This is a genomic window from Aeromonas sp. sif2416, assembly GCF_019218665.1.
GTDB lineage: Bacteria > Pseudomonadota > Gammaproteobacteria > Enterobacterales > Aeromonadaceae > Aeromonas > Aeromonas encheleia.
The window spans coordinates 1-343,872 of sequence record NZ_JAHUXC010000005.1; the positions used below are offsets into that span (position 1 = coordinate 1).

332 protein-coding genes, 9 tRNA genes, 2 rRNA genes, 1 other RNA gene and 1 riboswitch are annotated in these 343,872 nt (G+C 62.2%); of the genes, 188 read left to right on the top strand and 156 right to left on the bottom strand.

Annotated elements, in window-relative coordinates; genetic code table 11:
- The first annotated feature begins 4 nt into the window (after positions 1 to 4).
- The 3 genes from rrf (at position 5) to KW821_RS11000 (ending at position 4,012) form a co-directional block, all read left to right on the top strand.
- A 5S ribosomal RNA gene (gene rrf / locus KW821_RS10990) occupies positions 5 to 119 on the top strand.
- A 274-nt stretch (positions 120 to 393) separates the two neighbouring features.
- A complete protein-coding gene (gene tmaR, locus KW821_RS10995; RefSeq protein WP_033132275.1) occupies positions 394 to 711 on the top strand; it encodes a PTS system regulator TmaR in 318 nt (105 codons plus the stop codon).
- 217 nt (positions 712 to 928) lie between these two features.
- Positions 929 to 4,012 carry a transglycosylase domain-containing protein gene (locus KW821_RS11000; RefSeq protein WP_218291490.1) on the top strand — a complete coding sequence of 1,028 codons (3,084 nt, stop codon included), beginning with the start codon at positions 929 to 931 and terminating at the stop codon, positions 4,010 to 4,012.
- Positions 4,013 to 4,100: 88 nt separating this feature from the next.
- On the opposite strand, the gene yjgA is transcribed toward KW821_RS11000, so the two are convergent.
- Complete coding sequence (gene yjgA / locus KW821_RS11005) at positions 4,101 to 4,625, bottom strand: ribosome biogenesis factor YjgA (protein WP_218291491.1); 525 nt, start codon at positions 4,623 to 4,625, stop codon at positions 4,101 to 4,103.
- Between the two features lie 111 nt (positions 4,626 to 4,736).
- Here yjgA and pmbA point away from each other — a divergent pair, with 111 nt between their 5' ends.
- On the top strand, positions 4,737 to 6,080 hold the full coding sequence (pmbA, locus tag KW821_RS11010; protein ID WP_218291492.1) for a metalloprotease PmbA: 1,344 nt from the start codon (positions 4,737 to 4,739) through the stop codon (positions 6,078 to 6,080).
- A gap of 80 nt (positions 6,081 to 6,160) precedes the next feature.
- On the opposite strand, the gene murA is transcribed toward pmbA, so the two are convergent.
- The 7 genes from murA to mlaF are packed head-to-tail and all read right to left on the bottom strand — an operon-like array spanning position 6,161 to position 10,683.
- Positions 6,161 to 7,417 (bottom strand): UDP-N-acetylglucosamine 1-carboxyvinyltransferase, encoded by a 1,257-nt coding sequence (gene murA, locus KW821_RS11015; RefSeq protein ID WP_218291493.1) that lies wholly within the window; start codon positions 7,415 to 7,417, stop codon positions 6,161 to 6,163.
- A gap of 16 nt (positions 7,418 to 7,433) precedes the next feature.
- Positions 7,434 to 7,691, bottom strand: a complete 258-nt coding sequence (ibaG, locus tag KW821_RS11020; RefSeq protein WP_005306001.1) for a BolA family iron metabolism protein IbaG — start codon at positions 7,689 to 7,691, stop codon at positions 7,434 to 7,436.
- Positions 7,691 to 7,963: a lipid asymmetry maintenance protein MlaB gene (locus tag KW821_RS11025; RefSeq protein ID WP_218291494.1), complete on the bottom strand. Its 273-nt coding sequence runs from the start codon at positions 7,961 to 7,963 to the stop codon at positions 7,691 to 7,693. The genes ibaG and KW821_RS11025 overlap by 1 nt, the downstream gene beginning before the upstream one ends.
- Positions 7,960 to 8,595 (bottom strand): phospholipid-binding protein MlaC, encoded by a 636-nt coding sequence (mlaC, locus tag KW821_RS11030; protein ID WP_042653302.1) that lies wholly within the window; start codon positions 8,593 to 8,595, stop codon positions 7,960 to 7,962. The genes KW821_RS11025 and mlaC overlap by 4 nt, the downstream gene beginning before the upstream one ends.
- A gap of 9 nt (positions 8,596 to 8,604) precedes the next feature.
- Positions 8,605 to 9,096, bottom strand: a complete 492-nt coding sequence (gene mlaD / locus KW821_RS11035; RefSeq protein WP_042653301.1) for an outer membrane lipid asymmetry maintenance protein MlaD — start codon at positions 9,094 to 9,096, stop codon at positions 8,605 to 8,607.
- 7 nt (positions 9,097 to 9,103) lie between these two features.
- Positions 9,104 to 9,883 carry a lipid asymmetry maintenance ABC transporter permease subunit MlaE gene (gene mlaE / locus KW821_RS11040; protein ID WP_042653300.1) on the bottom strand — a complete coding sequence of 260 codons (780 nt, stop codon included), beginning with the start codon at positions 9,881 to 9,883 and terminating at the stop codon, positions 9,104 to 9,106.
- Complete coding sequence (gene mlaF / locus KW821_RS11045; protein ID WP_218291495.1) at positions 9,883 to 10,683, bottom strand: phospholipid ABC transporter ATP-binding protein MlaF; 801 nt, start codon at positions 10,681 to 10,683, stop codon at positions 9,883 to 9,885. The genes mlaE and mlaF overlap by 1 nt, the downstream gene beginning before the upstream one ends.
- A 206-nt stretch (positions 10,684 to 10,889) precedes the next feature.
- On the opposite strand from mlaF, the gene KW821_RS11050 reads away from it, so the two are divergent.
- From KW821_RS11050 to npr, 10 genes are all read left to right on the top strand, one after another.
- Positions 10,890 to 11,885, top strand: a complete 996-nt coding sequence (locus KW821_RS11050; RefSeq protein WP_218291496.1) for a KpsF/GutQ family sugar-phosphate isomerase — start codon at positions 10,890 to 10,892, stop codon at positions 11,883 to 11,885.
- A complete protein-coding gene (gene kdsC, locus KW821_RS11055; RefSeq protein ID WP_042653297.1) occupies positions 11,885 to 12,439 on the top strand; it encodes a 3-deoxy-manno-octulosonate-8-phosphatase KdsC in 555 nt (184 codons plus the stop codon). Before KW821_RS11050 ends, kdsC begins: the two co-directional genes overlap by 1 nt.
- Positions 12,436 to 12,996 carry an LPS export ABC transporter periplasmic protein LptC gene (gene lptC / locus KW821_RS11060; protein WP_042653296.1) on the top strand — a complete coding sequence of 187 codons (561 nt, stop codon included), beginning with the start codon at positions 12,436 to 12,438 and terminating at the stop codon, positions 12,994 to 12,996. The genes kdsC and lptC overlap by 4 nt, the downstream gene beginning before the upstream one ends.
- Positions 12,983 to 13,504, top strand: coding sequence for a lipopolysaccharide transport periplasmic protein LptA (gene lptA, locus KW821_RS11065; protein ID WP_218291690.1), 522 nt, complete (start codon positions 12,983 to 12,985; stop codon positions 13,502 to 13,504). Before lptC ends, lptA begins: the two co-directional genes overlap by 14 nt.
- A gap of 12 nt (positions 13,505 to 13,516) precedes the next feature.
- The gene (gene lptB / locus KW821_RS11070; protein ID WP_218291497.1) at positions 13,517 to 14,242 is read left to right on the top strand and encodes an LPS export ABC transporter ATP-binding protein; all 726 of its coding nucleotides are present in this window, start codon (positions 13,517 to 13,519) and stop codon (positions 14,240 to 14,242) included.
- Positions 14,243 to 14,307: 65 nt separating this feature from the next.
- On the top strand, positions 14,308 to 15,747 hold the full coding sequence (locus tag KW821_RS11075; RefSeq protein WP_218291498.1) for an RNA polymerase factor sigma-54: 1,440 nt from the start codon (positions 14,308 to 14,310) through the stop codon (positions 15,745 to 15,747).
- A 20-nt stretch (positions 15,748 to 15,767) separates the two neighbouring features.
- Positions 15,768 to 16,055, top strand: coding sequence for a ribosome hibernation promoting factor (hpf, locus tag KW821_RS11080; RefSeq protein WP_042653292.1), 288 nt, complete (start codon positions 15,768 to 15,770; stop codon positions 16,053 to 16,055).
- 2 nt (positions 16,056 to 16,057) lie between these two features.
- Positions 16,058 to 16,504: a PTS IIA-like nitrogen regulatory protein PtsN gene (gene ptsN / locus KW821_RS11085; RefSeq protein WP_042653291.1), complete on the top strand. Its 447-nt coding sequence runs from the start codon at positions 16,058 to 16,060 to the stop codon at positions 16,502 to 16,504.
- Positions 16,505 to 16,544: 40 nt separating this feature from the next.
- Complete coding sequence (gene rapZ / locus KW821_RS11090; RefSeq protein WP_042653290.1) at positions 16,545 to 17,411, top strand: RNase adapter RapZ; 867 nt, start codon at positions 16,545 to 16,547, stop codon at positions 17,409 to 17,411.
- 20 nt (positions 17,412 to 17,431) lie between these two features.
- Positions 17,432 to 17,704 carry a PTS phosphocarrier protein NPr gene (gene npr / locus KW821_RS11095; RefSeq protein WP_042653289.1) on the top strand — a complete coding sequence of 91 codons (273 nt, stop codon included), beginning with the start codon at positions 17,432 to 17,434 and terminating at the stop codon, positions 17,702 to 17,704.
- A gap of 18 nt (positions 17,705 to 17,722) precedes the next feature.
- Here the strand turns inward: npr and KW821_RS11100 are convergent, their stop codons facing one another.
- From KW821_RS11100 to KW821_RS11155, 12 genes are all read right to left on the bottom strand, one after another.
- Positions 17,723 to 19,627, bottom strand: coding sequence for a transcription antiterminator (locus KW821_RS11100; protein WP_218291499.1), 1,905 nt, complete (start codon positions 19,625 to 19,627; stop codon positions 17,723 to 17,725).
- 99 nt (positions 19,628 to 19,726) lie between these two features.
- Entirely contained in the window at positions 19,727 to 20,467 is a 741-nt protein-coding gene (locus KW821_RS11105; protein WP_218291500.1) for a KDGP aldolase family protein, read from the bottom strand.
- Positions 20,467 to 21,582: a DgaE family pyridoxal phosphate-dependent ammonia lyase gene (locus KW821_RS11110; RefSeq protein WP_218291501.1), complete on the bottom strand. Its 1,116-nt coding sequence runs from the start codon at positions 21,580 to 21,582 to the stop codon at positions 20,467 to 20,469. Before KW821_RS11110 ends, KW821_RS11105 begins: the two co-directional genes overlap by 1 nt.
- Positions 21,566 to 22,705 carry an amidohydrolase/deacetylase family metallohydrolase gene (locus KW821_RS11115; RefSeq protein ID WP_218291502.1) on the bottom strand — a complete coding sequence of 380 codons (1,140 nt, stop codon included), beginning with the start codon at positions 22,703 to 22,705 and terminating at the stop codon, positions 21,566 to 21,568. The genes KW821_RS11110 and KW821_RS11115 overlap by 17 nt, the downstream gene beginning before the upstream one ends.
- Before the next feature lie 42 nt (positions 22,706 to 22,747).
- Positions 22,748 to 23,398, bottom strand: coding sequence for a DUF4310 family protein (locus KW821_RS11120; protein WP_218291503.1), 651 nt, complete (start codon positions 23,396 to 23,398; stop codon positions 22,748 to 22,750).
- Positions 23,399 to 23,409: 11 nt separating this feature from the next.
- Positions 23,410 to 24,186, bottom strand: coding sequence for a DUF4311 domain-containing protein (locus KW821_RS11125; RefSeq protein ID WP_033132300.1), 777 nt, complete (start codon positions 24,184 to 24,186; stop codon positions 23,410 to 23,412).
- Between the two features lie 39 nt (positions 24,187 to 24,225).
- Positions 24,226 to 24,522, bottom strand: coding sequence for a DUF4312 family protein (locus tag KW821_RS11130; RefSeq protein ID WP_033132301.1), 297 nt, complete (start codon positions 24,520 to 24,522; stop codon positions 24,226 to 24,228).
- Positions 24,522 to 24,887: a glycine-rich SFCGS family protein gene (locus KW821_RS11135; protein WP_218291504.1), complete on the bottom strand. Its 366-nt coding sequence runs from the start codon at positions 24,885 to 24,887 to the stop codon at positions 24,522 to 24,524. Before KW821_RS11135 ends, KW821_RS11130 begins: the two co-directional genes overlap by 1 nt.
- Complete coding sequence (locus KW821_RS11140) at positions 24,888 to 25,265, bottom strand: PRD domain-containing protein (protein ID WP_218291505.1); 378 nt, start codon at positions 25,263 to 25,265, stop codon at positions 24,888 to 24,890.
- Positions 25,266 to 25,596: 331 nt separating this feature from the next.
- The gene (gene degS, locus KW821_RS11145) at positions 25,597 to 26,718 is read right to left on the bottom strand and encodes an outer membrane-stress sensor serine endopeptidase DegS (protein WP_042653280.1); all 1,122 of its coding nucleotides are present in this window, start codon (positions 26,716 to 26,718) and stop codon (positions 25,597 to 25,599) included.
- Positions 26,719 to 26,807: 89 nt separating this feature from the next.
- Positions 26,808 to 28,166, bottom strand: coding sequence for a Do family serine endopeptidase (locus tag KW821_RS11150; RefSeq protein WP_042653279.1), 1,359 nt, complete (start codon positions 28,164 to 28,166; stop codon positions 26,808 to 26,810).
- Between the two features lie 81 nt (positions 28,167 to 28,247).
- Positions 28,248 to 28,628 carry a YhcB family protein gene (locus tag KW821_RS11155; RefSeq protein ID WP_218291506.1) on the bottom strand — a complete coding sequence of 127 codons (381 nt, stop codon included), beginning with the start codon at positions 28,626 to 28,628 and terminating at the stop codon, positions 28,248 to 28,250.
- Between the two features lie 140 nt (positions 28,629 to 28,768).
- On the opposite strand from KW821_RS11155, the gene zapE reads away from it, so the two are divergent.
- From zapE to KW821_RS11195, 8 genes are all read left to right on the top strand, one after another.
- Positions 28,769 to 29,863, top strand: coding sequence for a cell division protein ZapE (zapE, locus tag KW821_RS11160; protein WP_218291507.1), 1,095 nt, complete (start codon positions 28,769 to 28,771; stop codon positions 29,861 to 29,863).
- A 266-nt stretch (positions 29,864 to 30,129) separates the two neighbouring features.
- Positions 30,130 to 30,558 carry a 50S ribosomal protein L13 gene (gene rplM / locus KW821_RS11165; protein ID WP_042653276.1) on the top strand — a complete coding sequence of 143 codons (429 nt, stop codon included), beginning with the start codon at positions 30,130 to 30,132 and terminating at the stop codon, positions 30,556 to 30,558.
- 15 nt (positions 30,559 to 30,573) lie between these two features.
- Positions 30,574 to 30,966 carry a 30S ribosomal protein S9 gene (gene rpsI, locus KW821_RS11170; RefSeq protein ID WP_042653275.1) on the top strand — a complete coding sequence of 131 codons (393 nt, stop codon included), beginning with the start codon at positions 30,574 to 30,576 and terminating at the stop codon, positions 30,964 to 30,966.
- Between the two features lie 295 nt (positions 30,967 to 31,261).
- Positions 31,262 to 31,852 carry a ubiquinol-cytochrome c reductase iron-sulfur subunit gene (gene petA, locus KW821_RS11175; protein ID WP_042653274.1) on the top strand — a complete coding sequence of 197 codons (591 nt, stop codon included), beginning with the start codon at positions 31,262 to 31,264 and terminating at the stop codon, positions 31,850 to 31,852.
- Between the two features lie 2 nt (positions 31,853 to 31,854).
- Positions 31,855 to 33,072: a cytochrome bc complex cytochrome b subunit gene (locus tag KW821_RS11180; RefSeq protein WP_042653273.1), complete on the top strand. Its 1,218-nt coding sequence runs from the start codon at positions 31,855 to 31,857 to the stop codon at positions 33,070 to 33,072.
- On the top strand, positions 33,069 to 33,803 hold the full coding sequence (locus KW821_RS11185; RefSeq protein ID WP_218291508.1) for a cytochrome c1: 735 nt from the start codon (positions 33,069 to 33,071) through the stop codon (positions 33,801 to 33,803). Before KW821_RS11180 ends, KW821_RS11185 begins: the two co-directional genes overlap by 4 nt.
- Before the next feature lie 87 nt (positions 33,804 to 33,890).
- Positions 33,891 to 34,520: a stringent starvation protein SspA gene (gene sspA / locus KW821_RS11190; protein ID WP_042653271.1), complete on the top strand. Its 630-nt coding sequence runs from the start codon at positions 33,891 to 33,893 to the stop codon at positions 34,518 to 34,520.
- Positions 34,517 to 34,942, top strand: a complete 426-nt coding sequence (locus KW821_RS11195; RefSeq protein WP_042653270.1) for a ClpXP protease specificity-enhancing factor — start codon at positions 34,517 to 34,519, stop codon at positions 34,940 to 34,942. The genes sspA and KW821_RS11195 overlap by 4 nt, the downstream gene beginning before the upstream one ends.
- 47 nt (positions 34,943 to 34,989) lie before the next feature.
- On the opposite strand, the gene dolP is transcribed toward KW821_RS11195, so the two are convergent.
- The 4 genes from dolP to KW821_RS11215 are packed head-to-tail and all read right to left on the bottom strand — an operon-like array spanning position 34,990 to position 38,276.
- Positions 34,990 to 35,568, bottom strand: coding sequence for a division/outer membrane stress-associated lipid-binding lipoprotein (gene dolP, locus KW821_RS11200; RefSeq protein ID WP_218291509.1), 579 nt, complete (start codon positions 35,566 to 35,568; stop codon positions 34,990 to 34,992).
- A 4-nt stretch (positions 35,569 to 35,572) separates the two neighbouring features.
- Positions 35,573 to 36,163, bottom strand: coding sequence for an SIS domain-containing protein (locus KW821_RS11205; protein WP_042653268.1), 591 nt, complete (start codon positions 36,161 to 36,163; stop codon positions 35,573 to 35,575).
- A gap of 9 nt (positions 36,164 to 36,172) precedes the next feature.
- On the bottom strand, positions 36,173 to 36,568 hold the full coding sequence (locus tag KW821_RS11210; protein ID WP_218291510.1) for a YraN family protein: 396 nt from the start codon (positions 36,566 to 36,568) through the stop codon (positions 36,173 to 36,175).
- Positions 36,486 to 38,276: a penicillin-binding protein activator gene (locus tag KW821_RS11215; RefSeq protein WP_256353446.1), complete on the bottom strand. Its 1,791-nt coding sequence runs from the start codon at positions 38,274 to 38,276 to the stop codon at positions 36,486 to 36,488. Before KW821_RS11215 ends, KW821_RS11210 begins: the two co-directional genes overlap by 83 nt.
- A 199-nt stretch (positions 38,277 to 38,475) precedes the next feature.
- Between KW821_RS11215 and rsmI the strand changes: the two genes are divergently transcribed.
- From rsmI to mutT, 21 genes are all read left to right on the top strand, one after another.
- Positions 38,476 to 39,309 carry a 16S rRNA (cytidine(1402)-2'-O)-methyltransferase gene (gene rsmI, locus KW821_RS11220; RefSeq protein WP_042653266.1) on the top strand — a complete coding sequence of 278 codons (834 nt, stop codon included), beginning with the start codon at positions 38,476 to 38,478 and terminating at the stop codon, positions 39,307 to 39,309.
- A 161-nt stretch (positions 39,310 to 39,470) separates the two neighbouring features.
- An RNA gene (gene rnpB, locus KW821_RS11225) (RNase P RNA component class A) lies at positions 39,471 to 39,856 on the top strand.
- Between the two features lie 444 nt (positions 39,857 to 40,300).
- Positions 40,301 to 40,759, top strand: coding sequence for a division/cell wall cluster transcriptional repressor MraZ (gene mraZ / locus KW821_RS11230; RefSeq protein WP_042653231.1), 459 nt, complete (start codon positions 40,301 to 40,303; stop codon positions 40,757 to 40,759).
- Complete coding sequence (gene rsmH / locus KW821_RS11235) at positions 40,760 to 41,698, top strand: 16S rRNA (cytosine(1402)-N(4))-methyltransferase RsmH (RefSeq protein ID WP_042653230.1); 939 nt, start codon at positions 40,760 to 40,762, stop codon at positions 41,696 to 41,698.
- A 3-nt stretch (positions 41,699 to 41,701) separates the two neighbouring features.
- A complete protein-coding gene (ftsL, locus tag KW821_RS11240; protein WP_042653229.1) occupies positions 41,702 to 42,016 on the top strand; it encodes a cell division protein FtsL in 315 nt (104 codons plus the stop codon).
- The gene (locus tag KW821_RS11245) at positions 42,013 to 43,767 is read left to right on the top strand and encodes a penicillin-binding transpeptidase domain-containing protein (protein ID WP_042653228.1); all 1,755 of its coding nucleotides are present in this window, start codon (positions 42,013 to 42,015) and stop codon (positions 43,765 to 43,767) included. The genes ftsL and KW821_RS11245 overlap by 4 nt, the downstream gene beginning before the upstream one ends.
- Positions 43,768 to 43,865: 98 nt before the next feature.
- Positions 43,866 to 45,350: a UDP-N-acetylmuramoyl-L-alanyl-D-glutamate--2,6-diaminopimelate ligase gene (gene murE / locus KW821_RS11250; RefSeq protein ID WP_218291512.1), complete on the top strand. Its 1,485-nt coding sequence runs from the start codon at positions 43,866 to 43,868 to the stop codon at positions 45,348 to 45,350.
- Positions 45,347 to 46,702, top strand: coding sequence for a UDP-N-acetylmuramoyl-tripeptide--D-alanyl-D-alanine ligase (gene murF / locus KW821_RS11255; protein ID WP_218291513.1), 1,356 nt, complete (start codon positions 45,347 to 45,349; stop codon positions 46,700 to 46,702). Before murE ends, murF begins: the two co-directional genes overlap by 4 nt.
- A complete protein-coding gene (gene mraY, locus KW821_RS11260) occupies positions 46,696 to 47,778 on the top strand; it encodes a phospho-N-acetylmuramoyl-pentapeptide-transferase (protein WP_218291514.1) in 1,083 nt (360 codons plus the stop codon). Before murF ends, mraY begins: the two co-directional genes overlap by 7 nt.
- A gap of 3 nt (positions 47,779 to 47,781) precedes the next feature.
- Positions 47,782 to 49,065, top strand: a complete 1,284-nt coding sequence (gene murD / locus KW821_RS11265) for a UDP-N-acetylmuramoyl-L-alanine--D-glutamate ligase (protein WP_042653224.1) — start codon at positions 47,782 to 47,784, stop codon at positions 49,063 to 49,065.
- Positions 49,062 to 50,246 carry a cell division protein FtsW gene (ftsW, locus tag KW821_RS11270; RefSeq protein ID WP_042653223.1) on the top strand — a complete coding sequence of 395 codons (1,185 nt, stop codon included), beginning with the start codon at positions 49,062 to 49,064 and terminating at the stop codon, positions 50,244 to 50,246. Before murD ends, ftsW begins: the two co-directional genes overlap by 4 nt.
- A complete protein-coding gene (gene murG / locus KW821_RS11275; RefSeq protein WP_042653222.1) occupies positions 50,243 to 51,310 on the top strand; it encodes an undecaprenyldiphospho-muramoylpentapeptide beta-N-acetylglucosaminyltransferase in 1,068 nt (355 codons plus the stop codon). The genes ftsW and murG overlap by 4 nt, the downstream gene beginning before the upstream one ends.
- Positions 51,311 to 51,319: 9 nt before the next feature.
- Positions 51,320 to 52,774: a UDP-N-acetylmuramate--L-alanine ligase gene (murC, locus tag KW821_RS11280; RefSeq protein WP_218291515.1), complete on the top strand. Its 1,455-nt coding sequence runs from the start codon at positions 51,320 to 51,322 to the stop codon at positions 52,772 to 52,774.
- Positions 52,775 to 52,871: 97 nt separating this feature from the next.
- Positions 52,872 to 53,624, top strand: coding sequence for a cell division protein FtsQ/DivIB (locus tag KW821_RS11285; protein WP_042653220.1), 753 nt, complete (start codon positions 52,872 to 52,874; stop codon positions 53,622 to 53,624).
- Positions 53,605 to 54,864, top strand: coding sequence for a cell division protein FtsA (gene ftsA, locus KW821_RS11290; protein WP_042653219.1), 1,260 nt, complete (start codon positions 53,605 to 53,607; stop codon positions 54,862 to 54,864). Before KW821_RS11285 ends, ftsA begins: the two co-directional genes overlap by 20 nt.
- A gap of 39 nt (positions 54,865 to 54,903) precedes the next feature.
- A complete protein-coding gene (ftsZ, locus tag KW821_RS11295; RefSeq protein WP_042653218.1) occupies positions 54,904 to 56,055 on the top strand; it encodes a cell division protein FtsZ in 1,152 nt (383 codons plus the stop codon).
- A 101-nt stretch (positions 56,056 to 56,156) separates the two neighbouring features.
- Positions 56,157 to 57,080 carry a UDP-3-O-acyl-N-acetylglucosamine deacetylase gene (gene lpxC, locus KW821_RS11300; protein ID WP_042653217.1) on the top strand — a complete coding sequence of 308 codons (924 nt, stop codon included), beginning with the start codon at positions 56,157 to 56,159 and terminating at the stop codon, positions 57,078 to 57,080.
- Between the two features lie 140 nt (positions 57,081 to 57,220).
- Positions 57,221 to 58,126 carry a M23 family metallopeptidase gene (locus KW821_RS11305; RefSeq protein ID WP_042653216.1) on the top strand — a complete coding sequence of 302 codons (906 nt, stop codon included), beginning with the start codon at positions 57,221 to 57,223 and terminating at the stop codon, positions 58,124 to 58,126.
- 59 nt (positions 58,127 to 58,185) lie between these two features.
- Complete coding sequence (gene secA, locus KW821_RS11310; RefSeq protein WP_218291516.1) at positions 58,186 to 60,906, top strand: preprotein translocase subunit SecA; 2,721 nt, start codon at positions 58,186 to 58,188, stop codon at positions 60,904 to 60,906.
- Positions 60,907 to 60,979: 73 nt separating this feature from the next.
- Positions 60,980 to 62,164, top strand: coding sequence for a tetratricopeptide repeat protein (locus KW821_RS11315; protein WP_218291517.1), 1,185 nt, complete (start codon positions 60,980 to 60,982; stop codon positions 62,162 to 62,164).
- 8 nt (positions 62,165 to 62,172) lie between these two features.
- Complete coding sequence (gene mutT / locus KW821_RS11320; protein ID WP_042653213.1) at positions 62,173 to 62,580, top strand: 8-oxo-dGTP diphosphatase MutT; 408 nt, start codon at positions 62,173 to 62,175, stop codon at positions 62,578 to 62,580.
- Between the two features lie 56 nt (positions 62,581 to 62,636).
- Here mutT and yacG read toward each other — a convergent pair whose 3' ends face one another.
- From yacG to KW821_RS11365, 9 genes are all read right to left on the bottom strand, one after another.
- The gene (gene yacG / locus KW821_RS11325; RefSeq protein WP_218291518.1) at positions 62,637 to 62,831 is read right to left on the bottom strand and encodes a DNA gyrase inhibitor YacG; all 195 of its coding nucleotides are present in this window, start codon (positions 62,829 to 62,831) and stop codon (positions 62,637 to 62,639) included.
- 16 nt (positions 62,832 to 62,847) lie between these two features.
- Entirely contained in the window at positions 62,848 to 63,570 is a 723-nt protein-coding gene (zapD, locus tag KW821_RS11330) for a cell division protein ZapD (protein ID WP_218291519.1), read from the bottom strand.
- Between the two features lie 37 nt (positions 63,571 to 63,607).
- Positions 63,608 to 64,222: a dephospho-CoA kinase gene (gene coaE, locus KW821_RS11335; protein ID WP_042653210.1), complete on the bottom strand. Its 615-nt coding sequence runs from the start codon at positions 64,220 to 64,222 to the stop codon at positions 63,608 to 63,610.
- Positions 64,223 to 64,240: 18 nt separating this feature from the next.
- Positions 64,241 to 65,113, bottom strand: a complete 873-nt coding sequence (locus KW821_RS11340; RefSeq protein WP_218291520.1) for an A24 family peptidase — start codon at positions 65,111 to 65,113, stop codon at positions 64,241 to 64,243.
- Between the two features lie 104 nt (positions 65,114 to 65,217).
- Entirely contained in the window at positions 65,218 to 66,459 is a 1,242-nt protein-coding gene (locus KW821_RS11345; protein WP_218291521.1) for a type II secretion system F family protein, read from the bottom strand.
- Positions 66,460 to 66,590: 131 nt separating this feature from the next.
- The gene (tapB, locus tag KW821_RS11350) at positions 66,591 to 68,297 is read right to left on the bottom strand and encodes a PilB family type IVa pilus assembly ATPase TapB (RefSeq protein WP_218291522.1); all 1,707 of its coding nucleotides are present in this window, start codon (positions 68,295 to 68,297) and stop codon (positions 66,591 to 66,593) included.
- Positions 68,298 to 68,300: 3 nt separating this feature from the next.
- On the bottom strand, positions 68,301 to 68,765 hold the full coding sequence (locus tag KW821_RS21830; RefSeq protein ID WP_305729941.1) for a prepilin-type N-terminal cleavage/methylation domain-containing protein: 465 nt from the start codon (positions 68,763 to 68,765) through the stop codon (positions 68,301 to 68,303).
- 323 nt (positions 68,766 to 69,088) lie between these two features.
- Positions 69,089 to 69,946, bottom strand: coding sequence for a carboxylating nicotinate-nucleotide diphosphorylase (nadC, locus tag KW821_RS11360; RefSeq protein WP_218291523.1), 858 nt, complete (start codon positions 69,944 to 69,946; stop codon positions 69,089 to 69,091).
- Positions 69,947 to 69,949: 3 nt separating this feature from the next.
- Entirely contained in the window at positions 69,950 to 70,420 is a 471-nt protein-coding gene (locus KW821_RS11365; RefSeq protein ID WP_042653204.1) for a TIGR02281 family clan AA aspartic protease, read from the bottom strand.
- A gap of 134 nt (positions 70,421 to 70,554) precedes the next feature.
- Here KW821_RS11365 and ampD point away from each other — a divergent pair, with 134 nt between their 5' ends.
- From ampD to lpdA, 5 genes are all read left to right on the top strand, one after another.
- Positions 70,555 to 71,127 carry a 1,6-anhydro-N-acetylmuramyl-L-alanine amidase AmpD gene (gene ampD / locus KW821_RS11370; protein WP_218291691.1) on the top strand — a complete coding sequence of 191 codons (573 nt, stop codon included), beginning with the start codon at positions 70,555 to 70,557 and terminating at the stop codon, positions 71,125 to 71,127.
- Positions 71,128 to 71,403: 276 nt separating this feature from the next.
- Positions 71,404 to 72,168 (top strand): pyruvate dehydrogenase complex transcriptional repressor PdhR, encoded by a 765-nt coding sequence (gene pdhR, locus KW821_RS11375; RefSeq protein WP_218291524.1) that lies wholly within the window; start codon positions 71,404 to 71,406, stop codon positions 72,166 to 72,168.
- 69 nt (positions 72,169 to 72,237) lie between these two features.
- The gene (aceE, locus tag KW821_RS11380; RefSeq protein WP_218291525.1) at positions 72,238 to 74,898 is read left to right on the top strand and encodes a pyruvate dehydrogenase (acetyl-transferring), homodimeric type; all 2,661 of its coding nucleotides are present in this window, start codon (positions 72,238 to 72,240) and stop codon (positions 74,896 to 74,898) included.
- Positions 74,899 to 75,065: 167 nt separating this feature from the next.
- Entirely contained in the window at positions 75,066 to 76,955 is a 1,890-nt protein-coding gene (gene aceF / locus KW821_RS11385) for a pyruvate dehydrogenase complex dihydrolipoyllysine-residue acetyltransferase (RefSeq protein WP_218291526.1), read from the top strand.
- 153 nt (positions 76,956 to 77,108) lie between these two features.
- Positions 77,109 to 78,536 carry a dihydrolipoyl dehydrogenase gene (lpdA, locus tag KW821_RS11390; protein ID WP_042653200.1) on the top strand — a complete coding sequence of 476 codons (1,428 nt, stop codon included), beginning with the start codon at positions 77,109 to 77,111 and terminating at the stop codon, positions 78,534 to 78,536.
- A gap of 74 nt (positions 78,537 to 78,610) precedes the next feature.
- Here lpdA and KW821_RS11395 read toward each other — a convergent pair whose 3' ends face one another.
- The 3 genes from KW821_RS11395 to KW821_RS11405 all read right to left on the bottom strand — a co-directional run bounded on the left by KW821_RS11395 (position 78,611) and on the right by KW821_RS11405 (position 81,833).
- Positions 78,611 to 78,925 carry a hypothetical protein gene (locus tag KW821_RS11395; RefSeq protein WP_084228324.1) on the bottom strand — a complete coding sequence of 105 codons (315 nt, stop codon included), beginning with the start codon at positions 78,923 to 78,925 and terminating at the stop codon, positions 78,611 to 78,613.
- A 638-nt stretch (positions 78,926 to 79,563) separates the two neighbouring features.
- Positions 79,564 to 79,776 carry a hypothetical protein gene (locus KW821_RS11400; protein WP_163154529.1) on the bottom strand — a complete coding sequence of 71 codons (213 nt, stop codon included), beginning with the start codon at positions 79,774 to 79,776 and terminating at the stop codon, positions 79,564 to 79,566.
- A 146-nt stretch (positions 79,777 to 79,922) separates the two neighbouring features.
- On the bottom strand, positions 79,923 to 81,833 hold the full coding sequence (locus KW821_RS11405) for a methyl-accepting chemotaxis protein (protein ID WP_218291527.1): 1,911 nt from the start codon (positions 81,831 to 81,833) through the stop codon (positions 79,923 to 79,925).
- 263 nt (positions 81,834 to 82,096) lie between these two features.
- Between KW821_RS11405 and KW821_RS11410 the strand changes: the two genes are divergently transcribed.
- From KW821_RS11410 to mdtD, 7 genes are all read left to right on the top strand, one after another.
- Complete coding sequence (locus KW821_RS11410) at positions 82,097 to 84,355, top strand: patatin-like phospholipase family protein (RefSeq protein WP_042641235.1); 2,259 nt, start codon at positions 82,097 to 82,099, stop codon at positions 84,353 to 84,355.
- Positions 84,356 to 84,584: 229 nt separating this feature from the next.
- Positions 84,585 to 87,182: a bifunctional aconitate hydratase 2/2-methylisocitrate dehydratase gene (gene acnB, locus KW821_RS11415; RefSeq protein ID WP_218291528.1), complete on the top strand. Its 2,598-nt coding sequence runs from the start codon at positions 84,585 to 84,587 to the stop codon at positions 87,180 to 87,182.
- Between the two features lie 329 nt (positions 87,183 to 87,511).
- The gene (locus tag KW821_RS11420; RefSeq protein WP_218291529.1) at positions 87,512 to 89,086 is read left to right on the top strand and encodes an EAL domain-containing protein; all 1,575 of its coding nucleotides are present in this window, start codon (positions 87,512 to 87,514) and stop codon (positions 89,084 to 89,086) included.
- A 112-nt stretch (positions 89,087 to 89,198) separates the two neighbouring features.
- Positions 89,199 to 90,764, top strand: coding sequence for an EAL domain-containing protein (locus tag KW821_RS11425; protein WP_218291530.1), 1,566 nt, complete (start codon positions 89,199 to 89,201; stop codon positions 90,762 to 90,764).
- 156 nt (positions 90,765 to 90,920) lie between these two features.
- Positions 90,921 to 92,315, top strand: a complete 1,395-nt coding sequence (locus tag KW821_RS11430; protein WP_218291531.1) for a D-arabinono-1,4-lactone oxidase — start codon at positions 90,921 to 90,923, stop codon at positions 92,313 to 92,315.
- Positions 92,316 to 92,324: 9 nt separating this feature from the next.
- Positions 92,325 to 93,452 (top strand): GTP-binding protein, encoded by a 1,128-nt coding sequence (locus tag KW821_RS11435; RefSeq protein WP_218291532.1) that lies wholly within the window; start codon positions 92,325 to 92,327, stop codon positions 93,450 to 93,452.
- An 80-nt stretch (positions 93,453 to 93,532) separates the two neighbouring features.
- Entirely contained in the window at positions 93,533 to 94,927 is a 1,395-nt protein-coding gene (gene mdtD, locus KW821_RS11440; protein WP_218291533.1) for a multidrug transporter subunit MdtD, read from the top strand.
- A 42-nt stretch (positions 94,928 to 94,969) separates the two neighbouring features.
- Here the strand turns inward: mdtD and KW821_RS11445 are convergent, their stop codons facing one another.
- The 3 genes from KW821_RS11445 to folB all read right to left on the bottom strand — a co-directional run bounded on the left by KW821_RS11445 (position 94,970) and on the right by folB (position 96,457).
- A complete protein-coding gene (locus KW821_RS11445; protein WP_218291534.1) occupies positions 94,970 to 95,431 on the bottom strand; it encodes a YbaK/EbsC family protein in 462 nt (153 codons plus the stop codon).
- A 106-nt stretch (positions 95,432 to 95,537) separates the two neighbouring features.
- Positions 95,538 to 96,047: a 2-amino-4-hydroxy-6-hydroxymethyldihydropteridine diphosphokinase gene (gene folK / locus KW821_RS11450; RefSeq protein ID WP_218291692.1), complete on the bottom strand. Its 510-nt coding sequence runs from the start codon at positions 96,045 to 96,047 to the stop codon at positions 95,538 to 95,540.
- A 38-nt stretch (positions 96,048 to 96,085) separates the two neighbouring features.
- Complete coding sequence (gene folB / locus KW821_RS11455; RefSeq protein WP_218291535.1) at positions 96,086 to 96,457, bottom strand: dihydroneopterin aldolase; 372 nt, start codon at positions 96,455 to 96,457, stop codon at positions 96,086 to 96,088.
- Positions 96,458 to 96,628: 171 nt separating this feature from the next.
- Between folB and plsY the strand changes: the two genes are divergently transcribed.
- The 7 genes from plsY to KW821_RS11490 all read left to right on the top strand — a co-directional run bounded on the left by plsY (position 96,629) and on the right by KW821_RS11490 (position 100,311).
- Positions 96,629 to 97,291, top strand: a complete 663-nt coding sequence (gene plsY / locus KW821_RS11460; protein WP_042641224.1) for a glycerol-3-phosphate 1-O-acyltransferase PlsY — start codon at positions 96,629 to 96,631, stop codon at positions 97,289 to 97,291.
- A 47-nt stretch (positions 97,292 to 97,338) separates the two neighbouring features.
- A tRNA-Phe gene (locus KW821_RS11465) sits at positions 97,339 to 97,414 on the top strand.
- A gap of 52 nt (positions 97,415 to 97,466) precedes the next feature.
- Positions 97,467 to 97,542 (top strand) — tRNA-Thr (locus KW821_RS11470).
- A 3-nt stretch (positions 97,543 to 97,545) separates the two neighbouring features.
- Positions 97,546 to 97,621 (top strand) — tRNA-Phe (locus KW821_RS11475).
- A gap of 44 nt (positions 97,622 to 97,665) precedes the next feature.
- Positions 97,666 to 97,741, top strand: a tRNA-Asn gene (locus tag KW821_RS11480).
- A 580-nt stretch (positions 97,742 to 98,321) separates the two neighbouring features.
- Positions 98,322 to 99,341 (top strand): OmpA family protein, encoded by a 1,020-nt coding sequence (locus KW821_RS11485; RefSeq protein ID WP_218291536.1) that lies wholly within the window; start codon positions 98,322 to 98,324, stop codon positions 99,339 to 99,341.
- Between the two features lie 373 nt (positions 99,342 to 99,714).
- Positions 99,715 to 100,311: a Yip1 family protein gene (locus tag KW821_RS11490; protein WP_042653188.1), complete on the top strand. Its 597-nt coding sequence runs from the start codon at positions 99,715 to 99,717 to the stop codon at positions 100,309 to 100,311.
- Positions 100,312 to 100,396: 85 nt separating this feature from the next.
- Here KW821_RS11490 and KW821_RS11495 read toward each other — a convergent pair whose 3' ends face one another.
- From KW821_RS11495 to treR, 4 genes are all read right to left on the bottom strand, one after another.
- Positions 100,397 to 101,044 (bottom strand): sugar O-acetyltransferase, encoded by a 648-nt coding sequence (locus KW821_RS11495; protein WP_371317606.1) that lies wholly within the window; start codon positions 101,042 to 101,044, stop codon positions 100,397 to 100,399.
- Between the two features lie 3 nt (positions 101,045 to 101,047).
- Positions 101,048 to 102,709, bottom strand: a complete 1,662-nt coding sequence (treC, locus tag KW821_RS11500) for an alpha,alpha-phosphotrehalase (protein ID WP_218291537.1) — start codon at positions 102,707 to 102,709, stop codon at positions 101,048 to 101,050.
- Between the two features lie 91 nt (positions 102,710 to 102,800).
- On the bottom strand, positions 102,801 to 104,225 hold the full coding sequence (gene treB, locus KW821_RS11505; RefSeq protein WP_218291538.1) for a PTS trehalose transporter subunit IIBC: 1,425 nt from the start codon (positions 104,223 to 104,225) through the stop codon (positions 102,801 to 102,803).
- Positions 104,226 to 104,416: 191 nt separating this feature from the next.
- Positions 104,417 to 105,364: a trehalose operon repressor TreR gene (treR, locus tag KW821_RS11510; protein WP_218291539.1), complete on the bottom strand. Its 948-nt coding sequence runs from the start codon at positions 105,362 to 105,364 to the stop codon at positions 104,417 to 104,419.
- Between the two features lie 154 nt (positions 105,365 to 105,518).
- On the opposite strand from treR, the gene KW821_RS11515 reads away from it, so the two are divergent.
- The 3 genes from KW821_RS11515 (at position 105,519) to ansB (ending at position 108,070) form a co-directional block, all read left to right on the top strand.
- Entirely contained in the window at positions 105,519 to 106,469 is a 951-nt protein-coding gene (locus KW821_RS11515; RefSeq protein ID WP_042653183.1) for an AEC family transporter, read from the top strand.
- Positions 106,470 to 106,687: 218 nt separating this feature from the next.
- Positions 106,688 to 106,882 carry a heavy-metal-associated domain-containing protein gene (locus KW821_RS11520; RefSeq protein WP_042653182.1) on the top strand — a complete coding sequence of 65 codons (195 nt, stop codon included), beginning with the start codon at positions 106,688 to 106,690 and terminating at the stop codon, positions 106,880 to 106,882.
- Positions 106,883 to 107,011: 129 nt separating this feature from the next.
- Positions 107,012 to 108,070 carry an L-asparaginase 2 gene (ansB, locus tag KW821_RS11525; protein ID WP_218291540.1) on the top strand — a complete coding sequence of 353 codons (1,059 nt, stop codon included), beginning with the start codon at positions 107,012 to 107,014 and terminating at the stop codon, positions 108,068 to 108,070.
- Between the two features lie 100 nt (positions 108,071 to 108,170).
- Here ansB and KW821_RS11530 read toward each other — a convergent pair whose 3' ends face one another.
- A complete protein-coding gene (locus tag KW821_RS11530) occupies positions 108,171 to 109,157 on the bottom strand; it encodes a sodium:calcium antiporter (RefSeq protein WP_218291541.1) in 987 nt (328 codons plus the stop codon).
- 89 nt (positions 109,158 to 109,246) lie between these two features.
- Positions 109,247 to 109,355, bottom strand: a riboswitch (yybP-ykoY riboswitch).
- 170 nt (positions 109,356 to 109,525) lie between these two features.
- Between KW821_RS11530 and KW821_RS11535 the strand changes: the two genes are divergently transcribed.
- Positions 109,526 to 110,113: a superinfection exclusion B family protein gene (locus tag KW821_RS11535; RefSeq protein WP_033129473.1), complete on the top strand. Its 588-nt coding sequence runs from the start codon at positions 109,526 to 109,528 to the stop codon at positions 110,111 to 110,113.
- A gap of 264 nt (positions 110,114 to 110,377) precedes the next feature.
- Here KW821_RS11535 and KW821_RS11540 read toward each other — a convergent pair whose 3' ends face one another.
- From KW821_RS11540 to KW821_RS11555, 4 genes are all read right to left on the bottom strand, one after another.
- Positions 110,378 to 110,836 (bottom strand): methylglyoxal synthase, encoded by a 459-nt coding sequence (locus tag KW821_RS11540; RefSeq protein ID WP_042653179.1) that lies wholly within the window; start codon positions 110,834 to 110,836, stop codon positions 110,378 to 110,380.
- A gap of 89 nt (positions 110,837 to 110,925) precedes the next feature.
- Complete coding sequence (locus KW821_RS11545) at positions 110,926 to 113,031, bottom strand: DUF885 family protein (RefSeq protein ID WP_218291542.1); 2,106 nt, start codon at positions 113,029 to 113,031, stop codon at positions 110,926 to 110,928.
- A 201-nt stretch (positions 113,032 to 113,232) separates the two neighbouring features.
- Entirely contained in the window at positions 113,233 to 113,712 is a 480-nt protein-coding gene (gene bfr / locus KW821_RS11550; RefSeq protein ID WP_042653177.1) for a bacterioferritin, read from the bottom strand.
- 144 nt (positions 113,713 to 113,856) lie between these two features.
- On the bottom strand, positions 113,857 to 114,063 hold the full coding sequence (locus KW821_RS11555) for a bacterioferritin-associated ferredoxin (protein ID WP_042653176.1): 207 nt from the start codon (positions 114,061 to 114,063) through the stop codon (positions 113,857 to 113,859).
- A 138-nt stretch (positions 114,064 to 114,201) separates the two neighbouring features.
- Between KW821_RS11555 and KW821_RS11560 the strand changes: the two genes are divergently transcribed.
- The 6 genes from KW821_RS11560 (at position 114,202) to KW821_RS11585 (ending at position 121,030) form a co-directional block, all read left to right on the top strand.
- Complete coding sequence (locus KW821_RS11560) at positions 114,202 to 114,516, top strand: HlyU family transcriptional regulator (protein ID WP_218291543.1); 315 nt, start codon at positions 114,202 to 114,204, stop codon at positions 114,514 to 114,516.
- On the top strand, positions 114,513 to 116,585 hold the full coding sequence (locus KW821_RS11565; RefSeq protein ID WP_218291544.1) for a tRNA(Met) cytidine acetyltransferase TmcA: 2,073 nt from the start codon (positions 114,513 to 114,515) through the stop codon (positions 116,583 to 116,585). Before KW821_RS11560 ends, KW821_RS11565 begins: the two co-directional genes overlap by 4 nt.
- A gap of 216 nt (positions 116,586 to 116,801) precedes the next feature.
- On the top strand, positions 116,802 to 117,986 hold the full coding sequence (gene coxB, locus KW821_RS11570; RefSeq protein WP_256351898.1) for a cytochrome c oxidase subunit II: 1,185 nt from the start codon (positions 116,802 to 116,804) through the stop codon (positions 117,984 to 117,986).
- Between the two features lie 9 nt (positions 117,987 to 117,995).
- The gene (gene ctaD, locus KW821_RS11575) at positions 117,996 to 119,582 is read left to right on the top strand and encodes a cytochrome c oxidase subunit I (protein WP_218291545.1); all 1,587 of its coding nucleotides are present in this window, start codon (positions 117,996 to 117,998) and stop codon (positions 119,580 to 119,582) included.
- 9 nt (positions 119,583 to 119,591) lie between these two features.
- Positions 119,592 to 120,146, top strand: coding sequence for a cytochrome c oxidase assembly protein (locus tag KW821_RS11580; protein WP_218291546.1), 555 nt, complete (start codon positions 119,592 to 119,594; stop codon positions 120,144 to 120,146).
- A gap of 2 nt (positions 120,147 to 120,148) precedes the next feature.
- On the top strand, positions 120,149 to 121,030 hold the full coding sequence (locus KW821_RS11585) for a cytochrome c oxidase subunit 3 (RefSeq protein WP_218291547.1): 882 nt from the start codon (positions 120,149 to 120,151) through the stop codon (positions 121,028 to 121,030).
- 3 nt (positions 121,031 to 121,033) lie between these two features.
- Here KW821_RS11585 and KW821_RS11590 read toward each other — a convergent pair whose 3' ends face one another.
- Entirely contained in the window at positions 121,034 to 121,243 is a 210-nt protein-coding gene (locus KW821_RS11590; RefSeq protein ID WP_218291548.1) for a DUF2909 family protein, read from the bottom strand.
- Positions 121,244 to 121,270: 27 nt separating this feature from the next.
- Between KW821_RS11590 and KW821_RS11595 the strand changes: the two genes are divergently transcribed.
- From KW821_RS11595 to cyoE, 4 genes are read left to right on the top strand one after another with little or no spacing between them, the layout of a single operon-like run.
- Positions 121,271 to 121,987, top strand: coding sequence for an SURF1 family protein (locus KW821_RS11595; protein WP_256353447.1), 717 nt, complete (start codon positions 121,271 to 121,273; stop codon positions 121,985 to 121,987).
- The gene (locus tag KW821_RS11600) at positions 121,984 to 122,472 is read left to right on the top strand and encodes a hypothetical protein (protein ID WP_218291549.1); all 489 of its coding nucleotides are present in this window, start codon (positions 121,984 to 121,986) and stop codon (positions 122,470 to 122,472) included. Before KW821_RS11595 ends, KW821_RS11600 begins: the two co-directional genes overlap by 4 nt.
- Positions 122,469 to 123,485 carry a heme A synthase gene (locus KW821_RS11605; RefSeq protein ID WP_218291550.1) on the top strand — a complete coding sequence of 339 codons (1,017 nt, stop codon included), beginning with the start codon at positions 122,469 to 122,471 and terminating at the stop codon, positions 123,483 to 123,485. The genes KW821_RS11600 and KW821_RS11605 overlap by 4 nt, the downstream gene beginning before the upstream one ends.
- Positions 123,482 to 124,387: a heme o synthase gene (gene cyoE, locus KW821_RS11610; RefSeq protein ID WP_218291551.1), complete on the top strand. Its 906-nt coding sequence runs from the start codon at positions 123,482 to 123,484 to the stop codon at positions 124,385 to 124,387. The genes KW821_RS11605 and cyoE overlap by 4 nt, the downstream gene beginning before the upstream one ends.
- A gap of 115 nt (positions 124,388 to 124,502) precedes the next feature.
- Here cyoE and KW821_RS11615 read toward each other — a convergent pair whose 3' ends face one another.
- The 7 genes from KW821_RS11615 to nhaC form a co-directional block, all read right to left on the bottom strand.
- Entirely contained in the window at positions 124,503 to 125,933 is a 1,431-nt protein-coding gene (locus KW821_RS11615; RefSeq protein WP_218291552.1) for a gamma-aminobutyraldehyde dehydrogenase, read from the bottom strand.
- 28 nt (positions 125,934 to 125,961) lie between these two features.
- Complete coding sequence (locus tag KW821_RS11620) at positions 125,962 to 126,795, bottom strand: ABC transporter permease (protein WP_197720908.1); 834 nt, start codon at positions 126,793 to 126,795, stop codon at positions 125,962 to 125,964.
- A 92-nt stretch (positions 126,796 to 126,887) separates the two neighbouring features.
- A complete protein-coding gene (locus KW821_RS11625; RefSeq protein ID WP_052445692.1) occupies positions 126,888 to 127,856 on the bottom strand; it encodes an ABC transporter permease in 969 nt (322 codons plus the stop codon).
- Positions 127,853 to 128,866: an ABC transporter ATP-binding protein gene (locus KW821_RS11630; protein WP_218291553.1), complete on the bottom strand. Its 1,014-nt coding sequence runs from the start codon at positions 128,864 to 128,866 to the stop codon at positions 127,853 to 127,855. The genes KW821_RS11625 and KW821_RS11630 overlap by 4 nt, the downstream gene beginning before the upstream one ends.
- A 68-nt stretch (positions 128,867 to 128,934) precedes the next feature.
- A complete protein-coding gene (locus tag KW821_RS11635) occupies positions 128,935 to 130,080 on the bottom strand; it encodes an ABC transporter substrate-binding protein (protein ID WP_218291554.1) in 1,146 nt (381 codons plus the stop codon).
- A gap of 185 nt (positions 130,081 to 130,265) precedes the next feature.
- Positions 130,266 to 131,189, bottom strand: coding sequence for a LysR family transcriptional regulator (locus tag KW821_RS11640; protein ID WP_033129455.1), 924 nt, complete (start codon positions 131,187 to 131,189; stop codon positions 130,266 to 130,268).
- Between the two features lie 103 nt (positions 131,190 to 131,292).
- Positions 131,293 to 132,702, bottom strand: coding sequence for a Na+/H+ antiporter NhaC (gene nhaC, locus KW821_RS11645; protein WP_042653163.1), 1,410 nt, complete (start codon positions 132,700 to 132,702; stop codon positions 131,293 to 131,295).
- A 302-nt stretch (positions 132,703 to 133,004) separates the two neighbouring features.
- Here nhaC and KW821_RS11650 point away from each other — a divergent pair, with 302 nt between their 5' ends.
- The gene (locus KW821_RS11650; RefSeq protein WP_042653315.1) at positions 133,005 to 133,214 is read left to right on the top strand and encodes a hypothetical protein; all 210 of its coding nucleotides are present in this window, start codon (positions 133,005 to 133,007) and stop codon (positions 133,212 to 133,214) included.
- On the opposite strand, the gene KW821_RS11655 is transcribed toward KW821_RS11650, so the two are convergent.
- From KW821_RS11655 to rsmC, 8 genes are all read right to left on the bottom strand, one after another.
- Positions 133,215 to 133,481: a late competence development ComFB family protein gene (locus KW821_RS11655; RefSeq protein ID WP_218291555.1), complete on the bottom strand. Its 267-nt coding sequence runs from the start codon at positions 133,479 to 133,481 to the stop codon at positions 133,215 to 133,217. It lies immediately after the preceding gene.
- Between the two features lie 102 nt (positions 133,482 to 133,583).
- A tRNA-Leu gene (locus KW821_RS11660) sits at positions 133,584 to 133,669 on the bottom strand.
- Between the two features lie 73 nt (positions 133,670 to 133,742).
- Positions 133,743 to 133,828 (bottom strand) — tRNA-Leu (locus KW821_RS11665).
- Positions 133,829 to 133,875: 47 nt separating this feature from the next.
- Positions 133,876 to 133,961: transfer RNA gene (locus KW821_RS11670), tRNA-Leu, on the bottom strand.
- A 53-nt stretch (positions 133,962 to 134,014) separates the two neighbouring features.
- Positions 134,015 to 134,100: transfer RNA gene (locus KW821_RS11675), tRNA-Leu, on the bottom strand.
- 111 nt (positions 134,101 to 134,211) lie between these two features.
- Positions 134,212 to 135,678: a glycogen synthase GlgA gene (gene glgA, locus KW821_RS11680; RefSeq protein ID WP_218291556.1), complete on the bottom strand. Its 1,467-nt coding sequence runs from the start codon at positions 135,676 to 135,678 to the stop codon at positions 134,212 to 134,214.
- Positions 135,668 to 136,885: a glucose-1-phosphate adenylyltransferase gene (glgC, locus tag KW821_RS11685; protein WP_042653160.1), complete on the bottom strand. Its 1,218-nt coding sequence runs from the start codon at positions 136,883 to 136,885 to the stop codon at positions 135,668 to 135,670. Before glgC ends, glgA begins: the two co-directional genes overlap by 11 nt.
- A gap of 139 nt (positions 136,886 to 137,024) precedes the next feature.
- Entirely contained in the window at positions 137,025 to 138,053 is a 1,029-nt protein-coding gene (gene rsmC / locus KW821_RS11690) for a 16S rRNA (guanine(1207)-N(2))-methyltransferase RsmC (RefSeq protein WP_218291557.1), read from the bottom strand.
- A gap of 278 nt (positions 138,054 to 138,331) precedes the next feature.
- On the opposite strand from rsmC, the gene dapA reads away from it, so the two are divergent.
- The 3 genes from dapA (at position 138,332) to KW821_RS11705 (ending at position 141,699) form a co-directional block, all read left to right on the top strand.
- Positions 138,332 to 139,204 (top strand): 4-hydroxy-tetrahydrodipicolinate synthase, encoded by an 873-nt coding sequence (dapA, locus tag KW821_RS11695; RefSeq protein WP_218291558.1) that lies wholly within the window; start codon positions 138,332 to 138,334, stop codon positions 139,202 to 139,204.
- 94 nt (positions 139,205 to 139,298) lie between these two features.
- On the top strand, positions 139,299 to 140,939 hold the full coding sequence (locus KW821_RS11700) for a diguanylate cyclase domain-containing protein (protein ID WP_218291559.1): 1,641 nt from the start codon (positions 139,299 to 139,301) through the stop codon (positions 140,937 to 140,939).
- A gap of 169 nt (positions 140,940 to 141,108) precedes the next feature.
- Entirely contained in the window at positions 141,109 to 141,699 is a 591-nt protein-coding gene (locus KW821_RS11705) for an HAD family phosphatase (RefSeq protein WP_218291560.1), read from the top strand.
- 141 nt (positions 141,700 to 141,840) lie between these two features.
- On the opposite strand, the gene hfq is transcribed toward KW821_RS11705, so the two are convergent.
- The gene (hfq, locus tag KW821_RS11710; protein WP_010675750.1) at positions 141,841 to 142,200 is read right to left on the bottom strand and encodes an RNA chaperone Hfq; all 360 of its coding nucleotides are present in this window, start codon (positions 142,198 to 142,200) and stop codon (positions 141,841 to 141,843) included.
- 327 nt (positions 142,201 to 142,527) lie between these two features.
- Here hfq and KW821_RS11715 point away from each other — a divergent pair, with 327 nt between their 5' ends.
- From KW821_RS11715 to KW821_RS11725, 3 genes are read left to right on the top strand one after another with little or no spacing between them, the layout of a single operon-like run.
- On the top strand, positions 142,528 to 143,799 hold the full coding sequence (locus tag KW821_RS11715; protein WP_218291561.1) for a paraquat-inducible protein A: 1,272 nt from the start codon (positions 142,528 to 142,530) through the stop codon (positions 143,797 to 143,799).
- Entirely contained in the window at positions 143,792 to 145,438 is a 1,647-nt protein-coding gene (gene pqiB, locus KW821_RS11720) for an intermembrane transport protein PqiB (protein WP_218291562.1), read from the top strand. Before KW821_RS11715 ends, pqiB begins: the two co-directional genes overlap by 8 nt.
- A complete protein-coding gene (locus KW821_RS11725) occupies positions 145,438 to 146,007 on the top strand; it encodes a membrane integrity-associated transporter subunit PqiC (RefSeq protein ID WP_218291563.1) in 570 nt (189 codons plus the stop codon). Before pqiB ends, KW821_RS11725 begins: the two co-directional genes overlap by 1 nt.
- Positions 146,008 to 146,079: 72 nt before the next feature.
- Here the strand turns inward: KW821_RS11725 and ompA are convergent, their stop codons facing one another.
- Both ompA and KW821_RS11735 read right to left on the bottom strand, forming a co-directional pair.
- On the bottom strand, positions 146,080 to 147,111 hold the full coding sequence (ompA, locus tag KW821_RS11730; RefSeq protein ID WP_218291564.1) for a porin OmpA: 1,032 nt from the start codon (positions 147,109 to 147,111) through the stop codon (positions 146,080 to 146,082).
- A 295-nt stretch (positions 147,112 to 147,406) separates the two neighbouring features.
- The gene (locus tag KW821_RS11735; RefSeq protein WP_218291565.1) at positions 147,407 to 148,414 is read right to left on the bottom strand and encodes an SGNH/GDSL hydrolase family protein; all 1,008 of its coding nucleotides are present in this window, start codon (positions 148,412 to 148,414) and stop codon (positions 147,407 to 147,409) included.
- A 241-nt stretch (positions 148,415 to 148,655) separates the two neighbouring features.
- On the opposite strand from KW821_RS11735, the gene KW821_RS11740 reads away from it, so the two are divergent.
- Positions 148,656 to 149,036, top strand: a complete 381-nt coding sequence (locus KW821_RS11740; RefSeq protein ID WP_218291566.1) for a YgiW/YdeI family stress tolerance OB fold protein — start codon at positions 148,656 to 148,658, stop codon at positions 149,034 to 149,036.
- 74 nt (positions 149,037 to 149,110) lie between these two features.
- On the opposite strand, the gene mltC is transcribed toward KW821_RS11740, so the two are convergent.
- The 5 genes from mltC to KW821_RS11765 all read right to left on the bottom strand — a co-directional run bounded on the left by mltC (position 149,111) and on the right by KW821_RS11765 (position 154,086).
- The gene (gene mltC, locus KW821_RS11745) at positions 149,111 to 150,211 is read right to left on the bottom strand and encodes a membrane-bound lytic murein transglycosylase MltC (protein ID WP_218291567.1); all 1,101 of its coding nucleotides are present in this window, start codon (positions 150,209 to 150,211) and stop codon (positions 149,111 to 149,113) included.
- 105 nt (positions 150,212 to 150,316) lie between these two features.
- Positions 150,317 to 150,589 carry an oxidative damage protection protein gene (locus KW821_RS11750; RefSeq protein WP_042653148.1) on the bottom strand — a complete coding sequence of 91 codons (273 nt, stop codon included), beginning with the start codon at positions 150,587 to 150,589 and terminating at the stop codon, positions 150,317 to 150,319.
- Positions 150,586 to 151,659: an A/G-specific adenine glycosylase gene (gene mutY, locus KW821_RS11755; protein ID WP_218291568.1), complete on the bottom strand. Its 1,074-nt coding sequence runs from the start codon at positions 151,657 to 151,659 to the stop codon at positions 150,586 to 150,588. The genes KW821_RS11750 and mutY overlap by 4 nt, the downstream gene beginning before the upstream one ends.
- Before the next feature lie 94 nt (positions 151,660 to 151,753).
- Positions 151,754 to 152,443, bottom strand: a complete 690-nt coding sequence (gene exeB, locus KW821_RS11760; protein WP_218291569.1) for a GspB family T2SS assembly factor variant ExeB — start codon at positions 152,441 to 152,443, stop codon at positions 151,754 to 151,756.
- The gene (locus KW821_RS11765; protein ID WP_218291570.1) at positions 152,443 to 154,086 is read right to left on the bottom strand and encodes an ExeA family protein; all 1,644 of its coding nucleotides are present in this window, start codon (positions 154,084 to 154,086) and stop codon (positions 152,443 to 152,445) included. The genes exeB and KW821_RS11765 overlap by 1 nt, the downstream gene beginning before the upstream one ends.
- Before the next feature lie 207 nt (positions 154,087 to 154,293).
- Here KW821_RS11765 and KW821_RS11770 point away from each other — a divergent pair, with 207 nt between their 5' ends.
- Entirely contained in the window at positions 154,294 to 155,532 is a 1,239-nt protein-coding gene (locus KW821_RS11770; RefSeq protein ID WP_218291571.1) for a multifunctional CCA addition/repair protein, read from the top strand.
- A gap of 108 nt (positions 155,533 to 155,640) precedes the next feature.
- Here the strand turns inward: KW821_RS11770 and KW821_RS11775 are convergent, their stop codons facing one another.
- Together KW821_RS11775 and KW821_RS11780 are read right to left on the bottom strand one after the other, a co-directional pair.
- The gene (locus KW821_RS11775) at positions 155,641 to 156,906 is read right to left on the bottom strand and encodes an inorganic phosphate transporter (protein ID WP_042653143.1); all 1,266 of its coding nucleotides are present in this window, start codon (positions 156,904 to 156,906) and stop codon (positions 155,641 to 155,643) included.
- A 25-nt stretch (positions 156,907 to 156,931) separates the two neighbouring features.
- Positions 156,932 to 157,612, bottom strand: a complete 681-nt coding sequence (locus KW821_RS11780) for a TIGR00153 family protein (protein ID WP_042653142.1) — start codon at positions 157,610 to 157,612, stop codon at positions 156,932 to 156,934.
- Positions 157,613 to 157,781: 169 nt separating this feature from the next.
- On the opposite strand from KW821_RS11780, the gene KW821_RS11785 reads away from it, so the two are divergent.
- Positions 157,782 to 158,729, top strand: a complete 948-nt coding sequence (locus tag KW821_RS11785; protein WP_218291572.1) for an inorganic triphosphatase — start codon at positions 157,782 to 157,784, stop codon at positions 158,727 to 158,729.
- 82 nt (positions 158,730 to 158,811) lie between these two features.
- Here the strand turns inward: KW821_RS11785 and KW821_RS11790 are convergent, their stop codons facing one another.
- From KW821_RS11790 to hslR, 8 genes are all read right to left on the bottom strand, one after another.
- Complete coding sequence (locus tag KW821_RS11790; protein WP_218291573.1) at positions 158,812 to 159,282, bottom strand: glycine zipper 2TM domain-containing protein; 471 nt, start codon at positions 159,280 to 159,282, stop codon at positions 158,812 to 158,814.
- Positions 159,283 to 159,413: 131 nt separating this feature from the next.
- Positions 159,414 to 159,866: an N-acetyltransferase gene (locus tag KW821_RS11795; RefSeq protein WP_042653139.1), complete on the bottom strand. Its 453-nt coding sequence runs from the start codon at positions 159,864 to 159,866 to the stop codon at positions 159,414 to 159,416.
- 107 nt (positions 159,867 to 159,973) lie between these two features.
- Positions 159,974 to 160,378, bottom strand: coding sequence for a nitrous oxide-stimulated promoter family protein (locus KW821_RS11800; RefSeq protein WP_218291574.1), 405 nt, complete (start codon positions 160,376 to 160,378; stop codon positions 159,974 to 159,976).
- Between the two features lie 102 nt (positions 160,379 to 160,480).
- The gene (locus KW821_RS11805) at positions 160,481 to 162,283 is read right to left on the bottom strand and encodes an aminopeptidase P family protein (RefSeq protein WP_218291575.1); all 1,803 of its coding nucleotides are present in this window, start codon (positions 162,281 to 162,283) and stop codon (positions 160,481 to 160,483) included.
- Positions 162,284 to 162,316: 33 nt separating this feature from the next.
- Positions 162,317 to 162,982, bottom strand: coding sequence for a GntR family transcriptional regulator (locus KW821_RS11810; RefSeq protein ID WP_042653136.1), 666 nt, complete (start codon positions 162,980 to 162,982; stop codon positions 162,317 to 162,319).
- A 176-nt stretch (positions 162,983 to 163,158) separates the two neighbouring features.
- Positions 163,159 to 164,784: a phosphoenolpyruvate carboxykinase (ATP) gene (gene pckA, locus KW821_RS11815; RefSeq protein WP_042653135.1), complete on the bottom strand. Its 1,626-nt coding sequence runs from the start codon at positions 164,782 to 164,784 to the stop codon at positions 163,159 to 163,161.
- A 149-nt stretch (positions 164,785 to 164,933) separates the two neighbouring features.
- Positions 164,934 to 165,818 (bottom strand): Hsp33 family molecular chaperone HslO, encoded by an 885-nt coding sequence (hslO, locus tag KW821_RS11820; protein WP_042653134.1) that lies wholly within the window; start codon positions 165,816 to 165,818, stop codon positions 164,934 to 164,936.
- A 108-nt stretch (positions 165,819 to 165,926) separates the two neighbouring features.
- Positions 165,927 to 166,325 (bottom strand): ribosome-associated heat shock protein Hsp15, encoded by a 399-nt coding sequence (gene hslR / locus KW821_RS11825; protein ID WP_042653133.1) that lies wholly within the window; start codon positions 166,323 to 166,325, stop codon positions 165,927 to 165,929.
- 188 nt (positions 166,326 to 166,513) lie between these two features.
- Between hslR and exeC the strand changes: the two genes are divergently transcribed.
- The 12 genes from exeC (at position 166,514) to exeN (ending at position 178,422) form a co-directional block, all read left to right on the top strand.
- On the top strand, positions 166,514 to 167,395 hold the full coding sequence (gene exeC / locus KW821_RS11830) for a GspC family type II secretion system variant ExeC (RefSeq protein ID WP_277994462.1): 882 nt from the start codon (positions 166,514 to 166,516) through the stop codon (positions 167,393 to 167,395).
- Positions 167,396 to 167,416: 21 nt separating this feature from the next.
- Positions 167,417 to 169,486 carry a GspD family T2SS secretin variant ExeD gene (exeD, locus tag KW821_RS11835; protein WP_218291577.1) on the top strand — a complete coding sequence of 690 codons (2,070 nt, stop codon included), beginning with the start codon at positions 167,417 to 167,419 and terminating at the stop codon, positions 169,484 to 169,486.
- On the top strand, positions 169,486 to 170,991 hold the full coding sequence (gene exeE / locus KW821_RS11840) for a GspE family T2SS ATPase variant ExeE (RefSeq protein WP_042653130.1): 1,506 nt from the start codon (positions 169,486 to 169,488) through the stop codon (positions 170,989 to 170,991). Before exeD ends, exeE begins: the two co-directional genes overlap by 1 nt.
- Positions 170,992 to 171,126: 135 nt before the next feature.
- Entirely contained in the window at positions 171,127 to 172,347 is a 1,221-nt protein-coding gene (exeF, locus tag KW821_RS11845; RefSeq protein WP_042653129.1) for a GspF family T2SS innner membrane protein variant ExeF, read from the top strand.
- A gap of 99 nt (positions 172,348 to 172,446) precedes the next feature.
- Positions 172,447 to 172,878: a GspG family T2SS major pseudopilin variant ExeG gene (gene exeG / locus KW821_RS11850; RefSeq protein WP_042653128.1), complete on the top strand. Its 432-nt coding sequence runs from the start codon at positions 172,447 to 172,449 to the stop codon at positions 172,876 to 172,878.
- Between the two features lie 44 nt (positions 172,879 to 172,922).
- On the top strand, positions 172,923 to 173,486 hold the full coding sequence (exeH, locus tag KW821_RS11855) for a GspH family T2SS minor pseudopilin variant ExeH (protein ID WP_218291578.1): 564 nt from the start codon (positions 172,923 to 172,925) through the stop codon (positions 173,484 to 173,486).
- Positions 173,483 to 173,842, top strand: coding sequence for a GspI family T2SS minor pseudopilin variant ExeI (exeI, locus tag KW821_RS11860; RefSeq protein WP_084228322.1), 360 nt, complete (start codon positions 173,483 to 173,485; stop codon positions 173,840 to 173,842). Before exeH ends, exeI begins: the two co-directional genes overlap by 4 nt.
- A gap of 143 nt (positions 173,843 to 173,985) precedes the next feature.
- The gene (gene exeJ / locus KW821_RS11865) at positions 173,986 to 174,633 is read left to right on the top strand and encodes a GspJ family T2SS minor pseudopilin variant ExeJ (RefSeq protein ID WP_218291579.1); all 648 of its coding nucleotides are present in this window, start codon (positions 173,986 to 173,988) and stop codon (positions 174,631 to 174,633) included.
- Positions 174,599 to 175,633 carry a GspK family T2SS minor pseudopilin variant ExeK gene (exeK, locus tag KW821_RS11870; protein ID WP_371317607.1) on the top strand — a complete coding sequence of 345 codons (1,035 nt, stop codon included), beginning with the start codon at positions 174,599 to 174,601 and terminating at the stop codon, positions 175,631 to 175,633. The genes exeJ and exeK overlap by 35 nt, the downstream gene beginning before the upstream one ends.
- Positions 175,634 to 175,789: 156 nt before the next feature.
- Entirely contained in the window at positions 175,790 to 176,974 is a 1,185-nt protein-coding gene (gene exeL / locus KW821_RS11875; RefSeq protein WP_218291581.1) for a GspL family type II secretion system protein ExeL, read from the top strand.
- Positions 176,971 to 177,462, top strand: coding sequence for a GspM family type II secretion system protein ExeM (gene exeM, locus KW821_RS11880; RefSeq protein WP_042653123.1), 492 nt, complete (start codon positions 176,971 to 176,973; stop codon positions 177,460 to 177,462). The genes exeL and exeM overlap by 4 nt, the downstream gene beginning before the upstream one ends.
- Positions 177,463 to 177,663: 201 nt before the next feature.
- The gene (exeN, locus tag KW821_RS11885) at positions 177,664 to 178,422 is read left to right on the top strand and encodes a type II secretion system protein N (RefSeq protein ID WP_218291582.1); all 759 of its coding nucleotides are present in this window, start codon (positions 177,664 to 177,666) and stop codon (positions 178,420 to 178,422) included.
- 49 nt (positions 178,423 to 178,471) lie between these two features.
- On the opposite strand, the gene KW821_RS11890 is transcribed toward exeN, so the two are convergent.
- Positions 178,472 to 179,323: a LuxR C-terminal-related transcriptional regulator gene (locus tag KW821_RS11890; protein ID WP_218291583.1), complete on the bottom strand. Its 852-nt coding sequence runs from the start codon at positions 179,321 to 179,323 to the stop codon at positions 178,472 to 178,474.
- 143 nt (positions 179,324 to 179,466) lie between these two features.
- Here KW821_RS11890 and tyrS point away from each other — a divergent pair, with 143 nt between their 5' ends.
- On the top strand, positions 179,467 to 180,735 hold the full coding sequence (gene tyrS / locus KW821_RS11895) for a tyrosine--tRNA ligase (protein WP_218291584.1): 1,269 nt from the start codon (positions 179,467 to 179,469) through the stop codon (positions 180,733 to 180,735).
- A gap of 69 nt (positions 180,736 to 180,804) precedes the next feature.
- On the opposite strand, the gene yrfG is transcribed toward tyrS, so the two are convergent.
- Entirely contained in the window at positions 180,805 to 181,473 is a 669-nt protein-coding gene (yrfG, locus tag KW821_RS11900; RefSeq protein WP_218291585.1) for a GMP/IMP nucleotidase, read from the bottom strand.
- A gap of 153 nt (positions 181,474 to 181,626) precedes the next feature.
- On the opposite strand from yrfG, the gene nudE reads away from it, so the two are divergent.
- The 3 genes from nudE (at position 181,627) to KW821_RS11915 (ending at position 184,770) form a co-directional block, all read left to right on the top strand.
- Entirely contained in the window at positions 181,627 to 182,241 is a 615-nt protein-coding gene (gene nudE / locus KW821_RS11905; protein WP_218291586.1) for an ADP compounds hydrolase NudE, read from the top strand.
- A gap of 35 nt (positions 182,242 to 182,276) precedes the next feature.
- A complete protein-coding gene (gene cysQ / locus KW821_RS11910) occupies positions 182,277 to 183,089 on the top strand; it encodes a 3'(2'),5'-bisphosphate nucleotidase CysQ (RefSeq protein WP_218291587.1) in 813 nt (270 codons plus the stop codon).
- A gap of 412 nt (positions 183,090 to 183,501) precedes the next feature.
- On the top strand, positions 183,502 to 184,770 hold the full coding sequence (locus KW821_RS11915; RefSeq protein WP_218291588.1) for an aromatic amino acid transport family protein: 1,269 nt from the start codon (positions 183,502 to 183,504) through the stop codon (positions 184,768 to 184,770).
- Between the two features lie 78 nt (positions 184,771 to 184,848).
- Here the strand turns inward: KW821_RS11915 and KW821_RS11920 are convergent, their stop codons facing one another.
- The 3 genes from KW821_RS11920 to metJ all read right to left on the bottom strand — a co-directional run bounded on the left by KW821_RS11920 (position 184,849) and on the right by metJ (position 186,385).
- Positions 184,849 to 185,187: a tRNA-binding protein gene (locus tag KW821_RS11920; protein WP_218291589.1), complete on the bottom strand. Its 339-nt coding sequence runs from the start codon at positions 185,185 to 185,187 to the stop codon at positions 184,849 to 184,851.
- 79 nt (positions 185,188 to 185,266) lie between these two features.
- Positions 185,267 to 186,025 (bottom strand): AraC family transcriptional regulator, encoded by a 759-nt coding sequence (locus tag KW821_RS11925; RefSeq protein WP_218291590.1) that lies wholly within the window; start codon positions 186,023 to 186,025, stop codon positions 185,267 to 185,269.
- A 36-nt stretch (positions 186,026 to 186,061) separates the two neighbouring features.
- Complete coding sequence (gene metJ / locus KW821_RS11930) at positions 186,062 to 186,385, bottom strand: met regulon transcriptional regulator MetJ (RefSeq protein WP_033128908.1); 324 nt, start codon at positions 186,383 to 186,385, stop codon at positions 186,062 to 186,064.
- A gap of 221 nt (positions 186,386 to 186,606) precedes the next feature.
- Between metJ and metB the strand changes: the two genes are divergently transcribed.
- Both metB and KW821_RS11940 read left to right on the top strand, forming a co-directional pair.
- Positions 186,607 to 187,770: a cystathionine gamma-synthase gene (metB, locus tag KW821_RS11935; RefSeq protein WP_218291591.1), complete on the top strand. Its 1,164-nt coding sequence runs from the start codon at positions 186,607 to 186,609 to the stop codon at positions 187,768 to 187,770.
- A gap of 50 nt (positions 187,771 to 187,820) precedes the next feature.
- On the top strand, positions 187,821 to 190,274 hold the full coding sequence (locus KW821_RS11940) for a bifunctional aspartate kinase/homoserine dehydrogenase II (protein WP_218291592.1): 2,454 nt from the start codon (positions 187,821 to 187,823) through the stop codon (positions 190,272 to 190,274).
- Between the two features lie 69 nt (positions 190,275 to 190,343).
- On the opposite strand, the gene KW821_RS11945 is transcribed toward KW821_RS11940, so the two are convergent.
- Positions 190,344 to 191,033, bottom strand: coding sequence for an LrgB family protein (locus tag KW821_RS11945; protein ID WP_042653111.1), 690 nt, complete (start codon positions 191,031 to 191,033; stop codon positions 190,344 to 190,346).
- Complete coding sequence (locus KW821_RS11950; protein WP_218291593.1) at positions 191,026 to 191,427, bottom strand: CidA/LrgA family protein; 402 nt, start codon at positions 191,425 to 191,427, stop codon at positions 191,026 to 191,028. The genes KW821_RS11945 and KW821_RS11950 overlap by 8 nt, the downstream gene beginning before the upstream one ends.
- 124 nt (positions 191,428 to 191,551) lie before the next feature.
- Here KW821_RS11950 and KW821_RS11955 point away from each other — a divergent pair, with 124 nt between their 5' ends.
- Positions 191,552 to 192,430, top strand: coding sequence for a LysR family transcriptional regulator (locus KW821_RS11955; RefSeq protein WP_218291594.1), 879 nt, complete (start codon positions 191,552 to 191,554; stop codon positions 192,428 to 192,430).
- A 4-nt stretch (positions 192,431 to 192,434) separates the two neighbouring features.
- On the opposite strand, the gene KW821_RS11960 is transcribed toward KW821_RS11955, so the two are convergent.
- Entirely contained in the window at positions 192,435 to 193,859 is a 1,425-nt protein-coding gene (locus tag KW821_RS11960; RefSeq protein ID WP_218291595.1) for a PLP-dependent aminotransferase family protein, read from the bottom strand.
- A gap of 134 nt (positions 193,860 to 193,993) precedes the next feature.
- Between KW821_RS11960 and KW821_RS11965 the strand changes: the two genes are divergently transcribed.
- Genes KW821_RS11965 through KW821_RS11975 form a run of 3 tightly spaced genes read left to right on the top strand, consistent with a single transcriptional unit; the run spans position 193,994 to position 195,640 of the window.
- Positions 193,994 to 194,476, top strand: a complete 483-nt coding sequence (locus tag KW821_RS11965) for an OsmC family protein (protein ID WP_218291596.1) — start codon at positions 193,994 to 193,996, stop codon at positions 194,474 to 194,476.
- Positions 194,473 to 194,910, top strand: coding sequence for a rhodanese-like domain-containing protein (locus tag KW821_RS11970; protein ID WP_042653106.1), 438 nt, complete (start codon positions 194,473 to 194,475; stop codon positions 194,908 to 194,910). Before KW821_RS11965 ends, KW821_RS11970 begins: the two co-directional genes overlap by 4 nt.
- Positions 194,900 to 195,640, top strand: coding sequence for a GNAT family N-acetyltransferase (locus KW821_RS11975; protein WP_371317608.1), 741 nt, complete (start codon positions 194,900 to 194,902; stop codon positions 195,638 to 195,640). The genes KW821_RS11970 and KW821_RS11975 overlap by 11 nt, the downstream gene beginning before the upstream one ends.
- Before the next feature lie 137 nt (positions 195,641 to 195,777).
- Here KW821_RS11975 and ybaK read toward each other — a convergent pair whose 3' ends face one another.
- The 4 genes from ybaK to argE all read right to left on the bottom strand — a co-directional run bounded on the left by ybaK (position 195,778) and on the right by argE (position 201,185).
- Positions 195,778 to 196,242, bottom strand: coding sequence for a Cys-tRNA(Pro) deacylase (gene ybaK / locus KW821_RS11980; RefSeq protein WP_033128898.1), 465 nt, complete (start codon positions 196,240 to 196,242; stop codon positions 195,778 to 195,780).
- Positions 196,243 to 196,431: 189 nt separating this feature from the next.
- On the bottom strand, positions 196,432 to 196,932 hold the full coding sequence (locus KW821_RS11985; RefSeq protein WP_218291597.1) for a GlsB/YeaQ/YmgE family stress response membrane protein: 501 nt from the start codon (positions 196,930 to 196,932) through the stop codon (positions 196,432 to 196,434).
- A 258-nt stretch (positions 196,933 to 197,190) separates the two neighbouring features.
- On the bottom strand, positions 197,191 to 199,824 hold the full coding sequence (gene ppc, locus KW821_RS11990) for a phosphoenolpyruvate carboxylase (RefSeq protein ID WP_218291598.1): 2,634 nt from the start codon (positions 199,822 to 199,824) through the stop codon (positions 197,191 to 197,193).
- A gap of 215 nt (positions 199,825 to 200,039) precedes the next feature.
- Positions 200,040 to 201,185, bottom strand: coding sequence for an acetylornithine deacetylase (gene argE / locus KW821_RS11995; RefSeq protein ID WP_218291599.1), 1,146 nt, complete (start codon positions 201,183 to 201,185; stop codon positions 200,040 to 200,042).
- A gap of 261 nt (positions 201,186 to 201,446) precedes the next feature.
- Between argE and argC the strand changes: the two genes are divergently transcribed.
- The 6 genes from argC to KW821_RS12025 all read left to right on the top strand — a co-directional run bounded on the left by argC (position 201,447) and on the right by KW821_RS12025 (position 207,861).
- On the top strand, positions 201,447 to 202,454 hold the full coding sequence (gene argC, locus KW821_RS12000) for an N-acetyl-gamma-glutamyl-phosphate reductase (RefSeq protein WP_218291600.1): 1,008 nt from the start codon (positions 201,447 to 201,449) through the stop codon (positions 202,452 to 202,454).
- 23 nt (positions 202,455 to 202,477) lie between these two features.
- Complete coding sequence (gene argB, locus KW821_RS12005; RefSeq protein ID WP_218291601.1) at positions 202,478 to 203,257, top strand: acetylglutamate kinase; 780 nt, start codon at positions 202,478 to 202,480, stop codon at positions 203,255 to 203,257.
- Positions 203,258 to 203,282: 25 nt separating this feature from the next.
- Entirely contained in the window at positions 203,283 to 204,194 is a 912-nt protein-coding gene (locus KW821_RS12010; protein WP_218291602.1) for an ornithine carbamoyltransferase, read from the top strand.
- Positions 204,195 to 204,249: 55 nt separating this feature from the next.
- The gene (locus tag KW821_RS12015; protein ID WP_218291603.1) at positions 204,250 to 205,485 is read left to right on the top strand and encodes an argininosuccinate synthase; all 1,236 of its coding nucleotides are present in this window, start codon (positions 204,250 to 204,252) and stop codon (positions 205,483 to 205,485) included.
- Between the two features lie 212 nt (positions 205,486 to 205,697).
- Positions 205,698 to 207,080, top strand: a complete 1,383-nt coding sequence (argH, locus tag KW821_RS12020) for an argininosuccinate lyase (protein ID WP_218291604.1) — start codon at positions 205,698 to 205,700, stop codon at positions 207,078 to 207,080.
- A 145-nt stretch (positions 207,081 to 207,225) separates the two neighbouring features.
- Entirely contained in the window at positions 207,226 to 207,861 is a 636-nt protein-coding gene (locus KW821_RS12025; protein WP_218291605.1) for an FMN-binding negative transcriptional regulator, read from the top strand.
- 146 nt (positions 207,862 to 208,007) lie between these two features.
- Here the strand turns inward: KW821_RS12025 and KW821_RS12030 are convergent, their stop codons facing one another.
- From KW821_RS12030 to KW821_RS12080, 10 genes are all read right to left on the bottom strand, one after another.
- Positions 208,008 to 208,469, bottom strand: coding sequence for a GNAT family N-acetyltransferase (locus tag KW821_RS12030; RefSeq protein ID WP_218291606.1), 462 nt, complete (start codon positions 208,467 to 208,469; stop codon positions 208,008 to 208,010).
- Between the two features lie 37 nt (positions 208,470 to 208,506).
- Positions 208,507 to 208,719, bottom strand: coding sequence for a hypothetical protein (locus tag KW821_RS12035; RefSeq protein ID WP_218291607.1), 213 nt, complete (start codon positions 208,717 to 208,719; stop codon positions 208,507 to 208,509).
- Between the two features lie 102 nt (positions 208,720 to 208,821).
- The gene (locus KW821_RS12040; protein ID WP_218291608.1) at positions 208,822 to 209,163 is read right to left on the bottom strand and encodes a DUF1294 domain-containing protein; all 342 of its coding nucleotides are present in this window, start codon (positions 209,161 to 209,163) and stop codon (positions 208,822 to 208,824) included.
- Positions 209,164 to 209,269: 106 nt separating this feature from the next.
- Entirely contained in the window at positions 209,270 to 209,860 is a 591-nt protein-coding gene (locus KW821_RS12050) for a sugar O-acetyltransferase (protein WP_218291609.1), read from the bottom strand.
- An 84-nt stretch (positions 209,861 to 209,944) separates the two neighbouring features.
- A complete protein-coding gene (locus KW821_RS12055; RefSeq protein ID WP_218291610.1) occupies positions 209,945 to 211,195 on the bottom strand; it encodes an MgtC/SapB family protein in 1,251 nt (416 codons plus the stop codon).
- A 216-nt stretch (positions 211,196 to 211,411) separates the two neighbouring features.
- Positions 211,412 to 212,248 carry a transporter substrate-binding domain-containing protein gene (locus KW821_RS12060; protein ID WP_218291611.1) on the bottom strand — a complete coding sequence of 279 codons (837 nt, stop codon included), beginning with the start codon at positions 212,246 to 212,248 and terminating at the stop codon, positions 211,412 to 211,414.
- Complete coding sequence (locus KW821_RS12065; RefSeq protein WP_218291612.1) at positions 212,245 to 213,006, bottom strand: amino acid ABC transporter ATP-binding protein; 762 nt, start codon at positions 213,004 to 213,006, stop codon at positions 212,245 to 212,247. Before KW821_RS12065 ends, KW821_RS12060 begins: the two co-directional genes overlap by 4 nt.
- A complete protein-coding gene (locus KW821_RS12070; protein WP_042653313.1) occupies positions 213,003 to 213,665 on the bottom strand; it encodes an amino acid ABC transporter permease in 663 nt (220 codons plus the stop codon). The genes KW821_RS12065 and KW821_RS12070 overlap by 4 nt, the downstream gene beginning before the upstream one ends.
- Positions 213,666 to 213,863: 198 nt before the next feature.
- A complete protein-coding gene (locus tag KW821_RS12075) occupies positions 213,864 to 214,529 on the bottom strand; it encodes an amino acid ABC transporter permease (RefSeq protein ID WP_218291613.1) in 666 nt (221 codons plus the stop codon).
- Positions 214,526 to 215,737 (bottom strand): threonine synthase, encoded by a 1,212-nt coding sequence (locus KW821_RS12080; RefSeq protein ID WP_218291614.1) that lies wholly within the window; start codon positions 215,735 to 215,737, stop codon positions 214,526 to 214,528. Before KW821_RS12080 ends, KW821_RS12075 begins: the two co-directional genes overlap by 4 nt.
- 229 nt (positions 215,738 to 215,966) lie before the next feature.
- On the opposite strand from KW821_RS12080, the gene KW821_RS12085 reads away from it, so the two are divergent.
- Positions 215,967 to 218,120: a prolyl oligopeptidase family protein gene (locus tag KW821_RS12085; RefSeq protein WP_218291615.1), complete on the top strand. Its 2,154-nt coding sequence runs from the start codon at positions 215,967 to 215,969 to the stop codon at positions 218,118 to 218,120.
- A gap of 150 nt (positions 218,121 to 218,270) precedes the next feature.
- Positions 218,271 to 220,421, top strand: coding sequence for an AsmA family protein (locus KW821_RS12090; RefSeq protein ID WP_218291616.1), 2,151 nt, complete (start codon positions 218,271 to 218,273; stop codon positions 220,419 to 220,421).
- A gap of 171 nt (positions 220,422 to 220,592) precedes the next feature.
- Here the strand turns inward: KW821_RS12090 and KW821_RS12095 are convergent, their stop codons facing one another.
- Positions 220,593 to 220,820, bottom strand: coding sequence for a hypothetical protein (locus KW821_RS12095; protein ID WP_218291617.1), 228 nt, complete (start codon positions 220,818 to 220,820; stop codon positions 220,593 to 220,595).
- A gap of 321 nt (positions 220,821 to 221,141) precedes the next feature.
- On the opposite strand from KW821_RS12095, the gene KW821_RS12100 reads away from it, so the two are divergent.
- A complete protein-coding gene (locus KW821_RS12100) occupies positions 221,142 to 221,876 on the top strand; it encodes an SDR family oxidoreductase (protein ID WP_218291618.1) in 735 nt (244 codons plus the stop codon).
- A gap of 61 nt (positions 221,877 to 221,937) precedes the next feature.
- Here the strand turns inward: KW821_RS12100 and glnE are convergent, their stop codons facing one another.
- The 3 genes from glnE to KW821_RS12115 all read right to left on the bottom strand — a co-directional run bounded on the left by glnE (position 221,938) and on the right by KW821_RS12115 (position 226,727).
- A complete protein-coding gene (gene glnE / locus KW821_RS12105; RefSeq protein WP_218291619.1) occupies positions 221,938 to 224,814 on the bottom strand; it encodes a bifunctional [glutamate--ammonia ligase]-adenylyl-L-tyrosine phosphorylase/[glutamate--ammonia-ligase] adenylyltransferase in 2,877 nt (958 codons plus the stop codon).
- Between the two features lie 144 nt (positions 224,815 to 224,958).
- Positions 224,959 to 225,405 (bottom strand): GNAT family N-acetyltransferase, encoded by a 447-nt coding sequence (locus KW821_RS12110; RefSeq protein WP_218291620.1) that lies wholly within the window; start codon positions 225,403 to 225,405, stop codon positions 224,959 to 224,961.
- A gap of 71 nt (positions 225,406 to 225,476) precedes the next feature.
- Complete coding sequence (locus KW821_RS12115) at positions 225,477 to 226,727, bottom strand: methyl-accepting chemotaxis protein (protein WP_218291621.1); 1,251 nt, start codon at positions 226,725 to 226,727, stop codon at positions 225,477 to 225,479.
- Between the two features lie 99 nt (positions 226,728 to 226,826).
- Here KW821_RS12115 and KW821_RS12120 point away from each other — a divergent pair, with 99 nt between their 5' ends.
- The 11 genes from KW821_RS12120 to KW821_RS12170 all read left to right on the top strand — a co-directional run bounded on the left by KW821_RS12120 (position 226,827) and on the right by KW821_RS12170 (position 238,065).
- Positions 226,827 to 227,579, top strand: a complete 753-nt coding sequence (locus KW821_RS12120) for a potassium channel family protein (protein WP_218291622.1) — start codon at positions 226,827 to 226,829, stop codon at positions 227,577 to 227,579.
- Between the two features lie 151 nt (positions 227,580 to 227,730).
- Positions 227,731 to 228,336 (top strand): TIGR04211 family SH3 domain-containing protein, encoded by a 606-nt coding sequence (locus KW821_RS12125; RefSeq protein WP_042653078.1) that lies wholly within the window; start codon positions 227,731 to 227,733, stop codon positions 228,334 to 228,336.
- 153 nt (positions 228,337 to 228,489) lie between these two features.
- Positions 228,490 to 229,275 carry an NAD(+) diphosphatase gene (gene nudC, locus KW821_RS12130; RefSeq protein WP_218291623.1) on the top strand — a complete coding sequence of 262 codons (786 nt, stop codon included), beginning with the start codon at positions 228,490 to 228,492 and terminating at the stop codon, positions 229,273 to 229,275.
- Between the two features lie 163 nt (positions 229,276 to 229,438).
- Positions 229,439 to 230,506, top strand: coding sequence for a uroporphyrinogen decarboxylase (gene hemE, locus KW821_RS12135; RefSeq protein ID WP_218291624.1), 1,068 nt, complete (start codon positions 229,439 to 229,441; stop codon positions 230,504 to 230,506).
- A 216-nt stretch (positions 230,507 to 230,722) separates the two neighbouring features.
- The gene (locus KW821_RS12140) at positions 230,723 to 231,652 is read left to right on the top strand and encodes an ROK family protein (RefSeq protein ID WP_218291625.1); all 930 of its coding nucleotides are present in this window, start codon (positions 230,723 to 230,725) and stop codon (positions 231,650 to 231,652) included.
- Positions 231,653 to 231,699: 47 nt separating this feature from the next.
- Positions 231,700 to 232,710 carry an erythrose-4-phosphate dehydrogenase gene (epd, locus tag KW821_RS12145; RefSeq protein WP_218291626.1) on the top strand — a complete coding sequence of 337 codons (1,011 nt, stop codon included), beginning with the start codon at positions 231,700 to 231,702 and terminating at the stop codon, positions 232,708 to 232,710.
- Between the two features lie 62 nt (positions 232,711 to 232,772).
- Entirely contained in the window at positions 232,773 to 233,936 is a 1,164-nt protein-coding gene (locus KW821_RS12150; protein WP_042653073.1) for a phosphoglycerate kinase, read from the top strand.
- Positions 233,937 to 234,052: 116 nt separating this feature from the next.
- Entirely contained in the window at positions 234,053 to 235,132 is a 1,080-nt protein-coding gene (gene fbaA / locus KW821_RS12155) for a class II fructose-bisphosphate aldolase (RefSeq protein WP_042653072.1), read from the top strand.
- Between the two features lie 305 nt (positions 235,133 to 235,437).
- Complete coding sequence (locus tag KW821_RS12160) at positions 235,438 to 236,742, top strand: FAD-binding oxidoreductase (RefSeq protein WP_126623403.1); 1,305 nt, start codon at positions 235,438 to 235,440, stop codon at positions 236,740 to 236,742.
- Between the two features lie 190 nt (positions 236,743 to 236,932).
- Entirely contained in the window at positions 236,933 to 237,676 is a 744-nt protein-coding gene (locus tag KW821_RS12165; RefSeq protein WP_218291627.1) for a hypothetical protein, read from the top strand.
- The gene (locus KW821_RS12170) at positions 237,643 to 238,065 is read left to right on the top strand and encodes a hypothetical protein (protein ID WP_126623402.1); all 423 of its coding nucleotides are present in this window, start codon (positions 237,643 to 237,645) and stop codon (positions 238,063 to 238,065) included. Before KW821_RS12165 ends, KW821_RS12170 begins: the two co-directional genes overlap by 34 nt.
- Positions 238,066 to 238,069: 4 nt before the next feature.
- Here the strand turns inward: KW821_RS12170 and KW821_RS12175 are convergent, their stop codons facing one another.
- The 3 genes from KW821_RS12175 to cutA form a co-directional block, all read right to left on the bottom strand.
- A complete protein-coding gene (locus tag KW821_RS12175) occupies positions 238,070 to 238,492 on the bottom strand; it encodes a hypothetical protein (RefSeq protein ID WP_218291628.1) in 423 nt (140 codons plus the stop codon).
- Positions 238,493 to 238,636: 144 nt separating this feature from the next.
- Positions 238,637 to 240,418 carry a protein-disulfide reductase DsbD gene (locus KW821_RS12180; protein WP_218291629.1) on the bottom strand — a complete coding sequence of 594 codons (1,782 nt, stop codon included), beginning with the start codon at positions 240,416 to 240,418 and terminating at the stop codon, positions 238,637 to 238,639.
- Positions 240,415 to 240,732, bottom strand: coding sequence for a divalent-cation tolerance protein CutA (gene cutA, locus KW821_RS12185; protein WP_218291630.1), 318 nt, complete (start codon positions 240,730 to 240,732; stop codon positions 240,415 to 240,417). Before cutA ends, KW821_RS12180 begins: the two co-directional genes overlap by 4 nt.
- A gap of 193 nt (positions 240,733 to 240,925) precedes the next feature.
- On the opposite strand from cutA, the gene KW821_RS12190 reads away from it, so the two are divergent.
- Positions 240,926 to 241,267 carry a hypothetical protein gene (locus tag KW821_RS12190; protein ID WP_042653065.1) on the top strand — a complete coding sequence of 114 codons (342 nt, stop codon included), beginning with the start codon at positions 240,926 to 240,928 and terminating at the stop codon, positions 241,265 to 241,267.
- A 77-nt stretch (positions 241,268 to 241,344) separates the two neighbouring features.
- Here KW821_RS12190 and KW821_RS12195 read toward each other — a convergent pair whose 3' ends face one another.
- A complete protein-coding gene (locus KW821_RS12195) occupies positions 241,345 to 241,782 on the bottom strand; it encodes a PACE efflux transporter (RefSeq protein ID WP_042653064.1) in 438 nt (145 codons plus the stop codon).
- Positions 241,783 to 241,904: 122 nt separating this feature from the next.
- Between KW821_RS12195 and KW821_RS12200 the strand changes: the two genes are divergently transcribed.
- The gene (locus KW821_RS12200; RefSeq protein ID WP_218291631.1) at positions 241,905 to 242,810 is read left to right on the top strand and encodes a LysR family transcriptional regulator; all 906 of its coding nucleotides are present in this window, start codon (positions 241,905 to 241,907) and stop codon (positions 242,808 to 242,810) included.
- A gap of 26 nt (positions 242,811 to 242,836) precedes the next feature.
- Here the strand turns inward: KW821_RS12200 and ygfZ are convergent, their stop codons facing one another.
- Positions 242,837 to 243,748, bottom strand: coding sequence for a tRNA-modifying protein YgfZ (ygfZ, locus tag KW821_RS12205; RefSeq protein ID WP_218291632.1), 912 nt, complete (start codon positions 243,746 to 243,748; stop codon positions 242,837 to 242,839).
- Positions 243,749 to 243,861: 113 nt separating this feature from the next.
- On the opposite strand from ygfZ, the gene KW821_RS12210 reads away from it, so the two are divergent.
- Positions 243,862 to 244,131: a succinate dehydrogenase assembly factor 2 gene (locus KW821_RS12210; RefSeq protein ID WP_042653061.1), complete on the top strand. Its 270-nt coding sequence runs from the start codon at positions 243,862 to 243,864 to the stop codon at positions 244,129 to 244,131.
- A gap of 62 nt (positions 244,132 to 244,193) precedes the next feature.
- Complete coding sequence (locus tag KW821_RS12215; protein ID WP_218291697.1) at positions 244,194 to 244,568, top strand: protein YgfX; 375 nt, start codon at positions 244,194 to 244,196, stop codon at positions 244,566 to 244,568.
- A gap of 73 nt (positions 244,569 to 244,641) precedes the next feature.
- Here KW821_RS12215 and nadB read toward each other — a convergent pair whose 3' ends face one another.
- A complete protein-coding gene (gene nadB / locus KW821_RS12220) occupies positions 244,642 to 246,249 on the bottom strand; it encodes an L-aspartate oxidase (RefSeq protein WP_042653059.1) in 1,608 nt (535 codons plus the stop codon).
- Between the two features lie 181 nt (positions 246,250 to 246,430).
- Here nadB and rpoE point away from each other — a divergent pair, with 181 nt between their 5' ends.
- The 10 genes from rpoE to pdxJ all read left to right on the top strand — a co-directional run bounded on the left by rpoE (position 246,431) and on the right by pdxJ (position 255,417).
- Complete coding sequence (gene rpoE, locus KW821_RS12225) at positions 246,431 to 247,012, top strand: RNA polymerase sigma factor RpoE (protein ID WP_042653058.1); 582 nt, start codon at positions 246,431 to 246,433, stop codon at positions 247,010 to 247,012.
- A 23-nt stretch (positions 247,013 to 247,035) separates the two neighbouring features.
- Positions 247,036 to 247,620, top strand: coding sequence for an RseA family anti-sigma factor (locus KW821_RS12230; protein ID WP_042653057.1), 585 nt, complete (start codon positions 247,036 to 247,038; stop codon positions 247,618 to 247,620).
- Between the two features lie 21 nt (positions 247,621 to 247,641).
- The gene (locus KW821_RS12235; RefSeq protein ID WP_042653056.1) at positions 247,642 to 248,622 is read left to right on the top strand and encodes a MucB/RseB C-terminal domain-containing protein; all 981 of its coding nucleotides are present in this window, start codon (positions 247,642 to 247,644) and stop codon (positions 248,620 to 248,622) included.
- Positions 248,623 to 248,712: 90 nt separating this feature from the next.
- Complete coding sequence (locus tag KW821_RS12240; RefSeq protein WP_218291698.1) at positions 248,713 to 249,174, top strand: SoxR reducing system RseC family protein; 462 nt, start codon at positions 248,713 to 248,715, stop codon at positions 249,172 to 249,174.
- A gap of 171 nt (positions 249,175 to 249,345) precedes the next feature.
- Positions 249,346 to 251,139, top strand: a complete 1,794-nt coding sequence (gene lepA, locus KW821_RS12245; protein WP_042653054.1) for a translation elongation factor 4 — start codon at positions 249,346 to 249,348, stop codon at positions 251,137 to 251,139.
- A gap of 3 nt (positions 251,140 to 251,142) precedes the next feature.
- Positions 251,143 to 252,066 carry a signal peptidase I gene (gene lepB, locus KW821_RS12250; protein ID WP_042653053.1) on the top strand — a complete coding sequence of 308 codons (924 nt, stop codon included), beginning with the start codon at positions 251,143 to 251,145 and terminating at the stop codon, positions 252,064 to 252,066.
- Positions 252,067 to 252,738, top strand: coding sequence for a ribonuclease III (gene rnc / locus KW821_RS12255; RefSeq protein WP_042653052.1), 672 nt, complete (start codon positions 252,067 to 252,069; stop codon positions 252,736 to 252,738).
- Positions 252,735 to 253,640, top strand: coding sequence for a GTPase Era (era, locus tag KW821_RS12260; RefSeq protein ID WP_042653051.1), 906 nt, complete (start codon positions 252,735 to 252,737; stop codon positions 253,638 to 253,640). Before rnc ends, era begins: the two co-directional genes overlap by 4 nt.
- Positions 253,641 to 253,654: 14 nt before the next feature.
- Positions 253,655 to 254,353 (top strand): DNA repair protein RecO, encoded by a 699-nt coding sequence (gene recO, locus KW821_RS12265; protein WP_218291633.1) that lies wholly within the window; start codon positions 253,655 to 253,657, stop codon positions 254,351 to 254,353.
- Positions 254,354 to 254,679: 326 nt separating this feature from the next.
- Complete coding sequence (pdxJ, locus tag KW821_RS12270; RefSeq protein ID WP_042653049.1) at positions 254,680 to 255,417, top strand: pyridoxine 5'-phosphate synthase; 738 nt, start codon at positions 254,680 to 254,682, stop codon at positions 255,415 to 255,417.
- A 199-nt stretch (positions 255,418 to 255,616) separates the two neighbouring features.
- On the opposite strand, the gene KW821_RS12275 is transcribed toward pdxJ, so the two are convergent.
- From KW821_RS12275 to barA, 3 genes are all read right to left on the bottom strand, one after another.
- A complete protein-coding gene (locus KW821_RS12275; RefSeq protein WP_218291634.1) occupies positions 255,617 to 256,540 on the bottom strand; it encodes an N-acetylmuramoyl-L-alanine amidase in 924 nt (307 codons plus the stop codon).
- A gap of 3 nt (positions 256,541 to 256,543) precedes the next feature.
- Positions 256,544 to 257,023: a DUF1456 family protein gene (locus KW821_RS12280; protein ID WP_218291635.1), complete on the bottom strand. Its 480-nt coding sequence runs from the start codon at positions 257,021 to 257,023 to the stop codon at positions 256,544 to 256,546.
- A 136-nt stretch (positions 257,024 to 257,159) separates the two neighbouring features.
- The gene (gene barA, locus KW821_RS12285) at positions 257,160 to 259,871 is read right to left on the bottom strand and encodes a two-component sensor histidine kinase BarA (RefSeq protein ID WP_218291636.1); all 2,712 of its coding nucleotides are present in this window, start codon (positions 259,869 to 259,871) and stop codon (positions 257,160 to 257,162) included.
- A 236-nt stretch (positions 259,872 to 260,107) separates the two neighbouring features.
- Between barA and rlmD the strand changes: the two genes are divergently transcribed.
- From rlmD to rpoS, 14 genes are all read left to right on the top strand, one after another.
- On the top strand, positions 260,108 to 261,430 hold the full coding sequence (gene rlmD, locus KW821_RS12290) for a 23S rRNA (uracil(1939)-C(5))-methyltransferase RlmD (RefSeq protein WP_218291637.1): 1,323 nt from the start codon (positions 260,108 to 260,110) through the stop codon (positions 261,428 to 261,430).
- Positions 261,431 to 261,755: 325 nt separating this feature from the next.
- Positions 261,756 to 263,966, top strand: a complete 2,211-nt coding sequence (relA, locus tag KW821_RS12295; RefSeq protein WP_218291638.1) for a GTP diphosphokinase — start codon at positions 261,756 to 261,758, stop codon at positions 263,964 to 263,966.
- 79 nt (positions 263,967 to 264,045) lie between these two features.
- A complete protein-coding gene (gene mazG, locus KW821_RS12300; RefSeq protein ID WP_218291639.1) occupies positions 264,046 to 264,843 on the top strand; it encodes a nucleoside triphosphate pyrophosphohydrolase in 798 nt (265 codons plus the stop codon).
- A gap of 141 nt (positions 264,844 to 264,984) precedes the next feature.
- A complete protein-coding gene (gene pyrG / locus KW821_RS12305; RefSeq protein ID WP_042653042.1) occupies positions 264,985 to 266,622 on the top strand; it encodes a glutamine hydrolyzing CTP synthase in 1,638 nt (545 codons plus the stop codon).
- 89 nt (positions 266,623 to 266,711) lie between these two features.
- Complete coding sequence (gene eno, locus KW821_RS12310; protein ID WP_042653041.1) at positions 266,712 to 268,010, top strand: phosphopyruvate hydratase; 1,299 nt, start codon at positions 266,712 to 266,714, stop codon at positions 268,008 to 268,010.
- A 231-nt stretch (positions 268,011 to 268,241) separates the two neighbouring features.
- Complete coding sequence (gene ftsB / locus KW821_RS12315; protein ID WP_042653040.1) at positions 268,242 to 268,559, top strand: cell division protein FtsB; 318 nt, start codon at positions 268,242 to 268,244, stop codon at positions 268,557 to 268,559.
- On the top strand, positions 268,552 to 269,283 hold the full coding sequence (gene ispD / locus KW821_RS12320; RefSeq protein WP_218291640.1) for a 2-C-methyl-D-erythritol 4-phosphate cytidylyltransferase: 732 nt from the start codon (positions 268,552 to 268,554) through the stop codon (positions 269,281 to 269,283). The genes ftsB and ispD overlap by 8 nt, the downstream gene beginning before the upstream one ends.
- Positions 269,280 to 269,756 carry a 2-C-methyl-D-erythritol 2,4-cyclodiphosphate synthase gene (gene ispF / locus KW821_RS12325; RefSeq protein ID WP_042653038.1) on the top strand — a complete coding sequence of 159 codons (477 nt, stop codon included), beginning with the start codon at positions 269,280 to 269,282 and terminating at the stop codon, positions 269,754 to 269,756. The genes ispD and ispF overlap by 4 nt, the downstream gene beginning before the upstream one ends.
- Positions 269,756 to 270,814, top strand: coding sequence for a tRNA pseudouridine(13) synthase TruD (truD, locus tag KW821_RS12330; protein WP_218291641.1), 1,059 nt, complete (start codon positions 269,756 to 269,758; stop codon positions 270,812 to 270,814). The genes ispF and truD overlap by 1 nt, the downstream gene beginning before the upstream one ends.
- Positions 270,795 to 271,556 (top strand): 5'/3'-nucleotidase SurE, encoded by a 762-nt coding sequence (gene surE, locus KW821_RS12335; RefSeq protein WP_218291642.1) that lies wholly within the window; start codon positions 270,795 to 270,797, stop codon positions 271,554 to 271,556. The genes truD and surE overlap by 20 nt, the downstream gene beginning before the upstream one ends.
- Before the next feature lie 4 nt (positions 271,557 to 271,560).
- Positions 271,561 to 272,178: a protein-L-isoaspartate(D-aspartate) O-methyltransferase gene (locus KW821_RS12340; RefSeq protein ID WP_042653036.1), complete on the top strand. Its 618-nt coding sequence runs from the start codon at positions 271,561 to 271,563 to the stop codon at positions 272,176 to 272,178.
- Positions 272,175 to 272,756 (top strand): YqaA family protein, encoded by a 582-nt coding sequence (locus tag KW821_RS12345; protein ID WP_218291643.1) that lies wholly within the window; start codon positions 272,175 to 272,177, stop codon positions 272,754 to 272,756. The genes KW821_RS12340 and KW821_RS12345 overlap by 4 nt, the downstream gene beginning before the upstream one ends.
- Before the next feature lie 9 nt (positions 272,757 to 272,765).
- Complete coding sequence (locus KW821_RS12350) at positions 272,766 to 273,821, top strand: LysM peptidoglycan-binding domain-containing protein (RefSeq protein ID WP_218291644.1); 1,056 nt, start codon at positions 272,766 to 272,768, stop codon at positions 273,819 to 273,821.
- Between the two features lie 46 nt (positions 273,822 to 273,867).
- Positions 273,868 to 274,851 (top strand): RNA polymerase sigma factor RpoS, encoded by a 984-nt coding sequence (rpoS, locus tag KW821_RS12355; RefSeq protein WP_218291645.1) that lies wholly within the window; start codon positions 273,868 to 273,870, stop codon positions 274,849 to 274,851.
- A gap of 86 nt (positions 274,852 to 274,937) precedes the next feature.
- On the opposite strand, the gene tsaD is transcribed toward rpoS, so the two are convergent.
- Positions 274,938 to 275,951, bottom strand: coding sequence for a tRNA (adenosine(37)-N6)-threonylcarbamoyltransferase complex transferase subunit TsaD (gene tsaD / locus KW821_RS12360; protein ID WP_042653032.1), 1,014 nt, complete (start codon positions 275,949 to 275,951; stop codon positions 274,938 to 274,940).
- 179 nt (positions 275,952 to 276,130) lie between these two features.
- Between tsaD and rpsU the strand changes: the two genes are divergently transcribed.
- The 5 genes from rpsU to KW821_RS12385 all read left to right on the top strand — a co-directional run bounded on the left by rpsU (position 276,131) and on the right by KW821_RS12385 (position 281,017).
- On the top strand, positions 276,131 to 276,346 hold the full coding sequence (gene rpsU / locus KW821_RS12365; protein ID WP_005309452.1) for a 30S ribosomal protein S21: 216 nt from the start codon (positions 276,131 to 276,133) through the stop codon (positions 276,344 to 276,346).
- 15 nt (positions 276,347 to 276,361) lie between these two features.
- On the top strand, positions 276,362 to 276,805 hold the full coding sequence (locus tag KW821_RS12370) for a GatB/YqeY domain-containing protein (protein WP_042653031.1): 444 nt from the start codon (positions 276,362 to 276,364) through the stop codon (positions 276,803 to 276,805).
- An 89-nt stretch (positions 276,806 to 276,894) separates the two neighbouring features.
- On the top strand, positions 276,895 to 278,682 hold the full coding sequence (dnaG, locus tag KW821_RS12375; RefSeq protein ID WP_218291646.1) for a DNA primase: 1,788 nt from the start codon (positions 276,895 to 276,897) through the stop codon (positions 278,680 to 278,682).
- Between the two features lie 183 nt (positions 278,683 to 278,865).
- Positions 278,866 to 280,761, top strand: a complete 1,896-nt coding sequence (gene rpoD, locus KW821_RS12380; protein ID WP_305729942.1) for an RNA polymerase sigma factor RpoD — start codon at positions 278,866 to 278,868, stop codon at positions 280,759 to 280,761.
- Positions 280,762 to 280,940: 179 nt separating this feature from the next.
- Positions 280,941 to 281,017, top strand: a tRNA-Ile gene (locus tag KW821_RS12385).
- 47 nt (positions 281,018 to 281,064) lie between these two features.
- Here KW821_RS12385 and KW821_RS12390 read toward each other — a convergent pair.
- The 6 genes from KW821_RS12390 to purH all read right to left on the bottom strand — a co-directional run bounded on the left by KW821_RS12390 (position 281,065) and on the right by purH (position 289,062).
- Positions 281,065 to 281,535: a tetratricopeptide repeat protein gene (locus KW821_RS12390; RefSeq protein ID WP_218291647.1), complete on the bottom strand. Its 471-nt coding sequence runs from the start codon at positions 281,533 to 281,535 to the stop codon at positions 281,065 to 281,067.
- A gap of 295 nt (positions 281,536 to 281,830) precedes the next feature.
- Complete coding sequence (locus KW821_RS12395) at positions 281,831 to 284,407, bottom strand: alpha amylase C-terminal domain-containing protein (RefSeq protein WP_218291648.1); 2,577 nt, start codon at positions 284,405 to 284,407, stop codon at positions 281,831 to 281,833.
- Between the two features lie 363 nt (positions 284,408 to 284,770).
- The gene (locus tag KW821_RS12400) at positions 284,771 to 285,325 is read right to left on the bottom strand and encodes a cytochrome b/b6 domain-containing protein (protein ID WP_218291649.1); all 555 of its coding nucleotides are present in this window, start codon (positions 285,323 to 285,325) and stop codon (positions 284,771 to 284,773) included.
- Positions 285,306 to 285,680 (bottom strand): cytochrome b562, encoded by a 375-nt coding sequence (locus tag KW821_RS12405; protein WP_218291650.1) that lies wholly within the window; start codon positions 285,678 to 285,680, stop codon positions 285,306 to 285,308. The genes KW821_RS12400 and KW821_RS12405 overlap by 20 nt, the downstream gene beginning before the upstream one ends.
- Positions 285,681 to 286,076: 396 nt before the next feature.
- A complete protein-coding gene (purD, locus tag KW821_RS12410; RefSeq protein ID WP_042653024.1) occupies positions 286,077 to 287,366 on the bottom strand; it encodes a phosphoribosylamine--glycine ligase in 1,290 nt (429 codons plus the stop codon).
- Between the two features lie 103 nt (positions 287,367 to 287,469).
- Positions 287,470 to 289,062: a bifunctional phosphoribosylaminoimidazolecarboxamide formyltransferase/IMP cyclohydrolase gene (gene purH, locus KW821_RS12415; protein ID WP_218291651.1), complete on the bottom strand. Its 1,593-nt coding sequence runs from the start codon at positions 289,060 to 289,062 to the stop codon at positions 287,470 to 287,472.
- A 432-nt stretch (positions 289,063 to 289,494) separates the two neighbouring features.
- Here purH and zntR point away from each other — a divergent pair, with 432 nt between their 5' ends.
- The 3 genes from zntR (at position 289,495) to KW821_RS12430 (ending at position 290,822) form a co-directional block, all read left to right on the top strand.
- A complete protein-coding gene (gene zntR, locus KW821_RS12420) occupies positions 289,495 to 289,932 on the top strand; it encodes a Zn(2+)-responsive transcriptional regulator (RefSeq protein WP_218291652.1) in 438 nt (145 codons plus the stop codon).
- Positions 289,933 to 289,936: 4 nt separating this feature from the next.
- Positions 289,937 to 290,476, top strand: coding sequence for a dihydrofolate reductase family protein (locus tag KW821_RS12425; protein WP_218291699.1), 540 nt, complete (start codon positions 289,937 to 289,939; stop codon positions 290,474 to 290,476).
- 124 nt (positions 290,477 to 290,600) lie between these two features.
- Entirely contained in the window at positions 290,601 to 290,822 is a 222-nt protein-coding gene (locus tag KW821_RS12430) for an alternative ribosome-rescue factor A (RefSeq protein WP_218291653.1), read from the top strand.
- A gap of 86 nt (positions 290,823 to 290,908) precedes the next feature.
- On the opposite strand, the gene hemW is transcribed toward KW821_RS12430, so the two are convergent.
- Positions 290,909 to 292,054 (bottom strand): radical SAM family heme chaperone HemW, encoded by a 1,146-nt coding sequence (gene hemW, locus KW821_RS12435; RefSeq protein WP_218291654.1) that lies wholly within the window; start codon positions 292,052 to 292,054, stop codon positions 290,909 to 290,911.
- Positions 292,055 to 292,146: 92 nt separating this feature from the next.
- A complete protein-coding gene (locus KW821_RS12440) occupies positions 292,147 to 292,743 on the bottom strand; it encodes an XTP/dITP diphosphatase (RefSeq protein WP_042653018.1) in 597 nt (198 codons plus the stop codon).
- Between the two features lie 235 nt (positions 292,744 to 292,978).
- On the opposite strand from KW821_RS12440, the gene KW821_RS12445 reads away from it, so the two are divergent.
- The 3 genes from KW821_RS12445 to KW821_RS12455 all read left to right on the top strand — a co-directional run bounded on the left by KW821_RS12445 (position 292,979) and on the right by KW821_RS12455 (position 295,904).
- A complete protein-coding gene (locus KW821_RS12445; protein ID WP_042653017.1) occupies positions 292,979 to 294,145 on the top strand; it encodes a multidrug effflux MFS transporter in 1,167 nt (388 codons plus the stop codon).
- A gap of 177 nt (positions 294,146 to 294,322) precedes the next feature.
- On the top strand, positions 294,323 to 295,372 hold the full coding sequence (locus KW821_RS12450; RefSeq protein ID WP_042653016.1) for an oxidoreductase: 1,050 nt from the start codon (positions 294,323 to 294,325) through the stop codon (positions 295,370 to 295,372).
- A 298-nt stretch (positions 295,373 to 295,670) separates the two neighbouring features.
- Positions 295,671 to 295,904, top strand: coding sequence for a hypothetical protein (locus KW821_RS12455; protein ID WP_218291655.1), 234 nt, complete (start codon positions 295,671 to 295,673; stop codon positions 295,902 to 295,904).
- Between the two features lie 91 nt (positions 295,905 to 295,995).
- Here the strand turns inward: KW821_RS12455 and KW821_RS12460 are convergent, their stop codons facing one another.
- On the bottom strand, positions 295,996 to 296,451 hold the full coding sequence (locus tag KW821_RS12460; RefSeq protein ID WP_218291656.1) for an NfeD family protein: 456 nt from the start codon (positions 296,449 to 296,451) through the stop codon (positions 295,996 to 295,998).
- Positions 296,448 to 297,371: an SPFH domain-containing protein gene (locus KW821_RS12465; protein WP_042653014.1), complete on the bottom strand. Its 924-nt coding sequence runs from the start codon at positions 297,369 to 297,371 to the stop codon at positions 296,448 to 296,450. The genes KW821_RS12460 and KW821_RS12465 overlap by 4 nt, the downstream gene beginning before the upstream one ends.
- Positions 297,372 to 297,569: 198 nt before the next feature.
- Between KW821_RS12465 and cysG the strand changes: the two genes are divergently transcribed.
- The 5 genes from cysG to cysC all read left to right on the top strand — a co-directional run bounded on the left by cysG (position 297,570) and on the right by cysC (position 303,825).
- Positions 297,570 to 298,997 (top strand): siroheme synthase CysG, encoded by a 1,428-nt coding sequence (gene cysG / locus KW821_RS12470; RefSeq protein ID WP_218291657.1) that lies wholly within the window; start codon positions 297,570 to 297,572, stop codon positions 298,995 to 298,997.
- Between the two features lie 105 nt (positions 298,998 to 299,102).
- Complete coding sequence (gene cysD, locus KW821_RS12475; protein ID WP_218291658.1) at positions 299,103 to 300,011, top strand: sulfate adenylyltransferase subunit CysD; 909 nt, start codon at positions 299,103 to 299,105, stop codon at positions 300,009 to 300,011.
- A gap of 11 nt (positions 300,012 to 300,022) precedes the next feature.
- Entirely contained in the window at positions 300,023 to 301,453 is a 1,431-nt protein-coding gene (cysN, locus tag KW821_RS12480; protein WP_218291659.1) for a sulfate adenylyltransferase subunit CysN, read from the top strand.
- A gap of 4 nt (positions 301,454 to 301,457) precedes the next feature.
- On the top strand, positions 301,458 to 303,182 hold the full coding sequence (locus tag KW821_RS12485; protein ID WP_218291660.1) for an SLC13 family permease: 1,725 nt from the start codon (positions 301,458 to 301,460) through the stop codon (positions 303,180 to 303,182).
- Between the two features lie 49 nt (positions 303,183 to 303,231).
- The gene (gene cysC / locus KW821_RS12490) at positions 303,232 to 303,825 is read left to right on the top strand and encodes an adenylyl-sulfate kinase (protein WP_218291661.1); all 594 of its coding nucleotides are present in this window, start codon (positions 303,232 to 303,234) and stop codon (positions 303,823 to 303,825) included.
- A 433-nt stretch (positions 303,826 to 304,258) separates the two neighbouring features.
- Here the strand turns inward: cysC and KW821_RS12500 are convergent, their stop codons facing one another.
- The 12 genes from KW821_RS12500 to KW821_RS12560 all read right to left on the bottom strand — a co-directional run bounded on the left by KW821_RS12500 (position 304,259) and on the right by KW821_RS12560 (position 314,235).
- Positions 304,259 to 304,876, bottom strand: a complete 618-nt coding sequence (locus KW821_RS12500; protein ID WP_084228317.1) for a nucleotidyltransferase domain-containing protein — start codon at positions 304,874 to 304,876, stop codon at positions 304,259 to 304,261.
- 133 nt (positions 304,877 to 305,009) lie between these two features.
- Entirely contained in the window at positions 305,010 to 305,441 is a 432-nt protein-coding gene (locus KW821_RS12510; RefSeq protein WP_256353458.1) for a nuclear transport factor 2 family protein, read from the bottom strand.
- 154 nt (positions 305,442 to 305,595) lie between these two features.
- Positions 305,596 to 306,546 carry a S9 family peptidase gene (locus tag KW821_RS12515; RefSeq protein WP_218291663.1) on the bottom strand — a complete coding sequence of 317 codons (951 nt, stop codon included), beginning with the start codon at positions 306,544 to 306,546 and terminating at the stop codon, positions 305,596 to 305,598.
- Between the two features lie 148 nt (positions 306,547 to 306,694).
- Positions 306,695 to 307,042, bottom strand: coding sequence for a hypothetical protein (locus tag KW821_RS12520; protein WP_218291664.1), 348 nt, complete (start codon positions 307,040 to 307,042; stop codon positions 306,695 to 306,697).
- 906 nt (positions 307,043 to 307,948) lie between these two features.
- Positions 307,949 to 308,800, bottom strand: a complete 852-nt coding sequence (locus KW821_RS12525; protein WP_218291665.1) for a TIGR03899 family protein — start codon at positions 308,798 to 308,800, stop codon at positions 307,949 to 307,951.
- A 215-nt stretch (positions 308,801 to 309,015) separates the two neighbouring features.
- The gene (locus KW821_RS12530; protein WP_082029992.1) at positions 309,016 to 309,495 is read right to left on the bottom strand and encodes a DUF3299 domain-containing protein; all 480 of its coding nucleotides are present in this window, start codon (positions 309,493 to 309,495) and stop codon (positions 309,016 to 309,018) included.
- Positions 309,496 to 309,630: 135 nt separating this feature from the next.
- Positions 309,631 to 310,878 (bottom strand): ABC transporter permease, encoded by a 1,248-nt coding sequence (locus KW821_RS12535; RefSeq protein ID WP_218291666.1) that lies wholly within the window; start codon positions 310,876 to 310,878, stop codon positions 309,631 to 309,633.
- Between the two features lie 76 nt (positions 310,879 to 310,954).
- Positions 310,955 to 311,641, bottom strand: a complete 687-nt coding sequence (locus KW821_RS12540; protein ID WP_218291667.1) for an ABC transporter ATP-binding protein — start codon at positions 311,639 to 311,641, stop codon at positions 310,955 to 310,957.
- Between the two features lie 4 nt (positions 311,642 to 311,645).
- Positions 311,646 to 312,218: a DUF2796 domain-containing protein gene (locus tag KW821_RS12545; protein WP_042653002.1), complete on the bottom strand. Its 573-nt coding sequence runs from the start codon at positions 312,216 to 312,218 to the stop codon at positions 311,646 to 311,648.
- A 48-nt stretch (positions 312,219 to 312,266) separates the two neighbouring features.
- Positions 312,267 to 312,548 carry a hypothetical protein gene (locus tag KW821_RS12550; protein WP_218291668.1) on the bottom strand — a complete coding sequence of 94 codons (282 nt, stop codon included), beginning with the start codon at positions 312,546 to 312,548 and terminating at the stop codon, positions 312,267 to 312,269.
- Between the two features lie 44 nt (positions 312,549 to 312,592).
- Positions 312,593 to 313,135, bottom strand: coding sequence for a YtfJ family protein (locus KW821_RS12555; RefSeq protein ID WP_218291669.1), 543 nt, complete (start codon positions 313,133 to 313,135; stop codon positions 312,593 to 312,595).
- A gap of 221 nt (positions 313,136 to 313,356) precedes the next feature.
- Positions 313,357 to 314,235, bottom strand: a complete 879-nt coding sequence (locus tag KW821_RS12560) for a hypothetical protein (RefSeq protein ID WP_042652999.1) — start codon at positions 314,233 to 314,235, stop codon at positions 313,357 to 313,359.
- A gap of 140 nt (positions 314,236 to 314,375) precedes the next feature.
- On the opposite strand from KW821_RS12560, the gene KW821_RS12565 reads away from it, so the two are divergent.
- Positions 314,376 to 314,720, top strand: coding sequence for a hypothetical protein (locus KW821_RS12565; protein WP_218291670.1), 345 nt, complete (start codon positions 314,376 to 314,378; stop codon positions 314,718 to 314,720).
- Positions 314,721 to 314,747: 27 nt separating this feature from the next.
- On the opposite strand, the gene ppa is transcribed toward KW821_RS12565, so the two are convergent.
- A complete protein-coding gene (gene ppa, locus KW821_RS12570; RefSeq protein ID WP_005313216.1) occupies positions 314,748 to 315,278 on the bottom strand; it encodes an inorganic diphosphatase in 531 nt (176 codons plus the stop codon).
- Between the two features lie 177 nt (positions 315,279 to 315,455).
- Here ppa and mpl point away from each other — a divergent pair, with 177 nt between their 5' ends.
- The gene (gene mpl / locus KW821_RS12575) at positions 315,456 to 316,820 is read left to right on the top strand and encodes a UDP-N-acetylmuramate:L-alanyl-gamma-D-glutamyl-meso-diaminopimelate ligase (protein WP_218291671.1); all 1,365 of its coding nucleotides are present in this window, start codon (positions 315,456 to 315,458) and stop codon (positions 316,818 to 316,820) included.
- Entirely contained in the window at positions 316,817 to 317,428 is a 612-nt protein-coding gene (locus tag KW821_RS12580) for a flavin prenyltransferase UbiX (RefSeq protein WP_218291672.1), read from the top strand. Before mpl ends, KW821_RS12580 begins: the two co-directional genes overlap by 4 nt.
- Positions 317,429 to 317,500: 72 nt before the next feature.
- Here KW821_RS12580 and KW821_RS12585 read toward each other — a convergent pair whose 3' ends face one another.
- Positions 317,501 to 318,115, bottom strand: coding sequence for a TetR/AcrR family transcriptional regulator (locus KW821_RS12585; protein ID WP_042652995.1), 615 nt, complete (start codon positions 318,113 to 318,115; stop codon positions 317,501 to 317,503).
- 201 nt (positions 318,116 to 318,316) lie between these two features.
- Here KW821_RS12585 and hpt point away from each other — a divergent pair, with 201 nt between their 5' ends.
- The 3 genes from hpt to KW821_RS12600 all read left to right on the top strand — a co-directional run bounded on the left by hpt (position 318,317) and on the right by KW821_RS12600 (position 320,645).
- Positions 318,317 to 318,847, top strand: coding sequence for a hypoxanthine phosphoribosyltransferase (hpt, locus tag KW821_RS12590; protein ID WP_042653310.1), 531 nt, complete (start codon positions 318,317 to 318,319; stop codon positions 318,845 to 318,847).
- A gap of 110 nt (positions 318,848 to 318,957) precedes the next feature.
- Positions 318,958 to 319,875, top strand: coding sequence for an ABC transporter ATP-binding protein (locus tag KW821_RS12595; protein WP_042652994.1), 918 nt, complete (start codon positions 318,958 to 318,960; stop codon positions 319,873 to 319,875).
- Positions 319,872 to 320,645: an ABC transporter permease gene (locus KW821_RS12600; RefSeq protein ID WP_042652993.1), complete on the top strand. Its 774-nt coding sequence runs from the start codon at positions 319,872 to 319,874 to the stop codon at positions 320,643 to 320,645. The genes KW821_RS12595 and KW821_RS12600 overlap by 4 nt, the downstream gene beginning before the upstream one ends.
- Positions 320,646 to 320,703: 58 nt before the next feature.
- On the opposite strand, the gene KW821_RS12605 is transcribed toward KW821_RS12600, so the two are convergent.
- The 9 genes from KW821_RS12605 to thpR all read right to left on the bottom strand — a co-directional run bounded on the left by KW821_RS12605 (position 320,704) and on the right by thpR (position 328,055).
- Entirely contained in the window at positions 320,704 to 321,051 is a 348-nt protein-coding gene (locus KW821_RS12605; RefSeq protein WP_218291673.1) for a putative quinol monooxygenase, read from the bottom strand.
- A 23-nt stretch (positions 321,052 to 321,074) separates the two neighbouring features.
- On the bottom strand, positions 321,075 to 321,929 hold the full coding sequence (panC, locus tag KW821_RS12610; protein WP_218291674.1) for a pantoate--beta-alanine ligase: 855 nt from the start codon (positions 321,927 to 321,929) through the stop codon (positions 321,075 to 321,077).
- Between the two features lie 104 nt (positions 321,930 to 322,033).
- Entirely contained in the window at positions 322,034 to 322,828 is a 795-nt protein-coding gene (gene panB, locus KW821_RS12615) for a 3-methyl-2-oxobutanoate hydroxymethyltransferase (protein WP_042652990.1), read from the bottom strand.
- Positions 322,829 to 322,956: 128 nt separating this feature from the next.
- Positions 322,957 to 323,454 (bottom strand): 2-amino-4-hydroxy-6-hydroxymethyldihydropteridine diphosphokinase, encoded by a 498-nt coding sequence (gene folK, locus KW821_RS12620; RefSeq protein WP_218291675.1) that lies wholly within the window; start codon positions 323,452 to 323,454, stop codon positions 322,957 to 322,959.
- A gap of 10 nt (positions 323,455 to 323,464) precedes the next feature.
- Entirely contained in the window at positions 323,465 to 324,964 is a 1,500-nt protein-coding gene (gene pcnB / locus KW821_RS12625; RefSeq protein WP_218291676.1) for a polynucleotide adenylyltransferase PcnB, read from the bottom strand.
- A 143-nt stretch (positions 324,965 to 325,107) separates the two neighbouring features.
- A complete protein-coding gene (gene gluQRS, locus KW821_RS12630; protein WP_218291677.1) occupies positions 325,108 to 326,004 on the bottom strand; it encodes a tRNA glutamyl-Q(34) synthetase GluQRS in 897 nt (298 codons plus the stop codon).
- Between the two features lie 112 nt (positions 326,005 to 326,116).
- On the bottom strand, positions 326,117 to 326,566 hold the full coding sequence (gene dksA, locus KW821_RS12635) for an RNA polymerase-binding protein DksA (protein WP_005329052.1): 450 nt from the start codon (positions 326,564 to 326,566) through the stop codon (positions 326,117 to 326,119).
- A 119-nt stretch (positions 326,567 to 326,685) separates the two neighbouring features.
- A complete protein-coding gene (gene sfsA / locus KW821_RS12640; RefSeq protein ID WP_218291678.1) occupies positions 326,686 to 327,429 on the bottom strand; it encodes a DNA/RNA nuclease SfsA in 744 nt (247 codons plus the stop codon).
- A gap of 83 nt (positions 327,430 to 327,512) precedes the next feature.
- Entirely contained in the window at positions 327,513 to 328,055 is a 543-nt protein-coding gene (gene thpR, locus KW821_RS12645; RefSeq protein ID WP_218291679.1) for an RNA 2',3'-cyclic phosphodiesterase, read from the bottom strand.
- Positions 328,056 to 328,153: 98 nt separating this feature from the next.
- On the opposite strand from thpR, the gene hrpB reads away from it, so the two are divergent.
- From hrpB to KW821_RS12660, 3 genes are all read left to right on the top strand, one after another.
- Complete coding sequence (gene hrpB / locus KW821_RS12650; protein ID WP_218291680.1) at positions 328,154 to 330,613, top strand: ATP-dependent helicase HrpB; 2,460 nt, start codon at positions 328,154 to 328,156, stop codon at positions 330,611 to 330,613.
- Positions 330,614 to 330,724: 111 nt separating this feature from the next.
- Positions 330,725 to 333,046: a penicillin-binding protein 1B gene (gene mrcB, locus KW821_RS12655; protein ID WP_218291681.1), complete on the top strand. Its 2,322-nt coding sequence runs from the start codon at positions 330,725 to 330,727 to the stop codon at positions 333,044 to 333,046.
- 41 nt (positions 333,047 to 333,087) lie between these two features.
- Positions 333,088 to 333,489, top strand: a complete 402-nt coding sequence (locus tag KW821_RS12660) for a VOC family protein (protein ID WP_218291682.1) — start codon at positions 333,088 to 333,090, stop codon at positions 333,487 to 333,489.
- Between the two features lie 79 nt (positions 333,490 to 333,568).
- On the opposite strand, the gene KW821_RS12665 is transcribed toward KW821_RS12660, so the two are convergent.
- Both KW821_RS12665 and KW821_RS12670 read right to left on the bottom strand, forming a co-directional pair.
- A complete protein-coding gene (locus tag KW821_RS12665; protein ID WP_218291683.1) occupies positions 333,569 to 333,889 on the bottom strand; it encodes an SMR family transporter in 321 nt (106 codons plus the stop codon).
- Positions 333,877 to 334,290 carry a multidrug efflux SMR transporter gene (locus KW821_RS12670; protein ID WP_218291684.1) on the bottom strand — a complete coding sequence of 138 codons (414 nt, stop codon included), beginning with the start codon at positions 334,288 to 334,290 and terminating at the stop codon, positions 333,877 to 333,879. The genes KW821_RS12665 and KW821_RS12670 overlap by 13 nt, the downstream gene beginning before the upstream one ends.
- 157 nt (positions 334,291 to 334,447) lie before the next feature.
- Here KW821_RS12670 and KW821_RS12675 point away from each other — a divergent pair, with 157 nt between their 5' ends.
- Complete coding sequence (locus KW821_RS12675; RefSeq protein ID WP_042652980.1) at positions 334,448 to 335,329, top strand: LysR family transcriptional regulator; 882 nt, start codon at positions 334,448 to 334,450, stop codon at positions 335,327 to 335,329.
- A 69-nt stretch (positions 335,330 to 335,398) separates the two neighbouring features.
- Here the strand turns inward: KW821_RS12675 and KW821_RS12680 are convergent, their stop codons facing one another.
- On the bottom strand, positions 335,399 to 335,914 hold the full coding sequence (locus tag KW821_RS12680) for a DUF2937 family protein (protein ID WP_218291685.1): 516 nt from the start codon (positions 335,912 to 335,914) through the stop codon (positions 335,399 to 335,401).
- A gap of 214 nt (positions 335,915 to 336,128) precedes the next feature.
- Here KW821_RS12680 and KW821_RS12685 point away from each other — a divergent pair, with 214 nt between their 5' ends.
- Positions 336,129 to 336,833: a phosphatase PAP2 family protein gene (locus tag KW821_RS12685; RefSeq protein WP_218291686.1), complete on the top strand. Its 705-nt coding sequence runs from the start codon at positions 336,129 to 336,131 to the stop codon at positions 336,831 to 336,833.
- 265 nt (positions 336,834 to 337,098) lie between these two features.
- Complete coding sequence (locus KW821_RS12690; RefSeq protein ID WP_218291687.1) at positions 337,099 to 338,001, top strand: sulfite exporter TauE/SafE family protein; 903 nt, start codon at positions 337,099 to 337,101, stop codon at positions 337,999 to 338,001.
- Positions 338,002 to 338,082: 81 nt separating this feature from the next.
- Here the strand turns inward: KW821_RS12690 and KW821_RS12695 are convergent, their stop codons facing one another.
- Positions 338,083 to 338,895: a hypothetical protein gene (locus KW821_RS12695; protein ID WP_042653308.1), complete on the bottom strand. Its 813-nt coding sequence runs from the start codon at positions 338,893 to 338,895 to the stop codon at positions 338,083 to 338,085.
- Between the two features lie 214 nt (positions 338,896 to 339,109).
- Entirely contained in the window at positions 339,110 to 340,396 is a 1,287-nt protein-coding gene (gene hemL / locus KW821_RS12700) for a glutamate-1-semialdehyde 2,1-aminomutase (protein WP_218291688.1), read from the bottom strand.
- A gap of 226 nt (positions 340,397 to 340,622) precedes the next feature.
- Between hemL and clcA the strand changes: the two genes are divergently transcribed.
- The 4 genes from clcA to KW821_RS12720 form a co-directional block, all read left to right on the top strand.
- Positions 340,623 to 342,017 carry a H(+)/Cl(-) exchange transporter ClcA gene (gene clcA, locus KW821_RS12705; protein WP_042652975.1) on the top strand — a complete coding sequence of 465 codons (1,395 nt, stop codon included), beginning with the start codon at positions 340,623 to 340,625 and terminating at the stop codon, positions 342,015 to 342,017.
- 87 nt (positions 342,018 to 342,104) lie between these two features.
- Positions 342,105 to 342,797 carry a DUF6776 family protein gene (locus KW821_RS12710; RefSeq protein ID WP_218291689.1) on the top strand — a complete coding sequence of 231 codons (693 nt, stop codon included), beginning with the start codon at positions 342,105 to 342,107 and terminating at the stop codon, positions 342,795 to 342,797.
- A 90-nt stretch (positions 342,798 to 342,887) separates the two neighbouring features.
- Positions 342,888 to 343,238, top strand: coding sequence for an iron-sulfur cluster insertion protein ErpA (erpA, locus tag KW821_RS12715; protein ID WP_042652973.1), 351 nt, complete (start codon positions 342,888 to 342,890; stop codon positions 343,236 to 343,238).
- A gap of 529 nt (positions 343,239 to 343,767) precedes the next feature.
- Positions 343,768 to 343,872, top strand: a 16S ribosomal RNA gene (locus KW821_RS12720); the annotation flags it as partial.

The window sequence follows — 343,872 nt, forward strand, 5'->3', positions numbered from 1 at the left end:
TTTGCCTGGCGGCCATAGCGCCGTGGAACCACCTGATCCCATGCCGAACTCAGAAGTGAAACGCGGTAGCGCCGATGGTAGTGTGGCATTCGCCATGCGAGAGTAGGACACTGCCAGGCACCCAATTGAAGAAGCCCGCTCAATCGAGCGGGCTTTTTTATTGTCTGAAATTCCTGTTGCCTCCAGCGTTACCCATCGCATTCTCATCCCTAGTCACATTGCTGCCCCTTCCTGGTTGTCAGAACCCACGCCAGCTTGCGATTTGGGTTGTATCTGCATCATAACTCGGTAGAGTAAAGGGCACTCTGGGTTTGCCTGTACCATGCCTTCAGCTCCTCTCTGGTACGGGGTAATCCGGCCTGTTTTCATTAACCTTCAATCAGTGGTATCGATATGGAACAAGTAAACAAGTCTACCTTCAGCGACGTATTGGAATATGTGCGCATGTCCCGTCGCCAGAACAAGCTCAAGCGCGAGATCGTCGACAACGAGAAGAAGATCCGTGACAACCAGAAGCGGGTGCTGTTGCTCGACAATCTGAGCGACTACATCAAGCCGGGTATGAGCATCGATGAAGTCCAGGCCATCATCGCCAACATGCGCGCCGATTACGAGGAGCGGGTTGATGATCACATCATCAAGAACGCCGAGCTTTCCAAGGAACGCAAGGAACTGAGCACCAAGCTGAAAGGCATGAGCTCCAGCAAGTAAGATTGCCGCCTCGCGATTTTGAAACACCGGCCTCTGGCCGGTGTTTCACTTCTGTCCATCAGCTCGGATCACTCTCCGCCCTGCAACAATCGGCTCCCATTTTCATAATCGCCCTGTTAACATCGCACCAAAGCGGTCAATAGTTTTCAAGCCCTTGACTTGAAACGACTAAGCTTGAGTGAAACACAATAAATTGCGCAACCATGGTGGGGCTGATATGGGCGCATCAAAACAGACGGATTTGAACAAAGTGGCATCTCAGGATTCATCCGTACCGCATGCGGACGGGCAATACAAGCGCAAGCGTCGTCCCTGGTGGCGGTGGTTGTTCTGCTTTATCTTTTTGCTTTGCCTGGCTGCTGCGATCGCCCTGCTTGGCTATGAGATGAAGACCTCTCGTCTGCAGTCGCAGGAAATTTCCAACTATGCGGCCAAGCTGACCTATCAGCTCGAGCCCGGCCTCAGCAAGCAGATCCGCTTTCCCGATGACGGTCCCTTCGACAAGCGGCTCGGCTATGTAATGCTGCCGATGATCCAGGAGCGGCTGATCCAGCGCGGCTATCAGGTGAGTGAGCAGGTGCATTTTTCCGATGCACTGTATAACTACGCCAGCCATGGCTTCTTCGTGCCATACACCGAGAAGGTACAGGCTGGGCTGACCCTGCACGATTGCCGCGCCGAGCCTTTCTATCAGTACAAGTACCCGACTCACTACTACCCGGATTTCAACTCCATTCCTCCCCTGGTAATACAGTCGCTGCTGTTCATCGAGAACCGGGACCTGCTGAGCAACGAACAGCCGCTGGCCAACCCGGCGGTAGACTGGCCGCGTTTCGCCAAGGCGGCGCTGTCCCAGGTGGGCAAGGCGCTGGACATGCAGGATCAATCCGCCGGTGGCAGTACGCTGGCCACTCAGGTCGAGAAGTATCGCCACTCCCCCGATGGCCTGACCCTGTCTCCGACCGAGAAGATCCGCCAGATGGCTTCTGCCAGCGTACGGGCCTATCGACTGGGGCCAGAGACCCTGGAGGCACGCAAGCTGGTCGCCTGGGCCTACCTCAACTCGGTGCCACTCTCTGCGGCCCCCGGCTATGGCGAGGTGCATGGCCTGGGTGACGGTCTCTGGGTCTGGTTCGGAGCCAATGTGGATGAGGTGAATCGTCTGCTGGATCCCGCCCGTAACCAGGATGCCACGCTGGCGGAGCAGGGCCTGGCCCTGCGTCAGGTCGTCTCCCTGATGATCGCTCACCGCCGCCCTTCTTACTATCTGGCTCAGGGGCGGGAGGCGCTGTCGACCCTGACCGACAGCTATCTGCGTCTGTTCGTCCAGGAGGGGATGATTGCGCCTCCGCTGATGGAGTCTGCGCTCAAGGCCAAGCTCGGCTTCCGCGACTTCCTGCAGTCACCGGCGATCACCCGGGTCAATAACAACAAAGGCTTGCAGGTGGCGCGGACTCGCCTCAGCCGCCAGCTCGGGGTCCAGCTGTATGATCTGGATCGTATGGATCTGACGGCGGACACCACGCTCAACATGCCGCTGCAAAATGACATTTCTCGTTACCTGCAGCAGCTGGCTGACCCAGCCGTTGCCGCTCAGGTCGGCCTGTTTGGTGAGCGCCTGCTCTCGCCGGAAAAGACGGGAGACGTGAAGTACAGCTTCACCCTGTTCGAGAAAACTCCGGAAGGGGTGAAGGTGCGGGTGCAGACCGACAACACGGATCAGCCGTTCGACATCAACGAAGGCAGCAAGCTGGAGCTGGGCTCCACCGCCAAGCTGCGGGTGCTGACCACCTACCTGGAGATCGTCACCGAGCTGCACGACAGCTATGCGGGCATGCCGGCCGACAGCCTGCGCAAGATAGAGGTGTCCAACCAGGACAACATCAGCCGCTGGGCCATCTCTTACCTGATGGTCGCCAAGGACAAGAGCCTGCCGGTGATGCTGGAGGCGGCGCTGGATCGCAAATACTCCGCCAGCCCCTATGAGGGCTTCTTCACTGGTGGCGGCATGCACACCTTCAACAACTTCCGCAAGGAAGACAATGGCCGCATCCCGCCAATCCGCGACGCGCTGCGCGAGTCCATCAACCTGCCCTTCGTGCGGCTGATGCGGGACATAGTGCGCTACAGCCTCTACAAGGAGGGGAACCGGGCCCAGTTGCTCAAGGATGACAAGGATCCGCGCCGTACCGAGTACCTCGCCAAGTTTGCCGACAAGGAGGGCCAGACCTACCTGCTGCGCTTCTGGCGCAAGTACCAGGGCAAGACCCCGGATGAGCGGCTCGATACCTTCCTCGATGGCCTCAAGCCCAGTGCGGTCCGGCTCGCGGCCGTGCATCGCTACCTGATGCCGGAGGCGTCGCAGCTGGACTTCGCCGCCTTCCTGGCGAAGCGGTTACCGCGGGACAAACTGAGTGACAAGCGGATCGAACAGCTCTACACCAGCTACGGTCCTGGTAAGTATTCGCTACCGGATCAGGGCTATATAGCGCGGGTGCACCCGCTGGAGCTGTGGCTGCTCTCCTACCTCAAGGAGTTCGACAAGGCGACCTTCGCCGATGCGGTCGCGGCCAGCCGTGATGAGCGTCAGGAAGTGTACAGCTGGCTGTTCAAGACCCGTCATCGCAGCGCCCGGGATAGCCGCATCCGTACCATGCTGGAGGTCGAAGCCTTCCTCGACATTCATCAGCGCTGGGCGCGGTTGGGTTATCCGTTCGATCATCTGGTGCCGTCGTTGGCGACGGCACTCGGCAGCTCGGGGGACAGACCGGCGGCACTGGCCGAGTTGATGGGGATCATCCAGAACGGGGGTATACGTGCCCCGACCCAGCGCATCGAGTATCTCTCGTTTGCCAAGGACACGCCCTTCGCCACCGTGTTCGAACCGGCCAACGTCCAGGGAACCCGGGTGCTGCCGGTCGAGGTGACGGATGCCTTGCGCAATGCTCTGTCCAAGGTGGTGGAGGGGGGTACGGCGCGGCGCATCGCCGGGGCCTTCGCCCTGCCGGATGGCACCATCTTGCCGATGGGGGGAAAGACGGGGACCGGGGACAACCGGCTGGAGACGGTCGGCCGCTATGGCAACGTGACCAGCTCGCTGGCCCGTAACCGGACCGCGACCTTCGTCTTCTACATCGGCGCCGATCACTTCGGCACCCTGACCGCCTATGTGCCGGGCAGCCAATCCGACAAGTTCCGCTTCACCTCTGCGCTACCGGTACAGGTGCTCAAGGGGATGGCCCCCTTGCTGATGCCCTATCTGCAGCCGGGGACTCATACCCAGTGCATGTCGGGTAGTTGATGCGTGAACACATTGCATAAAAAACGGGGCCAGATTGGCCCCGTTTCGTTTTCGGCCGGCGGCATTCTGCCCCGGACCTAGTTATGACTTACAGCTGGTCTTCGATCTCACCACGCAGATACTGGTACATCTCGCGGAAGGCCACCGGCGGCTTGTTCAGCTCCCGCTCCTTGTTGGCACTGCGGATCAACTGGCGCAGCTTCTGGCGATCCAGCTCGTGGAACTGAGCCATCAGCTCGTTGAGGGCGCTGTCCCCTTCGTTGATCAGCCGCTCGCGCCACTGCTCCAGACGATGCAGACGGGCATTGACGGTCGAGTGGCGGTTCTTGAAGATGGAGAGAGCCTGTTCGATCGGCTCAATATCCCGGCTGCGCATCAGGCGGCCGATGAACTGCAGGTGGCGGCGGTAGGATTCGTCCTTCTTTGGCTTGAGTTTACGGCCCAGTTCGATGGCATCGGCCAGCTCTTCATCCAACGGGATTTTTTCCAGCTCGCTGTGGCTCAGGGAGACGATCTCTGCTCCCAGCTTTTGCAGTGCTTCGGCGTCGCGCTTGAGCTGGCTCTTGCTGGGACCCCAATCGTCCAATTCGTTGTCGTCTTGATACTGACTCATCGGTCTCTGATTCCTGTCATTCACGTTAGGGGATATGTTACCAGCTTCTCCCGCTGGGCGCAGGGGTCTGATATGCTTAGCCCCTTTCCTTCCTTCATACAGATGTGAGTTATGGACCAGCAAGACCAAATCCGCCAGGATCAAGCCCATCTCGAGGCCGTCGTCGCCGAGGCACTGGAGATAGCCAAGGGACTGGGCGCCTCGCTGGCCGAAGTTTCCATCAGCAAGCAGACCGGGCTGTCGGTGAACACCCGGGGCTGTGAGCTGGAAAGCATCGAGTTCAACAAGGATGGGGCGCTCGGCATCGCCGTCTACCGCGATGGCTGCAAGGGGTCGTCTTCGACCACGGATCTGAGCAAGTCTGCCATCCGTGCCGCCGTCGAGGCGGCCATGGAGATCGCCCGCCACACCTCGCGGGATGACTGTGCCGGCCTGGCGGATGCCGAGCTGCTGGCCTGGGATGCCCCCGATCTGCAGCTGTGCCATCACATCGAGCTGGATCCCCAGCGTGGCATCGAGCTGGCCATCGAGTGCGAACGGCTGGCGCTGGGTCGCGATGCCCGCATCAAGCATTCCGACGGCGGCAGCTTCTCCAGTCATCTGGGGGTCAAGGTCTACGGCAACAGCCACGGCTTCGTCAAAGGCTATGCGGCGTCACGCAACTCGCTGAGCTGCGTGCTGATCGGTGAGCAGGATGGCGACATGCAGCGGGACTATGGCTACTCCTCCAGCCGGGATCTGGCCGGACTCTGGAGCCCGCAACGCATCGCCGACGAGGCGGTGGAGCGCACCGTCTCCCGTCTCGGTGCCCGCAAGATCTCCACCCGCCACGCCCCGGTGCTGTTTCACCCAGACACCGCCGCCGGCCTGTGGGGCCATCTGGTGATGGCCATCAGCGGCGGCAACCTTTATCGCAAGTCGAGCTTCCTGCTGGACAAGCTGGGTGAGCAGATCCTGCCGGACTGGCTCCGCATCCAGGAGTTCCCCCACCTGCGGGGGGGGCTGGCCAGCAGCCCGTTCGACGGTGAGGGGGTGCGTACCCGCGACATGGACATCATCCGTGACGGTCGCCTGATGAGCTGGCTGCTCACCTCCTACTCGGCGCGCAAGCTGGGGCTGACCAGCACCGGCCATGCCGGTGGCATCCACAACTGGCAGGTCTCCAATACCGGCCAGGACTTCCAGGGCATGCTCAGGGAGATGGGCACCGGCCTGCTGGTGACCGAGCTGATGGGGCAGGGGGTCAATATAGTCAACGGCGACTACTCCCGTGGCGCCGCCGGTTTCTGGGTGGAGAACGGCGAGATCGCCTACCCGGTGGAGGAGATCACCATAGCCGGCAACCTCGCGGACATGTTCCGCACCCTGGTGGCGGTCGGGACGGACGAGGACGAACGTTCCAGCCTCAAGACCGGCTCGGTACTGGTCGAGCAGATGAAGCTGGCGGGTCACTGAACCCCCTCGCTTTCCTGCACTGGCGGCATGAAAAAGGCCCCCTCGCGTTGGCGAGGGGGCCTTTTTAGTGGGCTGATAAATCAGCCCTTGATGCGTTCGATGCGACCACCCAGACCCTGCAGCTTGTGCTCGATGTCTTCATAGCCACGGTCGATGTGATAGATACGCTCGACTATGGTGGTGCCCTCGGCCACGAAGCCGGCGAGGACCAGGCTGGCGGAGGCGCGCAGATCGGTCGCCATCACCTGGGCACCCTTGAGTTGCTCGGTGTCACGGCAGATGGCGACGTTGCCCTGCAGCTCGATGTCCGCGCCCATCCGCACCAGTTCCGGCACGTGCATGAAGCGGTTCTCGAAGATGGTCTCGGTGACCATGCCGGTGCCCTTGGCGACCGCGTTCAGCACGGTGAACTGGGCCTGCATGTCGGTCGGGAAGGCCGGGTAGGGGGCCGTCTTGATGGTGACCGGCTTGAGGGTACGACCTGTCATGTCCAGGCTGATCCAGTCAGCACCCTTCTCGATCAGGGCGCCGGCCTCTTCCAGCTTGACCAGTACCGCTTCCAGCAGGGAGGGGTCGGTCTTGCGGCAGGTGATCTTGCCGCCGGTGACGGCGGCGCCCACCAGGAAGGTACCGGTTTCGATACGGTCAGGCTGCACGCTGTAGCTGCCACCGTGCAGACGCTCGACCCCGTCGATGGTCAGGGTATCGGTACCCGCGCCTTTGATGTCGGCGCCGAGGGTGTTGAGGAAGTTGGCCAGATCGACCACTTCCGGCTCACGGGCGGCGTTCTCGATCACGGTGCGGCCGTCCGCCAGGGTGGCGGCCATCATCAGGTTCTCGGTACCGGTGACGGAGATCATGTCCATCAGGATGTGGGCACCCTTGAGGCGACCATCGACCCGGGCCTTGATGTAGCCATCCTCGATGGCGATCTTGGCACCCATCAGCTCCAGGCCGTGCACGTGCAGGTTGACCGGACGGGCCCCGATGGCGCAACCGCCGGGCAGGGAGACGTCGGCCGCACCGAAGCGGGCCGCCAGCGGGCCCAGCGCCAGGATGGAGGCGCGCATGGTCTTCACCAGGTCGTAGGGGGCGATATGGTTGTTCACCGCACCGGTCAGCACGGTCACATTGCCGTTGACCTTGGTGCTGGCGCCCAGCATCTCCAGCAGCTTGAGGGTGGTGCCCACGTCCTTGAGGCGCGGCACGTTGGAGAGTTGGATCTCCTCATCACACAGCAGGGTGGCGAACAGGATTGGCAGGGCGGCGTTCTTGGCGCCGGAGATGGTCACTTCGCCGTTGAGCGTGCAACGACCATCGATCTTGAATTTGTCCATTTACTTAGATACCAAATCAGGAGGGCAATAGGAATTTACGTTCGCGCTTCCATTCGGCATCGGTAAACGCCTTGATGGAGAGTGCGTGGATGGCGTTGCTGGCGATCTTGTCCATCAGCGGAGCGTAGATGGCCTGCTGTTTCTTGACCCGGCTCATACCGTCAAACATGTCGCCGACGGCTATCACCTGATAGTGACTGCCGTCGCCTTTGACATGGACTTCGGACAATGGCAAGGCCTCAAGGAGTATCGCTTCAATTTCAGAGACTTGCATTATGCGTCCTCAGTGTTGGGCGGGGTTGATTGAAACAAATTGGCCACCCCGTACAGGTTGGCCAAGGTATGGAAATCACGGGAGGCGCCCACTAGCTGTGGTGTGGCGCCTCTTGCCAGGGTGGCCTTGGCCCACTTGACCAGCAGGGCCAGCCCGGCGGAGTCCAGGGTGGTGACGCCGCTCAGCTCGAGCGCATCATCTTGCCACCACTCCGCCCGGCGCTGCCACAAGGCGTTGACCTGTGGTGCCTGCAGCTCACCCGTCAGGGTCATGACTTGAGGACCAGCGGCTTGGCGTTGTGTTCGCGCAACTGGGCGATCACCGCATCGATGCCATTCTGGCGAATGAGGCCACCGAGCTCGCTCTGCTTGGCGGAGAGCAGGCTGATGCCTTCGGCGACCATGTCGAAGGCCTTCCACTCGCCGGTCTTGTTGTTCTTGCGCAGTTTGAACTCGAGGAAGATGTCCGGCTTGCCGGTCTCTTTCACGCTGACGTTGACGGCGGTGATGTTGCTGTCGGTCGGTGTCTTGCCCGGCTGGACCTGGACGGTCTGCTTGTCGAAGTGGGCAAGGGCATCGGCATAGGAGCTCACCATGTACTCGGTGAACACCTCGACGAAGGCATCACGCTGGGCGGGAGTGGTCTCCTTGATCTGGTTGCCAAGCACCTTGTAGGCGGCGAAGCGGTTGTCCACGTAAGGCAACAGCTCTTCGCGGATGATCACCCGCAGGTGGTCCGGGTTGCTCTTCACCTGGGACTGATCTGCCTTGAGGCGGGCGAAGGTCTGCTGGGCAGCCTGATCCACCAGGGCATAGGGATCCGCGGCGCTGGCTCCTGCCTGGGCAGTCACGGCAAACAGCATGCTGGTCATCAGACCCAGCAGCAGGGCAATTTTCTTGAACATGGTTACTCCTTACTTGCTGGCAGCTTTGTTGTCGGCAGACTGACTGTAGAGGAACTTGCCAATCAGATCCTCCAGTACTATGGCCGATTTGGTGTCTTCGATCATGTCACCATCCTTGAGCATGTTGGTGCCCATCTCCTCGTCGGTGAAGCCGGGCGCCAGGCCGACATACTGCTCGCCGAGCAGACCCGAGGTCAGGATGGAGAGGGTGCTGGTCTCGGAAAACTCGCCGGCGCTCTTTTGCATCTGCAAGGAGACGACTGGCACCAGGCTCTTGGCATCCAGGGCGATGTCACTGACCCGACCGACGACCACACCACCGACCTTGACCGGTGAGCGGACTTTCAGGCCGCCGATATTATCGAAATGGGCGCGCAGGGTATAGGTTTCTCCTTCCGGTTTGAAGCTCAAACCGGCAACTTGCAATGCCAATACCAGAATGGCCGCGATGCCGGCCAGCATGAAGGCGCCGACCAGGAATTCTACTTTGCTGAACTTCATCTTTACCTTATCCAAACATGATTGCGGTGAGTATAAAATCCAGACCGAGCACGGCCAGGGACGAGTGGACCACGGTCCGGGTCGTCGCCTGACTGATCCCGGCCGAGGTCGGCTTGGCATCATAGCCATTAAAGAGCGCAATCCAGGTGACCACCAGGGCGAAGATCAGACTCTTGATGGCCCCTTGCATGATGTCATCCTGCCAATCGACGGAGGCCTGCATGGCAGACCAGAAGCTGCCCTCGTCCACCCCCAGCCAATCGACGCCGACCAGCTTGCCACCGAAGATGCCGATCAGGCTGAACATGAAGGCCAGCAGCGGCATGCTGATGACCCCGGCCCAGAAACGGGGGGCCACCACCCGGCGCAGCGGATCCACCGCCATCATCTCCAGGCTGGAGAGCTGCTCGGTGGCCTTCATCAGGCCGATTTCGGCGGTCAGGGCGGAACCCGCCCGGCCGGCAAACAGCAGGGCGGTGACGACCGGTCCCAGCTCCCGCAGCAGGGAGAGGGAGACCAGCGGCCCCAGGCTCTGCTCGGCACCGAAATCCTTCAGCACGTTATAGCCCTGCAGGGAGAGCACCATGCCGATGAACAGACCCGACACCAGGATGATGGCGACCGATTGTACCCCTACCACATAGAGCTGCTGCATCAGCAGGGGGAAGTGCTTGCGTGGCTGGGGGCGGCCCGCCAGCGCGTGAAACAGCATGATGGTGGCGCGGCCGATGGCGTTGATGAAACGCACCCCAACCCGACCCAACTTGCTTACTTGGCTTATCAACATCACAGATCCTGTAGCAGATCGCCTGCCGGAAAATGAAACGGAACAGGACCGTCTGGCAATCCTTGCAGGAATTGTTCGACTTCCGGATTGTGCTCCTCGCGCAGTTGATCCGGGGTGCCGTGCGCCACCACCTTGCGGTTGGCGATGATGTAGGCGTAATCGGCGATGCTCAGCACCTCCTTCACATCGTGGGTGACGATGACGGAAGTAATACCAAGGGCACTGTTGAGTTCCTTGATGAGCTTCACCAGCACCGCCATGGTGATGGGATCCTGACCGACGAAGGGCTCGTCATACATGATGAGGTCCGGATCCAGCGCGATGGATCTGGCCAGAGCGGCGCGCCTGGCCATGCCACCGGAGAGCTCGGACGGCATCAGTCTGGCCGCGCCACGCAGCCCGACGGCCTGCAGCTTCATCATGACGATGGTGTGGATCAGCTCCTCCGGCAGGCCGGAGTGCTCTCGCAGCGGGAAGGCCACGTTGTCAAAGACGGTCATGCCGGTGAACAGGGCACCGCTCTGGAACAGCATGCTCATCCGTTTGCGGACTTCATACAGGCGGGAGCGGGAGAGGGTGGGAATGTCTTCTCCATCAAACAGGATATGACCCGATTCAGGTTTCAGCTGGCCACCGATCAGGCGCAGCAAGGTGGTCTTGCCGATCCCGCTTGGCCCCATGACTGCGGTGACCTTGCCACGGGGAATGGTCAGGTTGATCCTGTCGTACAGCAACCGATCCCCGTGACTGAAGGTCAGATCGGAGATGGTGATCAGGTCATTGTTCAAACAATTGTCCATCCGGTATAAAAGAAGAGCGAATTTTATGGGCTAGTCTAGGTCTAAGCAACAGCAAGGAACAACTATTGAGCGTGCTTCCCCCCCAAATGCACGACAGTTTTATGTAACAACTTGCATCAGCAGGATGAGGTCCCGCATCCGATTCGCTTATCTCGGCAGACTTTTTTATAATCCCGCAGCAAATTTCGGCCCGGAGCTGTGTCTTTATGTCTGTAAAGCCTGAAAAAGTGTCTGAACTGTTCGATTTTCGTCGCAGTGCCCGCGCGGTGCTGGACATTGAAAAGCAAGCGATTGATGGCCTCTACCAGTACCTCGACGAGACCTTCGTTCGGGCCTGCGAGATGGTGCTGCGCTGCGCCGGCAAGATAGTGGTCACCGGCATGGGCAAGTCTGGCCATGTCGGCAACAAGATCGCCGCGACCCTGGCCAGCACCGGCACGCCGGCGTTCTTCCTGCACCCTGGCGAAGCCAGCCACGGTGATCTGGGGATGATCTCCGCCGGCGACCTCATCATCGCCATCTCCAACTCCGGCGAGAGCGACGAGATCCTGGCCCTGCTGCCGGTGCTCAAGCGCCGGGGCATCCCGCTCATCTGCATGACCGGCAACCCGGCCTCGACCATGGCCAAGGAGGCCAATGTGCATCTGTGCATCAAGGTCGACAAGGAGGCCTGCCCGCTCGGCCTGGCACCGACCTCCAGCACCACTGCGACCCTGGTGATGGGGGATGCACTGGCCGTGGCCCTGCTGGAGGCCCGTGGCTTCACCGCCGATGACTTCGCGCTCTCTCACCCGGGCGGTTCGCTCGGCAAGCGACTGCTGCTGCGGGTGGGCGATCTGATGCATCGCGGCGAGCTGTTGCCCCAGGTGGGGATAGATGCCACCATCAGCCAGGCGCTGTTGGAAGTGAGCCGCAAAGGCCTGGGCATGACGGCGGTCGTGGACGCGCAGGGGCTGCTGGCAGGCCTGTTCACCGATGGTGACCTGCGCCGGATCCTGGATCTGCAGGTGGACATCCATCACACCCCGATCGCCAAGGTAATGACGGCCAACTGTGTTACCGTAGGGCCTGAGATGATGGCGGCCGAGGCCGTCAAACTGATGGAAATCAGGAAGATTAACGGATTGCTGGTGGTGGATGAAGCAAGGCGGCCACTGGGTGCCTTCAACATGCACGACCTGCTGAAAGCCGGGGTGATTTGATGCAAGACGTACCGACCCTCTATGGTCCGGTGACGCGCGGCCAGTACGACAAGGCGGCGCAGATCCGCCTGCTGGTGTGCGATGTGGATGGGGTGCTTTCCAATGGCTTCATCTACATGGGCAATAACGGCGAAGAACTGAAGACATTCTGCACCCGCGACGGGGCAGGCATGCGTGCCCTGCTCAATGCCGGGCTGGAGATCGCCATCATCACCGGGCGCAACTCCCGCATCGTCAGCGATCGGATGCGCGGCCTGGGGGTGCAGCACCTGGTGCAGGGGGCGGATCAGAAGCTGCCCCACTTCGAGGCATTGTTGACCAAGCTCGGTCTCGAGGCGTCGCAGGCGGCCTACATGGGGGATGACACCATAGATCTGCCGGTGATGCAGGCCTGTGGCCTCGGCATCGCGGTGGCGGATGCCCATCCGCTGGTGCTAGCAAAGGCGGATCTGGTGACTCGGCTAGGAGGGGGCGTCGGCGCGGTACGCGAGGTGTGCGACCTCATCCTGCAGGCGCAAGGGCTGGGCGACTACCAGCCCGAGGCCTCACGATGAACAGACAGACGCTGCTGTTTGCCCTGCTGTTTCTGGTGGCGCTGGGGGCCTGGCAGTTTGGCGAGATCGAGCTGGCCCCCGAGCCGGTCACCAAGGTGGAAAACTATCAACCTGACTTCACCGCCAAGAATCTGATCACGACCCGCTTCAACGAACAGGGCAAGCGGACTGAGCGGCTGGAGTCGGAGTTTGCCGAGTATTTCCAGATCCTCGAGCAGGCGACCTTCGAGAAGCCGGTGGTCTACATGTTCGATGAGCAGGGCGAGGCCGAGTGGAAGGTCACGGCCGAGACCGGGGTGCTCAACACCGACGACAACGTGATCCTGCGCGACAAGGTGCATCTGGACGGCCTGCTGCCAGCTTCCTTCATCTCCACCCTGGACACCCCCTATCTGGAGCTGGACCTGGTGACTCAGGACGTGAGAAGCAATCAGCACATCCGCATAGTAGGTCAGGAATTCCAGACCGAGGGGGTTGGCCTGAGGGGTCACCTGGATCGTAAATATTTCGAATTACTGGATAAAGGCCATGCCACTTATTTCAATGAAAAACGTTAATCTGGCCCTCGCCGCCCTGCTGTTGTGCGGTGCGGTGAACGCCAAAGAGTCTGACTTTGCCGAGAAGGTCTATGTGGACGCGGTCAAGCAAGTGGCCGAGATGCAGGACAATCGCATCACCTTCAGCGATGATGTGATCATCACTCAGGGCACCATCAAGATTAAGGCCGACAAGGTGGTGGTGATCCGCTCCGGCGATAAAGGCGCCGAGGTGATGACCGCCTATGGCAACCCGGCCACCTTCTTCCAGATCCTGGACAACGGCAAGCCGGTCAACGCCCACGGCAACAGCATCCGCTACGAGCTGAAGAACCGGCTGGTCACCATCACCGGCAACGGCCAGCTCAAACAGGAAGACAGCCAGGTCACCGGCGACCTCATCCGCTACGACATCGTCAAGCAGAAGATGATCGCCGAGAGCAAGGGCCCCACTCAGCGCGTCAAGACGGTGTTCCTGCCAGAGCAGGTAGAAAACTTCGACAAGCCCGCCGATCAGAAGAAGAAGTAGGAAACAGAAGCCATGGCAGTGTTAAAAGCAGTCGGCCTGCAGAAGAGCTACAAGCGCCGCATGGTGGTCAGCGACGTGAGCCTGGAAGTGGGCACCGGCCAGATCGTGGGGCTGCTCGGCCCCAATGGTGCCGGCAAGACCACCTCCTTCTACATGATCGTGGGTCTGGTACAGCGGGACGCCGGCCTCATCACCATCGACGATCAGGATATCAGCCTGCAGCCCATGCATATCCGGGCCCGCAACGGCATCGGCTATCTGCCGCAGGAGGCCTCGATCTTCCGCCGTCTGTCGGTGTTCGACAACCTGATGGGGGTCATGCAGACTCGCAAGGGCTTGAGCCGCGAGGAGCGGGAAGACAAGGTCGAGCGGCTGCTGGAAGAGTTCAACATCACCCACATCCGCGACAGCCTGGGGCAGAGCCTGTCGGGGGGGGAGCGGCGCCGGGTTGAGATCGCCCGCGCCCTGGCGGCAGAGCCGAGATTCATCCTGCTGGATGAGCCCTTTGCAGGTGTTGATCCTATTTCCGTCATAGACATCAAGAAGATCATCCAGCACCTGAAAGAGCGGGGCCTCGGTGTGCTGATCACCGATCACAACGTCCGGGAGACGCTGGATGTGTGTGAAAAAGCCTATATCGTCAGCCATGGCAAGATGATTGCCGAGGGCGCTCCGGCCGATATCCTCGCCGATGAGCAGGTCAAGCGCGTCTATTTGGGCGATCAATTCAGTCTATAGTAAGGGGGCATCCCTCATTTTTGTTAGGTGGCTGCCTCGCTGAACATAAGGATATCCCGACGTAGATGAAGCCGACATTACAGTTGCGTCTCGGTCAATCCCTGACCATGACGCCACAATTACAACAAGCGATTCGTCTGCTCCAGCTCTCCACGCTGGAACTCCAGCAGGAAATTCAGCAAGCGCTCGACAACAACCCCTTGCTGGAGCAAGAGGAGAGCGAGACGCAGGAGACCAACCCGGAAGAGGCGGTCGACGCCAGCCAACTCGATTCCAGCGATGCCATGGCTCAGGACAAGATGCCAGATGAGCTGCCGGTGGATACCACCTGGGACGATGTCTATTCGGCCGGAACGGCCCAGAGTGCCGGCCCCATCCACGATGGGGAGGACAGCGTCTATCAGGGGGAGACCACCGAGAGCCTGCAGGACTATCTGCTGTGGCAGATGCGACTGACCCCCTTCAGCGATCTGGACGCCGCCATTGCCCTCGCCATCATCGACGCCATCGACGAATCCGGCTATTTGACCGTTTCTCTCGAGGATATTCAGGCTGCAGTCAGCAGCGATGAGGTAGAAGTCGAACTGGATGAAGTCGAAGCCGTGCTCAAGCGGGTGCAGCATTTCGATCCGATCGGCATTGCCGCCCGTTCGGTACAGGAGTGTCTGCTGATCCAGCTCGCTCAGTATTCGCCCGATCTGCCCTGGCTCAATGAGGCGAGGGAAGTGATCAACGAGCACATGGACTTGCTCGGCAACCGCGATTACCGGACCCTGGCGCGCAAGACCAAACTCAAGGAGAGCGACCTCAAGGAGGTGCTGGATCTGATCCAGCAGCTGGAGCCAAGGCCAGGCAATGGCATCATCCAGAACGAGTCCCAATATGTGATCCCGGATGTGTCCGTGGTCAAGAAGGGCTACAAGTGGGTGGTGGAACTGAATCCGGATTCGGCGCCGCGCATCAGGGTCAATGAGACCTACGCGGCCATGGCCAGACAGGCCAAGACCAGTCAGGACTCCCAGTTCATCCGCTCCCACTTGCAGGAAGCCAAGTGGTTCATCAAGAGTCTGGAGAGTCGTAACGACACCCTGCTCAAGGTCGCCAGCTGCATTGTCGAACAGCAGCAGGGCTTCTTCGAGTACGGTGAAGAGGCCATGAAGCCCATGGTGCTCAACGACATCGCCGAGGCAGTGGAGATGCACGAGTCGACGATCTCGCGGGTGACGACCCAGAAGTACATGCACACGCCCCGTGGCATCTTTGAACTGAAGTTTTTTTTCTCCAGTCACGTCAATACGGAGGGAGGAGGAGAGTGCTCATCGACCGCAATTCGCGCCCTGATCAAAAAGTTGGTGACGGCAGAAAACCCTGCCAAACCGCTTAGTGATAGCAAGATCGCGGATTTGCTGGCCGAACAGGGTATTATGGTGGCGAGACGCACGATCGCAAAGTACCGTGAATCCTTGTTGATCCCGCCATCCAATCAGCGCAAACGCCTGGTTTAGGCAAACAAAAGGAAGACGTTATGCAAATTAACCTGACCGGACACCATGTCGAGATTACCGAAGCTCTGCGTGATTATGTGAATAGCAAATTTGCCAAACTCGAGCGTCACTTTGAACATATCAACAACGTGCATGTGGTGTTGAGCGTCGAAAAACTGAACCAGATTGCCGAAGCCAAGCTGCACGTCAGCGGGGGAGAGGTGTTCGCCAATTCGGAGCATGCCGACATGTATGCTGCGATTGATACCCTGCTGGATAAACTGGATCGGCAGATCATCAAGCACAAAGATAAGTTAAATCAAAAATAACTATGCAACTTGAACACATACTGAGTCGGGACTGCACCAAGAGTGCGGTCCCTTGTACCAGCAAGAAACGCGCCCTCGAGATCATCAGTGAACTGGCCGCAGAGCGCCTGGGCGCCTCCCGTCAGGTGCTGTTTGAGAGTCTGCTGGCGCGGGAAAAAATGGGCAGTACCGGGATCGGTGCCGGTATTGCCATTCCTCACGGCCGTATCGACGATGCGTTCGTCCCGACCGCCGTGCTGATGACCTTCTCCGAACCCATCCCATTCGATTCTATCGACAACCAACCGGTGGACCTGCTCTTTGCCTTGCTGGTGCCGGAAAGCGAGTGCAAGCAGCACCTCAAGACCCTTTCCCTGATGGCATCCAAGCTGGGTGACAAGGCCGTCTGCCGCCAGTTGCGCCAGGCGACCAGCGACGAAGAACTCTACCAGATCATGACCTCGGCCTGATGCCGGGCATGATACAGCCATGTTGGCGTGAGGGGACAAGATGCAGTTAATAGTGGTAAGCGGTCGCTCGGGCTCCGGTAAGACGGTGGCCCTGAGGGTACTGGAGGATCTGGGGTATTACTGTGTGGATAACCTGCCGGTCAATCTGCTGCCCCAGCTGATCGTCTCGGTCGAGAGCCAGTATGACAAGCTGGCGGTCAGCATAGACGTGCGCAACCTGCCCACTCAGCCCGACCGGCTGGAAAACTTGCTGGCCCAGGTACGCAACGAGGGGCGGGTGGAGTTCTCCAGCTTCTTCTTCGATGCCGACAACAATACCCTGCTCAAGCGCTACGGTGAGAGCCGCCGGCTGCACCCCCTGTCTCGCAACAAGCTGTCGCTGGATGAGGCGATTCGTGAGGAGACCCACCTGCTGGCGCCGCTCTCCTCCACCGCCGATCTGCGCATCGACACCACCAGCCTCAGCATCCATGACCTCAGCGAGCTCATCAAGACCCGGGTGCTCGGCAAGAAAGAGAACGAGCTGGTGCTGGTGTTCGAGTCGTTCGGCTTCAAGTACGGTATCCCCAAGGATGCCGACTTCGTGTTCGATGCCCGCTTCCTGCCCAATCCGCACTGGATCCCCGAGCTCAAGCCCTTCACCGGTCAGGATGAGCCCGTGGCCAACTACCTGTCCGGCCAGCCGGACGTGATGCTGTTCATCCAGCAGATCGAGAACATGCTGGGGACCTGGTTGCCCCACCTTGAGCGCAACAATCGCAGCTATGTGACGGTCGGCATCGGCTGTACCGGCGGTCAGCACAGATCCGTGTTCATCGCCGAGCGGCTGGCCAGCGCGTTCCGCCTGCTCGGCAAGAATGTGCAGATCCGCCACCGCACCCTCGACAAGCGCTCAACCCAAGCCTGACAGATCAATAGGACGCTCAGATGACTGTTTCCGCCTCGGTAGAAGTCAAAAACAAGCTGGGAATGCACGCCAGACCGGCCATGATGCTGTTCGAGCTGGTGCAGGGTTTCGATGCCCATGTGCTGCTGCGCAACGAGGACGGCGTGGAGGCCGATGCGGACAGCGTGATCGGCCTGCTGATGCTGGACTCCGCCCAGGGCAAACAGGTTGAGGTGCAGGTGGAGGGGCCGGAGGAAGAAGAGGCTCTGGCCGCCGTGGTGGCGCTGTTCACCTCGGGCTTCAACGAGGAGTGAGGCACGCCTCCTCTCCCGTCATGATCCGGTGCGTGCCAGCGCCTTGAAGTTGGCGAAATCCCGACAAGCCAGCAGATTCTTGCTGGCTTTTTCGTTCATCAGCGCCAGGAACAGATCGTAGAGTCCCATCGCCTCCTCATAGTCGGCCTTGGCGATGGCCAGCGCGAAGATGAGGGTGGCGGTCTCGCCATTGCCCCAGTCGATGCCCTGAGGTGCCAGCACCGTGTAGACCAGGGTGCGGCGCGCCAGCAGGCCGAGGGAGTGGGGCAGGGCTATGCCATCCCCCAGCATGGTGGAGACGATCCGCTCCCGCTCGTGCAGGGATCCCCTGAACGCCTCCTCCACCAGACCCTCCCGCTCCAGCCGATCGCAGATCCGGGCAAACAGGCCAGCCTGGCTGAGCGGTTCATCCACCACCATGAAGTGTTCGGCATCGAAGTACTTGTCGAGCAGGTAGGGGCGGGTGCGATCGATCAGCACCAGCTTGCCGAGCTGCTCCAGCTGGTACTGGGTCGGGAAGGGCGCCACCTGCACCACGGGGGCATTCTTCTCGCTCACCTTGACCGTGCTGATGACAAAGTCCTGCGCTATCCGTGGCAGGCTCTCGTAGTCCCGCACCGACTCCAGGCTGCTCAGCTGCAGCTGGGGGTATTCCCGCTTGATGCGCGCCTCCAGCACCCGGAAGGTGGCATTGCCCGCGTCGCACAGCAGCAGCGCCTGGGGTGGACGGCTGTAGCCGATGTCGTAGTGACGCTCCAGCCCGACCCCGATGTGGATCACCAGATAGCCTATCTCGTGATGGGTCAGGTGATAGGGGGTCTGCTTGATCCACTCCGAGATGGCGGCCAGGGTGATGTCGTAGGCGAGGGGATAATATTGCCTGATGTGTTCCGCCAGCGGATTGTGGCTGCCGATCTGGTATTTGATCCGCAGCAGCATGGCGCTGATGTGGGTCAGCAGATCTGAGTGCAGCTGGCTGTCGTGGCGCAGATCATAGGGATAGTGCTGGTGGATGTAGTCCAGCAGGTGCGCGACCAGCTGGGCGCTCTCGGCGGCCATGGTCGGGCTGAGCTGCGGGGTATCGGCGATGAGACGGGCCTGGATCTGGATGGCGAGGCAGATGATCTCCTGCTCGCCCGGCGGTGTCAGGGTCGGCAGCTCGGCATAGATGTCGCGGGCCACGGCCGCCAGGGGGGCGGTGAGGTCCTCGCTGCTGAATGCCAGCAGTTCGTGGCCTGCCGCCTGCCGCAGCAGGGCGACGGCGCAGTAGATGGTGAGCTGTTGCAGGCTCTCGTCCGCCAGCCGCAGCTGATGATGTCCGAGCTGCGCATGAATGCGATTGCCGATGACCTCCCGCGTCTTGCTGGGGCAGAGGTTCGGCAGCAAGCCTTGCAGCGGGTGGTTGCGGATCTGCTCCCGATAGAGCAACTGGGTGAGGCAGGCCCGGATCGCCGTCTCATCCCCCTGGATGCGCATGCCGAGCCGTGGCTTGCTGTCGATGCCGAGCCCGAAATGGGCGAGCCGCTCCCGCACTTCCGCCATGTCCCCCTGCAGCGCGGCCCGGCTCAGATACCAGGTATCCGCCAGCTCATCGAGCTTGATCCCCTGTTCGGCGGTGAGCAGCAGCAGCTGCAGATGCAGCACCCGCTCACGGCTGGTGCGGGGCAGGCTGCTCTCCTGCTCCTGCGCCGCCAGCAACTCATCAAACAGCCCCTGATTGTAGATCTTGAGCTGGTAGCCGCAGCCGCGCTGGTGGATCAGATGGGCACCGTGGGTGGCAATCAGCTCGTTGAGGATCGCCACGTCGGTGCGTACCGTGCGGGTGGAGACATTGAGGCGACGGGCGAGCTCCTCCTGTGGCAGCGGTTCGGCGTGGAGCAGGGTCAGCAGCTGATGGAGTCTGGGGTGGGGCAGCTTGGTCATGGGGAAGCGAGACTCCTGTCGCGGGGTGAGGATCGATGTTAACAAGCGGGACATGCACAAGCCAGGCACCGGCCGGGAAGTGGGCCGGTGCCAGTCATATCACGCCAGCAGTCGCTTCACCATGGCGAGCAGGGTGCGCACATCCTCGGGGCGGGTCTGGCCGCTCTCGCCGTCGATGATGGAACTGTAGACGTGGGGGATCACCTTCTCGACCCCGGCCGCCAGCGCGATGCGGACGATTTCCTCGAAGTTGTCGAGATCGATGCCGCCGGTGGGCTCCAGCCAGAAACCGTTGCGGGCACAGGCCTCGGCCACCGCCTGGTACTCGTCACGGCAGGCGAGGCCGCCCATGGGGAAGAACTTGACCGAGCTGCCCCCCATGTCCTTGAGCAGGGCGATGGCGGTATCGATGGGGACTATGCCATCGGCCTGGCCGGCGCTCAGCGGGCCGGTGGAGATCTTCACCATGCCGGGTGTGCCGGTGGGGGAGATGAGACCGTTGACCAGGGTGTGAGGCTGACCGAGCAGCGCCCGGCTGGCGCCGACCCCGGTGAACACCTGGTTGACGTGCTGGGGCTGCAGCTGGCGGGCCAGCTCGGCCACCATGGCGGACTGGCGGGGATCGCCTGCGCCCAGGCCGATGGAGAGGGCGTTGTCGATAAGCTTCGCGTACTCACCCATGTCGGCGACGGCGGAGGGCACATCCGGGTAGTTCTTGGAGAGCACGCCGACCAGCACGTGGCCCTCGGCGGCCTCATAGATATCGACGGCATTTTGCTTGGAGCCGGCCAGCACGTTGAGGCAGACACGGTCAAGGTAGTAGTTGGGAGTAAGGGACATCAGCGGGTCTCCTGGGTTAACTGGGCGATGGCGGCATGGATCTGGTCGAGCTGGGCCGGGCTGACGCTGCGCACGTCGATCTCGATGTGGCCCTCGTTGGCCTTGTAGCCGCGGCAGTAGATGGCCGGGTTGCCCTGCTGCAGGCGATCCACCAACTGCAGGGTGGTGATGCCGAGCCGGGCATGGTCGAAGGCGATGTCGGTGCGGGCGATGTCGCGCCCGGCACTGTCCCACACCACCTGGGCCCTGACGCCGGGCAACTGGTTGAGGCGCTCGATGAAGGGGGTCATCTTGGCCACCATGGCGGCACCACTCTCCTTCTCCTTGACCAGATAGCGCTCGATGGCGTGGGTCAGGCCGAGGATCCCCTCCTTGCCTACCTTCATGGCGCGGCCTATGCCGTTGGTCTGCTGCTTGACCCACTCCACATACTGGCGTTTGCCGAGCACCAGGCCGCTGGTGGGTCCCTCGATGGCCTTGGCGCCACTGTAGATGACCAGATCCGCCCCCTGGTTGTAGTAGAGCTGCAAGTCTTCTTCCGCGGCCGCATCGACGATGAGCGGCAGCTGGTGGGCCCTGGCCACCTCGGCGGCCTGGGCCACCGACAGAATGCTTTTCTGCACGCAGTGGTGAGACTTGATGTAGAGGATGGCGGCGGTATTGGGGTTGATGGCGGCGGCCAGCTGGGCGGGGGAGCATTCGTTGGCATAGCCTGCCTCGACTACCTTGCCGCCCCCCAGATTGACCATGGTGCCCACCGGGGCGCCGAAGTTCACGTTGTGCCCCTTGGGCAGCACTATCTCGCTCGGCACCCCGTGGGCATGGGCGTGCAGCTGCTCCAGCCGGTAGGCATCGCCGCGCACTATGACGGCGGCCACCGACTGGGCGATGCCGGCACTGGCGCAGGAGACCACCACCGCATCCTCCACGCCGAGCAGGCCGGCGAGGTAGGCGCCGGTCTTGTTGACCAGATCCTTCACCTCGAAGTAGTGGCCTAGGCCGAAGTTGACCGCGTCGACCACCTCCTGCTCCGGGGTGGAGACGCCGAGTAGGGTCATGCGCCCGGAGGCGTTGATCACAGGTTTGAGCTGATATTTCTCATACACAGAAGGCATGGTGGGATTTTCCATATTGAGTGAGAACCAGGCCACCGCCCACCAGGGCGGCGAGGGGAAGCAGTTGCAGATCGCCGTGGCGGGATTGCGCCTCGGTATCCATAAACAGGGCCGGGCCGCTGGCCAGTTCGAACAGGGTCAGATCGGCATCGGCCCCCAGCTCGAGCCGTCCTTTGCCAGGGAGGCGCAGCGCCTCGGCGGCCTGGCTGGTGACGCAGGCGAGCACCTGCTCCAGCGTCATGCCGATGGCGAGAAACTTGGACATCACGTGGGCCAGGCTGTACACGGGCCCCTTGATGCGGTTCTTGCAGTAGATATCCGAGCTGATGGTGTGGGGCAGGATCCCCTGACGGATGGCGGCCTCCGCCACCTCGAAGCTGAAGCTGGCGCCACCGTGGCCGATGTCGAGCCGCAGCCCCCGTTGCATCGCCTCGCGCACCGCGACCCGCAGCTCGCCGGCCGGGGTCAGGATACGGTTCGGCTTGCCGTTGAAGCAGTGGGTCAGCAGATCCCCCTGGCCGAGCAGGGCGACGATCTCGTCCAGCTCGGGCGGGGTGTTGCCCACATGCACCATCAGCGGCAACTGGCCGTGGGCCTGTTGCAGCGCCTTGGCCATGCGCAGCGGCTGCAGACCGTTCTCGCCCACTACGCTGCCGCTCATGCGGGCCTTGAGGCCGACGATGAACCGCGGGTGGCGGGCGATGGCGGCAGACGCCAGCCCGACATCCAGATCCCGGCTGTCGGCCAGCTCGTTCTGGCGCAGCAGGCCGATGCGGGAGATGTTGAGCAGGGCGTGCACCCGGGTCTTGCAACCGGCCGCCAGTCGCTGGAACGCGTCCACGTCGTCGGCGCCCGTGCTGCCGGCATCGATGACGGTGGTGACGCCGGACTCCACGCCGACCTTGTCCGGTTCATCCTGATAGATGGGGGAGGCGGGATAGCAGTGGGTGTGGCCGTCTATCCAGCCCGCGCTCACCCCGACCGCACCGGCCAGAGTGAGGGTTTGCTTCGCCTCGACCGTCGCTGGCAGCTGGCCGAGGGCCGCAATCTTGCCGTCCTGGATGGCGATGTCGATGAGCTCGCCGTTTCCCTGGCGCCCCGCTCTGATGATCATGTCATACATGCTGATGACCTCTGAAATGCCGCCCCGAAGGGCGGCCTGTGCTTAGACCAGGGCGATCGGGAAGAAGGTCCCGAGCAGCATGGCACCCAGGATGGCGCCGCCGGTGATGGGCTTGCCCCACACGTAGAACAGCAGCGCACCCAGCAGGGAGCCCAGCCCGATGGGGATGGAGGCGCCCATGGCTGAGAGGATGATCAGGGGGCCGAGGAAGCGACCCGAGCTGTTGCCCGCACCCATCATCACATCCGCCCCGTAGGTGGAGTTGCTCTGGTTGATGGTGAACTTGCGCGCCAGGATGATGATGCCGCCGATGGCGACCCCGATGGCCATGCCGGTCATCAGCGAGGCACCGAAGTTCTCTATCGGGTAGACGATGCCGGCTCCCAGCAACAGGGCGGGGACGCCCAGTCCGACCCCGGTCTGAATGGCGCCGCCGATATCCAGGATCCCCACCAGGGAGCCCTCGATGATGCGGGCGAACAGGAAGCTGGCGCCGAAGGCCGCGACCGCGCCATAGGCACCGGTGTCCATCCCGGCTTTCAGCATGGAGACGAAGGCCACCTCGTTGAAGGCCCCGACTCCATACAGGTAGAACATGTGGGTCCCGGCGAAGACGCCGGCCGAGAGTAGGCCGACGAAGATGGGGAAGGACCAGTCGGCATACCAGAAGTTGTTTCTCAGTTTCTCATCCATGTGGTGGCCCCTTATTTGCCGCTAAGCAGGTTATGGACGTTCTCCAGCCACAGGGGGATGCCCATGTGGAAGGATTCAATCAGTTTCATATCGAAGCCGCGGAAGAATCCGCTCAGCACGAACAGCAGCACTATGGCGCCCATCATCACGCGAGTGACATGGTTCCAGCCGCTCTCTTCCACCCCTTTGCCGATCAGGATGCCGAGCACCAGACCCGGCACGGCGTTGCCCATGATGAGCTGCGCCAGACCGCCGAAGATGGTTGCCCAGAAGCCGGACTTCTTGCCCGCCTCGATGGCGGCCAGCCAGAAGATCACCGGCATGACGGTGTTGACCAGCAGGTTGGCGGCCGGCACCAGTACCTTGACGGCGGTGACCTGCAGGGCCTCGGGAACAGCGGCGGCTGTGCTGTTGAGGAAGGCGACCACGATGGCACCTATGATGCCGCCGGCGATGGCCATCTTCTTGGGGTCGTGCAAGGTGGTGGCGAGATCCCGGTTCTTGACCAGCAGCGCGGCCGTGGCCCAGTGCGGGATGATGCGGTGATCCACGTCCTGGGTGAAGGCTCCGGCCGCCACTGTGGAGGCCCAGGCGTTGAAGAAGAAGCCGAGGCCGAAGGAGAAGTGGGAGGCGGGATCCCCTTCGCAGGAGTTGAGCTCACCCAGGGTTCGGAAAGCGCCCATACCCTGCACGGTCGGGGCGTGGAACATCCGCGCCGCGCCGGCTCCCACCCCGACGCCCACCAGGCCGCCGATGATCAATGATTTGAAAAGAATGATTAGAAACATCCAACATGTCCTTTTTGTGGGGTTGTGCCCATAGGGGCGTCACACCAGGGTGAACGTCACCTTGTCGGCGTCCAGGCTGCTGACCTTGACCGTGATCTCCAGCTGGACGCGGAACTCGCGGCGCTGGCGCGGCAGGAAGAAGAACAGGAACTTCTCCACCCGGACCGACTCCTCGGCCTTGAGCACCCGTACCTCGACCGGCTCGATCCGCAGCATCACCCGCGGGTTGTCCTTGAGCAGGCTGTGCTGCACCTGGCTGAGGGCGGAAGCGAACGCCTGCTGGCGGGTCGTCCCCTTGCCGTTGACGATGACCTGGGTAGTGAAGTCCTCTTTCATCAGGCGCGACCGTGTTTCTTGGCGAAGGCTTCGATCAGCTTCTGGCCCAGCTCTTCCTTGTCCATGAAGCCGAAGCCGAGCACCACGCAGCCGTCATTGATGGCGGTGACACCCTCCTCGACGGAGCGCATGCCGTAGCGGCACTTGTAGCCGTACTTGGTCTGGGCGGTGATGGCGCCGGCGCCGCCGCTGCCGCAGAAGGAGATGCCGAGATCCGCCTGCTCCTTGTTCATCACATCACCGAGCTTCATGTCCGCGGCCATGCCGGGGATGACGGTCACGTTGGCACCGGCGGCTTCCGCCCCTGCACCCACTTTCTGACCCTTGCCGAGACGATCTCCAATCACGAGTTTGATGGCTGACATTTAGTTATCTCCTGTGGTTACTGGTCGAGCAGCTGAGCTGAGTTCATTTTCTTTGGCAACTTCGAAATGGACGGACAAGAGGTGCGCTTCTTCATGGGCCAGCCTGTCCAGCCAGGCGACGACCTGTTCGGCCAGTCGCAGGGAAAGGGGGGAGATCTCCTCGAACAGGCTGAGGTCGACCTCCGGCAGGGATTCTCCGCTATGAGAGCGCCACACCATGGCTTTGACGTGGGAGGCGAGCATCTGCTTCTGCACCTCGTTGGGGATGATGCCCTGCTCGCCGAGCAGGCTGTGGATGCGGGCCAGGACCAGCTCGGTCTTGCGCAGCAGCGGCGGGCTGTCCGGGGTCAGGGCGGTGTCATGGGTGTCGGTAGTCAATGTCTGCTCTCCAAGGCTGGCAGAAGGAATAGCCTTACCCTAAGCCCGGGGAGAAAAGCAGAGGAGGCAGCATTTTTCCGATTCGAAATGGAAATCCCAGGCCGGAACTCCTCGAAAAGGACCCTTTCTGTGTGCCAGGGGAGCAAAGGGGGACTATCGGAGCCGACTCTATGTGATCGGGCCCGCACTTTCGCGGCGGTGACCAGGGTGGGATCGTTGGCGGAAACTGTGAGTCATCTCACGGAGTGGGGGAGAACTCATGCGGGGGAACCAAGGGAGGGAGGAATGACAAGGGGCGCCAATGCGCCCCTTGTGGTGGTCGGGTCTAGTCTCAGCTGGCGGAGGCGGCGCTGGTACTCGGCAGGTTCTGGTAGCGCACGTCTTCCTCGATGACGACCTCGACGTCCAGTGGCTTGCCGTTGCGGATCACCGAGATGCGGAGCTTGGTGCCGGGGCGGCTCTCGACGATCCTGTCCATCACGGCCCGCACGCCGCTGATGGCTTCCCCGTTGATCTTGAGCAGCACGTCACCCCGCTTGAGCCCTGCCTTGGTGGCGGGACCGTTGGGATCCAGGCTCTCCACCACCAGGCCCTGCAGGTCGCCGAGGTTCATCATGCGCGCGACTATGGGGTTGATCTCGACGCTGGAGACGCCGAGGTAGCCACGAATGACCCGGCCGTTGGCGATAAGCTCGTCCATGATGCGCTTGGCCAGCTTGTAGGGGATGGCGAAGCTGATGCCGTAGCTCTCCTGATTGCCGTTGAGGTGGTAGGCGGCGGTGTTGATGCCCACCAGATCGCCACGGCCGTTGACCAGGGCGCCGCCCGAATTGCCTTCGTTGATGGCGGCATCGGTCTGCAGCAGATCCTGCCGGCCATTGCTGTCCGGTCCCATGCTGGAGAGGCCGATCCGGCCGGTGGCGCTGATGATGCCCTGGGTGATGGTCTGGCCGACGTTGTAGGGGTTGCCGATGGCGAGCACCACGTCCCCCACATCCGGCAGCCGCTCCGGATCCTGCGGGATGACCGGCAGGTTATCCGATTCGATGTAGAGCACCGCCAGATCGGTCAGCTTGTCGGTGCCGATCAGCTCGGCGCTGAATACCCGGCCATCTTGCAGCGCGACTATGATCTGGTCCGCATCGGCGATGACGTGGTAGTTGGTCAGCACGTGGCCGCGCTGGTTCATGATGACGCCTGAGCCCAGCCCCTGTGGCCTGAGTTCGGCCTTCTCGCCACGATTGCCGGCGAAGCTGCGGGTGTAGATGTTGACGACGGCAGGGCCGGCGCGATGGGCGGCGTAGGAGAAGCTCAGCTCGCGGGCATTGGTGATGAGGCCCGGCAGGGGGGCACCACCTCGAAAATTGGGAAACAGCAGCAACAGGAGCGCCGCGACGGTGAGGCCGAAGCCGACGGACTTGCCCAAGTAACTGATCAAAGGTGGGATTTTCATGTCATTCTCGTCCGTACATGCTGCGCGCAGAGAATAACACTATCGGTGGATAAAAATCACCCGCGGCGGTTGCCGCGGGTGTGAGGGACTTAACGGATCACCAAATAGAGCGAGGAGTCGCCGCGTTGAATGTTCAGTGCCAGCACGTCCGGCTTGTTCTTCAACACTTTGGTCAGCTCGCCCAGCGAGTTGATGCGCAGGCGGTTGACCCCGATGATGATGTCGCCCTTCTGCAGACCGGAGGCGGCGGCAGGGGAGCGCGGATCGATATCGGAGACGGCCACGCCGGTGACCGGTTCTGTGGTGGTGCTGAGCTTGGCGCCTTCCAGTGCCGGGTGCAGGGCACTGGCGAGGATCTCGCTGTCATCTGCCTTCTTCAGGGTGACCTTGACGCTTTGCTCCTTGCCATCACGGATCAGGCCAAGGGCAACCTGCTTGTCGGCCCCCATGGTCGCAATCTTGGCACGCAGCTCACCGAACGAGCGGATGGGCTTGCCATCGATGCTGATGATGATGTCCCCGGCCTTGATGCCGGCCTTGTCGGCGGCGGAGTCAGGCATGACCTGGTTGACGAAGGCGCCGTCCTTCTTGTTGTAACCGAAGGTCTTGGCGATTTCGTTGGTCAGCTCGGTGCCGGTGATCCCCAACTGGCCACGGCGTACTTCGCCGTACTTGACGATCTGATCGGACAGATCGCGCACCATGTTGGACGGAATGGCGAAGCCGATGCCGATGTTGCCGCCGTTCGGCCCCAGGATGGCGGTGTTGATGCCGATCAGCTCACCGCGCAGGTTGAGCAGGGCGCCGCCCGAGTTGCCGGAGTTGATGGCCGCATCGGTCTGGATGAAGTTCTCCAGGTTCTCGATGTTGAGGCCGCTGCGGCCCAGGGCACTGACGATGCCCGAGGTGACTGTCTGGCCCAGGCCGAACGGGTTGCCGATGGCCAGCGCATAGTCACCGACCCGCAGCTCGTCGGAGTCGGCGAACTTGATCTGCACCAGATCCTCGGCCTTGATTTGCAGCAGCGCGATATCGGACTGCTTGTCCTCGCCAATCTTCTTGGCGGCGTATTCACGGCCGTCCTTCAGATTGACCTTGATCTCGTCCGCATCGTGAACCACGTGGGCGTTGGTGATCACATAGCCCTTCTTGGCATCGATGATGACGCCTGAGCCCAGCGCCTGGAAGGGCTGCTCGCTCACCTGCTCGTCAGGCATGTTGGGGCCGAAGAAGAAACGGAATTGTTCCGGCAGACGCTGGCGCGTGATCTTCTTGCCAGAGACGGAGATGTTGACCACGGCAGGGGTCACCTGCTCGAGCACGGGGGCCAGGCTCGGCATTTCCTGAGTGTTCGACAGCAAGGGCAGGGCAGCCTGCGCTGGCGCCGCAGACAGGGCGATACCTACACTGAGGGCTAAGACACTGAACACAGAAAGAGATTTACGCATATGAGAAACAGCTCCCAGAAAAAGTTGCATGGCAATCGTCAAGGTCTGACCACGATAAGGCGTAATTAGTTCCACTAGGGACTAGCTGGGTTGTTTGAGCAGGCCGGAGGCGCCGGCATAGTCGCGCGGCGGCAGGCCCGGCTCCTCGTTGTTGGAGGCATCGCTGCCCTCTTCGACCTGAGATTCACGGAACAGCGGCTCCTGGACCTTGGCCAGGAACTTGCTCTGCTCGGCCATGTGGCGATAGAGGGTCTGGTATTGCTCGGCCAGCTGCTCCATCAGGGCGGCGCTGTCGGCAAAGTGGGTCGTGATCTGGCCCTGATAGCTTTCCAGTTCCTTATGGGCCTTTTTCAGCTCCTGTTCCAGGCGCCCGGCATCCCGGCTGCGGACCGTGAAACGACCGACCAGAACGCCGATGATCAGAGCGGCTACCGCCAGCAGGATCCCGTTTAACAGAGTCATAGAAGCTCCTTGTTACAGCTAAATCGATGAGTGTTGAGACGGCCAGATTGACCGCTATGCCTCGTTGGCACTATACCGTGCCCCCCGAGAGCGTGATACCATTTTGTCCTTCATTCAGGGACTTGGAGGCGGTTTACAGGATGACCCCGCAGCAAAAATATCAGCAGGATTTGCAGCGCCCCGGCTTTTTGGCCGACCCGGCTCAGGCGATGGCCGTGAGCCACCTGGAGCGACTCTATCAGGATTTGTGCGCCAGCCCGACTCCGACCAGATCCCGTGGCCTGTTGGGATGGCTGCAAAAACCCAAGCCACCGACTCCCGTCCTGGGACTCTATATGTGGGGCGGTGTGGGCCGAGGCAAGACCTGGTTGATGGATACTTTCTTCGAGAGCCTGCCGGGTGAGCGTAAACTGCGCATCCACTTCCACCGTTTCATGCACCGGATCCACGCCGAGCTGAAGGGCTTGACCGGCCAGGCCGACCCTCTCCTGCTCATCGCCAGCAAGCTGGCCGGCGAGACGGATATCATCTGCTTCGACGAGTTCTTTGTCTCCGACATCACCGACGCCATGCTGCTGGGCACCCTGTTCCAGGCGCTGTTCGGCCACGGGGTGCTGCTGGTGGCGACCTCCAACATCCCGCCGCAGGAGCTTTATCGCAATGGCCTGCAACGCGCCCGTTTTTTACCCGCCATCGCGCTCATCGAGCGCCATTGCGAGGTACTTAACGTGGACGGTGGCGTCGACTATCGCCTGCGCACGCTGGAGCAGGCGGAGATTTATCACTTCCCGCTGGATCAGCAGGCCAAATGCAATCTCGACCGCTATTTTGGGCAGTTGAGTGGTCAGGCGCAGGTCAGTGCGGCCATGCTGGAGGTCAATCATCGCCAGCTGAGCACGCTGGGGATGGGGGAAGGGGTGCTTTATATGGAGTTCGAGCAACTTTGCTGTACCCCCCGCTCACAGGGGGACTACATCGAACTGGCCAGGGAGTTCCATACCGTGCTGCTGGCCAATGTTCAGCCCATGGGCACCGGCACGGATGACGCGGCCCGCCGCTTCATCGCCATGGTGGACGAGTTCTATGAGCGGCATGTCAAACTCATACTGTCGGCGGCGGTGCCCATGTCAGCACTCTACGGAGATGGCCTGCTGAATTTCGAATTCAAGCGTTGTCTTTCGCGGCTTCAGGAAATGCAATCGCACGAATACCTTGCAAGAGTGCACCTTCCTTAGTCACAATACCGCGCCTGCCAGTCGGATGGGCATCTGCGGCAGGTAGGGCCGGGCGACATTTGCTAGCTTCATGGCAGTGAAATTAGCAGGTGATATTTAAGGCAACTTCACTTATAATCGCCCGGCCCACGTTACAGCTGTCGATAAGACAGCAACACTTTAAGCTTTACTTGTATTCGAAGGGGTACAGGTAGGCCATCGTTTGTTGTTTGTGGGAGAGCCCCCATAAGCAATTGGGTCTGTAACAGGTAATTGGGTTTAACTTAATGAAAACTTTCGTTGCCAAGCCAGAAACCGTAAAACGTGACTGGTACATTGTGGACGCAGAAGGTAAAACTCTGGGTCGTATCGCAACCGAGATCGCTGCTCGTCTGCGTGGTAAGCACAAAGCTGAGTACACTCCGCACGTTGACACCGGTGATTACATCATCGTTGTAAACGCTGAGAAGGTACACGTTACCGGTAAGAAATTTACCGATAAAATCTACCATTCTCACTCCGGTTTCCCGGGTGGTATCAAGTCAATCAGCTTCGACAAGCTGATTCAGCGTAAACCGGAAATGGTTATCGAAGCTGCCGTCAAAGGTATGCTGCCGAAGGGCCCGCTGGGCCGTGCCATGTTCCGTAAACTGAAAGTTTACGCAGGCGCCGAGCACGCTCATGCTGCTCAGCAACCTCAAGTACTGGATATCTAATCGGGAACTGGCAACATGGCAGAAAATCAATACTACGGTACCGGCCGTCGCAAAAGCTCCACTGCTCGCGTCTTTATGAAAGCGGGTAGCGGCAAAATCATCATCAATCAGCGCTCCTTGGAGCAGTACTTCGGCCGTCCGACTGCCCGCATGGTAGTTCGTCAGCCGCTGGAACTGGTTGAAATGACCGAGAAACTGGATCTGTACATCACCGTTAACGGTGGCGGCATCTCCGGTCAAGCTGGTGCGATCCGCCACGGTATCACTCGTGCTCTGATGCAGTACGATGAGACCCTGCGCGGCGAACTGCGTAAAGCAGGCTTTGTTACTCGTGATGCCCGTAAGGTTGAGCGTAAGAAAGTCGGTCTGCACAAAGCTCGTAAGCGTCCGCAGTACTCCAAGCGTTAATTCGCTTTTGGTACGCACTCTCACGAGTGTCAAAAAAGCCTGGCAACTGCCAGGCTTTTTTTATTGGTAATATTCCCTACGCCAATGCTAACCACAGGTCACAAAAGACAAATATTTGTGTATTTATTGTTTTCACCCATCGCTTCTCTTTCTTGTCAAATTGTTATCTTTTCTTTAAAATTTCCATGGTCTTTCTGTGTCAATTGCCATACGGCTTCCGTTGCAGTTGTCATCGGGAGAGAGGGGAACGGGGACACTATAAGAATGAGCAGAGTCCACATGGGAGAGTTTTTGGATGAGCAATGCGCCAGTTGATACCGGTCGCCGCAGATTTCTTACCTGGTCAACGGTTGCCGTTGGTGGAGTAGGAGCTGCTTTTACCGCAGTGCCGTTTATAAAGTCATGGAACCCGAGCGCCAAAGCCAAAGCGGCAGGGGCCCCGGTCGAAGTGGATATCAGTAAGTTGGAGCCGGGTCAGCTCATTCGCGTCGAGTGGCGCGGCAAGCCGGTCTGGGTGGTGAAACGCACCAAGCAGACGCTGGATGCCTTGGCTGTGCACGAGGACAAGCTGCGCGATCCTGCCTCCGATGAGCCGCAACAACCGGACTACGCCCACAACGGCTACAGATCCATCAAGCCGGAGATCTTCGTCGCCGTCGGTATCTGTACGCACCTGGGTTGTTCGCCTTCCTACCTGCCTGACAGCTTCGGCGAGCAGGTGCAGGGGGTGGCCTCCGGCTTCTTCTGCCCGTGCCATGGTTCCAAGTTCGACATGGCTGGTCGAGTGTTCCAGGGCGTGCCTGCGCCACTGAATCTGGTCATTCCGCCATATCAATATCTTAGCGACACCACCATTCTGGTGGGTGCCGATGGCAAGGAGGCCTGACCATGTTTGCCAAACTCATGGGCTGGATCGACGATCGTTTCCCGCTCACCGCCATGTACAACGACCACATGGCCAAGTACCCGGCCCCCAAGAACCTGAACTTCTGGTATTTCTTCGGCTCGCTTGCCATGTTGGTGCTGGTCAACCAGATCATCACAGGCATCTGGCTGACCATGAACTACAACCCGTCGGCGGAGGGCGCCTTTGCCTCCGTGGAATACATCATGCGGGATGTGGATTACGGCTGGTTGCTGCGCTACATGCACTCCACCGGCGCCTCGGCCTTCTTCGTGGTGGTCTATCTGCACATGTTCCGCGGCATGATCTACGGCTCCTACCAGAAGCCGCGCGAGCTGCTGTGGATCTTCGGCATGCTGATCTTCCTGGTGCTGATGGCGGAAGCCTTCATGGGCTACCTGCTGCCCTGGGGACAGATGTCATTCTGGGGAGCCCAGGTCATCATCTCGCTGTTTGGTGCCATCCCGGTCATAGGTGACGATCTGACCCTGTGGATCCGCGGTGACTATGTCATCTCTGGCGCGACCCTGAACCGCTTCTTCGCGCTGCATGTCATCGCGCTGCCGCTGGTGCTGGTGATGCTGGTGGCCATGCATATCCTGGCGCTGCACGAGGTGGGCTCCAACAACCCGGACGGCATCGACATCAAGAAGCACAAGGACGAGAAAGGCTGGCCGCTGGATGCGGTGGCGTTCCATCCTTACTTCACCGTCAAGGACATGATCGGGGTGGCGGGCTTCCTGTTCCTGTTCTGCGCCATCATCTTCTTCAAGCCGGACATGTGGGGTTACTTCCTCGAGAAGCCGAACTTCGAAGTGGCGAATGGTCTGAAGACCCCTGAGCACATAGCCCCGGTCTGGTACTTCACCCCCTTCTACGCCATCTTGCGGGCGGTGCCTGACAAGCTGCTGGGGGTCATCATGATGGGACTCTCCATCGTAGTGCTGTTCCTGCTGCCCTGGCTGGATCGCTGCAAGGTGCGCTCGGTGCGTTACCGCAGCACTCTGCACAAGTTGAACATCGCCCAGTTCGTGGTCTGCTTCGTCATCCTGGGTGTGCTTGGCGTCTTGCCATCGACTCCGACGCTGACCCTGCTCGCACAGATCTGCTCACTGGGGTATTTCGGGTTCTTCGTCCTGTTGTTCTTCTACAGCAAGAATGAAAACACCAAGCCGCTGCCGGAGAGGGTGACATTCAAATGAAAAGAATCATTTTTGCAGTGCTGGCCCTGCTGCCCAGCCTGGTGCTTGCGTCAGGCAGCGGTTTCCCGCTCGACAAGGCCGACTACAACCTGAGCGACAAGGCGTCCCTGCAGCGTGGGGCCACCACCTTCATGAACTACTGTGCGGGTTGCCACTCCACTCAATATCAGCGCTACAACCGGGTGGCCACCGATATCGGTATTCCGGAAGAGCTGATGCGGGAGAACCTAGTCTTCACCGGCGCCAAGATCGGTGATCTGATGAAGAGCGCCATGTCCGAGAAGGATGCTGCGCGCTGGTTCGGGGCGCCACCGCCGGATCTGACCCTGGTGGCGCGGGTGCGTGGGGCGAACTGGATCTACACCTATCTGCGCGCCTTCTACGTGGATGAGACCCGGCCGTTCGGGGTAAACAATGCGGTCTTCCCGTCCGTGGGCATGCCCCATGTGCTGGAGCCACTGCAGGGAACCCCCCGTGCCGAATTCGGCTCCCACGAGGTCGATGGACAGTCGGTGCAGCGAGTCGTCAGCATCAAATCTGACGGCAACGGTGAAATGAATAACGAAGAGTATGATCAGACGGTACTGGATCTGGTAAACTTCTTGGTCTACTCGGCTGAGCCGGTACAGCAGGAGCGCGAACGCATGGGCTTCTGGGTGCTCGGTTTCATCGTTATCTTCTTCATCTTCACTGTGCTGTTGAAGAAGGAATTCTGGCGCGACGTTCACTAAGCGACCAGATCAGAGTAATATGACGCACGGCAATGAGGTTCGAAATGCTTCATTGCCGTTTCTGCTTTTTAATGACGGGAGGGTTCAATGGCTGTAGCTGCCAATAAGCGTTCGGTAATGACGCTGTTTTCCGGTGCCAACGATATGTTCAGCCATCAGGTGCGCATTGTCCTGGCGGAGAAGGGTGTTAGCGTGGATATCTGCCAGGTTGATCCGAGCAACCTGCCGGACGAGCTGGCCGAGCTGAACCCGTACAACACTGTGCCAACCCTGGTGGATCGTGAGCTGGCGTTGTATACCTCGCGCATCATCATGGAGTATCTGGACGAGCGCTTCCCGCACCCGCCGCTGATGCCGGTCTATCCGGTGGCCCGTGGCAACAGCCGTCTGATGATGCACCGCATCGAGCTGGACTGGTATTCGCTGGCCGACAAGATCATGGCGGGTACCGATGCCGATGCCGCCCGTGCGGAACTGCGTGACAACCTGCTGGCCATCGCCCCGATTTTCGGCGAGATGCCCTACTTCATGAGCGAAGAGTTCGGTCTGGTCGACTGTTACATGGCACCCCTGCTGTGGCGTCTGCCGAGCCTGGGCATCGACTTCGCCGGTCGTGGCGCCAAGGAACTGAAGGCCTACATGATACGTCTGTTCGAGCGTGAATCCTTCCAGGCTTCCCTGACCGAGGCCGAGCGCGAGATACGTGCCGGCGTATGAGTATGGAACCTACCATGACCCCCAGTCGCCCGTATCTGTTGCGGGCGTTCTTCGACTGGCTGCTGGATAACGAACTGACACCGCATCTGGTGGTCAACGTCAACGTCCCTCACGTGATGGTGCCGATGCAGTTTGTACAAGATGGCCAGATCGTCCTGAACATAGCGCCACGGGCCGTGGGGCAGTTCCACATGGACAATGAGGCCGTTAGCTTCAGCGCCCGCTTCGGCGGCGTGTCGCAGCAGGTCTACATCCCCATGGCGGCCATATTGGCCATCCATGCCCGGGAGAACGGGGTAGGAACCCTGTTCCCGCCTGAGCCTGGCTATGATCTCTGGCTGGAGCAGGCCGAGGCACAGGCAGAGCCTGAGCCGGAACCGCCGCGCCCAAGCGGACGTCCGACCCTGAAAGTCATTAAATAAAAAACGCAGCCAGTTGGCTGCGTTTTTTATTGCGGGTTGTTAGCCACTCAGTTCTGGGCAAACTCGAACGCCTTGATGACCTGCTTCACGCCGCTGACGTGGCGGGCGATCTCGACCGCCTGATCCCCTTCCTTGCGGGTCACCAGGCCAATCAGGAACACCTCGCTATTCTCGGTCACCACCTTGACCTTGGTGCTGTCAAAGTCCTTGGCAGCCAGCATGTCGGCCCGCACCTTGGAGGTGATCCAGGAGTCGTTGCTGCGTACCCCTATGCTCACCGGCTTGCCGAGGCGCAGCTCGTTGTAGACGTGGCGCACCCCTTCGATCCGTCCCACTATCTTGCCCGCCTCCTGCTTGTAGGCGTCAGAAGGTGTCTGACCGACGATCAGCACACGGCCGTTGTTGCTGTAGACGCTAATCTTGCTGGCGCTGTTCAGCTGCTTGTTGTCGGCCAGCAGGTTGGCAGCCTTCAGCTCTATGGTCTGATCGTCCCACTGGGCTCCCAGGGTGCGACGATCGCCCGTCGCCTTGGCGGTGCCTGCCGCGCCACCCACCACGAGGGCGGCACAGCCCTGCAGCAGCAGGGAGCCGGCCAGCAGGCCGAGTACGAGAAAACGCTTGTTCATGGTTTCAATCTTCCTGTTGAGGGAAAAGAGTCTGGTCGATGAGATCACAGAGGCAGTGCAGGGTCAACAGGTTCACTTCCAGAATGCGAGGACGACGGGCGGATGGCACCCGGATCTCCACATCGTTGGGACCGAGCAGACCGGCGATCTCGCCACCGTCACCACCGCCGAGCACGATGATCGTCATATCGCGGGAGAGGGCCGCCTCCGCTGCCTTGATCAGGCTGCGGCTGTTGCCGGTGGTGGTGATGACCACCAGGATATCACCGGGCTGACCCAGGGCGCGGATCTGCTTGGCATAGACCTCTTCGAAGCCGTGATCGGTGGCGATGGCGCTGATGGTGGCCATGTCGGGGGTCAGCGCCATCCCGGGCAGGGAGGGGCGCTCGGTCTCGTAGCAGTTCACCAGCTCGGAGATGAACAGCTGCGCCAGCGCGGCGGAAGGACCATTGCCGCATGCCATCACCTTGTGCCCATTGAGCAGACAGATGGTCAGCATCTGGGCTGCGGTATGGATGGCATCCGGCAGGGCCTCGGCGGCAGCTATCTTGGTCTGGATGCTTTCGGTGTAATTCTCTTTGATGGGATCAGTCATGGGGTCCTCTTAAAATGCGTCTTGGATCCAGTCTGGCTGGTCGCCCTCGAACGCGATCACATCGAATCGGCAGGCCTGGCCGGCCTCGTTGATGGCATGTTGCTTGAAATAGTGGCGCGCGGCCAGCACGATCTTGTGCTGTTTGCGTCGGGTGACCGAGCCGGCGGCTCCGCCATGGCTGGCGTGAGCGCGGTATCTGACCTCGACAAACACCAGGGTATCCCCCTGGCGCATGATCAGATCTATTTCACCACCCCGGCAGCGGTAGTTGCGGGTCACGGGTTGCAGGCCCTGGGCCTGCAACCAGCGTTCCGCTACTCGCTCAAAGTGCTGTCCCTTGCTCGTCGCCGCCGACGGCAACAGGTTCAACCACTGCTGGTGCAGTTGTGCCAGTAGCCTCTTCATGGGAGCTCTCCTCGAGCTGGGGCACGGCGCTATCGCTGACCAGCTTGCCGTTCTGGTAGACGGCCCAATCCAGCATGCGCACTATGTTGCCCTGGGGATCCACGCTCAGCTGCCCGCTCATGCCAGGCTGCTGCATGGCATTGACCCTGCGCATCTGCTGCAGGTTGTCAGCCAGGCTGACCGCATCGTAGCCGAGGGCGAACAGTCGTAGCAGGTCACCCTGGGTCTGTGGCCAGAGCAGGGCAATCTGTTCCCGCTGTTTCTCGTAGCCGCCCAGCAGCAGTGGCATGTCGGAGATGTGCATACCGTTGAGCTCGGACGCCACCTCGGTCGCGGCGCTGTCGTAACCCCTGGAGCTGCTGTAGATCGGCAGGCTGCCCATGGGCTCGACCGAGATGTCCACATAGGGCTTGATCATCCGGGTCTCCAGGCTGTTGGCCACCACATAGACCGCATCGATGCTGCGGGGGGCCGCATCGGAGAGCTGGACGATTTCCCCTGCCCGGGCGCTGGAACGACCGCTCAGGGCATTCTTGACCATGCCCTGCACCTCGTTGCGCGCCCCGAAGGTGGCGACCACGGGCTTCTCCTGGCTCACGCCGGCCCAGGCCTGCTCGAACGCCTTGATGCTGCTGTAGCCAATCCGGCCTTGGGCCGCGATCAGCAGCGGCTTGCGGTAGCCCTGACCATAGAGGTACTGGGCGGCCTGAGACGCGTCAGCGGCGGCGGAGAGGGAGAAGTAGTAGGTGTTGTCGTTGACGATCGGCTTGTCCAGCTCATTGAGGGCCAGCACCGGCACTGTCGGGTTGGCCTTGAGCAGCTCCGCGACCCTGTCCTTGAGCAGCGGGCCTATGATCATGTTGGCCCCCTCCTGGATCGCCTGCTTGTAGAGCTCACCCATCGCCTTGCTCTGGGTGTCGTAGAAGTTCAGGGTGAATTGACCCTGGTTCTCCTTGTAGGACATCAGCATGCCGTTGCGGATGGCCGCCCCCTGAGCCTCCAGATTACCGGAGAGGGGCAGGAAGACGGCGACCTGCTGCAGCGAGCCGACGTCGCCGGTGGCCAGATCCCCAAGCCCTGCCGGCATGTCGGTCTGGGCCGGGTGGTTCGGGAATGCCTGCTTCCAGCCCGCCAGCTGGCGGGCGAGCTGACTGGGCTGGGCCCCGAACTCGTTCACCAGCGCTGCCAGCCGCAGCCAGCCGGTGGTCACGTCGGGGGCCGGTGCCTCTTCCAGCGCCTGCAGGGTGGAGGGGGTCATGCTCTTGAGCATGGACCAGATCTGCTGGTGGTTGGTCGCCAGCTCATTCTGGGCCAGATAGGGCTCCAGCAGGATCAGCGACTTGGCGGCACCAAACTTGTTGTTGATGTCCAGCTGCAGCACCACGCGCTGGCGATACCAATCCTTCTGGGTATCGGCATCTAGCGCCACCTCGGGCTTGCCTTCCAGCAGGATCAAGGCCTGGTTGGCGTTGCCCTGCGCCAGCAACAGATGTGCCTGCAACAGTTGCAGTTGCGCCTGCTGCTCCGGGCTCTTGGCCTGTTTCTGCAGTTGCTGATACAGGGCGGCAGCCGGTTTGGCCTGGCCCAGCGCCAGGTAGCTGCGGGCCGCCATCACCTGCCAGCTGAAGGCCTCGGCCGGTTTGGCGGGATCCACCTGCTCCAGATACCACTGGGCATTTTTGGTCAGATCCGAGAAAGCCGACGGCATGCCTGGCTGTCCGGAAGATGGGTTGGGCTCCGACGCACAGGCGGTCAGCAGTACTGCCGCGAGTAGGATGCCGAAGAGTCGTGATACACTTAGCTGCTTTGTAACCCGGTTCAAGTTCATTCCCCGACCAGTGTTGAAGTTCTCCATAGTGTAAACGGGCCAATATGGCGACACAATTGTCGGGACACTCGGAGATCCCATGAGTGACATCCCAACCCTGTATATAGTCCCCACTCCCATCGGTAATTTGGCGGATATCACCCAGCGTGCATTGAACATTTTACGCAGCGTCGATCTGGTGGCTGCCGAGGATACGCGTCATACCGGTATCCTGCTCAGCCACTACCAAATCTCGGTTCCGACCTTCGCCCTGCACGATCACAACGAGCAACAGAAGGCCGATGTGCTGATCGGCCGGATCAAGGAAGGCAAGAGTGTGGCCCTGGTGTCGGATGCGGGCACCCCGCTCATCAGCGACCCCGGTTATCACTTGGTCACCCGCTGTCGCGAGGCCGGGGTCAAGGTGGTGCCGCTGCCGGGCCCCTGCGCCGCCATCACGGCGCTCTCTGCCGCCGGACTGCCCACCGACCGCTTCGCCTTCGAAGGATTCCTGCCGGCCAAGGCCAAGGGGCGCGACGATCGGCTGCAGGCCGTCATCGAAGATACCCGCTCCCTGGTGTTCTACGAATCGCCGCGTCGGGTGCAGGATACGGTGGAAGCGATCGCTCGCATCCTGGGGGAGCGTCAGGTGGTGGTGTGCCGCGAGCTGACCAAGACTTTCGAATCCATCCATGGTCTGCCCGCCTCCGAGATGCTCACCTGGCTCGGCCAGGACGATAACCGCTGCCGCGGCGAAATCGTGCTGGTGGTGGCCGGTGCCAGCAAGCTAGACGAAGAGTTGCCTGCCGAGGCGCTCCGTACCCTGGGGCTGCTGGTGGCCGAATTGCCGTTGAAGAAGGCGGCGGCGCTCACCGCCGAGATCCACGGTGTGAAGAAGAATGCACTCTACAAATACGGTCTCGAGCACCACTAGGTTGGGGAAAACGACCATCGCCGATTCGCCCGTTCAGCGGATACCTGATTGTGGGATGAAGAGGAATATGTTCTTCCAAGATGACCTCTAGCACTATTAATCGCGGTGAAACTCAATTGCCGGTTTACCCGGGGTGGCGGACAAGGCTATAATCCGCGCCCGGAGTCGGCTGGGCAATCGCTGCTTCGTCGTTGTGTCCCTCGGGACAGACGGGCGGAGGGGAGGAAAGTCCGGGCTTCATAGGGCAGGGTGCCAGGTAACGCCTGGGAGGCGCGAGCCTACGACCAGTGCAACAGAGAGCAAACCGCCGATGGCCCGCAAGGGATCAGGTAAGGGTGAAAGGGTGCGGTAAGAGCGCACCGCGCGACTGGCAACAGTTCGTGGCACGGTAAACTCCACCCGAAGCAAGACCAAATAGGCCCCTATTGGCGCGGCCCGCGTTGGGGGCGGGTAGGTTGCTTGAGCCAGTGAGCGATTGCTGGCCTAGAGGAATGATTGCTACCGGGGCAACCCGGAACAGAACCCGGCTTACAGGCCGACTCCGACCTATTTTCTGAAGAGCCTTGCGATTTATCGTGAGGCTCTTTTTTATTCGCAGGAAATATTGCCGGTGCATTCGGTGGTAATTGCTGGCGATGGGATTGATCTGAGCATCTTGCTTTTAAAATCATGAAATTATGATGCTTCGGTGTACCCCATCAGAGCCCGCTTTAGCTAGGTGGCGGGGAAGAAAGCGGCGTTAAGCACGGCGTTACCCTGTTTATTTTTTATTGATTCCAATTAATTATGCCGTTGTTACCAGAAATAACTTGTGGAAAATCAATTCATTTAATCGGTAGTGCCCCGGCGTCGCGTCAATATGTTCCCCATGCTCGCCATCCTCGCTTGAAAAGCCTCCTGCTCGTCCTTAAACTTCATGGTGGAGAAAAGTGGATCAAAGTGGTTTTATCAGGCAGTTTGCCTCCTTAAACTCACCTTCGGGGACTGCAATTTGTTGCGTGGCGCTCACGCCATCAGCCTGGACAGCAAAGGGCGACTGGCGATTCCGACCAAATACCGAGATTGGCTGCGCGACGAAAGCGACGGCCAGCTGGTCTGCACCATCGACATTGCCCACCCTTGTCTGCTGCTTTACCCCCTGAATGAATGGGAAGAGATCGAGCGCAAGCTCAAGACCCTTTCCAGCACCAATCCGGCAGAGCGCCGCCTGCAACGTCTGTTGCTCGGTCATGCGACCGAGTGTGAGCTGGACGGCAATGGCCGTCTGCTGCTCAGCCAGCCGCTGCGCAGCCATGCCGGCTTGGACAAGAAAATTATGCTGGTGGGCCAGCTCAACAAGTTTGAGCTGTGGGATGAAGCCCGCTGGCAGCAACAGATCAATGACGATATCCAGGGCCTGCCCGAGGACGATTGGGCAAGCTCACCACGACTACAGGACTTTTCCTTATAAATGACCCAAGCCGCTGAACACATCACAGTGCTGTTGCACGAAGCCGTCGAAGGGCTGGCCATCAAGCCGGACGGCATCTACGTCGACGGTACCTTTGGCCGGGGTGGTCACTCTCGTCTCATTCTCCAGCAGCTCGGCCCGAACGGCCGTCTGATCGCCATCGACCGGGATCCCCAGGCGATCGCCGAGGCCGCCAAGATCCAGGATCCCCGCTTCGAAATCGTGCACGGTCCCTTCTCCGGCATCACCACCTATCTGGTCGAGCGCGGCCTGCTGGGCAAGGTCGACGGCTTCCTGCTGGATCTCGGTGTCTCTTCCCCCCAGCTTGACGATGCCGAGCGCGGCTTCAGCTTCATGAAGGACGGCCCGCTCGACATGCGGATGGACCCGACCAGCGGCCAGAGCGCCGCGCAGTGGCTGGCCAGGGCCGATGTGGACGACATCGCCTGGGTCTTGAAGACCTTCGGCGAGGAGCGCTTCGCCAAGAAGATTGCTCGTGCCATCGTCCACGATCGGGTCACCGAGCCCTATGTGCGCACCCGCCAGCTGGCGGAGATGATCGCCCGGGTCAACCCGAGCAAGGAGAAGGGCAAGCACGCCGCCACTCGCAGCTTCCAGGCCATTCGCATCTATATCAACAGCGAGCTGGACGAGATCGAGACCGCACTGGACGGCGCGCTGCAGGCACTGGCTCCCGAGGGGCGCCTCTCCGTCATCAGCTTCCATTCGCTGGAGGACCGGCTGGTCAAACACTTCATCCGCAAGCATGAGAAGGGACCCGAGGTGCCGCGTGGCATCCCGCTGACCGAGGCGCAGCTGGCCGGTGGCCGTAAATTGAAAGCGATCGGCAAGGCGCTCAAGCCTTCCGAGCACGAAGTCACCGAAAATACCCGATCCCGTAGCTCAGTGCTGCGGGTCGCCCAGCGGCTGGCGGACTGAGTCATGAGCGAGGTGCGTGTCCATCTGGCCAAGGAGATCATCGGCGATCTCTGGCGGCACAAGCTGCAGATCGTGCTATCCGTTGCCGTGCTGCTCACCGCCTTTGCGGTGATCCTGGTGACCAACATGACCCGCGGCCTGACCGCCCAGCAAAATGACCTGATGGCGGAAGAGGATAGGCTCAACATCGAGTGGCGACACCTGCTGCTGGAGCAGGGCACCCTGGCCGAACACTCCCGGGTGGCGAGTCTGGCCATGGACAAATTGCAGATGGCTCGCCCGCTGGTGACCACCGAGAAGGTAATAACACAACCATGAAACGCAAGGCCGCCACCAAGGCCCCACCCAAGGCCAAAGCCCCGTCACTCTATCCGTGGCGCTTTCGCACGCTGGTGTTCTTCATCGGCATCGCGTTTGCCGGCTTGATCCTGCGGCTGGCCTGGATCCAGGTGATCGACCCGGACCGCCTGCGTCAGGAGGGGGACATGCGCTCGCTGCGTACCACCTCCACCCAGGCGGTGCGTGGCATGATCACCGATCGCAACGGCGAACAGCTGGCGGTGTCGGTGCCCGTCGAGGCGGTCTGGGCCGATCCCAAGACGGTGCACGAGTCCGGTGCCATCCATAACGAGCGCGCCTGGCTGGCGCTCTCCGCCGTGCTCAAGCTCGACATCAACACCCTCAAGCACCGTATCTCCAACCCGAGCAAGCGCTTCGTCTACCTGCAGCGGCAGGTGACGCCGGCGGTGGCGGAATACATCAAGGGTCTCAAGCTGGGGGGTATCTATCTGCGGCCCGAGGCCCGTCGTTTCTATCCGACCGGCGAGATCAGCTCCCACCTGGTGGGGGTGACCAACATAGATGGCAGCGGCATCGAGGGGATCGAGCGCAGCTACAACGAGTGGCTGACCGCGACCCCGGGCGAGATGCGGGTGCGCAAGGATCGCCAGGGCCGGGTCATCGAGCGGCTCGGGCTGGTCAAGGAGGGCAAGAACTCCAACGATCTGCAGCTGAGCATCGATCAGCGGGTGCAGGCACTGGCCTATCGCGCGCTCAAGCGCGCCACCGACGAGAACAAGGCCACCTCCGGTTCCATGGTGATGCTGGACGTGAAGACCGGTGAGGTGCTCGCCATGGTCAATACCCCCTCCTACAACCCGAACAACCGTGGCCAGTACCAGAGCTTCCGGGTGCGCAACCGGGTGGTGACCGATACCTATGAGCCGGGTTCGACCATCAAACCATTGATCTTGTTGAGTGCGCTCCAGGCGGGTGTCACCAGCTGGAAGGACACCATCCAGGGCGGCCCCCTGTTCATCGGCGCCAAGCAGATCCGCGATGTGAGCATTCACAAGGCGACCAACCTGTACGATATCCTGCGCTACTCCTCCAACATCGGCATGTCGCGCATCGCGCTGCGGATGCCCGCCCAGGAGATGATCAACACCCTCAGCATGGTCGGCTTCGGCATGGACACCGGCAGCGGCCTGATGGGCGAGAGCAGCGGCATGCTGCCCCAGCGTCGCCGCTGGTCCGATATCGAGCGGGCGACCCTGTCATTCGGCTATGGCCTGCGGGTCACCCCGCTGCAGCTGGCCTCCGCCTATGCCACCCTGGCCAACAAGGGCAAGCGGGTGCCCCTCTCCATCATCAAGGTGACCCAGCCGCCCAAGGGTGAGCAGGTCATCGACCACAACAACGCTACCGCCATGCTGCAGGCGCTGGAATACGTGGTCAGCAACGCCATCCCTAAGGCGCAGATCCCGGGTTACCGGGTCGGTGGCAAGAGTGGTACCGCCAAGGTCGCCGTCGCCGGGGGCTATGGCAAGGACTACATGGCCTGGTTCGCCGGCTTCGCCCCGGCCAGCAATCCCCGCTTCGTCATGGTGGTGGTGATCAACGAGCCCAAGGGCAGCGCCTACTACGGCGGTGCCGTCGCGACCCCGCCCTTTGCCGAGGCCATGGGCGGCGTGCTGCAGCTCTTCAACATTCGCCCCGATGGGCTAGCGCCTGCCGTGCCCGCCAAACTCGCCCGTGTGGAGGCTCCCAATGCCGCGCCACGCACCTGATTGGCGTCAAGCTCCCGCCCGCGACCTTGGTCGCGGGCCTTTTCCCCTGTCGTCGCGCCGTTCGGGCGCCTGTATTCCTGCCCAGTTGGAGGCTTCTCATGTTGTCCCGCGCGCTTGATCAACTGCTGCGCCCCCTCGGCATCTCTGCCCCGGCGCTCCCCCTCACCGACCTCCAGCTGGACAGCCGGCGGGTCGGGCCCGGTTGCCTCTTCGTGGCCATTCGAGGCCACCAGATGGATGGCAGACGCTTCATCGAACAGGCGGTGGCTCAGGGAGCGACCGCCGTCCTGTTTGAGGAGGACGGAGAATTTGTGGCGCCAACCCTGGCGGTGCCCTGTTTCGGGATCCCCCAATTGCCCGCTCGCCTCTCCGGCCTGGCCGGCGATTTCTACGGCCAACCCGCCAACCAGCTGCAACTGGTGGGCATCACCGGCACCAATGGCAAGAGCACCACGGCGCTGCTGGTGGCGAACTGGCGCACCCTGCTGGGGGGCAAGGCCGGGGTGATGGGCACGGTCGGAAACGGTCTGTTCGGTGAGCTGGTAGAAGCGGAAAACACCACCGGCAGCGCCCTGCAGGTGCAGGCGAATCTGGCGGCCCTGCAACGGCAGGGGGCGGATTTGGTGGCGATGGAGGTCTCCAGCCACGGTCTGGTGCAGCATCGGGTGGCGGCGCTGCCCTTCGCGGCGACCGTGTTCACCAACCTGAGCCGGGATCATCTGGACTATCACGGCACCATGGAGGCCTATGGCGCCGCCAAGGAGGAGCTGCTCAAGCTGGTCGAGGAAGCCAATGCGGTCATCAATGCCGACGACGAGGTGGGGCAGGCATGGCTGGCACGTTATCCCGAGGCCGTGGCGTTCGGGGTGAATGGCCCGATTGAAAACCATCCGGGGCGACAGTTAACGGCGCAGGATCCCCATTTCCACCAACAAGGTTTTCACACCAGGATTAACTCCAGCTGGGGGAATGGTGTATTATCCGCCCCCTTGCTCGGCCGCTTCAACGTCAGCAATGTGCTGGCGGCGATGGGCGCCATGCTGGTGCTCGGTTACGACTTCGATGCGCTGCTGGCCAGCGCGCCGCAATTGCTGCCGGTGACCGGCCGCATGGAGTGCTTCGGGGGCGGCAAGGCGCCGCTCGCCGTGGTCGATTATGCCCATACCCCGGATGCGCTGGAGAAGGCGTTGCAGGCCCTGCGGGTGCACTGCGAGGGCCAACTCTGGTGCCTGGTGGGATGTGGTGGCGACCGGGATCGCGGCAAGCGTCCCATGATGGCCGCCATGGCGGAGCTGCATGCGGATCGCGTGATCCTGACCGACGACAATCCCCGTACCGAGGAGCCGGCCCAGATCATGGCGGACATGGTGGCGGGTCTTCGCGATCCCGGCTCGGTGCAGATAGAGCACGACAGGGTCAAGGCGATCAATCTGGCCATCGGTCAGGCGAGCACACAGGACATCATCCTGGTGGCCGGTAAGGGTCACGAGGATTATCAGATCATTGGAACCGACAAGCGGCACTACAGCGACCGGGAAACCGTCGCGGCCGCCTTGCACACATTATTGGAGTCATTCACATGATGACCCTCAGGCTTGCCGACCTGGCGCAGGTGCTCGATGCCCGTCTGATTGGTGACGACGCGGCGATCACGGCGGTCAGTACCGACACCCGTACCCTGGGTGCGGGCGCACTCTTTGTTGCGCTGCGCGGCGAGCGTTTCGATGCCCACGACTTCTGCGATCAGGCCGTCGCCGCCGGGGCCTCGGCCCTGCTGGTGGAGCGCGAGCTGCCGCTGGCCATTCCCCAGCTGATCGTCGCCGACAGCCTCAAGGGGCTGGGGCGGCTCGGCAAGCTGGTGCGCGAGCGCCTCAACCCCAAGGTGCTGGCGATCACCGGCAGCTGTGGCAAGACCACGGTCAAGGAGATGGCGACCGCCATCCTGCGCCACGAAGGGGAGGTGCTGGCCACCGCCGGCAACTTCAACAACGAAGTGGGGGTGCCGCTGACCCTGCTGCGCCTCGAGCCGCAACACAGGTTTGCGGTGCTGGAGCTGGGGGCGAATCATCCTGGCGAGATCGCCTGGACCACCGCCCTGGTCAAGCCCGATGCCGCCATCATCAACAACGTGGCGGCCGCGCATCTGGAGGGATTCGGTTCCCTCGATGGCGTCTTCCACGCCAAGAGCGAGATCTTCGCCGGCCTGGGCGAGCAGGGGACGGCCATCGTCAACGCCGACAACGAGTTCTGGCCAAAGTGGCAGGAGAAGGGCATTCACTGCGCCTTCTCCATCGAGGATCGAAGCCAGCCGTTCCATGCCCGCGACATTCGTTTCAATGCGTCAGGCTGCGCCGAGTGCGTGCTGGTGACCCCGCAGGGGGAAGTGAGCCTGACCCTGGCCATTCCCGGCCGCCACAACGTGGCCAACGCCCTGGCCGCCACCGCCGGTTGCTTGGCGCTGGGTGCCTCGCTCGCTTCCGTCAAGGCGGGACTGGAGCAGATGGCGCCGGTCAAGGGCCGCTTCTGCGTGCAGCGCTGGGGTGGTCTCACCCTGGTGGATGACACCTACAACGCCAGCGTGGAGTCCGTGCTGGCGGGTATCGATGCCCTGACCGCCATGGGCGGCTACAAGGTGCTGGTGTTCGGTGACATGAAGGAGTTGGGTGAGGAGTCTGCCGAGCAACACGCCCGGGTCGGACGCCACGCCCGCGAGCGCGGTCTTGACGCCGTGCTGACAGTAGGGGAACAGAGTCGCCACACCGCAGATGCCGCGGCTGGCCGACATTTCGATAACAAGGCGTCGTTGTTTGAAGTGCTTGCGCAAATGATAAATACACATCAAGAAATTTCGATTCTGGTCAAGGGCGCCCGCGGCTCCCGCATGGAAGATATCGTCAAGATGGTCGCTGACCGTCAGGAGTCAGCCACATGCTAGTCTGGCTGGCGGAACTGCTCACCCCGCACTTCACCTTCTTCAACGTCTTCTCCTACCTGACGTTTCGCGCCATCCTGTCGATCATCACCGGTCTGGCGGTAGCGCTCTGGATGGGGCCTCGCCTCATCCGCCGTCTGCAGATCCTGAAGTTCGGCCAGGTGATCCGTAACGACGGCCCTGAGTCTCACCTCAGCAAGAAAGGCACTCCGACCATGGGCGGCCTGATGATCATCGCCGCCATCTTCATCTCGGTGCTGCTCTGGAGCCGCCTCGACAACCCCTATGTCTGGCTGGTGCTGTTCGTGCTCGGCGCCTACGGTGCCATCGGCTTCGCCGACGACTACCTCAAGGTGGTGCGCAAGAATACCGACGGTCTGATCGCCCGCTGGAAGTACTTCTGGCAGTCGGCGGTCGCGCTGGGGGTGGCGGTGTTCCTCTACGCCACGGCCACCCATGATGGCCAGACCCAGCTGGTGGTGCCCTTCCTCAAGGATATGATGCCGCAGCTTGGCCTGATGTTCATAGTGCTGACCTACTTCGTCATCGTCGGTACCTCCAACGCGGTCAACCTGACCGACGGCCTGGATGGCCTGGCCATCATGCCGACCGTGATGGTGGCGGGGGGCTTCGCCCTGATCGCCTGGGCGACCGGCAACGTCAACTTCGCCAACTACCTGCACATCCCCTACGTGCCCTATACCTCAGAGCTGGTGATCGTCTGCACCGCCATCGTCGGCGCGGGGCTTGGCTTCCTCTGGTTCAACACCTACCCGGCCCAGGTCTTCATGGGCGACGTCGGCTCGCTGGCGCTGGGCGGTGCCCTCGGCACCATAGCCGTGCTGGTGCGCCAGGAGTTCCTGCTGGTGATCATGGGCGGCGTCTTCGTGATGGAGACAGTCTCGGTGATCCTGCAGGTGGGTTCCTACAAGCTGCGCGGCGTGCGGATCTTCCGCATGGCCCCGATCCATCACCACTATGAGAAGAAGGGTTGGCCGGAGCCGCGCGTGATAGTGCGCTTCTGGATCATCACCCTCATGCTGGTGCTGCTCGGCCTCGCCACCCTGAAGGTGAGGTAAGCCATGGTCATCATCATCGGACTCGGTAAAACCGGACTCTCCTGCGTCGACTACTTCCTGAGTCGCGGCGTGACGCCGCTGGTGATGGATACCCGCGCCAACCCGCCAGGCCGGGAGCAACTGCCGGCCGGGGTGGAGCTCGTCCAGGGGCTGGACGCGGATCGGCTCAAGCTGGCCCACATGATAGTGGCGAGCCCGGGCATCGCCCTGGCCACCCCCGAGCTGCAGGCCGCGGCCGAGTTCGGGGTGCGCATCATCGGCGACATCGAGCTGTTCGTGCGCGAGACCCAGGTGCCTGTCATCGCCATCACCGGCTCCAACGGCAAGAGCACCGTGACCACGCTGGTCGGTGAGATGATCGCCGAGGCGGGCCTCAAGGTCGGGGTCGGTGGCAACATCGGCACCCCGGCGCTGGAGCTGCTCAAGCAGCCGATGGATCTCTGCGTGCTGGAGCTCTCCAGCTTCCAGCTGGAGACCACCCACAGCCTGCGCGCCGCCGCCTCGGTGGTGCTGAACCTGTCCGAGGATCACATGGATCGCTACGCCGGCATGGCCGACTATCGCGCCGCCAAGCAGGAGATCCATCAGCATTCCCAACACATCCTGATCAACCGTGACGATGCCCAGACTCTGCCCGACGTGGGTCAGGTGTGGCAGAGCTTCGGCCTGGATTGCAACGGCTACGGCCGCTGCCTGCTGGACGGCCGCCACTGGTTGACCCTGCACGGGGAGCCGCTGCTGGCCGTCGACGAGATGAAGATCGTCGGTGCCCACAACCAGGCCAATGCCCTGGCGGCCATGGCCCTGTGCGATGCGGTCGGCATCCCCCGTGAGCCACAGCTGCGGGTGCTGCGCCGGTTCGAGGGCCTGCCCCACCGTGCCCGCTTCGTGCGGGAGGTAAACGGGGTGCGCTGGATCAACGACTCCAAGGCCACCAACGTGGGGGCGACTTTGGCGGCCGTGGCCGGCGTGCGCGAGTCGGTCAAGGGCCGGCTGCTGCTGCTGGCCGGTGGCCAGGGCAAGGGCCAGGACTTTGGCCCGGTGCAGGCACTGCTCGGCAACCAGATCGATCACCTGTACTGCTTCGGCCAGGATGCCGAGGTGCTGCTCGCCCTGGGTGAGCAGACCGAACGGGTCGCCGATCTCGCTGCCGCCGTCGCCAAGGCCGCCGCCGATGCCAGACCCGGCGACTGGGTGCTGCTGGCGCCGGCCTGCGCCAGCCTGGATCAGTTCAAATCCTTCGAAGCCCGTGGCGATCGCTTCACCGAACTGGTGCTGGCCCTATGAATGCCTTGCGCACCATCGCAGCTCTGCTGCAACGCTGGTTGTTACCGGCGCGCCCCGCCGGTCTCTACGATCGGCAGCTGGTGGTGCTGGCGCTGGCGCTGATGTCGGTGGGCCTGGTGATAGTGGCGTCGGCCTCCATTCCGGAGGGGATCGCCATCAACAACGACCCCTTCATGTTCGTGAAGCGTCACGGCCTGTTCCTGGTGATGGCGCTCGGCATCTCCTGGTTCGTGCTGCAGGTGCCGATGGCGCGCTGGCAGCAATACAACAGCCCCATGCTGTTGCTTGCCATCCTGATGTTGGTGCTGGTGCTGCTGGTGGGCCGCAGCGTCAACGGTTCCATCCGCTGGCTGCCGCTCGGCCCCTTCAACCTGCAGCCTGCGGAATTTGGCAAGCTGGCGCTGTTTGTCTACTTGGCGGGCTATCTGGTGCGTCGCCAGAACGAGGTGCGTGAGCGCTTCATCGGCTTCATGAAGCCCATGGCGGTGCTGTTCGTGGTGGCCATCTTGCTGCTGGCTCAGCCGGATCTGGGCTCGGTGGTGGTGATGTTCGTGACCTCCCTTGGCATGTTGTTCCTGGCAGGGGCGCGGCTAGTGCAGTTCATCGGCCTCATCCTGGTCGGGGTGAGCGCCGTGGTGACCCTGATCATCGCCGAGCCCTACCGGATGCGGCGAGTGACCTCCTTCCTCGACCCTTGGGCCGACCCGTTCGGCAGCGGTTATCAGCTGACCCAGTCGCTGATGGCATTCGGTCGTGGCAGCTGGTTTGGTGAAGGGCTCGGCAACTCTATCCAGAAGATGGAATACCTGCCGGAGGCGCATACCGACTTCGTGTTCGCCATCCTGGGGGAGGAGCTGGGGTATGTGGGCGTGCTGGGTGCGCTCCTCCTCATCTTCGCGCTGGCGTACAAGGCCTTGCGACTCGGTCATCAGGCGCTGGTAGCCGAGAAGTTGTATGAGGGTTATCTGGCCATCGGCATCGGCATCTGGTTCAGCTTCCAGACCTTCGTCAACGTCGGCGCGGCCAGCGGCATGATGCCGACCAAGGGCCTGACCCTGCCCCTGGTCAGTTACGGTGGTTCCAGTCTCATCATCATGATGGTGGCGGTGAGCATGTTGATTCGTATCGATTTCGAGTTGCGCCAGGCCAGTGCCCAGGCGCGCGTGCGGGAGGTTTCGTGAGCAAGACCCTACTGGTGATGGCTGGCGGTACCGGGGGCCATGTGTTCCCCGGGCTGGCGGTGGCCGATCGCCTCAAGGCCCAGGGCTGGACCATTCACTGGCTCGGCACCGCCGACCGGATGGAGGCCGAGCTGGTGCCCGCCCACGGTTACCCCATCTCCTTCATCGACATCCAGGGGGTGCGTGGCAACGGCATCAAGCGGCTGCTGGCGGCCCCTTATCGTATCGTCAAGTCGGTGCTGCAGGCCCGCAAGGTGCTCAAGACCATTCGTCCGGACGTGGTGCTCGGCATGGGGGGCTTCGCCTCCGGTCCCGGTGGCGTCGCGGCCTGGCTGTCCGGCATTCCCCTGTTGCTGCATGAGCAGAATGCGGCGGCCGGCATGACCAACAAGCTGCTGGCGCGCCTCGCCAAGCGGGTGCTGATGGCCTTCCCCGGCGCCTTCGCGCCGAGCCGTCGCACCGCAGTGGTCGGCAACCCGGTGCGCCCGGAAGTGGTGGCCCTGCCGGATCCGCAGCTGCGCAGCAGTGCCGAGCCGCTGCGCCTGCTGATCGTCGGCGGCAGCCTGGGCGCCAAGGTGCTCAACGAGCAGGTGCCCCCTGCCGTGGCCGCCGCCGGTGTGCCCATCCAGGTGCGCCACCAGTGCGGCAAGGGCAATAGCGACGCCGTGGCGGAGGCTTACGCCAGACTGGGGGCCGATGCCGAGGTGAGTGAATTTATCAAGGACATGGCCGACGCCTATGCCTGGGCCGATCTGGTGGTGTGCCGCGCGGGGGCCCTGACGGTCTCCGAGGTGGCCGCCGCCGGTGTCGCCGCCATCTTCGTGCCGCTGCCCCACGCGGTGGACGATCACCAGACCCGCAACGCCCTGACCCTGGTCGACGGCGGTGCGGCCGAATTCCTGCCCCAATCCGAGCTGACCACGGCCTCGCTGGCCGCGCGTCTCTCCTGGCTCGCCGGGCGCAGGGAAACCCTATTGAACATGGCCCAAGCCGCCCGTCGCGTCGCTATTACCGATGCCGCCGAGCGGGTTGCCGATGAATGCAAGCGGCTTGCGGCAGACTGAGAGAGAACTATGACCAAGGTTGAACTGGCAAAACTGCGTACTGTGATCCCCGAAATGCGCCGCGTGCGCCGCATTCACTTTATCGGCATCGGTGGCGCCGGTATGGGCGGGATCGCCGAGGTGCTTGCCAACGAGGGGTATCAGATCTCCGGCTCCGATCTGTCGCGCAATGCGGTGACCGAACGACTGGCCTCGCTCGGTGCCCACATCTTCGTGGGCCACAGCGCCGAGCATGTGAACGAGGCGAGCGTGGTGGTGGTGTCGACCGCCATCAAGCAGGACAACCCCGAGCTGCTGGCCGCCCGTGAGTTGCGCATCCCAGTGGTGCGCCGTGCCGAGATGCTGGCCGAGCTGATGCGCTTCCGTCACGGCGTCGCCGTCGCCGGCACCCATGGCAAGACCACCACCACCAGTCTGGTGGCGAGCATCTATGCCGAGGCCGACCGGGATCCCACCTTCGTCATCGGCGGTCTGCTCAACAGCGCCGGCACCAATGCACGCCTGGGCAGCAGCCGTTACCTGATCGCCGAAGCGGACGAGAGCGATGCCTCCTTCCTGCATCTGCAGCCCATGGTATCCATAGTGACCAACATCGAAGCGGATCACATGGACACCTACGGCGGCGACTTCTCCAAGCTGAAGTCCACCTTCATCGACTTCCTGCACAACCTGCCGTTCTACGGATTGGCCGTGGTGTGCGTGGATGACCCCGTGATCCGTGGCCTGCTGCCGGAGATCGGCCGTCCGACCATCACCTATGGTCTGTCCGCTGATGCCGACGTGCAGGTGCTGGACTTCGTGCAGACCAGCAATCGCAGCCGCTTCCGGGTACGTCGCGCTGGTGCCGGTGAACTGCTGGTGACCCTCAATCTGCCGGGGGTGCACAACGCGCTCAACGCGGCTGCCGCCATCGCGGTCGCGACCGAAGACGGGATCGGCGACGAGGCCATCATCCTGGCGCTTTCCAAGTTCGAGGGGGTGGGTCGCCGCTTCCAGCAATATGGTGAGTTCGAGACCGGTCGTGGCAAGGCCATGCTGGTGGATGACTACGGTCACCACCCGAGCGAGGTGAAGGTGACCATCAATGCCGCTCGCGCCGGCTGGCCCGAGAAGCGCCTGGTCATGGTGTTCCAGCCACACCGTTACAGCCGGACTCGCGATCTCTATGAAGATTTTGCCGACGTGCTCTCCAAGGTGGACGTGCTGGTGATGCTGGAGGTCTATGCCGCCGGTGAGGAGCCTATCCCGGGGGCCGACGGCCGCGCCCTCTGTCGCACCATCCGCTCCCGCGGCAGCCTGGAACCCATCTTTGTCGCAACGCCGGACGATGTGCCTGCGGTGCTGGCGGACCTGATTGGCGAAGGGGATCTGGTGCTGACTCAGGGCGCGGGGAACGTCGGTGCCCTGGCTCGCCGTCTCGGTGAGATGAAATTGAGCGTGGATAGCATGAAATCCGGTGCCTGAGGGCCCAATGAGTATTTTGACCGCCAAGCCGGGGCCTATATAATGGCGGACCGGTCTGCAAGTGGCCGGCATGGCGCGTTAAACGGGGATTGAGCGGGTGGAGGCAAGGGCACAAGGGCGCACCAAGGGGGGCTTCATCGCCGGGGTGGCATTTTTCATCCTGGTCATGTGGGGGCTCTACCAGACTGCGCTGGATGTTAAAGACTGGCTGACGGATGCCAGTCGGTTGCCCATGAGCGAGCTGTTGCTGCAGGGGCAACACGAATATTTGAAGGCCGATGAGTTGCGTGCCGCCGTGCTGGATGGTGCCGAACTGCGCAACTTCTTCGAGCTGGATGTGAACGAATTGCAGGGGCGTTTGAACGCCCTGCCCTGGGTAGCCCAGGTCTCGGTACGCAAGAAGTGGCCGAACAAGATCAAGGTCTACCTCACCGAACAGGCGGTGGCGGCACGCTGGAATGGCAACCGCTTCGTCAACACCAAGGGTGAGGTATTCAGTGCACCGGACAGGGTGAAAACACCCCTGATGCAGTTGTCCGGGCCCGATGATCAGGCCGCCATGGTGCTGGAGGCCAGTCACCAGTACGAGGCGCAGCTGGCTGCCAAGGGATACAAGTTGTTGGGGGTGAATCTGACCCCTCGCCATGCCTGGGAACTGACCCTGGATGGCAACATTCAGCTGTTTGTGGGGCGCGCGGACATCGCGCTTCGCCTGCAGCGGTTTATCGATGCCTTCCCGGTCATCGAACCCCGTGAGCAAGTGGCTTACGTGGACCTTCGATACGACACCGGAATGGCGGTTGGCTGGAAGAAGAACGAAGAGAAAGTGAATGACCAACACCGCAGATAGGAATTTGATTGTCGGACTGGATATCGGCACGACCAAAGTGGCGGTACTGGTTGGAGAAGTATTGCCGGATGGCGAGCTCAATGTCATCGGCATGGGTAGCCACGCGTCTCGCGGGATGGAGAAGGGCGGGGTCAATGATCTCGACTCCGTGGTCAAGTCCCTGCGCCGGGCGGTGGAAGAGGCCGAGATGATGGCCGACTGCCAGATAAGCTCGGTCTATCTGGGCTTGTCCGGCAAGCACATCGATTGCCGCAACGAGACCGGCATGGTGCCCATCTCCGACGAAGAGGTGACCCAGGAGGACGTGGACAACGTCATCCACACCGCCAAGTCGGTGCGATTGTCCGATGAGCTGCGGGTGCTGCACGTGCTGCCCCAGGAGTTTGCCATCGACTATCAGGAAGGGATCAAGAATCCGGTCGGCCTGTCCGGCGTGCGGATGGCGGCCAAGGTGCACCTGATCACCTGCCACAACGACATGGCTCGCAACATCGAGAAATGCGTTGAGAAGGTCGGTCTGCGGGTGGATCAGCTGATCTTCTCGGCGCTGGCCTCCAGCTATGCCGTGTTGACCGAAGACGAAAAGGAACTGGGTGTCTGCGTGGTGGACATCGGGGGTGGCACCATGGACATGTCGCTGTTTACCGGCGGTGCCCTGCGCCATACCAAGGTGATCCCCTATGCGGGCAGCACAGTGACCAGCGACATCGCCTACGCCTTCGGCACACCGCCGCTGGACGCAGAAGCGATCAAGGTGCGCTACGGTTGCGCCCTCGGCCGCCTGGTCAGCAAGGAAGACAATATTGAAGTCCCCAGTGTCGGCGGCCGTCCGGCGCGTAGCCTGCAGCGGCAGACACTGGCCGAAGTGATTGAACCCCGTTACACCGAGTTGCTCTCCATGGTGAATGATGAGTTGGTGCGGGTGCAGAGCGAGTTGAAGGCACAGGGGGTCAAGCATCAGCTGGCGGCCGGGGTAGTACTGACCGGTGGCGCGGCCCAGATCGAAGGCATTGTGGAGTGTGCAGAGCAGATCTTCCAGAGCCAGGTCCGGGTGGGCGAACCCATGAACATACGTGGATTGAGTGATTACGTGCAGGCACCGGTGTACTCGACCGCGGTCGGGTTGCTGCAGTACGGCCGAACCCATCAATCCACCGGTACGAGCAAAGAATATGCTGCCAAGGCAAGCGTAGGTGGCCTGGTCAAACGGGTCAGCAACTGGCTGCGTGGCGAGTTCTAAAGATTTTGCTGAGTCAGGCAAATAAAGCGGAGAGACAACATGTTTGAATTTATGGATAGCCACACTGACGAAGCCGTCATCAAGGTGATAGGTGTGGGTGGCGGCGGCGGCAACGCAGTCGAGCACATGGTTCGTCAAAACATCGAGGGTGTTGAGTTCATTACCGTCAACACCGACGCCCAGGCGCTGCGCAACTCCAGTGCCAACACCACTCTGCAGATCGGCGGTGGCATCACCAAGGGTCTGGGTGCCGGAGCCAATCCGGAAGTGGGCCGTGACGCCGCCATGGAAGACAGGGAAGCGCTGCGTGAGCTGCTGACCGGTTCAGACATGGTGTTCATCGCCGCCGGCATGGGTGGTGGTACCGGTACCGGTGCCGCGCCGATCGTGGCCGAAGTGGCACGCGAGATGGGCATCCTGACCGTTGCCGTCGTGACCAAGCCGTTCTCCTTCGAAGGGAAGAAGCGGATGGGCTTCGCGGCACACGGCATCGAGGAGCTGTCCAAGAACGTCGACTCCCTGATCACCATCCCCAACGACAAATTGCTGAAGGTGTTGGGTCGCGGCATCTCCCTGCTGGACGCCTTCAAGGCGGCCAACGATGTGCTGCTGGGTGCGGTACAGGGCATCGCCGAGCTGATCACCCGCCCGGGCTTGATCAACGTCGACTTCGCGGACGTGCGTACCGTGATGCGCGAGATGGGTACTGCCATGATGGGGACAGGTTCTGCCTCCGGTGATGACCGTGCCGAAGAAGCCGCAGAAAAAGCCATCTCCAGCCCGCTGCTGGAAGACGTGGATCTGGCCGGTGCCCGTGGCATCCTGGTCAACATCACCGCCGGTATGGACATGACCATCGAAGAGTTCGAAACCGTGGGTAACGCGGTCAAGGCCTTCGCCTCCGAGAACGCCACAGTGGTGGTGGGTACCGTAATCGACCCGGAAATGCACGACGAACTGCGGGTGACCGTGGTCGCGACCGGTATCGGTGCCGAGCGCAAGGCCGACATCACGCTGGTCAAGAACAACATGGTCCAAGAGCGTCCGGCCCGTCAGCCCCTGATCAGCGAAGCACTGCAGTCTCGCGTGATGGAAGAGGCCCCGGCCAAGGTGGTTAACGCCGAGCCGCAAGCTCGTCGCGAACCGGATTATCTGGATATTCCGGCGTTCCTGCGCAAACAAGCTGACTAAGCCTCTGATGGCTCTGGTTTGTTTGTTGCTTAAGGATTGTGCTAAGATGGCCCGGCAACGACCATCTGGTCCGGAATTTGAGCTGTTAAGCGGATACACCCATGATTAGACAAAGAACCTTGAAAACGAGTGTTCAGGCCACCGGTGTGGGCCTGCATTCGGGCCGGAAAGTCACAATGACGTTCCGTCCGGCGCCTGTTAACACAGGGATCGTTTACTTGCGTACCGATCTGAATCCTGTGGTAGCGCTGCCAGCCAACGCCGATCAGGTGCGCGATACCGTGCTTTGTACCGCTCTGGTGAACGAAGCCGGTGTACGCGTTTCTACCATCGAACACCTCTCTGCCGCCCTGGCCGGGATGGGGATCGACAACCTCTATGTGGAGGTTGACGCACCCGAGATCCCGGTGATGGATGGCAGTGCGCACCCGTTTATCTACCTGCTGCAAGAAGTCGGTATCCGTGAACAGAATGCGCCGAAGCAGTTCGTGCGGATCAAGCAGAGCATCCGGGTTGAAGACGGCGACAAGTGGGCGGAATTCCACCCCTATCGCAACGGCTTCAAGATGGATCTCGAGATCGATTTCCAGCATCCGGTGTTTGAAGGCCGCAACCAGCGTTGCGTGCTGGACTTCTCCGGTAGCTCCTTCGTGAAAGAGATCAGTCGTGCCCGTACCTTTGGCTTCATGCGCGACATCGAGTACCTGCGTTCCCAGAACCTGGCATTGGGCGGAAGCCTGGAGAATGCCGTGGTGCTGGATGACTATCGGGTACTGAACGAAGATGGTCTGCGGTATGAAGACGAGTTCGTCAAGCACAAGATGCTGGATGCGATCGGTGACCTCTATATGTGTAACCGCAGCATCATCGGCGAATTCCGTGCCTACAAGACCGGCCACGCCTTGAACAACAAACTGCTGCGTGCCTTGCTGGCCAAGCAGGAGGCCTGGGAACTGGTGACCTTCGAGGGTGAGGGCGAGAAAGCGCCCATCGCTTACTACGATAACGGTCTGGTTCTGGCCTGATAGCTGTGCAACAGGACGTCGGTCATCTCTCCGCACCGACGTCCTGTCATTTGTTTATTCCATCCTTTAATACCGATTATCTCCCGGTTTTATTGCCCGTGCAGGCTCCTGGCCGCACCTGACCGAGAAGACAGATTTCTATGAGCATTACCCTGATCCTCAACGGTAAGCAGCGCCGCAAGTTGCACTTACCCAAACAACGTCTGGCCTGGGTCGGCGGTATCCTCTTCTCCTTGTTGGCACTGGGTGGTGGTTGGCTCTGGCAGAGCTGGCACCAGCAGATGGAGGCGCTGGAAATCGCGCTGGCCAAGGCCGAACAGCAAAAATCCACGCAAGGGGCCGATGAAGCCCGTGAACAGCTTGCCATGCTGGCCGCCCAGGTGGGCACCATGCAGGGGCAACTGGGCCGCCTCAATGCGCTCGGTGAGCGGCTGACCGAAAAGGCCGATCTCGATCCCGACGAGTTCAATTTCAAGGAGCTGCCCCCGATGGGCGGTCCCTCCTATGATGCCGACTTGGAAGTCAGCCTCAACGAGCTGCAAGATTCCATGGCGCACCTCAACCGCCAGCTCAGTAGCCGTGAAGAACAGCTGTCGGTACTTGAATCTTTCATCATGAATCACCATATCACCGATGCCGGTTTCATTGCCGGTTCGCCGGTCAAGCAGGAGCGAGTCTGGATCTCCTCCGGCTTCGGTGGCCGGGTCGATCCGTTCAACGGTCGAGCCAAGATGCACAAGGGCGTGGATTTCCGTGGCAAGCCCGGCACCCCCATCATGGCGACCGGCAAGGGGATCGTCAGCTGGGCGGGCCGCCACCCGGAATTTGGCAACATGGTCGAGATTGACCATGGCAATGGTCTGGTGACCCGCTATGCCCACAACTCCAAGTTGTTGGTGGATGTGGGCACCCTGGTCGATGAGGGCCAGAAGATAGCCCTGATGGGGCGAACCGGTCGCGCGACCGGGGTGCATTTGCATTATGAAGTGTTGAAAGATGGTCGTCAGGTCAACCCCGCACGCTTTCTGAACGCCAGACGGGGTTAGGTTTTTTCTTCAGGTTCCAGTGACGGAACGCTCAAATATAACCAAAACAGTTGGTACCCATGATTAGCACACTGCTCACCAAGATTATCGGCAGCCGGAACGACAGAACGCTCAAGGCTTTGCGCAAAATTGTAAAACAGATCAATGCGATGGAGCCTCAGTTCGAGGCACTGTCCGATCAGGAGCTGCAGGCCAAGACCGCTGAGTACCGTCAGCGTCTGGAGCAGGGTGAGACGCTGGAGCAGCTGTTGCCGGAAGCGTTCGCCACCGTGCGCGAAGCCTCCCGCCGGGTGTTCGGCATGCGTCACTTCGACGTGCAGCTGATCGGCGGCATGGTGCTGAACTCCAACCGCATCGCCGAGATGAAGACCGGTGAAGGTAAGACTCTTACCGCTACCTTGCCGGCTTATCTGAACGCCCTGAGTGGTCGCGGCGTGCACGTGGTGACGGTGAACGACTATTTGGCCAAGCGTGATGCGGAGGCGAACCGCCCGCTGTTCACCTTCCTCGGCATGACGGTCGACTGCAACGTGCCCGGCATGGATGCGTCCCAGAAGCGCGACGCCTACGCCGCCGACATCACCTATGGTACCAACAACGAATTCGGCTTCGATTACCTGCGCGACAACATGGCGTTCTCGCCGGAACAGCGCGTGCAGCGTCCGCTCAACTACGCGCTGGTGGATGAGGTGGATTCCGTGCTCATCGATGAAGCCCGTACCCCGCTCATCATCTCCGGCCCGGCCGAAGACAGCTCCGAGCTCTACATCCGCGTCAACAAGCTGATCCCGCTGCTGGTCAAGCAGGACAAGGAAGACTCCGAGGAGTACACCGGTGACGGCCACTACACGGTGGACGAGAAGAACCGTCAGGCGCTGCTGACCGAAACCGGCCAGATCTTCGTGGAAGAGCTGCTCAAGAAAGAGGGGCTGCTGGCGGAGGATGACTCCCTGTTCTCCGCCACCAACATCAGCCTGTTGCACCACGTCAACGCCGGCCTGCGCGCCCATACCCTGTTTGAGCGCAACGTCGACTACATAGTGCAGAAGGACGAGATCGTCATCGTCGACGAGCACACCGGTCGTACCATGCCGGGCCGTCGCTGGTCCGATGGTCTGCACCAGGCCGTCGAGGCGAAGGAAGGGGTCAAGATCCAGAACGAGAACCAGACCCTGGCCTCCATCACCTTCCAGAACTACTTCCGTCTGTATGACAAGCTGGCGGGGATGACGGGTACCGCCGACACCGAAGCCTTTGAATTCCAACAGATCTATGGTCTGGATACCGTGGTCATCCCGACCAACCAGCCGATGGTGCGCAAGGACATGGGCGATCTGGTCTACCTGACCGCCCAGGAAAAGTATGCCGCCATCGTCGAAGACATTCGCGGTTGCGTCTCCCGCGGCCAGCCGGTACTGGTGGGGACCGTCTCCATCGAGAACTCCGAGCTGCTGTCCGGCATCCTGAACAAGGAGAACATCCCGCACAAGGTGCTGAACGCCAAGTTCCACGCCATGGAAGCGGAGATCGTCGCCCAGGCCGGCCAGATTGGCGCCGTGACCATCGCCACCAACATGGCCGGTCGTGGTACCGACATAGTGCTGGGTGGCAACTGGCAGGCCGAGATCGCCGCGCTGGAGAACCCGACCGACGAGCAGATCCGCGAGATCAAGGCCGCCTGGCAGATCCGCCACGATGAAGTGCTGGCCGCCGGCGGCCTGCACATCATCGGCACCGAGCGTCACGAATCCCGCCGTATCGACAACCAGCTGCGCGGCCGTTCCGGTCGTCAGGGTGACCCGGGTTCTTCCCGTTTCTATCTCTCCATGGAAGATACCCTGATGCGGATCTTCGCCTCCGACCGTGTCACCAGTATGATGAAGAAGCTGGGCATGGAAGAGGGCGAGGCCATCGAGCATCCTTGGGTGACCAAGGCCATCGAGAACGCCCAGCGCAAGGTGGAGGGTCGCAACTTCGACATCCGCAAGAACCTGCTCGAATTCGATGACGTGGCCAACGATCAGCGCAAGGTGGTCTATGAGCAGCGCAACGAGTTGCTGGATACCAACGACATCTCCGACACCATCCACGTCATCCGCGACGACGTCTATGGCAGCGTCATCGACGAGTACATCCCGCCCCAGTCCCTGGAAGAGATGTGGGATGTGCCGGGCCTGGAAGCCCGCCTGAAGTCCGACTTCTCGCTGGATCTGCCGCTGCAGCAGTGGCTGGCGGAAGATGACAAGCTGTATGAAGAGAAGCTGCGCGAGCGCATCCTGGAGGAAGCCACCAAGCTCTACGCCCACAAGCAGGAGCTGGTCGGCGTCGAGGTGCTGCGCAACTTCGAGAAGGCGGTGATGCTGCAGACCCTGGATGGCCTCTGGAAGGAGCATCTGGCGGCCATGGATCACCTGCGTCAGGGCATTCATCTGCGCGGCTACGCCCAGAAGAACCCCAAGCAGGAGTACAAGCGCGAGTCCTTCGATCTGTTCACCCAGATGCTGGAAACCCTCAAGCGCGACGTGGTCAGCATCCTGAGCCGGGTGCAGGTGCAGGAGCGCGACGTGGAGGCGATGGAAGAGCATCAGCGCCAGCAGGCGGAAGCGGCTCCCCGTACCTATACCCATGCCGCTGCCGAGAACCAGCTGGCCGACGAAGAGGCCCAGCCCGAAGAGGGTCATGTTACCTTCGTGCGTGACGAGCAGAAGGTCGGTCGCAACGACCCTTGCCCCTGCGGTTCCGGCAAGAAATACAAGCACTGCCACGGTCAGTTGACCTGATCCCTTGTCGTGATTCATGCACCGCCTCCGGGCGGTGCATTCATTTCAGGGCCACCATGGAAGGAGATAGACGATGAGCAAGGCGCCGACAGGGTGGGACGAAGCGGCCCATGCCAGCTGGTTGCAGGAGCGGCGACAGGAGGCCGTCCAGCTGGTGCTGGCACGACTGAACGGGGAACGCCTCAAACTCGCTCCCCTGCAACTGCAGTTTGCCTATTACCTCTTTCTGTCTGGCGATCCGGCCTCGGCCGCACAAGTGCTGGAGCTGGCTCATCAGACCGAACCCGATGACAACGAGGTGCTGCGCAACCTCTGTGTCTGTCTGTCGCGCTCAGGCCAATATGAGCGGGCGCTGCTGCGATTGACCGAGCTGGCACGGCGTGAGCCGAGGGAATATCTGGCTCAGGATGGCCTTTGCACCTCCCTCGCCAAGCTTGGGCGTCATGCCGAGGCGGCGCAGGCGGGCACCCGTGCACTGATCCTGAAGGATGAGGCGAGCGGCCAGCCGGCCGAGGGGTGGGAGCTGCCCGCAGGTGGCCCGGATACCTGGCTGGCCGAGCGCCCCGACCGGCAGAAGGTCATCGCCTTCTCCCTGTGGGGCAGCGAGCGGCGCTATCTGCGCGGTGCGCTCGACAACGTGCTGGCGGCGGCCTATCTCTATCCGGGTTGGCGGGTGCGTTTCTATGTGGATGCGAGCGTGCCGGCAGCCTTGCTGGCGCGTCTGCAGGAGCACGGTGCCGAGGTGCTGGTGCAGCCGGCCGGACAGTCTCTGCGCCAACGCCTGTGCTGGCGCTTCCTGGTGGCCAACGATCCCGGGGTGGGGCGCTTCCTGATCCGCGATGCGGATTCCGTGTTGAACATCCGGGAACGTCTCGCCGTCGATGCCTGGCTTGCATCGGAGCGCTGGTTCCATATCATGCGTGACTGGTGGAGCCATACCGATCTGGTGCTGGCGGGAATGTGGGGCGGGGTGGCCGGCATCCTGCCGCCGCTGACCCCGCTGCTTGCCACCTATCAACCGGGTACCATGGAGACACCGAACGTGGATCAGTGGTTCCTGCGCGACTGCCTGTGGCGCTATCTGCGCCAAAGCTGCTTGGTGCATGATCGTTGCTTCACCCCGCCCGGGGTGAGCCCCTGGCCACAGCCCGCCCCGAGTGGGAATGAGCATGTGGGGCAGGATATCTTTACGGCTCAGGAGGCGCAGCAGGCCAGTCGGCTGGCCCCCTGGATTGCCGCGTTGCCGTGCTTACGTTGAGGACAGAGATGGAACCGAAGAAACGGATCTGGGTGGCGGTCGGCGTCATCGAGAATGAGAAGGGCGAGATCTTCCTCGCCAAACGCTCCTCAGACCGCCATCAGGGCGATCGCTGGGAGTTCCCGGGGGGCAAGGTGGAGTCAGGGGAAGATCTGCTGACCGCGTTGGACAGGGAGCTGTGGGAGGAGATCGGGATTCGGGTACAGGATTGCGCTCCCTTCATGGAGCTGCACCACGATTATCCTGACAAGCAGGTGCTGCTGGATATCTGGAAGGTGACCCGTTTCAGTGGCGAGCCCTTCGGCAAGGAGGGGCAGGAGTGCCGCTGGGTGCCGCTGGCCGCCTTGCACGAATACAGGTTCCCGGATGCCAACGGCCCGATCGTGGCGCGGCTGCAGGCATCGCTGGCGGAGTAATTTGCCGGGGTGCCGATATTAAAAAAGGGCCCTGCGGGCCCTTTTTGGTATCTGGCTCATTGCCACTGCTCACCCTCATCCGGGTAGGGCAGCAGATCCGGATTGATCTCGCCCGGGATGCGCTTCTCTTCATCGGCCCATTCGCCGAGATCGATCAGCTGGCAGCGCTTGCTGCAGAAGGGACGAAACGGGCTCTGCGGGCCCCACTCTATCTCGGTTTGGCAGGTCGGACATTTCACCTTGGTGACCATATTGGCTCCTTGACCGTTAGCAACAGGCTAGCTGGAAGGGGACGTCGCCGATCTGCTGCTCCGTCGTCGGCAGGAAGCGCAGGGCGAACCGGTTCTTGTGACCGCTCAGGGTCGGATAGCAGGAGTGGTTGCCGAGGATGCGGATGCGGATCAGCTCGGCGCCCTCGGCGGTATCCTGGAAGAAGCCATTGGTGGCGACCTGGTCGCTGAAGTGGCCGGACTCGCGCCACAGCCGCAGCAGCAGGGAGATGGCGTTCATCAGCAGGTTGATGTCGCTGAGCCACTGTTGCATCTGCTGATGACGGGCGACGGCCGGGGTCGCCAGCCAGTGGTGCAGCTGTGGCACGTCGAAGGCGCACAGGCCACCCGGAATGGAGAAACGCTGACGGATGGAGCCGAGCAGGCGATCCTCTTTCAGGCGAGCACCGGGCCGTGGCGAATTGAGCAGGCTGCGGGAGAGCTGGGTGCTCTCCTGCTGCATCCGCTGGATCTGCTCGAGGTCGACCTCCGGCAGGCTGGCCCAATGGCTCAGTCGCTGACCGAGCCGCTCCAGATCCTTGATCAGATCGGCACGTAGATCGCCGCGCTCCAGCAATTCCTGCAGATCGAACAACCCCTTGAAGAAGGCGATGTGTGCCCAAGGCTGGTCACTCTCCAGATTGTCGCGGATCTGGGAAAACAGGGACTCCAGACGAAGATAGGTCCGGCTTTTTTCGTTGAGGGGGAAATCGTAAATCATGCCTAATCCTGGCCAGCCATAAACCGGCCTAGTGTACTCACACTTGGCGGGCTTGTTGAGTGGCAAATGCCAGATATGTCTCGTGCAGCGCCAAAATTCGCGCCAGGATGGTCTCACTTGTACCACTCTGGTTGTCCAGCACATCATCGGCCACCGCGAGCCGCTCGGCCCGGCTCGCCTGGGCGGCCAGAATGGCCTCCGCCTGGGCGCGACTCACCCCGTCCCGGCGGCAGGTTCGTTCGATCTGGGTAGCCTCATCCACGTCGATAACCAGTACTCGATCGGCCAGGGCCATCAACCGGTTCTCTACCAGCAACGGCACCACCAACAGGCAGTAGGGCGAGCTGGCCGCCGCGCACTGGCGCAGCATCTCGCTGCGAATGAGGGGGTGGAGCAGGGCGTTGAGCCAGTGTTTGGCCGCCGGCTCGCTGAAGATTCGCTCGCGCAGGACACGCCTGTCCAGTCGCCCCTGTTCATCCAGGATGCCGGGACCAAAATGGTTGGCGATGGCGGTCAGTGCCGGTGTGCCGGGCTCCACCACCTCGCGGGCGATCAGGTCGGCATCGATCACCTCGATACCCAGGGTCGCAAACTGGTTGGCGACGGTCGTCTTGCCGCTGCCGATCCCGCCGGTGATAGCTACTACATACATTGTCAGGGCACCCTTGTGTTAGAGGACGGTGTGCAGATACCAGCGGGTGATGCTATCGCCCCACAGCAGCGCGATCCAGCCCGCGATGGCGAGATAGGGGCCAAAGGGAATAGGGTTGGCTTGATGATGCCGACGCAGGGCGATCAGCGTGAGGCCGATCAGGGCGCCGATCAGGGAGGAGAGCAGCAGCACTATGGGCAGAGCCTGCCAGCCCAGCCAGGCGCCGATGGCGGCCAGCAGTTTGAAGTCACCGTAGCCCATCCCCTCCTTGCCGGTGAGCAGTTTGAAGGCCCAGTAGAGGCTCCACAGCACCAGATACCCGGCCATGGCCCCGATCACCGCATCTCCCAGCGGGACGAAGCCGCCCAGCAGGTTGAACAGCAGGCCCCCCCATAGCAGTGGCAGGGTGAGCTGGTCCGGCAGCAGCATCTTGTCCAGATCGATGAAGGTGAGCGCGACCAGCACCCAGGTCAACGCCAGAGCGGCCAGGGTGCCCCAGCCAGGGGCCAGTGTCGCCGCGACGGCCACCGACAGCAGGGCGGTCAGCAATTCGACCAGCGGATAGCGGACCGAGATGGGAGCCTGGCACTCTCGGCAGCGCCCCTTGAGCCAGAGCCAGCTCAGCAGGGGGATGTTCTCCAGCGCCGTGATGGGATGGTCGCAATGGGGGCAGCAGGAGCGCGGCACCATCAGGTTGTAAGGCGTGGTGGGGGCGGGGTCGGCATCGCTGTCAAAATAGCTGCGGTATTCCGCGTGCCACTCCCGCTCCAGCATGATGGGCAGGCGATGGATCACCACGTTGAGGAAGCTGCCGATCATCAGAGAGAAGAGAAACATCAGGGAGAGGTAGAGCCAGGGCAGGCCGTGGGCCAGTTCGATCAGAGACGCCATAATCAACCGTTTGTGTTGGGAAAGAGAGCCATAAAAAGTCACGCCCACGCCGGCTTATGCCGGCGGGGTTTGCCACCCGGGTCTGCAGGCCGGGTGGCAGGGCGTCAGTGTATCACAGAGCCCAGCTTGAAGATCGGCAGGTACATGGCGACGACCATGCCACCGACCAGCACCCCCAGCACCACCATGATGAAGGGCTCGAGCAAGCTAGTAAGGCCATCGACCATGTCGTCCACTTCCTGCTCGAAGATGGCCGCCACCTTGGAGAGCATGTCATCGATGGCGCCGGACTCCTCCCCGATCATCACCATCTGGATCACCATGTCGGGGAACAGGTCCACGGTACGCATGGCGACGTTGATCTGCATGCCGGCCACGACCTCGTTGCGGATGGCCATGATGGCGGTGCGGTAGACATAGTTGCCGGAGGCGCCGGCGGCCGAGACCAGGGCGTCGACCAGCGGGATACCGGCGGAGAAGGTGGTGGAGAGGGTGCGGGCGAAGCGGGCCATGGCCGCCTTGTGCAGGATGGAGCCCACTATGGGGATGGTGAGGATGAACCTGTCCGTGTTATCCCGTACCTTCTGGGAGCTGCGCCAGGCGCGCACGTAGAGAAAGATGGCGAGGGCGATGCCGCCAAAGATCGCATACCACCAATGCTGCATGAAGCGGGAGATGCCGATGACGAACTGGGTGAAGATGGGCAGTTCGGCGCCGAAGCTCTTGAAGATCTCCTCGAACTGGGGAATGACGAACAGCAGCAGGATGGAGGTCACTATGATGGCCACCAGGATGACCATAGCTGGGTAGAGCATCGCCTTCTTGATCTTGGACTTGAGTGCCTCGCTCTTCTCGCGGTAGATGGCGATCCGGTCGTAGATGGTCTCCAGCGCACCGGATTGCTCTCCCGCCTCTACCAGGTCGCAGTAGAGTGTATCGAAGTGGCGGGGGTGGCGGCGCAGGGCCTCCGACATGGGGGTGCCGGTTTCTACATCGGCGGCGATCTGGCCGATCAGGTCACGTACCGCCGCCTTCTCGTGGCCACGCGCGATGATCTGCAGGCTTTGTACCAGCGGCACACCGGCGGAGAGCATGGTGGTGATCTGGCGGGAGATGACGGCGATGTCCATCGGCTTTATCTTGGCGCCACCCTTGGAAAACAGCCCCTGGCTCTGCTTGCTGACCTTGGTGACGTTGACGCCCTGCTTGCGCAGCTCGTTCTTGACGGTGGTGATGCTGTCGGCCTGCAACTCGCCAGAGACCTTCTGCCCCTTGCGATTGACCCCGTGCCAGCGGAAGGAGAAGACCTTTTTGGGCGGGTTACGTTTTTGCGCTAATGTTGCCATCACTGCATCCTGCAATTGGGCGACGGTGGCCGGATGATATAGCTCCCTGTCCGGGCCGCCTTGGCTTGAAGAACATCCTCGAGGGATGCCGCATGGGCATCACCCGGGTGAATGGGTTGGAAACGCTGGGCTCAGTTGGTGGTGATCCGGTTGATCTCGGCCAGGCTGGTGACCCCCAACCTTGCCTTTTCGAGACCTGAGATACGCAGATTACGCATGCCCTCCTTCTGGGCAATGGCAGCTATTTGCAGGGAGTTGGCCCCCTGCATGATCAATTTTGCGATGTTGTCGGACATGAGCATGATCTCATAGATGCCGACGCGGCCCCGATATCCTCCCGAGCACTCCTTGCAACCGACCGGCTTGAACAGTAGCAATCCGGCGGCCAACTGCTGGGGGGTAAAGCCCAACTCCAGCAGCTCGGCGTCCGGCACCACCTCCGGCGTCTTGCAGTGATCGCATAGCTTTCGGGCGAGGCGCTGGGCCATGATGAGGGTCACCGAGGAGGCGATGTTGAAGGCGGGGACCCCCATGTTCATCATCCGTGTCAGGGTCTCGGCCGCCGAATTGGTGTGCAGGGTCGAGAGCACCAGGTGACCGGTCTGGGCCGCCTTGATGGCGATCTCGGCTGTCTCCAGATCCCGGATCTCCCCCACCATGACGATATCCGGATCCTGGCGTAGGAAGGAGCGCAGGGCACTGGCGAAGGTGAGTCCGGCCTTGGGGTTGATCTGCACCTGATTGACGCCGGGCAGGTTGATCTCCACCGGATCTTCGGCGGTAGAGATATTGACCTCGTTGGTATTGAGAATGTTGAGGCCGGTATAGAGTGAGACCGTCTTGCCGGAGCCGGTGGGGCCGGTGACCAGGATCATGCCCTGAGGCTTGGAGAGGGCCTTCAGGTATTGGGCCTTCTGCCGGTCGTCGAAACCGAGTTGCTCTATGTTGAGGCGAGTCGCCGAGGAGTCCAGCAGGCGGATCACAATCTTTTCACCCCACATGGTGGGCAGGGTGTTGACCCGCATGTCCATAGATCTGTGGCGTGACAGCCTCAACTTGATCCGGCCATCCTGAGGCAGGCGCCGCTCGGCGATATCGAGTCGCGCCATCACCTTGAGGCGGGCGGAGAAGCGGTTGGCCAGGTTGACCGGTGGGGTGGCGATTTCATGCAGAATGCCGTCAATCCGAAAGCGGATCCGGTACTTGGTCTCATAGGGTTCGAAATGCAGATCCGAGGCGCCGCGCTTGATGGCGTCCATCATGATCTTGTTGATGTACTTCACTATGGGGGCATCATCATCCGCCGTATTGACGCCCTCATCGAGCCGAGAGCCTTCGTCAGAGACTTCGAGTTCCGAGATCTCAGACTCGTCGATATGGTCCATGCCGAGCGCATCCTGCTCGTTCTCCATCAGCTTGCCGATGGCGGTGGTCAGCTTGCTCTCCTCGACCAGCAAGGCTTCCGTGTGCAGGCCGAAGCTGAAGCCGAAATCCTCCAGTGCTGACACATTGGTCGGATCCGACATGGCGATATAGAGGGTGTGGCCCTGGGTGTAGATGGGCAGCACATGGTGTTTCTCAATCAGCTTCTGATTGAGGTATTTCTGCGGGATCTCGGCCAGATCGAAGGCGGCAAGATCCAGCAGAGGTACCCCATACTCCAGCTCGCAGAAATCTGCTAACGCTTTGCTGTCGAGGATATCGTTCTCGATCAGGAAGGTGACAAATGGCTTGCGCTGCGCCTTGGCTTGGCTCAGGAAGCGTAGTGAGTCCGGCTCACTGAGGAGGGAAGAGGCGGCCAGGCTGGTGGCCAGGCCGCTATTGGGGCTAGAGGTCATGCGTCAGCACAGGCCAGCCGTTTTACAAGTTCCCCCAATTACCCAGTTCAGTTGTTGTCCTGGGGGGGTTGCGTTAGTTAATGCGGGACTGGCTGCCAGTTCAAACGTATATGTGTTGTTTGGATCCAGAGTGGCAGAGGACTGAACAATAATTTTACCAGCAGTATCTGCACTATAAGCGCCAGAAGTGGCATCAACATACTGCTGATTCTGAATTGCATCAGCTAGCGCGGCCTCGGCCCTAGCGCCGCAGCCATTTGTTGCGTCAAAGATTTCGGCGCTATCGGCCGCACCCTGAACACACACTTCGACGGCCGTCTTAGCAGGTGTAATGGCTGCAATAACCTCCGAAAACTTGGCGCGTTTGGTATAGGTCTGATAGGCCGGCAGAGCGATAGCGGCCAAGATGGCGACGATCGCAACCACTATCATCAATTCGATAAGCGTAAACCCTGATTGTCTTTTCATGTCAAATATCCTTTTGTCCATGGTTCCTGATAAGTGCTGGTGGAAATCTATCCACAAGGCAGTATCTTATCCGAGCGCTTCGGGTTGGCAACAGAGGTTATCCCTTTGTTAACCACTTTTCTGTCATTTAGTGAAAATCATAGAAAAATCAAACATTAATTAGCCTCTAATGGCTCTTTTCTTCATCGTCGGGAGGGCCCATCTTCACACTCCTTATGCCGTGGGATCCTGCATAAAGAAAAGGCGCCTGTGGCGCCTTTTGCAAGTTTCGAGACCTGTAATATCTGGCAGGGCGAAACGAAGGGTTTCTCTCCCGTCCGCATTCAGACAAAGCGCATCGACAGATCCAGCGCCCGCACATGCTTGGTCAGTGCACCCACCGAGATGAAGTCGACGCCGGTGGCGGCATAGTCGGCGAGCGTCTCCAGGGTGACATTGCCAGACACCTCCAGCTTGGCGCGGCCCTGATTGAGGGTGACCGCCTCGCGCATCATGGTCACATCGAAATTATCCAGCATCACGATGTCGGCGGCGGCGCTGAGGGTCAGCTCCAGCTCGGCCAGCGACTCCACTTCCACCTCCACCGGCTTGCCCGGGTTGAGGCGGCGCGCCTCGGTGATGGCCTCTTTGATGCCGCCACAGGCGAGGATGTGGTTCTCCTTGATGAGGTAGGCATCAAACAGACCGATCCTGTGGTTCTTGCCACCGCCACAGGTGACGGCATATTTCTGGGCGTTGCGCAGGCCGGGCAGCGTCTTGCGGGTGTCGAGCAGGCGGCATTCGGTGCCTGCCAGCTCGGCAACATAACGGGCGGTGAGGGTCGCGACGCCGGAGAGGGTCTGCACGAAGTTCAAGGCGTTGCGCTCGCCGGTCAGCAGGATGCGGGCAGGGCCGTGGAGGCGGAACAGCTCCTGATCCGGTGAGAGCTGTTCACCATCCTGGACCTTCCATTCCACCTTGACCTCGCCACCTAGCTGGGCGAACACCTCATCGACCCAGGGCTGGCCGCAGAACACGCCGGCTTCGCGGGTGATGACACGGGCGGTCGAGATGCGATCGGCCGGGATCAGCTGGGCCGTGATGTCGGCGCTGGCGTCCGGTTGATCCAGCACGGTGAGGGCTTGACCTAAGTCTTCGAGTAGTGCGGCGCGTACGGCGCGGCTGATGTCCTGTTGTAACATGCCTTATTCCTGCAAGGGTCTGAGAAGCAACTGCCTGTCTTTCTGGCGCAATTCCAGCCGGCCGAGGGCATTCATGCCCACTAGGATCTCTTCCCCGTCGGCCGCCGGATTGATAAACACGGACAAATCGTACAAGGTCAGTGGGCCCATCGCCAGGCTTTCGATCTGGCTGGTATGGACCTGGATCTCGCCGGCCGCCGTGTTGACCCGGCTGCGACCGGTGGCGATCAGGCCGAGGCGGTTGGCCACCTGGCTCGGTACCGTCACCCGGGTGGCTCCCGTGTCCAGCAGCAGTTGCACCGGTTGACCGTTGATGGCACCCTCCAGACGATAGTGGCCGCTGGCATCGGCCTTGAGCAGCAGATCGCCGCTGGCGGTCACGGTCGGCTGAGCACCTGAGTAAAAGTAGAGGGTCAGTAGCCCCAGCAGGGAGAGCCAGGCCAGCAGCCAGAGACGGCGTGCCATCGGGTGCATATGGGGTCCAGTGCCTTGCGAATGATGGTTCAGCCTAACACAGTTTCACCCATGAATTCAGATGCTTGTTCCCGGCTTATGATGGGGGCGGCCGCCCGCTAGCGGGCATATTTCCATTGTGGATCGAGTAGATGATGACGCAGCCCATAGCAGTTTTTTCCATCGACGCCGAGGGGTGGTGTGAGCAGGCCCGTCGGGTGCCGTCCCCCCACCACAACGAGCGGGCCAGCCCGGACGACATCTCCCTGCTGGTGGTGCATGGCATCAGCCTGCCACCCGGGCAGTTCGGCGGCCCCTGGATAGATGACCTCTTCCTGGGACGACTGGATCCTGCCGCGCACCCCTATTTCGCCGAGATCTATCAGTTGCGAGTCTCGGCCCATTGCCTGATCCGGCGCGATGGTGAGCTGGTGCAATATGTGCCATTCGGTGCCCGCGCCTGGCATGCCGGGGTGTCGAGTTGGGAGGGCAGGGAGGCGTGCAACGATTTCTCCATCGGCATCGAGCTGGAGGGGACAGATGAGCTGCCCTACGAGGAGGCGCAGTACCTGACGCTGGCGGGGCTCACCCGAGCCATGTCAGGCCAATATCCTGCCATCACCCCGGAGCGGATTGTCGGTCATTGCGATATTGCCCCCGGTCGCAAGACGGATCCGGGCGATAGTTTCGAATGGGCTCACTATCGCCATCTGCTCAACCTCAAGTGACAAAGCTAAACTTTAGTTTGTATTTTTAAAATCAATGGCTTGTCTCTATGGCGAGCCATTCTTTCATGCTGTTGGCCAAATGTTATCTGTGAGGAAGCTCATAAATATTGGTCAGACCATTTTCTTTGAGCCACATCATAATTCCCGTCTTTTACCCCTAAAGTGGCAACCTTCAATCTTGATGCAGATCATATTTTGGGTGGACTTTTCCTATGCCCTCTGCTAATTTTCGCCCCAATCATAGAATTGGTAATACCAATTTAACAAAGTAGCCCCATGCCCTATATCAAGATTACTCAGCCCAAGCTGGCCGACGCCATCGTCGCCGAGCTGGAAAGCATGATTCTGGAAGGCAGCTTGCAGCCGGGGCAGAAGCTGCCACCGGAGCGCGAACTCGCCATCCAGTTTCAGGTATCGCGCCCCTCCCTGCGCGAAGCCATCCAGCGCCTGGAAGCGAGAGGACTCTTGTATCGTCGTCAGGGCGGCGGCACCTATGTGCAGAATGCCCTGAGCAAGGGGATCGCCGATCCCCTGTTCGAACTGCTCAGCACTCACCCTGAAGCCCAGTTTGATCTGCTGGAGTTTCGCCACGCGCTGGAAGGCATCTGTGCCTACTATGCCGCGCTGCGGGGGACCGAGGCCGATTTCGAGCGGATCCGCCAGGCGCAGTCCGCCATCGAAGAGGCGGGTCAGCAGGGGTCGCTGGTGGTCGAATCCGCCGCCGTCACCCAGTTTTATCTGGCGGTCGCCGAGGCATCGCACAACGTGGTGCTGCTGCACCTGTTGCGGGCCATGGGCCCCATGCTCGAACAGAATATTTTACGAAATAATGAAATTTTGAATCGCCGTCCGGGAGTGGTAGCCAAGATCCGTCGCCATCGTGCGAGCCTGATCGAGGCTATCCTGTCGGGGGCTCCGGAGCGGGCCAGGGCTGCTTGTCATGAGCACCTGGCCTTTATCGAGGACACCTTGTTGGATATGCAGAGGGAAGACAGCCGGATCCAGCGATCCATGCGTCGGATCCGTCAGCAGGAAAACTAATCCCACAAGGCTTTATTGTCGAATTCTTGCGCATCTTAACCGCCGTGCAAATAACAATAGGAACCAGCCATGTCTGATATCCTGAAGAACGATGTGGACCCGATAGAAACGCTGGAGTGGCTTGCCTCTCTGGAATCCCTGCTGCGTGAAGAGGGTCCCCAACGCGCTCAGTTCATCCTTGAACAACTGGCCGAGAAAGCCCGCATCAGCGGTGTTGACGTGGCTGAAAAGGCGAATCGCGACTACATCAATACCATCCCTGCCAGCGACGAACCGGCTTACCCGGGCGACCTGGAGATGGAACGTCGCATCCGCGCCATCATCCGCTGGAATGCCATGATGATAGTGCTGCGCGCCTCCAAGAAAGACCTGGACCTCGGCGGTCACATGTCTTCCTTCGCCTCTTCCGCGACCATCTACGAAGTCTGCTACAACCACTTCTTCCGCGCTCGCAGCGAGAAGGACGGTGGCGACCTGGTCTACTTCCAGGGTCACATCTCCCCGGGCATCTACGCCCGTGCCTTCGCTGAAGGTCGTCTGACCGAAGATCAGCTGGACAACTTCCGTCAGGAAGTGGACGGCAAGGGCATCCCTTCCTATCCGCACCCGAAACTGATGCCGGACTTCTGGCAGTTCCCGACCGTTTCCATGGGTCTGGGCCCCATCGCCGCCATCTATCAGGCTCGCTTCCTGAAGTACCTGACCGACCGTGGTATCAAGGATTGCTCCGAGCAGACCGTTTACGCCTTCCTGGGTGACGGCGAGATGGACGAGCCGGAAGCCAAGGGTGCCCTGACCGTTGCCGTGCGTGAAAAGCTCGACAACCTGGTCTTCGTGGTCAACTGCAACCTGCAGCGTCTGGACGGTCCGGTCGTGGGTAACGGCAAGGTCATCAACGAGCTGGAAGGTCTGTTCGCAGGTGCCGGCTGGGATGTCACCAAGGTTATCTGGGGTCGCAAGTGGGATGAGCTGCTGAAGAAAGACACTTCCGGCAAGCTGATCCAGTTGATGAACGAAACCGTGGACGGCGACTATCAGACCATGAAGTCCCGTGACGGCGCTTACGTCCGTGAGCACTTCTTCAACCGTTACCCGGAAACCGCCGCGCTGGTCAAAGACATGACCGACGAGGAGATCTTCGCCCTGAACCGCGGTGGTCACGATCCCCGTAAATTGTTCGCCGCCTTCTCCAAGGCCGCAGCGACCAAGGGCAAGCCGACCGTCATCCTGGCCAAGACCATCAAGGGTTATGGTATGGGCGAAGCGGCTGAAGGCAAGAACATCGCTCACCAGGTCAAGAAGATGGATCTGGGCTCAGTGCGTCACCTGCGCGATCGTTTCAGCCTGCCGGTCACCGACGAGCAGTTGGAAGAGTTGCCGTACCTGAAGATCGAAGAGGGTACCGAAGAGCACAAGTACCTGCACGCTCGCCGTGCCGCGCTGAAGGGCTATGTACCGACCCGTCTGCGCGAGAGCACCACCAAGCTGGAAATCCCGGCGCTGGATGCATTCGGCCCGCTGCTGGGCGAGCAGGCTCGCGAGATCTCCACCACCATGGCGTTCGTGCGTTCCCTGAACGTGCTGCTGAAAGACAAGTCCATCGGCAAGCGCATCGTGCCGATCCTGGCCGACGAAGCCCGTACCTTCGGGATGGAAGGTCTGTTCCGCCAGATCGGCATCTACAGCCCGCACGGTCAGCAATACACCCCGCAAGACCGCGACATCGTCTCCTACTACAAGGAAGACAAGCAGGGTCAGGTTCTGCAAGACGGTATCAACGAGCTGGGCGCCATGTCCTCCTGGCTGGCTGCTGCGACCTCTTACAGCACCAACGATTGCCCGATGATCCCGTTCTACATCTACTACTCCATGTTCGGCTTCCAGCGGATCGGCGACATGGCGTGGGCAGCCGGTGACCAGCAAGCCCGTGGCTTCCTGCTGGGCGCGACCTCCGGTCGTACCACCCTCAACGGTGAAGGTCTGCAGCACGAAGATGGTCACAGCCACATCCTGGCCGGCACCATCCCGAACTGCATCTCCTACGATCCGTCCTACGCCTATGAAGTGGCGGTGATCGTACAGGACGGCCTGCGCCGCATGTACGGTGAGAAGCCGGAGAACGTCTTCTACTACATCACCACCCTGAACGAGAACTATGCCATGCCGGCCATGCCGGAAGGAGCCGAGGAAGGCATCCGCAAGGGTATCTACAAGCTGGAATCCGTGGCCGGTAACAAGGCCAAGGTACAGTTGCTGGGTTGTGGCTCCATCCTGGGTCACGTGCGTACCGCCGCCCAGATCCTGGCGAGCGAATACGGCGTGGGTTCCGACGTGTTCAGCGTGACCTCCTTCAACGAGCTGGCTCGTGATGGTCAGGACGCCGATCGCTGGAACATGCTGCACCCGACCGCGACCGCTCGCGTACCCTACATCACCTCAGTGCTGGGTAGCGATGCCACCATCGCCGCGACCGACTATATGAAGTCCTTCGCCGAGCAGGTACGTGCCTTCGTGCCGACCGAGAACTACCGTGTACTGGGTACCGATGGTTATGGCCGTTCCGACAGCCGTGCCAACCTGCGTCGTCACTTCGAAGTGAACGAGTTCTATGTCGTCGTTGCTGCCCTGACCGAACTGGCCAAGCGCGGTGAGATCGACAAGCAGGTTGTGGCCGACGCCATCGCTAAATACGGCATCGATGCCGACAAGGTTAACCCGCTGTACGCGTAAGAGGATTGAGCGCCCTGTCCGGACCTGCGTGCCGGACAGGGCCTTGCCCAGGTTAATGCGACATAAGGGTAAGAGGACAAACACAGGGTTCGGACGGCAACAACGAGCCGGAACCTGCTCTTGCCAAGGTTAACGCGATAAACGTACGCGTAAGAGGATAAATCACAATGTCCAAACAGATTATGGTGCCGGATATCGGTGCCGATGAAGTTGAAGTGACCGAAATCATGGTTGCCGTGGGTGACAAGGTCGAGCTCGACCAGTCCATCATCGCGGTAGAAGGCGACAAGGCCTCCATGGAAGTCCCGGCTCCGGCCGCGGGCATCGTCAAAGAGATCCTGATCAAGGTGGGCGACAAGGTTGCCACCGGTTCCCAGATCATGATCTTCGAAGCCGAGGGTGCGGCTGCCGCCGCGCCGGCTCAGGCTGCCGCCCCGGTTGCTGCTGCAGCGCCGGCTGCTCCTGTTGCTGCCGCTCGCAAAGACGTGCACGTACCGGACATCGGTGACGACGAAGTGGACGTGACCGAGATCATGGTTGCCGTGGGCGACATGGTTGAAGCCGACCAGTCCATCATCGCCGTGGAAGGTGACAAGGCCTCCATGGAAGTGCCGGCTCCGTTCGCGGGCCGCGTGGTCGAGATCAAGGTTGCCGCCGGCGCCAAGGTTTCTACCGGTTCCCTGGTGATGGTATTCGAAGTGGCGGGTGCCGCACCTGCCGCCGTGGCTGCCCCGGCTCAGGCAGCCGCTCCCGTGGCTGCAGCCCCGGTTGCCGCCGCTGCCAAAGAGGTCAACGTACCTGACATCGGCGGTGACGAAGTGGAAGTGACCGAGATCATGGTCGCCGTGGGTGACAAGGTCGAAGCCGACCAGTCCCTGATCGCGGTCGAAGGTGACAAGGCCTCCATGGAAGTACCTGCGCCGTTCGCCGGTATCGTCAAGGAAATCAAGGTGAAGGCCGGTGACAAGGTCTCTACCGGTTCCCTGATCATGGTATTCGAAGTGGCTGGCGCCGCGCCTGCCGCCGCCCCGGTTGCCCAGGCTGCTGCACCCGTTGCCGCTGCACCTGCTGCCCCGGTGGCTCAGGCCGCTGCCCCGGCTGCCGCTTCGTCCGACTTCGTTGCCAACGATGCCTACGTCCACGCCTCTCCGGCCGTGCGTCGTCTGGCCCGTGAGTTCGGCGTCAACCTGGCCAAGGTGAAGGCCTCCGGTCGCAAGGGCCGCATCGTCAAAGAAGACGTGCAAGCCTACGTGAAGGATGCCGTCAAGCGCGCCGAGTCCGCTCCTGCTGCCGGTACCGGCAATGGCAACGGCATGAACGTGCTGCCATGGCCGAAGGTGGACTTCAGCAAGTTCGGTCCGGTCGAAGAGCTGGAACTGACCCGGATCCAGAAGATCTCCGGTCCTGCCCTGCACCGCAACTGGGCCATGATCCCTCATGTCACCCAGTTCGACGAAGCCGATACCACAGATCTGGAAGCGTTCCGCAAAGAGCAGAACATGCTGGCCGAGAAGCAGAAGCTGGATGTGAAGATCACCCCGCTGGTGTTCATCCTGAAAGCCGCCGCCAAGGCCCTGGAGGCGCATCCGCGCTTCTGCAGCGCCCTGTCCGAAGACGGCAGCAAGCTGATCATGAAGAAGTACATCCACATCGGTGTGGCGGTTGACACTCCGGGGGGCCTGGTAGTACCGGTCGTTCGCGACGTCAACAAGAAGGGCATCTATGAGCTGTCCCGCGACCTGGCCGAGATCTCCAAGAAGGCCCGTGCCGGCAAGCTGACCGCTGCCGACATGCAGGGCGGTTGCTTCACCATCTCCAGCCTGGGTGGCATCGGCGGTACCAGCTTTACCCCGATCGTCAACGCGCCGGAAGTGGCCATCCTCGGCGTTTCCAAGTCCGAGATGAAGCCGAAGTGGAACGGCAAGGAGTTTGTGCCGCGTCTGATGCTGCCGCTGGCGCTGAGCTATGACCACCGCGTCATCGACGGTGCTGACGGTGCTCGCTTCGTCACCACTCTGAGTGGTGTGCTGTCCGACATTCGTCGACTGGTTCTGTAAATGTAAATGAGAGGGCGAGCACAGAGCTCGCCCTTTTCACTTCTCATTTCATTAACAAAATTATAAACTTGCCCCGTTTTTTTCACGGCTGCAGCCGCCTTCTTTGGCATAAGACTGTGCTGTCCGGGGATATAGAACGACAAAGAGGTCATGATGAGTAAAGAAATCAAAACTCAGGTCGTAGTACTGGGTGCCGGCCCTGCCGGTTATTCCGCTGCTTTCCGTGCCGCCGATCTGGGTCTGGATACCGTTATCGTCGAGCGCTACTCCACCCTGGGTGGCGTCTGCCTGAACGTGGGCTGCATCCCGTCCAAGGCGCTGCTGCACGTCGCTAAAGTCATCGAAGAAGCCAAGGCGCTGGCCGATCACGGCATCGTCTTCGGTGCCCCCCAGACCGACATCACCAAGGTCCGTCTGTGGAAAGAGAAGGTCATCAACCAGCTGACCGGCGGTCTGGCCGGCATGGCCAAGATGCGTAAGGTCCAGGTTGTGAACGGCTTCGGCAAGTTCACCGGCCCGAACACGCTGGAAGTGACCGGGGACGACGGCAAGACCACAGTCACCTTCGACAACGCCATCATCGCCGCGGGTTCCCGTCCGGTGAAACTGCCGTTCATCCCCCATGACGACCCGCGCGTATGGGATTCAACCGATGCGCTGGAACTGACCACAGTTCCGGGCAAGCTGCTGGTCATCGGTGGCGGCATCATCGGCCTGGAGATGGGGACCGTGTACTCCTCCCTGGGTTCCGAAATCGACGTGGTGGAATTTGCCGATCAGCTGGTGCCGGCTGCCGACAAAGACATCGTCAAGATCTACACCAAGCGTGTTGCCAAGAAATTCAACATCATGCTGGAGACCAAGGTCACCGCAGTTGAAGCCCGTGCAGACGGTCTCTACGTCTCCTACGAAGGCAAGCACGCGCCGGCCGAGCCGGTTCGCTACGACAACGTGCTGGTCGCGGTCGGTCGTGTGCCGAACGGCAAGCTGATGGACGCCGAGAAAGCCGGCGTGGCCGTCAACGAGCGCGGTTTCATCGAGGTGGACAAGCAGCTGCGTACCAACGTCGCTCACATCCACGCCATCGGTGACATCGTCGGTCAGCCGATGCTGGCGCACAAGGGTGTGCACGAAGGCCACGTGGCGGCCGAAGTCATCGCCGGCAAGAAGCACTACTTCGACCCGAAAGTGATCCCGTCCATCGCCTACACCGAGCCAGAGATGGCCTGGGTCGGTCTGACCGAGAAGGAAGCCAAGCAACAGGGCCTGAACTTCGAAGTCGCCACCTTCCCCTGGGCTGCCTCCGGCCGCGCCATCGCCTCCGATTGCTCCGACGGCATGACCAAGTTGATCTTCGACAAGGACAGCCATCGCGTCATCGGTGGTGCCATCGTCGGTACCAACGGTGGTGAGCTGCTGGGTGAGATCGGTCTGGCCATCGAGATGGGTGCCGACGCCGAAGATCTGGCGCTGACCATCCACGCTCACCCGACTCTGCACGAGTCCGTGGGTCTGGCTGCCGAAGTGTACGAAGGATCCATCACCGATCTGCCGAACGCCAAGGCCAAGAAGAAGAAATAATCTTCTTTCTGCCGTGATGAAAAAGCCGCTCCCATGAGCGGCTTTTTTGTTGTCTGTCACCTGGCAGCCTGCTGTCAGCAGCGCCCTTTCTTAGCCTGGCCTGGCGGGCAGAAGGAGCGATAACCCTCCTGGCGATGGTGGTGACCATCATGGCGGTAGTAATAGCGATCGGGGTGGCGGTCATCGTAATAACGGCGGTAATAGCCATCGTGGCGATGGTGGTCATCGTAATAGCGATAGTAATGACCCCCATGGTAACGGTAGTAGCCGTCAGTGACCCGGATATGGGCATCGTCCACACTGAAATCTGCGCCATGTACCCGTATCGGGCCACTGGTGCAGGCGGTGAGCAGCGCGCCAAGCAGTACCATCAGAATCCGCTTGTCCATAACAACCTCCTATGGTTTCCCCTGATTATGCTGCCGTTCCCCATGGACACCGGGGTGCCTTGGTGGCGTTGCGTCATGACTTGCCGCTGGCATAACAGGGAGCATGCGGTGTTCCCTCAAGTATGGGGCAGAACGCGTATTTAGAAGGTCATGACCAGCAGCGATGCGCTCTTGCTTACGTCGCCGTTTCATTGCCGCGACATGCCGGCGCCACCCTATGGTGTAATGGCTGATATGCCCGGCCAGAGCGGCACGAGATGGTGTTGAGGGAGAGCCGTTCCGGCCAACTGTCTGCATCCTGTAGAGGGGCGTCCGGCGAGCGATCGGTTCGAGCCTGAATTGACTCGGTGCTGAGCGGGGGAGGCGTCAAGGGCGTGGCCCATAGCGGGACTCGAGGCAGTGGAGGAGAGGCGTATCCCGACTGATATGGTGGTCGATGCCGGCATGGGATCCTGTGCGGTCTGGCGCTATGCCGTGGGGCCCAGTGCCGAGGAGGTGAGGCAGGTGATAGTCGAGGGGAGGCGGGCAAACCTTATGGGGCTGCATCGCCGGGGTGGAGCACTAAGATCCGGCGGCGCCTGTATTGGACGCGCGCTTGCAGCAGGCCGACCAGCAGATGACGGCCATAAAAAAAGGCGCTAGCAGCGCCCTTTCTTGGCCTGTCCCGGGGGACAGAAACGACCCCGTTGGCCGCCGTGATAGTCATCATCGTAATAGCCATCATTATGGCCGTCGTAGACCCGGATCCGGGTGTCATCCACACTGACATCGGCGCCGTGCACTCGCACCGGCCCGCTGCTGCAGGCCGACAACAGCGCCCCCAGTACCATTACCATCATCAGTTTACCCATTTCCGTTCTCCTTGGTTCTCCTCTGATTATGCGTCATTCCTGCCGGGATCCTGAGCCGAGTTGGCGGTGCTGCGTCATGGCTTGCCGTTGTCGCAAAAAGGGAGCGCGGCTGCGCTCCCTGGATGAGGGGAAAGGGCGGAGGAGACTCAGAGCCGGAAGTTGCCGACCAGCTTGTCGAGCTCGCCAGAGAGCTGCTGCAGGCTGCGGCTGGACTCGGTCAGCTGGTGGGCGATGTCGGCGGTCTCCATGGTCAGCTGGTTGATGTCTTCCACGTTGCGGTTGATCTCGCCGACCACGCTGGATTGCTCCTCGGTGGCGGTGGCGACCTGGATGTTCATGTCGCTGATCTGGGTGATATGGCCGGTGATCTGGCCGAGGGCCGCATCGGCCTCGTCGGCCTGGGCCACCACCGCCAGACTCTGGCTGCGGCCCTGGGTCATGGCGCTGACGGCGCGGGCGCTCTGCTCCTGCAGGCGGTTGATCATGCCCTGGATCTCGGCGGTGGAGGCGGCGGAGCGGCTGGCGAGGTTGCGCACCTCGTCGGCCACCACGGCGAAGCCACGGCCCTGCTCACCGGCACGGGCGGCCTCGATGGCGGCGTTGAGCGCCAGCAGGTTGGTCTGCTCCGAGATGCTGCGGATGGTGTCGAGGATGCTGCCGATGGAGTCGGTCTGGTTGGCCAGCGACTCGATGACGCCGGATACCTGTTCGATCTCGTCGGAGAGGCCGACGATACCGTGGCGTGCCTGGGCCACCATCAGGGCGCCTGCATCGGCCTGCTCGTTGGCCTGCTTGGCCACGTCGGCGGCCAGGGAGGCGTTGCCGGCGATCTCGCCGACGGTGGCGCCCATCTCGTGGATGGCGGTGGCCACCTGCACTGTGCGATCGCGCTGGGCGGTGCAGTTGTGCTGGGTCAGCTGGGCCTTGCTGGCCACCTCGTTGGCGGTGGCGGCGAGCTGACGGGAGTTGCTGGCCACCTGCTCGATGGAGCCGTGGATCTTGGCCACGAAGTTGTTGAAGCCGGTGGCGACCTGGGCGAGTTCGTCCCGTCCCTCCACCTTGAGGCGCTGGGTCAGATCCCCGTCACCACTGCCGAGTTCGCGGAACAGGCGGGCCAGTTCGTTGAGCGGACGGCTGACCGAGCCCGCCAGCAGCACGCCGAGCAGCCCCATGCTGACGGCGATCGCCAGGCTCACCAGCAGGATGTGCAAGCGGGCCCGATCCAGTTCGGCGTAGATCTCAGCCTCTGGTACCTGGGCCACCAGGTACCAGTCGAGCAGCGGAATATAGCTGGTGGCGAGCACCACCGGCTGGCCATCGATCTCGGCGTGGGTGGCGGCGAACGCCTGCTTGGTCAGCAGGCCAGCGGCACTGGCCCCGGCCAGCTGGGACAGGGTATCGCGGTCGATGCGGGCGGCATCCGGGTGCAGCTTCACCTTGCCGCTGCCATCTGTCATGAACACGAAGCCGCTGTCGCCGATGCGGAAGTTGGCCAGCATGCTGACCATGCTGTCGAGGGACTTGGCGAGCCCCGCCAGGCCGCGGCCGTCGAGTTGCTGGAAGTTGACGAACAGTTTCACCTCGCCGTTGCTCTCGCGAAAGATGCTGAGCATCAGATCCTGCGGGCTCTTGGTGTAGCCGTAGAACCAGCCATCCTGCTCCGGGGTCAGGTTGCGCAGGAAGCCGTCCTGATTGTAGTAGGCGGCGCTCTGTCGATCGGCGAAGGAGGCGGTGACCAGGCCGTACTGGGCGGTCATGTCCTTGAGCTGATCGACGAGGATGGACTCCTGCTCCTTGGGCATGCCACGGGCCACCCAGTCCAGCACGAAGCGATCGTTGGCGAGCTGTTTGGCGGCATTGGCGACCGAGGTGAGATCCTTCTCGATCTCCTTGCCGATGCGCTGGGTCAGGTTCGGCAACTCCTGCTCGAACATGCGGGCCTCGATCAGCTGCTGGGCCGAGCGCTGGCTGAAGTAGCCCACCAGCAGGCAGGAGAGCGCCACGGCCAGGATGACGGTGGCCAGAATTTTCTGTTTGAGTGTCAGGCTTGCAAACATAGGGGTGACTCGGGAGTGTGGGCCGAAGGTTGAGCCCATATTAGCGGCCGCCGACCCGCGCCCTTGAGGCGATGCCGGCGTTTATTGCCGATTAACGTTTGCGCTCACATCAGGCCGGGACTGGATTGATGCCGCCCATGCTCCCGGCCGGCCGACGGGATCTTGATGAAATCTCGCCAGCACAGGCAGTTGCGGTTACAGTTCCTCATCTTATAGTAGGCATCACGGCTCACTCGGCTCGCACTGGATCAATGGACAATCATATGCGCATCTTTCATCGGGGATGGACCCACCTGCTTCTGCTCTTGCTGGCGACCCTGCCTTTCATGGCGGCGGCCCAGTCCGATCGACCCAGGATCGCGCTGGTGCTGAGTGGTGGCGGCGCCAAGGGGGCGGCCCACATCGGGGTGCTCAAGGTGCTGGAAGAGAAGCGCATCCCGGTCGACATAGTGGTGGGCACCAGCATGGGCTCCTATGTGGCGGGCATGTACGCCATGGGGCTCAGCGCCGAGGAGGTGGAACGCATGACCCTCTCCATCGACTGGAACAAGGGCTATCAGGACAAGGTCGGCCGCGATGAACTCTCCCTGCGCAAGAAGCAGCAGAGCGAGAAATACCAGCTGCGTACCGACATCGGCGTCAACGGTGACTCTGTCCAGTTGCCGGACGGCTTCTTCCAGGGCCAGTCCATGGCCAGCCTGCTGCGCCACGCCACCTCCAACCTGCCGGTGCAGAAGAGTTTCGACAACCTGCCCATTCCCTACCGTGCCATGGCCACGGACATGGAAACCGTGACCCCCTTCGTGCTGGATCACGGCAGCCTCGCCAAGGCGATGCAGGCCTCCATGTCCATCCCCGGCGCCCTCAAGCCGGTGGAGTGGGAGGGGCATATCCTGGCCGACGGCGGCACTGTCAACAACATGCCGGTGGATGTGGCCAAGGCCATGGGCGCCGACATCGTCATCGCGGTGGACATAGGTGCCAAGCTGCGCACCCGCGAGTCGCTGAAGTCGGGGCTGGCGATGATCGATCAGCTCACCACCTACATGACCCAGGTCGGCACCGACAAGCAGAAGGCCCTGCTGGGGCCCAAGGATGTGCTGCTCAGCCCGGAGTTCGGCGACATGGGCATCGCCGATTTTGCCCGCATGCCGGAGGGGATCCGGGTCGGGGAGGTGGTGGCCAACCGCGCCTCTAGCCAGCTCGATGCCCTGTCGCTCTCGCCGGAGCGCTATGCCGACTACCGCAACCAGAAGTTGAGCCGCCGCGCCGAGCGCAGCGGTCAGCCGGCCTACTACATCGACAAGGTGGAGATCGTCAACAAGTCGCGCCTCTCCGACGACACTGTGCGCGCCATGCTCAAGGTGCGCCCGGACAAGGTGCAGACCTATGAGAGCCTGGAGGCGGGCATCCGCCGGCTCTATGCGCTGGAGTCGTTCGATCGCATCACCTATGAGGTGGAGGAGCGGAGCGGTGAGAACGTGCTGGTGGTCAATGCCAGCGAGAAGAACTGGGGGCCGGGTTATCTCAACTTCCAGCTCGGTTTCTCCGATGATTTCGAGAGCACCTCCAACTACAACGTCGGTATGTCCTACAACCTGACCAACGTCAATGACTGGGGGGCCGAGTGGCTGACCGAGGCTTCCTTGGGCACGGCCAAGCACCTCAAGACCGACTTCTACACCCCGCTCGAGCCCTCCCAGACCTTCTTCGGCGAGGCGAGTCTGGCTTATGACAAGACCCAGCGCCGGGTCTTCTTCCCGGAGGATGAGGTGCAGACGTCCGGCGTGAGTTATCTGGACTCGGAGTACAGCTTCACCAGCGTGGATCTCTCCGTCGGCTGGAACCGTCAGCCCTGGAGCCGGCTTTCCCTGGGGCTGGAGGGCAAGGTGGGCAGCGTCGATATTCAGAACCTGTCCGATGCGGATGCGGATGCCTCCTCCTGGGGACCCTATGTCCGCTTCGAGCACGATACCCTCGACAGTCGCTACTTCCCCTACGAGGGGATCTACTGGGACATCAAGGGCGGCTACTCCCACATCAAGGTCGAACCGACCAATGCGCCGACCGAAAATACCGAGGGGATCAACTATCACCTGGCGCTGATCAAGCCCTGGTCATGGGGGCGACACAGCCTCAACCTGATGCTGGAAGGGGGCGGCTCCACCTCGGAGGAAGAGGTACCGCTGTTCGTGCAGGATCTCGGCGGTCTGTTCCGGCTGTCCGGCTTCCAGCACTACCAGCTGAGCGGCCGCTACAGCCTGTTCAGCGGTCTGCGCTACATCTATCGGGTGGCGGACAACGACTTCGGCGCCGTCAAGGCACCGCTGTTCCTCGGCGGCTCCCTCGAGCAGGGCGGGGTCTGGGACAAGGGCGCGGACATCAGCCTGGAGTCCTCCTACACCGCCGGCTCCGTCTATGTGGGGGTGGAGAGCTTCCTCGGTCCCATCTTCCTCGGTTATGGTGTGGCGGAAGGGGGGCACGACATGTTCTATCTGCAATTGGGCACCACCTTTGAATAAGGGGGAAATGCTGCCTTTTTGTTAACTCTGGTCGGGTGTGTTTTTTGTGCTTTTAAAAAACCTTATCAAGATTAGATGGTTATGTTGATTTGGTGAATAAGTGAACAGGGTTTGGATTTTACTTACTCGTTAAAACTTATATAGTGGGGGGCACCCTACGGGTGTCCCGCAAGGACGATCGCCGCGAGCTTGGGCGAACCCCAAAAAAAAGACCAAAGAGGAATTAGTCGTGCTTGAAACCTACCGTAAACACGTCGCAGAACGTGCCGCCGAGGGCGTGGTTGCCAAACCTCTGGATGCAGAGCAAGTCGCCGCCCTGGTTGAACTGCTCAAGAACCCGCCCGCCGGTGAACAAGATTTTCTGAAAGAACTGTTGTCCTCCCGAATTCCACCTGGTGTTGATGAAGCGGCCTATGTGAAGGCCGGTTTCCTCACCGCCGTCGCCAAGGGCGAGGCGCACTCCCCGATCCTGACCGCGGCCGAAGCCGTCGAGTTGCTCGGCACCATGCAGGGTGGTTACAACATCCAGCCGCTGATCGATCTGCTGGATGATGCCGAGCTGGCCCCTCTTGCTGCCAAGGGCCTCTCCCACACCCTGCTGATGTTTGACTCCTTCCACGACGTGGAAGAGAAGGCCAAGGCCGGTAACGCGCACGCCCAACGGGTGCTGCAGTCCTGGGCCGATGCCGAGTGGTTCCTGAACCGCCCGGCCCTGGCCGAGCAGATCACCGTCACCGTGTTCAAGGTGACCGGTGAGACCAACACCGATGACCTGTCTCCGGCGCCGGATGCCTGGTCCCGCCCTGACATCCCGCTCCATGCCCTGGCCATGCTGAAAAACGCCCGCCCCGGCATCACCCCGGACAAAGATGGCGTGATAGGCCCGGTCAAGGCCATCGAAGAGCTCAAGCAGACCGGCTTCCCGCTGGCCTACGTCGGTGACGTGGTCGGTACCGGCTCTTCCCGCAAGTCCGCCACCAACTCGGTGCTCTGGTTCATGGGCGACGACATCCCGTTCGTGCCGAACAAGCGTGCCGGCGGCGTCTGCCTCGGCGGCAAGATCGCCCCCATTTTCTTCAACACCATGGAAGATGCCGGTGCCCTGCCCATCGAAGTGGATGTCTCCAAGCTGGAGATGGGCGATGTGATCGACATCTTCCCCTATGAGGGCAAGATCACCCGCCACGGCACCGATGAGGTGCTGGCCGAGTTCACCCTCAAGACCGAGGTGCTGATCGACGAGGTGCGCGCCGGTGGCCGTATCCCGCTGATCATCGGCCGCGGTCTGACCGACAAGGCGCGCGAGGCGCTGGCGCTGCCGTTCTCCACCGTGTTCCGTCGCCCTGTGCCTGTGGCCGACACCGGCAAGGGTTACACCCTGGCCCAGAAGATGGTGGGCAAGGCCTGCGGCGTGCAGGGCATCCGTCCCGGCACCTACTGCGAGCCCCGCATGACCACGGTCGGTTCCCAGGACACCACTGGCCCGATGACCCGGGATGAGCTGAAAGACTTGGCCTGCCTCGGCTTCTCCGCCGATCTGACCATGCAGTCCTTCTGCCACACCGCCGCCTATCCCAAGCCCATCGATGTGCAGACCCACCACACCTTGCCGGACTTCATCATGAACCGCGGCGGCGTCTCCCTGCGTCCCGGTGACGGCGTCATCCACTCCTGGCTGAACCGCATGCTGCTGCCGGACACCGTGGGCACCGGTGGTGACTCTCACACCCGTTTCCCCATCGGGATCTCCTTCCCGGCGGGCTCTGGTCTGGTGGCCTTCGCCGCCGCCACCGGCGTGATGCCGCTGGACATGCCGGAATCCGTGCTGGTGCGCTTCAAGGGCGAGCTGCAACCGGGCATCACCCTGCGTGACCTGGTCCATGCCATCCCCTACGCCGCCATCCAGCGCGGCCTGCTGACTGTGGAGAAGGCGGGCAAGAAGAACATCTTCTCCGGCCGCATCCTCGAGATCGAGGGGCTGCCGACCCTGAAGGTGGAGCAGGCGTTCGAGCTGGCCGATGCCAGCGCCGAGCGCTCCGCCGCCGGTTGCACCATCAAGCTGGATCAGGCACCGATCATCGAGTACCTCAAGTCCAACATCGTCATGCTGAAGTGGATGCTGTCCGAAGGCTACGGCGACGTGCGCACCATCACCCGCCGTATCAGGGGGATGGAGGAGTGGCTGGCCAATCCGGTGCTGATGGAGGCGGACAAGGATGCCGAGTACGCCGAAATCATCGAGATCGACCTCGCCACCATCAAGGAGCCCATCCTGTGTGCGCCGAACGATCCGGACGATGCCCGCCTGCTGAGCGACGTGGCTGGCTGCCAGATCGATGAGGTGTTCATCGGATCCTGCATGACCAACATCGGCCACTTCCGCGCCGCCGGCAAGCTGCTCGAGAAGTACCAGGGCGAGCTGCCGACCCGCATGTGGATAGCCCCGCCCACCAAGATGGACAAGGATCAGCTGACCGAAGAGGGCTACTACGGCATCTTCGGCCGGGTCGGTGCCCGCATCGAGATCCCGGGTTGCTCCCTGTGCATGGGTAACCAGGCGCGGGTTGCGGAGGGGGCTTCCGTGGTCTCCACCTCCACCCGTAACTTCCCGAACCGTCTGGGCAAGGGTGCCAACGTCTACCTGGCCTCCGCCGAGCTGGCCGCGGTTGCCGCCATCACCGGCAAGATCCCGACCGTGGCGGAGTACCTGCAGTACGCCAAGGCGCTGGATGCCACCGCGGCCGATACCTATCGCTACCTCAACTTCAACGAGATCGCCTCCTATACCAAGAAGGCCGATGCGGTGATCTTGCAGCAAGCGGTGTAAGGCTGGGCGCCGACGCGGCGCACGCAGTCTGATAAAAAGCCCCGGCCCATGTCGGGGCTTTTTCATGGCGCCAAGCAGACTGAGACGCCTCAGGATCCTGCGGCCTGACGCTGGCGAGATAAGGGGAGGGGAACGCCCCCATGCCCCGCCATCCCCCTCGACGCATTTCTCTCTTTATTGAGTAAAAACTGATCTGGTTCGTGAGCGCAACGGATCGGCCGCTGTATCATGCCCCGCTTTTTTGGCTGCGACTCTGGGCCTCATGCCGGCGAGGTGCCGATGTCATGGGGCTGGTCGTTCTATCCGCCTCATTCCTGGATGGTCAGACAATGTTTCTATTGGGATTAGATGCCGCGCGCCCCTGCTGGCGGCTGTTATGTGCCTTGCTGGTGTTTGCGCTCCCGACCTCGGTGGGCCTGTGGGAGCTGCACAGCAACTATCTGCACACCCTGGACAAGCAATCCGAGCTGGCCGCCACCAAGGCGGTACGCCTGATGGAGGCGATGCTGCATCATGCCGAGGGGGCCAACAGAAACATCTTCCCGCTGATCAGGCACCCCTGCAAAACCTCGCTGCTGACCCTGCGCAGGGAGGTCACGCTGGCCCCTTTCGTCCGTAGCGCCAGCCTCATCAACGACTACGGGGTCTACTGCAACTCGCTGTTCGGGGATGTGCACTGGGAGGACGATGTCGGTGCCTACAGCGGGGGCTTCCTGCGCCTGCTGTCGGGCAATCCGGTCAGGGCCAATCACCCCATGCTGGCGGTGCGCACCGAATCGCAGGATGGGGCCGTGCTCAGCACCATTGACAGCGAATACCTGAAGCTGATGCTGGCCCTGAGTGCCCCGGTCTCGGGGGAGGTGCAGCTGCATGTGGGCAACGCCTGGCTGGATGAGAAGGGGCACCTGATGGAGGGCTATCACAGATTGCCGACCCTGGCGGTGCACAAGCTCAAGTCCGAGCACTATCCGCTCTCCGTCTATGCCGGTTTCGAACTGCCCTCCATCTGGGGGGCGCTGTGGCATGTCAGGCACCTGACCATCCTGATGCTGTTGGGCTTCTCGCTGTGCATCTCACTGCTGGTGTGGTGGCTGCTGGGGCGGCCACGCTCCATGGAGGGGGAGCTGAAGCGGGCGCTGCGGGCGCGGGAGTTCGTGCCCTATCTGCAACCGCTGGTGACCAGTGGCGACGGCAAGGTGATGGGGGCCGAGGTGCTGATGCGCTGGCAGCACCCGAGCTCGGGTCTGATCCGCCCCGACCTGTTCATTCCCCAGGCCGAGGAGTGCGGGGTGATAGTCCCCATGACCAGCCAGCTGATCCAGGCGGTGGCCGTGCAACTGGCGGCCCGGCAGGACAAGCTGCCGGACGGCTTCCATGTCGGACTCAACATCAGCGCGGCCCATTGCCGGGATCTCTCCCTGCTGGAGGAGTGCCGCGGCTTCCTCGCGCACTTCATCCCGGGCCGGGTGGTGCTGGTGCTGGAGCTGACCGAGCGCGAGCTGCTGGTGGCGGACGCGCACACGCTCTCCCTGTTCAAGCAGCTGGACGAGATGGGGGTCAAGCTGGCGGTCGACGACTTCGGCACCGGCCATTCCAGCCTCCTCTATCTGCAGCAGTTCCACGTGGACTATCTCAAGATTGACCGCTCCTTCATCGGCCGGATCGGCACCGAGTCCCTCTCCGAACACATAGTGGACAACGTCATCGATCTGGGCTCGCGGCTGGGGCTGGCGCTGGTGGCGGAAGGGGTCGAGACCGAGGCGCAGGCCGACTATCTGCGCGACAAGGGGGTCGACTATCTGCAGGGCTACCTGTTCGGTCAGCCGATCCCGCTGCCGCAGTTTTGCGCCGAGCTGCAGCCGGAAGCCGGGTCGGCGGAGCCGAGGCTCGCGGATCTTGCCTAGGGGCGCCTCATGGCGCCCGCCAGAACATCTTCGTGTGGTTGTTTTTTGTACGGTTAGGCCTGGGTTCAGTTTCTATCGTTAACATGGCGGTCCTTGTGCAGCAGGACCACCCATGACCTATTCCCCCGCGTTCGACACGGCTCGGCCCTGGCTGCGTCTGACCATCACCTTGCTGGTATTCACACTGCCCATGCTGCTCGGCAGCTGGGCGTTGTACAGCCGTTATCAGGCGGGTCTGTTGCTGGAGTCCAATCAGGCGGCGGATCGCGCCATGACCATGCTGGAAAACATGCTGGGGCATGCCAAGGAGGCTAACCGCAATGCGTTGCCGCTGCTGGGCAAGCCCTGCGAAGCCGTGCTGTTCGATCTGAGGGAGAAGGCGGCCATGGAGTCTTTCATCCGCTCGGTCAATCTGGCGCATCAGGGCAACATCTACTGCACCTCCTTCTTCGGCTCCTATCAGATGCCCTATGCGGCGGAGAAATACAGCCAGGGGCAGCTGCTGCTGAGCAACAGCAGCCCCGTTCGCAATGGTCACCCCTTCCTGGCGGTGCGGGCCGTGCAGGGGGAGGCGTCCACCCTGGCGCTCATCGATGGCGACTACCTCAGCTTCATCCTGAGCCTTCATATTCCCTCCCTCGAGCTGATGCTGAACGTCGGTAGCCACTGGCTCGATGAGCAGGGCAACTTCTTCAGCGAGGCCCCCGCCTTGTCCGGCGATGCCCATGTCATGCTGCGCTCGCAGGATTATCCCCTCGCCATTTACGTGGGGCAGAAGTTTTCCACCAGCTGGCAAGGGTTGTTGCAGCACCGTTGGTTTGGACTGCTGGTGCTGATGGGGATCTGCATCGGCTTTGCCCTGCTCATGTGGTGGCTGCTGAGTCGTCCCCGCTCCCCGGCCAACGAGCTGGCGCGCGCCCTGCAGGCGCGGGAATTTGTCCCCTTCCTGCAGCCCCTGGTGTCGACCGATGGCGAGCGGATCATGGGGGCCGAGGTGCTGATGCGCTGGCAGCATCCGAACGCGGGCCTGATCCGCCCGGACCTGTTCATCCCCCAGGCGGAGGTCAGCGGCCTGATCGTGCCCATGACCAGCCTCATCATGGCGGAGGTGGGTCAGCGGCTGGCCGCCGAACAGCGGCGTCTGCCCGAAGGTTTTCACATCAGCTTCAACATCAGCGCGGCCCATTGCCGTGACTACATTCTGCTGAGGGAGTGCCGCGAGTTTCTCGCCCGCTTCGAGCCGGGCAAGGTGGTGCTGGTGCTCGAGCTGACCGAGCGCGAGCTGCTGGTGGCGGATCCCCATACCCTCTCGCTGTTCAGGCAACTGAACGAGATGGGGGTCAGGTTGGCCATGGATGACTTCGGCACCGGCCACTCCAGCCTGGTCTATCTGCAGCAATTCAATGTGGACTACCTCAAGATCGATCAATCCTTCATCGGCCGGATCGGCACCGAATCCCTGTCCGAGCACATAGTCGCCAACGTGATCGATCTCGGCCACCGGCTCGGACTGACCCTGATCGCCGAAGGGGTCGAGACCCGCCAGCAGGCGAATTATCTCAAGGGCAAGGTGACCTACCTGCAGGGCTATCTGTTCGGTCGCCCGGTGCCGCTCCGGCAGTTTTGTGCTGTGCTGCGGGCGGAGGCGGCCAGCCGGGCCATGTCGCTCGCCAGCTGATCGCGCTTGGGTCTTGCGATGGCCGCCAGCATCCCCGCTTTGCATGGGTCAGGCCTTCGTTATCCACCCCCTCGACTGTAGGGGCTTGTTTTTCATGCCTTGCGGCTCACTTTTCGGTAGAATTGACGCTCATTTTGAAGTCAGATGAGGCGCGGTATGACGGTCAGGTTCCAGGCATTTCACAGCATCAAGGCGATTGGCAATCGAGAGGTGCTGTTCAACTGGTCCAGGACCAACCCCCTCGGTGCGCTGGAGCAGGTGTGGCGCCCGACCAGCCGCGACCAGCTGCAACGCCTGCTGCGTGAACATCCCGAGCGCAAGCTGCGGCTGATCGGCTCAGGGCTCTCCTTCGAACCCATTCACAGCGTCTATGCCGAGGGCAGCCAGGCGCTGCTGGTGGACTTGCATCATCTGCGCGGCCAGCTCAGCAAGACGGAAGACAGCGTCACCTATCAGGCGGGGACGCCGCTTGATACCGTCTATGGGGATCTCATCGCCATGGAGCGGATGCTGCCCGCCTCGCCGGGGGTCATCGGCATCCAGACCCTGGGGGGCGCGCTCAGCACCGGCACCCACGGCCAGGGGCTGCACCAGTCCGCCCTGTGCGATGCGGTGGAGGCCATGACCCTCATGCTGGCCAATGGCGACCTCATCCGGGTTGATCGCACCGACCCGCGCTTCGGCGCCTTCGTGATGGGCATGGGGATGCTCGGCGTGCTGCTCGACGTCACCCTGCGCACCGTGCCGAACCGCATCATGCGCTGCACCAAGTTCACCACCGATTACCCCTTCCTGCTGGAGCACAACGAGCGGCTCAACCGCGAGCACGGCTTCGTGAAGAGCTGGTGGTTCGCCTGGACCGGCGAGAGCCACATCTGGCTGGTGGATCCGGCCAGTGACGAGGAGGTAGATCGTTACCGCGCCGCGGGCAGCGAGCCGCTGCTGCTGGAGGGGGACATCGACGCCCGCATGAATGCCACCATAGATGCCACCCTGCAGAAGATGGCCAAGGACACCAAGGATGAGGCGCGGCTCGGGGAGCACTTCGAGACGGTGCGCCGCTTCAAGGACGCCTCCGATCTGGTGGGCAACGTCTACCAGATCCTCTGCAAGGGGATACCGGCGCCCCAGATCAACTGCGAGGTGGCGGTGCCGCTGCATCGCATGGCCGAGGCGCTGGAGATCCTGCAACGCTGGCAGCAGGCCAACCCCGGCGTGCTGCACTACCCCTTCATCCTGCGCTGCACCGGCCCCTCCGAGGCCTGGCTCAGCGCGGCTTATGACCAGTCGGTGTGCTGGGTCGGCTTCCTGGTCTATCTGGCGGCGGATGGCACCTTCGTTAATGGCTCCATGGAGCAGATGCGCGAGCTGCAACAACTGTTGGTGCCGCTCGGCGGCATTCCCCACTTCGGCAAGCACCTGGCGATGGATCTCTACGACTTCCCGGCGCTGCTGCCGCGCTGGCACGACTTCCTGGCCCTTAAGGCCGAGCTCGATCCCCAGGGGCGGTTCGAAAACCGCTGGCTCGCCGATCTGTTTGCCAACCGATGAGGCGCTAACATGACCGATATGCAAGATACCCGCATTCCCGTCACCCTGCTGACCGGCTTCCTCGGCAGCGGCAAGACCACCTTGCTCAACCACTGGGTCAAGCAGCCCGAGCTCGGCGAATGCGCGGTGCTGATCAACGAGTTCGGCTCTGTGGGGCTGGATCATCATCTGGTGCAGCAGGTGGACGAGCAGGTGGTGCTGCTCGATTCCGGCTGTATCTGTTGCTCGGTGCAGGGCTCCCTGGTGGAGGCGCTGCAGGGGCTGTTTATGAAGGCCATCCAGCGCAAGATCAAACCCTTCAAGCGGCTCATCATAGAGACCACCGGGCTGGCGGATCCGGCCCCCGTGCTGTTCACCCTGAAGGAGGAGGGCTTCATCGCCCAGCGTTACCGCTTCGATGGCACAGTCACCGTAGTGGATGCCGGCCATATCGAGCAGCAGCTCGGCCAGCAGTATGAGGCGGTCAAGCAGGTGGCGCTGGCGGATCTGCTGGTGGTGAGCAAGGGCGACCTGGTGGAGACCGAGGTGCTGGCGCGGGTGGAAGCCCGGCTGGCACTGCTCAACCCGGCGGCGCCGATCCAGCGGGTGAGCAATGGCGAGCTGTCGCCGACCGTGCTGGAGAAGCTCGGCGCCTACAACGAGGCGGCGGGGCGCGATGTGCGCCAGCTGCTGGCCTGGCTGCGCACCGAATCCCCGAAGCAGGGGCTGGCCTCGCCACTGCAGCCGAGGATGACGCCGGTCGCGGCCAGGGTGGGCACCGCCACCCCGACCCACTTCGAGCACGGCAACATCGAGAGCTTCTCCCTGCGCATCGGCGAGCCACTGAAACCCTCCCGGCTGCTGGCGGCGATCGATGCGGTGCAGGCCCAATACGGCGATGCCCTGCTGCGGCTCAAGGGGATACTGCTGCTGGAGGGAGAGAGTCAGCCGGTGGTGATCCACGGCGTCCACGGCCAGCTCTATCCGCTGCAGACCCTGGGGGAGTGGCCGGAAGGACGGGCCCAGTCCAGGCTGGTGTTTATCGTCAAGAGCCGGGACAAGGCCGGGATCGAGACCCTGTTCCTCGAGACTCTCAAGGCACCTGAGCCCACGCTCGAAGCGCAGCTCAGAGCCATGCTCGGCCAGCCGGATGCCTGATATCCTGATGTGACCCGCCCCTGTTTTCAACGAGTGCGGGTCTCTTTTTAGGTCAAGACAACAAGGAGAGGTTGCTGCCCATGCCCGAACACTCGCACCTGGTTACCCCTGCCCAACGCAAGTGGCTGCCCCTGCTGACCGCGGTCGGCTTCTTCATGCAGACACTCGATGGCACCATACTCAACACCGCCCTGCCCAGCATGGCCGCGGCGTTGGGGGAGAGCCCGCTGCAGATGCAGTCGGTGATCATCGCCTACATGCTGACGGTGGCGCTGCTCATCCCCGCCTCCGGCTGGCTGGCGGACAGATTCGGCACCCGCCGCGTCTACCTGGCGGCCATACTGCTGTTCACCCTGGGTTCCCTGGCCTGTGCCGCGGCCAACAGCCTGCCCATGCTGGTCGCCGCCCGGGTGCTGCAAGGGGTGGGGGGGGCTTTGCTGATGCCCATAGGGCGCCTCGCCGTGCTGCGGGTCTACAGCAAGCATGAGCTGCTGCGGGTGATGTCCTTCGTCACCATCCCGGGTTTGCTGGGGCCGTTGCTCGGCCCGGCGCTGGGGGGCTGGCTGGTGGAGGTGGCGAGCTGGCACTGGGTGTTTCTCATCAACCTGCCGGTGGGGCTGATCGGTTTCATCGCCACCTGGAGCTTCATGCCTGACTTGCGACAACACACCGCCAAGTTTGACTGGCAGGGTTTCGTGCTATTCAGTGCCGGTATGGTGTTGGTATCCGTCGGTTTGCAAGGGCTGGGGGAGCACAGTATATCGACTGGCTGGGCTTTGTTTGCCGTCCTGTTCGGTCTCGCCGCCATGGCGAGCTACTGGCTCTATGCCGCCAACACCGAGCAGCCCCTGTTCAGCCTGGCCCTGTTCAAGACCTCGACCTTCGCCATCGGCATCTGGGGCAACCTGTTTGCCCGTCTCGGCAGCGGCGCCATGCCCTTCCTGACTCCGCTGTTCCTGCAACTGGGGCTGGGCTTCTCCCCGAGCAAGGCGGGCATGACCATGATCCCGACCGTGATCGGCGCCATGCTGACCAAGACGCTGGTGAACAAGCTCATTCCCCGCATCGGCTATCGCCGCATCCTGATCGGCAATACTTTGGCGCTGGGGGTCATGATCGCCAGCTTCTACTTCATCGACAACCAGGTGCCCCACGGGGTGCTGCTGGTCTGGCTGATGCTGTTCGGTGCCATCAACTCGCTGCAATTCTCCGCCATGAACACCCTGACGCTGCAGGACTTGAGCGCCGACCATGCCAGCAGCGGCAACGGCCTGCTGTCGGTGGTGATGCAGCTCTCCATGAGCCTGGGGGTGGCCATCGCCGCCAGCCTGCTCGGGCTATTCTCCGCCGGGCAGCCGGCACAGGGCAGTGAGCAGTGGCTGGGTGGCTTCCACCTGACCTATCTCTGCATCGGCCTGATGTCCATGCTGGCGGCGCTGATCTTCGCCCAGCTGGCCAGGAAAGAGCAGGGGTGAGCGGGGCCTCGCGGCCCCGTTCGGTCAGATGAAAAGCAGTGATCAGGTCTGTGCCACGGGCAGGTAGCTGACCTGGCAGGGCAGGGCCGCCAGCAGGAAGGTCTGCTCCGGGTGGCCCGGGGTCCAGGTGAAGGCGTGGTGGGCCAGCAGGGCGGAGTCCACCAGCAGCGGGATGTCGGCCCGGGGCAGGAAGGGGCAGACTGCCCCCGGCAGGCAGCCGATCTCCGCCTGCATCTCCTGTGGCGTGCAGATGGAGGGCTTGGCCCCCAGGCTGGCCTTGACCGCCTTGTTGTCCAGCCGCCCGTCCCTGTGGGTCAGCAGCAGGGCGAAGCGGCCATCCTTGAACTTGAGGAACAGGGTCTTGCTGAATTCCGCCTGCCAGCCGAGGCGTGCCTTGACCCGCTCGTCGGTGGCGTAATCCAGGATGGGTTCGTGTTGATAGCGCTGGTGGGGCAGAGTGCTCAACAGCTGGCAGTTGAAGTCATGAATGGTATCGAGTGGCATTGTGGTCTCCGGTATCAGGGCCATGCTGCCAGTCGCCGGGGCTTGGGCCCAATCACTCTTTCTGATGGCCGATAAGCACAAGGGCACCGCGAGGTGCCCTTGTGCTTCAGTGAGGCTGCAATTCGCACGCCGCCCAGTGGAAGGGAATGGGGCTGAGTCGCTGCGATGCCTTGTCGTAGGCTTGCCACAGATCCCCCAGGGTACGGCCATCGGTGGGATGGCGCAGGCTGGGTGCCAGCTCGGCCAGCGGCCAGAGCACGAAGGCGTTGCTGAGGATCTCGCCGCGGGGCAGTGCCACCGGCGCCTCGCAGACCAGATCCCCATAGAGCAGCAGATCCAGATCCAGGGTGCGCGGGGCGAACTTCTTGGCGTCCGGCTCGCGGCCATGGGCGAACTCCACGGCCCGTAGGCGCTGGCACAAGATCGCCAGCGGCAGCTCGGTGTCGGCGCCCACCACCAGGTTGTAGAAGGGGCGACCGGCAAAGCCCACCGCCTCGCTCTCGAACACCCGAGAGACCTCAAGCTCGCCAAATTCGGCCTGCAGGGCATCGAGCCCGGCCCGGATGTGGCGCTCTCGCTCGATGTTGGAGCCCAGGCTGATGTAGATGCGGGTCATGCTGTCACCGCCCTGATCGTCATCGGTACGAATTCCCATCACTGGGCACTCGCGGCCGGGGTGCGGTGGCGCAGGATCTCGACGCCGACGCCGGCTGCGTTGGGCACGGCGCCCGGTTTGGTCAGCACGACCCTGACCCACTGCACCCGCTCATCGGCCAGCACCAGGGCGGCGACCTGCTCGGCCATGGTCTCGACCAGCTCGACTATGGTGCCGGCGGCGTGATCACAGATCTTGCGTGAGAGGGTGGCATAATCCAATGCCAGCTTGATATCGTCGGTTGCGGCGGCGGGGCGGTTGTCAAAGCCCATCTCGAGATCGAAACAGAGCTTCTGGCGAATGCCTTTCTCCCACTCATATACCCCTATGGTGGTCAAAACCTCGAGTCCGCGAATAAACACCTTGTCCATGACAGTACTTCTTCTTTACTCTTGATGGGCTGTGAGAACAGCGCAGGGATGCAGGTCTGGCCAGCAGATTGCTGCTGACGGTCGGTTTGGGCGACACGCTGTTGGGCAACCCCAAGCCAGAGAATGTGGCCCGCATCATACCCCATTCATATCGTGGTAAAAACGACCAAGATGACGGCCCTGACGATTTTGATGATTATTCTGGCCTATCTGGGCGGCTCGCTGTCCAGTGCCGTGCTGGTCTCCCGCATCAGGGGGCTGCCGGATCCTCGCGATCATGGCTCCCACAACCCGGGGGCGACCAATGTGCTGCGCCTCGGCGGGCGGATGGCGGCGCTGGTCGTGCTGCTGCTCGATGTGCTCAAGGGCACGGCGCCCGTCTACCTCGCCTGGTATCTGCAGATCAAGCCCATCTACCTCGGCTTCATCGGCGTGGCGGCCTGTCTCGGTCACATGTATCCCATCTTCTTTCACTTCCGGGGTGGCAAGGGCGTCGCCACGGCACTGGGTACCATGCTGCCCATCGGTTTTGCCATGGGGGGCGCGGCGATCGCCACCTGGCTGCTGGTGCTGCTGGTGAGCGGCTATTCGTCGCTGGCCTCCATCGTCACCGTGCTGCTGACCCCGCTCTTCACCTACCTGCTCAAACCAGAATACACCCTGCCGGTCTCCTTGCTCTCCTGCCTCATTCTGATCCGCCATCACGAGAACATCACCCGCCTGTTGAAGGGAGAGGAATCTCGACTCTGGGGCCGTCGGGAGGTGGCTTCACCTGCGGAAGTGATAAAAACGGGCGATGCTGCGCAAAAAAGAGACGAACGAGACGGAAAGTGAAATTTCCCGTTGACCACCCGCCCTAAAATCCGTTTAATAGCGCCCACGCCCAGATAGCTCAGTCGGTAGAGCAGGGGATTGAAAATCCCCGTGTCGGCGGTTCGATTCCGTCTCTGGGCACCAAGTTTTGGTGCCATGAAGTGAAAATGTGTTCATGCACAGTGGTTTAAAGTGTGCCGGCTTAGCTCAGTAGGTAGAGCAACTGACTTGTAATCAGTAGGTCACCAGTTCGATTCCGGTAGCCGGCACCATTTGCCCAGATAGCTCAGTCGGTAGAGCAGGGGATTGAAAATCCCCGTGTCGGCGGTTCGATTCCGTCTCTGGGCACCAATTAAGGATGATGAGATAGCGATATCTTGCATCCAAAGTACAATTCCTCCTTAGTTCAGTCGGTAGAACGGCGGACTGTTAATCCGTATGTCACTGGTTCAAGTCCAGTAGGAGGAGCCAACACAAAAGCCCAGCTGCAAAGCTGGGCTTTTTCTTTGCCTGTTTTTCACGGTTGGCTGATCTGGGGACAGGTTTGCTGGGCGCTATCGATATATCGCAGACCCCTCTTTTTCTTGATACCGTCTTTAAAAGCCGGATCTTCGATGGCCATCCGCTGTCTCGATTTCCTCGGAGTTCTTCTATCGGGATGATGGGGGGCCGTATATCCGGTACTAAAGATATATCTCTTCCTTAATTAAGCCGGTAGAGAAGTGGCGGGCTGTTAATCCATGTGTCACTCGGAGGAGCCAATTTCAAAAAGATCTTTGTCGCAAGACAAGGGTCTTTTTTCATGGGCTCGATAATCCTATGACTATTCACTCAGTCACCATACATCACTAACATCCCAGGGCATAAGAAGCCCGCTATTGAGTAAAAACGTTTTTCTGGTTAAAGCCGAGAAGTGCATGAAAAACAAACAGTAAAATGAGTGGTAAATAGTCTGGTTGCTTAAGGTCCTGTACATGATTTCGCCTATAGAATAGTGGCCATACATAACAAGGGCTGAACGCCCACCATTTAGCATTGATGAGGCTATACGATGAACTTACGACTGACTCCTGTCTGGATTGCACTGGCATTGGCAAGCACTGCAGCTCACGCTACCGACGACATCTATTTTGGTGCCGGTGTTGGTGCTGCTCACTTTAATGGCCTGAACAAGGTAGAAGGCGTTGAGAGTGGTACCGAAGACGCGTTCACCGGTAACCTCTTCATGGGTTACAACTTCAACGAAACCTTCGGTGCCGAACTGGGTTACCAGTACGCCGGTCGTGGCAATACCAATAGCGGCAACAACAACAACGCCTACGAAAATCAGGGTGCCACCCTGTCCGGTATCGCCCGTCTGCCGTTGGGTGAGGATTTCTCCCTGTTTGGTGAAGCCGGTGCCTACTGGTCCCATACGCACGGCTTTGGCATGACGGATTCCCGCGTTTCGCCGATGGCTGGCGTCGGTCTGACTTACAAGCTGAACGATGCGCTGGATCTGCAGGCTCGTTACCGCTACATGTGGGACGTGGCTGATCTGACCACCTACACTGGCGAACAGTACAAATCCAACCAGAGCGTAGCGACGCTGGAAGCGGTGTATCACCCGTTCCGCACCTCCTATGTTGAGCCTGTTGCTGCACCCGTCGTTGCAGAAGCGGCCCCTGTGGTTGTCGAGAAGAACTTTGCCCTGAACTCAGACGTGCTGTTTGCCTTTGGCAAGGCAGAACTGAAGCCGGAAGGGGTTGAAGCCCTGAACGGTCTGTATCAGCAAATCGTTGAATTCCAGCCGAAAGATGGCAGCGCCGTCGTTGTCGGTTACACCGACCGTATCGGTTCCGAGGCTTACAACCAGCAGCTGTCCGAGGCGCGTGCCCGCACCGTCGCAGACTTCCTGGTGAGCAAGGGTCTGGCCACCAGCAAGATCTCCATCGAAGGTCGTGGCGAAGCCGACCCGGTAACCGGCACCCAGTGCGATGGCATCACCGCCAAGGATCAGCTGGTCTCCTGCCTGTCCCCGGACCGTCGCGTCGAAGTCCGCGTTTCCGGCGTGCAGGAAGTACAACAGTAATCTGACTCAGCTCAGATAATGCGAAGAGGGGATGCCATGGCATCCCCTCTTGCTTATCCGCGATGCAGACATGAAAGATGGTTGTGACGAGTGGCTCGAGAGGCGCCTGCATGTTGCATGGCGAGCCATTGCTTCGCATGTCACCGCTTCGAGTCCAGCCCCAGAGCGCAATTCAAGAGCCCGGCCGCAACGCCGGGCTTTTCTGTTTCTGTGGTTCCCGGTTCCTTCCTTGACGCCCGGGGAGGGGAGCAGCTTTATTTAAAGCTAGCCGTAGCGGTTGCAATGGACGGCCCGTCGAGCGATGCAACAATGATAGAGAGGAGCGCGAGCGGTATACGACGATTCACAATCCAAGCTGAAAAGGAATAACGCTATGATATTAAACCACTTATGGGGATTGTATGCCCATCCTCACACCGAATGGCATACCATAGACGAGGCGCACGACAGTTTCAGAAACAGTCTGACCCATATTCTTATCGTGGCCCTTATCCCGTCAGTCTGCGCCTATTACTCCGCCGTCCATATCGGCTGGAGCATAGGTGTAGGCGATCCCATCACCCTGACCTCGGACAGCGCCTTCATGCTGTCGGTGGCCATGTACGTGGCGCTGGTCATAGGGGTGTTTGCCCTGGCCTATCTGGCGCACTGGATGGGTCACACCTTCGGCTCTGACCCCAGCTACACGACGACACTCGAGCTGGCAGCCTATACCTCCACCCCGCTGTTCATGGTCGGGCTATCGGCCTTCTACCCCCATCTCTGGTTCGTCATGATCATCGGCCTCATCGGGCTTAGCTACTCCGTCTACCTGCTCTATGTCGGCGTCCCTATCCTGATGCACATTCCCAAGGAGCAGGGATTCATCTATGCCAGCTCTGTGGTCACGGTCGGATTGGTGCTGCTGGTCTGCGTGCTGGCGACCACCGCCGTTCTGTGGGGCTCTGGCTTCGGTCCTGTGTTTACCTAGCGAGGCAGGGGCCTGCACCAGGTCCTTCATCGGAAATGACAAAGGCGCCTCTATGGCGCCTTTGTCATCGTTCGATACAGGTTCACTACGCCTCCGCAGGGCCCATCCCTGCCAGCTCCTCCGCCGTCATGGGCCTTAGCACCTTGCAGGGATTGCCGACGGCGACCACATTGGCCGGAATATCCCTGGTCACCACTGAGCCGGCGCCGATGACGCTGTTATTGCCTATGGTGACGCCGGGGCAGATCACGGTGCTGCCGCCGATCCAGACGTTGTGGCCGATCCGCACCGGCTTGCCGAACTCGACCCCGGCCACCCTAGGTACCACCGCGATCGGGTGGGCGGCGGTGTAGATCTGCACCCCAGGCGCCAGCAGCACGTTGTCGCCGATATGCACCTCGCACACGTCGAGGATGGTGCAGTTGACGTTGGCGTAGAAGTTCTCACCTAAAAAGATATTGGCGCCATAGTCGCAGAAGAAGGGCGGGTTGATGGCACAGGAAGCGCCGCGGCTGCCGAGCAACTCGCGCAGCAGGGCGTCCCGCTCGGGCTTCTCCTGCCAACAGGTGTTGAAGCTGTGATAGAGGAAGCGGCAGCGCTCGCGCGCAGCCTTGAGCTCGGGGTCAGCCGCATCATAGGGCTGCCCCGCCACCATCTTGTGCCACTCCTGGCCACGCTCTGGCTGAGCGCCCTGCTGCGACTGGGTTGCCACCATGGTCGTTGCCTCAGTCATCATCTACTCCACCAGCCAGATCAGGGATTCATAGGGCCGCAGCCGGCAAGACTGCAGTCGGGTCGGGCTGTCCGGGTAGTTGCCAAGCAGCAGGCGTCCCTCGCCTGCCTGCATCCCTTCGGGCAGGGCAAAGTCCGCTGGCTCGCCGTAGAAGTTGCTCACCACCAGCAGGCGTTGGCCATGCCAGCTGCGGCTATAGGCCCAGAGGCGCTCGTGGCCCGGCAGCAGCTCCTGATAATCCCCCTGAGTGAAGATGGGGTGCGCCTTGCGCAGGGCAATCAGATCCCGGTAGTGCCAGAACACCGAGTCGGCGTCGGCCAGCGCGGCCTCGGCATTGATCTCGGGGTAGTTGGCGGCGGGTTTGAGCCAGGGGGTGCCTTTGGTAAAACCGGCGTTGGTGGCGGCGCTCCACTGCATGGGCGTGCGGGAGTTGTCCCGCGACTTGGCGCCGAGGATGGCGAGGATCTCCGCCTCTGGCACCCCTTCGCCCTGCTTGATGGCGAAGATGTTGCGACTCTCCACATCCTGATAGTCATGGATGCTGCCATAGCCGGGGTTGGTCATGCCGATCTCCTCCCCCTGATAGATGTAGGGGGTGCCCTGCAGGCCGTGCAGCGTGCTGGCCAGCATCTTGGCGGCCGCCACCCTGTGCTCGCCCTCGTCGCCGAAGCGGGAGACGATGCGCGGCTGATCGTGGTTGCACCAGAACAGGGCCGACCAGGCCTTGCCGTGCATGCCGCTCTGCCAGTGGTTGAAGATGCGCTTGAGCTCGAGGAAATCGAAGGGGGCCTTGGTCCACTTGTCACCGTTCGGGTAGTCGACCTTCAGATGATGGAAGTTGAACACCATGGAGAGCTCTGAGCCATCCAGCGCGCCGTAGCGCTGGCAGTGCGCCAGCGAGGTGGAGGACATCTCGCCCACCGTCATGGCGCCCACCGGGGCGAAGACATCGCGGCTGATATCCTGCAGGAATTCGTGAATGCGCGGCCCGTCGGTGTAGAAGCGGCGGCCATCGCCCAGGTCGTCGTTCGGGAAGGCCTGATCCTTGGAGATGAGGTTGATGACGTCGAGCCGGAAGCCATCGACCCCCTTGTCGGCCCAGAAGTGGATGACCTTCTTCACCTCGGCCCGCACCGCCGGATTCTCCCAGTTCAGATCCGCCTGCTCGCGGGCAAACAGGTGCAGATAATACTGGCCGGTAGCGGGGTCCAGCTCCCAGGCACTGCCGCCAAACTTGGACTGCCAGTTGTTGGGCACGCCGCCCGCCACAGGATCTTGCCAGATGTAGTAGTCGCGATAGGGACTGTGCTTATCCCCCATGGCGGATTTGAACCAGGCGTGCTCGGTGGAGGTGTGGTTAACCACTATGTCCATCACGATGCGGATGCCGCGCTCGTGGGCCGCCGCCAGCAGCGCCTCGAAATCGGCCATGGTGCCGTAGGCGGGATCGATGGCCAGGTAGTCGGCGATGTCGTAGCCGTTGTCCACCTGGGGGGAGACGTAGACCGGGGTCAGCCAGAGGGCATCTATCCCTAAGGTCTTGAGGTAGTCGAGGCGGGCCATGATCCCCTTGAGATCGCCGGTACCGCGGGCGCCGGAATCCTGAAAGCTCTTGGGGTAGATCTGGTAAATCACGGCACTCTGCCACCAGGGAGTCTGTTTCATGGTCGGGTCGCTCATCTTGTTGAAACGGGTAACGGATTGAAAAAGGACGATAAAAAGGGCGGAGCCTGGGCTCCGCCTCCGTGTCAGGCGCTTAGGCGGCAGTCAGTTCCAGCTTGCCAGCCGCCTGCTGGCGTTTGTAGACCAGCAGGGTCAGCGCCAGGGGCACCACTATGGCCACCAGCATGGCGACGGCATAGATGGCCCAGTATTGCGGCTGGATGGAGAGGATGCCCGGCAGGCCGCCGACCCCTATGCCATTGGCCATCACCCCGGCGAAGCCGCAGATGAGGGCCGCGCAGCTCGAGCCCACCATGGCGCACAGCATGGGGAACTTGTACTTGAGGTTGATGCCGTACATGGCCGGCTCGGTCACGCCGAGGTAGGCGGAGATGGCGGCAGGCACCGAGATCTCCCGCTCGTTCTCCTTGCGGCTGATCAGGATGATGCCCACCACCGCGGACGCCTGGGCGATGTTGGAGAGCGCGATCAGCGGCCAGATCGGGGTGCCGCCCATGCTCTGCATCAGCTGCAGGTCCACCGCGTTGGTGGTGTGGTGGATACCGGTGATGACCAGGGGGGCGTAGAGGAAACCGAACAGGGCCGCGCCTATGGGAGCGAAGGAGCCGGTCATGGCGGCCTTGGCGGCGAAGCCGACGCCTTCACCAATCCAGCGGCCGAAGGGGCCGATCAGGGTGTGGGCCAGGATCACCGCCAGCAGCAGGGAGATGAAGGGCACTATCACCAGGTAGAGATAGGCCGGGATGATGCGCTTGAGGTTGGTCTCGATATAGGCGAGCGCCACCCCTGCCAGCAGGGCCGGAATGACCTGGGCCTGATAGCCCACCTTCTCGATGACGAACAGACCGAAGTCCCACACCTCGGGCACCTGCTGGCCGATGGCGTAGGCATTCATCAGTTGCGGCGAGACCAGGGTGATCCCCAGCACTATCCCCAGGATCTCGGAGCCCCCCATCTTCTTCACCGCGGACCAGCAGACGCCGACCGGCAGGAAGTGGAAGATCGCCTCACCCAGCAGCCAGAGGAAGGCGTGCACCTGGGCCCAGAACTGGCTGATCTCAGTGAGGGTCTTGCCATCGAACATCTTGATGTCGCCGATGACGTTGCGAAACCCCAGGATCAGACCGCCGGTGATGATGGCGGGCAGCAGCGGCACGAAGATCTCCGCCAGGTGGGAGATGCCGCGCTCCAGCGGGTTCATGTTGTGGCGCGCCGCCTGCTTGGCGGCATCCTTGCTGGCACCGCTGACGCCGATCTCCTCGGTGAGCGCCTTGTACCACTGCTCCACCTCGTTGCCGATGACCACCTGGAACTGGCCGCCCTGGGTAAAGCTTCCCTTCACCGCCGGTATGGTCTCGATGGCCTTGGAGTCGGCCTTGGCCGGGTCATTGAGCACGAAGCGCAGCCGGGTCAGGCAATGGCTGACGGTGGCGATGTTCTCCTTGCCGCCGATCTTGTCGATAAGCTGGGCCAGATGTTGTGCGTTGATCTTGGACATGAGTCTTCCCTCTGTGACTCTATTGAGTTTGGTATGCATCACCCTGTAGGGCCAGCCTGCTGACCCAAGTGTTCTTGGTATAGTTCCTATTTAGCATGCTACCAATCGCTCCCGACAGAAATGGGAACGTTCCCATTTCGTGGTGAGAGTCACAGAATGTGCGAATTTCGCTCAGCAACGAGTGATGAGGCTCACAACAGCTGGCAGGGGGCTATGGTGGCTTGCGGCGATCTGCCCTGCTCGATCTGACCGAGCAGCTGGCGTGCGGCTTGCTCCCCCGCGCCCTTGTAGCCGAGATCCAGGCTGAGGGCGTTGGGGAACAGGAAGCTGAGCAGGGGATTGTTGCCAAGGCCGGTCACCAGCACCTCGCCGCGGCCTTGCTCCTGCAGGTATTTGGCCGCGCCCATGGCGAGGGTGTCGCTGGCGCAGACCAGCGCCTGGGTGGTGGGGGTGAGCAGCTCGGCCGCCAGCCGATAACCGCTCTGCAGGCTGAGATCCCCGAGCGCGGAGCGCGGTAGGCGACCCTGTTCCCGGCAGTAGGCCAGATAGGCATCCAGCCGACGCTGGCCGGTGGTGACATCCGAGGCATCCACCCCCAGATAGGCGATCTCCTGGATCCCGCGTCCTTCTAGTTGCGTCAGCATGGTACGTACCGCCCCCCCATCGTCGAAGCAGACCGAGGAGAAACCGGGGGATTCGCGGGCCACCAGCACCAACCTCTCTCGCAGCGGTGTCATGGCGGCATAGTCGAGATCGTTGAAGGCAAACAGGATGATGCCATCCACCCCGCGCCGCGCCAGCACGGCCAGGTGTTCGCTTACCTTGTCGGGGGAGAACTTGCTCTCCATCAGCACGGCGTCGTAGCCGCGGGCGTAGAGGGTCTCCAGCATGCCGCGCACCGCCTGGTTTTCCGAGCTGGAATCGAGCCGGGAGACGATGATGCCCACCACCTGCTGGCTCTGATTGCGCATGGCCCTGGCCGACTTGCTCGGCACGAAGCCGTGCTGGGCGATGACCTGCTCCACCCGCTCGCGGGTCTGTGGCTTGACCTTGGGATCCTGATTGAGCACCCGGGAGACGGTCGACTTGCCGACGCCACAGAGACGGGCGATGTCGAGGATGGTCAGTTTCTTTTCCATAGGTCGGGTGCTTTCCACATCAGGGCTGCGAGGTCATTGCCCACATTGTTGTGATTAACCCCTGTGAATACAAGCCCATGGCGTTAGAATGGCGGCTCTTCCCCTCTCCATTCCGGCTGGCGGCCTGCCGCTCGCATCGCACAGGACGCGCATCATGGATCTGTTGGCAAGTCTGCACTTCTCCCTCTCCATCACGGGCCCCATCTGCATGGTGCTGCTGCTCGGGATCTGGCTCAAGCGCCTCGGTCTGTTGCCAGACAGCTTTGTCGAGTCCGCCTCGCGGCTGGTGTTCCAGGTCACCCTGCCGGCCCTGCTGTTCCTCAGCATGGTGCGCACCGACTTCTCCACCATGCCGAGTCCCTGGCTCATCCTCTACGGCTTGCTGGGCACGCTCGCCGCCTTCCTGGTGCTCGAGGCATTGGCGTCCCGTTTCATCGCGGAGCCGCGCCAGCGCGGCATCTTCGTGCAGGGCAGCTTTCGCGGCAACATGGGGATCATGGGGCTGGCCTATGTGCAGAATGCCTATGGCCCAGAGGGGATAGGGGCCGCGGCGCTGCTGGTGGGGGCGGTGACGGTGCTTTACAACATTCTCGCTGTCATCACCCTGACCCGCAGTCTGGGGGGAGGGCGGGGGATCAGGCCGATCCTGAAGGGGATCGCCAAGAACCCGCTGATCATTGCCATACTCTCGGCGCTGCCGTTCGGCCTGCTCGGCATCGAATTGCCGCAACTGGTCATCACCACCGGCAACTACTTTGCCAACATGACCCTGCCGCTGGCGCTGCTGTGCACCGGCGCCAGCCTCAATCTCAAGGCCCTGCGCGGCGGTGCGACGCTGACCGGCTGGGCCACCGCCAACCGCCTGTTCTGTATTCCGGTGCTACTGGTGGTGGGGGCCTGGGCGCTCGGTTTCAGCACCCAGGCGCTCGGCATTCTGTTCCTGATCAGCTCCACGCCGACGGCGGCCGCCAGCTATGTGATGACCCGCGCCATGGGCGGCGACAGCGTGCTGGCCGCCAACATCATCGCCACCACCACGCTCGGTTCATTGATCAGTACCAGCCTGGGCGCCGCCCTGATGAACTACCTCGGGCTGATGGGCTAGCGATGCATCCGATGACGGCGTGTTCGCCGTCAATATGTCATCGCCACCACCACCCTGGGCTCGCTGATCAGCACCAGCCTGGGTGCCGCCCTGATGAACTACTTGGGACTGATGGGATGAGGGTGAATACAGGGCATGTTTACTGATGACGAGCGGGGCTTGACCTTGCCGCTAGCGGTAGCTTTAGGCTGAGATCACATCAACAGAGGAGACATCTCATGACCATAGAACTCAAAGTATCCGGCATGTCCTGCGGTGGCTGCGCCGCCAGTCTGCAAAAGGCCCTGCTGGCCCAAGGCGCCGTCAGCCAGGCCCGGGTCGACTTTGGCAGCAGCAAGGCCGTCATCGAGAGCGAGCTGAGTAAGGCCGAGTTGATCGCGCTGATCGAAGCCAAGGGGTTCAGTGCGGAGTGATTTATCCCTATATGGGTAAAAATCAGACCAATATTCTGTTTACTTGTTTTTATTGTTGAGAGTGATCACTTAAAAACGATTCAAAATGGATGAAAATGCTGCAGTCAACTAACCCAAAAGGATTGCAGCATGACCCACCCTATCCGCAAGACCCTGCTCGCCGTCGTCCTCGGCATGACCCTCTCCCCCATGGCCATGGCTCTGCCCAGCGTGCACATCCTGGCGACGGGCGGCACCATTGCCGGGGCGGGACAGTCCGCGACCCAATCCAACTACGAGGCTGGCAAGGTCGCCATCGAGACGCTGATCGCCGCCGTGCCCGAGATGAAGAACATCGCCGCGGTGCAGGGGGAGCAGGTGGTCAAGATCGGCTCCCAGGACATGAATGACGAGGTGTGGCTCAAGCTGGCCAAACGGGTGAATGAACTGCTGGCCAAGGATGACGTGGATGGCATCGTCATCACCCACGGCACCGACACCATGGAGGAGACCGCCTACTTCCTCAACCTCACCGTCAAGAGCGACAAGCCGGTGGTGCTGGTCGGCGCCATGCGCCCCTCCACCGCCATGAGCGCCGACGGCCCGCTCAATCTGTACAACGCCGTGGTCACCGCCTCCGCTCCCGACTCCAAGGGCCGTGGCGTCATGGTGGCCATGAACGACACCGTGCTGGACGCCCGTGACGTCACCAAGACCAACACCACAGGGGTGCAGACCTTTGCCGCCCCGAACTTCGGCCCGCTCGGCTATATCCACAACGGCAAGATCGACTACCAGCGCAGCCCGGCCCGCCTGCACACCAGCAAGACCCCGTTCGACGTGAGCAAGCTCGACAAGCTGCCGCAGGTGGGCATCGTCTACAACTACGCCAACGCCACCGATCTGCCCGCCAAAGCCATGGTGGATGCCAAATTTGACGGCATCGTCAGCGCCGGGGTGGGCAACGGCAACCTCTACCACACCCTGTTCGATACCCTGGCCAAGGCGAGCAAGGATGGTATCCGGGTGGTGCGTTCCGCCCGCGTGCCGACCGGCGCCACTACCCTGGATGCCGAGATCGATGACGCCAAGTACGGCTTCGTGGCCGCCGGCACCCTGAACCCGCAGAAGGCGCGCATCCTGCTGATGCTCTCCCTGACCCAGAGCAAGGATCCGGCCCAGATCCAGCGCTGGTTCCAGCAGTTCTGATCCCGGGGCTCCCGGGCTGACATAACCCCATGAAAATAAACAAGGGCAGGATCTCATCCTGCCCTTTCTCATGGCGTCATGCTCACAAACCAGCGCGCCCTCAGCTCACCCCCAGCCAGCCACAGGAAGCGAGATAGACCAGCCCCACCCAGGCGAGCCTGGTCGCCGTCATCCTCCCCCGGCGAAAGCCCCACCACAGCAATACCACCGCCAGCAGGGTCACCAGGGAGGAGACCAGCATGGTGCTGTCCAGCAGCCAGGGGGTGAACAGCAGGCAGAACGCCTTGGGAATGGTGCCCTGGATCATCATGGCGCCGGAGATGTTGGCCAGCGCCAGCCGGTTCTTGCCCTGGCGCACCCAGATCAGCACGTTCATCAGCTCCGGCATCTCGGTCGCCACCGGGCTCAGCAACAGGGCCGCCAAGGCGGGGGAGAGGCCGAGCAGTTCGCCCATGCTCTCCAGCTGATGAACAAAGAGTTGAGCCGCCAGCGTCACCGCCAGCAGCGCCCCCAGGGTCTGCAGCAACACCTTGCCCGGCGCCGGGATCCTGGCCCCGGGCTCCAGCTTGAGGGGGTCCGGCAACGAGACCTCATGGCTGTCGGTCTGCCTCAGCTCACGCCGCACATAGACCAGATAGATCAGCACGAACAGCGGCGCCAGCCAGGCCTTGCCGTCGAAGCTCACCATGCCGAGCGCCACCGCCACCAGGAAGATGCCGGCAAACCAGAGTTGATCCCGGCCTATCTCCCGTTGCACTGCCTCCTCGATGACCCTCTGCTCGGGGCTAAGGCAGAGCAGCAGGGTCAGGCCGACGGCGGCATAACCCAGGGTGGAGAGTACCAGCGGACCGCCGAGGGCTGCACCTATCCCTATCTGTTGCTGAGCAGGGGCATCCCCCATCAGCAGGGCGCTCAGGGTGACGATGCACTCCGGCAACGCCGTGCCGAGGGCGGCAAGCAGGGAGCCGGTGGCGCTCTGGGATAATTTGAGGTGATGACCGGTCCATTCGATGCCGTTGACGAAATATTCGCAGGCGAGATAGATGGTGACGGCGGAGAGCAGGAACAACAGCAGGGTGATCGGCATGATGGGCAACCGCCAGGCGAGCAGAACAACCGATGGACCCGATACGGCTCGCCTGGCTGGCTAGCATATCGAGGCCAAAGGTCTTGCAGAGCGATAGATGCTATCGCCGCCCATGCCATGGACCGAAAGATCCAAGAATGTTGACATGAGCCCTGCCCGGATCACGGGCGGGTTGCTACTCCCCAATGACAGTACAGGTTTTTTACCAACCTGGTGGCCGTCTCACAAGGGAAATTAATAATAATGGGATCAACAAGTTGTAAGGGGATGTAACGCCCGGTCTGTTTCCTTGCCCACCTCCGCCACGCATTGGCACAGCGATTGCTATCAGCTGAGTACTGTCCACAATGCTCTGGGAAGGATGAACGATGAAACGGTGGATCCAACATTTCTATCAGCTGAACCGCCTCAACTGGCTCATGGTCTGGTTGCTGCTCTGCTGCAGCATCATCTTGCTGTTTCCGGCCGGCCTGATGAAGGGGGCCGTCAGCCAGTGGGCCACGGTGCACGCCGCCTGGCTCGGGGTTGGCATGCTGATCGCCATCTCCTACTTCTGCAGCCAGGGTTTCCTGATCGCCTGGGAGTGGGCCTGTGACGAGTGGCAGTCCCGCCGCCAGCAGGGGCTGCTGGCCCAGATGATCGGCTTCCTCGATTTCAACGAGAAGGCGGTGCTGCGCGAGTTCGTGCTGCAGCGTAAAAGCGTCATAAACTTGCCGATCACCGAGCCCGCCGTCAAAAACCTGATGGATGCCGGGGTGCTGACCTATGCCTATGGCAAGCCGGTGCGGGAGAAAGAAGACGAGAACCAGATCCGCGCCCTGATGATCGCCCTGCCGGCGCGGCCGCTGCTCACCTACAAGGTGTTGGGGCTCTCCCGTGGCAAGATGAGCGACGAGCAGGTGGAGCAGATCATGAACGCTAGGCCCAAGTTCGCCCAGAAGAGCCTCCAGCGCTGAGTCGCCGTCATCCTTCAAATGCAAAGAGCCGGACAATGTCCGGCTCTTTGCTATCTGGCTGTTTTTATGCGGTTCTGGCTTTCAAGTAACCGGCGCAGATTGACGGATCTGCCCTTATTCTGTTCTGGCCTTCAAGTAACCGGCACAGATTGGCGGATCTGCCGTTATTCTGTTCTGGCTTTCAAGTAACCGGCGCAGATTGTTGGATCTGCCGTTATTCGGTTCTGGCCTTCAAGTAACCGGCACAAATTGGCGGATCTGCCGTTACTCGGTTCTGGCTTTCAAATAACCGGCGTAGTCGGGGATCTGCACGCTGAAGGCCCGCTGCATGTGGGGGCTGTCCATGATGAAGTCTGCGGTCGCCTCGTTGGTGGCGACCGGGATGTTCCACACCGCTGCCAGGCGCAGCAGCGCCTTCACATCCGGATCGTGCGCCGCGGCATTGAGGGGATCCCAGAAGAAGATCATCACGTCGATCTTGCCCTCGGCGATGAGGGCACCGAGCTGCTGATCGCCGCCCATGGGGCCGGAGAAGAGGCAGGTGATGGGCAGCTGTGCCTGCTTGCCGAGCAGGGTGCCGGTGGTGCCGGTCGCATAGAGGTGGTGGAGCTTGAGCTCCTCCTTGCGGCGCAGCACCCAGTTCAGCAATGGGGCTTTCATGTTGTCGTGAGCCACCAGCGCCACCCGCTTGTGGGGCGCCATCTCACGTGTAATCTGGTCCATGGATATCATCCGTAGCATAGTGATGGAATGTAGGGCTGTATCCTAATCGAAAGCGGCGCCCGCTGCCTTGCCGGGCGCCGTAACTGTGATCACTTCGACTGTTCAATCCACTGCTGATTCTTCCGCTCCAGCACCGAGATGGGCAACATGCCGTATTCCAGCACCTGGTGGTGGAACGCCTTGAGGTCGAACCGGCCGCCCATGGCCTGCTCGGCGGATTCGCGCATCCGGATCAGCGCCAGCTGACCCGCCTTGTAGGAGGTTGCCTGACCGGTATAGGCCATGTAGCGCGGCACTTCTGAGCTGATATCTCCCGCCCCCAGCGCCGAGTTCTCCTGCATGTAATCGACGGCCCTGTCGTGGCTCCAGCCATACCAGTGAATGCCGGTATCCACCACCAGCCGCATGGCCCTGAGCATCTCCTCGTTGAGGCGCCCGAAGTACTGCAACTGGTTGTTGAACGCAGGCGAGCCCTCCACCTTGGCATCTCCCACTGCGGGGTCGTAGAGGCCACGGCCCTGATAGAGCCCCATGTCGTGATCCGCCAGGTATTCGGTGTAGAGCGCCCAGCCTTCCGCATAGGCGGTGTAGGAGGCGTTCGCCACGTACTGCGGGAAGTCGGGATCCTTGGCCGCCAGCTCCTGGGCTATGGTGATCTGGAAGTGGTGGCCCGGCGCGCCCTCGTGGGCCAGCAGGGTGCTGATGTTCCAGCTCTGCAGGCCATAGGGGTAGAAGGTGTTGAGGAAGAACTGCCCCTTGCGCCCGGTCTGGGGGTTGCCGTCCTGATACCAGGCGACCCCGCCGTAGGGGGCATCCTCGTAGGCGACGGGCACCACCTCGTAATCCAGCTTGGGAATGGTGCGCTCGGCATCGAAGAAGTCCGGCAGCACCAGCGCCGCCTTGCTCTTGAAGGCGTTGTACTCCCGCAGCGCCCGCTCATGCTCGGCCAGCGCCTGTTGCTGCGGCTCGCTCAGCGCAGCCCCGGCCGCGTTGCCCGGATTGAGGCCGGCAGACCAGGCCGACAGCGGATTCTGGTAGAAGAAGCCCGGCTCGTTGAGGTAGCGGAAGAAGGCGTAGATCTGGCCGTTCTGCTTGCTCTTGGCCACCTCCTTGCTGTCACACTTGCCGACGGTATGGCACACCTTGACCATGGCGCCGAAGATCCGATCCACCTCGCTCAGCCCCAGCTCATGCACCTCCTCCGGCGTCATGTTAGTGGTGCTGTGCTTCTTCAGCAGCCAGCGATACCAGTCGCGACCATTGGTCATGCCGCAGAAGCCGTCGTCGCACTCACCGCTGCCCAGGCGTACCGCATAGGCACCGCCATGCCGATAATCCAGATAGTCCCGCAGCGCCAGATAGCGATCGTTGATGCTGTCCAGCACCCCCTTGTAGTCGGTGCGCAGCGCCTCGTCGGCCTCCCCCGGCAGTTGTTGCCAGCCGAGATAGGCGCCGGCGATCGCCTCACCATCCAGCTTGCTGTTCAGCTGGGCCAGCAGCCTGTCCACCAGCTCATCCGGCAGGGTGTTGCCCTGGGCGCTGCCCAGTTCGAATTGGTGCTTTACCTCGGCCAGATAGGCGTCATAGGCCTTGAGCCAGGTCAGATGCTCCTGATACCAGGCCAGGGGGGCCGTCGCCGCCCGCGCCTGAGTGGCCGGCGCAGGTGCCGTGGCCGTGCGGTCGAGATCCCGCCGCCAGGCGGCATCACCCGGGGCCACCCTATCTGCCGAGCTCTGCTCGAAATAGTCGAAGCCGCTGCCGACGGTGCGGGCGGCCCTGCCACTGGCGGGGGCTGTGCCGACCTCATCGGCCAGATCCACCACCCGGTTGCGGAAGTGATGGATGGGGATTTGGGATTGGGGCAGTTCGTAGCCGGCCAGGTTGATCTGCAGATCCCAGCGGATCATGTCGTAGAACAACCGATCCCGCTCGCTCAGTACGTTCGGGTCCATGGCGTCCAGTCGCTTGAGCAGCGACCCGTCGAGCGCCTTGCGTTTGGCGAGGGTCTGTTCATCGATGGCAAAGCCATAGGGATCCAGCGCCTGGCTCTCGCGCAGAGCATCGTCCATGGTTTGCATCAGGGCGGCCTTGGTGGCGGCGGGATCCGCCGGGGCAGTGGAGCTGTTGTCGTTGCAGGCGGTCAGCGTGAGGGCGATGGCGCAGGCCAGCGTCACCTTGTTGGGCAAGAAGTGCATGTTTTAGTCCTTTAAAGCATTGTTATTGTGAACTCCCAAAGGGGTTCCAATAGTGCACCTCCGAGGATCGGTTTTTTGCGACTTGCTTAACAAAAATAACCTTGCTTTTCATATGTATAAGCGTGATGAAAAGCTATGCATGGGGAGCATAAAAAACCCGCCTCAGCGGGTTTTGGAGTCGTTTATTCATGCGATAACTATTCAGGATGTGCCCGAGTGGAGCTGTGATTGCTGATAGTTTTCCAGGCCGATGCGATCGATGAGATCGAGCTGGGTCTCCAGCCAGTCGACATGTTCCTCCTCGTCCTCCAGGATATCCTGAAACAGGTCGCGACTGACGTAGTCATGCACGGACTCGGCGTAGGTGATGGCCACCTTCAGGTCGGGGATGGCATCCATCTCCAGGGAAAGATCGCAGCGCAGCATCTCTTCCACTGTTTCGCCGATGCGCAGCTTGCCCAGATCCTGCAAGTTGGGCAGCCCCTCGAGAAACAGCACCCGCTTGACCAGCTCGTCGGCGTGTTTCATCTCGTCGATGGATTCATGGTATTCCTTGTGCCCGAGCCCCTTGAGGCCCCAGTCATCGTAGATACGGGCATGCAGGAAGTATTGGTTGATGGCAACCAGCTCATTGGCCAGCACCCTGTTTAGGTGGGCAATGATCTTGGGATCTCCTTTCATCGACATTACTCCTTATGTTCGTGCCTGCGGCGTCGATCACTAGAGCTTAGTCCAGAAAGATGACAATAAGGGGGCTGACGAATTGGCTCGCCTGAGGGTGCGGGGATCCCGTGAGGGATCTGCGTAGAAAATCAAATCGCGGTATCAGGCCACTTCGTAATAGAGCGGTTCCTGATCCGATTCCACCTTGTCGAGTTCGGCGGCGATGATCTCCATGGTCATGCGTACACACTTGCCGCACTGGGCACCCACTTCCAGCGACTGTTTCAGTTGACGGAACTCGGTCTTGCCTGCCTGTACCGCCTTGCGGATCTGGGTATCTGTGATGCCGCGGCACAAACACACGTACATAATTCTGACCTCATGCTGGATTGAGATGAAATCTAAATGAGAACCGTTCGCAATGCAAATAACGATTAGGAATAAGCTCACCCGCTTGCCAGCCATTCGCCCCTTGGGGACAATGCTCCCATCAGAGAGGAAACTACCATGCTCAAGAAACTGTTCCGCACCCTGTTCAAAGGCCAGCCGACACCGGTTGTCGAGGTGACCCCGACCGAATACGCCGGTTATCTCATCTACCCCGAGCCCATGGCGGAAGGGGGCCAGTACCGGCTGGCGGGCCGCATCACCAGGGAGGTGGATGGCGCCCTGCAGACTCACCGCTTCATCCGCTCCGATCTGTTCGCGAGCCCGGCCGATGCCGAGCGTATCATGGTGCAGAAGGCACATACCTTCATCGATCAGATGGGGGAGAGCATGTTCGAGCCCCGCGTCAAATCCGGCGACCACGGCGCCTCATGACTCCCGCCGAGTCGAGCACCCTGCGCCTGGCGCTCGCCCATGGTGGCGAGCGGCGTCTGATCTGGCTGGAAGGGGTGGAGGCGGATTGCATCGCCCGGGCCGAGCCCCTGCTCGGGGAGGCTGTCTTCTGGCTGGGGGAGGGGCCTGAGCGGTACGCCCCCTTGCCGGCCGCCAAGGCGTTGCAGCGGCTGGGTCAGGAGTGCGACACGCTCGTGCTAAACGCATTCAGCGGCTTTCATCCCGATGCCTTCGGCGCCTTGGCTGGCACGCTGCGCGCCGGCGGTCTGCTGTTGCTGCTGACACCGCCCCGGGTGCAGTGGCCCACTTATCCGGATCCGGACCGGCTGCGGCTGGTGGCCCAGCCGGAGGATGCGGGCCGGGCGGGGCACGGCTTTATCGCCCGGCTGGTGCGGTTGCTGGCGGGGGATCCTGCACTCTCCCTGAGTCCGCCCACCGGGGTGGAACCCTGGCAACCCCTGGGACCCGGCCGGCCACTCAGTGCCGATCAGGCTCATGCCCTGCCCGCCATCCATAAGGTGTTGCATGGTCATCGCGGCCGCCCGCTGGTGCTCAGCGCCGACCGTGGCCGCGGCAAGAGTGCCCTGCTCGGCCTCGCCGCCGCCGACTTGCTGCGCCAGGATCCCGCCCTGCAGATAGTGGTGACGGCCCCGTCCCAGGCCACGGTCGCGACCCTGCTTGCCCATGCCGCCGAGGCGCTGGCGACCACGCCGGAGCGGCTGGTCGGGCTGAGCTATGTATCACCGGACCGGCTGGTGCAGGGGGATCTTCAGCCGGCGCTGCTGCTGGTGGACGAGGCGGCCGCCATCCCGACCCCGCTGCTTGAGGCCATGCTGGCTCGCCACAGCCGCATCGTATTTGCTACCACGGAGCACGGCTATGAGGGCACGGGACGCGGCTTTCATCTGCGTTTCAAGCGGGTACTGGATCGGCAGACCCCGGATTGGCAGGAGCTGCGCCTGGCCGAACCCATTCGCTGGAGCCAGCACGATCCGCTGGAGCCACTGGTATTCCGCCTGCTCGGCCTCAACGCCGAAGTCCTGCCACCACCGCCCCCGACGGCGCCAGGCTGGCGGCAGATCGGGCAGGACAAGCTGGCGGAGGATGAGGCACTGCTCGATCAGGTGTTCGGCCTGTTGGTGCTGGCCCACTACCAGACCAGCTCGAGCGATCTCAGATCTCTGCTGGAGAGCCCGGATCTCGACATCCACCTGCTGGAGCAAGAGCAGAGCCTGCTCGGGGTCGCGCTGGTGGCACGGGAAGGCAACATAGCGCCGGCGCTGGCCCGCGATATCTGGGCTGGGCGGCGACGTCCCAGGGGTCACCTGTTGCCCCAGTCCCTGCTCGCCCACGCCGGGTTCACCACGGCGGGCGAGCGCAGCTATGCCAGGGTGATGCGCATCGCCATCCATCCGCTGTTGCATCGCCACGGGCTGGGCTCCTTGCTGCTGGGCAAGCTGGAGACACATTACCGCGCACTGGGGCTCGACTATCTGGGCTCCGCCTTTTCCGCCAGTACCGACTTGCTCCCGTTCTGGCGCAAGGCGGGCCTGAGGGTGCTGCGCATCGGCCTGCAACGGGACGCGGCCAGCGGCAGCCATGCGGCCCTGCTGCTCAAGCCGCTGAAAACGGCGCTGGAACCGGAGCTGGCAGAATGGCGACGGCGCTTCGTGCGCCAGCTGCCGACCCTGCTGGCGGGAGAGCTCAGGGGGCTGGATACCGAGCTGATCTGGCAATGTCTGAGCGGGGATATGGTCACCGATGTGGCCGAGCCGGATGAGTTTGAGCACCAGGAGCTGATGTGCTTTGCCCATCATCACAAGCCGTTCGAGCTGTGTCAGTCCAGCCTGCAACGCTGGCTGGCTGCCCGGGTGGCCGCACTGGATGAGCTGGTGCCCGACGAGCGCCGGCTGCTGATTGCCAGCATCTGGCAATATGCCCCCTGGTCTGAGCTGGCCAGGGCGCTGAAACTGGCGGGCAAGCCTGCCCTGATCAAGTCCCTGAGGACCTTGCTGGCCCGGTTGCTGGACGGGGGCGAGGACAGGGGCTGAGGCAGGAGGGGACGGCCCGGGTCGGCAAACCGTCATGGTGATTTATCTGCCACTCTTCAGGAGCGCGGATCACCATCAGATTCGATGAAAACCGCTCTGATGAGTCCATCCTGATCGGCCTCATTTTGGCTTTTTCGGAATATGGACTAATACTTGATTGTGAAAGTGATTTTAATAAATGCATTATTTTCAGATGGTTAGCTATGTCATCGGTTAATGCTCACCATCTTTTCTAGCGTGCACAGGGAGTGCCATGTGGGAAAAAATGCAATTAACCATGGCGCATGGCTGATATGTCTCGCTGGCGGCAGTGTTTCCGCCAGCGAAATAACATTCAACATGACGCGCGGGGCCACCGCTATCAGTCAGCGGGTCTATGACCTGCACATGACCATCTTCTATATCTGCTGTCTGATCGGGCTGCTCGTGTTCGGGGCCATGCTTTGGTCCATCATCCATCATCGGAAATCCCGTGGCGCCAAGGCCGCCCAATTCCATGAGAGCACCCGTATCGAATTGCTATGGACCGCCATCCCCGTGCTGATATTGGTGGCGATGGCCGCCCCGGCCACCTCGACCCTGTTGAAGATGGAAGATACCTCTAAGGCCGACTTGACCGTGCTTATCACGGGATCCCAATGGAAGTGGCATTACAAATATCTCGAGCACCCGGTGGAGTTTTATTCCCTGCTGGCCACCAGCAAGAAACAGATCTCGGGTGAGCAGCCCAAGAGCGACACCTATTTGCTGGAGGTCGACCACCCCCTGGTATTGCCCGTCGGCAAGAAAATCAGATTCCTGATGACCTCGGATGATGTCATTCATTCCTGGTGGGTGCCCGCCTTCGCGGTGAAGAAGGATGCCAACCCGGGCTACATCAATGAGTCCTGGACCAGGATAGACAGACCCGGCACCTATCGGGGGCAGTGTGCTGAGCTATGCGGCAAGGATCATGGCTTCATGCCCATAGTGGTGGTGGCAAAACCGGCCGAAGAGTTTGATGGCTGGATTGCCAAGACTGCAGATGATCAGGCCGCCGCCAAGGCCCAGCAGCAAGACCTGGTCAGCCAAACCATGACTCTGCCGCAGGCCATGGAGTTGGGGGAGAAGGTATTCCTGGGTCACTGCGCCGCCTGCCATCAGCCCGCGGGTACCGGCTTGCCCGGCATCTTCCCCGCGCTGAAGGGCAGCAAGATCACCACCCTGGCCGAGAACCGGGCCCAGCACCTGAACCTGGTCCTGCATGGCAAGAGCGGGACTGCGATGCAGCCCTTCGGCAAGCAGCTCACGGTCCAGGAGCTTGCCGCCGTGGTGACCTATGAACGCAATGCCTGGGGCAACAATACCGGTGACCTCATTCAGGCTGCCGATGTGCAGTCCCTTCTGAAAAATGACAAGTGAGGAGCCGGCATGAGTGATGGAATCACGGATACCCTGCACGCAGACCACTCCCACCGGCCGGCATCGGGGCTGAGGCGCTGGCTCTATACCACGAACCACAAAGATATCGGCACCCTCTACCTGCTCTTCGCCCTGGCCATGTTCTTCACCGGCGGCACCATGGCCATGGTGATCCGGGCCGAGCTGTTCCAGCCTGGGCTGCAACTGGTCGAGCCGCTGTTCTTCAATCAGATGACCACTGTGCATGGCCTCATCATGGTCTTTGGTGCCGTGATGCCGGCCTTCACCGGCCTGGCCAACTGGTTGATCCCCATGATGATCGGGGCGCCGGACATGGCGCTGCCCCGGATGAACAACTGGAGTTTCTGGATCCTGCCGTTTGCCTTCCTGATCCTGCTGTCGAGCCTGTTCATGGAGGGCGGCGGCCCCAGTTCGGGCTGGACCTTCTATGCCCCCTTGTCGACCAAATACAGCGGCAACAGCACGGCGCTGTTCGTCTTCGCCATCCATATCATGGGGATCTCATCCATCATGGGGGCCATCAACGTCATCGTCACCATCTTCAATCTGCGGGCGCCGGGCATGGGCTGGATGAAGATGCCGCTGTTTGTCTGGACCTGGCTGATCACGGCCTTCCTGCTCATTGCGGTCATGCCGGTACTGGCGGCGGCGGTGACCATGGTGCTGACGGACAAGTATTTTGGTACCAGCTTCTTCGATGCGGCCGGAGGAGGGGATCCGGTGATGTTCCAGCACATATTCTGGTTCTTTGGCCATCCGGAGGTGTACATCATGATACTGCCGGCCTTTGGCATCGTATCCAGCATCATTCCCACCTTCTCCCGCAAGAAACTGTTCGGCTATCGCTCCATGGTCTATGCCACCAGCAGCATAGCGTTGCTGTCCTTCATGGTCTGGGCTCACCACATGTTCACGACTGGGCTGCCCGTGGTCGCCGAACTGTTCTTCATGTACGCCACCATGTTGATCGCGGTGCCGACCGGGGTGAAGGTATTTAACTGGGTTGCCACCATGTGGCGGGGTTCCCTGACGTTCGAGACCCCCATGCTGTTTGCCATCGCCTTCATTACCCTGTTCACCATAGGGGGCTTCTCGGGGTTGATGCTGGCCATGATCCCGGCCGATTTCCAATATCACGATACCTATTTTGTCGTGGCCCATTTTCATTATGTGCTGGTCACAGGCGCCGTCTTTTCGATCCTGGCCGCCGCCTATTACTGGCTGCCCAAGTGGACGGGGCACATGTATGACGAGCGACTGGGGCAGTGGCATTTCTGGTGCTCGCTGATCTCGGTCAACATGCTGTTCTTCCCCATGCACTTCGTCGGGCTGGCGGGCATGCCCCGTCGGATCCCCGACTATGCGTTGCAATTCGCTGATTTCAATATGTTTATCAGCATAGGTGGTTTTGCCTTCGGGCTGTCGCAGCTGCTCTTCGTCTGGGGGGTGATCAGATGCATCAGGGGGGGCAAGCCGGCCAGTGCCCAGGTGTGGGAGGGGGCGGAAGGGCTGGAGTGGACCTTGCCCTCTCCCCCGCCTTACCACAGTTTCAAGACCCCACCAGAAGTGCAGTAGGGAGGACATATGACACAAGTGAATCACGGCCCCCTGCTCAGGAAACTGGCTTTGGTGATCGTCGTTATGTTCGGTTTTGCCTTTGCCTTGGTGCCACTCTATGACGTTTTTTGCCGGATCACCGGCCTCAATGGCAAGACAGCCACCCAGCCAGCCTCGGCCGAGCGTGCGGTGATCGACACCAAACGCACCGTCCAGGTCGAGTTTCTGGCCCATGCAGACACCCAGATGCCCTGGCAATTCAGCGAGGAGACGAAGCGGCTATCGGTGCGACCGGGCGAGATGATGCAGGTCAACTATCGGGTGTTCAATCCGACCGACCGTACCATGATCGGTCAGGCGGTGCCCTCGGTCTCCCCCGGCCCTGCCGCGGCCTATCTGAAGAAGGTGGAATGTTTCTGTTTTAACCGTCAGGAGTTGCAGGCGGGGGAGAGCAAGTCGATGCCGCTCAAGTTCTATATAGATCCGGCCCTGCCCGAAGATATCAACACCATCACGCTCTCCTATTCGCTCTATGACATCACTCAGTCCAAGCCGGCCCCGGCGCTCGCACAGAGGAAATAATCATGGCCAAGGTGAACCAGCATTATTATGTTCCTGAGCAGAGTCGCTGGCCGATCATGGGTGCCATGGCGCTGTTCCTCCTGGCCTTCGGGGCAGGCCATCTGGTCAATGAAATCGCGAGCAAGCAAGCCGGCGTGGGCCCCTATCTGATGACGGCGGGGGTCGCCCTGCTGGTATACATGCTGTTTGGCTGGTTTCGCCACATCATCCACGAGTCCATGACAGGGTTGTACAGCGCCCAGATGGATCGCTCCTTCCGACAGGGCATGGTCTGGTTCATCTTCTCCGAGGTGATGTTCTTCCTGGCATTTTTCGGGGTGCTGTTTTATGCCCGCCAGCTCGCCATGCCCTGGCTGGATGGGGCAGGCAACAAGGCGATGACGGCCCAGCTGCTGTGGCCGGATTTCTCGGCGCACTGGCCCATGCTCAAGACCCCGGGAGGCACCACGACCCAGGCCATGCCCTGGCATGGGATCCCCCTCGTCAACACCCTGATCCTGCTCAGCTCCTCCGTCACCCTGCTGTTCGCACATATGGGATTGGAGAATGGCAAACGCAGTCGACTCAAGTGGATGTTGCTCGGTACCGTATTGCTCGGGCTGAGCTTCCTGTGGCTGCAAGGTTATGAATACATTCATGCATACCGGGAGCTGGGCCTGAAGTTTGACTCCGGCATCTACGGCAATACCTTCTTCATACTGACCGGGTTCCACGGCCTGCATGTCACCCTGGGGACTGTGTTCCTGCTGATCATCTGGCTGCGGATAGTGCTGAAGGATCACTTCACCGCCGAGCGTCACTTCGCCTTCCAGGCCGCCGCCTGGTACTGGCACTTCGTTGACGTGGTCTGGCTCTGCCTCTTCGTATTTGTCTACCTGCTATGAGGCTTAATAGGGGCGAGGATTGGGCTCCAGCCAGCCCATCGCCAGCGAGAGCAGCAGGATGACGACCACCAGCAGGGAGAACAGCACGCGGCGACCCAGTGGGGCCGACATTTTCTGCCCGGCCTGGCCGGTGCTCAGCATCAGCCAGAGGGCGTGAAACAGCTGCCCTATAATGAGCAGCAACATGAGCACCAGCACTATCTTGATCAACATGTTAGGGCCCTCCACAAGATGCGCGACATGGCGACATGGCATAAGCAGCGACCGTTCCATCACAGGCGCTGGTTTGTTCTGATATTCACTCTGGTTGTGTCGGCCTGTTTGTGCCAGCTGGCCCTCTGGCAATGGCAGCGGGCGGCCGAGAAGGAGGCCTGGCTAGGGCACGTGGCCACCATGCAGTTAGCAGCACCCTTGACGCTGGCGGAACTGGACTGGCGTCATCCTGAGCGCCTCGATGGGATGCCACTGCGGGGGCGGGTGGCGTGGGTCGCTCCCTATGTGTGGCTGCTGGACAATCAGCTGGTTGAGCAGCAAGTCGGCTATGACGTGATCATCCCGGTGCGTGCCGATGCCCACTCTCCCCTGCTGTTGGTCAATCTGGGCTGGCTGCCGGCCCCTGCTGAGCGGCAACGGCTGCCACAGCCTGCGATTCCCCCCACCCTCGAACTCGAGGGCCTGCTGCGTATCCGGCCCGGTGGCATCTTGCTGGGTCAGAACATCGAGGCTGGCCCCTATCCGAACCGGCTGCAGTCCATCAGGGTGGATGCCCTGAGCCAGATCCTGGGCTCGCAGCTCGTCGATGCCGTGTTCTATCAGAAGAGTTCCCCGTTCCTCTATCACTACCAACAGAATGTCATGCCGCCGGAGAAGCACAGGGCGTATGCGCTGCAGTGGCTCGGACTGGCGCTGGTGATGCTGGTGGGCGGGCTGGTGCTGACAAGGAGGTTGTCCCCATGAACAGATGGTCAAGATGGAAGGTGCCTGCCCTCTTTGCGCTGGTGATCCTGCTGCCGGTGTTGTTGGCGGCGCTGATCCTGCGCCAGGGCTGGTATGAGCCCGGTACCCGCAGCAAGGGGCAGTGGCTGAGCCGGGACATCTATCTGTTGCAACCGCTTCCCTCGAGTCAGGTCAAATGGCGACTGGTGTATCTGGAGGCCGGGCGCTGTGAGGCCGAATGCCGGCAGGTGCCGGTCTTGATGCAGCGGATCCGGAGTGCCCTTGGCCGCAACCTGGACAAGCTGGCGCTGGTGCAACTGGCCGCCGAGCCCAGACTCGAGACCCGCGCCGAGATGCAAGCGGGGAATTTGATGCTGGTCGACCCACAGGGGTTGGCCATACTGCGCTATGAGGTGCCGGCCAGCACGACCGAGTGGCCGCTGTTTGGCAAGGGCGTGCTGTCGGATCTGCAGCAGTTGCTCAAGTATCAGCGAGGTGTGCAATGAGAGTGCAGAAGATGCTGGTGTCGGCCGCCATTCTCCTGGCGATGCTGGTCATACTGCTCGGCGCCTATACCCGGCTCACCGATGCCGGACTAGCCTGCCCGGACTGGCCCGGTTGCTACGGCTCCCTGGCCATCCCGCGGTCGGCCCATACCGAGCAGGCCGCCATGCTCTACCCGGACAGTCCGCTGGAACCCCACAAGGCGCGCAGCGAGATGGTGCATCGCTACTTCGCCGCTGTGCTGGGCGGTGTGATTGCGCTGCTGTTCGTGCTGAGCTGGCGTGTTGGCGGTCGTCTGCGTCGCCTCTCGGGGGCCTTGCTGGTGCTGGTGGTTGGGCAGGCTGCCCTGGGCATGTGGACTGTGACACTGGCGCTGCACCCTCTGGTGGTGACCATCCACTTGCTGGGTGGGTTCGCCATCCTGACCCTGCTCTGGCTCTATCGGACCGAGCTTGCGCGCTCCCCCGCGAACCCGCCCGTCTGCCGCGGTCAGGGTTTGCCCTGGCTCGGCAATGCGGCCTGCGGCGTGCTGCTGCTGCAGATAGCGCTGGGTGGCTGGACGTCGGCGAACTATGCGGCCATGGCCTGTGTCGATCTGCCGGTCTGCCAGGTGGGCTGGCAGCAGCAGCTGGATTGGCAGGCCGCCTTCCACCTGCCGCTGGGTCATGCCAGCTACGAGTTTGGTGTGATGAGCAAGGAGGCACGCCAGACCATCCATATCGCCCATCGTCTGGGGGCCCTTGCCACCGCCCTGCTGGTGGGGGGCTTTGCCCTCGCCCTGATCCGCCAGGGAGCCCCGTTGCGCTTACTGGGGGGGCTCTTGCTGGCCCTGCTGCTGGTGCAGCTGGCGTTGGGGGTCGCCAACATCCACCTGGCCCTGCCGCTAGCCAACGCCCTCGCCCATAACCTGGTGGCGGCCCATCTGCTGGTGTGTTGTGTGCTGGCCCGTGGGCGGCTCTCTCGTCCTCGGCTTTCCCCCTCGCTGTCGCCTGAGGCGATCAGGAGTCAGACATGAACAGCAAGCCCTTGGCTCACTTCATCGACCCCCGGCTGCTGCGGGATTATTACCAGCTGACCAAGCCCAAGGTGGTGGCCTTGCTGCTGCTGACCGCCTGGGTCGGCATGCTGCTGGCCGAGCCGACCCAGGCCTCCCTGGACGAGATGGTGCTGGGGCTGGCGGGGATAGGGCTGCTGGCGGCCGGGGCCGCGGCCATGAATCACTCTCTGGATCACGGCATCGATGCCCTGATGCGCAGAACGCGCTGGCGACCGGTCGCCATGGGGCGGATCGGGCCCAAGTCTGCGATGGCGTTTGCGCTCTGGCTGGCGTTGATGGGCTTCGTCCTGCTCTATTGGGGCGTGAATCCCCTGACCGCCTGGCTGACTTTGGCCAGCCTGTTTGGCTATGCGGTGGTTTACACCCTGCTGCTGAAGCGGGCCACGCCGCAGAACATCGTCATCGGCGGGCTGGCGGGCGCCATGCCACCGTTGCTGGGCTGGACCAGCATCACAGGAGGACTCTCGGCCGAACCCTGGCTGCTGGTGATGATCATCTTCACCTGGACGCCGCCCCACTTCTGGTCCCTGGCCATCCACCGGCGCGATGAGTATGCCGGTGCGAACATTCCCATGCTGCCCGTCACCCACGGCATAGCGTTCACCAAGACGGCGATCCTGCTCTATCTGCTGATCCTGACCCTGGTCTGCCTGCTGCCCTACCTGATCGGTATGTCGGGGCTGCTCTATCTGATCGGCAGCCTGGCGCTGAACCTCGGGTTCTGCTGGCATGGCTGGTTGCTGAAGTATTCGGAGCACCCCGGTCAGGCGATGCGGACTTTCCGTTTCTCCATCTACCACCTGATGCTGCTGTTTGGCCTGCTGATCCTGGATCACTATTGGCTGTGGCGGCTGTCCTAGGGAAAGCCATCTGCCTTTGAGTTTCAGGGGCTTGGGATGGGGACAATTCAGGGGCGTAGTGCGGGGGAAACGGCTCAAACGACAAGGCTGGCCCCGGGGCCAGCCTTGTCGTTTGTCAGAGCTTGACCATGATGTGGCGCGGCACGGTGTAATCCTCCAGCGCGTAGAGGGAGAGATCCTTGCCGTAGCCGGACATCTTCATACCGCCGTGGGGCATCTCGGAGCAGAGCATGAAGTGGGTGTTGATCCAGGTGCAGCCGTATTGCAGGTGGCTGGCCACCTTGCTGGCGAGACCGAGATCCCGGGTCCAGACCGAGGAGGCGAGGCCATAGTCCGAGTCGTTGGCCCACTGTACCACCTGCTCGGCGTCGTTGAAGCGGGTCACCGAGACCACGGGGCCGAACACCTCGCGCCGAACTATCTCATCCTCCTGGCGGGCGCCGACGATCAGGGTCGGCTCGAAGAAGAAGCCGTTGCCGGGGCGGATCTTGCCGCCAGCTGTGACCTCCACATGGCCGCTGCTCACCGCCCGCTCCACGAAGCTGGCGACTCTGTTGCGCTGTCTGTCCGAGATGAGCGGCCCCATCTCCACCCCTTCCTCGCGCTGGCTGCCCACCTTGATGGAGGCCACGGCCTCGGTCATGGCGGCGACGAACTTGTCGTAGATCTTGCCCTGGGCATAGATGCGGCAGGCGGCGGTGCAGTCCTGACCGGCGTTGTAGAAGCCGAAGGTGCGAATGCCCGCCACCACGGCCTCCAGATCCGCGTCGTCGAAGATGATGACAGGCGCCTTGCCCCCCAGCTCCAGGTGGGTTCGCTTCATGGTGCGGGCGGCACTCTGCAGGATCTTCTGGCCGGTGGCGATATCGCCGGTCAGCGACACCATGCGCACCAGCGGGTGCTCCACCAGCGGCGCCCCCACGCTCTCGCCCCGGCCGCAGATGACGTTGATGACGCCGCGGGGGAAGATCTCGCTGGCGAGCTCGGCCAGGCGCAGGGCGGTGAGCGGGGTCTGCTCCGAGGGCTTGAGCACCACGGTATTGCCGGCGGCGAGCACCGGCGCCATCTTCCAGGCGGCCATCATCAGCGGGTAGTTCCAGGGCGCTATGCTGCCCACCACACCGATGGGATCCCGGCGGATCATGCTGGTGTGGCCCTCTATGTACTCCCCGGCCAGCGGCCCTTGCAGGCAGCGGGCCGCCCCGGCGAAGAAGCGGAAGCAGTCCACCACCGCCGGTAGCTCGTCATTGAGCACCGCCAGATAGGGCTTGCCGCAGTTGAGGGATTCGAGCGCCGCGAACTCCTCGGCGTGGCGCTCTATGGCATCGGCGAGGCGCAGCAGCAGGTTGCTGCGCTGGGCCGGGGTGGTGCGGCTCCACTGGGAGAAGGCGCGCTGGGCACCGTTCACCGCCCGGCTGACCTGCTCGAACGAGGCTTCGGGCACCGAGGCGAGCAGCTCACCGGTGGCCGGGTTGAGGATGGGCTCGGCCTGGCCGTCACCGGTGACAAACTGGCCGTCGATCAAGAGTTGGGTAGAGAGCTTCATGTTGCATCCTTGCGCAGGCGTTGAGTCATCACTTGCCACTGCCGGCGACGTCCTGGCCGTCGCGGGTGAGGTAGTAGGCAAGCAGAATGGGGATAGTGGTGAAGGCCACTATGATGAGTGCCACCACGTTGGTGACCGGCCGATCGCGGGGGCGGATCAGCTCCTGATACATCCAGATGGGCAGCGTGGTTTGCTGGCCCGCGGTGAAGGTGGTGACTATCACCTCGTCAAAGCTCAGCGCGAACGCCAGCATGCCCCCCGCCAGCAGGGCGGTGGCGAGGTTGGGCAGGATCACATAACGCAGGGTCTGGAAGCCGTCGGCACCGAGATCCATCGAGGCCTCGATCAGCGACTGGTTGGTGCGGCGAAAGCGCGCAAGGGCGTTGTTGTAGACCACCACCACGCAGAAGGTGGCGTGGCCGATGACGATGGTCCAGAAGCTGAACGGGATCTCCAGCAGGCCGTAGGCGGAGCGCAGCGCTATGCCGGTGACGATGCCGGGCAGGGCGATGGGCAGCACCAGCAGCAGCGACACCGCCTCCTGGCCGAAGAAACGGCTGCGGGCTATGGCCCCCGCCGCCAGGGTGCCGAGCACCATGGCCGCCAGGGTCGCGAGCCCCGCCACCTCCAGCGACAGCTGGATGGCGCGCCACACATCGGGTCTGTTTAGCGTCACCTCGAACCATTTCAGGGTCAGCCCGGGCGGCGGAAACTGGTAGCTCTTGCTCTCGCTGGTGAAGGCGTAGAGGAAGATGAACAGGATGGGAATATGCAGGAACAGCAGCCCGCCGATGGCGGCGTACTTGAGCAGGCCGGAGGGGCGCTGACCCTGATCCTGATTCATAGAGGGATTAGAGCGCATCTAAGGCCCCCAGTCGTTTCGCTGTCGTCAGGTGGATAGCCATGTTCAGGCTGGGTACCTGCGTGCTGGTGTGGAGGCGTGATATCTGGGCATTAGAGCGCATCGAAGGCTCCTAAACGTTTCGCTATGGTGAGGTAGATGGCGATGATCAGGATAGGCACCAGCGAGAAGGCGGCGGCGAACGGCAGATTGCCCGCCGTGCCCTGCTGCATGTAGACCACCTGCCCTATATACATGGTTGAGTTGCCTATGATGCCGGGGATGATGTAGTCCCCGAGCGTCAGGGAGAAGGTGAAGATGGAACCCGCTACCACCCCCGGCAGCGCCAGCGGCAGGATCAGGGTGCGGAAGGTCTGGGCCGGGGTGGCACCGAGATCGCTGCTCGCCTCGATCAGGGAGCGCGGGATCCGCTCCACCGCCGCCTGGATCGGCAGGATCATGAAGGGCAGCCAGACGTAGACGAACACGATGAAGGTGCCGAGCCGCGAGAACGACAGGGAGGGGCCGCCGATCATGGGCAGGGAGAGGATGCCATCCAGCAGCCAGTCCAGCCCCAGGCTGTCCGCCAGCCAGCTGATGACCCCCTCCTTGGCCAGGATCAGCTTCCAGGCATAGACCCGCACCAGGTAGCTGGACCAGAGCGGCAGCATGATGCCGAGATAGAACAGGGCCCGGGTCTTGCCGCTGGTGTAGCGCGCCATGTAGTAGGCGATGGGAAAGCCGAGCAGGGCGCAGGCCAGGGTTACGGCAAGCGACATGCCGGCGGTGCGGGCGATGACGTCCAGGTTTTCTGCCCGCAGCAGGGCGACGAAGTTTTGCAGCCCCAGCTCGTGGCGTACCTGGCCGCTGAACTCGTCCAGCCCGAAGAAGGCGTTGGAGAGCAGCATCAGCAGGGAGCCCACATAGATGATGCCGAGCCAGAGCAGGGGTGGGCCGAGCAGTATCCCCAGCAGCAGGCCGGGGCGGCCGTACAGCAGGGTGGAGAGGCGCCGCAGCGGGCGGGGTCTGGTGTGGGTGGTGGCGTGGCTCATGGTTAGGCTCGCACTGTGGGGGAGGCTCATGATTGAGCCCCCGTTTCGGCGGTGCTCAGGCGATGGATCGCCTGCTCCGGCCAGCTGAGGCTGACTTGGGCGCCACGGGCCAGGCGGGCCTGCCCCTCGTTGGGGTGATTGACGATGATCTCGAGCTGTTCCCCCAGGTCGACTCTATAGCGCACGAAGGCACCCAGGTATTCCACCTCACGGATCTCGCCGGACCAGCCGGGGCTGCCGGCCTCGCTCAGCCGGATCCGCTCCGGGCGCACCATCATCTGCTGGCTGTCGCCGCACAGCCGCCTGGCCTGCTCCCCCTCGAACAGGTTGACGGTGCCGACGAAGCGGGCGACGAAGGGGGTGGCAGGGGCGTCATAGACCTGATCCGGGGCGGCGATCTGCTCGATCCTGCCCTGGCTGAAGATGCAGATGCGGTCGCTCATGGATAGTGCCTCCTGCTGATCGTGGGTGACGAAGATGAAGGTGATGCCGAGCTGGCGCTGCAGCGCCTTGAGCTCGAGCTGCATCTGCTCGCGCAGCTTGAGATCCAGCGCCCCCAGCGGCTCGTCCAGCAGCAGGATGCGCGGCTGATTGATGAGGGCGCGGGCGATGGCGATACGCTGGCGCTGACCGCCTGAGAGCTGGCCCGGCCTGCGGTTGCCGACGCCGGGCAGGCGCACCAGCTCCAGCATCTCGTCCACCTTGCGATGGCGCTCCGCCTTGGGCACGCCCCTGATCATCAGGCCGTAGCCGATGTTGTCGCACACATCCATGTTGGGGAAGAGGGCGTAATCCTGGAAGACGGTGTTGAGGTTGCGATCGTAGGGCGGCACCCGGGAGCAGGGCTCGCCGAACAGGCGGATCTCCCCCGCGCTCGGGTATTCGAAGCCAGCGATCATCCGCAGGCAGGTGGTCTTGCCGGAACCGCTCGGGCCCAGCAGGGTAAAGAATTCACCGGAGGGGATCTGGAAGGAGATGTCGTCGACCGCCTTCACCTCGCCGTAGTGGCGGCTGACCCGGTCAAATTGTACGGCTGTCATGGTACGTCCTTGTCATCGAACAGGGCCGGGTCTCCACCCGGCCCACAACGGCGTTGTCTCGGCGGGGCTCAGCGACCGCCCAGAATGGCGATATAGTCAGACACCCAGCGGTAGTAAGGAACACAGGTACCCTGGCTCTTGCACTGGGATACCGGGGTTCGCCAGAAGTGCACCCGATCGAAGTTGTCTATGCCGTTGGTCTTGCAGCCCCCGGCCCCCAACAGGGCGTTGCCCTCGCAGGCGGCGGGCACCACGGGCACAGAGCCGAACCAGGAGGCGAGATCTCCCTGCAGCTTGTTGTTGAGGGAGTGTTCCAGCCATTGGTAAGCACAGGTCAGGTTCTTGGCCTCGCTGTGCACCATGCTGGTGTCAGCCCAGCCGGTGACCCCTTCCTTGGGCACTGTGGTGGCGATGGGTTGCTTGTCGGCGATCAGGGTGTTGGCCTGGAACGGCCAGGAGTCCGAGGCGACCACCCCCTCGTTCTTGAAGTCATCGATCTGGACGAAGGCGTCGTGCCAGTAGCGGCCGACCAGCTGACGCTGCTTGCGCAGCAGCTCGAGGGAGGCCTTGTACTGATCCTCGTTCAGCTCGTAGGGGTCCTTGATCCCCAACGCCGGCTGGTGGGTCATCAGATAGAGGGCGGCATCGGCGATGTGGATGGGGCCGTCGAACGCCTGCACCCGACCCTTGTTGGACTTGCCGTCCGGCAGGGTTTGCTCCTCGAACACCAGGCTCCAGGAGTCTGGCGCCTTGGGGAACACCTTGGTGTTGTACATCAGGATGTTGCCGCCCCACTGGTAGGGCACGCCGTAGTGCTTGCCTTCCACCGTGTGCCAGGGGGCGCTCTGCAGGCGGGGATCTATCTTGCCATAGCTCGGGATGAGCGCCAGGTTGAGCGCTTGCACCTTGCCGCCGGCGATGAGGCGCAGGCTGGCGTCGCCGGAGGCGGTCACCAGATCGAAGCCCCCCTCGTTCATCAGGGCCACCATCTCGTCCGAGGTGGCGGCCGTCTTGACGCTGACCTTGCAGCCGGTCTCCTTCTCGAAGCCGGTGACCCAGTCGTAGTTCTTGTCGGTCTCGCCGCGCTCGACGTAGCCGGCCCAGGCCACGATGTTGAGCTGGCCTTCACCCTTGCCGAGTTCTGTCAGGGCGGCCTGGGTCTGGCCTGCCAGCAGCGCCGGGATCAGGGCCAGGGTCAGGGGGGTCAGTTTCATCTTGCTCTCCTTGCATCAACTTGAACCATGGCGATGCCACGATGGCATTAACATCCTGTTAACCAGTCATGAGCGTAGGAGAAGCGAGCAGTAATGAGAATTTCAATTTTTAATCGCCCAGGTATCTACTAAATCGATATCGAGTGCAGATGAATCTGAATTTTTGTGACGTTGGGGGGATGCTCCTAGCGGGAGGCCGTCTGGCGGGCCCGCAGCCGGCTCTGATCCCGCACTATGTCGATGAATTCACGGGCGGTCCAGCTCAGGTGTGAGCCGCGCCGCCACACCAGGCCGATGTCGATGGCGGGGATGGGTTCCTTGATGGCGCGGGCCTCGACCCGCTCCTGTTCCAGCGACCAGGGGCGGTAGGCGAAGTCCGGCAGCAGGGCGGCGCCGAGCTGGCTGGCCACCAGGCTGCGCACGGCCTCCACCGAGGCGGTGCGCAGCACTATGCGGGGCTGGATGCCGTAGCGGCGCAGGCCAGAGCCGATGATCTGATCCAGCTGGTCGGCGGTGAGGGAGATCATGGGCTCCTCGCTCAGCGCCTTGAGGGAGAGGGTCGATTCGGCGCAGAGGGGATGATTGGCAGCGAGCCAGAGCCGCAGCGGCGAGCGGGTCAGCAGCTCGGTATCGAACGCCTCCTGACGGATGGTGCGGTTGGTCATCAGGATCCCCACATCCACCTCGCCGTTGACGATCTGATGCTCGAGAAACGGCTGCTCGTCCTCCTTCACCTCGATGCGCACCGCCGGGAAGGCGCGTCGGAAGCGGCCGAGCGCCTCCGACAGGTAGTAGCCGGCTACCAGCGTGGTTACCCCTATGGTGAGTTGGCCCTGATCCTGCTGTGCCACCGCCTTGAGGGACTGGCCCGCCTCCGTCATGGCGCCCAGGATGCGTCTGGCATGGAGCAGAAACTGGTGGCCCTGGGCGGTGAGGCTGACGCCGCGGGGGTTGCGCTCGAACAGGGCTGCGCCGAGTTCGGTCTCCAGCTCGCGGATGGCGCTGGTGACCGCCGACTGGGAGATGTGCAGCTCGGCGGCGGCGCGGCTCACCGAGAAGCTGTCGGCCACGGCCACGAAATAGCGGATCTGGCGAAAGGTAAAGTTCATCTGGGCATCCTGCCACGAGCGACGAGATTGGCTGCCAGCTTAACCTCGAATCCCGTCCAAACAAAAGGCGCCCGCAGGCGCCTTTGTCATTGTTTTTGAATGCTTAGCGAGAGCTGGCCGCCTCGATCACCGGGATCCGGTTCACCGCCTTGCCCAGGTAGGCGAGGGTGATGGTCACCAGGATGCAGGTGAAGCTGAGCCACATGTAGGGCAGGTAATCCAGGGTTGCGACCCCCAGCACCCCGGCCATGAAGATGCCGTTGTCGCTCCAGGGCACCATGCCGCAGGTGAGGGTGCCACCGAACTCGGCGTTGCGGGAGAGGTTCTTGCGCTCCAGCCCCAGCCGGTCGTAGTTCTTGGCCATGATCTTGGGGGTCAGGATCAGCGACACATACATGGCCGAGCCGAACACGTTGGCCAGGAAGGCGGTGGCTATGGTGTGGCTGGTCAGGCTGCCGACGCTGTTGATGCGCTTCTCGAAGGCGCTGGCGATCACCGCCAGGATGCCGACCTTCTCCAGCAGGCCGCCGAAGCCCAGCCCGAAGATGATGACCGCCACCGAGCCCAGCATGGACTCCATGCCGCCGCGGCCCAGGATGTTGTCGATGAAGTCGACGCCCGAGGTGATGGCGAACGGGCTGTAGGCGGAGTGCATGGCTTTGACCGGATCCATGTCTTGGAAGGCGATGGCCCAGATCAGGCCGAGCAGGGCGCCGAAGCTGATCACCGGGAAGGCGGGCTTGCGGTTGGCCAGCAGGCCCAGCACCAGGATCACGGGCACTATGGCCAGCGGGGTGATGTTGAACTGCTTGTCGAGGGCCTCCATCACCAGGTTGACCTGCTCCAGGCTGACGTTGCCCGAGTACTGCATGCCGACCACGGTGAACAGGGCCGCCGTGATGACATAGGAGAACAGGCTGATGGGCAGCATGCCTTTGATGTGCTCCACCACGTCGACGTTGGACATGGTGGAGGCCAGCACCACAGAGTCGGAGAGCGGGGAGAGCTTGTCACCAAAATAGACGCCGGAGAGTACGGCGCCGGCCACCAGTGGCGCAGGCACGCCCAGGCTGTGGCCTATGCCCATCATGGCGATGCCGGCGGTGGCCGCCGAGCCCCAGGAGGTGCCGGTGGCAAGGGAGGTGAGGGAGCAGATGATCAGGGTCGCCAGCAGGAAGATGGACGGGTGTATCACCTTGAGCCCGAAGTAGATGATGCTGGGGACTATGCCGCCCGCGATCCAGGTGCCGACCAGGGCTCCGACGGAGACCAGTATCAGGATGGCGCCCATGCCCTTGGCGACACCGTCGACGGCGGCCTGCTCCAGGGATTTGTAATCATGGCCGAGCCGGATGCCGAGTCCCATGATGACGAACCAGGCGATGAACAGTGCCAACTGGATTGGCAAGTCGAGCACGCTGGTGAAGGAGAAGGCCAGGGCCAGGAAAATGGCCAGGCAGGCAAACACCTGTGGCATGTTAGGCAGTCGAATGTGGTTATGTTGGTTTTGCATAGATACTTCCTAAACTCTTGCTCGCCAAGGTCGCTCCCTCTCGTCCTGTGGATACTTGTATCCCGAGGGGGCAACCCAAAAAGAGGCCGCAATCTACCACAAACTCAGGGTCTAAAATCCCAACACATTTAGCAAAAATGCAGTTTTGATTGAAAAACTTACAAATTAGTTGATCTCATGACCCGTTTTTGAGTGCCCTGTTTGCCCCGATGAGACATCCGACGCCGATAGAAAAGTCCGATAGCACTATGCTAAAATACAAATGATAATCGTTATCGAATGATGCGAAAGGGATGTTCACCATGATCTGGATAGTGAGGTGCCTGCTGTTGGCGGGCTTGCTGGCGGTACTGGGCTGGGGTCAGGACAAGGCGTACGGGGTATGGAGTCTGGGCTTTCTGCTGGCGGCCTGGATCATGTTGGAACCCAAACTGAGGCCGGTGCTGATCCTGCTGCCAGTCGCCGGCATGACTGGGGTCGTGGCCTTGCTCTGGCAGCAGTCCTGGTCCTAGTCAGCGAGAGGGAACTGCCTGGATTTTCTCGTGCGCCAGTCGAAGCGAGACGATGACCTTCTGCTCCATCTCGGTGCGCTGGGCCTCGGTCATGAAGTAGATCATGTCGACGTTGTGGCGGATGTAGTGAGAGGGGAGCTGGTTCAGGGTCAGGCAGCAGAGATCGGCCAGCTGGTGGGGGCTCAGTGCCTGGCTCAGCCCCTGTTTCTCTATCTCCTTGAGCACCAGCTGCTCATAGAAGTTGTGAATGTCGGTATCCAGGATCATCGGGCGTCCTTGTTGATGGTGTTGGACTAGCAAGAGCATAGCCACGGCGAGGCCAAAAACAAAAGGCCCATCACTTGCGTGATGGGCCTTTTGCATAATAGATGGTGCGAAGAGAGGGACTCGAACCCTCACATCCGTGGGACACTAACACCTGAAGCTAGCGCGTCTACCAATTCCGCCACCTTCGCACACTGTTTTTTTCTCCAGCTTATTTTTAAATGCGGTTGGAACGCATCGCTCTGTTTTTACATGTCAGAATCATGGTGCGAAGAGAGGGACTCGAACCCTCACACCCGGGGGGCACTAACACCTGAAGCTAGCGCGTCTACCAATTCCGCCACCTTCGCACATCTTGGGTTATCAGTCTGGATTTACATGCTGTCCGATAAAAGCATGGTGCGAAGAGAGGGACTCGAACCCTCACATCCGTGGGACACTAACACCTGAAGCTAGCGCGTCTACCAATTCCGCCACCTTCGCACATTGGGTCATCAATCTTATTTTACATGCCACCGATGAAGCATGTTGCAGTATGGTGCGAAGAGAGGGACTCGAACCCTCACATCCGTGGGACACTAACACCTGAAGCTAGCGCGTCTACCAATTCCGCCACCTTCGCATCACTGCGGTGGGGGATTTTATAGAGTTTTGGGGGGGCGTCAACAGCCAAAGGTGACTTTTTTCGCTGTTGACGGGTAAAGCCGTGTTAAGGGCACAAAACTTCAGCAAATCAGCGTCGAACAGGGGCCAGTGCATCCCGGTACATCTGTTCGTACTGGGTCACCGAGTCCGCCCAGTTGAAGCGGGTGTGCATGGCATTGCGTTGCACCTGGGCGAAACGCACGGGATCCTGCAGGTAATGGAGCAGGCTGCGGCGCATGGCATCGAGCAGGGTGCTGGCGGTGGGATCGTTGAAGCAGAAACCGGTGGCCAGTGCAGGATCGGCCGCCCAGTCCACCACTGTGTCTTTCAGGCCGCCGACCGCCCGCACCAGCGGCAGGGTGCCATAGGCGAGGCTGTACATCTGGTTGAGACCACAGGGCTCGAACAGGGAGGGCATCAGGAAGAAGTCGGCACCGGCCTCCACCAGGTGGGCCAACCGATCATCATAGGCGTTGATGAAGGCGAACTTGTCCGGATGTTGCGCGGCTATGGCTTGCAGCTGGGCGGCGAGGGAGGGATCACCAGAACCCACGATCACCATCTGCACTTGGTGTTGCAGGAACTTGTCCAGGGTCGGGATCAGCAGGTGCACCCCTTTCTGCTCGGTCAGGCGGCACACCATGCCATAGATGGGCAGCTCGGCGACGGGCAGGCCGGTCTCCTGCTGCAGGGTCTGCTTGCAGACCGCTTTACCGGCGAGGTTGTCGCCATCATAGGTGGCGGGCAGCAGCTCATCGAACGCCGGATCCCAATCCTGATAGTCGCAACCGTTGAGAATGCCGCGCAGGTCCGCCGCCCGCTGCTGGAACACGCTGGCCATGCCATGGGCACCCAGGTGGGTCAGCAGCTCGCTGGCGTAGTTGGGGCTGACCGCATTGATCTTGTCTGCATAGAGCACCCCGCACTTGAGCAGGTTGATGTGACCGTAGTCGTAGCTGATGCGCTGCTCGTAGTCGGTGATCTCTGGCACGGACCAGAACTGAGGGCGATCGAACACTCCCTGAAAGGCCGCATTATGGATGCTGATCACCGAGCGGGTGTGCTGGAAGAAGGGGTTATGGGCGTGCCGGGTCTTGAGCAACAGCGGCAGCAGGCCGGTATGCCAGTCGTTGCAGTGTGCTATGTCGGGGGCGAAGTCGAGCTGCTCGCAGGCGTGCAGGGCCGCCGCCGCCAGGAAGGCGAAACGCTCGCCGTTGTCGGGATAGGCCTGGTTGTTCTCGGCATAGAGCTGGGGCCGCTCGAAATATTGCGGGCAGTCGAGCAGATAGACACAGATCCCGTCCAGCTCCAGCTGATAGATGCGGTAGCTGATGTCGGCCCGATCCGGCGGCGTCGGCAGCCAGCGCGAGGCGATCAGCTTGGCCTCGTCCCGGCGCTTGAGTGTCTTGTAGAAGGGCAGGATGATACGGACGTCGTGGCCCTGCCGGGCCAGATACAGTGGCAGGGCTCTGGCCACATCCGCCAGGCCCCCGGTCTTCACCAGCCCCTCAACCTCCGAGGCAACAAACAGGATTTTCAGTGGGTTAATAGCCAACTCTTGCTCCCTTAGGTACCACGACGATACCGCCTTCGGATACGGTAAACCTCTCTCGATCATGGTCCAGATTCTCACCGATCACGGTGCCGGGTGCAATTTCAACGTTTTTATCGATGATGGCGCGTCGAATTGAGCAGCCCTCACCTATCTTCACATCCCCCAACAGCACGGATTCACTGATGTGGCTGCAGGGCCCTATGTTGCAGCTGAACCCCAGGATGGAGCGCTGGATCTGGCTGCCCTGGATGAAACACCCGCCGGCGATCAGGGAGTTGGCGATCTTGACCTTGCACTCATCGGTGTCGATGAAGGTGGCGGGCGGCAGGGGCGGATAATGGGTGTGCAGCGGCCACTTGCGGTTGTAGAGCGAGAAGGGGGCGTCGTCGGCGACCAGGTCCATGTGCGCCTGCCAGTAAGAGTCAAGCGTGCCCACGTCACGCCAGTAGACGTTGGGCTTCTCGCCCGGAATCACGTTGGTGCTGTAGTCGTAGACATAGACAGGGGTGCGCGGGTAGAGGCTGGGGATGATGTCCTTGCCGAAGTCGTGGCTGGAGTTTTCCTCGGCGGCATCCCGCTTCAGCTCGCGGTAGAGGGTCTCGGTTTCGAAGATGTAGTTGCCCATGGAGACCAGGGCCTGGCTCGGATCCCCGGGGATGTGCTTGGGATGTTTGGGCTTCTCTTCGAAGCCGATCATCCTCCCCTCCTGATCCACCTCGATCACCCCGAAGGCGCTCGCCTCCGCGATGGGCATGCGCAGCGCCGCCACCGTCATGGCGGCGGCCTTCTGCTTGTGGAAGGTGACCATCTGGCTGACATCCATCTTGTAGATGTGATCGGAGCCAAAGATGCAGACATGCTCGGGATCCGAGGTCTCGATGAAGCGCAGGTTCTGATAGATGGCGTCTGCCGTGCCGTCATACCAGCGCTTGCCCATCCGCATCTGGGCCGGAATGGGGTCGATGAAGCGGTCGGTGATGCCGACGATGTTCCAGCCTTTCTTCATGTGCAGGTAGAGGGACTGGGACTTGAACTGGGTGAGCACATAGATGCGCAGGAAGTCGGCGTTGACGAAGTTGTTGAGGACGAAGTCGATCAAGCGATAACTGCCGCCAAAGGGCACAGAAGGCTTGCTGCGAGTGGTGGTCAACGGCTGGAGGCGAGTGCCTTCTCCCCCCGCCAGAATCATGGTCAATATGCCTGCCATCTTCTCTATCTCCCTGCTTGAAAAGGTTTTCAACTTGCTGCAAAAAAACACCCCTAAAGGGGTGGAAATCGTTTTCCTGATACCTTATCAGATCCCATCTGGCACTCTCTACTGGTTTTATTACAACAGTTAGACTTATTTACGCTTTGCTCAGATACACCCTGAATTTGGCATCGCTGCCGATCACCTCGGTCCGTTTGAAGTGCGTATCCAGTATAGGTTGGTATCGCAGGAAGGCATTGGCGACTATGGTCAGGGAGCCGTTGGCGGTCAGGAAGGCCGGTGCCTCGGCCAGGAAGGTTTCGGTGGCGGCATAGAAGGTCTTGAGCCCGGCATGGAAGGGGGGATTCGAGACGATATGTTGGAATTTTTCGGCAATATTCGAATAGACATCGGAGGCATAGACCTGTCCCTGCAGGCCGTTGACGGCCAGGGTACGGCGGCTGGATTCCAGCGCAAGGGCACTGATGTCCACCATGCTGACGCTCAACTCGGGATTGCGCTTGGCCAGCACCGAGCCGATGACGCCGGCACCACAGCCGAAGTCGAGCAGCTTGCCCCGCATGGGGGGCAGGCTGGCCAGCAGCATCTGGCTGCCGAGATCCAGCCCGTCGGCGCTGAACACCCCGGGCAGGGCCATGACGGTCAGATCCGTTGCCCCGGCCCGGCACTCATAGCGACTGAACCAGGCGTCCAGCTCGAACGGGGCGACCGGCTTGCCGAGCTCGGCATGATAGAGGGAGCAGCGGCGGGCGGAGTCCCGTTTGATGGGCCGGTCACCATAGGGCGCCAGCAGCTTGTCGGCCCCGTTGATGCCGCCTCTGTTCTCGCCCGCCAGCAGCAGATCGGCACCCGCCTCCAGCAAGGGGGTCATCATGGCGAGCAGGTACTGCGCCTCGGCCTTGGCCTTGGGCATCAGCAGCAGAAGGGCATCGAAGCGGGGAGCGCCGCCGAGCTGGTGATCGAACAGGATGTTGTCGCCCAGCGCCCCTTGCTGGCTGAGGTAGTAGCAATAATCCGTCGTGAAGACCGTCAGGCTAGCGGTCAGTTCGGCCAGCTGGCGAGGATAGTCATCCTCCAGGGCGCCGCAGATCAACAGCCGCTTGCCGACAAAGAGGGCTTGGTTACGTTCCAGCATCTGGCTGACGGCACTGATAGGACGGCTCATTGGGTCTCTCCACGCAATTTTGGGCGGCCATTATACATGGCCGCTTTCGCCTTGACATTTATGCCGTGTTCCCGAAATATGCCAAGACACCTTATTTACCCAGAGATGATGCAATGCGGCTGCGCGTATCGAAACGAAAGCATAAACAAAGCCTGACCCCCGGGCCTGCTGACGTGCGCGCGTAACCTCTCATCCCTGAGACGATTCCAGCCCCGGTAGCGACCCCAGTACCGGGGCTTTTTATTGGCCAATCCATACGTTTAGGAGAAGGAAATCCCATGTTTCAAGGTTCGATAGTTGCCCTGATCACCCCATTTCGTCAGGGCCAGTTGGATGAGGCCGCACTGGCTCGTCTGGTGGAGTGGCACATAGAGCAGGGGACGCACGGCATAGTGCCGGTCGGCACCACGGGGGAGAGCCCGACCCTGACCCACGATGAGCACTGCCGGGTGGTGGAACTGGTGGTCAAGCAGGTGGCGGGTCGCGTACCTGTCATCGCCGGTGCCGGCTCCAACAACCCGGTCGAGGCCATCGAATATACCCTGCATGCCGAACGGGCCGGGGCGGATGCCACCCTGCACGTGGCCGGTTACTACAATCGCCCCAACCAGGAAGGACTGTTCCACCACTTCAAGGCGGTCCATGACGCCACCAGCAAGCCGATCATCGTCTACAACATACCGCCGCGCGCCATCGTCGACGTGCAACCGGCGACCCTGGCCCGGCTGGCCGAGTTGCCGCGCATCGCCGGGGTGAAGGACGCCACCGGTGATCTGGCCCGCCCCTGGATTGAGCGTCAGCTGATCAAGACGCCATTTGCCTGGCTCTCCGGCGAGGATGCCACCGCCGTGGCCTACAACATCGGCGGTGGCCAGGGTTGCATCTCGGTGACGGCCAACGTGGCCCCCAAGCTGGTGGCCGAGGTGCAGAACCTGACCCTGGCCGGTGACTGGCAGGCGGCGCGCGAGCTGCAGGACACGTTGATCCCGCTGCATCAGGCCATGTTCCTCGAGCCCAGTCCGGCCGGCGCCAAATACGCCGTCTCCCTGCTGGGTCTGTGCAGCGAGGAGTGCCGTCTGCCGGTGATGCCGCTGTCGGACGCGACCCGTGCCCGCATCCGCGAGGCCATGCAGGCCTTGAACTTGTTGTAAAACTGGGCTCTGGATCGCGCTTTTGAGTGCTAGGTCAGTTAATGGCCTGGCTTTGCCGATATACTCGCTTGGATACAACCAAGGATGAGCGGGCATGCAGGAATGGGATCCGGAGCACTTCACCAGTTTTGAACACCTCTGTGAAGTGACGCTGGCGGCGGTCAGAGAAAAGACCGAAGCCGAGCAGATCTACCTGTGGCTGCGGGCACCCACGCCCCTGCTCTACTGCTACCGGCCCGAGCTGGGGCTGCTCTGCCTGAATGCCGACTCGCCCGTCTCCCTCGATCTCCCAATCCTCTTCATCGAACGTTCCCTCGATCTCGGCCAACTGCTGGTGGAGCAGATAGCTCCCACCAAGGCGGTCTGGGACAGCGTCGAGCCGGAGGCTCCCCGTTTGCGTGCCTGCTTCCCGCTCAAGCGTCACCAGGGGCTGGAGGCCGTGCTCTATCTGGAGACCCGGCGCCGCCTCGATCGCCTGCCGCGGCGCCAGCAGCAGAGCATCCAGTTGCTGATGCACTACCTCGCCGCCGAGCTGGAGAGCAGGCGGCTGGCCGGTCAGGTCGATCTGGAGCGGGATCAACGGCGGCACACCCAGGCCGATCTCGTCCGCAGCCAGGCCCTGCAGGACTCCTTCCTCAGCATGTTGCAGGCGCTGCATCAGGTGGGGGTCAAGCTCTCCAGCTGCGACAGCGAGGAGCGGCTGCTGCACGATGCGGTGGCGCTGGCACGGCAGGAACTGCAGTTCGATCGTATCGCCATCTTCTTGATCGACAAGGAATTCAAGACCATGCACGGCACCTGGGGCACCAACGAGGCGGGTGAGCTCATCGATGAGCATCACTTTGTCAGCCCCATTCCGGAGCATCCCACTGTGCAGGAGGCGCTGCGGCGCAAGGACTATGTGCTGGTGCTGGAGGATGCCCCGCTCTATTACGAGAAGCAGGTGGTGGGGCGCGGCTGGAATGCCATGGTGTCCCTGTGGGACGGCACCACCCCGATCGGCTGGATCGCCGCCGACAACCTGCTCTGGCGCCGCCCGCTCAAGACCTACCAGAGCGAGATCTTCAAACAGTATGCCGCCGTGCTCTCCCAACTGCTGATCCGCCAGCGCACCCAGGCCAAGCTGGAGCATTTCAACCGGGAGCTGGAGCTCAGGGTGTTGGAACGGACCCGGCAACTGGCCGACACCAACCGGGAGCTGGAGGAGGCGAACCGGCGGCTCTCCCTGCTGTCGCTGGAAGATCCCCTGACCGGGATCGCCAACCGCCGGCAGTGGGACATCACCATGGAGCGGGAGTGGGAGCGGGCTCGCCGCCATCAGGGGGTATTGGCGGTGCTGATGATCGACGTGGATGAGTTCAAGTCCTACAACGATCACTTCGGCCACGGCAAGGGGGATAGATGCCTGCAACAGGTGGCTACCCTGCTGCAGGAGACGGAGCGGCGCCGAACCAATCTGGTGGCCCGCTATGGTGGCGAGGAGTTCGTCATCCTGCTGTGTGCCCCGCAGTCGGGGGAGGCGGAGCGGCTGGCGGAGCAGATCCACCAGGGGCTCGATCGGTTGCAGATCGCGCATCCGGCCTCCCGGGTGACGGCGACGCTCACGGTCAGCATCGGCTTCAGCTATCTGATCCCCTCATCGGACAAGGGCTGGCAGACGCTGACCGAGCAGGCGGATCGGGCGCTCTATGATGCCAAGTCACAGGGACGGGCCTGCACTCTGGCCTATCGCTGAACCCTCAGGCCGGCCTCCTTTACCACCACCCTCAACTCGCTTATGGCAAGTGATTGGGCCTGCCGTCACAGAAATGTGGGAGCAAGCGTTTCCCGCCATCTGGCTCATGGCGATGAAGCGTGGCTCTGGCTAGAATGGGGGCCCATTTTCGACAGACAGATCCTGCACCATGACCCTATCCGGATTTCAAGGCCTGGTTTTCGACCTCGACGGCACCCTGGTGGACTCCATGCCGTTGCACCTGGCCGCCTGGGAGCACTGCGCCCGCGAGTTTGGCTTCCAGTTCGATGCCGACTGGTTCTATGAGCTGGGTGGCATGCCCAGCCGCAAGATCGCGCTGCTGGTGGCCGAGGTGCAGCAAATAGCGCTGGATCCGCTGATCGTGACCCGCTGCAAGACGGAGCATTACGTGGCCAATCTGCACAAGGCGACCCCCTTCCCGGCCATGCTGGAGCTGGTCAAGCGTTATCACGGCCGGATCCCCATGGGAATAGGCACAGGATCACCCCGCATCAACGCCGAGGCCGTGCTGCGCAACACCGGATTGGATCGCTACTTCCCCGTGGTGGTGACCGCCGATGACGTGGATCTGCATAAACCTCATCCGGACACCTTCCTGCTGGTGGCACGGCGACTCGGGGTCGAGCCGGGCAGCTGTCTGGTGTTCGAGGATACGGGCATAGGTGCCCAGGCCGGTGAGGCCGCAGGGATGCTGGTTTGCATGATCAGGGAAGGAGAACCGGTCGGCCTGAGCTACTGAGTTGATGGGGCTATTGCCCGGTCAAGGCATGGAAAAAGCCCACTCTCATACGGGACAGGCGATAAACATGAGAGTGGACATACGCTTCGTCACTGGCTGACGTTGCGAGGGGGCTGGCTCAGGATGGCGATGGCGCGAGCATCACTGCTCGCTGCTGCCGCCCTGATTGTCGTCATAGCGACTCGGGGCGCCATGGGGGCGCGGCGCCATGGAGACGCGTGGCTTGCGAGCCCGCTGGATGCTGACCGCCGGGCGACCGGAGTGCATGGCGATGGTGGAGATCTTGGCCTTGTAGACCAGTTGCTGGTTGCCATGGGCATCGGTCAGCAGCACGCTGTACTGATCGAAGCCGCTGATGGTCCCTTCCAGCTTGATGCCGCTCACCAGGAAGATGGCGACCTGACTGCGGTTCTTGCGCAACCAGTTAAGGGCAGAATCTTGCCCGTTCCCAAGGGAGAAGGCTTGCTCAATCGTAGAGTAGCTTGGGGATTCAGTTGTCATAAATTATTGTCCCGCGGAAAAAAAGTGGCGTTTGATTGTGCTAAATGGCCACTGGCTTGTCAAAGTCATTCTCTACCCCGCCACGAAAGCGCCGGTGAACAGGGCTGGATGTGCGGGTACTTTAGCAAAACTGCAGATAAATATGCCCTTTTGAGCCCTTGATGCCGGGCCGAACTGGTTCAAACGCCACCTTTGCCCCGTAGTGCAGTATTGGCATGTATCTCGCGGCGCTTAAGGTTCTGTACATGAACAGGGCTGGTGGTTAATGGCGGTGGCTGCAATAATTGGCGCCTCTGGCCGTTTGCGGCCTCATGCTGGGGTCCTATCTTGCATCCGGTTTCACACCAACACCCAATCACCTATACCCACGACGCGACGGCCTGCGAAGAGTGCGACCTGCTGGTGCCGGCGACCACGCTGGCGGTGGGGGAGGCGAGTGCCTGCCCGCGCTGTGGTCATACCCTGAGTCAGCATCTGCCACAGCAGGAGCGCAGGCCGCTGGCCTATGGCTTCGCTGCCCTCATCATGTTCGGGCTCTCCAACGCCTTCACCTTCATGTCGTTCTCATCCCACGGGGTGGGGCAGGAGATGACCTTCCTGCAGTGCATCACCACCCTGGTGGCGCAGGGCTACCTGTTTCTGGGGGCCGTGCTGAGCCTGACCCTGATCGGCCTGCCGCTGGTCTATGTCGGCTCCATCATGCTGGTGCTGTGGCGCCTAGATAAAGAGATGCACAGCAATGCCCTGCGCTCCCTCGGCCGCCTGCTGTGCCGGATCAAGCCCTGGTTGATGGTGGATGTCTTCCTGATCGGGGTGCTCATCTCCCTGGTCAAGCTGATGGGCATGGCGGATATCAAGATGGGGCTGTCGTTCTGGGCCTTCGTTGGCTACACCCTGCTGCTCATCAAGATGATCTCGTCGCTGGATCGGATGTGGCTGTGGCAGCGGCTGTTTGGCCCGACCGAGGCGCGGGAGCTGGATCCCGAGGCCGGTGCCATGGAGTCCGGGCTGGTGGGCTGCCACATCTGCGGTGCCCTGAGCGACGCCGATGCCGACACCTGCTCCCGTTGTGGCGACCGTCTGCATCAGCGCAAGCCCGGTGGCCTCAACCGCACCTGGGCGCTGCTCATCACCTCGGTGATCCTCTATGTCCCCGCCAACCTCTATCCCATCATGGACACCGTCTTCCTGGGGGACGACAGCCCCTCGACCATTTTGGGCGGGGTGATTTTGCTGTGGGGCATGGGCTCCTATCCCATCGCCGCCATCATCTTCATCGCCAGCGTGGTGGTGCCGCTGGTGAAGATCCTGGCGCTGCTGTGGCTCTGTTACATGGTGCAGCGCGGTCAGGGTGACTCGCCGCTGCGCAAGCTGAAGCTCTATCGCATGACCGAATTTGTGGGGCGCTGGTCGATGATCGACGTCTTCGTGGTGGCCATATTGGCAGGCCTCATCCGGCTCGATAATCTGATGACCATTTATCCGGGCCCCGCGGCCGTCGCCTTTGCCGGGGTAGTGTTGATCACCATGGTGGCCGCCATGAGTTTCGATTCCCGCCTGATCTGGGATTTACAACAAGGAGAACGCGAACGTGAGTGAGCGTAAGAAAAGGTGGAAACCCGGCTCGGACTTCCTGAGCTCGGCCGCCGCTATCTGGATGGTGCCCATGCTGGCCCTGTTCATCGGAGCCTGGATGCTGTTCCAGCATTGGTATTCGCAGGGCCCCAGCTTCACCCTGACCGTGGCCACCGCCGAGGGCATAGTGGCGGGCAAGACGGTGATCCGTTCCCGTGAGGTGGAAGTTGGCCGCATCGAGGCGGTAGAGCTCAGCAAGGATTACAGCCACGCCGTGCTGAAGGCCCGTCTGACTAACGGCGCGGCCGGCATGCTCAAGAAGGACAGCCAGTTCTGGGTGGTCAAGCCCAGGGTCGGGCGGGAAGGGGTCTCCGGCCTCGGCACCCTGCTCTCCGGCGCCTACATCGAGCTCTCCCCCGGCAAGAAGGGCAGGGCGCGCGGTGAATATGCCATGCTGGACATACCGCCGCTGGCCTCGCTGGATGCCAAGGGGCTGCGGCTCTCCCTCACCAGCCGTGATGCACGGGCACTGGGGGTGGGCTCGCCCATCAGCTACCAGGGCTTCACCATAGGCCAGGTAGAGGAGGCCAAGTTCCTGCCCGAGAAGAGCGAGATGAAGTACCAGCTCTTCATCAATGCCCCCTACGACATCCTGGTGAGCAGCAACTCCCGCTTCTGGCTGACGCCGGGCTTCGAGGTCTCCATGAGCAGCGAGGGGATGAAGGTCAAGATGGACTCGCTGGAGAGCCTGCTCGATGGCGGCATCACCATGGGGCTGCCCCCAGGCTGGACGCCCGGCGAGCCGGTCAAGCAGCAGGATGAGTTCGTCCTGTTCCAGGATGAGGCGAGCGTGCTGGCGGGTAGCCTGGATCAGTTCATCGACTACGTCTTCCTATTCGAGGGTGACGTGGGTGGCCTGCATCCCGGTGCGGCGGTGCAGTATCGCGGCATCCGGGTCGGCACCGTCATCTCGGCCCCCTATCTCATCGACGACAAGGGCGTGCAGATCTTCCAGAATCGCCAGATCCCCGTGTTGGCGCGGATCGAGGTGCAGCGGCTCTCCCATCGCTATGCCAATGCGGAGAAGGAGCAGTGGCGTGCCCTGTTCAGCAAGCAGTTCAAGGAGGGGCTGAGGGCGACCCTCAAGACCTCCAGTCTGCTGACCGGTGGCAAGGTGGTGGATCTCAACTTCTACCCGGATGCCCCCCCCTATCAGCCGATAAAGCTGGCGGGCTATCAGGTGTTCCCGACCGAGCAGGCCGGGCTGGATCAGATCGAACGCAAGGTGAACCTTATCCTCGACAAGTTCGTCGACATGGACATGAGCACCACCCTGACTCAGGTCAACAGCACTCTGGTGACCCTGGACAAGACGCTCAAGCACATCAAGGCCGTGAGTGCCAATCTGGAGCAGTTCACCGGCCAGAGTGCGACCCAGCAGTTGCCTGTCTCTCTGAACCAGAGTCTCAAGCAGTTGCAGGAGACCCTGCAGGCCTATGACGCCGGCTCCCAGACCAATCAGGAGCTGCGCCAATCGGTGCAGTCACTCAATCAGCTGATGGGTGAGTTGCAACCCCTGGTGCATTCATTGAATGAGCAGCCGAGTTCGCTGATCTTCGATCGCGCCCATCCCCAGGATCCTGAGCCCAAGCGAGGAAAATGATGAAGAAACGGATGATGAGCCTGGCCTTGCTGGGCCTGCTGGCGGGTTGTGGTTCGGCCCCCACCAGCCTGCATTACTACTCGCTCGACACGGATAACCAGCTAGCCCCGACCGTGGCGGCACAGCCTCAGCACCAGCTGGTGCTGCGTCCCGTGGCCCTGTCGGGGCAGCTGGACAAGGCCAGCCTGGTCTATCAGCTGGCCGGCAACGAGCTGCATTTCGCCGAATACCATCGCTGGGCGGGCTCCCTCGACGGTCAGCTGAACCAGCTGACCCTGAACGGCCTCTCCAGCCGGCTGCCGGGCTGGGTGATACGGCAGGATGGGGCCCGTAAGGGACCCGTCCTGACCATCTCGGTGGAGCGCTTCCAGGGCCGGCACGATGGTCGTGCCGTGTTGAGCGGTCGCTGGCGGCTGCTGACGGAAGAGGGCACTGTGCTGCGGGACATGCCCTTCCAGCAGGTGCGAGTACTGCCTGATGATGGCTACGGGCCGCTGGTCGACGAACTGGGACAGGGCTGGCAACAGCTGCTCGATCAGATCGCGGCGGATCTGCGCAAGCGCGCCTGAGTGCCGGATGATGGAATGAAAAACGGGAGGCCTGGGCCTCCCGTTTTGTTATCCATTACAGATGGGGTGAGGTTATTGCTGAACCTCGGAGACCCCTTGCACCTTGACCTCAACCCGGCGATCCGGGGCCAGGCAGACGATCAGCTCGTTCTTGGTGCCGCTGCTGCAGCTGTCGCCGGTGACCGGTGAGCTCTCGCCATGACCTTCCACGTTGACCTTGCCGGCTGGCAGTCCCTTGCCAACCAGATAGTCGGCGACGGTCTGTGCGCGCTGCTCGGACAGCTTCTGGTTATAGGCGTCCGAGCCGAGGCGATCGGTGTAGCCGATGACGGTGGCCGAGCCATCCTTGGGTCTGGCCGCTTCGATATCGTTGTAGAGGGTATCCAGCGCCTGACCGGCTTCCGGCTTGAGGGTCGCCTTGTTGAAGTCAAACAGCACATCCGAGCTCAGGGTGAACTGCTTGTCGACCACTACGGGTTCCGGCGCCGGCGCCGGGGCGGCGACCGGTATCGCTTCCGCTACCTGACCGAAGCGGTAGACGGCGGCCAGCGAGAGCAGGCCGTTGTCCATGCGCAGGCCGGTGTCGTCACGGCTGCCATAAGGAGAGCTGTACTGGTACTCGAGGCGGGCAGCCCAATCCAGGTTGAAGGCGTATTCGGCACCGAGTGCACCGACGAAGGTGAAGTCGTTGTCACTGTCCAGGTTGTCGCTGCTGGTCCAACCATAGCCGCCACCGATGCGACCATAGAGATCCAGGTTCTCAGCCACCGGGAAGCCGAGCTTCAGGGTCAACTGGGCCAGTTGCGCCTCAACGGAGTCGTTGAAGACGGCGGAATTTCTGGTGCCGTTGTACTTGAGCTTGCCGAGGTAGTCGTAACCCAGTTCAATCCCCAGATTCTGGTTGATCTGGTAACCCCCGAAGACACCGGCGCCAACTTCATCGTCGTCCTTGTCTTCCGTGGAGATGCTGTTGCTCTCGTCGACGCCGTAGAAGTTGGACCAACCCAGTTTGGCACCGCCATACCAGGTATTGTCTTGTCCGGCTGCCTGAGCGTTGGCCGCAAGCAAGCCTGAAACCAGCAAGGTAATCAGTGTTTTGTTCATATGAAGCCTCTGCAATTTTGTTTGTGGGGGAGATCGAACCTTGTGTCGCCTCACCTCATGGGTTGGGCCTGTATCCAGCCGCAACATGTTTAAACGTAGTCACTTTTTTTTGAACTACAAGCAACTGATATAAAACATATTGTGATAACTATGCGCATCATAGTGGAGTTGCGGGGAGAAGGGGCCAGTATGGCTCCGATTTGTGACGGGTGTCATATGGATTGTTCGTTTTGCAAGCAGGGGGGCAGATCAAAAAAGGCCGACAGTATGTCGGCCCTTCGCATCATGGCGGCTATTACTGGGGGATGAATTCGTACTCCTGCTCGATGAAGGCGGCCGCCCGCTCGCTCAGGGCGGCGTGCACGACTGTGGTCGGGTGTACCTGATCCCAGAACATCTTGCCCTCACAGTTGAGCTCGCTGGCGCTGCGACTGGCCATCGGGCTGGCGACGGCCTGGGCCAGCAAGGGGTTGCCGGCGATGGCGAGACGCTCCTGCGGATTGAAGACGGAGAGCTGGCTGTCGGTGCCGGCGCTGCGGGAGGAGAACGGCTTCCACACATAACTCCCACCGTAGCAGGCATGCTCGGTGTCGCTCAGGCCGAAGTTTTGCGGCTCGCTCAGCATCTCGGCGAACTGCTTGTCGATCTCGAACAGCTTCACCAGGCCGGTGGGGGCCAGCTGGCGCGCCAGGTTAAGCAGCAGCTGGTTGTGGTAGGCCGAGACATGGCTGGCGGCATCCACCACCTGCTGGCTGCGGGCCGAGGGGTTCTGGCCCAGATCAGGCAGGTTGAACAGCAGGATCTGTTTTGCCCCGTTCAGCACCAGGCGGTTGGCCGAGTCGCTGATGACGTCGCGCACCCGCTTGGCGTCCTGCTCCGTGTTCCAGCCATAGGCCAGATAGTCGTTGGCTCCGACCCAGAGGATCACCAGATCGTCCGGCTTGAAGCTGTCCTTCTCCAGGAACTGGGTGATCTCGTAGTCCAGGTTGTTGATGACCTGATACTTGGGATTCCAGGAGATCTTGTTGTAGGCCACCGCGGTGGCGCCACCCTCCGCCTCGTTGGCGATCTTCAGTCCCGGGAACTGCTGGGGCAGTTGCTCAAGCCAGACAGGCCCGTTGGAGAAGCGGCCCTGGTAGTAGGGCGGGCTGGAGGGGAGATAACCGCGCATCTTGTCGTACATCTTGCCGGTATCGGACAGGCTGTCGCCGAACATCACTATGCGGGAGAAGGCGGGGCGACTCTCGGCGGCCTGCGCCGTCAGCGCGAATAATCCCAATAAACACACAAACCATTTCTTCATGTCGTTGTTCTCGTTGCGTTTAAGCAGGGGTGCCTGCAGGCTGTTCCTCGATGGGACAACGCGGGCTGGGGACCCGTTTTGTCAGGCTACACGGTATCCAGCCGAATAAAATTCTGCAGTAAGCCATGCCCATTAAATCGATTACGGTCACACTCGACTCCCCCAGATGGGGGACGCTTCACGTTTGTTTCACGCAATCCGAGGCAAGATGCCCTCATACCCCAATGACAGGAGCATGAAAATGAACAAAGCAAGCGTAATAGGTCTGTTGGCCCTGATGTCCGTCTCCTCTTACACCATGGCGGCCTACACAGGCCCGCAGGAGCAGAACAAGGTGTCAGTCGCGCAGTTGAAAGACGTGGCGGATGACCAGTGGGTCACCCTGGAAGGCAAGCTGGTCAAGCATCTTGGCGGCGAGAATTACCTGTTCAAGGACAGCAGTGGCGAGGTGGAAGTGGAGGTGGATCAGAAGGTGTGGCGGGGCACCGAAGTGGGCCCGGACGATCTGATCCGTATCCGTGGAGAGGTTGACCACAGCTGGAACAAGACCGAGGTGGAGGTCGAGAGCCTGGAGAAGGTGGGCGCGGCGGCGCAGAGCCAGGGTGGCTTCATCGCCAAATAAGGCCAATCCCGACACCCGCTGGCCAGACGTGAAGAGGGCGCTTGATATCAAGCGCCCTTTTTCATGCTGTCAGCCTAACCCGCCCGGCTGGCGACGGTACGCTTGAACCCCTTCTCGGCCTGATTGACCTTGTAGAGGTAGCGGCGCGCCTCCGCCTTGGGGTGTTGCTCGGTCAGCACCTGATAGACCGCCTCGGGGGAGAGCCGGTTGATCATGCCTGGGGCAGCCTTGCGGTTGCTGGAGAAGGTGTTGAGCACCCCGCCGGCGCCGCCGTTGTAGGCGGAGATCACCGCATAGCGACGGGATTGCGGATCCTGGATGTCCGCAAGGTAGACGGTCTGCAGCAGGTGCAGATAGGCGGTGCCCACGTCTATGTTGTAGGCCGGGTTGAACAGATCCTCCCGGGTCGGCTGGCCGTTCTTGCCCTTGACCCGCACATAGACATCCCGTCCGGCGGTGGCCGGGATCACCTGCATCAGGCCATAGGCGTTGGCATGGCTGACCGCATAGGGGTTGAAGCTGCTCTCGGTCTTGATCACCGCATAGATCAGGCTCTCGGCGACGCCGTATTTGCGGGAGGCATCGCGGATGATGCCGGCGTACTTGTAGCCGCGCCTGTCCTCATGGTTCGCCACCATGGGAATGTCGACGAAGAAGATGGTGCGGATCCCGAGGGTGCGCTTCTTCATCGCCGTGCTGAGCAGATAGTCGGCATAGCGCTCGGCGCGCCAGTCGGAGCGGATTGGCTGGCCCTGGTTGTCCAGCACCTGGCCATAGAGGAAGGGCTCGCCACCGGGCAGGATCTCCCGGTCGGAGTAAAGATCCACTTCCGCCGGATCGTCCGGGGTCAGCAGCGTCTCAATGATGGCACGGCGCAGGTGGGCGCTGGGCTCGACCCCGGAGACGGTCTCCACCATGATGTGGCCGCTGGCGAAGTCAATGTGGGCCCGGCTCTTGTACTGATCCGTGTATTTGACGTAGTCAAACTTGCCCGCGAACAGCGCCTCGCGCCCCCATATCTCGTTCACGTTATGGGAGAGTGCACTGATCATGTGTTCGAAACCGCGAATGTCCTTGCCGTTGACCAGCTCCTCGTCTTCACCGCTGGGTTTGGGGGAAGAGGAGCAGGCAGAGAGAAACAGCAGAGCGCACAGCAGCCAAAAAATTCGACCCATAAGATCCTCAAACTGGGCGGCGGGGCCGTCCGTCATTCATTGGCTGTGAGCCAGGGGAGGAATGGCCGCCGATGGCCAAGCTCTTCCTTGCTCACAGCTACAACTTTATTGGCTGGGAGGGGTGTAACCGTCGATGGCCACTTCACCCGCTTCAAACAGGTAGTTCACCATCTCTTTTTCCAGCAGCTGACGATGCTCGAGGTTCATCATGTTCAGCTTCTTCTCGTTGATCAGCATCACCTGCTTCTTCTGCCATTCGGCCCAGGCTTCCTTGCTGATGTTGTCAAAGATCCGCTTGCCGAGTTCACCGGGATAGAGCTGGAAATCCAGGCCGGGCCCCTCTTTCTTCAGACGCTGACAAAATACGGTACGGCTCATGTTGACCTCTGTGGTTGTAAGTCCGGGTAGGCGAGCAGGCGGGCCGTGGCGGCCGCCAACCCCACCTCGGCAGGATGGCGTAAGTTATACCAGAGTCGAGAATCCGCTTCCATGAGCAGCGGGGGCGGGGGCGCAGCCATTTCGATCAGCAAGGGCCGGATATCGAGGTGGAAGTGACTGAAAGTGTGACGAAAGCCAGACAGTTCCCGATAGTCGTGCCCGCTCACCCCCAGCGCCTGCAAGCGTCCTTCGATCTCGGCCTCTGACTCCACCTGCGGGAAGCAGTAGAGCCCGCCCCAGATCCCCTGGGGGGGGCGCTTCTCCAGCAACAACTGATCGCCGTGGCGAATGAGCAGCATGATGCCGGTGCGGGCCGGGATGCTCTTCTTCGGCTTGCTGTTGGGGTAGGCGGTGGGATTGCCCTGCGACAGCCCCTGGCAATCGACCTGCACCGGGCAGCGCACACAGGCGGGCTTGCTGCGGGTGCAGACGGTGGCGCCCATGTCCATCATCGCCTGGTTGTAGTGGGCCACCCCGAGCCGCGGGGTGAGGCGGGTCGCCAGCTCCCACAGATCGTTTTCCACCTGCTTCTGGCCGGGCCAGCCCGGCAGCGCCAGCCAGCGGGTGAGTACCCGCTTCACGTTGCCGTCCAGGATGGCGTGGGGTTGGCCGAGCGCCAGCGAGAGCACGGCACCGGCGGTGGAGCGACCTATGCCGGGCAGGGCCATCACCTCCTCCAGTTGCTCCGGGAACAGGCCGCCGTGCAGATCGCGGATCTGCTGGGCCGCCTTGTGCAGGTTGCGGGCGCGGGCGTAGTAGCCGAGCCCGGTCCAGTGGTGCAGCACCTCGTCGATGGGGGCATCGGCCAGTGCCAGCACGTCGGGGAAGCGCGCCATGAAGCGCTGGTAATAGGGTATGACGGTGGCGACCTGGGTCTGTTGCAGCATGATCTCGGAGATCCAGACCCGATAGGGGGTCTTGTCCTGCTGCCAGGGCAGGGTCTTGCGGCCGTGGATCTGGTACCAGTCCAGGATCCGGGTGGCGAAGGTGGTGTCGCTTGGGTTGCTCACATTGTTCTCATGTTATTGATTAAAAAGGGGAGCTCTCGGGCTCCCTCTTGAATCAGCGACCGGCCAGGGTGGCTGGCCGGTTGGATGGACTCGGCTAACCGCGCCAGTCTTGCAGCGCCTTGAGGCTGGCATGCTGCCCGCCAACCTGCAGGATGATGTAATCCTGGGCGATGGCGACCAGCAGCACGCCGGGGGCGACCTCGCTGCCCTCGCGCAGCTCCCGCCCGTTGAGCACCACGGCCCGTTTGGCCGGGTCGGAGGAGAAGTTGTGGGCGCCATAGGTCAGGGGAGGCACCTGTTGTTTCAGGGCCGGGTCCAGGGCGCTGAGCGGCATGGCCTGGGTCTGGGCTTGGGCCTGTGGCGCCGCCGGCTCTTCCTGCAGCGGGGTATTGTTGAGGGCCAGCATGATGCGCTCGGCCAGGCTCTGGGTGCCATTGTTGGCGGTCGCAGTCGCGGGGGTCGCGGCGGCAGGCTTGGGCTGCACCACGGGCACTGGCAGCGGCGGGGGCAGCGGACGGGTGATCATCGGCTTGGGCTCGACCCGCACGAAGGGCGGCGTCACCACCTCCTTCACCTCGATCTGTTGCTCGAGGGGCTTGAGGTGGTAGAGGTGCCAGCCGTAGTTGGCGCCGGCCCCCATGATCAGGGCCAGCGGGGCTAGCAGCCACCAGATCCAGCGGCGGTTCGGCTCCTCCTCCTGGCTCACGGGCAGGCCCATGAGCGGCATGTGGGGCGTGAACTGGGGCTGATCCGCCCGGCGCAGGGCTTTGAGCAGGGTAGACATCAGGAGGCCTCCTCTGGCAGGGTGATCATGGCCTCATCGACCACGGTATCCAGATCGACCGGTGCGCTGGCGCGCAGGGACTGATCCTCCAGTCTGGGCATGGGCTCACCGGCCATCACGTTCAGGCGCAGCAGGGTGTTGCTGCCGGCGATGCCATCCGGGGTCAGCCCCTGCTCGCGCTGGAACTGTTGCAGCTTGTTCTTGAGCTCGGCATCGAAGCGGCTCACCTTGCGATCCGGTTGCTGCATGGCGCGGTTGAGCGCGCTGTCCAGCCACTGCACCTGGGCCGCGTTGGCATTGCTGCCGATCAGGGTCACGCCGCCCTTGGGCATGCGCCACAGCAGGGTGTAGCTGCCCCCCCAGGCATCGGACAGCCACTGCCGGTCCACCAGCCAGCTCTGATTGCCGATGAGCAGGCTGGCCTTGTCAGCCCCCAGACCGACCAGGGTGGCGTAATAGAGACCGCCCGTCTCGTCGGTCAGGCTGATGAGGGCCGGGTACTGCAACGCCTGCAGCTCTGCCAGCGAGGCAGTGCCCTCCTGGCAGCGCAGACCGGCACGGGGGGCGTCGTCGCAGGTCGCCTCCTCCAGCTCGGCTTGGTAACCCCACACCTTGTAGAGATTCTGCATGGCGGTGTCCGGCTCCAGTGCCTGATTGATGGCGCGGGTCAGCTGCTCCTGCTGCTCCGGGGTGTCGTCCACCTTGACCGGCACCTCCACCTTGACCACAGGTCTGGCGGGGAAGACGCCGAACAGCTGCCAGCCCCACCAGCCGGCGGCGACCAGCAGGGCGCCCGCCAGCGCAACCGTGAGGCCGGATTGCCAGCTGCCCTCGTCGCGAATGCCGCTCACCTCATAGGCCGCCAGGCTGATGTCGCCATGCACTATCTTGTGGCTGACTCGGGCGAAGGCGGCGATCAGGGCGCGATCGCAGATGAGGTTGATGAGGCGCGGGATGCCGCCGGAGAGGCGATGCAGGGTCTGGATCGCCTTGGGGGTAAAGATGGGCTGAACGCAACCGGCCACCTGCAGCCGGAAGCGCACATAGGCGTCCACGTCCTGGCTGGAGAGCGGCAGCAGGTGATAGCGGGCGGTGATGCGCTGGGCCAGCTGGCGCAGCAGGGGCTGGCGCAGGATCTGCTGCAGCTCGGGCTGGCCGATGAGCACCACCTGCAGCAGCTTCTTCTCGTCGGTCTCCAGGTTGGTGAGCAACCGCAACTGCTCCAGCACGCCGGGCAGCAGGTGCTGGGCTTCATCCACCAGCACCACGCTGCGCTTGCCAGCCGCCAGATTGGCCAGCAGGTGATCGCGAATGAGATCGAACAACAGCTTGAGGCTGGCATCCTGGGCATAGGGCAACTGGAACTCGTCGCAGATGGCCGCCAGCAGATCCCGCTCGGTCAGGGATGGATTGAGGATGTAGGCGATCTCGGTCTCGGCGGGCAACTGCTGCAACAGACAGCGGGAGACGGTGGTTTTGCCAGTCCCCACCTCGCCGGTGAGCAGCACGAAGCCACCCCCATCCTGCAACCCGTAGTTGAGGTGGGCGAGGGCCTCTGCATGGCGTTCGCTCATGTAGAGATATTTGGGGTTGGGCGAGATGGAGAACGGGGGCTCCGACAGACCGAAGAACTGTGTGTACATAAGGATCCATTCCATTGTTATGGCGGCAGGTTAAAGCCTCCCCACAGGGATGTCAAAGACCCGGATACCATAAGGGTGTCATCAGACCCGGCGACCCAAAGCGCCCCGTGGATCGGGGCCGGGTTAGCGAGGGAAAGACGAGGGGGTCGTCGTGTACGGCGCGCAAAAGCGGTATCATCGAGACAGGTTAATCGAGGGAGATTGCGCGTGCAGACTTATCTGGTTGGGGGGGCGGTTCGGGATCGCCTGCTGGGCTTGCCGCAGGGCGACAGGGATCATCTGGTGGTGGGTGCCACTGTGGCGCAGATGCTGGCGCTGGGGTTCACCCAGGTCGGCCGCGACTTCCCGGTGTTTCTCCACCCCAAGACCCAGCAGGAGTACGCCCTGGCCCGCACCGAGCGCAAGCAGGGGCAGGGTTACACCGGCTTCGTGTGCCACGCCTCGCCGGAGGTGACGCTCGAACAAGACTTGTTGCGCCGGGATCTCACCATCAACGCCATCGCCGAAGATGAGCACGGGCAACTGCACGATCCCTACGGCGGCATGGCCGATCTGGAGGCGCGGCTGTTGCGCCATGTCTCACCGGCCTTTGCCGAGGATCCCCTGCGCATCCTGCGGGTGGCGCGCTTCGCCGCCCGCTTCCATGCCCAGGGCTTCGTGGTGGCCCCCGAGACGCTGGCCCTGATGCGGGAGATGACCCAGGCCGGTGAGCTCGCCCACCTGACCCCCGAGCGGGTCTGGAAGGAGTTGGAGAGGGTGCTGCTGGGGCTGAATCCCCGGGTCTTCTTCGAGGTGTTGCGCGAGTGTGGCGCCCTCAAGGCGCTGTTCCCCGAGCTGGATGCCCTGTTCGGCGTGCCGGCGCCCGCCAAGTGGCACCCGGAGATCGACACCGGCATCCACACGCTGATGGTGCTGGATCAGGCCTGTCTACGCTCCCCGGATCTGCCGGTGCGCTTTGCCGCCCTCTGTCACGACTTCGGCAAGGGGCTGACCCCGCCCGAGTTCTGGCCGAGCCATCACGGCCACGGCCAGAAAGGGCTGCCGCTGATCCGGGATTTCTGTGAGCGATTCCGGGTGCCGAACGACTGCCGCGATCTGGCCCTGCTGGTGAGCGATCTGCACACCCATATCCACATCGCGTTCGAACTCAAGCCGGCGACCCTGCTCAAGCTGTTCGACAAGGCCGATGCCTGGCGCAGGCCCGAGCGTTTCGCCCAGCTGCTGGACACCTGCCGCGCCGACTTCCACGGTCGCATCGGGTTCGAGGAGCGGGTCTATGCCGAGCCGGACTATGTGGCGCAGGCGCTCGGCGCGGCCCAGGCGGTGCCGGTCAAGGAGATAGTGGCGGCGGGCTTCAAGGGGGAGGAGATCCGCGAGCAGCTCGGCAAACGCCGGCTCGATGCCATCAGCCGGGTGCGCGACGAGTGGACCTTTATCGAGGAGTAAGTGCCCCTGTAGGGTCGATTGGCGCAGCGTGATCGGCCGTTTGAGGCAGCGAGGGAGCGTAAAAAAAAAGCCCGGGTCAATGACCCGGGCTTTTTGCTGCGTCCTGCCTTAAGAGAAGCAGGCCTGCAGTATGTAGAAGATGACGATGGCAAGAATGGCACCGGCGGGCAGGGTGATGACCCAGGAGACCACGATGTTGCGCAGCACGCCGAGGTTCAGGGCGGCGATACCGCGGGCCAGACCCACCCCCATCACGGCACCCACCAGCGTCTGGGTGGTGGAGATGGGCAGACCTGTACCCGAGGCGATCACCACGGTGGCGGCGGTGGCCAGCTGGGCGGCAAAGCCACGGCTCGGGGTCAGGTGAGTGATGCCGGTGCCGACGGTGGCCATCACCTTCTCACCCATGGTGGCGAGACCGATGACGATACCTATGCCGCCGAGCGGCAGGATCCACCAGGCGATGGCGGAGTTGCCGCTGATCTGGCCGGCGCTCTGCACGGTGGAGACCACGGCGGAGAGTGGGCCTATGGCGTTGGCCACGTCGTTGGAGCCGTGGGCGAAGGCCATGGCGCAGGCGGTGATCACCATCAGGATGCCGAAGACCTTCTCCACGTTGGCGAAGTGCATCTTGTTGTCATCCTGCGGGTTGTACTGCTGGCCGCGAATATAGAACCAGCCCGCGATGGCGAGTGCCACCGAGATGGCGATGGAGAGCATGATACCCTCGCCGTCGCTCAGGTGCAGACCGACGTGGGTCAGTCCCTTCTTGATGGTCACCAGGCAGATGACCAGCGCGGTCAGGAACATGTAGAACGGCACGTAGCGCTTGGCGTTGGCCAGCGGATCATCGGTGTTGAAGATGAGCTTCTGCACGCTGATGAACATGAAGTAGGCGATGATGCCGGAGATGGCCGGCGTGATGATCCAGGAGCCGACGATGCCGCCAAACTTGCTCCATTGCACCGCTTCCGGACCGACGCTCACCACGGCGAAGCCGACGATGGCACCTATGATGGAGTGGGTGGTGGAGACGGGCCAGCCGAAATAGGAGGCCAGGATCAACCAGAGACCCGCCGCCAGCAGGGAGGCAATCATGCCGAGCACCAGCAGGTCCGGGGTATCGGTGAAGGCATTGGTATCTATGATGCCGTTACGGATCGTCGCCGTGACCTCGCCACCGGCCAGATAGGCACCGGCAAACTCGAAGATCATGGCGATGATGATCGCCTGACGTATGGTCAGGGATTTGGTGCCGACCGATGTGCCCATGGCATTGGCGACGTCGTTCGCACCTATGCCCCAGGCCATCAAAAAGCCGAACAAGGCCGCCACGAGCACCAGGGTGGTGCCGTAATTTGCGATAATGTCCATTAGTAGTGTTTACCCAGTCAGTCGATTACGAACGAGCCAGCATCAATTCCAGACGGGCGCCAACGCGCTCGGCCTGATCAGCCAGGTCACCTACCCATTCGAGGATCTTGTAGAGGAACATAACGTCGATCGGATTGTATTTCTGCTCAACGGCTTGCAGCTGTTGGCGCAGTCCGATCTGCATGGTGTCAGTATCGTCCTCGATAAGATCCAGTTGATGGATCATCTCGGCAACCATTTCAACTTCACGTCCTTTAAAGCCGGTTTCGAGCAGCTCATCGAGTTCTCCGATGGCTTTTTCGGCTTGGGCGGTCGCATCGATACAACGTTTGAGATAGGCCATGAAATCGGCACGCATCTCGGCGGGGAATTCCATTCGACGACCAAGCATGCGGCCGGAGATGTCCTTGGCACGGTTGGCAATCTTGTCCTGCTGAGTCAGCAGTTCCAGCAGATCGGTACGAGCGACCGGCAGAAACAGGCCGCGCGGCAGTTTCAGACGAATTTCGCGTTTGAGGATATCCGCTTCTTTTTCCAGCTGGGCGATCTGTTGCCGGATCTTCTCGGCATCTTCCCAGCGGTCTTCGGCAACGGCATCAAAGAAAGGAATGAGCTGCTCGCAGCACACGTGAACCTTGACGATATGCTTCTGCAGCGGCTTGATGGGGGACTTGGCAAAAAGACCCAAAATAGTATTTACTGGCATGGCCAAACCTGTGTCGGTGAAAAAACACTCGATACGATTTTATGAGGGGCGCAGGATAACCGAACTGCGCCATCAATAAAACCGTGAATTAATCCTGACGTATCGCTGGCATTATATCCTCGCGATCCGGATCATGCCCCCCAAAGTTGCCTGCCAGCCCGGAATGACTATGCAAACTGAGATCGAGATAAAGTTTTTCGTCGCCAGAGACATCCAAGAGTCCCTCTCCAACCTTCTGAATTCGCTTGAGATTATCTCATCTTCCCGGGTCGAGCTCGGCAATGTCTATTTCGATACGCCCGAGCTGGATTTGCGTCGACTCGACATGGGATTGCGTATCCGCCGCAGCGATAAATTTTCTGAACAAACCATCAAATGCCGGGGCCAGGTGGTCGGCGGACTGCATGCCAGGCCCGAATACAATGCCCCCGTGAGCGGCACACTGCCGACCCTGGCCGCCTTCCCCGCGGAGATCTGGCCCAGCCTCGAGCTGCGTGACGCGATCCAGGACCAGCTGGTTGCCCAGTTCAGGACCGACTTCGTGCGCCGTTACTGGCTGATCGCCTTCGAGGGCGCCGAGATCGAACTGGCCTGGGATCGGGGAGAGATCGTCGGCTCCCTGGGGCGCAGCGAGATCGATGAGCTGGAGCTGGAGCTCAAGTCCGGCACGGCGAACGCCCTGTTCGCCCTGGCGGCGCGGCTGGCCGGGCTGGGCGGCGTCAGGCTGGGGGCACAGTCCAAGGCGCAGCGGGGCTACCGGCTGGCGGGGCTCGGCAAGCCCCTGGCTGTGCAGCCCTTGCCGGATGCCGGCGGTCTCGCCGCCGCGGCCTGCATCACCCTCGGCCTGCAACACTGGCAGCATCATGAGCAGCTCTGGCTGGAGTCTGAGGGGGTCGAGCGGCAGCAGGCACTGGCGGGTATCTTGCAGGGAGTGACCCTGCTGAGCGAGGCGGCGGCGACCCTGGCGGTGGCGCCATCCTGGCTACCGCCGTTCCTGGCCCAGCACGCCTCGCTGGCGCAAGAGGCGGACGGCGAACGGCTGTCGGCCCTGCTCCACGGCGCCGATTACGTGGGGCTGCAACTGGCCATCGCGGCCTGGCTGCATCTGGGCCATTGAGGCCATAGTCAGATAGCAAAAAACAGATAGTAAAAAGGTGAGCCTGGGCTCACCTTTTTTGTGCTCGAACGGTAGCCGGCGGTCAGTTCACCACGGCCACGTTGATGCTGCCGTTGCCCTGGGTCATGCGGACACGGGCACCGGGTACGAAGGTCGGGCTGGCTTTTTGCACCACCACTATGGATTCGCCGTTCTCTTTCTTGATCTCGAGTTCGACCCCGTCGACCTGATTGAGCTTGTCACCGGCGGCCTTGCCGGCGGCGGCACCGGCGATGGCACCCCCGGCGGCGGCGATGTCACTGCCCCGGCCTCCGCCTATGGTGCTGCCGAGCAGGCCACCGACCACGGCGCCACCCAGGGTGCCGAGCAGGGAGTTCTCGTCTGCCTGGATCTTGACCGGGCGGGTGGAGAGGATGGTGCCGTAGCTGACGGTCTGCACCTGTTTGGCGCGATCCTTGGTGTAGACGTCGCCGGAGTAGACGTCGCTGTTGGCACAGCCGGTGATGGCGGTGGTCGCGGCCAGCAGGGTAACGAGAGTAATGCTTTTCAACATGATGAGCCTCCTGGGCGGGCATCTGGTTAATCTGGTTGTTGGATCTGACTTTACGCCAACCGGATTGCGCATGAAACCCGCAAAGTGTAACCAATTATGTGATTTCGGGACCGTCCCAGCCCGGCCGGGGATCAGCCCAGCCGCTTTTCCAGCAGCAGGCGATCCTCGCCCGGGCCAAAGTAGTCCCGCTCCTCGCTCAGCTGCACATAGCCGAGGCGAAAGTAGAGGCGCTGGGCCGGATTGACCGGGTCGACGGTCAGCCTGACCCGCTCGACCCGCAGCCCTGCCAGCGCCTGCTCGACCCGCAGCATCATGCGTTCGGCCAGGCCAAAACCGCGCGCCTCCGGCAGCACGGCCAGGGAGAGCAGCCAGCCTTGCGAGCTATCCTGCCCCAGGCCGCCCAGGGCATAGCCAAGCAGCCTGCCATCCAGTTCCGCCACCAGCAGCAGCTCGGGCCACAGATCCATGGCCTGGCGGAAGAAGAAGCCGGGATAGACATCCTCCCCGAAGACGCTGACATCGAGCTGCCAGATGGCGTGCATGTCGGTGTGGCGGGCCACTCTCAAAACGGGGGGCTGGTGCATCTTGGCTCCTGGGATCCGGTACGCGCTGCCGTTCGGCAGTCAAAAGAGCCACAGGGTAGTGAGCCCGTTCGCACGATGCAAGCGATCTGGCGGACGGCATCGAGGGATCAGGGCGGCAGCGGCCTGCCGTAGGGGCGTCTGGGGGCCTTGCGGCGACTGTCCAGCAGATGGCGCAGGGCGAGCCAGGGGTGATGCCACAGCATGCGAGGACCGCTCCACTTCATGATCAGCTGGATCTGCTTGCGCATGGCGGGGGCATAACAGTGGATGTCGCACTTGGCGCAGGTCGGTTTGTGGCCGTGACCATAACGGCAGCGCCGCAGGCGCTGGTGGGCGAATTCCTGCAACTGCTGGCAGTGCCGGCAGTCGCTGTCTTGGTGGTGATGGTGGCAGTAGAGGCGGATCATGGCGCTGACCGTCAACTGCTCCCGCCTGAGCCTGGGATGCTCGGGTGCCTGGCTGGCACCGGCACTGCGACGAGTGCCTGGTTGATTGGAGTTCATGGCTGCCATTGTCCCGACCTGCTCGCAACGGGTGTTGATACAGGTCAAAGCCGGAGGCAAAAAAACAGGGCCCTTGGGCCCTGTGTCGTCAGACAACTCGATTGTCTGCGATTAGATGAGGCTGGTTGCCTGCTCCAGCCAGGCGAGATCCTCGCCGTCCAGCAGCGGGCTCAGGCGGCGGAAGACTTCCATATGGTAGTCGTTGATCCAGCGGAACTCGGTCGGGCTCAACAGGCTGCGATCGATGAGACGCGTATCGAACGGCACATAGGTCAGCCGCTCGAAGCCGAGCATCGGCAACTCACCGATCTGCTCCTGCTCGGTCACCACCACCAGGTTCTCACAGCGAATGCCGAACGCATTCTCCCGGTAGTAGCCCGGCTCGTTGGAGAGCACCATGCCCGGCTGCAACGGCACCAGGCTGCCCTTGGGGGCGATGCGCTGCGGGCCTTCGTGCACGCTCAGGAAGTGGCCGACGCCGTGACCTGTGCCGTGGTCGTAGTTGTAACCGGCCTGCCACAGCGGCATGCGGGCCAGCACGTCGAGCTGGATGCCGGCGGTGCCGCGGGGGAAGCGGGCCTGATCCAGGGCGATGTGACCCTGCAGCACCCGGGTGAACATGGCCTTGTGCTCATCTGTTACCTCACCCACCTTGAGGGTGCGGGTGATGTCGGTGGTGCCGTCCAGATACTGAGCACCGGAGTCCACCAGATAGATGCTGTCCTGGCCGAAGGCGCGCGGCACGCCATTGGTGTGACGGTAATGGCACATGGCGGCGTTGGGGCCGAGCGCGGAGATGGTGTCGAAGCTCGGCTCCACATAGTGATCCTGCTCGCGGCGGAAGGCTTCCAGCCGATCGGCCAGGGTGCCCTCATCCACTCCCTCGAACTCGCCGGCGGCGATCAGGCGATCCAGCCAGGCGAGGAAGCGGGTGACGGCGACGCCATCGCGCAGGTGGGCGCGCTGCATGCCAGCCAGCTCCACCTCGTTCTTGCACGCCTTGGGCAGCATGGTCGGATCCTGACCGGCCACCAGGATGGCGCCCGCCTCTTCCATGGTGAGCTGGGTCCAGGCGTTGGCGGTGTTCGGATCGGCCAGCACCTTCTGCTGATCTTCCCCGATGCGCTGCAGCACGTCACCCAGCTTGTCGATGGGATAGACGGAGACATCCTGTCCCACGTGGCGGGAGAAGGCGACGCAGTCGATCTTGTCGGTGTCGACGAAGAAATCCATGCTGGTGTTGGCGTAGAGCACGGCAAAGCCGAGCACCACCGGCAGACGCTCCACGTCGCGGCCGCGCAGGTTGAGCAGCCAGTTGATGGGCTCGGCCTGGGTCAGCAGCACCGCATCCAGGCCGGGCTTGCGCAGATCGCTCGCCAGCAGCTCCCGCTTGGCCTGGCTCGACTGGCCCGCCAACTCCTCGCTGTAGAGGATGACCGGGGTCTTGGTCGGGGCGGGGCGATCGGCCCAGTGCAGATCGATGAGGTTCTCCTCGACCCGTACCAGCGCGATGCCGCGCTCGCTCAGTAGCGCCTTGGCGTTCTGGTACCAGGCCAGGCTGTGCAGCCGGGCGTCGAAGCCGACCCGGGCGCCGGACGGCAACTGCTCTGCCAGCCACTGCACATGGGGATCTTCGTTCAGGTGAAGAAACTCAAACAGCTCGGCCGGTGCCTGCAGGCGGGCCTGCACCGTATAACGACCGTCGATGAACAGGGCCGCCCGCTGCGCCATGATGATGGCGAGCCCGGCGGAGCCGTTGAAACCCGTGATCCAGTCCAGACGTTCGGCGTAGGCGGGGATGTACTCCCCCAGGTGCTCGTCGTCGTGGGGGACGATGAAGGCGTCCAGCTCCAACGTGGCCAGAGTGGTCCTGACCTGGGCGACGCGGGTTTCAATAATCTCGAAATGGTTCATGTCGTTAATGCCAGATTGTGGTGAGGTGAGTGTTCACTGGTGGTGGCCGTTGGCCAGGATCTGCTTGACCGACTGGCCTGCCGCCTCGATGTGTTGCTTGAGCAGTACCACGGCTTCGTGCTTGCGACGGGCGCGGCACAGCTCCAGCAGCTTGGCGTGTTCGCGTTCGGCCTTGTCTATGCCGCCCTGAGCAAACAGCAGCTCGAAGCGCACATAGCGATCGCAGCTCAGATTGATCTGGGCGATCAGCTCCAGTGCCCGGGGGCGATTGGCGGCCTGATAGAGGGTGGCGTGAAAACGGTGGTTCAACTCGGCCCAGTGTTCTATCTGGGTGCCCGATTCGAGTGCCTGATCAAACTGGGCCAGGATGGCTTGTGCCTGGGCGAAGGTCTCCTCCGTCATCATGTCGACGGCGTGGAACAGGGTATCGGCTTCCAGCAGGGCTCGCAAATAAAAGAGCTCTTCGATGGCCGAGGCCTCCAGCATGGTGACCACGGCGCCGCGATGGGCCTCGAATTTCACCAGCCCCTGCGCCTCCAACTGCATCAGCGCCTCCCGCACCGGAATGCGGCTCACCGCCAGCTCCTTGGCGATGGCGTCCTGGCGCAGCGGGGCGCCGGCGGGAAATTCACCGCGCAGGATCCGGCCGCGGAGGTTCTCCATCACCATCTGGGTGCGGGTCTGATAGGGTGGGTTCATGCTCGGGTCACAGGGCGTCGTTACAAAATTGTATATTGTATACAGTTGGCTGAATCTAACGCGCAACCGTCGGCAAGGCAAGGCATGGCAGGGGCCAAAGGTCGGGTATTGGTCAAAAAAATACCGGCCAACGAGGTTGACCGGTATGGGATGACAGTAACCGAGGGGCGCTGGCGTTACAGCTGCGGGCCCGCGGCGACCAGGCGTTTGCCCTCTTCGGTGTCGGTGAAACGCTCGAAGTTCTTGATGAAACGCTCGGCCAGATCGACCGCCTTGGCGTCCCACTCGGCCTGGTCGGCGTAAGTGTCGCGCGGGTCTAGGATGGCCGGGTTCACATCGTGCAGTGCGGTCGGCACTTCCAGATTGAAGATCGGCAGGGTCTTGGTCTGCGCCTTCTCGATGGAGCCATCCAGGATGGCGTCGATGATGGCACGGGTATCCTTGATGGAGATCCGTTTGCCGGTGCCGTTCCAGCCGGTGTTGACCAGGTAGGCCTCGGCGCCGGCGGCTTCCATCCGTTTCACCAGCTCCTGGCCGTACTTGGTCGGGTGCAGGCTGAGGAAGGCTGCGCCGAAGCAGGAGGAGAAGGTCGGGGTCGGCTCGGTGATGCCGCGCTCGGTACCGGCCAGCTTGGCGGTGAAGCCGGACAGGAAGTGATACTTGGTCTGCTCCTTGGTCAGCTTGGCGACCGGGGGCAGCACCCCGAAGGCATCGGCGGTCAGGAAGATCACCTTGGTGGCATGACCCGCCTTGGAGACCGGCTTGACGATGTTCTCGATGTGATAGATGGGGTAGGAGACCCGGGTGTTCTCGGTGCGGGAGCCGTCGTTGAAGTCGATGGTGCCATCGGCGGCCACGGTCACGTTCTCCAGCAACGCATCGCGACGGATGGCGTTGTAGATGTCCGGTTCGGCTTCCTTGGAGAGCTTGATGGTCTTGGCGTAGCAGCCGCCTTCGAAGTTGAACACGCCGTCATCGTCCCAGCCGTGCTCGTCATCGCCGATCAGCTGGCGCTTGGGATCGGTGGAAAGGGTGGTCTTACCGGTGCCGGACAGGCCGAAGAAGATGGCCACGTCGCCGTCCTGACCCACGTTGGCGGAGCAGTGCATGGAGGCCATGCCGCGCAGGGGCAGGAAGTAGTTCATCATGGAGAACATCCCCTTCTTCATCTCGCCACCGTACCAGGTGCCGCCGATGAGCTGGATCTTCTCGGTCAGATTGAAGGCGACGAAGTTCTCGGAGTTGAGCCCCTGCTCCTGCCAGTTCGGGTTGGTGCACTTGGCACCGTTCATCACCACGAAGTCCGGCTTGAAGGTCTTGAGTTCTTCCTCGCTCGGGCGAATGAACATGTTCTTGACGAAGTGAGCCTGCCAGGCCACCTCGGTGATGATGCGTACCGCCAGGCGGGTATCCGGGTTGGCGCCACAGTAGCCATCCACTACGAACAGACGCTTGCCGGAGAGCTGTTTGGTCACCAGGGATTTTAGATGTGACCAGACTTCCGGGCTCAGTGCCTTGTTATCGTTTTTACCCTGGTCAGACCACCATACAGTGTTCTGGGTAGTGGCGTCCTTGACGATATATTTATCTTTTGGGGAACGTCCGGTAAAGATGCCGGTGTTGACATTGACTGCGCCCAGCTCGGTGACGACACCTCGCTCGAATCCTTCCAGGTCTGGGCGGGTCTCTTCTGCGAAAAGCTGCTCATAGGAGGGGTTGCGAACGATTTCTTGGCTGTTTTTGATGCCGTACTGGTCTAGTTGTAATTGTTGGGCCAGGGTGGGTTCTGCCACGATAGTCATTATGTTCTCCTGGGTTCAGAGGTTTGTAGGGTTCTATCTGGCTTTCATGCTACCACCTAGGTGGTAGATTTTAGCGATCGCCATCAAACTTTATAAAATAGGGTATTTTTTTGTTATTTAAGTTAAAGGCGGGTTTGACCCGCCTTCATTTAGTGTAACTTGTTTGCATCATTATCGGGAGCCCTGCTGAACAGGGTTTCGATGTCGATCCCATCGAATTGGTACTCTGCGCCGCAATAGTCGCAGTGCATGTCGATCTTGCCGAGCTCCTGCACCATGGCCAGCGCTTCCTCCTTCTCTATCTGCAGCAGGGCCCCTTCGCAGCGGGCGCGGGAGCAGGTGCAGCGGAACTCGATCGCCTGGGGATCGAACACCCGCACCTTGTCCTGGTGATAGAGGCGGTAGAGGATCTCCTCGGCCTCCAGGCCAAACAGCTCTGCGTCCTTGATGGTGCTGGTGAGCTGGATTAGATGATCGAAGTCGGCGCTGTGATCCTCGCTCTGGGCCGGCAGCTCCTGCAGCAGGATGCCGGCGGCGCGGGGGCTCCCCTCATGATGACCGGTGCGGATCCAGAGCCGGGTGGCGAGTTGCTCGGACTGGGCGAAGTACTGCTCAAGGCAGCCGGCCAGGGTGTCGGATTCGAGGGCGATGATGCCCTGATAGCGCTCGCCCTGCTCCGGGCTGATGGTGATCACCAGCTGGCCGTTGCCGATCAGGCTCTGCAGCTTGCCATCGCTCGGCAGGTCGCCTTCGTAGCGGGCGACGCCACGCAACTGCTGGTTGTGATCGCCGTTGATCACCGCCAGGCGAACCGGACCGTCCCCTTGCAACTGCACCGTGATGGAGCCTTCAAACTTGAGGGTGGCGGTCAGCAGGCTGGTGGCGACCAGCAGTTCACCCAACAACTTTTGCACCTGCACCGGGTAGTTCTGGGCTTCCACGATGTGGCGGTAGGTGCTGTCCAGCTGGACCAGCTCCCCACGCACTTCGTACTCTTCGAACAGATAGCGATACAGGAGATCTTGGTTACTCATCATGCATTCCTAGGGTCTTCGGTGGTGTAAATTGATAAATATTTTGTTAAACAGGCGGTTAGGAACTTATCTAGCCGCCTGGCGTCATAAAAGGGCCATCAAGGTGGACTAATATTGTTTGACCTTGAGCAGCTGGCGCCGTTCCTGCTTGTCGGGACGACGCTCGGGGCTTGGGGCAAACTGGCTGTTGAAACGCCGCGCCTCGCTGTTCTGGGCCCGTTTCTTCAGGCTCTCCTCGGTCTCTTCATAGAGCTGCTGGGCGAGGGGGGCCGACTTGCGCTGCTCGCTGACTTGCAGCACTCTGACTTCCCGCTCGTCCTGGCCTTGCCAGAAGCGGATGAGGGCGCCGGTTTCGACTATCTTCCCCGGCTTGCTGCGCTGGCCGTTATAATGCACCTTGCCGCCATCTATCTGGTCCCGGGCCAGGCTGCGGGTCTTGTAGAAACGCGCGGCCCACAACCATTTGTCGAGACGGACCTGGATTGTGCTTTCTGCTGGATTCGCCATGAATCGACTCCGGGATGGCTGAAAGGGGAGCTTGATTATACCAGAGGCAGGCCCCTGGATAGAAACAGGGGGACAGGGTGTGACGGGATCTGGATTTTCACCGCGTCATCCCATCCGGTCGGTTGTCTCTGGGTCCATTGCCGTACACAATAGCCAATCGATATGGATGCCAGAATATTTTGAGAAACATGACGCTACCGTTCAGGGGTGATTTATTCAGTACCCTTCTGGCTCGTTGCAACCGCGTGCCACTCTCCCGTTTCAGCCAACCGCTGTTCTGGTTGCTGCTGCTGCTGTTGGCCCATCAGTGTGCCGGCCTCACCTGGCGTCTGTTCGATCTGACCCAGAGCTCGCGTAATCCCGCCTGGCAGCCATCGGTCGTGGCCGGTCAGGGAGGCGAAGCCTCCCGCCTCGATCTCAGCAATGTCAGCCGGCTCTCCCTGTTTGGCAAGGCGCCGCAGCAGGCCCAGGCGGCCGATGTGGCCGCGGCCGTCGCGGCGGATGCCCCCAAGACCCAGCTCAACGCCCAGCTCAACGGGGTATTGGCGAGCTCTGACTCCACCAAATCCATCGCCATCATCGCCCACAACGGCCTGCAAAACTCCTATGGCATCGGCGATTACATCGACGGTACCCAGGCCAAGATCCGGCAGGTATTTGCCGATCGGGTCATCATCGCCCGCGATGGCCGTGACGAGACCCTGATGCTGGATGGCGAGGAGTACGGCAAACCGCTGCCCAAGGTGGCGCGCCAGGCTGGTCAGCTCTCCTCGGTGCGCAGCGAATTGATGAGCAACCCTGGCAAGATCACCGATTATCTCAATATCTCCCCGGTCCGGGTCGATGGCCGCATGGTCGGCTATCGCCTCAACCCGGGCAGCAAACCTGAACTGTTCACTCAACTCGGACTGGTCGCCAACGATCTGGCGGTCAGCATCAATGGCCTGGATCTGCGGGATAACGCACAGGCCATGCAGGCTATGCAGCAAGTGGCTGGCGCCACGGAAATGACCGTCACCGTCGAACGGCAAGGACAGCTCTACGATGTGTATGTCGGCTTGTCAGAATAATGAATTGGAGTAGCACCAAGAATGATAAATAAAGGGAAAGGCTGGCGTCTGGCCACGGTTGCGGCGGCCTTGATGATGGCAGGCTCCGCCTGGGCCACCGAGTATGCCGCCAGTTTCAAGAATGCCGATATCGAAGAGTTCATCAACACGGTCGGCAAGAACCTGAACAAGACCATCATCATCGAGCCCTCGGTGCGCGGCAAGATCAATGTCCGCAGTTACGATCTGCTCAATGAGGATCAGTACTACCAGTTCTTCCTGAGCGTGCTCGACGTCTATGGCTTCGCCGTGGTGCCCATGAACAACGGAGTGCTCAAGGTGGTGCGCTCCAAGGATGCCAAGACCTCCTCCATCCCGGTGGTGGACGACAGCAACCCTGGCGTGGGTGACGAGATGGTGACCCGGGTAGTGCCGGTGCGCAACGTCTCGGTGCGCGAACTGGCGCCCCTGTTGCGCCAACTCAACGACAACGCCGGCGGCGGCAACGTGGTGCACTACGAGCCCTCCAACGTGCTGCTGATCACCGGCCGTGCCGCCGTGGTGAATCGTCTGGTCGAGGTCGTGCGCCGGGTAGACCGGGCGGGGGATCAGGACATGGACGTCATCAAGCTGAGATATGCCTCGGCCGGCGAGATGGTGCGGCTGGTGACCAACCTCAACAAGGATGGCAACAACCAGGGGGCCAACGCCTCCATACTGCTCTCTCCCAAGGTGGTGGCGGACGAGCGCACCAACTCGGTGGTGATCAGCGGTGAGCCCAAGGCGCGGGCCCGCATCATCCAGATGGTGCGTCAGCTCGACAAGGATCTGCAGAGCCAGGGCAACACCCGGGTCTTCTACCTGAAATATGGCAAGGCCAAGGATCTGGTGGATGTGCTCAAGGGGGTCAGCTCCAGCATCGCGGCCGACAAGAAGGGCGGTGGGGCGGCGGCGGCTGCCGGCGGCGCCAGCATAGGTGGCGGCCAGCTGGCCATCTCCGCCGACGAGACCACCAATGCGTTGGTGATCACCGCCCAGCCGGACGTGATGGCCGAGCTGGAGCAGGTCATCGCCAAGCTCGACATCCGCCGTGCCCAGGTGCTGGTGGAGGCGATCATCGTCGAGATCCAGGACGGCGACGGCCTGAACCTCGGGGTGCAGTGGGCCAATGCCAACGGCGGCGGCACCCAGTTCACCAATACCGGTCTGCCGATCGGGCCGGCCATCATCGCGGGCAAGGACTACAAGGATAACGGCAACACCGAGGGGCTCGAAAACCTGCTTGGCAGCTTCAGCGGCATGGCCGCCGGCTTCTACAAGGGCGACTGGGCCATGCTGGTGACGGCGCTGTCGACCAACACCAAGAACGACATCCTCTCGACCCCGAGCATAGTCACCATGGACAACCACGAAGCCTCCTTCAACGTCGGCCAGGAAGTGCCGGTGCAGAGTGGCTCCCAGAGTTCCACCACCAGCGATCAGGTGTTCAACACCATAGAGCGCAAGACGGTGGGGACCAAGCTGGTGGTGACGCCCCAGATCAACGAAGGGGACTCCGTCTTGCTCAACATAGAGCAAGAGGTCTCCAGCGTGGCCCAGGCCCAGGCGGCCGGAACTGCCAACCTGGGTCCGACCTTCGATACCCGTACCGTCAAGAACGCGGTGCTGGTCAAGAGTGGCGAGACTGTGGTGCTGGGCGGCCTGATGGATGAGCAGACCAAGGAGCAGGTTTCCAAGGTCCCGCTGCTCGGCGACATCCCGGTGCTGGGCTACCTGTTCCGCTCCACCTCCAACACCACCGCCAAGCGCAACCTGATGGTGTTTATCCGACCGACCATCTTGCGGGATGCCAACGTTTACTCCGGCGTCTCCAGCAACAAGTACACCCTGTTCCGCGCCGAGCAGCTGAACCTGGCGGCCGAGGAGGGCTATGCCACCTCGCCGGCCCGCCAGGTGCTGCCCGCCTATGGTCAGGACGTGATGCTCTCCCCCGAGGTGCAAAAGCAGATTGAGCTGATGAAGGCCCAGCAGCAGGCGACCGCCACCGGGGCGCATTCCCAGGTGCAACAGGCGCCGGCCCAGGGGCAACCCTTCGTGCAGGGACAGCCCTGATGGCGGCCTACCAACTCGATGGATCCGACTTGCCGGCGGCGCTGCCCGAGCTGCCTTTTGCCTTCGCCCGCAACTTCGGGGTGATCCTGACCGAGCGGCAGGGCGCCCCCCTGCTGTTCTGTCGTCAGGGCGTCGCGCCGCAGACCCTGCTGGAGGTGCGGCGCGTGGCGGGATGCAACTTCGCGGTGGAGCAGCTGGGCAGCGACGAATTCGAAGATCTGCTGACTGCCCACTACCAGCGTGACTCCTCCGAGGCACGCCAGCTGATGGAGGATCTCGGCAACGAGATGGACTTCTTCGCCCTGGCGGAGGAGTTGCCCCAGAGCGAGGATCTGCTTGACGCCGACGACGATGCCCCCATCATCCGTCTCATCAACGCCATGTTGAGCGAGGCGATCAAGGAGGAGGCATCCGACATCCACATCGAGACCTTCGAGCGGGTGCTGGTCATCCGGTTCCGCATCGATGGGGTGCTGCGGGAAATCCTGCGGCCCCATCGCAAGCTCGCCTCCCTGCTGGTGTCGCGCATCAAGGTCATGTCCCGCATGGACATAGCCGAGAAGCGGGTGCCCCAGGATGGGCGCATCTCCCTGCGCATCGGCGGCCGGGCGGTGGACGTGCGGGTCTCGACCATGCCGTCGAGCTATGGCGAGCGGGTGGTGCTGCGTCTGCTCGACAAGAACAACGTGCGGCTCGAGCTCAAGCAGCTCGGCATGACGCTGGCCAATCGCAAGATCATCAGCGAGCTCATCCGCAAGCCCCACGGCATCATCCTGGTGACAGGCCCGACCGGCTCTGGCAAGTCCACCACCCTCTACGCGGCGCTGTCCGAGATCAACTCGCGGGACCGCAACATTCTGACGGTGGAAGATCCCATCGAATATGACCTGGAGGGGGTCGGCCAGACCCAGGTCAACAGCAAGGTCGACATGACCTTCGCCCGCGGCCTGCGCGCCATCCTGCGTCAGGATCCCGACGTGGTAATGGTGGGGGAGATCCGCGATCTGGAGACCGCTCAGATAGCGGTGCAGGCGTCGCTGACCGGTCACCTGGTGATGTCGACCCTGCACACCAACACCGCCATCGGTGCCATCACCCGGATGCGGGACATGGGGATCGAGTCCTTCCTGCTCTCCTCCTCGCTGCTGGCGGTGCTGGCCCAGCGGCTGGTGCGCACCCTCTGCCCGGATTGCCGCACCCAGCACCCCATCACCGAGCAGGAGCGGCTCGCCATGGGCATCGAGCTGGCGCCGGATCAGCTGATGTGGCGCCCGGTCGGCTGCGAGCAGTGCAACCATACCGGCTATCGTGGCCGGACCGGCATCCATGAGCTGGTGGTGATCGATGACACAGTGCGCGAGGCGATCCACGGTGCCAGCGGCGAGCTGGTCATCGAGCGCCTGATCCGGGGCCATACCCCCAGCATCCGCCGCGATGGCATCGACAAGGTGCTGCTGGGCCAGACCAGCCTGGAAGAGGTATTGCGGGTGACCCGGGAAGATTGATCTCGTCCGGCACAGGCAAGCTGCCCAAGGGGCAGAGCCAAATCCAGGAAGAGGTGCTGCGCGTGACCCGGCAAGATTGACCGGCACATCGGCATTTGAATAGCATCACGGCGCCAGCGCAGGAGAGCAACAGGATTGGCAGCATTTGAATACAAGGCCCTCGACGGCCGGGGCAGACAAAAATCCGGGGTGATGGAGGGTGACTCCGCCCGCCAGATACGCCAGCTGCTGCGCGAGCAGGGACTGACCCCGCTCGAGGTGAACGAGACCACCGAGAAGGCGAAGCGGGAGGCGAATCGCTTCGTGCTGTTCCGGCGCGGGGCGTCCACCTCCGAGCTGGCGCTGATCACCCGCCAGCTGGCGACCCTGGTGGGAGCCGGCCTCACCATAGAGGAGGCGCTGCGGGCGGTGGCCGAGCAGTGCGAGAAGGCTCATTTGCGCAGCCTGGTGGCGACGGTGCGCAGCAAGGTGGTGGAGGGCTACTCCCTTGCCGACTCCCTTGGTGCCTTCCCCCATGTTTTCGATCAGCTGTTTCGCTCCATGGTGGCGGCCGGGGAGAAGTCCGGGCACCTGGAGAAGGTGCTGAACCGGCTCGCCGATTACACCGAGCAGCGCCAGCATATGCGCACCAAGCTGCTGCAGGCGATGATCTACCCCATAGTGCTCACCCTGGTGGCGGTGGGGGTCATCTCCATACTGCTCACCGCCGTGGTGCCCAAGGTGGTGGCCCAGTTCGAGCACATGGGCCAGCAACTGCCGGCGACCACCCGCTTCCTCATCGGTACCAGCGAGTTGATGCAGCACTACGGGCTCTGGTTCCTGCTGCTGCTGTTTATCGGTGGCTTTGTCTGGCGCTGGTGGCTCAGCGATGAGACCCGGCGCCGCCACTGGCACGGGGTGTTGCTGCGCCTGCCGGTGATAGGCCGGGTCAGCCGCGGCCTCAACACCGCCCGCTTCGCCCGCACCTTAAGCATCCTCAACGCCAGCGCGGTGCCGCTGCTGGAGGGGATGAAGATCGCCGGCGAGGTGCTCTCCAACGACTTCGCCCGCAACCGGATCGGCGAGGCGACCGAGCGGGTGCGTGAGGGTACCAGCCTGCGCAAGGCACTGAATGAAACCAAGATTTTTCCGCCCATGATGCTGCACATGATCGCCTCAGGCGAGCAGAGCGGCGAGCTCGACAGCATGCTGGAGCGGGCGGCAGACAACCAGGACAGGGAGTTCGAAACCCAGGTGAACATCGCCCTCGGGGTGTTCGAACCCATGCTGGTGGTCTCCATGGCAGGGGTGGTGCTGTTTATCGTGATGTCGATCCTGCAGCCTATCCTCGAGCTCAACAACATGGTCAACCTGTGATGGGGAGGGCGAAGGCCGTCACCACCACGGGGACCGAACACGATCACATGATCATTTTCCGATGACACACGTCATCTCATTCGTTAGGGAGTCATAGCAATGCACAAGCGTCGTCAAGCCGGTTTTACCCTGCTGGAAGTCATGGTGGTCATCGTGATCCTGGGGATCCTGGCCAGTCTGGTGGTGCCCAATCTGATGGGCAACAAGGAGAAGGCGGATCAGCAGAAGGCGGTTTCCGACATAGTCGCGCTGGAGAATGCCCTCGACATGTACAAGCTGGACAACAACCGCTACCCGACCACGGAGCAGGGCCTGGATGCGCTGGTCAACAAGCCGACCGCCGCCCCTGAGCCGCGCAGCTACCGGGAAGGGGGCTACATCAAGCGCCTGCCGCAGGATCCCTGGGGCAACCAGTACCAGCTGCTGAGCCCGGGCCAGTTTGGCAAGCTCGACATCTTCAGCACCGGGCTGGATGGCGAGGCCGGTACCGATGATGACATCGGCAACTGGAACCTGAAGGACTTCCAATAAGTGACTGACTGCGCCGTTCTCCGGATCTTGCTGGCGAGGCTGTCGTGAGGTTGGCGTCGACCCGTCGTCAGGCGGGCTTTACCCTGCTGGAAGTCTTGCTGGTCGCCATGCTGATGGGGCTGGTGGCCACCGCCGTCACCCTCAGCATGGGGGGAGCCAAGGGGGATCGCGAGCTGGACAAGCAGGCGCGCCGTTTCATGGCGACCCTGCAGCAGGCGCAGGAGTATTCGGTGATGGATGGCCGGCTGGTGGGGCTGAGGGTCGAGGAGCGCAGCTGGCAGTTCATGACGCGTGCGGCCAAGGATCGCAAGTGGCGGGCGCTGACCGACGACAAGATCCTCGGCCAGGTCACGCTGCCGGAGGAGATGACGCTGACCATAGCGCTGGAGGGCTTCAGCTGGAAGACCGACTCGGACGAGAAGACCGAGCAGGGACGAGATGAGGAGGAGCGCACCCCCCAGGTGCTGATCTTCCCCGGTGGCGAGCTCACCCCCTTCGTGCTGAGCCTGAGTCAGCAAAATGACGATGAAAAGTATCTGCGCACCGTCAAGGGGGACGAATTTGGTCGCCTCTCCTTGCTGGAAGATGCGGTCGAGGAAGAAGAGTGAAGGCCCGTGGCATGACCTTGCTGGAGGTGATGGTGGCGCTGGCGGTGTTCGCCATCGCCGGGCTGGCGGTGATGAAGACCGCCAGCGAGCATCTCTCCGGCCTCAACTATCTGGAAGAGAAGACGCTGGCGACCTGGGTGGTGGAAAACCAGCTGGTGCAGCAGAAACTCGAGAGCAAGTGGCCCGGCGACAGCTGGGTGGCAGGGGAAGAAGAGATGGCCGGGCAGACCTGGTACTGGCGCTATCGCGGTGTCGCCACCGCCGACAACAATTTCAAGGCGCTGGACGTGGAGGTGCGCACCGAGGCCAAGGCCGAGAGCCCGGTGGCCATGATGCGGACCTATATCAGCCGATGACAGACTTAGCTTCGGCCGCCACGATGCGGCACCCTTATCGTCAGCCGATGACAGACTTCGCTTCGGCCGCCATGAGGCGGCACCGCCATCCTCATCCGCTGAGGCTCATACGCCAGACCGGCTTTACCCTGCCGGAGGGGTCGATGGGGCCATCGCCGACCCCAAGACAGCGTGTTCGTCAGGGGGGCTTCACCCTGTTGGAGATGCTGGTGGCCATCGCCATCTTCGCCAGCCTGAGCATGGGGGCCTATCAGGTGCTGCAGGGGGTACTCACCAGCGACGAGGTGGCCAAGAAGAAAGAGACCCGACTGGCCGAGCTGCAGCTGGCGTTCGGCCTGCTGGAGCGGGATGTCAGCCAGATGGTGCCCCGCAGCGGTCGCAGCGAGGGGGAGAACAACAAGGTGTTGCTGGCGGCGTCCCGTTTCGGCCAGCAGAGCGACGACTGGGGCATGGCCTTCATTCGCGGCGGCTGGCTCAACCCGGACGGCATACTGCCGCGCTCCGGGTTGCAGCGGGTGGGCTGGCGGCTCAAGGATCAGACCCTCGAGAGATTGAGTTACCTCTACCCTGATCCTTCCATCGGCACAGAGCCACGCATCCAGCCCGTGCTGGAACGGGTGACGGCGCTGCGACTCTATTTCTACGACCGTGGGATCTGGAAGGAAGAGTGGACCCAGCGCGACCTGCTGCCCTATGGGCTGGCGGTGGAGCTGGAGCTGGAAGATTATGGCACCATTCGTCGTCAGTTCCTGATCGGTGCCGGTGGCCAGAGGGCGGAAAATGGGCGCTAACCGTCGATCCCGCCCCGGTCGGCAGGGGGGCATGGCGCTGCTGGTGGTGCTGCTCATCCTGTCGGTGATGGTGATCATCGCCAGCAACATGAGTGGCCGGCTGCAGCTCGAGCTGCGCCGCACCAGCAACCTCACCACCGGCAAGCAGGCCTGGTGGTATGCCATGTCGGCCGAGGCGCTGGTGATCAAGGTGCTCAGCCAGGACTTCAAGGACGACCCCGAGGTGGTGAACCTGGGTCAGAACTGGGCCCGAGAGGATGGTGTCTTCCCGGTGGATGACGGTACCCTGTCCGGTCGGGTGCGGGATCTGCAATCCTGCTTCAATCTCAACAGCCTGAGCGTGCCGAAGAAAGACGGGGAAGACGGCGACGATCTGGAGAAGCAGCCTTACCCGGCCAAGGTATTCCGGGCGCTGCTGGCGGAGCTGGAGGTCGACGAATACGAGGCGGTGCAGCTCACCGATGCCATCCGTGACTGGACCGACAAGGACACCCAGCTGGTGTCCAGCCAGGGGGCCGAGGATGCCTATTACGAGGGGCTCAACCCCCCTTATCTGACGGCCAACCAGTGGCTGCTGAGCACGGATGAATTGCGGGCCGTGCGCGGGGTGAGCGGCGCGCTCTATGCGAGGCTGGCCCCCTATGTCTGCGCCCTGCCCAATGACAAGCTGGAGGTGAACATCAACACCATCAAGCCGGCGCGGGCGGCCCTGCTGGTCGGCCTCTATCAGGGCAGGATCGGGATCGACGAGGCCAGGCAGGCGCTGAGCGGCCGTCCCCAGAAGGGCTGGAAGGAGAAGAAGGAGCTGACGGATCAACTCCAGGTGCTATCGAGCACCATCCCTGGACTCGACGCCGCACTGGTCATCAAGAGCAATTACTTCGAGGCCAGCCTGCTGGCCGAGGTGGGTGATGCACGGGCCCGGCTGGAGACGGTATTCCAGCGCGGCAAGGACAACAAGCTGGTGATGCTGCGCCGTCTGAACAACGGCGCCGAATAGCAGGCCGTCGTGCCCTGGCGGCAATGACAATGCGACATAACAGGGCAGACGGTGGCCACAGGCCGCCGTCTGCCCGTCCCTAATCTGGACTGCAGCCCTAGGCTGCGGCCCCGCCCATCGACAAGGATGCCGGCGGGCATGGCAGGAGAACTATTTGTGAGCGAGAGTCTGGTCATCCGTCTGGGGACCAATGCGCAGCAGCCGGTGCACTGGTTGGTCTGGTCGACTCAGGAGCAGGAGATCATCGCCTCCGGCACCCTGGCATCCGCCCATGGACTGGGGGAGCTGCGCGAGCGGGCCGGTGGCCGCCCCGTGGTGACCCTGGTGCCGGGCAGCGATCTCATCTTCCGGCGGGTCAGCCTGCCGGGTAAATACAACCGTCAGGCCGCGGCGGCCCTGCCATACCTGCTGGAGGAGCAGATCGCCTCAGATGTGGAGGCGCTGCACCTGGTGGTGCTGGCTCATCAGGGCCACGACGTGGACCTGATGGCGGTGGACAAGGTGAAGATGCAGGGCTGGCTCGACTGGCTGCAGCAGGCGGGGCTCACCAGTCTGCAGCTGCTGCCGGATGTGCTGGCACTGCCGCTCGCCAGTGATGGCTGGTCGGCCTTGCAACTGGGGGAGGAGTGGCTGCTGCGCCAGGGCCCCTGCCAGGGCATAGTGGCGGAGGAGTCGCTGCTGGCCATGCTGCTGGCGGCCCAGGCCGAACCCGTCACCATCCACACCCATACCCCGGCTCCCGCCATCCCGGCCGCCAACTGGCAGGCGGCGGATCCCGAGCTGCCCATGCTGCTGCTGGCCAAGGGAGCGCTCGGCTGCCAGGCCAACCTGTTGCAGGGGCCTTATCGACCCCAGACCGAATACTCCCGTTATTGGCTGCAGTGGCGCAAGGTGGCCGTGGTGGCGGGGCTGCTGCTGCTGGTGGCGATGACCCAGCGCGGGGTGCATCTCTATCAGCTGGCGGAGCAGGACAAGGCGCTCAAGGCCGAGATCCGGCAGGTCTATACCCGGATCTTCCCGGGGGAGACCCGCATCGTCAACGTCCGCAGCCAGATGGCCCAGCACCTCAAGTTGATGGGACAGGCCCCGCAGGATGGGGTCTTGCTGCTGCTGACCGAGCTGGCCCCGGTGTTCGCCGAGGTGCCCGGTCTCAAGCCCGAGGTGTTGCGCTTCGATGCGGCGCGTGGCGAGCTGAGGTTGCAGGTCACCGCCCCCGGTTTCACCGAGATAGAGCGCTTCCGCGAGCTGGCGGGCAAGCGCTTCGAGGTGCAGCAGGGAGAGGTGCGCAGCACCGAGGGCAAGGTCGAAGGGGCACTGGTACTCAAGGGTAAATCATCATGATGGACAAACTGCAAGGCTGGTGGCGTGGCATCAGCACCCGCGAGCAGCGGCTGGTGGCCGTGGGGGGCGGCATCTTCCTGATCGGGCTCTGCTACTGGCTCATCTGGCAGCCGGTGGCCAACCGCATCGCCGAGCGTGAGCGGCAGGTGATCAACCAGCAGCAGACCCTGGCCTGGTTGAAGGAGAAGGGGCAGGATGTGCTGGCGATGCAGGCCGGCAGCGGCCGCCAGATCGACACCAGCGGCACCCTGGACGGGGTGGTGAACCGCACCGCCTTCAACCAGAAGATCAAGATAGCCCGGCTGCAACCCCAGGGGCAGGAGCTGCAGGTGTGGATCGATACGGTTCCCTTCGATGACTTGCTGCTCTGGCTGGCGACCCTCTCCGATCAGCACGGGGTGCAGGTGCAGATCATCGAGGTGGCCCGTGAAAATCTGGCGCCGGGCCTGGTCAAGGTCAGACGCCTGCAGCTGAGTCGCCCTCTATGACGCTGACTGTTCTGATTGCCGGCCTGTTTCTGATGGCCTCTCTCGGTAATCTGGCACCGGGCCTGGTCAAGGTCAGATGCCTGCAACTGAGTCGCCCTCTATGATACTGGCTGTCCTGATTGCCGGCCCGTTTCTGATGGCCAGTCCCGGTCTGGTGCCGGGGCGGGTCAAGGTCAACCCCTTGCCGTCGAGTCGTTTCCAATGAAGCAAAGAGTTCTGATTGCCAGCCTGTTCCTGCTGACCTATCTCGGGTTCCTGCTGGCGCAGCTGCCCGCCACCCTGGTGGTCCGTTATCTGCCCCTGCCGGCCAATCAGGTGCGGCTGGAAGGGGTGAGCGGCACCCTCTGGAGTGGCCAGGTGGCCCGCCTGCAATACGCCAGCGAGTCGCTCACCCAGCTGCGCTGGGATCTCAATGGCTGGTCGCTGCTGCGCCTCGCCCCCGAGCTCTCCCTGCGCTTCGGCGATCGCTCTGGCCTCAACGGGCAGGGGGTGATCGGCTGGAACGGTGCGGCCTTCGGCCGTGACATCACCCTCAACGCCCCCGCGCCCTGGGTGCTGGAGCGGGTGCCCATGCGGTCACCCTTCCCCCTGACGGCGGTGGGCCAGCTGCAGCTCAAGGTCGATCAGTTCGCCCAGGGCAATCCCTGGTGTGAGGAGCTCTACGGCAACCTGCACTGGTACGGCGCCGAGGCGGACACTCCGGCCGGCAAGCTGCAGCTGGGGGATCCCGAGGTCAAGCTGACCTGTCTCGACTCCCGGCTGGTGGCCGAGATCAAGCAGGGCTCGGAGGCGGTACAGGTGCTGGGCAAGCTGGAGCTGCAGGCCAATCGCCAGTACCTGTTTCAGGGCACACTCAAGCCGGGCCCAGAGCTGCCGGATCAGATGAAGCAGGGGCTGCCCTTCCTCGGCCAGCCCGATGGCCAGGGGCGCTTCCCGCTGCGTTATCAGGGCCGGATCTGAGCCAGACCGCCGCTGACCATCATCACCCCGCCCCGGCGGGGTGATGTCGTTATGAGGCCGGCATCTGGCCCTGTCCCGGCGTGGTGATCAGGTGATTCAGAAAGAAGCCGAACAGCTCGGCCCGGGAGCCGAGGCGCAGCTTGCCGTAGAGGTGCTTGCGGTGATTCTTCACCGTGCCGCTGCCAATGCCGAGTTCGGCCGCAATGGCCTCGGTATCCAGCCCCTGCAGCAGCAGGCTCGCCACCTGCCGCTCCCGGCGGGTGAGCAGATCCCCGCCGACACTGGCCATCGCCCGGGCAATTGCCACCTTGAGGGTGGCGCCGTCCTGCCCAGTTGCCTCACTGCCGGCGGCACTTGTCGCGATACTCTTGGCGGCACTCTCCGCCAGCAGGGGCTGGGGCTGCTGCCAGTGCTGGCGGCAGAGGGAGTGGATCAGCGGAAACAGCTCCTCCAGCCGGGCCCGCTCGCTCGGGCGCAGGGCGCGGCGCTGGCCGAGTCGGCCCAGGAACAGCATCAGCGTCAGCCCTTCGCGTATCGGCAGGATCAGCCCCACCTCCTCCTGCCAGCCGGTTGCCTGATAGAAGCGCCGGCGATAGTCCGGATCTAGGGCTCCGTTGGACAGCTCCGCCAGGGTCCAGACCCCGGCACTTAACCCGCGCGCCAGCGCCTGCATAAAGGGATCCTGGCCGAAGTGGCCGGTGAGATAGCGGTCGAACAGCAGCTCCCGCTGATGGCTCAGATTGTCGTAGAGATAGAGAGGGCGCTGGCCAACCCCGAGCAGCAGGGCGCAGTCGAACGCCACCTGGCGCTGGATGAGGTGCACCAGCGTGGCCGGGAAGGCGCTGCCGTGCAGGGCATCGACGACGGCGGTCAGATCTGTGGTGAGGGCGGCGCTGGTCATGGTGGGCTCCGGGGCAGGGGGCCACGCGGCCCCATTCGGCTGGCATGCTAGCACGGTGGTGACAAAACTGTCCCCTGGGGGACATGGTCGCGTTCACGTCGAACGGCGAGGATGGCGGCTTTTCCTCTGCCGTTGGAGACCCCATGTTCAACCCCCATCTGCTGGACGAGCTGAGCCAGCGCGGGCTTGTCGCCCAGAATTCCGACCCCGTCGCCCTGCGCGATCATCTGGCCGCGCCGCGCACCCTCTATTGCGGCTTCGATCCCACCGCCGGCAGCCTGCACATCGGCCACCTGGTGCCACTCCTGATGCTGCGCCGCTTCCAGCTTGCCGGTCACATTCCGGTGGCGCTGGTGGGCGGCGCCACCGGCCTCATCGGCGATCCCAGTTTCAAGGCGAGCGAGCGCAGCCTCAACAGTGGCGAGACGGTGCAGGGCTGGGTCGCCAGCCTGTCGGCCCAGATAGAGGCGCTGCTGCCCGCCGGCGACGGGCTGGCGACGCCCAGACTGGTTAACAACGCCGACTGGATGGGGCAGATGTCGGCCCTCGATTTCCTGCGCGACATCGGCAAGCACTTCTCGGTCAACGCCATGCTGGCGCGGGAATCGGTGCGCCAGCGGCTGGCCCGCCCGGAGCAGGGCATCTCCTTCACCGAGTTCGCCTACGCGCTGCTGCAGTCCCAGGACTTCGCCGTGCTCCATGAGCGGCTCGGCTGCACCCTGCAGATCGGCGGTAACGATCAGTGGGGCAACATCACCGGCGGCATGGATCTCACCCGCCGCCTGCACCGGGCCCAGGTCTATGGCATGACGCTGCCGCTCATCACCAAGGCGGATGGCACCAAGTTCGGCAAGACCGAGGGGGGCGCTATCTGGCTGGATCCGGCGCTTACCTCGCCCTACGCCTTCCATCAGTTCTGGCTCGGCACGGCGGACGAGGACGTCTATCGCTTCCTGCGCTACTACAGCCTGATGCCGCTCGCGGCCATCGAGGCGCTGGAGGCGGAAGACGCCAGGCGGGAGGGGCGCAAGCAGGCGCAGCAGGTGCTGGCGGACGAGTTGACCGAGCTGGTACACGGCAAGGGGGCGCTGGCGGCGGCGCGGCGCATCGGCGAGCTGCTGTTTTGTGGCGAGGTGGCCCGCCTGAGGGAGAGTGATCTTGCCCAGCTGGCGCAGGATGGCATGCCGAGTTGTCGGGTGGAGGGGGCGCAGGATCTGATCAGCCTGCTGGTGGCATGCGGCCTGGCCGGTTCCCGCCGCATCGCCCGCGAGCTGCTGGCGGCGGGGGCCATCAGCCTCAACGGGGCGCTCAGGCAGGATGAGCGGCTGGCTCAGGGCGAGCGGTTGTTTGGTCGTTACCTGCTGCTGCGCCGTGGCAAGAAGCAGTATCAGCTGGTGGAGTGGCTGGACTGAGGCGGCAGCGGCGCGAGCATGACAAGGGCCGCCTGGGCAGCCCTTGTTATTGCGTGATCGCCGGCAGATTCAGACTGCCAGCGGCAGCAGCTCGGCGTAGTCACGGATCGCCGGGAAGGCGGTGATCTGCTGCTCGGGTTGGCGGCTGTCCGGGTTCTGGATGGCGAGTCTATGGCCGATGCCGTAGTCGGCGGCGGCCCGCAGGATCCGCTCGCTGTCATCGACGAACAGGGTGCGAGCCGGATCGAACGCCAGCCGCTCGGCCAGCGCCTGCCAGCATTGCTGACTCTCCTTCGACCAGCCCAGCTCGTGGGTGCTGACCATCAGATCCAGGTGCGCGCCCAGGCCGAGCCGCGCCTCCTTGACCGAGAGGCTGGCGGGGTGGGCGTTGGTGAACAGCACCAGCTGCTTGCCCGCCGCGCGCAGGGCGGCCAGGAAGGGGATGGCGTTGGGCCGCCACTGGATCTTCTCCAGGATCTCCTGCTTGAGGGCGCGGATGTCCAGCCCCAGGGTCAGGCTCCAGTAGTCCACGCAGTACCAGTCGAGGGTGCCGCTGACCGCCTGAGCGTGGGCATCCATTTGTGCCCTGGCCTCGGCCAGCGGCAACCCGAGACGCTCGGCGTAACGCTGTGGCACCAGCTGCTGCCAGAGGTGGCTGTCAAAATGGAGATCGATCAGGGTGCCATCCATATCGAGCAGAACGGTATCTATCTGGTGCCAGGGCAGTGGGGTCGGCATGGAAGCTCTCTTGGTGTCACGCAGGGCGCTGAAAAAGGAGCGTCACTATAACGTATTTTTCCGGCATCTTTCCCCGCCTTGCCCCGTGGTGTTCGGGGTGGGAGTCGTTTACTCTTGAAGCACTATTTTTTAACCGGCAATCAGCGCCCGACGATGGATCATAACAAGAGCAAACCCGAGCGACTCGAAGCCGAGATGATGGATCAGGACAAGCGCAAACCCGTCATCCTCAGCGCCGAGATCGTGGCCGAGAGCCGCCTGTTCAAGGTGGAGTCCCTGCATCTGAAATTCTCCAACGGCGAGGAGCGGGTCTACGAGCGGATGCGCGGTGGCAACAGAGGCGCCGTCATGGTGGTGCCGCTGTTCGACGCGCACACCCTGCTGCTGGTGCGCGAATACGCGGCGGGCACCCACTCTTACGAGCTCGGCTTCCCCAAGGGGCTGATCGATCCGGGTGAGAATGCCTTAGAGGCGGGCAACCGGGAGCTGATGGAGGAGGCGGGCTTCGGCGCCCACAGCCTGATCCCCCTCAAGCAGGTGTCGCTGGCCCCCGGCTACTTCTCCAGCCGGATGGATATCCTGTTGGCCCGGGATCTCTTCCCCGAGCAGCGCATCGGCGACGAGCCGGAGCCGCTCGAGGTGATCCCCTGGCCGCTCAACCGCATCGACGAATTGCTGGCGCGCCCCGACTTCACCGAGTCGCGCAGCATCAGTGCCCTGCTGCTGGCCCAGAAGTGGCTGGCGGAGCAGGAGAAGAAGCGCCCATAAGGGCATAAAGGGTAATAAAAACAGAGGGTAGCAAGATGCAGGAGTTGTTGGCCTGGGTGCCTGGGGTCAAGGAGATCGCCCGTGAAGCGGGTCGGATCCTTCACGAAATCTATCACGGCGGTCAGTTCGAGCGTCAGCTGAAGGAGGATGCGACCCCGGTCACCAGTGCCGATCTTGCTGCCGATGCCTACCTCAAGGGGGCGCTGTCGGCGCTCACTCCCCATGTTCCCGTGCTGACCGAAGAGGCGGCCGATGTGCCCTTCAGCCAGCGATCCAACTGGCGGCAGTACTGGCTGGTAGATCCCCTCGACGGCACCGGCGAGTTTATCGCCGGCAGCGGCGACTTCGCCACCCTGATCGCCCTGGTACGGGACAACGTGCCTGTGCTCGGCGTCATCTATGCCCCGGAATCCGACGTGCTCTACTGGGCGGTGCGCGGCCACGGCGCCTTCAAGGAGGTGGGGGGCGAGATCTATCCCATCAGCGCCATGCACCATGAACACGATCTGCCGGATGCGCTGGTGGTGGCCATCAGCCGGCGCCAGAAGCTGGAGAGGCTGACCCGCCGTCTCAACCCCGCCATCAACTACGAGCTGATCCCGCTCGGCTCCAGCTCCCTCAAGTCCTGCCTGGTGGCGGAGGGGGCCGCCGACTGCTATGTGCGGCTCGGCCCCACCGGCGAGTGGGACACCGCCGCCGCCCAGTGCATCGTCGAGGCGGCCGGTGGCCGCATCCTCAGCCTGACCCTGCAGCCGCTGAGCTACAACGAAACGGAGTCGCTGGAGAACCCTGACTTCATCGTGATGGGGGATCCGGATCTCGACTGGGGCAAGATACTGGTGCACTGAGCCGGCTGAAAAATCACCGCTGATCAGCAATCAGGCGACCTCGGGGTCGCCTGATTGTTTGGTGTGATCCGCTGGTTATATCCGTGATGAGCAGGGATATCCGCTACCTAATCGCGAAGATAACAGTGGATCATCACAAGGGCGCCATGAGAATTGGCATATTTTTCAGGTAATCCTGCAAACTCAAGTTTGGTCAAAATAAAAAAATGGATATGGATCTTATTTTGGTTCTATATATCACAAAGTTGCCAATTTGTAGTTTTACAGGATTCCGTGATCCAGATCCTGTTCCCAATCTCACTGGCCCGAGCCCGTAATGGTAGTGATATGTTTCAGTGCCGCGTTTTGAGAATTAAATTCGGATAAACCACAATATGTGCAGATTAAAATACTGACCATAAGTGAATTATCGATGAGTTTATCTGCAGAGGTTACCAAGGAGCTGTCTGGTTCCCAGCCAGCCATCGCCATCAGCAGCTGGCGCCGTCATGACACCCACTGGGTGATCAGCCTGTTTGGCACCGCCGTCGGCGCGGGCATCCTGTTCTTGCCCATCAACCTGGGTCTCGGCGGGATCTGGCCCCTGCTCATAGTAGCCGTGCTGGCCGGTCCCATGACCTTCCTGGCACACCGCGGGCTGGCCCGCTTCGTGTTGTCCTCCTCCCGTCCCCAGGCCGATTTCACCGAGGTGGCGGAGGAGCACTTCGGCAAGATGGCTGGCCGCCTCATCTCGGCGCTCTACTTCCTCTCCATCTTCCCCATCTTGCTCATCTACGGGGTGGGGCTGACCAACACGGTGGAGAGCTTCATGGTCAACCAGCTCGGCATGGCGACCCCGAACCGGGTGATGCTGTCCGGGCTGCTGGTGTTTGCCATGATCGCGGTGATGATGGCCGGCGAGAAGGCGATGCTGCGGGCCTTCGCCTTCATGGTCTATCCGCTGGCGGCCATCCTGGCGGCGCTCTCCTGCTACCTGATCCCCCAGTGGCACTGGCCGGAGGTGACCGCCTTCGACGGCGCCAGCTTCCTCAACACCGTCTGGTTGGCGCTGCCGGTGACCGTCTTCGCCTTCAGCCACGCCGCCGCCATCTCCGGCTTCGCCAACGTGCAGCGCCGTGAATATGGCGAGCAGGCGGAGGCCAAGAGCGGCCTGATCCTGCGCAACACCACCGTCATGCTGGTGGGCTTCGTGCTGTTCTTCGTCTTCTCCTGCGTGCTGAGCCTCTCCCCGCTGCAGCTGGCCGAGGCCAAGGCCCAGAACGTCTCCGTGCTCTCCTATCTCGCCAACATCACCGACAACCCGGTGATCATCACCCTGGGACCGCTCATCGCCTTCATCGCCATCAGCTCCTCCTTCCTCGGCCACTTCCTGGGGGCGCGGGAGAGCCTCAAGAGCCTGATCGCCAAGCCCACCGGCCTGTCGATTGCGAAGGCGGACAGGCTCGGCATAGCGCTGATGTTCTTCGCTATCTGGGGGGCGGCGGTGATCAACCCCGGCATCCTCGGCCTGATGGAGACCCTCTCCGGCCCCGTCATCGCCATGATCCTGTTCATCATGCCGGTGGTGGCCATCTACAGGGTGGAGGCGCTGGCCCGCTTCCGTCAGGGCTGGGTGAACGGCTTCATCCTGTTGACCGGGTCGCTGGCAGTGTCGGCGCTGATCTTTAGCCTGCTGAAGTAAGGGCACGGCGCTTCGCGCTAGGCCCATCAACGCAAAGAGGCGACCCCGGGGTCGCCTCTTTGCGTTCTGGTTGCGCGCTCAGCCCAGCTTGGCGCCGTTCTCCACCGCCTGCTCCGGGATGGCCATCACCACGGCGCCGTCGGCCCGGTAGAAGCCGGTCAGCAGAAACTCCGACTGGATGGGGCCTATCTGCTTGGGCGGGAAGTTCACCACCGCGACTATCTGGCGTCCCACCAGCTCTTCCGCTTGATAGAGGTCCGTGATCTGGGCGCTGCTCTTGCGCACCCCGAGCTCTGGCCCGAAATCGGCCCACACCTTGTAGGCGGGCTTGCGCGCCTCGGGGAAGGGCTCGACCCGCACCAGGGTGCCCACCCTCAGCTCCACCATCTCGAACTCTTGCCAGCTTATGGTCTGCATCTACTCTCCTCGCGTGTCGTCCATGTCCGCCAGCATGCCCGATCTCGCCACGGCTTGTCTTCGGCGCAGAGCCGGCGCGTTACGGCAGCCGGCCGTTTTGCTGGCGCCAGGCCGAGGGGGTCAGCCCGGTCTCGGCCAGGAAGCGTTCGGCGAAGGCCCCCTGATTCTGGTAACCGACCCGGCAGGCGATGTCGCCGATGGGCAGGGCGCTCTGGCTCAGCAGGGTGCGCGCCAGCGCCATACGCCGCCCCCGGATGTAATGGGAGACGCTCATGCCGAGCTGCTGGCGAAAGGCGTGCTTGAACTGGCTCTGGCCGAGGCAGGCGATGGCGGCGAGTCGCTCGTTGTCGAGCGGCTCGGCGAGGTGGGTCTCGATGTGGCGCTGCACCCTCGCGATGCGGGGGGCGATGCGGGTCGCCATGGCCGGGCCCATGCCCTGTGACTCGGCCAGCAGCCCGAGCCAGACCTGCTCCATGCCGGCCACCTGCCGACCCTCTGCCACCATCCGGTGCAGGAAGGCGAGGTAGTGGCGCTGGGGCTCGTCCAGCGCGATGAAGGGCTGGCCAGCGAGCGCCTCCGGCAGCCAGGAGCTCTCCTGCACCAGGAAGGAGAGCGCCGGATCGGCCGCGAAGTCGTGCCGCTCGCCGGGGGCTATCACGCAGGCGAAGCCGGGCGCCAGCCTGCGCCCCTGGCCCTGCACCTCTATTTCGATGGGGCCGTCGAGGGGGATCACCAGCTGGGCGAAGTCGTGGCTGTGGCTGCTGATGTCGCTCTGGTAGCGGCGCAGGCTGAAGGGGGGTGGGGCAGATGGCAATGACGCGGCCCGGGGCCGCGTCATCGAAGAAAGATCGCTCTTTGGCATAGGCTGAGAGGATTATTCGACGTCGAAATCTTCGATCTCTTTGCCCAGCGCTTCCATGATGGCGCGCGCCTCGGCAGGGACGCTGTCCGGATGGTCCTTGCGCAAGTCGTCGTCACCGGGCAGCGGCTGGCCGGTAAACGCGTGCAGGAAGGCCTCACAGAGCAGCTCGCTGTTGGTCGCATGACGCAGGTTGTTCACCTGGCGACGGGTGCGCTCATCGGTCAACACCTTCAGCACCTTGAGCGGGATCGAGACGGTAATCTTCTTGACCTGTTCGCTCTTCTTACCGTGTTCCGCATAGGGGCTGACGTAGTCGCCGTTCCACTCTGTACCCATGATTCACCTGTTCTCATTTGGCCGTGAGCGCGGATTTTAACCCTTAAGGTATTCAATGGCAATCCAACGGCAAAGCCATTTAGACGTCTGGAAGTGTTGACGGCTTTTTTGTGCTGGCGTAAGGTGGTTCACCATGGGCTGGCGATAGGGCCGGCCATGGCGGGAACGGGTGTGGCAGAGTCAAGGCGGCCATCGTCCAGAGACAGATCAAGGAGAGTGAGATGACCCACAAGGCCACCCGGGCGGTACGCACCGGGATTGAGACAGACACACAGCACGGCGCCGTGGTGCCGCCCATTTACCTCTCCAGCAACTACACCTTTGCCGACTTCGGCGAGCCCCGTCAATACGATTATGCCCGCTCCGGCAACCCGACCCGCTCCAACCTGGCGGACGCGCTGGCGGCGCTGGAAGGGGGGGCGGGCGCCGTGGTGACCGGCACCGGCATGGGCGCCGTGCACCTGGTGACCACGGCCCTGCTCAAGGCGGGTGATCTGCTGCTGGCCCCCCACGACTGCTACGGCGGCACCTGGCGCCTGTTCGAGTATCTGGCGGCCAAGGGCCACTACCGGGTGCAGTTCGTCGATCAGGGGGATGCCGTCGCCCTGGCCGCGGCGCTGGCGCAGAAGCCGGCGCTGGTGTGGGTCGAGACCCCCTCCAACCCGCTGCTGCGGGTGGTGGATGTGGCCGCCATCGCCGCCGCCGCCCACGAGGTGGGCGCCCAGGTGGTGGTGGACAACACCTTCCTCTCCCCGCTGCTGCAGCAACCGCTGGCGCTGGGGGCGGACGTGGTGGTGCATTCCACCACCAAGTACATCAACGGTCACTCCGACGTGGTGGGGGGCGTCGCCATCGCCAAGGAGCCCGCGCTCGCCGACTCCCTGGTGTGGTGGGCCAACTGCCTCGGCCTGACCAGCGGGGCCTTCGACTCCTACCTCACCCTGCGCGGGTTGCGCACCCTGGCCCCCAGGCTGCGCACCCATCAGGAGAACACGGATCGCATCCTCGCCTTCCTGCAGCAGCAGCCGCTGGTCAAACAGATCTACCACCCCAGCCTGCCGAGCCATCCGGGTCACGAGATTGCGCGCCGTCAACAGTCCGGCTTCGGCGCCATGCTAAGTTTTGAGCTCGACTGCGACGAGGCGGGGCTGCGCGCCTTCCTCGAGGCACTGACCCTGTTCTCGGTGGCCGAGTCCCTCGGCGGGGTGGAGAGCCTGGTGGCCCATCCGGCCAGCATGACCCACAGGGCCATGACCCCGGCGGCCCAGCAGGCGGCGGGCATCAGCGCCCAGCTGCTGCGCCTCTCGGTGGGCATAGAACACGGTGACGATTTGGTGGCCGATCTGGCCCAGGCGTTTGCCAAGGCGCAGCGGGTCGGGCAATGACCCGGCCGCAGACAGCAAAGACAGAATAAAACGGAACAGGCGGTGAAGTAATGGAACAGCAGCAAGGAGAGAGCGCGGTGGCGGTACAGACAGGGTTGAAGCGGCGTCATGTGCACAAGTTTGGGGGCAGCAGCCTGGCGGATCCGGTCTGCTATCGCCGGGTCGCCACCATAGTCGAGCAGCAGGTCGGCGGTCAGGAGCTGGTCGTGGTCTCCGCCGCCGGCAAGACCACCAACCGCCTGATCCAGCTGGTGGAGCTGGCCGAGGCGGGGGACGAGGCCGCCGGTGAGGCCATCTCGGCGCTGCAATCCTATCAGCAGAGCCTGATCGACGGCCTGCTGGAGGGGGAGTGGCAGCTCGACCTGAGCCGGCAGCTGGCCGATGACGTGCAGTTCATCGGCAAGACCCTGGAGGGACAGTTCGATCGCTTCGCCCGCAACGGCCTGCTCGCCTTCGGCGAGGTGTGGTCGGCGCGCCTGCTGGCCGCCCTGCTCAGCAGCCGCGGCGAGCCCGCCATCTGGCTCGACGCCCGCAGCTTCCTGCGTGCCGAGGACGGCGCCCTGGTCAAGGTGGATACCGCCATCTCCAGCGAGCTGCTCAAGGCCCGTCTGGCCGAGCATGCCGGCCGCATCGTGGTGACCGGCTTCATCGCCGCGGATCTGGAAGGAAGATCCCTGCTGCTCGGCCGCAACGGCTCCGACTACAGCGCCAGCCTGTTGGCGGCGCTGGCGGACGGGGAATCCACCACCATCTGGAGCGACGTGGCCGGAGTTTACAGCGCGGATCCGCGCCGGGTGAAGGAGGCGCGCCTGCTGGAGCGACTCAGCCTGGCCGAGGCCAACGAGCTGGCCCGCCTCGGCTCCCCGGTGCTGCACTCGCGCACCCTGCAGCCGGTGGCCGACAGCCGTCAGCGCCTCACCCTGCGCTGCAGCTACAACCCGGACGAGGGCTGTACCCACATACTGCGCCGCGCGCCGCGCTCCGGCGGGGCACGCATCGTCTCCTCGGTGGATCAGATAGCGCTCATCGAACTCAAGGTGCTGCCGCAGACCAGTTATGAGCAGACGGTGGCCACGATCGAGGCGCATCTGGCCCGCCATCGCCTCAACCCGCTCACCCTGCAGCGCCAGCCGGATCGGCGGGTGCTGCGCCTCGCCTACACGCTCGAAGTAGCAGAAGGGGCCTTCGAGATCCTGCGCGACTTCCAGCTGCAGGGCAACTTCACCGGCCTCATCCAGAAGGAGGGCTACAGCCTGGTGGCCCTGGTCGGCGCCGGGGTGACCGACAACGCCGAGCAGTGTCACCGCTTCTATCAGCTGCTGGCGGATCAGCCGCTGGAGTTCGTGCAGGTGGCCAGAGACGGCCTGAGCCTGGTGGCGGTGCTGCGCCAGGTGGTGCTGGAGCCGCTGCTCATCGCCCTGCACGGCGCCCTGTTCAGCCGCCCGACCCGGGTCGGCCTGGTGCTGTTTGGCAAGGGCAACATCGGCGGCCACTGGCTGAGCCTCTATGGCCGCGAGAAGGCACGGCTCGAGCACGAGCTCAACCTGACCCTGACCCTGTACGGGGTGTTCAACTCGCAAGGGGGCGTGCTGGACGAGGAGGGGCTGGATCCGCTCAAGGTGCGGGACAACTTCAATCCCAGGCCGCTGATCTGGCCAGAGCTGCTCTCCCAGCTGGAGCAACATGGCTTTGACAGCCTGATCGCGCTCGATCTCACCGCCAGCGAGACGGTGAGCCGCTATTATCCTGACTTCGCCCAGCTCGGTTGCCACATCATCGCCGCCAACAAGTTTGCCGGCGCCGCCGAGAGCGAGTTCTACCAGCGCATCAAGCAGACTTGCCGCGATCACCAGGTGCAGTGGCGCTACAACGCCACCGTCGGCGCCGGTCTGCCCATCCAGTCCAGCATCCAGATGCTGCGCCAGAGCGGCGATCGCATCCAGGGGGTCTCCGGTATCTTCTCCGGCACCCTCTCCTGGCTGTTCCAGCAGTACGATGGCAGCCGCCCCTTCTCCGAGCTGGTGGACGAGGCCTGGCAGCACGGCCTGACCGAGCCGGATCCCCGCGAGGATCTCTCCGGCCAGGACGTGCGCCGCAAGCTGCTGATCCTGGCGCGGGAGGCGGGCTTCGAGCTCGACTCCGCCGACATCGAGCTGGAGAACCTGGTGCCTGTGGCCCTGCGCAAGGCAAGCACGGATCAGTTCATGGACAGGCTAAAGGAACTGGATGATCCCATCCAGAGCGCGTTCGAGGGGGCCCGCCGGGTCGGCAAGGTGCTGCGCTACGTCGCCCGCTTCGAGCATGACGGCAAGGCGCGGGTCGGGCTTGAGACCCTGGAGCCGCACCATCCGTTCGCAAACCTCTTGCCCTGCGACAACGTGTTCGCCATCGAGAGCGACAGCTATCGCACCAACCCGCTGGTCATTCAGGGGCCGGGGGCGGGGCGCGAGGTGACGGCGGCGGCCATCCAGTACGATCTCTGGCAGATCTGCGCCAGCCTCTGAGGGGCTAGTCGATAAAACAAAGAAGAGGCGCCCCTGGGGCGCCTCTTCTCGTTGGGTGGTCGCAATGTATTACCAGAACACCTTGCCCAGCAGGGGGGCCAGCAGCACCGTCGCCATGCCGGCGATCATCATCACCATGCTGGAGACCACCCCCTCCTCGTTGCCCATCTGATAGGCCCTGGCGGTGCCCGCACCGTGGGCCGAAGCACCGAAGCCGGCCCCCTTGCCGAGGCGGCTGCGGATGGCGAGCACCGTCAGCACGCTCTCGCCGACCGCCATGCCGATCACCCCGGTCAGCACCACGAACAGGGCGGTGAGATCGGCATTGCCGCCGACCGAGCGGGTCGCCTCCACCGCGAAGGGGGTGGTGATGGATCTCATGGCCATGCTGCGCTGCAGCAGCTCTGAGAGGTGCAGCCAGCGTGCCAGCAGCACAGTGCTGCCCACCGCCATGAGCACTGAGGCGAGTACCCCCACCGACAGGGAGAGCCAGTGGCGGCGCATCAACTGGCGGTTCTCGTAGACCGGCACCGCGAAGGCGACGGTGGCCGGGCCCAGCAGCCACAGCAGCCAGTGCGACTCGGCCATGTAGTCCTGATAGGGGATGTGGAACAGCATCACCACCGCCACCAGCAGGGCCGGCGCCAGCAGCAGCGGCATCAGCGGCAGTATGCGCTTGCGGCCATAGAGCCACTTGCTGGCGTAGTAGAACAGCAGGGTGAGGGCGAAGCAGAGCAGGCCGAGCAGGGTATCAGACATGGCGGCGGCTCCGGCGGGCCAGCTTCAGCTCGAGTCGATAGACCCTATCCACCACCAGGGCTGTGGTGCCGAGCACCAGCACAGTGCTTATCACCAGCACCAGCATGATGCGCCACCCCTCCTGCAGCAGCAGATCCTGATAGTTGACCACGGCCACCACGGCGGGCACGAAGAACAGCAGCATCTCCGCCAGCAGCCAGCGGGCACCGGCGCTGAACCACTGCGCCTTGACCACCCCCAGCAGGATGCAGACCAGCAACAGCAACATGCCGGTGAGGTTGGCGGGCAGGGGCAGGTGGAAGGTGCGCACCGCGGTGTCGGCCAGCAGCCAGATGGCGGCCAGCAGGGCGATTTGGAAGGGGGTTTGTAGCCAGCGAAGGCAGAAGGCTTTCATGATGGGCGTCTTTTTGTGAACCTGGTCACAGTATAAGGGCGGGCCAAACCTGCAAAAAATGAATTTAAATTATGAAAAATATGCCAAATTGGCATTATTTAGCGAACCCTCCGACGAGCGTCCCATGGATATCCGAGCCCTGCGTTACTTTGTCGAACTGGTACGGGAGCAGAGCTTCACCCGCGCCTCCGAGAAGCTGTTTGTCACCCAGCCCACCATCAGCAAGATGATCCGCAACATGGAGCAGGAGCTGGGTCAGCCCCTGCTCAACCGGGAGGGGCACAGCTTCACCCTGACCGACAGCGGCCAGGTGCTGTTTGCCCGTGGCCAGCTGATCCTGGCCCAGATGCAGCAGCTGGAGGCGGAGCTCGCCGATCTGCAGAGCCTGCAGCACGGGCGCCTCGCGCTCGGCATCCCGCCCATGGTGGGCCACGTCTATGCGGATCTGATCCGCACCTACCGCAGTCGCTACCCCAGGGTGGAGCTCTCCATCGTCGAATATGGCGGCCGTCGCATCGAGCAGGCGGTGCTGGAGGGGGAGCTGGATCTCGCCATCACCATGTTGCCGACCAGGGAGGGGGGCGCCCTGAGCGCGCTGGAGCTGGATTGCTACCCGATCCAGGTGGTGCTGCCGGATCTGCCGCGCTGGCGCGAGCGCAACGAGATCAGGCTGGAGGATCTGCAGGAGGAGCCCTTCCTGCTCTACACCCAGGCCTTCACCCTGAGCGAGCGACTGGAGCAGGCCTGCCAGCAGGCGGGCTTCGTGCCCCAGGTGGCGGCGCGCAGCAGCCAGTGGGATTTTCTCACCGCCATGGTGCGCAGCGGCATGGGGGTCGCCTTCCTGCCCGAGCCCATCTGCCGGCGGCTGACCCCGGACGGGCTGGTGTTGCGCCCCCTGCTGCCGGAGCTGAGCTGGCGACTCGGGGTGATTTGGCCGAGCCGGCGCTACCTCTCCCGCACCGCCGAGGCCTGGCTGGCCCTGTGCCGCGAGAGCCACGGCTGAGCACTCAACTGCGCAGCAGGGCGCCCAGTTGGCGACATAGTCTGCGCAGGGTCTGGTTGTCGAGGCAGCCAAAGCCGAGCAGCCAGCCCTCCAGCCCGGGCTCGCCGAGGTAGAACTGGCCGAGGGGGCGCAGGCCCAGCCCCAGGGCGTTGGCGGCATCGGTCCAGCGGGCCTCGCCGCCCGGCGGCAGCAGCACGGCGCACTGCAGCCCGGCGCCGCTGTGAATGGGGGTGAGCAGGGGGCAGTGCTCGGCCAGTTCGCTCAGCAGCAGATCCCGCCGACTCTGGTAGAGCAGGCGACTCTGGCGCAGGTGGGTGGCGAAGTGGCCGGCGCGGATGAAGTCTGCGGTGACCGCCTGCTGCAGCTGGTTGCTGTGACCGTCGAAGGCGGCGCGGGCCCGGCTGAAGGCCTCCATCAGGGGGCGCGGCAGCACCAGGTAGGCGAGGCGCAAGGAACCAAACAGCACCTTGCTGAAGGTGCCAACATAGAGGACCCGCCCCTGACCATCCAGCCCCTGCAGGGCGGGCAGCGGGCGCTGATCGTACTGATATTCCCCATCGTAATCATCTTCCAAAATCCAGGCCCCGTGCCGCTCGGCCTCGGCCAGCAACGCCATCCGCCGCGGCAGGCTCATGGGCACGCCGAGGGGATACTGATGGGCCGGGGTGCAGTAGATGAGCCTTGGCCGCGGATGTTCCCCCGCCGGGTTGAGACCCTCCTCGTCCACCGGCACCGGATGGACGCGGGCGCCGGCACTCTCCAGCGCGGTGCGCGCACCCGGGTAGCCGGGATCTTCCACCCAGACGCTGTCGCCGGCATCGATGAGCAGCTGGGTCGCCAGCAAGATGCCCTGCTGGGAGCTGGTGAGGATCAGGATCTGATCCGGCTCGCACACCACCCCCCGCGACTGCACCAGATAGCTGCTGATGGCGGCGCGAAGTGGAGCCAAGCCCTGTGGATCCCCGTAGTTCATCCAGTCGCTGGCGCGCTGGCGCCACTGTTGCTGCATCAGCCGCCCCCAGAGCGCCTGGGGGAAGAGGCGCGGATCCGGCTGGCTGGAGGCGAAGGAGTCACCCACCTGGGGCGCGTTGTGGCAGGCCCCGCCTGCCGCCATCTCCTGGCCGCGGCGCGACAGCCCCGCCGCCGACTGGGGCGGCCTGGGGGCGGGGCGCACCGCCGCCAGGGCGACGAAGCTGCCAGCCCCCACCCTGCGCACCAGATAGCCCTCCGCCTCCAGCCGGCCGTAGGCAAGCTCCACAGTGCTGCGGGAGACGCCGAGATCCCGCGCCAGCATGCGGCTGGCGGGCAGCCGGCTGTGCTGGGGCAGGTGACCGGCCAGGATGGCTTCCCGCAGGGTACGCACCAGCTGCTCATGCAGTGGCAGATCGTTCTGTTGCTGGTCGGCAAACAGGGTGGGCAGGGCGGTCATGAGGGCCTCCGGGTGGGGCACTGTGCCCGCAAAATTGGTCTGCCTATATTGGCAAAATTGGTCGGCGTGGCAAGGCCATTATGACGCTACATTGAGGGTCAGAGAATGGAGTGCAACCACCACAAGGAGTCGGGATGTCAGAGTTCAGTGCCCTCATCAGCTGGCAGCGGGAGGCCGGCGAGGCCTTCGTCGATCAGCGTTACAGTCGGGCCCATGAGTGGGAGTTTGACGGCGGCGTCAGGGTGCCCGCCTCCTCCTCCCCCCATGTGGTGCCCTTGCCCTTCTCGGTGGCGGAGAACGTCGATCCGGAGGAGGCTTTCGTCGCCTCGCTCTCCAGCTGCCACATGCTGACCTTCCTCTGGCTGGCGGCCAGGGAGCGCTATCTGGTGGATAGTTATCGGGATCAGGCCTGGGGGCTCATGGAGCCGGACGAGCGGGGCCGCCAGTCGATCACCAGGGTCACCCTGCGCCCCAGGGTGCAGTTTGGCGGGGAGCGCCAGCCTGGCCTGGCCGAGCTGGAGCGACTGCACCATCAGGCCCACGAGCAGTGTTTCATCGCCAACTCGGTGAGAACCGAGATCACCACCGAAGTCGCGCTATATCAGGAGTCCGTATGAGTCATGTATTGAGCACCGGGGTGGCCAGCCCGCAGGAGGCCAGCGCCTTCTTCGAGGCCCAGCTGGCGTTTCGCACCGATCCGGCCGATCTCGCCGTCGATCTGCTGGCCGGTGAGCCCGGCATCGTCGTCATCGACACCCGCTCCTTCGATCACTATGGGAAGGGCCATATCCCGGGGGCCATCTCCTTCCCCCACAGCACCATGAGTCCTGCCACCACGGCCGGGCTGGCGCGAGACAAGGTCTATGTCTGTTACTGCGACGGCATCGGCTGCAACGGCTCGACCCAGGGGGCTTATAAGCTGGCGGCGCTGGGCTTTCGGGTCAAGGAGCTGATCGGTGGCCTGCACTGGTGGCGGCAGGACGGCTTCGCCGTCGCCACCGGCGGCGAGGCCGGTGTGTTGCAAGAGGGGGGGATCGCCTGTGGCTGCTAATCGAGTGACGACTCAAATCACCAATGAATTCAATCAACCCCTGGGGGCCGAGGTGGCTGATTGGGCGGGCGCCGAGTTTCCCCCCAAGGTGATCATGAGCGGCTGGGGCTGCCGGCTGGAGCCGCTGGACCCTGAGAGCCACTGCGCCTCGCTCTGGCAGGCGTTCGGCGCCGATGATGGGGCCATGTGGACCTATCTCACCAGCGGCCCCTTCGAGGATGAGGCGGCCATGCTGGCCTGGCTGCAAGGGGCCGCCGCCAAGGCCGATCCCCAGTTCTATGCGATCAAGGATGAGGCGAGCGGCAGGGCGCTAGGGCTCGCCAGCTACCTGCGCATCGATCCCGCCGCGGGCAGCATAGAGGTGGGCTGGCTGCACTTCTCGCCGGCCATGCAGCGCACCCGCCTCTCTACCGCGGCCATGGCGCTGATGATGGCCAATGCCTTCGCGCTCGGCTACCGCCGCTACGAGTGGAAGTGCAACGATTTCAACTGGCCCTCGCGCCAGGCGGCGCTGCGGCTTGGTTTCAGCTACGAGGGGACCTTCCGTCAGGCGCGGGTGGACAAGGGCCGCAATAGGGATACCGCCTGGTTCTCGGTGATCGATGGGGAATGGCCCGCCCTGCAAGGCTGCTTCGAGCGCTGGCTGGCGGATGACAACTTCGATGGGGCAGGGCACCAGCGGCTGCGGCTCTCGGATCTGACCGCCGCCTGCCACCCCGAGGGGGAGTGACGCGGGCAGCGGGTTGTCGGGTCGCCATATCCTAGGTCCGATGACGTGACTCGAACCCGCCGATCGACAAAACGAAAGAGGCCCCGGATGCGGGGCCTCTTCTATGCACGCTACTGCTTAGTCATGGTGCTCGTCCCTTAGTGTTCACCGATGGGCGCGGCGATCCACTTCAGAAGGCGAAGCATGTCTTGCGGCGCCACCCCGACCGAGAGGCCGCGCTTGCCGCCGCTCACCAGGATCTCGTCAAACGCCATGGCGGAGTCGTCCAGCACTGTGGGCAGCAACTTCTTCTGGGCCAGCGGGCTGATGCCCCCCACCTTGTAACCGGTCAGCTTCTCGGCCTCCGCCGGCTTCATCATCTCCACCTTCTTCAGCCCCGCCGCCTTGGCGAGCTGCTTCAGGCTGCACAGGCCCGATGACGGTACTATGGCCACCACCGCCTGCTTGTCGTGGTGGGCGATCAGGGTCTTGAACACCTGGGCCTCCGGCAGGCCGAGCTGAGTCGCGGCATGCTTGCCGAAGTCGTCGTGGGCCTCGCACTCGTAGGGGTAGAGCTTATGGGGGATCTTGAGCTTCTTCAGCAGATTGATAGCGGGGGTCATAAGGATTCCTTGAGCCTGAGCAAGGCCAAATAGTCTGCTCCCAGAAGCGTGGGGGCGCAAGACTAGGGGAACTTTCGTAGCTGTCAGTGCTTGAGTCTCTGTATTCAAGGGTTTCCTCGCGAACGTTTGATTACGCTGTGCTAATTGAACCTACGATCCTAAGCGATAACACCAATGCAGTATTGGTCATTATGGTTGGCTTGCACCATCTATAATAATATCAAGTGATAATCCATAGAACGACTCTGTACGGACCTCCTTATGCCAAATATCTTTAAAAGGATGACGACGAAGGTACCATAGCATTCCACGACACCAAGAACGCCAAGCATCCAGATGAATATATCCCTCTTTGTAAAATAGGTATTCTTCTGCACAGAGGTTGAAATAATCAATTATTAGAGCTTGTTCATCAGGTGTTAATGAGTCTTTCTTTTCAAGAAGGCTGGCCAAATGCTTATTCATACTATCGTAGCGCTTATTGAACTCAGTGAATAAGTTATGGAATAGTTGAGTTTCAGCAAGTTTTTGCTGTTGCACAAAATAATAGAATCCTATTACACCAGCAATTATCGCTCCGACTAGCCCAACACGGTCATTGCCACCATATATGAAAGCAATACAGGATGCTATGCTGCCGATTAAGAGACCTATCCACCAATAGTGTTTGAAAATTAAATGTCGATTCATGATTGAAAATTCTTGGTATATTAATGTGATTGTTATTGATCCGCTCATACTATATTAAAATCTACTTGATGGGTATGTTTGTATAAAATTGACTCAGGATTACGGGGTCTGATTTTGACATGCTCGATTACGCTGCGCTAATCGAACCTACAGAGAGGGAGAGGGCTGACATCCGGCGAGGCAATGCGTGGAAATTAAAAGGGCACCAATATGATGGCGCCCTTTTTACTCAGGAAGGGGAGCTTGGTAGCCTGCCTGTCAACCCGTGTTGCGCATGCCCGCCGCAATACCGGCGATGGTGACCATCAGCGCCTGATCCAGCTCGGGGTGCAGGATCTCGGCGTGGTTGCGCGAGCGGCCAAGCAGTTCGACCTGCAGCACGTTGAGGGGATCCGTGTAGGGGTTGCGCAGCTTGATGGACTCCTTGATCCAGGGCTGGTCGTCGAGCAGGTCGCCCTGCGGGCGCAGCTCCAGCACCACCTGGATGGAGTCGGAGAGCTCCTGACGCAGCTGCTTGCCGAGGGTCCACAGCTCCTGCGGCACCAGACGGGTGTCGTAGTACTCCGCCAGCCAGAGGTCGGCCTTGAGGAACACCATCTCCAGCATCTCGAGGCGGGTGCGGAAGAAGGGCCACTGGCGGCTCATCTCGTCCAGCACGCTCTTGTGGCCGTCATCTATGGCCTGCTGCAGCCCCTTGTGGGCGCCGAGCCAGGCCGGCAGCATCAGCCGGTTCTGGGTCCAGGCGAAGATCCAGGGGATGGCGCGCAGGCTCTCGACGCCGCCGTTGGGCTTGCGCTTGGCGGGACGGGAGCCGAGCGGCAGCTTGCCGAGCTCCATCTCCGGGGTGGCGGCACGGAAGTAGGGCACGAAGTCAGGATGACCGCGCACTATGGAGCGATAGTGCTCGCAGGAGGCCTCGGCCACCTGTTCGATCACGGCGCGCCAGCTCTCTTTCGGCTTCGGCGGTGGCAGCAGGTTCCCTTCCAGCACGGCGCTGGTGTAGAGATTCAGGCTGTGGATGGCGACCTTGGGCAGGCCGAACTTGAAGCGGATCATCTCGCCCTGTTCGGTCACGCGCAGGCCACCGCGCAGGGATCCCGGCGGTTGGGACAGGATCGCCTGATGGGCGGGGGCGCCGCCACGACCGACGGTGCCACCACGGCCGTGGAACAGGGTGAGGCGCAGGTTGTTGGCCTCGGCCAGTGCCACCAGGGACTCCATGGCGGCGTACTGGGCCCAGCCGGCGGCCATCATGCCCGCGTCCTTGGCGGAATCCGAGTAGCCGATCATCACGTACTGACGGCCCTGGATGTAACCGCGATACCAGTCCACCGACAGCAGGCGCTCCATCACGGCGGTGCCCGCCATCAGGTCTTCCTGGGTCTCGAACAGCGGCGCCACCGGCATGCGGAACTTGCAACCGGCTTCCTTCAGCAGCAGTTGCACCGCCAGCACGTCGGAGGGGGCGCCGGCCATGGAGATGATGTAGATGCCGAACGCATCGGGGTCGTGCTCGGCGATGACCCGACAGGTGTCTATGGTCTCGCGGGTCTCGGCGCTCGGCTCCCAGTCGGTCGGGATCAGCGGGCGGCGGGAGTTCAGCTCATTGAGCAGGAAGGCCTGCTTGTCGTCTTCGCTCCACTCGGCGTAGTCGCCCATGCCGAGGTAACGGGTCAGCTCGGAGAAGACCTGGCCGTGGCGCTCGCCGTCCTGACGGATGTCGAGCTTGACCAGATGGATGCCGAAGCAGGCCAGCTTGCGCAGCACGTCCAGCAGCATGCCGTCGGCGATGTTGCCCATGCCGCAGGCATGCAGGGAGTGGTAGCAGAGCTCCAGCGGCTCGCGCAGCTGGGCCGTGGTCCTGACCAGATCCCGGCTCTCGCTGACCTGACCCTGCACCTTGGCGGTGAGGAACTCCTGGGTCTCGCGCAGTTGTTCGCGCAGCTCGCGCACCAGAGCGCGGTAGGGCTCGGGGTGATCGCCCACTTGCTCGCGCAGGGCGTCGGTGCAGTCGGACATGGAGAGCTCGGAGGTGAGCTCCTTGATGTCTTTGTAGAACAGGTTCACCGCCATCCAGCGGCCCAGCTCCAGCACCTCGGCGGTCACCTTGGCGGTGACGAAGGGGTTGCCGTCACGGTCGCCGCCCATCCAGGAGGTGAACTTGACCGGCGCGGCATCCAGCGGCAGTCGCACGCCGAGGTGCTGCTGCAGACGCTCGTCCAGGGTGCGCATGAATTCGGGAATGGCGGGCCAGAGGCTGTTTTCCACCACGGCGAAGCCCCACTTGGCCTCGTCCACCGGGGTCGGGCGCTGTTCGCGGATCTCGTTGGTGTGCCAGGCCTGATTGACCAGCTGTTCGATGCGATTGAGGATCTTGTCCCGCTCGCGGGGCAGCAGATCGGACAGTTCCAGTGCTTCCAGGCAGTCGTTGAGCTGCACGTGCTTGTGGATCAGGGTGCGACGGGTCACCTCGGTCGGGTGGGCGGTCAGCACCAGATCGATGTCCAGCTCGCGCACGGCCTGGATGATGGCCTCCTGCGACAGGTTGGAGGCCTTGAGCTTGGCAAACATCTGCTCCAGCGGATCCGGGGTGCTTTCCTGCTCTTCGCTGCGGCGGGAGATGGTGTGGAACTGTTCCGCCACGTTGGCCAGATTGAGGAACTGGCTGAAGGCACGGGCTACCGGCAGCAGCTCGTCATCGGAGAGGGTGCGCAGGGTCTCGAGCAGCGACTCACGGTCTGCCTCGTTGCCCTTGCGGGAGGATTTGGCCAGTTGACGAATGGTCTCGATCTTGTCGAGGAAGGCCTGTCCCTGATGATCCTTGATGGACTTGCCCAGCAGTTGGCCCAGCATGCCTACGTTGGCGCGTAGCGCGGCGTACTTTTCGTTCATTCCACATCCTTATTTTGTTGGTGCCTCCTTACCTTCCGGGGTGAGAGGCAGCCTCACTTATTGTTGTGCGATTACAACATATGCTCCGTCATCTTAGGGGGACAATCTACTCGGATTGTCTGCGCAAGGTCAAATAACAGGCCGATTCAGAACATGTATTTCCCTCACCTGTCCCTGGGCGCCATGTCATGTAACTTACTTACATTCCCCTCGATTCAGAGGCAGAAACGCCGGATCAGGTGCTGCAGCACCGCCGTGGTCGGCTTGACGAACGACAGATCCAGATACTCGTCCGGTTGGTGCGCCTGGGCGATATGACCGGGTCCCATCACTATTGTCTGGCATCCCAACTGCTGGATAAAGGGGGCTTCGGTGCAATAGTTCACGGATTCGGCGGTGCGGCCGCTGGCCAGCTCCGCCTCACGCACCAGTACGGAATTGTCGTCGCAGGCGTAGGCGGGGATAGGTTCGTGCAGGTGTTGCAGGTGCAGGCAGCCAGGCTGGTGCACCTCTATGGGGGCGAGCGCCTCCTTGAGCATGCCCATCAGCTCGTCCGGCCCCACCAGCGGGGTGGGCCTCATGTCGATGTGCAGCTCGCAACAGCCACAGATGCGGTTAGGGCTGTCTCCACCATGTATGTAGCCCAGATTGAGGGTCGGTTGCGGTACTGCGAACCGGTAGTCGGCATAGGTCTCTTCCAAGCGCAGTTGCAGGCGCAACACCCGGCCCATGGCCTGGTGCATGATCTCCAGCGCGTTGACCCCGTTGGCGGGATCCGAGCTGTGGCCGCTCTTGCCCGTGATGCGGATCGCTTCGGACATGTGTCCCTTGTGGGCCACCACCGGCACCAGCCCGGTCGGCTCGCCGATCACCGCGTAGTCCGGCTTGAGCTCGGCCGCCGCGGCGATGGCGCGGGCGCCCGCCATGGTGGTCTCCTCGTCGGCGGTGGCCAAGATGCGCAGCGGCTTGCTGAGGGTGGTCAGGTCGATCTCTTTCAGCGCCTCGACGATGAAGGCGAAGAAGCCCTTCATGTCGATGGTGCCGAGCCCATACAGGCGGTTGCCCTCCTCGGTCACCTTGAAGGGATCCTTGCTCCAGCCCCCCTCATCGAAGGGCACCGTATCGGTGTGGCCCGCCAGCAGCAGGCCCCCTTCCCCCTGGCCATAGGTCGCCACCAGGTTGAACTTGCCGGGCAGCTCCGGCAGCGCCGTCACCTCGCAGTGGAAGCCGAGCTGGCCGAACCAGTCGGCCAGCAGCCGGATCACCGCCTCGTTGCTCTGATCCCAGCGGGGATCCGTGCTGCTGATAGAGGGAATCGCAATAATATTCTTATAAAGTGAAAAAAAATCCAGATTGGCCATCAGCTGCTCCTTGCGTCCCCGGAATGTTTCTGTTAGAAAATACAAATGCAAAGTGAGTGCATGAATATTCTTTTCGAGTACTCATCGACAAGGCTTCTAGTTGTAAGGGAAAGTTAATGTTCTGTCACCTGATCTATAACCGACGACACACACCCGCCTGATTTGCCCCTCCGCACTCGTTGCATCAAAGGGGCGATAGCTCACCCCTTGCACCGCAGCACCATGCTGTGAACTTCGAACTCAGACTTGGAATATTCAACAATGCTTAACACCGTTATCGTCGGTGCCAGTGGCTACGCGGGAGCCGAACTGGCCGCACTGGTCCAGAACCATCCACAACTCAAGCTGTTCGGCCTCTATGTGTCGGCCGGCAGCCAGGATGCGCACAAGCGTTTCTCTTCCCTCCATCCCCAGTGGGTCGGTGAGCTGGATCAGCCGCTGCTGCCGCTGGACGATGACGGCATGACCCGGATCCTGACCCAGGCCGACTTGGTGCTGCTGGCCACCGCCCACGAGGTGAGTGCCGAGCTGGCGCCCAAGTTCCTGGCCAAGGGGCTGCCGGTGTTCGATCTCTCCGGCGCCTTCCGGGTCAGGGATCAGCAGTTCTACGCCTCCTTCTACGGCTTCACCCACCAGAGCGAGCAGTGGCTGGATCAGGCCGCCTACGGTCTGGCTGAGTGGAATGCCGATGCCATCAAAGCCGCCCAGCTGATTGCGGTGCCCGGTTGCTACCCGACCGCCTCCCTGTGCGCCCTCAAGCCGCTGCAGCAGGCTGGCCTCATCGCCAAGGGGTGGCAGCCCATCATCAATGCGGTGTCCGGGGTCTCCGGGGCCGGTCGCAAGGCTGCCATCAGCACCAGCTTCTGCGAGGTGAGCCTGAATCCTTACGGCACCTTCAATCACAGACACCAGCCGGAGATCAGCCACCACCTGGGCAAGGAGGTGCTGTTCCAGCCCCACCTCGGCAATTATGTGCGCGGCATTCTGGCCACCATCTATGTGCAGCTGGCGGACGGCGTGACGGCGACCCAGGTGGATCAGGCCTTCCTCAAGGCCTACGAGGGCAAGCCGCTGGTGCGTCTCACCGGCCAGATGCCCTCCATCCGCGGCGTGGCGAGCACCCCCTATTGCGACATCGCCTGGCAGCAGCAGGGCAACATGCTGGTGGTGGTTTCCGCCATCGACAACCTGCTCAAGGGCGCCGCCTCCCAGGCCATCCAGTGCATAAATATCAAGTTTGGTTTTGAACCGGCCACCGGCCTGATTTAACGCTTTAAGGAAGGATCGAGAAGATGGACAAGCAGACGCTGGTAATCAAGTTAGGTGGGGCGCTGATCGAGAATGACGAGGCGCTGATCGCCCTGTTCGCCACCCTCAAAAGCTTCTTGGATGAGCAGCACCGCCCCCTGGTGCTGGTGCACGGCGGCGGCTGCCTGGTGGACGACCTGCTCAAGGGCCTGGGGCTGACTTCCAGCAAGAAGAACGGCCTGCGGGTCACCCCCTTCGAGCAGATCCCCTTCATCGCCGGCGCCCTGGCGGGGACCGCCAACAAGATGATGATGGCCAAGGCCCTTGCCACCGGCATCCCGGCGGTGGGGCTCTGTCTGGCCGATGGCGGCCTGTGCCAGGTGACCCAGCTCGACCCGGATCTCGGCGCCGTGGGTGATTGCCAGCCGGGCAACCCGGCGCTGGTGCAGGGCATCCTCGGTCAGGGCTTCCTGCCGGTGGTGAGCTCCATCGGCATCACCGCCGAGGGCCAGCTGATGAACGTCAACGCGGATCAGGCGGCCACCGCCATCGCCGAGGCGCTCGGTGCCGATCTGGTGATGCTGTCGGACGTGAGCGGCATCCTGGATGGCAAGGGCAAGCTGGTGCCGCAGCTGAACAAGGCGACCGCGCTGGATCTGATGGAGAAGGGGGTGATCAGCGACGGCATGGCGGTCAAGGTGAAGGCCGCGCTGCACGCCGCCGAGACCCTGGGCAAGCCGGTCTGCGTCGCCAGCTGGCGCTACCAGGATCAACTGCTCAAGCTGCTGGCCGGCGGTGCGGTCGGCACCCAAGTCACCCTCTAACCCTGGCCGGAAAAAGGAACATCCGATGCAACATCTTCTGAAAGATAGCGATCTGAGCAAGGCTCAGATCGAGGCGCTGATCGCGCTGGGCAAGGCGGTCAAGGCGGATCCGAAAAAGTACGGTCAGGCGCTGGCGGGCAAGAGCGTGGTCACCCTGTTCGAGAAACCCTCCCTGCGCACCCGCGTTACCTTCGACATCGGCATCGCCCGCCTCGGCGGCCACAGCGTCTATCTGGATCAACAGAACGGCGCGCTCGGCAAGCGCGAATCGGTGAAGGACTTCGCCGCCAACCTGTCGCGCTGGTGTGATGCCATCGTCGCCCGGGTGTTCGATCACCAGACCCTGGTCGAACTGGCCGAACATGGCACAGTGCCGGTGGTGAACAGCCTGTGCAACCTCTACCACCCCTGCCAGGGGCTGGCGGACTTCATGACCATCAGCGAGCAGTATGCGGATCTGTCGAAGGTGAAGCTCGCCTACCTCGGCGATGGCAACAACGTCAGCCACTCCCTGCTGCTGCTGGGGGCCACCCTGGGCACCGACGTGACCCTGGTCTGCCCCAAGGGCCACGGCCCTGATACCCAGATCTTCCTGCAGGCCCAGGCGCTGGCGGCCCAGTCCGGTTCGCACATCCACATCAGCGATGACGTGGGCGCCATCGAAGGCTTTGATGTGGTTTACACCGATACCTGGGTTTCCATGGGTGACAGCACACCAATGGAGCAGGTAAAAGATATCTTCATGCCTTATCAGATCAACCAGGCCCTGCTCGACCGCACCGGCATCCAGCATGTGCTGCATTGCCAGCCGGCGCACCGGGAGCTGGAGATCACCTCGGAGGTCATGGACGGACCAGCCTCCCTCATCATGGATGAGGCAGAAAACCGTATGCATATCCAGAATGCTGTGCTGCTGACCCTGCTGGGTCACAAGTAAGCCGGCGACCGACCCTGAATCAAACACCTTATCGAATCATCATGGAGAGAAGTAAATGAGCGGAATCAACAAGATCGTACTGGCTTACTCGGGCGGACTGGATACCTCGGCCATCATTCCCTGGCTGAAAGAGAACTACGATGCGGAGATCATCGCCTTCGTCGCCGACGTCGGTCAGGAGCGTGACGATCTGGACGGGATCGAGCAGAAAGCCATCGCCTCCGGTGCCACCAAGTGCATCGTCAAAGACTTGCGCGAAGAGTTCGTCAAAGAGTACGTCTACCCGACCCTGAAGACCGGCGCCGTCTACGAAGGTACTTACCTGCTGGGCACCTCCATGGCCCGTCCCATCATCGCCAAGGCGATGGTGGAAGCGGCCCTGGCGGAAGGCGCCGACGCCATCTCCCACGGCTGTACCGGCAAGGGCAACGATCAGGTGCGTTTCGAAGGCGCCGTGGCGGCCCTGGCCCCGCAACTGAAGGTGATCGCCCCCTGGCGTCTGTGGGACATGCGCTCCCGGGAAGATCTGCTGGCCTATCTGGAAGCCCGCGACATCCCCTGCAAGGCGACCCTGAAGAAGATCTACAGCCGTGATGCCAACGCCTGGCACATCTCCACCGAGGGTGGCGAGCTGGAGAGCACCTGGAACGAGCCGTCCGAAGCGGTCTGGCAGTGGACTGTGCCGGCCGAGCAGGCACCGAACGAGCCGGAGTACGTCAAGCTGACCGTGGCTCAGGGTGAAGTGGTTGCCGTTGACGACCAGCCGCTGACCCCGCACCAGATCCTGATGACCCTGAACGAGCGTGCCGGCAAGCACGGCGTGGGCCGCATCGACATCACCGAGAACCGCATGGTGGGCATGAAGTCCCGTGGCTGCTACGAGACCCCGGGTGGCACCGTCATGGTCGCCGCGCTGCGCGCCGTGGAAGAGCTGGTGCTGGACAGACCGACTCGCGCCTGGCGCGAGAAGCTGGGTGCCGAATTCTCCCACCTGGTCTATGACGGTCGCTGGTTCACTCCGCTGTGCAAGGCCATTGTCGCCTCCGCCAACGCCATCGCCGAGGATCTCGACGGTGAAGTGGTGCTGAAGATGTACAAGGGCCAGGTCAGCGCGGTGCAGAAGAAGTCGCCGAACAGCCTCTACTCCGAAGACTTCGCCACCTTCGGCGCCGACGAGGTGTACGACCAGAGCCACGCCGAAGGCTTCATCCGTCTCTACACCCTGGCCAGCCGGATCCGTGCCATGAAGGAGCAACAGCAGGCGATCGGTGGTGATCACACCCACGGTTGAGCCCTGGCTTGACTCGCTGATACCGGTGAGGGGGCTTTGCCCCCTCGTTTATAAGCGGCGGCTTGGCCCCTCACTTATAACTGGCGGGTTGTGATGACAGCGGCAGCGCCTCGGCCGCGTCTGTGAGATAACAGGTTCGTAGATAAACAAGGCCAGATTTCAAGTTCGGCAGGCGCAAAGGCGCCGCCGGCAACGCATTCAAGGAGAGCAGTATGGCACTTTGGGGTGGACGCTTCAGTCAGGGAGCCGATAGCAGGTTCAAGCAGTTCAACGATTCGCTGCGGTTCGATTACCGGCTGGCGGAGCAGGATATCCAGGGCTCCATGGCCTGGGCCAAGGCGCTGGTGAAAGTGGGCATCTTGACCGCCGATGAGCAGGCGCAGTTGCAGCAGGCGATGGAGGTGCTGCTCGCCTCGGTGCAGCAGGATCCCCAGCAGATCCTGAGCTCGGATGCCGAAGACATCCACTCCTGGGTCGAGGGCAAGCTCATCGATGCCGTCGGCACCCTGGGCAAGAAGTTGCACACCGGCCGCTCGCGCAACGATCAGGTCGCCACCGATCTCAAGCTCTGGTGCAAGGCGCAGGGTGAGCTGCTGCTCGGCTCCATCACCGCCCTGCAACAGGGGCTGGTGGCCTCAGCGCGTGCCAACCAGGCCGCGGTGCTGCCCGGTTACACCCACCTGCAGCGGGCCCAGCCGGTCACCTTCGCCCACTGGGCGCTGGCCTATGTGGAGATGCTGGAGCGGGATCACTCCCGTCTGCAGGATGCACTGAAACGGCTCGACACCAGCCCGCTCGGCTGTGGCGCCCTGGCCGGCACCGCCTACGCCATCGACCGCGAGGCGCTGGCGCTGGACATGGGCTTCGCCGGCGCGACCCGCAACAGCCTGGATTCGGTCTCCGATCGGGATCACGTGGTGGAGCTGATGCACGTGGCGTCGCTCTCCATGGCCCATCTGTCGCGCTTCGCCGAGGATCTCATCTTCTACAACACTGGCGAGGCGGGCTTCGTCGAGCTGTCCGATGCGGTCACCTCCGGCTCTTCCCTGATGCCGCAGAAGAAAAACCCCGACGCGCTTGAGCTGATCCGTGGCAAGACCGGTCGGGTGGTGGGCGCCCAGATGGGCATGCTGATGAGCCTCAAGGCGCTGCCGCTGGCCTACAACAAGGACATGCAGGAAGACAAAGAGGGGCTGTTCGACGCCCTCGACACCTGGCACGACTGCCTCGACATGGCGGCGCTGGTGCTGATCGACTTGAAGGTGAACGTCGAGCGCACCAAGGCGGCGGCCCAGGGCGGCTATGCCAACGCCACCGAGCTGGCGGACTATCTGGTGGCCAAGGGGATCCCGTTCCGCGAGGCGCACCATATCGTCGGTGAGGTGGTGGTCCACGCCATAGCGGTGAAGAAGCCGCTGGAGGAGCTCTCTCTCGGCGAGTTCCAGCGCTTCAGTCCCGTGGTCGGCGAGGATGTCTATCCGAACCTGGAGCTGGAAGCGACCCTGGCCAAGCGGGTCGCCAAGGGCGGCGTCGCCCGCGAGCTGGTGGATGCGGCCCTCGGCGCCGCCGAAGCCTGGTTGGCCAAGCGCAGCTGACGGCAGACCTGGATGAGATAGAGAGGGCCCAGGCCCTCTTTTTTATTCCTCGTTGGGCTATCGCGCGTCGCCTTCGAACGGGTGAGAATGGGCATCCAGCCTGGTGCCCTTGCACGGAAGCACCACCACAGCACAAGGAGCCTGCATGTACCTGCCATCCCATTTCGCCGCCGCCGATCCCGAGGCGCTGCATCAGCTTGTTCGAGCCCATCCGCTGGGGGCCCTGGTCACCCATGGCGAGCAGGGGCTGGATGCCAATCACCTGCCGTTCGAGTTCGATGCCGGGGAGGGGGAACATGGCATCTTGCGCGCCCATGTGGCGCGCAACAACCCGCTCTGGCAGGAGGTGAAGGAGGGGGACGAGGTGCTGGTGATCTTCAAGGCGGTCGACGGCTACGTCTCCCCCAGCTGGTATCCGAGCAAGCAGGCACATCACCAGCAGGTGCCGACCTGGAACTATGCCGTAGTCCATGCCCACGGCCGTATCCGGGTGCGCGACGATGCCCGCTTCGTGCGCCGCCTGCTGGCGAGCCTGACCCGGGTCCATGAGGCCGCCGAGCCCGCGCCCTGGAAGATGGCGGATGCACCGAGAGACTATATCGAGGCCATGGTGCAGGCCGTGGTGGGCATAGAGATCGAGGTCAGCCAGCTGGTGGGCAAGTTCAAGCTGAGTCAGAACAAGGAAGAGGGGGACCGGCTGGGGGCCGTCGATGCTTTGCAGGCCAAGGGCCAGACGGCGCTGGCAGCGGCGATGCAACAGTCACCACTCTCGCCGCGATAGCGATAAATTCCACTATGTGGAGAGATAGCAAAACGGCAACCCATGGGTTGCCGTTGTTGATGGTGTGTCCGTTCAGAGCATCATTGGCCAGGTGGCTGGCGCCATAGCTTCCATTCCGCGACCAGCTATGGGGCTGGCTGCCTGGACTACAATTTCTTGCGCATCAATGCATTGGGGATTATGACGCTGCGTCGGACTGGATACCTTCTCTCCTCCACATGAAAGCCATGCAGTGCGAAGAAGGGTTCCGCCGTCTTGCTCACATCAGCCGTCAGTTCGCCAATACCCAATAACCTGGCCTCTTCATGAAGGCACATCATCAAGCGGGTGCCGACCCCTTGTCGTGCATGAGAGCCAGACACGAAAAAGTGGTCGATATAGCCATTGGGCTGAACGTCAGCATACCCGGCGATGTCACCATCAATTTCAGCGAAAAAGGGGTGTAATGTCCTGATATGGCCAGCCCACAGCGTCGGGGAAATATCCTCGGGCGCCCATGCCTGAATTTGCTCCGCTGTGTAGTCTGCCGATGCAACTTCATGCACTGCCGATAAAAAAACCTTAAATAACGCGGCTTCATCCCCGATGTTGAATCGTCGGATTTTCATTGTTTCCTCTCTGGATAACGGAGACTGGGTGCCCGGCTCAAAGCTCCCTGAACGGCTTGAGCTTCTCCTGCTCCAACACGATGGCCTCCAGGTTGGCGACCCGCTCCTGTAGCTGCTTGATGACGAGATCCTGCTTGCCGAGGCGATCCGTGATGCGGGCATCCCCCAGCTGGTAGCGGGCGCGTTTGCCGAGATAGCCGAACAGCACGCTGATAAAGACGATCAGGACTATGCCTGTCCACAGGGTCATAAGTGCCTCCTTGCGCTGAGCGGGATAACCCGCTGGCCTTGTTGTCTCATAGCGATCCCTTGGCGGCAATGCCCGCGCGGGCATTGCCGGGGGGCTGCCCGCTCAGATCCCCTGCCAGAGTGGCCGGCCGACCCAGAGCCCCCACAGGGTCAGGTGCAGCAGCACGATAAACCAGAACACCAGCCGGTAACTGCCCTTCTGGGTCTTGTGGCGCAGCCAGTGACGGGCCACCAGGGCGCCGGGCCAGCCGCCGAGCAGCTCCAGCAGGTGCAGGCGGGATTCCGGGATGCGCCAGCCGCCACGGATGGCCTGGCGCTTGTCGTGGGCGTAGGCGAGCGCGGTGAGCAGGCTCATGGTGGTGACCAGGGCCAGCGGCCACCAGTTGGCCCCCTCAATGCCGAGCCAGGCGGTCCAGATCAGGGGCAGCAGGGCCAGCAGCATCATGACAGCAGCGCCGGATCCCGGCTCTCATCCGGGTTGAGGGTGCGGATCACTCGCGCCGGGCTGCCCACGGCCAGGGAGCCGGGTGGGGGGATGTCGCTCGGTCGGTTCATTGGATGGCCTCCGGATCCCTTGGCTCGTCCTGGCTCAGGGTGCGGATGACCCTGGCCGGGTTACCCACGGCCAGCGAATCCGCGGGGATGTCGCGAGTCACCACGGCGCCGGCCCCTATGATGGAGCGTGGCCCTATGGTGACGCCGGGGCAGATGATGGCGCCGCCCCCGATCCAGCAGTCATCGCCGATGTGGACCGGCTTGTTGTAGGCGGTCCAGTTGCGGCGGTCCAGGTGGTTCATGCTGTGGGTGGCGGTGTAAATCTGCACGTTCGGGGCCAGCAGCACGTTGTTGCCGATGTGCACCTCGCCGACGTCCAGTATGGTGACGTTGAAGTTGAAGAAGGTCTTCTCGCCCAGATGAATGTTGCGGCCGAACTCGCAGATGAAGGGGGAGCTTATCCAGCAGGAGCTCGGGCACTGGCCGAACAGCTCGCCGCACAGGCGCTGGCGCGTCTCATGATCCCCCGCCGGGGTGGCGTTGAGGCTGGCCAGCAGGGCCTGGCCGCGAATGCGGTCGTTCGCTATCTCCTCGCTCTGGCTGTCCAGGGCGCCACCCGCCAGTACCTTGTCCCAATCGCTTGCCATGCTCGTCTCTCCTCCTGTGCCAAGAGGCGCCAGTATACCCCTGTTGGCGGGGTCCGTCAGGAGCCCTTGGCCGGGTTCGGCCGCTCAGAGCAGGGGCAGGATCAGCAGCGCCGAGACCAGGTAGGGCAGCATGACCCGCATCCCCAGCCGGCGCCCCCCTATCACCAGGGCCAGCAGCCCCTTCACCAGGGAGTTGACCAGGCCGGCCAGCAGGATGCCTCTAGCCGCCACCTCCAGCGCCAGATCCTTGTGGGCGAGCTGGGAGAGGGAGAGCGTGATGGCGTCCACGTCGGTGATGCCGGAGACCAGCGCGAGCAGATAGACCCCGGAGTCGCCCACCCTGCTCTGCAGCAGTGTGGCCATGAAGCCGATCAGCGCCAGCAGCAGGCCGAACTTGATGGCGGTCGCGAGATCCAGCGGATTGCTGGTTTCCGGCTGCACCGGGCTGTCGCTCATCTCCTCGCGCTGGCGCCAGAACCAGAAGGCGAAGGCGTAGACGGTGGCGGCCAGCAGCAGCAGGGGGAGGGCGAGGCGCAGCGCCAGCTCGTTGTGGATCAGCAGCACCAGCACCAGCAAGCGCAGCCACATGGTGGCACCGGCCAGCAGTATGCCGGTGGCCAGCAGCCGCTCCAGCCCGGGCTGCGCCTTGTTGAGGCGGGCAAACTGCAGGGTGAGAGCGGTGGAGGAGGCGAGCCCCGCCAGCATGCTGGTGAGCACCAGTCCGGCGCGGGTGCCGAGCAGGCGCACCGCGAAGTGGCCCGAGAAGGAGATGCCGGCGATCACCACCACCATCAGCCAGATCTTGAAGGGGTTGAAGGCGTTGAGGGGGCCCATCTCGACGTCGGGCAGCACCGGCAGCAGCACCAGGGAGATGAGCAGGAAGCGCAGGGTGGCGTGGAACTCGGCCTCGCTCAGGAACAGCATGCCCTGCTGGATCTTGCCCTTGAGCCCCATCAGCAGCGCCGCCAGCACGGCGCAGGCCACCGCCTCGCGCGGGCTGAGCAGCACCGACATCAGCCCCAGCAGGTAGGTGAGCACCATGGCCACCGAGCTGGTGAGGCCAAACTCCCCCTGCCAGCGCTGGGCCAGCCAGACCGAGAGGCCGCAGCCTGCCACCACCGCCAGCAGGCCGAGCAGCGGCAGCCAGGGGCCGAGGCCCGGCAGCAGCAGGGCGCAGACACCGCCGAGCAGGCCGATGAGGCCGTAGGTTCGCATCCCGGCGATGCGCTGGTTGTCCCCCAGCTGGCGCACCTGCCAGCCACGCTCCAGCCCGATGATGAGGCCGATGGCCAGTGACACCAGGGCGCCGTAGACGGGTTCGGCCTCGATCCACATGCTGCTCTCCTCTCATTGCTGTCCATGTCAGGATGGCACAGGCCACGCCGGTGCAGGGGGAGCCGGCTCACAGAGCGGGCGCGCGGGTCGCCGCTTTCCCACAGGCAAAAAAAGGCGCCACCCGAGGGGGACGCCTGAAAACCAAACCTTGCGGTTTGCGGACCAACGGAACCTGGACTCCACACACTTCACACTCAGCACTTCCTCATGGCAGGCTTAGCCCTGCCACTTGCCTCCTTCCACTATCACGTCGTTGGGATTTGTGTCGGCGCTCAACTTGTCGCGCACATACTGGTCGTAGAGTTTGAGCAGGTACTTCTCTTCCCCCAGCTTGGCGAGGCGCTCGTTGACCCAGTCACGCAGCTCGACATTGCCCTTCTTCACCGCCGGTGCTATGGGGTCTTCCGAGCCCAGCTTCTGGGGCAGCACCCGGTAGCCGGGGTTTTCCTTGGCCCAGCTGAACAACACCAGATTGTCCTGGGCGTAGGCATCGCCCCGGCCCTGGGCCAGGGCCTGCAGGGATTCGCTGTTCTTCTCGAACTTGAGCAGCTTCCAGTCCGGGTGATTGCGAGTCAGCCAGATGTCGGCGGTGGTGCCGGTGGTGACGATCAGGGTCTTGCTCGCCAGATCGTCCAGCCCCTTGGCCGGGCTCCCTTCAGGTACCAGCACCTGCACCGCGACCCGCAGGTTCGGGTTGGTGAAGTCCACCACCTCGCGCCGCTCCGGGGTCACCGTCATGTTGGCGAGGATCAGATCCACCTTGTCGCTCTGCAGGAAGGGGATGCGGCTGGCGGGCTCGACCGCCACGAACTCGATCTTGTTCTCGTCTCCCAGCAGATCCTTGGCGAAACGGCGGCCGAGATCGGTATCGAAGCCCACGTAGCGCCCCTGCTCATCCACGTAGCCGAAGGGCGGCTTGTCGGTGAAGACGCCGACGATCAGCTTGTCCCGCGCCTTGATCTTGTCGAGGGAACCGTCCGCCGCCTGGGCGGCGCCGCTGGCGATACCCAGCCCGATCAGGGCGCTCATTAGCACCGAGGTGATTTTTTTCATGCTGACTCCTTTCGTTTGATGACAGTTGTATAAGAAAACTTGGCGAGGAACTGGCGCGCACGCGGGCTCCTGGGGTTGTCGAAGAACTGGCGGGGAGGGGCCTGCTCCAGGATCTGGCCCTCCTCCATGAAGAGGATGCGATCCGCCACCGCCCGGGCGAACGCCAGCTCGTGGGTGACGATGAGCAGGGTCATGCCGCTACCGGCGAGATCCCGGATCACCTCCAGCACCTCCTGCACCATCTCGGGATCGAGGGCGGCGGTGACCTCGTCAAACAGCATCACCTGGGGGTTCATGCACAGGGCCCGCACTATGGCGATGCGCTGCTGCTGACCGCCGGAGAGCTCGCGCGGATAGGCGTGGCGCCGCTGCCACAGGCCGATGCGGGTCAACAGCTGCTCCGCCTGCAGCAGGGCCTCCTCCCGCTCCCGTTGCTGCACCTGGATGGGCCCGAGCAACACGTTCTCCAGCACCGTCAGGTTGGGGAAGAGGTGATAGCTCTGGAACACCATGCCGATGCGCTGGCGCACTCGCTGCCAGTCGGTGCTTGCGTCCAGCCGCTGGCCGTCGAAGCGGATCTCGCCACCCTGGATGGGCTCGAGCCCGTTGAGGGTGCGCAGCAGGGTGCTCTTGCCGCAGCCGCTCGGCCCCAGGATGACGATCACCTCCCCGGCGGCCACCCTGAGGCTGACCCTGTCCAGCACCAGCTGCTGGCCAAATTGTTTGCTGACAGAACTCAGTTCAAGCAGAGGCGTCATACCGCATTACCCCATTTTTGTTCCAGCCGGCGGGAGGCCAGCGAGAGCGGATAGCAGACCGATAAGAAGAACAGAAACAGCAGGCCGTAGATGAGCAGCGAGGCGTAGGTGCGCTCGATGATCTGCTGGCCCACCTTGATCACCTCCACCACCCCGATCAGCACCGCCAGCGAGCTGGTCTTGATGATGCGGGTATGGATGTTGATGGTCGGCGGCGTCAGCCGCTGCAGCGCCTGGGGCAGCAGCACATGGCGATAGAGCTGCCAGCGGGAGAGCCCGAGCGCCAGCCCGGCCTCCTGCTGACCACGGGCCAAGGATCCCAGCCCGCCGCGCACCACTTCCCCCACCTCGCTGGCGCCCCAGAGGGAGAGCACCAGCACGGCGCACCAGAAGGCCGGGATGTCGAGGCCGAAGACGATGGGCAGCCCGAAGAAGAAGAGATAGAGCCACACCAGCACCGGCACCACCCGAAACAGCTCGAGATACAGCCGCAATACACCCTGGGTCAGTTTGCCCCCTTGCTGCGCCAGCACGCCGTAACCCAGGCCGCCGAGGGTGGCAAACAGGATGGCGAGCAATGAGATGGCGAGGGTCTGGCCCGCGCCCACTGCCATCAGGGGCAAGGCCTGGCCCAGCAACTCAGAAACCGGAGTGGCCATCATGATCCCTCCTTCCCAATACGTGCGGTGACGGCAGCGGCAGAAAGATCCGTGCCCACATCGGGATCCGCGCCTGCATCAGCGACTCAGTGACCGAACTGACCATATTGAACCCTCCTTTCCCATGCGTGCAGGGTGGACGATGGCAAGGGCAGAAAGATCAGTGTCCATATCGGGATCCGCGCCTGCATCAGCGACTCAGTGACCGAACTGACCATGTTGCAGCCTCCTCTCCAACACACGCAGAGCGAGGGACAGCGGCAGGAAGATCAGCACGCACATCAGGGTCAGCACCGCCAGCATCTCGTAGGTCTTGTAGTAGAGGGCGATGTAGTTCTTGGTGGTGTAGAGCAGCTCCGGCACCGCCACCGCCGAGGCCACGGTCGTCTCTTTCAGCAGGAAGATGAAGTTTGCAAACAGCGCCGGCAGGCTGGCGAGCCAGGCCTGGGGCAGTTGCACGTGGCGCAGCAGCTGCCAGCGGGAGAGGCCGATGGCCTGGCCTGCCTCCAGCTGGCCCTGAGGCACCGCCTGCACCCCGGCCCGCAGCGCCTCGGTCAGGTAGCCGCCGCCGAGGAAGGTCATGGCGATCACCGCGGTGGCGAAACCGGACAGCGACAGGCCGAGCGCCGGCAGCCCGAAGTAGAGGAAGAACAGCTGGATCAGCAGCGGCGTGTTGCGGGCCAGCTCCACATAGGTGCGGATCACCCTGTTCAGCCAGGGCCTGTGCAGGCTCAGCAGCGTCACATTGAGCAGAGCCACCGCGAGCGAGGTGAGGATCACCAGGACCCCGAGCTGCAGGGTGACCCAGACCGATGTGCCGAAGGCCGGCAGGGTGCCGAGGATGAAGGCCCAGTCGAAGGTCATGCGGGGATCCTCCCGTCGGAGCGCAGCCGCTGGGGCAGCACAGTGATGGCGTCCGGGTACTTGATGCCGGCGCCGGTGTTGAGCACCACCACCCGCTCGCCCCCCTGGATCCAGCCCGCCTCGCGCAACTGGCGGGCGGCGGCGAAGGCGGCCGCCCCTTCCGGGCAGACGAAGCTGCCCTCCTGGGAGGCGAGCTGGCGGATCTCCGCCTGGATGGCTCTGTCGTCCACCGCGATGGCGCAGCCCTGGGTGCGATAGAGGGCGTCCAGCACCAGAAAATCCCCCAGCGCCTTGGGCACATTGATGCCGAAGGCCAGGGTCTGGGAGTCGGGCCAGAAGCTCGACTCGCTGGCCCCCTGCTGCCAGGCCTGGACTATGGGGGCGCAGCCGCTCGCCTGCACCGCCACCAGCCTGGGCAGGTCACCCTTGACCCAGCCCAGCTCCTGCAATTCCCGCAGCGCCTTGTAGATGCCGATGAGGCCGACCCCGCCGCCGGTGGGGTAGAGGATCACGTCCGGCAGCGTCCAGCCGAGCTGCTCGGCGATCTCCAGCCCCATGGTCTTCTTGCCCTCGATGCGGTAGGGCTCCTTCAGGGTGGAGGCGTCGAACAGGGACTGCTCCGCCACCGCCTGGGCCACCTGACGGCCGGCATCGCTGATGAGGCCGTCCACCAGGTAGAGGCGGGCCCCGGCCAGCGACGTCTCCAGGCGGGTGATGGCGGGGGCCGCCTGGGGCATGACTATGGTGCTGCGCAGGCCGGCGCGGGCGCCGTAGAGCGCCCAGGCCGCGCCGGCATTGCCGTTGGTGGGCATGGCGAAATGGGTGACGCCGAGCTCCCGGGCGCGGGAGACGCCGACCGCGGCGCCGCGGGCCTTGAAGGAGCCGGTGGGGATGATGCTCTCATCCTTCATCCAGAGATCCGGGATGCCGATCTGCTTGCCCAGGGTGGGCAGCGGCAGCAGCGGGGTGAGCCCTTCCCCCAGGGTCACCACCTGGGCGGGGTCGCGCACCGGCAGCAGCTCGTGATAGCGCCACAGGCTGGCGGGGCGCCCCAGCAGGGCGGCCGGATGCCAGGCCTTCTTCAGGGCCTCGAGATCGTAGCTGGCCAGCAGCGGTGCCCCCACCCGGCTCAGTTGCTGGGGCTGGTCGGCATCAAAGATCTCGCCGGTCTTGCTGCAGCGCAGATGTGAGAGATAGCTGTATGGCATGGGTTATCCTGAGCGGGTCGCAGTGGTCGGTCGGTGATGCCATCCTGTGACCCAAGTGCCGGATAACGAACAAAATAAAGCGGCTAACCTAAGCGAAAAAATTCATATGACTCCGCTCGAAACGAGGGGCTCTGGCATGGTGGCGGGCCGAGCACCCGCTGGGGGGTTGGGCCATCCGGCACTCTTTGCTAACCTGCCCGCCTCACCCGAACCGCAGGAAGTAGCATCGATGCGCTCCATTGTCAGCCTGCTGGCCCTGTCACTGCTGAGTGCCTGCAGCGGCCAGTCGGACCCAACCCGAGAGGATGTCATGTCAGGGAAAGAACGCCTTCAGTACCCCGTCACCCGCCAGGGCGAGCAAGTGGATCACTACTTCGGTCAGGCCGTGGCCGATCCCTATCGCTGGCTGGAGGACGATCGCAGCCCCGAGACCGAGGCCTGGGTCAGGGCCCAGAACGCCGTGACTCAGGATTATCTGGCCCGCATCCCGTTCCGGGAGGCGATCAAGGCCAAGCTGGCGGCCTCCTGGAACTACGCCAAGGAGGGGGCGCCGTTTCGCGAGGGGCGCTATCACTACTTCTTCAAGAACGACGGCCTGCAGAACCAGAACGTGCTGTGGCGCCAGCAGGCGGGCAAGCCCGCCGAGGTGTTCCTCGATCCCAATACCCTGAGCCCCGACGGCACCACGGCGCTGGATAAGCTGAGCTTCTCCCGGGATGGCAAGACCCTGGCCTACTCCCTGTCGCTGGCCGGCAGCGACTGGCGCGAGATCCACCTGATGGACGTGGAGAGCAAGCAGCCGCTGGAGACGCCCCTCAAGGACGTGAAGTTCAGCGGCATCAGCTGGCTCGGCAACGAGGGCTTCTTCTATTCGAGCTATGACAAGCCCGATGGCAGCGAGCTGTCGGCCAGGACGGATCGGCACAAGCTCTACTTCCATCGCCTCGGCACGGCGCAGGAAGAGGATCGGCTGGTGTTCGGCGCCATCCCGGCCCAGCAGCACCGCTACGTGGGGGCACGGGTGACCGAGGACGATCGCTACCTGCTCATCTCGGCGGCGGACTCCACCTCAGGCAACCGGCTCTATGTGAAGGATCTGACCCAGGACAGCGCCCCGCTGCTGACGGTGCAGGGGGATCTGGAGGCGGATGTGAACCTGGTGGATAACAGGGGCAGCACGCTCTACCTGCTGACCAACCGGGGGGCACCCAACGGCCGGCTGGTGACGGTGGATGCCAGCCAGCCCGGCCCGACCCACTGGCGTAACCTCATCCCCGAGCGCCCGCAGGTGCTGAGGGTGCACAGCGGCGCCGGCTACCTGTTTGCGGAGTACATGCGGGACGCCACCGCCCGGGTCGAGCAGTTCGACTATGACGGCAAGCGGGTACGGGAGATAGCGCTGCCTGGGCTCGGCAGCGTCAGCGGCTTCAACGGCAAGCACGATGATCCCGAGCTCTACTTCGGCTTCGAGAACTACGCCCAGCCGCCGACCCTCTACCAGTTCGAGCCCGGGAGCGGGGCCATCAGCGTGCATCGCGCCTCGGCGGCGCCCTTCAAGCCGGAGGACTATGTCTCCGAGCAGCGCTTCTACCAGAGCAAGGATGGCACCCGGGTGCCGCTCATCATCAGCTACCGCAAGGGGCTCAGGCTCGATGGCAGCAATCCCACCATCCTCTATGGCTACGGCGGTTTCGATGTGAGCCTGACCCCGAGCTTCAGCGTCTCGGTGGCGAACTGGCTGGATCTGGGGGGCGTCTATGCGGTGGCCAACCTGCGCGGCGGCGGCGAGTATGGCCAGGCCTGGCATCTGGCGGGCACCCGGATGAACAAGCAGAACGTGTTCGACGACTTCATCGCGGCGGCAGAGTATTTGAAGGCCGAGGGCTACACCAGCACCGACAGGCTGGCCATCCGGGGCGGCTCCAACGGCGGCCTGCTGGTGGGCGCCGTCATGACCCAGCGCCCGGATCTGGTGCGGGTCGCCCTGCCGGCGGTGGGGGTGCTCGACATGTTGCGCTACCACAGCTTCACCGCCGGGGCGGGCTGGGCCTATGACTACGGCACCAGCGCCGACAGCGAGGCGATGTTCGACTACCTGAAGGGCTACTCGCCGCTGCACAACTTGCGCGAGGGGGTCAGCTACCCCTCGACCCTGGTGACCACCGCGGATCACGACGATCGGGTGGTGCCGGCCCACTCCTTCAAGTTTGCCGCCACCCTGCAGGCCGACAACGGCGGGCCCCATCCCCAGCTCATCCGCATCGAGACCAATGCCGGCCACGGCGCGGGCACTCCGGTGACCAAGTTGATCGAGCAGAGTGCGGATCTCTACGCCTTCACTCTCTATGAGATGGGCTACCGGCAGTTGCCGGTCACTCCCTGACACTGGGCCCCGCGGGGCCCTTTTTTTATGATGGAGGCTGGCGGGCGCGACCATCCCTGTCTCGCCGGTTTCCCGTTTTGGGGCCGGTACAGCCTGCACCGCGCCGCCGATGGTATAGTCAGCCACAGGATCTGCATTGAGGAGTTCGTCGTGAAGAAGATCATCTACATACTGTTGGGGTTGGCACTGGCCGCCGTGGTGGCCATCGCCGCCCTGATTTCGCTGGTTGACCCCAACCAGTTCAAGCCCCAGCTGGCGGAGCAGGTCAGGAAGAACACCGGCCGCGAGCTGGTGATGGAGGGGGACATCGGCTGGCGTTTCTGGCCCAGCCTCGGCCTCTCCCTTGAGAAGGTGGCGCTGCGCAACCCGGCGGGCTTTGCCGAGCCGGATCTCATCCGCTTCGAGCAGGGGGACGCCTCGGTCGCCTTGCTGCCGCTGCTCTCCCACCGGCTGGAGATCGGGGCCGTGACCCTGAATGGCGCCCATTTGTTCATCCAGACCAGGGCCGATGGCAGCTCCAACCTGAGCGGCCTGATCAAGGATGCCGCGGCGCCGTCTGACAAGGCTGCCGCCCAGGGCGGCGAGAGCCCGGCACCCGCGAGTGACGGCCAGCCCTGGCAGATCGATCTGCAGGGGGTGGTGCTGGAGCAGGCCAGCGCCCTGGTGCGGGACGATCGCAAGGGCACAGTCTCCCGCCTCGATCGCCTCGATCTCAGCCTGGGCAAGCTGACCCTGGGGCAGTGGGTACCGGTGACCCTGGCCGCCAAGGGGAGTCAGGGCCAACTCGCCTTCGACCTCAAGGGGCAGGGGGAGCTCAAACCGGCCCGGGATACGCTGGCCAGCGCGCTGAAAGATCTGACCCTGAGCGGCAGCCTCAGCGAGCCGGGCCGGCGACTGGATAGCTTCACCCTCAAGGCCGATCGACTGGCGCTGGGGGAGTGGAGCAGCCTCAGCGTGAGCCTGAACGGCGGCCAGGGGGAAGGGGACAAACCGGCCCTGACCGGTGCGCTGGAGGGAACCCTCAAGGCGCGGCTCGACAAGAATCTCAAGCTGGTGGAGCTGTCGGATGCGGTGCTCTCGGCCAATCTCAAGGGCGACGCCCTGCCACGCCCGCAGATGAACCTCAAGCTGGCGGGCTTCGCCCGCGCCGAGCTGGACAAGCAGAGGATCACCCTGAGCAAGCTGGTGGTGAGCGCCGATGAGGCACTGCTGAGCGGCGAGTCCGTGGTGCAGCTCGGGGCCCTGCCGAAGATCGAGTTCGATCTCAAGGGTGACAAGCTGGATCTCGACGCCTGGCTTGGCAAAGCAACCCCGGCCAAGACGGCATCTGCTCCGGCAACGACGGCTCCGGCTGCGGCCGACAAGGCAGCCCCCGCCAAGGTGGATCAGGCGCTCTCGGCGGTGGAGCCGGACCTGAGCGCCCTCAGGCAGATCGATCTGGCCGGACGGCTGCAACTGGGCAGCCTGCGGGTGCGGGGGCTGGATCTCAGCGCCGTCGACCTGCAGCTGGTGCTGGCGGGCGGTCGGCTCGATCTCAAACAGTTCAACGCCGGGGTGGCCGGTGGCCGGGTGAGCGCCAACGGGGTGATCGATGCCCGTCAGCAGCCCGTCAGCTATCAGGCCCACAAGCGGGTGCTGGGGGTGAATGTGCGCCCGCTGCTGCAGACCCTGGCCCAGAGCGATCTGCTGGAAGGCAAGGGCGATCTCGACGTGCAGGTGCAGGGCACCGGGCTGTCGCAACTGGCGTTGCGCAAACAGATGGAGGGCAAGATCAGCCTCAAGATGAGCGACGGCGCCCTGCACGGCATCAACCTGGCTGAGATGATCCGCGAGGCGAGGGCGACCCTGAAGGGACAGCGGGCCGAGCAGGTGAAGGAGGTGCGCAAGACCGACTTCAGCGACCTCAGCGCCAGCTTCCAGATAGCGAACGGCGTGGCCAGCAGCGATGACATCCAGCTCTCTGCCCCCGCCCTGCGGGTGAAGGGCCAGGGCCAGACCGCGCTGGTGCCCGAGAGCCTCGATTTCCTGTTCCTCACCTCCATCGTCGAGAGCAGCAAGGGCCAGGGCGGCAAGACGGTGGATGAGCTCAATGACGTCACCATACCGGTGCGCATCGGCGGCCACTGGCAGGCCCCCAGCTACCGGCTGGACGTGAAGGAGCTGCTCAGCAGCAACAAGGTGCTGGAGGACAAGGCGCGCAAGGAGGCCGAACGCGGTCTCAAGAAGCTGCTGGGGGACAAGGCCGACGATGAGCAGATCAAGGGGGTGGCGGATCAGCTGCTCAAGGGGCTGTTCAAGTAAGTTCACCGTCTCGGTGATCCTCATGAAAACGGGCCCATCGGGCCCGTTTTGTTTGGCCGGCCCTCATCCGACCAGGGAGAACGCGGCCCAGGCTCCCGGGGGAAATGGCCATAAAAAAACAGGCCGGCACCCTGCGCCGGTGCCGGCCATGACAAGAACGGCGTCATCCGCTTAACGGACCTTGCCACCCTTGGCGTTGCACTCTTCCCGGGTCATGCTGCGAACGCTCTGGTCTTCGCAGGCACTCTGACCCTTGCAGCTGCTTGCCATCGAACACTGGACCTGATCTTCGCCATGTTGCCCCGTGTTGGCGGCCATCGCCGCGCCAGGCAGGAGAACGGCCGCCATTGCCAGGGCGGCGCCAGCCAGACGGCTGATGGTGTTACCGGTTGCATGCATCTTCTACTCCTTGGACATTCCGGCACCCGGCCAGTCTTGGTCGAGTGTCCGTGTGACGTCATCTTGGTGAGGAGCGGACCTCCGACATTGCGCTCACGGAGGCTGTGACTCACGGATCCTGTTTACGATCCGGTTGGGCAACCGGATCATCCCGGACGGCATTGACGACGCGTATTCAACAAGACCGGCGTCACGGGCTTTTCCATTCATGGGAAAGGCGTCTTTTTTGAGCGGCGCGCGATCGGGCCCGGGAGGCCGTTGCAGTTGTCCGGCCATGGGGTAGTATCGGGGGCCAGCAACAGCGATGGGCAAGGAGGCGCGATGAACAGGAACGCATTGATCACCGGTGGCAGCAGGGGCATAGGGGCGGCGACGGCCCATCATCTGGCGGGGCAGGGCTACCGGCTCTGCATCAACTACCGGCAGCAGCGGGCGGCGGCCGAGGCGCTGGTGGCCGAGCTCCAGGCCCGCCACGGGGTGGATTGCATCGCCGTGCAGGCGGACGTCAGCGTCGAGGCCGAGGTGGTGCGGCTGTTCGATGAGATGGACGCGAGACTGGGTGTCATCACCCATCTGGTGAACAATGCCGGCATCTTGCAGCCACAGATGAAGGTGCTGGAGATGAGTGCCGAGCGCATCAACAAGACCCTGACCACCAATGTGACCAGCTGTTTCCTCTGCTGCCGGGAGGCGGTGCGCCGCATGGCCAGGGGCGGTGCCATCGTCAATGTCTCCTCGGCCGCCGCCCGCCTCGGCGCCGCGGGGGAATATGTCGACTATGCCGCCTCCAAGGGGGCCATCGATGTGTTGACCAAAGGCCTGTCGCTGGAGGTGGCGGCGCAGGGGATCCGGGTCAACGGGGTGCGGCCCGGCTTCATCCATACCGAGATGCATGCCGATGGGGGCGAGCCCGGTCGGGTGGAGCGGGTGAAGAACCAGATCCCGCTGCAGCGGGGCGGCCAGCCGGCCGAGGTGGCCGCCGCCATCGCCTGGCTGCTGTCGGATGAGGCCTCCTATGCCACCGGCACCTTTATCGATCTGGCCGGTGGACGATAGGGGCAGGCCATGCAAGCAGAAGGGGCGCCGCGGCGCCCCTTCTCATTACTTCCCCAGTGACTTATTCCCCCAGCAGCTGTTGCCAGACGGCCAGCACATGGCCGCGCTCGGTCAGCAACTGGTCGTCCCCCACCTTGCGGGAGATCTCCGACAGGTTGAGGCGATGGCCGAGGTTGCGGATCTCCAGGTAGGCCTGCTTCAACCCCTCGGCCTGCTCCAGGCTGAGCACCCCCGCCAGCACGCACTCATCGAAGATGCGCACGTTATCGGACCAGCGGGTCAACGCGTCCGGCTCGCCGTTGGCATGGGCCAGCACCAGATACTGGGCGATGAACTCGATGTCTACCATGCCGCCGGGGGACTGTTTGAGATCGAACTCCCCCTCTCCGGCCTTGAGCAGGTGATCCCGCATCTTGTGGCGCATCTCGCGCACCTCCCTGGCCAGGGTAGGGAGATCGCGCTCCTTGGCGAGCACGGCGCGGCGCACCCGGCCAAACTCGGCCTGGATGGCATCGTCGCCGTAGATGGGGCGGGCCCGCACCAGCGCCTGGTGCTCCCAGGTCCAGGCGTCGTTCAGCTGGTACTGCTCGTAGGCGGCCAGGGACGAGACCAGCAGGCCGGCGTCGCCGGAGGGACGCAGCCGCATATCGATCTCGTACAGGATGCCGGACGGGGTGCGGGTGCTGAACAGGTGCAGGATGCGCTGGGCCAGGCGCAGGTAGAACTGGCGGCTGTCGATGGACTTGGGCCCATCGGTGTAGCGGTTGGGATCGCCGCCGTGCAGGAACACCAGATCCAGATCCGAGCCGTAGCCGAGCTCGATGCCGCCGAGCTTGCCGTAGGCCACCACCGCGAAGCCGCGCTGGCCGCTCGCCGTCACCTCGGGCGGCACGCCGTAGCGTTCGCTCATCTGCAGCCAGGCCTGATTGACCACCTCCTCGGTGATCGCCTCCGCCAGCCAGGTGAGGTGATCGCTCACCTTCATCAGCGGCAGGGCGCCGGCGATGTCGGCGGCGACGATGCGCAGCAACTGCACCTGCTTGAACTGGCGCAGCGCCTCCATCTGCTGCTCCACGTCCTCCTCGGGGATGCGCAGCAGGAACTGGCGCAGCTGGGGCTTGTACTGATCCAGCGGGGTCGGGTGGTAGAGGTGCTGGGGATCGAGCAGCTCGTCCAGCAAGATGGGGTAGCGGGCGAGCTGTTCGCTCACCAGATGGCTGGCGTCACAGAGCCGCACCAGCTGGCGCAGGGCGGCGGGGTTCTCCGCCAGCAGTTGCAGGTAGGCGCTGCGGGTGAAGATGCGGGTCAGCAGGGTGCAGACCCGCTCGAACAGCCGGGCCGGCGCCTGGCTCGCCACCACCAGTCGCAGCAGCTCCGGCATCAGCCAGTCCAGGGCGATCCGCCCCTGGGGACCGACCTGGCGGCGTCGGTACTCCTCCTTGAAACGCAGCAGGGCGGCGCAGAGCGGGGCCGGATCCTCGCCCCCCTGGGCGGTCAGCAGTTGCTCCAGCTCACCGGCATCGAGCTCGGTGCGCCACAGATCGAGCCAGAGCTGCTCCAGGTGGGCCGGGGCCTCCTTCTCTTCCCCCACCACGGCGACGAACTCCTGATGGACCGCGGCCATCTCCTCGTCCAGCCGGGCCATGAAGGCTTGCCAGTCATCAAGGCCCATGGCCGTGATCAGCCGCAGCCGATCCCGCTGCTCGGTGGGCAGGGTCTGGGTCTGCTGATCGCCGATCTCCTGCAGTATGTTCTCGACCCGGCGCAGGAAGCGGTAAGCCTCCAGCAGCCGCTGACAGCGGGTCTCCTCGAGTGCCCCGCTCCGGGCGATGGCGGCCAGCGCCTCGGGCAGGTGGCGTACCCGCAGGGCGGGTTCGCGGCCACCGCGGATGAGCTGCAGCGCCTGGGCGATGAACTCCACCTCGCGGATGCCGCCGGAGCCGAGCTTGATGTTGCCCTCCAGCCCCTTGCGGCGCACCTCGGCGGCGATCATCGCCTTCATCTGGCGCAGGCCGTCGATGACGCCGAAGTCGATGTAGCGGCGAAACACGAAGGGGCGCAGCAGCTCGGTGAGGGCCTGGGCCTGCTCACACTGGGCGCCGAGCACCCGCGCCTTGACCATGGCGTAGCGTTCCCAGTTGCGGCCGTGGTGCTGGTAGTAATCCTCCATGGCGGCGAAGGAGATGGCGAGCGGCCCCGCCTCGCCAAACGGGCGCAGCCGCATGTCGACCCTGAACACCTGACCATCCTGGGTGGGCTGGTGCAGGGCGTTGATCAGCCGCTGGCCAAGCTTGATGAAGAACTGCTGGTTGGCCAGCTCGCGCCGCCCGCCGACCGTGTAGCCGTTCTCCGGGAAGGTGAAGATGAGGTCGATATCCGAGGAAAAATTCAGCTCGCCGCCCCCCAGCTTGCCCATGCCGAGGATCAGCAGCGGCTGGGGATCGCCGTTGCCATCCATGGGGGTGCCGAGCTCAACGCACTGCCTGGCATAGAGCCAGTCACGGGCGCCGCAGATGAGGGCATCCGCCAGCTTAGTCAGATGGATAAAGCTCTCCTCCACCTCGGCCTGCCCCAGCAGCTCGCGCCAGGCGATCACCAGCATGCGGCTGCGTCTGAACTGGCGCAGCACGCGCTTGAGGGTCTCCTCGTCATGGACTTCGGCCAGCAGCGCCGCCAGCTCGGGCTGGTAGGCGGGCCAGCGCTCGTCGCGCGCCAGATCTCCGGAGGCGAGGGTCTGTGCCAGCAGCTCCGGTTGCTTAATGAGGCAGTCGGAGACAAAGTCGGAGAGGCCGAGCAGGGTCAGCAGGGTCTGCTGCTCCACCGCGGGCAGATCGCCATAAACGGGGGCCAGATCGAGCAGCCGTTGCCACTGGCGCAGGGCCTGATCTTGCAAAATAGGGGGCAGAGCAGAGGGGAGAGAAGGTGAATGCTGGGCCACGGTTGCCGTCCTTGTGGTTAACGGATCTGCAGAGGGAATGAAAACGCCGGCAGCCAATCTACCATTGCCACGCCGGCCCGTCACAGGCCGGGGGTGAGAAGCATGATCCCGCAGGGAAAAATGGGCTGCCGGCGCGGCAGGGGCTCAGGGGCGCTGATAGATCTCGGGATCGTAGATTTCCATCAGGCTGGCCGGGGTGCGCGGTGGCTTGAAGCCAAAGCCGGCATAGAGGCCCTGGGCATCCGAGGTGGCCAGGCTCAGGCGGCGCAGCCCCTGCAGCTCGGGGTGAGCCAGGATGGCGGCGATCAGCGCCTTGCTGTGGCCCTGGCCACGATGCTCGGGCAGTACGAACACATCCGCCAGGTAGCCGAAGGTGGCCCTGTCGGTGATGACCCGGGCGAAGGCCACCTGCTGACCCGCCAGATAACCGCCGAAGCAGAGGGAGTGATTGATGGCGCGCTGCAGGGTCGAGCGCGGAATGCCGAGGCACCAGTAGGCCTCCTCGGACAGGAACTGGTGGATCAGCGACACGTCGAGCCGCCCCTTGTCGTCGCTGATCTCCAGTTGGGAAGAGTGTTGTGCTGTCTGCATCCTGGCTCCTTGCCGTGACATGAATAAGAAAGGCCCCTCGCGGGGCCTTCCAGTTTACTCAAATCACGACATCAGGCCAGCTTGAAGGCCTGGATATGAGTGTCCAGGGTCTGGCTGTGGTGCTCCACCAGTTCGGAGGCCTCCTGCAGCTCCCGCAGCACCACCACGGATCCTTCCACCACCTGCTTGACCTGCTCCAGGTTGGCGCTCATCTCCTCGGCGACGGCGCTCTGTTGCTCGGAGGCGGCGGCGATCTGGCGGTTCATGTCTGCCACCCCCCGTACCCGCTGCACTATGGTGGCGAGCTGATCGCCGGCCTGGGTCACCTGCGCCACCCCCTTGTCGGCCTGCTGAACGCTCTCGCTCATCAGGCCGACGGCCTGGCGGGCGTTGCCCTGCAGCTGCTCGATCATCTTCTGGATCTCGACGGTGGCGGCCTGGGCTCTGTTGGCCAGCTCGCGCACCTCGGAGGCGACCACGGCGAAGCCGCGACCCGCCTCGCCGGCACGGGCAGCCTCGATGGCGGCGTTGAGGGCCAGCAGGTTGGTCTGCTCCGAGATGCCGCGGATGGTGTCCACCACAGAGCCGATGCGATCGACGCCGTGTTCGACCTCGTTGACCACGGCGGAGGAGCGCTGGATGTTGCCGGACAGGGTGTCTATGGTGCTGACGGTGGCCGCCACGCAGCGACTGCCCTCCTCGGCCAGCAGGCTGGCGTCGGCGGTGGCGTGGGAGGCTTGCTCCGCATGATTGGCCACCTCGCGAATGGCGCCGACCATCTGGTTCATGGCACTGGCCAGCTGTTCTATCTGGACGAACTCCTCGCTGATCGCCTCGTTGGCCTCCTCCATGCAAAGGGTGACCTGGGAGGCGATGTCGTTGAGCTCCTTGCAGGCGACGCGCTGGGTGCCAAACACCTGCTTGAGGTTCTCCTGGGAGTGGGCGACCGCCTTGGCGATGTCGCCGAACTCGTCGCGGGACTTGAGCAAGACGCTGTGGCTGAGATCCTTGCGAGCGAAACGCTCAAGCAGTCCCACCAGGTAGTGCACCTGCTTGACCATGAGGCGGGAGCCGGTCAGCAGCAGGACGACGAAGATGACCCCCATCAGCGCGGTCTCCATCAGGCCGCTCCAGAGCAGGCGATCGGCGATGTCGTTGGCCTTGGCGGCCTCGATCCCTTCGCTCAGCAGGGTGGCCTCCAGGTTGCTGGCATCGAACCAGAGCTTGGCCAGCAACAGCAGCGTGCTGAACACCATGAGCAGCACCACCTTGGGCACCAGTCGAATGTTGCTCATGCGCCGTTCCAGCGAATTTAACTGCATAGTTTTCTCCTTCTAAGGTCCATTTTCCCTTTGTCATCATGACTATCGGCATTATCTTCACTTTTATTACTTAGCTCCGTGCCTAAAGTAGGAAAATGCATGCGACATCACTTAACTCACCTGCGCGCCATGGATCTGCTGATGGCGTTTCTGTCGGTGATCTCCGTCGCTCTGGTCTGTGCCCGCTGGTGGGGGTATGGTTCGTGGAGCCCGATGACTCTGCAGCTGTTCTATGACATCGACAGCCTGATCTGTTACTTCTTCCTCGCCCATTTCGCCTATGGCTGGGTTCGTGCCCCCGATCGAATGGCCTTCTTCAAGGCGAACTGGTTCTACCTGCCCGGCAGCCTGCCTATGGTGGAACAGCTGCGCTGGGCGCGGCTGATCCAGCTGTGGCGGGTCTATCAGCTGCTGCGGGACAGGCCGGATCTGCTCGGCATGTTTCGCCGCGAGCGCAACGAGACCACCCTCTCCGGCATCCTGTTCCTGTTCTTCCTGCTGCTGGGGGTGGGGTCCTGCGTCATGTTCTGGGTAGAGGCGGACAAGCCGGGCAGCCTGATCCAGACACCCTATGACGCCTTCTGGTGGACGCTGGTGACGCTCTCTACCGTGGGTTACGGCGATCTGGTGCCGAGGACTGAGGAGGGGCGTTTCGTCGCCAGCCTGCTGATCCTGTTCGGCGTGGGCCTGTTTGGTGCTCTCAGCGGCTTCATGGCCAGCCTGTTCGTCCATCCTGGCAAGACCAACGATGACACCGCAAAGTGGCGGCACCAGCAGACTGAACAGCAGGCGCTGTTGCTGCAGGAGCTCAAGGCACTGCGGGAAGAGGTGCAGGCACTGAAACAGAAGTAGCCCGGCGTCTGGAATGGTCGCGTGGCAAACGGGGGAAGGGGCGACCTGCCTCACGGCGAGGGGGGAGGCGCTTTTCTTTGCTTGTCCTTTGACCCGCCAGCAGCTTAACATTCGGCCTGTCACCTAACTCAACGAAGAGAATCGATCGACCATGCGCGCCCTTCTCGGGATTTTGATCTGCTTGTGTGCCCAACAGGCCCTGGCCGATACCCGTTATGTTTCAGACAACATCTTTACCTTTATCCACAACGGTCCTGGCACCCAGTACCGGATCCTCGGCAGCGTCAAGGCCGGTGAACCGCTGGAGGTCAAGGCGGTGAACAATGCGGCCGGTTTTACCCAGGTGGTAGACGACCGTGGCCGCGAGGGCTGGATCAAAAATAGCGAACTGCAAGCCGACATCAGCTTGCGTGAGCGTCTGCCCCAGGTTGAAACCGCGCTGGAAGAGGCCAAGGCCCGCCTGCTGAACCTCAATGGCGACAACGAGCGACGCTTCGCCGAGAAGGATGGCAAGATCGCCGAACAGACCAAGGAGATCGCCAGCCTGAAGACCCAGCTCGGCAGCCAGAGCGCCGAGATGAGCAGTCTCAAGGAGCAGAATGACGCCCTGACTCAGAGCTATGACAACCAGGAGCACGACATGCAGATGGACTGGTTCATCCGCGGTGGTGCCATGGTGGGGGGTGGCATCCTGCTTGGTATCTTATTGCCCATGCTGCCGCGTCGTCGCAAGAGCAGCGAGCGCTGGATGAACTGATCGGCTGCGCCGGTTGGATGAGAGGGGTCGCCATGGCGGCCCTTTTTTTGTGCATGGCGGTGGCAATCTGGTCGCCACGACGGCTGCCCGGTCGTAAGATGAGTCTCACTTGTCCGTGCCCTGCACCACAGTCTCAACAAGAGCTTTCATCTCATGCCATTAACCGAACAGGCCCGCTGGTTCGTGCTGGGGGGCGATCATCTCGTCCTGCTGGATGAACAGGGGCAGATCCCACAGGGCCCCCGTGCCCAACTCCCCGCCCACCTGCATGAGGCCCCGTTCGAGCGCTTCGACCAATGGGACGATCTGCCCTGCTATCTGCTGGATCTGGGGGCGGATGCCGAGGGCGAGCCATCGGCCATGACGCCGCTGCGCCAGCTGATGGTGGCGGGGGATGAGGAGGGCTTTCGTCTCGCGGGCCGCGCCTGGCAGCTGGCCACCTTCCGTCGCAGCCACCGCTTCTGCGGCGAGTGCGGTGCTCCCATGGTCCCCAAGGCGGGGGAGTGGGCGCAACAGTGCCGGCAGGGTCACGTTGTCTACCCGCGCATCTCCCCCTGCATCATAGTGGCGGTGCGCAAGGGGTCCGACATCCTGCTGGCGGCCCATCGCCGTCACTATCAGGCGGAAGATCCCATGTATACGGTGCTGGCCGGTTTCGTGGAGGCGGGGGAGAACCTGGAGCAGTGCGTGGCGCGGGAGGTGTTCGAGGAGAGCGGCATCCGGGTGGGCAAGGTGCGTTACGTCGCCAGCCAGCCCTGGCCCTTCCCCCACAGCCTGATGATGGGCTTCATCGCCGACTACGAGGGTGGCGAGATCCGGGTGCAGGACGAGGAGCTGGTGGCGGCCGACTTCTTCGGCGCCGATCGGCTGCCACGGCTGCCCCCTCATGGCACCATAGCGCGGCGACTGATCGCCCTCTGTCTCGGCGAGGGGGCGTGAGGGTCGGCTGAGTGCACTGGCGGGGCAAAAATGGGGCGCTTGTTTGCGCCCCTTCACATCTTTGTACTCGAACCGGCCGGGCCGGCAGTTTGGGCCGCCCAGAGCCGCGCACAAAGTGGTATCATATCCGCCATTTTATGCTGGATATGACTCAGGAACTGGGATGAAAGAGCTGAAGAACGATCGATACCTGCGTGCCCTGCTGCGCCAGGATGTGGACCTGACCCCGGTGTGGATGATGCGCCAGGCTGGCCGTTATCTGCCGGAATACAAGGCGACCCGTGCCGTCGCGGGGGACTTCATGTCCCTGTGCCGCAACGCCGAGCTGGCCTGTGAAGTCACCCTGCAGCCCCTGCGCCGCTATCCGCTCGATGCCGCCATCCTCTTTTCCGACATCCTCACCATCCCCGACGCCATGGGGCTTGGCCTCTACTTCGAACACGGCGAAGGCCCGCGCTTCGAGCGTCCCATCCAGTCCATGGCCGATGTGCAGGCGCTGCCCGTGCCGGATCCGGAAGACGAACTCGGCTATGTGATGAACGCGGTGCGCACCATACGCCGCGAGCTGAAGGGCGAGGTGCCGCTCATCGGCTTCTCCGGCAGCCCCTGGACCCTGGCCACCTACATGGTGGAGGGGGGCAGCTCCAAGGCGTTCACCAAGATCAAGCAGATGATGTACGCCGAGCCCATGACCCTGCACCTGCTGCTGGACAAGCTGGCCGACAGCGTCATCAGCTACCTCAACGCCCAGATCAAGGCCGGTGCCCAGTCGGTCATGGTGTTCGACACCTGGGGCGGGGTGCTGACCCCGCGCGACTACCGCGACTTCTCCCTGCAGTACATGCACAAGATAGTCGACGGCCTGATCCGCGAACACGAGGGCCGCCGCGTGCCTGTGACCCTGTTCACCAAGAACGGCGGTCAGTGGCTCGAGCAGATCGCCGCCACCGGTTGCGACGCCCTGGGGCTGGACTGGACCACCGACATCGCCGACGCCAAGCGCCGGGTCGGTGACAAGGTGGCGCTGCAGGGCAACATGGATCCCTCCATGCTCTATGCCGCCCCCGCCCGCATCCGCGAAGAGGTCGCCACCATCCTGGCGGGCTTTGGCAGCGGCAACGGCCACGTCTTCAACCTGGGCCATGGCATCCATCAGGATGTGGATCCTGAGCACGCCGGCGTCTTCGTCAACGCGGTGCACGAGCTCTCGGCCCAGTATCACGGCCGCTGAGGTCGAACCGCAGCATCAGCATCATGACAACGGGGCCCCAGGGCCCCGTTGTGTTATCCGGGGAGGCGCCGTTTTGGCCCTTGCACTGTTTTGGGTACTGCGCGCCGGCCCCGGCTCGGGTTACACTGCGCCATCTGTGGCGGTGGCCACACACAAGATGAGCGACAGCGTGCGAGGCCGCGTATCGGCCGTCTCGCTCGCCATGCAGGAGGCAGAATGAGCAAGAAGTCGTGGGATTGGGGTATCGATCTGGGCGGGACCAAGTGCGAGTGCGTGGTGCTCGATGGCGACGAGGTACTGTTGCGCCATCGCATCCCCACCGAGCGCCGTGGCGGTTACGAGCACATGATCGGCCAGATCGCCAAGCTGGTGGACGAGTGCGCCGGCAAGCTCGGTCAGCGCCCGGCCGTCATCGGCATGGGCACGCCGGGGGCGCGGGATCCCCAGACCGGGCTGATGAAGAACTGCAACACCACCGAACTCAACGGCAAGCCGTTCAAGGAAGATCTGGAGCGCCGGCTCGGCGTGCCTGTGCTCATCGCCAACGATGCCAACTGCTTCGCCCTGGCGGAAACCCATCTCGGGGCGGTGCGCCAGCATCATCCGGATGCGAAAGTCGTGTTCGGCATCATCATGGGCACCGGGGTCGGCTCCGGCATCGTCATCAACGGCCAGATCCTCAACGGCCACCACGGCATCGCCGGGGAGTGGGGCCACAACGTGCTCTCCCCCGATGGGCCCGAGTGCTACTGCGGCAAGCGCGGCTGCGTCGAGACCTTCATCAGCGGCCCCGCGCTGGAGGCCTGGTATGAGGCCAAGGCCAAGCGCCACCTCTCCCTCGCCCAGATTGCGGCGGCCAGCGCCCACGATCACGTGGCGAAGCTCACCATAGACCGCCTGCACCTGCTGTTCGGTCAGGCACTGGCCAACGTGGTCAACATCCTGGATCCGGACGTCATCGTCATCGGCGGCGGGGTCGGCAACGTGCAGAGCCTCTATAAGGCGGGCCGTCAGACGGTGCTGCCGTTCCTCTTCAACCCCCGCTTCGCCACCCCCATCATAGCGCCCTCCCTCGGGGACAGCGCCGGTGTCTTCGGGGCTGCGCTGCTGGCCAGAGGCGTCTTCCAGGATGCCCTGCTGTCGTGAGTCATCCATAGGCCCTCTTTTGCCGTCGCTAAGGACACCCATTTTCCATGATCAAGATTGCCATCAACGGGTACGGGCGCATCGGTCGCAACGTGCTGCGCGCCCTCTACGAGAGCGGCCGTGACAAGACCATCAAGATAGTCGCCATCAACGAGCTGGCGGCCCCCGAGGCCATGGTGCACCTCACCCGCTTCGATACCAGCCACGGCCGTTTCCGCCATCCGGTGCAACTGGCGGGTCACAGCATGCTGGTAGGGGAGGATCTCATCCCCCTGTTTGCCGAGCAGGATCCGGCCAATCTGCCCTGGCGGGCGCTGGGGGTCGACGTGGTGCTGGACTGCACCGGGGTATTCGGCTCGCGGGCCGATGCCGAGCGCCATCTGGGTGCGGGGGCGGGCAAGGTGCTGTTCTCCCATCCGGCGGATGCGGACGTGGACGCGACAATCGTTTTCGGGGTGAACCATCAGGTGCTGACGGGAAGGGAGCGGATCGTCTCCAACGCCTCCTGTACCACCAACTGCGTGGTGCCCGTCATCGAAACATTGCATCGAGAGTTCGAGATAAATTGTGGTACTATTACGACAATTCATTCGGCCATGCACGATCAGCAAGTCATCGACGCTTACCACAGCGACTTGCGCCGAACCCGTGCTGCCAGCCAGTCCATCATTCCGGTGGATACCAAGCTGGCAAAGGGGTTGGAGCGGATCCTGCCGCACTTCGCCGGCAAGTTCGAGGCGATCGCGGTGCGGGTGCCGACCATCAACGTAACGGCGATGGATCTCAGTATTACTGTTCGTAAAAAAGTGACGGTTACTGACGTAAATCAAGCCCTGCAACGGGCATCCAGAGGTACATTAAGCGGTATCCTGGATTACACGGAAGAGCCTTTGGTCTCCGTAGACTTTAATCATGATGCACACTCCTGCATCATTGATGGTACCCAGACTCGGGTGAGCGATGCCAACCTCGTCAAGATGTTGATGTGGTGTGATAACGAATGGGGCTTCGCCAACCGTATGCTGGATACCACCCGGGCCATGATGGCCGCAGGCTGAGAGCCTGCACCGGGCGCAAGGTTACTGTTTTTAACATTACCTGAAAATATAGAGGACTGAATATGTCTGTTATCAAGATGACCGACCTGGATCTGGCGGGTAAACGCGTTCTGATCCGTGCTGACCTGAACGTACCGGTAAAAGACGGCAAGGTCACTTCCGACGCACGTATCGTGGCAACGCTGCCGACCATCAAGCTGGCTCTGGAAAAGGGCGCCAAGCTGATGATCACCTCCCACCTGGGTCGTCCGACCGAGGGTGAATACAACGAAGAATTCTCCCTGGCTCCGGTTGTCAATTATCTGAAAGACGCTCTGTCCTGCCCGGTTCGCCTGGCCAAGGATTATCTGGATGGCGTAGAAGTCGCCGCCGGTGAGCTGGTTGTGCTGGAAAACTGCCGTTTCAACAAGGGCGAGAAGAAGAACACCGAAGAGCTGGCCAAAAAATACGCCGCCCTGTGTGACATCTTCGTAATGGATGCATTCGGTACTGCCCACCGCGCCGAAGGTTCTACCTACGGTGTGGCTCAGTTCGCCCCCGTAGCTTGTGCCGGTCCGCTGCTGGCCGGTGAGCTGGAAGCCCTGGGCAAGGCCATGCTGAAGCCCGAGCGCCCAATGGTTGCCATCGTGGGCGGCTCCAAGGTCTCCACCAAGCTGACCGTGCTGGAATCCCTCTCCAAGATCGCTGACCAGCTGGTGGTCGGTGGTGGCATCGCCAACACCTTCATCGCCGCTGCCGGTCACAACGTCGGCAAGTCCCTGTGCGAACACGACCTGCTCGACACCGCCAAGAAACTGGCCGCCGAGACCAACATTCCGGTGACCACCGACGTGGTCGTGGGTACCGAGTTCTCCGAATCCACCCCGGCTACCATCAAGTCCGTCGCTGACGTGACCGACGGTGACATGATCTTCGACATCGGCCCTGACTCTGCCAAGGCCCTGGCCGACATCATCATGAACGCCAAGACCATTCTGTGGAACGGCCCGGTCGGCGTGTTCGAGTTCGACCAGTTCTCGGCAGGCACCAAGGTTATCGCCGAAGCGATCGCCGCCTCCCCGGCCTTCTCCATCGCTGGCGGTGGTGACACCCTGGCCGCCATCGACAAGTTCGGCATCGCCGACAAGGTCTCCTACATCTCCACCGGCGGCGGCGCCTTCCTGGAGTTCGTAGAAGGCAAGGTACTGCCGGCGGTTGCGATGCTGGAACAGCGCGCCAAAGCCTAATTGACCCGGGACGGGGGGCAAAAGCCTCCCGTTTCGTTTATCATGTGACCGCTGTGCCAGTTCATGATGAACCCCCCATTTTTTATTAACGGCATACGAGAACAGGACGATTTAACATGTCTAAGAAAATTTTCGACTTCGTAAAACCCGGCGTGATCACTGGTGATGACGTTCAGAAAGTGTTCGCCATCGCGAAAGAAAACGGCTTCGCTCTGCCAGCCGTTAACTGCGTCGGTACCGACTCCGTCAACGCTGTACTGGAAGCTGCCGCCAATGTGAAGGCTCCGGTCATCGTTCAGTTCTCCAACGGTGGTGCCGTGTTCACCGCCGGTAAGGGCCTGAAGCTGGAAGGTCAGCAAGCCGCCATCCTGGGTGCCATCTCCGGTGCCAAGCATGTGCACGCCGTTGCTGCCGCCTACGGGGTTCCGGTTATCCTGCACACCGACCACGCCGCCAAGAAGCTGCTGCCGTGGATCGACGGTCTGCTGGACGCGGGCGAGAAGCACTTCGCCGAGACCGGCAAGCCGCTGTTCTCCTCCCACATGCTGGATCTGTCTGAAGAGCCGCTGGAAGAGAACATCGACATCTGCTGTGAGTACCTGACTCGCATGGCCAAGATGAACATGACCCTGGAGCTGGAACTGGGTTGCACCGGTGGCGAAGAAGACGGTGTGGACAACAGCCACATGGATCAATCCGCCCTGTACACCCAGCCGGAAGACGTGGCCTACGCCTACGAGCGTCTGTCCAAGATCAGCCCGCGTTTCACCATCGCTGCCTCCTTCGGCAACGTGCACGGTGTGTACAAGCCGGGTAACGTCAAGCTGACCCCGTCCATCCTGGACGCTTCCCAGAAATTCGTTTCCGAGAAGTTCGGTCTGCCTGCCAAGTCCCTGGACTTCGTGTTTCACGGTGGCTCAGGTTCCACCCTGGAAGAGATCCGCGAGTCCATCTCCTACGGCGTCGTGAAGATGAACATCGACACCGACACCCAGTGGGCTACCTGGGAAGGTCTGTTGAACTTCTACAAGACCAACGAAGCCTACCTGCAAGGCCAGCTGGGTAACCCGGAAGGTGCTGACAAGCCGAACAAGAAGTTCTACGATCCGCGCGTATGGCTGCGTGCCGGTCAGACTTCCATGATCGCTCGTCTGGAGAAAGCCTTCTCCGACCTGAACGCCATCAACGTACTGTAATTCGTTACCGTCGCTGATTGCATAAAAAGGCGCCCTTCGGGGCGCCTTTTGCGTTGCTGCGCTCCGGAGGCATATGGGGTCAGGGATTGGTGGCGATAACAAGGCGCTCTTATCAGTGGCGCCTGCTGTGCTACAGCACTCCGGGAGCAGGCTGAACCAAGAGATGAGGATAAAAAGGTGCCTTTTGGGGCACCTTTTGCATTTCTGTGATCCCGACAGGCTGGATCAGTGCCCATTGGGTGGGTATTATCGATGACAGATCGTTTAATTTAGTAAACGAATGCGACCAAGGCAGGATGCTGAGTATGCAGACAGGAAGACACAACGGACACCAGGAGCACGTCACCTCCTACTATGCGGCGACCCGCAACGACCATCAGCAGTGGCCCGAGCTCAGCGGTGAGCTCGATGCCGATGTGTGCATCATAGGCGGTGGCTTCACCGGGCTGAACACCGCCATCAATCTGGCAGAGGCGGGCTACAGGGTGGCCCTGCTGGAGGCGAACCGCATCGGCTGGGGCGCCTCGGGCCGCAACGGCGGTCAGCTGATCCGCGGCATCGGCCACGACACCAGCCAGTTTGCCCGCTGGATCGGCGAGCAGGGGGTACGCGAGCTGGATCTGATGGGGCTGGAGGCGGTGCAGCTGGTGCGCGAGCGGATCGAGCGCTTCAACATCGACTGCGACCTGCGCTGGGGCTATTGCGATCTCGCTACCAAGGCGCGCCATCTGACCGGATTCGAGGAGGAGATGGCGCATCTGGCCAGCCTGGGTTACCAGCATGAGACCAGGCTGGTGCCCCAGGCCGAGATGGGCTCGGTGGTCGGTTCCGAGCGCTATATCGGTGGCATGATCGACATGGGCTCCGGCCACCTGCATCCCCTCAACCTGGCGCTCGGCGAGGCCCGTGCCGCGGCTAGCCTCGGTGTGGCGCTGTTCGAGCAGTCCAGGGTGATCGACATCGACTATGGCGATCGGGTAGAGGTCACCACGGCCCATGGCCGGGTCAGCGCCGACTATCTGGTGATCGGTTGCAACGCCTACCTCAACGATCTCAATCCCGAGCTGGGTGGCCGGGTGCTGCCGGCCGGCTCCTATATCCTCGCCACCGAGGTGCTGGAGAAGCGGCTGCGCCAGCGCCTGCTGCCGCAAAACATGGCGGTGTGCGATCAGAACGTGGCGCTCGATTATTACCGGTTGTCGGCCGATGGCCGGCTGCTGTTTGGCGGTGCCTGCAACTACTCGGGGCGCGATCCTAAGGATATAAAGGCCTTTATGCTGCCCAAGCTGCTGCGGGTCTTCCCCGAGCTGGCCAACACCGCCATCGAGTTCCAGTGGGGTGGCATGATCGGCATAGGGGCCAACCGCTTGCCGCAGATCGGGCGCCTCAAGGAATATCCCAACGTGTTCTACGCCCAGGCCTATTCAGGTCATGGCCTCAACGCCACCCACATGGCGGCCAAGCTGGTGGCGGAGGCGATCGTGGGGGAGAGTCGCGGCTTCGATCTGTTCAGCACCGTACCCCACATGACCTTCCCCGGCGGCCCGGCCCTGCGCTCTCCCCTGCTGGCGCTGGGGATGCTGTGGCACAGGATGAAGGATCTGATGTGATCTCGCGCCGGCCTCTCCATGGGCAGGAGGGCCGGCAAACAAAAACATATTGGAAATCAACCTCCTGATCTGTGTGATCACCGAAAGGTGATTAAGCATCATATGAAACCTTATTCCTTGGCTATAGTGATCTGGCTTGTTCACGAACGAATCCTTGTTGGTGGCTGGCACGGAAGGCGCGGGAGTCACCATGGCGACCCGTTCCTGCAATGACACGGGATATAAGGAAAATAATATGTTCAGCCCAAGACGGCTCCAGTTTGACAATATGTTGCTGGAGAGGCATGGCTTGTCCAGTGCCCCTCCTCCTGTCGACTCTCTATTCTGGCGTTTATGGCAACCCTGTCTGCCTATTGCGCAGAAGACACTGGTGACCCCCTATATTAACGGTATCAAGAATGCCAATCTGGACCCCGTTATCTATGGTGGATTCAACGTCAGTGATGCTTATTATTGTTTTAACGGTGCCCAGAGTTACTTGGCGGCGGAGAGTCGCACGGATGATGAGGGATTAAAATTTTTCCTGCTGGAGAAATATAAAAGATACCAGACGTATAACGAGGCGTTTCCCACTATATGGCATGTCCGTGATGCCAGCGGGGTGGTGCCCACCCCCGCGTGCCGTGATTATGCCCAATTCGAGTCGGACACGGCCTCCCATGCCGATCCCATCTACACCCTCATCATGATGATCCCTTGCGAATACCTCTGGTACTGGCTCGCCAATCAGCTGATGCCACCATCGCCCGGCAACCTGTATGGCCCCTGGATAACGGGTAACGACAGCACCTCCGGTGCCTATGCCATGGGCAACTTTCTGGATCAATACCAGCGTGCACATCCCGGAGCCATAGATGAAAACAAGGCACAGAACATCTACTCCACGGCCATGAATTTCGAGTGGCAGAATTTCTTGTCGGCAACCCAATCCTGAGGGGTAATATCATGGCGAGTAAAATATTTAATATCGACTCATTCCCTGCCGGTTATTATATGTCCTGGTTTGTGACGACTCAGGCTGGATTCCAGGTGAAGGCGAAGCTCTATGATGGCAGCAAGGTATATTTTGATAATCAGAAGCAGAGCGTGGATATTAATCCACCGCTGGCACAGGGGGCAGATTTTGTTCAGAATGGGCAGGTCAAATTGCTGATAGATGAACCTCAATCCGCAGCATTGAGCAGCAGTATCAATACTTATAATATTACGACCAATGACGGCTCTGTCATTGGCTATGGATATAATATTTCCATCGAAGACCAGAATGATGGCGATTATAACGATGTCGCCATCTCGCTGGTCGCCTGGAAGAATAAAGGGTAAGGCATCAACCTGCTTGCTGGGTTGGCACCGCCAGGCGCCAGCCCTGTTCCGTTTTCATCATCCAGACTTCGGTTTCTTGTGGCAGCGCCTGTCCCGCCTCGAACTCGCCGTATTTGCGCTCCAGCTCCATCAGGGCCATCTCCTGCTGAAAGGGGCCGACCCTGTCGTAGACGAGATCCTCATCGTGCAGTATCTGCAGCTGATCCAGTCCCTGCTTGAAGCGCACCTGGTAGCTCACCTTGACCAGGTAGACGCCGTCCATCCGCTCCTCCTTGCCAAGTACAGTAAAGTCACTGATATCAAACAGATTGGGATCGGTTTCGGCCTGCAGCTTGGCGGTGACTTGGCTCTGGATCGCCTCTTCACCTGGACCCGCATTGCAGCCAGAGAGCCAGAGGGCCAGCAGGGGGATGAACCACTTTTTCATCAAAACTCCGGACGAACGAGACGATACGGGAAAGGAAAGGGCAAATTTTGCCATGCCGCCCCGCAGATACAAGGGATGGTCAGAAAAATCAATGGCTGTCGGCTAGCGGGAGCACCGGCTCAGGGGCTCCGAGCCGGCCTCTGGTTAGCGCAGCTTGTCGAGCTGGCCGAGGAACTCGGCGGGGCCCATAAAGCCGGTCACCCGCTGACCGCTGACCTCATTGCCGGCGCTGTCGAAGAAGATCAGGGTCGGCAGCCCCAACACGTTCAGGCCGTTGAGCAGCTCGACGTCGACATCGTCGTTGGCGGTGACATCCGCCTGCAACAACACCATGTCGTTGAAGCGGGCACGCACCGCGGGATCGCTGAAGGTCTTGTGCTCGAACTCCTTGCAGGCCACGCACCAGTCGGCATAGAGATCCAGCAGCACCGGCTTGCCACGGGTGGCGGCGAGCCGGGTCCTGAGATCATCGAGGGTCTTGATGCGGATAAACGGCGGCGCCTCGGTCTGGGTGCTGGCCTGGGGCCGCTGGTCGGGTAGCAGCAGATCCCTGGCCGCCACCACGGCCCCCATCATCGCCAGCAGCAGCACGAAGCCGCACAGGCTCCTGCCGATGGAGTGGGGCTGACGCTGCTGATGATGGTAGAGGTAACCGCACAGCAGCAGGCCCCAGCCCAGCCAGAGCAGGCTGGTGACCTGCTCGCTCCACAGTCGGGACAGCAGCAGCACGGGCACCGCCAGCAGCGCAAAACCAAACAGTTGCTTGATCACATCCATCCAGGCGCCGGCTCTGGGCAGCAGCTTGCCCCCCGAGGTGCCGAGCAGCAGCAGTGGCAGCCCCATCCCCAGGGAGAGCGCATAGAGCGCCGAGCCGCCGAGCCAGAGATCGCCGCTTTGGGCCACGTAGATCAGCGCCCCCGAGAGCGGGGCCGTGGTGCAGGGGGAGCAGACCAGGCCGGAGATCATGCCCATGATGCCGACCCCCGCCACCGAGCCGCCCTGCTGACGATTGGAGAGGCCGGAGAGCCGGGTTTGCAGGCTGCTCGGCAGTTGCAGGGTATAGAGCCCGAACATGGAGAGCGCCAGCAGCACGAACATGACGGAGAGGCCGATCAGCACATAGGGGTGCTGCAGCGCGGCCTGGAACTTGAGCCCGGCGGAAGCCACCACCAACCCGAGCAGGGTATAGGTGACTGCCATGCCCTGCACATAGACGAAGGAGAGCAGGAAGGCGCGACGGGTGGAGAGACGCTGGCCCGCGCCGGCGATGATGCCGGTCAGGATGGGGTACATGGGGAAGACGCAGGGGGTGAAGGCGAGCCCCAGCCCCAGTGCGAAGAAGGCGGCGATGCTGAGCCAGAAGCCCTGGCTGCCGAGGGCGGCCGCCAGCCGATCCTGCTGGCTGCTGGCCGGCGCAGTGGCTGGGTCTGCACTCGCCGCTCCCGCAGCGCTGACGGCTGGGGTGGCCGCGATGGGCTGCACCTCGATCAGCTTGTCGGTGGGCGGGTAGCAGAGGCCATCGGTACAGCCCTGATAGCTGATCTTGAGGCTGGCCTGCTGGCCTACCTCGGTCAGGGTGACGGGGATCTGCACCTCCTGGTAATAGACCCGGGTCTTGCCGAAGAAGTCATCCTCGTGCTCAGTGCCGGCGGGCAACTCGGGGGCATCGAAGGTGAGGTTCTGCCCCTGGAAGCTGAAGCGATGACGGTAGAGATAGTAGCCATCGGCGATGCGCAGGCTCAGCAGCAGCTTGTCACCCTGTTGTTCGCTGTCCAGGACGAAGGCCTCATCGACCTTCAGGAACTTGGGTTGGGTGCCGGCCTCGATGCCGAGGGAGCTCAGCAGGTCGTTGCTGCTGGCCTGCGCGGGGGATGTCAGCAGGGCCAGCAGGAGTAGCAGGGGTGAGAGCAGGCGCAGCACGATCATGAGGTTTCCTGTGTTAACCAGTCGAGATAGGGTTGATGGCCCTGGCTTGTCGGGAGCGCCAGGACTTCCGGCACCTCATAGGGATGATGCTCGAGGATGCACTGGCGCAGGGGCTCGAACAGCGGGGCCCTGGACTTGATGATGAGCTGGATTTCGCGCGCGCGCTCAATTTTCCCCTGCCAGCGATAGACGGAGGTGAGCCCTGGCAGTTGATTGATGCAAGCGGCGAGGTGCCTGGTCAGCAGTTGCTCGCAGATGAGGTCGGCACTGGCCTCGTCTGGACAGGTGCAGAGCACCAGAATGGCGTCGGTCATGGTATGACAGGTCTCGTCTGAGGGGGCCACTCGGCCCTCTGGATCAGCCGTTACTATACCGAGCAAAGGGGGAAATAGCACCCGATGCGGGCCCGGCACCCGGCGCACAAATAAGTGATGCGCCTGAGATAGACGCTGTGAAAAGGACAGGGCAGAATGAGCGGGCTTGTTCCCACTCTACGTAAGGAAATGTATGACCCAACAGAATGAGCAGCAGAGAAACCGCATGTTGAGCCTGCTGCGTGAAGGCGAGCGCCGCATGTTGGTGCAACTGGCCGGTCTGCTGCGCACCAGCGTCGATGAAATCAACGCCGAGCTGGAGAAAGAGGAGTTGCTGTCGGCGCTGGAACAACCCATCACGGTGGAGTACCTCAACGGCGTGGTGCAGCACCATCTGTTCGAGCGTCTGCACAAGGGTGACCTGGTCGCGGCCCAGCGCATGCTGAACCAGTACCAGAGCGATCTCGAGGCCATGCTGAACCAAGAAGCGGCCCAGACCGAGGCCCCCACCGAAGAGGCGAAGGCCCAGGCCTGAGCACGGGTCTCCCCGTCAGCCCTCTCAGCACCATCATGCCTGCCGCATGATGGTGCCTCGTTTATCCCCGTACTCTGTTAACCCGTGACCCGCTGTGCCGACTGGCCCGGGATGGGAAACACCTTGTCATAGCTCCAGTTGTAGACGAAGGCATAGACCAGGTAGAACAGCACGAAGCCCAGATCCAGCACCAGCGCCTCCAGCAGGCTGATGTCGAGCCACCAGGACATCACCGGCAGGGCAACCAGCAGCAGCCCCCCCTCGAAGCCGAAGGTATGCAGGACTCGTTGCCACAGCGACTTGTGGGTGTGGCCCTGATAGCGGAGCAACAGCTTGTCCACCCCGATGTTGTAGACATAGTTCCAGACGGTGGCGACCACCGAGAAGAACAGGGCAAGCGGACCCATATGATTGAGGCCGACGCCGGTGACCCAGCTTGCCAGGGGGGCGGCGATCAACAGACCAATCAGTTCAAAACCAACGGCATGGCGCAGGCGGTCGCGAGTGTTACGCATATTCATCTCCCTCTAAGCAATGTGTCTAACGACATGATGGGGGCTAATCTATCCATTAAAACGCATAGGTGCTCGTTAGTATGTATCGTTAAAATAGATATATCGATGAGGGAGACTGAGACATGAACCTTTCACTGGAACAACTCAAGGCGCTGCTGGCGGCGGCGGAGACGGGATCTTTCTCGGCCGCCGCCCGCCGGCTGGGCAAGGCTCAATCGGTGGTGAGCACGGCCATCGCCAACCTGGAGATCGATCTCGGCCTCGAGTTGTTCGATCGTTCGGGCCGCTACCCGGTGCTGACGGCGGCGGGGGAGCGCCTCAGGGTGGAGGCCCAGTCGGTGCTGGCCAGCAGCGATCAGTTGCAGGCGGTGGCCCGTGAGCTGCACGGCGGGGTGGAGCCCCGCCTCACCCTGGCCATCGATGACGGCTCCCAGCTGCCCTGGATCGGTGAGGTGCTTGAGCGCTTCGCCTGCGAGTTCCCCATGCTGGAGCTGGAGCTGCTCTTCCCCATGCTCGAGGATCTCACCCTGCTGCTGCAGGAGGGGAGGGCGCACCTCGGCATCAGCTACGAGCGGTTGCAGCAGGATCCGGCGCTGGCTTTTCACTCCCTCGGCCGGCTGAATCTCCCCATCATCGCCGCCCCGACCCATCCCCTGGCGAGCAAGGGCCCCATCGGACTCGCCGAGCTGAAGACCGCCCGCCAGCTGATGGTGACCGGCCGCCGGGGCGGCGTGGAGCGGGAGCGGTTTCGCTTCTCCCCCAATGTCTGGTGGGTGGAGGGGGACGGTGCCGTGCTGGAGTTGATCAAGCGGGGACTGGGCTGGGGCTCGGTGCCGGAGTACCTGCTGCAGGGGCCGCTGACCCGGGGCGAGGTGGTGAAACTGCCCGTAGCGTTTCTGGATCAGGAGTGGAGCATGGGGATAGAGCTGCTGTGGCAGCGGGCGCAGCCGCTTGGCGCCGCGGGTCGCTGGCTGAAGGAGGCGCTGATCCAGCATGCCCGGCGTGAGCAGGTGGGGCGCGCCTCCTGAGTGTCTGTTGTGGTCGGGCCGCGAACTCAGTCGATCAGCGGGTAGGGCAGGGGTTGCAGGCTGAGGCTGGAGGCCTCTTCCTGCTTGAGGCGGAATTGGGCGTCGGTCTCGGTATCTTTTGGCAGCACGGCGGTGAGCCACAGCTGACCATCCTGCTGCCAGGCGTTCAGCACCATGCCGCTGCGTCGCCAGTTGTCACCGAGCCGGATCTCCAGCGCATCGCCACTGGCTACGGGATTGGCAGCCGAGCCCGCCAGCACGAACAGGGCCCGGTTGTTGGCGCCGCGATACTTGGCGCGCGCCACTATCTCCTGCCCCATGTAACAGCCCTTGGTGAAGCTGATGCCGTCCAGCGCCTGCAGGTTCAGCATCTGGGGAATGTATTCCCCCTGATGCACGGCTTCCAGGTGCGGGATGCCGGCCTTGATGTCCAGTCCCCACCAGAGTGACTCCTGCCCGGCGGGCAGACCGAGGCTCAGCGGCTGCTCGGTGACCAGCAGCCAGCGATCGGTTTCGATCTGCACCGCCATGCCGCCCGGGATCAGGGCCGTCGTTTCGACGGTGAACTGTGCCGCCATCCAGGCATCCGTTCCCTGGCCGGCCACACCGACCGCCTGACCCGGATAGGCGGCGATCTCGACCTTGGCGAACACCGCGAACTTCTTGAGCTCGGGCAGCTGGCGCGCCAGCACCGAGGACTTGGTCAGCAGCAGCAGATGCTCTTCGAGGCAGAGCAGACGGAAATCGCTCCACAGCTTGCCCTTGGCATCGCAGTGGCCGCCGAGGGTGCTCTGACCCGGTTGCAGCGCATTGACGTCGCAGGTGACCTGGCCTTGCAGATATTTGACACGATCGATGCCGCTCAGGCTGGTGATGGCGAGGTCAGTCAGGGGGAAGAGGGTTGGCTCGGCAGGAAAAACAGGCGTTAGCAGGCTCACGATGGTATTCCAGAGACAGAAAGTATGTGACCTGCATGGTAAAGACGTAAGGAATGTTTGTCAGCCGGAAAATCCAGCTGCTACCATCCCCGGGTCTTTGTAAGGAGAGTGCTATGTTGAGTCCAATTGAAAAGTCCCGCCTGAAATGGGCCTGCCGCCGCGGCATGCTCGAACTGGATGTGATCTTTATGCCTTTTCTTGAACACGAGTTCGATGCCCTCGGCGAGGATGATCAACAGACCTTCATCCGCCTGCTGGAGAGCGATGACCCGGATCTGTTCAAGTGGTGCATGGGCCACGGCGTGCCGGAAGATCCTGCCTTCGCCGCCATGATCCCGCTGATCCTGGAGCGCAACCAGGCCCGTCACGACCGCCAAAGCTGATCCCCCGCGCCTGACATGCGGCCCAGCTCGTCACCACAGCCAGTCCCCTGATGCGGGTCGTGATGCCCGTCATCGTCTCCCGGCGGCAGCGCCTGCTGCTGCTCATGCTATTTCTGTTGTTGCTGTGGCCCACCGCCAGCCTGATCCGGGGTTGGCAGTGGGGGCTGTTTCTACCTTGCTGGCTGACTGGTCTCTGGCTCGCCTGGCGTCGGGTCATGCTCATCCGTGGTGAGCTGATCTGGGATGGCGAATGGCTGGAGTGGCAGGGGAGGCGTTACCGGCTGGGGGCCCGCTGCCGGATCCTGCCCGGTGTGCTCTGGTTGCGGCTGCGAGAGGGCGAGTTGCCCGAGCTATCACTCTGGCTCTGCTCGGATGCGCTGGCGCCGGCGCACTACCGGGCGCTGGCCCGCGCCATTCATCTCAATCCCCCTCGTTAACCGCATTTTCCAATGACCCATCAATAGATGACCCCGCCGGAGCGGGGTCATTTGGTGACAACTGGCGGAGGGGTTATTCCCGATCCGGTGTCAGTACCGTGGGCTTGGGGTCCGGCTGCATCTCCGGATAGTCCAGGTTGTAGTGCAGGCCGCGGGACTCCTTGCGCTGCAGGGCGCAGTTGACGATGAGCTCGGCCACCTGCAACAGGTTGCGCAGCTCCAGCAGGTTGTTGGAGACCCGGAAGTTGGCGTAGTACTCCTGCACCTCCTGCTTGAGCAGGTCGATGCGGCGCTTGGCGCGGGCGAGGCGCTTGTTGGTCCGCACTATCCCCACGTAGTCCCACATCATCAGGCGCAGCTCGTGCCAGTTGTGCTGGATCACCACCTGTTCGTCCGAGTCATCCACCTGGCTCTCGTCCCAGGCCGGCAGCTTGGGCGGCTCCACGCTCATGGGCAGCTTGGCCAGAATGTCGGCCCCCGCCTGATGGGCATAGACCACGCATTCGAGCAGGGAGTTGGAGGCCATGCGGTTGGCGCCGTGCAGGCCGGTGTAGGTCACCTCGCCGATGGCGTAGAGGCCGGGAATATCGGTCTGTCCACTGCCATCTATCATCACGCCACCGCAGGTGTAGTGCGCCGCCGGAACTATGGGCATGGCCTCCTTGGTGATGTCTATCCCCACCGCGAGGCAGCGCTCGTGGATGGTCGGGAAGTGCTTGATGATGAAGTCGGCCGGCTTGTGGCTGATGTCCAGGTACATGCAGTCGGCACCGAGCCGCTTCATCTCGTGGTCTATGGCGCGGGCGACTATGTCCCGCGGCGCCAGCTCGGCGCGCTCGTCGAAGTCCAGCATGAAGCGGCTGCCATCGGGCCGGCGCAGATAGGCACCTTCGCCACGCAGCGCCTCGGTCAGCAGAAAGTTGGGGTCGTCCGGATGGAACAGGCTGGTGGGATGGAACTGGTTGAACTCCAGATTCGCCACCCGGCAGCCGGCCCGCCAGGCCATGGCGATGCCATCCCCTGAGCTGACATCCGGGTTGGAGGTGTACTGATACACCTTGGAGGCCCCGCCGGTGGCCAGCGCCACGAAGCGGGCACGGATCACCTCGACCTGCTCGACGTTGCGGTTCCAGACATAGGCGCCGAGCACCTTGTTGCCTGGCAGGTTCAGCTTGCGGGTGGTGATGAGATCGACCGCGTTGAAGCGCTCCATCAGCCGGATGTTGGGGTGGGCCCGCACCTGATCGATCAGGGTGAGCTGCACCGCCTTGCCGGTGGCATCGGCCGCGTGGAAGATGCGGCGATGGCTATGACCCCCTTCCCGGGTCAGGTGATAGTGGGACTCCCCCTCGGCATCCTCCTCCTGATCGAAGGGGACCCCCTGCTGGATCAGCCACTGGATGGAGTCGCGGGCGTTGCGGGCGGTGAACTCCACCACGGCCGGGTCACATAACCCGGCCCCGGCGTTGAGCGTGTCGCTCACGTGGGATTCGATGCTGTCGGTCTCGTCGAACACGGCAGCGATGCCTCCTTGCGCATAGAAAGTGGCCCCCTCACTGATGGGCCCCTTGCTCAGAACCAGGACTTTGGCCTGATCTGCCAATCGCAACGCGAGAGACAGACCGGCGGCACCGCTGCCAATGATCAGTACGTCGCAAAGGTATTCAACACTTGCTTTCATAAGTATCATTGGCCTGGATAAAGAACTGGCCCCATGGTAGCCCAAGGGGGGTTGTGATGCAGCTCGCATCACATTTTTTTCAATGCAAGCGAACTTTCTCTGATTCCTCCTGTCTGAACTTGTGCGCTTAGAAAGGGCCGGAAAAGAAAAACGATAACCTGATGGGGGTTTTACGGCTCTGATGAGCGACCAGAATCTACTGGACGAACAGCTGGTTGAACGGGTCCAGCGTGGCGATAAAAATGCATTCAACCTGTTGGTAAAAAAATACCAGCATAAGGTGGTCAACCTGGTGGCCAGGTATGTCAACAATCCGGGCGATGTGCCGGATGTGGCGCAGGAGGCCTTTATCAAGGCTTACCGTGCGTTACCGACATTCCGTGGCGAGAGCGCGTTTTACACCTGGTTGTACCGGATCGCCGTCAACACGGCCAAAAATTACCTGACCTCACAGGGGCGCAGACCGCCCAGCAGTGATGTCGAAGCAGACGAGGCTGAATATTATGGTGGTGGTGAAGCCTTGCAAGAGGTGGCCACCCCGGAAAACCTGGCGCTGACCGATGAGATCAAGCGTACCGTGTTTGCCGCCATAGAAGCCTTGCCTGAAGACTTGAGAACAGCGATCACCCTTCGTGAACTGGAAGGGCTGAGCTACGAAGAGATTGCGGAGATCATGGATTGTCCTGTGGGTACGGTGAGATCCCGTATCTTCCGGGCGAGGGAAGCAATCGACAAAAAGCTGCAACCTCTGATCGAGAATTAAACTGGGGAAAGACAGGCAAACTTATGGCAAATCAAGAGCAACTCTCAGCCCTGATGGATGGCGACCTGAGCGATGTCGAGGTACTGAATGAGCTGGGAACGGATCCGGCACTGCAGGATACCTGGGCTCGCTACCATCTGATCGGTGATGCCATGCGGGGGGACCTGCCGGTCAATCTGCAACTGGATCTCAGCGACAGCATCATGCTGGCGCTGGAAGACGAACCGACCATACTGGCCCCCAAGCCGGTACAGCCAGCCGCGCCACAGGTGCACAGGGCCAAGGTGTTGCCCTTGCTGCGTCGCGTCAGCCAGCAGGTGGGGCAGTATGCCATCGCCGCATCGGTTGCCGCCGCCGTCATCTTCGGGGTTCAGCAATATCAGGGTCAGGACGGTATGCCGGCCAACCCGGTGCTCAACACCATACCCGTCGGTGGCAGTGCGACGCCGGTGAGCGTGCACTATCCGCAAGATGGGAACCGCGCCACGACTCGTCAACAAGGGTTGAACGAGCAACAGATGCAAGAGCAGCGTGAGCGGATCAATGCCTTCCTGCGTGATCATCAGTTGCAACAACGTCTGCTACAAGACAAGCAGATCCAGGAATAACGCATTTTTAGGGATCAGATCGTGCGCCAGTCCAGCCGTATCTTGCTGGCCTCTCTCCTGCTAATTTGTGCCAAGGCCTCGGCCGACGAACTGTCGGCCGAGGCCTTGTTGCAGCAGATGCAGAGTGCCGTCTCTCAACAGAATTTCGAATTATCCATGGTCAAGGCCCGTCAGGGGCGCCTCGAACCCATTCGTTTCAGTCATGGGGTGATCGACGGCAAAGAGGTGGCCCATCTGAGCTATCTCGATGGTAAGACGGTGGAGTACCTGCAGCGCCAGAATGAATACACCTTCTTCGAAAACACCCACGAACCCTACACGCTCAAGGGCGCGCGCTTCCCTGGTGTGTGGTCGACCCTGGTGAAGATGCCGCTGCCCCGGGTGCTGGAAAGCTATGATCCCGTGCTGGCTGGCCGCAGCCGGGTGGCCGGTCTGGTGGCACAGGTCGTCAGATTGGTGCCGAAAGAGACTGACAAATACGGTTTCGTGCTCTGGATAGATGAACAGAGCCACCTGCTGCTGCGGGTGGACATGGTGGATCGGGAAGGCAGCCTGGTGGAGCAGGTGCTGGGGGTCGATCTGGACCGTCAGTCGGCGCCGGCGCCCTGGCTGGTGACCCTGGTCAACAGCAAGCTGCCCGAGGCGCTGGAGCTGGAAGATGCCTATCCTGCCCCCCAGCAGACCCTGAACTGGCATCTGACCTGGCTGCCGGCCGGCTTCAAGGTGTTGTCCCAGGACCGCCACCAGCTGGTCAGCACCAGCCTGCCGGTGGACTACATGATGTTGTCGGATGGACTGGTGGATCTCTCTGTCTATGTGGCCAGGGTCGATCCCAAGCAGGCGGTGCGCCAGCAGCTGATCCGGCAGGGAGCCACCTCCTTGGTCAGCTATGTCAACGAGGTCGGGGTGGAGATCACCGTGGTCGGGGAAGTCCCGGCCGAGACCGCCAAGCGCATCGCCGAGTCGGTGCAGCCGCTGGCGCGCAACGAGGCGGTGCAATGAGACTGAGCCATTCCACTTGCCGGGGCGGGGCGGCCGTGTTCAGATTGGATAAATCTGTTGCTGCTAGTCTGGAGCCCTCTGGTGAGTGAAATGAGTGAAGAGCTGGCGACCGTGGTGGCCATCGATGGCCAACATGCCTGGGTGGAGTGCGAACGGCGCTCCGCCTGCAGCGGTTGCCATCAGCAGTCCAACTGCGGCACCGGCACCGTCGCCAAGGCCTTTCCCCTGAAGTCGCAGCGACTGCGGGTGGCGCTGACCGCCGAAGTCATGGTGGGTCAGCAGATCCGGCTCGGCATCCCGCAGGCAAGCATCTTGCGGGGGGCTGCTCTGGTCTATGTGCTGCCGCTGTTCTGTCTGCTGCTGGGGGCCCTGCTCGGCCAGCTCTGGCTGGCGCCACTGCTGTCGGCGGGGGAGGGCGTGACCATCCTCAGCTGCCTGCTGGGCGGCACCTTAGGTTTTTCACTGGTTCGTTACTTTTCTGCTCGGCTCGAGCAAGGGGAATACGGTCCCCGCATGCTCGGCGTGGTACTCAATACCCGTCATCTCTCCTGAGTGGCAAGATCCTGTTTCGGGCCTCTTTGTGCCCGAAATAGTGCCTAACGCCTGCCAGACAAGGCGCTATTTCTGGTGCCCGTCGACTAAAGATTGGCCGTCGACCGGGTTATCCAGTAAAATCCTGCCCTCATATCCGACCCTAACTTAATTTTGAGTGATTCTTGCTCGATGAAACACATTCGTAACTTTTCGATTATTGCGCACATCGACCACGGTAAATCGACCCTGTCGGACCGTCTGATCCAGACTTGTGGCGGCCTGTCCTCCCGCGAGATGCAGGCTCAGGTGCTTGACTCCATGGATCTGGAGCGCGAGCGCGGCATTACCATCAAAGCACAGAGTGTGACCCTGAACTACCAGGCACAAGACGGTAACACCTATCAGCTGAACTTTATCGACACCCCGGGCCACGTGGATTTCTCCTACGAGGTTTCCCGCTCCCTGGCGGCCTGTGAAGGGGCTTTGCTGGTGGTGGATGCCGGTCAGGGGGTTGAGGCACAGACTCTGGCCAACTGCTACACCGCCATGGAGATGGAGCTGGAAGTGGTGCCGATCCTGAACAAGATCGATCTGCCGGCCGCCGAGCCCGAGCGGGTCGCGGAAGAGATCGAAGACATCGTCGGCATCGACGCCATCGATGCGGTGCGCTGCTCCGCCAAGACCGGTCTGGGGGTCGATCTGGTATTGGAAGAGATCGTCGCCCGCATCCCGCCCCCGGAAGGGGATCCGGATGCCCCGCTGCAGGCGCTGATCATCGACTCCTGGTTCGACTCCTACCTTGGCGTCGTCTCCCTGGTGCGGATCAAGAACGGTTCGCTCAAGAAGAACGACAAGATCAAGGTGATGAGCACCGGTCAGGTGTGGGGCGTGGATCGTATCGGTATCTTCACCCCCAAGCAGGTGGATACCCAGGGTCTGGGCTGTGGCGAGGTAGGTTGGGTCGTCTGCGGCATCAAGGACATCCACGGCGCGCCTGTGGGCGATACCCTGACGCAAGCCAAGAACGGTGCCGACAAGGCGCTGGCGGGCTTCAAGAAGGTCAAGCCGCAGGTCTATGCGGGCCTGTTCCCCATCTCCAGCGATGACTACGAGTCATTCCGTGATGCGCTGGACAAGCTCTCCCTGAACGACGCCTCCCTGTTCTTCGAGCCGGAAAGCTCCACCGCGCTCGGCTTCGGCTTCCGTTGTGGCTTCCTCGGCATGCTGCACATGGAGATCATCCAGGAGCGCCTGGAGCGGGAATACGATCTGGATCTGATCACCACGGCGCCGACCGTGGTGTACGAGATCGAGCTGAACAATGGCGAGACCATCCACATCGACAGCCCGTCTGCGATGCCCCCGGTCAACAACATCAAAGAGATGCGTGAGCCCATCGCCGAGTGCAACATCCTGCTGCCGCAGGAGTACATGGGCAACGTCATCACCCTCTGCATCGAGAAGCGTGGCGTGCAGACCAACATGGTCTATCACGGCAAGCAGGTGGCCCTGACCTACGAGATCCCGATGGCGGAAGTGGTGCTCGATTTCTTCGATCGCCTCAAGTCCACCAGTCGCGGTTATGCCTCGCTGGATTACGGCTTCAAGCGCTTCGAGACCTCCGAGATGGTGCGCCTCGACATCATGATCAACGGTGAGCGGGTCGATGCCCTGGCCATCATCACCCACAAGGAGAACGCCCAGTATCGCGGTCGCCAGGTGGTGGAGAAGATGCGTGAGCTGATCCCGCGCCAGATGTTCGACATCGCGATTCAGGCGTCCATCGGCAACCAGATCATCGCCCGCAGCACCGTCAAGGCCCTGCGCAAGGACGTGACCGCCAAGTGCTACGGCGGTGACGTGAGCCGGAAGAAGAAGCTGCTGAACAAGCAGAAAGAAGGCAAGAAGCGGATGAAGTCCCTGGGCCGTGTCGACGTGCCGCAAGAGGCCTTCCTCGCGATCCTCCACGTAGGCAAGGACTAATCGATGGCTAGCACCTTTTCCCTGATCCTGGCGATTGTCACCGTACTGACCGGCATCATCTGGACCGTCGACAAGCTGGTCTGGTCCAAGCAACGGGCGGCCAAGATTGCGGCAGCCCGTGCCAACGCCGGCCCGAACATCGATGAGAAGACGCTGGCCAAGGTGGCCCCCATGCCGGTCTGGATCGAACAGACCGGCGGGGTCTTCCCGGTCATTGCGCTGGTGCTGATCCTGCGTTCCTTCATCTTCGAACCCTTCCAGATCCCGTCTGGCTCCATGATGCCCACCCTGCTGGTGGGCGACTTCATCCTGGTGGAGAAGTTCGCCTACGGCCTGCGTGATCCCGTGACCAACACCAAGTTCCTGGAGACAGGCGCCCCCGAGCGTGGCGATGTGGTGGTGTTCAAGTATCCGCTGGATACCCGGGTGGACTACATCAAGCGAGTGGTCGGCATGCCGGGGGATCGGGTCATCTATCGCAACAAGGAGCTGATGATCAGACCCAAGTGCGAGGAGCAGGAAGGGAAAACGTGCCCGGGCTTCAAGAAGCTCGACGTCAAGTTTGAACAAAGGGGCGAATTTAGCCAGATGGGGATCCCGCTGGATCGGTACACCGAACAGCTGGGCAGCGTCTCTCACGAGACCCTGCGCAACCCCCTGATGCCCGATCTGGTCGACCGTTATTACCGCCAGCCGGGGACTTACCCCGATGAGTGGGTGGTGCCGGAAGGCCAGTATTTCGTGATGGGCGACAACCGCGACAACAGTACCGACAGCCGATTCTGGGGCTTCGTGCCCGAGCAGAACCTGGTGGGCAAGGCGGTCGCCATCTGGATCAGTTTCGAATTCGAGCGCGAGGAAGGTTCCAGTTTGCCAAGCTGGGTACCGACTGGTGTGCGCTTCAACCGCATTGGCGGAATCAAGTAAATGAATATCAAGATGAACAGACTGCAGTCCCGTCTCGGGCATGTCTTTCAAGATCAAGACCGATTGACCCGGGCGCTGACTCACCGCAGCGCCGGTTCCCGTCACAACGAGCGACTGGAATTCCTGGGTGACTCCATCCTGAGTCTGGTGATTGCCGACGACCTGTTCCACCGCTTCCCGCAAGCGGCGGAAGGGGACCTCAGCCGGATGCGCGCCACCCTAGTGCGGGAGAAGACCCTGGCCGAGCTCGGCCGGGAGTTCGATCTCGGGGATCACCTGATCCTGGGGCCGGGTGAGCTCAAGAGCGGCGGTTTTCGCCGTGAGTCGATCCTGGCCGACACGGTCGAGGCGGTGATCGGCGCAGTCTATCTGGATACCAATCTGGAGACGGTGCGGACCCTGCTGCTGAGCTGGTATGCCAGCCGCCTGGACGAGATCAAGCCAGGCATTGAGCAGAAGGATCCCAAGACCCGGCTGCAGGAAATTTTGCAGGGAAGCCGTAAATCCCTGCCGACCTACACAGTGACCAACGTCAAGGGCGAAGCCCACAACCAGGAGTTCACCGTCCAGTGTGACGTGGATGGCCTGGATGGTCCGCTGGTCGGGGTCGGCACCAGCCGTCGCAAGGCCGAACAGGCCGCGGCGCAGCAAGCATTGGAAAGACTGTCATGACAGATACAGATACCACCTATTGCGGCTTTGTCGCCATCGTAGGCCGCCCCAACGTGGGCAAGTCCACCCTGCTCAACAAGCTGCTCGGCCAGAAGGTCAGCATCACCTCGAAGAAGCCCCAGACTACCCGTCACCGGATCTTGGGGATCGACACCGAGGACAACTATCAAACCATCTTTGTGGATACCCCGGGTCTGCACATCGAGGAGAAGCGGGCCATCAACCGATTGATGAACCGCGCCGCCACCAGTTCGCTGGGGGACGTGGCCATGGTGGTATTCATGGTCGACGGTACCCACTGGACCAAGGATGACGAGATGGTGCTCGGCAAGCTGCGCCATCTGCCCTGTCCCGTGGTGCTGGCGGTCAACAAGGTAGACAACGTCAAGGACAAGGAAGACCTGCTGCCGCACCTGGAGTGGCTGGGTCAGCAGATGAAGTTCTCCCACATCCTGCCCATCAGTGCCGAGAAGGGTACCAACGTGGAGAAGATCCGCGAGTGGGCCAAGGATCTGCTGCCGGAAAACAACCACTTCTTCCCGGAAGATTACGTGACCGACCGCTCGTCGCGCTTCATGGCCTCCGAGATCATCCGTGAGAAGCTGATGCGCTTCACCGGTGAGGAGCTGCCTTACTCGGTGACGGTGGAGATCGAACGCTTCAAGGTGGAGGAGAACGGTCTCTACCATATCCACGGCCTGATCCTGGTTGAACGTGAAGGCCAGAAGAAGATGGTCATCGGCAACAAGGGCGAGAAGATCAAGACCATAGGCACAGAGGCACGTCTCGACATGGAACGGCTGTTCCAGAACAAGGTGCACCTGGAGCTGTGGGTCAAGGTTAAATCGGGCTGGGCCGATGACGAGCGCGCCCTGCGCAGTCTCGGCTATGGCGATGACTAAGTGGCGCTGAGCGATTGCTGAGTCCGGCTTTCGTCATCCACAGTCGGCCCTATCGGGAGACCAGCCAGCTGGTCGAGGTATTCACCCAGGATAGTGGCCGCTTTACCCTGGTGGCTCGCGGTTCTCGCGGGCCACGCTCCCCTCTGAAGGGGCTGCTGCAACCCTTCACCCTGCTCACCCTGAGTTGGCGTGGCAAGGGCGATCTCAAGAACCTCGCCCAGGTCGAATGCCCGGATCACTCCCTGCGTCTCGGCGGCGACCGCCTGTTCTACGGCCTCTATCTCAACGAGCTGGTCTACTACCTGCTGGAAGCCCATACCCCCTTTCCCGAGGTGTTCGATGCCTATGCCCGTGCCCTGATGGCGCTGGCGGATGGCGAGACCCCCGAGCAGCCCCTGCGTCGCTTCGAGTTCCTGCTGCTGCAAGCGCTCGGCTACGCGGTGGACTTCGAATATGCCGCCGACGATGAGTCCGCGATCCGACCCGAGCTGTTATACGGCTTCGAGCGCGAGCTCGGCTTTGTCGCTTGCGAGCGGGCGCCGGATCCCCGTACCCTGTTCCTCGGCGCCCACCTGCTGGCCTTCGCCGAGGGGCGTTTCGACAGTCCCCCCTTGCTGCAGGCGGCCAAGCGTTTCAGCCGGCTGGCGCTCCAGCCCTATCTCGGCAAACGCCAGTTAAAGAGCCGGGAGTTGTTTTTGAAACGGAAAAGCTAACGCGGATTGGCGCTGCAGCCTCTCATGTTTCAGCAAACGCCAGTTAAAGAGCCGGGAGTTGTTTTTGAAACGGAAAAGCTAACGCGGATTGGCGCTGCAGCCTTTCATGTTTCAGCAAACGCCAGTTGAAGAGCCGGGAGTTGTTTTTAAAGCGGCGAAGTAGCTTGGACTAACCGTTTTGCGGCGTTACCCGACAGGGTAAGAATGTTACCGACGTCCGATTACGCTGCGCTAATCGAACCTACGAGCTGACATACGGATATCAGAGGCTGGGGGTCTGCCGCCAGCCACACAGTTAACAGATGACCTGTATCAAGGAGTAAGCAATGAGCGAGATCTACCTGGGTGTGAACATCGACCATATCGCCACCCTGCGTAATGCCCGCGGCACCCAGTATCCGGATCCGGTACAGGCCGCCTTCGTGGCCGAACAGGCCGGTGCCGATGGCATCACCGTTCACCTGCGGGAAGATCGCCGCCATATCACCGACCGTGACGTCGAGATCCTGCGTCAGACCATCCAGACCAGGATGAACCTGGAGATGGCGGTGACCGAGGAGATGATAGGCATCGCCTGCCGTATCCAGCCCCAGTTCGTCTGCCTGGTGCCGGAGAAGCGCACCGAGGTGACCACCGAAGGGGGTCTGGACGTGGCGGGCCAGCTAGACAAGATCACCGATGCGGTGACCCGCCTCGCGGCCGTCGGTGCCCAGGTGTCGCTGTTTATCGATGCGGATCCGCTGCAGATCGACGCCGCCGCCGCCAGTGGCGCCCCCTTCATCGAGATCCACACCGGCCGTTATGCCGACGCTACCACGGATGCCGAGCGCAACGCCGAGTTCAAGCGCATCGCCGCTGGCGCCTCCTATGCCGCCGGCAAGGGGCTCAAGGTCAATGCCGGCCACGGCCTGCACTACCACAACGTCAAGGCCATCGCCGCCATCCCCGAGCTCTATGAGCTCAACATAGGCCACGCCATCATAGGCCGTGCCGCCTTCGACGGCCTGGCCAAGGCGGTCAGCGACATGCGCCTGCTGATGCAGGAAGCCCGCCAGGGGATCTGATCGTCATTGATGATGGATGGATGAGATAGCAAGAGGGACGCCACGGCGTCCCTCGTTGTTTTTAGCGAGGAGCGGGTGGTCAGGGCATCGGGAAGTCATGCTCCACAGGACAGTGAGGGATGCCTGCTGGCACCCGGCATCCGGCTCACCGCGGATGAGGGTGGGTGAGAAGTGGGGCTGCGCCGGAGATGTGCACAGTTCAGCGAGACTCGGGGAAGTAACGCTCCAATAAGGCGGTGAGAATGGCCTGGCTCTCGGCATCTGGCTCACCGTTGACGAGGGCCGGGCGAAAGTGGAGCTGGAAGGCGCTCAGCACGGTGCGGCTCTGCTCATCCCAGTCGCCACTCGGGGCTATGTCGTAGCCGTAGCGGGCGAGTTGTTGCTGCCAGGCGAGGGCATCCCAGGCGGGGGCCGGCTGCCGGCGCAACTGCTCGACCCTGGCTTCGTCCGGCCAGGCGCCGACGCCGTATTGCAGGGCGAGTTCGCGCCAGGGGAAGAGCGGACCGGGATCCTGCTTGCGCTCGGGCGCGACATCGCTGTGACCCAGCACCTGGGTCTGCGGTATCTGGTAACGGCGGATGAGCTCCTGCGCCAAGGCGCCGACGGCGGCGATCTGGGCCTGGGTATAGGGCTGCCAGTGGCGCAGCTGGACGGGGATCAGTTCCTGCCCGGTCTCGTAGCCGAGGTTGACGATCTCGATGCCGAGCGAGCTGGTGTTGAGCCCGGCATATTGATGCCAGCGGCTGCGGCCCGCATGCCAGGCGCGCTGGCTGTCGGGCACCAGCTGGTAGATGGGCAGCGGCGTCTGGTCTGTGTCGCGGGGGATCAGGTAGTGGGCGCTCACCTTGTACTGAGGCTCGGTCAGCAGGCGCAGGGAGTGGGTGTCGTCTTCATCTGTGTAGTGCAGGATCAGGAAGGCGATGCGCTCATTCTGGTTGGCGCTGGCATAGCGGGAATCGAGCCGATAGGAGGCGGGCTGGCAGGCGCTCAGACCAAGGAACAGGCAGCATGACAGCAGGCATGACCACCCGCTACGCCGTCCGAGGCGGGAGAAGAGTGATGGCCAGCGCCGCCCACCGGCCACCTCGGGGTGGGCTGACGGGGGGCGAACACGCTGGCCCATGGCTCAGGCGCGGTACTTGGTGGTCAGGCCGATGAGGAAGTTGCGCAGGATCTGATCCCCGCAATCCTGATAGTGCTTGTGATCCTTGGAGCGGAACAGGGCACTCAGCTCGGACTTGGACAGGTTGAAGTCGGCCAGCTTCAGGGTGCCAAGCATGTCCTCTTCCTTGTAGTCGAGGCCGATGCGCAGCTTGCGCAGGATCAGGTTGTTGTTGATCCGGTTCGGGATCACCTGGGCCGGCGCCCCTTCCCGCACGCCACGGCGCGTGATGATGAAGCCGTCGAGGAACTGGCTAAGGGCCGCATCGGGACAGGCGACAAAGCCCGGGTCCTGCTCTTCCCCTTCCTCGGCGCCTTTCAGCAACCAGCTGTGCAGCTGGGCGTGATCGACGGTCAGGTTGCCCTTGGCAAACATGTCGACCATCTGGTCATTGCTGATGGTGAGGGCGTAGCGCAGACGGCGCAGAATATCGTTGTTCGTCATGTTGACTCCTGTAGAAACGGCGCAACTTTACCATTTACCGGACTCTTCGTCAGAAAAAGCGGGTCAGCCCGCCTCGCTCGGGTGGCGATGAGCCCCTTGCCGCTACCCGATGATGCTGATTTTGCATCAAAAGCCTTCAGGCCAGGTAGCGGGGCGCCTCCTGACGCACTTGCTCCAGCGCATCTTGCAGCTCCAGCAACTCGGGTTCGAGCTCGCCGACCGGCACACCGTCGCGCAGTTGCTGCTCGAGCTGGGAGAGCAGACGCTGCAAGCCGGGCACCCCGGAGTAGGCGCAGCCGCCGTTGAGACGGTGCAGCTGTGCCAGCACCTCGGCATCGTCCGCCTGGCCGGACAGCGCCGCCTCCAGCAGCGGCTCCACCTCATCGAAGCTGGCCAGCAGCATGGTCAGCATCTCTTGGGCGAGCTCCGTCTTGCCGGCGGCCTGGCGTACCGCCAACGACCAGTCTATCTGCTGATCGCCGTGATTCTGGTGGCGACGATGGGCGAAGTCGGTGATGAGCTGGGCCAGCATGCCCTCGTCGATGGGCTTGGCCAGATAGTCGTCCATGCCCTGGCGGATCAACCGCTCCCGCTCGCCGGGGATGGCGTGGGCGGTGACCGCGACTATGGGGGTCTCGGTGTTGAGGGAGTGGCGGCGGATCGCCTGGGTGGCGCTGATGCCATCCATGATCGGCATCTGGATATCCATGAAGATGATGTCGAACGGCTGGCTCTGGGCCAGGTTGACCGCCTCCTTGCCGTTCTTGCAGACCACCACCTGACTCACCATCTCCTTGAGCATGGCGGCGATGAGCTTGAGGTTGGCGGCGTTGTCGTCCACCGCCAACACCTTGACCGCCTGCACCTGGCGGGGGGAGGCGGCGGGCAGCGGGGTGCGCTTGGTCGCCTCGGGGGAGAGCAGGGCATGCAGCAGCTTGCGATGGTTGATGGGCTTGGAGAGGCAGTGCTCGGCGCCGTGGGCCAGCATGGCCTCATAGAGGGCGGGCTCGTGGCTGCTGAGCAGCACTATGGTGTTCTGCTGCCCGCTCAAGCCATCAAGGCGGGTGATCACCTGCTGTGGCGTGTGCAGGGTGCTGCTGCCGATGATCACCATGTCCTGGCTGCTCATCTCTGGCCACTCGGCATCTATGCTCAGCGCCTGCACATCCAGTTGCCATTCGGCCAGCAGGGCGAGCAGGGAGGCGTGGGCGAAGGGATCCGGCTCCAGCAGCCAGAGCCGCTTGCCCTGGATGCGATCCAGCGGCAGCCGCTCGCTCTGGGGCAGGGGGGAGATGTCCAGATCCAGGCTGAAGGAGAAGACGGAGCCCTTGCCGAGCTCGGACTCGAACCGGATCTGGCCGCCCATCTGCTGCACCAGCTTCTGGGTGATGACCAGGCCGAGGCCGGTGCCGCCATAACGGCGCGAGATCGAGGAGTCGGCCTGGTTGAAGGCCTGGAACAGCTGACGCTGTTGCTCCTCCGAGATGCCGATGCCGGTATCGCGGATCAGCACGTTGAGCCGCACCTTGTTGCCACTGGCGCTGCCGCTCTGCTGGATGTGCACGTCCACGTTGCCGCGCTCGGTGAACTTGATGGCGTTGCCGGTGAGGTTGGTCAGCACCTGCTGCAGCCGCATGGGATCGCCGGTAAGGTAGTCCGGCACCTCGGCATCCACCTGCAGCGACAACTCGAGCTGCTTGTCGTGGGCGCTCGGGCCGAGCAGGTGCATGGTCTCGTTGAGGGTGTCGCGCAGGCTGAACGGGATGTGCTCCAGCTGCAGCTTGCCCGCCTCCAGCTTGGAGAAGTCGAGGATGTCGTTGATGATGCCGAGCAGGTTGCGCGCCGACTTCTCTATGGTCTGCATATAGTCGGTCTGGCTCGGGGTCAGCGCCGTCTTGAGCAGCTGGCGGGTGAAGCCGATGACGCCGTTGAGCGGGGTACGCAGCTCGTGGGACATATTGGCAAGGAACTCCGACTTGACCCTGGCCGCCTCCTGCGCCCGCTTCTTCGCCATGTCGAGCTCGACGTTCTGGATCTCGATCTGCTCCAGCGTCTCCCGCAGATCCGAGGTGGCCTGATCGATGTTCTGCTGCATCTCCTCATGGTATTCGGAGAGCGCCTTGGCCATGGCGTTGATGCCGTTCTTCAGCATGTCCAGCTCGCCGGTGAGCTGGCCGCTGACCCGGGTATCGAGCCGCCCCTCCCTGATCCTGTGCACCGCTTGCACCATATCGGTGATGGGCTGGGTCACGCTCTTGACCAGCCGGAAGCCAAACAGGGTGCTGACGGCGAGGCCGATGAGCACCATGACCACCGCGAAGAAGGCATCGCGATACTGCAGGACTATGGCCCTGTCCGTGGCGAGCTGCATGGAGATGTAGCCGATCACCGGCGGCTCTAGGTCGCTTGGCAAGGGGAAACCGTCCAGGCTGGTCTCGGCCTGGATGGGGGTGCGCAGTATGATGTCGTCACCATTGAAGGAGACGCTGGTCAGCTCAGGGATGGCGCTGCCATCGGGCAGGCGCAGCTGGCCGAAGTCACGATGGTAGTTGGAGGTGACGAACAGCTGGTTGTCCTGGGTGAAGACGGCGATGGACTTGATGAAGGGCGAGTTCTTGCGGTGAGTCAGCCCGATCAGGCGCTTGAGGGACTCGCGGCTGTGCTGGGTCATGCCGTATTCGCTGGCGATGGCCAGGGGCTCGATGATGTTGATGCCCTGGTCGATCAGGTTGTTTTCCAGCTGGTGATAGCGGTGGAAGGTGAAGTAACCGGCAATCAGGCCGCCGATGATCAGGGTTGGCAATATGGTAAATGCCAGCACTCTGGCTCTGAGGCCGTATCTAGTCATAAGAACAAACCGCCGACGATGAGGGTTGGCAAGATAGTAAATGTCACTGCCGCACGGGTTCTGAGGCCGTCTCTGGTCATGAGTACAAACCGCCGACCAGGGTCCGAATGGGCAAGGGAGTCGATGCCACAGCGAGAGCCCTCAGGCCGTATTTGGTCATACTATTATTCTTGTGGGACAATGGCCTGCAGCAGATTCCACAATCATGACATAGCCACCTATAGGCACCAAGTTTTATGGCCCAGTTTTTCAAGCCCCAAAAGAAATCCACCCAGCCCCAACGTATTGAATTTACGATAGACAGTCTGGATCACCACTGTGTCGGGATCGGCCGTCATCAGGGCAAGGCGATCTTCGTCGAGGGGGCGCTGCCCGGTGAGCGGGTCAAGGCTCGCATCATCGATGACAAGAAGCAGTACGCTCATGCCGCCCTGCAACAGCTGGTGACTCCCGCCGACAATCGCATCGCCCCCTTCTGCGCCCATTATCGCGAGTGTGGCGGCTGCAACGCCCAGCACCTGAGTGAGGCTGATCAGCAGGCGGCCAAGGCGGCCGGACTGGTCAGCCTGTTCGAGCGGCTGGGTCAGATCAAGGCGCCGGCCCTCGAACCCGTGCTGACCGGGGAGGCTCGCGCCTATCGCCGGGTCTGCCGTCTGGCCATCAAGTTTGACAAGAATGGCCGCTGCACCCGGGTCGGTTTTCGTCGCCGCCAGTCCAACGATCTGGTGGAGATCACCAGCTGCCCTGTCCTGACCGCCTCGCTGTCGGCGCTCATCAGCCCGCTGCGGGAATGCCTCAATCGCCTCAAGAGCCAGCGCGAGCTGGGACATGCGGAACTGATCCAGGCAGAGCAGGGGATACTGCTGCTGTTGCGCCATACCGGTCGTCCCAACGAGGCGGATCGGGCGCTGCTGACCGAGTTTGCCGAGGCCCAGGGGATCGATCTCTATCTGCAGGCGGCCGACGAGCGCATCGAGCCGCTGCGCCAGCAATTCCAGCCCGCTTACTCATTAGATGGCCTGTCTCTTGCATTCGCCCCCGGGGATTTCATTCAGGTCAATGGCCCCATCAACCAGAGCATGGTGGCCCAGGCGCTGGCATGGCTCGGGGCGACCAGGGCGGACAAGGTGCTGGATCTGTTCTGCGGCATTGGCAACTTCACCCTGCCGCTGGCCCGTCAGGCCCGCGAGGTGGTCGGGGTCGAAGGGGATCTGGCCATGGTGACCCGCGCCGAGGAGAACGCCCGTCGCAATGGCATCGACAACGCCCGCTTCTACAAGGCGGACCTGAGCGGTGATATCGTCGGCATGTCCTGGGCGCGGGAAGGCTTCGATCTGGTGCTGCTGGATCCGGCCCGGCCCGGTGCGCTGGAGGTGATGAGCCATGTGGTGGCACTTTCGCCCAAACGCGTGGTCTATGTTTCCTGTAACCCTGTCACCCTGGCGCGGGACAGCCAGGTGCTGGTGAAGGGGGGTTATCGACTGGCCCGCCTGGGGATGCTGGACATGTTCCCCCACACCGGCCACCTGGAGTCCATGGCGCTATTTGAGCGGGATTGATTAAGGTAATCCGGCGCTGGGTTCGGGGGGAAGAGATGTTGCGCCATGTCGGCCTTCTGACGCCCATGGCGCTGCTTTAGCAGGCATGGATTAAGGTAATCCGGCTCCTGCGGCTGGGGCATTCTGATGCCTATGGCGCTGTTTGAGCAGGAATGATTGGGGTAATCTAGATCCTCAAAAATTGGCCGGCTGTGTGGAGAACCCTGTCACCTGGAAGGTGGCATGCCTTGAAAAGTCTCTCTCACATCCCCATTTGAGGCAGTCATCAGCAGATGAGGGACTGGAAGCATCGGCTTTCGGCCCCACAATTTAAAGGATTGATACCATGGTTGCGGTGCGCGATATTCATTTGAAAGACAATTTCACTCTGGAGGAGTGGGTCGGTTCACTGACTCTGAGTGAGAATGACAAGAATCAACTGCGAACCGCTTACCAGTATTGTCTGACGCTCGGTGACGAGGCGCTCACCAGCCGCCTGCTGGTGCGCGGGGTCGAGATGGTCGGCATCCTGCTGATGCTCAGCATGGACCTTGCCACCCTCAAGGCCGCCATCATCTATCCCTTCGTCGAGGCCGGGCTCCTCAATCAGGAGCGGATGAGCGAGGACTTCGGTCCCAAGATCGCCAAGCTGGTGGAAGGGGTGCTGGAGATGGAGGCCATCCGCTCCCTGCAGACCCTGCACCGCAGCGAAACCTCGCCGGAGCAGGTCGACAATGTGCGGCGCATGCTGCTCGCCATGGTCGAGGATGTGCGCGCCGTGGTGATCAAGCTGGCGGAGCGGATCGCCTGCCTGCGGGAAGCGAAGAAGGCGGATGAAGAGACCCGGGTGCTGATGGCCCAGGAGATCACCAACATCTATGCGCCGCTCGCCAACCGGCTCGGCATCGGTCAGCTCAAGTGGGAGCTGGAAGATCTCGCCTTCCGTTACCTGCACCCGGACACCTACAAGCAGATCGCCAAGCAACTCGACGAGAAGCGTCTCGATCGGGAGCGCTACATCCGCGAGTTTGTGCAGTCCCTGCGCGATGCGCTTGCCGAGGCCGGGGTCGAGGCCGAGGTCTACGGCCGCCCCAAACACATCTACAGCATCTGGCGCAAGATGCAGAAGAAGCACCTCGAATTCAACGAGCTGTTCGACGTGCGTGCGGTGCGGGTGGTGACCAAGCGGCTGCAGGATTGCTACGCGGCGCTCGGCATAGTCCATACCCACTTCCACCACATTCCCCGTGAATTCGACGACTATGTCGCCAACCCCAAGCCGAACGGCTATCAATCCATCCACACCGTAGTGGTGGGGGCGGAAGGCAAGACCATCGAGATCCAGATCCGGACCGAGCAGATGCATCAGGATGCCGAGCTCGGCGTCGCGGCTCACTGGCGCTACAAGGAAGGGGCCCAGGCCGCCGCCAAGACCAGCACCTTCGAGGACAAGATCGAGTGGCTGCGCAAGCTGCTCGCCTGGCAGGAGGATCTCTCCGAGAGCGGCTCCCTGCTGGACGATCTGCGCAGCCAGGTGTTCGAGGACAGGGTCTATGTGTTCACCCCCAAGGGCGATGTCATCGACCTGCCGGCGGGGGCCACCCCGCTCGATTTCGCCTATCACGTGCACAGCATGATCGGCCACCGCTGCATCGGCACCAAGGTGGATGGCCGCATAGTGCCCTTCACCTATACGCTGCAGACCGGCGATCAGGTGGAGGTGATCACCCAGAAGGAGCCGAACCCGAGCCGCGACTGGATGAACCCGAACGCCGGCTTCCTGCGCTCCAGCCGAGCGCGGGCCAAGGTGGCCACCTGGTTCAGGAAGCTGGATAGGGACAAGAACATCGCCGCCGGCAAGGAGTTGCTGGAGAAGGAGCTGGACAGGCACAACCTGACCCTCTCCAAGGTGGACAAGGTGGTGCTCGAGCGCTTCCATGCCGAGGAGCTCGACGATCTGCTGGCCGGCATCGGCAGCGGCGACATCCGCATCAACCAGCTGCTCAACTACCTGGACACCCGCTACAACAAGCCGACCGCCGAGGAAGAGGATCGCCGCCTGCTGGAGAAGCTGGAGCAGAAGGCCAATCTGCCGTTCCGGCCCAAGCCCAAGGATCACATCGTAGTGGAAGGGGTCGGCAATCTGATGACCCATATCGCCCGCTGCTGCCAGCCCATTCCGGGGGACGGCATCCAGGGCTTCATCACCATGGGGCGCGGCGTCTCCATCCACCGGGAGGACTGCGAGCAGCTCAAGGAGCTGTCTCGCCGCAACCCGGAGCGGCTGATCGAGGCGGTCTGGGGGGAGAACTACTCCGGCGGTTATGGTCTCACCATCCGCATTCTCTCCAACGACAGATCCGGCCTGCTGCGCGACATCACCACTGTGCTCGCCAACGAGAAGATCAACGTGATGGGGGTGCGCTCGCGCTCCAATGTGCGCGAGCAGACCGCGGAGATCGACATGGAGCTGGAGATCTACAACATCAACGCCTTCAACCGGGCCTTGGCCAAGCTCAGCCAGCTCAACGACGTGATCAGCGCCAAGCGCCTCTAATGCCTGATAAAAAGTGACCGGCCCCCGTGGCCGGTTGTTCTTTATGACCCTTCTTGAACGAATCGAAAGTGAAGAGCCCATGTCCCAACGTTACGACCTGCCCCAACTGCTCGAGATCATGGCTCAACTGCGTAATCCGCAAGGGGGTTGCCCCTGGGATCTCAAGCAGGATTTCCAGACCATAGTGCCCCACACCCTGGAGGAGGCCTACGAGGTGGCCGATGCCATCGAAACCCGGGATTGGGAAGGATTGAAGGGCGAACTCGGCGATCTGCTGTTCCAGGTGGTGTTCTACGCCCAGCTGGGCAAGGAGCAGGGGCTGTTCGATTTCGCCGATATCGTCGCTACGGTGAGTGAGAAGCTTATCCGCCGCCATCCCCATGTGTTCTCCGATGCGGATCTGGGTGACGAGCAGGCGGTCAAGTTGAACTGGGAGGCGGAGAAGGCCAAGGAGCGCGCCGCACTCGACAAGGAGAGCGTGCTGGATGACATCCCGCTCGCGCTGCCGGCCCTGACCCGCGCCGCCAAGATCCAGAAGCGCTGCGCCACCGTCGGCTTCGACTGGAAGACGCTCGGCCCCGTGGTGGACAAGATCCACGAGGAGATCGAGGAGGTGATGGAGGAGGCGCTGATGGTCGACGTTGACGAAGAGAGGGTCAGCGATGAGCTCGGCGATCTGCTGTTTGCCACCGTCAATCTGGTGCGCCATCTGGGCAAGGATCCGGAGCAGGTGCTGCGGGCCGCCAACACCAAGTTCGAACGTCGTTTTCGTCAGGTTGAACAGTTTATTGCCGCGGAAGGGCTGAAAATGACCGATTGTTCCCTGGAGAAGCTGGACGCAGCCTGGGACAAGGCCAAGGAAACCGAACAAAGTTGATTTGGCGCAAGACGGGGAGGCGGGGAGCCTGATAGATTTTTGTTCATTGTTTGGGAGAGGGGGTTTTGGTATACTGTTTCCCCGTCCTGCTTCATCCCCGAAGCACCCCTTAAAATTCCCTAAACTTCTTTCAGGTTCAGCATGACGACAAAATATATTTTTGTAACTGGTGGCGTTGTTTCATCCCTCGGCAAAGGCATTGCCGCAGCTTCTCTGGCAGCCATTCTGGAAGCCCGTGGTCTGGATGTGACCATCATGAAACTGGACCCCTATATCAACGTGGATCCGGGCACCATGAGCCCGACCCAGCACGGTGAAGTGTTCGTAACCGAGGACGGGGCCGAGACCGATCTGGATCTGGGCCATTACGAGCGTTTCATCCGCACCAAGATGACCCGTCGCAACAACTTCACCACAGGTCGCATCTACGCCGACGTGCTGCGCAAAGAGCGTCGTGGTGACTATCTGGGTGCCACCATCCAGGTCATCCCGCACATCACCAACGCCATCAAGGAGCGGGTGATTGCCGGTGCCGAAGGCCATCAGGTGGCCATCGTCGAAGTGGGCGGTACAGTGGGCGATATCGAGTCCCTGCCGTTCCTCGAAGCCATTCGTCAGCTGGCCGCCGAAGTGAGCCGCGACAATGCCATGTTCATGCACCTGACCCTGGTTCCCTACCTGGCCGCCGCCGGCGAGGTGAAGACCAAGCCGACCCAGCACTCGGTCAAAGAGCTGCTCTCCATCGGGATCCAGCCAGACGTGCTGATCTGCCGCTCCGATCGCGCCATTCCGGCCAACGAGCGTGCCAAGATTGCCCTGTTCTGCAACGTGCCAGAGCGCGCCGTCATCTCCATGAAAGACGTCGACTCCATCTACAAGATCCCGGCGCTGCTGAAATCCCAGAATCTGGATGACTATTTCATCGCCCGTTTCGGCCTGAAGTGCAACGAAGCCGACTTGTCCGAGTGGGAACAGGTTGTCTACGAAGAGGCCAACCCGACCGCGGAAGTGACCATCGGCATGGTCGGCAAGTATGTTTCCCTGCCGGATGCCTACAAGTCCGTCAACGAGGCGCTCAAGCACGGTGGCCTGAAGACCCGTCTGTCGGTCAACATCAAGTTCATCGATTCCCAGGACATCGAGACCCGTGGCTCCGAGCTGCTGGAAGGTCTGGATGCGATCCTGGTGCCGGGTGGCTTCGGCGAGCGTGGCGTGGAAGGCAAGATCTTGGCCGCCCAGTATGCCCGTGAGAACAAGATCCCCTACCTGGGTATCTGCCTGGGGATGCAGGTTGCCATGATCGAGTTCGCTCGCAACGTGGCCGGCATGACAGGGGCTCACTCCTCCGAATTCAAGAAAGATTGCGCCTACCCGGTCGTTGGCCTCATCACCGAATGGGTGGATGAAGAAGGCAACGTCGAGACCCGTACCGAGAAATCCGATCTGGGTGGCACCATGCGTCTGGGCTCCCAGCTCTGCCACCTGGTAGAAGGCTCCAAGGTGCGCCAGATGTACGGCAGCCCGACCATTTATGAGCGCCACCGTCACCGTTATGAGGTGAACAACAAGCTGCTGCCGCAGATCGAAGCGGCCGGCTTGAAGGTGACCGGTCTCTCCGCCGACAAGAAATTGGTGGAAATTATCGAGATTCCGGATCACCCTTGGTTTGTAGCGGCGCAGTTCCACCCGGAGTTCACCTCGACTCCCCGTGATGGACACGCCCTGTTTGCCGGTTTCGTGAAGGCCGCCGGTGAGTATCAGAAGCGTAATCTGAAGTAATTGAAAATAAATGCGGTTGAGGCTCTGTGCCACAGCCGCTTTTTTTGGCATATTTTTGTTGTTTTTTTACGAAACCTGAGGAAATACACATGTCCAAGATCGTTAAAGTGATCGGTCGTGAAATCATCGACTCCCGTGGTAACCCGACCGTTGAGGCCGAAGTTCATCTGGAAGGTGGTTTTGTTGGTATGGCAGCCGCTCCGTCTGGCGCGTCCACCGGTTCCCGCGAAGCGCTGGAACTGCGTGACGGCGACAAGAGCCGTTTCCTGGGTAAAGGCGTGCTGAAAGCCATCGAAGCCGTTAACGGCCCGATCGCTCAGGCTCTGCTGGGTAAAGATGCCAAGGACCAGGCCGCTATTGACCAGATCATGATCGACCTCGACGGTACCGAGAACAAATCCAAGTTCGGCGCCAACGCCATCCTGGCTGTTTCCCTGGCCAACGCCAAAGCTGCTGCTGCCGCCAAGGGCCTGCCGCTGTACGCTCACATCGCCGAGCTGAACGGTACCCCGGGTGTTTACTCCATGCCGCTGCCGATGATGAACATCATCAACGGTGGTGAGCACGCCGACAACAACGTCGACATCCAGGAGTTCATGATCCAGCCGGTTGGCGCCAAGACCCTGAAAGAAGCCATCCGCATGGGTGCCGAGGTCTTCCACAACCTGGCCAAGGTACTGAAGTCCAAGGGCTACGCCACCGCAGTGGGTGACGAAGGCGGTTTCGCACCTAACCTGAAGTCCAACGCCGAAGCGCTGGAAGTGATCTCCGAAGCCGTTGCTGCTGCCGGTTACAAGCTGGGTACCGATATCACCCTGGCCATGGACTGCGCCGCTTCCGAGTTCTACGACGCCGAGAAGAAAGAGTACAACCTGAAGGGCGAAGGTCGTATCTTCACCTCCAATGAGTTCTCCGACTACCTGGCCGACCTGACCACCAAGTTCCCGATCGTCTCCATCGAAGATGGCCTGGACGAATCCGACTGGGACGGCTTCGCCTACCAGACCAAGGAACTGGGTAGCAAGATCCAGATCGTGGGTGACGACCTGTTCGTAACCAACACCAAGATCCTGAAGCGCGGTATCGACAACGGCATCGCCAACTCCATCCTGATCAAGTTCAACCAGATCGGTTCCCTGACCGAGACTCTGGCTGCCATCAAGATGGCCAAAGACGCTGGCTACACTGCCGTCATCTCCCACCGCTCCGGTGAGACCGAAGACGCGACCATCGCCGACCTGGCCGTGGGTACCGCTGCTGGCCAGATCAAGACCGGCTCCATGAGCCGTTCTGACCGTGTTGCCAAGTACAACCAGCTGATCCGTATCGAAGAAGCCCTGGGTGCCAAGGCTCCGTTCCGCGGTCTGAAAGAAGTGAAAGGCCAGTAATTACTGCCTGCACTTTTTAAGCTGTTGAAAAACCCCGCCACTCTGGCGGGGTTTTTTTATGTCCATAGACTGGTTTGCCCACAGTCCGAGCAGATGTCGGGTGAGATGTTTTCGGTGGCGGCCCATGGTCTTTTCGCCTTTTTTGGTCGGCCCTGCCCGTCTGGCTCACCGGCTTCCTTTTGTCTTGCCTGCGAATATGGGAAACTAGGCCGCTTGAAGGAGACTCAGTGCATGCGGCTACTCACTCTTATCCTGCTCTTCCTGTTGGGAGGGCTGCAATATGACTTCTGGCTGGGGAAGAATGGCCTCTCCGACTATCGGGAACTCTCCGATGCCATTCACCGGCAGCAGCAGGACAATCTGGTTCTCAAGGACCGCAACAACCTGATTTATCGCGAGATTGATGATCTGACCTCGGGCCTTGAGGCCATCGAGGAGCTGTCGCGCAACGATCTCGGCTACATCAAGCAGGGTGAGACCTTCTACCGGATCATTCCCAAGGATAATGGCCAGGAGACTGAGCCGGACGGTGCGCCCTACGATGACTGATCGCCACACCGGGCTGACCGCCATCGTTCCCGCCGCCGGGATTGGCAGCCGGATGGGGGCCGATTGCCCGAAACAGTATCTGCAACTGGCCGGCCAGACCATTCTGGAGCACAGTCTCGCCCGGCTGCTGTCCCATCCGGCCATCACTCAGGTGATAGTGGCGCTGGCCCCCCATGACGGCTGGTTCGATGCCCTGCCGGTGGCGGCCGATCCGCGCATCCTGCGAGTCGAGGGGGGGAGCGAGCGCGCCTATTCGGTCCTGAATGCCCTGCATGTGGCGAGCGGGGACTGGGTGCTGGTGCACGATGCCGCCCGTCCCTGCCTCTGCCATGGCGATCTCGACAAGCTGATCGCAGCGGCCCTGACGTGTGATGGCGCCATCCTCGGCAGTCGGGTGCGCGACACCATGAAGCGCACCGACGAACAGGGCAACATAGTGGCGACCGTCGAGCGCGAGCAGCTCTGGCATGCCCTGACCCCGCAGATGTTCCCCACAGCTCCCTTGAGGCGGGCGCTGGAGGAGGGGCTGGCACTGGGCGCCACCATCACCGATGAGGCCTCCGCCATGGAGCGCGCCGGTTATCCGGTGCGCATGGTGGAAGGGCGCGCCGACAATATCAAGGTGACCCGGCCGGAGGATCTCTCCCTGGCGGGGCTCTTTTTAGATCAACAGAATGGGCGCCGGCAGGCGCAACCCGATTCATCGTTCAAGGAGCCATCATGATCCGCATTGGACATGGTTTTGATGTACACCGATTTGGCGGGGTCGGCCCCTGCATGCTGGGCGGGGTGGCGGTGCCGTACGAACAGGGGCTGCTGGCCCACTCCGACGGTGATGTGGTGCTGCACGCGGTGAGCGATGCGCTGCTGGGGGCGATCGGTGCCGGTGATATCGGCCGCCACTTCCCCGATACCGCCGCCGAGTTCAAGGGGATCGACAGCCGTATCCTGCTGCGGGACGTATTTGCCCGGGTGCAGCAGGCGGGTTATGCCATCGGCAATCTGGACGTGACCATCATCGCCCAGGCCCCCAAGATGGCCCCCCATATCGAGGCCATGTGCGCCGTGCTGGCGGCGGATTTGAAATGTGATTTGAACCGGGTGAATGTCAAGGCGACCACCACAGAGCAGCTTGGATTCACGGGGCGCAAGGAAGGGATCGCCACCGAAGCCGTCGTCTTACTGGTGAAACAATAATGTTGGAACAGCTTAGCTATTTGCATGGGGCACCGACTGCCCGCGGTATCCTCAAGGCCGAGGCCGGCGACTTCGTGGTCAATGAGGATCTCGGTTTCGAGCCCTGCGGGGAAGGGGAGCACATCTTCGTGCGGGTGCGCAAGACCGGCGAGAACACCGCCTGGGTGGCGGGCCTGCTGGCCGATGCGGCCGGGGTCAATCGCAACGCGGTGACCTGGGCCGGCCTCAAGGATCGCCACGCGGTGACCGAACAGTGGTTCGGCATTCACCTGCCGGGCAAGGCAGAGCCGGATCTGTCGGTCATCCAGAGCGACAGCATCCAGATCCTGCAGGCCAAGCGTCACAACCGCAAGCTGCGGGTCGGCTACCTCAAGGGCAACCACTTCCGCCTGCGCCTGACCGGGCTGGAGCAGACCGAGGGGTTGGAGCCCCGTCTGCAGGCCATCGCCAGCCAGGGGGTGCCGAACTACTACGGCGAGCAGCGCTTCGGCCGTGGCGGCAACAACCTGGAGGCGGCCAAGGCGATGTTCGCCGGCAAGCGGATCAACGATCGCAACAAGCGTTCCCTCTATCTCTCAGCCGCCCGCAGCATGCTGTTCAACGCCATCGTCAGCGCCCGCATCGAGCAGGGGCTGGCCCATCAGTTGCTGGCCGGCGACTGCGTGATGCTCAAGGGCAGTCACTCCATCTTCAGTGAAGAGACGCTGACCCCCGAGCTGGAGGCGCGGTTGGCCTCCGGCGACGTGCAGCTGACCGCCCCCCAGTGGGGCCGTGGTCGACTGGCCAGTCAGGGGGCCGCCGCCGAGTTTGAACAAGGGGTGCTGGCGGTTTATGGCGACTGGTGCGCTGGGCTGGAGAAGGCCGGGTTGGATCAGGACAGACGTCCGCTGCTGCTGCTGCCGGAGGGGATGAGCTGGACGCTGGACGCCGAGGTCTTGACCCTGTCGTTCTTCCTGCCGGCCGGGGCCTTTGCCACCAGCGTGGTGCGCGAGTTAATGCAGGCCGAAGAGGCCGATCACGGTTTCAGGAACCCAACCGATGCGAATTCTGGTCAGTAATGACGATGGTGTACACGCCGAGGGTATTCGTGCCCTCAGCACTGCGCTGACTGCCTGTGGCGAGGTCATAGTGGTGGCGCCGGATCGCAACCGCAGCGGCGCGAGTCATTCCCTGACGCTGGAGGTACCGCTGCGGGTCACCCGCCTCAGCGAATCCGGCTTTAATGGGATCGAAAGCTATGCGGTCAAGGGCACGCCGACAGACTGCGTGCACCTGGCGGTCAATGAGCTGGTGCGGCCTGAGCCGGACATGGTGGTGGCCGGGATTAACCACGGCGCCAACCTGGGGGATGATGTCATCTACTCCGGTACTGTGGCGGCGGCGACCGAAGGGCGCCACCTCGGTTTTCCTTCCCTGGCCATCTCGCTGGTGGGCAGGACCCACTTCGCCACGGCGGCTCACTATGCCGTCCTGCTGGTGCGGGGCCTGATGCTGCACTCGCTGCCCGCCGATCAGATCCTCAACGTGAATGTGCCGGATCTGCCGCTCAGTCAGGTCAAGGGGATCAAGGTGACGCGCCTTGGCAATCGCCATCGTGCCGAGTCGGTGATCCGCACCGAGGATCCTCGTGGTCAACCCATCTACTGGATCGGCCCCCCAGGCAGCCAGCAGGATGCGGGGGAGGGCACGGATTTCGCGGCCATCGAGCAGGGTTATGTCTCCATCACCCCATTGACCATCGACATGACTGCCTACAGCAGTCTGGCGGGTCTGGGAGCCTGGCTAGATCTGCAGGGATGAAGGTGTGATCGTACAACGCCTTTTGAATCAGCTGATTGCCCAGGATATTCGCGATTTCCGCGTGCTCGCGGCGATTGCGAAAGTACCACGCCAGCTGTTTGTGGACGAGGCCATGGCGCACAAGGCCTGGGACAATACGGCCCTACCCATCGGCCACGGTCAGACCATCTCGCAACCCTACATGGTGGCGCGGATGACCGAGCTGCTGATCCAGAACAATCCGGCCCATGTGCTGGAGATCGGCACTGGCTCCGGTTATCAGACCGCGGTGCTGGCTCATCTGGTGGAACATGTCTACACGGTGGAGCGGATCAAGTCACTGCAGTTCCTGGCCCGGCGCCGGTTGCGTCAGCTCGATCTGCACAATGTCTCGGCCAAGCACGGCAACGGCTGGTTGGGATGGCCCAACAAGGGACCGTTCGATGCCATTCTGGTGACGGCGGCGGCCAGCGAGGTGCCCAAGGCCCTGACCGATCAGCTGGCCGAGGGTGGCAGGCTGGTGCTGCCGGTGGGCGACAGCCAGCAGACTTTGCAGCTGATCGAACGCTCAGGCTCCCAGCTGACCAGCCGGATCCTGGAGCCGGTGCGTTTTGTTCCCCTCATTGACGGAGATGTTGAGTGAAGTTGTTTTCCCGCCTCTATGTGCTGGTGATGCAGTGGGCGCGCCACAAGTACGCGCCTTATTATCTGGCGATCACCGCCTTTATCGAATCCGTATTCTGGCCCATCCCGGTGGACGTGATGCTGGCGCCCATGGCGCTGGCCAAACCCCACCGAGCATGGCACTACGCCGGCTTGGCCACCCTGTTCTCGGTGCTGGGGGCGGTGTTTGGCTACCTGCTGGGCTACGCCCTGTGGGAGCCGGTGGTACAGCCGCTGGTGGTCTCTGTCGGCTATGAGGACAAGATCGCCCTGGCCGAGCAGTGGTTCGAACAATGGGGCATCTGGGTGATTTTCATTGCCAGTTTCACGCCGATCCCCTACAAGGTGTTTACCGTCACGGCGGGCTTGCTCCACATGGCCCTTTTGCCCTTCATTTTGACCTCGTTGATTGGTCGTGGCATGCGCTTCTTCCTGGTGGCGGGTCTGATGCGCTGGGGCGGTGAGAAGATGGAGCGCAGGCTGATGCACTATGTGGATGTGCTGGGCTGGCTCTGTATTGGTTTGGCCATTGCGGCCTATTTCTGGTTTAGTCGTTAAGGATCCACTATGCGTTCGCGTGTTTGGCAAGGAAGTAGTGTCGTCGTGTTGTCATGGCTACTGCTTGCCTGCTCTTCCAGCAAGACTGCTGCCCCGGTACAGAGTCTCGGCAATGACCCCATTGCCTCGACCATCCCGACTCGTCAAAACATGGCCAATCCGGGCATGCAGGGCGGCGGTTACACAGTGGTCAAGGGGGATACCCTCTACTCCATCGCCTTCCGTTCGGGCATGGATGTCGCGTCCTTGGTCAGCCTCAACGGGATCAGCCCCCCCTACAACATCTACCCGGGCCAGCAGCTCAGGCTGGATGGCTCCTCTGCCGCGGTGGCCAGCACCGGCAGTACCAGCAGCGCCGTCAGTGGCGCTGGTACCTATGAGGTGCGCCGCGGCGACACCCTGAGCAGCATTGGGCGTCAGTTCAACGTGTCGAACCAGACCCTGGCGCAGCGCAATAACCTGCAGGCGCCCTATGCCCTGAATGTGGGGCAGGTGCTCAAGGTCGGGTCGAGCGCGACCGGAGGCAGCCAGATGGTGGTGGCTACGGCGGTAGTGGCCAGTTCGGGTCCCAAGCCTATGGCGACCGCCCCGGCAGGTACGACCACTCCGTTCATCGCACAGAAAACGATTGCTCCATCATCTTCAACAGCATACGCTCAGGTCAAAGAACAAAAAACAAGCAGCTCCCAGTCGAAGCTCTCATGGCACTGGCCGACTCAAGGCCGGGTCGTCGAAGGTTTCTCTGTCGCGGAGCAGGGCAACAAGGGCATCGATATCTCTGGTCAGAAGGGGCAACCCATCTACGCCGCGAGTGGTGGCAAGGTTGTCTATGCGGGCAGCGCGCTGCGGGGCTATGGCAAGCTGATTATTCTCAAGCACGATGATGACTACCTCTCCGCTTATGCCCACAACGATGAGTTGCGGGTGAAGGAGGGTGACTCCGTCAAAGGGGGCACTGTCATCGCCAATATGGGTAGCACGGACGCACCGGATGTGCGCTTGCACTTCGAGATCCGGTACAGAGGCAAGTCGATTAACCCGATGAGCTATTTGCCAAAGCGTTAACCCAGAGAGCTAGGTCTTACTCTGGTTCAGGTCAGGGAGACATATCATGAGCCAAGAACAACTGGTAATGCAGGATGCAGAATTAGAGTTCGACGAAGAGCTGGAAACCCATGAGGAAGAAGAGGTTCAGGAAGTTGCCGCCGAGGTTGAGGAGACTATCTCCGACGAATTGATGGTGCCGGAACTGAACAAGGTCATGGATGCCACCCAGCTCTACCTGGGGGAGATTGGGTTCTCCCCCTTGCTCACGGCTGAAGAGGAAGTTTATTACGCCCGTCGTGCCTTGCGCGGTGACAAAGCCGCCCGCAAGCGCATGATCGAGTCCAACTTGCGGCTGGTGGTCAAGATTGCCCGACGCTACAACAACCGCGGCCTGGTGCTGCTGGATCTCATCGAAGAGGGTAACCTCGGTCTTATCCGTGCGGTCGAAAAGTTCGACCCCGAGCGCGGCTTCCGTTTCTCCACCTATGCCACCTGGTGGATCCGCCAGACCATAGAGCGGGCCATCATGAACCAGACCCGCACCATCCGGCTGCCGATCCACGTGGTCAAGGAGCTGAACGTCTACCTGCGTACCGCCCGCGAGCTCTCGCACCGTCTCGATCATGAACCCACCGCCGAGGATATCGCCCATGCGCTGGATCGTTCGGTCGATGACGTGAACCGCATGCTCAAGCTCAACGAGAAGATCACCTCGGTGGATACCCCCATCGGCGGCGATCGCGACAAGGCGCTGCTCGATGTCCTGTCCGATGAGCGCGGCATGGGGCCCGAGCTGGAATCCCAGGAAGACGACATGCGCAGCAGCATAGTCCACTGGCTGGAGGAGCTGAATCCCAAGCAGCGGGAGGTGCTGGCCCGGCGTTTCGGCCTGCTCGGCTATGAGCCGGCCACCCTGGAAGATGTGGGCGCCGAGATCGGACTGACCCGGGAGCGGGTACGCCAGATTCAGGTGGAAGGCTTGCGTCGCTTGCGGGAGATCCTGCTGGGGCAGGGTCTCTCCATCGAGGCCCTGTTTAGAACCAATTAGTCCGTACCAACTGATGGCCGCGGAGCAATCGACAGAGACAACAAAGGGGCCATTGGCCCCTTTTCATTGCGACAGGATCCTCTGGATCACACCGGATCCAGGGTGTCCAGCGGCCAGCGTGGCACCGCCTTGACCGCCAGCGGTTCAAACACCCCGGCCTTGAGGCGCTGCATGCCGGCGTAGGCGATCATGGCGCCGTTGTCGGTGCAATATTCGGTGCGCGGGTAGAACACCTCGCCCTTGAGGCTCTCCATCAGCTCGGCCAGCTGGGCGCGCAGGTGACGGTTGGCGCTGACGCCACCGGCCACCACCAGGCGCTTGAGCCCTGTCTCCTTCAAGGCGCGACGGCACTTGATGGCCAGGGTATCGACCACGGCATCTTCGAAGGCGCGGGCGATGTCGGCGCGGGTCTGCTCATCGTCGGCATTGGCGGCTATGGTGTTGGCGGCAAAGGTCTTGAGACCGGAGAAGCTCATGTCGAGGCCGGGCCGATCGGTCATGGGACGTGGGAAGGTGAAGCGTCCCGTGGTGCCCTTCTCGGCCAGTCTGGAGAGCAGGGGACCGCCCGGATAATCCAGCCCCATCAGCTTGGCGGTCTTGTCGAACGCCTCACCGGCGGCATCATCGATGGATTCGCCCAGCAGCTGATAGCGGCCTATGCCATCGACCCGCACCAGCATGGAGTGGCCGCCGGAGACCAGCAGCGCCACGAAGGGGAAGTCGGGGGCCCGCTCCTCTAGCATGGGCGCCAGCAGGTGACCCTCCATGTGGTGCACGGCGATGGCGGGTTTACCCCAGGCCATCGCCAGCGAGCGGCCTATGGTGGCGCCGACCAGGATGGCGCCAACCAGACCTGGACCCGCGGTGTAGGCGATGCCGTCGATGTCGTCTTTACCCAGTCCCGCCTCTTGCAATGCGGCCTGGATCAAGGGGATCGTCTTGCGGACATGATCCCGGCTGGCGAGCTCGGGGACGACGCCACCGTAGTCCGCATGCAGCTTGACCTGACTGTATAATTGATGGGAAAGGATCCCTTTTTGATCGTCGAAGATCGCGATCCCGGTTTCGTCACAGGATGTCTCTATGCCCAATACACGCATTGCTAAAAAATTTCACTGCTAAAATGAGACGGCTATGGTAACCTTCGCGGGTTTTTTAAACCAGAGCGATCTCTGCGGGTTTACTTTCATTCCCTGTCCAGAGTATAATTTCGCACCATTTTAAGACATGCTGATCGACTGATGGTCAGCTAACAATATATCACTGAGGTGAAAGGCACATGCCAGTAATCAAAGTCCGTGAAAATGAGCCGTTTGACGTTGCTCTGCGTCGCTTCAAGCGTTCTTGCGAAAAGGCCGGTATCCTGTCTGAAGTTCGTAGCCGTGAGTTCTACGAGAAGCCGACTACCATCCGTAAGCGCGCCAAAGCGTCTGCCGTTAAGCGTCACGCCAAGAAGCTGTCCCGCGAAAACGCACGTCGTATCCGCCTGTACTAATCGGGAGATCATGCCGTGTCTCTGAAGGATCAACTCAAGGATCAACAAAAACTCGCCATGCTTGCCAGAGATAAGGCTCGCCTGGGGACGATCCGTTTGTTGATGGCAGAAATCAAGCAGCGTGAAGTTGATACCCGTATCGAGCTCAATGATGAGGATATCCTCGCTGTCGTGACCAAGATGGTCAAACAGCGCCGCGATTCCATCAGCCAATTTGAAGCTGCCGGTCGTCAGGATCTTGCCGACAAAGAGTCCGCAGAGATCTTGGTGTTGCAGGAATTTCTGCCGCAACAGCTGACCGCAGACGAAATTGCCGCACTGATCGAGCAAGCCATCACTGAAAGTGGTGCTGCCGTCATGGCTGATATGGGCAAGGTCATGGCTGTCTTGAAGCCGAAGATTCAGGGGCGTGCCGATGTCGGCGCCGTCAGTGCTCAGGTGAAAACCCGCTTGGCGTAACAGGCATTTCTCTTGTTAGTCGAAAGAAGCCGTGCTTCCCTGTGAATGCGCGGCTTTTTTATTTTTCCGAGTAATGAAACAGGACGGTTATGGCAGGCAGGATCCCACAATCCTTTATCGATGATCTGCTCGTACGCACCGACATCGTCGAGTTGATCGACTCGCGAGTGCGGCTGAAAAAGGCCGGTAAGAACTATCAGGCTTGCTGTCCTTTTCATAACGAAAAAAGCCCCTCTTTCACCGTCAGCCAGGAGAAGCAGTTCTACCACTGTTTCGGCTGTGGCGCCCACGGCAACGCCATCGGCTTTGTCATGGAGTACGACGGACTCGAATTCCCCGATGCCATCGAAGAGCTCGCCAGCATGCAGGGTATGCAGGTGCCTCGCGAGCAGAGCCTGGGGGGCTCGGCCAGTTCCCAACCCGCCGTCAGCAAGGATCTCTATGAGCTGATGAGCCAGATTGCCCGCTTCTACGAGAGCAATCTCAAGGGGGCTCCTCAGGCGGTGGAATACCTGAAGGGACGCGGTCTGACCGGGGAAGTGGTCAAGCGTTTCAACATCGGCTATGCCCCGGGTGACTGGGATCAGGTCAGGCGGCGCTTTGGATCCAGTCGGGATCACGAACAGCTGCTCATCTCCGGCGGCATGCTGATCCCCCGCGACAGCGGCCCCGGCAGCTATGATCGCTTCCGCGATCGCATCATGTTTCCGATCCGTGACAAGCGGGGCCGGGTCATCGGCTTCGGTGGACGGGTGTTGGGGGATGGCACTCCCAAGTACCTCAACTCGCCGGAGACCCCCATCTTCCATAAGGGGCGGGAACTGTTCGGCCTCTACGAGGTGAAGCAGGCACACAAGGATCCTCGCCGGATCCTGGTGGTGGAAGGCTATATGGACGTGGTGGCGCTCGGCCAGTACGACATCGACTATGCGGTGGCTGCGCTGGGCACCGCTACCACCAGCGACCATATCCACACCCTGTTTCGCACCACGGCCGAGGTGATCTGCTGCTACGACGGTGACAAAGCTGGTCGTGAGGCGGCCTGGCGGGCACTGGATAATGCACTCTCTCATCTGCAGGACGGGCGCGAACTCAAGTTCGTGTTCCTGCCGGATGGAGAGGATCCGGACTCGCTGGTGCGCCAGATCGGTAAGGAGGGCTTCGAGGCCCTGCTGGATGAGGCTCAGCCTTTCGCCGACTTCATGTTCGAGCGTCTCGGACGGGATGCAGCCCTCTCCGGCGAGGCGGGCAAGTTTGAGGTGGCCAACAAGGCCGCCGAGCTGATCCGCCGCGTGCCGGAAGGCTTCACCCGCGAGGGGCTGATCACCCGGCTCTCCAGCATGATGCGCTGGGGGGAGAACAAGCAGCGGATCGCCGAGCTGTTTGCCCGCAATAGCCAGCCCAAGGGGGAGGTCAACAAACCCAAGGCCGCCAAGTTGACACCGCTGCGCCGAGCACTGGCGCTGATGATCCAGTACCCGTCGGTAACGGCCGAGTTGCCACCCATGCCGGAGCTAGCCGGGCTGCGGGTGCAGGGCATCAAGTTCCTGTTGCAGCTGCATCAGCAGATCCTGTCCCAGCCGGCTGTCACCACCGGCATCTTGCTGGAGCATTGGCGCGGCACCAAGGAGGGAGAGATCCTGGCCCAGCTGGCGATGCACGACCTGTTTGAAGAGATAAAGCTCGATCAGGAGCCGGATATCCTGGGTGAACTGCAGGATACCTTCGTCGGTTTCATCAACCAGTTTCTGAAGCAACGGATCGAAGAGTTGCAGGCCAAGGTGGCGCAGGAAGGGCTAAGCTCTGAGGAGAGGCAGGAGCTGATGATGCTGATCAGAGAGGTGCAGATTGAGAAAAGAAATGAGAGTGGGGCTTGATATTTGAGTGTTTAGTCTCAATATAAATACCGTTGCCCGAATCGACGGGATTAAAAGCAAATATTGTATAACCGCCTGGCCCCGACAATACTGCGGGCAGGGGTTTCTCATGACCGACGCCGCAACCAGACATAGCATGTCTGGCGGTTTTCTATTAGAATTGGCTATTTGCGCAGCAGCGCACTGTACGCGCAACCTAGCAACACCAACCGGATGAGTTCTATGGAGCAAACCCCGCAGTCTCAGCTTAAACTCCTCGTTGCCAAAGGTAAAGAACAGGGCTACCTGACCTATGCCGAGGTGAACGATCACCTCCCGCAAGACATTGTCGACTCTGACCAGATCGAAGACATCATCCAGATGATCAACGATATGGGTATCCAGGTGGTGGAAAACGCCCCGGACGCCGATGATCTGATCATGGCCGAAGGTGGTACCGCCGATGAGGACGCTGCCGAAGCAGCGGCCCAGGCTCTGGCATCTGTTGAATCTGAGATTGGTCGCACGACCGATCCCGTCCGCATGTACATGCGGGAAATGGGTACCGTCGAACTGCTGACCCGCGAAGGCGAAATCGACATCGCCAAGCGGATCGAAGACGGTATCAACCAAGTACAAAGCTCCGTTGCCGAGTACCCTGAAGCTATCACTTACCTGCTCGAACAGTATGACAAGTACGAAGCCGAGCAGCTGCGTCTGTCCGATATCATCTCCGGTTTTATAGACCCCAATGAGGCTGATGATGTGGCGCCGACCGCCACTCATATTGGCTCCGAGCTCAGCGAAGACGATCTGGCTGACGAAGACGAAGACGAAGACGAAGACGAAGATGAAGACGGTGACAACTCCGACGACGAGGGGGACGGTGGTCCGGATCCTGAAGTCGCCCGTGAGAAGTTCGGTGAACTGCGTGCCCAGTACGAAGTCACCCGTCTCTCCATTCAGAAGAATGGTCGTGCCCACGACGACACCCAGGCTGCCATCGCCCAGCTGGCCGATGTGTTCCGTCAATTCCGCCTGATGCCCAAGCAGTTCGATCGCCTGGTCAACAACATGCGCGAGATGATGGAGCGGGTGCGGGTGCAGGAACGCATCATCATGAAGCTCTGCGTTGAGCAGGCCAAGATGCCGAAGAAGACCTTCGTCGCGGCCTTCACCAACAATGAGTGCGAGACCGCCTGGTTTGAATATCAGAAGCAGGCAGGCAAAGCCTGGTCGCCGCGTCTGGTCGAGATGGACGAAGATGTGCTGCGCGCCATCGGCAAGCTGCAGCAGATCGAAGAGGAGACCGGCCTCTCCATCGCCCAGATCAAGGATATCAACCGTCGCATGAGCATCGGCGAGGCCAAGGCCCGTCGTGCGAAGAAAGAGATGGTCGAGGCCAACCTGCGTCTGGTTATCTCTATTGCCAAGAAGTACACCAACCGCGGTCTGCAATTCCTGGATCTGATCCAGGAGGGCAACATCGGTCTGATGAAGGCGGTAGACAAGTTTGAATACCGTCGTGGCTACAAGTTTTCTACCTATGCCACCTGGTGGATCCGTCAGGCCATTACCCGCTCCATCGCGGATCAGGCCCGTACCATCCGTATCCCGGTGCACATGATCGAGACCATCAACAAGCTCAACCGTATCTCCCGCCAGATGCTGCAGGAGATGGGTCGTGAACCGAACCCGGAAGAGCTGGCCATGCGCATGGGCATGCCGGAAGACAAGATCCGCAAGGTGCTGAAGATCGCCAAGGAGCCCATCTCCATGGAGACGCCCATCGGTGATGATGAAGACTCCCACTTGGGTGACTTCATCGAAGACACCACCTTGGCACTGCCGGCGGATGCGGCGACCAGCGAAAGCCTGCGCAACGCGACCCGCGAAGTGCTGGCTGGCCTGACTGCCCGTGAAGCCAAGGTGTTGCGGATGCGTTTCGGGATCGACATGAACACTGACCACACCCTCGAGGAAGTGGGCAAGCAGTTCGACGTGACCCGTGAGCGTATTCGTCAGATCGAAGCCAAGGCACTGCGCAAACTGCGCCACCCGAGCCGCTCGGAAGTGCTGCGCAGCTTCCTGGACGAATAGTCCTGAAGCATTGCCCTGAGCTGTCTCAAAAGCCCCGCCATGCGGGGCTTTGTTTTATCCGGGAGCCAGGGCGCAGAGAGATTTGCTGGCGGGTGGACAAAAACTCGCCAAGTGGTTGATCTGCCTATGGACGGGTTATCACACATCCCCTATAATCCACGCCGCAAAACCAAGATTCTGGCCCCTTAGCTCAGTTGGTTAGAGCAGTCGACTCATAATCGATTGGTCGCCTGTTCAAGTCAGGCAGGGGCCACCAAATTCAGACAAAGCCGCTCTTATGAGCGGCTTTGTCGTTTCAGGCGTTCACCAGCGCCGGTCAAGATCCTCGGCGTAGAGCGCGATGGCGCGCCTATAGGGGGTGAGGTCGGGATCCGTCATCGTGACGGCCAGCACGGCCAGCAGGCTCTCCATTCCCTCCTTGTGGTGGCCCAGGTTGTAACAGGCCATGGCCCTAAACACCCTGAACTCGGCGGCGTCGGGGAAGCGGGCCAGCCCCTGCTCGAAGGCGGCCAGGGCCTCCGTATACTGCCCGGTGCTGCGATAAGAGCTGCCGAGACCCAGCCAGGCGCCGCGCAAGGAGGCCTCGCTCAGTCCCAGCGCTATGGCCTTCTGGTAGAGGGGAATGGCCTGGGTCTCGCGCCCGAGCGTGTCGTGCAGGCAGGCCACCTCATAATGCAGCTCGGCGTGCTGCGGGTGCTCGATGAGTTGCAGCAGACCGTGTTGGCGAGCCTCTTCAATCCGTCCCTCGGCCCTGAGGGTTTCCAGCTGTTTCATATGCGCTCCTGCATGGGGATGTCGTTCCAGTATGCCTGCGAGTCAGCGGCCGGGAAATGGGGAAGAGAGGGCCATGCATCCGCCGCGCTGGCAGAGATAAGCAGCAGGCGGGCGCCAATGGCGACGGTCAGGCCGGCTGGAGACGGAGCAAGCCAGGGGGGCTCTCGAGGCGAGTCCCGCCGGGCCGCACGCTGATCGCATGGGGCACCTCGCGGATAAAAAAGGCCTCCTGCCCAGGGGGAGGAGGCCATGCTGGTGAGCATGCAGGCGCGGGGCGTCACCGCCCCTCGCCGGCTTACTGGGCGCTCAGGCTGTAGGCCAGGGTCTGGTCGTTGAAGCGAACCAGATAGGCACCGATCACCGCGCTGGTGATGTCGGCCCCTGCCGACTCGGCCACGCCGTCCTTGTTGCTGTCGCCGTAGTTCTGGCTCCAGTCCCCCTTGACGTCGAACTTGAAGCGCTGACCCCCGTTGGCATCACCGGCGCCGCTGAAGGTGATGCTGGCCTGCCACAGGTGGTCGCCGACCAGGGTCAGGGGGGTGGTGCCCCAGGCGTTGGGGGTGCCGCGCAGGTTCAGGCTGGCGAAGTTCTTGGCATAACCGACGCTGACCGGGCTCAGGCTGTACTGCAGGCTCTGGTCGTTGAAGCGCACGCGGTACAGGCCGGTGACGGTGGTGGCGATGTCGGCCCCGGCCTGCTCGGCCACGCCATCCTTGTTGGTGTCGCCGTAGTTCTGGCTCCAGTCCCCCTTGACGTCGAACTTGAAGCGCTGGTTGGTCTGACCGTCGAAGCTGATTTGCGCCTCCCACTGATTGTCGGCGATCAGGGTCATGGCCAGTGCGCCCCAGCCGTTGGGGGTGCCACGGAAGTTCAGGGTCGGCAGCACGCTGGTGTAGCTGCCGTTGCTGTCGGTGACGTTCACGGTGGCGCTGGCGCTGGCGGTCAGCCCCTCTGCGTCGGTGACGGTCAGAGTGACGGTGTGGGAGCCCAGGGTATCGAACTGGACTGTCTCGGTCTGGGCGCTGCCGCCGGTGGACCAGCCGTAGCTCACCACACCGGCATCATCGCTGGAGGTTGAGCCATCGAACACCACGCTCTCCCCCAGCTTGACGCTGATGGCCTTGGGCGAGAGGACGGCGACGGGGGCCTGGTTGGCGTTCAGGGCGGTCAGGGTGTAGCTGAGATCGCTCTCCTTGAGGGAGACACGATACTGGCCGATGCCACTGAGGTAGATGTCCTTGGTGCTGCCTTTGTCGGCGATGCCATCCCCTTCGTTGTCGCCATAGTTTTCGGTCCAGTTGCCGAAGACGTCGAACTTGAAGCGCTGGGCCCCGGTGGCATCACCGGCGCCGGTCAGGTTGACGATGGCGGACCAGATGCGGTTGGCATCCACCTGCATGGGGGTGTTGCCCCAGGCGTTGTGGGTGCCGCGCAGGTTCAGGCTGCTGAACCTGTTGCCCGGCAGGGTTGTCCCGCCACAGGGGCTGGCCTTGGTGCAGCCGGCCAGGATGGCGGCGGCCTTCATGCCTGCGAGGTTCAGGCTGGCCTTGCCGCTGCCGTCGACCTGGATATAGGCGCCGCTGCAGTAATCGTTGCCGCTCAAGATGTTGCAGTACTCGCCGGCCGGCAGGCCGGTCTGCACCGAGGCCACCAGGCTGCCGCTCTCGTTGTTGATGGCGACGAAGCCCTTGTCACCCCGGCTGAAGGCGATCTGGTTGTTGCCGTTGTCCCACCAGTTGCTGACCGCAGTGCCCTCGGTTCTGTTGTGGAACAGGGCCATGTTCATGATGGTCGGACGGCGCTGCTCGCAGTTCCACTGGCTGTCGGAGCAGGGCGTGCTGCCCGGCGCGCCCTTGTCGGTCTCGTACTTGCCCATGTCGGCGAAGCGGTAGCCTGACATCACCTGCTTCCAGCCATAGGGCCAGGCCATCATGAAGACGTTGGCCAACTCATAGCGGGTGCCATTCATGAAGGTGAGCATGCCGCCACCGCCGTGGCCGCGTTCGCGGTCGTGGTTGACCACGAAGATGAAGGACTTGTCGGAGGGGAGCAGGCCCCAGCTCTCCCCCAGGGTCTTGAGGTTCTTGATCTGGCCGTTGAAGTTGGCGGCGAGGCTGGTGCCGTATTTGAAGTCGGTGACCCTGTCGATATAGGTGTAGCGGTTGGGCTGAATCTCGGCGGATTCCCCACCGGCACCTATCACCTCCAGATAGGCCTTGGGACTGCCTGCCTTGTCGAGGATCGCCTTCACCTCGCTGGGGGCCATGTGCTTGGCCGCGTCGACGCGAAAACCGGCAACCCCCCAACCGAGCAGGGTCTTCATGTAGGTGGCGATCTGCTCCTGCACGTAGGTGGATCCTGTGTTCAGATCCGGCATGCCGTAGAGGGCGCCGTTCCAGACGTTGTTGCTGTCGCCGTAGTTGGTGATGTCACCGCTGTGGTGGAAGTCGTTGTAACCGAACTGGGGATACTGGAACTGGCCGGAGTTGTAGCTGCCGCCGCCGGTGGCGGTGCCCGTGCCCGAGGCCAGCTGGTTGAAGACGGCGTCGGCGTAGATCTTGACCCCGGCGGCGTTGCAGCGGGTGATCATGCTCCTGAGCTCCGCCTCACTGCCACCGAAGCTGTTGAAATTCTTGAAGCTGACCGGCTGGTAGACGGTCCACCAGTACTCGCTCCCCTGCTTGTGCTCGGCCGGCGGCGTGATCTGGACGCCCCCGAACCCCTTGGGACCGAGCACCGTCTCGCACTCGTTGGCGATGTCGTTGAACTTCCATTGGAACAGATGGACCATGACGCCTTCGGCGGTGGCGGAGTGGCTGAATGAGCCAAGCGCCGCGGCGAGCAGGGCGGTTCGAAACAGTGTGTTGTGCATGACGATTTTCCCTTCGATTTTGTTATTGGTTTTCACTGCCTGAATCTCGAACGGACGACGAACAACTCTCGTTCGGTTCAGTAGCATTGATGAAATCCAGCTGGTTGAAAATCGAGCAGGCGTAATTAGTTAAAAACTGTGAATGAAAATGCTTTCATATGGCACTTGCCAGGCCCCTGGCAGAGCGGGGTGGACGAGGCGGCTCAGCACCGCCATCCGGTGCAAGTGGGCTTTCGGTTGTGGTGAGGAGGGGAATAGCAGGAAGATAAGAGGTGAGTGCTCCCCTATGCAGGCGAAGGTGTTAGCGGGTCAGCGATGGCAGGGCGCGGTGAATGCACATCGCCCTGCCATGGGGTCCCGGGCTCAGGAGTGTGGCTCTTGCTGTCGGACCGGGGTGGCGCGCTGGCGCATCGGCAGCATGCGGGCCAACAGATTGCTGCGCTGGCGCCAGGAGGTGTAGACGATGGCGCACAGGTGCAGGGCAATCAGCCCCTGCAGCGCCCAGGTACACCAGACATGCCAGTCGTCGGCCCCCAGTTCAAACCCCGGCTCGGTGTTTTGAAACCAGCCGGTGCCCGCGGTGGCCAGGATGAGCAGCCAGAGTGCCCAGACCGCCAGCTTGCCGCTGCCGTGATGGCCGGGGGCTGCGGGGGCCCGTTCACGCAGCGCCAGGGCCTGCTGGCGGAAGTCCTCCCGGTTCGGGATGAGGGCGCTCAGGCGGGCGTGGCCCCTGGCGAAGGAGAGTCCCCACCCCAGCCGCAGGCTGATCAGGATGATGGCCAGGTAGCCGAGACGCTCGTGCCAGGTCTCTCCCGCCTCGTTGAACCAGAGGTTGGCGACGCAGGCCGCCGCCACCCCCCAGTGAATGAGGCGGACCAGGCTATCCCAGCGAAAAGGCTCAGCCTTTCTGCTTGGCATAAGTGTGGTACTCCTTCTTCAGGTCGTTGATCTTGGCCAGATGCGCGCGGGCCTTCTCCTCATCACCGGCCTGCAGGGCGGCCAGGCTGGCGTCCAGCTCGGTCTGCACCTCGCCCATGCCTTCGAGGAACTTATCCTTCTTGGCCGTGGGCATGTTCTGCTCTTTGGCGATGTCGAGCTGGGCCTTCATCTCCTTGATGTGCTTCTCCATGGTGGCGGCATCGCTGGCCTTGAGTGCCTGCTTGTAGTTGAAGCCGATCTTCTTCATCGGCTGCTCCAGATCGCCTGCCATGGCGGGCAGGGTCATCAGGCCAAACATCAGGGGCAACAGCAGGGGGCGCACAGTTTTCAACATGGGATTTCCTTATGGGACTACGACATTGTGGGTTCTTATGGCACTCATTTGAGTGCGGTCAATTTAGCATGATGCCATGAAAATGGGTCAAATGTATGGCTGAAAAGCGACTAATTGTGACGAAATGTGTGCATTGTGCTGACGACATGTAGCAGGGCAGAAGGGACGGGCGCTCTGATGGGGCTGGGTGGATAGCAGGCAAGCCGGCCTGAGCTCGGCTCGTCGGCGGGGTAGCGTGAGCCGCCGGTGTCGGCACTCACTGGAGGCGAGCGCGAGCTGGTGCAGGGGACTGTGCGGCTCGTGGCTCCGGCGACAGGCCAGCAGTGCCGCTACCGGAGCCCAGGCACAAAAAGGGGCCCGCAGGCCCCACTCGCATCAGGGTACGAACGACCGGACTTACTTGGCCTGCTCGCGCTCGATGGCGCGCCAGCCGATGTCGGTGCGGTAGAAGACCCCGTCCCACTGGATGCGGCCCGCCAGCTGATAGGCGCGTTGCTGCGCCTCGGCGACCGTGTGGCCCAGCGCGGTGGCGCACAGCACGCGGCCACCGGCGGTGACTATGGTGTCTCCCGCCAGCTGGGAGCCGGCATGGAACACCTTCTCGCCGCTCGCCTCTTCCACCGGCAGACCGCTGATGGGCTTGCCCTGCTGGTAGTCACCCGGGTAACCGCCCGCCGCCAGCACCACGCCGATGGCGACGCGGGGATCATAGATGGCTTCGACCCGATCCAGCTTGCCGGCACAGGCGGCCAGGCACAGCTCCACCAGATCGGAGCGCATGCGCAGCATGATGGGCTGGGTCTCGGGGTCGCCGAAGCGGCAGTTGAACTCGATCACCTTGGGGTTGCCCTGCCCATCGATCATCAGGCCGGCGTAGAGGAAACCGGTGTAGACGTTGCCCTCGGCCGCCATGCCACGCACGGTCGGCATGATCACCTGCTCCATCACCCTCTGATGCACCGCATCGGTCACCACGGGGGCCGGGGAGTAGGCTCCCATGCCGCCGGTGTTGAGGCCGGTATCGCCGTCGCCGACCCGCTTGTGATCCTGGCTGGTGGCCATGGGCAGCACGTGCTCGCCGTCCACCATGACGATGAAGCTCGCCTCTTCCCCGTCCAGGAACTCCTCGATCACCACCCGGGCGCCGGCGTCGCCGAACGCATTGCCGGACAGCATGTCGCGCACCGCTTCCTCTGCCTCATCGAGGGTCATGGCGACGATGACGCCCTTGCCGGCGGCCAGGCCGTCAGCCTTGATGACGATGGGGGCGCCCTTCTCGCGCAGGTAGGCCAGTGCGGGCTCCACCTCGGTGAAGTTCTGGTAGTCGGCAGTGGGGATGGCGTGGCGTGCCAGGAAATCCTTGGCGAACGCCTTGGAGCCTTCCAGCTGGGCGGCGGCGGCGGTCGGGCCGAAGATGGCGAGCCCTTCGGCACGGAAGGCATCCACCACGCCTTTCACCAGCGGCGCTTCCGGTCCGACTATGGTGAGACCTATCTGCTGAGCCTTGGCGAAGGCCAGCAGGGCCGGGATGTCGGTCGCCTCGATGGCGATGTTCTCGATGCTGCCCTCGTGGGCCGTGCCGGCATTGCCGGGGGCGACGAACACCCGGGTCACCATGGGGGATTGCTTGGCCTTCCAGGCCAGGGCGTGCTCACGGCCGCCGTTACCAATGATCAGTACTTTCATCGTATCGCTCGCTTCTATTTGTGATCACCGCTTGGGGCAAGCGGTTGAAAATAGCCAGTTGAAAAGAGACAACAAAAGGGCCGCCAGTGGCGGCCCTGACTCATCAGTGACGGAAGTGACGCATGTTGGTGAACACCATGGTCATGCCGTGTTCGTCGGCGGCGTCGATCACCTCCTGGTCGCGCATCGAGCCACCCGGCTGGATGACGCAGGCGATGCCGGCGGCGGCGGCGGCGTCGATGCCATCGCGGAACGGGAAGAAGGCATCGGAGGCCATGACGGAGCCCGCCACTGTCAGCCCTTCATCCTCGGCCTTGATGCCGGCGATCTTGGCGGAGTAGACCCGGCTCATCTGGCCGGCGCCGACGCCTATGGTCTGGCCGTCCTTGGCGTAGACGATGGCGTTGGACTTGACGAACTTGGCCACCTTCCAGCAGAACAGCAGATCTTTCAGCTCGGCCTCGGTCGGCTGACGCTTGCTGACCACCTTCAGATCACCCTGGGTCACCATGCCCAGATCGCGCTCCTGCACCAGCAGGCCGCCGTTGACGCGCTTGAGGTCAAAGCCCTGGGCCGGTGCCGTCCACTGGCCGCACTCCAGCAGACGCACGTTCTGCTTGGCGGCGACGGCGTCACGGGCCTCCTGGCTCACGCTCGGGGCAATGATCACCTCCACAAACTGGCGGGCGACTATGGCGGCGGCGGTGGCGCCGTCCAGCGGCCGGTTGAAGGCGATGATGCCGCCAAAGGCCGAGGTGGGGTCGGTCTGATAGGCGCGATCGTAGGCCGTCAGCAGGTCGTCACCTATGGCCACACCGCAAGGGTTGGCGTGCTTGACGATGACACAGGCCGGCTCGGAGAACTCCTTCACGCACTCCAGCGCCGCGTCTGTGTCGGCGATGTTGTTGTAGGAGAGTGCTTTGCCCTGCAGCTGTTGGCTACTTGCGACTGAGCCCGGTGCGGCCTGCTCCTCGACATAGAAGGCGGCAGCCTGATGGCTGTTTTCGCCGTAGCGCATGTCCTGCTTCTTGATGAACTGGCTGTTGAAGGTGCGCGGGAAGCGGGACTCGGCGTCGCCTTCCTTGTTGTCGCCGTAAGAGGGCACCAGGGTGCCGAAGTAGTTGGCGATCATGCCGTCGTAGGCGGCGGTGTGCTCGAAGGCGGCGATGGCGAGATCGAAGCGGGTGGCGAGGGTCAGGCTGTTGCCGTTGCCGTCCATCTCGGCGATCACCCGGCTGTAGTCGGCGGCCTTGACCACTATGGCCACGTCTTTGTGGTTCTTGGCGGCGGAGCGCACCATGGTCGGGCCACCGATGTCGATGTTCTCGACCGCGTCGGCCAGGGTACAACCCGCTTTGGCCACGGTGGCGGCGAAGGGGTAGAGGTTGACGACAACCATGTCGATGGGGGAGATATTGTGCTGGGCCATGATGGCGTCATCCCGATCGCGACGGCCGAGAATGCCACCGTGCACCTTGGGATGCAGGGTCTTGACCCGGCCATCCATCATCTCGGGGAAACCCGTGTAGTCGGAGACCTCGGTCACCGGCAGACCCGCGTCGGCGAGCAGCTTGGCGGTACCGCCGGTGGAGAGCAGGGCCACGCCACGCTCGTTGAGTGCCTTGGCAAATTCCAGGATGCCAGTCTTGTCAGACACACTCAGCAGTGCACGGCGAATGGGTCGAGCTTGTTCCATCACACTATCGTCCTCAGCATGCGGGAACTTCTATGGGAGGCAGGCGCACGGTGGCCGCACCCAGCACAGAGAGTCCCCAAATAAATGGAAGTGGGGGATTTCGCAAATCACTCTCGCCCAAAAGCCCGGATGCTGGCAAAAGCGTTTTAGGAAATGCCCGCTTGACGCGACGCTCTCTTGTGGGCGCGTATTCTACACAAAAAATGTGAGCCGTGGTGGATTTTTTAAAGTGACAAAGCCTTGCCTGGTGCGGTGTTAAACGTTTTCCGATCAATTTCTGTGAAACGTTTGTCTTTTCAGCGTTTTGACGGGAAATGACCCTGCCGTCCGCCTTTATCTAGCGCTTTCCTGCCTTTGGCTGGCAATCGACAGGCAAAGGCGCGATAGTGGAATCCGCTTTGTATTGAGTACCATATCCAGTGGGAGAGGGACATGTATCGGATCGGGGAACTGGCCAAGGCGTGCGGGGTGAAGGCGGATACCCTGCGCTTTTACGAGAAGAACGGGCTCATCTCGCCGGGCCTGCGCAACGAGTCCGGCTACCGCCTCTATGGCGAGCAGGACAGGCGACGGCTGGAGTTCATCATCCGCGCCAAGTCGGTGGGGTTCTCCCTCGCCGACATAGGTGAATTGCTGGATCTCGACACCAACAAGGCCAGGGTGACCTGCCAGGAGGTGAAGGCGGTGGCCGACGCCAAGCTGACCCAGGTGGAGCAGAAGATCGTCGAACTGACCCGTTTTCGCGAAAACCTGCGCGAGCTCTCCAACATCTGCTGCGGTGGCCCGCGCTCGGCCGAACACTGCGCCATCCTCGAGACCCTGGAGTCGGGCGCCCCGGCCCGCCATGAGCATCACGATCATGAGCACTGAGTCCATGGGCGAGGAGCGCCGGCGGCCCAGGGTCTCCGCCTTCCTGGCCCTCTCCCTCGATGGCTTTATCGCGGGGGAGGGGAATGATCTCGCCTGGCTGGACCCCTATAACGGCGACTCCCAGGAGGAGACCGGCTACAGCGCGCTAATGGCCAGTGCCGATGCCCTGCTGATGGGGCGCAACAGCTACGAGACTGTGCTGGCCTTCCCCGACTGGATCTACGGGGACAAGCCCCTGGTGGTGCTGACGCACAGGCCCGCCGAGCCCCGCGCCAACGTCTCCTTCCGACAGGGGGAGCTGGCACTGGTGCTGAGGGAGCTGTGGCAGGAGGGGGCACGGCATCTCTATCTGGACGGTGGCGCCGTGGTGCGGCAAGGCCTGCAAGCCGGGCTGGTGGACGAGTTGATCCTGTTCTGGGTGCCGGTGGTGCTGGGCAAGGGCGTCTCGCTGTTCGGGGGCGAACCGTTGCCGGGGGCCCTGGTGCCCCAGAGCAGCAAGCTGCTGCCGAGTGGCCTGGTGCGGGTCGTTTATCATCCCGCATGACGCATCGGCTTGCCTGCCTTCGCGCGGGACTTGCGCGGCGGTGGGCCCGGAGGCACAATCGCTGCATTTTTGACCGCCCCGTTAACTAGAGGGGGCGTTATCTTCGTCAATGAAAGAGGGTCATATGGCCAAACAACAGAAGGTGGCCGCTGCCACCGCCGAGTCCGCGCACGATCATCAGCGCGGCGTCATCCACGACAATCACCTGAAGGCGCTGGTGACCTCTCCGCTGTTCCAGGGGCGGGTCGAGCAGAGCAAGAAGGGCAAGGGCAGTTATCAGCGCAAGGCCAAGCATGGCCAGCGGTGGGAGCCCGGCCAACAGCGGATGCAACGCGTCTGCTGCTGAGCGGGTTTCTACCGGCCGAGGTGGCCAGATCAAAAACAGGGCGTCATTGACGCCCTGTTTTGTTAGGGAGGAAGGCCGGAGCCGCCTCACTCATCCATAAAGAGCTCGAGCAGCACATTCAGGTAGCGGTGGCCGAGGGCCGTCAGCTGCCAACAATCCCCCAAGTCTTCGATCAGCTCCTTGGTCTGGGCGATGGCCAGCATGGTTTCCACCCGCTCCAGTGGCAGACCGGTATAGGCCTCGAACTCCGCCTTGGGGGCCCGTTCGAACAGCCGGAACCGGTTCATGAAGTACTCCAGCGGCAGATCGTCCTCGGTCACCTGCCACTGGTTGTCCAGGTAGGGACGGGCCGGGTCCAGGTAGCCCTTGGGATGCTTCACCTTGGCGCTGCGCAGGATCCGCTGGTTGGCGAGATCCGTCACCTTGCCGTGGGCACCGCAGCCGATCCCCAGGTAGTCGCCGAAACGCCAGTAGTTGAGGTTGTGACGGCACTGATAGCCCTCCCTGGCGTAGGCCGAGATCTCGTACTGGTGGTAGCCCTGGGCGGTGAGCATGGCGTGGCCCTGCTCATAGATGTCCCACAGCAGATCGTCTTCCGGCAGCCGCGGCGGCTTGGAGGCGAAGGCCGTGTTCGGCTCTATGGTGAGCTGATACCAGGAGAGGTGGGGCGGCGCGCAGTCGATGGCCTGCTGCAGATCGTAGAGGGCATCGTCCAGGCTCTGATCCGGCAGGCCGTGCATCAGATCCAGGTTGAAGGTGGGCAGCTCTATGGCGTGGGCCAGGGCGGCGGCCTTGCGCGCCTCCTCCGGGCCGTGGATGCGGCCGAGCCGGCTCAGCTTCTCCTGCTGGAAGCTCTGCACCCCGATGGAGATGCGGTTGATACCCGCCCGCTTGAAGCCGGCGAACTTGTCCGCCTCCACCGTGCCGGGGTTGGCCTCCATGGTGATCTCGCAATCCGGGGTCAGCGCGATGCGGGCCCGCACTCCGTCCAGCAGGGTCTGCATGGCTTCCACGCTCAACAGACTCGGCGTACCACCGCCGATGAAGATGGAGGAGAGCGCTCGCCCCTGGGCCCACTTCAGATCCAGATCCAGGTCCTCCAGCAGGGCGGCCACGTACTCGAGGTGGGGCAGCTCCCCCTTCTGGGCGTGGGAGTTGAAGTCGCAGTAGGGGCACTTCTGGACGCACCAGGGCACATGGATATAGAGGGAGAGGGGCGGCAGTTGCAGCATGGGGTTTCCAATAATCAAAAATCAAAACGGGGGCTGACGGCCCCCATTGTAGATGAAATGCTTGCCGGAGTATCCCGGCGCCTTGTCCGGGCTCAGTGCGCCGCGGCCAGCGCGGCCTTCAGCTTGGCCAGCGCCTGACCACGGTGGCTGAGCTGGTTCTTCAGCTCGCTCGGCATCTGGGCCGAGGTGCAGTCGTGATCGGGCACGAAGAACACGGGATCGTAACCGAAGCCGTGCTGGCCGCGCGGCTCGTCGATGATCATCCCCTCCCAGCTCGCCTGGCAGATGATGGGGGTGGGATCGTCGGCGTGGCGCATGTAGACCAGCACGCACCAGAAGCGGGCGCTCTTGAGGTAGTCGGGCGCACCCTGCAACTCCCCCAGCAGCTTGTCGATGTTGTCCTTGTCGCTGGCCTGTTCGCCGGCGAAGCGGGCGGAGTAGACGCCAGGGCGACCGTGCAGCAGATCCACTTCCAGGCCGGAATCGTCGGCGACGGCGGGCAGGCCGGTGATGCGGGCGGCGTGGCGGGCCTTGATGATGGCATTCTCGACGAAGGTGGTGCCGGTCTCTTCGGCATCGGAGACCGCAAACTCGCTCTGCGGGATCACCTGGATCTTCATATCGGCCAGCATGGCGGCCAACTCCTTCACCTTCTTCTGGTTACCTGTTGCCAGGACAAGCTTGCTCATCACGCACCTCCGCAAAAAATAATCTGCGCATTCTATGCGGGGCGGGCGTTTAGTCAAAGCGCCAATTACCCCCGACAGGGGAGCATGCCGCGTCGCAGCTGGGCTGCTCGGAGGAGTGGATGAGATGCATGTTTCCATATAGGAATAACCAAAGTGATTAAATACCATTTCAATTCATTACTCTGAGTCAGTAGACTCGCGCACCAATCGATATTCCCTAGGCTTGAGGTGACTGATGCCATTGATTCTTCTGCTTGTACTCCTGGTGCTGTTCAGCCCGCTGGCCATCGACATCTATCTGCCTGCCATCCCGCAGATGGCCGAGCGGCTCGGTGCCGAGGTGACGCTGATGCAGGGCACCATCACCTGGTTCCTGTTCAGCATGGGGTTGGGCCAGCTGCTGGTGGGGCCGCTCGCCGACCGCTATGGTCGCAAGCCCATCGCCCTCGGCGGCGTGCTGCTCTATGGCCTGAGCGCCCTGGCCGCCGGCTTCGCCGCCAGCCTGGGTGAGCTGATGCTGGCGCGGGTGCTGCAAGGCTTCGGGGCCTGCGCCACCTCGGTCGCCGCCTTCTCCGTGGTGCGTGACAGCTACGGCCCTAAGAAGAGCGGCCAGATGATCTCCTACCTGAACGGCGCCATCTGCTTCATCCCCGCGCTGGCGCCGCTGCTCGGCGGCTGGCTCACCGCCAAGGCGGGCTGGTCGGCGAACTTCTGGTTCATGGCCGGTTATGCGGTGGTGGTCGGCAGCTGGCTGCTGTGGCGCATGCCGGAGACCCGCCCCGAGGAGACTAGCAGCGAGGGGGCCCTTATCAGCTGGTCCCGTTACCGCCCGGTGCTGAGCTCCCCCAGCTTCCTGTTCAACGCCAGCCTCTGCATGCTGGCGATGGCGGTGATCCTGGCCTATGTCACCGCCGCGCCAGTGCAGTTGATGGTGAAGCTCGGCCTCGACATGAGCGGCTTCAGCTACTGGTTTACCGCCAATGCGGCGCTGAACATCCTGGCCTGCTTCCTGGCGCCGCGCTTCATCGCCAGAGTGGGACCGAGGCGCACCCTGCGCATCGGGCTGCTGGTGATCTGCCTGTCGGCCATAGCGCTGACCCTGGTGCAGCACATCGAGCATCCACTGGCCATGATGGGACCCGTGTTCTTCTCCAGCATCGGCTTCGCCATGGTGCTGGGAGCGGCGGCTGGCATGGCGCTGGCTCCCTTTGGCCACTGCGCTGGCACCGCGGCGGCCCTGCTCGGCCTGTTCCAGATGAGCGGCTCCGGTGCTTTGGTTGGACTGACCGGTTGGCTGATGCCGGATCCCCTCAATCAGCTGGCGCTGCACATGTGGCTGCTGTTGCCGCCTCTGCTGCTGTTGCTGACCAGGCGTGGTCGTCGGCTCTGCCTGCAGCCCTGATCCGGTGCAGCCTGATGACAGGGGCTGACAGCGCCGTGGCTTGATGGATAACGGCGCTTGTACTGGCAATAAATCCTGTGCTCTGATGAGCGCAAGCGGGGGCTTCGGCCCCCTTGTTTTTTGGGCGCGCAGTCGCCAGACGCTTATCATAATGGACAGAGTTCAGCGGAGAATCCCATGAGTCAGACAATCAACGCCGCCCTGGTGGGCTACGGTTTCGCAGGCCAGACCTTTCATGCCCCCTTCCTGACCAGCACACCGGGCCTCTCCCTGCGCTGGGTGGTGAGCCGGGATGCGGCCAAGGTGCAGGCCGAGTTACCCGGTTGCCTGGTGGGTTCGCTGGAGGAGGTGCTGGCCGACAGCACAGTCGATCTGGTGGTGATCGCCACACCGAACGATACCCATGCCCCCATCGCCCGCAAGGCGTTGCTGGCCGGCAAGCACGTGGTGATCGACAAGCCGTTCGCCCTGGATCTGGCCGAGGCCGAGGCGCTGGTGGCGCTGGCGGATAAACAACAGTTGCTGCTCAGCATCTTCCACAACCGGCGCTGGGACGGGGACTTCCTCACGGTGCGCCGCCTGCTGGCGGAGGGGGCGCTGGGGCAGATCGCCCAGTTTGAATCCCACTTCGATCGCTATCGTCCCGAGGTGCGCCAGCGCTGGCGGGAGGCGGGCGGCCCGGGATCGGGTCTGTGGTTCGATCTCGGTCCCCACATCCTGGATCAGTCGCTGCAACTGTTCGGTCAGCCAGACTGGATCCAGGCGGATTTGGCGCAGCAGCGTCCGGGCGCGCTGAGCGATGACTACTTCCACGTGGTGCTGGGCTATGGCGCGCTGCGGGTGATCCTGCACGGCAGCTGCCTGGTGTCCGCCACCATGCCCCGCTTCGTGATCCACGGCAGCACGGGCTCCTTCATCAAGTTCGGCATGGATGTGCAGGAGGAGCAGCTCAAGCTCGGCCTGCGGCCGCCTCTGGCGGACTGGGGCCGGGATCCCGAGCCGGGTCTGCTCAGCCGCATCCTGGATGGTCAGCCGCAGCAAACTGCAGTGGCGGGCGAAGCGGGTGACTATGGCGCCTATTACCGCGGTATCTGTGCCGCCATCACCGGCAAGGGGGCCAATCCGGTGCCGGCGGCGGAAGCCCTGGCGGTGATGGCGCTGCTGGATCTGGCTCAGGAGAGCCATAGCCAGGGTAAACGGCTGATTTGTCAGAAGCTGTCTGACTGAGTCGGCTCGGACCGGCGAGATAAAAAGGCAATTGATGGCTAACAATTGCCCTGATGGCGCTGTTTTGTCATGGGAGAGCGCCTCAATCGTGGCGTATTACATTAACAGTTGTCGTTGCAGTAGTTCTTTTCATCCAGGCAACGAGAAAATATTATTGTGATACGCGTTTTCATTGGCGGCATATGGCGCTATATTTCGCGCGCCTCTTGGCCCTCGGTGTATGGCTCTTTTACCGGGGGTGAGGACGCACAGTGATGGTTATCAAGACCATCTCTCCACTTTTTTTGAGGGTATGCACATGAACAAAGTACTGGTAGCCGGTATCCTGGGTCTGATGTTGACCGCCTGTGGTCAGAAAGAAGAAGCTGCCGCTCCGGCTACTACTCCGGCCGCCGACGTTGCTGCAACTGTTAGCGAAGCTGCTTCTACCGTAGAGAAGGCTGCTTCCGAAGCCTCTGCTACCGTCGAGAAGGCTGCTGCTGACGTAGCCACCAAGGCGGAAGCTGCAGTGAGCGATGCCAAGGCCAACTAAGCCTGCACCTCATCTGAAAACGGGCCCGGCGTTACCGCCGGGCCCGTTTTTTTATGGGCAAGAGCCGAGCTGGCCGGCAGCGCGGCGGCGATCAGGGCAGCGGTTCGACCAGCAGGATGTGGGAGTCGGCCCCCACCACCCTGACCCGGCTGCCCGCCGGTAGCGGGACCGGGCAGCGTACCGTCCAGACGGTGTCGTCCAGATGGACCCGGCTCATGCCCTGTTCCACCGCGTCCAGCAGGGTCAGCTCCCGCCCCAGATAGCTCTGCATCCGCTCGTTGATGGGGGCGGCGGCATCTTGCCCCGAGCGATCCCGTTGATGCTGCCAGCGCCACCAGACCCAGGTGGTCAGCAGGGACTGCGCCGCAAACAGCAGCAGCTGCGCCTGCCAGCCGAAGGGCCAGAGCAACAGCAACAAGCCCACCTCCAGCGCGGCTATGCCGGTCCAGAGCAGGAAGCCCACCGAGCCCAGCACCTCTATGGCCAGCAGCACGCAGCCGAGCCCCAGCCAGTGCCAGTGGGTCAGCCCCTCCAGCAGGGCTGTCATGACTTGCTGCCCTTGCCATCCTTGTTGAACAGTTCGGCCATGCCGGCCACCGAGCCGATCAGGCTGCCCGCCTCCAGCGGCATCATGATGATCTTGCTGTTGGGGCCTTCCCCGATGCGGGCCAGCGCCTCTGTGTATTTCTGGGCCACGAAGTAGTTGATGGCCTGCATGTCCCCCTCGGCAATGGCTTTGGAGACCATGTTGGTCGCCTTGGCCTCCGCCTCGGCGGCGCGTTCCCGGGCTTCGGCGGCGAGGAAGGCGGCCTGACGTTCACCCTCGGCCTTGAGGATCTGGGACTGCTTCTCGCCTTCCGCCTTCAGGATCTTGGACTGACGCACCCCTTCGGCCTCCAGTATCTCGGCCCGCTTCTGCCGCTCGGCCTTCATCTGGGCGTTCATGGCCTCGACCAGCGCCAGCGGCGGGCGTACATCCTTGATCTCGATCCGGGTTACCTTGATGCCCCAGGGGGCGGTGGCGGCATCCATGGTGCGCAGCAGCTTCTCGTTGATGGTGTCGCGCTGGGAGAGCATCTCGTCCAGCTCCATGGCGCCCAGCACGGTCCGCATGTTGGTCATGGTGAGGTTTCTGATGGCGCTGGTCAGGTCGTTGACCTCGTAGGCGCCCTTGCGGGCATCCACCACCTGCACGAAGCTGATGGCGTCTATGGTGACGTTGGCGTTGTCCCGGGAGATCACCTCCTGCGGTGGGATATCCAGCACCTGCTCCATCATGATGATCTTGTGGCCGACCCTGTCCACATAGGGAATGAGCAGGTTGAGACCGGGGGTCAGGGTGCGGGTGTAGCGACCGAAGCGCTCCACCGTCCAGTTGTAACCCTGGGGCACTATCTTGATCCCGGCACTCAGGGTAGCGAGTACCAGGAATACGAAGATCCCCAATACAATCAATGACTCATTCATTATCAAGCTCCTTATGAAACACTTTCACTAGCCTAGGGTCTGGTGGGAAACACCACAAGGACATTCGCTCGGCTTTGCCATGACACGGCTTTGCTAATTACTAAAACGCATTAAAGAGCATTTTTTATTATTTTGAAGGAATAAGCAGCCTGCCTATAGTCGCCCCAGATGTCGTCGTGTGCCGAGGAATGGGTCGAAATGGATTATTTACCTATGTTTGCCAAGTTGGAAGGCCGCCCGGTACTGCTGGTGGGCGGGGGCGAGGTGGCCCTGCGCAAGGCGCGCCTGCTGCTGGCGGCGGGTGCCCGGCTGACCCTGGTCTCCCCGGAGATCGAGCACGACTTCCATGAGTTTGCCAGCCGCTTCACCCACCTTGCCGAGCGTTTCACCCCAGCGCATCTGGCGGGCCAGCAACTGGTGGTGGCCGCCACCGACGATCTCGAGGTCAATGCCCTGGTCTACCAGAGCGCCAACCGACTCGGCCTGTTCGTCAATGTGGTGGACGACCCTGTGCGTTCCAGCTTCATCTTCCCCTCCATCATAGACAGATCCCCGCTGATGGTCGCCGTCTCCAGCGGCGGCAAGGCACCCGTGCTGGTGCGGTTGCTGCGCGAGCGGCTCGAAAGCCTGCTGCCCCGCCATCTGGGCGGGCTGGCGGAGCTCTCCGGCCGGGTGCGCGGCAAGGCCAAACAGCTGCTCGCGTCCCTCTCGGATCGCCGTCGCTTCTGGGAGCGGGCCTTCGCCTCCAACACCCTCGCCAGTTTGATCGAGAAGCAGGACTGGCAGGGTGCCGAACGCTGGCTCAACGAAGGGCTAGACCAGGCTCAAAGCGAGGTCGGCGAGGTGGTGCTGGTGGGGGCGGGCCCCGGCGATCCTGGTCTGCTGACCCTCAAGGCGCTGCAACAGATCCAGCAGGCCGAAGTGGTGCTCTATGACCAGCTGGTCTCCCCCGAGATCCTGGATCTGGTGCGCCGGGATGCGACCCTGGTGTCGGTCGGCAAGAAGGCCGGCGCCCACAGCGTGCCCCAGGAGGAGACCAATCGCCTGCTGGTGCAATACGCCAAGGCGGGCAACCGGGTGGTGCGGCTCAAGGGGGGCGATCCCTTCATGTTCGGCCGCGGTGGCGAGGAGCTGGAGGTGCTGGCCGCAGAAGGGATCCCCTTCTCAGTTGTGCCGGGCATCACGGCCGCCGCCGGTGCCACCGCCTATGCCGGCATCCCCTTGACCCATCGCGATCACGCCCAGAGCGCCGTCTTCATCACCGGCCACTGCCAGCAGGAGGGCAAGGAGCCCGACTGGCAGCAGCTCGCCGCTACCAGCCAGACCTTAGTTGTCTACATGGGGCTGATGCGCTCCGAGCACATCCAGCAGCAGTTGGTGAACCACGGTCGCAGCGCCGCCACCCCCATCGCCATCATAGAGAGAGGCACCCAGGCCAGTCAGCGCGTGCTGACCGGCACGCTCGCCGAGCTGGCAAGCCTGGCCCAACAGGCGGCGAGCCCCTCGCTTATCGTCATCGGCGAGGTGGTGGCCCTGCGCCAGCAACTTGCCTGGTTTGGCGAGCAAGGGCGAGAGCAGGCTGCCGATGCGGGCAGCACGGATCTGAAGCTGGTCAGCCTGGCCTGAGCCATCTCCCGCCAAAGACGAATCGATTTTTTGGCGCCGCCAACGCGGCGCCGCACTGAACCCACGGCACGCCAAGGCGTGCTGGTAATGACTGAGGACCCAGACATGGATCGTGAAAGACTAACCCACCTGCAACAACTGGAAGCCGAGAGCATCCACATCATCCGCGAGGTGGCCGCCGAATTTGAAAACCCGGTGATGATGTACTCCATCGGCAAGGACTCCTCCGTCATGCTGCACCTGGCTCGCAAGGCCTTCTACCCGGGCAAGATCCCTTTCCCGCTGCTGCACGTGGACACCAACTGGAAGTTCAAGGAGATGATCACCTTCCGGGACGAGACCGCCGCCAAGTACGGGCTGGATCTCATCGTCCACAAGAACCCGGACGGTCTGGCCATGGACATCAACCCCTTCGTGCACGGCAGTGGCAAGCACACCGACATCATGAAGACCGAGGGGCTCAAGCAGGCGCTCAACAAGTACGGCTTCGATGCCGCCTTCGGTGGCGCCCGCCGGGACGAGGAGAAGTCCCGGGCCAAGGAGCGAGTCTACTCCTTCCGCGACAAGTCCCACCGCTGGGATCCGAAAAACCAGCGCCCGGAGCTGTGGCGTGTCTACAACAGCCAGGTCAACAAGGGGGAGAGCATCCGTGTCTTCCCGCTCTCCAACTGGACCGAGCTGGACATCTGGCAATACATCTATCTCGAGAACATCGACATAGTGCCGCTCTATTTCGCGGCCATGCGCCCCGTGGTGGAGCGCAGCGGCATCAAGATCATGGTGGATGACGAGCGCATGCCCATAGGCCCGGAAGACGAGGTGAAGCAGGAACTGGTGCGCTTCCGCACCCTGGGTTGCTACCCGCTGACCGGGGCCATCGAATCCGATGCCACCACCTTGCCGGAGATCATCGAGGAGATGCTGCTGACCACCTCGAGCGAGCGGCAGGGACGGCTCATCGACCACGATCAGGCGGGCTCCATGGAGCAGAAGAAGCGTCAGGGATATTTCTAAGGAATCGACACATGAACAACCACATTCAGACCGCCATCACAGAGCAGGGCATCGAAGCCTACCTGCACGCCCAGCAGCACAAGAGCCTGCTGCGTTTTCTCACCTGCGGCAGCGTGGATGACGGCAAGAGCACCCTGATCGGCCGATTGCTGCACGACTCCCAGCAGATCTATGAAGATCAGCTCAAGGCGCTGGAGTCCGACAGCCAGAAGCTCGGCACCACGGGCGAGAAGCTCGACCTGGCGCTGCTGGTGGACGGCCTGCAGGCCGAGCGCGAGCAGGGCATCACCATAGACGTGGCCTACCGCTATTTCTCCACGGCGAAGCGCAAGTTCATCATCTCGGACACCCCGGGCCACGAGCAATACACCCGCAACATGGCCACCGGTGCCTCCACCTGCGATCTCGCCATCATTTTGATCGACGCCCGCAAGGGGGTGCTGGATCAGACCCGCCGCCACAGCTTTATCGCCAGTTTGCTGGGGATAAAACAGTTTGTGGTGGCGGTCAACAAGATGGATCTGGTGGAGTTCAGCCAGCAGGTGTTCGAGCGCATCAGCGCCGAGTATCGCGAGTTCGCCAGCAAGCTCAGCGTCGACAACATCCAGATTGTGCCGGTCTCGGCGCTGGACGGTGACAACGTGGTTAACCCGAGCGACAAGCTGGCCTGGTATCAGGGGGAGACCCTGCTCTCCCTGCTGGAGAATGCCGAGGTGGAGCGCGAGCTGGAGCGCCATCCGGTGCGCCTGCCGGTGCAGTATGTCAGCCGCCCCAACCTGGATTTTCGCGGCTTCGCGGGCACCCTCGCCGCCGGCATCCTGCGGGTCGGCGACCGGCTGGCGGTGCTGCCGTCCGGCAAGCAGAGCACAGTGACCCGCATCGTCACCTTCGATGGGGATCTGGACTACGCCCTGCCGGGCCAGGCCATCACAGTCACCTTCGCCGACGAGATCGACATCAGTCGCGGCGATCTGCTGGTGGATGCCGCACGGCAACCCCAGGTGACCCAGAACCTGCTGGCCCACATCGTCTGGATGGGGGAGGAGTCCCTGCAACCGGGCCGGGTCTATGACGTCAAGCTGGCCACCAAGAAGAGCCGCGGTCAGGTGGAGGCCATCCGCCATCGCATCGAGATCAATAAGTTGGGCGAGCTGGCGGCGAGCGAGCTGAAACTCAACGAGATCGGCCTGTGCGAGCTGAGCCTCACCGACCCGGTGGCGTACGATCCCTATACGGATATCCGCGACACCGGCAGCTTCATCCTGATCGATCGGCTGACCAACGTCACCGTGGGGGCGGGCATGATAGTGGAAGGGTTGGCCGCGAAGGTGGTGACTCTTGCTGGCAGAGCAGGGCACTACAGCGAGTTCGAGATCGAGCTCAACGCCCTGGTGCGCAAGCACTTCCCGCACTGGCAAGCCCTCTCCATCGGGAAGGAATGAGCCCATGACCTGGCAACAATCCCTGGTGCTGGGTCTGCTGGCTGCGCTCGTGGCCCTGCTGATCCAGGGCAAACTCCGTCCGGCGCTGCTGTTCTCGGGCGCCGTGCTCATCACCTACCTGAGCGGGCTGGCAGACATCAACGCCGTGGTGGCGGGCTACACCAACAGCGCCCTGCTGACCCTGGTGCTGTTGCTGCTGGTGTCGCTGGCGGTGGAGAAGACCCGGGTCATGAGCTGGTTCGCCAACCTGGTGGGCACCGGCTCCTTCAACAAGGTGCTGGTGAAGCTGTGGTTCTCCACCGCCTTCCTGTCGGCGTTCGTCAACAACACCGCCGTGGTGGCCTCCATGCTGGGGGCCGTCAAACGCAACCCCAACCATGCCCCCTCCCGGCTGCTGCTGCCCATGTGCTTCGCCGCCACCTTTGGCGGCGTGCTGACCCTGATCGGCACCTCCACCAACCTCATCGTCAACAGCTTCCTCATCAAGATGGGGGCCCCGCCACTCGGCATGTTCGACTTCTTCATGGTGGGGGCTGGGACCTTGCTGACCGGTCTGGTGGCCGTGCTGCTGTTTGCGCGCCACCTGCCGGAGCAGGATACCGAGATGAGCCGGGAGTCCGGCTACTTCCTCGAGGCCAAGGTGGGCCCCGGCTCGCCGCTGGCCGGGCGCAGCGTCAAGGAGAACGGCCTGCGCAGCCTCAAGAGCCTCTATCTGGCGGAGATCATCCGCGGCGATCAGGTGATCTGCCCGGTGCAGCCGGAGCATGAGCTGCACGAGGGGGACATGCTGCTGTTTTGCGGTGACGTGGAGAGTGTCGGCGTGCTGCAGGAGCTCAAGGGGCTGGATCTCTACGGCCAGCACCGTCTCAACGGCCAGCACCTGGTGGAGGTGATCGTCAGCCACAGCTCGCGGCTGGTGGGGCAATCCATCAAGGATGCGGAGTTTCGTACCCACTTCGATGCGGTGGTGCTGGCGGTGCGCCGTGGCGAGACCCAGCTCACCGGTGGCCTCGGCCAGATCGAGCTGCACGCTGGCGACACCCTGCTGCTGGCCCCCGGCCCCAAGTTTGCCAGCAACAAGTCCCTGTCGCGGGAGTTCGTGGTGGTGAGCGGGCTGGAAGCCTCCACCCGGCTCGATGGCAGCCGCAGCGCTGCCGTGGTGCTGGGCTTTATCGGGGTGCTGGCGCTGTCGGTGTTCGAGCTGGTGCCGCTGTTCAAGGGGCTGCTGGTGATGCTGGTGGTGCTGCTGCTTAGCCGCATCCTGACCCTGGACGAGATCCGTCGCCGCTTCCCTCTCGACATCTGGCTGGTGGTGGGGGGCGCGCTCGCCATCGCCGATCAGCTGGAGCACAGTGGTCTGGCCCGGGTCATCGCCGACTGGCTGATGGGGGAGTTCAACGGCGCCAGCCCGCTCATCGCCTTCATCGGCATCTACCTGTTCACCCTGGTGCTGACCGAGCTGATGAGCAACAACGCGGCGGCGGCGCTGGCCTTCCCCATGGGCTACCAACTGGCGCTCAGCATGGACGTGTCGACCATGCCGTTCATCCTGGCGGTGCTGTTTGGTGCCAGCTCCAGCTTCATACTGCCCTATGGCTACCAGACCAACCTGATGGTCTATGCGGCGGGCAACTACAAGATGCCGGACTACCTCAAGCTGGCCCTGCCGGTGTCGCTGGCTTACAGCCTGGGGGTGATCTGCATGGTGCCCCTGCTGTTTCCGTTCTGAGGCGCCACCCTCTTCGTTTTGGGGCCCTGCTGCCTCGCAAGGAGTTTGAATGAGCAATATCGTGTGGCATGCCCATGCCGTCGACAAACAGAGCCGCTCTGAATTGAAGGGACAAAAGCCACTGGTGATCTGGTTTACCGGGCTCTCCGGGGCGGGGAAGTCCACCCTGGCCGGGGCCCTGGAGCAGGCGCTGGCCGCCGAGGGCAAGCACACCTATCTGCTGGACGGCGACAACGTGCGCCACGGCCTGTGCGGTGATCTCGGCTTCGACGACGCCGCCCGTCAGGAGAACATCCGCCGGGTCGGCGAGGTGGCGAAACTCATGGTGGATGCGGGCCTCATCGTGCTCACCGCCTTTATCTCGCCGTTCCGTGCCGAGCGGGATCTGGTGCGCAATCTGCTGGGGGCGGACGAGTTTGTCGAGGTGTTTGTCGATGCGCCGCTCTCCGTGTGCGAAGAGCGGGATCCCAAGGGGCTCTACAAGAAGGCCAGAGCCGGCGAGATCCGCAACTTTACCGGTATCGACTCCGCCTATGAGGCACCGGAGCAGCCGGAAATCCACCTGCTGAACGCCAGCAAGCCGGTGGCGGCCTTAGTGGATGAGCTGCTCAGCGCCCTGCGGCAGCGTGGGCTGCTCGACTGAGAGAGATTGTCAGCACCGAACATTGATCTTCGAGGGGGCATTTGCCCCCTTGTTTGTTTCCACCCGGCTATTCCCTTTGTCGCCGCCATTTATCCGCTGGGCGCTTTTGAGATGTAGGGCGCAATAGCGCTGTAGATTGCACCGCGAATCTCATGCAGGGCTTTTTGCCAAGAACGGGCGCATACCCGTGCCCGTTCTAACGTGAGGGAAGGTCGTAGCTCGTCCGGCCGCTATGCTGCACTCAAAAGGTGAGGGGGCCAATTCGGTTTTTAACTGACTCGCGAATTCCTCAGTATTCCGATCTCACCCTTTTGTATAACGCCCTGTTAAGGTGTGAGCGACGCAATACAAAAGCCTCTGTAAACCATCTTAAACACTAAACGCAACGCATAGTAAAAATGCCATATGTTGCGAATCACTCTTAAACAGTTTGTTATATGCGTACTACTTGCTTTGCTAAGGCTGCCAACAAATCAAGGTTTGACGGATCTTTGTACGTCTTTTCAAATAAACTGAAAGTGGGGTGGTCGTGCTGCTGTAAATGATTGAAGCTTTTCTTTGAGCCTAAATACCACAACCCACGAATTTCAAAATATATTTCTAAAAGATCATGTTGGAGCCAAGTACGGCGATAATTACCATCTAAGTCTTTATCATGCGCACGCCCTAGCATTTTCATTACCCACTCTTGAAGGTGTGCCTTATCTGCATCAGACATTGGCGGTTTGCCATCTGCGAGCTTTTGTTTCACTTTAGCTAAGTAGTCGCTTCCTAAACCTTGTGTATCATGAATTACCTTTCCATCTCCGAAGCGAAGAGCTTCTTTGGGAATTGAGTTTAGAAAAGCGGTTGGGTAAACCCATACATCAAGATAAACACCGTGAAATAACCTTGCATCTTTCTGTTCATCCGGGCGATTACAGAAACACGCTAAGTCTATATCACTCGTTTCGGTTGCTTCATTGCGTGCATGAGAACCATAAAGAATGATTGTATGAGGCGCATATTTTTCTTTCAGATCCTCCAATGCTAAATCTAGGATGTCGTCCATTTTTACTCCAAGCATATAACACCCTGTTAAGGTGTGAGAAATGCAATACCGATGCCGCTGCAAACCAGCTCAAACACAAAATGTAACGCATAGTAAAAATACCATGCGTTGCGAATCGCTTTTGAACAGTTTGTTATGCGTTAATTTCCCCTGACAACACTGCAACCCTTTCCAAATCTCTACTCGGAAAGTCGGGGTCTACATACACATACATACGACTTATTAGTTTTCCAGTAAATTCAAATACACTACAAAACCGCCCCATGGAGATGTTATTGTCCGGCCAAGAGGTGCCATCACTCATCACTCCCCCCTCCTGCCCCTCGACAATCACAGTGTTGCCAGCAGTCGTTATCTTAAAGCCATCTATGTCGTGCCAGATGCTGGTGAGTGAGCTACCAATCCTATTACCAAACTCAACTAATGCATCCTTTCCTTCAGCCTGCCCAAATTTGGGGAAGAAAAAGTCAACATTCTCCGAGAACAGGTCAAGATAGCTGGGGTCACCTGCATCTACTTTCTTGAAATACTCAATCGCTATCTCAACTAAACTTTCTTGTTCCATTACCATTCCTATGTCCGTATTGGTTTTTTGTATAGCAGTGATTGGAAGGAAGGTGGTGCTCACTCATTAGTGCCACTTTTTATAACCCCCTTCCACTCTGACAGTCGTGATAAAAAATAAGAATTTAAATCAATGCGACACCAGTAAGTCTCAATCAGTGAACGTTGTACTTCTTCGGGGCGCCTAACTTGGACTGTAACCATATATTAATATCGCTGACAACCTCCTTGCGCAGGCTTTTTCCGTCACTATTTTTCAATCCATGGTCGAGTTCTTCATAACGCCGATATTCAATAGTGTTCTTCCCGATTTCTTTGAGGCGCTGCATCATTTCATCTGTTTTTTGTGGTGATACCGAAGTGTCTCTCCCTCCCTGAACTATCAGCAAAGGAGAGTGTATTTTTTGAAGAGTCTCAAGCTGATCGATGGAGAGTATCTGATGCCACCAGTGATAACCATGCCCGCTGACTTCAAGCTCAAATGGTTTACTATTAAGTACATGTTCGGAAAATCCTTTAAAGCCATAGATGTCTTTTCTCGCCTCTTCGATGTTTTCATTTTTTGCAGCGATACTGTGTGAAACATCGTCAATAAACCAGCGACCACCTCCATTAAAGGATATAGTGGCATCGATATAGTCAACGTCTGCGGTAACCAGGTTGGCGATAACTGCACCCTCACTGCCGCCCAAGAGGATGAACTTCTTGTATTGGCCATTTTTTCGAACGGTATCGAGCACAACCTTGATGTCAGCGACTCGCTGGGTAGGGTTATCCTTTTCAAGGTATTGAGCAGGGCAGTCCTTGCGTGCCGTGTCAGCACTGTATTTTAATTTATTATCAATGCCGTACTTTTCGATGAGCAAAATATCAGCTTCTGGCCAAACATTTTTATAGTCGGCAAGTATTGAGCCTATGTTCAGCACACTGTTGCAATCAGAGCCTTGCAGAATCAACAGCAAGGTATCTGCATCATGGGCATGTTGGACCAGATAATAGGAGATATGCGAGCCATCATCCCTGCTCGCAGTGCGAGTCATGGTATCTTTCGCGCTCACCGAACATGTCAAAAAGAGCAAGAGTAAAGATATTGCCCAGATTTGCATCTTATCCCTTAATAGTGATGAGAAAAAGGCTGTGCGCTAATAGGTGCCGAAACCTTCATTTACCCGCAAATGGATAAAGGGCGGCTGAAGCGCAGTGTAAACCGCCCCGGCCTGGCTGCTGTTGACACTAGCACCTTGCTATAAGCGATTAACCACCAAATTCACGGCTAATAATTTGTGTAGGGACAACATTCTCTGGTAAGTCACTAGACATTTTTTGAGCAAGTTCACCAGCCAAACCAAATGCGTTGTCAACGGGGTCTACCTTAATTCCGCTTTCGACAGCTAACTCCAAAAGCTTCTTGCCAATATCATTACAAGCATCAACCCAGTTTTTTGGCAGCTCCCCCATGGTGAGGTTGGGTTGACAGACCAGTTGAAACGTTTTTTTACCTTCTTGTATTTGAAATGAAACATCAACAAATTCACTTTTATATGGGTTGGCTAACACACTTGAACTAAGTAAAAACACGGCTCCAAAAAATAATATTTTCATGACACGTCCTTGTGATTTGTAACGCCCACCAAGGGGCTGGCAACGCATTGCCACTAAACTCAACGACTATAAATGTAACTATCGCGGTTCAATGGAACTGGAAACGCCACGCGTTGACAGTCCTTCTTGAGGTGTTTGTTAGCTGAATTGCCCAAGATGTAATTCGAGCTGATTATGCAAACCCTAATTTTCATGCTGAATCCAGTATTTAACAATTTTATTTCCGCCAACTCGATACACAGAACTGCCTACTGTCGAGAGCGTTAAACCCGTGGGTTCATAACCCAAGATATTCCCTATCTCGTATGTTGGGCTAAAAATCGTAGGTTGGTGCTGAACGAAGTGAAGCCCAACGTTTACCGCGAAACGTATCTGCAAATTTGTATTACCGAGCGACCCAATCCATGTTTATCCGGCTCTGGTTGGCGTAATAATGCTCGTCTGTTGGGCTTCGCTGCGCTCTGCACCAACCTACACGAAGTGAAGCCCAACGTTTACCGCGAAACGTATCTGAAAATTTTTTACCGAACGACCCAATCCATGTTTATACCGCTCTGGTTGGCGTGATAATGCTCGTCTGTTGGGCTTTGCTACGCTCTGCGTCAACCTACAAAAACCACGCTACCGCCCCTGAATCACAGCCTCCAGTCTGCTGGTATTTAATTGGGTTTTTGCTCTGGTCTGGCTCATTGCTGACTCCGACGAGACATTACCGAGAACGACCATGTTACCGAATGGGGCTGGTGTGGGAAGCGGGAGAGGGTGGTTTTATGGGCAAGATCAAGAAATGGATTGCGCTCACGCTGACCTTGTCATGCTCATGGGCCCGGTATCTGTGACGATACCGGGCCCATGGCCTTTGTCGGCCGCTGGGCAGTCAGGGGGAAGCCCAAGGGCCCGCCGGGATCAGCTGGGGAGATCAGGCTCGCTGGCCGGGGCCAGCATCAGGGTCTCGATCTGCAGGTTGGTGGTCAGCAAGGTCTTCAGGTCTTGCAGGTACTCCTCCAGCGGAGGCTCCTGCAACAGCAGGGCGAGTTCGTTGCCGACCGGGGTGAGGCGGTAGTAGAGCAGGGTGAGGTTGCCCTGGCGCTGACGCAGGCGCCAGCGCTGATTGCCGAAGGCGAGCTCGACGCCGTCTGCGGGCAGCGGGCCGGATTCGAGCTCGCCCCGGTGTAGCAGGCCCAGATCGAACAGCAGCAGCAGGGCGCTGTAGGGCACCCGATACTTGCCAAGCCCCATGCGGGTGACTTTGGCCCGGCTGAGCAGGCTGGCGCCCTTGTGCATGCCCAGCAACAGACGCTGCTCTTCGCTGCCCTCATAGTGGCAGCAGAGGGCGCAGATGCGCTGGAACAGCTGGGCCTCGCGCTGGGTCATCTCCTTGAGGGTGCTGAGGGCCCGGATGGAGAAGCGACCCGGGGTCGCCACCTCCAGCGCGAAGATCCGCCCCCACAGCTGCTGCATGGGCACCATGCTGATGTCTTCGGCCAGTTGCAGGAAGCGGGTCAGCCAGTCGCTGTCCATCTCGCCGCCGGCGGCCGTCTCCTCGCAGTGGCGGGACGCCATCACCATGATGGCTTCCAGGTTGCGCTGGCGGGCGGCCTGATCCGCCAGCTGGCGGAAGGTGGCGCGCTGCTCGAAGGTGCTGTCGCTGTTGCGGGTCAGCATGCCGTCTATGCCACGGCTGCGGGCCAGGCGTAGGGTCTGCTCCTGGCTGCTCAGGATGGAACTCTCTTTCTTGGGGGGCGGCAGATCGGCCATGCTGGCTCCATGATCCAGGGGTTGAATAGGGCTGGTATTGAATGTTACTCCAACCGGGCGGGCGAACAATCCCTCAGGCAGGGGCCCGTCACGGTGGTCAGCGGGATAAAAAATGGCCTCCCGCGGGAGGCCATCATGGCGATGCTGCCTGTGGTCAGCGCCACTACGGCTGAGCTGACTCGCTTTCGATTGCTTCCGGCGGTTTATGACCGGACTCACTCTTCTTCGTAGACGCTGACTTCGACCGCGTCCATGGAGTAGGAGGCGGTGGCCATCTCGTGGCTTGAACTGATGGTGCGCATCTTGCCCTTCACCCAGATGGCGTCCCAGAGATCATCCACCGGGGCGCCCTTGGGATAACTCACATAGATCACCTGATTGGTGGGCGGGGGCGGCACGTGGATGCAGGCCCCGAAGTAGGGCACCAGCAGGAAGGCGGTGATAGTCTTGGCGTCGCCTTCCAGCGGCACCACGAAGCCCGGGATGCGTACATCCTGCTGATCCAGCTTCTTGTTGACGCCGCCGACCGGCTGCGGCACCGAGGCCAGGTTGCCATCGTGGCTGACCTGGGGGGGCGGCAGCAGTTTTTCACCTTCCGGGATCAAAATGTCCCAGTCGATGGTCTTGTAGTCGGCGGCCAGGGCCGGCAGCACCAGCAGGCTGGCCAGCAGCGCCATTATCTTCCACTTCATCATCTGTCCTTCTGTGTTTATTCCGGTGTGGTCACTAGACGCGAATGCTCATGCCATCGCTCAGGCGGTAGCGAATGGTGGACACGGGCCGCCGGTAGCGGGCTAGCCACAGCATTGGCCTCATCCACCTCGTCATCCTCATATCCGGATACTCATGCCATCACTCAGGCTGTAGCGGTAGGCGCGGGCCGCGGGCAGCAGGCCGATCACCATGCCGGCCAGCCAGACCAGCCCCAGCAACTGCCACTCATAGGCGCTCGGCAGCCCCAAGCTTAATTGCAGGCCATAGTGGCCGAGCAGCCAGGGGGTGGCAAGCCCCTGTCCCAGGTAGAGCACCGCCACCCCGAGGGCGATCCCGATCGTGGTGAGCGCCATCGCCTCCAGCGCCAGCAACAGGAACAGGTGGGATGGGCCGGCGCCGAGGGAGCGCAGTATGGCGAGCTCCCGGCGCCGCTCGTTGAGCCCCGCCAGCAGGGTGGTCAGCATGCCGATGAGGCCCGCCACCACCACGAAGCCGGCGATCACCGAGAGCGCCGTCTCGGCCACGCTCATCAGACTCCACAGCTCCTGCAGGGCGGCGCCCGGCAGAATGGCCATCAGCGGCTCACCGGGGTAGGTGTTGATGCCCCGTTGCAGCTGGAACGCTAGGATGCGGTTGCTTAAGCCCACCATAAAGGCGGTGATGGTCTTGGGGGTGAGATCCTGCGCCAGCGCCTGCTCGGCGGTGACGTTCTTGCTGTGGCGACCGCTGTCCCAGCCGAGGTGAATGGCCTCAATCCCGGCGAGCGGCACATGCACGGTGCGATCGATGGGGGTACCGGTCGGTGCCAGTATCCCCACCACCTTGAACGGCAGGTTGTCATGCTGGCTGAAGGAGGTGTTGCCGGCGCCATGGGCGATGACGATGGACTGGTTCAGTCGATAGCCCAGCTTCTCGGCCACCTGGGCGCCGAGTACCGCCTCGAACGGCGTCTCGAATGCCCGGCCCTCACGCAGTTGCAGCGACTGTTGCTGGCCATATTTCAGGTGGAGGAAGTAGTCCCCGTTGGTGCCGAGCACCCGGAATCCCTTGTGGGAGTCGCCGAGGGAGAGGGGAATGGTCCAGGCGATTCCCGGTCTCTGCTTGATGGTCTGATAGGTATCCCAGCCGACGTTGTTGGTGGGGTTGCCGATGCGAAATACCGAGTAGAGCAGCAGGTTCACCTGGCCGGAGCGGGCGCCGACGATGAGATCGGTGCCGGAGACGGTGTTGGCGAAGCTCTCGCGGGCTTGCATACGCACCCGCTCCACCCCGAGCAGCAGGGTGACGCTGATGGCCACGGCCAGCAGGGTGAGTCCGGCGGTGAGGCGACGGGCCCAGAGGCTCTGCAGGGCAAGTTTCAGCATGACGGCCTCCAGATCCTGGAGGAGGACTGGTCCGCCGGGGCGGATACGGTCGGGCGGCGGTGATCATGTGGCGTCATCATGCGGCCCTCCGGTTGAGCTGTTGCAGATTCTCTACCCGGAGGAAGAGCGGCTCGAGATAGGGATCGTGACTGACGAAGATGAGGGTGCTGCCCTGCTTGTCGCACTCCTCGAACAGCAACTTGATGAAGGCGGCTCTGTTGTCGGTATCGAGGGCCGAGGTGGGTTCGTCGGCGATCACCAGAGGTGGCGAGCCGATCAGGGCGCGGGCGGCGGCGACCCGCTGCTGCTGGCCGATGCTCAGGGCGTGGACGGGTCTGTGCAGCGCCTCGTTTGGCAGTTGCAGCTCTCCCAGCAGCCGGCGTGCCTCCAGCTCTGGGCTCCCTTGCAGGCGGGCTCGCTTCTGGGGCGAGAAGCTGAGGGCGGCGGTGACATTGTCCAGCACGGATAAAAACGGCAGCAGGTTGAACTGCTGGAAGATGTAACCCAGATTGGCGGCCCGGAAGTGATCACGGGCGCGGCCAGAGAGCTGGGCCAATGGCTGGCCCAGCACCTCCAGGGTGCCGTGGTTGGCGGTCTGGATCCCGGCCAGCAAGCCGAGCAGGGTGGACTTGCCGGAGCCCGAGGGCCCCTTGATGAAGACCCGCTCCCCCTGCTGGATGCACAGGGCGGGCAGATCGAGTACGGCCTCGTGACCCGGCCAGGCAAAGGCCAGATCGCGGATCTCAACCACGGCGTTTTTCATGGTGTCACCAGCTCAGTTGGTAGGCGGACGGGGTCAACTCGGCCGCGGTCTGGCCGTTGGGCAAGATGCCCTGCACGCTCAGCTTCTCCAGGCTCGGATAGACGGCAAACAGCGTGGCCTCGAGACCAGTGAGTTTGGCCGGGGCCTCGCAGGTGTAGGTGTACATGGCGCCCATGTCGGCGTGACCCGCCTCATCATGGTGGTGCTCATCCTGATCGCCGTCCGCCTTTTCATGGTCATGAGCGTGGTCGTGTTCTTCCTTGGCGGCATTGATCTCCTGCCGGGTCAGGGTGCAACCGGCGGCAGGATCGAGGCGGAACAGGGCATCCGGCTGCTGGAGCCTAGTCAGCGCCCTGGCGTACTGCGCCTTCTCCTCATCGCTCCTGGCGGCATGCTCGAAGCCCACCAGATCGGCGGCAGGCGCCTGCAGCTCGATCATCAGCTGGTTGCCATCGAGCACCAGATTGAGGTGGCCGTGGCCATGCTCGTGGGCCCCGTGGCCATGGCTCTCATGGTCGTCGTGATTGGCTTGTACGCCGAAGGCGGCGGCCGCCAGTAACAGGGTGACTGCTTTCATCGTTTATCCTTTTAAACCATCAATTAATAAGAGAAATATTCAGTTGGTTCAACGATGGGAGGCCGGCGGGGCGCGGATGCTGTAGTGAGGCGAGGCGGGGTTGCCGAGCAGGGGGAAACCGGGGATAACGGGCGGAAAGCTGGCAAACTGTGGGGCAGGGACAAGAGGAGTGGGCGTCAGGGCCAGCTTGCCATCCAGATGGAGGGCGCAGATGAGGCAATGGTGGCCGTGGTCAGGCAGGCTCGCTTCCAGCGGATGCTGCGCCAGTGCCGGTTGCAACCACAACCAGCCCAGCAGCAACAACCAGATTTTCAGCTTGAAACGACCCATAGACCCTTATGGAAAGGGCGCCATCAGCGCCCTTACTCTCTGATTCAGAGATGGGACTTGATGAGCCCCATCACGGTAGCGATGTTGGTGGCATCGAGCTGGCCATCTTTGGCGAACAGCACCTTGCCCTCTTTATCCAGCAGTATGATGGCCGAACTCTCCGGCGCGAGATCCCAGGCGTTGCGGGCCATGCCCTTGGCATCCAGTACCATGACGGACCAGGGGAACTCCTTCTTGCTGTCTTCTGCACTGCTCTTCACGAAACCGGAGGTGCCCCAGATGGCGTCATTGCTGTTGATGATGGTGACGGTCTGGTACTGATCATGGGGCAACTTGGCCGCCTTGATCGCCTCGATCATGGGGGCATTCAACTCCTTGGCACTGGAGCGACCGGCGATGTGCTGGATCAAGAAGACCTTGCCGGCCAGCACCTTGCTCTGCCAGGGCTGATAGCTTATCGCCTTGTCCTGCAGCACCAGCTCACCCTTGTCACCGATGTTGACCGGTGGTACCTGGGCTGATTCCTTGAGGTTGTGGGCCATGACCAGGCCTGGCAGCAGCGCCAGGGTAAGTACGAGATGTTTCATCCTGATGACACTCCTTTGTTATGTTATAACGATTTCATGATTGAGGGAATGGGACAGTACTCATCCTAAACTGATCGGATCTGTTTAAAAAGTGTTAAATAATGTGGTGGCCGTTCGGATTGTACTGCCCGCCAGCGCGGAGGGGCGGCTGGCAAGGGCGGCTAGGATGGCACGCAGTCGATAAAAATCAACGTCTTATCAACTGGTTTGAGGAGTGTGGTTCAGTAGAGGGGTTCACTGACCAGCGGGATCTGGGCCATGGTCATCTGCTGGGCCAGCAGGGGGGAGCCGGTCAGCAGCACGTGGCGCTGATTGCCGATCACCAGGGTGTCACCTTTCAGCCCGCTGTCGGCGGTGATGGCGAGCCAGGCCGGGGAGACGCTGCCGATGCTGATGTTGGGATAGATGATGCTGAGCATGTATTGGGGCGCCAGCTCGGCCAAGAGGCTGGCCATCAGCAGCGCCTTCTCGTCGCTGTCGGCCTTGTTGTCCTGCAGCGCCTGCAAGGGGGGGGCGAAGTGATCCATCTGCTCGGGAGGGGTGGGGATGCCGTTTAACCACTCCTGCAGCAGATTGACGCTGGTGGCCAGATCCTTGGCCGAAAACTGCTGGGCCAGCGGCTTGAGATCGCCCTTGAACTGATAGAACAGCTGGGAGTAGTTGGGCCGCACGCAGGGCAGCTTGCGATTGGCCGGGTGCACACAGGGCAGCACCCGCATCTGGTAGAAGGCATCTTCCTGATATTGCTGATAGGCCTGCCAGAACTGGTTCGACTCCAGGCTGTCGTCGTGCAGGGTGAAGGCCTGCTCCAGGTTGCGAAACTTGGTGGCGGTCTCCGGGCTGCTCTGATTGATCTGGTTGATGCTGTTATAGAGCCGCGGGCTGATGTAGGAGTAGAGGGTCTCCAGCGGATAGTTGAGGGAGGCGTCGAGCAGGGTCATCTCGTGACGGCTGGCCGAGATGACGCGCTCATCCGTGCTCAGTTGCAGGTGCTTGAGCTGGCCGTCGGCGGACTGCCATTGCCAGCTGAGGTTGACCTCCTGGGCACCGGCCGCGGCGGCAAACACTAGACTCCACAGCACTCCTTGTGCCAGTTTCATGATGCTGCATCCCGCGCCGATAGATACTAAACAACTAGGTGAGGCGGCAGGTTTTGGATTACTTCAATTGCATTGAAGTTGGTAATCGCCTGATAAAGCTTTAAATTTAATTCTGAAAATAAGTCGCACAGGGAGCGATCATGAAGCCTATCTCGATGCTCTTGCTGATGTCTGTCGCGCTGCCGGCGCTGGCGGGCCAGGTGATCGTCAATCAGGGAATGTCCACGGCGGACACCTTTGCCCTGCGGGATCAGCTGGCGCGGGAGCACGAGTGGCAGGAGTGGCTGCGTCTGCAGCAGGCGGTCAAGTGGCTGGAGGTGTTGCCGGTCAACTGCGAGCTGGTGGGGGGCAGGGGCGAGGATTACCACTGCGGCGACAGTTATTACCGTCCCTACCGTCAGAATGGGCGCGACATCTATATCCAGGGCGATCCGCCGGGGCTAACGCCGGGTCATCAGCCCAGAGCAAATAAAAAGGCGCCATGAGGCGCCTTTTTATTGCGAGAAATACGCTTACTTGGCGGCGTAACGCTCGGCAGAAGTGACGATCTCGGCTTCTGCTGCGGCCTTGTCGCCCCAACCTTCTACCTTGACCCACTTGCCCGCTTCCAGCTCTTTGTAGCGCTCGAAGAAGTGCTGGATCTGGGCCTTCAGCAGCTCAGGCAGATCGTTCACATCCTTGATGTGATCGTATTGCTTGGTCAGCTTGGAGTGCGGCACGGCCACGATCTTGGCATCTTCACCGGATTCGTCGGTCATCTTCAGCACGCCGACCGGGCGGCAGCGAATGACGGAGCCGGCCAGCAGTGGGTAGGGAGTCGGCACCAGCACGTCGACCGGATCCCCATCCAGAGACAGGGTGGCGTTCACGTAACCGTAGTTGCACGGGTAGAACATCGGGGTGGACATGAAGCGATCAACGAAGATGGCACCGCTGTCCTTGTCGACTTCATATTTGATCGGGTCGGCGTTCTGCGGGATTTCGATGATGACATAGATGTCGTCAGGCAGGCTCTTGCCAGCCGGTACCAGGTTCAGGCTCATGACGTTTCCTTCAGTGTTGGAGTCAAGTTTGCAGGCCGATATTATAGCGATGTCGAATCAAATGACCATATTTCGAGGGCACTGCGACAGAGTTGGCTGCAGCCGGTCAGCTTGGGTCTGCCAAATTGGCGCCATCTTGCTAGAATGCTCGCTCTCTCTACAGGAACGGGAAGCGGTATGCACATTCACATCCTCGGTATCTGCGGCACCTTCATGGGCGGCGTCGCCGTGCTGGCCAAGCAGCTGGGTTATAGAGTCACGGGCTCCGATGCCAACGTCTATCCCCCCATGAGCACCCAGCTCGAGCAGCAGGGCATAGAGCTGACCGAGGGCTATGATCCGTCCCAGCTCGATCCGGCGCCGGATCTGGTGGTGATCGGCAACGCCATGAGCCGTGGCAACCCCTGCGTGGAGTATGTGCTGGATCGCAATCTGCCCTATATCTCAGGTCCCCAGTGGCTACTGGAGCATGTGCTGCAGGATCGCTGGGTGCTGGCCGTGGCGGGCACCCATGGCAAGACCACCACCGCCAGCATGCTGGCCTGGGTGCTGGAGTACGCCAAACTGGCGCCGGGCTTCCTCATCGGTGGCGTGCCGGGCAACTTCCCGGTCTCCGCCCGCCTGGGGGACGCTCCCTTCTTCGTCATCGAGGCGGACGAGTATGACTGCGCCTTCTTCGACAAGCGCTCCAAGTTCGTGCACTACCATCCCCGCACCCTGATCATGAACAACCTGGAGTTCGACCACGCGGACATCTTCCCGGATCTCGCCGCCATCCAGCGTCAGTTCCACCACCTGATGCGCACAGTGCCGAGCAATGGCCGGGTGCTGTTCCCTCAGGCCGATGCGAACCTCGGCGCCGTACGCGAGATGGGCTGCTGGAGCGAGGTCGAGCTGGTGGGTCAGGACGACGCCAAGTGGAAGGCGGTCAAGCTGGCAGACGACGGCTCCGCCTTCGAGGTGTGGCTGGATGGGCAGAAGCAGGGCGAGGTGCACTGGGAGTGCATCGGCGAGCACAACGTCAGCAACGGTCTGATGGCCATCGCCGCCGCCCGTCATGCCGGCGTCATGGTGGAGCACGGCATTGCCGCCCTGTGCCAGTTCAAGTCGCCGAAGCGGCGGATGGAGCTCAAGGGCGAGGTGGCGGGCATCAGCGTCTATGACGACTTCGCCCACCACCCGACCGCCATCGAGACCACCCTGGGTGGCCTGCGCGCTAAAGTAGGCAAGGCCCGCATCCTGGCGGTGCTGGAGCCGCGCTCCAACACCATGAAGCTCGGGGTGCACAAGGAGGAGCTGGCCGCTTGCTTCGACGACGCCGACGAGGTGCTCTTCTTCCAGCCGGCCAACATCGGCTGGGATCTGGCCGAGGTGACGGCCCACATGAGCCGTCCGGCCCGGGTATTCGACGAGCTGGAGACCCTGATCGACCGGCTGGTGGCCGAGAGCCGTGCCGGCGATCATATTCTGATCATGAGCAACGGCGGCTTCGGCGGCATTCACGACAAGCTGCTCGCCCGCCTCAAGCAAGGCAAGTCATGAGTAAACAGATCACCCTGGCGTTGACCGGTGCCTCCGGCGCCCCCTACGCCCTGCGCCTGTTGCAGTGTCTGGTGCAGGCGGACTATAGGGTCTATCTGCTGGCCTCTTCCGCCGCCCGGGTGGTGCTCAAGACCGAGCAGCAGCAGGATTGGCCCGGCTCGCCGAAGGAGCTGTCTGCCTACCTCTGCCGCCAGTATGGCGCCAGGGAAGGGCAGATAGTGGCCTGCGGCAAGGAGGAGTGGTTCTCGCCGGTGGCCTCCGGCTCGGCGGCGCCGAAACAGATGGTGGTCTGCCCCTGCTCTATGGGCACAGTCTCGGCGATTGCCAACGGCGCCTCCGACAACCTGCTGGAGCGGGCGGCTGACGTGGTGATCAAGGAGCGTGGCCAGCTCATCCTGGTGCCGCGGGAGAGCCCCTTCTCGGCGATCCATCTGGAGAACATGTTGAAGCTGGCGCGGCTCGGGGTGACCATCATGCCGGCCGCCCCCGGTTTCTATCATGAGCCGAAAAGTATCGAGGATCTGGTGGACTTTATGGTGGCCAGGATCCTGGATCACCTCGGGGTCGAGCATGCGCTGACCCAGCGCTGGGGCTATGCCCAGCCCTGAGCCAGACGGCAGGCAAACAAAAGCGGCGCCGACCTGAACAGTCCGGCGCCGCTTTTTTATTGGCGAGGCGGGTTAGGCGACCTGAATGGGGGCCGTCACATACTTGAACAGAAAATCGGTCACCTCTTCCCGGGATGGGCGTTGGGGCTGATTGATCATCTGCATCATGACGTAGCCAAACCCGGTCAGGGAGCGGGCCAGATCCTGCGCCGACAGCACGCTCTGGATCTCGCCACTGTCCATGGCGGCCTGCAGGTGGGGCGCTATGCGTTCCAGCGCCCGGTCCAGCAAGCGGGTGTAGCGGGGCCACACCTCTTCCCGTACCGACGAGCTCCATTCCAGCCAGATACTGGCATGGTCCGGGCTATCGTAGGCGGCGTCGACGAACAGCTTCACGTGACGGTGAATGCTGTCGCTGACCGGACCCTGGCCGGTATAAGCCTGCTCGAGGATCTGTTGCACGAAGCGCTCGATCTCGGCCAGCACTTCATCGACCAGATCTTCACGGGTGTTGAAATAGTTGAATACGGTCGCGACCGATACCTTGGCTTGTTCCGCGATCTCGGCATGTCCCGCACGGCCAATGCCGCGACGGGAGAATACCTCGATGGCACACTCCATCAGTTGGTCACGGCGAGCCTCCGGCGAAAGCCGGGTTCGACGTCTTATTTCTGCGCGTGGTTCCATAGTTTTTTCATCTAATAGTTATTGATTATGGTGTTTATAGTATTGTCACCGATAATGCCCAAAGGCCCGCTAACTCTATCAATTAAAATAAGCCGATAAAAGCATCACGTATGCCTGACGCCTCCCGGCTGGAATGGTAGAATCCTCGGTTTTGATGCAAATGAACGGCCAATAACCCTTTGGCCATGAATGGAGTATGTGATGAAACACACTGTCGAGGTGATGATCTCCGAGGCCGACGTCGCCGCCCGGATCGCCAAATTGGGTGAAGAGATCACCGCCCGTTACCAGGGTTCCGATGAAGTGGTCATGATTGGCCTGCTGCGCGGCTCCTGCGTCTTCCTGGCCGATCTGTGCCGTCAGACCCAACTGCCCATCACCCTGGATTTTATGACTGCCTCCAGCTATGGCTCCGGCATGCACAGCACCCGTGACGTGCGCATCCTCAAAGATCTGGATGACGACATCAAGGGCAAGGACATAGTGCTGGTCGAAGACATCATCGACACCGGTTACACCCTCAACAAGGTGCGCGAGATCCTCTCCCTGCGCGAGCCGAAATCCCTGGCCATCTGCACCCTGCTGGACAAGCCGTCCCGCCGTGAGGTACATGTGCCGGTGGACTGGATCGGCTTCTCCATTCCGGACGAATTCGTGGTGGGCTGTGGTATCGATTACGCCCAGAAGTATCGTAATCTGCCGTTCATCGGCAAGGTAGTTCCGCAAGAATAAGCAAGGCTCAGCAGTGACATAGGCAGCATGGCCGCCGCCATCGACTGTCTGCAGGCGGCCTTGGCCGCCTTTTCTGTCTCGAGATGGGCCATTCCATCACAGGGGTTGCAATGAACGCATTGGAAATCAGCGGCCTGAAAAAGACCTATCAGGGGGGCGTCGAAGCCCTTAAGGGCATAGATCTTACCGTCAAGCAGGGGGACTTCTTCGCCCTGCTCGGCCCGAACGGGGCGGGCAAGTCCACCACCATAGGCGTCATCAGCTCGCTGGTGAACAAGAGCGCCGGCAAGGTGAAGGTGTTCGGCTACGACATCGACGGCCAGCTGGAGCAGGCCAAGGCCCAGCTCGGCCTGGTGCCGCAGGAGTTCAACTTCAGCCAGTTCGAGAAGGTGAGCCAGATCGTCATCCATCAGGCCGGCTTCTACGGCGTACCGAGTGGCGAAGCCAAGATCCGGGCCGAGAAGTACCTGCGCCAGCTCGATCTGTGGGACAAGCGCGACGCGCCGGCCCGCACCCTCTCCGGTGGCATGAAGCGCCGCCTGATGATCGCCCGCGCCCTGATGCATGAGCCCAAGCTGTTGATCCTGGATGAGCCGACCGCCGGGGTGGACATCGAGATCCGCCGCTCCATGTGGCAGTTCCTGCAGCAGCTCAACGAGCAGGGGGTCACCATCATACTCACCACCCACTATCTGGAAGAGGCCGAGATGCTGTGCCGCAACATCGGCATCATCGACAAGGGCCGCCTCATCGAGAATACCAGCATGAAGGCGCTGCTCGGCAAGCTGGGGCGCGAGACCTTCATGCTGGATCTGGCGCCCGGCAGTGCCATGCCCCATGTGCCCGAATTCCAGGGGCGGATGCAGGATGAGCACACCCTGGAGGTGGATCTGGACAAGAGCCAGTCCCTCAACAGCCTGTTCGAGCAGCTGTCCGCTCAGGGGGTGCAGGTGCAGAGCATGCGCAACAAGGCCAACCGGCTGGAAGAGCTGTTCGTCAACCTGGTGGAAGAGGGCCGTAAAGCATGAACGCCAACACCTATTACATCGCCTTCAAGAGCATACTGACCAAGGAAGTGGTCCGCTTCACCCGGATCTGGCTGCAGACCCTGGTGCCGCCGGCCATCACCATGAGCCTCTACTTCGTCATCTTCGGCAACCTCATAGGGTCGCGCATCGGTGACATGGGGGGCTTCAGCTACATGGAGTTCATCGTGCCCGGCCTCATCATGATGTCGGTCATCACCAACTCCTACTCCAACGTCGCCTCCTCCTTCTTCAGCGCCAAGTTCCAGCGCAACGTGGAGGAGCTGCTGGTGGCACCGGTGCCGAACTACATCATCATCGCCGGTTACGTGGGCGGCGGTGTGGCGCGGGGTCTCTGCGTCGGCCTCATCGTCACCCTGGTGTCGCTGTTCTTCGTGCCGTTGCAGATCCACCACCTGTTCAGCGTCTGCTTCACCGTGCTGCTGACCTCGATCCTGTTCTCCCTGGGCGGGCTCATCAACGCGGTGTTTGCCAAGACCTTCGACGACATCAGCATCATCCCCACCTTCGTGCTGACGCCGCTCACCTACCTCGGCGGGGTCTTCTACTCCATCACGCTGCTGCCGCCGTTCTGGCAGGGGGTCTCCCAGGTGAACCCCATCATCTACATGGTGAACGCGTTCCGTTACGGCTTCCTCGGTATCTCCGACGTGCCGCTCGGCACCGCCTACCTCATCATCATCGGCTTCATAGTCGCGCTCTACGGCCTGGCCTGGTGGCTGATCTCCCGTGGCACCGGGCTGCGGCACTGAGTGCCGTCACCATGAAAAAAGGCGCCCGCGGGCGCCTTTTGTTTTGGACTTGAAGGGATCAGAAAACGGGGGCGTCGTAGTGCGCCGGTTCATCGCTGTAGATGCAGACGTTCCACTTGGCAACTATGCCGTCTTCGGCGAGGCAATAGCGCTCGAAGAAGGCCTTGATCTCGGCGCGCTGGCAGTGAGCCTCGAAGCTCGCCATGTCGCGCCAGATCTCGTTGAAGGCGATGGGGAAGCTCTCGCCCTCGGCGAAGGGGCTGGGGATGTGGCGGGTGACTATGTACTGTTGGCAGCCATCTTCCCGCAGGGTGTTGGGCTCGAGCCCCTGCAATACCTGAAACAGCGCCTGCTCCTGACCGGCCTTGGGCTGGAACTGGGCGATGCAATAAACCTTCTTGGACATCTCTTTCTCCTTGTCGGGACCTGTCAGGCCCCGAGCGTGACCACACAATTGTCGATGAGGCGGGCCTTGCCCAGATAGGCGGCCATCAGGATCACCAGGCGCTCGCTGGCCTCGGTGGCGGATTCGAGCGTATCGGCATCGACGATGTCGATGGCGTCAGTCCTGAAGCCGGCGTTATCGAGGCGCTGACTGGCCTGGGCTACCAGGGAGGGCAGGTGGTGATCACCGGCCTCGATCTGCTCGGCGACCCAGTTCATGGTGCGGGCCAGCTCGGGGGCCAGGGCCCGCTCGGCGGCGCTGAGGTAGCCGTTGCGCGATGACAGCGCCAGTCCGTCTTCCGCTCGCACCGTCGGTACGCCGACGATCTCGACCGGGATGGCCATGTCGGCCACCATCTTGCGGATCAGCGCCAGCTGCTGGTAATCCTTCTGGCCGAAGCAGGCCAGGTCCGGCTGGACCAGGTTGAACAGCTTGGCGACGACTGTGCTGACACCGCGGAAGTGGCCGGGGCGCAGCGCCCCTTCCAGCAGGCCGGAGAGGCCGGGCACCTCGACGAAGGTCTGGCTGGCCAGGCCGTGGGGATACATCAGCTCGGGGGTCGGTGTGAACACTAGATCCACGCCGGCCCCTTGCAGGGCGGCACAATCCTGCTCCAGGGTGCGCGGGTAGTTGGCGAGGTCATCGGCCTTGTCGAACTGCAGCGGGTTCACGAAGATGCTGACCACCACCTTCTCGCCGTGGCGGCGCGCCTGTTCAACCAGAGTGAGATGGCCCTGGTGCAGATTGCCCATGGTGGGCACGAATGCGATGGTGCGCCCTTCACGGCGCCATTGACCGATCTGTTCACGCAGATCGACGGGATTGTTCACAACCAACATCGGCGGTTACCTTCGGATACATCAAAGAGAGAGGGGTTGAATCAGCCTGGATATGGATGGCGAAACGGGGGCTGATGCCCCCGTTGCCATGAATGAGGCCTTGCTCAGTTGAAGCAGTGCTCGGGACCGGGGAAGGTGCCCTCGCTGACCTGTTTCACGTAGAGACGGACGGCGGCATGCAGATCGCCGGTCTCGGCCAGGAAGTTCTTGGTGAACTTGGGCACATAGCCGGAGGTGATGCCGAAGGCGTCGTGCATCACCAGGATCTGGCCATCGGTGGCCGGGCCGGCACCTATGCCGATCACCGGGATGCGCAGCGCCTTGGTGATGCGCTCGGCCAGGCTGACCGGCACGCATTCCAGCACCAGCAGCTGGATCCCGGCCGCCTGCAGCTCGAGCGCCTGGCGGTAGATCTCCTGGGCGTGGAATTCATCGCGGCCCTGCACCTTGAAGCCGCCAAACACGTGCACGGATTGCGGGGTCAGGCCCAGGTGAGCACAGACGGGGACGCCGTTGCGGGTCAGGTGGCGGATGCTGTCACACAACCAGTCCCCCCCTTCCATCTTCACCATGCGGGCACCGGCGGCCATCAGTCGGGCGGCGTTCTGGTAGGTCTGCTCCGGGGTGGCGTAGCTCATGAACGGCATGTCGCTGACCACCAGCGCCTTGCTGGTGCCACGCACCACGCAGCGGGTGTGGTAGACCATCTCGTCCATGCTGACCGCCAGGGTGTCTTCTCCCCCTTGCAGCACCATGCCCAGGGAATCGCCGATCAGCAGCACCTGGGCGCCCTCGTCGTCGAACAGCTTGGCGAAGCTGGCGTCATAGGCGGTGATGGCGGTGATTTTTTGTCCGTCCTGCTTCATCTTCAGGAGGCTGGTGGTGGTGATCTTGCTCATTAGGTTGCTCCTACTCGCCCACTAGGTCGGGAATGATCTTCGGGGTCGCGATGGCGGTGAATGTCTGACGGGTCGGCCTGGATTGGCGCAGGATGGTGGTGGCGATCTTGCTCATGACGGCGACTCGTCTACGCACCCGTGGCGTCGGCAAGGATCACGAGACCATTGCGCGGGCAGCGGGCGACCAGTTCGGAGAGCGGGGTACCGCAGGGCAGTACCAGAGCGGGCGCAAGTTCGGCGAGGGGGAGCAGCACGAATTCCCGCTCCTTCATGCCGTAGTGGGGGACGGTCAGGCGTTCATGCTGGATGATCTGCTCCCCATAGAGCAGCAGATCCAGATCCAGGGTCCTTGGACCCCAACGCTCGTCCTTGCGCACACGTCCCTGTTCCAACTCGATTCTTTGCAGCTGATCCAGCAGGGCCAGGGGGCCGAGCCGGGTATTGAGCCGCACCACGGCATTGACGTAGTCCGGCTGATCGGCAGGGCCCATGGGGCGGCTGCCGTAAAGCGATGAGGCCTGCAACTGTTCGGTCTGTGGCAACGCCGCCAATGCGGTGACGGCGCGCCTGGCCTGGGCGATGGGATCCCCCAGGTTGGAGCCGATGGCAACGAAGACCTCGGTCATCACTTTTTTATCACTCGGCCGCTTTCGGTTTGCGACGACGGGGGCGACGACGATTGCGGCTGTTGCTGTTGCTGTTGCCGCTGCGCTTCTCGCCAGCCGGTGCCGGTGCGCCTTCACCCTCGCGGGTCGCTTCCCGCTGCAGGGTGCGCTCACCGCCCCGGGTCGCTTCCCGCTGCAGTTGCGGGCGCACATCCGGGTTGGATTCCACATAGCGTTCCCACCAGCTGGCGAGTTCGCCGAGGCCACGCTCGACCCGGTTGCGCAGCAACAGGAAGTCGAAGGCGGCGCGGAACTTCGGATGCTCCATGGCCCGCTCGGGGTGACGGCCCTGACGACGGGTCAGCCGCTGTTGCAGCGCCCAGATGTCGCGCACGTCGGTGGTGAAGCGGCGCGGCACGGCGATGATCCGTACCTGGGCGTCCAGCACCTCGTTGATGGCCAGCATGAAGGCGTCGTGCCAGGGCAGGCCGCTCTCGTTTTCCAGCACCCGGGCACGGGCCTCGACGGCGCCCCACAACAGGGAGGCGTAGAGGAAGGCGGGGGTGACCCGCTTGTCTTCACGCACCCGGGTGTCGGTGTCCATCAGCGCCAGCTCGATGAACTGCTCGAACGGCGAGTTGCCATGGGGGGTGAACAGGGCGGCTACCTGCGGGAACAGCGGCTGGAACAGCCCGTATTCGCGCAGCAGCTTGTAGGTCGCCAGGCCATCGCCAGCCAGGAACAGCTTGAGGGTCTCCTCAAACAGGCGGGCGGGCGGGATATCCTGCAGCAGCGACGCCAGCTCCTTGATGGGGGCGGCGGTACGCGGGCTGATGTTCATGTCCAGCTTGGCGGCGAAGCGCACGGCCCGCAGCATCCGCACCGGATCTTCCCGGTAGCGGGTCTCGGGGTCACCGATCAGCTCCAGCTTGCGCTGGGCGAGATCCTCGATGCCACCCTCGAAATCGTGCAGGGTGAAATCCTTGGCGCTGTAGTAGAGGGCGTTGACGGTAAAGTCACGGCGCTCGGCATCCTCTTCGATGGTGCCGTAGACGTTGTCGCGCAGCAGCATGCCTTCATCAGACTGGGCCGACACATGTTTGCTGGTATTGACCTGATGGTGGTGACCCCGGAAGGTGGCCACTTCGATCACGTCACGACCAAAGACGATGTGCGCCAGGCGGAAACGGCGGCCGATCAGGCGGCAGTTGCTGAACAATGCCTTGATCTGCTCCGGCGTCGCGTTGGTGGCGATGTCGAAATCCTTTGGTGTCTTCCCGAGCAGAATATCCCGGACACCACCCCCGACCAGGTAGGCGTCATAGCCACCCTTGTTCAGGCGGTAGAGCACCTTGAGCGCATTCTCGCTGATCTCTTTGCGCGAGATGGGGTGCTGGTCGCGGCTCAAGGTTCGACGCTGGCCGGCTACGTGGACCGGCAGGGTAGATTCAACCGACTGCTCGCCGTCGTCCTTGCCGAGCACCTTGCGGCAAAAGTTTGCGATCTGGGAAAAAATGGTACACCTCTTCATGACTTCAAATTGACGGGAGGCCAAAAAATAGCGGCCTATCATAGCTCAGGCCTGACCAAATGAGAAACGGTGTGGCCTGCTTCCCTTATTCGGGCCTGGTCATACAAGCAACAGCGCTGTCTGCTCCTCTAGCCTGAACCTGCTCAGCTGGTCGCCAGGGCGATCTTTGGCTGGCGGGGGACAAGCTCCAGCCGCCAGAATTCTATTCCCCAGCCGATGATCTCCTCGATGCTGCAGCTTCGCAGCTCGGGGGGCGGGCACTGGCCGAGGAAGGCGAGCGCCTGCCACAGCGCCGGCCTCACCTCGTCGAGGGACAGTGCCGGGGCGTGGTTCTGCTTGGAGAGCTTGTTGCCATCCGCCAGCACCGCCAGCGGCAAATGTACCCAGTCGGGCACGCCGGCCCCCAGCGTCTGGTAGAGCGCGATCTGGCGCACCGTGGGCTCCAGCAGATCGGCGCCACGCACTATCTCGCTGATGCCGCTGTCCATGTCATCCACCACCACCGCCAGGTTGTAGGCATAGAGCCCGTCGCGGCGGCGAACGATGAAGTCCTCCTCCGCCAGGGCGGCGGGCACGGCTATCCTCCCCTGCAGCGCATCATCGAAATGATAGACGGGGCGTCGCTGGCGCAGGCGAGCGGCGCAGCCTGCCGGCGCCAGCCCCAACTCGCGGCAGTGACCGCCATAGAAGCCGCCGCCGGCCATGATCTCGCGCCGGGTACAGCGGCACCAGTAGAGATCCCCCGCCCGGTAGAGCCGCTCGATGATCTCGTCATAGCGGGCGTGGCGCCGGCTCTGGTAGATCACCTCCCCATCCCAATGCAGGCCATGGGCCACCAGGGTATGGAGGATGAGCTCACTGGCCCCGGCCATCTCCCGCGGCGGATCTATGTCTTCGATGCGCACCAGCCAGCGTCCCCTTTGCGCCCTGGCCTGCAGGAAGCTGCCGAGGGCCGCCACCAGCGAACCGAAGTGGAGTGGGCCGGACGGGGAGGGGGCGAAGCGGCCGACATAGGGTCGGGAGAGGGGAGTCATGGCCATGGAGATTCGGGTAGACGATGCATTGAGGCTGCATTCTGGGATGCCAGTGCTAAAAGCTCAATAAAAAAGGGAGCCCGCAAGCTCCCTTTTTTGACTATGTCGAGGGTCGGCATCAGCCAGCCATCTGTTTTTCCTTGATTTCAGCCAGTGTCTTGCAGTCGACACAGAGGTCGGCGGTCGGACGGGCTTCGAGGCGACGAATACCAATTTCGATACCGCAGTGTTCGCAGTAACCAAAGTCGTCTTCTTCGAGTAGCAGCAAGGTCTTCTCGATCTTCTTGATCAGCTTGCGTTCACGGTCGCGGGTACGCAGTTCGAGCGCGAACTCTTCTTCCTGCGCGGCGCGATCGACTGGATCCGGGAAGTTGGCAGCCTCATCCTTCATATGGTCAACGGTGCGGTCAACTTCCTGCATCAGTTGGTTACGCCAGGCTCCCAGGATTTTGCGGAAATGAACCTTCTGTTGGTCATTCATGTACTCCTCACCGGCTTTCACCTGGTAAGGCTCTACACCCGCAATGGCCAGGGGGCCCAGAGATTTCCTGTTTTCGCCTGTTGGCATGCCCTGTCTCCTAATTCAGCACGCTACTCGTGCCATCCGTAAATTGAGGGCGGTATCTATAGCAGAAGGGTCAACTGGAGGCAAACAAGCCTTGCCAATAATGTTACCCATTCCAGCATTTATTCGCTGCCCTCGGGTTGCAGGTGGCCAGATTCAAACGGAATAAAGCCTTGGGCCACCATGCTCTGCACCCCAACATGGGGGCGATAGCATAAAATTTCAACCCCTGCCGCCATGGCTTGCTCAATAAGCTGACTATAGTGCGGATCTATGTGGGTTGCAGGACGCATCCGCGCTATTCCGGAGTGCAATACCATGAATAACAACACGGCGCGATGCCCCGCCGCCTTCATGGCCATCAGCTCGCGCAGGTGCTTGGCGCCACGAGTGGTGACCGCATCCGGGAAGTAGCCCATTCCCGGCGCCGCCCGCTCGTCGAGCAGGGTGACGGACTTGACCTCTATGTAGCAATCGGGCTTGTGGTCATCCTCCAGCAGCAGATCGATGCGGCTGTTCTCCTCGCCATATTTCACCTCGGTGCGCAGCCTGGCATAGCCCGCCAAGGGGGGCAGCGCCGCCTGCTCGATCAGCTCGCGGGCTATCTGGTTGGCGCGGGCGGTGTTGACGCAGATGAAGTGCCCCGCCGGGCTCTCGGCGATCTCCCAGCTGTGGGCCAGCTTGCGCTTGGGATTGTTGGAGGTGGAGTACCAGACCCGGGTGCCCGGCTCGGCGCAACCGGTCATGGCCCCGGTATTGGCGCAGTGGATGGTGATCTGCTCGCCATCGTCCAGCAGCACGTCGGTCAGGAAGCGTTTGTAGCGGGAGACCAGCAGGCCGGATTGCAGAGGGGGATCGAAAATCATGGGGCGCTGTCCTTTCTTAATTGTTTGTTGTTTGTTTCTCTGGGCGAGCAACCCGCGGGCTGGGTTGCAAAGGGGATGGCTCATCAGGCCAGGTCTTCTCGCGTGTCCGCCTTGGCGCGGGCGCGCAGGGGCCAGCAGGCGAGCGGCTGGTAGCAGACCCCGTCCGGCGTGCTGACGGAGCGATAGAGGCAGAAGTGATCGGCGGTCAGCACGAAATCCGGCGCCGGCAGCTCGGCGGGGGCCTCGCCGGCCTTGCGCGACAGGGTGACATGGGGGCGATAACCCTGCTCGCCGTTGCCAAGGCCCAGCCTCTCGCCGTGGCGCCGCAGCGCTTTGGCCAGCACATTCAACTCGTTCGGCCACTCGCTGGGCCCCACCCAGGCGGCCTTGGCGCGGTGGAACCAGCCGGTCTGATCCAACGGGATGCGCAGCGGCGGGCAGTGTTGCCGCTCGGCAGCGGCCATCAGCCTGGCCTGGGTGGCCTCGTCGGCTTCGCCGAGAAAGGCCAGGGTCAGGTGCAGGTTGGCCTGGGGCACCGGCAGGCCGGGCCAGGGGCGTCGGTCACGCCAGTCGATCAGCTCGGGGGCAGTCTCGTGCAGGGGCAGGGCAAAGAAGAGTTTGGCCATTCGGGGGATGGTGCCTTTTTTTCACGCTCATAACATGGCCCCATTCTATGGCAGAATAGACGCCGTTTTTAAGGTCATCACAGAAGGTTTTCGCCGCTTTGTCCCAACTCCCCATCGTTTCGGTGCTGTCCGGGCTGTTTGATGCCATCGACCAGCACGCCAGCGTGATCCTGCAGGCGCCGCCCGGCGCGGGCAAGTCGACCCTGTTGCCGCTGGAGCTGGTGCGCCAGGCCCGCTTGTCCGGCCGCATCATCATGCTGGAGCCCCGTCGGCTGGCGGCGCGCAACATCGCCGGCTTCCTGGCCCGCCAACTCGGCGAGAAGGTGGGGGAGCGCATCGGCCTGCGGGTGCGCGGCGAGAGCCGAGTCAGTGCCCAGACCCGGCTGGAGATAGTGACCGAGGGGGTGCTGACCCGGATGTTGCAGCAGGATCCCGAGCTCCCTGGCGTCTCCCTGATCATCTTCGATGAATTCCACGAGCGCAGCCTGCATGCCGACACCGCCCTGGCCTTCGCCATCGAGAGCCAGCAGGGGCTGCGCGACGATCTCAAGTTGCTGATCATGTCCGCCACCCTGGATGGCATGGCGCTGGAGAGCCTGCTGCCGGACGCTCCCGTCATCCGCTCCGAGGGGCGCGGCTTCCCCATCGACTACCACTATCGCCCCGCCAATCGCCAGCAGTGGCTGGAGCCCCAGCTGGGCGCCGTGGTGCTGGAGGCGCTGGCCAGCCACGCCGGCAGCGCCCTGGTGTTCCTGCCGGGGCAGGGGGAGATAGAGCGGCTGGCCCAGTGGCTGGCAGGACGGCTGCCCGATGATGTGCGCCTGGCGCCGCTCTATGGCCGCCTCGACATGGCGGCGCAGCAGGCCGCCATCGAGCCGGCGCCGGCGGGCTGTCGCAAGCTGGTGCTCACCACCAATGTGGCGGAGACCTCCCTCACCATAGAGGGGGTCTCGGTCGTCATCGACAGCGGGCTGGAGCGGCGCGCCAGCTTCGATCTGAAGAGCGGTGTCACCCGGCTGGAGACCCGCCAGATCGCCAGGGCCTCCGCCACTCAGCGGGCGGGCCGGGCGGGTCGCCTCGGCTCTGGGGTCTGCTACCGGCTGTGGAGCAGCGAGGTGCAGGAGCGCCTCGCCGAGCAGAGCCCGCCGGACATCCTGACCCAGGAGCTGACCGGTCTGCTGCTGGATGCCGCCCAGTGGGGGGCCAGGGTGGAGAGCCTGCCGCTGCTGGACATGCCCCCCGCCGCCGCGCTGGCCGGCGCCCAGCGTCTGCTGGTGGCCCTCGGGGCCATGCAGCCGGGCGGTGAGCAACAGCTCACCCCTCAGGGTCGGGCCATGGCGGCGCTCGGCACTCATCCCCGGCTGGCGCGCCTGCTGCTGCGGGCCCGGGAGCTGGAGGCCGAGGGTCTGACAGGGATTGTCGCCGATGCCGCTTATCTGGTGGCGCTGCTGGAAGAGGATCTGCGAGGATCCGAGCGCCTCTCGGTGCTGTTCCACCGCCGCCTGGGGGCCCTGCGTCAGGGCGCCGCCCGCTGGTTCGAGCGGCTCGGGGTGCGGCCCGGCTCTGCACCACGGGAGGCTCAGGGGCAGTGGCTGGGGCTGCTGTGCGCCCTCGCCTGGCCGGATCGGATCGGCAAGTTGCGCAGCGCCACCCGCTATCAACTCAGTGGTGGGGTGAGCTGCGATCTGGTAGAAGGTCATCCATGCCAGGGACAAGGCGCCCTGATCGCCATCGAGATGGGGCAGAACGAGCGCGGCAGCCGCATCTTCATCGCCGAGCCGGTGGAGCTGGACGAGCTGGTCCGCCTGCTGCCCGAACTGGTGAGCGAGCGCCAGTGGTTCGACTGGGACGAGCGGGAGGAGCGGGTGCGGGCCGAGCGCCAGCAGGTGCTCGGCGAACTGGTGCTGAGCCAGCGGCCGCTGACCGAGTTGTCGGACGAGCAGAAGGGGCGCTGCCTGCTGCAGGGCATTCGCCGCAAGGGGCTGCACGTGCTGCCCTGGGATGAGCAGAGCGAAGGGCTGCTGGCCCGCCTGCGCTGCGCCGCCGACTGGTTGCCGGATGAGGGCTGGCCCGCCATGGACGACGAGAGCCTGCTGACCCGGCTGGAAGAGTGGTTATTGCCTGCCCTGAGTGGCATGACCCGGCTGGAGCAGCTGAAGCGGCTCAATCTGGTGGACATATTGCGCCAGTCCCTGCCCTGGCCGCTGCCGAGGCGGTTGGACGAGGCGCTGCCGAGTCACTTTGCCGCGCCGACCGGCAGCCGGGTGCGGATCCGCTATCAGCCGGGTCAGGCGCCGGTGATCCCGGTGCGGATCCAGGAGATGTTCGGCCAGGCCAGCACCCCCTGCGTGGCCGATGGCCGGGTGGCGCTGGTGGTGGAGCTGCTCTCGCCGGCCCAGCGGCCGCTGCAGATCACCGCCGATCTGGCCGCCTTCTGGGCCGGCTCCTACGCGCTGGTGAAGAAAGAGATGAAGGGGCGCTATCCCCGCCACTACTGGCCGGACAATCCCCTCGAGGCGATGCCGACCCGGGTGACCAAGAAGAAGATGGGCATGTAGAGGAAGTCAGGCTCGATTGGCGAAGCGCAATCGGCCCTACGGCTCTCGCCAAGACCAATGAGATAATGATTACGCCCGCGATGGCGACATAACGAATAGCAAAGAGGATTCATGGCAACGCAACAACGCAAGCGTACCCCCAAGAAGGCGGCGCCCAACCGCACCATCTGGCGCAAGCTGTTCTGGCTTGGTTTCAAGCTCTCCCTGGTGGTGGGCGCCTTCATGGTGGTATTTGGCATCTACCTCGATACCAAGGTACGCGAGCGCTTCGACGGGGAGAAATGGCAACTGCCGGTGATGGTTTACAGCCGTCCGCTGGAGCTCTATCCCAGCCAGCGCATCTCCCAGGCCCAGATGCTGCGCGAGCTCAACATGCTGAGCTACAAGCAGGTGCGCCAGCCCCATACCCCGGGCGAGTACGCCATCAACGGCAATCGCATCGAGCTGGTCCGCCGTCCGTTCGAATTCTCTGACGGCGCCGACGGCGCCCGCGGCCTGCGGCTCACCTTCAACGGCGCCCGGCTGGAGGGGATCCAGTCCCTGGAGACTCAGCGCCAGCTAGGTTATGCCCAGATGGACCCGGTGTTGCTGGACCGACTCAACACCGAGGATCGGGAGGATCGCCTGCTGGTGCGCATCGCCGAGGTGCCGGACAGCCTGCTGATCACCCTGCTCACCACCGAGGATCGGGACTTCTACCAGCACGGCGGCGTCTCGCCGGTGGCCATCATGCGCGCCATGGCAGCCAACCTGCTGGCCGGTCGCACCGTTCAGGGGGGCAGTACCCTCACCCAGCAGCTCGCCAAGAACTTCTTCCTGACCCGGGAGCGCAGCCTGTGGCGGAAACTGCAGGAAGCCTACATGGCGGTGTTGATCGACTACCGCTACAGCAAGGACGAGATCCTGGAGTCCTACCTCAACGAGGTCTATCTGGGGCAGAACTTCTCCCAGGGGGTCTATGGCTTCGGGCTCGCCTCCTACTTTTACTTCGGCATCCCGGTCAACGAGCTGGACATCGATCAGGTGGCGCTGCTGGTGGGGCTGGTGAAGGGCCCCTCCTATTACGATCCCTGGCGCTTCCCCGAGCGGGCCAAGGCGCGCCGGGATCTGGTGCTCAAGCTGCTGATGGATCATGGCAGCCTGCAACCGGCCGAATACGAGCTGGCCAGCAAGCAGCCGCTCGGCATCATCGCCCGTGGCCAGATGAGCTATGGCCGTACCCCGGCCTTCATGGGGCTGCTCAAGCGCGAGATCCAGAGCCGCTTCGGCCCGGATCTGCTCAAGCAGTCCGGCCTCAAGATCTTCACCAGCCTGGATCCCATCGCCCAGCACGCCGCCGAGCAGGCGGTGGAGTCCGGCCTAGCGCTCATCGAGAAGCAGCGTGGCAAGAAGAAGCTGGAGGCGGCCATGGTGGTCTCCGACTGGCACAAGGGGGAGGTGGTCGCCATGGTGGGTGGCCGGGATCCGCGCTACGCCGGCTTCAACCGCGCGCTGGATGCCCGTCGCCAGATAGGCTCCCTGGTGAAACCGGCGGTCTATCTCACCGGCCTCTCCAATGGCCTGACCCTGGGCACCCCGCTCAAGGATCAGCCTATCCGCATCCGTGGTCAGGATGGCCAGATCTGGACGCCGCAGAACTACGATCGCAAGTTCCGCCAGAGCGTGCCGCTGATGGAGGCGCTGGCCAGCTCCCTCAACGTGCCGACCGTCAACCTGGGGTTGCAGGTGGGGCTGGACAAGGTGGTGGACACCCTGCACAAGCTGGGGGTCGATCAGGATATCCAGCCCTATCCGTCGCTGGTGCTGGGGGCGGTGGCACTGTCGCCGATGGAGGTGAACCAGATGTACCTGCCCATCGCCAACCAGGGGCTGACCCAGCCGCTGTCGGCCATCCGCGCCGTCATCAACAGCGATGGCAGCCAGCTCTATCAGCATGATCAGGCCGCCAAGCGGGTGACGGACCAGCAGGCCAGCTGGCTGACCCTGTTCGCCATGACCAAGACGGTGAGCCAGGGCACGGCCCGCGCCCTGAGCGCCAAGTTCCCTGGCGCCACCATGGCCGCCAAGACCGGCACCACCAACGAGCTGCGCGACTCCTGGTTTGCCGGGATGGACAACAACGAGCTGGTCAGCATCTGGGTCGGCCGGGATGACAACCAGCCCGCCGGGCTGACCGGGGCCAGCGGTGCCCTGCAGCTGTTCAGCGGCTACATGAGCCAGCGCGGGGTCAACAGCCTGGGGCTGAAGATGCCGGAAGGGGTGAGCTGGGCCAACTTCTCCCGCTCCAGCGGCGCCCGGGTCGCCAGCGATTGCCCCGGCAGCCTGCAGGTGCCGGCCAAGCTGGCAGGATTGCCTGCACCCGCCAGCTGCGCCAGTCCGGTGACCAACCCGGTCAACGCGCTGGATAACTGGTTCAGCGGTTTCTTCAACTAACGACGACGGGCGGCCTCGCCGCCCGTCTCTCTGGAGTGGATATGACGGTTTCCCTCTTCGATGGCATCCATCACCTGGCCATCATCGCCAGCGACTATGGCCGCTCGCGTCACTTCTATCATGAGGTGCTAGGGCTGCCCATCATCAACGAGACCCTGCGCGAGGAGCGCCACTCCTGGAAGCTGGATCTGGCGCTGCCCGACGGCAGCCAGCTGGAGTTGTTCAGCTTCCCGGCGCCGCCGGCGCGGCCCTCCCGGCCGGAGGCCTGTGGCCTGCGCCACCTGGCGTTTCGGGTGAAGGCGCTCGAGCCCGTCATCGCCCATCTGCAGCGGCACCAGATTGCGGTGGAGCCGGTGCGGGTCGATGAGCTGACCGGCAAGCGCTTCACCTTCTTCGCCGATCCCGATGGCCTGCCGCTGGAGCTCTACGAGACGGGCCGCTAACCCTACTCGCGGGCTGCCACAAACCCAAAAAGCCGCCAGGCGTTGCCTGGCGGCTTTTTTAATGGGCGAGTGGCGAAGGTCAGGCCGTGGTCAGCAGCCCGACGGCGAGGGCCATGACCAGGATGCCGGCCCAGCCGACGGGCTTGAGCCGCTCGCCAAACAGCAGCAGGCCCCCGAGCGCCGTGCCGAGTATGCCGATGGCGCCCCAGGTGGCATAGGCCACCGCCAGATCGATCCGGCCTGTGCTCACCGCCTCACTGAGCAGGGTGAAGGCGCAGAGCACCAGCAGTATGCCGAGAAAACCCCAGCCCTTGTGGCGGAAACCGAGGGAGCGGTTGATCGCCATGTTGGCCCCCACATCCAGCAGGGCCGCGCCCAGCACTATGATCAAGGGGTGCATGTCGCCTCCTTCCCGCCGAGTGGGCCTGTGGACTCAGCTTGACGGGCCAGCGGCGCGTCGTGGCTCTCACCCATAGTCACCATAACAATACCCACTATTGCCAGCGCCAGCCCGATCCACTCCTGGGCATTCAGGTCATGGCCCAGGAACAGCACCGAGACCGTGGTGATCAGTGCGATCCCCAGCCCTTCCCAGAGCGCGAACGCAATACCAATGGAGATTGTTTTGGCGGCCTTGGCCAGCAGCAGATAGGAGAAGGAGATGAGCAGCCACATCGGCAGGTAGTTGAGCCAACCGGCGTCATTCTCCGGGATCAGCGCCATGCTGGAGGTGCCTGCCACCTCGGTCAGGATGGCGCCCGTCAAGAAGGTGCGCGCTAAAAACAGCGGTCTGAATAACATAAAATTTCCTTTTGTTGCTGCGACGGGAGAGAGGATAGCCGGGCTGGGGCGGGGCGCAGGAATCGCTGAGCGTCGACTATTCGAACGCTGACGGTTTGCCTTGCCAAAAGGGGGTGGGTAATCTGACTCTGGAACACTCCGCCATCAGAGCGCGATCATGAAGCTTTATCAGATACAACTCTTTGTAGAATCAGCAGACAGCGGCTCGATCGCCAACGCGGCCAGGCGTCTTGGCAAGAGTCGCAGCGCCGTCAGCACGGCGATCGCGGCACTGGAGATCGAGCTTGGCGTCGACCTTTTCGAACGAGGGGCCAACCAGAGCCGGCTGACCGAGATCGGTGAGCAGGTGCTGGACGACTGCAAGCGGTTGCTGCAGGCGGCCAACAGCCTGAAACTCAAGTGCGAGCATCACGCCTCAGGCGCCGAGGTGGCGCTGCGGGTGGCGCGGGACGACGCCATCCCCGAGCCGGTCTGGCGCGAGCTGCTGGGCAACCTGCGCCGCCAGTTCCCCGGCACCAGCATCTCCCTGGTGCTGGCCTCGCCCCCCGAGCTGCCCGCCCTGGTGGAGGAGGGCTTCGTGGATGCCGCCTTTGGCCTCATCACCGAGGAGCAGGAGCGCAGCGGTCTCAATATCGACGTGCTCAATCCGATCCGCACCCTGATGGTGGTGGCGCCGAGCCACCCGCTGGCCGGCCTGAAGCGGGTGCTGCAGCAGGATTTGACCGGCCACACCCAGGTCACGCTCTCCTACGTCGACGAGTTTTCGGTCAAGAGCCTGTTGCCCATCGGCGGCCAGCACATCGGCCTGTCGAGCTTCGAGCTGATGCGGGATGCGGTGCTGGACGGGCTCGGCTGGGCCGTGCTCCCTTCCCCCTTGATCCAGAGTCAGCTGCGGCAGGGGGAACTGCTGACCCTGAAACACAAATTCAGCCTGCAATGGCGGGACTACGGGGTCTACCTGTCGGAGAATGCCCACCATGGCAAGGTGCTGGCCTGGTTGAAGAAGGCCATTCAGGCCTATCTCGAGCCCTTCGAGTAGCCGCCTCGGGGGAAGGGGAAAGCAAGAGGGGCCCTGGGGCCCCTCTTGCTGATCTGCGCTGACGCCGGCTCAGCGCAGGCCATGGCGCGGCGCAGGCTGGCGTAGGCGGAAGGGCAGCGAGAGGATGCCGAGCAGCAGATCCCCCAGCAGGGCAGCGAGCAGACCCCCGACCACCCCACAGAAGATGGCGGCCTGCTTGAGCGGCACCACATAGCTGTAGTTGTGCAGGGTATCCTGCCAGAGCCGGGGATCCGGTTGCAGCAGCAGGTGGGACAACTGCTGGTACCAGGGCTTGTCCTGGAAGGCGCGCTCCTGTTGCAGGCGCTGCTGCTGGCTCACCAGATGCTGCAGGCTGGCGGCATCCTGGGCAAACACCGGATCCGGGTTGGTGCTGTAGTGCTCGACCAGGGCCGCCAGATCGCCGCCGAAATGCCGGTCCGCTGTGCCCTGGAAGGGCGCCAGACTGAGGTCGGCCTGCTGCAGGCGGGCATCCAGCCGCTGGTAGTAGAGATCGATCAGCCCAGGTATCTGCACACCCGCCAGCAAACCGAGCGCAAACAGCATCATGCGAAGGTAACTGCGCATCGTCATCATCCTGAAGAGAGGGAGTCGTCATACTAGCCGCAACGGGGGGGCGAGCCAAGGTGGTGTCTCCATCCGGCGTGGGTGCCAGCTGGCGTGGCCGGAATAAGATTTCGCAGGGTATTCCTCTCCCATTGCCTTCCACGAATTTGTGATTTGAATCACGAATTTTATGTTTTAACATGTGGCCTTTTTTCGCATTCGAAGGGAGGCTCGCATGAGCAAGTTCGTACCTTTCTATCTGGTCGGGGGCCTGATCGCCATCAGCTGGGCCGCCCTGCCGGGTCATGGTCCATGGGACCAATGGGATCTCTCCACCTTCCGGCTGGTCAACGGCTGGCTGGGCCAATACTCCCGCTGGGCCGATCTGGTCGCCATCACCAACAACCGTCTGTTCGATCTGGCCACGCTGACCTGCATGGGCGCTATCCTGGCAGCCTGCTTCGGCCGGGCCTATGGGCAGGAGCGCCGTCGTCTGGTGGCGATGGGGATTGTCATGTTGCTGGGGGCCTTGCTGATCAACCAGCTGGGTCATCTGCTGCCGGTCAAGCGTCCCAGTCCCACCCTGACGGTGGCAGGAGCGCTGCGGCTGACCGAGCTCAGCGCCATCCCCACCAAGGACTCTGCCGGTTACAGCTTCCCCGGCGATCATGCGCTGTTTCTGATGATCTTCGCCGGGTTTGCCCTGCGCTATCTGCCGCGCTGGGCCGGTATCCTTGCGGTGCTGATGGTGCCGCTGTTTTCGGCACCCCGCATTCTCGCCGGTGCTCACTGGCTGACGGATATCTATGTCGGTGCGCTCTGTCTCGCCCTGCTCTGTCTGCCGCTGCTGTTGTTGACGCCCTGCTCGGATCGGCTGATCGACCGCCTCGAGCCCTGGCTGCCCCGCTGGTTGCCCTTGGGCCATCGGCTACGAGGCTGAGGGGCGGGCAATAAAAAAGAAGGCAGCTGAAAACCGCCTTCTTTTGGTTATGCACCATCGGCGACTGTGGTCGTCGCGAAATGACCATAATTACGACCGATGACCCCGGGCTTGCGCCCTCATCGACAAGTATTAGCAGAGCCGTTCGAACTCGTCTGCCCGGACCTGGCCCCCTGAATCGTTGGCATGGGGTGAATGGTTGATCCTGACCAAGATTTTTTTATTTCTGCTGCCTTAGAATCGCCGCCCTTGCTGGAGAACCCCAATGTTAATCAATCTGCTGCGCCTGCTCTTCATCGGCTGCGGCCTGGTCTTCATCTTCATGCTGATCCATGCCTGGTGGCACAAGCGGCGCCTGGGCGAGCTCGAGCCCACCCCCTTCTGGCCGGTGGCGGGCATCGGCTTCGTCGCCAATTTTCTCGATACCCTGGGGGTCGGCAGCTTCGCGGTGAAGACCGCCTGCTACAAGCAGTTCAAGCTGATCGATGATCGGCTGCTGCCCGGCACCCTCAACGGCCAGTGCGTGTTGCCGACCGTGACCCAGTCCCTGATCTTCATCGGCGCGGTCAAGGTGGATCCGCTCACCCTCATCGGCATGATGGCGGCGGCGGCGGCGGGAGCCGCCTGGGGGGCGAGTCGTGTCGCGGCCTTCGACCGGCAGACCATCCGCCTGGTGATGGCGGTCTCCCTGCTGGTGGTGGCCGGGCTCATCTTCGCCGGGCTGCTGGGGCTCTTCCCCCTCGGTGGCGAGGCCATGGGGCTGACGGGCTACAAGCTGGCCATAGCCCTGCTCGGCAACTTCCTGTTCGGGGTGTTGATGAACGTCGGCATAGGCCTGTTCGCCCCCTGCATGACCCTGGTCTATCTGCTGGGGATGAACCCCATGGCGGCCTTCCCCATCATGATGGGCTCCACCGCCGTGCTCAGCGTCTTCTCGGCGGGCACCTTCATCCGGCGGGGGGCCTTCGATGCCAGGGCCGTGCTGGCGGTGGCCATCTTCGGCCCGCTCGGGGTGGTGCTGGCCGCCATGGTGGTGCAGTCCATGGACATGGAGATGTTGAAATGGCTGGTGGCCTTCGTCGTCATCTATACCTCCTGGACCATGTACGCCTCCTGGCGCGCGGCGCGCCATCAGCCCCGCTCCCAGCTGGCCGAGAGCGCAGGCTAGCAGGGGTATAGGACTGGGCTGGCCGGGGTACATGGACACAGCCCGTCAAGGGGATGCCGGCACGGTGGATGGTCTCTGCCATCATTTATGTCTCCTGGACCAGCCGCGCCTCCTGGCGAGTGGGCCGGCGTCGCTCTCCTCCGCGGGTGGGCGGCGCAGGCTGGCCTGCACCAGTGCCGCCTCGGCCTTGGCGCCGAGGAAGACATAGAGCCCCAGCGCCAGCAGCAGCCCCACCGCACAACCCATCACCCCCACCGCCGGCCAGAGCAGCTCGATCTGGCCCAGCGAGCCCTTGAACAGCAGCAGCAAGCCCTCGATGGAGACCGCGATCAGGATGGCGGCGATGAAGCGGGTGATGGTGCGGCGGATGGCGCTGTGGCGGAAGATGTCCTTATGCAGCAGCACCTCCTCCTCCAATATGGTCTTGCCCAGATCGAATACCGCCAGCGCCAGGGTCAGGAAGATGATGGCGCTGAAGGCGCCGAGCCGGTTCGGCTGGGTGCCGCACAGCAGCAGGTAGATCTGCTCAAGGCCATGCCAGATCAGGGTCGCGACTATGAGAAACAGCGCCAGGCTCAGCACCACATACACCGCCCTGAACCAGGGAATGGCGCGGCGCCGCTCCCTGTCCCCCATCAGCCAGGCGATCAGCTGATGCAGGTTGATGCCGAGCTCGCGGCCATGGCCCTGCACCACCAGTCGCAGCTGTGCCTGGGGGGCGGGGACGGGGGCCAGTATGGCCGGCGCGGCCTGGCTCTGACCTATGCTCTGCACGAAGGGATAGCCCTTGAGGGAATCCTGGGGCAGGGTGAGCAGACCCAGCAACAGGGGGGCCAGCTCGGCTTCATATTCCTGATAGCGCCGCAGCACATCGATGGGGCTCATCTCTGCCATATAGACCTCGGTCAAGTGGGCTCCTGCACTAGCTGGTGCAAATAGTGGGCCCGCTTTATGACAGCCAGAGTGGCGCATGTTGCACCAAGGGGTGGCAAAGCGCGGCGGGACGCCCTGAGATCGCACCAGAAAGGGGAGGGACGCGAGTGGAGGGCTTGCCGGGGGGGGGATGAAAAAAAGGGCCCCTGAGGGCCCTTTGCTATTTCGGCGTGGCTTAGCCTGCCAGCTTGGCGAAGCTGCGATCGGCGGCAGCCAGGGTGTGCTCGATCTCCTTGTCACCGTGCGCCAGCGACAGGAAGCCGGCCTCGTAGGCGCTCGGCGCCAGGTAGACCCCCTCTGCCAGCATCAGGTGGTAGAAGCGCTTGAAGCGCTCCATGTCACAGCGGGTCACCTGCTCGTAGCGGGTGATCTCGGCCTCGTCGGTGAAGAAGAAGCCGAACATGCCGCCCACGTGGGTGATGGCGAGCGGGATGCCGTGCCTGGCGGCGGCGGCCTTCAGCCCCTCGGCCACCCGGGCGGTCTTGGCGCTCAGCTGCTCATACAGACCCGGCTCCTGCAACAGATCCAGCATGGCGAGGCCGGCGGCCATGGCCACCGGGTTGCCGGACAGGGTACCGGCCTGGTAGACAGGACCGGTCGGAGCTATGTACTGCATCACCTTCTTCTTGCCGCCGAAGGCACCGACCGGCATGCCGGCCCCGATGATCTTGCCGAGGGTGGTGAGATCCGGCTCTATGTTGTAGTGACCTTGCGCCCCGCGCAGGGAGACGCGGAAACCGGTCATCACCTCATCCAGGATCAGCAGGGCGCCGAACTCGTCGCAGATGGCGCGCAGCCCTTCCAGGAAGCCGGGCACCGGCGGGATGCAGTTCATGTTGCCGGCCACCGGCTCGACTATGATGCAGGCGATCTCGCTGCCGTACTGCTCGAAGGCCTCGCGCACCGACGCCAGATCGTTGAACACGCAGGTCAGGGTGTGCTTGGCAAAGTCGGCGGGCACGCCCGGGCTGTTGGGCTGACCCAGGGTGAGGGCGCCGGAGCCGGCCTTGACCAGCAGGGAGTCGGCGTGACCGTGGTAGCAGCCTTCGAATTTGACGATCTTGTCGCGGTTGGTGTAACCGCGGGCCAGCCGGATGGCGCTCATGGTCGCCTCTGTGCCGGAGTTCACCATCCGTACCTGCTCCATGGAGGGGACGATCTGGCGCACTTTCTCGGCCATCAGCACCTCGAGCTCGGTGGGGGCGCCGAAGCTCAGCCCCTTCTCCACCGCCTTGATCACCGCGGCCTTGATGGCGGGGTGATTGTGGCCGAGCAGCATGGGGCCCCAGGAACCTATGTAGTCCACATAGGCCTGGCCATCCACATCATAGAGATAGGCACCATCGGCATGATCGATGAAGCGGGGAGTACCGCCGACCCCATTGAAGGCGCGGACCGGTGAGTTGACGCCGCCCGGAATGGTCTGGCGGGCCTGTTCAAACAGCTGATCTGATTTTGACATGGATCATCCTTAATGGGATTTTGGATGTCACACTGGGGGCGGTAGCCGATTGCGGCTCGGCAGCCAGGGATGGGAGGAGTATGCTTTGCGCTCTCGCTACCCGGGCCGCTGGCTCGCTCCGTGACACAGGAAAACGGGCCGACTATAGCAGAAAGCCGCTGTGCAGGGCAGCCGGGCCATGGGCCGGGTGTTTCTTGAAACTGGTAAGATATGAACGTGGTCTCCCATGCAGCAACAAGTGCCTCCCTCTTCTGAATCTCCGCCGCCGCGTCGCCCGCCCGCCCTGCGGCGCCTCATCCAGCAGGACAAGATGCCGCTGCTGGTGCTATTGCTCGCCGCCCTGGTGGGCATGCTGGCCGGGCTGGTATGCGGGCTGTTTGAATCCGGCGTGCACTGGATGGCCGAGCAGCGTCTCGCGCTGCTGGCCGATCGCCCCTGGTGGCAGCTTGGCCTGCTGGGGTTCGGGTTCAGTGCCCTGCTGGGCTTGGTCGGCTATTTCCTCACCCACACCTTCGCCCCGGAAGCGGGCGGCTCCGGCATTCCCGAGATCGAAGGGGCCATGGATGAGCTGCGCCCGGTGCGCTGGTGGCGGGTATTGCCGGTCAAGTTCTTCGGCGGTATCTGCACCCTGAGTTCGGGCATGGTGCTGGGGCGGGAGGGGCCCTCGGTACAGATTGGTGGCAACTTGGGCAAGATGGTGGCCGATATCTTCCGGCTGCCCAAGGAACATGGCCATGCTCTGCTGGCGGCGGGGGCGGCGGGAGGCCTCGCCGCCGCCTTCAATGCGCCGCTGGCGGGGATCCTGTTCGTGATGGAGGAGATGCGGCCCCAGTTCCGTTACTCCTTCCTCGCCATCAAGGCGGTGGGGATCTCGGCCGTGATGGCGACCCTGATGCTGCAAAACATGAAGGGGCAGGCGCCGGTGATCAGCCTGCCTCACTACGATGCGCCTACCCTGAAGGCGCTCTGGCTGTTCCTCTTCATGGGCGGCTGTTTCGGCGTGCTGGGATTCGTCTTCAACAAGTTGGTGCTCGCCTGTCAGGACGGCTATCTGGCCCTGCATCAGAACAAGCGCCACCGCTTCGTCGCCATCGGCATGCTGGTGGCGGGCACCTTCGGCGTGCTGTCGTTGTTTGCTCCCTCGGTCACGGGGGGCGGGACCGAGCTGATCCCGCACCTGATGGGCGATGAGTATGCGATGGCGACCCTGTTCCTCATCTTCTCGGTGCGGCTGATCGCCACCCTGATCTGCTTCTGCTCCGGTGCCCCCGGCGGTGTCTTTGCCCCGACTCTGGCCCTCGGCACCCTGTTCGGGGTGGTGTTCGGCCACCTGTTCCATGCGGCTTTCCCCGATCTCGGCATAGAGCCGGGCGCCTTCGCCATCGCCGGCATGGGGGCGCTGTTTGCCGCGACCGTGCGAGCCCCCATCACCGGCATAGTGCTGGTGACCGAGATGACGGACAACTATCAGCTGATCCTGCCCATGATGATCACCACCATAGGGGCCACACTGGTGGCGCAATGGCTGGGGGGACGTCCCATCTATTCCCAGATCCTGGAGCGAACTTTACGGCTCGCGGCGCGTCAAAAGCGGGGAGAGAGCAGCGTGACTGCCGGTTAACTCCTTGTTTGTCCGCATCAATCGGATGAGGTCGCGTATAGTGAAGGGAAAGTGGCCGTGGTATGGCGTGGTAATAGAAGAGGCCCTATGTCCCGAATCGTGAAGCTGTTGATTGTGTTGGTGATGGGGGCGCTCATCGGGTATTTCGTCGGTAATCGGCAGGAGCTGGCCCAGAGCAGCCTGCTGACGGTGCAGCAGGAGACCCTGGAGCGTCAAAGCAAGGCCATTGGCCAGCTCAAGACGGAGCTGGGGGTCAAGGAGACCTTGCTGGCGACCCAGAGGGCGGCCTTCGAGCAGTTGCAGCAGACGCTCAAGGATCAGGAGGCGCAGGTGCAGGAGCAGAAACGCCAGCTGGCCTTCTTCGAGCGGATCATGAGACCCACCGGCGAGCAGGTCGGCGTGGTGGTGGACAACCTCACCCTGCAGGAGACCAGCGTACCCGGTCGTTACCACTATCGTCTGGCCCTGACCCAGCCAGCCAAGAAGCGTGAGCTGTTTCGCGGTCAGGTGCAGATCCGGGTGGAAGGCAGCCTGGCAGACAAACCCAAGACGCTCAGCGGAAGGGAGCTGGGGATGAAGGCGGGTGAGGGGCGCTATGCCTTGCGCTACTTCCAGTTATTGGAAGGGAACTGGCAGTTGCCGGAAGGCTTCATCCCGGATCGGGTGCGAGTCACCATCGCCAAGGAGGGTAGGCAACCCGCACAGGAACTGCTGACGGAATGGAGCGAGGTGCTCAAACCGTTGGTGGCCCAGCCAGCCCCCTTGCCGGTGGTGCAGTAAGTAGAGTGGTGAATACTTGAACTAAATGGTCGGGTATTGGATAATTTCGCGGTTTCCATGTTTGTGGATGTAATGGTTGTGAGGTCAGTAATGAGTGCAGTAACAGAAGCCCCGTTGCCAATCCAGATGACGGATGCGGCGGCAAACAAGGTCAAGACCTTGATTACCGAAGAAGAGAACCCTGAGCTCAAGTTGCGGGTCTACATCACAGGAGGGGGCTGCTCCGGTTTCCAGTACGGCTTCACCTTTGACGAGAAGATCAACGAGGGGGACACCGTCGTCGAGAAGAGCGGCGTCATCATGGTGATCGATCCCATGAGTCTGCAGTATCTGGTCGGTGGCAGCGTGGACTACACCGAAGGTCTGGAAGGCTCCCGCTTTACCGTGACCAACCCCAACGCTTCTACTACCTGTGGCTGCGGCTCCAGCTTCTCCATCTGATGGGTCAGTGGCACGCATTTGAAAGGGTCCGATAGGACCCTTTTCTATTTCCGCATCCAGCTTTCCTATATATGAGCCTTCTTTATAGAGGCTGGCACCTGGCCTGCTCGACCCCGTTGCCGCCGCCTTCGACCTCCTATGAGCCCCTTTGTGGTGGTGTCTTGTACTATTTGGTTGTTGATTAAACACTTGAACATCTTTCTCAAAAAAACACATAGTTTTTGCTTGTCAGAAAGAACCAGATCCCTATAATGCGCCTCCATCAGCACGGCGCAGTGCGCGTCTGGTCTGGCTTGCAAAGCAACCCAGTGAGGGTTATAGTTTCAAACCCTGCTCTTTAACAATTTGAATCAAGCAATCTGTGTGGGCACTCACAGCGTCGAGCATCAAAAACAATTTTTGATTTTCAATGTCTGGTGAAGTGACCAAAACGACTTGTTAGCAATAACAAGCCGAACAGTTTATTTCAGCAATTCATTGAGCCGCTGAAGTTCGCTACCTCGGTAACGAATGAACGCAAACCAAACTTAAATTGAAGAGTTTGATCATGGCTCAGATTGAACGCTGGCGGCAGGCCTAACACATGCAAGTCGAGCGGCAGCGGGAAAGTAGCTTGCTACTTTTGCCGGCGAGC

What these genes read in the sequence shown, in the direction of transcription:
- tmaR (WP_033132275.1), top strand. Translation starts at nt 394, where the DNA reads ATGGAACAAGTAAACAAGTCTACCTTCAGCGACGTATTGGAATATGTG.
- KW821_RS11000 (WP_218291490.1), top strand. Translation starts at nt 929, where the DNA reads ATGGGCGCATCAAAACAGACGGATTTGAACAAAGTGGCATCTCAGGAT.
- yjgA (WP_218291491.1), bottom strand. Translation starts at nt 4,625, where the DNA reads ATGAGTCAGTATCAAGACGACAACGAATTGGACGATTGGGGTCCCAGC.
- pmbA (WP_218291492.1), top strand. Translation starts at nt 4,737, where the DNA reads ATGGACCAGCAAGACCAAATCCGCCAGGATCAAGCCCATCTCGAGGCC.
- murA (WP_218291493.1), bottom strand. Translation starts at nt 7,417, where the DNA reads ATGGACAAATTCAAGATCGATGGTCGTTGCACGCTCAACGGCGAAGTG.
- ibaG (WP_005306001.1), bottom strand. Translation starts at nt 7,691, where the DNA reads ATGCAAGTCTCTGAAATTGAAGCGATACTCCTTGAGGCCTTGCCATTG.
- KW821_RS11025 (WP_218291494.1), bottom strand. Translation starts at nt 7,963, where the DNA reads ATGACCCTGACGGGTGAGCTGCAGGCACCACAGGTCAACGCCTTGTGG.
- mlaC (WP_042653302.1), bottom strand. Translation starts at nt 8,595, where the DNA reads ATGTTCAAGAAAATTGCCCTGCTGCTGGGTCTGATGACCAGCATGCTG.
- mlaD (WP_042653301.1), bottom strand. Translation starts at nt 9,096, where the DNA reads ATGAAGTTCAGCAAAGTAGAATTCCTGGTCGGCGCCTTCATGCTGGCC.
- mlaE (WP_042653300.1), bottom strand. Translation starts at nt 9,883, where the DNA reads ATGTTGATAAGCCAAGTAAGCAAGTTGGGTCGGGTTGGGGTGCGTTTC.
- mlaF (WP_218291495.1), bottom strand. Translation starts at nt 10,683, where the DNA reads ATGGACAATTGTTTGAACAATGACCTGATCACCATCTCCGATCTGACC.
- KW821_RS11050 (WP_218291496.1), top strand. Translation starts at nt 10,890, where the DNA reads ATGTCTGTAAAGCCTGAAAAAGTGTCTGAACTGTTCGATTTTCGTCGC.
- kdsC (WP_042653297.1), top strand. Translation starts at nt 11,885, where the DNA reads ATGCAAGACGTACCGACCCTCTATGGTCCGGTGACGCGCGGCCAGTAC.
- lptC (WP_042653296.1), top strand. Translation starts at nt 12,436, where the DNA reads ATGAACAGACAGACGCTGCTGTTTGCCCTGCTGTTTCTGGTGGCGCTG.
- lptA (WP_218291690.1), top strand. Translation starts at nt 12,983, where the DNA reads ATGAAAAACGTTAATCTGGCCCTCGCCGCCCTGCTGTTGTGCGGTGCG.
- lptB (WP_218291497.1), top strand. Translation starts at nt 13,517, where the DNA reads ATGGCAGTGTTAAAAGCAGTCGGCCTGCAGAAGAGCTACAAGCGCCGC.
- KW821_RS11075 (WP_218291498.1), top strand. Translation starts at nt 14,308, where the DNA reads ATGAAGCCGACATTACAGTTGCGTCTCGGTCAATCCCTGACCATGACG.
- hpf (WP_042653292.1), top strand. Translation starts at nt 15,768, where the DNA reads ATGCAAATTAACCTGACCGGACACCATGTCGAGATTACCGAAGCTCTG.
- ptsN (WP_042653291.1), top strand. Translation starts at nt 16,058, where the DNA reads ATGCAACTTGAACACATACTGAGTCGGGACTGCACCAAGAGTGCGGTC.
- rapZ (WP_042653290.1), top strand. Translation starts at nt 16,545, where the DNA reads ATGCAGTTAATAGTGGTAAGCGGTCGCTCGGGCTCCGGTAAGACGGTG.
- npr (WP_042653289.1), top strand. Translation starts at nt 17,432, where the DNA reads ATGACTGTTTCCGCCTCGGTAGAAGTCAAAAACAAGCTGGGAATGCAC.
- KW821_RS11100 (WP_218291499.1), bottom strand. Translation starts at nt 19,627, where the DNA reads ATGACCAAGCTGCCCCACCCCAGACTCCATCAGCTGCTGACCCTGCTC.
- KW821_RS11105 (WP_218291500.1), bottom strand. Translation starts at nt 20,467, where the DNA reads ATGTCCCTTACTCCCAACTACTACCTTGACCGTGTCTGCCTCAACGTG.
- KW821_RS11110 (WP_218291501.1), bottom strand. Translation starts at nt 21,582, where the DNA reads ATGCCTTCTGTGTATGAGAAATATCAGCTCAAACCTGTGATCAACGCC.
- KW821_RS11115 (WP_218291502.1), bottom strand. Translation starts at nt 22,705, where the DNA reads ATGTATGACATGATCATCAGAGCGGGGCGCCAGGGAAACGGCGAGCTC.
- KW821_RS11120 (WP_218291503.1), bottom strand. Translation starts at nt 23,398, where the DNA reads ATGGATGAGAAACTGAGAAACAACTTCTGGTATGCCGACTGGTCCTTC.
- KW821_RS11125 (WP_033132300.1), bottom strand. Translation starts at nt 24,186, where the DNA reads ATGTTTCTAATCATTCTTTTCAAATCATTGATCATCGGCGGCCTGGTG.
- KW821_RS11130 (WP_033132301.1), bottom strand. Translation starts at nt 24,522, where the DNA reads ATGAAAGAGGACTTCACTACCCAGGTCATCGTCAACGGCAAGGGGACG.
- KW821_RS11135 (WP_218291504.1), bottom strand. Translation starts at nt 24,887, where the DNA reads ATGTCAGCCATCAAACTCGTGATTGGAGATCGTCTCGGCAAGGGTCAG.
- degS (WP_042653280.1), bottom strand. Translation starts at nt 26,718, where the DNA reads ATGAAAATCCCACCTTTGATCAGTTACTTGGGCAAGTCCGTCGGCTTC.
- KW821_RS11150 (WP_042653279.1), bottom strand. Translation starts at nt 28,166, where the DNA reads ATGCGTAAATCTCTTTCTGTGTTCAGTGTCTTAGCCCTCAGTGTAGGT.
- KW821_RS11155 (WP_218291506.1), bottom strand. Translation starts at nt 28,628, where the DNA reads ATGACTCTGTTAAACGGGATCCTGCTGGCGGTAGCCGCTCTGATCATC.
- zapE (WP_218291507.1), top strand. Translation starts at nt 28,769, where the DNA reads ATGACCCCGCAGCAAAAATATCAGCAGGATTTGCAGCGCCCCGGCTTT.
- rplM (WP_042653276.1), top strand. Translation starts at nt 30,130, where the DNA reads ATGAAAACTTTCGTTGCCAAGCCAGAAACCGTAAAACGTGACTGGTAC.
- rpsI (WP_042653275.1), top strand. Translation starts at nt 30,574, where the DNA reads ATGGCAGAAAATCAATACTACGGTACCGGCCGTCGCAAAAGCTCCACT.
- petA (WP_042653274.1), top strand. Translation starts at nt 31,262, where the DNA reads ATGAGCAATGCGCCAGTTGATACCGGTCGCCGCAGATTTCTTACCTGG.
- KW821_RS11180 (WP_042653273.1), top strand. Translation starts at nt 31,855, where the DNA reads ATGTTTGCCAAACTCATGGGCTGGATCGACGATCGTTTCCCGCTCACC.
- KW821_RS11185 (WP_218291508.1), top strand. Translation starts at nt 33,069, where the DNA reads ATGAAAAGAATCATTTTTGCAGTGCTGGCCCTGCTGCCCAGCCTGGTG.
- sspA (WP_042653271.1), top strand. Translation starts at nt 33,891, where the DNA reads ATGGCTGTAGCTGCCAATAAGCGTTCGGTAATGACGCTGTTTTCCGGT.
- KW821_RS11195 (WP_042653270.1), top strand. Translation starts at nt 34,517, where the DNA reads ATGAGTATGGAACCTACCATGACCCCCAGTCGCCCGTATCTGTTGCGG.
- dolP (WP_218291509.1), bottom strand. Translation starts at nt 35,568, where the DNA reads ATGAACAAGCGTTTTCTCGTACTCGGCCTGCTGGCCGGCTCCCTGCTG.
- KW821_RS11205 (WP_042653268.1), bottom strand. Translation starts at nt 36,163, where the DNA reads ATGACTGATCCCATCAAAGAGAATTACACCGAAAGCATCCAGACCAAG.
- KW821_RS11210 (WP_218291510.1), bottom strand. Translation starts at nt 36,568, where the DNA reads ATGAAGAGGCTACTGGCACAACTGCACCAGCAGTGGTTGAACCTGTTG.
- KW821_RS11215 (WP_256353446.1), bottom strand. Translation starts at nt 38,276, where the DNA reads ATGCCGTCGGCTTTCTCGGATCTGACCAAAAATGCCCAGTGGTATCTG.
- rsmI (WP_042653266.1), top strand. Translation starts at nt 38,476, where the DNA reads ATGAGTGACATCCCAACCCTGTATATAGTCCCCACTCCCATCGGTAAT.
- rsmH (WP_042653230.1), top strand. Translation starts at nt 40,760, where the DNA reads ATGACCCAAGCCGCTGAACACATCACAGTGCTGTTGCACGAAGCCGTC.
- ftsL (WP_042653229.1), top strand. Translation starts at nt 41,702, where the DNA reads ATGAGCGAGGTGCGTGTCCATCTGGCCAAGGAGATCATCGGCGATCTC.
- KW821_RS11245 (WP_042653228.1), top strand. Translation starts at nt 42,013, where the DNA reads ATGAAACGCAAGGCCGCCACCAAGGCCCCACCCAAGGCCAAAGCCCCG.
- murE (WP_218291512.1), top strand. Translation starts at nt 43,866, where the DNA reads ATGTTGTCCCGCGCGCTTGATCAACTGCTGCGCCCCCTCGGCATCTCT.
- murF (WP_218291513.1), top strand. Translation starts at nt 45,347, where the DNA reads ATGATGACCCTCAGGCTTGCCGACCTGGCGCAGGTGCTCGATGCCCGT.
- mraY (WP_218291514.1), top strand. Translation starts at nt 46,696, where the DNA reads ATGCTAGTCTGGCTGGCGGAACTGCTCACCCCGCACTTCACCTTCTTC.
- murD (WP_042653224.1), top strand. Translation starts at nt 47,782, where the DNA reads ATGGTCATCATCATCGGACTCGGTAAAACCGGACTCTCCTGCGTCGAC.
- ftsW (WP_042653223.1), top strand. Translation starts at nt 49,062, where the DNA reads ATGAATGCCTTGCGCACCATCGCAGCTCTGCTGCAACGCTGGTTGTTA.
- murC (WP_218291515.1), top strand. Translation starts at nt 51,320, where the DNA reads ATGACCAAGGTTGAACTGGCAAAACTGCGTACTGTGATCCCCGAAATG.
- ftsA (WP_042653219.1), top strand. Translation starts at nt 53,605, where the DNA reads ATGACCAACACCGCAGATAGGAATTTGATTGTCGGACTGGATATCGGC.
- ftsZ (WP_042653218.1), top strand. Translation starts at nt 54,904, where the DNA reads ATGTTTGAATTTATGGATAGCCACACTGACGAAGCCGTCATCAAGGTG.
- lpxC (WP_042653217.1), top strand. Translation starts at nt 56,157, where the DNA reads ATGATTAGACAAAGAACCTTGAAAACGAGTGTTCAGGCCACCGGTGTG.
- KW821_RS11305 (WP_042653216.1), top strand. Translation starts at nt 57,221, where the DNA reads ATGAGCATTACCCTGATCCTCAACGGTAAGCAGCGCCGCAAGTTGCAC.
- secA (WP_218291516.1), top strand. Translation starts at nt 58,186, where the DNA reads ATGATTAGCACACTGCTCACCAAGATTATCGGCAGCCGGAACGACAGA.
- KW821_RS11315 (WP_218291517.1), top strand. Translation starts at nt 60,980, where the DNA reads ATGAGCAAGGCGCCGACAGGGTGGGACGAAGCGGCCCATGCCAGCTGG.
- mutT (WP_042653213.1), top strand. Translation starts at nt 62,173, where the DNA reads ATGGAACCGAAGAAACGGATCTGGGTGGCGGTCGGCGTCATCGAGAAT.
- yacG (WP_218291518.1), bottom strand. Translation starts at nt 62,831, where the DNA reads ATGGTCACCAAGGTGAAATGTCCGACCTGCCAAACCGAGATAGAGTGG.
- zapD (WP_218291519.1), bottom strand. Translation starts at nt 63,570, where the DNA reads ATGATTTACGATTTCCCCCTCAACGAAAAAAGCCGGACCTATCTTCGT.
- coaE (WP_042653210.1), bottom strand. Translation starts at nt 64,222, where the DNA reads ATGTATGTAGTAGCTATCACCGGCGGGATCGGCAGCGGCAAGACGACC.
- KW821_RS11340 (WP_218291520.1), bottom strand. Translation starts at nt 65,113, where the DNA reads ATGGCGTCTCTGATCGAACTGGCCCACGGCCTGCCCTGGCTCTACCTC.
- KW821_RS11345 (WP_218291521.1), bottom strand. Translation starts at nt 66,459, where the DNA reads ATGGCAACATTAGCGCAAAAACGTAACCCGCCCAAAAAGGTCTTCTCC.
- tapB (WP_218291522.1), bottom strand. Translation starts at nt 68,297, where the DNA reads ATGACCTCTAGCCCCAATAGCGGCCTGGCCACCAGCCTGGCCGCCTCT.
- KW821_RS21830 (WP_305729941.1), bottom strand. Translation starts at nt 68,765, where the DNA reads ATGAAAAGACAATCAGGGTTTACGCTTATCGAATTGATGATAGTGGTT.
- nadC (WP_218291523.1), bottom strand. Translation starts at nt 69,946, where the DNA reads ATGTTACAACAGGACATCAGCCGCGCCGTACGCGCCGCACTACTCGAA.
- KW821_RS11365 (WP_042653204.1), bottom strand. Translation starts at nt 70,420, where the DNA reads ATGCACCCGATGGCACGCCGTCTCTGGCTGCTGGCCTGGCTCTCCCTG.
- ampD (WP_218291691.1), top strand. Translation starts at nt 70,555, where the DNA reads ATGACGCAGCCCATAGCAGTTTTTTCCATCGACGCCGAGGGGTGGTGT.
- pdhR (WP_218291524.1), top strand. Translation starts at nt 71,404, where the DNA reads ATGCCCTATATCAAGATTACTCAGCCCAAGCTGGCCGACGCCATCGTC.
- aceE (WP_218291525.1), top strand. Translation starts at nt 72,238, where the DNA reads ATGTCTGATATCCTGAAGAACGATGTGGACCCGATAGAAACGCTGGAG.
- aceF (WP_218291526.1), top strand. Translation starts at nt 75,066, where the DNA reads ATGTCCAAACAGATTATGGTGCCGGATATCGGTGCCGATGAAGTTGAA.
- lpdA (WP_042653200.1), top strand. Translation starts at nt 77,109, where the DNA reads ATGAGTAAAGAAATCAAAACTCAGGTCGTAGTACTGGGTGCCGGCCCT.
- KW821_RS11395 (WP_084228324.1), bottom strand. Translation starts at nt 78,925, where the DNA reads ATGGACAAGCGGATTCTGATGGTACTGCTTGGCGCGCTGCTCACCGCC.
- KW821_RS11400 (WP_163154529.1), bottom strand. Translation starts at nt 79,776, where the DNA reads ATGGGTAAACTGATGATGGTAATGGTACTGGGGGCGCTGTTGTCGGCC.
- KW821_RS11405 (WP_218291527.1), bottom strand. Translation starts at nt 81,833, where the DNA reads ATGTTTGCAAGCCTGACACTCAAACAGAAAATTCTGGCCACCGTCATC.
- KW821_RS11410 (WP_042641235.1), top strand. Translation starts at nt 82,097, where the DNA reads ATGCGCATCTTTCATCGGGGATGGACCCACCTGCTTCTGCTCTTGCTG.
- KW821_RS11420 (WP_218291529.1), top strand. Translation starts at nt 87,512, where the DNA reads ATGTTTCTATTGGGATTAGATGCCGCGCGCCCCTGCTGGCGGCTGTTA.
- KW821_RS11425 (WP_218291530.1), top strand. Translation starts at nt 89,199, where the DNA reads ATGACCTATTCCCCCGCGTTCGACACGGCTCGGCCCTGGCTGCGTCTG.
- KW821_RS11430 (WP_218291531.1), top strand. Translation starts at nt 90,921, where the DNA reads ATGACGGTCAGGTTCCAGGCATTTCACAGCATCAAGGCGATTGGCAAT.
- KW821_RS11435 (WP_218291532.1), top strand. Translation starts at nt 92,325, where the DNA reads ATGACCGATATGCAAGATACCCGCATTCCCGTCACCCTGCTGACCGGC.
- mdtD (WP_218291533.1), top strand. Translation starts at nt 93,533, where the DNA reads ATGCCCGAACACTCGCACCTGGTTACCCCTGCCCAACGCAAGTGGCTG.
- KW821_RS11445 (WP_218291534.1), bottom strand. Translation starts at nt 95,431, where the DNA reads ATGCCACTCGATACCATTCATGACTTCAACTGCCAGCTGTTGAGCACT.
- folK (WP_218291692.1), bottom strand. Translation starts at nt 96,047, where the DNA reads ATGACCCGCATCTACATCAGCCTGGGCTCCAACATCGAGCGAGAGCGC.
- folB (WP_218291535.1), bottom strand. Translation starts at nt 96,457, where the DNA reads ATGGACAAGGTGTTTATTCGCGGACTCGAGGTTTTGACCACCATAGGG.
- plsY (WP_042641224.1), top strand. Translation starts at nt 96,629, where the DNA reads ATGACGGCCCTGACGATTTTGATGATTATTCTGGCCTATCTGGGCGGC.
- KW821_RS11485 (WP_218291536.1), top strand. Translation starts at nt 98,322, where the DNA reads ATGAACTTACGACTGACTCCTGTCTGGATTGCACTGGCATTGGCAAGC.
- KW821_RS11490 (WP_042653188.1), top strand. Translation starts at nt 99,715, where the DNA reads ATGATATTAAACCACTTATGGGGATTGTATGCCCATCCTCACACCGAA.
- KW821_RS11495 (WP_371317606.1), bottom strand. Translation starts at nt 101,044, where the DNA reads ATGACTGAGGCAACGACCATGGTGGCAACCCAGTCGCAGCAGGGCGCT.
- treC (WP_218291537.1), bottom strand. Translation starts at nt 102,709, where the DNA reads ATGAAACAGACTCCCTGGTGGCAGAGTGCCGTGATTTACCAGATCTAC.
- treB (WP_218291538.1), bottom strand. Translation starts at nt 104,225, where the DNA reads ATGTCCAAGATCAACGCACAACATCTGGCCCAGCTTATCGACAAGATC.
- treR (WP_218291539.1), bottom strand. Translation starts at nt 105,364, where the DNA reads ATGGAAAAGAAACTGACCATCCTCGACATCGCCCGTCTCTGTGGCGTC.
- KW821_RS11515 (WP_042653183.1), top strand. Translation starts at nt 105,519, where the DNA reads ATGGATCTGTTGGCAAGTCTGCACTTCTCCCTCTCCATCACGGGCCCC.
- KW821_RS11520 (WP_042653182.1), top strand. Translation starts at nt 106,688, where the DNA reads ATGACCATAGAACTCAAAGTATCCGGCATGTCCTGCGGTGGCTGCGCC.
- ansB (WP_218291540.1), top strand. Translation starts at nt 107,012, where the DNA reads ATGACCCACCCTATCCGCAAGACCCTGCTCGCCGTCGTCCTCGGCATG.
- KW821_RS11530 (WP_218291541.1), bottom strand. Translation starts at nt 109,157, where the DNA reads ATGCCGATCACCCTGCTGTTGTTCCTGCTCTCCGCCGTCACCATCTAT.
- KW821_RS11535 (WP_033129473.1), top strand. Translation starts at nt 109,526, where the DNA reads ATGAAACGGTGGATCCAACATTTCTATCAGCTGAACCGCCTCAACTGG.
- KW821_RS11540 (WP_042653179.1), bottom strand. Translation starts at nt 110,836, where the DNA reads ATGGACCAGATTACACGTGAGATGGCGCCCCACAAGCGGGTGGCGCTG.
- KW821_RS11545 (WP_218291542.1), bottom strand. Translation starts at nt 113,031, where the DNA reads ATGCACTTCTTGCCCAACAAGGTGACGCTGGCCTGCGCCATCGCCCTC.
- bfr (WP_042653177.1), bottom strand. Translation starts at nt 113,712, where the DNA reads ATGAAAGGAGATCCCAAGATCATTGCCCACCTAAACAGGGTGCTGGCC.
- KW821_RS11555 (WP_042653176.1), bottom strand. Translation starts at nt 114,063, where the DNA reads ATGTACGTGTGTTTGTGCCGCGGCATCACAGATACCCAGATCCGCAAG.
- KW821_RS11560 (WP_218291543.1), top strand. Translation starts at nt 114,202, where the DNA reads ATGCTCAAGAAACTGTTCCGCACCCTGTTCAAAGGCCAGCCGACACCG.
- KW821_RS11565 (WP_218291544.1), top strand. Translation starts at nt 114,513, where the DNA reads ATGACTCCCGCCGAGTCGAGCACCCTGCGCCTGGCGCTCGCCCATGGT.
- coxB (WP_256351898.1), top strand. Translation starts at nt 116,802, where the DNA reads ATGCTCACCATCTTTTCTAGCGTGCACAGGGAGTGCCATGTGGGAAAA.
- ctaD (WP_218291545.1), top strand. Translation starts at nt 117,996, where the DNA reads ATGAGTGATGGAATCACGGATACCCTGCACGCAGACCACTCCCACCGG.
- KW821_RS11580 (WP_218291546.1), top strand. Translation starts at nt 119,592, where the DNA reads ATGACACAAGTGAATCACGGCCCCCTGCTCAGGAAACTGGCTTTGGTG.
- KW821_RS11585 (WP_218291547.1), top strand. Translation starts at nt 120,149, where the DNA reads ATGGCCAAGGTGAACCAGCATTATTATGTTCCTGAGCAGAGTCGCTGG.
- KW821_RS11590 (WP_218291548.1), bottom strand. Translation starts at nt 121,243, where the DNA reads ATGTTGATCAAGATAGTGCTGGTGCTCATGTTGCTGCTCATTATAGGG.
- KW821_RS11595 (WP_256353447.1), top strand. Translation starts at nt 121,271, where the DNA reads ATGGCGACATGGCATAAGCAGCGACCGTTCCATCACAGGCGCTGGTTT.
- KW821_RS11600 (WP_218291549.1), top strand. Translation starts at nt 121,984, where the DNA reads ATGAACAGATGGTCAAGATGGAAGGTGCCTGCCCTCTTTGCGCTGGTG.
- KW821_RS11605 (WP_218291550.1), top strand. Translation starts at nt 122,469, where the DNA reads ATGAGAGTGCAGAAGATGCTGGTGTCGGCCGCCATTCTCCTGGCGATG.
- cyoE (WP_218291551.1), top strand. Translation starts at nt 123,482, where the DNA reads ATGAACAGCAAGCCCTTGGCTCACTTCATCGACCCCCGGCTGCTGCGG.
- KW821_RS11615 (WP_218291552.1), bottom strand. Translation starts at nt 125,933, where the DNA reads ATGAAGCTCTCTACCCAACTCTTGATCGACGGCCAGTTTGTCACCGGT.
- KW821_RS11620 (WP_197720908.1), bottom strand. Translation starts at nt 126,795, where the DNA reads ATGCGCTCTAATCCCTCTATGAATCAGGATCAGGGTCAGCGCCCCTCC.
- KW821_RS11625 (WP_052445692.1), bottom strand. Translation starts at nt 127,856, where the DNA reads ATGAGCCTCCCCCACAGTGCGAGCCTAACCATGAGCCACGCCACCACC.
- KW821_RS11630 (WP_218291553.1), bottom strand. Translation starts at nt 128,866, where the DNA reads ATGACAGCCGTACAATTTGACCGGGTCAGCCGCCACTACGGCGAGGTG.
- KW821_RS11635 (WP_218291554.1), bottom strand. Translation starts at nt 130,080, where the DNA reads ATGAAACTGACCCCCCTGACCCTGGCCCTGATCCCGGCGCTGCTGGCA.
- KW821_RS11640 (WP_033129455.1), bottom strand. Translation starts at nt 131,189, where the DNA reads ATGAACTTTACCTTTCGCCAGATCCGCTATTTCGTGGCCGTGGCCGAC.
- nhaC (WP_042653163.1), bottom strand. Translation starts at nt 132,702, where the DNA reads ATGCAAAACCAACATAACCACATTCGACTGCCTAACATGCCACAGGTG.
- KW821_RS11650 (WP_042653315.1), top strand. Translation starts at nt 133,005, where the DNA reads ATGATCTGGATAGTGAGGTGCCTGCTGTTGGCGGGCTTGCTGGCGGTA.
- KW821_RS11655 (WP_218291555.1), bottom strand. Translation starts at nt 133,481, where the DNA reads ATGATCCTGGATACCGACATTCACAACTTCTATGAGCAGCTGGTGCTC.
- glgC (WP_042653160.1), bottom strand. Translation starts at nt 136,885, where the DNA reads ATGGCAGGCATATTGACCATGATTCTGGCGGGGGGAGAAGGCACTCGC.
- rsmC (WP_218291557.1), bottom strand. Translation starts at nt 138,053, where the DNA reads ATGAGCCGTCCTATCAGTGCCGTCAGCCAGATGCTGGAACGTAACCAA.
- dapA (WP_218291558.1), top strand. Translation starts at nt 138,332, where the DNA reads ATGTTTCAAGGTTCGATAGTTGCCCTGATCACCCCATTTCGTCAGGGC.
- KW821_RS11700 (WP_218291559.1), top strand. Translation starts at nt 139,299, where the DNA reads ATGCAGGAATGGGATCCGGAGCACTTCACCAGTTTTGAACACCTCTGT.
- KW821_RS11705 (WP_218291560.1), top strand. Translation starts at nt 141,109, where the DNA reads ATGACCCTATCCGGATTTCAAGGCCTGGTTTTCGACCTCGACGGCACC.
- hfq (WP_010675750.1), bottom strand. Translation starts at nt 142,200, where the DNA reads ATGACAACTGAATCCCCAAGCTACTCTACGATTGAGCAAGCCTTCTCC.
- KW821_RS11725 (WP_218291563.1), top strand. Translation starts at nt 145,438, where the DNA reads ATGAAGAAACGGATGATGAGCCTGGCCTTGCTGGGCCTGCTGGCGGGT.
- ompA (WP_218291564.1), bottom strand. Translation starts at nt 147,111, where the DNA reads ATGAACAAAACACTGATTACCTTGCTGGTTTCAGGCTTGCTTGCGGCC.
- KW821_RS11735 (WP_218291565.1), bottom strand. Translation starts at nt 148,414, where the DNA reads ATGAAGAAATGGTTTGTGTGTTTATTGGGATTATTCGCGCTGACGGCG.
- KW821_RS11740 (WP_218291566.1), top strand. Translation starts at nt 148,656, where the DNA reads ATGAACAAAGCAAGCGTAATAGGTCTGTTGGCCCTGATGTCCGTCTCC.
- mltC (WP_218291567.1), bottom strand. Translation starts at nt 150,211, where the DNA reads ATGGGTCGAATTTTTTGGCTGCTGTGCGCTCTGCTGTTTCTCTCTGCC.
- KW821_RS11750 (WP_042653148.1), bottom strand. Translation starts at nt 150,589, where the DNA reads ATGAGCCGTACCGTATTTTGTCAGCGTCTGAAGAAAGAGGGGCCCGGC.
- exeB (WP_218291569.1), bottom strand. Translation starts at nt 152,443, where the DNA reads ATGTCTACCCTGCTCAAAGCCCTGCGCCGGGCGGATCAGCCCCAGTTC.
- KW821_RS11765 (WP_218291570.1), bottom strand. Translation starts at nt 154,086, where the DNA reads ATGTACACACAGTTCTTCGGTCTGTCGGAGCCCCCGTTCTCCATCTCG.
- KW821_RS11775 (WP_042653143.1), bottom strand. Translation starts at nt 156,906, where the DNA reads ATGGACATTATCGCAAATTACGGCACCACCCTGGTGCTCGTGGCGGCC.
- KW821_RS11780 (WP_042653142.1), bottom strand. Translation starts at nt 157,612, where the DNA reads ATGCCAGTAAATACTATTTTGGGTCTTTTTGCCAAGTCCCCCATCAAG.
- KW821_RS11785 (WP_218291572.1), top strand. Translation starts at nt 157,782, where the DNA reads ATGCAAACTGAGATCGAGATAAAGTTTTTCGTCGCCAGAGACATCCAA.
- KW821_RS11790 (WP_218291573.1), bottom strand. Translation starts at nt 159,282, where the DNA reads ATGTTGAAAAGCATTACTCTCGTTACCCTGCTGGCCGCGACCACCGCC.
- KW821_RS11795 (WP_042653139.1), bottom strand. Translation starts at nt 159,866, where the DNA reads ATGCACCAGCCCCCCGTTTTGAGAGTGGCCCGCCACACCGACATGCAC.
- KW821_RS11800 (WP_218291574.1), bottom strand. Translation starts at nt 160,378, where the DNA reads ATGGCAGCCATGAACTCCAATCAACCAGGCACTCGTCGCAGTGCCGGT.
- KW821_RS11805 (WP_218291575.1), bottom strand. Translation starts at nt 162,283, where the DNA reads ATGAACCATTTCGAGATTATTGAAACCCGCGTCGCCCAGGTCAGGACC.
- KW821_RS11810 (WP_042653136.1), bottom strand. Translation starts at nt 162,982, where the DNA reads ATGAACCCACCCTATCAGACCCGCACCCAGATGGTGATGGAGAACCTC.
- pckA (WP_042653135.1), bottom strand. Translation starts at nt 164,784, where the DNA reads ATGACTATCGTGGCAGAACCCACCCTGGCCCAACAATTACAACTAGAC.
- hslO (WP_042653134.1), bottom strand. Translation starts at nt 165,818, where the DNA reads ATGAGTAACCAAGATCTCCTGTATCGCTATCTGTTCGAAGAGTACGAA.
- hslR (WP_042653133.1), bottom strand. Translation starts at nt 166,325, where the DNA reads ATGGCGAATCCAGCAGAAAGCACAATCCAGGTCCGTCTCGACAAATGG.
- exeC (WP_277994462.1), top strand. Translation starts at nt 166,514, where the DNA reads ATGACGCTACCGTTCAGGGGTGATTTATTCAGTACCCTTCTGGCTCGT.
- exeD (WP_218291577.1), top strand. Translation starts at nt 167,417, where the DNA reads ATGATAAATAAAGGGAAAGGCTGGCGTCTGGCCACGGTTGCGGCGGCC.
- exeE (WP_042653130.1), top strand. Translation starts at nt 169,486, where the DNA reads ATGGCGGCCTACCAACTCGATGGATCCGACTTGCCGGCGGCGCTGCCC.
- exeG (WP_042653128.1), top strand. Translation starts at nt 172,447, where the DNA reads ATGCACAAGCGTCGTCAAGCCGGTTTTACCCTGCTGGAAGTCATGGTG.
- exeJ (WP_218291579.1), top strand. Translation starts at nt 173,986, where the DNA reads ATGGGGCCATCGCCGACCCCAAGACAGCGTGTTCGTCAGGGGGGCTTC.
- exeM (WP_042653123.1), top strand. Translation starts at nt 176,971, where the DNA reads ATGATGGACAAACTGCAAGGCTGGTGGCGTGGCATCAGCACCCGCGAG.
- exeN (WP_218291582.1), top strand. Translation starts at nt 177,664, where the DNA reads ATGAAGCAAAGAGTTCTGATTGCCAGCCTGTTCCTGCTGACCTATCTC.
- KW821_RS11890 (WP_218291583.1), bottom strand. Translation starts at nt 179,323, where the DNA reads ATGACCAGCGCCGCCCTCACCACAGATCTGACCGCCGTCGTCGATGCC.
- tyrS (WP_218291584.1), top strand. Translation starts at nt 179,467, where the DNA reads ATGTTCAACCCCCATCTGCTGGACGAGCTGAGCCAGCGCGGGCTTGTC.
- yrfG (WP_218291585.1), bottom strand. Translation starts at nt 181,473, where the DNA reads ATGCCGACCCCACTGCCCTGGCACCAGATAGATACCGTTCTGCTCGAT.
- nudE (WP_218291586.1), top strand. Translation starts at nt 181,627, where the DNA reads ATGGATCATAACAAGAGCAAACCCGAGCGACTCGAAGCCGAGATGATG.
- cysQ (WP_218291587.1), top strand. Translation starts at nt 182,277, where the DNA reads ATGCAGGAGTTGTTGGCCTGGGTGCCTGGGGTCAAGGAGATCGCCCGT.
- KW821_RS11915 (WP_218291588.1), top strand. Translation starts at nt 183,502, where the DNA reads ATGAGTTTATCTGCAGAGGTTACCAAGGAGCTGTCTGGTTCCCAGCCA.
- KW821_RS11920 (WP_218291589.1), bottom strand. Translation starts at nt 185,187, where the DNA reads ATGCAGACCATAAGCTGGCAAGAGTTCGAGATGGTGGAGCTGAGGGTG.
- KW821_RS11925 (WP_218291590.1), bottom strand. Translation starts at nt 186,025, where the DNA reads ATGACGCGGCCCCGGGCCGCGTCATTGCCATCTGCCCCACCCCCCTTC.
- metJ (WP_033128908.1), bottom strand. Translation starts at nt 186,385, where the DNA reads ATGGGTACAGAGTGGAACGGCGACTACGTCAGCCCCTATGCGGAACAC.
- metB (WP_218291591.1), top strand. Translation starts at nt 186,607, where the DNA reads ATGACCCACAAGGCCACCCGGGCGGTACGCACCGGGATTGAGACAGAC.
- KW821_RS11940 (WP_218291592.1), top strand. Translation starts at nt 187,821, where the DNA reads ATGGAACAGCAGCAAGGAGAGAGCGCGGTGGCGGTACAGACAGGGTTG.
- KW821_RS11945 (WP_042653111.1), bottom strand. Translation starts at nt 191,033, where the DNA reads ATGTCTGATACCCTGCTCGGCCTGCTCTGCTTCGCCCTCACCCTGCTG.
- KW821_RS11950 (WP_218291593.1), bottom strand. Translation starts at nt 191,427, where the DNA reads ATGAAAGCCTTCTGCCTTCGCTGGCTACAAACCCCCTTCCAAATCGCC.
- KW821_RS11955 (WP_218291594.1), top strand. Translation starts at nt 191,552, where the DNA reads ATGGATATCCGAGCCCTGCGTTACTTTGTCGAACTGGTACGGGAGCAG.
- KW821_RS11960 (WP_218291595.1), bottom strand. Translation starts at nt 193,859, where the DNA reads ATGACCGCCCTGCCCACCCTGTTTGCCGACCAGCAACAGAACGATCTG.
- KW821_RS11965 (WP_218291596.1), top strand. Translation starts at nt 193,994, where the DNA reads ATGTCAGAGTTCAGTGCCCTCATCAGCTGGCAGCGGGAGGCCGGCGAG.
- KW821_RS11970 (WP_042653106.1), top strand. Translation starts at nt 194,473, where the DNA reads ATGAGTCATGTATTGAGCACCGGGGTGGCCAGCCCGCAGGAGGCCAGC.
- ybaK (WP_033128898.1), bottom strand. Translation starts at nt 196,242, where the DNA reads ATGACCCCCGCTATCAATCTGCTGAAGAAGCTCAAGATCCCCCATAAG.
- KW821_RS11985 (WP_218291597.1), bottom strand. Translation starts at nt 196,932, where the DNA reads ATGAATCGACATTTAATTTTCAAACACTATTGGTGGATAGGTCTCTTA.
- ppc (WP_218291598.1), bottom strand. Translation starts at nt 199,824, where the DNA reads ATGAACGAAAAGTACGCCGCGCTACGCGCCAACGTAGGCATGCTGGGC.
- argE (WP_218291599.1), bottom strand. Translation starts at nt 201,185, where the DNA reads ATGGCCAATCTGGATTTTTTTTCACTTTATAAGAATATTATTGCGATT.
- argC (WP_218291600.1), top strand. Translation starts at nt 201,447, where the DNA reads ATGCTTAACACCGTTATCGTCGGTGCCAGTGGCTACGCGGGAGCCGAA.
- argB (WP_218291601.1), top strand. Translation starts at nt 202,478, where the DNA reads ATGGACAAGCAGACGCTGGTAATCAAGTTAGGTGGGGCGCTGATCGAG.
- KW821_RS12010 (WP_218291602.1), top strand. Translation starts at nt 203,283, where the DNA reads ATGCAACATCTTCTGAAAGATAGCGATCTGAGCAAGGCTCAGATCGAG.
- KW821_RS12015 (WP_218291603.1), top strand. Translation starts at nt 204,250, where the DNA reads ATGAGCGGAATCAACAAGATCGTACTGGCTTACTCGGGCGGACTGGAT.
- argH (WP_218291604.1), top strand. Translation starts at nt 205,698, where the DNA reads ATGGCACTTTGGGGTGGACGCTTCAGTCAGGGAGCCGATAGCAGGTTC.
- KW821_RS12025 (WP_218291605.1), top strand. Translation starts at nt 207,226, where the DNA reads ATGTACCTGCCATCCCATTTCGCCGCCGCCGATCCCGAGGCGCTGCAT.
- KW821_RS12030 (WP_218291606.1), bottom strand. Translation starts at nt 208,469, where the DNA reads ATGAAAATCCGACGATTCAACATCGGGGATGAAGCCGCGTTATTTAAG.
- KW821_RS12035 (WP_218291607.1), bottom strand. Translation starts at nt 208,719, where the DNA reads ATGACCCTGTGGACAGGCATAGTCCTGATCGTCTTTATCAGCGTGCTG.
- KW821_RS12040 (WP_218291608.1), bottom strand. Translation starts at nt 209,163, where the DNA reads ATGATGCTGCTGGCCCTGCTGCCCCTGATCTGGACCGCCTGGCTCGGC.
- KW821_RS12050 (WP_218291609.1), bottom strand. Translation starts at nt 209,860, where the DNA reads ATGGCAAGCGATTGGGACAAGGTACTGGCGGGTGGCGCCCTGGACAGC.
- KW821_RS12055 (WP_218291610.1), bottom strand. Translation starts at nt 211,195, where the DNA reads ATGTGGATCGAGGCCGAACCCGTCTACGGCGCCCTGGTGTCACTGGCC.
- KW821_RS12060 (WP_218291611.1), bottom strand. Translation starts at nt 212,248, where the DNA reads ATGAAAAAAATCACCTCGGTGCTAATGAGCGCCCTGATCGGGCTGGGT.
- KW821_RS12065 (WP_218291612.1), bottom strand. Translation starts at nt 213,006, where the DNA reads ATGACGCCTCTGCTTGAACTGAGTTCTGTCAGCAAACAATTTGGCCAG.
- KW821_RS12070 (WP_042653313.1), bottom strand. Translation starts at nt 213,665, where the DNA reads ATGGCCACTCCGGTTTCTGAGTTGCTGGGCCAGGCCTTGCCCCTGATG.
- KW821_RS12075 (WP_218291613.1), bottom strand. Translation starts at nt 214,529, where the DNA reads ATGACCTTCGACTGGGCCTTCATCCTCGGCACCCTGCCGGCCTTCGGC.
- KW821_RS12080 (WP_218291614.1), bottom strand. Translation starts at nt 215,737, where the DNA reads ATGCCATACAGCTATCTCTCACATCTGCGCTGCAGCAAGACCGGCGAG.
- KW821_RS12085 (WP_218291615.1), top strand. Translation starts at nt 215,967, where the DNA reads ATGCGCTCCATTGTCAGCCTGCTGGCCCTGTCACTGCTGAGTGCCTGC.
- KW821_RS12095 (WP_218291617.1), bottom strand. Translation starts at nt 220,820, where the DNA reads ATGCATGCAACCGGTAACACCATCAGCCGTCTGGCTGGCGCCGCCCTG.
- KW821_RS12100 (WP_218291618.1), top strand. Translation starts at nt 221,142, where the DNA reads ATGAACAGGAACGCATTGATCACCGGTGGCAGCAGGGGCATAGGGGCG.
- KW821_RS12110 (WP_218291620.1), bottom strand. Translation starts at nt 225,405, where the DNA reads ATGCAGACAGCACAACACTCTTCCCAACTGGAGATCAGCGACGACAAG.
- KW821_RS12115 (WP_218291621.1), bottom strand. Translation starts at nt 226,727, where the DNA reads ATGCAGTTAAATTCGCTGGAACGGCGCATGAGCAACATTCGACTGGTG.
- KW821_RS12120 (WP_218291622.1), top strand. Translation starts at nt 226,827, where the DNA reads ATGCGACATCACTTAACTCACCTGCGCGCCATGGATCTGCTGATGGCG.
- KW821_RS12125 (WP_042653078.1), top strand. Translation starts at nt 227,731, where the DNA reads ATGCGCGCCCTTCTCGGGATTTTGATCTGCTTGTGTGCCCAACAGGCC.
- nudC (WP_218291623.1), top strand. Translation starts at nt 228,490, where the DNA reads ATGCCATTAACCGAACAGGCCCGCTGGTTCGTGCTGGGGGGCGATCAT.
- hemE (WP_218291624.1), top strand. Translation starts at nt 229,439, where the DNA reads ATGAAAGAGCTGAAGAACGATCGATACCTGCGTGCCCTGCTGCGCCAG.
- KW821_RS12140 (WP_218291625.1), top strand. Translation starts at nt 230,723, where the DNA reads ATGAGCAAGAAGTCGTGGGATTGGGGTATCGATCTGGGCGGGACCAAG.
- epd (WP_218291626.1), top strand. Translation starts at nt 231,700, where the DNA reads ATGATCAAGATTGCCATCAACGGGTACGGGCGCATCGGTCGCAACGTG.
- KW821_RS12150 (WP_042653073.1), top strand. Translation starts at nt 232,773, where the DNA reads ATGTCTGTTATCAAGATGACCGACCTGGATCTGGCGGGTAAACGCGTT.
- fbaA (WP_042653072.1), top strand. Translation starts at nt 234,053, where the DNA reads ATGTCTAAGAAAATTTTCGACTTCGTAAAACCCGGCGTGATCACTGGT.
- KW821_RS12160 (WP_126623403.1), top strand. Translation starts at nt 235,438, where the DNA reads ATGCAGACAGGAAGACACAACGGACACCAGGAGCACGTCACCTCCTAC.
- KW821_RS12165 (WP_218291627.1), top strand. Translation starts at nt 236,933, where the DNA reads ATGGCGACCCGTTCCTGCAATGACACGGGATATAAGGAAAATAATATG.
- KW821_RS12175 (WP_218291628.1), bottom strand. Translation starts at nt 238,492, where the DNA reads ATGAAAAAGTGGTTCATCCCCCTGCTGGCCCTCTGGCTCTCTGGCTGC.
- KW821_RS12180 (WP_218291629.1), bottom strand. Translation starts at nt 240,418, where the DNA reads ATGATCGTGCTGCGCCTGCTCTCACCCCTGCTACTCCTGCTGGCCCTG.
- cutA (WP_218291630.1), bottom strand. Translation starts at nt 240,732, where the DNA reads ATGACCGACGCCATTCTGGTGCTCTGCACCTGTCCAGACGAGGCCAGT.
- KW821_RS12190 (WP_042653065.1), top strand. Translation starts at nt 240,926, where the DNA reads ATGACCCAACAGAATGAGCAGCAGAGAAACCGCATGTTGAGCCTGCTG.
- KW821_RS12195 (WP_042653064.1), bottom strand. Translation starts at nt 241,782, where the DNA reads ATGCGTAACACTCGCGACCGCCTGCGCCATGCCGTTGGTTTTGAACTG.
- KW821_RS12200 (WP_218291631.1), top strand. Translation starts at nt 241,905, where the DNA reads ATGAACCTTTCACTGGAACAACTCAAGGCGCTGCTGGCGGCGGCGGAG.
- KW821_RS12210 (WP_042653061.1), top strand. Translation starts at nt 243,862, where the DNA reads ATGTTGAGTCCAATTGAAAAGTCCCGCCTGAAATGGGCCTGCCGCCGC.
- KW821_RS12215 (WP_218291697.1), top strand. Translation starts at nt 244,194, where the DNA reads ATGCCCGTCATCGTCTCCCGGCGGCAGCGCCTGCTGCTGCTCATGCTA.
- nadB (WP_042653059.1), bottom strand. Translation starts at nt 246,249, where the DNA reads ATGAAAGCAAGTGTTGAATACCTTTGCGACGTACTGATCATTGGCAGC.
- rpoE (WP_042653058.1), top strand. Translation starts at nt 246,431, where the DNA reads ATGAGCGACCAGAATCTACTGGACGAACAGCTGGTTGAACGGGTCCAG.
- KW821_RS12230 (WP_042653057.1), top strand. Translation starts at nt 247,036, where the DNA reads ATGGCAAATCAAGAGCAACTCTCAGCCCTGATGGATGGCGACCTGAGC.
- KW821_RS12240 (WP_218291698.1), top strand. Translation starts at nt 248,713, where the DNA reads ATGAGTGAAGAGCTGGCGACCGTGGTGGCCATCGATGGCCAACATGCC.
- lepA (WP_042653054.1), top strand. Translation starts at nt 249,346, where the DNA reads ATGAAACACATTCGTAACTTTTCGATTATTGCGCACATCGACCACGGT.
- lepB (WP_042653053.1), top strand. Translation starts at nt 251,143, where the DNA reads ATGGCTAGCACCTTTTCCCTGATCCTGGCGATTGTCACCGTACTGACC.
- rnc (WP_042653052.1), top strand. Translation starts at nt 252,067, where the DNA reads ATGAATATCAAGATGAACAGACTGCAGTCCCGTCTCGGGCATGTCTTT.
- era (WP_042653051.1), top strand. Translation starts at nt 252,735, where the DNA reads ATGACAGATACAGATACCACCTATTGCGGCTTTGTCGCCATCGTAGGC.
- pdxJ (WP_042653049.1), top strand. Translation starts at nt 254,680, where the DNA reads ATGAGCGAGATCTACCTGGGTGTGAACATCGACCATATCGCCACCCTG.
- KW821_RS12275 (WP_218291634.1), bottom strand. Translation starts at nt 256,540, where the DNA reads ATGGGCCAGCGTGTTCGCCCCCCGTCAGCCCACCCCGAGGTGGCCGGT.
- KW821_RS12280 (WP_218291635.1), bottom strand. Translation starts at nt 257,023, where the DNA reads ATGACGAACAACGATATTCTGCGCCGTCTGCGCTACGCCCTCACCATC.
- barA (WP_218291636.1), bottom strand. Translation starts at nt 259,871, where the DNA reads ATGACTAGATACGGCCTCAGAGCCAGAGTGCTGGCATTTACCATATTG.
- rlmD (WP_218291637.1), top strand. Translation starts at nt 260,108, where the DNA reads ATGGCCCAGTTTTTCAAGCCCCAAAAGAAATCCACCCAGCCCCAACGT.
- relA (WP_218291638.1), top strand. Translation starts at nt 261,756, where the DNA reads ATGGTTGCGGTGCGCGATATTCATTTGAAAGACAATTTCACTCTGGAG.
- mazG (WP_218291639.1), top strand. Translation starts at nt 264,046, where the DNA reads ATGTCCCAACGTTACGACCTGCCCCAACTGCTCGAGATCATGGCTCAA.
- pyrG (WP_042653042.1), top strand. Translation starts at nt 264,985, where the DNA reads ATGACGACAAAATATATTTTTGTAACTGGTGGCGTTGTTTCATCCCTC.
- eno (WP_042653041.1), top strand. Translation starts at nt 266,712, where the DNA reads ATGTCCAAGATCGTTAAAGTGATCGGTCGTGAAATCATCGACTCCCGT.
- ftsB (WP_042653040.1), top strand. Translation starts at nt 268,242, where the DNA reads ATGCGGCTACTCACTCTTATCCTGCTCTTCCTGTTGGGAGGGCTGCAA.
- ispD (WP_218291640.1), top strand. Translation starts at nt 268,552, where the DNA reads ATGACTGATCGCCACACCGGGCTGACCGCCATCGTTCCCGCCGCCGGG.
- ispF (WP_042653038.1), top strand. Translation starts at nt 269,280, where the DNA reads ATGATCCGCATTGGACATGGTTTTGATGTACACCGATTTGGCGGGGTC.
- truD (WP_218291641.1), top strand. Translation starts at nt 269,756, where the DNA reads ATGTTGGAACAGCTTAGCTATTTGCATGGGGCACCGACTGCCCGCGGT.
- surE (WP_218291642.1), top strand. Translation starts at nt 270,795, where the DNA reads ATGCGAATTCTGGTCAGTAATGACGATGGTGTACACGCCGAGGGTATT.
- KW821_RS12350 (WP_218291644.1), top strand. Translation starts at nt 272,766, where the DNA reads ATGCGTTCGCGTGTTTGGCAAGGAAGTAGTGTCGTCGTGTTGTCATGG.
- rpoS (WP_218291645.1), top strand. Translation starts at nt 273,868, where the DNA reads ATGAGCCAAGAACAACTGGTAATGCAGGATGCAGAATTAGAGTTCGAC.
- tsaD (WP_042653032.1), bottom strand. Translation starts at nt 275,951, where the DNA reads ATGCGTGTATTGGGCATAGAGACATCCTGTGACGAAACCGGGATCGCG.
- rpsU (WP_005309452.1), top strand. Translation starts at nt 276,131, where the DNA reads ATGCCAGTAATCAAAGTCCGTGAAAATGAGCCGTTTGACGTTGCTCTG.
- dnaG (WP_218291646.1), top strand. Translation starts at nt 276,895, where the DNA reads ATGGCAGGCAGGATCCCACAATCCTTTATCGATGATCTGCTCGTACGC.
- KW821_RS12390 (WP_218291647.1), bottom strand. Translation starts at nt 281,535, where the DNA reads ATGAAACAGCTGGAAACCCTCAGGGCCGAGGGACGGATTGAAGAGGCT.
- KW821_RS12395 (WP_218291648.1), bottom strand. Translation starts at nt 284,407, where the DNA reads ATGCACAACACACTGTTTCGAACCGCCCTGCTCGCCGCGGCGCTTGGC.
- KW821_RS12400 (WP_218291649.1), bottom strand. Translation starts at nt 285,325, where the DNA reads ATGCCAAGCAGAAAGGCTGAGCCTTTTCGCTGGGATAGCCTGGTCCGC.
- KW821_RS12405 (WP_218291650.1), bottom strand. Translation starts at nt 285,680, where the DNA reads ATGTTGAAAACTGTGCGCCCCCTGCTGTTGCCCCTGATGTTTGGCCTG.
- purD (WP_042653024.1), bottom strand. Translation starts at nt 287,366, where the DNA reads ATGAAAGTACTGATCATTGGTAACGGCGGCCGTGAGCACGCCCTGGCC.
- purH (WP_218291651.1), bottom strand. Translation starts at nt 289,062, where the DNA reads ATGGAACAAGCTCGACCCATTCGCCGTGCACTGCTGAGTGTGTCTGAC.
- zntR (WP_218291652.1), top strand. Translation starts at nt 289,495, where the DNA reads ATGTATCGGATCGGGGAACTGGCCAAGGCGTGCGGGGTGAAGGCGGAT.
- KW821_RS12425 (WP_218291699.1), top strand. Translation starts at nt 289,937, where the DNA reads ATGGGCGAGGAGCGCCGGCGGCCCAGGGTCTCCGCCTTCCTGGCCCTC.
- KW821_RS12430 (WP_218291653.1), top strand. Translation starts at nt 290,601, where the DNA reads ATGGCCAAACAACAGAAGGTGGCCGCTGCCACCGCCGAGTCCGCGCAC.
- hemW (WP_218291654.1), bottom strand. Translation starts at nt 292,054, where the DNA reads ATGCTGCAACTGCCGCCCCTCTCCCTCTATATCCATGTGCCCTGGTGC.
- KW821_RS12440 (WP_042653018.1), bottom strand. Translation starts at nt 292,743, where the DNA reads ATGAGCAAGCTTGTCCTGGCAACAGGTAACCAGAAGAAGGTGAAGGAG.
- KW821_RS12445 (WP_042653017.1), top strand. Translation starts at nt 292,979, where the DNA reads ATGCCATTGATTCTTCTGCTTGTACTCCTGGTGCTGTTCAGCCCGCTG.
- KW821_RS12450 (WP_042653016.1), top strand. Translation starts at nt 294,323, where the DNA reads ATGAGTCAGACAATCAACGCCGCCCTGGTGGGCTACGGTTTCGCAGGC.
- KW821_RS12455 (WP_218291655.1), top strand. Translation starts at nt 295,671, where the DNA reads ATGAACAAAGTACTGGTAGCCGGTATCCTGGGTCTGATGTTGACCGCC.
- KW821_RS12460 (WP_218291656.1), bottom strand. Translation starts at nt 296,451, where the DNA reads ATGACAGCCCTGCTGGAGGGGCTGACCCACTGGCACTGGCTGGGGCTC.
- KW821_RS12465 (WP_042653014.1), bottom strand. Translation starts at nt 297,371, where the DNA reads ATGAATGAGTCATTGATTGTATTGGGGATCTTCGTATTCCTGGTACTC.
- cysG (WP_218291657.1), top strand. Translation starts at nt 297,570, where the DNA reads ATGGATTATTTACCTATGTTTGCCAAGTTGGAAGGCCGCCCGGTACTG.
- cysD (WP_218291658.1), top strand. Translation starts at nt 299,103, where the DNA reads ATGGATCGTGAAAGACTAACCCACCTGCAACAACTGGAAGCCGAGAGC.
- cysN (WP_218291659.1), top strand. Translation starts at nt 300,023, where the DNA reads ATGAACAACCACATTCAGACCGCCATCACAGAGCAGGGCATCGAAGCC.
- KW821_RS12485 (WP_218291660.1), top strand. Translation starts at nt 301,458, where the DNA reads ATGACCTGGCAACAATCCCTGGTGCTGGGTCTGCTGGCTGCGCTCGTG.
- cysC (WP_218291661.1), top strand. Translation starts at nt 303,232, where the DNA reads ATGAGCAATATCGTGTGGCATGCCCATGCCGTCGACAAACAGAGCCGC.
- KW821_RS12500 (WP_084228317.1), bottom strand. Translation starts at nt 304,876, where the DNA reads ATGGACGACATCCTAGATTTAGCATTGGAGGATCTGAAAGAAAAATAT.
- KW821_RS12510 (WP_256353458.1), bottom strand. Translation starts at nt 305,441, where the DNA reads ATGGAACAAGAAAGTTTAGTTGAGATAGCGATTGAGTATTTCAAGAAA.
- KW821_RS12515 (WP_218291663.1), bottom strand. Translation starts at nt 306,546, where the DNA reads ATGCAAATCTGGGCAATATCTTTACTCTTGCTCTTTTTGACATGTTCG.
- KW821_RS12520 (WP_218291664.1), bottom strand. Translation starts at nt 307,042, where the DNA reads ATGAAAATATTATTTTTTGGAGCCGTGTTTTTACTTAGTTCAAGTGTG.
- KW821_RS12525 (WP_218291665.1), bottom strand. Translation starts at nt 308,800, where the DNA reads ATGGCCGATCTGCCGCCCCCCAAGAAAGAGAGTTCCATCCTGAGCAGC.
- KW821_RS12530 (WP_082029992.1), bottom strand. Translation starts at nt 309,495, where the DNA reads ATGATGAAGTGGAAGATAATGGCGCTGCTGGCCAGCCTGCTGGTGCTG.
- KW821_RS12535 (WP_218291666.1), bottom strand. Translation starts at nt 310,878, where the DNA reads ATGCTGAAACTTGCCCTGCAGAGCCTCTGGGCCCGTCGCCTCACCGCC.
- KW821_RS12540 (WP_218291667.1), bottom strand. Translation starts at nt 311,641, where the DNA reads ATGAAAAACGCCGTGGTTGAGATCCGCGATCTGGCCTTTGCCTGGCCG.
- KW821_RS12545 (WP_042653002.1), bottom strand. Translation starts at nt 312,218, where the DNA reads ATGAAAGCAGTCACCCTGTTACTGGCGGCCGCCGCCTTCGGCGTACAA.
- KW821_RS12550 (WP_218291668.1), bottom strand. Translation starts at nt 312,548, where the DNA reads ATGGGTCGTTTCAAGCTGAAAATCTGGTTGTTGCTGCTGGGCTGGTTG.
- KW821_RS12555 (WP_218291669.1), bottom strand. Translation starts at nt 313,135, where the DNA reads ATGAAACATCTCGTACTTACCCTGGCGCTGCTGCCAGGCCTGGTCATG.
- KW821_RS12560 (WP_042652999.1), bottom strand. Translation starts at nt 314,235, where the DNA reads ATGAAACTGGCACAAGGAGTGCTGTGGAGTCTAGTGTTTGCCGCCGCG.
- KW821_RS12565 (WP_218291670.1), top strand. Translation starts at nt 314,376, where the DNA reads ATGAAGCCTATCTCGATGCTCTTGCTGATGTCTGTCGCGCTGCCGGCG.
- ppa (WP_005313216.1), bottom strand. Translation starts at nt 315,278, where the DNA reads ATGAGCCTGAACCTGGTACCGGCTGGCAAGAGCCTGCCTGACGACATC.
- mpl (WP_218291671.1), top strand. Translation starts at nt 315,456, where the DNA reads ATGCACATTCACATCCTCGGTATCTGCGGCACCTTCATGGGCGGCGTC.
- KW821_RS12580 (WP_218291672.1), top strand. Translation starts at nt 316,817, where the DNA reads ATGAGTAAACAGATCACCCTGGCGTTGACCGGTGCCTCCGGCGCCCCC.
- KW821_RS12585 (WP_042652995.1), bottom strand. Translation starts at nt 318,115, where the DNA reads ATGGAACCACGCGCAGAAATAAGACGTCGAACCCGGCTTTCGCCGGAG.
- hpt (WP_042653310.1), top strand. Translation starts at nt 318,317, where the DNA reads ATGAAACACACTGTCGAGGTGATGATCTCCGAGGCCGACGTCGCCGCC.
- KW821_RS12595 (WP_042652994.1), top strand. Translation starts at nt 318,958, where the DNA reads ATGAACGCATTGGAAATCAGCGGCCTGAAAAAGACCTATCAGGGGGGC.
- KW821_RS12600 (WP_042652993.1), top strand. Translation starts at nt 319,872, where the DNA reads ATGAACGCCAACACCTATTACATCGCCTTCAAGAGCATACTGACCAAG.
- KW821_RS12605 (WP_218291673.1), bottom strand. Translation starts at nt 321,051, where the DNA reads ATGTCCAAGAAGGTTTATTGCATCGCCCAGTTCCAGCCCAAGGCCGGT.
- panC (WP_218291674.1), bottom strand. Translation starts at nt 321,929, where the DNA reads ATGTTGGTTGTGAACAATCCCGTCGATCTGCGTGAACAGATCGGTCAA.
- panB (WP_042652990.1), bottom strand. Translation starts at nt 322,828, where the DNA reads ATGAGCAAGATCACCACCACCAGCCTCCTGAAGATGAAGCAGGACGGA.
- folK (WP_218291675.1), bottom strand. Translation starts at nt 323,454, where the DNA reads ATGACCGAGGTCTTCGTTGCCATCGGCTCCAACCTGGGGGATCCCATC.
- pcnB (WP_218291676.1), bottom strand. Translation starts at nt 324,964, where the DNA reads ATGAAGAGGTGTACCATTTTTTCCCAGATCGCAAACTTTTGCCGCAAG.
- gluQRS (WP_218291677.1), bottom strand. Translation starts at nt 326,004, where the DNA reads ATGGCCATGACTCCCCTCTCCCGACCCTATGTCGGCCGCTTCGCCCCC.
- dksA (WP_005329052.1), bottom strand. Translation starts at nt 326,566, where the DNA reads ATGCCAACAGGCGAAAACAGGAAATCTCTGGGCCCCCTGGCCATTGCG.
- sfsA (WP_218291678.1), bottom strand. Translation starts at nt 327,429, where the DNA reads ATGATTTTCGATCCCCCTCTGCAATCCGGCCTGCTGGTCTCCCGCTAC.
- thpR (WP_218291679.1), bottom strand. Translation starts at nt 328,055, where the DNA reads ATGGCCAAACTCTTCTTTGCCCTGCCCCTGCACGAGACTGCCCCCGAG.
- mrcB (WP_218291681.1), top strand. Translation starts at nt 330,725, where the DNA reads ATGGCAACGCAACAACGCAAGCGTACCCCCAAGAAGGCGGCGCCCAAC.
- KW821_RS12660 (WP_218291682.1), top strand. Translation starts at nt 333,088, where the DNA reads ATGACGGTTTCCCTCTTCGATGGCATCCATCACCTGGCCATCATCGCC.
- KW821_RS12665 (WP_218291683.1), bottom strand. Translation starts at nt 333,889, where the DNA reads ATGCACCCCTTGATCATAGTGCTGGGCGCGGCCCTGCTGGATGTGGGG.
- KW821_RS12670 (WP_218291684.1), bottom strand. Translation starts at nt 334,290, where the DNA reads ATGTTATTCAGACCGCTGTTTTTAGCGCGCACCTTCTTGACGGGCGCC.
- KW821_RS12675 (WP_042652980.1), top strand. Translation starts at nt 334,448, where the DNA reads ATGAAGCTTTATCAGATACAACTCTTTGTAGAATCAGCAGACAGCGGC.
- KW821_RS12680 (WP_218291685.1), bottom strand. Translation starts at nt 335,914, where the DNA reads ATGCGCAGTTACCTTCGCATGATGCTGTTTGCGCTCGGTTTGCTGGCG.
- KW821_RS12685 (WP_218291686.1), top strand. Translation starts at nt 336,129, where the DNA reads ATGAGCAAGTTCGTACCTTTCTATCTGGTCGGGGGCCTGATCGCCATC.
- KW821_RS12690 (WP_218291687.1), top strand. Translation starts at nt 337,099, where the DNA reads ATGTTAATCAATCTGCTGCGCCTGCTCTTCATCGGCTGCGGCCTGGTC.
- KW821_RS12695 (WP_042653308.1), bottom strand. Translation starts at nt 338,895, where the DNA reads ATGGCAGAGATGAGCCCCATCGATGTGCTGCGGCGCTATCAGGAATAT.
- hemL (WP_218291688.1), bottom strand. Translation starts at nt 340,396, where the DNA reads ATGTCAAAATCAGATCAGCTGTTTGAACAGGCCCGCCAGACCATTCCG.
- clcA (WP_042652975.1), top strand. Translation starts at nt 340,623, where the DNA reads ATGCAGCAACAAGTGCCTCCCTCTTCTGAATCTCCGCCGCCGCGTCGC.
- KW821_RS12710 (WP_218291689.1), top strand. Translation starts at nt 342,105, where the DNA reads ATGTCCCGAATCGTGAAGCTGTTGATTGTGTTGGTGATGGGGGCGCTC.
- erpA (WP_042652973.1), top strand. Translation starts at nt 342,888, where the DNA reads ATGAGTGCAGTAACAGAAGCCCCGTTGCCAATCCAGATGACGGATGCG.